Below are 460,438 nucleotides of genomic sequence, written 5' to 3'. Positions count from 1 at the left end.
GGAGCCGCACAAGCAGCTCAGTTCACGCCTGCATGACGCCGCCGGTACCGCTGCAGAAGGGCCGGGCGAGGCCCAGGAAGCGCCGCCCGATGTGCTGATGATCTTCGTCAATGCCGGTCACGAACCGATCGAATTCAGTTTCCCGCGCACCGAGGGCGAGTATTTCCTGCTGCTGGACTGTGCCCAGCCCACCGGCATGCCGGAAGGCGAAAGCGGGCAGGTCAGGGTCGACGGCAGCGCCAGCGTTCAGGTCCAGGCCCATACCTTGCAGGTATTTGCCAACCGGCCCTTGCACCTGTCCTCGGCCATCTATCCGCTGGCAGCCAACGAGTGGATCAAACGCAATGAATGGGGAGAACGCGCATGAGTGCCCGCTTTTCCGTGAAGCTGCCCTTTGGCGCCCAGGTCACGGCATCTGGCCAGGTACGCTTTCGCGTCTGGGCGCCTGGCGCCGATGCGGTGGCCGTGGACATCGTCGGACGCGGCCGCCTGCCGATGACGGCCGAGGACCCGGCTGCACCTGCCTGGTACGTACTGGAGACCGAGTGCGATCCGGGCGCCCTGTATCGCTACGTGTTCCAGAGCCGCGAGCAGGGCGAAGTCATCGCGCCGGATCCGGCCTCGCGCGGGCAGGCCGGTGACGTCTTCGATCCCAGCGTGGTGGTCGATCCAGACGCTTACCTCTGGCAGCACCCCAACTGGCAGGGCCGCCCGTGGGAAGAGACCGTGCTCTACGAATTGCATCCGGGCGCACTGGGCGGCTTTGCCGGCATCCAGCAGCGCCTGGCCGAACTGGCCGAGCTGGGCATTACGGCCATCGAGCTGATGCCGGTGGCGGAATTCCCGGGTGCCCACAACTGGGGCTATGACGGCGTGCTGCCGTTCGCACCCGATGCCAGTTATGGCACCCCGGACCAGTTGAAGGCCCTCATCGATACCGCCCACGGGCTGGGCATGATGGTCTTCCTCGATGTGGTCTACAACCACTTCGGGCCGGACGGCAATTACCTGCACAGCTATGCGCCGGATTTCTTCCGCCATGACATGAATACGCTGTGGGGTGCGACCATCGATTTCCGTCGCCCTGAAGTGGCGGATTTCTTTACCCAGAACGCCCTGTACTGGCTGCAGGAATATCGTTTCGACGGCCTGCGCCTGGATGCCGTGCACGCCATTTGCGAGCCCGGCTGGCTGGTGGCCCTGGGCCAGCGCGTGCGCGCCGAGATCGGCAGCGAACGTCACGTTCACCTGGTGCTGGAACATGACGGCAATGCCGCGCACCTGCTGGGCTATACCGCGGCCGTTGCAGCCGAGGCTGAAGTGGGCGAGATCGGCCAGGTGCGCGAGCGCTCCACCCATGTCTATGACGCGCAGTGGAACGATGACGCCCACCATGTCCTGCACGTGCTGCTCACCGGCGAGGATAGCGGCTATTACAGCGCCTACGCCGAGGCGCCGGCCGAGAAGCTGGCCCGCTGCCTGCAACAGGGTTTCGTGTACCAGGGCGAGGTCTCGCCGTATTTGGGCGAGCCGCGCGGCGAGCCCAGTGCCGACCTGCCGCCGACGGCCTTCGTCAACTTCCTGCAGAACCACGACCAGATCGGCAATCGCGCCTTTGGCGAGCGCCTGACGGTACTGGCGCATCCGCTGGCCCTGCATGCCGCACAGGCCCTGATCCTGCTGGCTCCGCAGGTGCCGATGCTGTTCATGGGAGAAGAATTCTGCGCCGTGCAGCCTTTCCTGTATTTCACCAGCCATCGCGATGAGGAGCTGGTGAAGGCCGTGCGGGAAGGGCGCCGCCGTGAATTTTCACGTTTCCCGCAATTTGCCGATCCCAAGCTGCTGGAACAGATTCCCGACCCCAACAGCTTCGCCACTTTCGTCTCCTCCATTCCCGAGCCCGGCCCGGCTCCCGGATCAGCAGCATGCCTGCGCCGAGCGGCCGAACTGCTGCACATCCGCAAGCTGCATATCGCGCCCTACCTGCGCGGTGCCAAGGCGCTGGGTGCACGCGCCATCGGTCCCAAGGCCGTCCATGCGCGCTGGCAGCTGGCCAATGGCAGCGTGCTCAACATCACCGTCAACCTTGATGAGGCGCCATTGCAGGAAGCGCTGGAAGACCTGGCCCAGCCTGCCGGGGCCGACGTGCTCTTCGACAGTGGCGGCGCACTGGAGGCGTTGGCTGCCGGGAGCTTCCCCGGCCATGCCATCCTGGCGTTGAGAGAGCCTCCCTGCGCCACCAGCGAGACCGGGAGTGCAGCATGAACGCCGCACTGCGCCAGCGTGCCGGCGAGGCTGCACCGGCCGCTCCTGCTGCGGTGAGCATGCGCCCTGGTGGAAACGATTTATATCGTTTGGCAGAACGTGCCGGCATCGCCGTCCACTGGATTGATGCCTACGACCAACCGCAAGTGGTGCAGGACGATGCCCTGCGCGCCATCCTGGCTGCACTGGGCCTGCCCTGCGACAGTCCCGAAGACTGCCGCACCAGCCTGGCCCAGCTTGATCGCGAGCATGCGGTGGGCTACCTGCCGCCGCTGCTCACCGGTGTGCAGCACCAGCCGGTGCAGCTGCCGGCGCACTCGCGCCTGCATGGCTTGTCCTGCCGCGTGGAGCTGGACAACGGCGCGCGCCTGACGCTGCTGATTTCGTCCGACCTGACCCAGCCGCCAAGCTTGCCGGCCATCGACGTGCCGGGCTATCACCGGCTGCTGGTGGCAGGCCATATCCTGACGCTGGCCATCGCGCCGCCGCGCTGCTACACCATCGCCGATGCGCTGGCGGAGCAGGGACGCGAGCGCGGCTGGGCACTGGCCGCGCAAGTCTACGGCCTGCGCAGCGACAGCCTCAAGGAGGAGCGCAAGGTCTACGGCGACGGCGGCCTCGGCCACTTCGGTGCGCTGGCCGAACTGGCGCCGATGGCGGCGCAATACGAGGCTGCTGCATTGGCCATGTCGCCAGTGCACGCGATGTTTGCCGCCGACCCTGGCCGCAGCAGCCCTTATTCGCCTTCCAGCCGGCTGTTCCTCAATCCTTTCCTGATCGACCCGGCCGGTATCCTCGGCGCCGATGCCCAGGCTCAGGTGCTGGCGGAGGGCGGCTCGGAAATGATCGCCGCCCATGAGCGCCTGCAGCAAGCCAATCTGATCGACTGGCCGCGCGCCGGGGCCCATCGCATGACCCTGCTGCGCCGCCTCCATGCCCTGTACCGCACGGAACATGCAGGCGACGTGAAGCAGCAGGCGGCCTTTGCCGCTTTCCAGCTGGACGGGGGCGCTGCATTGCGCGCTCACGCCTTGTTCGAAGCCTACAGCCATCACCTGAGCAGCCAAGGGGTCGACGGCTGCTGCGACTGGCGCCAGTGGGGCCAAGCCGGCCGCCATCCGGAAACGCCCGAGATGCAGGCCTTCGCGGCCGAGCATGCGGGCGAGATCGATTTCCACCTGTTCCTGCAGTGGCAGGCCGCACGCCAACTGGCCCAGGCGCAAGAGAATGCACGCCAGGCGGGCATGCCCATCGGCCTGATCGCCGATCTCGCCGTGGGCGCCGACAATGGCGGCAGCCAGGCCTGGAGCCACCAGGAGGAGATCGCCGCCGGCCTGACCGTGGGCGCGCCGCCGGATCGCCTGGCCCCGCAAGGCCAGAACTGGGGGCTGGGCGCGTTTTCGCCGCTGGCCCTGCGCCGCACCGGCTATCGTGGCTACCTGGCCATGCTGCGCGCCACCTTCGCCCAGGGCGGCGGTGTACGCATCGACCACGTGCTGGGCCTCAATCGCCTGTGGCTGGTGCCACAAGGCCGCGAGGCCGACGCCGGCGCCTACGTAGCCTATCCGCAGCAGGACCTGTTGCGTCTGATCGCGCTGGAGTCGTGGCGCCATCGCACGGTGGTTATCGGTGAGGACTTGGGCACGGTGCCGCCCGGTTTCGATACGGTGCTCGATGAGGCCGGTGTTTCGGGTATTCGCGTGCTCTGGTTCCAGCGCGACAAGAAGGGCTTCCTGCCGCCGTCGGACTGGTCGCATCAGGCGATCGCAGTGACCACTACGCATGACCTGCCGACGGTAGCGGGATGGTGGTCGGGTGCCGACCTGGCCTGGCGCGAGCGCCTGGGCCAGCTGGGCCAGGACTTGACTGTGGCACAGGAACAGCGCCGCGCAGAGCGCAGCCAGCTCTGGCAGGCGCTGGTGCAGCAGGGCCATGCCAGCGGCCCGCTGCCCGAAGTCGCGCCAGCGGCCATCGACGCGGACACAGAGGAGACCTTGCCGGTGTCGCTGGAGGATTGCGCCATCGCCGTTGACGCCGCGCTGGACTATGTGGCCGCCACCCCGGCACCGCTGGCCGTGGTCCCGGTAGAAGACATCCTGGGCCTGACCCAGCAACCCAACCTGCCCGGCATGACCGAGCCTCACCCCAACTGGCGCCGCCGCCTGCCCGAAGACACGCCGCAGCTCTTCGCCGCCTATGCCGCCAAGGCCAGGCTGGAGCGTCTGCGCCGTGCGCGCGGCGGCAACGCCAAGGAGATTTGATGCCAGCCCATTTTGTATCGCCAGACTACCCGGCGCGCAGCGGCATCCCGCGCGCCACCGCGCGACTGCAATTGCACCGCGATTTCCGCTTCGAACAGGCGGCCGCGACGGTGGATTACTACCACCGCCTGGGCATCAGCCATTTCTACCTCTCGCCCATCCTGGTGGCGCGCCCCGGTTCGACCCACGGTTACGACGTCGTCGATGCTACCCGCATCAATCCCGAACTGGGCGGCGAAGCCGGCCTGCGGCAACTGCACCAGCGCCTGCACGCGCAGGGCATGGGCCTGGTGGTCGACATCGTCCCCAACCATATGGCCGTGGGCCATCACAATGCCTGGTGGCAGGACGTCCTGCGCTGGGGCCGCCACAGCCGCCACGCCGAATGGTTCGACATCCATTGGGACAGCCCCGACCCCGCACTGACCGGCAAGGTCCTGCTGCCTTTCCTCGGCCAGCCCTATGCTGAAGCACTGGAAGCGGGCGAACTCATCCTGCGATTCGATTCGGAACAGGGCGAGCTGCAGATCGCGCATCACGATAATGTTTTCCCGCTTGCACCGACCGATTACGCCGCCGTGCTGGAGACCGCAGGCAGTGCGCGCCTGGGCGACGTGATGGCGGCCTTTGCAGCGCTCGACCCCGCCCAGGCCGACAAGGATGCCCGCACCTCTGCAGCCCGCGCGCAACTACGCCAACTTGCTGCCGACCCCGATGCACTGGCCGACATCGATGCCGCGCTGGCCGCGTTTTCGCCCAGCCAGCCGCACGGCCGCAGCGCCATGCATCAGCTGCTGGAGCGCCAGCACTACCGGCTGGCCTATTGGCGCAATGCCGCCGACGAAATCAACTGGCGGCGCTTCTTTGAGGTCAGCGAACTGGTGGGCATGCGGGTAGAGCGCGAAGATGTCTTCGAGGCCATGCATGCCGAGATCTTCCGTCTCTACGCCGAAGGCATCATCGATGGCCTGCGCCTGGATCACATCGATGGCCTTACCGATCCCGCCACGTATTGCCTGCGCCTGCGCGAGCGCTTGCGCGGCCTGCGGCCCGATCATGAGCCCTATGTGATCGCCGAGAAAATCCTCGCCGGTGACGAGGTCCTGCCGCCGGGCTGGCAGCTTGACGGCACCACCGGCTACGAGTTCATGGACCAGTGCGCGGCGGTGCTGCACGATGGCGAAGGCGAGCCGGTGCTGGACGAACTCTGGCGCGACATCGTCGGCGAATTGCCGGTCACGGCCGATCAACTGCAAAGCCACGGCCCGGGCGAACTGTGCCATTTCCCGACCATCGTGCAGGAAGCGCGGCGCAGCTTCCTGGTGCGCAATTTTGCGGCCGAATTCAACGCCTTGACGCTGTGCCTGCATCAGCTCGCCCGCAGCGCCACCCAGACCCGCGACCTGACGCTCATGTCCATCCGCCGTGCGGTGGCCGAGTTGCTGGTGCATTTCCCGGTGTATCGCACCTATGCGAATGCGCAGGGTATGCCCGCGCGGGAGCGTGAACTGCTGGCACAGACCGTCCAGAAGGCGGCGGCCAGCCTGCATGCGGCCGACCATGCTACGCTGCACGTAGTGGAGGGCTGGCTGGGCGGCGACCTGCTGCAGGATGGGCGCGACCAGCATCGGCGCGCCCTGCAACTGCGCGCCATCGCCCGCTTCCAGCAACTGACGCCGCCGCTGACGGCCAAGTCGATGGAAGACACCGCTTTCTACCGCTACGGCCGCCTGCTCTCGCGCAATGAAGTCGGCGCCGAGCCGGATCATCTGGCCTTGCCGGTGGCGCACTTCCACCAACTGGCGGCGCGGCGCGCCGGGCAGACCCCCGCCAGCCTCCTGGCTACAGGAACCCATGACCACAAGCGCGGCGAAGATGCCCGCATGCGCCTGGCGGCGCTGTCCGAGATCGCCGAGGAGTGGTCCACGGTCGTGCGTCACTGGCACCAGCTGAACGCGCCCATCGTCGCGGCCACTGCCGGCGAGCAAGGCGGTATCGATGCCGTCGACGAATGCATGCTGTACCAGACCCTGGTGGGCGCCTGGCCCGACGGCATGCGTGCCGGCGACGATGACCTCACCGCACTGGGGGAACTGGCCGAGCGTGTCATCGCCTGGCAGCGCAAGGCCCTGCGCGAAGCCAAGCGCCGCAGTGACTGGGTGGTGCCGCAAACCGAGTATGAGGCGGCCTGCGAGCGCTTTACGCGGGCGTTGCTGTGTGATCCGGGGCTCGATCCGCGTCATCATCCTTTCCTCACCGAGCTGGAAGATTTCGTGCGGCGGCTGGCTCCGCTGGGCGCAGTCAACAGCCTGTCGCAGACGATGCTCAAACTGAGCTCGCCGGGTGTGCCCGATTTCTACCAGGGCAGTGAACTGTGGGACCTGAGCATGGTGGATCCGGACAATCGCCGTCCGGTCGATTTCGCCCTGCGTGAGCGGCGCCTGGCCGATGCCGTCAGCCGTCCCGTCTCCCTGCGCGACTGGCAGAGTGGCAGCGCCAAGCAGCAATTGATCCACGCGGTGCTGCAGTACCGGCGCGATCATGCGGAGTTGTTCGCACGCGGCCAGTACCTGCCGCTGAGCACGCACGGCAAGCTGGCGCGCCACGTGATCGCCTTTGCGCGGCTGCTGCCGGGCAAGGACGGCGACGAGCACGGGATCGAGGCGTCGCTGGTGATTTGCACCCGTCTGGCGGGACATCTGCTGTCCTTTGAAGGGCGACGGGAAGAAGCCTTGCCGCTGGTCTCGGCAGAGGCCTGGGGCGATACCCGCATCACGCTTCCGCAGGTGTTGTCACACGCGGGCAGTGGCTTGCGCCAGTGGCGCAGCGTGCTCACCAGCGGGCAGGGCGGGCTGGAGGAGTGTGCCATGGCCGATGGCGAACGCGGGGGCAGCATCGCGGTGGCCGAGATCCTGGGCAGCCTGCCGGTGGAATTGCTGACGTTGCATCTGGGCTGAGCGTCGATGGCAGGATCCCCGGGCTGCTCCGGCCCGGGGATGCTCCGGTGGCCGACGGCTTGTCGCCCAAATTATTTACGGTTTCCTCTTTTCCTACATGGGAAAGTGCCGCCGTCCGATGTCATGCCGCTGCTGCACACCACTACCATGGCGCGATACCGGCATTCCGTCCGGATCTGCCCTGTCGTACAAGGAGTCTGCGCATGACCAAGTTGCCCGCCGCCGATCTGCAGCTGCCGCTGTTCACCTATGGCCAGCGCGAGTCGCTGACCGAGAAGAGTGCCTGGATCGCCCTGCAGGAACATCATCAATACAACGCCCGCCACTTCCGGCTGGAGCGCCTCTTCGCCGCCGATGACAAGCGCGGCGAAAAGCTGGTGGCCCAAGCCGCCGGCATCTATCTCGACTATTCCAAGAACCTGGTCACCACCGAGACCATGGCCCTGCTCATGAACCTGGCCCGCCAGTGCGGTTTGCAGGATCGCATCGAGGCCATGTTCCGGGGGGATCGCATCAACTCGACCGAGCAGCGCTCGGTCCTGCATACGGCCTTGCGCATGCCCGCCAGCGAACGCCTGGTGGTCGAGGGTGAAGATGTGATCGCCCAGGTGCAGCAGGTCCTCGCACGCATGGAGGCCTTCGCCGAGCAGGTGCGCAACGGCCAATGGACCGGCCACTCCGGCCGCCGCATCCGCCATGTGGTCAATATCGGCATCGGCGGTTCTGACCTTGGTCCGATGATGGCGTACGAGGCCTTGCGCCCCTATGGCCAATCTGACCTGAGTCTTCACTTCCTCTCGGACGTGGATGGGGCCGCCCTGTTGGAAACCGTGCGTGACTTGCCCGCCGAGGAGACGCTCTTCATCGTCTGCTCAAAAACCTTCACCACGCTCGAAACCACCACCAATGCGCAGGCTGCACGGCAGTGGCTGGTGGATCAATTGGGCGAGGAAGCGGCAGTGGCCCGCCATTTCGTGGGTGTGACCACCAATATCGAGGAGGCCAGCCGCTTCGGCATCGATCCGCAGAACATGTTCGGTTTCTGGGACTGGGTCGGCGGCCGCTATTCGATGACCAGCGCCATTGGCCTGTCCACCATGATCGCCATCGGGTCGCTGCACTTCCGCGAGATGCTGGCGGGCTTCCACGCCATGGATGAACACTTCCGCACGGCGCCGCTGGAGGCCAACCTGCCGGCCATCCTCGGCATGCTCACGGTGTGGTACACCAACTTCTTCGGCGCCACCAGCCAGGCCGTGCTGCCCTACAGCCAGTATCTCAAGCGCCTGCCAGCCTACCTCCAGCAACTGACCATGGAAAGCAACGGCAAGCAGGTGACCCTGCAAGGCGATGCCGTTGATTACCAGACCTCGCCGGTCTACTGGGGCGACAACGGCATCAACGGCCAGCATTCCTTCTACCAGCTGCTGCACCAGGGCACGCAGATGATTCCGTGCGATTTCATCGGCTTCTGCCAGCCGGCTCAATCCCTGGGCCAGCATCATGCGCTGCTCATGGCCAACATGTTTGCCCAGGCCGAGGCGCTGGCCTTCGGCAAGAATGCGCAGCGGGTGCGCGAAGAGGGCACGCCCGAAGCACTGGCCCCGCACCGCGTCTTCCCTGGCAACCGCCCCAGCAACAGCATGTTGGTCGACAAGCTCACCCCCTACAGCCTGGGCACGTTGGTGGCCTTGTATGAACACAGCGTCTTCACCCAGGGCGTGATCTGGAACATCGATTCTTTCGATCAGTGGGGCGTGGAGCTGGGCAAGCAACTGGCCAAGCGTACCGCGCGCCAGTTGCTCGATCCCGCCGAACCGCTGCACCACGACAGTTCCACCAATGCCCTGATTCGCCGTTATCGCAGCTGCAACTGAGACGACCCGATAAAGCACGCTGCCCACCCTTGTGCAGGAGAAGCCATGAGCACCATCATCGCCGCCCGTTTTGATCTGCAGGAAGAGGCCGCCCATGCGGTCTCGGTGCTGGAAGAGGCAGGCTTTGCGCGCGGGCGCATCAGCAGCTTCTTCGTCAATCCGGCGGGCCAGCATGACCGCTTTGCCGTGGGCGGTGACCGCGACAAGTCACCCGGCGCCGAAGAGACTGACCGCGGTGCCGCTGCCGGTGTGGCCGCCGGGGCCGGGGCAGGCGCGGCCGCAGGATTGGCCACGGCGCCCGTGACCGGCCCGCTCGGGGCGGCCCTCGGTGGCTTGGTGGGCGGCCATCTCGGTGGCCTGGTCGGCAGCCTCGCCGCCACGGACGACGAGCCCCTGCCACGCCGCGTGGCCGGCATGATGGTGGCCGTGGCCATCGAGGATGAGCAGCAGGGCAGCACGGTGATTCGTCTTCTGCGCGGCCTGGAGGCCAGCGAACTGGAGCGCGCCGAGGGCAGCATCCGCGAAGGCGACTGGGTCGATTTTGATCCGCTGTCGATACCACAGGCGGTCGATGAGCACGGTTAAGCAAGATCGCGCAGTGCGTTGCAGCGAAGTACCCCGAGCCCGGCACCTTGTTGCCGGGCTTTGCATTGGTGCTTGCCACGGCCTGCACGCGCGTGCATATTGTGAGTTTATAATCGTGCGTAACAATTGATTACCAGAAACGCACCCGGCCGGATTGCAGCCAACATCGCACCGGTCCGCAAGCAAGGATGTGCGCAGGGCAGAACAACAAGGAAATGTCGAGGGGGCGCACTGCAGGTCAAGCCAGGACGGCGCTTGACCGATGGCGATGCACCGTAAGAATGATCATGAAGCGGGCGAACGCACATGAGATTGCTGACCAAGGGCTTGCTGATCGTTGCCATACCAAGCCTGTTTGAACTACTGCTGCTGGGCGCGCTGTTCAACTCGCAGGGCGATGCCGAGGACGCCGAACGCTGGGCTTCGCATTCGCTGCAGGTGATGAACCAGGCCGCCGACCTGCGCGAACCCATGCTGCTGGAAGCCGCGCGCATCCGCAATGCCGTCCTGCTGGACCAGCCCGATACCTTGAGCCGCAGCGACATGTGGACCGACATCGAGGTCAAGACCGGCGAGCTGGCGCGCCTGGTGGCCGACAACCCGGCCCAAAGCAGCGCAGTGCGCGCGCTGCATGAATCCATTGCACGCTATCGCAACTGGGACGACAGCGCCCGCGAGCGCTTGATGCGCGGCCAGCGAGACGATGTGATCCGCCAGTTGCGCGATGAGCAGGGCCCGCACCGTCTCTCCGAATTTCTCAACCAGCTCGACAAGTTCGTGGAAGAAGAGCGGCGCCTCGGTGCCGAGCGCAGCGAGCGCGTCCAGGCTGCGCGCCGTTCGCAGACGTGGCTGCTGATCCTGGCGGTATTGGGCTCCATCGTCACTGCAGCGCTGGCTTCGCTGGCCTTTACGCGCAGCATCGGGGCCCGCGTGAACGTCTTGATCAGCAATGCCCGCTGCCTTTCCGAGGGCCAGCCGCTGGCCGCGCGGGTGGGCGGCAACGATGAGATCTGCCAGCTCGACGATGCCCTGCATCGCAGCAGCGAACGCCTCACCGAAGCCGCACTGCAGGCCCGGGGCTACCGCGAGGAACTCGAACAGCGGGCGCGCGAACTGGCCGACGTCAACACCGACCTGCGCCAGCAGACCCAGGACAACGAGATGTTCATCTACAGCGTCTCGCATGACCTGCGCTCGCCGCTGGTGAATCTGCAGGGCTTCAGCAAGGAAATCACCCACGCCACCCGCGACCTGCTGGACGAAGTCGATCGCCTCGCGCTGCCCGAGCCGGACCGCCAGCGCCTGCGCACGCTTGTCGAAGAGGACATCCATACATCGCTGCGCTTCATCCAGAATGCGGTGACCCGGTCCGCCGGCATTATTGACGCCATGTTGCGACTGTCCCGTGCCGGCCGTGTTGAATACCAGCCGGTGATGCTGGACATGCATGCCATCGCTTCGCGCATCGTCGCGGCCATGAGCGGCAGTATCCGCGCCAAGTCGGCCCAGGTCGAGATCGAGGCCAACCTGCCGCCTGCCTATGGCGATCCGACTTCGGTCGAACAGGTGCTGGGCAACCTGGTGGGCAATGCCGTCAATTACCTGGATCCGGCCCGCCCCGGCCATATCCGCATCGGCCACGTGCCCCAGGCCGACAGCGTGGTGGCCGCGCCCAGCCTGGTGACCTACTTCGTGCGCGACAACGGCCTGGGCATCCCGGCAGCCTACATGGACAAGATGTTCATCGCCTTCCAGCGCCTGCATGGCAACGTCGCCAAGGGCGAGGGCATCGGCCTGGCGTTGGTCAAGCGGGTGGTGGAGCGGCATGGCGGGCGCATCTGGGTGGAATCGGTGGAGGGGCAGGGCAGCTGTTTCTACGTCGCCTTGCCGGCCCGCCCGCCGGTGTCCTGACACCGCACACAGCCCATCAGGCGGTGCAATCAATCCATAGACAAGGAGAGCGAGATGGCCACAGAGCAGAGCGTCAACATCATCCTGGTCGAAGACGACGACGGCCATGCCTTGCTGGTCGAAAAGAATCTGCGGCGAGCCGGCCTGGTCAACGGTTTCCAGCGGCTGCGCGACGGACAGGAAGCGCTGGATTATTTTTTTGGCGGCGACCTGGCCCGGGCCGATCTGCAGCAGCTGGTGGTGCTGCTGGACGTGAACATGCCGCGCGTCAATGGCGTGGAGGTGCTGCGCCGGATGAAGCAGGAGGCCGCCATTGCGGCCATTCCCGTCATCATGCTCACCACCACGGACGACCCGCGCGAGATCGCCCATTGCTACGAGGTGGGCTGCAATGTCTACATCACCAAGCCGGTGGAGTACGAAGACTTCATCGAAGCCGTGCGGCGCCTGGGCTTCTTCCTGCAGGTGGTCAAGCTGCCGGCGCCGGTGCCGGTGGCCAGGGACAGTGAATCACGATGACCCTGCCCATTGCCCACGTGCTGGTGCTGGAGGATGACGAAGGCCTGCTGGCGCTGGCCCGCCGTGTCCTCACCAAGCGGGGCCACCGTGTCACCGCCGTGGCCGATGCCCAATCCGCACAGGCGGCGGTGCAGCAGGAGCGTCCCGACCTGCTGATCGTGGACTACAACCTGCAGGCGCTGGAAAGCGGCCTGGATTTCTTCCGCAGCCTGCGCGCAGCGGGGGTGGAGATCCCCGCCATCATGGTCTCGGGTGTCTCCGACGAATTGCGCATCATCGAAGCCTTGCGGGCCGGGGTGGCCGACGTGCTGCCCAAGACCAGCGACTATCTTGATCACCTGCCGCAGATCGTGCAGCGTGTACTGGAGCAGCAAGCGCAGGCGCGGCCGGACGGGCAAGGAGGGGAGAGTCTGCAGAAACTGCAGCAGGAGCGTGATGCATTGCTGGCGGCCCAACGCGCCGCCGAAGCGGAAATCGCCCGCCTGCGCGGCGCGCGCGAAGCCTTCCTCACGACCCTGTCGCAGGAACTGCGCACGCCGCTCAATGCCATCCTCGGCTGGACTCAATATTTGCTGCGCGATGCCAGCGATCCCGCCAGACTCAGCAAGGGTCTGCAAGTGATCGAGCGCAATGCGCTGCTGCAGGCGCAACGGGTGGAAGAGCTGCTCGATACCAATCGCATCCTCTCCGGCACGCTGCACCTGGTGGCCGAACCGGTACCGCTGGCCGAACTGATCCGCGATGCCCTGCTGGCCGCCGAGAGCGCGGCGGCCGCCAAGGAGATCGCGCTGCGTGCGGAGCGTGCCGAGGGCACGGTGGTGGGGGATGCCGCACGGTTGCGACAAGTGCTGGGCAAGTTGCTGAGCAATGCCATCCGCTTTACGCCGCCCCGTGGCTGGGTGCAGCTGTGCCTGCACCGGCAGGACAGCGAGATCGAACTGGAAGTGCGCGACAGCGGCCGAGGCATGGAGAGCACCGAGCTGGCGCGCCTGTTCCCGCAACCGGGCCCCTGCGCAGGCAGCCTGGGGAGCGCGGCTGAACTGGACCTGGGATTGGCCGTCGTGCGCCAGCTGGTGGAGTTGCACGGCGGCCGCTTGCGCGCGGCCAGCGCCGGTCCCGGGCAGGGTGCAAGTTTCTTCGTGAGGCTGCCGCTGGCCGCCTGAGGCGCTCCGGTGGGAGCGCCTTGCAGGCCGGGCCCGATTCAACCGGGCAAAATCGGCAGGGTGACGGTGAAGGTAATGATGTGATGGTCGCAGTTCACGGCGATCTTGCCGCCGTGGCCGTTGATGATCTCGCTGACGATGTAGAGCCCCAGGCCCAGGCCGCGCGCATTGCGCTGGTTGCCCATGGATTCCTTCTTGTAGGGCTTGAACATGTGCTCGCGCACCGCCGCCGGAATGGCCGGACCGTGGTTGGAGACCGAGATCGTGAGGACATCCTCGCGGCGGAACACGATGAGCGTCGACGGCTTGCCGATCTCGCCGTGATGGCGCGTATTGGACAGCAGGTTGGAGACCACCTGGCTGATGCGGTCGCCATCGAGTTCGATCTCACCGCAGTCTTCGGCTTCAAGGATGATCTCGTTGTCCGGATAGGCCATGCGCGCTTCATTGACGATTTCCGTGACCATCTTGCGCACATCCAGCGGACGGCGCTGGATATCCAGTCCCATGCCGCTTTGCAGGCGGCTGATGTCGAGCACCTGGGAGATCAGGCGATGCATGCGGCTCGATGAGGACGAAATGCGCTTGCTCAGGTTCGAGCTCGACGGCGAATGCTCGCGCACCTCGATCATGCGCGCGGCCATCATGATGGCCTGCAGCGGATCGCGCAGGTCGTGGCCCAGCGTGGCCAGCAGGGTTTCGCGCGCACGCTTGACCATGTTCTCGTTGGACAGCGCCACTTCCTGCAGGTCCAGGCGCAACTGGCTGGCGACTTCGGTTTCGGTCTTTTCCCAGGGCAGGCTCTTGCCGCGCACTGTCTCCTTCCAGACGGCGAAGGAGCCGCGCGGCGTCAGGCGCGGGCCAAGCGGGCCGATGCTGTATTTCTTTTCGGGGTTGCCGCCCCAGCGCACGTCTTCCACCTGTTCGGTGCGGAACCAGAAGGCATAGCCATCCTGTTCGCGATAGAAGCGTACGGCCAGCACGCCGCAGATATCGCCCATCACTGCCTTCAGTGCGGGAACGTCGGCGCCCAGCGCGCTGGTGGAAAAGATGTCGCCCGGTTCGTTTTCGTTGAGCCAGTTGATGAGCGCGTTGACGCCTTCACGCGGAGGCGATTTGCCGAAGACCTGGGTCTTGCGCTCCATGGAGATGGCGCCGCCATGCGCGTTCATCAGGCGCACGAAGCCGTCGTGGTCGGCCGCCAGGGCCAGCACGATGTCTTCGCGGTCGGTGACCTGGGCGACGATCTGGCGCCGCAGGTCGGCGCTGTATTCCAGTGCGCGGGCGCGTTCGCCGTTGAGATTGCGTTCCACCAGGGCGCTGACGAATTGCGAAAGCAGCTGGCACGACATGCGCACCGCATGCGGCACCAGGTGTGCTGTCATGTGGTGGCAGGCGATCAGGCCCCAGAGACGCTCGCCGATGACGATCGACAGGCTCATCGAGGCCCCTACGCCCATATTGCTGAGGTATTCGATGTGCACCGGCGAGACGCTGCGCAACATGCTGTGGCTCAGGTCCAGCGGGCCGCCGGTCAGGGGATTGTGATCCGGCTCCAGCGCTACGGTGGGCGCACTCACGTCGGCGATCAGGCGAATCGGATTGATCACGTACAGGCGCCGCGCCTGGGCCGGAATGTCGCTGGCCGGATAGCGCTGGCCGAGGAAAGGTTCGAGATCCTCGCGCTTGTGTTCGGCGACCACTTCGCCGCTGTCGTCATGCAGGAAGCGATAGGCCATCACACGGTCGAAACCGGTGATGCGGGCGATTTCGTCGACGGCCAACGTGAGCAGGTCTTCCACGCCAGGCTGGCGCTGGATGCGCTGGATGGCCTGGTGCGCGGCCAGGGCAAAGCCCTCCAGCGACAGCGCATCGGTGGGACGCTGTTCGAATTCGGCGATGAGCACGCCGTCGGATTTGTGGGTGACCAGGTCGAAGGCGCCGCTGTCGAGCGAAATCAGGCGCGAATCGACATAGCCATGGCGGTCTTCCAGCGCGGTATGAATGACCGCGCGAGCGGCCTCGTTGAGATGCTCTGCACCCAGCGGCTGCCCGACCTCGGGCAGGGCACCCAAGAGCGCAGCGGCATTGGCGCTGCGCGTGACCAGCTGGCCTTCGGGCGAAAAGCACAGGAGGGCGCCATGATTCTGGATGGAGCCCGGAATGTGGATCGGCTCCTGATCGCAATTGCTCAGGTCGACAGGTCGACGGCGCACTGCGTGGTAGGGATTGCTCATGCACTACTTTCTCGATGCCTGCCGGGGCGGGGCATCGAACTGCCGGCGCGTGGACCACCGCGGCCGCAAGTTGTAAGGGCGAAGGACGGCGCATCCAGAAGACCCCGGGTCTCCTGTCCGGCAGCCGATGGCTGCGATGGCAGATGATGCGACTTCTTAACTTCGGGAAAGGCCGATTATAGGCGTCATCGCCGAGCCGTGTGCAGGCTGAACAACAATTAATTCGCACTGCTGAGCTGAACGATCCGTGTTGTCTCGCGTGGCTGCATTTTTTCCATTTTGTCCTACAAGCCAATCGGGCGCAGTCCGATAGGACTCATCCGTGCCTGGTCCTAAGATCTCTCAAAACTCGCAGAAACAACGCGGCATGGCCGGATTTGTTGCTCCATGGATGGGGCCGGCGATGCCGCATGGGAAAAGAATGCCCGGTCCTGCGCTGTCAAGTCTTCAGAAACCACAATTCGTGCCGGCCTTTGCATCAAGCTCTTCCAGTTTGGCGCGGGCTGGCTAAAATGAAGTGTCATTCGAAGCGCGAGACAGTACGGCGACCTGGCGCAGATCAGGGAGCGAACACCCCATGCTGTCGATGAAACACAGGGAAAAGATCGATCACGGTGTCGGCCAGACGACACGGCTGGCCGATCAGTGGCAGCGCGAGCGCCTGCATGCCCAGGCCAGCAGCGATGCTGCACAGGACAAGCTGAAGTTGCAACCAGCCCGGCGCAAGTGGTCAGCGTCGGATCTTTGAGCAGGGTAGCCTCATGGACAAGTCTGATTCCACCCATCCTTATGATCCTCTGATCGCCATTTCCCAAGGCGACTGGACGGCCTATCGCAACCATATCGCCTCGCAGGGCCATGGGGGCGAGATCGAGCCCGAGCCCTTGCCGGCCTATCCCGAGCCGGCCCAGGACAGCGCAGGGCAGCCGCTGCACGGCGAGGAAGATATCCTGGCCTACCGGCGCCGCTGCGCACGCGCCTACATCGGCATGAATGGCCGCCTCGGCGGTCGCGCCTATCGGCCCAACGAACCGGTGATCCTGACCCAGGAAGCGGTGCAGGAACTGGCCGAACTCAATCGCCTCCTGCGCGAAGAGCGGGCGCTGAAAAAGAAGTCCGAGAAATCCAGCTGAATCTTCTCCGCGACCCGTATGGCCACGCCGTTGGTGTGTCCTCTGCATGGGCCTGCGCGTGTAGGTGCGCGGCGCGATTTCGTGTAGGAAAACAGGAAGTCTGCCAGCACCCTTGCGCCATGCGGTTTCGCGGCCGATGACGGTTTTTTCGTGGGCTGAGAGTGCGCCCGGAAGCGGCACGGGCTTCCCGTATAATCATCCGCGGCACGCAGCAGGCGCGCCGGGCGCATGCGCCTGGTCTGCAACGCCTGCTCCAAGCGGATGCGAACAACAATGAAGGGACCAGCGGGAGCAAGACGGCGCAAGCCTGTCGCCCGCCAGACCGACCTCGGTGCTCAAAGCTAGGCTTAAAGGTAAGTTTCACGACATGGCAGACATTTCTTGGTTGCGCGGTACAGGCCTGGCCGCGCAGATCGTTACGGCGACCGACTGGACCACAAGTCCGCTGGGTGCGCCGGCGCAATGGTCGCCGACCTTGCGCACCTCCCTCAACATTGCGCTGCATTCGCCCCTGCCGAGTCTGCTGGTATGGGGTTCAGCACGCCAGATGCTTTACAACGACGCATTCGCCGCCTGTATCGGCGCGGCCCATCCGTCCGCCTTTGGCGCGCCGCTGAACGGGTCGGCGCTCTGGCGCGGCGCTGGCCGTCTGTGCGAAGCGGCGATCGGCGCAGCCTTCAAGGGCAAGCAGCAGCAATTGCCGCGCCTGGCCCTTTTCCAAGAGACCGGGCAAGCCCAGGACATCGCCAGCCAGTGGGATATCACCTGCGTGCCGGTGTGGGAAGACAGCGCCGACGATCAGCCCGCGCAGGTGGCCGGGGTACTGTGCACGCTGGTGCGCGCTAGCGCCCTCGATGGCGCATTGGCCCATACCGACCTCCTGCGCGACCTGATGGAAGAGTCGCCCAGTTTCAAGGCCGTGGTGCGCGGCCCGCAGCACGTGTTCGAGCGGGTCAATGGCGCCTACTTCAAACTGTTCGGCGATCGCCCGGTGCTGGGCTTGCCGGCGCGCGAGGCGCTGCCGGAACTACTGGACGAAAATCTGTTTGCCTTGCTGGACCGGGTCTACCAGACCGGCCAGGCTTACACCGAACGCGGGGCCCGCCTGTTCCTGCGGCGCGCGCACGAGATCGGTTTTGCCGGCGCCGTGCTGGACTTCGTGTTCCAGCCGATCCGGGACGCCCGGGGCCAGGTGGCCGGCATCTTCATCGAGGGCAACGACGTCACCGAACGCTTCGTGGCCGAGGAGCGCTTGCGCATCGTCGACCGTGCCGGCGGGATCGGCATCTTCGAGTGGTTCCCGGTCTCCGGCAAGCTGGCGGTGTCGGATCGTTTCCGCCGCTTGTGGGGCTTGCCGGCTGAGGGCGAGGTAATCTCGCAGCAGCTGGTGGACATGATCGACGAAGAATTCCATCCCAACCTGGGCACGTCGCGCATCAAGGAGGGCGGCCCGCGCAATCCGCTGGAATACACCGAATACCACATCACCCGTCCCGATGGCGAGCAGCGCTGGCTGGCGCGCAAGGGCGAGGTGGTGGAAGACGATCCGCGCGCCGGTTCACGCTATGTCGGGGTGGTCTTCGATGTCACCTCGCGCAAGCTCATGGAGCAGGCCCTGGCCGCCTCCGAGGCCAGCGTGCGCGCCAACAATGCCTTCGTGCGGCAGCTGCTCGATTCGACCGACCAGGGCTTTTTCTCGATCGACCGCGACGGCATCGTCACGCTCTGCAATGCGGCCTTCCTGCAATTGCTCGGCTACGCCAGCGAGAAGGATGTGCTGGGACGCGACCTCCATGAGGTGATCGTCAGCGCCGGCGACGATGGCAGCCCGCGCGGCGGTTGCGCCGTGCTCAGGGCCGCACGTGAAGGCCTGACCTCGCATGTGGACAGTGAAGACTTCATCCGCGTCGATGGCAGCAGTTTCCCGGTGCAGTACCAGGCGCATCCGGTCTGGCAGGATGGCGAACTGCAGGGCGCGCTCTGTACCTTCATCGACCTCACCGAACGCCGCCGTGGCCTGCAGGCGCTGTCCTGGAGCGAGAACCGCCTGACCGCGATCTTCAACCAGGCCTCGGTGTGCTTCTCCGAGCTGGATTTGCAGGGCCGCTACCTGCGCGTGAACCAGGCGCTTTGCCGCATGCTGGGTCGCAGCGAAGCAGAGATGCTGGAGATGACGCTTGCTGATGTGACCCATCCGGAAGACGTGCCGATGAACATGAACCTGTTCAATCGCTGCATCGCCGACGGCAGTTCCTTTACCCTCGAAAAACGCTACCTGCGTCCGGATGGCAGTTCCTTCTGGGTCTCCAGCGACATCAGCCGCATCGTCGATGACGAGGGCCGTCCGCAGGCCATGATTGCGGTTTCCACCGACATCACCGAACGGCGCCGCGCCGAAGAGGCCTTGCGCGAACTCAACGACACGCTCGAACAGCGCGTGGTCGAAGAGATCGTCGAGCGCAGCCGTGCCGAAGCGGCGCTGCGCCAGATGCAGAAGATGGAGGCGGTCGGCCAGTTGACCGGCGGCGTAGCGCACGACTTCAACAACGTGCTGCAGATCATCGGCGGCAACCTGCAGTTGCTGCAGACCGATCCGCGCCTGGATGACCGCAGCCGCCAGCGCGTACGCACCGCCATCGGCGCCGTCGACCGGGGTGCCAAGCTGTCCTCGCAATTGCTGGCCTTTGCCCGTCGCCAGCCCTTGCAGCCGCGCAGCATCAACCTGGAGCGCGTGGTGCAGAACATGGATGACCTGCTGCGCCGCGCCGTGGGGGAAAACATCGAGATCTCCACCGTCATTACGCATGACCTGTGGAACACCATGCTGGACCCCAACCAGGTCGAAAACCTCATCATCAACACGGCCATCAATTCGCGCGATGCCATGCCCAACGGCGGCCGGCTCACGCTGCAGATCGACAACGTGCAGTTGAGCGACCCGGCCTTCCTCTCGCAGGCCGACCTGCAGCCGGGCGACTACGTGGAACTGCAGATCTCCGACAACGGCGCCGGCATGTCGCCCGAGGTGCGCGAGCGGGCCTTCGAGCCCTTCTTCACGACCAAGCGCGAAGGCGAGGGTACCGGCCTGGGCCTGTCGATGGCCTATGGCTTCGTCAAGCAGAGCCGCGGCCACATCAGCCTGCACAGCGAAGCCGGCAAGGGCACCACGATCCGCATCTACTTCCCGCGCTGCATCGACCAGGAAGTGCTGATCGACGACAACCGCGACATGGAAGTGCGCGGTGGCGACGAAACCATCTTGGTGGTGGAGGACGATCCCAACCTGCAACTGACGGTCATCGATACGCTCTCCTCGTTGGGTTACCGTGTGCTCAAGGCCGACAACGGCGAACGCGCCCTGGCCATCCTGCAGAGTGGCATTCCGGTCGACCTGATGTTCACTGACGTGGTCATGCCCGGCAGCGTGCCCGTCACCGAACTGGCGCGCCAGGCGCGGCAGCTGCTGCCAGACATCGAGATTCTCTTCACCTCCGGCTACCCGCGCGACGCCATCGTCCACGAAGGGCGGCTCGATGCCGGCGTGGAGCTGCTCTCCAAGCCCTATCGGATCAACCAGCTGGCGCAGCGCATCCGGCAGATGCTGTCCAATCGCGCACATCGCATCGAACTGGCCCAGCTCACGCGCGAGCGTGACCAGGCCAATGCCAGCGCCACGCTCCATATCCTGCCGGCGGGTGACAGCCAGCGGCCAGCAGAAGGCCAGGACGCGTATTTCGATCAAGCCGCCGCTGGCAGCGCCACCGAGGTGGCCACCGCGCCAGCGCAGACGCCGCAAGCCAGCAGCGGTCTGCGCCTGCTGGTGGTGGAGGACAACATCGATTCCCAGCAACTGGTGTGCGAACTGCTGGAGACGCTGGGCCACCAGGCGCGCGGCGTGGTCAGTGCCGAGGATGCGCAGCAGGCGCTGGGCGAGCAGAGTTTCGATGTGCTCTTCACGGACGTGAACCTGCCCGGCATGTCGGGGGTGGACCTGGCCAAACGCGCGCTGGAACGCTTCCCGGAGATGTCGGTGATCTTTGCTTCCGGCTATGGCGCCATGGTGGCGCGCAATGTTGGCTTTGCCTCGCACTCGCTGCCCAAGCCCTACGATATCGACCAGTTGCAGGAGATCCTCAAGAAGATCGCTGCTGCCTGACGCTGCGCCGCAGGGGCAGGGAAGTGCAGGCGCGGTGGGGCCTCGCTCTATTTGCCTCCCTGGTCTGCGTTCGATGTCCGGCAGATGGCCTGCTCACCCCGGTGGGCAGGCCATTTTTTCGTCGGCATCGGGCCTATTTCGAGGTGGGCTCGATCCTGGCCAGATGCTGGGTCGCGATGAGCACCGCGCCGCAGGAGGTCAGCATGCCCTCCACGGCGGCCCTGCGTCCCAGGTATTCGTAGCTGTCTTCACCTGCCAGGATGACAAATTCACATCGGCATTGCGGACAGTAGCCGCGATGGCCGACTCCCGCCATCGGCTTGCCGTACAACTTCACATTGGCAAAACCTTCCTGTACAACGCCGCCGTGCGAGGTGGGATCGTCAAGACGGATGATGGCCCTGGGCATGTGCGCTTCCTTTCATAAAAAAGAAAGCAGGAAAGATAAAGCCAGCCGTCCGGCTGAGGGCCATAGACGGCAAGAGATCAACCACATTCAGAATTTTTTGAAGCGCTGCCTCGAATCTGTTCGAGACCATTGCGCCCCGGCGCACAAACTTTGTAAGGGAGGTTTCCTTTTCTTGTCATATTTCATAAAATAAATAAGAACTATTATCGTTCGTATTAATTAAAATGAATATGAAGAGGAATCCCTTGCTCCAGACTTCCCTGCGTGCGCGCCCCAGCGCCATGTCGCGTGCCCTGCGTCCCGTCTATCTCAGCATGGCGCTGGCCGGCTCTCCCGCGCTGGTGCTGGCGCAGTCAACCCAGGCAGACGCTGCCGGCAGCCAGCTGCCTACCGTGACCGTTTCCGCCGCCGGTGCAGGGGAGGGTACGCAACACCTGCAGAGCCAGACCACTTCGGGCGCATTGGGATCGCGCTCCCTGCTGGAAACGCCTTTCTCGGTCACCAGCATTACCGCCGCCGATCTGGCCGACAAGCAGGTCAACAAGCTCGGCGACCTGTTCTACAACGAGGCATCGGTGAGCGACAACAGCGGCGGCTACAGCGCCTGGGCGTCCTACATCACCATTCGCGGCCTGCCGGCAGACTGGCAGAATTCCTTCCGCATCGACGGCAAGCCTTTCCTGGGCTATGGGATCACGCTGCCCTACGATCATTTCGAACGCATCGACCTGCTCAAGGGCTCGGCCGGCTTCATGTATGGATTCGGCTCGCCGGGCGGGGTGCTCAACTACGTCTCCAAGAAGCCGACCGACACGCCCGTGCGCAGTGTCTCGGTGGGCTATACCAGCAACAGCATCCTGAGCGAGCACGTCGATCTGGGCGGACGCTTTGGCAACGACAACATGTTCGGCTATCGTCTCAACGTCACGCATGACCAGGGCGAGACTTTCAATGAAGGCCACATCCGCCGCAACTCGGTGTCGCTGGCGCTGGACGGGCGTCTCACGCGCGACCTGACCTGGGATTTCCAGGCCATCTGGCAGAACAGCAATTCCACCGACCAGACCCCTTCGGTGGTCACCACCAACCTGACCGGGAGCCGCCTGCCATCGGTGGTCAGCGGGGCAGACAAGACCCTGGTCGGTCCGGGCCAGCACTTGGACACCAACTTCCAGCTCTACCAGACCGGGCTCACCTATCGCCTCAATCCCGACTGGAAGGCCAACCTGAGCTACAGTCACAGCACCGCCAAGCGTTTCCGCAATGAAGACATCGCCATGCTCTCGGACGCGGCCGGCAACTACAACGACTGGCGTTCGGACAGCCGCGAGGGACATACCTTCGACCAGTGGCAAGCCATGCTGGAGGGCAATGCCCGTACCGGCGGCATCGATCATCAGCTGGTCGTCGGCGCGTCCTGGCAGAAGCAGGTCAATGATTACTCGATCAGTTCGGTGTACCAGCAGATCGGCACCGGCAACCTCTACACGCAGAACACCAATGCGTATTACAGCAGCACCGACCTGCAGACCTATCACAACGCCATCATCACCCAGCAGGCGATCTTCGCCAGCGATACGCTGAATTTCTCGGAGCGCTGGTCGCTGCTGGCTGGCGGCCGCTACAACCAGTTCAAGCAGGACAATTTCACCACGGCCGGCGCACTCAGTTCGCGCTATGACAAATCGGCCCTGACGCCGACGGTGGCCCTGATGTTCAAGCCCGGGCGCAACACTACCGTCTATGGCAGCTATGTGGAATCGCTGGAGCAGGGCGGTGTTCCGGGCGTGACCAATACCAACTACGGCAGCCAGCTCAAACCGCTCAAGAGCAAGCAGTACGAGCTCGGTGCCAAGACCGACCAGCAGGACTGGAGCGCCACCGCTGCGCTGTTCCGCATCGAGCGCGCCTCCGAGTACACGCTCAATGGTGCGCTGGTGCAGAGCGGCCAGTCCAACTACCAGGGCCTGGAACTGGGGGCGTCGTGGCGTGTGGCGCCGCAGTGGCAGGTGGGCGGCAGCCTCATGCTGCTCGACGCCAAGTACGACCAGGGCAATACTTACAACGGCAATCGCGTGGCCGGTGCGCCGCGCAACATGGCCACGGCCCAGGTGGCCTACCTGGTGCCGCAGGTGGCGGGACTGAAGCTCTCGGCCGATGCCAAGTTCACCGGCACCACCATGGCGCGCGCGGCCAACGACATCGAGCTGGCCAGCTATACGCTCTTCAATCTCGGCGCCAGCTACACCACGCGCATTGGCCAGCACGATACGACCTTCCGGGCCTCGGTCAACAACCTGCTCGACAAGCGTTACTGGCAATACCAGTACGAGAACTACATCAAGCCGGGTGATCCGCGTAGCTTCAGCGTGTCGGCCAAGGTCGATTTCTGAGCCGGTCATGGCCGCCCTCCCAGCACTTCCTGAATCACTCCGCCACTTAGCCAGGTAAGCCAGCCCATGCGCGCACTTCTCGTTCTTCTTCATCGATGGTTCGGCCTGGCCGTGGCTGTCTTCCTGTTCATCGCCGGCGTGACCGGCGCAGTAATCTCCTGGGACCATGAACTGGATGCCTGGCTCAATCCGCAACTGTTCCATGCCCGCAGCGCCGACCGTCCCGACGCCGGACAGCCCTTGCCCGGGCTGGAACTGGCGCGCCGCGTGGAAGCGGCCGAGCCCAAGTTGCGCGTGACCTATGTGCTCACCGAGGCCGAACCCGGTCACACCATCAGCATGATGGTCGAGCCGCGCCTGGACCCGGCTACCGGCAAGCTGCCGGCCCTGGATTACAACCAGATCGCCGTCGATCCGGTGACCGGTGAAATACAGGGCCGCCGCATGTGGGGCGCGATTTCGCTGGCGCGGGAAAACCTGCTGCCCTTCCTCTACAAGCTGCATTACACGATGCATTTGCCGGACCTGGGCGGCATTGAGACCGGCATCTGGCTCATGGGCATCATCGGGATCGTGTGGGCGCTGGATTGCTTCATTGCGCTCTATCTTTCCTTCCCCAACTGGCGCAGCTGGCGCAAGTCGCTGGCCTTTCGCTGGCGCGAGGGCGGGCACAAGCTCAACTTCGATTTGCACCGCTCCGGCGGGGTGTGGATCTGGGGCTTGCTGCTGGTGCTGGCGGTGACGTCTGTGTCGATGAATCTGGAGCGGCAGGTCATGCGGCCGATTCTGCAAAGCGTCTCCACCCTGACCGCCGGCCCCTTCGATACGCGTACCCCGGTCGCACCCGAGAAAGTGCCGGAGCCGCGTATTTCACGCGAGCAGGCGGTCGCACTGGGACGCGCCCAAGGCGAGAAGCTGGGCCTGACGGAGCCGGTCGGCGGGGTCTTCTACTCGGGCATGTTCGGGGTTTATGGCGTGGGCTTCTTCCAGCCGGGCAATGACCATGGCGACGTGGGCCTGGGCAATGCCTGGCTGTATTTCGACGCCATGAGCGGCGCCTATGAAGGCGGCAAGATTCCGGGGCGCGGCAGTGCCGGCGATCTCTTCCTGCAGGCGCAGTTCCCGCTGCATTCCGGCCGCATCCTCGGGCTGACCGGGCGTGTGCTGATTTCGCTGATGGGCGTGCTGGTGGCGATGCTGTCGGTGACCGGGGTGATCATCTGGGTGCGCAAGCGCCGTGCCCGCCTGCAGCAGCGCGAGCGCCTGGCCGCTCAAAAGACACCGGCCCACGAGGGGCCGGTCGTAGAGGCGCGCTGAGCGAGCGCGAGACTGGATGACGGTGTCAGTGCGCCATCAGCACCGGCAGCGTCATGGTCTTGAGGATGGTCAGCGTCACGCCGCCCAGCAGCACTTCGCGGAAACGGGTATGACCATAGCCGCCCATGACCAGCAGGTCGGAGCCCTTGTCGGCGGCCAGCGAGAGCAGGGCATTGCCGATATCGAGCGTGGTCTGTTCCTGTGCCACTTCCACCTTCACGCCGTGGCGCGCGAGGTAGAGGGCGATGTCGGCACCGGGCTGCTCGCCGTGCGTGCCCAGGCGCTTGTCGGAATTGAAGAGCACCACGGTCACGTTGTCGGCCTGGCGCAGCAGGGGCAGGGCGGCCGTGATGGCACGCGTCGATTCCATGCTGCCATCCCAGGCGATGAGGGCATTCTTGCCCACGTGCTTGAATTCTCCTGCGCTGGGGATGATGAGTACCGGACGCGGTGAATTGAGCATGACGTATTCGGGCAGGTCGGTGAGGAAGCTGTCATCGGCGTCGTCCAGATCCGCCTGGCTCACCACCACCAGGTCGGCATAGCGCGCCTGCAGGGCCAGTCCGCCTTCGGCGTCGTCATCGACGAAACGCTTTTCGCAGGAGGGCACGCCGACGCTGTTGGCGATCTTGTCGAAGTTTTCCAGCGCAGCCAGGGCGCGGTCGCGGAAACCATCCATCTGCGCTGCGATGTAGGCTGCGCCTTCCATGGTGATGAAGCTGGAGATGCCGCTGACGGCGCTGCCGATCAGGTGCGCCTGCTGTGCGCGGGCCAGTTCGGCGGCAATGCGGATGCGCTGGGCGGCGTGGCGCGACTGGTCGACGTGGACCAGGATGGACTTGTAGCTCATGGTGGCTCCTCGGAAATTCGTGGGGGGAAGACATCCGGGGCGGGATGCCATGTAGGCAGATTAGGCCGGGCACCTCCATGCGTCCAGCGCAAATCCCGGGCTGCTTGACGCACGTCAATCCTGCCCCGTGGCTCTTGTAGGGAAGCATCGTTGGCTTGTTTCCATACAAGCACGATGCTTGCGGTATGCTTGTCGGCTTTCGCAACCTGCCTGCCGATCCGGGACTCTTCATGCCATCCATTTTCCACCTGGCCTACCACGTGCGCGACCTCGACCAGTCGCGCCGCTTCTATTGCGACCTGCTGGGTTGCGCCGAAGGGCGCAGCACCGAGACCTGGGTCGACATCGATTTCTTCGGCCATCAACTTTCGCTGCACCTGGGTGAGCCGTTTGCCGTGAGCAACACCGGCCATGTCGGCCATCATCTGGTGCCGATGCCGCACTTGGGCGTGATCCTGCAGCTCGATGAATGGCAGCAACTGGCGGACCGCCTCAGCGCCAGCGGCGAGGTGCAATTCGTGCTGGCCCCGCAGATCCGCTTTGCGGGTGAGCCGGGCGAGCAGGCCACGATGTTCTTCCTCGATCCCTCGGGCAACCCCATCGAAGTCAAGGGCTTCCGCGATCTGGCGACGGTGTACGCCAAATGAGCGCGCCCATGCCGATTCCCTTCGTCAGCCAGAGTGATCCTGCTGCGGTAGCGTCGTGGCTGCAGGCTTTACGCGCGGCCATGCCGGAGGAAGAGATCAAAGCCTTCAGCGAGCTGGACGCAGAGCAACGCGCGCAATGCCGCGTGGCCATTGTCGCCAATCCTGATCCGGCGCAGTTGAAACTGCTGCCGCAACTGCAGTGGGTGCATAGCGTCTGGGCCGGGGTGGAGCGGCTGGTGGCCGATCTCGGCCAGAGCGACTTGCAGATCACGCGCCTGGTCGATCCGCGCCTGGCGGCCACCATGGCCGAAGCCGTGCTGGCCTGGACGCTCTACCTGCATCGCGACATGCCGTATTACGCCCGTCAGCAACAGGCCCGGCAATGGCAGCCGCTGGACTACGTGCTGCCGGAGCAGCGCCGCGTGGGCATCCTCGGCCTGGGCGCGCTGGGCGAAGCGGCAGCCGCTGCGTTGCGCCAGGCACGTTTTCCGGTGCTGGGCTGGAGCCGTAGTGCGCGCAACGTGCCGGACGTGCGGACCTTCAGCGGCATGGACGGACTGGCGGAGATGCTGGCGCAGACCGACATCCTGGTCTGCCTGCTGCCGCTGACGCCCGAAACGCGCGGACTGCTGGATGCAGCGCGACTGGCACTGCTACCGCCTCAGGCACAGCTCATCAATTTCGCACGCGGCCCGATCATTGATGATGAGGCGCTGCGCCAGGCGCTGGATGCGGGCAGGTTGCGTCACGCAGTGCTGGACGTGTTCGCCACCGAGCCCTTGCCGCCGGAGGCCTGGCCCTGGTCGCATCCTGCGGTGACGGTACTGCCGCATTGTTCGGCACCGACCGATCCGGGCACCGCTTCAGCCATCGTGGCCGCCAATATCCGCCACTATCGCAAGACCGGCGAGATCGCCGCCAACGTGGATCTCAAGCGCGGTTATTGAGTGCGAGCTGCACGCTCAGTCCAGACGGTAATCCTTGCCGCAGCGGGCAGCCGGTGGCAAGGGCTGGCCGGCCAGTTCGCACAAGGATCGTTCTATCTCGATGCAGATGGCATCGAGTGCCAGGCCGTTGGGGGAGGCCGCAAACGGGGCCGATATTTCTCCCGCGATGGCCTCCAGCGCCAGGAACGTGTAGGAAACGAACACCGAAATCAGCGGCGTGGCATAGCCGATGGTATCCACCAGGCCGAAGGGCAGCAGGAGACAATAGAGATAGACGGTACGGTGCAGCAGCACGCCGTAGGCAAACGGGATCGGGGTGGACGCGATGCGCTCGCAGGCGCCGATGCAGTGGTTGATGTCATTCAACTGCTGGTCGCAGGCCCAGAGGTGGGCATCGGCAAGATGTCCGTCGCGGTGGGCGGCAGCCAGCATGCCACGCAACTGGTCCATCTGCTGCACCGGCAGGTATTGCGCCGGGGTACCGGCCGGCGCCTGCGGCAGCAGCCGTGCCATGTCTTGCTGCGCGGAGCTCTTGCGCAACTGGTGCTTGAGCGCGAAGGCCAGCGCGATCAGGCGCGCGATGAAGAGTGACTTTCGTCCTTCATCGCCTCCGGCCAGGCCATAGCGCAGTCCCTGTGAAGCCAGGGCGCGCGAGGCGATCAGCAGGGCGCCCCAGATCTTGCGTCCCTCCCAGTAGCGGTCGTAGCTGGCATTGTTGCGAAAAGCCAGGAAGATCGCCAGCGCCACGCCCATCAGCGTGAAAGTGGACGTATTCAAGGGCAGCTTGTCCCCGAAGATCTTGCCACCGGTGAAGACAGCCAGGGTAGAAAAGGTCGTCATCATGGCCATCTGCGGGATGATGGTGCGCAGGACCGAGCCGTTCCAGATGAACAGCATGCGGAACCAGTGGAGCTGTGGGCGAACGATCATGGCGCGATCCTGGCAAGACGGAAGGAAATGGTACGCCCCTGCGGTGGCTGGGAGGATGTACAGCTGCTGCGTACTCGCCTGCACACAGCCCGCCTGGGCCTGGTGTTTCCGCTATTGTCGGGCGATGGTAAAGCCGATGGTATTGTGCCCGCCGCTGCTGCTGGCAAAAGCGCGCCCGCCATGCATGCGCGCCACCGCCTTGACGATGGCCAGCCCCAGGCCGTGGCCATGGCTGCCGTTGATGTCCTGGCGGGCGCTGTCGACGCGGTAGAAACGGTCGAACAGGCGTGGCAGGTGCTGTTCGTCGATGGCCGGGCCGGGATTGGTGACGGCCACGCGCACCATCTCGTGGCCACCGGAAATGTCGATGCGCAACTGCGCGCCCTGCGGCGAATGCTGGATCGCGTTCTGGATCAGGTTGGTCAGGGCGCGCTTGAAGAGTGCCGTTTCCATGGTGGCCGTAGCGTCGAGGTCACCGGCCACCGTGATGGACATGCCCGTGTCATCGAGCACGAACTCGAAGAAATCCACGGTCTTCTGCACCGCCTCTGCCACGCTGGCCGGCACGCGCGCCGTCGCCGCTTCGCCCTGGTCGGAACGCGCCAGGAACAGCATGTCGTTGACGATGGAGCGGATGCGGTCCAGCTCTTCCAGGTTCGATTGCAGCACGTCCTTGAATTCCCCCGCACTGCGTTCGCGCGCCAGCGCCACCTGGGTCTCGCCGATCAGGTTGGCCAGGGGCGTGCGCAATTCATGGGCGACGTCCGCATTGAAGGCTTCCAGTTGCGTATAGGCTTGCTCGATGCGTTCGAGCGCGCCGTTGAAGGCATCGGCCAATACCGACAATTCCTCCGGCAAGGCTTCCACCGGCATGCGGGCCGACAGCTTGCGCGGCGAAAAGCTCTGCGCACGCGCCGACATGCGGCGCAGCGGCGCCAGCCCGGCACGGGCGATCCAGTAGCTGGAGATGACGGCCAGCACGATGCCCAGCAGCGAAGAAATGGTGGTGGCCACCAGGAAGGTGCGGCGCATCTCGAAGTAGGGGGCGCCATCGACACCGACCGTCACGCGCACTTCAGGACGATCCTCGAAGGCCGGTAGCGTGCGCGTCATGATGTGCAGCGGATAAGCGCGGCCGGGTAGATGCAGGCGCCCGACCAGCTTGCCGTCGGCATGATTGATGGCCGAGGGCGACAGCCGCGTGAGGTCGCCATAGGTGTAGCGGGGATCATCGCTGGCGATCCAGAAAAACACGTGTTGATCCGCCTGCGACAGCGTCGACAGCTTCAACTGCACGCGGCTCCAGCGCTCGGTATTGCCGGCGCGTTCGATCTGGTAGCTAATGTCGTTGAGGGTGGTGAAGAGGGCATCGCGTTCATGGCGCAGCAACTCGCCCTTCAGGACGGTGTAGAGCGCCACGCCGGCCACGGCGAAGATCAGCAGCGCCGAGGCGGCCGACATCAGCACCAGGCGCGCAGTGATGGACTGGCGCAGCGGCAGGCGGCGCTTCTTTACCGGTGCGGCAGCGGTCTCACTCATCGCCGGTATCGGAGGCGGCGCGCGGCTCCAGCACGTAACCCATGCCGCGCACGGTATGCAACAGCTTCTGCTCGAAGGGCGCGTCGATCTTGGCGCGCAAGCGCTTGATGGCCACTTCCACCACGTTGGTATTGCTGTCGAAGTTCATGTCCCAGACCAGTTCGGCAATGGCCGTCTTGGAGAGGATCTCGCCCTGTCGCCGTGCCATCACGGCCAGGAGGGCAAATTCCTTGGCGGTGAGGTCGATGCGCAGCCCGCCCCGGAAGGCCTTGCGCGAGATCAGGTCGATCTGCAGGTCGCCGATGCGCAGCTGCGGCGCTTCCTGCACCCGGCCACGGCGGGTCAGGGCCTGCAGGCGGGCCAGCAGTTCGAGGAAAGAGAAGGGCTTGATGAGGTAATCATCGGCGCCGTCATGCAAGCCCTTGATGCGGTCTTCCACGCTGTCGCGCGCGGTCAGCATGATGACCGGGGTCTGCTTGACGGTACGCAGCGAACGCAGCACGGCAAAGCCATCCAGGCCAGGCAGCATCACGTCCAGCACGATGACGTCGTAGTCATGCTGGATCGCCAGGTGCTGGCCATCGACCCCGTTGCTGGCCACATCCACCGCGCACCCCTGCTCGGTGAGGCCCTTGCAGAGGTATTCGGACATCTTTTGCTCGTCTTCGACTATCAGGATCTTCATGCGCTCTCCACTGGCGGCACCGGGAACACTCCCCGGCACTCGCCCATGCCGGATTCTACCTTCCCGGCCCCTTGTTGATGAACCGGCGCGGGTCTCAATGTTCCTGCGCCAGGCGCGCGGCCTTGCGTTCCTGCCTTGCCTTCTTCTTGCGTTCGTACCAGTAGTGCGCGCGGTCCAGGTACAGATAGACCACCGGCGTGGTGAAGAGCGTGAGCGCCTGCGACAGCACCAGGCCGCCGACCATGGCATAGCCCAGCGGGCGGCGCAGCTCGGAGCCGGCGCCATGGCCGAGCATGAGCGGCAGGCCCGAGAGCAGGGCGCACATGGTGGTCATCATGATGGGACGGAAGCGCAGCAGGCAGGCCTGGTAGATCGCTTCTTCCGGCTTCATGCCCTGGGTGCGCTCGGCGGTGAGGGCGAAGTCGATCATCATGATGCCGTTCTTCTTGACGATGCCGATCAGCAGGATGATGCCGATGAGGGCAATCACCGAGAGGTCGTAGCCGCCGATCATCAGGATCAGCAGCGCCCCCACGCCGGCCGAGGGCAGGGTCGAGAGAATGGTCAGCGGGTGGATGTAGCTCTCGTAGAGCAGGCCCAGCACGATGTAGACCGCGATCAGGGCCGCAGCGATCAGGTAAGGCTGCGAGGCCAGCGAATCGCCGAAGGCCTTGGCCGTGCCCTGGAAGTTGCCCACCAGCGTCTGCGGCACGCCCATCTCATCCTTGGTCTTCTGGATGATGTCCACTGCTTCGCCCAGCGAGACGCCCTTGGCCAGGTTGAAGGAAATGGTCACGGCCGGGAACTGGCTCTGGTGGCTGATCGACAGGTAGGAGGTCTTGGTGGTATCGACCTTCACGAAGGTCGACAGCGGCACCTGCTGGCCGGTCAGCGGTGAGGTCAGGTAGAGTTTGTCGAACAGTGAAGGATCCTTTTGCAACTGCGGCGTCACCTCCATGATCACGCGATAGCTGTTGATCTGCGTGAAGAATTGCGCCACCTGGCGCTGGCCGATGGCGTCATAGATGGTGGCGTCGATGAGCGAAGGCGAGATGCCAAAGCTGGACGCACGTGCCCGGTCGATGGTGATGACGGCCGCCGCGGCCTGGTTCTGCTGGTCGGAGGCCACGTCGGTCAGCTGCGGCAGCTGGCGGAAACGCTCCAGCATGCGCGGTGCCCAGACATTCAGTTCATCCAGGTCGGTATCGGTGATGGTGTACTGGTACTGGGTGCGCGAGAGGCGGCCACCGACGTTGATGTCCTGGCTGGCCTGCATGAACAGGTTCACGCCCTGGACCTTGGCCACCTGCGGACGCAGGCGCGCGATGATCTCGTCGGCATTGGTGGTGCGGCCTTCATCCTTGGGTTTCAACGCGATGAAGAATTGCCCGGTATTGAAGGTGGTGGAGCCGGCACTCATGGCGAAACCGATCACGTCCGGGTCTTGGCGCACCACCTCGGCTACCTTCAGCAGCCGCTCCTGCATGGCTGCCGAGGACGTATCCTGGGCCGATTCGGCAAAGCCGACGATGACGCCATTGTCCTGCTGCGGGAAGAAACCCTTGGGAATGAAGATGAACAGCACCACCGTCAGCGCCACCGTGGCGATGAAGCTCATCAGGGTGATGAACTGGTGCTTCATCACCACGTCCAGCCCGCGCTTGTAGCCATTGAGCATGGCATCGAAGCAGCGCTCGAACCACTGGTACAGCTTACCGTGCTGGCGGCCGTGTTCATTCTTGAGGAAGCGCGAGCACAGCATGGGCGTGAGCGTGAGCGAGATGATGACCGAGACCGCAATGGTCAGCGTCACCGTCACGGCGAATTCGCGGAACAGGCGTCCGACGATGCCGCCCATCAGCAGCAGCGGAATGAACACCGCCACCAGCGACACCGAGATCGAGATGATGGTGAAGCCGATCTCGCCCGCACCCTTCAGGGCCGCTTCCAGCGGCGACATGCCCTCCTCGACGTAGCGGTAGATGTTTTCCAGCATGACGATGGCATCATCCACCACGAAACCGACCGCAATGGTCAGCGCCATCAGCGAGAGATTGTCCAGGCTGTAGCCGACCACATACATGACCCCGGCCGTACCCATGATGGCCAGCGGCACCGTCACCGACGGAATCAGCGTGGCCGCCACATTGCGCAGGAACACGAAGATCACCATCACCACCAGTGCGATGGTCAGCACCAAGGTGAATTCCACATCCTCGACCGATGCGCGGATGGTCTGGGTACGGTCGATCAGGGTATTGACGTGGATGGCCGCCGGGATGGCCGCGCGCAGGCGTGGCATGGCGGCCTTGATGCGGCCCACGGTGTCGATCACGTTGGCACCGGGCTGCTTGGTGATGGCCAGCACGATGGAGCGGCCATTGGTGATGGTGTGATCGGCCGTATTGGCCGCACCGGCGAAGGCCCAGGCGGCGATCTTGTTGTTCTCCGGGCCGTCGATGGCGATGCCGATGTCCTTGACGCGGATCGGCGCGCCATTGCGCCAGGCCAGGACCATGTCGTTCCACTGCTCGGCCTTGAGCAACTGGTCGTTGGTATAGACGGTGAAGGCCTGGCGTGCGCCATCGACCGTCCCCTTGGGCTGGTTCACGGTGGTGGTGGCGATGACGCCGCGGATGTCTTCCAGGCTGATGCCCAGCGTGGCGATCTTGGCCGGATCGATCTGGATGCGCACGGCCGGCTTCTGCTGGCCATTCACGCTCACCAGGCCCACGCCCGAGATCTGCGAGATCTGCTGGGCCAGGATGTTGTCGGCATAGTCGTTGACCACGGTCAGCGGCAGCGCATCGGACTGCACCGCCATGATCATGATGGGCGAATCAGCCGGGTTGATCTTGCGGAAGGTCGGCGGATTGGGCAGGTTGGCCGGCAGCTGGCCGGTGGAGGCGTTGATGGCCGCCTGCACGTCCAGCGCAGCGGCATCGATGTTGCGGTTCAGGTCGAACTGCAGGGTGATCTGGGTGCTGCCCAGGGTGCTCTGCGAGGTCATCTGCGACAGACCCGCGATCAGCGAAAACTGGCGTTCCAGCGGCTGCGCCACGTTGGAGGCCATGGTCTCGGGACTACCTCCCGGCAATTGCGCGGTCACCTGGATGGTCGGGAAATCGACCTGAGGCAAGGGCGCGACCGGCAGCAGCGGCCACACCGCGATGCCCACCAGCAGGATGGCGATGGCCAGCAGCGTGGTGCCGATGGGGCGCTTGATGAAGGCGGCGGAGACGCTCACTTGGTGCTTCCTTTCGCTTCAGCGTTGGCGGCAGGCGCAGCAACAGCGCCCTTGGCCGGCTGCGGCTTGCTTTCCACGATGCGGCTGCCCGGCTTGAGCTTGTACTGGCCGTCGATGACCACGCGCTGGTCCGCCGTCAGGCCGCTGTCGGCACCCAGCACGGCTATGCCATCCTGGATGCGCTCGACCTTGACGGGCTGCATGTTGGCCTTGTCATCGCTGCTGATGGCATAGACGTAGGTCCCTTGCTGGTTGCGCTGGATGGCGGCCGCCGGGACGGTCAAGGCATTGCCGTGGCTGTTCATCTGCAGGCGCGCATTGACGTACTGGCCCGGCCACAGCTTGTGCTCGGCATTGTCGAAGCGCGCCTTCAGTTGCACGGTGCCGTTGGTGGTGTTGATCTGGTTGTCCAGCAGCACCAGCTTGCCGGTAGCCAGCACTTCCTGCGAATCACGCGCATAGGCGATGACCTTGAGCGCCTGCTGGCTGCTGCGCTGGGCGCGGTTGATGCCGACCACGGCTTCTTCGGGCAGGGTGAAGACCAGGGTGATCGGATCGATCTGGTTGATGACCACCAGGCCATTGGCATCGGCAGCGTGCACGATATTGCCCGGATCGACCAGGCGCGCGCCGACTCGGCCGGACAGGGGAGCGTTGATGGTGGTATAGCTCAATTGCACCTTGGCATAGGCCACTTGCGCCTCATCGGTCTTGACCGCCGCTTCCAGCTGCGCGACCAGGGCCTTTTGCGTATCGAGCTGCTGCTGGGTCGCCGCGTCCTGGCTGCGCAGGGTGTCATAGCGCTGCAGGTCCAGGCGCGCATTCATGAGGGTAGCGCTGTCCTTGGCACGCTGTGCTTCGGCCTGGGCCAGTTGCGCTTGCAGCGCGCGCGGGTCGATCTGGGCCAGCAACTGTCCCTTTTTGACCTCCTGGCCTTCCTCGAAGCCGACTTTCTCCAGCTGGCCGTCAATGCGCGTCTTCACCACGACACTGGCATTGGCGGTGACCGTGCCCACGCCGGCGAGATACAGGGGCATGTCGCGCTCCTGCACGCGGGCCACCGACACCGACACCGGCGGTGGCGCCTTGGCGGCGGGCTGGTCGGCGGCCGTGGCGTGTTGCATGAGGGTCCAGCCACCGACGCCGGCGCCGAGGAGCAGGGCGGTGGCGACAAAAATGGCCAGCGAAGAGCGTTGCGCAATGCGCGCAGTCTGGGGGGAGTTGGGTGAGGTGGTCATGCCTGAAACTCGTCCTGGAAGGGTCACGTTGGATTCGAAATGTGCAGTGCCCGCTTCAGCGGGCCGCCATCGGTGTCTGGGCACTGGCCGGATCGATTTGACCGGCCTGCCAGCCGCCACCGGTGGCCTTGATCAGCGCCACGCTGGCCACCAGCTGCCGCCCCAGCAGGGTCACGGCGCTGCGCTGGTTGGTCAGGGAAGTGGCCTGGGTGGTCACCACCGACAGGTAGGTCACGGTGCCGGCCTGGTATTGGCTCAGGGCCAGGCGCTCGGCCAGTTGCGCCGATTTCACGGCCTGGGCCTGGACCGCGCTTTCCTGGTCCAGCACGCGCAGGGTGGAGAGGTTGTCTTCCACATCCTGCAGGCCGGCCAGGACGGTCTGCTTGTATTGCGCAGCGGCGGCGTCATAGGCGGCCAGGGCGGCATCATTGCGGGCACTGCGTGCGCCACCGTCGAAGAGGGTCTCGGCCAGGGCCGCGCCCAGCGACCAGACCCGGCCAGGGGTGTTGAAGAGATTGGCGAAGGAGGCGCCGTTGTAGCCGCCGCTGGTGGAGAGCGTGAGCGTGGGGAAGTAGGCCGCCCGCGCCACGCCGATGTTGGCATTGGCGGCGGCCGCCAGGCGCTCGGCATTGGCGATGTCGGGGCGGCGCTCCAGCAGGTCCGAGGGCAAGCCGGCCGGCATCTGCGGCAGGCTGGCCTGCAGGCGCTGGGCGTTGGCATCCATGGCGCTGTCGCTGGCCTCGGCCCCCGGCAGCGGGGCCAGGCTGAAGGCGGCCGGGGCCTTGCCGATCAGCATGGCGATGGCGTGTTCCAGCTGGTTGCGGGTCGCATCCAGGTCGATCAGCTGCGCCTGGGCCGAACGCAGTTGGGTCTCGGCCTGGGCCACATCCGAGCGCAGTGCGGTGCCGGCTTCGTATTGATGGGTGGTCAGTTGCAGCGAGCGCGTATAGGCCGCCACGGTGCGCCGATACAAATCCTTTTGCAGGTCGGTCACGCGCAGTTGCAGGTAGTTCTGGGCCAGCGTGGCCTGGATCGCCAGGCGGGCGGCGGCCAGGCTGGCGGCGCTGGCTTCGGCGTTGGCGTCGCCCGCTTCGGCACCACGGCGGATGCGGCCCCAGAGGTCGGCTTCCCACGAGGCATTCAGACCCACGGTGTAGTTGTCGGCCAGGCGTTGCACGCCGTTGGTATTGGTTTGCGCGCGCGTGGCGCCGGCCTGCGCACCGACGGTCGGCCACAGGCTGGCACGGGCGACCGCCGCCGTGGCCTGGGCCTGGCGATACTGGGCGGCAGCCTGCTGGATAGTCTGGTTGGCGGCATTGGCCTGGCTGACCAGGTCATTGAGGATGGGGTCGCCATAGGCTTCCCACCAGCGCTGGCGGTCGTCGGCCTGGCGCGGTGCGGCCACTTTCCAGGGGCCTTGTTCCTTGTAGGCCTGGGGCAGGTCGATGGCCGGGCGCACGTAGTCGGGCCCGACGGCGCAGCCGCCCAGCAGCGCGGCCAGCGCCAGCACCGTCATTCCCTTCTTGGCGCGGAAGGGGGAGTGTTGTGGGGGATGAGTGAAATGACGAAGACTGACGCTGGCTGCGGCGCGGCGAAACGGGACGACCATAGGGCTCACGATGATGGCTTGCTGATGAAGGACTGGCCGACCCTGCGGCGCCCCTCAGCGCCCACGGCCGACCTCTGCTTACGGCGCTACTGTAAGCCCGGCCCCTCAACGCGAGGCTGACATCAATATGACAATTTTGTCAGCCAGGGCGTACATTGACGCAGGCTAGGCCCCATGGCCCGGTGCGGCCATGCTCGGAAATGAGTATTCTGCTTGCTTCGCCAGCGCCTTCACAAGGACCTCCATGCCCTTCCATTCCACTGCGCAAACCATGCTCGCCACGATCTGGAGCGCACTCGACGGCCCTCCTGATGCCCTTGCCGCCGTGCGCCTGACGGGCGAAGGCGCGCTGCCTTCCGTGTTTGCGACCACCGACCTGGCCCAGGCGTCGGTGGCGGCAGCCGGACTGGCGCTGGCGGGGCTGGTCCAAAGCGCGGGCGGGGCGACTCTTGACGTGATCTGCGACCGCCGCCTGGCGGCGATGTGGTTCAGCAGCAGCCTGCGGCCACAGGGCTGGGCGCCGCCGCCCTTGTGGGATGCGGTGGCGGGCGATTACCGCGCCGCCGATGGCTGGATACGCCTGCACACCAATGCCAGCCATCATCGTGCCGCTGCCCTGGCAGCGCTGGGGCTGGATGCAAGGCAGGCCACGCGTGAGGACGTGGGGCGCGCCGTCTCAGGCTGGCGCGCCAGCGAACTGGAAAGCGCCGTGGTAGCCCACGGTGGCTGCGCCGCCGAAATGCGCAGCCAGGCGCAATGGGCAACCCATCCGCAGGGCGCGGCCGTGGCGGCCGAGCCGCTGGTGGCCTGCCAGCGCTTCGAAGGAGCCGCTGCTGCGGCGCGCCCGGTCGATGCGGCAAGGCCGCTGGCGGGCGTGCGGGTACTGGATCTGACGCGGGTGCTGGCCGGCCCGACTGCCACTCGTTTGCTGGCTGCTTTCGGGGCCGACGTGCTGCGCATTGATCCGGCCTCATGGGAGGAGCCGGGCGTGGTCCCCGAAATGACCCTCGGCAAGCGTTGCGCCGGACTGGACCTGCGCCATCCGGCCGAGCGGGCCATTCTGGAAGCGCTGGTGCAGCAGGCCGACGTGATGGTGCACGGCTACCGTGCCGATGCCTTGGAGCGCCTGGGCCTGGGCGCGCAGCGGCGGCGGGAACTGAACCCCGGCCTGGTCGACGTGGCCCTCAATGCCTACGGCTGGAGCGGCCCGTGGGCGGCGCGGCGCGGCTTCGACAGCCTGGTGCAGATGACCAGCGGCATTGCCGAGGCCGGCATGCGGGCCGCGGGTAGCGACAAGCCGGTGCCGCTGCCGGTGCAGGCGCTGGATCATGCGACCGGTTATCTCATGGCGGCCGCCGCCGTGCGGGGGCTCACGCAGCGCCAGATCGACGGCGGCGGGAGCCAATACCGGTTGTCGCTGGCACGCACGGCGCGCCTGCTGGCTGATTATCCCGCCACGCCAGGCGAGGCGCCACTGGCCGCTGAAACGCCGTCCGATGTGCATCCGCACCGGGAGATGACCACCTGGGGCCCGGCGCAGCGCCTGCGTGGGCCGGTGAGCGTGGGGCTGGCCGAAATGGCCTGGGACCGGCCAGCCTCGCCCTTGCGCAGCGTCCAGCCCGCATGGAGCTGATTTCATTTAGCATGGGGGTCTTCGTGAAAACAACCAACGAGACGGCAACATGACCTTCCCGCTCAAAAAACTGGTGGCAGCCAACAAGGGCCTGCTGGCCTTCATCGCATTGATGGTGGTGTTTCGCAGCGCCATTGCCGACTACAACGTGGTGCCCAGCGGCTCCATGCTCCCCACCGTGATGGTGGGCGACCGCATCCTGGTCGACAAGCTGGCCTATGACCTGCGCGTGCCGCTGACCCACATCAGCCTGGCCCGCCTGGGCGAGCCGCAGCGTGGCGACATCGTCACCGTCGATTCAAAAGAGGCCGGTGAACTGCTGCTCAAGCGCATCATCGGCCTGCCGGGCGACGTGGTGGAGCTGCGCGACAACGTGCTCTTCATCAACGGCCAGGCGGCCAGCTATGGCCCCGCGCACGCACGGCCCGAGAGCGGCGATGGCGTGGACCAGGCGCGCTATCGCGATGAAAGGCTGGACGGCATGAACCACATGGTGCGCCTGTCCGACGCCCATCCCAGCCTGCACAGCAGCTTCTGCCCGGTGGTGGTGCCGGCTGATCACTACCTGATGCTGGGCGACAATCGCGACAACAGCATGGATTCGCGCTATTTCGGCTTCTTTGCGCGCAGCGAGCTGATGGGGCGCACTCGTCGCATCGCTTTTTCGCTGGATGCGGAGCAGTTCTACAAGCCGCGACTGGAGCGTTTCGGGCGTCGGCTGGACGCTGTCACCGTGCAGTGATGCGGTTCGGGAGATTTTTGTCACAAAAATCTCCGTTTTTTTGCTGTCAATCGCTCAAGTTGTCCAAAAGCATGCCGTTATCAAAGACGGAAAACATGCCTTTGTCATCTGGAGCACATCATTTCTCTCACCTTCATCTCCGACCCGGCCACCGGTCGCCGCAGGAATGCCGTCAGCCATGACGCCATCCTCGATGCCACTTATGTGATGCTCGAGGAGATCGGTTTCGACAAGCTCTCCCTGGAGGGTGTGGCCGCGCGCGCCGGCGTGGGCAAGGCCACCATCTACCGCTGGTGGCCCAACAAGAGCGCGCTGGCCATGGAAGCTTTGCTGCGCGCCGTAGAGCCCACGCCGCCCATCGGCGACAGCGGCTCGGCCCGTGAAGACATCGAGCAGCACATGCTGCAACTGTCCCAGTTGCTGGGCGGCAAGTCCGGCCGGGTGGTGCGCGAGATGATTGCACTGGCCCAGTTCGAACCCGAAAGCAAACGCATCTTCAATGACAACTACCTGGAGCCGCGCCGTCTGGCGCTGGTCAACGTGCTGCGCCGTGGTGCCCAACGCGGCGAGTTCCGGGAAGACGCCGACCTCAACCTGGTCTTCGACCTGCTGTATGCCCCCGTACTGCAGCGTCTGCTGACCGGCAGCGGCGAGATCGACGAGCGCCAGATTCAGTCCCAACTGAAGCTGGTCCTGGGCAGCATCGCGCTGTCCCAACCCTTTTCGACGCCTAGTAAAATTTCGAGCCAACAAGCGTAAATTTTGTTGAGCAGTACCATGATTGCACCTAGAATCCGAGACGAAACGTATCGTATTGGTTCTGGGCAAGTGAACTTTTGCGTCAAAAATCAGCGATTCCGGGCAACCGGGCCAAGCTGAAAGCGCCAGCAGACGGCGCGAAACGACGATAAAAATCTCTTTCTTCCTCCGCAGAGGGCGCGGAGGACAGCCCTCGGGAAATGCGAGCCGCCGGTGTGTCAGACGGCCTGTTTCTTCCCATGCGCCGGTGCAGGCCGGCGCTCTTCCAAGCGACGTTGATCCGAACAGACATTGCCGGTTTCCCGCACGGGGAGACTGGCTCATGGTTGCCGCAGCGCATTTGGGCGTCGTCATGACGGCGCAGCGGTGACCCAGGGGCAACCAAACATGCAAGACAGGCCAGTGCAAGGGGGAAACATGCACAGCAACGCCATGCAGCCATGCCGGGGCGGCAACGCCTCGCCACGCCGCGACGACCAATGCCGCCGTTACCGCAAGATGCGGCGATGGTGCCTGACCGGTGTCGTCGGCATTCCGCTGTTATTGGGATTTCTCTGGCTGCAGTTCGTGGCCGCGCGCAGTGGCGGTGAATTGTTCTATGCCGATCAGGTGTGCGATTGCCGCGAGGCGGTCTCGATGTGGGTACGGGATTACATCTGGACCCAGATGATCTGGTTGCCGGGCAATATGCTGTTCCTGCTGATCTGGATTGCTCTCGCTGTAAAGCTGTGGAGCGGCAAGCGCAGCGCAGGCTGACGTTATGCGGCCAATCGGCGCTCATCCGTCGATGTGCGCCACCAGCGGCAGGTGATCGGACGCCACGCGGGACATCGCCGAGCGGTGCACATGCACCTGCAGCAGGCGCTGGCGCGGACTGATCCAGATGCGGTCCAGTGCAAACAAGGGCAGCCGCGACGGAAAGGTGCGCGGCGCTGGTGCCGCTTCGAAGTGGGAGACCAGCCAGCGCAGGGTGCGTCCCCACATGAACCACTCATTGACGTCCCCCATCAGGATCACGGGCGCCTGGTTGGTATCAAAAGCCTGCAGCAGCCGCTTGATCTGGGCGCGGCGCTCGGCCGGTTTCAGGCCGAGATGGGTGGCGATCACGCGCAGCATGTGGCCGTGGCAATCGATATCTGCATCCAGCGCCCCGCGTGGTTCGCGGCTGCCGAAAGAAAGATCGATGCTCTCTTTGGCCAGGATGGGATAGCGGCTCAGGACCGCATTGCCATAGCGTCTTTCCTCGCTCTGCATGGTCGGGCCTTCCACTGCAAAAAATCCCGTTTCCTCCTTCAGCAGGGCCAGCACGTCGGGCTGGGCGCTGCCTCCCAAGGGGACCTCCTGCAGCGCGACCACATCGGCGTTGATCTCCTGCAACACCCGGGCGATGCGCCGGGGCGCAAAGCGGCCATCCGTACCTACCGCGCCGTGAATGTTGTAGGTGGCAACCGTGAGCGGCCACGGGTCGAGGTCATGCAGCGGCACGTCGCCGCTGAGGACGAGCTCGGTATCGGAATGCGCCTGCTGTGCCGCGGGGCGCGGCGGCGCAAGATGCGAAAAGGGTTCGGAACGCATCAGGCCTGCCTTGCCTCCACGCCGTGTTCCGCATTCAGGCGTGCCATGCCGTCGTCGTTGGATGGCGATGTTGCGGTGACTTTGCGCGTCTGGTCGGAGGCGGACTTGCCGGCCTGCTTGCCATTCTTCTTGCCCTCACGCGGCTTGAGCAGCTTTTGCAGTCCAAAGGCCATGAGCATGAGCGCAGCGGTCACGCCGACCAGGATCAGCACTGTCTGCATGCTGGGGTGGCGGATCGCTTCGGCCAGGTTGTGCGAGAAGACCACGGTCAGCACGATGCCAGGGAGCATGCCGATGAGCGTACCCAGCAGGTAGTCGCGCATGCCGAGGTGGGAAGCACCCGCCACCACGTTGACTACCGTGAAGGGCGCGATGGGCAGCAAACGCACCACCGCCATGGCCGCGATGCCGCGCTGGGCGAAGCGGCGGCTCAGGTTGTTGATGCGCGGGCCCAGCATGTCGCGCAGCGCGTCGTGGCCCAGCCAATGTCCCAGGCCAAAACCGAGCAGGGCGCTCAAGCCCACGCCGGCAGTGGCATAGAGCCCGCCATTGACCGGCCCGAAGACCACGCCCGCCACCGCAATGAGCACCGTAATGGGCACCATCAGCATGCCCGCCACGACAAAGGCGGCAATGACGATGGCCGGGGTAAAGGGCATCTTGTCGACGCTGCGGGCCAGGGCGATCAGGGAACTGAGATTGATCCACTCGCGCAGCGGCGTGAATCGCCAGGCCAGCGCGAAGACCACCAGCGCCACCGCCAGCACGCCCAGGCCGATCATGCGGCGCGGCACGGGCTTCCTGGCGCTGCGGGGCACGTAGGCATCGACGATTTCATCCGGGCTGATCGGACGTTCGGGGTCGAAGACCGCATTGTCCTGGGTCAATGCATCCAGTTCCGGAATGAGGCGCGGATCCATGGGCCGCAGTTCGCGCCGCTCGGGTTGGCGCAGGCTGGCGATGGCCGCGTGCAGGCTGTGCTCCCGCTGCAGCGCGGCCTGCACATCGGCGGGTGCCACACCCAGGTGTTCGGCCAGCAGCCGATTGCGCATGAGGGCAATGGCGTTGCGGATCTCCTCCTGCTTGCCGGCATCCCCTTGAACCTCGATGGTGAGATTGCATTCGGTATCGAAGGCCATGGAGCGATTGCTCATGTTGGCTGAACCCACCGAAATGAGCCGGTCGTCCATGGTGAAGACCTTGCTGTGCACGTTCAGGCAGGCACCGTCTTCCAGTCCGGGCAGGTGGGGGCAGTACATCTGGTAGCGCGCCTGGGCCTCCTGGCCCTGGTTGTCCAGCGCGCTCTTGAGACGGTGGTGGATGCGCGCGCGCAAGGCGCCCATGGTGGCCTGCTCCAGCCATCCGCTCTGCGTTTGCGGCGAAATCACGGCCACTTCCGGACCTTGGGATTCGCGCAGCCGGGCGCCGATGGCCTCGGACAGGACGTTGGAGGTGAAATACTGGTTTTCGAAGAACAGGTGCTGTTGCGCGCCGGCGATGGCGTCCAGGTACAGCTCACGCACCTCGAAGACACCGGGCCGGCCCTCATAGGCTGGCTCGGTACGGGAAATGCCGACCTGCAAGTCACACAGGTCCGGCTCGAATCCGTCCGGCCACGGATCCTCAGCCGGCAGGGCCAGCGCTGGCTGCATCAGCGGACGGCGCTCGGCATAGCCGGCCAGGCTCCAGCGGCGCCGTGCCAGTTCGCCGAGGGCGCGGGCGGCATCGCCATCGACCATGGCCTGTACGTCGTGGAAGGGCGCATAGGGCTTGTCGTCCGGATCGCGCCGCAAGGGGTGGTCTGGCAGGTGCTCGGGCGTGTCCCAGCGGCAGCGTGTAAGGTCCAGACCGCCGACGAAGGCCAGCTTGTCATCAATCACCACGATCTTCTGGTGATGGGAAGCCCCGACCGGATGCCGTGCATCGGTGCGGAAATGCAGGCGCTTGTTGCGCGGGCGGCCGGGCTTGCGCGCCATCATCCATTCGCGCTCCAGCGCGTAGAGCATGGCGTAGTCCCAATTGAGGACGTGGATGTGCAAGTCGGGCTGGCGCTCGGCCAGCGCATGCAGCAAGTCGCCAAGCTGCGGCGGCATGCCGTCGTCGCTGACCCCCGGTACCAGTACCGTGCGGCTGTCGATGTCCCACCCCAGGATGTAGACGCTGCGCCGCGCGTTGAGCAAGGCCAGGCGCAGCGCGCGGAAATAATCCGCAGCGTCGATGAGCAGCTTGAAACGCCCGGCATGTTCGCGCCGCCAGCAATTGCGGCCGGGTTGCAGCAGTACTGACGGGACGGATTCCTGGACAGTGGGGGACGACATCGGAGCCTCCGGGGAGTCGGTGGTCATGGGGTTGATGTTTGTTGTTTTGGGTGCTCAGGGTTTTCCCACCGAGATCGGATGCTCATCGTCCGTGGCAGGGTGCCGCGGCGATTGCTGGGCGGCGTCATCCTTGATCGCCTCGTGCGGCAACGGACGCGGCTTGCGCTGGTCCATGCCGGTTTCGGTGGCTTCGGTGGTTTCCTCGGGCAGGGGGATCTTGTCGCTCACGATGTACTCCTCTTCACTTGGTCTCGCAGGTGGTCATTGCGCGGGCTGGCCATTGGAGGCTGTCACGCCGCCATCGACAGGAAGATTCACGCCGGTCACGAAAGTGGCGTCGGGACTGGCCAGGAAGGCGATCACCGACGCGATTTCAACCGGGTCGGCACCGCGGCCCAGCGGAATGCGCTCGGCAAACTTGGCCAGTTGTTCCTGGTCTTCGGCGACATCGGCGGTCATGGCGGTGAAGGTCAGGCTGGGGCAGACCGCATTGACGCGTACGCCTTTGCGGCCGAAGTCCATGGCCATGGCGCGCGTCAGGTTGACGACCGCCCCCTTGGAGGTGTTGTAGGCCGCCAGATTCCAGTCCGCGCCCAGGCCCGAGACGGAGGCGACGTTGACGATGCAGCCGCGCGTCTTCTCCAGATGAGGCATGGCTTCACGGGCGCCGTAGAAGACGCCGTTCACATTGGTAGCCTGCACGTGGTGCCAGTCTTCCGGGCTGACCTGGGTGATGTCGCCTTCGGCGAAGATGCCGGCGTCGCTGACCAGCACATCGATGCGGCCGAAGCGCTCAATGGCGAAATCCACCATCTGCCTGACGTCTTCATGGTGCGACACATCGGTCTCACGCGCGGCCGTGCGCTCGGCGGGGAGCGAATCGAAAACCTTGGTCAGGGCGGCGGCGTCGCGGTCGGCCAGCAGAACCGAGGCACCTTCGTCGGAAAACCGCCGGGCCGTGGCTTCGCCGATGCCGGAGCCGGCACCGGTGACGATGACGACCTTGTCCTTGAAACGTTGCAATTGGGAGGGATTGAGGCTGGGCATGCGGAACTCCTGTTCAACTTGGAAGGCGTGAGGGCAGCAGGGCACGACCGGCCATGACACCAAAAGCTTCACATTAGGCCCTTCCCTGATCGCGGCCCATCGGACAGCTCCCCAAGCTGATGTAGGAAGATGCTGGCGTGGATCGCCTTTGCCGGGGCGAATGCGAGTCGCTGATAGTGGCAAAGATGAAGGTTTTTGTTGTCACGCAGCAGTAATACTTCAATGCAACAATGCGCCCCGCATCCAGACCGGCTGTTCATTCGTTCAGTTTCTTGGGAAGAAACTGGAACAAATGTACAAACGTCGCCGGTTCACCGCCACCTCAAGGGGACTTCCATGACCATCCGCATGCGTATCACGCTCTTGGTGATACTTACCTTCATCGCCATCGCCGGCATCGGCGGCTATGCGATGACGCAATCCCGCAGCAGTGCCGTCGAGGTGCGCTCGGTCACTGAGGGTGTCATGCCCAGCGTGCTGGCCTCGGCCGACCTGATGGGGCAGTTGAAGGACGTCCAGTTGGCCGCCATGGTGATGGTCAACGAGACCGACAACCAGCTGGTGGCACAAGAAAACGACAAGCTGGCCGAAAAGAAGGCGGTCCTCGAAAAGGCCTTGGCGGCCCAGGCCGGGCAAGCGGAAGGCGTGGCCCAGCGCGGCCTGATCGAACAGGCCAAGGAAAGCCTGGACAATTACTTCGGCGCCATCGACACCACGGCCAAGTTCAAGCTGGCCGGCAAGAACGAAATCGCGCAAGCGCAGTTCTTCGGCGGCGTGATGCAGTACCAGACCGAGCTCGAAGGCATCGTCAATACCCTGCGCATCGAGAAGAACCGCTTCAAGGACAACGCCATTGCATCGCTCAACGGCAAGCTGGCGCAGACCACCACCACCATCAGCATCGTCACCGTGGTGGCGGTGCTGCTGCTGGGCGGTATCGGCTTCCTGCTGTATCGCCAGATCACCGGTCCGATCAGCCGCATGGCCGCCATGATGGGCGAGATCGCCACCAGCCAGGACTTCACGCGCCGCCTGCCAGTGCAGCGCATGGATGAAGTGGGCCACTCCATCGTTGCCTTCAACGGCATGGTCGAGAAGATCGAGCAAGCCTCGGCCCAGGTGCGCCAGAAGACCGCCGACATGCAGGCCATGCTGCAGAACATTCCGCAGGGCATTCTCACCATCGTCGATGGCAACAAGGTGCATCCGGAATATTCCGCCTTCCTGGAAACGGTGTTCGGCACCACCGACATCGCCGGCCGCGACGTGATGGAACTGGTCTTCTCCAACACCAATCTCGGCGCCGACACGCTCTCGCAGATCGAAGCCATCGGCGGTGCCTGCATCGGCGAAGACGTGATGAACTTCACCTTCAACGAACACCTGATGGTCGGCGAAATCGAAAAGACCATGGCCGATGGCAGTGTGAAGATCCTTGACCTCTCCTGGTCGCCCATCACCGATGAGCAGGACCTGGTGATCCGCCTGATGCTGTGCGTGCGCGACGTGACCGAGCTGCGCCACCTGGCGGCCGAAGCCAACGAGCAGAAGCGTGAACTGGAAATGATCGGCGAAATCCTCGCCGTGGCGCCGGCCAAATTCAGCGAATTCATCGGCAGCGCCCGCCGCTTCCTGGACGAGAACGAGCAGATCGTCCACCAGAACCCGCAAGCCACGGCCTTTGCCATCGCCAAGCTGTTCCGCAACATGCATACCATCAAGGGCAATGGCCGCACGTATGGCCTGCTGCACCTGGCCAACGTGGTCCACCACGCCGAACAGCACTACGACGACCTGCGCCACCCGTCCAGCGGTGCCGCCTGGAACCAGGAAGAACTGCTGCTGCAGCTGGGCCAGGTACGCGAGATCATCGACCGCTACGCCCGCATCAACGACGTCACGCTGGGCCGTGGCGCCAGCGCTGCGGCCGACCAGGTGCTGCCGGGCTATGAACGCCATGTGCTGACGATCGACCGCAAGCACATCCAGGAAAGCCTGCTGCGCCTGGAAAACGTCAATACCGCCAACCTGCACGAACTGGTGGCCGTGCGCAACGACGTGCGCCGCACCCTGCGCCTGCTGGGTACCGAGACGGTCGAAGAAGTGCTGGCACCGGTGATCGATTCGCTGCCGGCGCTGGCCAGCGACCTGGGCAAGGCTGCCCCGGTGGTGCAGATCGACGACAACGGCTACGTGGTCCACAGCTTTGCCGCACCGCTGCTGCAGAACGTCTTCATGCACCTGATCCGCAATGCCGTCGATCACGGTCTGGAGTCGGGCGAAGAGCGCCTGGCCAAGGGCAAGCCCGAAGCCGGCACCATCAAGCTGGAAATGGGTGTGATGGAAGACATGTTCCAGATGGCCCTGTCCGACGACGGCCGCGGCCTGGCCCTGCACAAGGTGCGCCAGATCGGTATCGAGAAACAGCTCATCAGCGTGGACCAGGTGCTCACCGATGCCCAGATTGCGCGCCTGATCCTGCAGCCGGGCTTCTCCACCCGCAGCGAAGTGACCGAGGTCTCGGGACGCGGCGTGGGCATGGATGCGGTGCTGGACTTCGTGACCCGCGAACACGGCAAGATCGAGATCTGTTTCATGGACCGCGAGGAGGGCGCCGCCTTCCGTGCCTTCCAGATCATCGTGATGCTGCCGGAAAGTGTGGCGGTAGAAGTCGATGGCATCGATGTGCCCTATCCGGTAGCCGGCCAGGACCAGGCATCGGTGGCGGCCCATCCGCTGGTGCTGCCGCAGGGCGGCGATCCGCAGGTGGCCTGAGCGGTCTGCTGTCGTTACCCTGGAAACATCAACCTGCAGGAAATCAGATCCATGTTTGAATCCTTTCTCCTGGTGGCGCTGGGCGCCGCCCTGGCCGGCCTGCCGATGGCCGCGCTGTGGCTGCGCCAGAAGCGCCGTGCGCGTGAGCTGATCGACGCCGGCCAGCTGGAACGTGTGCGCGACCAGGCCCAGGCCACGCTCGCCGAGCAACAGCAGCAGTGGAGCGCGCACCAGCAACAGCTGGAACAGGATCGGCTGGCCGCGCAGCAGCACATGGCCGAGATGCGCCGCGAGAGCGAGGCCATGATGGCGCGCCTGTCCAGTGAACAATCGGATCATGTCTCGCGCGTGCGCCAGAGCTGCGATGAATCGCAGGACACCATCAGCAAGCTGCTGGGCCTGGTGCGAACCTTCGAGCGCTGGCATGACGACATGAACGAGCTGATCGCGCACAACCGCGAGATGCATCGCAAGAATGACGAGTTCGCGCTGATCGTGAACCAGGTCATCATCGTGGCCCTGAACGCCTCCATCGAAGCTGCGCGTGCCGGTGTGCACGGGCGCGGTTTTGCGGTGGTGGCGCAGGAGGTGCGTGACCTGGCGCAGCGGGCGGAGAAGCTCTCCAAGAGCTATCGCGCCAACCTGTACCAGAACGACCTGATCACCACCACCACCTTCCAGGACCTGCAAGCGGGCGGCAAGATGATCATGGGCGCCGTCATCGGCCTGGACCTGATCAACAAGAAGACCAGGCAAGCGCTGGCCGAAGCGGCATGAGCGCCAATGACATGGACGAACTGCAGGCAGTAGCCGAGATCGTGGCCGACGAGCGCATCAGCGCCAGCGCGCGCGATGGTTTCGATACGCTCTTGCAGCAGGCGCTGCGCAGCAGCCTGGTGCCGTCGGAGGCCACGGCGGAGATCTCGATGGTGGAAGGTTTGGCCGAGCTCACCGAGCAGAAGATGGTGGTGCTGACCATCTCCTCTTATCTGTTCCGCCTGATGGTGATGTTTCACTTCGCGCCGGACGCCGACACGCGCGGCCACTTTGCTCGCCTGACGCGGGTGTCTGCCAGCGAGATGGGCGAGCAGGCCCTGATGGATGCGATTGCCGAATGCGGCAATCTCTGCTGCGGCATCTTCAACCGCGAGCTGGGACGTTTCTTCCCGCACCTGGGCATGTCCACGCCCAACGTGATCGATACCCAGTGCGTGGCCTACCTGCAAAAACTCAATTGCGCGCACGTGCGGCATTTCGCCATCGACATGGCGGACGGGCCGCGCCTGCACGTCTCGCTGGCCGTCTCCGCTTATGACCGGCTGGACTTTACCGTGGCACCGGGCGAAGAGGCCGATACCACGGGCGAGCTGGAACTGTTCTGACCATTCAACGATTCGGGGGAATCTCATCACCATGCAAGCCACTGCCAGCCTCGACAACGCCATCACCAGCAAGATGCTGGTCCTGGACCGCGACGCCGACTGCTACGACACCATCAAATCCTTTTGCGAGCGCCACAACCTGGTCGGGCTGAAGGCGCATGAGGAACATGTGATGGCAGTCTTGCGCAGCAATGTAGACCTGGGCGGCATCATGCTCTCGGAAAGCCTGGCCGGACTGGGCGAGGGCGGGCCGGGCCTGGCGCGCCGCATCCGCGAGGTGCGTCCGGAATTGCCGATCTTCCTGCGCCGCCGCCGGGAAGCCGCTGATGTCGAATTGTCCGAACGCGATAGCGAACTTTTCAGCGCCGTCTATCGCATCGAGCACATCGATGCGCTGGCACCGGCGGTGGCCTCGTTGATCTTCAGCCAGCAATACCCCAATGCGCTGGTGCGCGGCATTGCCGAGATCAGCCGCATGGTGCTGGAGAGCCAGTTCCCCGGCATGCAGGTCGAGATCGAGCAGCCTTACCTGGTACGCGACCGGATCATCTTCGGCGAAGTGTTTACGCTCATTCCGCTGGAGAGCAGCTGGTGCCGTGGCTACATGATGCTGCAGGCCGAACAGAAGACGCTGCAGGCGCTGGCGCCGGAGGAATCGGGCGATTTCCGCAATCTCAACAATGCGCTGGGCGAACTGACCAACCTGATCTGGGGCTGGTTCAAGAACCGCTTCATCAACCAGAGCCAGCCCATTCATCAACTGAGCCAGGTGCCGATCATCATCAATCACCAGCATCGCTACATTTCCTTCGGTTCGGAGGATGCGCAGCTGTGCTTCAAGTACCTGCTGCGTCGTGACGACGGCGCACCGCTGGTGCTGCTGCAGCGCTTCATCTTCAACCTGTCGTGGTCGCCGGAGGATTTCACCGAGAACCAGACCTCGGTGGAAGAGCTGTTCGAATCCGGCGAGCTGGAACTGTTCTGAGGCCGGGGCAGCACCCCGGCATTGATTTACCTTCCCCTCAAGCAATTACGCAAATCAAGCAAAGAGAGAATTCAAGATGGCACAAATCCTGGTAGTGGACGATTCGAGCACCGTGCGCGCCGAAGTCGGTGACTTCCTCAAGAAAAATGGCCTGGACGTGGCCCTGGCCGTGGATGGCCGCGATGGCCTGGCCAAGCTCAAGAGCGATCCGGCCATCAAGCTGGTGGTGTCCGACGTGAACATGCCCAACATGGATGGCCTGACCATGGCCGAGAAGATCCGCAGCGAACTGGGCAATGCCACTGTGAACATCATCATGCTCACTACCGAGAATTCGCCCATCATGAAGGAACGTGGCAAGGCGGCCGGTATCAAGGGTTGGATCGTCAAGCCCTTCAAGGGGGAGGCGGTGTTGCCGACGTTCAAGAAGCTGGTGGGTGTTTGAGTCGATAAGATAGCTAAAGAGAACTCATTATCCTGCAGCATGATTCTTGATCGGCTCGCTTGTTTGCGAGCCGTTTTCATTTCCGGCGTTACTACTGTCCTGGGTGATTTGACGTGGCTACAATGATCGTCCGTTCATGATCCAATCCGTTTAAAACCGAGCGATATGCCGAAACTCAAGCAAGGAACGATTCTGCCCGGCCGCCGCGAAAACGCCGCCCTCACAAAGGCTGCTCTGTCCGACCCGGACACGCAGCTTCTCACGGCGGAGCAGTTCGCAGCGATGCATCCGGCGCGCGGACGTGGCAGATCTGCGGGAGTGGCTGGCGCAGCACAAGCTGGCTCGAATCACTTCTCTTCCAGCACCAGTTCGAAACAGATCAGCACGGGATTGCTGCCGCGCTTGAGCACTCCCTCACAGACCTGACCTTGGGGATTGATGAGGCCGATGTCCAGGCGGCCGACTCCATCACGCACTTCGCCCGATCGGACCAGGATTTCAGTGGCACGGTCTTCCAGCACGCGTCCGTCTTCAAATTCCGCCCCGATGATGCTGCCCACGCTGCCGCGCACGATGGCATCGCGCATGCCGTGCTCTGCGCAGGCCTGTTCGACGGCGATGGTCAGATCCTGGTCGGGGCGGATGCGTGCCAGTACCAGACGTTTTCCATTTGCTGAGAGCGGCTGGTCGCTCAGCCGGGTAGGGTAGAACAGGGTGAAATTGGTCTCGGGATCGTAGCGAGTCGCCATGGTGGCGTCGTGCAGGCCCCAGGCTTGCGCGGGCGTACTGGCACCGACCACGGTTTTTTCCATCATCAGGTGACCGCCCTGGCGCTGGCCGTCGCGGCCGCGCCAGATGGCGTGACAGTGCACGAAAGGCTCACCATCCTTGCGTCCGACGGTCGCGCAGGCGTATTCGATCACCGTTCCTTCTTCCCTCGCCTGTGGCGCGCTGTAGAAAGCGGCGTGTTGGTCATCCACCGCCAGTGCGGGCATGAGGTAGTGGAGGGGGGAGACAGGGAGATTGGCGAAGCGCACGGTACCGCCATCCAGGCCCGCGCGTGCCAGTGGAATGCTGATGGCGTCACGCAGGTTCATGCCGGCTTCGAGGGTGAAATCGAGATGCATCGCCGGACCGGACAGGGTAACGATGCGCTGCGGGTCGGGCGGGCCGGGGTGGCGGACGGTGCGGGCGAAGGCGGGGGCGGCTGTCATGCGGTCTCCTTGGCAGCTGGGCTGCGGGCGGTGCGGCTTTGAGGGGCCGTCGGGGCTGGTTGAGTTCGGGGATTATCGCGCGTTCGGTGGCGAGATGCCGGTGAATGTTTTTAAAGTATCAGCACGGAGATGAGGTTTACTACTGCATATGTTCACTCACAATGAGTGCTGACACTTGTGCGGACACCTCTGGCTCGATCAGCAGTACAGATTGAGGAAATGACCATTACAGTCCCGATACAGCGCACTGTACAGTTCTGGCGTCCCCCTCCTGCTGAACGAGACAGGATAGCGGCCTTGCCTCACATCACTTCTCGGCGATGCTCTCCTGCTCCCGCTCCGCACGGCGCCTCGCCCTGTAGGCGCCAATCTCCCCGATCTTCAACCCTTCCGGCAGCGACAGATACTTCCCCTGTCCCACGCGTTGCGCGTGATAGATGCCGGTATGTCCAGAAAATAGATAGGCCACCACGCAAGCCAGCGCCGCAAACGGACCGATCTCCGGCCCGAACAGTTCGATGGCCATGATGGTGGAGGCAATCGGCGTATTGGCCGCGCCCGCAAAGACCGCCACGAAGCCGATCCCGGCCATCATCGAAAACGGCAGATGCAGCAGGGGGGCCAGCGCATTGCCCACTGTCGCGCCAATATAAAAGAGCGGGGTGACTTCGCCGCCCTTGAAGCCGGTGCCCAGCGAGGTCACCGTGAAGACCATCTTGCCCAGGAAATCCCAAGGGGCCAGCGGATGCTGGAAGGCTTCCACGATCACCGGGATGCCCAAGCCGATGTAGCGTTGCGTACCCAGCGCCCACACCGCCACGGCAACGATGGCACCACCAATGAACGGTCGCAGCGGCGCATAGCTGACGTGACGCTTCATGAAGGCCGACAGGCGGTGCGTGCTGTTGGCAAACACCATGCCGACCAGGCCGAAGACCACACCAGCCGCGATCACCGCCGCCACGCTCCACAGCGCGACCGGTACCACGCCGCCCATGTGATAGTGGGTGTGATGCACGCCCCAGGCCAGCCCGACCTGATCGGCCGCAATGGCGGCCACGAAGCAGGGCAGGATGGCGTCATAGCGCATGCGGCCGATGGCCAGCACTTCCAGTCCGAACAATGCACCGGCCATCGGCGTGCCGAAGACCGACGCAAACCCGGCGCTGATGCCGGCCATCAGGAGAATGCGCCGGTCTTCCGTGCGCAGCCGCAGCACCGTGGTCAGCTGGTCGGCCAGCGCGCCGCCCATCTGCACGGCCGTGCCCTCACGGCCCACGGAGGCGCCGAAGAGGTGCGACATCACGGTGCCGAACAACACCAGCGGCGCCATGCGCAGCGGGATCACCTTTTTCGGATCGTGGATTTCATCGATCAGCAGATTGTTGCCAGCTTCCACTGGCTTGCCGGTCTTGAGGTACAGCCAGCCCACGGCAAAACCGCCCAGCGGCAGCAGCCAGATGATCCACGGATGGCTTTCACGCCAGCGCGTGGCGTAGTCCAGCGCGAAGAGGAAGAAGGCCGAGGCCGATCCGGCAAGGGCGGCGATCAGGCAGGCGATCAGACACCATTTGAGGATGTAAGGCAGCAGGTGCAGCTGTTCGGGGAGTTTTTGATTTTTCATGTGACCAGAGTGCTGAATGAACATCCTGGCACACCGGGTGCAGCGGGCGCGAAGCAGAAAGGCGAACGCCTACAGCCCCGGATTGCCAGGTCACTGTAGGCATCATCAGCCCCAACGTGAAGTTGGTGGCGGTTGAAGGAGGAATGCCATCTCCTTGACCCCGATAGTAGCAAGATTGAAGCTCATCGACAACGGCGCGTTGTCTGTTGTGGACATTCCCTACACCCATCATCCACGCAGGGCCGCTTCCAGGTCGCGCACGTGCAGCCACAGGCGGCCGCTGCTGCCGGCCGTCAGGGCGTGGGCGATCCGGCCGAACCACTGCGGATGCAGCCGCAGCGCCGTGCGGAAGGCCTGCAGGGCGTCATCCATGCGATGCACTTCCTGCAGGGCCACGCCCAGGTTGAGCGCGGCATCGGCATAGTCCGGGCGCAGTTGCAGCGCGCGGGCAAAGGCGTCCACGGCGGCGGTACCTTCCTTCATATCCTGCAGGGTCAGGCCGAGGTTGAACCAGGTCTCGGCTACCTCGGGACGCAGCCGGCACGCTTGCTCGAAGGCCTCACGGGCGGCGGGGAGATCGCCCAGTTCGCGCAGGGCGCTTCCCAGGTTGAGGAAGGCTTCCATGGCTTGCGGGGCCAGCGCGACGGCCTGTCGCAACGCAGCTACGGCCTGCGCATGCCGCCCCAGCGCCGACAAACTGGTGCCCAGATGGAAATGCGCCTGGCTCAGTTCAGGCTGATGTCGCGCAACTGCCTGGAAATAGTGGACTGCCGTGGCGGGATCGCCTTCGGCCAGCGCAATCCGGCCGGCCATGAGCAGCGAGGGCACATGCTGCGGCCGAGGCGCCAGGCTCAGCAGGATATGTTGCCGCGCTTGCGCCAGCGCCTGCCGGTCCAGCGCCAGCATGGCCAGCAGCTGATGGGCCGCCGGATGCTGCGGCACCATTGCCAGCAAGGCGTGGCAGGCGTGTTCGGCTTCTGTGGTACGCCCGGCATTGTAGTGCTGCAGGGCGGCGCCCATGATCTGGTCGGGAGCGGCTGGCGAGGCGGACATGGCGCGGGCAGGCGGTTGCTCAGCCAGCGGCGCGTTCGACGATGACGTAATGCTTGCGCACCGGCTCCAGCACTTCAAAGACGCCCTTGAAGCCCGCCGGGATCACCATCGCATCGCCCGGACCCGCTTCGGCCACATGGCCTTGCTCGTCGATGACGCGGCAGCGGCCTTCGAGGACGCAGAAATATTCATCTTTGTTGGCGGAGAAGGCGATGCGCCAGCTGCCTTTCTCGCAGGCCCAGATGCCGGCATTCATCTCTCCGCTGGCATTGGTGAAGTGATTCCACGTGGTGCGCAGCGGATTGCCTTCCAGGCGGCGGTCTTCGCGTGGGTGGTCGTGTTCGGGCGCAGGGGAATTCAGGCGGAACTGGGTGATGGCAGGGGTGGCGGACATGGTGAAGAAGTGAGCAGGCATTGGTCAACGGCAAGGCCAGCAGTGTAACAGCAGCGGGCCCGCTACAGTCGCGCTGGCTGGCACCAAGCTCGACGCCTTTGGTCACATCCGGACAGGCGAATCTGAACGAGGAGAGCATCATGGGCAAGATCTGGATCGGCATTTCCGGCTGGCGCTATGCGCCGTGGCGCGGCAGTTTCTATCCCGAGGGGCTGCGTCAGGACGACGAACTGCACTACGCCTCGCGGGTACTGCCGAGCATCGAACTCAATGGCTCCTTCTACGCCCTGCAGCGCCCGGAAAGCTACCAGCGCTGGTATGAAGTCACGCCGCCCGGCTTCCTCTTCAGCCACAAAGGCAATCGCTTCATCACGCACACCCGCCGCCTGCAGGATATTGATGGTGCGCTGGCCAACGTCTTCGCCTCAGGCGTACTGAACCTGAAAGAAAAGCTCGGCCCCTTCCTGTGGCAATTCCCGCCCAGCTTCCGCTATGAGCCGGAGCCGCTGGAACACTTCCTGAGCCTGCTGCCGCACGATACCGAGGCGGCGCAGCGGCTGGCGCGTGGTCATGAGCCGCGCATGGAGGGCAGGGTGGCGCTGGACATCGACCGCAAGCGCAAGCTGCGCCACGCCATGGAGATCCGCCATGACAGCTTCGTGGATGAATCCTTCATCAAGCTGCTGCGCAAGTACAAGGTCGCGCTGGTGATCGCGGATGCGCCCAAGAAGTGGCCCTATCAGGAGGACGTGACAGCCGATTTCATGTACCTGCGCCTGCATGGCGACAAGCGCCTGTACCAAAGCGGCTACAGCGATGAAGCCATCGACGCCTGGGCCGAACGCATCCTGGCCTGGGCCAGCGGCGGTCAGCCGGAGGATGGGCCGCGCATTTCCGGGCGCGCGCCGCGCAAGCGGGCCAGCCGCGACATTTACTGTTATTTTGATAACGATATGAAGGTCAAGGCGCCCTTTGACGCGCGCCGCCTGATCGACCGCCTGGGCCTGAAGCTGGACTTGCCGCCTCCCGGCCGCATGCTCGATGAGGATCAATGAGGTGAACTGGCGCGAGGAGCGGCTATAATATCGCCCCTGATGCGGACAAAATGGGCTGCAATATCAGTGACTTAGTGAAGTTTGCTGAATTGCTGAAGCCCGCCGCGTGAATTCATCCCGGTGCGGCCATGCGCCTGCCTTTCGCCTTCATATCGTGACTTACAGCATCAAAGAAATCTTCTATACCTTGCAGGGCGAGGGCGCGCACGCCGGCCGTCCGGCGGTGTTCTGCCGCTTTTCGGGCTGCAACCTCTGGACCGGCCGCGAGGAAGACCGCGCCCGCGCCATCTGCCAGTTCTGCGATACCGATTTCGTCGGCACCGATGGCGAGAACGGCGGCAAGTTCAAGTCGGCGGCTGAGCTGGCCGAGAAGATCAACAGCTTCTGGCCGGCCCGCCATGCCGCCAGCAAATACGTCGTCTTCACCGGCGGCGAGCCCCTGCTGCAACTGGATACGGCCCTGATCGAGGCCATGCATGCGGTCGGCTTTGAAATCGCCATCGAGACCAATGGCACCATCGAGGTGCCGCAGGGCGTGGACTGGATCTGCGTGAGCCCCAAGATGGGCTCGGAGCTGAAGGTCAAACGCGGCAGCGAACTCAAAGTGGTGGTGCCGCAGCCCGGCCAGCCGCTGGACGAATACGAAAAACTGGATTTCCAGCACTTCCTGCTGCAACCGATGGACGGCCTGCAGGCAGCGGCCAATACCCGCCTGGCCATCGAGATGGTCAAGAACAACCCCAAGTGGAAACTGAGCATCCAGACCCACAAGCTGCTCAATATTCCCTGACCGATTTTTTGCTTTTTTCTTCATGCGGCGCTGCGCCGCGTGATTACAATGGCTTCACCCGGCCTGCTGCACGGCTTGTGCGGCGGCCATCCTCGAAGAAACATTCATGCTCACCATTACCCGCAAACTCGAATTCGACGCCGGCCACCGCATTCCGGACCACAAGAGCCAGTGCCGCAACCTGCACGGCCACCGCTATACGCTGGAAATCACCCTGACCGGCGCGGTCATCGACATCGAGGGCAATTCCGACAACGGCATGATCATGGACTTCTCCGACATCAAGGCCCTGGCCAAGGAGCACCTGGTCGATGTCTGGGACCATGCCTTCCTGGTCTATGAAAAGGACGCGCCGGTACGCGACTTCCTGGCCAGCCTGCCGGGCCACAAGACGGTCATCATCGGCAGCATCCCGACGGTCGAAAACCTGGCCCGCGAAGCCTTCGCCATCCTCAAGGCGGCTTACAAGGACCGCTACGGCACCGGCCTGCACCTGCAGAAGCTGGTGCTGCACGAAACGCCCAACTGCTGGGCCGAGATCACGGCCGACTGATGGACGGCGCTGTCCTCCCGCAAGCCATTACCGAGGCCGACCTGCGCCACATGCGCGCCGCGCTCGACCAGGCCAACAATGCCTGGGCGCTGGGCGAGGTGCCGGTGGGTGCGGTGGTGGTCAAGGATGGCGTGGTCATCGCCACCGGCTTCAACCAGCCCATCGGCAAGCACGATCCGACCGCCCATGCGGAGATCATGGCGCTGCGCCGGGCGGCCGAGAAGCTGGGCAACTATCGCCTGCCCGGATGTGAACTCTACGTCACGCTGGAACCCTGCGTGATGTGTTCCGGCGCCATGATGCACGCCCGCCTGGCGCGCGTGGTGTATGGCGCGGCCGATCCCAAGACCGGTGCGTGCGGCTCGGTGGTGAACTTGTTTGAGCAAGACAAGCTGAACCATCACACCGAACTGCTGGGCGGCGTGATGGCCGAGGAATGTGGCCAGTTACTGAAAGAATTCTTCGCCATGCGCCGCGAACAAGTGAAGCAGCAACGCCTGCTGGACGCCGCCACGCAAGGCGATGCACAAGCATCAGGTGAACCAACATGACGATGACAACTGCTGGCCGTGAATTGCTGGAAGGACTGGTCCCGCCGGGAACGGGGGTGGCCATTGTGGCACCGTGTGGCCATGCCGGGCTGGACCCGGCCGGTGTGCAGCGTGGCGTGGCCTTGCTGGAATCGCTGGGCTGCCGGGTACGCAATTTCTATGACCATGCCCGGCGCTACCAGCGCTTCGGCGCCACCGATGAGCAGCGCGCGGCGCAACTGATGGAAGCGGCGGCCGACCCGGAAATCGAGGTCATCATGGGGCTGCGTGGCTCCTACGGCATGAGCCGTATCCTGCCCGCGCTGGATATTGCTGCGCTCGCGGCCAGTGGCAAGCTGCTGGTGGGCTACAGCGATTTCACGGCCCTGCAGTGCTGCCTGCTGGCGCAATCCGGCTATGCCGGTTTCCAGGGGCCGATGCTCTCCGGTGACTTTGGTGCCGAATCGCCCAATTGGGCAGCGCTGGCGACCTTGTGGCGCACGCTGACTTCATCGCAGGTGGTGGTCCACAACTATGACGGCCAGGCAGGTGCAGATCGCGCCCCCAATGGAGACCGCCGTACCGATCCGCTCAGTCCGGTGCTGCAGTGCTCGGGCAAGCTGTGGGGCGGCAATCTGGCGATGATGGCGCATATGGTTGGCCATCCGCAGTTTCCCCCGATTGAAGGTGGGATTCTTTTCCTGGAGGATGTGAATGAACATCCCTTCCGCGTGGAACGCATGATCCTGCAGCTGGAACAGTCTGGCGTGCTGGCCAGGCAGAAGGCCATCCTGCTGGGCGACTTCTCGGCCTACCGCCTGGCCGAGATCGACAACGGCTACGATTTCACGGAAATGCTGGCCTTCCTGCGCCAGCGCATCGCCACCCCCATCGTGACCGGCCTGCCTTTCGGCCATGTGCGCGATCTGGTGACGCTGCCGCTGGGCGCGCACGCGGCGCTCGATGCCCGCGGTGCAGAAGGCTTCACCCTGACCCTCTCGGATTATCCGACCCTGGCCCGGCGCTGAGACTGCAGGCGGCCCGGCGGGCTGCCTGCGTGCTCAGTGAATTAAACGTCACTTCTCCTTGATGTCGACCTTGACCGCGTCCTGTTCGACCGTGATCTTGCCGGGCTCGAAGGTCTTGCCGTTCATCTGCAGCTGTTCAGGCGTGAAGGTGTAGAGCGCGTAGTCGCGCAGGAACTGGTCGGCGGCCGCATTGCCCAGGGTGGTCAGCTGCTGCGCGTATTGCGGCGGCAGGTCGGTGCTGTCGACCTTGTCCACCTTGGGCGCATCCAATCGCAGCGAGCGCGTGGCCGGGTCGTACTTGAAGGCGCTGCTCAGGGTCAGCACCGCATTGACCGGGCGCTGCAGCAGCAGGGGATTGGCAATCTGGGCGTCCACCACGGTATTCATGCGGTTTTCCGACGGCAGCATGCCCAGGCGCGGGTTGCTGAAGGTCACGTCGAAGATGTCCATGTAGCGCATCTTGCGCGGGAATTGCGGGGTAATGGCGGTCTGCAGTTGCTGTCTGGAGACGGTGTATTCATTGGTCCAGATGTTGTAGCCGGGCTCGGCCGCGTGCGCCGGCAGCAGGGGCGGCGTGGATACGGCCAGGAGGGCGATGGCGGAGAGGATGGCTCGCTTCATGCTTGCGGTTTCCAGAGTGACAAAATGGGTCAGAGCGCGCCCAAGGGCGTAAAAATCCCGGGAATTGTAAGCCAGCGCTGCAGATGAGCAACGCAAACATTGAAATTTGGCAAGATTTTGGCGGTGCGCCGCCACCGCAACACAAGCCGCATCAGGCGTGCAGTGGTAAAATGCCCGGTTTCGCGCGCCAGGGGTTCGTTGTTGACAGGCGTACGCAAGTTACATTTTTGAAAAGGTTTTCGCAGTGCTATCCACCGCAAACATCACCATGCAGTTCGGCGCCAAGCCGTTGTTCGAGAACATTTCCGTCAAGTTCGGCGATGGCAATCGCTACGGCCTGATCGGCGCCAATGGCTGCGGCAAATCCACCTTCATGAAGATCCTGGGCGGCGACCTGGAGCCGTCGGGCGGCAACGTCAGCCTGGACGTGAACGAGCGCCTGGGTAAATTGCGCCAGGACCAGTTCGCCTATGAAGAAATGCGCGTGCTGGATGTGGTCATGATGGGCCACGTGGAGATGTGGGCGGCCATGTCCGAACGCGATGCAATCTATGCCAATCCGGATGCCACCGACGACGACTACATGAAGGCCGCCGACCTGGAAGCCAAGTTCGCCGAATACGACGGCTACACCGCTGAAGCGCGTGCCGGCGAGCTGCTGCTGGGCGTGGGCGTGCCCATCGAACAGCACACCGGCCCGATGAGCAATGTCGCACCCGGCTGGAAGCTGCGCGTGCTGCTGGCCCAGGCCCTGTTCTCCAACCCGGACATCCTGCTGCTGGACGAACCGACCAACAACCTGGACATCGACACCATCCGCTGGCTGGAAGAAGTGCTCAACGAGCGCAATTCCACCATGATCATCATTTCCCACGATCGCCACTTCCTGAACCAGGTCTGTACCCACATGGCCGACATGGATTACGGCACGCTGAAGATCTATCCCGGCAACTATGACGATTACATGCTGGCGTCATCGCAAGCGCGGGCGCAGCAGTTGGCCGTCAACGCCAAGGCCAAGGAAAAAGTGGCCGAACTGCAGGACTTCGTGCGCCGCTTCTCGGCCAACAAGTCCAAGGCCCGCCAGGCGACCTCGCGCGCCAAGCAGATCGACAAGATCAAGGTCGAGGACATCAAGCCGTCCTCGCGCGTGAATCCCTTCGTCCGCTTTGAAGGCGAAAAGAAGCTGCACCGCCTGGCCGTGGAAACCCAAAGCATCACCAAGACCTACGACCGCGACATTTTCAAGAACTTCAGCATCATGGTTGAAGCCGGCGAGAAGATTGCCATCATCGGCGCCAACGGCGCCGGTAAAACCACTCTGCTGCGCAGCATCGGCGGCGACGTGACCGGCCTGCATCCGGATTCGGGCGAGGTGAAGTGGGCAGAAAACGCCAACGTCGGCTATATGCCCCAGGATCCGACCGAGGAATTCGCCGGTGGCGAGACCCTGACCGACTGGATGGGTAAATGGACCCAGGAAGGCGATGATGACCAGGCCGTGCGCGGCATTCTGGGGCGTCTGCTGTTCTCGGGCGACGATGTGAAGAAATCGGTGAAGGTGCTCTCCGGTGGCGAAAAGGGCCGCATGATGTACGGCAAGCTGATGCTGGGCCGCCACAACGTGCTGCTGATGGATGAACCGACCAACCACATGGATATGGAATCCATCGAGTCGCTCAACATCGCGCTGGAAAAGTACGCTGGTACCCTGATTTTCGTCTCGCACGACCGTGAATTCGTGTCCTCGCTTGCCACCCGCATCCTCGAAGTGAAGAACGGCCAGGTAATCGACTTCCAGGGCGGCTACGAAGACTACCTGGCCAGCCAGGGCATCGAATAATTCCCCCAACCGCATCAGCACAGCATTGTTGACCGCCATGCAAGCAACAGCAACCAAGGTCGTCGAATTCGAGCGACCGCAAATGGAGACCGGCGGCAGTTGTACCGCCAATGCGTGGGCCAAGGTACCGGCCACGCCCAGCCCCGAGGAACGCGCGCAATTGAAGGCGCGCATCCGCCAGCTGCTCAAGGAAAAGCAGGCGGTGCTGGTGGCGCACTACTACGTCGATGGCGACCTGCAGGACCTGGCCGAGGAAACCGGCGGCTGCGTCTCGGATTCCTTGGAAATGGCGCGTTTCGGCCGTGATCATGCCGCGCGGACCCTGGTTGTGGCCGGTGTGCGCTTCATGGGCGAGACCGCCAAGATCCTCAGTCCCGAAAAACGCATTCTCATGCCGGACCTGGACGCGACCTGCTCGCTGGACCTGGGTTGCCCGGCCGACGAGTTCGCCGCCTTCTGCGACCAGCATCCGGACCGCACCGTGGTGGTCTATGCCAATACCAGCGCGGCCGTGAAGGCCCGTGCCGACTGGATGGTGACTTCCGGCATTGGTCTTGAGATCGTCCAGCACCTGCATGAGCAAGGCAAGAAGATCCTGTGGGCACCGGACAAGCACCTGGGCAGCTACATCCAGAAGCAGACCGGCGCCGACATGCTGTTGTGGCAGGGTTCCTGCCTGGTGCATGACGAATTCAAGGGCATCGAGCTGGAACTGATGCGCGCTGAAAATCCGGACGCGCTGGTGCTGGTGCACCCGGAGTCGCCCGAAGCGGTGGTAGCGCAGGCCGATGTGATCGGGTCGACCTCGCAGCTGATCGCGGCGGTGCAATCGTCCGATGCGCCGGCTTTCATCGTGGCCACTGACAATGGCATCCTGCACAAGATGCGCGCAGCGGCTCCTGGCAAGCGTTTCATCGATGCCCCCACCGCCGGCAACAGCGCCACCTGCAAGAGCTGCGCGCATTGCCCGTGGATGGCCATGAATGGCTTGCAGAACCTGCTGCACGTGCTGGAAACCGGCGCCAATGAAATCCACGTCGATCCGGTCATCGGCCAGCAGGCCGTAGTCTGCATCGACCGCATGCTGGACTTCGCCGCCCAGCGCAAGACCAAGGTCCGCCCGTCGGCGCGCCTTGAAGACGAACAGCAACTGTTTGCAGGAATCGGCCCCGCATGACGCTCCACGCCCTCAAGACTGCCTCGACCATCGCGGCCAGCAACCTGCGCAATCCCTTCGGTCCTTTCGATGCCGCGCTGCATGCGGCTTTCGACGCCAACGTCAACCAGGCCATCGCCGAAGATGTGGGCGACTGCGACTACACGGGCCTGTTGGTGCCGGAAAACGAATTCGTGAAGGCCCGCGTCATTGTGCGCGAAGCCGCCGTGCTGTGCGGTGCGCCCTGGTTCGAGGCGGTGATGACCCGGCTCGATCCGCGCCTGCAGGTCAGCTGGAGCTACGCCGAAGGCGACCTGATGGCAGCCGACAGCGAGGTCTGCACCATCGAAGGCCCGGCCCGTGCCCTGCTGACCGCCGAGCGCGGCGCGCTCAATTTCCTGCAGCTGCTTTCTGGCGTGGCCAGCGCTACCCGGCGTTACGTGGACGTAGTGCAGGGCACGCGCGCCGCCATTCTCGATACCCGCAAGACCTTGCCTGGCCTGCGCCTGGCGCAGAAATACGCGGTGCGCGTGGGCGGTGGCGCCAATCAGCGGCTGGCGCTGTATGACGGCATCCTCATCAAGGAAAACCACATCGCGGCCGCCGGTGGTATTACAGCGGCCGTGGCAGCCGCGCTGAAGCTCAACGCAGGCGTGACCATCCAGGTCGAGGTGGAAAGCATTGCCGAGCTCAATGAAGCCCTGCAGGCCGGCGCTGAGTCGATCCTGCTGGACAATTTCTCGCTGGACATGATGCGCGAGGCCGTAGCCGTCAATGCGGGCCGCGCTTTGCTCGAAGCCTCCGGCGGCATCAACATGCAGACCGTGCGCGCCATTGCCGAAACCGGCGTGGATCGCATCTCCATCGGCAGCCTCACCAAGGATATCCAGGCGACCGATTTTTCCCTGCGCGTGATCGGCTGACCGGCGGATCCCACCCCTGCATCGGCCTGGCGCAGCGGCTTGCGCCAGGCTTCATTTTTTTCCGGCACTGAGTGCAGGAACGTATCCCGGTTTTCCCCTTCCAACGCCAGATGCCAGCGACAATGGTTCGCCGGCGACGACGATAAACACAGGGGGAGCCCATGAAAACCTTTCACTGCGACAATTGCAGCGCGCAAGTCTTCTTTGAAAACACCGTATGTGGCAATTGCGGCTGGATGCTGGGTTATCAGCCCCAATTGCAGGCCATTGCCAGCTTTTCGCCGCTGGAGCCGGCAGCCGCGCCGACGCCGGATGCCGCCGCCGCTCCTGAAGCCGGGCCGGGACGCTGGCGCAGCGTCAAGCCGCAGAACGAGGGGCTGGTGTTCAAGCAGTGCGTCAACTACTGGCGCGAGAACATCTGCAACTGGATGCTCGATGAGCGCGAGCCGCACGAGCTGTGTGCCTCCTGCCGCCTCACGCGCGTCATTCCCAATCTCGACGAAGGCAACAACCGGGTGCTGTGGAGCCGCCTGGAGACGGCCAAGCGGCGCCTGCTGCATTCTCTCTGGACCTTGCAATTGCAGCCGGTACCGAAGATGGAAGATGAAGAAGCCGGCCTGGCCTTCGAATTCCTGCAAGACCTTCCGCATGGCGAGCGGGTGCTGACCGGGCATGCCGATGGCGTCATCACCATCAACATTGCCGAAGCCGATCCCGCCTACCGCGAACAGGCGCGCGAGCAGATGGCCGAGCCGTATCGCACGTTGCTGGGGCATTTCCGCCATGAAAGCGGCCATTATTATTTCGACCGGCTGGTGGCGCCCACCGGGTGGATCACGCCATTCCGGGAGAAATTCGGTGACGAGCGCCAGGACTATGGCGAAGCGCTCAAGGTCCATTACGAGAATGGCCCGCGTCCGGACTGGGAAGAAAACTTCGTCAGTGCCTATGCCAGCAGCCACCCCTGGGAAGACTGGGCGGAGACCTGGGCCCATTATCTTCATATGTTCGATACGCTGGAGACGGCCTATGCCTGTGGCGTGCAATTGCGGCCGCGCCATGAGGGCGAGCAGAAGCTGGTCATCAAGGCGCCGCCGGTAGCAGCCGGTTCCTTTGATGAGCTGGCCAGGGAATGGTTTGCGCTGACCTATGTGCTCAACAGCCTCAATCGCAGCATCGGCATGCCGGATTCCTATCCCTTCACCTTGTCCACGCCGGTACTGCAGAAGCTGCGCTTCGTGCATGAAGTGGTCAATGGCGGCGCACCGTCTTGAGGCTCGCAGGATTTCGATTGTTGCTTGTTGATTGAAGGGGGCAGGGAGTCATTCTCCCTGCAGCGACTCGAAGCGGCTCATCAATTCCAGCGGTAGAGCTGGCAAGGAGAGTTGCATGGGGCGTCCCTTCATCGTCGTCGGCGACAAGACCAGCCATGGTGGCACGGTCATTTCCGGCGATCAGACCTTTCTCGTTCATGGCAAGGCCGTCGCGCGGGTCGGCGACCTGACCAGCTGTCCCCAATGCAAAGGGACATTTCCCATCACATCCGGTGCGGGCGACATGAAGTCCATGGGCCAGGCACCGGCGCGTGACGGCGACCGCACGGCGTGTGGCGCCACGCTCATCGCCAGCCAAGGGGTGGCCACGCATTCGGAAGGAAAAACGGCAGCTCAGGCGGCCCCTTCCGGCACGGCTGCCAGCGCGGACAGAGAGCCTGTCCCGCCCGCGGCCTCGTCGCCTTCCTCGATTTGCCTGCCTTGTCTGGCTGCTGCCGCACAGTCTGGCCAGACCTTGTTGGTGCGCGCATGAGAACCCCATTGCCGCATGGCCGGATCAAGCCCCTGCCGCAGCCGCTGGCGGGAGAGCAACTGCATGTACTCGTCGATGGAGTCCATTTTGCCGATATGAATTTTTCGGTCCGCCTGGCTGAGCAGCCCGGTGCAACGAGTCTGTTCGCGGGCACGGAAGAAGAATCCTTGATGGAGGGCGGTCCCTGGTTGCTGGCCGTGCAGCGGCAGTCCTATGCACTTTGCCGCCAGTTGATCGCGCTGGAGCGGAGCCGGGCAGCGGTTTCCTGGATTTATGCAGCATTCGACACGGCCGCGCTTGCCGCGCACTTGCAAGCGCGCCTGAACCTGCGCCTGCCGGATGGCCGCTCGGCCCTGCTGCGATTCTGGGATCCGCGCGTGCTGGCGACGCTGGCGCGGCGGCTGGATGAAGCGCAACGTATCGCGTTCTTTCATTCAATCCGGCAATGGCATTTCGTGGTGGACGGCCGTCCGGTTCACATAGGGCGCGACCATGCTTGAACTCACGTCCGAACAATACCGGCAGTTCCTGCACATCGATACCCAGCACTTCATAGCCGCTGCTGCCGACCAGTATCTTGCGCAGCATCAGGACATGCGCAGCGATCCCGGCCGGAATGCGGTGATCGAGCGCATGCGCATCACCTATGAACGAGGCCGCTCGATGGGGTTCACCTCGACGTCCCATCTGCTGTACATGATGACCCTGGAGGCCGGTGCACCGGGTCTTTTTGGGGATGAGCTGATTCGCCACTACCTCAGCATGCCGGGGGCGACACCGGAGCAGCGGCTCGATGACTTCGACGCCATCCTGGCCAACGAATTGCAACGGATGAAGGAGGAAAAATAATGGCAGCCATTGCCGTTCAAGTCGGGCGCGCGGCGGCGCAACGCGCGGTGCCCGTGATCAAGCGTTGGTTGCCTCGTGCTGCCGGCGGCATAGGGGGTGTGGTGGTGGGGGAGCAAATCGAGGATCGCAGAAGCGAAGCGGACAAGGCCAAAGATGCGCCGCTGGCCAAGGCCGAGGTGGACGCGGCTGCGCGCGAGAAGTGCCGGGATTGTCCGCCCCTGGCGGGGCATGAGATCACCAAGAATTTCAAGGAACACAAATCATGGATGGATTATCAGGCGCGCGTTACTGGCATGCGTGCCGGGCCGCTGTTTTTGACGGAGTGGAAGTACGAGGGCCGGGAGTTTGATGGATTCAAGGCGACCGAATGTTTGTTGATGGATGCAAAGGCTGGATATGACCAGTTTTTTGTCGCCCCGAATCAGTTCAAGTACCACTTCCAACGCGAAATCATGAGCGACATGGTTGAGAAGGCTCGAAAGCAGCACGAAGTTGCGCTGCCTCGCCCGCCGGTGCAATTGAGATGGTACTTCCAAGAGCCCTTGTCTTTCCAATACATGGCGCCCTTGATCGCCCAGATTTCTCCGACCATTCAAACCATTCACCTTCCTTGAATCCAGATCAAGCATCATGAAACCTTTTGACATGCAAATATTCTTGCCTGCTCCTGTCGTTGCACAGGACCTGACGCAACGAATGGGAACAATCCATGAATTTGTCCGGAGCTTGGCTGAACAAGATGGGAATTTGCGACCACAGAACTGGTTATTGGCAACAGGCGATATGGAGGGGTCCTTCCGTTATCCTGCGTTCGATGGGGAAAAAGCTTCCTCGGCCCTGATTGCGGTTTATCGCGAGCGCTACCGAGGGGAGCCTGCTTCATCCTGCCGCCATGTGACGCTCTGGAATGGAGAAATGGAAGCAGGGCGTGGTGCCAGTATTGCCTATCAGTTTAATCACGCTGATGGGGCACCGGAAATCATCTCTCTGTCCGTCCAGGATATGTCCGTCTGGGCTGTGGCTACAGTGGTTGAAACTATTGAAAAGGTAGTTCAGCTTTTTGCGCCGAAAGTACTGTTTGTCCAGCCTGCCCGGTATCGCCCGGTGTTTCGGGACAAGCCCGGAGTCGGCTGGATGCTTTACCTGCCGAGGCAACTCTCGGCCAGGCAAGTCCCCGAAGCTGCCCGACTGGAGCCCGTGCACGACGCTGCCGGCCAACTGATGGGCACGATCATCATCAGCGTCGCCGATACGATCTTCGACATCGATAACCCCGCTCACGTACGCCTCGCCCATGACATCGAGGTCAGGCTGACGGATCAGAACTTGCTGCCACGCTATCCGGATCTGCTGATCTGACGGGAGGCTGGTAAATCGCCCAATAAAAAACCCGGAAGTTTCCTTCCGGGTTTTTAATCATGGGGCGCTCAGCAGGATTCAGTCATCACGCCCTTCCAGCGCACGGTTCAAGCTCAGCGCAGCCAGAGAACCCACAGCGCCGGACAGCAGGTAGAAGCTCACGTAGGCCATGCCGAAGTGCGCAGACAAGCCCAGCGCCACCAGCGGTGCGAAACCGGCGCCGACCAGCCAGGCCAGGTCTGAAGTCAGGGCCGCGCCAGTGTAGCGATAGCGGGCCTTGAAGTTGGCCGTCACGGCACCGGCAGCCTGGCCATAAGACAAGCCCAGGAGCGCAAAGCCGATCAGGATGAAGGCGTTCTGGCCGGACTCACCACCATTCATCAAGCTCGGGACGAAGGCCGACAGGATCGCGATCAGCAGTGCCATCGAACCCAGGGTATTGCGGCGGCCGAAACGGTCCGCAACCAGACCCGAGACGACGATGCCGACTGCCATGATCAGGCCGCCCCAGATCTGGATCACCAGGAAATCCGACGCTTCACGCAGCGAATACAACTTGATCCACGACAGCGGGAACACCGTCACCAGGTGGAACAGCGCATAGCTGGCCAGGGCGGCGAGGGCGCCGATGATGATGTTGCGGCCTTGGGTGGTGGCCAGCTCAACCACGCCGGCCGGCTCCAGTTCGCGCTCATCGAGCAGCTTGGCGTATTCCGGTGCCGACACCAGGCGCAGGCGCGAGAACAGCGCCACCACGTTGATGGCAAAGGCCACATAGAAGGGGAAACGCCAGCCCCATTCAAGGAAGTCGGCCGTGGTCAGCGTGGCCAGCATGTAAGCAAACAGGCTGGCAGCGATCACGAAGCCCAGCGGCGCACCCAGCTGGCCCAGCGCGGCATACCAGCCGCGCTTGTTGGGCGGGGCGTTCATCGCCAGCAGCGAAGGCAGGCCGTCCCACGCACCGCCCAGCGCCACCCCTTGACCAACCCGCAAGAGCGAGAGCAAGATGATGGCCCACACACCAATGTGTTCGTAAGTTGGCAATAACGCAATGCCCGCAGTCGAAAAGCCGAGCATGAACAACGCCAGCGTCAGTTTTACCTCTCGGCCGTAGTGCTTTTGAATCGCCATGAAGATCGTGGTCCCGATGGGGCGGGCCAGGAAGGCGAAGGCAAAGATCACGAAGGCGTAGAGCGTGCCTTCCAGTTTCGGTTCGTTGGGAAAGAAGACCGCCGGGAACACCAGCACCGAAGCCAGTGCATAAACGAAGAAGTCGAAGTATTCGGACGCGCGTCCGATCACCACGCCCACCGCGATCTCACCGGGTTCGATCGTGCCGTGCTCGTGGTGAGTGGAAGGATTGCTGGATTGAGGCCGGAGTTGACCGGAACCTTCACCATTGTGGATGCTGGTGCTTGCCATGGCTTTGTCTCCCACTGTTAGAGGTTTAGTCGCAGTACGTGCTACAAGTCCCAACCTGGCAGGTGGCAGCTAACAGGGTGGGACAAAACGTCCAATCGCCAACACACTTTATTGGCGTTACATTACCACGCTCTGATACATACGACTGGAATTTTCCTTCATGGTTTCTCAAATCCTCCGTCGCGGATTGCTCCTGCTTCCTGCGCTTCTGTTGGCTGGGTGCAACACCGTCGTGATGAATCCTTCCGGCGACATCGCTAACCAGCAAGCACGCCTGATCGTCATCTCGACCGCGTTGATGCTGCTCATCATCGTCCCGGTGATCATCCTGACGCTGCTGTTCGCATGGCGTTATCGCAAGAGCAACACTTCCGCTCCCTACGAGCCGGACTGGGATCACTCGACCCGCCTGGAACTGGTCATCTGGGGCGCACCCCTGTTGATCATCATCGCCCTGGGCCTGTTGACCTGGATCACCACCCACACCCTGGATCCGTACCGTCCGCTTTCGCGCATCGATGCCGAGCGCCCGCTGTCGCCCCAGGTCAAGCCGCTGGTGGTGGAAGTCGTGGCGCTGGACTGGAAGTGGCTGTTCATCTATCCGGAACAAGGCATCGCTACTGTCAATGAGTTGGCTGCGCCCGTGGATGTTCCCATCCAGTTCAAAATTACTGCCTCCAACGTGATGAATTCCTTCTACATTCCGGCACTGGCAGGCCAGATCTATGCGATGCCGAGCATGGAAACCAAGCTGCACGCCGTCATCAACAAGGCCGGCGAATATGAAGGTTTCTCGGCCAACTACAGCGGTGCGGGCTTCTCGCACATGCGCTTCAAGTTCCACGGCCTGGACCAGGCTGGCTTTGACGCCTGGGTGCAGAAGGCCAAGGCAGGCGCTGGCAAGCTGGACCGTGCCGAATACCTGAAACTGGAACAGCCGAGCGAACGTGAACCTGCCCGCCTCATCGGCAGCGTCGAGCCGGAACTGTTCCACGCCATCGTGAACCGCTGCGTTGCTGCTGACCAGGTTTGCATGGACAAGCTCATGGCCACCGACCTGAACGTGAAACCGGGCCAGCAAAAGGCCGAATGATTTCCTTGCCTGGTAGCCGTATCAGCGCAGCAGAACACCGCTGCGCCCCCATTTCCTTTTTCCCCGGGAAGTAAAGATGTCTGACAATTTTGACCTGATAAAGCTGATCTTCGGTCGTCTCAGTCTGGAAGCGATTCCATACCATGAGCCGATCCTGATCGGTACCTTCGCCATGGTGGCGCTGGGCGGCATAGTAGTACTGGGCCTGCTCACCAAATATCGCCTGTGGGGCATGCTGTGGCGCGACTGGTTCACCAGTATCGACCACAAGCGCATCGGCATCATGTACATCGTGCTGGCCATCGTCATGCTGCTGCGCGGTTTTGCCGATGCGCTCATGATGCGTGCACAGCAGGCCATCGCCTTTGGCGACAACGCCGGCTTCCTGCCGCCGCACCATTATGACCAGGTGTTCACCGCCCACGGCGTGATCATGATCTTCTTCGTGGCCATGCCCCTGGTGACCGGTCTGATGAACTACGTCGTGCCCCTGCAGATCGGTGCACGTGACGTGGCTTTCCCCTTCCTGAACAACTTCAGCTTCTGGATGACCACCTTCGGCGCACTGCTGGTGATGGCCTCGCTGTTCGTGGGCGAATTCGCCCGCACCGGCTGGCTGGCTTACCCGCCGCTGTCGGGCATCCTGTACAGCCCCGACGTGGGGGTGGACTACTACATCTGGGCCTTGCAGGTGGCCGGGGTAGGGACATTGCTATCAGGGATCAACCTGGTGGTGACCATCGTCAAGATGCGCGCCCCCGGCATGAACATGATGAAGATGCCGGTCTTCACCTGGACTTCGCTCTGTACCAACGTCCTGATCGTGGCTGCCTTCCCGGTGCTGACCGCCGTGCTGGCCATGCTGTCGCTGGACCGCGTCTTCGGCACCAACTTCTTCACCAACGACATGGGCGGCAACGCCATGATGTACGTGAACCTGATCTGGATCTGGGGCCACCCCGAGGTCTACATCCTGGTGCTGCCGGCCTTCGGCATCTTCTCTGAAATCGTCTCGACCTTCAGCGGCAAGCGCCTGTTCGGCTACACCTCCATGGTCTACGCGACCGTGGTGATCACCATCCTGTCCTACCTGGTGTGGCTGCACCACTTCTTCACCATGGGTTCGGGCGCGAGCGTAAACTCGTTCTTCGGCATCACCACGATGATCATCTCGATCCCGACCGGTGCGAAGATCTTCAACTGGCTCTTCACGATGTACCGTGGCCGCATCCGCTTTGAAGTCCCGATGCTGTGGACCATCGGCTTCATGGTCACCTTCGTCATCGGTGGCATGACCGGCGTGCTGCTGGCCGTTCCCCCGGCTGACTTCGTGCTGCACAACTCGCTGTTCCTGATCGCCCACTTCCACAACGTCATCATCGGCGGCGTGGTGTTCGGCATGTTCGCCGGCATCAACTTCTGGTTCCCGAAGGCCTTCGGCTTCAAGCTCAACGAATTCTGGGGCAAGTGCTCGTTCTGGTTCTGGCTGGTCGGCTTCTACCTGGCCTTCATGCCCCTGTACGTGCTGGGCCTGATGGGCGTGACCCGCCGCATGAGCCACTTCGATGATCCGTCGCTGCAGATCTGGTTCGTGACCGCTGCCGTCGGTGCCGGCCTGATCGCCCTGGGTATTGGTTCCTTCATCATCCAGATCGCGGTGTCCATCCGCGACCGCAAGAAGTTGGCCGATCTGACCGGCGACCCGTGGAATGGCCGTACCCTGGAATGGTCGACTTCCTCGCCGCCGCCTGCCTACAACTTCGCCTTCACCCCGGTCGTGCATGACAACGACGCCTGGGCTGACATGAAGAAGAACAAGTATCAGCGTCCGCTGGGTGACTTCGTGGAAATCCACATGCCCAAGAACACCGGTGCCGGCTTCATCATCGCTGCGCTGTCGGCAGTGCTGGGCTTCACCCTGATCTGGCACATGTGGCTGCCGGCCGTGGCAACCTTCGTTGTTCTGGTCGTCGCCACCATCATCCACACCTTTAATTACAACCGCGACTACTACATCCCGGCCGACGAAGTCGTCCGTGTCGAAGCAGAGCGCACACGTCTGTTGAATAGCCATGTCTGAAGCAATCAACCACACGGCCGACGCGACGCCTAGCTCGCGCTACTTCGTCCGCCATCACCATCCGGAGAACGGCACCCTGCTGGGCTTCTGGATTTACCTGATGAGCGATTGCCTGATCTTCGCCTGCCTGTTTGCGTGCTACGCCGTCCTGGGCCGCAACTATGCAGGCGGTCCGACCGGCGCCGAGCTGTTCGACCTGCCGCTGGTGGCGCTCAACACCGCGTTGCTGCTGCTGTCGTCGATCACCTACGGTTTCGCCATGCTGGCCATGCAGGCCAAGAAGCAGCAGAACACCATCATCTGGCTGATCATCACGGGTCTGCTGGGTGCCGGCTTCATCTACTTCGAACTGTATGAGTTCCTGCACCTGATCCACGAAGGCGCGGGTCCGTCCCGTAGCGGCTTCCTGACCTCGTTCTTCGCGCTGGTCGGTACCCACGGTCTGCACGTGTCCTTCGGCATCATCTGGCTGATCGTGCTGCTGTTCCAGATCAACAAGCACGGCCTGACCGAAGCCAACGGCCGCCGCCTGATGTGCCTGTCGATGTTCTGGCACTTCCTGGACGTTGTCTGGATCGGCGTCTTCACCTTTGTCTATCTGATGGGAGTCCTGCCATGAGCCGCGGCCACCAAGAACACCCGGCCCGTCCGATGGGCCATCACGACTACCACGGCCACGGTCATGACCATGGTCATGGCGACCACGCCGCCCATGGCACGATGAAGGATTACGTTACCGGCTTCGTGCTGGCCGTGATCCTGACCGCGATCCCGTTCTGGATGGTCATGAACAAGACCATCGCCAGCTCGGCGACCCTGGGCATCGTGCTGCTGGCCCTGGCGGCCGTGCAGATCGTGGTGCACATCCGCTACTTCCTGCACATGAACGGCAAGTCCGAAGGCGGCTGGAACATGCTGGCGATGATCTTCACCATCGTCATCGTGGTCATTACGCTGTCCGGTTCGCTGTGGGTCATGTATCACCTGAACCACAACATGATGCCGACCATGTCGCCGGAAAACATGCCTACCGAAACCGTGCCGCAGTCGATGCAAGGCATGCAGGGCATGCAACACGGCGCAGCCCCATCGAAATGAGCCCGACGCCAAGCAATGGCGTGACGCAAGGCAAAGAAAGCGGGGCGGCGCAAGCCGCCCCGGTATCCCGCACAAAGGCCAGCTTGCTGCTGCTGACGCTTTTGGCGGGATTTTTCTTTCTGGTCTTCGCTGCGCTGGGAACCTGGCAGGTCTATCGCCTGCAATGGAAGCTGGACCTGATCGCCAAGGTCGATGCCCGGGTGCACGCCGCACCGGTGGCGCCGCCCGCTGTGCAGGACTGGCCGAACGTGAGCGCCGAGCGCGATGAATACAAGCGCGTGGCCTTGAGCGGCCGCTACCTGTACAGCAAGACGGTTGCTGTGCAGGCCAGTACCGACCTGGGCAGCGGTGCCTGGCTGCTAACCCCCTTGCAGATGGCCGATGGCAGCTTGGTGCTGATCAATCGCGGCTTCGTGCCGGTCTCGCCGCTCAAGCTGGCGGACACGCAGTTGCCGGATGCGCCAGCGGGGCAGGTGAACGAAGTGAGCGGCCTGTTGCGCATGAGCGAGCAGGGCGGCGGCTTCCTGCGCAGCAACGACGCGGCTCAGAACCGCTGGTATTCGCGCGATGTGAAAGCGATTGCACAAGCCCGAACTCTGCCAGCAGGGCAGGTGGCTCCTTATTTTGTCGATGCTGACAAATCCTCCTCAGAAGCCAACGCCGCCAGCGCTCCCGATGCGCAGAAGCCCGTCGGCGGCCTTACCGTGATTGCCTTCCACAACAGCCACCTGGTCTATGCCCTGACCTGGTACGCCCTGGCGCTCATGTCGCTGGGTGCGGGCTATTGGGTGATCCGCGACGAACGCCGCTGGCGCCAGCGCATCCAGGATGCGCAAGCCAGGGGCTGAGCGATGACCGCCTCCGACACCGTCGCCAAGCGCAAGACCCTGCGCGAGCGCTGGCAGCGCCTGCGCCAGGGCGAGCAGAATCCGGCCGGCCACCAGAACATGCTGCTGTTGATCCAGCTGCGCTGGCTGGCGGTGCTGGGGCAGGTTTCCACGATTGCCTTCGTGGTGCTGGTGTTCGACCTGCACCTGCCGCTGCCGCACATGCTGGAGGTGCTGTCCTGCCTGATCGCCTTCAACATCGCCAGCCACCTGCGCTGGCATGAGCGGCGCATCGCCACCAATGCCGAACTGTTCCTGGCCTTGCTGGTGGATGTGGCGGTGCTGACCTTCCAGCTTTACCTGAGCGGCGGCATCACCAATCCCTTCGCCTTCCTGTACCTGATGCAGATCATCCTCTCGGCCGTGCTCCTGAAGCCCTGGTCGAGCTGGGCCATCGTTGGCGTCACCATGGCCTGCCTGGCGGGACTGGCGCTCTTTTCCGAGCCGCTGGCACTGCCGCCGGACCACAACGCGGGCTTGCTGAGCCTGTATGTGGAGGGCACGCTGATCTGCTTCCTGCTCAATGCCGGGCTGATGGTGTTCTTCATCACCCGCATCAGCAGCAACCTGCGCGCCGGGGATGCCCTGCTGGCCGACCTGCGCCAGCGTGCCGCTGAAGAGGACCACATCGTGCGCATGGGCCTGCTGGCTTCCGGTGCGGCGCACGAGCTGGGCACGCCGCTGGCTACCGTCTCCGTGATCCTGGGCGACTGGAAGCGCATGCCCGAAATCAGCCAGCGCGCCGACATGCTGGAAGACATCGCCGAGATGGAAGCCCAGCTGCAGCGCTGCAAATCCATCGTCAGCGGCGTGCTGCTGTCGGCCGGCGAGGCGCGCGGCGAATCGTCCATCAAGACCACGATCAACACCTTCCTCGACAGCGTCGCCGAAGACTGGCGCAAGACGCGGCCGGTGGAAATCTTCGAATACCGCAACCTGATCGGCCAGGATGTGCCGGTGGCCTTTGACTCGGCCATCAAGCAGATGCTGGGCAACGTGCTGGACAATGCCTTCGAGGTCTCGCCGCAATGGCTGGCGCTGGAGGTGCGGCGGGAAGGGGATCTGCTGCTCATGGAAGTGAGCGATCGTGGCCCCGGCTTCCCCGACTGGATGATCAACCAGATCGGCAAGCCCTACCAGTCCACCAAGGGCAAGCCGGGACGCGGGCTGGGCCTGTTCTTCGTGGTCAACGTGGCGCGCAAGCTGGGCGGACGCGTCTGGGCCCGCAATCGTGCCGCCGGGGGGGCGCGCGTGACGCTGGAGTTGCCGCTGTCGGCCATCAGCCTGGCTCCGCTCAATGAGGTGGCGCCGGGCAGCGAGCCGCCGGACTATCCCACCGGCGCTTGATATGCCGTAAGCCGTGCCTGACGCGGCTTTGACTGTAATCATTTCCTTTTTCTTCAGGTGCTGCCGGTGTCCGGCGCCGTCTCGCCTTACAATACCGGCTTTGGCAAAGTAGAAAAATAGGAAATGCACATGCCGGCTGATCGCCTGCTTCTGATCATCGAGGACGACGCCGCCTTCGCACGCACCTTGGGACGCTCCTTCGAGCGTCGCGGCTACACCGTCCTGCTGGCGGCCAGCCAGGAGGAAGCGGCGGCCCATCTGAAAGAACACAGTCCCGGCTATGCCGTGGTCGACCTGAAACTGGGCGGCAACGCCTCCGGCCTGGCTTGCGTGCAGATGCTGCATGCCCACGATGAAGCCATGCTTATCGTCGTGCTGACCGGCTTCGCCAGCATCACCACGGCGGTGGAAGCCATCAAGCTGGGCGCCTGCCAGTACCTGGCAAAACCCTCCAATACTGACGACATCGAAGCCGCCTTCGGCCACGTGGCTGGCGCCTCCGACGTCGAGCTGCCGGCACGCGCCACCTCCATCAAGACCCTGGAATGGGAACGCATCCACGAAGTGCTGGTGGAAACCGATTTCAACATCTCCGAAACCGCGCGCCGCCTCGGTATGCACCGTCGTACCCTGGCGCGCAAGCTGGAAAAACAGCGTGTGAAGTAATCTGCACACGGCCGCGCCAGCGGTTATCATTACGCCCGCCCCGTGCGCCGCAACGGCCGGGGCACTCTCACCAGAAGGGAATGACGTGAACCATTTCAACTTCCAGCGCGGCCTCCTGTGGGCGTGCGCCGCGGCCATCGTGAATCTTTCTGCCGGCGCAGCCCAGGCCCAGGAAACCATCAAGATCGGCGAGATCAACAGTTACAAGGCGCAGCCGGCCTTTCTGGAGCCGTACCGCCGGGGCTGGGAGATGGCCCTCGATGAAGTCAATGCCGCCGGTGGCGTGCTGGGCAAGAAGCTGGAAGTGATCGCCCGCGACGACAACGGCAACCCTGGCGATTCGGTGCGCGTGGCCGAAGAACTGATGGCGCGTGAGCGCGTGGCGCTGCTCTTTGGCGGCTTCCTCTCCAATACCGGTCTGGCGCTGACCGATTACGCCAAGCAGCACAAGGTGTTTTTCCTGGCGGCCGAGCCGCTGACCGACAAGATCGTCTGGCAAAACGGCAACAAGTACACCTACCGACTGCGTCCGTCCACTTACATGCTGGTGGCGTCCGTGGTGAAGGAAGCAGCCAAGCTGAAGAAAAAGCGCTGGGCCATCGTCTATCCCAACTATGAATACGGCCAGTCTGCCGTGGCCAGCTTCAAGACCCTGCTCAAGCAAGCGCAGCCGGATGTGGAATTCGTGGCTGAACAAGCCCCGCCGCTGGGCAAGATCGATGCCGGAGCCGTCACGCAAGCCTTGGCTGATGCCAAGCCGGACGCCATCTTCAATGCGCTCTTCGCCGCCGACCTGGGCAAGTTCGTACGGGAAGGCAATACGCGCGGCCTGTTCGATCAGGTGGAGGTGGTGTCGCTGCTGACCGGCGAGCCCGAATACCTCGATCCGCTGAAGAACGAAGCCCCGCAGAACTGGATCGTCACCGGCTATCCCTGGTACGCCATCAACACCCCCGAACACAAGAAGTTCGTCGACGCCTATCGCAAGAAATTCAACGACTACCCGCGCAATGGTTCGCTGGTTGGCTACAGCGCGTTGATGTCCATTGCCGCCGGTATCAAGAAGGCTGGCAGTACCGATGCTGACAAGCTCGCTGCGGCCTTCTCGGGGCTGAAGGTGGAGACCCCCGTGGCTTCCATCGTCTATCGCCCGCAGGATCACCAGTCCACGCTGGGCGCTTTCGTGGGCCGTACCGGCATCAAGGACGGCAAGGGCATAATGACCAGCTTCAGCTATGTCGACGGTGCCAGCCTGCAGTTGCCGGATGCCGAGGTCAAGAAGCTGCGTCCGGCCGATTGATCTGCCACGCTGATCTTGCTCACGTCCCAATGCGGCTGTCGCTGACGTCATGACGCTTGCCAGTCTCACTGTCCAGCTGCTCAATGGCCTGGCCGATGCTTCCGCGATGTTTTTGGTGGCGGCTGGCCTGTCGCTGATCTTCGGCGTCACCCGCATCGTCAATTTTGCGCATGGCTCGTTCTACATGCTGGGGCTGTATGTCGCCTACAGCCTGGTGGAGCGGCTGGGCAGCACGGCCCTCGGTTTCTGGGGTGCGCTGCTGCTGGCTGCGCTCACCGTGGCCGCGCTCGGTGCGGTGGTGGAAGTGCTGGTCCTGCGCCGCATCTATCGTGCGCCGGAACTGTTCCAACTGCTGGCCACCTTTGCCCTCGTGCTAATCATCAAGGATGCCGCGCTCTGGATCTGGGGGCCGGAAGACCTGTTCGGGCCCCGTGCGCCGGGACTCTCCGGTGCCGTGCAGTTGCTGGGGCGGCGCCTGCCGCAGTATGACTTGCTGCTCATCATCATCGGTCCGCTGGTGTTCGGATTGCTGTGGCTGCTGCTCAACCGCACGCGCTGGGGCACGCTCATCCGCGCGGCCACGCAGGACCGCGAAATGCTGGGCGCACTGGGCGTGAACCAGGCCTGGCTGTTCACGGCCGTCTTTGCGCTGGGCTGCTTCCTGGCGGGACTGGGCGGTGCGCTGCAAGGACCACGCATGCCGGCCAACCTGGCATTGGATCTCGATACCATCGGCAACGCCTTCGTGGTGGTGGTGGTGGGCGGCATGGGCTCGCTCGGCGGCGCATTTGCGGCCGCCTTGCTGATCGCGGAGGTCAAGGCGCTGTGCATCGCGCTGGGCAATGTCTCCTTGTTCGGCATCGAGGTCTCGCTTTCACGGCTCACGCTGGTGGTGGAATTTCTCGTGATGGCGGCCATCCTGGTGATGCGCCCCTGGGGCTTGCTGGGCAAGCCGCTGGCGCTGGTGCGCAGCGCCGCCGGCCATGACGCACCCCTGCGCGCGCCCGGCCGCAAGGCGCGCCTGGCGGGATGGGCCGCGCTGCTGGCCTTGCTGGCGTTGCCTTTGCTGGCAACGCGCTTCCCTTATCTGCCGGTGCTGATGGTGGAAATCCTGATCGCCGTCCTCTTCGCTGCCAGCCTGCATTTCCTGATGGGGCCGGGCGGCATGGTGTCCTTCGGTCACGCGGCCTATTTCGGATTGGGAGCCTATGCAGCAGCACTGGTCACCCTCAAACTGCAGTGGCCGATGCCGCTGGCCATGCTCTCGGGTGCGCTGGCCGCCATGGGCGGCGCGGTCCTGTTCGGCTGGTTCTGCGTGCGTCTGTCGGGCGTCTATCTGGCCATGCTGACGCTGGCGTTTGCCCAGATCGTCTGGGCCACCCTCTTCCAGTGGGACGACCTGACCGGCGGCAGCAACGGACTGGTCGGGATACGTCCGGCCGAAGCTGTGGCCTCGCCGCTGGCGTATTACTACCTGGCCCTGGGCTGTGCCGCGCTGGGCGTGTATCTCCTGCGGCGCGTGATCCATGCGCCATTCGGGCTGGCCTTGCGTGCCGCGCGCGATGCGGCCGTGCGCGCCGAGTCGCTGGGCATGGACGTGCGCCGCCTGCAATGGGGGGGCTTTGCCATCGCCGGATTGTTCTGCGGGCTGGCTGGTGTGCTGTTCGCTTTTTCCAAGGGCAGTATTTCGCCGGAAGTAGCCAGTGTCGGCCGTTCGGTCGATGGCCTGGTCATGGTCTTGCTGGGGGGCGTGCAAAGCCTGCTGGGCCCCTTGCTGGGGGCCGCACTGTTCACCTGGCTGCAAGACCTGGTCGCACGTGAGACCGATTACTGGCGCGCCTTGCTGGGTGGCGTGATCCTGTTGCTGGTGCTGCTCTTCCCGGGTGGCGTTGCAGGCGCGTTGCGCCGCGTGCGCCCAGCGGCCAGGGAGGAGGGCGCATGAGCCTGCTGCAAGTGGATCGCCTGCGCAAGTCCTTCGGGGGCGTGGCTGCGCTCGATGGCGTGTCCTTCGCGCTGCCGGCCGGGCAGATGCTGGCGCTGATCGGACCGAACGGTGCCGGCAAGTCGACCTGCTTCAACGTCATCAACGGCCAACTGCGGCCCGATGCCGGACGCGTCCTGCTCGATGGCGAAGACATCGCCGGCCTCGATGCACGCCGTATCTGGCGGCGTGGCGTGGGCCGCACCTTCCAGGTATCGGCGGCCTTTGCCTCGCTCACCGTCCTCGAAAACGTCCAGGCCGCCTTGCTCTCGCATCGTCGCCGGCTGTGGCAGCTGTGGCGTCCGGCGGCGGCCTGCCTGCGGGGGGAAGCCATGGACCTGCTCTCCCAGGTCGGCATGGCCGATCAGGCCGGGCGCGCCTGTGGCGTGCTGGCCTATGGCGACATCAAGCGCGTGGAGCTGGCCATGGCGCTGTCCAATGCGCCGCGCCTGCTGTTGATGGATGAACCTACGGCCGGCATGGCCCCGCGCGAGCGCCAGGAGCTGATGGCTCTGACGCGCCGCCTGGTCAGCGAACGCGGACTGTCGGTGCTGTTTACGGAGCACAGCATGGATGTGGTGTTTGCCTTTGCAGACGAGATCATCGTGCTGGCGCGCGGCCAGTTGATCGCCCAAGGCCAGCCGGAAGCGGTGCGCCAGGATGCCCGCGTGCGCGAGGTCTATTTCGGGTCCGGCGCCAGTTTCGGGAGCACCGCATGAGTGCGTCCTTGCTGCAAGTGCAGGGCCTGCATGCCTATTATGGGCAGGCGCATATCCTGTTTGATGTCTCGCTGGAAGTCGGCCGGGGCGAAGTGGTCGCACTCACCGGCCCCAATGGCGCGGGCAAGTCCACCACGTTGAAGGCCCTGATGGGCCTGCTCGAAGGCACGCAGGGCAAGGTCACGCTGGACGGGCGTGACATCACGCGCCTGGCACCTTTCCAGCGCGCAAGGCTGGGGCTGGGTTTCGTGCCCGAGGACCGGCGCATCTTCACCGAACTGAGCGTGCTGCAGAATCTAGAAACCGGCCGCCAGCCGCCCCGGCAGGGCGTACCAGGCTGGACCCCGCAGGCGCTCTTCGCGCTGTTCCCCAACCTGGGCGCCATGCCCCATCGCCCCGGCGGTCGCATGAGCGGCGGCGAGCAGCAGATGCTCACCATCGCCCGCACGCTCATGGGCAATCCGCAACTGCTGTTGCTGGATGAACCTTCCGAAGGCGTGGCCCCGGTCATCGTCGAGCAGATAGCCCGGATGATCCTGCAATTGAAGCAGCAGGGCATCTCCATCCTGCTGTGCGAGCAGAATACGCACTTTGCCGGCATGGTCAGTGACCGCACCTACACCCTGGATCAAGGCCGCTTGTTGGCGTAGGAAAGCGCGACCTTGCGCCAAGCTCATCCATGGGAATCCCGCCTGCAGCAAGGCCGGCGCCCGGTGCGATAAAAAAATGTAACAGGCCACGCGCGTTCCTGTTGCAAATGGCGGGGAACCGATGAGGTGCTCCGTGTCCAATCTCCTGAAAGCAGCTCGCTTCCCGTTGCCTCACTGCAACCGAAACCAGCCCAACGGAGAAAAATACAATGCCCACCATCGCCAGGCACCCCACGGTGCATTGGCCTGCCGACGACTTCAATGATGCAGGAATACGTAACGACCACGCCAAGGTCGCGGTAGGCGATGACGCCAACGATATCTTTTTTGCCGCCGTCGAAATGACGCGCATGCCGATGATCGTGTCGGACCCCAACCGGCCGGACAACCCGATCGTCTTCGTCAACAACGCCTTCATCAACATGACCGGCTACAGCCGCGCCGAGGTAGTGGGCAAGAACTGCCGCTTCCTGCAGGGGCCGGAGACCGACCGCGCCGTGGTGGCCCAAGTGCGCCAGGCCGTGACCGAGCGCCGCGAGATCGCCACTGAACTGCTGAACTACCGCAAGAACGGTTCCACGTTCTGGAATGCGCTCTTCATCTCGCCGGTCTATGACCAGCATGGCGAGCTGAAGTATTTCTTCAGCTCGCAACTGGACATCAGCCGCCGCCGCGATGCCGAGCAGGCGCTGGGCCAGGCGCGCAAGATGGAAGCGCTGGGCCAGCTGACCGGCGGCATCGCGCACGACTTCAACAATCTGCTGCAGGTCATCAGCGGCTACCTCGACATCATCAACCTGGCCCTGCGCAGCGACAGGCCCGACCTCGACCGTGTGGCGCGCAGTACCGACAGCATCCGCAAGGCCTCCGGCAAGGCCGCCATGCTGACCCAGCAATTGCTGGCCTTCGCCCGCAAGCAGCGGCTGGAGGGGCGCACCATCAATCTCAATTCGCTCACGGAAGGTTTTACGGATCTCGTAGAACGCACCCTCGGTGGCGACATCGAAGTGCAAACCGCGCTGGCGCCGGGCCTGTGGAATTGCCGCCTCGATCCGACCCAGATGGAAGTGGCGCTGCTGAACGTGCTCATCAACGCACGCGATGCGATGTCCGGCAAGGGAACGGTGCGCATCCATACAAGCAATGAAGACCTGACGTCGGAAGAACGCGCGATCCAGCTGGGCGTGAAACCCGGCCTCTATGTATGCATCGCCGTCTCCGACAACGGCCCCGGCATCCCGGCCGACATCCTGCCGCGCGTGATGGACCCTTTCTTCACCACGAAGGACGAAGGCAAGGGGACCGGCCTGGGCTTGTCGATGGTGTATGGATTCGTCAAGCAATCCGGCGGCTCGGTGCGGATTTCATCGGGGGTGGATCGTGGCACGACCGTGTCCATCTACTTCCCGGCCACGCAGGACCAGGTCGGCGGTGCCTTCGAGTATGACAACCGCACCCACTCGCAGGGTGGCAGCGAGCACGTCCTGGTGGTAGACGATAGAATCGAGGTTGCCGAGCTGGCCCAGGCAATGCTGGAAAGCCTGGGCTACCGCGTCAGCATGGTCAATTCACCGACTGAAGCCCTGCAGGTCCTCCGTTCAGAACCGAAAGTGGATCTGCTCTTCACCGACCTGATCATGCCCGGCAGCATGAATGGCGTGGTACTGGCGCGGGAGGCCCGGCGCATGATACCTTCCATCAAAATTTTATTAACTACCGGTTATGCCAGTGAATCGATAGAGCGGCATGGCGCCGATGGCGAGTTTCCCGTCATCGACAAGCCTTATCGCCACGATGAACTGGCCCGCAAGATCCGCATTGTCCTCGACGGCGCCACTGGCGTGAGCTGAAAACAAGAACAACAAGTCGTCCGTACACGTGCCCTCACACGAAGGGGAGTCGTCCCATGCAATTGGATCACCTGTTGGCCAGGGCGCAGTCCCTGGCCTATCGCATTTCGGCCGAATACAACGGCCAGCCCTTGCCCGATGACCGGCGCGCCTGCGCCGCCATCGGCTGCCTCACCGTGGCCCAGCAGCATCATTGCGGCATCATCCTGCTGCTGCGCGATGACATGCCGGTGCACGCCTCGGCCTTCGCCCTGATCGGCCACCATATCGAGACCGTCTTCAATGCCCTGTGGCTGTGGTATTGCGCCACTGAAGAAGAAATCACGCGCTTTCTCGCCGATGGCAGCGGCAAGAGCATGCGCCAATTGGTGGCGCAGGTCGACAGCGCCCTGGCCGGCCGCGACGGCCAGGAGGCTGCCATCGTGCGCGGCCATTGGGCGCGCCTGAGCGACTTCGTGTTTTCGGGCGAGCGCCGCATCCGCCACTGGCTCGACGCCAACGAGGTCGATGCCCTCTATTCCGAAGAGGCCGTCACCGAACTGGTGGAGCTGTCCAACTCCATGGCTGAACTCGGCCTGGCCAGCTATCGCACCATCTACGACAAGCACTTCACGGCGGTGCGCAACGACGCCGCCAACGGCCTCAGGCTGGACCTGGCCAAGTAAGGCGGCCGGCAGCCTGCGCCGCCGTGATGGCCGGCGACCACGGCAGACGGCCCAGCAGTGGCGCACCCAGGCGTTGCTCGAGCGAGGCCACCATCGCGTCCGCCTGTCCTTCCCCGGCATCGATATGGTTGGCGACCCAGCCGGCCAGTCTCAAGCCCCGCGCAAGAATGGCCTGCGCGCTGAGCAGGGCGTGATTGATGCAGCCGAGGCGAATCCCGACCACCAGCACCACCGGCAAGCCCAGCCGCGCTGCCAGGTCATCGCTGTTGTGCTCCGCATTGAGCGGTACCATGAAGCCACCCGCACCTTCCACGATCAGGACATCGCAGGCCGACTGCAACTGCGCATGGCACTGCACCAGGTGGTCCAGCGAGATCTCCACGCCTTCCTCCGCCGCCGCGATGTGCGGCGCCGTGGCCTGCCGCAGCAGGTAGGGGTTGACCAGGTGCGCCGGCAAGGCGGCATTGGAGGCCGCCTGCAGGGCTTGCACATCCTCGTTGCACCACGCGCCCTCTTGCAGGAAAGCCCCCGAGGCCACCGGCTTCATGCCCCCGGCCCGCAAGCCGCTGGCCGCATGCAGGTGGATCAGGGCGCTGGCCACGAGCGTCTTGCCCACGCCGGTATCGGTACCGGTGACGAAACAGCTGCGGCCGTTCATGCCTTCTCCTTCACATCGAGTGCCGCATCGAAAGCGGCATGCAGCCGCTCGCCCAGCCACTGCGCCTGTTCTTCATCGATGACGTAAGGCGGCATCACATAGAGGGCGGTGCCGATCGGGCGCACCAGCAGTTCACGCTGCGCAGCCTCTCGGGCGAGCCGGCGTGAAAACGCCGCCGCCGTCGCCGCATCGTCGACCTGCGCATCACATGCCCAGATCATGCCGCACTGGCGCACGTGCTTCACGCGGGCATCCTGTGCCAGCGGCTGCAGGGCTTGCGCCAGCAAAGGCGCGAAGTGCCGGTTGCGTTCGATCACCTGGTCCTGTTCGAAGATGTCCAGCGTAGCCAGGGCGGCGCGGCAGGCCAGCGCATTGCCGGTGTAGGAGTGCGAATGCAGGAAGCCACGCCGCACATCATCGTCATAGAAGGCCGCATAGAGGGCGTCGCTGGCCATCACCAGCGACAGCGGCAGGTAGCCGCCGCTGATGCCCTTGGACAGGCACAGCAGGTCCGGCCAGACGCCAGCCTGTTCGCAGGCGAAGAAGCTGCCGGTCCGTCCGCAGCCGACCGCGATTTCGTCGGCGATCAGGTGCGCGCCATGCGCATCGCACAGCGCACGCAGGCCGCGCACATACTCCGGGTCATGCATGGCCATGCCGGCCGCACATTGCACCAGCGGTTCGACGATGATGGCGGCGATGCGGCCGCTGCGTTCCTGCAGCAGCCTTTGCACATCGGCCAGGGCGAGGCGGCTGACATCGGCGGCGCTTTCGCCGGGCGCAGCCAGGCGCGCATCGGGCGAGGCCGCGATATGGGCCGGGCGCAACAAGGCCTCGTAGGCGCTGCGGAACAAGGGGGTATCGGTCACGCCCAGGGCGCCCACGGTCTCGCCGTGATAGCCGCCGGCGATGCAGATGAATTCATTCTTGTCTGCATGCCCGGCATTGCGCCATGCATGCACGCTCATCTTCAGCGCGATTTCTACCGCCGAGGCACCATCGGAGGCGTAGAAGCAATGGCCCAGTGCATGGCCGGTGAGTGCTGCCAGCCGCTCGGAGAGCTGCACCACCGGTTCATGGGTGAAACCGGCCAGCATGGCATGTTCCAGCCGGCCCAGCTGGTCGACCAGGGCGGCATTGATGCGCGCATTGGTATGGCCGAACAGGTTGACCCACCACGAACTGATGGCGTCGAAGTAACGCCGCCCGTCGGTATCGACCAGCCAGGGGCCATGGGCGCTGGCCAGCGCAATGGGCGGCGTGCGCTCATGCTGGCGCATCTGGGTACAGGGATGCCAGACGCTGCGCAGGCTGCGTGCGGCCAGGGGGCTTGTGGGGTGCATGCGGAAGTCTCCTCAGGCCAATGCCGACAATGCGGCGACCAGGCGCGCCACGTCAGCGGGGGTATGCAGGGCCGACAGGCTCATGCGCAGCCGTGCGGTACCCTTGGGCACCGTGGGCGGGCAGATCGCCGGCACCCAGATGCCCTGCTTACGCAGGGTGGCCGAGAGGGTGCGGGCGGCGGCGTTCTCGCCCACGATCAGTGGCTGGATCGCGGTGTCCGAAGGCAGCAGCGGCCAGGGCAGGGCAGCCAGGCCGGTGCGCAATTGCGCGGCCAGTGTCCGCAGCCGTTCACGCCGCCATTCTTCGCGCTCGATCAGAGCGAGGCTGGCCGAGGTGGCGGCCGCCAGGGCGGGAGGATGGGCCGTGCTGAACATGTAGGTACGCGCGCGCTGGAGAATCCATGCAAGCACGCCAGCCTCGCCAGCGACGAAGGCCCCCGCCACGCCGACGGCCTTGCCAAGTGTGCCCATGGTCAGCACATGCGGTGCACGTACCCCGGCCAGGGCCAGGCTGCCCCGCCCTTGCGGGCCGAGTACCCCCAGCCCGTGGGCGTCGTCCACCAGCAGCCAGGCACCGTGCCGGGCGCAGACTGCCGCCAGGTCGGCCAGTGGTGCCAGGTCGCCATCCATGCTGAAGACGGCATCGGTGAGCACCAGCTTGCGCCCGCTGCTGCAGCGGGCCAGCACCTGTTCCAGGCGCACTGCATCGTTGTGGGGGAAGACCTTCAGGCTGGCCCCGGACAAGCGCGCGCCATCGATCAGCGAGGCGTGCGCCAGGCGATCCACGATCACGGTGTCCCCTTTGCCCACCAGCGCCGCCGTGACACCGAGGTTGGCCATGTAGCCGCTCCCGAACACCAGGGCCGAAGGCATGCCGACAAAGGTGGCCAGCTCGGCCTCCAGTGTTTGATGGGCGCGGCTGTGGCCGCTGATCAGGGGTGAGGCGCCGGCGCCCATGCCGTAGCGTTGCAGGGCCTCGGTGGCCGCCGCGATGATGCCGGGATGGTTGGCCAGGCCCAGGTAATCGTTGCTGCAGAAGGACAGCTCCTCGCCGCCATCGACCTGCAGCAGCGGGCCTTGCGGCCCCTCGACCATACGCCGTGTGCGCAGCAGGCCCTGGCTGGCCAGTGCCGACAGCCCGGTGGTGAAATCTTGCATGGATGTGCTTTCAGAAAAAAACGGACAAGCGGCGCAGCGCCCGGTAGGCGGCATTGTCCTGCCAGACCGGTGGCGTGGCCCCGAGTCCCAGCGTGGGCAGGCGCTGCATCAGCGCGCTGAAGGCGATCTCGGCTTCCAGTTGCGTCAGGGCGGCGCCCAGGCAGACATGCGGCCCTTGGCCGAAGGACAGGTGCATGCCTTCATCGCGCCGGATGTCGAAGCGTTGCGGTTCGCGGAAGCGGCGTGCGTCGTGATTGGCCCGGCCGATGTGGAGGATGGCCAGTTGCCCGCGCCGCAAGGTCTGTCCGGCCAGCGCCACATCTTGCAACAGGCGCCGGCCGGTGTACTGCACCGGGCTGTCATGGCGCAGCATCTCGCGCACGGCCAGCCGTAGTGCCGCCGTATCGCCTGGCCGGTCCTTCAATGCCGCCCATTGTTGCGGGTGCTGCAGCAGGGCCAGCAGACCGTTGCCCAGCAGGTTGCGCGTGGTTTCGTAGCCGGCGAAGAGCAGGGTAGCGCACTGCGCCAGCAGTTCGGTGCGGTTCAGCTGACGGTCATGGTGCGCCTGCAGCAGCGTGTGCACTAAGCAGCCAGGGGTCAGGTCGGCCGGGCATTCCAGCACCTGCGTGAAGAACGCGCACAATCCCGCCAGCGCGTCTTGCGCCGCGCGCGCCTGGGCGGCATCCGGGGTCGGGCTGCCGATGAAGGCCGCGAGATCGGCAGCCCAATCGATGAACTGCGCAGGGACGCGATCGGGCAAGCCCAGCAGTTGCGCGATCACCAGTGCGGGCAGCGGCCGTGCAAAACGCGCGATGAAGTCGAATCCGGCGGCTGACACCGGATCGGCGACGATGTCATCAATCAAGCGATGCGCCAGTGCGGTGATGCCCGCCCGCTGCGCTTGCAGGTCGGCCGGTTTGAAGCCCGGATTGAGTACACCGCGCAGGCGGCGGTGCGCGCGTCCGTCTAGGAACAGCAGAGAACGCGAGAAGAGCCGCTTGAAGCGCTGCTGCGTCTGCTGGTCCTCGCCTGCAGCGGTGTGCTCGCCCAGGGCGCTGTTGATCCAGCGCGCCGCCCGCCGCACCGTGAAGCGTGGATCGCGCAGCGCACTGGCCACTTCCTCGTAGCCGCTGATGACCCAGGCCCCGCCGCAGTACGCCGTGCTCCAGTGCAGATGCATCAGGCAGCCGCAGGCGCCGCCTGCAGGCCCAGGCGTTGCAGCAGGTCGCGGTCGGCCGAGACCGGTGCATTGGCCGTGGTCAGCAGCTTGGCACCCAGGAAGATGGAGTTGGCACCGGCGGCGAAACAAAGCGCCTGGGTCGCATCGCTCATGCTTTCGCGCCCGGCCGAGAGGCGAATGACCGCATGCGGCAAGGCGATGCGGGCCACGGCCACCGTGCGCACGAATTCGAATTCGTCCAGCGGCGCCACATCCTGCAGGGGCGTGCCGGCAATGGGCACCAGGTGATTGATGGGCACCGACTGCGGCGGCACCGGCAGGCTGGCCAGCTGGGCGATCAGCCCGGCGCGCTGGGCGCGCGTCTCGCCCATGCCGATGATGCCGCCGCAGCACACGTTCAGCCCCGCCTCTTGCACCCGTTGCAGGGTCTCCAGCCGGTCCTGGTAGGTGCGGGTGGAGATCACCTGGCCATAGAAATCGTGGGCGGTATCGAGGTTGTGGTTGTAGTAGTCCAGTCCTGCCTCCTTGAGCGCCTCGGCCTGGGCTTGCTCCAGCATGCCCAACGTCATGCAGGTCTCCAGCCCCAGCGCGCGCACCTGGCTGACCATCTCGGTGAGGGCGGCCATGTCGCGCTGCTTGGGATTGCGCCAGGCTGCGCCCATGCAGAAGCGGGTGGCGCCCTGGTCGCGCGCGGCTTGCGCGGCCTGCACGACCTCGTCCACGCCCATGAGCTTGCCGGCCGGCACCTTGGCCTCCTTGTGATGCGCCGACTGCGCGCAGTAGCCGCAGTCTTCCGCGCAGCCGCCGGTCTTGATCGACAACAGGCTGGAGAGCTGGACTTCATTGGCCGGGTGGTGCTGGCGATGCACGCTCTGGGCGCGGTACAGCAGGTCGAGGAAAGGCAGCTCGAACAGCTGCGCGACGGCGCTGCTGTCAGTAGCCGCCACGGGGCGGTGGAAATGCAGTGGTGCGCTGGCTTGGGGAGTTTGGGCAGCGGCGGGGGAAGGGCACTGGCTCATCGATAAAATCCGGTCCGTGAGTGAAAAGGCTTAGAATTCAACGTCGGCGGATTCTAACTTCGCTCAATTTCGTTGAACAATTTATTTTTTCATAGATTATCTATAAAAACATGGCGCAATTTTCCGAGCATCCCAGCACCGTGGAACGCATCGCCGAGGTACTGCGCACGCGCATCATTCGCGGCGATATCGCAGGCGGGGCGGCGCTGCGGCAGGATCACGTGGCCCAGGAATTCCAGTCCAGCCATGTACCCGTGCGGGAGGCATTTCGTCAGTTGGAGGCGCAGGGATTGGTGCTCACCTTGCCCCGTCGCGGGGTGCGGGTGACGCAGGTGGACCGGGCCGCGGTCAAGGAGAATGCGGAGATGCGCGGGGCGCTGGAAATTCTGGCCTTGCGACACAGCGTGCGCAAGTTCGGGCCGCAACACATCGCCCGCCTGGAAGAGGCCCAGGAAGCCTGCGCCCAGGCTGGCTCGCTCATCGAATGGGATGCCGCCAACAACCTGTTCCACGACATCCTCTCCAGTGAATGCGGCATGCCGCGCCTGCTGGAGGTGTTGAAGCAACTGCAGCTGACCAATTCACGCTACCTGTTCTCGACCGGCTTCAAACGCGGCTGGCAGCCCCGCTCGGATCACGATCACCGCCTCATCATCGATGCGCTGCGCGACAAGAAGACCGACCGTGCCGTGCAGTTGCTGAGCATGCATATCGGCACCATGGAGCGGGTTGGTTTCGTCGCCGCTTAGGGACTGCCCTGGCGGGCGAAGGCCGAAGGCGGCACGCCCACATGGCGGCTGAAGGCCACGCTGAAGGTGGAGGCCGAGCTGTAGCCGACCTGTTGCGCCACCTCCGCCATGGAGCCCTGGTCGCGCAGCAACAGCCGCTTGGCCAGTGCCATGCGCCAGGCCAGCAGGTATTCCATGGGCGCCAGCCCGACTTCGCGGCGGAAACGTTCGAAGAAGGACGAGCGCGACAAGGCCGCCGCCCGTGCCAGTCGCACCACGCTCCAATCCTCGGCCGGATGCGCATGTATGGATCGCAGGGCCGAGGCGAGCCGCACATCGCCCAGCCCGCGCAGCAGCCCGGGGGAGGCGGCCGCGCCTGCATCGGCGCTGGAGCGCAGGGCTTCGATCAACAGCACCTCCAGGAGACGCGCCAGCACCACATCGCGTGCCGGACGTTCGGCGCGGTATTCGTCGCCCACCAGTTGCACCAGCGTGGCCAGGCGTGTGTGCGCCCGGGCCACCACCAGGCTGGGCAGCAGCGACAGCAGCAGCGGTGTATCGGGTGACTCGAAGACGCAATGGCCCACCACCAGTTGGACCTGTGGGGGCAGGCCCAGGGTGCCCAGGTGATAGCGGCCATCGGGCAGGCGCGGCGGTGGATTGTCTTCATCGAGGACGGCGTCTTCGCACGCTTCCATGCTGGCCAGGGTAAATCCTTGCATGGCCGGCGCCAGGAAAAAATCCCCTGCATGCAGCACGATGCACTCGTCCCCGGGGCCAACATCGGGCAGCGCACGCAGGATGCGGCAACTGCCTTCCAGCACGGCGCAATAGAACGCCAGCTCGGGCCGGGAGCGCTGTACGCGCCAGCCGCCGGCACCCTGCACATACTTGGTGTAGCGGGCGGCCGGCTGCAGCAGGCTGACCACTTCGGCCAGGGGATCGGTCAATGCGGTGTCGGACATGGCTGGACGATTGCAAATGAATAATGGACTCTGGATTGTAGCAAGTCCGGCGGTGGGCGCCTATGCTTTGCCTTGTTCTGTCCCACCTCACAAGGAAACGTCATGAAAACTGTCCTCATCACTGGCTGTTCGTCCGGCTTCGGCCTGAAAATTGCAAATTACTTCCTGCAACGCGACTGGCAGGTCATCGCCACCATGCGCTCTGTGCGCAGCGAGCTGCTGCCGGCCTCGCCGAACCTGGGCATCCTGCCGCTGGACGTGACCAGCGCCGCCAGCATCGCCGCCGCCATCAGTCAAGCCGGACCCATCGACGTGCTGGTCAACAATGCCGGCATCGGTGCGCTGGCCGCCGTTGAAGCCCAGCCCATGGAGCAGGTGCGCGAGATCTTCGAGACCAATACCCTGGGCAGCATCGCCATGACCCAGGCCGTGATCCCGCAGATGCGCCAGCGCGGCGCAGGGGTGATCGTCAATGTCACGTCCTCGGTGACCCTGCGCTCGCTGCCGCTGCTGGCGGTCTACACCGCCAGCAAGGCGGCCGTGAATGCCTTCACCGAATCGGTGGCGCTGGAGCTGGGCAGCGTGGGTGTCCAGGCCCGCCTGGTCTTGCCGGGGCGGGCACCGCATACCCGCTTCGCCGACAATGCGCGCCCGCGCATGGAGGGGGCCATTCCGGAAGCCTATGGCCCGCTGGCGGCGCAGGTGTTCAGCAATTTCCAGGACCATACCCAGATCACCCATGCCAGCGACGTGGCCGAAGCCGTCTGGCAGGCCGCCACCGATCCGGCCGCACCAATGCGCATCGCCGCCGGGGAAGACGCCAGGGAGTGGATGCGTACGGCCTCGGCATAAGCGAAGCTGCCCGCAAGGCCTTGGCACAAGGGGAAGTTGCGATGTATGGATTTTTGCTGGCCATGCATCCATACTAGACGGCCGATCCGCAGCCTGCGCCTGCGGACAACTTCACCCAGGATGCTCATGGCCAAACCGCAACCGCCGCACGTAACAGATCCCTCCCTGCACTGGATCGCCCGCTTTTCTGCCCAGGGCGGGCCGCGCTACCTGCAGATCGTCGGCTTCATGGAGCAGGCCATTGCCGATGAACGGCTCAAGCCGGGTGACCGCCTGCCGCCGCAACGCATGCTGGCCGAGCGGCTGCAGGTCGATCTCACCACGGTCACGCGCGCCTATGGCGAGGCGCGCCGCCGCCAGCTGCTCGAAGGACGCGGCGCGGCCGGCACCTTCGTGGCCGCGCCCAAGGTGGACCTGAGCCAGGTGATCGACTTGTCGATGAACATTCCGCCGCCCCCGACCGGTATTGACCTGGACGACCTGCTGCGCCAGGGCGTGTCACAGGTGCTGATGCACAGCGATGTCGATCTGCTGATGACTTATCACCTGGGCGGCGGCAGCAGCACCGACCGGGCGGCGGGGGCCATGTGGCTGCACGACATGCTGGGATCGGTCGATGACAGCCGGGTGCTGGCCTGCCCGGGGGCGCAGTCGGCCCTGGCGGCCTTGCTGCTGTCACAGACCCGGCCGGGCGATGCCATCCTGGCCGAACCGCTGGCCTATCCCGGCTTGCTGGCAGCGGCGGCGCAACTGGGGCGGCGCGTGGTGGCGGTGGGCGTCGATCATGAAGGCATGCGTCCCGACCTGCTCACGACCATGGTGCGCAAGCACGGTGCGCGGCTGGTCTATCTCAATCCCACCCTGCAGAACCCGACCACCCACACCATGCCGGCCACGCGCCGCGCCGAGATCGCCGCGGTCGCCACGCGGCTGGACCTGCGCATCATCGAGGATGATCCCTACTGGCGCTTTGCCGTGCATGCGCCCAAGCCGCTGGCGTACTATGCGCCACGGCACGTGTTTTACGTGTCCACGCTGGCCAAGTGCCTGTTGCCGGGATTGCGCACCGCCTACGTGCTCACCCCGGAAGGACAAGGCCAGGAAGAGGTGCTGGCGGCATTGCGCTCCTTCGTGCTGATGTCCACGCCGCTGACCACGGCGCTGTCGACCCAATGGATACATGATGGCACCGCCGCCACGCTGGCCGAGGGCATCCGCCAGGAAGCCTGGGCGCGGCAGGAGCTGGCCTTGCGTACGCTGGGCGATGAGAGCTTCGCCGAGAGCGGCGGCATCCATCTCTGGAAGGCGCTGCCGGCACATTGGAAGGGACAGGATTTCGTGGGCCGTGCCAGGGAGGCCGGGTTGAACGTGGTTTCGCAGGCCAGTTTCCAGGCGGGCGACAGCGAGGCTCAACGCGGGATGGTGCCGCACATCCGCATTTCGCTGGGGCGTTCGCGCAGCCGCTTTGAGCTGGTCCACGCCTTGCGGCGGCTGATGGAGCTGGCCCATCGCCGCAGCTTGCGGGAAGTCGTGGTGTAGCAGGAGCGAGTGAGGGCTAGGCGGCCAGGGCGCTGCGGGTCTGGCGCCGCGCAGCCGCCAGGATCTCGCCGACGGCTTCGTCTTCGGAGTGTGCCGCCAGGGGCAGGGAGCCCCGGGTGATTTCTGCGCGATCCTTCAGGATCGCGTAGGAGCCTTTCCAGCGGCCTTCGCTGTCATCGGCCTGGTAGACCAGCAGGTAACCGTCGAATTCGATTTTCTTCATAGGAGCTTCTCGCCAGGGCAAGGGGAGCATGCGCACCATGCTCGATGCTGCGCAGTATGCCCGTAGCGCTTGCTGCTGCCTGTCATCCGCCTTCGCAATCCCGTGTAGGACAAGTGCGCAAACTCAGCCTTGGCGCTAGCGGGACTGCATCGGGGCCAGCAAGCCATTGAGGGCATCGGCCACGATCAGCGCCGGCAGCGAGGCGCGGTCATTGCTGACGATCACCGTGTCCTTTTCCACGTCGCCGGGGAGCACCAGCTGGGCGATGTAGCGGCAATCGGCGCTGCAGGTATAGCGCAGCACGGTCTGGCCGCGCACGGCTTCGAGGATGTACTGGCCGTTTTCCATGCCGTAGTAGCGCACCGCCACCAAGGGCTGCGTGTCGCCCGCGTCCGGATCACGATAGAAGTACTGGCCATGCTCGGCACGCGCGTAATGCGGCCAGGGCATGCTGCCGGCGGGGGCCAGGTGGTCGATCTGGCGCGTATCCAGGGCCAGCCGCAGGGTTGGCACCGCAGGCAGCGGGATGGCTTCCGGCTGACGCGGCGCCACCGCCGCCAGGGCAGGCGCCGGCGCGCTGGCGGCGGCCTTCGGCTTGTCATTGGCTGTGGGCGCTGCCAAGGCCTGCAGCTCGCCCTGGCGGCGTTGATACCAGGCCAGCAGGCAATCGCGGTCGCGGCAATGTTCTTCCCGCCAGCGCCATTGCGCGTCGCTGGCGCTACGGAACGCCCGCACGTCGCCGGCCATCTCGCGCGCACGGCGATAGGTGCGGCCCAGTTGATCGTCCAGCGCCGAGAGCTCGGCATCGCGGCAGATGGTCTTTTCATTGGCCGACCCGGCGCGGCTGCAATCGAAGCTGGCGGCGCGGGCGGGCTGGAGTTGCAGTGCACCCAGCACGCTGGCGCTGCTGAACAGGAGGATGAGGGGCAGGGTTTTCATGGCGAGACTCTCCGTATTGCGGGGACGTGATGGGCGCCAGCATCGCACCGCCATCGGGGGCCCAAAACGCGGAGAAGACAGGGAATTTTTTTAAAATCTTTGCAGCTGAAAAACCATGTTGGGCCTTCTTCACAATTGCCCGTGCGACCTTCGCGCAAGCGGGCGCACATCCAAGTAGAATCCCGACTCCATCCGCACGCCCCAAGACTGACGGTGACTGACCCCGACGCTTCTCTTCCTGCTGCTTCCCTGCGCCCCGGCGAGCGCGCCGGCTTCCTGCTGTCCCGGCACTGGCGCGATACGCCGGCCGGGGTGGAGATCGAGCTGTGGGTGGCCACCGACGACGGTCCGCAATGCCTGCGCCTGCCGCCGCAGACGGCCGTGGCCTTCGTGCCGCAGGCGCAGGCCGAGCGCGTACAGGCCCTGATTGCCAACGAGCCCGGCATGGAACTGCGCGCCCTGGAACATTTGAAGGATGTCAGCCAGCGGCCGGTGCTGGGCTTGTATGCGCGCCAGTACCGCAAGCTGCTCAAGATGGAAAAGACCCTGGTGGCCGCCGGCATCAGCGTCTACGAGGCCGACATCCGCCCGCCCGAACGCTACCTGATGGAGCGCTTCATCAATGCGCCCCTGGCGTTCACGGGCGTGGACGATGGCCACGGCGTGCTGGCAGAGGCACGCATCCGCGCCTTGCCCGGCTATCGCCCGCCCCTGAAGCTGGCATCGCTGGATATCGAAACCAGCTGGCAGGGCGAGCTCTACAGCATCGCCATCGAAGGTTGCGGCCAGCGCAGCGTCTATGCGCTGGGGCCATCCAGCGGCGCGTTGGAGTCAGTGGACTTCGATCTGCAGTTCTGCCAGAGCCGCAAGGACCTGATCGACTGCCTCAATGCCTGGATCGCCCGCCATGATCCGGATGCGCTCATTGGCTGGAACCTGATCCAGTTCGACCTCAACGTGCTGCAGAAGCAGGCCCAGAAATACCAGACCACCCTGCGCCTGGGCCGTGGCGGACGGGTGCTGGAATGGCGCGAGCACGGCATGCGCGCCAACCACCTGCTGGTCAATGCAGCGGGCCGCCTGGTGATCGACGGGATCGAAAGCCTGCGTGGCGCCTTCTGGAATTTCCCTTCTTTCAGCCTGGAGAACGTGGCGCAATCCCTGCTGGGAGAAGGCAAGGCCATTGCCACTCCTTACCAGCGCATGGATGAGATCGACCGCATGTTCAACGAGGACAAGGCGGCCCTGGCCACCTACAACCTCAAGGATTGCGAACTGGTTACGCGCATCTTCGAGAAGACCGACATTCTCTCCTTCCTGCTGGAACGCGCCAGCGTGACCGGGCTGCAGGCCGACCGCAGCGGCGGTTCCGTGGCGGCTTTCACGCACTTGTACCTGCCGCACATGCATCGCAAGGGCTATGTGGCGCCCAACCTGGGCGACGCCGAGGCGCTGGCCAGTCCGGGCGGGTTCGTGATGGAGTCGCGCGCGGGGCTGTATGACTCGGTGATCGTGCTGGACTACAAGAGCCTGTATCCCAGCATCATCCGCAGCTTCCTGATCGATCCGGTGGGGCTGGTCGATGGCACCTTGAACGAACCGGAAAGCCAGACCGTGCCCGGCTACAACGGTGCGCGCTTCTCACGCCGCAGCCACAGCCTGCCGGCCATCATCGAACAGATCTGGCAGGGGCGCGAAGCCGCCAAGGCGCACGGCAACAAGCCGCTGCAGCAGGCGCTGAAGATCATCATGAACTCCTTCTACGGCGTGCTGGGTTCGACCGGCTGCCGCTTCTTCGATTCACGCCTGGCCTCGTCGATTACCCGGCGCGGGCACGAGATCATGCATCGCACGCGCGAGCTGATCGAGGAGGCGGGTTACGAAGTCATCTATGGCGATACCGATTCCACCTTCGTCTGGCTGCGCCAGCCGCATGGCGATGAAGCGGCGCGCCGGATCGGACTGGAGCTGACCGCGCGCATCAATGACTGGTGGCGCTCCCACCTGGCCAGCCAGTATCAGCTGGAAAGCGCGCTGGAACTGCAGTTCGAGGTTCATTACCAGCGCTTCCTGATGCCGCATGTGCGCGGAGCCGATACCGGCAGCAAGAAGCGTTACGCCGGCTACGTGCGCACCAGTGAGGGCGAGGACAAGGTGACCTACAAAGGGCTGGAAACGGTGCGCACCGACTGGTCGCCGCTGGCGCAGCGCTTCCAGCAGGCGCTGTACCTGCGCATTTTCCGGGGTGAGCCCTATCGCGATTTCATCACCCACTATGTGGCGGACCTGCTGGCGGGGAGGCTCGATGAATTGCTGGTCTATCGCAAGCGCCTGCGCCGCCAGCTCGACCATTACGAAAAGAACGTCCCGCCACACGTGCGCGCAGCCCGCATGGCCGACCAGGTCAACGAGGAGGGCGGACGTCCGCTGCAATACCAGCAAGGCGGCTGGATCAACTACGTCATGACGACCGCTGGCCCCGAGCCGCTGGAAAAGCGCCGCGCCGCCATCGACTACGGCCACTACCTGGAGCGCCAGCTGGCCCCGGTGGCCGATGCCATCCTGGTCTTCGTGGGAGACAGTTTTGTTGCGGTGACTTCGCCGCAGCAGGAATTGTTTTAAGGTCTGAAACGCGCCTCCCGATGAGGCTACAAGAGCATCTTGGCTTCTTGCGGCTCGCCCGGTTGCGGGTTTGATGCAGATCAGCGGCGCAGTGCTGCCGGGAGCGGCTTCGCCATGGGCTGCTTCATGCCCAAGGGGAGGGCTTGGGCAGCGGCCGGGGAATTTGTCCGCACTTCTTCAAGCAACTCGGGATGATTGCGCAGCAGGCGCAGCAGCTGTACCAGCGAAAGGGGCGGTCGCGTGGCGCCAGCCTCGTATCGGTTGAAGGCATTGATGCCGCCTCCGAACAGCACGCTTGCATCGCGCTGGCTGAGTTTGAGCGCTACGCGCGTTTCGGCAATCTCTGCCGGTTCAATGCGGGTGGCGTTCACCTCCCTGTTGAAGGCCAGCATGTCGGCAGAGACGCGGGACGACTCGGCGAAGTCGGTGATGGACTCGCCGCAGGCCGGGCAGAAATCACCCGTTACAGCTGAGATGGTCGTGGTTTCGCCCTTGTAGGTATAGGGTAGGTCACGGGTATCGTGCACCATTTCAGCGGCACCGCAGGTGGGGCATTTCATCTCATTTCTCCTTGAAGGAAACAATCAGCAGGGAATTCACCACGGTCAGCTTGACGTAGAGCTGGCCTACGTGGGTCATCGGTTTGTAGACATCCTGCCAAACCTTGTCATCCGCGTAGGTGGTCATGGCTTTGTGAAAGTCGCCTTCGGTCAGCGCCATCACCACCTCGAGCATCTCAATGAAGCCCAGGCCAAGAGCCGCCGCACCTGCTTTTGCCGTATGGGTCGCAGCGACGCGCTGCTGCCTGATCAAGTCGCGGACGGTCGAAAGCGGGCAGTGAGGCGAATTCTTTTCCATGAACGGAGTATAACCTAGTACGTGTATTGCACCAACTAGGTTATCTTGCGCCGTATCTTGCCTGTAGTGGCTTGGACCGTCTCCGTCTTGCACGGATAGCCCAAAGACAAAGGGCCGGATTCAATGAATCCAGCCCTTGGCTGACCTGCACGCCAACAGTGATTGTCTACGGTTGACGCATCACTGCGTTCACGATTCAGCGGTAATGCGAATCACGCTCACGGCCCTCGATGCGTTCGTGCTGCACACGCACGCGCACCGGCACGGGCTGGCGCTGCGACTTGCTGTAGACCTTCTGCCACAGCACGGCCCCGAACGCCAGGCTGCCCGCCAGCAGGTAAAGGGCGTAGAACGCGGCAAGATAGCTGGCGATATGCAACAGGGTCTGGATGATGGCCATGGGGTTCTCCGGGCAATGAATCAGTGTCGATGGGTGCATCGTATGCCTCTTGCCATTCTGCCGGTATCAGGGTTTTTCTGATGGCCGGATTTGCAACGCTTCGGGGACTGCCGGCGCCTGCAGGTGCTGCAGCAGCTTGCCCACCATGGCGATGACGGTCAGCCCGACGATGCAGAAGAACAACGCCAGCGGTGTCAGGCTATGGATGGAGACGAAACCGGCCAGCCCCATCATCCCCGAGGACACCAGTAGCAGCGCAAAGCCCAGGATGGCGCTGGTCAGTCCGGCAATGTGCGGGAAAATCGAATTGCCCTTGGCCATGAGCGTGGGATACATGGCCCCCGCGCAGAAGGCCATCACCAGCACCGGCGTGATGAGGGTCCACACCGTCAGTCCGACCAGCAAGGCCAGCGCCAGCATGGCGAAGGCGGCCGCCGTCATGACGCGCGCGCCGATGCGCAGCCGCTGTTCGGCCGAGGGCAGGCGGCGATGGTGGATGCGGTTGGAGATGCCGCCCAGGAAATACATCATCCCGATGGCCAGGGCCAGGTAGCCGAAGAAGGTCGGCGGCTGGTGCAAGGTGTTCTGCACCATGAAAGGACCGACGATGTTGAACACCAGCAGGATGCTGTAGCACAGGCCCTGCGCCAGGAAGCAGCTCTGGAACACCGGGCTGGCCAGCACCATGCGCGCATTCTTGAGGAGGGTGGCCGGATGCAGGTGCACCGGCTGGGCCAGTGTCTCCCGGTACTTCCACAGGATGGCCCACATGGCAAACGAATACACCAGCAGGAACACCAGGCAGGAGCGCCAGCCGAAGGCTTCCTGCAGGTGCGCGCCGATCACCGGCGCGATGATCGGCGCCAGCCCCCAGGCGATGGCCATGTAGGTGTAGGCATGCACCAGGGTTTGGCCGGTGAAGGAGTCGGTGATGATGGCCTTGGCCAGCAGGTTGGTAGCTGCAATGCCAAAGCCCTGCAGCACCCGCGCCGCGACGAAGGTTTCCAGGTTCGGTGCGGCCAGCGAGAGCACGCAGCCCAGCGTGAAGAGACCCAGCCCCAGGATCAGGATGCGCTTGCGTCCGTAGGCATCGGCCAGTGGCCCGAACACCAGCTGCCCGAAGGCATAGGCAATCAGGTAGCCGGTCACGCTGGTCTGGATCGCCTGGGCCGAGGTGGCATAGTCGACCGCCATCTCCGGCAGGGCCGGCACGTAGAGGTCGATGGCCAGCTGGCCGGCCGAGGCAAAGGCACAGATCAGGAACAGCAGGAACTTGGGATGGTTCGGCGGATGGCGCGGCAGATGCCGCGCGGCGGGACTGACAGGGTTCATGGAGAAGGGAGGCTGCATCGCAAAGACCGCTATTGTGAACCTTGGTGCGTTTTTCTGCTGGCGCTCGCTCTTTCGTTGAAAAACTGTCACGGATAGTAGAAAAATGAGCCGAATTATTTGGCAAGTAATCGGATAGTTTTAGAGAGAAATTCAAATTATTTCGACAAAAAAAGCGAAGTAATTCGAAATTGCTTCAGCATATTTGCTCCCTTCCGCACAAGGCAGAGCGCCCCACGTATCGTCCGTTTGCCGTACCCGCCCTCGGCGCCACAGCGCGCGCGGGCCGAAGGTGCGGCATCGTCAGACGAACCAGCGAGGGGAGCATGTCCATCTACAAATATTTTTCCATGCGGCAGATCGTGGCGGCACTGAGCCTGGTGCTCACCTTGCTGCTGGCGCTGCTGATCGCCCTGTCGGTGGCGGCCTCGGAGGCTGAGGACGGCGTGGCCAGCGCCTACGCCCGGCGCGAACACGCGCAGCGGCTGGTGGCCGAACTGCGCCAGGGGGCCGATGACCTCACGCGCCTGGCCCGCAGTTTTGCGGCCACGGGCGATCACGAGGCCGAACGCCAGTACCAGGCCATTACGGAAATCCGCGACGGCCGCCGCCCTCGCCCGGAACACTACGAGCGCATCTACTGGGATTTGGTGGATGCCGATGGCCGCCCCCCGCGTGCGGACAGTGCCGTGATCGTGTCATTGGGGGAATTGATGCAGCAGGCCGGTTTCAGCCGCGATGAGTTGAACAAGATGGCCGAAGTGCGCAGCCGCTCCGGGGTAGTGGCGGCCACCGAGTTGCGCGCCATGGAACTGGTTCGGCGGCATGTGCGGGACCGCGCGCAGCTCGATGCGGCCATCCGTGAAGACCTGCTGGAACAGGCGCGCCGCCTGCTTCACGAGCCCCGTTATGAACTGGCGCGTGCCAGCATGATGCGGCCGCTGGAGGCGCTGCAGGTCCTGCTGGACACGCGCACCTGGCAAGAGATTGCGCAGGCGCATCAGGCCCGCGAGCGCCTCGATACCGCCGTGGCGGAGGTGGCCGGCTTGCTGCTGGTGGTGATGGCGGTGAGCGTGGCCAGTCTCTATCGGCTGGTGGCCGGTCCCCTGTCGCAGGCGGCCCAGGTGGCTTCGCGCGTGGCCAAGGGCGACCTGTGCGCACGCATCGAGGGCGGCTTCAGGGGAGAGACCGGACTGCTGCTGTCCTCCCTGCAGGACATGCTGCAGGGCTTGAGCCACCTGGTACGGGAGGTGCGGCATGGGGCACAGGTCATGCGCGGCTCGGCCGGGGAGATCGCCGATGGCGCGCTGCACCTGTCCACCCGGGCGACCCAGCAGGCCGGATCGCTGCGCCAGACCGCCGCCGCCATGGAACAGTTGAACGACGCCGTCCAGCAGAGTGCAGCCCGCGCGCAGCGCGCCTGCACTCTGGCGCGGTCGGCCGGACAGGCGGCACTGGAGGGCGGCGTGGCCGTCAGCGAGATGGTGGGCAACATGCATGCCGTGCACCTGGCGGCCGGGCGCATCGAAGAGATCGTGGCGAAATTGGATGGCATGGCCTCCCAGACCAATCTGCTGGCCTTGAATGCCGCGGTCGAGGCAGCCCATGCCGGTAGCCACGGACAGGGTTTTGCGGTGGTGGCCGATGAAGTGCGGCAGTTGGCCAGGCGCTCGGCCGATGCCGCCCAGGAGATCAGGGCGCTGCTGGGCGAGGCGATGGCCGGCATCAACCAGGGCAGCCGGCGCGCGCAAGCGGCCGGGCGCACCATGCAGGAGGTGGTGGCGCAGGTCGGCCGGGTCAATCTGGTCATCGGCGAGATGGCCAGCGCCAGCACACGGCAATCGGCCGGCGCGCGCCGCATCAGCCAGGCGTTCAGCGCCATCGATCAGGCTACCCAGCGCAATGTGGCCCTGGTACAGCAATCCTCGGCCGCGGCCGAAGCCATGCGCCTGGCCAGCGAGCGCATGGCAGAACTGCTGGCGGGGTTCCGGCTGGAGAAGGGCGAGGCGGCGGTGGAGGTAACGTGGGCTGCGCCATCGCCATGAACCGGGGCGGCCCCCAGTTTCAGTCTTGCAGGCGGGCCCGCAACTGATCGAAGCGTTCGCTCCAGGACTGCTGCCATTGGTGGCGCCGGGCATCGTCCATCCATGCGGCATCGAGCCCGTTGCGCATGAATCCCTTGAAATCGTCCACCGTAGCGCCGAGCTGCAGCATCATCAGCCAGGCGCCGGTGGGCGTGACCAGGTGCAGGGTGGGATCATCGGTGTTGGGATGCAGGCGCAGCCCGGCCGCCAGCATCTGGCGAATCGGATGATCCTGCGCCCAGCGCTGCGGGGCCAGCGTGCGCAGATAGTAGGAATTGGTCGGCACCACCGTAAAGACCAGCTCGCGGTCGATGCAGCGCTGCATCAGATCGGGGTTGTCGACGATGGTGTAGCCATGGTCGATGCGGTCCACCTGCAGCAGCTCGATGGCCGTGGCCACGTTGTGCCAGGGCATGCCGAATTCACCGGCATGGGCGGTAGTCTTGAGGCCAGCCTCGCGCGCCAGGCGGTAGGCGGCTTCGAACAATTCCGGCGGACGGTCGTTCTCGCGGTAATCCATGCCGATGCCCACCACTTGCGGTGCGCGTGCGGCCAGCATCCACTGCACCATGGCGACGGCTTCTTCCGGACTGGCCTCGCGGTCGATGCTGGGGATCAGGCGGCCGATGATGCCGATCTCGCGTTCGGCATCGACGATGGCGCGCACGATGGCCTCCTGCGCATCGGCATAGGCAATGCCGGAGACGCGCACCGTGCCGGTGGGGTTCCAGAAGAATTCGCTCCAGGCCACGCCGTGGGCGTGGGCATCCTGCAGGTATTCGTAGGTGATGCGGTAGAGGTCGTCGGGCTGGCGGATCAACTCGGCGTCCAGCGCGCGCAGTACGCGCAGCACGCCGACCGGTTTTTCACCGCGGGTATAGAAGGCTTCGATCTCCTCCGGCGAGACCGGATGACCGGCGCGGGCGGAGAGCTCGCTGAAGGTCTCGCGGCGCACCGCGCCGAAGAGGTGGCAATGCAGTTCGACCTTGGGCAGCGCGCGCACGAATTGTTCGAGCGTGAGCGGGCCGGTGTCTTGTTGTAAGTGGTTGTCGAAGGTCATGAAACGCAAATCAGTAGAGAGGGCAGGGGCCAGTGGGCTGGGGGGCGGCGCCTTCAGGAGAGGCTGCCCAGCAATTCCTGCATCATGCATTGCATGGCACGCGGGCCATCGACCGTCATGGCGACCTCGGTATTGGCCTGGGCCCGGCGCGGCACGCGGAATTCGCACACCGTCATGCCGCGCGTGAGGCGGCCCTGCAATTCGATGTCCACCCGCGCCGGCTGGAAGCTGAACAATTCCGGACGCTTGAGCCAGATGGCCACCGCCGGGTCATACATCGGCATGGGCACCGAGCCGTCCGGACTGCGGATGCGCAGGTAGGCATCGAAGTAGCCCGCCAGCCACTTCGCGCGCGGTGTGCCCAAAGCCCTGACCTGCTGCACTTCGGCAGCCGTCACCAGCAGCTGGCGGCACAGGTTCAGGCCGAACATGCGCAGCGGGATGCCGGAACGGAACACCACATCGGCCGCTTCCGGATCGGCATAGATATTGAATTCGGCGGCAGCGGTGTGATTGCCCTGGTCGGCCGAGCCGCCCATGAGGATGATTTCCTTGACCATGCCCGCGATCTCGGGCGCGCGCTGCAAGGCCACGGCTACATTGGTCAGCGGGGCGATGCACATGAGCGTGATCTCGCCCGCATGCAGGCGGATCGCTTCGATCATGGCGTCGACCGCGTGCGGCAGCGGGTCGCGCAGCAGTTGCCGCGACTGGCGTGCTTCCAGGTCGGCAATGTCGACCTGGGGCAGGGCCTCACCGGTGGTGGCCATGCCGGATTCACCGAGGATGGCTTGCGCGGTCTCCACGGCACCGGCGAGCGGCCGCTCGCAGCCCGCATAGACGGGCACGTCGAGCTGGTAGTGCTGCTTGATGCGCAGCGCATTGTCGTAGGTGGTGACCAGCGGCGCATTGCCCGCGACCACGGACACGCCCAGCCAGTTCACCTCCAGGTTGGCCGACAGCATCAGCATGGCCAGCCAGTCGTCAAAGCCGGGGTCGGTATCGAGCCAGATCTTGTGCATGTTTGTCTTCTTCAAAGGTGGAGGGGAGCTCAGGCGGCCAGGGCCAGCGCGTCCTGCACCGGCAGGTCAAAGCGGACGGTGTCGCCTTCGCGGGCCGATGCCTGCGCAGCCGGGGCCATGCCGCGAACTTCGCCCAGGGCGCTCTGCAGCAGGTATTCGACATGCTCGCCGAGGAAGCCGCGCGAGAGCACGCGCCCCTCGTAGGGACCGCTGCCGACCTGCACCTGCTGCACGCGCCTGCCGGCACAGGCGGTGTTGGCCGGCAGGCCGGCGAGCGGCAGTTGTCCTGCCGCGCCGTGCAACTGGCCGTGGCGATAATCGAACAGATTCTCGAAGCCCATGAAGTTGGCCACGAAGCGCGTGCGCGGCGCATTGAAGAGCTGCTCGGGCGTATCGAGCTGCTCGATCTTGCCGCTGTTCATGACCACGATACGGTCCGACATGGCCAGCGCTTCATCCTGGTCGTGGGTCACATAGAGCATGGTGATGCCCAGTTCACGCTGGATGCGGCGCAGCTCGGCGCGCATCTGCACGCGCAGCTTGGCATCGAGGTTGGACAGCGGTTCATCCAGCAACAGCAGCTTGGGTTCGATCACGATGGCGCGCGCCAGCGCCACACGCTGTTGCTGGCCGCCCGACATCTGCGCCGGCAGGCGCGCTTCAAAACCGCTGAGGCCGACGGCGGCGATGACCTTTTCCACGCGCTGGCGCAGTTCGGCGGCCGGCACCTTGCGCAAACGCAGGCCGAAGGCCACGTTGTCGAACACGTTCAGGTGCGGGAACAGCGCATAGGACTGGAACACCAGCCCGATGTCGCGCTTGTTGGGCGGCAGGCGGCTGATGTCGCGGGCATCGAGCGTGATGCGCCCGGCGCGCAGGTCGATCAGGCCGGCGATGGCGCGCATGGTGGTAGTCTTGCCGCAGCCGCTGGGGCCCAGCAGTGAAATCAGTTCGCCGCGTTGCACGGCCAGGTCCAGGCCTTCCACGGCGGTCCTGGCGTTGCCGTAGCCGAGCGCCACTTGCTGCAGATTCAGGTAACTCATCAGGTTCTCACATCACATGTATTTGGAAATGCCCAGCACCTTCTCGGTGACCAGCACGAAGGCCATGGTGAACAGCACCAGCAGCGTGGACAGCGCCGCAATGGAGGGATCGAAACTGTTTTCCATGTGGCCCAGCATCTCGATGGGCAGGGTGCTGATGCCCGGACCGGTAAGGAACAGCGACACCGGCACCTGGTTGAAGGAGGTCACGAAGGCCAGGAAGAAGGCCGCAATCACCGCGCCCCGGATATTGGGCAGCACCACCAGCCGGAAGGTCTGGAGGCGCGTGGCCCCCAGCGTGATGGCGGCTTCCTCGATATCGACCCGCAGGTTGGCCAGGCTGGAATAGACCACCCGCACCGCATAGGGCGTGAGCAGCCCGACGTGGCCGATCAGCAAGCCCAGGAACACCGGCGCATCGACCAGCAGCACGAAGTGGCGCAACAGGCCCAGGCCTACCAGCATGGCGGGGATGATGAGCGGTGAAGTCAGCACCTGCTTGATCACCGCCATGCCCGGCGGTGGCATGCGCGACATCGCATAAGCTACCGGTACGCCCAGCAGCAGCGCGATCACGGTGGCCAGCAAGCCGATCTGCAGGCTGGTGCCGAAGGCCTGGCGGAATTCCTCGGCCTGCAAGACCGATACGATCCAGCGCAGCGAATAGGAGGGCGGCGGGAAGGCCAGCGTTTCGCCACCGCTGAACCCGGCCAGGAAGACGATGATGAAGGGGCCCAGCAGGAACAGCATCACGGCCCACAGCACCACGCGCGGGAAGAGTCCTTGTTTCATGTCGTCCTCCGGGGAGCGGCAATACGTTTGAGACCGGCGTTGACGGCCAGCGTCATCGCCACCAGGATCACCGCGATCACGTTGGCGGTGCCGAAATCACTTTCCACGCTGACCTTCTGGTAGAGCAGGGTTTCCAGCATCAGGACCTTGGGTCCGCCCAGCAGCGCCGGGGTGACGTAGGCCGTGACGCTGCCGGTAAAGACCAGGGTGCCGCCGACGATCAGACCTTCCTGCGTCAGCGGCAGGGTCACGCGGGTGAACACCTGCCAGGCATTGGCGCCCAGCGTGGAGGCGGCCAGCGCCAGGTCGGCGGAAATGTTTTCCATGGCGCTGACCAGCGACATCAGCATCAGCGGCAACAGCAATTGCAGCAGGCCCACAAAGACCGCCATTTCGGTGAAGAGCAGGCGTTGCGGTTCATCGGCCAGTCCCAGCTGCAGCAGCACCGCGTTGACCGCGCCATTGCGTCCGAACAGCACGATCCAGGCATAGGTGCGCGCAATGGGCGAGACCATCAGCGGCAGGATCATCATGCCCAGCACCAGCCCGCGCCAGCGCACATGCACGCGCACGATGGCCTGTGCAGCGGGATAGCAGAGCAGGGCCGAACAGAGCGTCACCAGGGCGGCAATGCGCAGGGTGCGCCACAGCACCTGCAGGTGCAGCGGCTCGGCAAAGAAGTCGGCGAAGCGGGCCAGGCTCCATTGCAGGGGGCCGCCGTCGAGGCTGTCGGGGCCGCCGATGCGGAAGGCATCCAGCAGCAACGCTGCCACCGGCAACAGGAAACAGACCGATGTGAAGATCAGCGCAGGCGTGACCAGCATCAGTCCGAGGCGTGATTTGGAAGAGGCAAGCATGGGGCGCTAACGGGGTCCGGAAAGAAAAGGGCGGCGCACTGCACCCGGCAGGCGTCGCCACGATATGAAGTGTTCAGCTTATTTGCTGATGCCCTTGTTCCACTGCTCCAGCCAGCCCGAGCGGTACTTCAGCAGGTCTTCCGGCTTGACGAACTTGAGCGAGGCGATGTGTTCACCGCCATAGGTATTGAATTCGGCCTTGTCCTTGGGCAGCACGACTTGCGTATTGACCGGCGAATCCACCAGTTCCATGGCCAGCGCCGTCTGCACCTCCTTGGAGAGCCAGAAATCCATCAACTGGTAGGCCAGGTCGGCATTCTTCGATTTGGCGACGATGCCCATCACGTTCATGCCGGCGGCCTGGCCCTCGGCGGGGATGGCCCATTTCAGCGGCATGCCGGTCTTCATCAGTTGCGACCAGGTGAAGCGTGCTACCGGCGCCACCCAGATCTCGTCCTGGGCAAACAGCGAGGACAATTGCGCACTGTTCTTGGTGAAGGTCACCACGTTGTTCTTGATCGAGAGGATCTTCTGCATGCCGGCGGCATAGTCGCCGCCCTTGCCACCCCAGGCCAGGTCGGCCATCTGCAGGGCCAGCGGGCCTTGCGTGGTGCTGACATCAGGCAGTGCCAGGCGGCCCTTCAGTTCGGGGCTCCACAGGTCTTTCCAGGATTGCGGGGCGCGCGTCTTGTCGCTGCGGTAGACCAGGCCGACCGAATAAATGGTGTAGCCGACCGCGTAATTGCCGCCGATGGGATTGCGGGCGAAGGGATAGATCTGGCTGTAATTCTTCAGCCTGGCATAGTCCAGCGGCTGCACCAGGCCCTTGCGCGCCGCTTCGAGCATGCCGAAGTCCGACAGCAGCACCAGGTCCACCACCGGATTGTTGCGGCGGGCGTCGAGCTTGGCGATGCGGTCGGCATTGTTGCCGGTTTCCACCACGATCTCGCAGCCGCATTTTTCCTTGAAGGGGGCATAGACCAGCTTGTTGAACAGCGGCTGGGAAATCGGATACGCCGACAGCACCAGCTTGCGCTTTTCCGCGTGGGCCGGGGCCGCCAGCAGGGACAGGCCGAAACCGGCCATGGCCAGGGCGGCGAAGGGACGAGAGAAACGAGCGGGCTTGAACATGGCGATCCTTGATACCGGTAAAACTGCATATTGTAGGCCCGGCCAGCGCGGGAGCCACTGGCCAGGCCTGGGGAGAACAAGTAATGCTTAGAACACGTGACGCATGCCCAGCATCAGCACGGCCTGCTTCTTGTCACTGGACGAAGGGAAGCCGAAGATGGTGGCCTTGGTCGCATCACCGGCGGCCAGCTGGTAGCTGTAGGTGATGGCCACGTCAGTGCGCTTGGAGAGGAAGTAGTCCGCCTGCAGGTTGATCTGGTGCCACTTCGGGTTCTTGTTGATGGTGTCGTACTTGCCGGTGGTGTAGAAGTAGGACGCGCCCAGGTTCAGGGCCGGCGTGTAGTGATGCACCAGGTTGATGTCGATGTTCTGCAGCGTCAGCTTGGTGTTGTCCAGGTATTCGTACTTGACGTTGCTGTACATGGCACCGAAGTCAGTGTTGCCTACGGTATAGAAACCGCCGGTGCCGGCGATGCGCTGGCGGCGTACGCCAGCCGAGCTGTTGACCGCGCTCTTGTTGAAGATCAGCAGCGAACTGGCGTAGTCGTTGCCCATGGCGCCATCGGGGCTCTTGCTGCTGTTGGGCTGGTCCATCTGGGTGTAGGCCACGGCCCAGCGGAAGTTGCCGCCCTTGTAGCCGGAGCCGATGCTCATGACGCGGTTGACCGATGCATCACCGGCGGCTTCGCCAAATCCATACAAGGCGGTGACGTTGAAGTCGTTGAACATCGGGCTGACATACTTGACCGAGTTCTGCACGCGCAGGTTGTTGTAGCCGTTGTCGTTGTCACCGATGTGCACGCCGTTGCTGGCGATGACCACCGGGCCCAGGTAGTCCTTGACCGCTTCGTACTGGCGGCCCAGCGTCAGGGTACCCATGCTGTTGGAGGCCAGGCCCACCCAGGACTGGCGACCGAACAGGCGGCCATTCTGCGAGGCGGCGCCGGTCATCATGTTGAAGCCGTTTTCCAGCGTGAAGATGGCGCGGGTGCCGCCGCCCAGGTCTTCCTGCCCGCGAAAGCCGATGCGCGGATTCTGGTTGGTGCCCGAGAGCGCCTCCAGGTTGTGCGGACCGCCCTGGTTGGTGAGATAACCCACGCCGCCCGAGATGAGACCGTAGATCTCGACCTTGCTCTGCGCCTGTGCCTGTGCGCCTGCCAGCGCTGCCGGAATGGCCAGCGCGCCTATCATCCAGTGTTTTTTCATGCCTGCCCCTGTGGTATTGAAGATGGCCATAAGACCGTTCATTGTTGGAATTTGCTGAGAACGGTGTGGAGGATAGGACAAGACGTTAAATAATATAATTTGTTTATATTTATAATTTCATAAATTCAATTTATAACGAGGCCGCGTTTCCCGTCAGCTGATTCTGCATTGACCGGGAGATTGCCAACTTGTTTTGCGGGCTTGCCATGATCAAACTGAATCAGAAAGTCACCCTGCGCCATCTGCAGGCCCTGGTCACCCTGGCCGACACCAACAGTTTCAGCCGCGCAGCGGATGCCCTGGCGGTGACCCAGCCGGCCTTGTCGGCTTCCATCAAGCAGCTCGAAAACCAGCTCGGCACGCGGCTTTTCGACCGCACCACGCATCAGATCAGCCTGACCGCGCAGGGCAGCGTGGTGCTGGAATACGCCCGCCACCTGCTCAATACGGCCAGCAACATCTTCGACGACATTGAGCACGCCATCGGCACCGGACGCCATCGCATCCGGGTCGGCGCGATTCCCTCGGCCGTCACGCTGACGGCGGCGGTGATCGCGCGCTACAACCAGGCGCATGACGAACATGTGGAAATCCTGCTACAGGACATGCCCAACGATGCCCTGCTCGATGCACTGCATTCGGGCAAGCTCGATTTCTGCGTGGGGATCAAGCCGCCCGATTCGCTGTCTTCACAGACGCTGGAGACGGTGACCCTGTTCGAGGATGAACTGGTCTTGATCGTCTCGCGCCGCCATCCCTTGTCCGGGGCCAAGGAGGTGCAGTGGCGCCAGATGGCGGGGGAAGAGATCGTGCTCTTCACCCAGGGCAGCGTGTGGGAATTTGCTTCCGCAGCGCTGATGCAGCACGGACTGGCGTCATCGCGGCGCTACCAGGTGGTGCACAGCGAATCGCTCTACGGCGTGGTGCGCTCGGGCATTGCCATCGGCATCATGCCCAGCCTCTACACCACCTACCTGCGCGATGACAGCCTGCACGTGGCCCCGCTGCGGCAGCCGACCCTGAAACGCAAGATCGTCCTCATGCGCCGCAATGAAGTCAGCCGCAGCCATTGGACCGATCATTGCTTCCGCGAGCTGCGCAGCGACCTGAAGCAGGCCAACCAGTGGTTCTGACGGCCCGCCGCAGCGGCCATCGTGCTTCAGTAACGCGCATCGGCCGGCTTCTTGTCGCGGGGCCAGTCCTTGGATTTTGGGGCGAAATCCGGGCGCGGCTGGTGCGTGAAGAACTCGGCCACGTCCACCGCATCCTGGTCAGACAAGCCGCCCTGGCCCAGCGGGAAGCGATCATGCAGGGCGATGGGCATGTTGCGTTTGACGAAGGCAGCGGCCGTATAGGTGCGCGCCATGCCGGCACCGATGTTGAAGGACTCCTCGCCCCATAGCGCAGGGTAGATCCACTGGCCGCTCTGGCTGCGGATGCCTTCGCCCTGCGGACCGTGACAGGCGGCGCACTGCGCGCGATAGATGCGTTCACCGTTGACCGGATCCGGCTTCAGATTGTGGTCGATCTTGCCGATGCCGCGGCCCGGCACTTTGCCACCGGGTTGCGCATCACGCCGCATCCACTCGATGTAGGCCAGCATGGCCTGCATATCTGTCGACCCCGGGGGCAAGGGCTTGCCGTTCATGGAGCGGGGGAAGCAGCCATTGATGCGATCTTCCAGCGTGATGACGCGCCCGGCGCGTGCGGCATAACTCGGGAAGGCGGCCGACACGCCCGCATAGGGTGAGCCGCCGCCGACGGTGCCCGCATTGAGATGGCAGCTGGCACAGTTCAGTCCGTTGCCAACGTGCTGCGGCAGCAGCAGGCCCGTCTCGATATTGAGACGGGCACCACGGATGAGCTGAGGCGCGTTTTTCTCTGTCAGCATATCGGCCAGGCGCGGCGCTTCGAAGCGGGGACCCACAGGATTTTTCTGCGGCGCGACCAGTTCGGTACGCAGCCGGGCGACCTCGCGCGCGGTGATATCAGCGTGTCGGCGCCCACCCCAGCTGGCCCGCGCAAAGTTGAGGATCTCGGCGATCTCGCCATCGCTCAACGCCGAAAACGCCGGCATGCTCATCGCCTTGGGCTGGGCATGCGTGGTTGCCGCGCGCCATCCGGTGAGCATGATGTGGATCAGCGAGGAGGGTTCGTCGCTTTGCAGGGTCGGATTGCCCGCCAGGGGCGGGAACAAGGCTTGCACCCCGTTGCCGTCGCTGCGATGACAGGTGGCGCAGAACTGTACATAGCCCAGCCCGCCGCGCGAGCTGTAGAGGTCGGCAGGGACGGACCCCGCGACAGTTGCGGCAGGCGTCGGTGAGGGCCGCTGCGGGGAGGCCGGGGACAAGCTGGCCAGATAAGTGCCGACGGCCAGCAGATCCTCGTTGCTCAGGTATTGCGTGCTGTGCTGGACCACGTCGACCATGTTGCCCGCCACCGTACCGAAACGGTTGCTGCCGGTGCGCAGCAGCCCGGCCACATCCTCGGGGCGCCAGCGGCCGCGCAGATCGAGCGCGCGCCAGTGCTCCACCGTCTCGCCGGAGAGGAACAGCGGACCATTGCCGCCGGATTCACTCATGGTCTTTTCCTGCATGCCGATGCCGCGCGGCGTATGACAGGCCCCGCAATGCCCCGGTCCCTGGACGATGTAGGCGCCGCGATTCCACAGGGCCGAGCGCGCCGGATCGGGCTGGAAAGCGCTGCGCTGGAGGAAGGCCATGTTCCACAGCGCCATGCCCCAGCGCTGGTTGAAGGGGAAGGACATTTCCGGCGGGCGGTTCGGCAGCGTCAGCGGCTTGACCGCCTGCATCAGGTAGACGTAGAGGGCGCGCATATCCTCTTCGCTCATCTTGGCGTAAGACGGGTAGGGCATCGCCGGATAAAGATGGCGGCCGTCAGCCGTCACCCCTTCGCGCATGACGCGATCGAATTGCGCGAAGCTGTATTGACCGATGCCGGTCTGGCGATCTGGCGTGATGTTGGTGGAGTAGAGCTTGCCGAAGGGCGTCTCCAGCGCCAGGCCACCAGCCATGGGCTTGCGCTTGTCCTGCGTGTGACAGGCCACACAGTCGCCCAGTCGGGCGACGTAGCGCCCGCGCAGGACTTGCTCGCGGGTGGAGGCATCGAGCGCGTCGCTGAAGTCGGACGGGAGATCGTCGGACAGGCTGGCCACGTTCGCCGGCAGGGTGGTCGGTGGTGCGGCGGCAACCGGCGGCGAGCAGAATGCAGCGCACAGTGCCAGGGAGGAAAGCATGGAAACAGTCAGGGGAAGAGGGGGGCGGCGAAGACTTGTCATGATGGTTCCGGGTGGTTATTCCGAGAGGGAAACATCAACCATTTAAACCTTGCTCCGCAGCCACATCGAGGTCTCGATCGGGACCGGCTTGATCTTGCGCAAAGCCCGTCGGCGCGGCCTGTGTCAGGTTTTTGATGGCTTTCACAAACCTGTCGTTCGCAACAAAAAACGCCACCCGAAATTCCCGGATGGCGTTGTCGGCAAGGACGGCGCAGCCTTCGCTGCGCGGGTGGCAAGTCCGCTTACTTGCCTGGCGAGCGCAAGGACATGCGCTGCAGGATCGGCATGCGGTCCCGGAACTGGTGCCACAGCGCACCCAGCACATGCAGCCCGACCAGGAAATACACCGCATTGCCCATGAATTCGTGCACCTCCTTGATGGGACCGCGCACGGCCATGTCCTTGGCCAGGAGCACCGGCAGGGTCATGCCGAAGAACACCACGTCGCGCCCACCGGCCTGGGTGAAGAGGATGCCGGTGATGGGCAGGCCGATCATCACGGCATACAGCAGCAGGTGCACAGTAGTGGCTCCGAGCTGTTGCAGGCGCGGCAGGGGCAACTCTGCGGGCACGCCCAGGAGCTTGCGCGCGATCAGGCGCACCACGACGAAAATGAGCACCAGCTGGCCGGCATGCATGTGCACCGTGCGCAGCAGGTCGCGCAGCGGATCGCCCTTGGGAATGTCGTCGCGGTATTCGATGGTGGCCAGCGCCACCACGAACAGCAGGAACATCAGCCAGTGCAGCGCGGCGTAGAGGGGGTGGTAGCGGGTGCCTTGCCCGAAGGCATCATTGGTCTTGTTCATCTGGGTTCCCATGGAAAAAAAGCTGACCCATGGTAAGCCACCAAACTTAGTCCGGCATTAGCCTGGCGCAAGAATTTACTGACCAATCCTGACGGTGGGCATCTAAGGCGCGGGAATATCCAGGATCACGCGCAACCCCACCTGGGATTGCTCATCGCTGGCCGCCAGGCGCACCACGATATCGAGCCGCGCCGCCACCGACTGCACGATGGCCAGGCCCAAGCCCGAACCCGATGCCGCCGCCGGGTCGAGCCGGAGGAAAGGCTGGAAGACCCGCTCGCGCTCGCTGGCGGGGATGCCGGGGCCATTGTCGACGATCTCCAGCCGTACCTGGCCCGGCGGCGTTTGCGCGGGGTCCGCCAGGGCCAGGCTGATGTAGCCGCCGGGCGGTGTGTAGCGGATCGCATTGTCGATCAGGTTGCCCAGCAGCAAGCTCAGCTCCACGGCGTTGGTGTCGACCGAGGCCTCCAGCGATCCGTCCACGCCGAGATCGATGTCCTTCTGCTGGGCCAGCGGCAACAGGTCTTCCAGCACCGGACGCACGACCTCGCGCAATGGGAGGCGCTGGCGCGCCGTCGCACCCGTCTGGTCCTGCGCCTGCACGCGCGCCAGGGCCAGCAACTGGGTCACCAGCGTACGTGCCCGCACCAGTCCTTGCTCCAGGCGTTGCAGGCGTTCGCGGGCGGTCTCGGAGAGCTCGCTTTGCTGCAGGCGTTCGGCCTGCAGCGAGAGGGCCGCCAGGGGCGTACGCAATTCATGGGCGGCATCGGCCACGAAGCGGCGCTGCGCTGTCATGGCGCCTTGCACGCGCGCCAGCAGCCGGTTGATGGCGTCCACGAAGGGACTGATTTCGGTGGGCAGGCCGGTCGTGGGCAGGGGGTCGAGCTGGTCGTCGCGGCGCCGGTCGATCTGGCCGCGCAGGCTGGCCAGCGGCGCAAAGAGCCGGCCCATGATGCGCTGGATCGCCAGCAGCAGCACCGGTACCAGGATCAAGACCGGAATCAAGGCACGCCAGGCGGCGCGCGAAGCGATGTGATCGCGCACGTCGGTTTCCTGCGCCAGGGCGATGCGCCGGCCCGAGGGCAGGGGCTGGACGTAGACACGAAAGTCTTCGTGAAACATGCCGACGGTCTGGAAACCATCGTGCAAGCCTTCCGGCAGGGGCAGCGCGGCACTTGCGGTGGCGGCCTGTCCCGGTGCGGGCAGCCACTGCACGCTGATGCGGGATTCATGATCGGCGCCCGGATAGCTGCCTACGGCGCCATCCGCGGGCAGGCTTCCGCCCAGGCTGACGATGAGCGAGCCCACTTGCAGCAGCAGGTCGTCCTGCAGGCGGATGGAATCACGATAGGCGCTGATGAAGCCGAAAGCGCCCGCGCCCAAAGCCACCAGCAGGATGGCCAGCGTCAGCGCCAGCGACAGGCGCGCTTGCAGCGAACCTTGCAGGCGTTTCATGGCGCAGCGCCCGCCCGCGCCACCATCCAGCCCATGCCGCGCACGTTCTTGATGGCCTCGCGGTCCAGTTTCTTGCGCAATCCATGGATCAGGAATTCGACGGCATTGCTCTCCACTTCCTCACCCCAGCCATAGATGCGTTCTTCCAGTTCGCCGCGCGAGAGGATGGCGCCAGGCCGATGCATGAGGGCCTGCAGCAGGGAGAATTCACGCGCCGACAGGGTCACGGGCGGCTGGCCTTGCCAGCGCGCGGTCTTCTCGGCCAGGTTCAGGCATAGCTGGCCGTTGTCCAGCACTACCGTGGCCGCGCCCGACTTGCGGCGCATCACCGCACGCAGGCGGGCCAGCAATTCGCCCATGGCGAAGGGCTTGAGGATGTAATCATCGGCGCCGCAGTCGAGGCCGTCGATGCGGTCCTGCACGCCATCGCGGGCGGTAAGGATCAGGACCGGCGTGGCAGCGCGCCCGCGCAATTGGCGCAGTACGGACAAGCCATCGGCACCCGGCAGGCCCAGGTCCAGCAGGACCGCGTCGTACTGCTGTTGCGCCAGCGCAGCCAGCGCCAGCGCACCGTCCTGCACCCAGTCAGCGGCGTAGCCAGCGTCCTTCAGGGCGGCACGGACTTCCTCGCCGATCATGGCGTCATCTTCCACCAGCAGTATTCGCATCGCTCGTCACGCCTCCCTCAACGCATCGGTCCACCTGACCGGATGGCGCTAGAGTCTAAGGCAAAATGCGTGGCGGCGGCAGAGCACGGGCGTGCATCTTGAACGGCATCAAAGCCGCCGGCCTGCGATGCGTTGTGCCGCAAAGGCGCGTGCAACCTCGATGGCCTGGTCACGGCTGCGCGCCGGGGCCGCGATCTGCACCTGCTGGCGCTGCACGACGCACAGGCTACGGCGGGAAGTGGATCGCCCGCGATAGATCGTCACGAAGGGTTGCCAGCCGGTATTGGCCAGATTGGCATAGGCTTCCAGGACAATCTCGTATTGCCCCATCACTTCGATGTGCATGATGTGCTCCCTGCTGCAATAGTGTCGATGGCGCGAGCATAAGCAAGCAGGAACGCGCACACCATGCTCCTGCACACTGTACTGCCGCCCGGCATGCGTGTTCTGTGCTGCATGGAGAAGCCTGGCCAGCGTCGCACGCGATACCCGGCCGTATCGCAAGCGAGGCGCAAAGTGGTTTGCAGCCCGGGCCAAGGCCGAACCGACAGCGCTGTTGCCGCACACCAATGCGGGCAGCAACTGTGTTCCACAAGCCTGCTGCGCTGTGTATGTACCGGGGCCGGTGCACGCCGCCTAGACTTCCTTCCCATGCACAGCCAGCCGTCGCCGACGGCGCAAGCAAGCAAGGAAGGCATCATGCGATTCCCCAGCATTGGCACCATGGCCAACATTGTCCGCTCCGATATCGCCCACAACAGTGAACCGGTTCAAGGTTACAGCCGCACCATGATCGAATGGGGCGCGCTGGCGGCCACGCTCGGTTTTACGGCGCTGCTCATCGCCAACTTCGTCTGGTCCGAGCAGCGCCTGGTGGTTGCCGATGAAACGGAACGCATGCAGAGCCAGGCACGCATCATCGAGGAAAACCTGGCACACCAGTTCCAGGGTGTGCGCCATGCGCTGGAGAGCGCACGCAGCGCCCTCAGTGATGACTCCGGCTGCGCCGCATCCTGCCAGCGCCTGCTGCTGCAATCGCTCAAGCGCGCCATGCCCGGGGTGCGTGCCATGGTGGTACTCGATACGCGCGGCCACATCCTGCGCTCGGCCGATGATCTCGATGACCGGCGGCTGGACGACAGCGATTTCCTCTCGCAGATCCCGCGCATGTCCTCGGGACAGATGATGTATGTCTCGCAGCCTTACGAAAACACGCCCGGCGTCTTCAACATCAAGCTCACGCTGCCGGTCACTACGCCCGATGGGCGCATCGAGGGCGCGGTCAGTGCCATTCTCAATCCCGACTATTTCGATGCCGTGATGCGCTCGGCCCTGTATGCCGAGGACATGAACATCGCCATCACCGGCGAGGACGGGCGGCGCCTGCTGTTCGTACCGGCCAACGCTGCCCAGATGCGCACAGGCAGCCAGCCCGGCAGCGGGCCGGAGGAATCCCTGCAGAAGCATCTGCGCGGGGGAGACGTCGCCAGTGTCATGCGCTTGCCGGATGCGCGGGGCCAATCCCGGCTGATCGTCCAGCGCACCGTGACCAGCCGCGAACTGGGGCTGGACAAGACCCTGGTCATCAGCCTCTCGCGTAGCGAGGCGCAGGTCAATTCGGGTTGGCATGAGCCGGTGCATTCCTTTTTTGTGATCTGGCTGCTGTTCGGTCTGGCAGCCACTTTGGTGCTGGGATGGCTGCAGCGGCGCCGGCGTGCGGTGCAAGCCCTGAACTCGCAGCGCGAATGGCAGCACGCCGAGATGACCGAGCGCATGGAGCTGGCGCTCTCCGGGGCCAACCTGGGCTTGTGGGACTGGCACATCCAGCAGGATATCCGTACCGTCGATGCGCGCGCCAATGCCATGCTGGGCTACGCGCCAGAGCGTCAGTTCAATGCGCCCGGCGAGTGGCGCACGCTGGTCCATCCGGAGCATATTCCTGCACTGGACCACGCGCTGCGCCTGCACCTGGCCGACAGTCGGCACAACTTCGAAGCCGAATACCAGATGCGCCACCAGGAAGGCCACTGGGTCTGGATCCAGTGCCGCGGCAAGCTGGTCGAGCGCGATGGCCAGGGCCGGCCGCTGCGCATGGTCGGCACCCGCATGGACATCAGCGCCCGCAAGGCTGCCGAGCAGGAGATCGCACGCCTGGCCTATTACGACGGCCTGACTGAACTGCCCAACCGCCGCCTCCTGCTGGACCGCCTGGGCCAGGCGGTGGCACGCTACGCGCGGGGCGGGCAGGTGGGCGCGGTGATCTTCGTGGACCTCGACAATTTCAAGGGGCTCAACGACACGCTGGGCCACGAAACCGGTGACCGTCTGCTGGAACTGGTGGCGCTGCGGCTGCGCCAGGTCACGCGTGAGGTCGATACCGTTGCCCGGCTGGGGGGCGATGAATTCGTGATCCTGCTGGAGAACCTGGGCAGCCAGGTCGAAGAAGCCGAGCACAATGCCGAGTGCGTCTGCCGCAAGATCCTGGTGGCGCTCAATGCCGGTTACGAACTGCAGGGCCACGAGGTGCGCAGCACGCCCAGCCTGGGCGTGGTGCTCTTCGGCAATGGCCGGCATACCGTCAATGACCTGCTGCGCCAGGCCGATATGGCCATGTACGAAGCCAAGGCGGCAGGCCGCAACACTTACCGTTTCTTCTGCCCCTCGATGCAGGAAGTGCTGGACCAGATGGCCATGCTGGAAAATGATTTACGTCACGCCCTGGTGCGCCGTGAACTGCGCTTGCACTACCAGCCCATCGTGCGCGCCGACGGCAGCCTCTCCGGGGTGGAGGCCCTGATGCGCTGGCAGCATCCGCAGCGCGGGATGGTGTACCCGGCAGAGTTCATCGGCCAGGCCGAGAAGGCCGGCCTGATCGTGGAGTTCGGCCAGTGGGCGCTGACCACCGCCTGCGAGCAACTGGCGGCCTGGGCGCACGACCCGCAGACGGCGCACCTGAGCATTTCGGTCAATGTCAGCGCACGGCAGTTCCGCCAGCCTGACTTCGCTCAATGCGTGCTGGAGATCCTGGAACGTACCGGCGCCGATGCGCACCGCCTCAAGCTCGAACTCACCGAGAGCATGCTGCTCACCGACCTCGATGCCCTCATCGCGCGCATGGCCATGCTCAAGGAGACCGGACTGGGCTTCTCGCTCGATGATTTCGGTACCGGCTATTCTTCGCTGAGCTACCTCAAAAAGCTGCCGCTGGACCAGCTCAAAATTGACCGTTCCTTCGTCCAGGACATGCTGCAGACGCCCCATGCTGGGGCCATCGTGCAGACCATCGTCAACCTGGCGCGGGGACTGGGGCTGGAGGTGGTGGCCGAAGGCGTGGAGACCAGCGAGCAGTGGGTGGCCTTGCGCCGGCTGGGCTGCACCGGCCTGCAAGGCTACCTGTTCGGCAAACCAGCACCGGTGGAGCAATTGCGTTGGGGTAGCCTGATGGGCTCGCCCACCAGCGCAGCAGAGCAGGCCGAGCCGGCCGCCCAGCTGCGCACGGCTCACCTGGCGTTGATCAGCCCACCCGCAGGGGCCTGAGCCAGCGGTCGCGCTGCCGGGTAGTGCGCCTGCGCTTCTTGTGCGGTACCGGCCAGCAGGCCGTGGCACAGTTCGCCCAGGGTGCGTACGGCGGCTTCGATGCCGTCTTCCCAAGGGAAGCTGTAATTGAGCCGGATGCAGTGACGGAAAGCACCGTCGGTGCTGAACATGTCGCCCGGTGCCACGCTGATGCCGGCGGCCTGCGCCAGCGCATGCAGTTCCAGTGCCAGGATGCCCACTGGCAGCGTGACCCACAGCAGGTAACCGCCTTGTGGCTCGGAACAGTGCGTGCCGGCCGGGAAGAAGCGCATGACGGCCGCGCGCATGATGCGCTGGCGCTGCATGAGCAGCTTGCGCAGGCGGCGCAGGTGAAAATCGTAGCCTTCGCTCTGCAGGTATTCAGCCACCGCGCGCTGCGGATGCACCGGCATGGACACCGTATTGAGGAACTTGAGCCGCTCCACCGTCTGCCGGTAACGGCCCGGCAGGGTCCAGCCGATATGGTGTTCGGGCGTCAGGCTCTTGGAGAAGGAGGAGCAGTACAGCACCCGCCCATCCTGGTCATAGCTCTTGGCCGTGCGCGGGCGCTGCTCGCCAAAGTGCAGTTCGCCATAGACATCGTTTTCCACCAGCGGCAGATCGTGCTTGGCCATCAGGCGAACCAGCGCCTCTTTCCTGGCGTCCGGCATCAGGTAGCCGAGCGGATTCTGGAAGTTGGTCATCACCGCCACGCCGGCCACCTCGCCGGTGGCCAGCGCCCGATCCAGAGAGGGCAGGTCCATGCCCTGGTCCGGATTGGTAGCGATGGGCAAGGCGCGCATGCCGGCCCGTTCGATGGCGTGCAGCAGGGCGTAGTAGGTCGGCGACTCCACGGCAATGGCCGCACCCGGCCGGGCGATGGCGTGCAGGCAGAGCTGCAGCGCCTCGGTAGCGCCCTGGGTGATGATGATTTCGCCAGCCTGCACCGGCAGCCCGGTCTGCAGATGCCGCCGCGCGATCTGGCGGATCAGGTCCGCATTGCCTGGCGGCAGCACCCCGATCAGCTGCCCATGCTCGCGCCGTTTGTAGAAACCTTGCGCCAGCTGGCTGATGCGCATCGACGGAAACAGGGCCGGATCAGGATAGGGCGAGCCCAGCGGGATACGCGCATTGCAGTTGATCGAGCGCAGGTTGTGCAGCACCAGTTCGACTGGCGTATTGGCCGCAGGCAGCCGGGTGTGCGGTACAGCTTGAACGGGTGTGGCTACGGGTGGCCCCGATAGCGGGCTCTGGTGCGCGCGAACGAAATACCCCGATTGCGGGCGGCTCTCGATGTAGCCCTGGCTCTCCAGCAGCAGGAAGGCACGGATCACGGTGGAGATGCTGAGCTGGTATTGCTGGCTGGCGCGGCGCACGGAGGGAATCTTCTCTCCCGGCAGCATCACGCCATTGAGTATCTGGCGGCGGATGGTCTCGGCAAGCGTTTCATAGAGTTTCATGGCGGTCCCCTGCTGGGCTATCGGATGGGCTGATGCTAGGGCTCCGGTATCAGGCCGCCAATAACACCAAGGTATGGCGCTTGACCCATCGCGACGGCCGTTCCCCGTCGCATGAGAAGCCACCTGCGCCAGCAGGGCTTCAGCGCCGGACTGCCCCCTTATACTTTGGTGTAATACATGCACCACTGCCTGCGTACTGGCCTTATACTCGCGTCCCAAAGGGGCCCGGCCATCCGCCGTGATCCCCACCGACGACAAGTTTCACCAGACTTGGATGACACAGGCGATGCAGCAGGGGGGACCCCACATGTACCGAACCATTCGTTCACCGGCAGTACCGGCCGCTGCGGCCGCGCTGACGGTGGCGATCTTTTCCGTTGACGCGCTGACCTCGCTGGACGTGGCCATTGCCGTGCTGTACGTGGCCGTAGTGCTGATGTCGGTATGGATCTGGCCGCGCCGTGGCGTGATCGGCGTGATGCTGTTCTGCATGGCACTGACCCTGCTCGCCTTCGTGCTGTCGCACGATGTGCTGCGTGACGATGCCGCCCTTGCGCGCTGCCTGGTCAGCCTGGCCGCCATTGCCATCACGGGCTTCCTGGCCGTGAAGGGACAGGATGCCACGCAGGCGCTCCTGCAGCGCGAAGAGGCGCTCAACCAGGCCCGCAACCAGCTGGCCCATGCCAGCCGCGTGAGTACCCTGGGCGAGATGACCGCCACCATTGCCCACGAAGTCAACCAGCCGCTGGCGGCCATCCTCACGCATGGCCAGGCCGGTTTGCGCTGGCTCAACCGGGATGAGCCGGAACTGGGCGAAGTACGCCGCGCCGTCGACGCCATGCAGCAGAACGCGCGACGCGCCAGCGAAGTGATCCAGCGTATCCGTGGCATGGCACGGCAGTCAGCGCCCAGCATGGTACCGCTGGCGGCGGCCCCCCTGGTGCAGGAGAGCTGCGACCTGCTGCGCCGTGAGCTGCACCGGATGCGCGTGAAGCTCAGGCTGGACCTGGCCACCGACCTGCCGCTGGTGATGGCAGACAAGGTGCAATTGCAGCAGGTCATCATCAACCTGGTCATGAATGCAGCCCAGGCCATGTCCGAAGCCATGACCGTTGCACCGGCCATCGAGGTGCGTTGCAGCCTGGTCCCGGCCGGCGAGGGGCAGGAGGGCGCAGCGATGATCCAGATCGAAGTCGCCGACAATGGCCCGGGCCTGAGCCAGGAGCACCTGGAGCGCATGTTCTCGGCCTTCTTCACGACCAAGAAGGACGGCATGGGTATGGGCCTGGCGATCTGCCGCTCCATCCTGGAAGCCCATCATGGCAGCATCCGTGCCGGCAATCGTACCCCGCACGGCGCGGTGATGCGGGTGTTGCTGCCGCCCGTAGCGGGAGAGAATGCGTGAGCCAGCCCATCCGTCCCGCGCCCAACCCATCGGCCAGCGCTTCGCCGCCCAAGCCGGTGGTCTATATCGTCGATGATGATCCGGCATTGCGCGAGGCGCTCGACAGCCTGTTGCGCTCGGTCGGACTGCAGGTGGTCGGCTATGCCAGCGCCGTGGAATTCCACCAGCGTCCGGTCCTGGCCGCACCTGCCTGCCTGTTGCTGGACGTACGGCTGCAAGGCATGAGCGGGCTGGATGTCCAGGCCGAGCTGGTGCGCAGCGGGGTGGACATGCCGGTGATCCTGATGACCGGGCATGGCGACATCCCCATGAGCGTACGCGCCATGAAGGCCGGTGCCATTGATTTCCTCACCAAGCCCTTCCGTGACCAGGACCTGCTCGATGCAGTGGCGGCCGCCCATGAAAAGGATCGCCACCAGCTCGCCCATCGCCAGGCCCGCAGCGGCCTGCAGGCGCGCTACGCCAGCCTGACGCCGCGTGAATCGGAGGTGATGTGGCTGGCCGTCAGTGGCCTGCTCAACAAGCAGATTGCCGGTGAGCTTGGCACCAGCGAAGTCACGGTCAAGATCCATCGCGGCCATGCCATGAAAAAGATGCAGCCACGCTCCTTCGCCGATCTGGTGCGCATGGGCCAGGCGCTGGAACAGGACGGCCTCAAGCCGCAGCCCTGAAAGCCGCGCCTGGCCTGGCGCCGCGCCGCTCATACCAATGTATGATTCCCGCCCCGGCGCGGGCTTGCTAACCTGCGATCAAGAATGCATCTCATCCATCGGGATGCACAGGACAAGCCGCCCCCGGGCATCACACGGGGGCGGCATCGCCAAGGGAATGCAGTGAATCACACAAGCAAGATCGCCGTCATCGATGACGACGCCTCCATGCGCGAAGCGCTTTCGGCGCTGATGCGCTCCATGGGTTGGCAGGTGCGCTGCCACGCCAGCGCCAACGATTTCCTCGCCGCCCAGGGCTACGACGGAACGGATTGCATCGTCACCGACGTCCAGATGCCCGGAATGAGTGGCGTGGAATTGCTGGAATGGCTGCGCGGCCAGCAAATGGCTACGCCAGTGGTAGTCATCACCTCCTATCCTACGCGCGTGCAAGAAGAGCGCGTGCAGGCAGCCGGGCTGGCGGTCTTCCTCGGCAAGCCCTTTGATGGTGACGAGATGGTGCATACGGTTGAACGCCTGTTGACGAAATGACCCCGGGGGGAATGATGGATCATCTGATGCTGCAATCGCGGCCGCTACCGCGCCGCTGGAAAGACAGTCTGCTGGCCCTGCTGCCGGCATGCCAGACCGCCCGGGAGCGCGACGTGCGCCAGCGCCTGGCCCGCCACACACGCTGGCCGATCTATGTGCTGCTCACCGTGGTGGTGGCCTGTGGTGCCGGTCTCTCGATGGTGATGCAGCACACCGTCGAGAACATCCGCAATGCCGCCGATCCGCTGGTGCATTGGACCCTCCACGGCCTGGGCATGCAGGACGTCACCGAGCTGCTGCGCGAGGATGGGCTGGTCGATATCAACCTGCAGCGCATTGCGCGCCTGGTGCATTGGTTCAACCTGCTGGCCCTGGCCACGGCGCTGTTCATGATGTATCACATTCGTGCGCGCTTTCGCTCGGAAGATGCACTGGCGCACCAGGCCGCGCACGACCCGCTGACCGGACTGGCGCATCGCCGCACGCTGGAGCGACGTATGGATCAGTTGCAAGGACATCCCCATACATTGGTGCTGGGCAGCGTGGATCGCTTCGAGCGCGTCATCGGTGCCTACGGGCATGAGTTCGCCGACGCCATGATCGTTGACATCGCCAGCCGCCTGCGCACCATCGCCGAGGCCTATCAGGGCGAGGTGTTCCGGCTGGACGGGGCCAATTTCGTGATCCTGTACCGCGAGGCGGCTGGCTCCGAGGACGTTGCCCGCGCACTGGTGGCCTTGCAGGCCGGGATGCAGCGGCCCTTTGGCTGCCGCACGCACGAGGTGTTTTCGCATCTCAGCCTGGGCGCTGTGGAATATCCGCGCCACGGCAGCGATGCCGTGCAGCTGCTGCGCAATGCCGACGCCGCGCTGCAGTCGGCGCGCGCCCAAGGCGGGAGCCTGGCTGTGACGTATTCGGAGGCACTCAACGCCGAGGCGCAGCGCCGTCTGGACCTGGAGGCTGAGCTGGTCCATGCACTCGAACGCGACGAGCTGGAACTGCATCTGCAGCCCCAGCAATCGCTGGCCGATGGCAGTCTGGTGGGTTTCGAAGCGCTGGTGCGCTGGCGTCGCCAGGGCCAGCTGGTGTCGCCGGGCGACTTCATTCCGGTGGCCGAGGAGTCAGGCCTGATCATCGAGATCGGCGAATGGGTGCTGGAACGGGCCTGCGCGCAGATCCATGCATTGCGCAATCTCACCGGGCGTGACATGGTGGTGGCCGTCAATATCTCGGCCAGGCATTTCGGGCATCCCGATTTCCTGGCAAGCATGCAGGCGCTGCTGGCGCGCACCGGCATCGCGCCGGCCAGCCTGGAGCTGGAGATTACCGAGGGCGCCGTGATGGAACACACCGAAGCGGCCATCGAACTGCTGCATGCCCTGCGGGCGCTGGGGCTGAAGCTGTCCATTGATGATTTTGGTACCGGCTATTCCAGCCTGGCTTACCTGAAGCGTTTTCCCATCGACAAGCTCAAGATCGACCGTTCCTTCGTCAGCCAGCTGCGGCCGCATTCGCAGGATGCGGCCATCGTCCAGGCCGTCATTGGCCTGGGCCACACGCTGGACATCAAGGTCATCGCCGAAGGGGTGGAGACGGTCCAGCAGCGCGAATGGCTCAAGCGCCTGAGCTGTGACGAAATCCAGGGCTATTTCTACAGCCGTCCGCTGGCCGAGCCGCAGTTGCTGGGCTTCGTGATCGGGCAATTGCGCAACGAACCGGCTGCGGCCTGAACCCTGCCTCAGGCAAGCCCCGCTGCGCAACGCCGTGGCGGGATCTTTGCAGGGAGCGGGCGGGGTGACACGCCATACAAGCGTGAACGGCAGGTGACCTGTCGCCTCTCTGGTCGATCAGGATGCACGCGATCTGAATGGATGTATGGACCAGCTTGCCGGGCGCCCCCTGCATCTTCACGGACTGCTGATGAGGCTAGGGCGATAACCCGGGTGACGGCTTTGTCATGGGGCGCGCTGGAACCCGTTCGGGACCAGCGGCAGAGAAGCAGATGAGTCCCCCCCGAGCTGCCGGCGCCGCGCTATGCGGTCCGATCTTTTCCCCCCTCCAGGGTGACTCATCCACAGGCGGCATTCTAACGGGGCTTGCCGGGAATGAAACTAGTCCAATTGGACTGGGTGGGCAGTCCTCAGAAATCCTGATCCACGAAAGGAGCCGGAGTAATGGGCATATCCGGCGTGTCTCCGACCGGCATATGTACGCCGTTTTTCTCCTGCATGGCACGGGCGGCGTTTTCGCTGCCGTTGTCAAACTTCATCTCCAACATTAAAATGAGAATTATTATTATCTAGAAATCTTGGCTCCCTCATGCCCGTCCCGCACCCCGCCGACGCCCAGCGCATCGACTCGCTCTACCGCGAGCATCATGGCTGGCTGCAGCAGTGGCTGCGGCGCAGGCTGGGCAGCAGCAGCGATGCCGCAGACCTGGCCCAGGATACCTTCCTGCGGGTGCTGGGCAAGCCGCAAGTGCTGGCTGAGGTACGCGAACCGCGCGCCTGGCTGACCCGGATCGCGCAGGGCCTGGTGGTGGACAAGGTCCGGCGCGACGAAGTCGAGCGCGCCTGCCTGGAGGCCATCGCCCATCTGCCGGCGCCGGAAGTGATCTCGCCCGAGGCCAGGATGCTGCTGGTGGAAGCGCTGGCCACCATCGACGCCATGCTCGAAGGCCTGGGGGCCAAGCCGCGCGAGGCTTTCCTGATGTCCCGCCTGGACGACCTGGGCTATGCCGAGATCGCCCAGCGCATGGGCGTCTCGCTGAGCAGCGTCGAAAAATACATGGCCGCCGCCATCCGCCATTGCTACCTGATGCGGCAAGCCTGGCAAGGCCGCTGAAGCGCTGCCTTTCACGCTGATGCCCGCCGATATGCCCGCCCATCCAATGCCTTCCGCCTCGCCTGACCCCGTATTGGAACAAGCCATCGCCTGGCTGGTCCAGCTGCGGGCACAGCCTTCCGGTGTAGCGCCGGATGCGGCCTTGCAAGCCAGGATCGATGCCTGGCGCGCGGCAGATGGCCGCCACGAAAGCGTGTGGGCCGAGCTGATGGCGGCAGAAGCCCAATTCCAGCGGCTGGTGGCCTTGCCGGTCGCGCCTGCGCAATGGCAGCAACCGCTCTCGGCGCTGAACCGCTCGCGCAGCCGCCGCCAGTCGCGCCGTCGCTGGCTTGGCGGGGTGGTGCTGGGACTGGGCAGCGTGGCCCTGGCCAGCTTCGCAGCGCGCCAGGCCGGGCTCTTCGACAGTCTTGCCGGCCAGCGCTACGCCACCGGGACCGGCGCCCAGCGCCGCGTGGCCCTGGGCGACGGCACGCAACTGGCCCTCAATACCGCCACCGCCGTGCAGTTGCAGTTCGATGGGCAGCAGCGCCTCATCGCCCTGGAACGCGGCGAAATCTTCATCGATACCGGCCGTGATGGGCTCTCGCCCCGGCATCGTCCTTTCCTGGTCCAGACCGCCCAGGCCCGCCTGCAGGCGCTGGGCACGCGCTTCGCCGTGCGCCAGCAAGACGGCGTGACCCGCCTGAGCGTTCTCGAAGGGCGGGTGGACGTGGACCCGGGGCAGGGCACGCGTACCGTGATCGTCCCCGGCGAAACGGTGGAGATCGATGCAAGCGGCCAGCTGCGGCGGCAAGCCATTGCGGCGGCCGCCATGGACCCCACTGGCTGGCTCGATGGCACGCTGGTGGCGCACGACATGCGCCTGGGCGACGTGGTGGCCGAGATGGCGCGCTATCGCCACGGCTGGCTGGTCTGCGAGGACAGCGTGGCGTCCCTGAAGGTGTCGGGGGTGTTCCAGCTGCACGATGGCGATGCCGCGCTGGAGTCGCTGGCGCAGGCGCTGCCGGTGCGCATCGAACAACGCACCCGCTTCTGGGTCCGGGTGACGGCGCAAAACAGCCGATAAGAATTTTCTGGCAGGGATTGCGGGTTTTGGGGGGCTGCTTCGGCAAACCTCATGAAACCAGTGAATGTTCTTGCCATTTTCCATGCCCGCCCTCATCCCGCCGCGATTGCACGCTGACCGTCTGCGCCGGCCCGGCCTTGTGCTGGGCTTGCTGCTGGCCTGCGCCGTGCCGGGCTTCGGCGGACTCGCCTGGGCGCAGGAGGCGAGGGCAGTGCATCGCCATTACCAGCTCGGTGCCGCACCGCTGGACGAAGCCCTGAACCGCTTCGCCCGTCTGGCCGGCATCACGCTCTCCTATGCGCCGGACATGGTGCAGGGTCGAACCGCCCCCGCCCTCGATGCCGATCTGGCGGTGGAAGAGGCCCTCGCGCACCTGCTGGCCGGATCCGGCCTGCGGGCGGTGCGCACGCCGGGCGGCGGCTATGGCCTGCAATGGCAGGGGCCTGTGCGTTCCGGCCATGACGCCATCCCCGAGCAAGACCAGCACCTGAAACAGGTCGTCATCGTCGGCCGTCCCGACAGGCTGGCAATGCACGGGGATCAAGCGGACTACGCCGCCACCCACGGCCAGACCGCGACCCGCACCGCCACACCGCTGCTGGAGCTCCCGCAATCACTCTCGGTGCTCACGCGCGAGGAGATGGATGCACGCGGTGCCGCCAGCGTCATGGATGCGCTGCGCTACCTGCCGGGAGCCAACACCCAGACCCATGGCGTGGATCCGCGCGGCTACGACTACTTCAACCTGCGCGGCTTCATCAATGCCCAGAACACCAGCAACTACCTCAACGGCCTGCGGCAGCTGGTGGCGGGCTTCGGCATGTTCCGCACCGAAGCCTATGGACTGGAGCGCATCGAAGTGCTGCGCGGGGCGGCTTCGGCCACCATCGGCCAGGCCGATCCGGGCGGCGTAGTCAATCGCATCAGCAAGCTGGCAGGGGCGGAGTCACCCGATGAACTGGTGCTCTCGGCGGGGACGTTCAACACCCGCCAACTGGCCGCCGACCTCAGCGGTACGCTGGATAAGGACGGGCAGGCGCAGGCTCGTCTGGTGGCACTGGTGCGTGATAGCGAAACCCAGTTCCGTTACGTCAATGGCCGCGCCGTGGAGAACGACCGCCTGTATCTGGCCCCCTCGCTCAGGCTGCGCCTGGGCAGCGACACCAGCCTCACCTTGCTGGCCGACTATCTCAAGGACCGCAACGGCAGCAGCCGCTGGACCGCTGACAATGCCGACGGAAGCCTTTCCCACACGCTGGTGGGCGACCCCGGCATCGACCGCCAGCGCGGCGAGCAATGGTCGCTGGGCTGGCAGCTGGCGCATCGCCTGAATGAAAACTGGCAGCTGCTGCAGGATTTCCGCCAGGCCGGCTTGCGTTCGCAGTACTCGGTCTTGAATCCGGTCAGCCTCAATGGCAGCGTGCTCACCCGCATGGCAGCGCGCTACGACACCCAACTGCAAAGCAGCCAGCTCGATACCCGCCTGCAAGGCCGGTTGCAGCAGGGAGCCGCTGAACACACCGTGGTACTGGGCCTGGACCTGACCCGCATGCATCAGGACGAGCAGCGCTATCGCGGCAACGCGCCCAGCCTGGACCTGGACGCACCGGTCTACGGCCTGCCCATCGCCATGGCCTCGCAACTGGTCGCGCGCTTGCAGGAGGACCTGCAGCAGACCGGGCTCTACGTGCAGGACCAGATTCGCTACGGATCGCTGGTCTGGACGCTGGGCAGCCGTTACGACCGCGTCACCGACACCAACCGCAACCTGGGCAGCGCAGTGCGTACCGACACGCGCGCCCATGCATTGAGCCATCGCGCCGGATTGTCGTGGAAGCTGTTGCCGTCGCTGGTGCCGTACCTGAGCCTGAGCACGTCCTTCCTGCCGCAGCCGGGGCAGGATGTGACTGGCCGGCCGTTCTCCCCCAGCCGCGGCCGCCAGATCGAAGCCGGCGTCAAGTTCCAGCCCGAGGCGGGACGGGCGCTCTACACCGCTGCGCTGTTCCAGACCACCAAGGATCATGTCCTCACCAGCGATCCGCAGAACGCCAGTTTCTCGGTCGACCAGAGCCAGGTGCGTTCACGCGGCCTGGAGCTGGAAGCGCGCGGTGCGCTGTCACCCGGACTGAACCTGCTGGCGGCCTACAGCTGGACGCAGGCCATCAATTCCGCCCATGCCGATGCGTCGCTGGTGGGCAAGACGCCCATGCTGGTGCCGCGCCATGCCGCCAGCCTGTGGCTGGACTACACGCCGGGCGCGGACTTGCCCGGCCTGGGCATGGGTGCCGGCGCACGCTATACGGGGGCCAGCTACGCCAATGCCGACAACAGCGTGCGCAACGCCGCCACGGTGTTGCTGGACGCGATGCTGCGGGTGGACCAGGGCCATTGGCGCTATGCCCTCAACGTCAGCAACCTGGCCAATCGCCGCAGCACGTCCTGCCTGGCCGAACCGACGCTGACCTGTTTCTGGGCCGAGGAGCGCACCGCCGTGCTCAGTGCCCGCTATCGCTGGTAGCACTTCACGAGGAGACCCGGACGCATGCATCACGCCACCGCACCCACCGGCCTGCAACAGCACTTCATCGGCCAGCGCCAGCGCCTGCGCGAGGCCGCCCAGCGCATCCTGGGATGTCCGCATCGTGCCGATGACGTCGTGCAGGATGCCTACCTCAAGATCGGCGAGCTGCAGGAACAGGAAAGCTGCGCCATCCGCCAGCCTCAGGCCTACCTGATGCGCATCGTGCGCAACCTGGCCATTGATCGTCATCGCCGCTGCCGCTTCGAAAGCGATGTCTTTGCCGACGAAGAAGCCGGTGAAGACATCCACGAAGAAGCCCACGGCCCCGAGGCCATCGCCATCGGCCGCCAGACCCTGGCACTGGTGAGCCAGGCATTGGATGGCTTGCCCGCCCGCACCCGGCGCGCGTTCGAGCTGTATCGCCTGACGGGGCTGAGCCAGCGCGAGATCGCCGTCGAACTGGGCATCTCGGTCACGCTGGTCAACTTCCTGATCCGCGATGCCCAGGCAAGCTGCCGCCAGTGCCTTGCGCTGACACCGCCGCCTTGACCTGACGTGGAGCGCGCGCTGCGCGTTTCTTCCACCAGATGACGATGCCGGTCACGGTGAGCACGCTCACCAGCAGGCCCAGCGCGGCCAGGAAGATACGCCACGGCAGGCCGAACACCTGGCCCATATGCAGTGCGCCGATCCAGTTGCTGAAGGTATTGCCGCTGCGGTCGCCCTGCGGCAGCCAGTGGCCACGGATATCGCCGGTGGCGGGGTCGATCAGCAAGCCGGTATTGCCGGCGTCGCTGCGGATGTCTGCATTGCTGTGGACCATGTATGCATACAAGCCCCGGCGACGATCCATACTCAGTTTTTCTTCGAAGTCGATGGCCAGGCCACGTTCCTGCGCGAAGCGCGCCATGGCCGCCCGTGCCATGGCATGGGCCTGTGGCCACTCCAGTGGCGGCTGCACCAGCGGCTTGGGCAGGGGCGCACTGCCGCGCCAGCTGGTATCGAAGGGCAGGATCTGCGACATCACCGGCAGATAGATCTGGTCGCGCAGGTTGAACATCACGCTGGACCAGGCAATGAGCAGCAGCATCACCCACAGCCATAGCCCGCAGGCACGATGCAGATCCAGATTGATGCGATAGAAACCGGCCTGCCACTTGATGAGCCAGGCCGGTTTCCATTTCACCAGGAAGGGCCGCGCGCGCGGCCAGGTCAGGATCATGCCGACGAAGCAGTCTAGGGTCCACAGTAGCGCCACGATGCCCATGAGCAGTGCGCCCGGCACGCGCGGCAGGGCCATCGAATGATGTACCTTGAACAGGAAGGGCATCAACTGCGCGGGCCGCAGGCTGATCGCGTTGCGGTCGCGCACGCCCTGCACCGTGCCATCGTAGGGATTGGCAAAGACCTCGTCATAACTGAGTCGATAGGGCTTGCCGGTGGACCAATCCAGCGCCGGTTCCGCGATGAAGCGCACCGTACGCCCCGCTTGCGGATGCAGGATCAACTGGTTGATTTGTGCCTGCGGTCCCAGCGCCCGTTCCACCCGTGCGCGCAACTGGTAAGGATCGAGCATCGCGGTGGCCGCCTGGCCCGGCGCCGGCTGCGCCAGGTGCAGCCCGGGTGCCAGCCAGGTGTCGAGTTCTTCCTCGAAGCTCAGGAGGCTGCCGGTGAGGCAGGCCACCAGCAGGAAGAAGGCGATGGCCAGCCCGGTCCAGCGATGCAGCAGGACCAGGTGGTGGCGGCGTGGCGCACGGCGACACAGCCAGGCGGACAGCGTGCTTACCATCGCGTGGTCAACTGCACGAGGCCGGTGCGGCGCGCGCCGTACTCGCAGAGTTCCGAGCAGAAGGCGTAGACGCGATCGGTCACGTTGTTGAGTTTGAAGGCCAGCTCAAAGTTGCGCCAGTCCGCATTGATGCGGCCCAGGTCCAGGCGCGCGCCGAAGTCCAGCAGCGTGACCGAAGGCACCTCGAAGGTATTGAGCGCATTGCCGTAGGCTCGGCCGATGTAACGCACCCCCGCCGAGACATGCGCACCGGCCAGCGCGCCACGCTGGAAGGCATAGTCCGCCAGCACGCCGGCATTGTGCCTGGCCGCACCGGGCAAGGCCTTGCCTTGGGTGTCGGTGCTGCTGCTGGTGGCATTGTTGCTGGTGACCTTGGCGTTGGTATAGCTGTAGCTGGAGGTCAGGCTCAGGCCCTCGGCGAGGGACAGCTTGCCTTCCAGCTCCACGCCTTTGGAGCGGGCCGCGCCGGTCTGCACCGAGTAGCCTGCATGGGCCAGGTCGGTGGTGGCCACGTTCTGGCGGCGCAGGTCGAATACCGCCAGCGTGAAGAGCGCATTGGTATTGACGGGCGCGTATTTCACGCCGGCTTCGTATTGCTTGGCGCGTTCCGGCTTGAGCATGTCGCCGCCGAAGCTGGTGCCGGTGGTGGGCGTGAAGGATTCGGTGTAGCTCAGGTAGGGCGAGACGCCATTGGCCAATTCATGCACCAGCCCCAGGTTGCGCGTGTTGGCGCGGTCGCTGCGGTCGGTCTGGGTGCGGGCGATGGCGTTGCTGACGGTCTGTTGCGAACGGTCGTGGCGGAGACCGGCGGAGAGGAACCAGCGTTCGGCGATCTTCAACTGGTCCTGCAGATAGACGCCCAGCTGGTCATCCACCGTGCGCAGATTGTAGTTCTCGGGCACGGCGGGAAGATTGCCGTAGCTGGTCGTGTAAATATTGGAGAGCACATAGCCCGCCAGGGTGTTGGGACTGACGTAGCCACGCACGGTCCCTGCAGTGTGATGGAAGTCCACGCCCATCAACACCTTGTGCTGCACGGCACCGGTGCTGAAGTCGGCCTGCAGCTGGTGGTCGGCGGTGAAGGTGTCGGACTCGGTGCCCAGTCGCCAGCGCTGCAAGGCGGCGGTCGCCGACTGCGTAGCCGGGTAGAAGGCGGCGAAGCGCATGCTGTTGCGGGTGCCGTTGTAATCGGTATAGCGCAGGTTCTGGCGCAAGCTCCACGTCTCGTTGAACTGGTGCGAGAACTGCGAGCTGAGCGACCAGTTTTCGTAGCGCTCGCCGTTGTCGGCGCTGCGGCCCACGGCCGTGCTGGTCGGGATCTGCCCGTTGCGATTGGCCGTGACCGTGCCGCTGGCCGGGAAGACGTTGTTGGACAAGCCTTCGCTGCGCTGGTACTCGAAGCGGCCGGTCCATTCGGTACGGTCGGACGGACGCCAGGTGATGGACGGTGCCAGGAACAGGCGTCGATCCACCGTGCCATCGACCTGGGTACCGGCGTCGCGTGCCAGCCCGGTGATGCGATAGGACCAGACACCGCCCTCATCGAGCGCACCGCCGAAGTCGCCGGCCACCTGCTTGCGATCAAAACTGCCGGCCTGCACCTGCAATTCACGCAGGGTGGTGGTGGTTGGTTTCTTGGAGACCACGTTAATCAGTCCGCCCGGGGCGTTCTGCCCGAACATCACCGAAGCCGGTCCATGCAGCAGCTCGATGCGTTCCAGTCCGTAGGGTTCGGGCGCATAGCGGCTGTAGCTGGCGTTGGAGGCGGTGAGCGTGCCGTCGCGGTAGAGCGAGCCGCCATTGTTGATGGGGAAGCCGCGCAGCAGCGAGGCCGTCTCGGAAATGGCGAAGGCCCCATTGGAGACCTGGATGCCGCTGCTGTAGCCCAGCGCCTCCGAGACCGAACGCGCCTGCTGGGTGGCGATCTGGTCGGCCGTGACGACCGAGATCGATTGCGGTGTTTCGGTGATGGGGGTATCAGTCTTGGTGGCGGTCGCGCTGCGCTTGGCGACGAAGCCGTGGACCGGGCCGGTGGCTTGTTCTTCCTGGCCAGCCGTGACGGTGACCTGGGGCAGCGCGGCATCGGTGGTGGTCTGTGCCCAGGCCGGGGCAGTGGCGGGCAGACCCAGCAAAGCCAGGCGCAACGCCTGCACCATCAGCCGCGGACGGGCAACGGGGGCGGGCAGGATAGCGCGGGCATGCAGGGAGGTGCGGCAGGTTTTTCTTGTCGTCATGGTCGGGAGCGTGGTCGCAATGAGGGATCGCCAGCGGCGCTGGCACGAGCCGGAGGGCCCGCTCTCTGGATGACGAATGAGACGTGTTCTTGTTTAGGGCGACGGGCGGCGCGACGAGAAAATCAGCGGCCGCCGACTACGCGAGGCCAGCTTTTCATCGCCCGGGAATGCGCGCCGCTTGTCGATGTTGAAATCAGGAAACGCCTGATGGCGCGGTGGATCGTCCCGTCCTATCTTGGTTTGCATAACGAGGAGGGAGTCATGTGTACCAATGCCATGAGCATCGCGCGGCGTCACCTGGGCATCATCGTGCGGCTGTGCGAGATGTCCGAGCAGGACCAGCCCATCGGCGAGCTGGTGCGCGCCACGGTCCGCAACTGCCTGCTGGCCATGCAGACGGCGGGGACCGAACCGATGGAGGCAGCCGAGATCATCGAACAGTTGCTGCAGCATGAACTGGCGGCCTTGCCTGCAGAGCGCGCCAAGTGCCGCAAACTGCTGGAAGCGGCCCACCTGCACGCCGAATACCTGACCATGGCGGAGCGCCGGGCTACGCAGTGAAAGCTGTCACGCGCGCTTGCTGCTTTTGTTCACGCGCTGGTCGATGCATCTTTTCGTACTGCCATGGCAGGCGGCCTATGGCGCCTTCTCTGCGCTTGGCTTCACACATCGATCCAGGCGGCAGCAGGCGAGCGGATCATTGCGTCAATCCAGCCCCTCGAACTGCTCTGGCGGCACCGGCCGTCCAAACAGATACCCCTGGTAGCGCGTGCACCCCAGCGCGGCCAGGAATTGTTGTTGCTCGCGTGTTTCCACCCCCTCGGCAATGACCTCCAGCCCCAGCGCATCGCCCAGCGTAATGACGCTCTTGGCAATGGCCACGTCACTGGGCGCAAACAAGAGTTCTCGCACGAAGGACTGGTCGATCTTGAGCTGGTCGATGGGCAGTTTCTTGAGCAGGGACAGCGACGAATAGCCGGTCCCGAAATCATCCAGCGACAAGGCCAGACCGTGATGCTTCAGCTCCAGCATCTTGTCGATCGTGGCCTCGACGTCATCGACCATGGCCGACTCGGTTAGCTCCAGCTTGAGGTGGCAGGGATCGGCGCCGGTCGCCTTGAGCGTGCCCAGGATGCATGACACGAAGTCGGGCTGGCGGACCTGCACCGCGCTGACGTTGACGGCGATGACCACCGGCTGCCGTCGTCCTGGGCGATTCCAGCGCACCGACTGGCGGCAGGCCTGCTCGAAGACCCAGTGGCCCAGTGGCAGGATCAGCCCCGAGGCCTCGGCCACCGGAATGAAAATGCCCGGCGAGACGCTGCCCCGGAAAGGACTGTTCCAGCGCGCCAGGGCTTCCACCCCGATCAGCCGTCCGGCCTGGTCGCGCTGGGGCTGGTAGTGCAGCAGGAATTCGCTACTGCCGATGGCGCGCCGCAGGTCGCTTTCCAGCCCGGTGCGGAAATGCAGCGCCTGCTCCATCTGCTGATCGAACACGCAGCAGGTATTGCGGCCTTTCTGCTTGGCCGCGTACATGGCCAGGTCGCCCCGGCGCAGCAGGTCTTCGACGCTGGCGCCATCGCCTTGCATGAGGGTGACACCGACCGAACAGGTGGCGAAGTGACTGAGCCCGTTCAGGTCGAAACGCTGCTCCATGGCCGCGACGATGCGCTGGCCGAACTGCAGGGCGGCGTCCTGCGCCACCTCGCTGCCTGACTGCGACTGCTCGCACAGCACCACGAATTCGTCGCCGCCCAGGCGCGCCACCAGGCCCTCACCGGCCAGTTCCTTCAGGCGCGCGGCGATCTGGCACAGCAGGCGGTCGCCGATGGAGTGGCCCAAGGCATCGTTGATATCCTTGAAGTTGTCCATATCGATGAAGAACAGCGCCGCCGCGTGCCCCTGGCTGCTGGCAGCGCCGATCTTGTCGAGCAGCAGGCGCCGGTTGGGCAAGCCGGTCAGCGGATCATAGAAGGCCAGTTGCCGGGTTTCGTCCTGCAAGCGTTTCTGGCTGCTGATGTCGATCTGGGTGCCCACATAGTGGCTGATACGCCCGTCAGGATCGGTGACAGCTGTCAGGGTCACCACGGCGCAGAAGGTCGTACCGTCCTTTCGCCAGACCCGCAATTCCCCTTGCCATTTGCCATCGCGCTGTACCAGCGCCCATAGCCTGGTGCGGAAATCGTCGTTGTCTTCGTCGCGCTGACAGGGCAGCAAGCCGCCCTCGGGCAGCTCGTGCAGCCGATATCCCGTCAGTTCGGTGAAGGCTGCATTGGCGTCCAGAACCTTGCGCCCGGCATCCATGACCCAGATCGCTTCGGAGGAGTGGAAGGCGGCCGCCGCAATGCGCAGCGAGATTTCGCTCTGCTGAAGCCGGGCGGTGCGGCGTGCGACTTCGCGCTTGAGGTAGGCGGCAATCAGCAGGGCGCAGGCCAGCAGCACCAGGGCGCCTCCCAGCAGCCACCAGAGATAGTTGGGCACGCTGGTGTTGCCGCGCCCCCATTTGCGCAGGATGTCGAAGTAGATGGAGGCGGGATCGGCCTGCCATTGGGCCAGCGTGCGGTCGATGGCGGCCAGGATCTCGGGCGCCTGCTGGCGGCCGCTGACGAAGAACAGCTTCACCGGCTGGAACACGATGCTGGTAACGGACAACTGGTAGCGGTCGGCCAGCATGTCGCCTGCTTGCTGGCTGGCAATGATGCCGTCGATCTCGCCTGCGGACGCCATCCTGAAACCGGACTCGATATTGTGCAGCGGCACCAGCCGGACCTTGATGCCGGAGTTGTCGATCAGGTTGCGGAAGTAATTGGCCTGGACCGAGTTTTCCAGCAGGCCGATCTTCTTGTCCTTGAGATCAAAGACCGAATTGATGACGACGCCGCGATTGCGATACAGGATGGACCAGCTGTAGAGCGCCGGCACCGCAGGGAACTGCAGGACCTTGGCGCGTTGCTCGTTCCACGCGACGTCGGGCAGCAAGTCGAGCTGGCCGTTTTCCACCTGCTGCAGGCAGGCCTGCCATTCACAGGGGACGAAGCGCAACTGCCAATGTTCGCGCTCGGCGATCAGGCGGATCAGGTCGATGTGCAGGCCGGTGGCGGTGCCTTCGCCATCGAAGAAGATCTTGGGGGGATTTTGATAGACCCCGACCGTGAGAACCTTGCCAGGGGCAGACGTGGGATTGGGTGGCGCTGTCTGAGCATGGGCCGCCATCGAGCTGCAGCAGACGAGCAGCCATAGCAGCGACCTTGACAGCTTGTTGCGCAAGCGCCGGGAACGACGCGCAGATGCCGCCCTGTCCCCCGTCGCAGCCAGAATGGGTACTGGAATCTTCATGTTGCCTGCGCCTGTCCCTGATTGGTTTTTTGACTACTTTATAGGACATCCAACCAAATGGAAACCATTATCGGCGCAGGCCGCCCCTGCGAGGGTGCGATCAGAAGAAGCCCTGAGTCGGCAGCCTCACCTGGTTTGCGCTCAGGTTGCCCAGGGCGTAGGCCTTGTGCGAGGTGGGGTTGTGGGTGGAGATGGTGCGGATGTTGCGCCAGTGGCGATCCAGGTTGAACTGGGCGAGGGTGGCCGAGGCCCCGGCGATATCGAACAGCGCCGTGGCGGCGTGATGGGCGATGCGGTCCACCGTGATCTTGGCGCGGGCGGCGGCAGCGGCCGCATCCTGCAGGCGATCATCGGCGTCAGACGCATTGGCCTTCAGGGCGGCATAGGCGCGGTCAGCTTCGGCGGCTGCGGCCAGCACCACGGCGCGGGTGGCGAAGGCATCGGCATCGCGTTCGCCGAGGGCAGTCAGCAGGATGGGATCCTGTGCGGCCGAGGGCGTGGGGGCGTAGTAGTAGTTGCGCTTGCGCTTGCTCAACAGGGCGGCGCCATCACGGGCCACGGCGCTGACCACGCCGGCGATCACCGAGGTCAGGAAGAGCTGGGCGATGGTCGAGCCGAAGACGGCCTGGCGCACCGGCACCTGGTCCGGCAGGACCACTTCATCGGCGGCCACCACCACGTTCTCGAAGACGGTCGTGCCGCTGCCGGTGAGGCGCTGGCCCATGCCGAACCAGTCGTCGACGGTCAGCACGCCTTCACGCTGGCGCGGCAGCAGCACCACCGCGCGGCGGCCATCTTCCACTGACACCGTCACGTGCAGCCAGTCGGCGAAGAGCGAGCCGGTGGAGTAGAACTTCTGGCCGTTGAGCACGTAGTGATCGCCCTGGCGCACCAGGCGCGTGGCCAGGGGCGAGTTGCCGCCGATCTGGGGCTGGCCCAGTTCGGTGTGGGAAGCCCCGACCAGGTCACCGGCCCGCACGCGCTCGCGCAGGCGCTGCACGCCGGCGTGCTGCAGGGGGGCATTGAGCAGGCGTTCGAGGGCGACATGGTGATTGCGCCAGATGTGGGCCACATTGGGATCGGCCGCACCCAGCTGGATGGCCGTATCGAGGGTCTCGACGAAGGTGGCGCCGCCGCCGCCGTAGTCGGCATCGAGGCGGCCGGCACCGAAGCCGGTGGCCTTGACTTCGGCGATGACGTCAAAGGGTTGTTCGCGCTGGGCGTCGCGCTGGGCAGCGCCATCGGCCATGCGTTGCAGGAGGTCGGGGGAGATTTGGCTCATGAGGTCGTGTCCGGTGTCGGCCTTGCAGCGGATGGCAAGGATGCGGACATCATAGGGTCACGAAGCGCCGGACCAAACTGCGAATTTCTTCTTAGCTTGCGCGGGCGGCGCATACTGCCGCCCGCGCGCTTTCAGCGGCTGCGCAGGCCGACGATCAGCGCCAGCCCCAGGGCGGCCGCACCGATCAAAAAGGTACTGAGGTGATGTCCGTTGCTCACCGCATAAAGCGCAGAGTAGGCGTAGCCCCCCAGCGCCTGGGCCAGCGCAAAGGCGACGGTGAGCCGGCTCCAGATGGCCTCGCGCGCGTGGGCGTCGTCGCTCAGGCCATGCAGCCGTGCCAGCGCCAGCGGCACCACCCCGGCGGGGAAGGAACCGATGATCACGGCCAGCACCATGAGCGCCGCCAGCTGACTGACCAGACCCAGCGCCAGCACTGCCAGCAGCTGTACGCCGAACGCTGCCAGCATCGACTTGCGTGCGCCCCAGCGGTCCGCTGCCCAGCCATAGAACAGCGGGCCGACCGAGGCGCCGATACCATAGGCCACCCAGGTGGCTGACCCCAGGGCAGTGCCGTGGTTGAGCTCGCGGGCAATGTAATCGACCAGGAACAGCATTTCCGGCACCAGCCCAAGCGCGGCCAGGGCGTACTGCACGAAGAGCAGCCGCAATGCCGGGGACAGCGGTGCTTTCTTCATGGAGGTCATGCTGCGCACCGCCGTGTGATCGTGCGCCGGCCAGGCAAACCAGCTGGCCGCCGTCAACAGCAGGGCCAGGCCGCCCAGGGCCAGCCAGGTGGCCTGCAGACTCAGCGACAGCATCAGCGGCACCACCGTCCCGGAGAGGATGACGCCGATACCGATCCCGAAGAAGATCGCGCCGCTGGCCAGTCCGCGCTTGCTGTGCGGCACCCGGTGCAGCACCACCCCAGAGACCAGCACCATGATGGCGCCGCCGGCGATTCCCGAGAGCAGGCGCCAGCAGAAGAACCAGACCTGCGACAAGGGAAACGCACAGCCGATGAAGGACACCGAGGCCAGCAGTGTCATCAGCCGCAGCACGGCCACCGGGCCCTGATAGCGCGCCATGGCACGGCCCGAGAAGGCGCCGACCAGGTAGCCGGCCAGATTGGCCGCCCCCAGGTAGGCCGCCTGGGAGGCATCGAACCATTGCGCGTGGATCATCACCGGCAACAGCGGCGTGTAGCCGAAACGCGCCAGGCCGATACCGACCAGGCTGGCCACCAGGCCGGCAAAGATGGCCGGCACGTAGCCGGTGGCTGCAGCGCCCGAAGGAGCAGGTGAGGAAGCCATGCCTGCCCGCCGATCAGCGCACCAGCGCGTAGTTGATCGGCACCCAGCGATAGCCGCTGCCATCCTTGACGATATGGCCGATGCCCGGGAAGGACAAGTGCGCGCCGGCGATGAGTTCCTTGGCGTCGGCGACGGCGTCGAAGGCCTTGCGGCGATCCTGCTGGGCTTCCTTCTCATCGGTATCGAAGCCGATGGTGATGTCGGGCTGCGGGAACTGCACGGCGGCCACATGGATCATGTCGCCCACGATCAGGAGACGCTGGCCCTTGCTGCTGACCAGGTAGGCGTTGTGCCCGGGCGTGTGGCCGTAGTTGGCCACGCTGGAAATGCCGGGCTGCAGTTGCGTGTCACCCTCGAACGGACGGAATTTGCCGGCGGCAATATAGGGCTTGAGCGACTTTTCGGCGACCTCGAAGAACTCCTGGTTGATGGGGCTGGCCTGGGCCTTGTTGGCGGGATTGAGCCAGTAGTCGGCGTCTTTCTTGTCAGCCCGCACCACGGCCTTGGGGAAGACGCGCTTGCCCTTGTGGGTCAGACCGGCTTCATGGTCCGGATGCAGGTGGGTCAGGTAGACCTCGTCGACCTGCTCGGGGCGGTAGCCGGCGGCCTTCAGGCTGGTGAGCAGATGGCCGCTGTCGGCGTCAAGCACGCCACCGGCGCCGGTATCGATGAGGATCAGCTTCTTGCCGGTATTGACCAGGAAGGCATTGACGGACGTCTCGACCGGGTCGCTGACGAAGGCAGCCTGCAGGCGCTGCTCCAGGTCTTCCTTGCTGACGCCGCGCAGCATCTTGCCGGCCGGCAGGCGATTGGTGCCGTCGGAGAGCGCGGTGACTTCGATGTCGCCGATCATGGTGCGATAGAAACCGGGCTGGTTCTTGTGCAGCGGCGCTTCGGCGTAAGCGGCATGCACCACGGCCAGGGCGATGAGGGCGGCAGAGGCCGCAGCCAGCGGACGCAGCAGCGCTGAATGAGTGCGGGAGGGGGTGGACGAAATCGCGTTGGATGAACGATGCATGGCAAGACTCCTCAGAGAGCGGCAACGCGGCCCAGGCCACCACGCCAGACCTGCGCAGGCAGTGAAGGCGGTAGCAAGAGCGGCGAAGCAGGGCATGGGCCGCCGTAGTGGCGGGGGACGGGGAGGAGTGTGCTCAGCAGCGGCTGCAGTGTCTAGCTATACGAAAGGATAGGTGGACTGATCCACGGACAGATGCCTCGCAGTCAAGAGAAGACTGCTGAGCTCTTGCCCTTGCGGAGAGCCAGCGGGCTTTCCAGAGGGCGCATGCCATTGCCGAAGGCTCAATGCCAGGAGGACCGGTAAAGCAAGGCGCCATCCTACATGGGTATGAGCCGCTGTCCGATGTCTGCCGCTGGCCTGAATTGCTAACTTGAACTCCATCACGGCGATGCGATAAACCGAACAACAAGAACCGTCGTCCGCCAGATTTAGTCGCCTCGCACGAACTCCCCGCCAATGAGATGCGACCTCAACAGCAAAGAGAGACAGGCTTTGGACCATCCTTCCTTCCCCGAATTTTCTCCTCGCATCTACGGCGTCGATCCCGACCTGGTTGCACCTGCCGGCTGGGACGATCTGCTGGGCCGCTGTGCATCTATGGGCTTCGATCACGTCCTGCTGTTGGGCGACCAGTGGATTGCCAAGCCGAACGGCGATGATGCAATTCAGTCGAGCGCTTCGCGGCTGGCGGAGATCGGCATACTCTGCCAACGGCACAGTTTGCAGCTGCTGGTGGACTTCACGCCGACCCGCTTGCATGCTGATGATCCGATCTTGCTGGATCATCCGGCGTGGTTTTCCAGCCCGCCAGGGATGCTGGAAGCGGCCGAGGCCGATCCGTTGCCTGACCCGCGATTCCCGCACACGCTCAGCGCAGCCGATGAGCTGCTCACCCGCCGGCCACGCTTTGATGAGCCCGGCGCAGCCGAGGGTCTGCTGACGTGGTGGGGGGCGCGCCTCACGCGTCTGCTGGAGGCTGGCGTGAGCCGATTCGTTTGCCGGGAGCCCGGCAGCATGCCGGTACCTGCATGGCAGCACCTGATGGTCATGGCACGCCGGCAGCACCCGAATTGCCGTTTCCTTGCCTGGACGCCGGGATGTGGCCACGATCAGCTTGATCAGCTGGTGGGCAGCGGCTTCGATGCCGTGTTCTCTTCGGGTGCCTGGTGGGACTTTCGTGCGCCATGGTTTTTTCGCGAATACCACAAGCTCGCGGCGATCGCCCCGGTGTTGGCCTTCCCGGAAGATCCGGCGGGTCCGCGACTGGCCCGCGCCTTGGGCTTGGACGATCTACAAACGCGCCGAGCAGGCGCATTGCGGGCGTTGCATTTCGCCACCGTCAGCGCAGCCGGTTGGATGATGCCGATGGGCTTCGAATTCGGTCTCACCGAAGCGCTGAGCCTGGCGCGACTGGCTGGCAGCGCAACACGATTGACCAACCCGAGCGCCTATCAACAGGCGTGTGCGGATGCCGATCTTGATTTCCGTCCGGAGGTGACTGAGGCCAACCGCACCCTGGCGCAAGACTCCGAGGCCCGTCAACAGCACCAGGAGAACGGCCAGCTCCTTGCCGCGCGAATTGCCTTGAGGCCCCTTAGCCCTCCCGATTCACCGTGGCTCCTCATGGAAAAACCAAGTGCCGTCTCTGAGGGCAGTCTGCTCATCGCCATCAATCCATTTCTGGATCGCTCGGTACGTGTGCAGGATGACAGTTGGCATGAGCGCCTGCGAACCGCTGCAGCGCCTGCGCTCGCGGAAGAGCTGGTCCTCGCGCCGGGTGCCGTGACACGGTGGCCGATGACGCCGCTGCAGGCCGTGCCTGGTGAACTGGACCAGACAAGGCCAGCGTCGCCTGAGATGCGCGCCCACCGCATTGCCATCGAGCGGGTCACGCCTGCCGTCGATGAAGGCCGCTTTGCTGCCAAACGCATGGTCGGCGAGCACTTCATCGTCGGTGCCGATCTCTTCATGGATGGCCACGATCATCTTGCCGCCGAGGTACTCGTGCGCGCAGCCGACGAAACGCAATGGCAGCGCATCCCCATGCAACCGGACGTCAATGATCGCTGGCAGGCCCGGGTGTCCCTCACCCAGCTGGGCAGGCATTACTTCTGCATTGAAGCCTGGAGCGATGAGTTCGAGACCTTCCATGACGGTCTGCAGAAAAAGCGTGCCGCGGGGCAGGACGTTTCGCTGGAACTGGAAGAAGGATGCCTGCTCATCGCCCGGCTGGCCAAGGAAGCGGCAGAACGCAACGTGGACGAGGACGTGCTGGAAGCCAGCACCGCCTTGCTGAAGTCCTTGCGATCCGCATCGGCGAGGAAAAAGCGCAGCGCCGATCCGCAGGCAGATGCCGACAAGCGGGCCGCCTTGCTGTGCGCAGAAAGCACCAGAGAACTGGTGCGTCAGTTGGCCGGGCCATCAGGCGCGCGCGCCTTTCTTGCGCGCACCCCGGTGGAATACCCGGTCGAGGCGGAACGTGCGGCGGCACGCTTTTCCAGCTGGTACGAACTGTTCCCCCGGTCGCAGAGCGGAAGCATCGCCGAGCATGGGACATTCGATGACGTCATCAAACGCTTGCCCGCCATCAGCGCAATGGGGTTCGATACGCTCTATTTCCCACCCATCCATCCGATCGGAAAGACACATCGCAAGGGGAAGAACAACAGCGTCACGGCTGCCGAGGACGATCCCGGCAGTCCCTATGCCATCGGCAGCGAGGCAGGAGGGCACGATGCCATCCATCCGCAACTCGGCTCGCTGGAAGACTTCCTGCGCTTGCGGGATGCAGCGGCGGGACAAGGGCTCGAACTGGCCCTCGATTTTGCGATTCAATGCTCGCCTGATCATCCTTGGCTGAAGGAACATCCGGGCTGGTTCGCCTGGCGTCCGGACGGATCGATGCGCTATGCCGAGAATCCGCCAAAGAAATACCAGGACATCGTCAACGTCGACTTCTACGCGGAACAAGCCATTCCCGATCTGTGGCTGGCCTTGCGCGATATTGTGGTCTTCTGGGTGCAACAGGGCGTTCACGTATTTCGTGTCGATAACCCGCATACCAAGCCTTTCCCGTTCTGGGAATGGATGATCGCCTCGGTACGCAGCCGCTACCCGCAGGTGATCTTCCTGTCGGAGGCCTTCACCCGGCCCAAGCCGATGTACCGGCTGGCCAAGGTGGGATTCTCGCAGTCCTATACGTATTTCACCTGGCGTCATGGCAAGCAGGAGCTGATCGACTATCTGCTCGAATTGACGACGGATCGCGGCGATGCCGCACAGCCTTGCGACTTCTATCGTCCCCATTTCTTTGTCAATACGCCGGACATCAATCCTTTTTTCCTGCAGCGCTCCGGCCGCGCTGGCTTCCAGATTCGCGCTGCGCTAGCGGCGACTTTGTCCGGATTGTGGGGTGTCTATAGCGGCTTCGAGCTGTGCGAGGCCAGCGCGGTGCCGGGAAAAGAGGAGTACCTCGATTCCGAAAAATACGAGATCCGCAGCTGGGACTGGCAGCGCCCGGGCAACATCATCGAAGACATCACCCTGCTCAACCGCATCCGCAAGGAGAACCCGGCGTTGCAGACGCATCTGGGCGTGCGTTTCCTGCCGGTGAGCAACGAGCACCTGCTCTGCTTCGTCAAGTCCACACCGGCCATGCCTTCCGGCGCTTCCAGTGCCACGGATGCGGCGCGATTCGGTGACAACACGGTGCTGGTCGCCATCAATCTCGACCCCTTCCAGACCCGGCAGGGCGATCTCGCATTGCCGCTTGCAGGCTTTGGTATCGCCGATCAAGGCGAACAGGCGCGCCTGCAGGTGGAAGACCTGCTCCATGAGCAACGCTTCACATGGATGGGCACCCATCAGTCGGTCGTTCTGGATCCGCGTGACCGGCCTTATCGCATCTGGCGCATTCGCGCAGGGGAGACATGAAGTGAATACGATCAAGGAGAGCGGATTGTCCGATGGACAGCAGCCGTCCACGCCGGGGATGGAGCATGAAAAGTTGCCTGACGGTGAAACAAAGGATGCGCCACGCAAGCGTTCGGCCAGGGCCAGGCAGAGCAGGAGCGGCATGCAGTTCACCCGCGATCCGCTGTGGTACAAGGACGCGGTGGTCTACCAGATTCACGTCAAGTCGTATTTCGATGCCAATGACGATGGCATTGGCGACTTTGCCGGATTGATCCAGAAGCTGGATTACATCAAGGGGCTGGGCGTGAATACGATCTGGTTGCTGCCGTTCTATCCGTCACCGCGGCGCGATGATGGCTACGATATTTCGGAATACAAGAACGTCCATCCCGACTACGGCAACATGAGCGATGTGCGTCGTTTCATCGCGGCCGCCCACGACCACGGCTTGCGAGTCATCACCGAACTGGTGATCAACCACACCTCGGACCAGCATCCCTGGTTCCAGCGTGCGCGCCATGCCAAGCCCGGCTCGGCGGCGCGCGACTTCTATGTCTGGTCGGACGATGACAAGAGCTATGCGGGTACCCGCATCATCTTCGTCGACTCGGAAAAATCCAACTGGACCTGGGACCCGGTGGCCAAGGCCTATTTCTGGCATCGCTTCTATTCGCATCAGCCAGATCTCAATTTCGACAATCCGCTGGTCATGAAGGCGGTGTTGAACGTGATGTCCTTCTGGCTCGACCTCGGCATCGACGGCTTGCGCCTGGATGCCGTGCCCTATCTGATCGAGCGCGAAGGCACATCCAACGAGAACCTGCCGGAGACGCATGCCATCCTGAAAAGAATTCGCGCCGAACTTGACCGCAAGTATCCGGACCGCATGTTGCTGGCCGAGGCCAACATGTGGCCGGAAGACGTGCAGCAGTATTTCGGCGAGAACGATGAATGCCACATGGCCTTCCATTTTCCGCTGATGCCGCGCATGTACATGGCGCTGGCCAGCCAGGATCGCTTCCCGATCACTGACATCCTGCGCCAGACACCCGCCATCCCGGCCGATTGCCAATGGGCCATCTTCCTGCGCAATCACGATGAACTGACGCTGGAAATGGTGACCGACGCCGAGCGCGATTACCTGTGGAATTTCTACGCCCCGGACCGCCGTGCCCGCATCAACCTGGGCATACGGCGTCGGCTGGCACCGCTGGTGGAGCGCGACTGGCGACGGATCCAGCTGCTCAACAGCTTCCTGCTCTCGATGCCGGGTACGCCCGTGATCTATTACGGGGATGAAATTGGAATGGGCGACAACATCCACCTGGGCGACCGCGATGGTGTGCGCACCCCGATGCAGTGGACGCCGGACCGCAACGGCGGCTTCTCGCGTGCCGATCCCGCTCGCCTGGTATTGCCGCTGCTGATGGATCCGCAATATGGCTACCAGACCATCAATGTCGAGGCGCAAAGTGCTGACCGCCACTCCATGCTCAACTGGATGCGTCGTCTGCTCAATGTGCGCAAGCAACACCAGGCGTTCGGGCGCGGCAGTCTCACGCTCGTGTACCCCAGCAACCGCAAGATATTTGCCTACCTGCGGGAGTACACCGAACCCAAGCCGGGCGCCTCCACCGAAACCATCCTGTGCGTGGCCAATGTGTCGCAATCGGCGCAGGCCGTCGAACTGGACTTGTCCGCGTTTGCCGGCCGCATTCCGATCGAGATGATGGGCGGAGCCGCGTTCCCCCCCATCGGCCAGCTGAACTACTTGCTGACCTTGCCTCCGTTCGGCTTTTATTGGTTCCTGTTGGCACCGGAGGCCAACATGCCCTCCTGGTATGCCGCCACCCCGGAACCGCTGCCGGAATACGTCACCCTGGTCTTGCGCAAGGGAGTGCAGGAAATCATGGATATGCCGGCACGGGCCCTGCTGGAGCAGGAAGTGTTTCCGCAGTACCTGCTCAAGCGCCGCTGGTATGCCGGCAAGCAACGCCAGATTGACAAGGTGGAGCTCAAGGAAGCCACTGCCTTGCCGATGTCCAAAAACCGTCCGGGCGCATTGCCCATCGTGTTGACCGAGATCGATGTGCATAGCAGCGACAGCAGCCCTGACGCACACGGCGTCGAGCCCGCTTCTCCAGCGGTGCATCGCTATCTGCTGCCGTTGGGCTTCATCCGTGAAGAAGACACGGTCTCGGCGCTGCCGCATCAACTGGCGCTGTCGCGTGTGCGGCGTGGCCGCAATGTGGGTTACCTGACGGACGCGTTCGCGCTCGATTCCTTCATCGTCGGGGTGCTGGAGCTGCTGGCCGGCAGCGCCGACATCAAGACCGGCTCGGGCCGCTTGCGCTGCACGCCGACGGCCGCGTTCGATCCGGCCATCCTCAACTCGGCACTGGAGTTACGCCGCATTACGCAGGAGCAGTCCAACAGTTCAGTGGTCATCAACAACGTGATGATCATGAAGGTGCTGCGGCAGGTCAAGCCGGGCATTCATCCCGAGATCGAGATGGGCCGCTATCTGACCGAGCGCGGCTTTGCCAACGTGGCGGCCACGCTGGGCGAAGTGGCACGCATCTCCGCCGAGGGCACGCCGTATGCCCTGATCGTCTTGCAGCGATACATCGACAATCAGGGAGATGCCTGGCAATGGAGCCTGGACACCTTGGAGCGTGCCATGCAAGCGCAGACGCCAGACGAGGCCCGCCAGCAGGCGACTGGCCGGGCTCAGGAAAAACTTGGGGCAGATGAGAATCCGGCCTTTGCCGAGCTCGTTACCTTCTCACGGCTGTTGGGGCAGCGTCTGGGCGAGATGCACAGCCTGTTGGGCCAACCCAGCGATGATCCGGCCTTCCACCCGGAACTGATCAGCGAGCCGATGTGGCGAGAATGGGCACAAGGAGCTGCGCATCAGCTGGAGGCGGCATTCGAGATCCTGAAGAAGAAGGAAGAGTGGTCCTCTGCCGCCGAGGCGGGCCGTGCGCAGCGACTGCTATCGCAACGGGAAGCCCTGCTGCGCCGGATTGACACGCTGGCGCGCGCAGCGCAAGGGTCGTCCCGCCTGCGTCTGCACGGCGACCTGCATCTGGGACAGGTGCTCATTGGCTCCACCGACCTCTATATCGTCGATTTCGAGGGTGAGCCGGCAAAGCCGCTGGAACAGCGGCGCGCGAAGGGAAGTCCGCTACGTGATGTGGCCGGGCTGGTACGCTCCTTCGATTATGCCGCCGCCTTCGGCAACACGATGGGCCCCACCGATCTGGATGAGGCGGCCCTGGCCAGCAAGAAGCGCATCCTGCAGCGCTTCGCCCCTGCCTGCAAGGCAGCGCTGCTGGAGGGATATCGCGCCGGAAATCCGCTGCTGGAGAAGGACCTGTCGCTCTCCGCTCAAGCGCAGCTGCTGGACCTGTTCACCATGGAAAAGGCCGCGTACGAGATTTGCTATGAAGCGGCCAACCGACCTACCTGGATGCATGTACCGCTGGAGGGCCTGGCCGCTATCGCCGATCGCATCCTGGGCGAGCAAGAGGACAGCTGGCGCAGGGATCATAACGTTTGAATCCGAGGATAAATCTGATGGACAAAGGAGCCACCATGGCAGGCTTGCCAAGCAAGCGTACCGCCGAAAAGGCAGAGCGCCAACCCTTGAACATCCTGCTGGACGAGGCATTGGCGAGCGCGCTGCTGGAAGGCCGGCTGGGCGATCCCTTTGCCCTGTTGGGGCCGCGTGAGATTGCCGATGCGCAAGCGGAGGGCGCTTCCGGAGCAGTCCGCAAACGTCTGTGGCTCTGCTGTTATTTTCCTGGCGCGATCGCGGTGCAGGCCTATTCACGGCCCGTCGGCGCGGCGGCCTCCCGAGCGGCATTGCTGGGCAAGTTATCCGAATGGAGGCCAGCTACCAGCGAGCCCCCTGTCCACAGCGGCCTCTTCTGCGGCGAGATATCGCTCTCTGCGCGCGCAGCCAGGCAAGACGTTCCCTATGTGTTACACGTCACTTGGCCTGGGCCTGATGGCAACGGGGTAGTTCAGGTCACCGAAGACGCCTATGCGTTCGGCCCATTGCTGAGCGATTTCGATCTGCATCTGTTTCGCGAAGGCCGGCACCGGGAGCTGGCCCGGCTCCTGGGATCGCAATTGGTGACGATAGACGGGGTGGAGGGCGTCCGTTTTGCGGTCTGGGCACCCAATGCACGGCGGGTATCGGTGATCGGTGATTTCAATCAATGGAACGGCCGGCGCAACCCCATGCGCTTGCGCCAGAGTGCCGGCGTCTGGGAACTGTTCGTCCCGCGGCTGCAGGAGGGTGCGTTGTACAAGTACGAGATCATCGGTCCGCATGGCGAGTTGTTGCCCGGCAAGGCTGACCCGATGGCGCGTGCGACCGAAGTGCCGCCGGCCACCGCTTCGCGCGTGGTAGACGACAGGAAATGGGTGGCCGGCCGATACTGGCAGGATGCGCAGTGGCTGCAGGAGCGCGCGCAACGACAGTCACGTCGGAAGCCGCTGTCGATCTATGAGCTTCATCCTGCATCCTGGATGCGCACGGCGGACCAAGGCGGGCGCAACCTTGACTGGATCGCACTGGCGGACCGCTTGATTCCCTACGTCAAGGGCATGGGTTTTACGCATGTGGAACTGCTGCCGGTGATGGAGCATCCCTTCGGCGGCTCCTGGGGCTATCAGCCCCTGTCACAATTTGCGCCCAGCGCACGCTTTGGTCCGTCCACCGACTTTGCCGCCTTCGTCAATGCCTGCCATGCGGCACAAATCGGCGTGATCCTCGACTGGGTACCGGCACATTTCCCCTCCGATGCGCACGGCCTGGCTTATTTTGACGGTACGCCCTTGTATGAACATGCTGATCCGCGCGAGGGCCTTCATCAGGATTGGAATACCCATATCTACAATCTCGGGCGCCACGAGGTACGCGGATTCCTCATTGCGAGTGCGCTGGAGTGGCTGGAGCATTTCCACGCGGACGGCCTGCGCGTCGATGCGGTAGCGTCCATGCTGTATCGCGACTACAGCCGCAGTGCCGGACAATGGATTCCCAATATCCATGGCGGCCGCGAAAACCTGGAGGCGGTGGATTTCCTGCGCGAGCTCAACCAGACCATTGCAGAGCGCTGCCCGGGGGCGCTGATGATCGCCGAAGAATCCACTGCCTGGCCTGGTGTGACGGCACCGGTAGAGCAGGGCGGCCTGGGATTTTCCTACAAATGGAACATGGGCTGGATGCACGACACGCTGCGCTATGTCGAGCGCGACAGCATCTACCGCCGTTACCATCATCACGACTTTACCTTCGGGTTGGTCTACGCCTTTTCCGAAGCCTTCGTCCTGCCCATCTCGCACGATGAAGTCGTGCATGGCAAAGGCACGCTGTTGCAGAAGATGCCCGGCGATGACTGGCAGCGCTTGGCCAATTTGCGCGCCTATCTCGGTTTCATGTGGACGCATCCCGGCAAGAAGCTGCTGTTCATGGGCTGCGAATTTGCCGAGCTCAGCGAATTCGATCCCGACCGCGCCCCGCACTGGGAGCTGCTGGATGATCCCCGCCATCGCGGTGTGCAGCGTCTGGTGAGGGATCTGAATCGCTTGTATATGCAGACGCCTGCACTGTATGACGGAGACACCGATGCCCGGGGATTTTCGTGGGTGGTCGGCAACGATGACGTCAACAGCGTCTTCGCGTATCTCCGCCATCCCGCACCCGACAGCACGGAAGCAGACGACGCACCCGTGCTGGTGGTGGTCAACATGACGCCGGTGCCGCGCCACCATTATCGAATCGGGGTGCCGCCGGGCGAGGCAGCCCGATATCAATGGGAAGAGATACTCAATACCGACGCCGATTGCTATGGGGGCAGCAACTCGGGAAACGGCGGCCATCTCACGGCTGAACCGCAAGCGCGGCATGGGCACCCGGCTTGCCTGGAGTTGACCTTGCCGCCGTTGTCGACCCTGGTGTTGCGAAGGTGTTGAAGCGTTTGCCGCCGAATGTACAGAATTCGGAAAAAATTCCGTCGGGGTCCGTATCACCATGATCGGCCCCGCGACCTCGGTGTCAATGGTGCTGTCCGCTTTGATTAGCGATTACAATGCGCATGATCTTATGAGTGGAGATCATGAATGCCCAAGGAGAACTATAACGATCTGCTGGCTTTTCTTGCCATCGCACGCGAGGGGAGCTTCACTCGCGCTGCCGCGCAACTGGGTGTGTCGCAATCGGCCTTGAGTCATACCATTCGTGCGCTGGAGGCAAGGCTTGGCGTGAGGTTGCTGACACGTACCACACGCAGCGTTTCGGTCACCCAGGCCGGCGAGCGACTGGTCGAATCGGTCGGTCCGCGATTCGAGGAAATCGAATCCGAACTGGCTGCACTTGGACAGCTGAAGGACAAACCTGCGGGCAGTATCCGCCTCACCTCCGCAGAACATGCTGCCAATACCGTTCTCTGGCCGAAACTCATCGAGCTGACGCGGGACTATCCGGAGATCAATGTGGAGATCTGCGTTGACTACGGATTGACCGATATCGTGGCAGGTCGTTACGACGCAGGGGTACGGCTTGGCGACCAGGTCGCCAAGGACATGATTGCGGTGCGCATCGGGCCGGATCTGAGGATGGCCGTGGTAGGGAGCGAGAGCTATCTTGCCGGAAAATCCCGGCCCCGGTCTCCCGCCGATCTCGCTGGGCACACTTGTATCAACCTGCGTTTGCCCACGCACGGTGGGTTGATGGCTTGGGAATTTGAACGCGACGGTCACCTGATGAAGGCGCGCGTCGAGGGACAGTGGACATTCAACAGCAGCACGCCAATCCTGCGGGCGGCCCTTTCGGGATTCGGGTTGGCCTATCTCCCGGAGGACATGGTCGCACCACACATCCAATCAGGCGCACTCAAGCGCGTCATGAAGAGCTGGACCCCGACTTTCCCGGGCTACCACCTGTATTATGCAAGTCGGCGCCACTCTTCGCCCGCCTTCCGTTTGCTGGTAGAAGCCCTGCGATATCCTTCGCGCGGCAAAGCCTGAACAATTACCGGCTCAATTAATGAGCCGCACTCATGAATTCATGTGGCATCAGGGGCTTGATCTGGCGATGCGTCATGATTTCCGAAGAGCTGCTTGTCCAAGCGTCGCTTCAAGGGCTTTGCCAATGTCACGCGCTGTTGATCCAGATTTCCGGAGGCCGAGCAACAACCCATGGCCTCCGTTATCTCGCCACGTACGACCGGGACTGCCGTTTGGGGTCCGGGTACAAGCGTGTCGCCATGACTGCCTGGCCGCGTTTCGGCCGGGAATGACGATAGCACCTTGGACATCGCGATCGATCCTAGAAGTGTTCTCATTGTTATCCGTTCATTCCTTGACGAGCGAACCGGACAGATACTGCTCATCGGTCACGTGTTCCATCCACTCCACATTCTTGCCGTCCAGCAGCTCGGTGATGGCGACGTGTGTCATCGCTGTGGTGGGCGTAGCGCCATGCCAGTGCCGGCGCTGGCAGGGGCAGCAGATCACGTCTCCCTCCCGGATTTCGGTTCGTGGCCCGCCTTCGCACTGCGTCCAGCCAATCCCACGGGTAACGACCAGGATCTGGCCGAGCGGATGGGTGTGCCAGGCCGTACGGGCGCCGGGTTCAAAAGTGACGATTGCGCCACCGGCGCGAGCGGGCTCCTCTCCCTGGAAGAGACTGTCGATGTGTACCGTGCCGGTGAAAAAGGCATCCGGTCCTTTGATGGTAGGCTGCGCGCCCTTGCGTGTAATTTTCATGGTGGTTGTGATGTTGTGATGGTTCATCAGGCTCGGACCGCCTTTGAGAGGACGTATCGACCGACACTGCCGGGGGTACCAATGACCAGTATGGTGTTGATGACCGACTCTGCAGCCATCGATGAGATCCCTTATTGCTGCGGGGCCAATTCGCCGAACCAGTATGACGAGGTCACACCACCGTCCATCAGGAAATCGCTACCAGCAATGAAGGCGCCATCGGCCCCCAACAACAAAGCGGCCACCGAAGCGACTTCGTCAGGCGTGCCGGCACGTCCCACGGGGCTGAGCTCCAGCATGCGCCGATAGCCTTCGGAGCGTGGCCCGCGAAGTTCATCGTTGGCAAGCGGAGTGATGATGATGCCGGGGCTGATCGTGTTGACCCGTGCGCCACGCTTGCCCCAGCGCACGGCTTCGGCCATGACCCGCAATGCATTGCCACGTTTGGAGAGCTGGTAGGCATGCAGTGAATCCGTGACTGCCTCCGGCGCCAGGAACGGCAGCGACAGCAATTCTTCCGTGGGGGTAGTCGCGAGGGACCTGCTTTGTTCAACGGACAAAGGGCCGAGACGATGGCCGGACTGCGAGGCGATCACCACGCCGGAGCCGCCACGTTCGATGACGTTGCCGAATTCTTCCAGAATGACCGCGGTGCCATAGAGGTCCACCTTCAGGATGGTCTGGGGTGACGCCTGGGAGGGCGAAACCCCGGCAGCGTGGATGAGGCCCGATACGTTCCCCAGCGAACTGGCTTTGCCAACCAGCGCCTGGATCGATTCCCTGGAGGAGATGTCGACGCTGGTCACATCGGCATCAAAGCCTGCATCGGAAAGAACGGCGGCGGCAGCTTGGGCGTTCTCGATGCGAATGTCGGCCAGCAGAAGTTTCTTTCCAGCCCCCACCCGACGGGCGATAGCCTGTCCGATCGAGCCCGGTCCAATGACTACGATGACGTCTTTCACGATTGACTCCTCATTCAAGTTTGGATGGACACATCGTAGCGCTCGCACACTCTTTTGATTAGTCATATGAAACCGCATAAACTTATGAATACTATTCATGAATTTCGCAGCCCGGCGAAACTGATTTTTACCGGCAACAGTGCGATCAACCAGGTGTTCTTTCGGCTCTGAAAGTCGGCGTGACTACCGGCACCACCAACGAAAGCTGGGCCCGGGCTAACCTGAAGGAATCGGATATCCGCGCCTATGACAATGGCGGTTTCGTCTTCAACGACCTGGGCAACGGGCGCATCGACGCGGTCATCAGCTCGCACTTCGGCGGCATGAAATACGCCAACGTGAACAAATTGCCGATCAAGGAAGTCGGACCGGTGCTGATCTACCAGTTGTCGGCACCGGCCATGGCCAAGGGCCAGCAGCCATTGAAGGAGGCAGTCAGCAAGGCGATTGGGGACATGACGCGCGATGGCACCATCGACCGGCTGGCGCGCCGCTGGGTAGGTGCCGAATTCGATATGGTGGGCGATATCCAGCGGGCCTTGCAGCAGCCGTGACTTGCTTGCCGCCGCATCGGCTCTTGTCTGCTATGGACAGGGGCCGATGGGGCCACTCCACTGTCACATTTCTCGGCCAAATAAGCTGCGCCCGTCGTCTTGTTGATGGCCATAGCCACCTCAGGCGCGCGATTCACTTGCCTTGATATCCTTGACCAAATCGGCCAACGAGAATTTGGAGAGGCTCTTCTCAAAATCGGATTGTGCTTTATCCAGCACCCTACTCATGGTGTCCTTGATATGGCAGCTGGTGGGACACAAAGGCTGAATCGGATAGCCGTGAATCGCGAAAACCGCCGGAGCCTGGCTTGCTTGATAGACGTCCAGCAAGTTGATGGAAGAGGGCCTGCGGGCCAGAAGACAGGCTCCCGCCTTGCCTCGTGTAGTTCTGATCAGTTCGGCCCGGGCCAGCTTTGCGATCGTGCGGCGCACGAAGGTGACATCGGCCCCGACGCTGAGTGCCAGCTTGGCGGAAGTCAGCGGTTCTTTATGGTTGTAGGCGAGCGCTGCCAACAAATGGCAGGCAACCGAAAACTGGAGATTGGTTTGAGACATGAGGGCAATTATATGCCTCCCACGTCGGCCAGCGTCTACGGCCGCTCCCCAGGCTGGATTGTCTGCAGGGGATCCGGGTCTCCAAGACAGTCATCCTCCCCGGAAGCGCGAGCGATAATCCGCCGGCGTAATTTCAAGACGATGTACAAAAATGCGCCGCATCGTATCGACACGCTCGAAGCCGCAACGGCGTGCGATGTCCGACAGGCCCAGATCGGTCGATTCGAGATATCGGCGCGCTGCATCGACGCGGGCATCGTTGACGAAGTTCATGATCGTCAGCCCGCTTTCCTTCTTGAACAGGCGCGCAAGGTTGCGTTCGCTCATCTGCACCTGCTCGGCCAGTGAAGACGGGGTGTGGTCGGTGGTAAGGTCGTTGAGAATGCGTGACTGCACCATTGCCACTACCGAGTTTTCCTTGCCCTGTACCTCCAGCAGGGGGCTGAACTGCGACTGGCCTCCATTGCGACGCAGATAGACCACCAGATACTTGGCCACGTCCTGGGCCATCTGCTTGCCATGGTCTTCCTCGATCAGTGCCAGCGCCAGGTCGATACCTGCGGTAACACCGGCAGTGGTATAGAGGCTGCCGTCCTTGATGTAGATATGGTCCGGCTCGATGATGGCCCTGGGGAAGCTGCTGGCCAGACGCGGGACGTCCATCCAGTGGGTCGTCACGCGCTTGCCGTTGAGCATGCCCGCAGCACCCAGCGCGAAGAGGCCATTGCAGATGGCGCCGACGCGTCGGCAATCCTTGCTCTGGCCACGTATCCAGTCGGTGATGGTGGTGTCGTCAAGGGTCTCGAAGATGCCCAGCCCGCCCGGAATGATGAGGGTATCCAGGTGCGGGCAGGGATCAAAGAGCGTGCGGTCCGGCGAAAAACTGATGCCGCTGGACGATGGCACCAGACCCCGTCTGGTTCCGATGGTCAGGATCTCGTAGCTGGCCTGGCCGCCACTGAGGATTCTCACTTCGGAAAAGGCATCCCCCGGCCCGGCGATGTCGAGCATCTGGAATCCCGGGAACAGCAGCATGCCCACGGTGATCTTGCGTGCCATCGTTTTCCTTTCAATCACTGCGGATGCCGGGCGGCCAACGGTACGGACTGTCCGCGATAGAGGATCTGCGACATCAGCCAGCTGGCCAGGAAGACCGCGACGATGAGCGCACCGAGCAGGGTATAGCTTTCATGCAGTTCGTGCAGCCATGCCCAGACCGGACCTTCCAGCTGGTAGGCCTCCTGCACCATGTCAGCAATATTGATGCCAGCGATGAGCATGGCCAGTACGGTGGAGGTCAGTGTCAGCGTCACGTTGTAGAACACCTTGCGTTGTGGCGTGATGAAGGCCCAGCCATACACGCGAAGCATCAATACACCATCGATGGCATCCACCGTCAGCATGCCCATGGTGAACAGACAGGGAAACAGCAGTACCGTCATCAGGCTCGCTCCCTGCGAAGCCTGCAAGGCCGAAGTGCCCAGCACGGCGACTTCGGTGGCGGTCTCGAATCCCAGTCCGAACAGCACCCCCAGCGGAATCATCTGCCAACTCGACTGGATGTTGCCGGTCAGTGGCCGCAGCAGCCGCGAGAGAATGCCGCCGGCAGCATGATGGCCATGCTGGGTAATACCGCCGCCCTGGCCTGATTTGCGATAGGTGTCCAGCAATAGCACTGCATTGAGCAGGCCGATGGCCAGCAGGAAGGCGACCGACACCACATTGCCGATAGTCGCCCCGAAGTTTTGTACCGCACTCAGATAAGGCGAGACCGACTGGGCCATCAGGCCGATGGCCAGCGAGGCCAGGATCACCACCAGCGAATGGCCGGTCGCGAAGGACAGGCCTACCGTCACCGGCTTTTTACCCTGGTGCATCAGGCGGCGCGTGACGTTGTCGATGGCGGCGATATGGTCCACGTCCAGCGCGTGGCGTAGCCCGAAACTGTAAGCCAGCAGAGCGGTTCCCAGCAAGGCGGCGCTGTCGCGCAGGCTCAGCAGCGCCCAGGCCCATACCGCCAGGTTGCCCAGGACCAGCGCCAGGACCATACGGCCGATTTTACCGTTGGCCTGCGACAGATCGGCAGCGCCCTCGGGATTGGGAAGATAGAGGTGTTTGACAAGCTTGAACATCTGGTGTCTCCACGGTGCAAGAGTTGGCGGTGCGGGCCTGAGGCCCTGTGGGCGTGGTCAGTGCGAGAGTCCCTGCTCGCGCAGGGACTGCAGCTCTTGGGCACTGAGAATGCCGTATTGCTCCAGCACCTTCAGCAGGGCCAGTGCATAGCGTTCGTAGTAATCCCAGGTGGTCTGACTGCCGCAGGCGTCGCGTTCCCATTCGGCGATGGTGGCGATGAGGTTCTGACGGAAATCTTCCCATTCGAAATGGCCGGCCTTGGACAGCGCCATGGCCATTCCGAACAGCGTTCTCTGCCAGTCTTCGCTGAAATACAACTTGCCCGAGCTGCGGGGCGGGGAATCGGGCTGGCCCAGCATCTGGGTAGCGGCATATTCTTCGAAGTTGGTGAACATGATGGACCTCAGGCAGTCGCTGGCAACTGCACCAGGGCCACGCCCATCATGGCTTCCGGCGTGACCAGGGCGGCCAGTTCCTGCTCGCTCAGATGCTCGGAATTGGCTGGACGTTCCGGCACCACGAACCAGCGGATCTGTGCGCTGCTGTCCCAGACCTTGACCGTCTTGTCAGCAGGGACCTCCACGCCGAACTCCTTGAGTACCGCACGCGGCTCGCGCACGCCGCGTGAGCGGAACACCGGATCCTTGTACCAGTAGGGCGGCAGGCCCAGCACCGGCCACGGATAGCAGGAGCACAGCGTGCAGATGATGAGGTTGTGGACGTCGGCTTCGTTGGCCACCGCTTTCATGTGTTCACCTTCGGCGCCGTCCATGCCCAGCGGGAACTCGAGTTCAGCAATCGCCTTGGGCGTGTCTTCCAGCAGACGGCGCTTGTAGTCCGCATCCATCCAGGCACGTGCGACGATGCGCGCACCATTGAAGGGGCCGGCTACGGTTTCGAAGTGTTCCAGCACGGTGTCCACCGAGTCGCTGCCCAGTACGCCTTTCTGGATCAGCAGGGCTTCCAGCGCGCGTACGCGGGCCGCGCTGGCGGATTCGCGTTGGTCGTCATAGTTGAACAAATCGCTCATGATGTTTTCCTTGTCGTTGTGGTGTCGTGACGGTGTAGCGGCACGCCCTCAGTTGGGTGCGCGCAGGTAGGCCTGGAACAGGTCAGCGAAGATGGCCGTATTGGGTTCGCTCTTGTCTGCGCCCCAGATATCAGCCGCATCGAACTGCACGCAGTAGACCTGCTGCGCCGGGCCGATACCATCGGGGCCGGTGGAGACGAAATACTCAAAGGCGCCCGGATAGATTTCCGTCACTACTCCCTTCTTGTTGCGCAGGAAGCCCGGCAGGCGGGTATGGTCCACCGCCACCGGATCGGCCACGTGCACCGTCTGGCCCAGTGAGAACAGGGGAGGCTGGCCAACCTCGCGCAGCCCGGAATCACCTTCGTTCAGATAGCGCTCGATCTGTTGTTTCAGGGCGGCATTGGGCTGCTGCGGCAGCGGTGCCTGCGGTGCATCGCGGTAGGTGGCGGTCATCTGCGCAACCTCATCGGCACTGACGTAGCCGGCATCGATGAAGAACTGGGTGATGCCCATGAGCCACTTCTCGTAATAGCGATACTTGAAGTATTCGAAAGGTTGCATGCCTTCGGCGCCGGTGCGCAGCGAGGCCCAGGTCCAGGTGTCCTGGAAGCTCGATCCCAGTTGCTCCACCGGATAGCGCGGCAGCGCGCCGCTGAGGTGGCGGCTCTCGGCCATCATGACGGTGTGGATGCCGAAGATGCGCTTTTCCCATTCGGCGACGAAGACGTTCTTTTCCAGATTAACGGGGCCAAGGTTTTCCAGGCCACCCAGGTAATGTTGGAGTTTCATTTTTCCTCTCGGTTGGATGAATCAGTAATGACTGCGCAAGCAGTGAGGTCGTCCCGGTTTGGCTTACGCCATTGCACGGCAGGCCAGAAAGCCGGTGCGCAGACGGTCGTGGTCGAGACCGCGACCAATGGCTATGAAAGTGCTTTGCGGCGACTGCTCGCGTGGCCATGGCTTGCCGGGCCGGGCGTCGGTCAGCATGTGCACGCTATGCACGTGGAACTGCCGCGCCTCACCCTGTAATTGCAGGATCGCCTTGGTACGCATGAGTTGTTCGCCACTGGTGTTGACCAGGCCGTTGAACCAGCGGTTGAAGGCGGCTGCTTCGATCGGTTCGCTGCACTGGATCGAGCAGGAGCCGATGCTGCTGTCGTGCTCGTGGTCGTGCTCGTCGGCTAGCAGACCCGGTTCGATCTCCAGTGCCCGGGGCAGGGAAAAGCGCTGCTGGCCGATGGCCAGCGCAGGCGCGATCCGGGCCCGGGAGCTTTCGATGATCAAGGCCACCGGGTTGATGGCACGGATCTGGCGATACGCCTGTTCCAGCTGCGGGGCGTTCACCAGATCCATTTTGTTCATGACGATCAGGTCGGAAAAAGCGATCTGCTCCTGCGCGATCTGGTCTTCGCCAAGGCGTGCCAGATTCACGGCATCGACCACCGTGATGACAGACTCCAGCTGGACCTGCTGCAGCAGTTCCGCCTCTGCCAGGAAAGATTGCAATACCGGCCCGGGATCGGCCAGGCCCGAGGTCTCCACGATGATGCGCTCGATACCCGGGCTACGCTGCAACAGGCTGCGTACGCCAGCGACCAGATCGGTGCGTACCGTGCAGCAGACGCAGCCGTTGCGGATCTCCAGGAGAATCTGGTCGTCGGCGTGGATGAGCGCACCATCCACGCCCACCTCACCGTATTCGTTGACGATGACGGCCGTATGCGTCTTGTCGAGGGCGTCGAGCTGATGATTGACCAGCGTGGTCTTGCCCGCGCCCAGGAAGCCGGTGACGATGGTGACGGGAATCTTTTTCATGGACATGATGGGGACCTCGTGCAGTGCAAGAAGATGGACATGTTGGACTCAGGCCAGCTTGTGGGCCTTGCCTTTGAGTGCTTCGCCGAATACCTCGGAGACGAAACCGAAGACCGCGCCCAGTACCAGCGCCGAGGCAGCCACCAGCGCCGGATTCTGCAGACCGGGCGTGGTGATGTCCTTGCCGGTGGCAACCGTGGTGCCGACGGTGGAAGCAAATCCCCAGACGATGGTCGGCAGGATGTCCAGGATCTTCAGTTGCGAAGCCTGCACCATGGCGGCGCTGCCGATGCCGACCAGGATCGCGGCATTCAGAGGGCTTACGCCTACGCCCGACAGGACCAGCAGAGTGCAGGAGGCAATGACCAGTCCGGTCAAGTTTGAGCAGACGCTCTTGACGAAGCCGGACGAGCCGCCGCCAACGATGAAGAACGATGCCCAGGCAATGAAGGTGACCCAGACGGGAACGGGAAAAACCGTCGCAGTCAGGTAGGTGTCGACGAAGGCCAGCAGACCGATGCTGACCGTGTAGGCGGAAATCTGTTTCATGGCAGGTCCTCAATTGGGGTGGATGGAGTGCAGGCGGGGGTGAAGCGGCTTGCACGGAAGATATGAGCAATTTCCGGTGCCGGTGTCATGCCACTGTCCCGGGGCGAATCAGCGGCGGCAGAAAATGCAGGCCAACCTGTCTGTTTGATGTCGCCTGAAAAATCCCGGACAAAGGGGAGGGCGTTGAACAGGTCGCGCAGCTGTGCCTTGGCGCGCGGTGGGTTGCGGCGACTGTGCCGCTCGTGCACTTATATCGGGCGCATTGCGTTCCCATTTCGGACGGAATGCACAAATTAGGACAGCAGCGCAGTGTCAATGCGAGTCCCGTTGCGCAGGGGGGAAAGACGGATGGACTTGCCGCCAATTTGATTTATTATGTGACTTTACAAGTCTCAAATTGGAGCGACTGGAACCGGCGATCTGCACCTGCGGACCTGCCGCGCAGCCAGTCCCATCAGAGCCGGATAAACCACACATCAACACCAGGACCGCGACGTGTCAATGAATGCAGAGCTACAGCAAGCTTTCGAAGTTATCCGTGAACAGGGGGCGCAGATCCACCATCTGGCGCAATTGCTGGAAGCCCAGATGGCGATGCGAGAATCGCAGAACACCATTCTGCAGTCTTTGTGCCTGTTACTTGCTGACCGACCCGAATTGCGCACACTGCTGGCGCAGGTCCACTCGCTCAGAGAGTTGCATCATTTGCGACAGGCGATGAGCGAGGACTTCATCGCTGCCTATCAGGATCACCTGAAGGCCATGCTGCCCGAATCCCTGCTCGCGGCCTGAATCATGACCGCCACGGGGGTGCTGGAGGGATCGCAATGGATGAGCGAGACCGAGCCGGGGCTGGCGGCGGATGACGACAGGCGCAACCACTACGCCGAGTTGACCGTACTCATCGAAGACATGTTGCGCCGTATTCGGCTACACCTGCTCAAGGCCCTGGCTGAAAAGCGTCCGGCGCGCGGGATGGTGGAACTGCTGGATTTCTATCTGTCGGAGCGGGTGCGCCGCTGCTCCGGTACGCGCTGTCCGCTGATGGTGATGGGCAGCGCAGCGCCGTCCGCAGCCTTGAGTGCGCGCGAGCGCTTCGCCAGCGGCCTGGCAGAGATCAAGGCGCTGTTGGCCGAGGTACTGGCCAGGATGGGCGTGAACCATCCCGGGCAACTGGCTGATTCACTCATGGCCGAGGTGTTGGGTTCGATCCTGCTGGCGCGCATCCTCGACCGCGAAACGGCTCACGCCTTGATGCAAGAGTGCGCACGGCAGATCAAGTTGCGCCTGGGCGTCGCCGATGTCCAGGCGCAACAGCAGGATGGTGGCGGGCGACCCTTGCCCTCTGCATCCGGGACTTAGCGGCTGTAGTAGCTATCGTCGAGCAACATGTCTTCGAAGAAAGCGCCGAAACGGCCTTGCGGATCGCGCAGATGGATCTCCAGGATCCAGCGCATGGCCGAGGGGCTGGCCTCGAAGTCGGCCAGCGAACCGGTGTGGATCGCGGCATGGGGGAAATCTGAAACCCGATGGCCAGGCAGGTCAAAATTGAGTTCCCAGCCCATGGCGCGAGCGGTCTTGTCGGCGAAGGCGTAGAGTTCCTGACCGCTCAGCCGTTGCTGGTCCCACACTGCGCGCACTTCATGGAACAGGCGTTCGGCGTCGGCAGCACAGCGTGCGTATTGGGCATGCTGGCCGACCACGAAGCTCTTGCCGCCGTCGCCTTCCCAGGCCTCCACACGCGGGGCAATGTCGAGAAAGAAGATGTCGTTTTCCTGCAGGACCACGCCAGGTACCGAAGCGACCTTCATCGGCTTGGTGGTATTGCTGCCGAAGCGCACGCGGGTGGGGTGCCAGCTCAGGGCCAGGCCCATTGCGGTCATGGTGTCCTTGGCCATGGCCACGGCATCTTCCTCCACCATGCCGGGACGTACCTGGGCGGCAATGCGGTCAATGGCTTCGCGTGTCTTCGTGCGCGCCAGCAGCATGCCGTCCACTGAAAATGCGGGGCCGATGCGTTCAGCCTGGTGGGGCTGGGGTTCGAGGGATTGAGGGGCGTGGTCGGGGCGTTGCATGGGGTTCTCCTGAGGTGAGCACCCGCGTTTCGGGTGTGGCGGCCATTATCGAAGCGTATGCCGCAGACGTGGTGCGGGGAGTGCATGCAGATCCGGTCAGGTGCAGGGTATTTCCGGCCAGGCCGGACTTGGCCCGAATCGCGCGCCATCTGTCCGTTTTCGATGGTCGTTGACACGCTGTGCAGAAGGCGGCCCATGACAGAATGCAAAACGCTTCACAACAAGGCCGGCACTGCTTCCAGAGAGCGTCGGCGCGAAGGCGCCGGACCGTCTCCGGCTTCATTCATCCGGTATTGAGGAGCTTCCATGTCCGTCGCCAAAATCATCCCTGATATTCGTCTTGCCGAAATCCGCATCGGCAAGAAAGCCAGCCTGGCGGCCAGCGGTTTGATCTCGGCGATCGACAAGCAGCCGCTGGCGGGGCGAGCGGAAATCACCGACAGCGCCGTGCGCGGCGATGAATACGGCGCGCCGCACCTGCACGGAGGCCCGGAGCAGGCCATCCTGCACTACCCACTGCAGCACTACGAATATTGGCGGCAACGTTATCCGAACCGGGTCGACCGCATGGTGGCCGGCGGTTTCGGCGAGAATTTCGTGGCTGACGGCTGGGACGAAAGCACCGTCTGTATCGGCGACATCGTGACCGTAGGCGAGGTACGGCTGCAGGTATCGATGCCGCGCCAGCCGTGCATACGCCTCAACCATCGTTTCGACATTGCGGGCATGGCGGTGAGCGTGCAGCAGATCTGCAAGACTGGCTGGTATTACCGTGTCCTGCAGCCCGGTACGATCCAGGCCGGCGACGGGAGCCAGCCGAGATAAAGCAAATTTTCGGATATAAGCCTAAAAGTAATATAGAAACCGATTTTTATGCCAAATTTTTGGGTGTCAGCTTTTCCAGCGGCTCTAGTATCAGAAGCCACGACTGCATAGTGGCGCGGAGGCTATGGATACTGGCGATGGTGTCGAAGGCAACTTCCGTGATGGTGTCCTCCCCCGTAGGAACGGAAATTCCGGCGCCGTTGATGACGGTGTGGGCCATACCGTGCAGTCTCAGCAATTCGTCACGCAAACCATCCTCAGAGCGCAGCTGATCGACCATGTCATCGAGCTGGTCGACCATCCGAAGGATGGCGGATGTATCGAAACCCTCCTCCAGTTCGGTTAAGGCCCGTGCATCGACTAGCCCGTATGCGCTCAGTGTAGTTCGGTGATGCATTGTCATGCTGCTCCTTCTGCGTCCTTAGTCGCTTGTTCCCTCGCGCGTTTTGCCGCCTGCCGGAACAGCGATTCTTTTAACCATGCCTCTGGCGGCCGTTTCAGGTCCAGATGGTAATTGCCAAACCGCTTGACCCCGGTGGTGCCGTACGGACTCATGAACGCTGCATCTTCTACGGCGATGTTTTCACCCTCGGCGTACAGTTCTTGAATAATGCGCATCATGTCGACCGTGTTCTGCAAGATCACCGCCGACGCCACTAGATCAATATAGCGAATCCGCTTCTGCTGCTCATTCAGATCATTCTCCGTGATGACATCGCCCCCGAAGTCCAGCCATTTGGTAAATGCGTGATAAGACTCGATCTTGTTCGTTGTTGCAGTGACCTCCTGACGCATTTCCTTCTGAGAAATCCAGCGTAAAAGATAAACCGTGCGAAGAACTCTCCCCAGTTCGCGAGATGCCGCAAAAAGGCGGTTATGGCGACCGTCGTGGCTTAGCTTGCGCAATAGCATGGGTGATGCCACGCGCCCTTGCTGGATTGAGATAGCGACCTGCATGAGGTCCTTCCAGTGGTTCCGAATGAGCTTCCAGTCGATGACATCGCTAAAGAGCCGATCAATGTGCTTATATCGTGTTCCTTTCTCCGCCTTATAGAATTTCAGATCCTTCCAGTTGCGGATTCGGGGCATCAACTGGATTCCGTTCAAGTACGTGAACGCAAAGACCACCTCCGATTGCCCATGTGTATCCGAGTAGACCGTGTCCGGTTGCACACTCAGGCCCGCTTTAAGCAGCCCTTCGATCACATAGATTGCCTCCAGCATACCCGGCGGTATGAAGTGGCGGAAATTCGCAATGTAGTTGTCTGCAACATGTCGGTACGCGACTGCGCCCATCTTGCGGTACCGGAAATGCATGCCAGCGAGCATGTTTTGCTCGTATATATCAAGGTGCGTACCGTCGGCGGCGACCTTTTTACCATCGCCCCACAATTTTGGCAGATCTAGCCGCAGGTAGAGCTCGGTCAGGTCGCGGCAGGCGCTATCCAGCTGCTCAAGGCTCATGTGACGCTGATTGACATAGGAAAGCTGGTGAGGGGTCACGCCGTTGGAAAGGTGCCGTGCAGCCTGATGCGGTCCCAGGTTGCAACCCATTGCAAAGACGGTAAGAAGATATCGCTCTCGCGCATTCCTCAATTTGGGGTCATCGCCGGACTGGGGGCCGAAATTCCGAGTAAAACCGGTCCAGTGTTCGATGTTAGCCAGGATATCGAGCAGATTACGTGGCACCAGACGATTTTCGATGGCCGCCTGGAGCGCGATGGCCGAAGCCGGGATTTCTCGTGCCGTGACTCGCCGCAATGTGGGTTCACCATTGGGGCTGATTGTGACGTCACCCGCGTGATTGGGAAATTCGTTGTCGACTTGCGAACTGGTGTCTGCCAACAAATTCTTTAAGTGATCGACAAAGCTGTCAGCGGTGCTGGGGATGCTGATTCGATCGCAATAGTCAGCGAGTAGCGCCTCGCATTCACTCCAGGGAAGCAACTGATCCCGATAATCGGCAAATGTGCCGGCACCCTCGATACACATGTCCCCGCTGCGCAGATCGCTGGCCAGGTGCGAGAAAACACACACCTCAAGATAACGCCGATTGGTAGGATTGCCGAGGCCGTGGGAGCGCCGCACCAGCTTGCGCCAGCGTTCCGACGCAAAGGATAGATCGACTTCGTCGCTGATCCATTCAGCTTTGCGATGTTCGTTTTCCAACACGACTTCCAAAGCCTTCAACAATGTTTTATCTTGAGTGGCCGGGTTGAACACCAATACCTTGGCCATCTGGAACATCGCCGCACGCCACGATTTGTATGGTTTCCATAATAATGGAAGATGATTGCCACCGCTCCACACGCGGATAGCCTCGCAGTCGCCATGTAAGCGATCAAGGCTTCCATGCGGAGCCAAGAGTTCACGGATGCGTTTTCCTGTAGGGGCGTCCTCCAAGCCTTCAGCTAGAATCTCAACGACCTGTTCCAATGTGGCGACGAGATCCTCACTTAGCTCTCGTTGCTTCGCCTGCAGAACTATCAGTTCCTCTCGGGCACTTTTGTGAATTGCGCCTATCCGCCGGATGAACATCTCGGCGATATCGTCACGAGCAGCTACCCGCATATGACATATCAAAGCAAGAATGAGGGTGTAGCGCTTCTGCGGCCGGTAGTTCTTCATTTCGGCGGCATCCAGGACAGCCGCACGCTCCGACAAATGTCGCAGCTTGTTAGCGGGAACATCGCGCAGAAGCTCACTGGCATCGGGAAGCGACTCAAGCCAATTGAGTTGGTCAATCACAAGATCGAGATGCTTTCTGGAAGCCTTCTTTGCCGATTGCTTTATTTGGTGATAGAGGGTTCTGCGCTGTGGCAAATCTGTTTCGAGAAGCCCGTCGAGCCAGCGTTTTTGCGTAGATGAGAGACGCTGCCCTATCTCGGTGTAAAAGATCGATTCTGCTCGCGCATGGGCCTGTTCAGCAATATTGTCCAGGGTACTGAACACTGGCAATTCGTATCCCAGTCGGACCAACTCTTCAATCGTGATGTTGATGATATCAACGCGCGTGTCCACCACAGCGGCTGCCCGTTCGGCGATGTCAATGGCAAGTGCCTTTGTCTTGACCTGGTCATAGGTCTTGACCCCAAGGAGAGCGCGTATCGCCTTGTGGTGTCGATAAGGGGAGGTGTCCGTGTCCGGATACGATATCTTCAGCACCGGCTGCATCCCGAGGCTGGCGGATATGTGCTCAACTACCTCGCCTGGAATGGAATCGATGGGCGGAAAATATCGGAGGAATTGAAAACACTTCAGATTGACCAGCAACGCCAGCCTACGTGCTGGCAATCTGGCAAAACTTTGCGCCCATTCGGCTTCTTCCGGACGGGGTGTGAAGGTTGTCTGAAGGTCTTTAAGCGTGAGCGTTCGCGGAAATCTTGGATACGCGGTCCGTTCGATACTGGCCATGGTGCGAGTATTCCTTGGCGGAGTCGTTCAAAGGCGAAATCATTGAAAGAACATGGGGAATTTTTGCGGCTTCCGGGACATTGCATCAGCCGCCGCGTCGTTGTCAATGGCAAATTTTCACGCTCTCGCTTATCCTGAATGCCTTGCTCAGCCTCGAATCACGACATGAATAAATTGTGGGCACGAGATGCACTAAACTGTGTCATGAAATAGCTCAAATCGTGGCCATCGGCCCATCAACTTTGTATTTTTGGGGATCCCCGCAGCCAATGAAAAAACGTCAAACCTACTCAACCATCCTCGAACGCGGCGGCAAAGTCTCATGGCCGAAGGCGTTGACGGACTGGAAGATTGGCCAACGTGTGTTCCTGTCCATTCATGACGGTGCGATCGCCGTCACCACCCTGCCATCGCGCTCAATGAATGGGCGAATATTTTCCGCTCGCGTAAGCCGAAAATTCAGCAGTAAGAATTTCTCAGCTAGCTGATAGCTATCAGCTAGTCCAACTTGAGCCGGCTCAAGTCGCAGAAGCTACTGTCCCCCTATTGTGACTAAAGGCAGGTAATTTCGCATGCGAAATTGTCCTCTACGCCGGACCATAGCCATCATCAGAGGATAACGTGGCAAGAATTCTCGTAGTTGACCTGGAGGCGACCTGTTCGGACGACGGCAGCATCCCGCCGGAAGAGATGGAAATCATTGAAATCGGTGCCTGCTGGACCACCGAAGGTGGCGTGGTGCTTGAGCGGTTTCAGCACTTGGTCAGGCCGCTGGCGCGACCGATACTCACGCCATTTTGCAAGCAGTTGATCGGCATCACGCAAGAAGAAGTGGATCAGGCACCAATGTTTCCCGTCGCCGCGCAGGCGTTGCGGGCCTTCATCAACGACGTGGTGTCGCCCGATACCGTCTGGATGAGCTGGGGAAACTATGACCACAAGCAACTGACCAGGGACGCCCAGCGTCACGGGATCGCAATGCCCTTGACCATGCCCCACCAGAATGCCAAGCGACTGTTTGCGAAGGCCCAGCGCATCGGCAAGGAAGTGGGCATGGTCCGAGCGTGCGCGCTGAGCGGGATCAGCCGAGAGGGGCAGCATCATCGCGGGTTGGATGATGCAATCAATATCGCCAGGCTGATGCCCTGGGTATTGGGACACGCCACGCTCGCGGAGCAGCGCCAAGCGAGCGTGGTTGTTTCGTAAAGGACCAGAGGATGTCATTCAACGTATTCATCGACACCGAGTTCACCGATTTTCTCGATCCGCAGTTGATCAGCATCGGCCTGGTCGCACAAAGCGGCGAGGAGTTTTACGCCGAGCTTCCCTACGAGGTTCGCGAATGCAGCGAATTCGTCAAGGCCGCCGTCCTTCCGCTCCTGGGATACGCACCACATGCGGAAATGACCAAGGATGAACTCTACCTGCAGATGACCAATTGGCTCAGGCTGGTACGGCCGAAGGACCAAGAAGTCTTCATTTGCTACGACTACCAGACGGATTGGGATCTCTTCTACGATGTGTTGGATGGACGGGTGCCGCCATGGTGTCGGCGCCGGCTTGTTGCTGACCGTATCAATGAGCTATTGCGGTACGAGTTCCACAAGCAGAATAAGCTGCCCGAGCATCACGCCCTGAATGACGCCAAGGCAAATTGCTACGCTTTTCGTGAATTGCCTCCAGCCTCTGCAGGCGAGACCATCGCATAGATCGTCAGGACAGCACTGGAGACGCTGCTAGAACGTCATATTAGGGAATCGCAGCGTGAAGCGCGTTTTCCCCTGTGACGAGCGTACGGTGACGTTCCCCTGGTGGGCCCGCATAATGGCCTGCGTGATGGATAAGCCCAGTCCAGCGGAATCGGTATCAAGCTTGGTGCGGGACTTGTCTGCTCGGTAAAACCGGTCAAACAAGTGAGGAAGATGCTCCTCCGGGATTTCGGGGCCGTCATTCTCGACGGCTACCAGCACGTCGCCTTCAGACCTGGCGATCGATACCGCGATGCTTCCAGCCGCTGGCGTGTAGCGCATGGCATTGGAGATCAGGTTGCTCAACGCGCGGCGGACCATCAAGCGATCCCCCCGGACGATGGCATCGCCCGTCAACTGTAGATTCACGCCTTTTTCTTCTGCCAAGGCATCATAGAAGTCTAAAAGCTCGGTAATTTCGTCCTGGAGCTTGAGCGGCTCATAGCTGGGCAGACTGATGCCGTTTTCCGTCTGGGCCAGGAACAGCATGTCGGAAATGGTTCTGGCCAGCCGCTGCAATTCCTCGGCATTCGAGGAAAGTGTGTCCCGGTAGGCCTCATTGGTGCGCTGCTGGGTCAAGACCACATCCGTTTGCGTGAGCAAGTTGGTGATAGGCGTGCGCAGCTCGTGGGCGATATCGGTCGAAAAGTTGGTGATGCGATGGAAATCTTGCTGGAGACGTTCCAGCATGGCGTTCAGCTTGGCCGCCAGGTCGGCGATTTCAACCGGTAACGTCTCGATGGGCGTGCGTTCGCCAAAGTTATGCGAAGAGACGGCTTGCACTTTGTCCGACATCGCTCGTAGCGGGGCTAACCCACGCCGGGCGGCCCACCAGCTGAGCAAGACCACAATCACCGCAGATCCCGCCACATACAAAATCAACGTCGTCTGGAAATTGCGCATGAAGTGGTCATGGATTTCCGTGTCGACCGCAACAATGACTTGCAGCTGCTCGCCGCTTTTGTCGTCTTTCAAGTAGGCTTTAATTGCCTGAAACTCCTGATGCTGGCCTGCATCGACGGAGAACGAATGACTGCTGGCGACACGTTTGGCTGCCGCCAGGATTGGCTGGGTCGCGTCGGCAAGCGTCGAATACATGGGTTGGCCACCGGCCGAGCTGATGTGAACGAAAAAGCCCGGGTGGTTGTGCAATGCTTCGCCGAACGTACTGGTGATGGCACCGGCACCGCGCTCGTTGACTACCATGCGGATGAGCTCAAGCTCCTTTTCTAGCAGCTGCTCGTCCTGGTCGGTAAAGTGCTTGGCCACGGTGGACATAATGAGCAGCCCAAGGCCCACCAGCACAGCCGTAGATGCTAGGGCAAACAGCGCGGTGAGACGAACGGTCAGGGACCGTTGGCGAATCACGCGGCGCTCCCGGGCGCGTCAGCGTCATCCAGAATGTATCCCACCCCTCGTACTGTCAAAATCAGCTTGTGATCGAAGCCGTCATCTACCTTGGCGCGCAGGCGCCGGATGGCCACATCGATGACGTTCGAGTCACTGTTGAAATTGATGTCCCAGATCTGGGATGCAATCAGTGAACGAGGTAGCACCTCACCACGGCGCCGTGCCAAGAACTCAAGTAACGCGAATTCCTTGCTTGTAAGCACCAGCTTTCGGCCGCCTCTGCTGGCGCTGCGTCGAGGGAGATCGAGCACCAAGTCTGCGACCGTCAAACGATCTTGCAGTACCACGTTGCTACCCCGGCGCAGCAAGGTGCGTACCCTGGCCAGCAGTTCAGAAAAGGCAAATGGTTTGACGAGATAGTCGTCTGCCCCCATTTCCAGCCCCTTGACCCTGTCGGAGACGCTATCCCGCGCCGTCAGGAACAAGACAGGGACCGTCTTTTGGGCATCACGAAGGGACTGGACGATACGCCAGCCATCCACGTCGGGCAGCATGACATCCAAGATGACCAGGTCATACGGCTCGGTCATGGCCAGGTGATAACCGTCCAAGCCATTTTTTGCCAAATCGACAACGAACCCGGCTTCGGTAAGTCCACGCTGAATGTATTCGCCCGTTTTGGGCTCATCTTCGACCACAAGAAGTTTCATTTTGAGAACACATAAGAAGATGGATACATGGTACGTCGAGTTCGCAAAGATGACGCAATCATTACAGGAATGTAATGCGCGGGTAATCCGACTGATCGCCAGCGCTACTTATCATCAGCGCCATATCCCCATTTCGGAGAGTTTTATCCTATGTCGAACTCATCGTTCCCTTTGAATTCCCGTCGCCGTTTTGTCAAAGGGCTGGCCGCTGGAGGTGTCCTTCTGGGGCTGTCGTCGCGTGCCCTGCAAGCGGTGGCTCAAGCTGCCGAAGCCCCGGCGAGCCCCTCGGCAGCGCCCGTTCTCACAGGTAACGTGTTTAACCTTGTGATCGCAGAAACGCCTGTCAATTTCACAGGTAAGCAGACCGTCGCTACGACGATCAACGGCTCTCTGCCAGGACCAACCTTGCGCTGGAAAGAAGGCGAGATGGTCACGATCAACGTCACCAACAAGCTGCGCGAACATACCTCGATTCACTGGCACGGCATTATCTTGCCGTTCCAGATGGATGGTGTCCCTGGGATCAGCTTTGCTGGCATCGCCCCTGGAGAGACCTTCACCTATAAATTCAAGGTAAAGCAAAGCGGTACCTACTGGTATCACTCCCACTCGGGGATGCAGGAGCAAACCGGGATGTATGGTGCGATCGTCATCGACCCCATTGACGCCGGCAAAAAGCTGGCCGACCGAGAACACGTGATCTTGTTCTCGGACTGGATGGATGAGAATCCGATGTCAGTACTCTCCAAACTCAAAAAACAAGGGGATATCTACAATCTGAACCGTGTGACGGCTGGGGATTTTGTCCGCGATGCACGCAAAGATGGCGTGAAGGCTGCCTTGGATAATCGTGCGATGTGGAATGAGATGCGCATGAATCCCACGGATTTGGGGGACTTGTCCGCAGCTGTTCTGACCTTCCTCGCTAACGGCGTCACGCCGGCCGGCAACTGGACTGCATTGTTCAAGGCTGGCGAGAAAGTCCGCCTGCGCTGTATCAACGGATCTGGCAACACCTTCTATGACGTACGCATTCCCGGATTGAAGTTGAAGGTGGTGCAGGTGGACGGCGTGGACATCGAACCGGTGAGCGTGGACGAATTCCGCTTCGGCCCGGGCGAAACGTGTGACGTGGTCGTCGAGCCCAAGGAAGATGCCTATACCGTGTTTGCGCAGACGATGGAGCGCACCGGCTACGCTCGTGGCACGCTGGCCACGCGTGCGGGGCTGGCAGCACCGGTGCCGGCAGTCGACAAACCGGAGTGGCTCAGCATGGGTGACATGATGGGCGACATGTCTTCCATGGCCGGCATGGATCATGGGGCCATGGGCCACATGAATCACGGTGCGATGGCGGGTATGTCGTCCATGAGCGGCATGGACTCGATGTCGAGCATGGACAGTATGGATTCCATGGACGGCAAATCCGGGGCGCAACCGATGCAGGGGATGGATCATAGCCAGCACCAGATGGCCTCGGCTAATCCTCTGAAGGTGCCCAGCAAGAAAGCGCGCCATGCCAAGACCGAATATGGTCCCAGCACAGACGCCCGGGTCGATAGTGCCCGTACCAATCTGGATGATCCAGGGGTGGGCTTGCGTAACAATGGCCGCCGCGTACTGACCTTGGCCGACATGCACACGATTGGCGGCCCGCTGGACAATCGTGGCCCCGAGCGTGAAGTCGAACTTCATCTGACCGGCAATATGGAACGTTACGCCTGGTCGCTCGACGGTTTAGAGTTCGGCAAGTCGACGCCCATTCATTTCCGCTATGGCGAACGCCTGCGGGTCATTCTGCACAACGACACCATGATGACCCACCCCATGCACTTGCATGGTCTGTGGAGCGAATTGGAGACGCCCAACGGAGACTTCCTCGCGCGACGTCACACCATTCCGGTACAGCCGGCCCAGCGCATCAGTTTCCTGGTCACAGCGGATGCTTTGGGCCGTTGGGCCTGGCATTGCCATCTCATGTACCACATGGATATGGGCATGTTCCGTGAAGTCGTCGTCAGCTAACCAGGACCTGCACCGAAAGGCATACCTAGAATGACTCTTACCCGCTATTCAACTCAGATTCTCGTGCTGGCCGTTGCATCGGCAAGCATGAGTGCAGCATTGGCCCAGTCTCACGAAGGCCATACCGCGCCTGCAGCTGGCTCGACCTCGCAGCCGGCGATGACCACCATGGACAGCATGGACAGCATGGACGGCGGCACCGCCAGTCCGACGGTGCCAATGGATCATGGGGCGATGAACCACGCCGGCATGAACCACGGCGGGATGGACATGGGGGGCATGGATATGGGCTCCAGTTCGACAGCGCCCGCAGATGCCCGAGACCCCCATGGCTATTCCAACGGCTACACTCTCAATACCGGCCCCTATGCCCAGAAAGACACCAGCGCATTGATGATGTCCGATATGCATTCCTTCGGTTCCTTCCTGGTGGATCGCCTGGAGCGTGTTCATACCCGCAATGGGAATTCTGTCGCCTACGATACCCAAGGCTGGATCGGCAATTCGTATGACAAGTTCTACCTCAAAGCCGAAGGCGATATCGAACAAGGCCGCGTAGGTGATGCCCGGACCGAATTGCTGTGGAGCCATGCGATTACTCCCTATTGGGACACCCAGCTCGGCCTTCGCGTCGACGTCGGCAGCAATCGACCTGGTCGCAATTGGCTCGCCTTCGGCGTCCAGGGACTGGCCCCGTACTGGTTTGAAGTAGAGGCGACAGGCTACGTTGGAGAGCAAGGTCGGACCGCCTTGCGCCTGGCGGCCGAATACGAGGTGTTGTTGACCCAGCGTTGGGTGCTTCAACCTCGCGTCGAGGCCAACCTGTACGGCAAAGAAGATCCTGAGCTTGGCATCGGACGGGGCCTGTCTAGCGCCGCCTATGGCGTTCGGCTGCGCCATGAGTTCTCCCGCCAATTCGCCCCTTACGTCGGAATTGAGCGCAACCAGAGTTTCGGCCGTACTGCCAGCTTCGTACGTGGTGCCGGCGGCAATGCCGGTGAGACCAGGCTCGTGGCCGGCGTACGCGTTTTGTTCTAAGTCTCCACCTTTTTAACCCTCCACAACATCTCCAAGGAGTATCGCCATGTCCTACCAGTCCCTGTTCGCTAAAACAGCCGTCACCATCGCTGCAGCCGCGTTCGCTACCGCAGCATTCGCTCACCCGAAGCTGCTTGGCTCGACCCCTGAAGACAACTCGACAGTGAGTGCGCCGGAAAAGATCGAACTGCACTTCTCGGAAAATCTCTCCAAGCAGTTCTCCGGCGCCAGCCTCTTGATGACCAGCATGCCAGGTATGAACCATGCTTCGCCAATGAAGATGGCGGCCAAAGTGTCGGGTTCGGATGATCCCAAGACCATGGTAATCACCCCGAGCCAACCGTTGATGCCGGGCGTGTACAGCATCGAATGGCGCGCGGTCTCGTCGGATACCCATCCGATCACCGGCAAGATTACTTTCACGGTGAAGTGAGCAGGTAATGGACGGGATGACCGTTTTGGTGCGCTTTGCGCTGTATCTGGACTTGATGCTTGTCTTTGGCCTGCCGCTGTTTCAGCTGCATGCACTGCGCCAGGCTGAGCGTTCATCCCCCTTGGGTAAGAAGTTCGTCGTACTGACGACAAGTGCAGCCGCCATCGGGCTAGCGCTGTCGGCGGTGAGCATGCTGCTCATGGCCAAGGCGATGACCGGCGCTACTGACATCAACTCGATTGAACAGCACATGTTCGAGATGATGTTGACCGACACCTCTTTTGGCTTGGCGTGGTGTCTGCGCATGGCGATGTTGCTCGTGGCCATCATGGCTGCGCTACTGTCGAATGTCCGGCCGACCGCGAGCGCAGTTCTGATGAGCGCAGCGGGAGGCACCGCCTTGGCCACGCTGTCCTGGGCTGGTCACGGCGCCATGGACGAAGGTGCGCGGGGACAGGTTCACTTGATTGCCGACATCATCCATCTGCTAGCCGCTGGCGGCTGGGTAGGTGCGCTGGCAGCGTTCATCCTGATGTTGGTTCTGCGTTATGGTAACGACCCCGCAGATGTTTCCCTACTCAGCCGAACGCTCAATGGCTTTGCGCTGATGGGTACACTGATCGTTGGATCGTTGGTGATCACGGGGGCGCTGAACTACTGGCTGATTGTCGGCCCTACCGTTACAGGGCTTTTTTCTTCTCCCTACGGGCAATTACTGATCGCCAAGCTCGGCCTGTTCGGCTTGATGCTGGCCCTGGCTGCCGCAAATCGCTACCGCTTAAGCCCGTTGTTGGAACGAGTCCAAGTTTCGGGAAAACACGCCACGGCGATTGCTGCTCTACGCAGAAGCCTTTTCGTCGAAACCTGTTGCGCGTTCCTGATTCTGGCGCTGGTCTCCTGGCTCGGCACCTTGGGTCCGATGACCGAATAAGTTCAATCCCAAGGAGGACAGAGAGTTACATGCTGGCGGATCGTTGCCCCTTATCGTAAAAGGAATAAAGATGAAAAAGTTCTTTCTGGCGAGCCTGCTCGCGCTGACTTCTGTTGCTGCGCACGCGGCCGGGGAAGCCATCACCGTGTACAAAGACCCAGACTGCGGCTGCTGCACGGCTTGGGCAGAACACATGAGCCAGGCCGGCTACAGGCTCCATGTCATGGACAGCAAAGAGATGCCTGCGATCAAAAAGCGCCTGGGCGTACCTGAATCACTTCAGTCCTGCCATACCGCCGTTGTCGAAGCAACGGGCCAGGTGATCGAAGGCCATGTTCCGGCCCCAGCGGTGGCCAAACTCATCGCATCCCTATCGACAAAAGGTGTCGCGGTACCAGGGATGCCCGTCAACTCACCCGGGATGGGAAAGATGGACGGAAAGTTGGTCACGCTAGACTTTGCCGGCAAGGAATTCTCACGAAATTAATCGCTACTGCGCTCCTGGGTACATTTCGTCCGTGGCGGGCTTACCAGCGTTTTCACATAGCTTTGACTTGCATCACCTGCAGTCTTTCTATGCTCACTAGACTTCATATAGAGGCTGCTGATTTGCATGCCTCCTAACGAATTGAGGAGAAATCATGAAACGCGTCACCCACCTGATCGGCACGCTCGCGATGGCAACATTTTCGGTTGCCGCATTGGCTCAAAACGCAGCAGAGCATGAAGGACATCATCCCGAGGCAGCTTCATCTGCATCTCCCGCAAAATCTGCTGCGGCAAGTGCCTCCATGGCACAGATGGATAGTCAGATGAAAACCATGCGCGAGATGCATCAGAAGATGATGAGCACCGCTTCTTTTGAGGAGCGCCGCCAATTGATGGCGGACCACATGAAGACGATGAAAGACAGTATGGCCATGATGCAAGGCATGATGGCAGCCAGGGCGGAGCATAAATCGCTGCCGTCCCCTGCGATGATGCAGAAGCAAATGGACATGATGCAGATGACCATGCAGATGATGATGGACTGTATGGAAATTCCAACGTCGAAGTAAGCCGCTGACGACGTGAGGGCGCGCTTCATGTGTCCCTCACGTTACCTGCTGGGTATGCCTGACACGGGAGAGCAGTAACTATGGATGAACACCACCACGATCATCACGCCGCACCAGTTCCAGCCATTGAAGCGGGATCGCCCCCGGAAAAAAGCCAGACTGATCCGGTTTGCCACATGATGGTGGCTCCCGATCCATACCGGAGGATTGAACACGGCGGGAGAGACTTTTACTTCTGCAGTGACAAGTGCATGGGCAAGTTCCGTGCAAATCCAGCCGCATTTGTCGGAGATTCATCAAAGCCCGAGGCGAGCACCGCGCCGGTTGATGGGGCTATCTATACCTGTCCCATGCACCCACAAGTCAGGCAAGCGTCGCCTGGAAATTGTCCCATCTGTGGGATGAGCCTGGAGCCGCTGCTACCATCAGAACAAGAAGAGGACGACCCTGAGCTGCGGGACTTCCAGCGCCGATTCTGGCTCACGTTGCCGTTGACGGTGCTTGTCACGGTACTGGCCATGGCAGGCGGTCGCCTATTCCCACATGGCCTGATCGGTCAAAGCTGGATCGAGCTCGCGCTCGGTACGCCCGTGGTCCTGTATGCCGGATGGCCGTTCTTGACCCGCGGTGTCGACTCGATCGTCCACCGCAGTCCCAATATGTGGACCCTGATCAGCACGGGCGTGGTAGCGGCCTATGGCTATAGTGTGGTCGCAACCGTCTTCCCCGAGCTATTCCCCAAGGCCTTCATGGAACACGGGCGGATCGGTGTCTACTTCGAAGCCGCGGCCGTCATCATCTCACTGACCCTGCTGGGGCAGATCCTGGAACTACGGGCGCGCTCGCAGACCTCTGCCGCCATCAAATCACTGCTCGGCTTGGCACCTAAAACAGCTAGACGGATCGCTGCAGATGGTACGGAAGAAGATATCCCCTTGAGTAACGTTCACATTGGAGACCTGCTACGGGTCCGACCAGGCGAAAAAGTCGCTACTGACGGGGTGGTCGTTGAGGGAGAGAGTGCCATTGACGAGTCGATGTTGACTGGCGAACCGGTACCCGTGACCAAGCGGCCTGGTGACAAGGTTATCGGAGCAACGATCAATGCCAGCGGAAGCCTGATCATCCGCTCCGAGAAGGTCGGGTCGCAGACCATGCTCTCGCAGATCGTTCAGATGGTCGCCCAAGCCCAGCGCTCACGCGCGCCCATGCAGCGGTTGGCGGACGTCGTCGCCGGTTACTTTGTCGTGATCGTGGTCGGCATTGCTGTACTGACGCTTCTAGGTTGGGGATTCTTTGGACCACAACCTAGCTGGGTCTATGGCTTTGTTAACGCGGTTGCGGTCCTGATTATCGCTTGCCCGTGTGCGCTGGGACTGGCTACGCCCATGTCCATCATGGCCGCCACTGGCCGTGCCGCAACCCAAGGCATCCTGTTCCGAGACGCAGCGGCCATCGAGAGCATGAAAAAGCTCGATACGATCATCGTCGACAAGACTGGCACCCTGACGGAAGGAAAGCCAGCATTCGATCGGATAGTCGCCGCACCGGGCAGTCAAGAGACGGAAGTGTTGCAACTGGCGGCAAGCCTCGACCAGGGAAGTGAGCATCCACTAGCGCACGCTATCGTTGCCGAGGCACGCCGGCGCCAGCTTTCCTTGATGACACCCAGCAGCTTTGAATCTTCCAGTGGAATAGGTGTTCGAGGCGTGGTCAACGGCGAACGGATGGCGCTGGGCAATACCACGCTGATGGAATCTGAAGGCGTCTCTTCGACACCGCTGCTGGCTGAAGCAGAAGCTTTGCGTGCCGAAGGTGCCAGCGTGATGTATCTAGCGAGAAACGGCGTGCTTTTGGGGCTGCTAGCGGTCTCTGATCCCGTGAAGGAAACTACACGGGAAGCGCTGGCTAGCCTAAAAGAAGCCGGGCTGACGGTGGTCATGGCCACCGGTGATGGCACAACCACGGCGAAAGCTGTTGCCGGAAAGCTCGGCATCTCCGAGGTCTATGGTGAGGTCAAGCCTCAAGACAAGCTCGCGCTCGTAGAACGTTTCCAGACCGAAGGCAAGATCGTCGGGATGGCGGGCGATGGAATCAACGATGCTCCGGCGCTGGCCAAGGCAAATGTCGGGATTGCCATGGGAACGGGCACCGACGTGGCGATCAATAGCGCTCATGTCACCCTGGTGAAGGGCGACCTGCGGGCCATCGCACGCGCGAGAGGATTGTCGGTAGAAACCGTGCGCAACATGCGTCAGAATCTGGGCTTTGCTTTTCTCTACAACGCCTTGGGCATTCCCCTGGCTGCAGGCGTGCTTTATCCCTTTACAGGGCAACTTCTGTCACCGATGTTGGCGGCCTTGGCGATGAGCTTGAGCTCCGTATCTGTGATCGCGAACGCGCTGCGCCTGCGCGGAGCAAGAGGCTAAGCGTCAGCTTGAAAAGGTCGTTAAGACTCTGATTGCCTATTTTTTCGAGGTCCCGGGCCGGGGTCTCTCAAATGAGCGCGCAATTCGGCACTAAGGCTTTCATGTGCCTCCAGCTTTGCCTGTAGTGCCGCACGTTCGATCTCTGCTTTTTGCAGCAGCTGGGCTGCCGTCACATTTTCTTGCTCCGCATGGGCCAAGCTCGCCTGCAGCTGCTCGTTGACAGCGGTTCGATCAGCCAACTGGGATTCCAGCATCTGATTTCGATTTGCCACCTCTTGTAGCGTGTCTAGTTTTTGCTGAAGTCGTGCTGCGACACTGCGTTGCTCATAGAGCGCTTGCTGTGCATGCGACAGCTCCGCTACGAGTCGCACGCCTTCTTGGTTAACGCGGGTCACTTCCTCTTGTTTGACGATGGCCTCCTGTCTGAGCTGGCGCAACTCGGCCTGTAAGGTCTGAATTTGCTGCTCATGGCGCCGCAGATCCTGTTCTCTCTGTTCTTTGGTTGCCGTTCGGTAGTGCTCAAGAGCCTCCCGGGCATGCTGGTGTTTTTCTTCCAAAGAGTGGCGGTGCTGTTCGTTTTCCACAAGGCGCTCTTGAAGGGCGCGCACTTGCACCTCAAGCGCGCGGTTTGCGGCCGTCTGCTCCTGGAACTGAGCACGAGTGTGCTCGTGAGCTTGGATCTCATGTAGTCGCGCAGCGTCGGCCTTTGCCAATCGCGTTGACAAGTCGGCCGCCGTCATACGCAAGGTCTCCAATTCAGCCTGCAAGCGGCCTGTGGTGGAATCGGCTTCAAATTTGGCAGAGCGTACCTGCGCATCCGCTTCGGCCTGGAGCTGCGCGGCAAGCCGTTCCACGAGATCCTGCAAGGCCTCGCTGATCGTACGCGATGGCACCGCCGTTGCGCCGTCTTCTTCCTCCAATTCCTTGAGATACTTGTGAATCGTGGTCTTCGACCCGGTATTGCCCAACTCGATGCGTACGGCATCCACAGAGGGGCGTCGTCCCATGGCCAGCAGCGTGTCGCGTGCCTTCTTGACCTCCGATTTGTATAAGCCGGTGCGTGCCATAGCGATCCTTGTTTTTGATAATGGATTACATAATACGTATTTACATACTAAATTAGAAGAGCTTTTCGAGGTGTTCTGGTAAGATTTACAGATTAAATATTGACTCGTTATGTCGCCTGATAGGCTAAAATTGGCCTCATCCGACTCCATCCACCTGTAATGCCGCCTTTTTGAGATTTAAGCACGATGATCCAGATTGACGACTACCTGCGCGCCGCCACCCGGGACAACACCCGCAAAAGCTACCGTGCCGCAGTGAACCATTTCGAGATTGAATGGGGTGGCTTCTTGCCGGCCACCGCTGATAGCATCGTGCGGTACCTGGCCGCCTATGCAGGCGTATTGGCGCACAACACCCTGAAACAACGCATCTCTGCCCTGGGTCAATGGCACGTCGACCAAGGCTTTCCGGACCCGACCAAGGCACCCGTGGTGCGCAAGATGCTGCGCGGCATCCAGGAACTGCATCCCGCGCAAGAAAAGCGGGCCAAGCCGCTGCAGCTTGAGGCGCTTGAGCAGACGTGCGCCTGGCTGGAACAGCAGCGCGAGCAGGCGAGGCAACAGGGCCGCTTCGGTGAACTGCTCCGCCACACACGCGACAAGACGCTGTTACTCATTGGATTTTGGCGCGGCTTTCGCAGCGATGAGCTGGCACGACTGGAAATCGAGCGCATCGACGCCGTGGCCGGCGAAGGCATGACCATCTATCTCCCGAGAACGAAGACCGATAGAAGCCTTAAGGGCACCACCTACAAGACGCCGGCATTATCGAAGCTATGCCCGGTAGCGGCCTACCTTGATTGGCTGGCTGTCAGCGGCCTCAAATCAGGCGCCGTCATTCGAGGTATCGATCGATGGGGCACGATCAGCGGGGGAGCCGTCAATGCAGCCAGCATCATCCCGTTGTTCCGCCGGATATTGAAGTCCGCCGGAGTCGCGGATGTACACCTCTATAGCTCGCACTCGTTGCGCCGAGGCTTTGCTAGCTGGGCCAGTGCCAATGGTTGGGAAATGCAGGCGCTGATGGAGTATGTGGGTTGGAAGAACGTCGGTTCGGCTTCGCGCTATGTGGATTCACCCGACCCTTACCATCGAGAAATGTTGGAACGTCTCATCCCGAAGACACCACCAGCCCTAGATCAACCCTGAGCAACGCTGCGCCCCTCGTCGACGAAGCTGCCGACATTGCAAAGGCAGTGCCGTAATCTGGCCACAGACTACTTGTCAGGTATCGCACTTTACTCCGCCGTGGATGCATTGTGCAGATTTAGAATGGCACACAGGTAAGGATTTGCTACTCAGTCATTAACAAGGAATACAAATGGGACAAGCGAAGATCAAACAGCGCGCCGCCTTTGCTGCGCACTCTATCGAAGAGTGGGAGGCCGAGGATTGCGTTAATTTTGCGGTAGCGCTAGCCAGACTTACCGGTTGGCTTCTGCACGTGGATTGGTGGTCAACGTCAACGGTACGACGTGAGGATATACCACTCGATCAGCTCACGGCGTTGAGGGTATATGTCGCAGACAATCACGACCGGATTTTTGACGTGCGAGGCGTCAAGAATATTATTGAATTCAATGAAGGCATCCTTTCCAAAATCGTCCGCAAGCGCGGATTTGGAAACGGAGGTGTCTATACGCGCTATTACGACGAAACGAAACTCTCTTCCTTGCCTTTGCGAAGCCAACCCAATGAGGCGTTAATTGCGCGTGCGACCAGAGAAATTAAGGCAAATCCTCACTACCTTGCAGCTATTCCGCCGCGTATCGAACCTTATATCCCCGCCTACAATGCAGCGCAATACACCTTTGGTAATTGCGCCGCATATGCGGAAGCCATGCATGAACTTACTGGCCTGAAGCCTGCCGCTCTCCTGGCAGTAAAATTCACGCCTCTATTTGAAGGTACTCAGCGCAATGAAGTAGGGTATTTCCACAGTGTAGTTCTTCATCCTGATGGAATGGCCGAGGATTCCTGGGGTAAAGCATCGGTCGCCGAGATTGCAAACCGATTTGGGGTAATCGAATTTACAGTTAGCACAGAGGAACATCCGCGTGTAATTGAGAAAATTCGGGAGTCTTCCGCAGACATTTATGCGGAGATCCTCCAAGAGGCGAGGAATGTCATACACGCGTTTCGTGTTCGCAGCCTTACATAACGAACCGGCTACGGTCCGAATTATCTATGTCACTCAATCCTTCGCGACCTCCTAAGGCAGCCAATGTGCGATTGTTCGCGCCTGAAAGCTGGGGAACGGTCACCCGTTACGCCAAGTTCTACGAGTCCACTCATCAACTAAGTCCCGAAGCTCGTAAAGCACTGAGAGGAATTTCAGGACACTTCGATAAGGCAAGAATATTCAGGTCACTTGCCGAAGATTTGCGCGCCGGCGCACTTCTTGATGTGGAATACTTGAATGCGCACGGATACACAGGACTTGAACACTCAAGAAAATTGGCAGCCGTAATCGAGTCTGAAATTCAGGAGCTATATTCGGCAGTTGATTGTGCTCGGCAAATAGTACATTGCCTCTTCAGGAAGACATGTCGAGGATTCCCGGATTCAACACGAAAAATGTTTCAGCGGGTTCGTGATGGTCAGCTAACTGGCCTTCCGCCGGAGCTGGAGCAGGCCTTTGCAAACGCTCATTGGTACTGGCAGCTACTTCACATGAGGGATGCGCTTACGCATAGCGACATAGGCATATGCCGCGCATCCGAAGGTAGTACCATCTCTTACTCCCATGACGGACTCTCGCAAGACGGGCAATCATTGGAGATTCCAGATATATTCCAGCGATTAGAAACTCTAGTTGCCAGCATAAATCAATTTATTGGGGAGGTTTTCCACTATCTCTATAGTCAACTCCGGCAAGAACCAGTAATGCAGATCTGCGGCATCTTTGAAGGGCGATTTTACTTTCGGCATGTCGCTCCGTTACCTGATCTTTCATTTCATAGTGGTGTTTGCGGGACGCGACACTATGAGGCATCTCCTGGCGGTCGGCGATGCCCACTCGCGGAGCAGTGTGCGGCGTTTGAGAGTGCAGGCACAAGGGATGATGTTGTGAATTAAGCACCGACACCGGGAAAGTTTGATGTAAATCGAAAACTATAATTCCATGAACCCACTACGTGAGCGCATTCGAGAAGAACGAGAAATTTTTCGCATGATAGGGCCGCGCGCATTTAGGCGGAAACGATTTATTGCGAAGAAAGATTTACGTCCTCTTCGGGTCGTAATTCGACGATCAATGCCTTTGAAACCGAATCCCAAGTGGGACGCCGTACCCAGCCAGCATCCATAGGGCATCTTAGTTACTTTTACGCTGACATCCGAAATTTTTCGTTATCTTGGCTGGCTCGCAAGAAGAGCCGGCCAACTTCGGCTTTTCCTTGCGCTTTTGGAGGCTCTTTATAACAAGTGGCAATAATAAGGCCCTCACAAATTACTTTTTCGCTTATATCCGAAAATTTGCTTTATCTCGGCTGTCCCCCGCGACACGCTGCAACTGGCAGAGCGGCCCTGCCCGCAGTGGCCGCTGGCGCGCATCCAGCATCACCTCTACGTCGATACCAGCAATCTGGCGGTCATCCGTGAACTGGCTGAACTGCCGTTGCTGGCGCCGCTGTTGCGCAATCTGTTTGCACAACGCCTGCAACGCGAACAGACCGAGGACTGGCAATCGCGCCTGGGCCAGGAGGGCGTGACAGCGGCCCACGTGATTGCGCAAGCCCGCGCCGAGGGGCGGCTGCCTTTGCGGGTGGAACGAATTCAATACGAAACCGCGCGTATCAAGTCCATCTTGCTGGCATCCATCGATGGCAGTGCCTTGCCGCCGGCGCCGGCTGGCGGCCATCTGCAGTTGTACCTGCCTGGGGGCAGGATGCGCCAGTATTCGTTGTGTCCCACCGGAGACGATCACAGCTATGCCATCGCGGTGGCGCTTGAGGCCGACGGCAGGGGCGGCTCGCGCTGGCTGCACGAGACGCTGCAGGAGGGCGATGTGATCGCCACCTCACTGCCGCAGGATAGTTACCCGCCGGCCAACGGGAACGGTCTGCACGTGATGTTCGCGGGAGGTATCGGGATCACGCCATTTCTGTCGATGATCGCGCATTTTCGCCGAAGCGGGCAACGCTACCGTCTGTACTACACCTGCCGTCGGCCCGAAGAAGCCGCCTTTGTCGATGCCTTGCGGGCGCTGTGCGGCACGGACCTGAACCTGCATGTCAGCGGCGAGGGCAGGGGACGTCTGGATCTGCCGGCCATCGTGGCGGCGCTACCCGAGGATGCGCATGTCTATTGCTGCGGTCCGCAGGCGATGGTAAGCGCATTGCAGCAGGCCATGCCGGGATCGGCGAAGCAGCGCCTGCATGTGGAGGCGTTTGCTCCACCGGCAGCTTCGGGTCAGCATGACGGCTATCGGGTCACGCTGGCATCGTCCGGACGCCAGCTCGACGTGGCACCCGGGCAGCGCCTGCTGGATGCTCTACGAAACGGGGGCGTGGAGGTGCCTTCGTCCTGCGAGACTGGCAACTGCGGGAGTTGTGTGATGCGCTACAGTGAAGGCCATGCGATGCACTTCGATACCTGCCTCACCGACGCTACGCGTGCCAGCTTCCTGGCGGCGTGCGTGTCGCATGCGATATCGCCGTCCATTACGCTGGCCCTCTGAAAGCAGTATGTCGCCGACGATACGGAGCAGAAGAAACAAGCAAAATAGATGATGTACATCATTTTTGCATGCATCGATATTGGGCGCGCTGCGTTGCTTCATGCCGGCCAGTGCGATGGCCTCGATTATTAACCAGAGATTAACCAGAGCCTGGCCTGATGCGCCACGCTCGCCCGTGCTTCCATCGCGGGAGTACAGCGCAAGTCTTACGGGCTAAGGGCCAGGTGCCGCAGCTCGCGCCGCGCCGCTACCAGGATCTGCTCGGCCATCTCCGGGTGGAGATCCCGGACGGCGCGCGCCATGGTCAGGCAACCCGTCATGGAGGCCATCAGCACCATCGCTCTGCTCCTGGCCTGCTGAGCGTCCTTCAATGGCAAAGCTTCTGCCAGCAGCGTTACCAACTCGTTGTAGCCGAACGTCAACTCTTGCTGGACCGCCTCGCCGACGCGCGGTCCCTCGGCCGCCAGTGCCGAGAGGGCACACCCTTTGCTGACATTGTCGAGATGCCGCCAGGAAAGATACAGCTCCATGTATGCCAGCAAATCATCATGGCCCTTTCCCCGAACGGCGAGCCAACCCTCGCGACGATGATTCAAGGACTCCCGACAGGCCTCCTGGGCGATGGCCGCCTTGGACGCAAACTGGGCGTAGAACGCACCCTGCGTCAAGCCGGCACGGGCGCTGATCTCCGCCACGCTGGTGCCATCGAATCCTTTTTGCTGGAATAGATGGATGGCCGCCTCGAGCAGGGCAGCACGATTCTCCGCAACCTTGGCTTTCGTGACTTTCACTCAACACTCCGCTCTATTAACTCGACTTGATTTTAATATCCTTTATTAATACTGTCTGCTATTATTAGGTCAATTAGATGTTTGTAAACATCCATAATTCGAGGCCGCTGGGTGGAGCGGCCCATCCCTCCAGAAGTATCTCCACGGGGAAATTGCTGACTTGCTCAGGCGGCCGGGGCCATCCATTCATGCATCCCATACCCCGGCCGAAAACGCGAACGCCGCGCATTGCTCCGTTGAACAATGCCGGCGAAGCAATGCCAGCTCCGTAGATCCGACATGCCAGAGGGAATATGAACATGGATACCAACACGCCTGCGCCAGGCACGTGCGGCCAAGGCAGCAAAATTATGTTCAGGAATTTCGAAGCCATCACCAAGCTGGTCGCAGCCTCCTTCAAGGTGAGCGACTGCGTCCTCACCTTGGTCGACCCGCCCATGGTCAGCATGACGGGCAGCACGCCATCGGTACCGCCTTGGGCCAAAGCCCTCTGTTCCCATATCGTCGAGAGCGGCCAGATGCTTGTGGTGGAAGATATCCTGCAGGACCCTGGCCTGGCCGCCTGGATGCATACCCCGGATGCGGGAGGGATACGCTTCTATGCCGGGGTACCTTTGCGCGGCGCCCAGGCAAATCTCATCGGCGTGCTCTGCATCATGCATGGCCAGGCACGCCAATTTGCTTCTGCCGAACGAGAATGGCTGACTGAACTTGCCTCGCTGGTCGTACAGGATATGGCCATGCGGCAGGCAGTGGCCCGGGTTGATCCGGTGAGCGGTTTACCCAACCGTCATCAACTTGCAGACGATATCGCCCTTGCTCCGCAAGAGATCCCGGCGCCCCGCATCATGGCTCACCTGGAGATACCTCGGGCCGAGACCGGCTTCGAGATCGTGACTACCTTCGGCGTCGAGGTCTATGAGGACATTCTGCGAAAGATTGCGCTGGTCATCAGCGAAACCTTCCATGCGCATGCCGACGTCTATCATTTTGGCGCCGGACAATTCGTCTTGGTCAGCCGTGGCGAGTCCGAGAGTTTCATCGACATCCTGCATGGCGGATTCGATATTCTGCAGTCGCGGCTGAAATCACGCCAGGTTCCGCTGCGGCTGCATGGCTACGGGGGCTACGTCGAGTTCGCCGCCCATGAGAAGCCCGCCGAGGTTTATCGCAAGGCACTGTCAGCGGCCCACGTGGCCTGCGCGCGAAACCAGATCTGGGCAGCCTATGATCGCCAGGAAGATGCAATGGCTCAGCGTTCATTCCGCCTGATCCAGGACTTCCCGGAAGCGATTGAGCAAAACCATCTGCGGCTGGTTTTCCAGCCCAAGCTTGATTTGATCAGGGAGGAACTATCCTCTGCCGAGGCCTTGGTGCGCTGGCATCATCCGGATCTGGGCGACATCTCCCCAAGCGAGTTCATTCCCCTGATCGAAAAGACCCGGCTGATTCGCCCCTTCAGTGACTGGGTCATGACGACCGCAATCAGCCAGTTGGGTCTCTGGACGCGCATAGGCTTGCTCACAAGTCTGGCCATCAACCTCTCTGGCAAGAACTTCCTGGAAACCGACCTGGCCGAACGGATCGCCAATCTGTGCAAGCTGCATCGGGTCGCGCCAGACACATTGGAGATCGAGTGCACCGAAAGCATTCTCATGGCGGATCAGAAAGCCTTGCAGATGTTGGCATCGGTGCGCAGTCTGGGGCCGCACATTGCCATCGATGATTTCGGAACCGGCTATTCCAACATTGCCTATTTACAGAACATCCCGGCCACCAGCCTGAAGCTGGACCGCTCCCTGATTGAGCATATCGTGGCCAACCCGCGCGAACGTGCGGTGTTGGAATCCTTGTTGCAGATGGCGCGCAACCTCGGTTACCAGGTGGTAGTGGAGGGCGTGGAGACACAGCAGCAATTCGATCTTCTCTCTGCCATGCAGGTAGATGTGCTACAGGGTTATTTCATCTCGCACCCGCTGGAGCGCGAGCAATTCGAGCAGTTCGTCAGTGACTATCAGCGCCACATTCACACTGCACGCGCCGGCGTGATGCCGGCCCCGCGCAGGCTGCAAGACCGGATGCGACAGCCGGTGGCCTGAAAATACATTATCCTCGCAGGCGAGGCAATGGTGCAGCGGCTGCCGATATGGATTGCTCCGGACCGCTATGGAAGCCTGAGCAGATCCTCGGCGCAGGAGCGGGGAAACTTGGATACATTTAAATTCGCATAATTTGTATTATGTAAAACCGAACCTCATGTAGTGTGATGTTCACGACCGTGGCTAACGTCCATAGTACTAACTTTGTAAATATTTAAGTACTAACTTTGTAAAGTAGGAGCAGCCACCCCGACTTACCCCAATCGAAGTGTCAGTCAATTTGAGCGCAGACATTCAGGTTTTCAACGCTCAACCAATGACGTGACGCGCAAGGAATCAGTCTTTCTATAGCAGTTTTAGCTCAACAGTCAGGCCTGACCGCACTGCTATGGCCCCTAGCCTATCTAGGCTTGCGTCTACCAGATCGCTATTGATGAGTTGATATACAAGTTGCTCTGAAATGTCGAGTTCGCGCGCAGCCTGGCTATATTAGTCAAAAACTTCGCGAATCCCGACGGGACCTCTATCTGAGCTCAGCCATCATAGTCTTTCCCAACGATGCAGCGGGCAGACCGGCCACGCCGGCGTTAGAATCAACAAGCGTCGGCGTGCGCGGGTGATGCCCACTCTAACCAGGCGGCGGCTTTGTCCATACGGCGCGGCGTCTCCCCGCCAGATGAAGGACGATGTCGGCCCATCATCTGCTTGGCGCATCTCGCGCACAAAGATCACGCCGTCGAACTGCTTTCCTTTGGCCTTGTGCACATTCATGACCTGGATACCAGGTGGTTCTGCGACTCCGTCCAAAAGTTGTTCTTGCGACAGAGCAACATCCAGTGCGGCGCGTGCGCGAGTGTAGGTACCATCGCGCAACCACTCGTCCGATAACGCAGCCGCGATACGTTGGCCTCGCCGGAAGGTGACGAGGTAATCGAGCTGCAAAGCGCTCCGAATCAACTCCTCGCGGCCGCTAGCGCGTAGAAAATGCTTCACCTGTAGCCAGTCAGCCGCCGGATCCCCCGTTAAGCCATGGTCACGTAACTGCGCCAGGATTTCTCGCAAAGCTATGACCAGCTTAATGTTCACCGCTTTGCCTGCCCGGATTTTGGTTGCCTGCTGCATTAGCTTGTCGACAGCTGCCTTCGCGCCACCGGTCGAGCGCCGCGCCGCAGCGATCAACTCCATGCACGTCGCAATATCGAGCGACTCCGCATCTTCCTGTTTTGGTTCAAGCAAGAAGGCGGCTAGGCGCGAGGTCAGCAACGCCTCTGCCTCATCAAACAATAGCTTGTGGCGAACAGTTTTTCCCTGATTAACACCCAGGCCATTGAGAGCATTCGACACCTTCAGTGCCCCACTCTTTCCCATGGTCAGTATCGCCACGGCGCCGACGGGCCCTTTGCCATCCGCTCGCAGATCCCGAAATAGAGGGTCGGCCGGGATTCCTGAAATTTTGGCCAAAAACCCGATAAGCCATTGATTAGAAAAGATTTTCCAATGTATTGGTAGTGGGCCGTATATTTTCTTTCTGAATCCCCGCGCTGAATCGCCCCCCCCTCGCAGCCAGCCGAGATAAGGACACATTGCCGAGGCCGAGCTGCGGCTGGCGATCGTGCGCGAGATAGGTCCCATGCAGCGCGCCACGGCGACTTTAGATGCCTCGCCGCAGTAGTGGGCTGCGGTTGCGCATTGTGTTTGCGGTTGTGGTCGAATTGCAGGCCGGGATCTTGGAAGTTTTGCGGAAATTGAATTAAATGCCAGAGATGGTTAAAACATTTCGCTGGCAGCCTCACTCTTCGGCACGAGAGTCGGTGACTAGTCCGTCGCACGCAAACGCCCAGCCCACGAATCCCAAAAGCGATATAGCCTGCAGAGAAAACAATTCAGTCCCATAGTCTGGATCGATTCCGTGTAAGACCTTGTGGCGTGAAAGCTTTCCGGGCCTGGGTTTACTCATCGGGAATTGCTCATCGAATGAGGCCAAAAAAGCTTTGGCCATCGAGCTCAGATCCTTTGTCTTGAGCCATGATGCAATTTCCGGAGCGTTTTTTGAAAGATTGAAAATGGACTTGTTTGAGACAGCGTGTGCAATGCCTTCAGCCACGACCAACGTAAGTGGGATTGACGAGATGTAGCGTCCCTCCTTGTGCAGTCGGAATAACTCTGCGATTTGAGCTGCATGGCGAGGATGGTCCTTGAGCAGGCGGGATTCAATGTCTGAAGCTAATTCTCGCGTCATCTTGGAAAAGAGCAGATCCAGGGTCGTCACATCCGCTTTGCACTTCTCAATTTGGCTGAGGAAAGAAATCCCGGTCTCAGGCTGGATAAACCAATTGTTGAGTGCAGCGAATCTCAGTGTTTGCTCATACCGCTCATTGAGGTTGGTCCAATCGAGGCTGGGGAGCGACAGGCTAGGAAATTTTAGGGCAGGCAGTGCGTTTAAATACGCGGTCGGCAGAAGGTGATCAAGACCCAGATGATTGGAGAACGCCGTTACAGCAAGAGGCATCTTCCATTCGCGAGCGAGATTGTCAATGGCTGGAAGTGACGGAAAATTGAGCTTGGAGAGCTTGGCCAGCTCAGAGAAAGGAGTCAAATTGAGATCTAGTTTCGGGAGGGATATGTTGAGCGCAGTTACTGCGTCAGAGGCCTTCCTCAGCGTATCACTCGGGTGCTGGCCGTCGTTCGCAGTCTTACTTGTTTTCTTTGGGTCCACCTGATCCCCTATTCGTGAGCAAAAAATCTGGAGCCGGCCATATGAGCGGCCCAAGCCCATTGTCCCATCAGATGTTGAGGGAACCCTCGGCTCGTCTTCCTGAAGAGGCAATGCACGACCTAGCGGGTACAATCAACTGCCGAACAGAGCTCCTGAATTTCTGATTCGATTACAGCTACTAATTTTCTTGAATGTTCGAGTTTAGTATATTCAATCAATTTCTCCGTCGTGAGAATTGGCATCTATGACAATCAATACTTCGCCATCACCCAAGGCAGCCAACGTGCGATTGTTCGCACCTGAAGGCTGGGGAATGGTCGCCCGTTACGCCAAATTTTACGACTCAACTCACCAGCTAAACCCTGAGGCGCGCAAGGCACTAAGAGGGATCTCAGGACACTTCGATAAGGCCGTGATATTCAGATCACTCGCCGGAGATCTACGCGCCGGCGTGGCGCTTGATGTCGAGCACTTGCACACACACGGATATTCTCCGCGAAGGAGCCGGACAATATCCTTAAATGGCACTACCTTTGGAACGCCACTGGCCCGTCTAGCGGGCCGTAGGAAGATCTGTGGTGCGCCAGCTTGCCCACGCCAGGTGTCTTTCCTCAGTTGCGCCCAAAATGCGCTCAGCTGCCGCGATCCAAATGAGTCTCCGCCAAGAAGACTGCCAGGGTCGACGCGGCGCCGACCGCGAGCCTTGCGTGGCGAGCCTGTAACCCTTTCGCTCCAGCAGCCTTGCCATGACCGGTCCCATAGTGGTTGCGAAGCTCTGCCACACCTTGGGTGATTGTGGCTAGATTGCTGAGCAGCCGCTTGATGGTATCGGCAGCCTTGGCTTGATCTGGGATGTTCGCCGGGGTGAGATCGAGTTCCTTGACCGCCAGCTTTACCAGTTCGGGGATGTCTGCATTTTTTGAAAAAGCAACGCTACGTTCTTCGAGGATCGTCTTGCAGCAAGTTTCGACGAGCTCCTTTGCCGTGCCGATTGCCAAGCTGGGGTCATTGACTACGGAAGACTCCATCCTGGTGATCTGCTGGGCGACATATCCAAGATCAGCAATAACGAGAGCTTCGCGGGCGGCTGCGATACCAGGCGTCTGGAGTAGGCCGACATCACGACCTACGAAAATTGGCCTCCCAGACATCCTAGTCTTCTCGACAAGCTGAAAACCGTCATTTTGAAGATATTGGTTAAACATCTGCAAGATCCGCTCGACTTCAGTAGGGTCGGAGCGAACCACAGGATGCAAGGTCTCGCAAAGGAAGCGGAGGAATGTCTCATCGTCGCCGTGGGCCAAGTTAAAGCGGCTGTCGTAAAAAATCCAGTCGTCGTCCCAGTCGAAGTTATTGACTCGATGCTGCCAGATGTCACCGGCTGCGTCGGCGAATCGCGGGTCCGTTGAAGGCATCGCCGACAGGTCGTATATCCGCGAGAGGAATCCGGATTCTTCCAGACGGCCACACCAATTAACCTTCTCGACGGACATGGCATCAATAATGTCGCGGCGGGTAAGTTCAGAAATTTTCACGACTACTCCGTAATGCGGTTGAGATTTTTCCTTGATCAGCAGCCTTCCCAAGTGGCCGCCGAGAATTTCACCATTAGGGGGCGGACGGGATTCTGGAAAAATGTAACTAAGCCGCCTTATGGATGTTGGGTACGGCGTCCCACTTGGGATTGGGTTTCAAAGGCATTGATCGTCGAATTACGACCCGAAGAGGACGTAGATCTTTCTTCGCAACAAATCGCTTCCGCCGGAATGCGCGTGGCCCCGTCATGCGGAAAATTTCTCGTTCTTCTCGAATGCGCTCACGTAGTGGATTCATGGAATTATAGTTTTCCGATTTGCATCAGGCTTTTCCCTTGTTGGCGCTTAACTTGCAGCATCAGCCCTGGTGCCTGTTTGTGTGGCCGACCAGCGCATGTGGTGATCTTGCGAAACAATTAGCCTGCACTCTTTCGCCGCTTTTCCCAGGTCTCCAGTGCGAACAAGGTAATAGTGTGTGCAGCATGGATGGCGAGTCGAGCATGACGGGGCTCAATGCGGTAGGACGTAACGCCAGCGCCATGCGCTGAGCTGGCATGAGTACGCAATGCTGCGATGCCCTCAACCGTGGCAAGCATACCAGTTAGAATAGTCTGCAGGTCGGTATCGGCAATGGCCGATGGATCGAATCCTAAGTGCTTGCGAACCACGGTCCAAAGTGGTTTCAGGTCTTGCTTGGCGGGCAGATCCAACGAGTTTTCTGCGATAAATACCTTGCAAAAAGACTCTAATATATTGCTCGCAGCCGAAACCGCTTCACGCGGTTCCGATTGAACGTTCTCCAACGCCCTAGAAAACTCTTCGTCAATGGCTCGATAGTCGAAAGACTTCAGCAAGGTTTCGAGCGTGCGAGATGCGGCTGCGCTCATCTGCGCGGCTACGACTCTTCCACCAGTTACATAACGTAATTTGCATTGCGCCAGGATCGCTTCAATTTTCTTTGCATCCGAACCATCATTCCAGGTTCCAATTGGCTGCTCCATATAGTTCTCGATCAGCCGTCCGAGCACTACTAACGGATCGACGGAGTGGTCCTTATTTGTACGACGGAGCCATTCAAGGGTTTTTACATGCTTACTCCCCTCGGGCGGCTCTCCTGGCGCGTCAGCGTAGGCAAAAAGACTGTCGAGAGATGCATGTGTCTCTCTGGCTGCGCAGGTATCTGCTACTACCGAAATTACTGGGGACGGAATAAGCTGCCTCATTGGGATTCATCCTTTCCATTTTGTTCTTATCTCATAGCTTCTGCTACTAGGATCCTCGTGATGCCATGGTGCCGTTCGTCAAGGGAAGGCTCGACAAGCGCATCACTTCATCGACTGGCGTTATCTAGCCCGAGAGGGTCACTCCATTTGGGCTCCAATGTAAGATTATGAGCTTCATATGTCCCGTCACTTTTCGGCGAAATGCGTAGGTGGATCTTAGTTAGAAATTTAGATGATGTAGCTATCCATTTCAGTACATCCACTTTCCCATCCTCGCCAGGAGGATCTTCGCCCGTGTCGTCGAAAGTCACCAGATCATGAACAATTCCCGCAGCTAGATCAGGTACGCTCAACAAATCGTCCAGAAAACTCTTATCAGCTAACGACTTCGCAAAACCAAGAATTTCAAAACCATGCGTCATGTACATAGCGCCGACACTTCCGAACAAACTTTGAGTGTGAGAAAAAGACCTCTCATGACCATCGGCATTGATATTGTCGTTATCGGAATACCAGAGCAACCTCTGTTGTTCATGAGTTAGAGCGGCGGTGAAGGCTGAAAGAATGTGAAGAATCCGAAGTAATTTTTCGCCAGTCTGAAAGTTCCATGTGCCAAATCCGCCATCTTGGAGTTGCTTCGTAATCTCTTTTTTTGCAGCAGCTTTCGACGGCGCGAAAACTGACTCGATCTTTCGATCTATTGCCACGGTTACGAGTGCACCATGGATCAAGGTATCAACCAACCTCAGATACTCCGGTAGCGCACGCTTTCTTGGGGCGTACCTTAGATCTTTAAATTTAAACTCACTGTACGGATGGTAAATCTTATGTTTTTGCCGCAACTCCTGCATGCGCGCTTGGAATGGTCCTGTTTTATCCATAGCAACGAACAAGAAGGAGTATGTTTGATATAGCGCGTCACTGTGCTCACCACCGTAATCTGACATCACGGCAATCTTCTTATCTCCGGAAAAATCGGGAAGCTCTGGCAGATTCTTCAACACCTCACCAAGCAAATGACAGAAATAGTTGTATTCAGGTCTGATAGCGGGTAGCTCGAATGGGCCTTGCTTGCGAATTTTCGGCGTTAGTATTCCCGCCTCGACCAACTTGGCTACGGCGCTAACGGAGAATGCCTGGTCGATTTGCATTGCCAGAGTTTTTTTATTAAACATAGATATCCACCTGAGCATTTTTTCTTTTCAGATTCACTTATCAACGCTGGCATTTAGGGTTCGCACCCTGCGGTTAATTGCGGTGCTGTTCGATTTTATCCTTGGGCGAGCGTTGTGCTTCAGCTCCATACAGGGTGCCGAGTCGGCCCAACAATGCCTGCCAACGCTCAAGGAGAGCCAATGCTTCAGAATCATTCTGCAGTGCCTGATTAACAGGTGAAAACAGGCGTGCATGGTTGTCGATGATTTGCCCCATCAGCAATGCGCAAAAGGAAATCGCGACGCTAGCGAGTTGTTTATAGTCCCCAGCCTGAGCGGCGTCACGAATCTGCAGCACGCTCACAAAGCCGGAGTGCGCATAGTTGCAAAAATGACTATACATGTCGTGAGCGTACTTACGAGGGAAGCCGGATTCCTCAGCTAAATCCATCCATCGGAACCCCATTTTCACATCATTCTTTTTTAATACCTTGTCTTTGATGTCCTTGGTGTATTGCGCGAACAGGCCGTCAGCACGGATCTCTTTGTCGAGTGCCTGGATGCGTCGATTGTCAGCTGAAACCACATGCTGCCACTGCGCTTTCGCGAGAACCCCGCCATGTAGTGCTTGCCGTTCGCGGAGACCGACGTATTCCCACACCTTGTAGCGGAGATGACGTAGCTCGGGCGTCTTCGCACAGAAAATAAAGTGGAACATCATGTATGTCTCAAAAGCTGCTCGTACTAAAACCGCAATCGAGGCGTGGTCGACATAGTGTGGATAAGCCTTGCCTTCGAGGGAGGTGCTCACGCCTTTGAATATCGTCTCGATGGACTCGAGATGCCGAAAGACTTTAATCAGCAGCACTTGAGCATGATTTTTCCATCGATCATCTGGTGCTAAAGGGTTACCAGCCTGGACTTCGATGAGTCGACCAAAAAGTTCTCGTAGCAGGGCAAAGTCAACCGAGGTGTCTAGCGAAGTAGATGATTTCATGCAACACCGTCGAGAGGAGTAAAAAAATCGGCTTGCGCACGGACACTCCAGTGCATTGCAATCAATCTTGTGCCACCAATTCCGCTGAAAGCGTCCAATTGTTGAAGCGAAAGTCCCACTGCTTGACGGCGCGCTCTAACAGCGGCCCCGATTTCATGAAGCCTAATCATGGCGCGTGCCCTCATGGGCGATGGACGCGTCGGTCGCCGCGTTGTCCGATCTCTGTGCGAGGATCTTGCCAATCAAGGCTGCTTTGTCCCTCTCTGCTTGGTCAGCCTTACGTTCCGCCGCGGCCAGTTGACTCTCCAGCATTTCAGTGTGCTTGCCAGCAGCCGCTACGCCTGCTTTGGCCTCGATGAGCGCCTCCTGCGCCATGTCGAATCGGCGCTCTGCTTCGGCGCGTGCCACAGTCCACTCCTGGAGTTGAGCGGCTTGCAGGTCCCGCTCCGAGCGAACCTGATGCAATTCAGTGTGCGCCTCGCTCAGGGCGTCGCGAAGTCGTTCTAGTTCGCTCATCTGGTGCGCTAACGTCGCCTCCTGTTGGCCAAGCGTCACTTGCTGCGACTCTAGGCGCCGCTGGCCGGCGATATTTTCCTGCTCAAGGCGCGCAAGACGCTGCTCGAAAGCGTGCCGTTCCTCGGCACGTTGGCGCGCCGCCGCCTCTTGGAAATGCTCAAACTGGGTGCGAGTCTGTGCCAATTGCTGATTCAAGATATGAGCCTCGGCGGAGCGATCACTCAGCCGTTGCAGGAGTCCAGCATTCTCCGTTTGAGCGGCCGTGAGTGCGAGAGCATTGGCTTGTAGATCCTGCTGGCATCTCACCAAGGCTTCCTGGGCCTGGGTGTGCTCTCGGACTAAGGTGGCGTGGGCTTGGCGGAGTTGTGCTTCGGCGGCCAGGGCTGCGTCTCTCTGGTTGCGCACGGTCGCCAGGGCCTGCTCATGTGCCTCGTTGACCGCCTCTAACTGCCTGGCTACATCATCCTGAAGCCGCTGGTAGACCCCCTTGACGGCCTCCACCAGATCGACCGGCAAGCCGGTGTCTCCGCTGGCAACCACTTCCTGATGTTCGGCCTTCCAGCGCTTGAGCATCGGGGCGATCGTGCTCTTGCTTCCAGTATCTCCGAGCGCTTCGCGAACCGTGTCGATGGTGGGTGCTTTACCAGCGGCGGCCAGCTGTGAAGCTGCTTTGGCGACTTGTGAGTAGAGGATGCCAGCACGGGCCATGGGAGCTCCATCAAATAAGGTATCGTATTACGTTATACGTAATAATACGTCTAAATACAATTAGAAAATTTATGATGAGATCAGTTATATAACACACTATAAGAAGCGTTATCGAATGTTATAGTGAGCCATATCCCCTTTATGCCGCCGCACTGCGGTACATAAGCCAAAATGAGCGACAAATTGCCCTCTCCTGAAATTATCCCAGCCATTGACGGTGCGGTGGCTGCCAGTACGCTATTACCTACGGATATTGAAGCGGCCCACAGCCATTTCCTCGCAGCGGCCACGTCCGAAAATACCCGGCGCACGTATCGTTCGGCCATTCGACATTTCCTGGCTTGGGGCGGGATCTTGCCGGCTGACGAGAATGCAGTGATCCGCTACCTGCTGGCACACGCTAGCAACCTCAATGCGCGTACTCTGGCGTTGCGCCTGACGGCCTTGTCACAATGGCATCTCTACCAAGGCTTTGCTGATCCTGCGAGCACGGCCACAGTCCGCAAGACACTGAAAGGTATCGGGCGCACTCACGGACGTCCAAAAAAACAGGCCAAGGCCCTCCCGGTCGAAGATCTTGAAAAGATCATCTTGAAGCTGGACTCCTTGGATACCCTCAAAGCCAAGCGGGATAGCGCGCTGCTACAACTGGGATTTTTTGGCGGTTTTCGGAGAAGTGAGCTAGCAGGCTTACAGGTTTCTGATCTCGCATGGGAACCGGATGGATTGATCGTGACGCTGCAGCGCTCCAAGACTGACCAGCAAGGCCAGGGGATCGTCAAGGCAATCCCCTACGGCACCGGCCCGTGCTGCCCAGCGACTGCTCTTGGAGATTGGTTGGAGGCCGCGGGAATTCGCGATGGAGCGGTATTCCGCTCCATTAATAAATGGGCAATGCTGGGAGAGCGGTTCATTCACCCCGCCAGCATCAATACGATCTTGGCTGATTGCGCCAGCATGGCGGGCTTGGACTACGTGCCGGATCTCTCCAGCCATAGTTTGCGTCGAGGCATGGCAACTAGCGCTTACCGCGCCGGGGCAGATTTTCGAGATATCAAGCGCCAAGGCGGCTGGCGCCACGACGGAACGGTACAGGGCTATATCGAAGAAGCTGGCAGATTCGAAGAAAATGCAGCAGGTCACCTACTAAAAAGGCGCACCAGCTGATTGCACCGGATCCAAGCGGGATACACCCACTTGGCGTGAGCCTCGGCCAGCCGCGCGATCTTCTTCGCAGAGTAGTGAGGAGTTATGCCAGTGCAATCCATCCGTGAGAGCACGGAGAAGCCCATCAAGATGATGACGGCGTTGCCCCCATACCGGCCATTCAAATTTCAAATGGCCGGCTTGCTACTTTAGGCGTGCGTATCGATCATCGTGCCCAGGGTTCCCGACATCGGCTTGGCCTTTTCGACTTCACCCGGGCGGCTATTGTCATGATCCCCGTCACTATCGACTTTGCTGGCGTTCTGGCGCGGATTGGCCGTCACAACATTGTTGTAAAAGCTACTGGAGAGACTGCTGATCGCTGAAGTCATGGATGGCTCCTTTAGTTGATGGATGTTGCCAGATAATAACTCTGGCAGCATGAGCCTATTGACCAAGACTTAGCCAGACCTTAGGCCGCCTCGATATCTGCTATCTAGCTTCTGCGGCAATGTTTTACTGCTTAATGTGGACTCAGTCTCGGCTAAGTTTTCCGGGATACATTTCCACATCTCTCAATCTTCATGCTCATTTTACAAAGAACGATGCGCCGTGATTGATGCAAGCCATCATCAGGTTGACCATCCGCCATCGTTCACTGCCAGACCTCCATCATGGAAAACATCAATAAGATTCTCTTCTTGTGGTTGAACGCCACTGCCCATCCCCCTCAGTTTGCCGTTGACCTGGCCACGGTCATTGCAACACTCCAGATCTGGATCATTCCGCTTACGATTGCCCTGATTTGGCTGCGCGGCGATGCGTGTCAGCGCAGAGCCATGCTTGCCGCGACCGCAGCCGGTCTGATTGCATTGATGACAAATCAATTGATAGGCATGATCTGGTGGCATCCTCGGCCGTTCATGATCGGATTGGGACACACACTAATCCCACACGCTGCCGACTCTTCTTTTCCCAGCGATCATCTGTCTCTTTGGTGGGCGGTAGCCTTCACTTTCCTACTCAACCCTTCGCTGAGATTCTCCGGGATTGTTCTCGGCTTGCTGGGCATACCGCTGGCATGGGCACGTATCTATCTCGGGGTTCACTTCCCGTTCGACATGGCAGGTGCCGCCATCGTGGCGATGCTTAGTACCACCCTCATTCACCATCTTCCTCATGGGTTTCTTGGTTCCATCTACAACGTCGCGATCCGTATTCATTGCCGCGTCTTCTCTAGGTTCATCGTGAAAGGGTGGATTCGTGGCACCACCTAAGTGAGAGCTAAGTCCAAGCACTCAGACTTCTCAATATCCAATTTTCATGAGGAGATCAACATGGACGGTCAACAAGTCAAGCTCCACCAGTACTGGATGAATAAGGTTCCCGAAATCGGCTTATCGTTCTGGATCATCAAGATCATGTCAACTACGGTAGGCGAGACTGGGGCGGATTTTCTGGCCTTCAATGTTGGATGGGGCCAGGCAATCACCAGTGCGATCATGGCAACCTTTCTTGCCACCGTTCTGTTTGCACAGTTGAAGACTCGCCGTCATATCCCTTGGCTCTATTGGACGAGCGTGATACTGGTCAGCATCGTGGGCACCCAGATTACCGATCTCATGACCGATAGCCTGGGTATTAGCTTGTATGTCAGCACCGGCATCTTTTCGCTGTTGCTCGCCCTGATCTTCTTAGTGTGGTATCGCGTCGAGCACAGCCTTTCCATTCACCATATCGTGTCACGTCGCAGAGAGCTTTTCTATTGGGCCGCCATCCTGTGTACCTTCGCTCTGGGCACCGCCGCCGGTGACCTGGCAACGGAAGCATTGGGCCTCGGATTTGCCTGGGGTGCGGTGACCTTCGGCGCGCTGATCGCAATCACTTACCTCGCCTGGCGTCGGGGTGGCAATGCGGTTTCCAGCTTCTGGATTGGCTACATCTTGACAAGACCTTTCGGCGCAGCGCTGGGCGATCTGCTGACACAAAACAAGGCAGACGGCGGCTTGGGAATGGGAACAATGTGGACCAGTGCCTTGTTCCTCGCGGTCATCATCATGTTGGTAGTCGCCGCCCAGATCGGCACAAGCAGGCAGCGATCGGCCTGACGGCTGTGGGCGATTAAACTTTGGCTCGCCGAACTGCTGCATCTGAAATCAATTTCGAAAGAAGATAGATGAAAACATATTCTGAAAATGTATTGGCCAAAGTGCCGGAAGTGACACTGGGATTCTGGCTCATCAAGATCGCCGCAACTACGCTTGGCGAAACTGGAGGGGATGCGGCCTCCATGTCGTTGAACCTCGGCTATCTGACCAGTACGGGCATCTTCGCGGCGTTCTTTGTGATTGCCGTGGCGTACCAGATCAAGTCCAAAACTTTCCATCCTTTGATCTATTGGAGCACGATTATTGCCACCACCACCGTCGGTACCACGCTGGCTGATTTCGCTGATCGTTCGCTAGGGATCGGTTACGCCGGTGGCACTACCTTGTTGTCCGTGCTTTTACTTGCATCACTGTTACTTTGGAAGCGCACGCTCGGTTCTGTTTCCGTGAACACAGTAAGCAGCCCGCGAGCAGAAATGTTCTACTGGATCACGATCATGTTTTCGCAGACATTGGGCACGGCACTTGGGGACTGGACAGCGGATAGTGCAGGACTGGGCTATACCGGCGCGGCTGCGGTTTTCGGTGGACTGCTCGCTTTGTTGGTGTTGGCCTACTACGGAACAAAAATCTCTCGCACACTGCTATTCTGGACGGCATTCATATTGACGCGGCCACTGGGAGCCGTGGTGGGCGACTTTCTCGATAAACCTTTGAGTGCCGGTGGCCTGGCTCTGAGCCGCTACGGTGCATCCATCGCATTGCTGGCATTCATGCTGTGCGCCATGCTGGTCTTCCGGCAGAGAGCGGCAACGGCATCACATTGATACCATTCGAATGGAGGCGACATGCGAGTACTGCTGGTCGAAGATGACGCGATGATTGGTGAGGCGATTCAGGCCGCCTTGAAGGATGCATCGTACGCGGTAGACTGGATCAAGGACGGACAAATCGCCATCACGACCATCACTGGCCAACACTACGATATCGCTCTTCTGGATTTGGGCTTACCTGGCAAGGACGGGTTAGATGTTTTGAGGAGCATACGCGCAAAAGACATACCAATTCCTTTGCTCATCATCACGGCGCGTGATGGCCTTGATGATCGCTTGCAAGGCCTAGATGGCGGCGCAGATGACTACGTCCTCAAGCCGTTTCAGATGGCCGAGCTGCTGGCCCGCATGCGCGCGGTTTTGCGGCGCAAGGGTGGAATCGCTTCTCCTTTACTCACCAATGGACTGCTATCGCTCGACCCGGCTAGCAAGGAGGCAAGTCTGCGAGATGGAGGCTCGATACAGTTGTCCAACCGTGAGTTCGCTCTGCTCCAGGCATTATTGATGCGTCCGGGAGCAATTCTGTCGCGCAGCGAATTGGAAGACAGAATTTATGGCTGGAACGAGGAAGTCGAAAGCAATGCGGTCGAGTATTTAATCCATTCCTTGCGCAGGAAGCTTGGCAGCGACATCATCAAAAACGTCAGGGGGGTAGGATGGATGGTCTCAAAAGCCGGCTGAACGAATCGGTTCAGTTGAAGCTCTCCGTCATACTTTGCCTGGCGATTTTAATAGTAGCCATAGTAGCGGGGGTATTTTCATTCGTTTCCGCGCTAGATGAATCGCACGAATTACAGGACGATATGCTTCGTCAAATCGCTCACCTGATGGAGCGTCAGCGACTTTCGCCTGCTTCTCCTGTGCCAGAGGTCAGTTACGCTTCTTCGAACGAAGAGTCTCGTGTCATTGTTCAACATCTTGGTTATTCCGCCAGCAAAGCGGAAATAGATGCTGAAGAAGCACTTCCTCTTTCGTCCACGTTGACGGTTGGTCTGCACGACATTGATGCGGCGGGAGAGAATTTTCGTGTGCTGGTTCAGACGATGCCTGGCGGCGAACGCATCGCTGTCGCCCAAGAATCTGATTTTCGCAACGAAATCGCCAGAGACGGTGCGCTGAGAACCATCATGCCTTTCTTGCTTCTGGTTCCCGTCCTGTTGTTGATCGTCGCCGATCTGATCCGAAAGATGTTCCGTCCCATTGCGGCATTATCCAAGGAAGTGGACCAACGCCAGGATGAGCAATTGCATCCGGTAGAGGCAAGTCATTTCCCCGTCGAGGTAAGACCGTTTGCAGTAGCGATCAATCGATTGCTAGGTCGGATAGATCAATCCATGGCCTCGCAGCGGCGATTCGTCGCGGACGCCGCGCATGAACTGCGCTCTCCCATGACGGCCATCTCTCTGCAGGCGGAAAGGTTGGAAGAGGCTGACATGTCCGAACAGGCAAGGCAACGCTTGCGCGCATTACGGGAAGGAATCGACAGAGGCCGTAACCTCCTCAATCAACTGCTAGCGTTGGCAAAAGCCCAATCATCCGTTTCCGCCGTGGCTACGCCTATCTCCGTCCAGTTCATTTATCGCCGCGTGTTGGAGGACCTGATGCCATTGGCCGAGTCCAAGCAAATCGATATCGGCGTGGATGGTCAGCGAGATGCCCACCTGTTGGTTGGCGAGCTCGATCTGTTTTCGCTCCTCAGAAATCTTGTTGATAACGCCGTTCGCTACACCCCGAATGGGGGCAAGGTGGATCTTGCAATCGAAGTTGACGATAAAAACGTGGCCTTGATTGTCGAAGATAATGGGCCAGGTATCCCGGTGGCCGAACGAGCGCGCATCTTCGAGGCATTCCACCGGTTGCTGGGCAGCGGTCAGATCGGTTCTGGGTTAGGTTTGTCGATCGTGAAGGCCATCGCAGACAGGTTGGGTGCAAGCATCACGCTTGGCTTTCGTGACGAATCTAGTCAATCCGGCCTGCGCGTGACGGTCAATATTCCGAGTCAATTAGTGAGCCAGATAGAAGTCGAAGTCAGTGAAATCTAAGGAGCTATTATGTCGAACAGTATTCAAGAACAATATTCGCCCGTTGCCAAGTTTTTCCATTGAATCACGGTGCTGCTTGTGCTCTATGGACAGCCATTTTTAACAAGGCCAACGCGGTCCTAGATGAAATATCTGACGTCTCAAGATTGAGTTCTATTGTCCGAGCGAAAAACTTCCCATCTTTTGGAAAAATTACATAATGGAGTTGTGGGAGATTGCCTTTAATGAGCAATTTCTTTTTTTTGAACCAACATGGCTGTACGGGAAACCTTGGTAAGGTTCCTCTAGCAGTTGACCACCCCTTCTCCCCTTTGAAGACTAGACATCTCTTGGGCAATGAATTGATCAATTGCTTAAGCTTGCATTTAGCTTGATTGGAGAAAGTATCTCGACGCTCACTTTTACTTACTTGGCGCCGCTTTCTAGGCGCCACCTGAGGATAACCAAGAGCCTCTATGCGTAAAACGTATTGATCGTTTTTTAAGCCAGCGGACCAATGAGAAATACTGTCTTCGATTTTTGGACGATCGCGCACGAATTCAATTATATTATTCTCTTGTGACGCCGCTTGCTCAACGCATCTCTTCCAAGAAATCCATAGATAGTCCGCTTCGGCCCTATCGCGGATCCACCTTAAGCCCTCCACATCTCTAAAATTATCAAGAAAATTTGGAATAAAATTGGGCATAGAAAAAGGTGAGGCTGGTTGAGGGTCAGGCCTTTTATTTGATGAACTATGAAATCCGTTCAATTTTTTAAAATTCGTTTCGCCACCATATAAGCAGAAGAATAAATAGGCTCTAATGAGCTGATTATTCCTTGCTTGCTCCGGTACGTGGTACTGAAGGGAAAAGCTCTCAAGGTCTGTTCTCCATCGATGGACCGGTGGCACAACGTGACGTCTTAGATAACGACAAATCGCGGAATACGTACTTCTAGTACTTACCCAAGGTGAATCCCCCAACATCTTACGGCGATACCATCGATAGCGTTTTTTTTGGGCCAGATTCCGCACTATCGTGTCGACAAATTCCGTGGAGGATCGCTTCAAGGAGGTGTGGTGAACCGTGACTACACGATTTTCTGAGGACGACCAGCTATCAAACACATAGGGAACTTCAGTCCGAAATACTTTTGACCAATATTGGATTGCCCTGTTGGTTTCGGCTTGTTGGTCGATCGTGCCTTTCAAATAAACATGGGCACCACAACGTGTCAGCCATTTTGTATAGTCCCGAAAGACTTGTACTTCTTCATTTGAGATCGTTGGGGAGCGCGATGCTTGCAGGCTGAGTAGCTCCTGTCTTCTGCAGGTGCAAAAACCTGCTCCCCCAATGATGGATCGATCTATTCCGTCAAGAAATGGCTTTCCGCACTTGCAGGCATCTTCCAGGGACTCGTCGTGTATTGGACATCGCCGTAAGGCTTCTAGCGACATCAGCACAGTGTGATAACCGGCATTCAGACATTTTGGGCAAAACCGAAGACTGGGAAGAAAGAGCGAATCCTTCAGCGGCAACCCTCCTAGGTGGGAAAACCTCAAGTCGTTGATGGAGATCCGACAGAGTCTAGCTACACGGCTCAGATTGATTGGAAGCTTTCCTGGAACTTGAACCCACGGTCTTTGGGCAAGTTTTTTTTCACCAATGGGGCTGCAAAAATCAGCTTGAAATTCATCTAACGTCGGACCGTTGAGAACTACAAAACGGTGCAGGGTAAGCCATACCGACTGAAAATCCTTGCTGGCCCAGTCGCCCCAGGCCACCCTGTAAGAGGTGGATTTTGTTTTCTCCTGATAGGCCGATCTTATTCTCATACCCGCCCCCTGCCAGGTTTCTTACGCAGGAAGGCCGCGGTAACAAGTTGGAGATGGCGGTCAAGAGCTGTTTTCGCGATGATTTCTGCAAGTGACTTTTCGGAGCATAATTCGTCCCAATTTTCACCAGCTGCATTGGCCTTCAGAATTGCTTCCACAGTACGAGCAAAATGCTGCATCGGAATCTCAATACTGGCCTGCATTTCGATGTACTCCTTGGGAAAGAATTTGACAAATGTCTCCCATAAAATTTGAGATAAGGAGGTAAGTTGGCCGGGCCGCATCCCAAATGCTTCGGTAAACGACGTGCGACTGTTTGCTGGCCATTCAGAATCATTCTCATAGCCAATCAGCACATATTCCACCTGTTCGATGCTGGAAATGCCATGGAATTGCGCTGAGCGAACAAAAAAACGTGCTGACACATGCGCATTTCCTGTGAGCGCTTGGATTGAATGAACATAATCCAGTTGATGAGACCCGATTTGAATTACGGTTAACATCACTCCAGCATTTTCTATCTCATTTTGAAGCCCAGTGAGCCAGATTAGCTCCTTATCTGTCATTGTTTGAGCTTCGTCAATCAGTAGTATTGCGGTGTTGGACGCACCACCTTTGGCGAGGGCAAGAAAACAGTTAATTGCCATTTGCTCCTTCTTGCGAGGTGTCTGCCGGGAACCCCAATACTTCTGACCAGCCGCTCGCAAAACGTCCGAAAAAAAAGCGCCTGCGCTGTTATGAGCCATAGTGCGGTTGACAATAACAAGGGGAATCTTTTTCCCGAATCTCTCGCTGAGAATCTCGCTAAGGAAATACTGAACTGCCCTGGATTTTCCATAGCGAGACGGCCCCCAGATATAGCCACCTGTAGCTTGCTCTTCAATCCAGTCCCCGATTACTTCTGCAAGTTGGTCAATCGCCGGCGTGAAAATGGCATATTGCTTGGAGAGGATGGGATGTTGGGGAGGCACCTTCATGACCATTTCATGCCTCTATTTAACAACCGTTCTGCGTCGGGCAGGTAATTGGCTTGGGGAGGTCGACGCAAAATCTGCCGTTGCATTTGTCGCAGCTGACCCAGTTTTATCGAATGAGCGAGATTTTTTTCCGGGATTGGATGAGCGAGAGTCCGCGATAAGTGCATCGATTTTCTCGCTGATTAGCTGATTCCGATCCACTACGTCTTGATGGGAACGGACTAAAGCCTCTCGTGCCTCAAGGTAAGCAGGATGAATAGGTAGTTTCCCTTTGGGGCAAGACTCAGCGAAATCAAGAAATTCCAATACTGGATCGACGTTTTGAGCCAAATGCATGACTTTTCTGGCAACGAGGGAATTTATCTGCTTACGAACACGCAGAGTGTGTGGAGTCAGGTGCCAAGGAGGATGGGCACGTAGGTGGCCAAGAATTTCGCCGTCTGAGGTCGAAACCATGATGACGCATGCGTTATATTCATCATCATTGATAGCCCATATTTTCTCTCCGACTAGATCTTGCCGGCGGTCGAGCCAATCAGCTGAATAACGGCTCCCCTCAAAATTGATGTATGGTCGCCGGCCAGTTTTATATCCCCCTTTCACCGTGCATGGTTTGCGTACGCTGAAAATGCAATTAACATCCATTGGATCCGCATACCGAGGATTGAAGTCGCCCCGACCGCTGAGGTAAATCAGCACTTCTAGCGGCGAGCGATTACCTAGACTTGTGTGAGGGGAAGCATTGTAGTTAGCGATAAATACATCAATCAGTTCCTGTGCGTATTCATATTGGAACTGACTAGTCACGGCGATCATTTCACCTGACTTACCAAGATTTTCAGACGCTTTCCCTCCGGTTGTGTTGCTCATGCGTTGAAAGCCGTTTTTCCCAAGTTTTGTGAAAAAACTTTCAATAAAGGGGCGGTCATCTTTACTACGACGTACCGCATAGCTGTTATTAGGGGTCACAAGCACTGTCCCAGCAATATCTCTTAGTTGTGTTTCCACCGTCTTGCAAGTATTTGCTAAAGCCCCATCGACACTAAACTCGTCATAACAGATGCCCACGAAGCGATCACTGCAACCAGATGGAAGCGCAGCGTTTGCGGTATAGGCTTCGTCGGAAAAAGTAATTTGTTTCCGCTTCCACTTACTGAGTGACATCTTGATCGCTTGAAGTACATCTGACTTGGAGACCTCTTTTCCCATTGAAAAATAGTATCCAAGCACTGCTCTGGTTAGGACTTCTAAAATAACGATTACCCAAAGCCGATGCACGATCTTAGGAGTCGCATCTCCGTCCAGCTGAGGAACCATCACACAAAATCTGCCGTCCAGCTTATGGGCATCAACCTCCACACGCTGAAACACCCTCAGTACAGGACGCCCGGTCCCATCTCCGGCTTTGGCTTTCTTCCCAAGATCCGCACCACCAATCGCCAAGGTTGCTTTGGCGGGATTATTTTCCATTGTTCGCTCAACAAAACGACGAATGGCGGCGTATCCAATATACTTGGTATTAAAAGGCCATTCCCCTCGAGCTTCAATCCCTTCCCTACGGAACTGCGTCAGCAACCACTGCCACAGTGCTTTTTTCGGTTTTTTGGATTCAGTCAGGCGTACTTCTGAACTGGCCTTCAGAATTCGCTTCTCAAAATCAATCCTGATTTGAGGGTAGCGATCGAATGCAAGTCGAAGCGCCCCGGATGTGCCGCGCCCCCAATCATCAACTGTCATAGGTCTTTGGCGGTTGTACCCCTTGATATTCTGATTACGAATAAGAGCACGCCATCCGTACAAACGACCGTCAGGATGAATTGCCAGACAGCGCTCCCGAATGAGTCGATAGACCTGGATTCCGCCGATACCACATCGGGCGCGTATTTCATCGTAAGATTTGCCGCTGAGATAAAGCATCACCGCGTGCTTTCTTTTAAGAAAGTCCAAGCGGTGCTCTTCTGCAAGCGCAGCAATGTCTACCGACGGCCAGAGAGATAGGTCGGCGCTATCGGAAAGGCCCTTGACACTACGGCCACGTTGCACATCCCCATCATCCATACGCTCACCTCGCTAGGCGGGGATCGTCATTGAATTTACAAAATTGGTACTTTCGGCGCGTAATTTACAAAATCAGTACCAGCCATTGGTACTGAAAGTGTAAGCCGAGCCTCGGCAAATTCAAGGAATACTGAGGGTTCAAGGGAAGTCGAGATTTACAAGATTAGTACTATGGCCGGCTAAGTATATGTATTGGTTATGTTTCCCAAATTGCAGGCCATAACATAGAACCCTATGTATGAAATGTTCATAATTTAATATAAGCCATTGATTTAAAATGCCTTTCCCTTCTGATTTCAATCAAGACTTGTCATAAGGTTGCTGCCGACTATCATAACGGCCATGCGAATAATCCCTTGCCGACTGTCCAATGGCCGCCGTATTCCAGTCTTGTTTCGAGATACACCGCCGCAACCGGTGTTGCTGCCATTTCTTTACCTCGCGCTCAAGCGGCAGTACAAGGCGTACAACACGATTCGTAATGATCTTGTTGATTTGCATTGAAAACTGACCCACTTTTGGAGTGAACCCCTCGGGCTGGACCAAGGTTGGTCGAGAAACTAAGCCGCTTGCCGAGCAAGTTGTGCTTCGAACTGGTTAGGTGATTGATAGCCCAGCGCCGAGTGCATACGCCGTTCGTTGTAAATCTCTTCGATGAAGTATGGCAGTCTCGCTGCCACGTCGTCGAATTTCTCATATCCGGCCAGATAAACCTCTTCGACCTTAAGCGTCTTCATGAAGCTTTCCGCCTGGGCGTTGTGATATGGATTGGCTGGAGCACTCATCGATCCTATCAGACCAAATTCCTCCAAAGAATCCCGGTATAAGGCACTGGCATATTGGCACCCACGATCCGTATGGTGAATGCAGGTGCCGGGCGCCGGCTTGCGAATTCTGTAGGCGGCCGTCAGCGCGGCCAGGGCCAAAGGCGTGTCTATCCGCTTAGATAAAGCGTAGCCGATTACCTTGCGGCTGCAAGCATCCAAAACAACGGCCAGGTAGATAAAGCCGGATGCTATTCGGATGTAGGTGATATCGGCAATCCAGACACGATCTGGCTCCGTTGGAATGATGTTCTGATAGTGATTAGGAAAGACGGCGACGTCGGTTTCAGTGCCGGCCGCCGGCTTGAACCTGCGCCGATGATGGCCGTATACCTCATGCTCACGCATGATCCTGGCTACGCGCTTGTGATTGACCACATGCCCGCGTGCCCTCAATTCCAACGTGATTCGACGATAGCCATAGCCCGGGAATACATCGTGGATGTCTTCTATCAGATGGGCCAGCTCAGCATCACCGAGTACGGCAGTAGCCGGCCTGGGCTGATAATAGTAGGTGCTACGCGGCAGATCGATCATTTGGCATCCTCGTCGGATGGAGCAGGCTTGGGGCCGCTGATGATCGATGAGTTCTCGCTGTTGCTGACGAGTCGTAGCCGTGGCGTTTTTTTGAGGAGATCCAACTCCATCGTCAGCTGGCCTACCTTCCGTTCCAACGCGGCAATATGTGCTTCGTACTCTGCAACCGTCGACGCAGCAGCATCTTCTGCATCCAGCTCACCGCGATCAAACTGCCCTAGCCACATCTGCATGAGATTGGCCGACAAGTTATGAGTCTTGAGCGCCTCGCGTCGCCCTATCTTGCCGCTGCGAATATCGCTGCATATCTGTATCTTGAATTGCGGGCTGTGCCGCCGATATGGACCTCGTGATGCCATGATGTCGCTCCTCCTGAGAAGGCTCGACAAGCGTATCACTTCATCTCCTAGCCTTGGTCCAGCCCGAGGGTTCACTCCATTTCCCAGGAAATTTGCATCCAAAGTTGACCCATGTTTAGACCACAATCCTGCTCATGACAGCGAGCGGGAGAACGGAGTGATAGACGTGGCCCTACTTGGAATTATTCGACGCTGGTACATCAGAGACCGCATCTCAATTCGGGAAATCGCCCGCAGGCTCGACATATCCCGCAACACAGTTCGCCGCTACATCCGATCCGATGTCAGCGAACCTGCTTATCCAGCAAGGCGTTCGCCAAGCTCGCTCGATGACTTCACCGCCAGGCTCTCCGCTTGGCTCAGCGCAGAGGCGGTCAAATCTCGGAAGCAAAGAAGGACCCTGAAACAGATGTTCCTGGACTTAAGAGAGCTGGGATACGAGGGGTCGTATGACCGGGTGGCTGCCTTCAGCAGGCAATGGAAGGTGGGTCAAATGGAGAGGGTCAAATCTGCGAGCAAATCAACACACGGTAGGACATAAGCCTATTTTGCCCACCCATAATAAGTTGGGTGGCGGCCGACTCAAATAAGGTGAACGAATCGCGACAGCGCTGATACTCATGCACGATGGCTATGCAGTGTTGTCGATCAATCTCGGCGTCATCTAATTTCATCGGTTTAGGGATATCCTAGAATTATTGGCAACGTTACATTGGTAGCGACACTTTAACCGGCAATGAAATAGGAAATCCAGGGAAATGACCGCGAATTGAGAGCCAGCGGTTATGAACATATTTTCGTGAACAAAACTAACTGCCGAGCAAGAAAAAAATCTGTTAATCAGTCACTTACTGCACTCCTGAACAAACAACATTGAAGACTCGTAAAATGTTATTTAGTTTTTGCTGGCAAGCGGCCCTTGCCTAGCCGCAACGGCGAACCTCCCATCATATGCCAACGCATGTGCGATACATCTGCTTGCTGAACGACGAAGGCCCGCAAAAGCATCTGCGGGCCTTCCTGTCTCAATGCTCAACGTACAGCATCCAACGCCCTCCGCTCCTGTTCCGTCAGTCTGGCCCGCTGTGCGGCAGTTACCGTGGAACCCAGGCCGATGACCTGGACCGGGCTTTGACGGTCAGCTCCTGTATTGCGCAATCCCGCAGCAACATCCGCCGCCGGCCGCTCGCTGCTGCTCACTGGTTCATTTCCAAATCCCAGTACCCGCACGGTAAAGACAGACGGCAGATTCTGGCGTGCTGCAGCACGACTGCCTGCTACCGCATCCTGGGCAGCCATGGCTGCGTTGCTGGCCGCGGCACTGGCATTGGTGAGCGCACCGATGTTCACCGCCGCGATCGCCGGCAGCCCGCTGGACTTGCCCTCAGTCTGGATGTTGGCCGCATTGACCACCTGCAAGGCGGCCACATTGATGTTGCCTGAAACGCGAATGCCAGCTTCACCCGCATCGATCTTGCCCAACGGTGCGATCAGATCCACATCTCCCGGCAGCACCTCGGCAATCGGCGCCAGTGTCGCAATACCCGCTCCGGTCGCCGGCGTCTGCGGCGAAATGGTGACCGAACCGACACCGTCATAAATCCGGCGCGGCGGCGTGTAGATCACGGTGGTCTTGGCGCCGCGTCCGGCATTGATGTCGCCTTGCGCGGACCAGGCCAGCACGTTGCCTCCGAACGTGGTCATGATACGGCTCTGCCCCAGCAAGATACTCTGCATGGAATATAACGAGATGTCGCCTCGCCCCCGCGTGATCAGGCCAGCGGATGCGGGCGGCGAGCTGCCTTCCACACCGAAGGTCTGGCCGCCACCCGGGGTAAGTACCTCAATATTGCCGCCGATGTCAGTATGGATGCCCGCCGCACCGTACAACAACAATTCGCCCTGGTAGCGCGGCCCCGGATACATGGCCGCAATCGCATTGCGTCCGCGCAGATAGCTCCCATAGCGCGGGCTCTCGGCATCGTTATACTCGCGTCCGGCCGCACGCAATTCGGAAAAATAGACACGGCGGGCAAAGATGCGCTGCTGCTCCGGCGCCAGTGCCCCAAAATACGCCAGCGCCTCCTCTCCCCTGCCCTGGAACCCATACCGGTCAGCCAGCCAGGCTGCCAGCTCGGCCTCGTAGGTCTTGGCCACCTTGCCAGGCTGGTCGGCCAGCGGCACGCCCCCTTGCGCCAGGTTGGCAGCATCCAGGTAGCGCGCCAGCAAACCAGAGTAACTCGCCCCCATCGCGCCCAAGCCTGCTTGCACAGCAATGTCCGCACCCGGTCGGTTGTCACCACGTACCACCGGGCCAATGCTGTTGAGACTGGCCTTGTCGTTCTGGATGATGTTTCGCCCCGCCGACACCTCCAATGTGCCGGGACCGGCTACCTGGAAACTGGCGTAAAGAATGTCGCGACCCGCCTCGATGACGGAAACATCCCGAGCATTGGTATGGACCACCAGATTGCCGCTGGTCATGGCCGGCATATCGTCTCGCGTCATCCCGTACAGATAATCCGAGGCATCGCCCAGGCGAGTCCCGGTATAGACGATGTCGCGCCCGGCTTTCACTGCAATCGGCCCGGCACCGACATAATCGGTCTGGCCGCCACGCACACCATTGGTGTAGCTGACCACCGAGCCGCTGCGCAAGCCGATGATGTCGCCCTGCAAAGCGTAGAAGCGCGAAGGTGCCGAGGCGTTGGCTGCAATCCCGGCGGAGCCTGCGACGGTGTTGGGTTCGAAGGCCAGCAGAGGAAGGTGTATCGCATCAAGCAGTCCGGAGTCCATGGAGACGTTGCTGATGATCTCGTTACCTGCTTGGGTCAGTCCGGCAAAGGCCGGCCGGCGAATGCTGGCCATGGCCGAGGTATCGGCACCGGAAACGCTGATGGCATAGCCAGACCCGTAAATCGAGCCGCCAGCCAGCAGTTCGATACGACGCTCTCCCAGCGGCGCCAGCAACAGGCCGCCGTTGTTCCACTGATTCGCCGGCGGCTCAGCCAATTGACTGGCTACTGACCTGCCGTAGAAGATGCTGCCGCTGGCCGCCAGCGCACTCACCTGCCCCGGCAGCAGGAACCAGCCACCGCTGGGGTTGAAGTCCCACTTGGTGGCCGAGCCAACGAGCACGCTTTCCGTGGCGCGGGTATCGAGGGCCAGGTTGCCGCCGGCACTGCGCAGCGTGAGCGCGGTACGATCGGTCCACAAATTGAACCAGGTCGTGCCGTACTCGTCGCTGCCCGCGGCAGCGCTGAAGGATTGTCCGTTCGGCGTGCCGACCAGGCCGGCGTTGGCCACGCCGCCCATGACCAGGTCGCCGCGACTGGAGACCTGCACGCCTGTGTCGCCGGCGACCAGCATGAGGCCGCCATAAGCCTTGGATGTGGTCGCCGTGTAGGGATCGGCCGCACGCAGTTCACGCTTGTCCTGCAGCGCACCGTACTGGAGTTCGATCGCGCCGATCTGGCTGGCACTGATGGCGGTAGCGCCCCGCAGGTTCACCAGCGCACCATAGGACTCATGCGCCCGCGCGATGCCGACTCCGGCTTGCGTGAGCATGCCTTCCGTATGGCTGTTCCAGCCGCCACCGATGCGCACATCCATGTCACCGCCGCCGGTCAGCTTTAGCCCGCCGTCATCCAACACTCGTCCACTGCCGCCTACGGCCAGTACCAGGCCCTGGGTACGCCCCGGTTGCGTGGCGGCCACAAGGTCTGTCGAGCGGGCGCTGACGATGCCTGCATCGCCCCCGACCCGGATGCTGGCATTGCCGCCACCCAGCGTACCCAAACCGGTAAAGCCAACGACGGACGGCCAGTAGAGCCCGACCGCACCATTCAAGGGCTGCTGATACGCATAGGTACCGAAGTTGATCCACCAAGCGGTCGGTACGTCTGCCGCCAGCGCAGTGCCGCCGCTGCCCTGGCGCCACAGCCAGTTACCCACGCTGCTGCTGCAGCCGGTCGACTGGGTACCGGTGGTCCAGGAGTCCCCGGTCAGGTTGCCTGCGACATCTACCCGCAGGTCGCCGCCGCCGTCGGGATACCAGGCCTGGTAGAGACGTCCCGGGCCGGCGACCAGTCGCTCGTAATCCGCCGCCAGCGGGCCCGTATCGGTGCCCAGCACGGTGCCGTTGTTGATGTTGCCGCGTGGCTGGTTGTAGGCCGCGTCCAGCGTGGCATTGCCAAGTGTTCGTTGGGTACCGGCGGTATAGACCCCGTAGGGCGACTGCATGCTGAAGTTGCCGCCAGCGGCCAGGTGCAGATCTCCGGTGCCGGTACGTAACACGCTAACGATGGGCGCGCTCGGTTTGGCGACAGGGGTCTGGCTGGGCAGGCTGCCATTGCCCTGCGCCAATGCCCAGAAGTCGGTTGCGAACCCGAAGTCAGCCCAGCTGGTTGCCATGTACAAGGTGATGAGCTGGGGTTCGGTCTTGCCCACCAGTTCACTGATGTTGCTCATGCCGGGCGGCAACCCGCCCGCGGCAGCGATCACGGCATTGGCGCCTTGCAAGGTCAGGCCAAGCTGGATGAAGCCTTGCGACGCATTCCAGAAGTCTGCTCCCAGTCCGAAGTCATCCCAAGACAACGCTCCGTACAGCGCAACGATCTCCTCCTTGGTTTTGCCCACCAGATCGGCGTTGCTCATTCCGGGGGGCAGTCCGCCCGCAGCCGCCACGATCGCGTCGACCCCCGCTGAATTCAGAACAGCGGGCGTGGCTCCGCCGACGCGGCTCTGCACATAATGGGTATCGGCCAGGATCAGGTCGCCGCTGCGCAACGTATTGCGAATCCGCCCGTCGGCGGCCGTGGTATCGGCGCCTGCCACCAGGCTCATGCTCCACGACTGCGATCCTTCGGGCAGCATCTGCGCGACCGCCCAGTTGCGGGCCTGGCGGCCACTGCCATCGGCCGGACGCAGGTTGACCGAATCGGCACCGGATGGAAGGACAACGTTGGTGCCGGCAACGATAAGCGCGCCGACTGGCAAGGCGTTTGCCCCCAGTTGGGTCATGGAGACTGGCAGGACCGCGCCCTTGGGCCAGGTCAGGCTGGCGCTGGTCATGGAGACCGGCAGACGGATACCCGCCAGCAGTTGGACACCGGCCGGCAAGGTCAAGCCGGCGGAGCCAACCATCGTGCCGGCAGCCAGCAGGACGCTGCCATCAGCCGCCCGTACATCGGCATCGAGGACCGTGCCTGATGGCAGTGCCAAGCTGCGGTCCAGCGTCAACGCTGCCGGCAGGACGGTACCGGCCGGCAGGGTCACATTGCCGGCTGTGATGGCGTAGTTGAGCGCCTTGCCCGCCGGATAGACAGTACCTTCGGCCAGCGTCACACCCGCACGCGGCACCACAACGTCGCCGCTGAAGGGTTGCACGCCGCTGCGCAGGACCCAGCCGTCATCATCGGGGGTATCGGGTGGCGGAGCGAAGCCGTCGGTGATGCTGCCGAAGATGGAAAGGTCGCCACCGGCGCGCAGGCTTAGCATGCCGACCTCGCCGGATCCGGAGGTGGAGGTTTTGGGAGTCAGCGGGTTGAGGCTGTTGTAGCGCAGCCCGGACAGGTCGAGGTCGCCCTGTACGACCAGGTCTCCTTGTGAGGTGGCACTGACGATCTCGATGGCGGGTCGCAGCCGGAAAGCCTGGCGGTAAGAGGCATTGTTCAGGCCAGCCAGCTTGTTGTTGAGCAGATTGGCATTGCCCAGCGCATGATCGATGAACAGGCTGGCCTCTGCGTGCTTGCCATCGAGATAGGCCTGGTCGATCACCTGATAGGGCCGTCCGCTGGCGGCAGGATCGCTGCCAAAGGGGGCATCGCTGTAGCGTTGGCGTCCGTAGACTGCAATCGTACGGGCTCCCTGGATCGTGACTGCCCCACGCGCGTCGATGGCGATATCGCCGAAGGTGGCCGCATCGGCGTCGCTGGCGCTCCCGGTACCGCCAATACGGCTGGCAAACAGATCCAGCGTTCCGCGTGCAATGCCGTCACCGCCGTTGGCGTCGGTACCGTGGCGCAAATCGATGCGTGCACCATCCTTCAGGCTCAATGTGCCGTTGCCACCATCGAGCTGCACGACGGCCCGATTGGGACTGTCGATGATGTGGCCGTAACTGTCTACCCGCAGCTTGCTGCCATGTGCATCGAGGATTGCACTACCGGCCAGCGTAAGCCCGTTGGCGGCGAACAGGCGGATACTGCCGACCTGCTCGCCGGAGGCATCAATGAGGCCGTTGACCAAAAGCTGCCCGGCATCCAGCGAAACATTGATCTGCTGCCCCTTGAGTTCATTGCCGATGACCAGATCGCCCTGGCGGAACTGGAAGCTGCGCTCACCCAGGAAGCCGCCGGCATTGAGCTTGTTGTTCAGGCTGGCAAAACCGGCCGTCAGGCTGCCCCCGCCCAGCGCCAGGGCACGCAGCTCCACACTGCCGGCGCGATAGGCAAGCACGGTGCCGCCGGCATCGTAGTAACCACTGCTGCTGCCCAGCAAACTGCCCTGCAGGTCCACGGTACCGCCCAGCGCGATCGCGGAAAGCTGGCCGGCATTATTGTTGCTGGCTGCCAGGTCGATCACCGAGCCTGCCGCCTGAAGGATGTTGCCGCTGCGGCTTTGCAAGCTCACATCCCCGCCCCAGGAATAGCGACTGGTATCGAACAGCCTGATTTCCCGACCGGCCAGGTCCAGCCAGGCCGCATTGCCCAGGCGGATATCGCCCTCACTATTAACACTGAGCTTGCCGCTGGGCAGGGCCACGGTGGTATCGATACTGACGGTGTTGCCGCTCAGGCTCAGTTCAGCACCCGTACCTACGATCGCGGTCGCCGCATTGGCCGCACCACTGGCGGGCGCGACCAGTTGCAGAGCGCCACCGGCGGTGATTCGATTGATCGAACCGGGAGCACCGGTCAACAGGGGCGCCTCCAGGGTCAGGTTGCCGCCTTGGTACTGCAGCCCTCCGGCGCCTGACAACTGCGACTGGTAGACCGACAGCGAACCCTTGGAATTGCCGCTGATGCGATCATTGGCCGCCATCCGTACGCTGGAAAAGCCAAGGATGGTACGGGCGAAATCATCCAGGCCGCTTGGACGACCATGGGGATCGACACCGAATTCAATCTGGTCCGCACGGATTGCCAGCTGGCCGCTGCCACTGCCGCGCCCGCCGGCGATAGGGGCCGGTGCATTGCCAGCCAAGCCGGCCCAGGTCAGCTTGGCCGTGCTGATGGAGGCCAGATCGCTGGCCGTTCCGTAGCCGTAAATGGCGGGTGTGGACAGCACCAGATTGGCCAACCGGTACTGGCCGGTCACAGGATCGAGCGTGCTCAGGTCGACGCTGCCGAACAGGTTGAAGGATTCGGCGGCGCTCAACTCCAAGCGCTCCAGTGCCGGTGCGCCGTAGGCTCTGTCGCCGCGCAGCAACCGGTCCAGGATCTGCTGGTTCAGGGTCAGGCCTGAAGTGAGCACGCCGCGTGCCGCAGCAGCAGCGAGCTCTGCCTGGCTGCCGGCATTGACGCTGCCCACCGCCAGCACCAGGTTGCGCGTGCCGAAACGTACCGCCTCGTCGAGCTGGAAATCGCCCCGTGTGGCGGCCACCAGGCTGCCCTCCGAATACAGTTCGGTGGTACCGCTGCACACTACGCCGCAGCCACCGATGAGGATGGCGCCACCGCCACCGCTACCGCCGCTGGCTGCCTCCGGGGGCAGCACGCTCAGGTCAGCGTTGGAAGCAGCCAACAAGGAGACGGCGCCGGGCTTGTAGATGAATCCGCTGTCGCTGCCAAGTGCGGCACGGCCACTGCCGATGGTATTGATACCGGCACCGGTTTCGATCACGATGCCGCCCGCGCTCTGGCCCGTGACCAGGAACACTTCCGGAGCACGCAGCACGGCGCCATTGCGCAAGGTGACGGACTGCGCCACGCTGTCAATCTCGATGATGTTGCTTTGATTGCTGCCGTTGCTGGCCAGCCCGTAGGTCGAGAGCAGGCTTCCGCCAATGACCATGCGTGCGGCGCCGATGCGGTTGAGGTCCGACGCATATGCCGAGAGCCCGATGAATCCGGCGCTGCGAACGGCGCCGTCGGCCAGGATTTCGATCGCACCGCCATATTGGGAAGTCATGCTGACTTCCCCGCCGCGCCCACCCTCCCCCGGCGTAAAGTCCGCCTGGCCGGCGAAACGCAGTGACTGGTCGTTGCTGGAACTGAAGAGGAGGTTCAGTGATTTCGCATCCGCAGGCAAAGCTGCGCGCACCGTCCCGTTCCGGACGGCCTGCTGCAACACGAAATCGCTGTAGCTGGTTTCGTTGTACTGCGCATAGCGCCGCATCACGCTGGCGGGCGTCACGATCAGCTGACTTGGCACATTGGCGAGTACACTGGTATTGGCCGTACCCACTTGGCCGGAGACGGCATAGGAGCCATTGCGCATGGCCACGCCGATGCCGGCAGGAGGTGCTTTGGCGTCGCCATTGATTTCCACGCGGAAGGCGCCTGGCAGCAGTGCGTAGCTGGACGGCAGCAGCGTGTAAACGCCGGCGGCCAGGCCTGGGATCTGATTGCTGCTGATATGGACCTGCTGACCGATGCGCGGATCCACGGCACCTTCGGCGTTGGCCGGGGCGTAGGCGGAGGCATAGCCCGGAAGAATCGCGTAGACCGGATTGGAGGACAGCGATGGCAGGCTGAAACCATTGGCACCCACCTGCATCAGTGCAGAGAACCTGGCGTCACTGGACCCGCCACGGCCGGACACGAAGCCTGCCCCGCGCACATCGCCACCACCGCTCAGGTCGAGCCTTGCGCCAGACTCAACGGCAATCTGTTCGCCAGTGATCTGAACGCTGCCACCCGCGTTGATGCCCTTGAGCGCGATGTTGTTGTCTTGGTAGAGGTAATTGACACCATCGGCCGTGCCGCCATAAGGCATCAGCAGGCCGGCGGCACTGACGGAGGTGAGACTGCCTGGTGCCAGGGTGATCTGACGGCTCCTGCCACGGCTACCTGCGGTACCCAGGCTGATGGAGCCCAGCGGTGCCCGCACCACACCGCCCTGCTCGACGTAGGCGGCTGCCAGGGTGATCGAGCCGAACAGGCTGTCGGGTACCGCAGGGTCACTGCCCTGCGCGTCGTGGCGCTGGATCAGCAGCCGACCATCGGGCGAAAGATCGCTCACCAGCTGGCGTCCTGCCGTCACCGATGATGAGGTGCCGGTGGCAGGATAAATCTGGCCGGCCTTGAGGATGATGTCCCCGGAGGAATTCAACTCGACATCGGTGAAAGCGCCGTTGCGCAAGCGAGCCCCCTTGACGAATCGCAAGTCGCCGGCGCTGTCTAAGGTGGCCTGCGTGAATCCGGCACGATTGACCGCCGTGACGCCGCTGGTGGCCTGCAGGCCCAGCGTGACAGCGCCCTTGATGTCGAGCAAATCGCCCTTCACCTCCAAGGTGGCCGTCGTGGGGGCAGTCGAGACGCCTCCCTGGTACGAAGGCCGCGTATGGAAGTCCATCGCCGCACCGTTGTCGGTAATGCCCGCCAGGAGCACATAGGGAGCCGCCAGCACGACCCGTCCGCTTGCCACACCGTCAGCCATCCCCATCCCACCCGAATAAAGGCGCAGTTCGCGCGTCAGGGAGAGGGAAAGATCGCCCGCAAAACTCAGCGCGCCGTTGCTGTAGAGCCGCAGGCTACTGAAGCCGCCGTCTGCAACCTGGTTCATGCCCAAGCGGGCGTAACCGTATTTCCATTGGCCCGGCAGCAGACTCGTAGTCTCTCCCTCGGCGCGTTGCGTCAGTACCAGGTCACGCAGGTTGGCCACCACGCCATTGCTTATCGAGCTGTAATTCGGCGCTTCCAGCGCCACGGTGAGCGTACCGCCAGACGCGCCTGTCCCGCCGCTGGCGGCGTTCATCGTGCCGTCCAGATACAAGCCATTGGCCGAGACCAGCTGGATATTGCCGCCGTCGCTGGCCACCGGCACCGCACCCCGGCCGTCCAGATCGAGCATCGCGGCCGCACCGGATGCCTGCAACGATGCACCCTTGCGCAATACCACGAAGGCATCAGAAGGCAAGGCCCGGCTGGCCGACTCGAGCAAGGTTCCGCCGACGATGATGCTGCCGCCCGGGCTCACGCGTCCATACGGATGACCGCTGCCATCGTCCACCACGTAGGCCAGTCCCGATGCATCCAAGACCGCATGCTCGCCCAGCAAGATGGCACGCGAACCGCCCGCGCCATCGCCCACGATACCGCCTTGCTCCAGGCTGACCGTGGTGATCCTGCGCGGCCCGAACAGGCTGATGCTGCCGCCATTGGCCTGCAACAAGCCATTCACGGTGAGGCTGCCCTGGCTGGAGAAGCTCATGCTGCGACCTGGGTCGACCGTTACACGCGCTCCTTCACCGACCGAAATATTGCCGGTCGCGCCTGAGACGTCACCGGTCGTGTCCCCTACCCCTGCCGCGAGCACGACATCGGCGCCCAGGCGCTGTGCTACGGTGCGCCGTGCCGGATCAGCCTGGAACAAAGGCGGCAGCAGCGCTGCGGGAACCTGCTTACGCGCGTTGGCGTCACGCCATAAGGCGGCGTCGCTCGGCAATACCGGCATGCGCACATCCAGTGCGGTACCGTCGGCCACGATGAGGCCGTTGTAGCCCCGTACTTCGTAACGCGAGAACCCGCTCTGGAACAGGTCCGCGCCAATCCGGGTGGGCCCGGTGACGCCTGCATTGCGCGCCAGCACCGTGCCAGCGGCCAGGCGTGTCCCGGCGGGAACCAGTACCCCACCCGCCGGCGCCAGCGAGCCCGCCGGCAAGGTAATCATCGACTGCCATACCACCTCGATTCCGTTGGGGAACACATCCTTGGGGACTACCCAGCCGGTAGGCATGGAATTGGTCAGGCGCAGTACCGTCCCCTTGGGGATGGGCGGGTGCGAGGCCTGGTCGTAGAAGGAATAGCTGTAGCGGGTACCATCAGCCGACTCAAGAGTGAACGCCCCATACTGGTTGGTAATGAGCGGCGGCGTCCAGTCCGCCTGCAGGGTGTACCAGATGGTCTGGTTGTTCTGGTCGCGAATGCGCGGCCCGCCGGAGTCCTGCGTCACGATGCTGCCTGCCGGAACATGATCAGTCAGCAGCGCATACGCGAATGGCAACGCTTCGCCAGCGCGCACCTGGTAATCCTCCGTCAGGGCGACGTCGAATTGCAGTGCATCGCCGGCCTTGAGTTGCAGATTGCCGACCACTACCGCGCTGGAAGACTCGACCTGCAGGCTGCCACCTCCACGCACGCCATAACCGCGCACGTCGCCCTCCATGGTGAGCGTGGCGCCGACCTTGGGCGAGCCGTTCGCAGCCAGTCCCGCCCCCAATTGCACCGAACCGCCCTTGCCGCCGCTGAGCTTGCCATTGCCGATGATCGCCGCACCCGAGGACACATCCAGCAGTGATTCACTCACCAGCCTCACATCGTCGGTAGAACGGATGCTGATCAGACCGCCATCGAGATAGGCCAGCATGCCCTGGTCACCGCCTGGCTGGGTCAGATCGCCAACGCGACCCGAGGCGTCCAGCCGCACACCGCGTTGCACGGTAACGCCGGCACTGCCACCTGCGCCGGCCTGGGCGACGCTGTCAACGATCAAGCCATTGTCGCGGACCTGCAGCAGCACGTTACCCAGCCGGATGCTGCCAGCATGCACCGTCAGGTTGGCCGCTACGTCCACCAGCGGGGCGAACAGCACGACCTCGCCGCCGTCAGCCAGCTGCAGCGCCTGGTTGACCTTGATCTCTTTGGTCGCGGCGATGCGCAGGCCGCCCAATCCGCTGTTGGTCAGGGCGGCGCTATCGAGGATCAGCTTGCCCTGGCGGGAGGCAGTCACGGGGTCTTGCAGCGCCACGCTGTCGGCCACGGCATTGCCGTTGTCCAGACTGACCTGCTCCACCAGGCCCTTGAGCGTGTAGCGCACGCCTCCCAGGGTGGCATCATAGACGGGGAGGTATTGGCCGGCGATCAACTGGGCCCGTTGTGCCGCCGAGAAGTGGGATTGCCGGTAACCGTCCAGATCGGCCTGTGCTGCCTTGGTCTGGCGCGGCCCCTGATACGTCTCGCTGACCACGCTGCCCTCCAGCACGGCATTGTTGGTGGCCACGATCAGTCGCCCGGCATCGCGGCCGACCGTATACCCGGTTTCCATACGGGTCTGCGGGGCAATCAGCGGATTGTAGAAATACTCGCTGGTCTTGCTGCCCCAGCGTACGTGGGTCTCCTCGAAACCCCGGTAGAGGCCGTCATACAGCATGTCGCCCGGCGCACGGCTGGCCTCGTAGAGCCTGCCGTCCGCTCCCTTGAGCCAGCTCTGGCGGATCAGGCCGCTGGCCACGTCAAGCGACCCACCGGAGAGGTTGATGCTGGAGCCGCGGCGGGTAACGAAATCGCCACCGGTAACAGTGATCGAACCGCCTTGTGCCATGCGCTCACCCGCGGTATGGCCGGTGGTACCGAGATAACCGCTGACTTCCAAGAGTCCGCCCGCGGTGTACCAGCGATCCCCGGCATAGCCGTTGGTACCGGCCGGCACGCGCACCAGGGTGCGGCGATCCACCCACAAGGTACTGTTGTTGAGCAGCGCAGCGTCGCGGTTGACAGCCGCATCGCGCAGCTCGTTGCCCTGTACATTGATGGCGAGGTTATTGCTCTCCATGGCCAGCCGCACCCCGACTGCCCCGGCCACATCCAGCGTGGCACCCTCGGCGACCAGGCTGCGTATCGGCGCGCTCACGGCGATCTCGCCTCCGGTGGCCAGGGTCATTGAGCCACCCTCGAATTGCACCGTGCTGCCGCTGACGATTTCGATGCGTGAAAGATCCTTGCGGTCCGCAACCGTGCTGAGGTTGTCAAACACCCCGTTGACCAAGTTCCCGCGTCCGACGCCGCTAGCCTGTATCAGCGCATCGCGCTGGCCGTCCAGCGCGGTGGTCGTGCTGTCGTCCACTAGGATGGCCGTACTCGAACCCGCGGCCACGGTCACGCTGCCGCTGCCGTCACTGGCGCGGTTAGAGAGGTGGATGGTGCCGCGCTTGGCCGTCGAGCTGCTCGACAGCAGCACGCCGGCCTGGGTGACCTGATGGCCAGTGAGGGTGATGTCGCCGGTGGATGCGACGATCAGGCCGCTGTTAAGCACCGCGCCGCTGGCCGAAGTGCGCGTCGCCGACACTTCGTTGCCGGCCGTAGTGGATCCCGCGTTGGCATCGGTGCCGACACCCTTGCGGATGGTGAAGCTGTCACCGGCCGCCAGGACTGCCTGGCCCGAGGGTGTCATGATGCGACCGGCATTGTTCACTTCGCTACCCATCAGCAGAACGTAGCCACCGTCCTGGATGGCCGACTGCGGCGCGCGCGTGGTGATCCGCGCCCCGGCCTGCACCACCAGGTTGCCAGCCGCATCGGTGAAGCTGGGCGCTGTGCCGGTGGTATCGACATACAGGCCGCGGTTGCTGAACTGGGCGTCGCTGATCCTGGCGGCGGCCGCCACCAGATTGCGTACGTCGACCTGGCTGCTGCCGCTGAACACTACCCCGTTGCGGTTGGCGATGAGTACGGTGCCATTGGCGGCGATCTGGCCCTGGATCTGGCTCGGCCGCGCCAGCGGATCATTGACCCGGTTCAGTACCGCCCAGTTGGCGTTCTGGGCAAAGTTGAGGATGGTGTTTTTGCCGATATTGAAGCTTTCCCAGTTCAGGATCGCCCTGTCGGCGGTCTGCTCGATACTGACCACGGTGCGGCCGTCGCCGCTGGACTGGGTGGGCGCGCGAGCGTTGAGCCAGCCGCGCGTGAGCGAATTGGTGTCAACCTTCAATCCACCTTCGGCCAGGCCATCCGGTACGTTGCCGCCATTGGCCAGCGCCGCCTGGCGCGCAGCTTCCTGTGCTGCCTGCTGGGCGGCAATGCCGCGTGCGAGCATGCCGAGATTGTCCAATGAACGCTGTAGCTGCAGGTTGGCCTGTTGCTGCTGCTGGGCCGGATTGCTGAGCCAGGCCGCTGGCGTCCCATTGGGGAGATACCCGGTGGCTGCCGCGCTGTTCTGCGTCGCGCCCTTGCTGACGAACCAAGCCGGGCTGAACGCCTGTTGTGCTCGCGCGTCCTGGACCGCCGTTGCCGCTGCCAGCAAGAGCACGGCGTGGGCGATGGGTGCCGGTTTGAAAGGGTTCATGTTCCTGCGTCCGCTGGCGGGTGAACGCGCTGCACACTGACGGCCATTGTTCATCTGTTTTTCATCCGAATTGGTCTGGGTGGCGAAACCGGCAAGACGGCGCGGCAAGAGACGCTCCGGCTTCGTGGAGGAACGGTCTGCAAAAAGCGCAGACGATTCCGACACGCCAAGACGAATGGCGGGCGGACAAACCGCAAAGAAACTGCACGAAAAAAACATGAAAAGCTCTGCAATCGGCTCCCATTTCCCTGGCGCCAGTCCATCGCGATCAGCTCAGCAAATAGATCCCGGCCGGCAAGACCTTGGCCTTCAGGTTGAACGTACGCTGCAACTGCGCCAGCGCCTGGTCCAGCGAGGCAATGTAGAAACTGCCGCTGACCGGCGCCTCGCGCACTTTGTCGTTGAGCAGCACGACGTCACCGGGGCGATAGCGATTGATCTCTTCGATGACCTGGCGCAGCGGTGTCTGGTCAAAGCGCAGTTCGCCACGCCGCCAGGCCGCTACCTGTTCAGTCTGCACCCCGCCGATGCCGCTGATGCGGCGCGCGTCGTAAATCGCCTGTTGCCGCCCCGAGAGCCTGCGCTGGCCGGCTGGATGGCTGATCACCACTTCGCCGGCCAGGCAGGTGACGCAGACCTTGTCGCCGAGATTGCGCACCTCGAAGCTGCCGGTACTGGAGGTACTGCGCGCCTTCCCGGCCAGCACCGTGAAGCTGCCGGCGATACCGGCCAGGTCCACCGCTGCCTCACCCTTGACCAGCTCAATGCCGCTGACCCGGCCATCGACCGACTGGCGCCGGATGCTGGTCTGGGTGTTGAGGGTGACCTGGATGCCATCACCGAGATCCAGTGCGCGCTGCTCCCCTACGGTGGTGGCATCGCCGCCCCACGTCTCGGCCGCCGGCCACAGTCCCAAGGGCGGATGCACGATGGCAGCGCCGGCCACGGCAGCCGTGGCGCCGCTGGCAATCCAGGCCAGCCAGAGACGACGGCCGCCATTGACATTACGCGGCGGTGAAACTTCCAGGCGCGCCTGCGCGGCCTGCAGAGCTGCTGCTTCGCCCAAGGTTTCCCACTCCTGGCGCGCTGCCTGGAAAGCCTGCTGGTGCGATATGCTCGCACGCAGCCAGCGCTGGAAGCCGTCCAGGTCATACTGCCGGGCCTTGCCCGAGTGCAGCAGGCGCAGCCATACCCAGGCTTGTCGTTGCATGCTCTGGTCTTCGGGATTGCGCATCTGTTTGCTAGTGTTCATTTCTTGTCATCCATGGCTGCCACATCGCCGTCCCCTCCTCTCACACTGCAAGACGAATGGACGAGCATAAAACCGCGAACCGGCTAGGGTACCTCGTCGCGGCGAGCCAGTAGCGTTTCATGCGCCTTCTTCAGGTCCGACTCGACGGTGCGCAAGGAAATATCCAAGCGCTGTGCCACTTCCTTCTGCGCCAGGCCCTCGAAATGCACCAGGGAAATGACGCTGCGCTGGCGCTTGGGCAGCGCCTCGATGTGCGCCAGCAAAGCCTGCACTTCAGAGCGGACCTGCGCCACATGTTCGGTACCCGGCGCCGGATCGGCCAGTTCCATGGCGGCATTGACTTCATCGAGCGAGACTGCGCGCGACTGGCGGCGCTGGATGTCGATGGCGATGTTGACCCCGATCCTGAGGATGTAGCCGGCCGGATTCTGGATGGTGTCTTCCTCTTCCCTCGCCTGCAAACGTAGCCAAGTATCCTGCAGCGCGTCGGCGGCCAGGTCACTGTTGCCGACGATGCGCCCCAGGCGCGACTTGATGCTGGCGTAATGCCGGGCCAGATAATCCATCAGCCCGGTGGCGAGCTGCTCGGTCATGGCGCGGGCTCCAACATGGCAGCATCTTCAGAGGCGGCCGCGCCGATCTCGCTCTCGCAGCGCAGGCTGGCCTGCGGGTCATTGGGGACGATCAGGAGGGTGATGGGCTGCGGCATCATCGAGGGCGGCAAGATATTCAGTTGGAGGGCGGCCAGGGCGTTGCGAATGGCCTGGTCCCGTTCGGCTTGTCCGCTTGACGTCAGCAGTGCTGTCTTCTGCAGGCGCCCGCTGCGATCGATACGAAAATGCAGCAGCACGCGGTAGGCGCCCGTCGCGGCCAGCCGCTGGCCACACAGGCAACGCCATATCTGTCGCTGCAGCCAGGCCACGTAATCTGCAGGGTCGTGATAATCGGGCGCATCGGGCGCGGTTTTCAGGATGAAGCCGCTGGCTGCGCCATCATCGAAGCGCTCGATCTGCAAGCCCGATCCGCGCAGCAAGCGTTCCAGTCCCGCTGCCGCCGTATAGCGCCCGTGCAGGGGCGCCGAGATGCGGTTGGCAGCGATCTCGCTGCGGTACAGCGTGGGTCGCCGGGTGGTCGCCGCATACTGCTGCAGTGCCTGTGCCAACGGCCCCGAGGCAATGTCGAAACTGAACTGCCGGGATGGCTCCGCGAGCGGCTGCGCCGCAAGAACGCAGACCGGGCCTGCCAGCAAGGCCAGCACCGTGGCGAAGGTAAGGGACGGATTCATGGACTGCAGCTCATCTTCGCTGGACGGGAGACACGCCTGCTGCGAATGAAAACCGTTAACTTAGCGGTCAAAAATGACCTGACGGTGACCGCACGATGACTGCGCCGGGAAGCCGCATCATCTCCGCCCACCGAACCACTGCTGAGCCTCCGGCATCCGGGCGATCCACTGGTCCAGCGTGCGCGCCATGGTGCGCGGATGCAGGCGCGGCCCCCCGTAGAACTCGGAGAATTCCAGTGCTGCCGGTGCGATGGTCCGGATCGCCTGGGCGCGAGACTGCCAGCCGCCGGCGGGGCGCTTTTCGCGCACCAGGTCCTGGACGTAACGGCACAATGCTTCCTCGCTGCCCGGCGCAGGCAGGACCTCATGTTCCAGAGCCGGCATGCCTATTGTCCTGCGGGCAGGGGGAAATCCAGCGACAACTGCAGTACCAGTGGCTGGCGCATGTCTGCTGGAGGCGGCTCCGGCAGAGGCGATGAGCTCAGCAGCAGACGAAGCCGGGTATCAACGCGCGCCTCGCCCAGCGAAGGCAGCTCCACCCGCTCCACCATCCCCTGCGGACTGATCCAGACGCGTGCCACCAGAGGTGGCAGCGGCGGCTTGCCTTCCTTGAGCACACGGTCCTGCAGCCAGGTGTGCAATTCCATGACGCCCTCCTGCTGGGCATCGCTGAGCCATTGCGCAAACTGGTTGCTGACCATCTCGCCGTAGCTGATCCAGTGCTGCGGTACGCCCTGGGCGCCACGACCAGGCGCCTGCGCGGAAAGTTCAGCTGCCATGCCCAGCCCGGCCAGCAAGCCCAACAACCAGCGCAGTGCCCGCCTTTTTCCTTCGTATAGTCGCATCAGCTCTTCCATCCTTCTCTTTCATCCGCAGAGGATCCCCACCGCCAGGGTGGATGCCCGCGAAGCGGGCGATTGCAGCGTGCCGATCTGGGCGCGACGGCTCTGCGTATACGGCACATCGACCTGCTGCAGGAACTGCCGGATCTCCTCCACCGGCACTGCGCGCACCTGCGTTGCCATGCCCGCGCGCGGCGCACCCGGCTGCATCGCGGCCACGCCCCCGCCGCTGCCGGCGGCCACCCGCTCGGCCACCAGTCCCAGCAGCAGGCCGCCCTCGTCCAGCACCGCACTACCGCTGGCGCCCGGGCGCGAGCCCGAGACCATCTGCAGCTCACCCGGATGGCCGGGCACCGTCAGCGCATTGGCCAGCACACGGCCGCGCTCCGGCAGCGCCTGCAACAGCGCATAGGCCTCGCTGAACACGGCGATGCTATGTCCGGCCGGGGCCCCCTGCTCGCTCAGTGTCGCCGCCAGGAGCGGCTTGAACGAAGTCTGCAGGACCGCCAGATCAGCCTCATTGCTCAGTGCCAGCACGCTCGCCACCACCACCCGCGTATTCTTGACCACATACACGGTCCGGCAATCGGTGACCGCATGCCGGGCCGTCAGCACATCGCCACGCATGTTGATGAACACCCCACTGGCCTGCACCGCCGGCACGACAGCATCGGCAGCAGCCAGTGCTGCCGGGGCCGCCAACAGCACCAGCCAGCGCAAGCCTGTGATCGCCCCCCACGCCATCGGCGTGCGGCAATCAGGCCGCTTCGCCGTGCGCCGGCTGCTCGGCCACCATGGCGCCCGCCGAGGCAACCGGTGGCACCGGCGACTTGCCGTCGTAGTTGCGCAGGTACAGGAAGAGCTGCCCCATCATCTGCATCCATACTTGCATCATGGTCACCAAGTAGTGCGGTCCCACACCGCCGACCACCATGACGTCCATTTCCAGCGAAATCATCTCGCCATGCTGGACCAGGCGCGCAAAGCGCCGGGCCCGATGCCACTCGGCAATCAATCCTTCGGGCAAGCTGCCTTCCTGTACCCGCAGCGGGCAACTCAGGGTGAAGTCCAGGTACTGGCCGGCGGTCGCGGCGGGATTTCCCCACAGGACCTGGAATCCCACGCCATGGCTGGCGCTGTGCAGCATCGGCAGGCCGTTCTGCTCCAACAGGGTGACCGCACAGCCGGCGGCCTTGATGGCCTCGGCGATCTGCTCGGGGGTGATGGTGTGCAGCAGGCCATCGGCCGCTGCCGGCGCAGGCGTGGCCGGGTTGTCGGTACCAGGGTTGGCTTGGCTATTGCTCATGTTGCTTGCTCCTCGTCGATGTGGTGGGGATGGCGTGCTCAGTTCGACTTCTGCAGCACGGCATCCAGTGCGGCGGTGTCGATATTGACGCGTTCGGCCGGGGCCAGCTTGTTCAGGTAGTCCTGCAGCAGTTGCTGCTGGCGTTGCTGGCGCAGCGCCATGCTCAGGCGCGGCTTCATCTCTTCCAAGGTGGCGCTGCGGGCGGGTTGCTGGTCGAGCAGCTTGATGATGTGCACACCGGTATCGGATTGCACCGGATCGCTGACCTGGCCGGTCTTGAGTTTAGAGACCGTCTCACGCACAGCCGGCACCATTTCCGGCAAGCTCAGGACACCGACTTCGCCGCCCTGTGCAGCGCTGCGCTCGTCTTGCGAGCGCGCCTTGGCCAGCGCCGCAAAGTCGCCGCTACGCGCCTGCACGGCCAGCTTCCTGGCCTCGTCCATCACCTTCTTCAGGTCGGCCGCATCGTTGGCGCGCACCGGCAGATAGATCTGCGCCACACGATAGGTCGCGGGCAGGTTGAAGTTGCTCTTGCCCTGCTCATAGGCCGCCGCCACATCGGCGGCCGACGGATAGTCAGCCGGCACCTGCGCCACCGACTCCAGGTAGCTGGTGCTGACGATGCGCGCGGTCACGTCCCTGACGGCGGCTTCCACACGGGCCTTGATCTCCGGACGATCGGCCCAGCCCTTGCTGCGGGCCTCGCGCAATACGGCCTCGCTGGTGACGCGCTGGCGCAGCCAGTTTTCCACGCCCTGGCGGTTCTCCTTGATGGCGGCGCGTTCGGCTGGCGGGGTCAGTTCCAGCATCTTCGCCACGTCACTCTCGGGCACGCTGACCTGGCCGAGGCTGGCCACGACCTTGTCAGCGGCCATCGCCCCGGAGGCGCTCAGGCCCAGCAGTGCGGCCATCAGCACGCCGGAAAACGCACGCAGGCGCGGCAATCCGCGTGCACTGGAAGTTGCGGAGGTATGGAGGCATTTCATGATCGGTTCCCATCAACAAAAAAAAGAAAATCCGCGCCTGCGCACAGGCGCGGTCATCACTTGCGACTCACTGCTGTGCGGCGCCCTGGGGAGCCGCCCCGGATGCACTGCCGGCGGGACTCGGAGGCAGGCTGCGTTCATCGAAGCGTCCCTCGTAGAGTTTGTCGCCGTAATCCTGGGCAATCTGTTCGTACTTCACCCGGCTCTGCGCCGCGAAGGGTTGGCGCACCGACATCAACGTGCCGACATCCATGCCTTCATAGGCTTGAAGGATTTCCTGCCCGACCTCAACCAGCCGCACATTCTTGGCCGTGCACTGGCTCAGTGCCTGGCGCTGGCGCTCGTCCTGCGCGGCCAGGCGCTGTCGTTCGGCCTCGGCAGCACGAGCGATCTTGAGCAAGCCGTCATAGGCGTTGCGCAACTGGCCGGCCTGCTCGCGGGCCCGGCCACTCTCGGCCTGGAACTGCTGGCGCGAGACGACGTCCTCCTTGCGGGCCTGGCGCTCGGCGGCCAATTGCGCCTTGAGTTCGGCTATTTCCTGGCGCAGCTTGCCGGTGTCAGCGGCCGGTTCCTGGAGCGGGCCGGGCGCGCTTGGCCGGCCGGCCTTCAGCACGGCCAGTTCGTTCTGGGCCTCCTGCAACTGCGTGGTAGTGGCCCGCAACTGGTTGCGCAGCCGCTCTTCCATACTGGCGCCTTGCTGGGCCTGGGCCGTACCGACAGTGCCCAGCAACAGCCCGGCCAGCAGCGCCGCCAGGGTGGCGCGGATCGAATCAGCTCTCATCGTGCGTCCTCAGAAGCGGGTGTTGAGTTCGACCTGCAGGGTATCGATCGACAACGGCGGGCCATATACCGAGCGCGTGGCGAACCAGCGGCCGCTCAGGTAGGTGTTCTTGTCGACCGCGTAATTGCCGCCCAGGTAGTAACCCCGGGCATTGGTGCCGCCCTGATGGAAGGTGGAGTCGTTGTAGGCGTCAGGCAGGGCATCGGGCTCGATGCGCTTGTACCCGGCCAGCACATTCCAGTCGCCGCGTACGGCCATGTCCGGACGGCCGAAGGTGGCCTGCAAGAGATAGGCGTTGGCGCCGCTCTTGAAGTCGCGCTGCGAAGTACCGCCAGTGCCACCGAAGTTGTTGACGATATTGTTGTTGGCGCGGCGGAACATCTCGTTCTGGTCATAAGCCAGGTTGCGGATGTAGTTGCCGTCCAGGCGCAGGCCGTAGCCGCCAGCTACGCGGGTATCCCAGCGCGCGTTGATGTCGAGCAGCTGGAACTTCGACGCCAGACCCACATACTGCGGCTGGGCAGTATTGGCCGGATCGGCAGGATTGAGCGCGATATTGCGCAGGAGCATCAGGGTATTGCCCTTCTGCATGAAGGCCGGCCGGCTCCAGTCGGAGTCGCATCCATCCGCGCCGGCATACAGGGCACAAGAGTTGGACACACGCCCTTCAATATTGCGGAAGTCGTAGTAGGCCAAGGCACCGCGCAGCTTGTTTTCATTATCCAGTTTCCAGTCTGCACCGACCTGGGCGCCCAACAGCCACTTGGTCTGGCTGGACATCTTGTTCTGGCTGCGCGACGGGCTGTTATCCGAAGAATATTCCAGCGGGATCAGGCCCAGCGTAGCGAACACCGAGATATCGCTGTTGGCCAGGGTCTTGTTCACGCGGGCAGCCACGCCGTCGAAGTTGAGGTCCGAGGAGAACAGCATGTCGGTACTGAAGAAGGGGTTGCCGAAACGTCCGCCGGTCACACTCAACATTTCGTTGAACTTGTAGGAAACCCAAGCCTGGTCGAGCCATACGTTCTTCTTGCTCAGCCCGCCCCCCAGGGTCTGGGTGGTTGACACCGGGCTGTCATCGCTGCCGGTGGCCAGCCGCACGCCGGCCTGGGTGGATTCAGAAATGTCGGCGATCACCCCGAGGCGCGCGCGCACCCGCAACTGGTTGGCGCGGTCTTTTTGCGTGTTGAGCAACTGGGGAAGCTGCAAGTTGGTGTTCGGGTTGACGTCGTAGCCGCTGCCAGCATTCAGGCTGCGCCAGTCGATCTGCGCATTGGTATTGCTGCCCGCGTAGTAACGTGACTCACCACGCACCCGCATGTCGCCTTCGATACGGATACGCTTGGTCCACTCGGGGGTTTCATTGGGCGCAGCCCATCCTTCGCTCTTGGCCTGGGCCATGATCTCACCCTTGACCTCGTCGCGGATCTGGTCGCGCACCGTGGCCGAAATGTAGGGAACGCGCACGTCGCCCGGTTCCAGGCGCGGGCCGGGGTTGCTGCTGGCGGCGGCCAGCTGGCGCGCTTGCTGGGCTTGCGCCATGGCCTCGGTCTGGGCCTGTGCCAGCAGGGCTTCGCCGACCTCCGGCTTGAGCGCACCGCTTTGCATGAGGCCGCGGATCAGTTTGACCATGGTGGATTCGGTGGCGCCGTTCGCCTGCGCCTGGGCCAGCGCCGGCATGCACAGCATCGCTGCGGCCAGCGCCAGCAGAGGCAGGCGCTGGCTGCGCAGGGCGGGCAGGTCCTGGTCGCGCCGGACCGGGGTCATCATCGAGAGTGTCATCGCTTTTTTCTGCATGAAAAGTAAATGGAATGGGTCGTCATTACCGCAGCCAGCCCTGCTCAGGGGCGCCGCCCGCGGATCGAAATACGTGCCGGTGAATGCCACGATGGCGGCGGCGTTTCGTCAGAACGGAAATCGCGCACCATCGCCAGCACAGCCTCATCGGTCTGGGTATTGCCGGTGCCCTGCACCAGCTGCACCCTGGTTACACGCCCCTCTGCATCCAGCCAGATATCCAGACGGATATCCTCGAAGACCAGTTGGCGGGTACGTGCATCGCGGGTAAAGGCCTGCTGCAATGCGCTGGAGAAGTAGCGTGAGTAGGAACCCGCCCCCAGTCCGCCGCCGGTGCCGCTCATGCCCCCGCCCCGCCCGGCTGCGATGCCGAAGGCATCGGTACCGGCCTGGGCGGCGCTATCCATGGTGACCGGGTCGCCCAGGTCCTTGTTGGGACTGGGGGTGCTGTCATCCTTGGGGGCCTCGGCCGGTACCGGCTCGGGTTCGCGCAGTTCGGGCTTGATCTTTTCGGGCGTGGGTTCGGGCAGTTTTTCGGGCTCCGGCGGTGGCGGTGGTGGCGGCGGCGGCACCATCACCATCGGTGGCCCGGCCACTTCGCGCCGGGTCGCTGCGGTATCGGTGAGCAGGTGCCAGACCAGTGCCACCAATGCGGCTACCGCTGCCAGAGCGATCAGCGGCCCCAGCCATCGGCGCGCACGAAGTGACGATGGCTGCGCCGGCGACGCCTTGCGCGGGAGATCATCGATCTTCAATCTATCCCCCGGCGCCTGGTTTGCCGGTGACCAGGCCGATCTGGTTCAGCTCGATCTTGCGCAGCAGATCCAGCACCTCCACCACCCGGGCATACTGGACCGAGGCATCGCCGCGCACGATCACCGGGAAGTCCGGCGTGAGCGCCTTCTCGGTGCGCAGGCGCTCTTCCAGCTCGGTCAGGCTCACAGGATAGGCATCCAGGAACACCTGGCCGCCGTTGTCGATGGTGATGGCCTTGGTTTTGGGTTTTTCCAGCGCCACGGCGGCGCTGGCCTTGGGCAGATCGACCTTCAGGCCGGGGATGCTGGCATTGCTGGTGAGGATGAAGATCACCAGCACCACCAGCAGCACATCCACGAAGGGGGTGATGTTGATGCCGCCACTGCGTTTCTTGACGCCGAAGCGTGAGGGGTTGGCCATGTCGCGTTCCTCCTCAGGCGCACTGCAGGGTGGCGCGCATCTGGCGGCCGGCGCCCTGCTCTTCAGCCAGGCGGGTAGCGAACTCATCGACGAACACCGCCATGTCGGCAGCAATGGCATCGGACCGCGAAGACAGCCAGTTGTAGCCGAACAGCGCCGGAATCGCCACGCCCAGGCCAGCAGCAGTACACAGCAGCGCGGCTGCCATGCCGGGCGCCACCGAGTTGATGTCCACCGCACCGGCCATGGCTGCCACCACGAAGACCAGCATGATGCCGATGACGGTACCGAACAGCCCGACGTAAGGCGCGCCTTCGATGGTGGTCGAGAGCCATACCATGCGGCTGGCCATGCGTTCGTTCTCGCGGACCATCACGCCGTCCATGGCGGCGCGGATGGCGCTGATGGTGGCGTCGGAGACGGCATTGAGATCGTAGCCGCGCTGGTGACGCTGCTGCATTTCCTCCACGGCCACGGCATACAGGCGCCACAGCGAGGATTGCTCGCGCACCTCTGCGGGTACCTGCTGGTTGCGGGCCAGCACGTCCAGCGCAGCACCGGCGGTGGCACGGAAGTGCTGCATGAAGACGGCGTTGGCACGTGCCGTCATGCCATAGCTGCGGCCCTTGCCGATCATGATGGCCCAGGAAAGTGCCATCATCAGTCCCAGCAAGCAGACCACCACCCAGGCATCGACCGGCATGGCGGCCAGGATGAAGCCGAAGTGGCTCTTGCCGGCCTGCTTCTCGTCGGCACCATACGCCAGCAGGCGCGACTGCCCTCCCTGCGAGAGCGCATCGGCCAGCAGCGCGGCGTCACTGCGCGCCACCTTGGAGAGGCGAACTTCGTCGATGGCACCATTGAAGGCAGCGCCCTTGCCGCCAGCCATGTCCGCGCCAATCGCAGCCGGCGTAGCCAGCGCCGGCAATGCCAGTGCCAGGGCCGTAGCGGGACGGCCATTCACGGACAGGGCCACGTTGCGGCCATCGGCCTTGACCGCCAGGTGCGACCACTGGCCAGCCTGCACGGGTTGTCCGGGGCTGCTGCGACGGCCGTTGACCTGTACGAAAGGCACGCCGTTGTCGATGCCGATGAGCAATTCATCGGCGCCGTTGCGACGGGCATAGAGGGTCTGGTCCGGACCCAGCTGGTCAGGACGCACCCAGGCCGAGAACGTGAAGTTTCCACCGGCCGCCAGCGCCAGTGAGGGCGAGGCCGGCAGCATCAGGGGCTGCCCCGTGAAACGCGCGCCCCGGCCGATGGCCGCGCCATCCAGACTGCTCACTGCGGTCTGGGCATGATTGCCGAAGGCGGTGCTGTCGCGCGGTGCGGCATTGGCTTCGCCAAAGTGATAGACCAGGGTGTAATCCGGATCGAAGCTGCGTTGGCCATTGGAGGCCGGCGGTGCTTTGGGATTGCCGTAGTACATCCACACCTGCTGCGGCGCGCCGACCGGCAACGCGGGAATGTCCACCCAGATCAGGGCGATGCCCAGGAGGGGATCGAACTGTTCGATCTGGTAGCTCAGGACGGTCTTGTCGTCACCGGCGATGAAGCGCAGGTCGTTGCCGCTTTCGTGTACGCCTTCAAAACTGAAATTGCCCGTATGCAGGCGCAGCAGCACCGGCACACGGCCGGCATCGGCGCCCAGCGCCGCGCCCTGCGGGCCGGCATCCAGCGTCAGCGGCTTGCGATAGGCCCAGTCGGGCTGCCACCAGGCCTGGGCCAGGTTGGGAAGGACGGCGCTGACCAGGGCCAGCAGCACAAACAGGATACGTCTCATAGCTAGGGTCTCCACAAACCGGGATGGATGATGTCTACAGAAATTGAAAGGGGTGTACTCAGTAGCTGGCGTTGACGCTGAAATTCAGGCGCCAGTCGTGGGCCTCGGTACGCGCCGCCTTTCTGAGCGGATAGGCCAGGTCGAGGCGGCCGCTGACACGCTGCAGTACCGTGAAGCTGGTGCCCAAGCCCAGCGAGGCCAGGTTGAAGCTGTCGCTCTGCTCTGGCAGCGGATCGCGCAGGCGCAAATAGCCACCGTCAGTGAAGACATAGGCGCGCCAGTTCTCGACCCAGGGATTGAGCCAGGTCAGGGGTGATGAACGCAGTTCCAGCGAGCCCACCAGACCGTAGTCACCGGTGGCTTCGGCCGACAGGTAGCCACGTACCGAGCTGGCGCCGCCGGCGGCGATCTGCTCGGTCGATACCAGTGCCGAATCGGTCATCTGCGCCGACACCCGCGCGCCGATCTGCTCGTTGCCGGACAAGGTGATGCTGCCGTTGAAATCGGCCTTGAACAGGGTGAAGCTGGGCGAGGACTTGTAGCGTTTGTAGTCGAATTTGTACTCGTCGCTGCCATAGCCGAAGAAGCTGCGGGTGCCCGAGACCATCGAGACATTGAGGCCGTACTGGCTGCGTTCTCCCTGGCGGAACCCGGCATAGCCCAGCGTGATCGGGGCGTAGCGCAGGGGCACGTTGTCGCCGCTGCCGCCCAGGCGGAGCGCTTCCTTGTTGTCTTTGAAATCGACGCCGGCCGACAGGGTGTGATACCACTCTCCGCTGGCCGGCACCGTATAGACCGCCTTGAGCCCGAAGGCATTGCCCTTGCCCAGGACGCTGGTGCCGCCCACGGTGGAGACATTGCTGTTGGAGACGTAGCCCGAGGCCTCGATGCTCCAGTTGGTGCCGCGCAGCGGTGCCGAGTAGGAGGCCGACCAGACGCGCGTCTGGCTGAGGTCTTGCGGCGTACCGAAGAAGCTGACCGACAGACTGTGTCCCAGTTGCCAGAGATTGTCGTAGGCCAGGCTGGCCGTGGCGCGCAGATGGCGGGTGTCGGCGCTGTAATCATTGTTCAGGCCGATGCTGCCGCGCCAGGGACTGCTGTCTTCGACCTTGAGGTCGACATCCATGGTGCCCGGCAGGCTGCCCTGCTTGACCAGTGGCATGACCTGGCGCTTGCCGCCGCGATTGAGGGCGCTCAGCTCGGCCTGCGCCTGGGTGAAGTCGGGTACCTGCCCTTCCTTGAGCGCCGGCACCTGCTCGCGGATTTCGCTGGGCGAGTTGTACTGGGCACCGACCACGCGCAAGCGGCCGACCTTGGTTTCGGACACCTGCAGGAATACGACGCCATCGCTGACCTGCTGCTCCGGCAAGTCCACATAGACCGACTGGTAGCCCTTGGCGTTGTAGGCCGCCAGCAGGGCATCCCGGGCCGCTTCGATATCCTTGAGCGTGCGTTTCGGACCGAGGAAAGGCGTCACCGCCTGCTCGATGCTGCGGGCGTCCAGCACCGTATTGCCGCGCACGATGTATTCGATGATGTCGACCTGGCGCGCCTGAGCCGCCGTCGGACTGATCTCGCGTGGTTCACCCGTGGCCGGCATTGCTGGCACCGTTGCCGGTGCCGTCTGCTGTGCCTGCGCACCGGGATGCCAGACCAGGTTGGCCGCGCCCACGACGCCGATTGCACCCAGCCAGGCAAAGGTATGTGGAGGTGATCGCCTGCTTCTGCCCGCCCCTGCTTTGGTGATTCCTTTTGCTGTTCGCATCTCTGAAATTTTCGCCCCGATTGATGTCTCTGCATGCGGCGCCGGTATCCCCGGTCACCGCCACGTGCCGGATCTTGTCCGGCCTGTACATGCATAGACGTCTGGCAAACGGGTAGTCCGCCAAATGTCATCAAACTTTCATAATTCTTTTTCAGCCGGGCGTTGCTGGCTGTCTGCGCGGTGGCATTGGAAACCCCCTGACCCGGCTTGCATGGCCCGGCGCGGCTGCTTTATGGACTTGTTGTGATGGCCGCCCGATTCGAACGCGGAGATGGTAGTCCGGGAAGATGACGTTCTCGTGACACTGTAAATCGGCGTAATTTTCGGTCAAGTCCGGTCCCGCAATGGTCTTGTCATTTGGGCGTGAACGGCTATGCTGATGGGCAAACCATCACCTATCCCATCATGCTCCATTGCTTCCCGCCCCTACGCCGCCTGCTGTTGACCCTGCCGGCCTGGCTGGTGTTGACCGCTACGCCGATGCTCTCCCATGGCCAGCCCGACGATGGCACGGCGCAGGTCTGCGCCGAGGTCGAGGTCAACGGTGTACGGGCACCCTCCTATGCTTGCCTGACCCAAAAGCTCAAGCCAGCCACCGTTGGTGCGGCCAATGGCGAGACCAGACCCGCGGCGCCAACCGGCGCGGAGCAGATCATCAACCGGCCGGGCAACCAGCTCGGCGTTTTCAACCACTCGGCTTTGTCCAATCGCATGGGCAATGCCTTGGGCAATTCAGTCTTTCCCCAGCGCCCGGCAGACGGACGCTGAGTCAAACGCCGGATCAAGGACGACTACGGCTCCCGGACGCGTTCCCATCCCTGCCTCAGCGCCGACGTTCTTCTTCGCGGATCATGTCGTAGAGCGCCTGTGCGGCCGGCGAGAGGTGCGCCGCCTTGCGCGTGATCAGAACCAGACTGCGAGACACCACAGGCTCGACCAGGTCGATCCTGCGCACATCAGGATAGGCCCCTTCCTGCACCGCCAGCCCCGGCACCACGGCGATGCCCACCCCCTGTGCCACCAGCCCCATCGCCGTCGAGCTGCGCTGCACTTCATAGAAGGAACGCAAGGCGAGGCGGTTGGCGTCCAGCACCGGATCGAGCAAAGTGCGATTGCCGCTCACCTCCCCGGCAAAGATCAGCGGGTAAGGCTTGAGCTGCGCCCAGGTGGCGCGGCGGCGTTTGGCCAGCGGATGGGTGTGGTGGCAGATCAGCACGTACCGGTCCGTGGTCAAGGGAACGCTTGCCAGCTCAGGATGATGTTCCCTGGCCATGTTGATGCCGAATTCGGCTTCCCGGCGCAACACCGCATCGGCCACGGCTGAAGAGGCGTGATCGAGAATCTTGATGCGGTTGTGTGGATAGCGGGCGGAATACGCCTGCAGGATGCGTGGCAGGTACTGCACCCCTACGGTGGGCACACAGGCGATGCAGACGTCGCCACGTCGCGCCATTCCGGTTTCCCGAATCTCCACCAGCGCGCCCGCCAGCTCATCCAGCAGCCGCCGGGCCTGGGGCAGGAAGTCCTGCCCGATGTCGGTGAGCGCAAGGGAGCGCGTGGTCCGCTCTATCAACGTGACACCCAGAAAATCCTCCAGCTTGCGCAAGCGCAGCGTTACCGCCGTCTGCGTGACATGCAAGGCGCCAGCGGCTCCCTGGAAGCTGCCTTGATCGGCAATCGCAACAAACGCCTGCACACCGAGGATGTCGATTTTCATGAGTAAAACTTATTAATCTTGCAGATAATTTCATTTTACTGCTTCTCGGCCAGCGCTCAAGATACAAGCCTCAAGCCAGCCAGGAGGGAGCCAGGTCATGAACATCACCTTATCGGACACGCAGCCAGGTCAGGATGAACCGGCGGCAAGCGACGCCGTCGAACCGCTCATCCTTGATCTTCTCGAATGGATAGGAGCAGATGGACGGCCTTACAGCGAAGTGATCGAAGCCTGGCGGACTTCCTGTCCACGCCTCCCGGTCTGGGAAGAAGCCAACGCGCGAAGCTATCTGGCACGCGTCCATGCACATGACGACATGGCCTGGATACAGGTCACCCAGGCCGGTACCGCTCATCTGCAATCCAGAAGAGACAGACTGCTCAACCGGAATCAACGCTCGCCACAGGAGCAAACCATGCCAACCTCTCCAGACCCCATGCAAGCCCAGGTTCAGTGGGATGTCAGCCAGTATCTGCGCTTCGGTGGCGAACGCCTGCGCCCTGCCCTGGACCTGATGTTGCATCTGCCCACGCAGAATCCAGCGCGTGTTCTCGACCTTGGGTGCGGCACCGGCAACCTGACCGCACTCCTGCAGCAGCGCTGGCCCCGGGCCGAGGTGCTGGGCGTGGATGGCTCCGATGACATGCTGGACAAGGCGCGCCTGAACGTGCCGCAGGCCAGGTTCATGGCTGCCGACCTCAATCATTGGGCGCCCGAGCACAAGCTGGACCTGATCTACACCAATGCGACCCTGCAGTGGCTGCCCGATCATGCGCAGCTGTTCCCGCGACTGCTGTCCTTCCTCAATCCTGGCGGTTGTCTGGCGGTGCAGATGCCGGTCATGCACGACGCGCCACTGCGGCGCGCGCAGGTTGAGCTGGCGAGGTCGCCCGCCTATGCCGATGTGCTGGCAGACGTGTCTGAGCGGCGCAATGTCCTGGAAGTGGGCCGTTATTACGACCTGCTACGCCCTCGTGTGGCAACACTGGACATCTGGCAGACGAGCTACCTGCATATCCTCTCGGGTGCGGACCCGGTACTGGAATGGGCCAGCGGCAGCAGCCTGCGTCCCTATCTTGATAAGTTGGAAGGCCAGCAATTACAGGCTTTCCGCACCGATTATGCGCGCCGCATGCAACAGGCTTACCCGCCCAGCGCAGACGGCAGCACGCTGCTGCCATTCCAGCGCATGTTCATCGTGGCGACCTTGCCTGACTGAGATGGCACTGCCACAAATGAAAACGGGGACCTTGCATGCAAGGTCCCCGCATCATCAACAGCAAGCCTCAGGGCGTGACCGGCGCCACATCAGCGCTCACGCAACCAGCGTACGTAGCCATCCCCAATGCGCTGCACCACCGACACCAGCAAAATCAGCACCGCAATGACGATCATCATGACCTGCGTATCGAATCGCTGATAGCCATAGCGGATCGCCAGATCCCCCAGCCCACCCGCGCCCACGGCACCGGCCATGGCCGAAGAGCTGATGAGAGCCACCAGCGTGATCGTGAATCCCCCCACGATGCCCGGCAACGCCTCGGGCAGATAGACATGCCACACGATGTCCCATTTCTTGCAGCCCAGCGCCTGCGCTGCTTCGACCAGACCGGGATCAACTTCGCGCAGGCTCACCTCGACGATGCGCGCAAAGAAGGGCGTGGCGCTGGTGGCCAGCGGCACGATGGCGGCCCAGACACCGATGGTGGTGCCCGCCACCAGGCGCGTGAGCGGAATCAGCGCCACCAGCAGAACGATGAAGGGCGTAGCGCGAAAACCATTGATGATGCTCCCCAATACCCGGTGCACGCGCGGCGAGGCCAGGAAACCGCCCGGCGCCGTCACGATCAGCAGCACCGCCAGCGGAATGCCCGCCACCAGCGCCAGTGCGCCCGAGATGCCGACCATCTGCAGCGTATCGACCAGCGCATTGCCATAGCGCTCGATGGGAATGGAAAGACTAAGTTCGAGTGACATATCCCAACTCCTTGATGTGATGCGCAACTGCTCCGGGCCCCTGCGTCAGGGCCTGCCAGTCGGGCGTTCCGGTGACGTCGGCCAGGGCGATGTAGAGCTGCCCGTGGGTATGGCCCTGGATGCGCTCCACGCTAGCCTGCAGCAAGCGCGTCTTGCCGCCCAGTGCCTGTGCCACGCGCAAGAGATCAGGCTCCAGGCCATCCCCGCCGCGGTATTGCAGTTGCAGGACGCGCTCATGCGGCCCTGCCGGCGGCGTAGCCTGCAGGTTTTCCAGCAGTTCGGGCGGCAAGCCTTGCTGCAGCGGTGCCAGCAAGGCCTGCGTGGCTGCGTGCGCGGGATTGCCGAACACCTGCCACACCGGCCCCAGTTCGGCGATGCGTCCCTGTTCCAGCACCAGCACCTGGTCGGCGATCTCGCGGATGACGCTCATTTCATGCGTGATCAGGATCACCGTGATGCCCAGCTTGCGGTTGATGTCGCGCAGCAGTTGCAGGATGGCGTGAGTGGTTTCCGGGTCCAGCGCCGAGGTGGCCTCGTCGCAGAGCAGGATCTCGGGTCCGCTGGCCAGGGCGCGGGCGATGCCCACACGCTGCTTCTGGCCACCGGAGAGGCGGCGCGGATAGGTACCGGCCTTGTCCTGCAGGCCGACCAGGGCCAGCAGTTCGCGCACCCTGCCCTCCACCTGCTGGCGCGGCACACCGGCCACGCGCAGGGGCAAGGCGATGTTGTCAAAGACGGTCTTGGCCGAGAGCAGGTTGAAATGCTGGAAGATCATGCCGATGCGCCGGCGCAATTGCACCAGTTGCGCATCATCCAGCGTGGCGATATCCACCCCATCGACTTCGATGCGCCCGCTGGTGGGCGTCTCCAGCCGGTTGATGGTGCGCAGCAGGCTGGATTTGCCGGCCCCGCTGCGGCCGATGATGCCGAAGATGCTGCCGGGCGCGATCTCCAGATCGATGTCCTGCAAGGCCTGCACCGGACCGGCCGACGAGAGGTAGGTCTTGCCGACCTGACGCAAGGCCACCCGGCCCTTGGGGCCGTTGCCGGGCCAGGGGTCCCCGGGAGCCGAGGCCTGCGCGGCAACATCATGCTCCGCCTCGGGACGGCTGGGAGCGGTCAGGGATTGTCTGGCCGTGATCGAGAGTTCCATGCGGTTTCCTTCCGGGACGGATGCGGCGGGTTCAGGGCTTCTGCCAGGCCAGCGTGTAGAGACGCTTGTCGCTGTTGAAGGCGCGGTGGATGTCGGCCTTGACGGTCTCGGAGTTCTGGTAGATGCGGATGAATTTCTGGATCACCGGATCATTCACGCGGCTGGCCTTGGTGACGAACTGGATGGCGAACCGGGCATCCTCGATCCCGGAATAGGCCAGACCGCTGGAGGGATCGAAGGCCTTGGCCGCCACGATGAAGTGCGGATAGCCCTGGGCCAGGTCCACATCCGGCGTGATGCGCACCAGCTGCGGGCCTTCCACTTCCACGAAGGTGAGCTTCTTGGGGTTCTCGACGATGTCATTGAGGCTGCCCAGGTAGCCGACGTTGGGCTTGAGCTTGATCAGCCCCACGCTCTGCAGCAACAGCAGGCCGCGCCCCTGGTTGACCGGATCGTTGGCGATGCCGACCTTGCCGCCCTGCGGCACCTGGGCGAAGGACTTGTGCTTGAGCGAATACAGGCCGACGTTGGACAGGATGCCGGTACCGGCGCTGGCCAGCTTGTAGCCGTTCTTCTGGATGGCGTTGTCAAGGAAAGGCTGGTGCTGGAAGTAGTTCAGGTCCAGGTCACCGGCATCCACGGCCACATTGGGTGTGGTCCAGTCGGTGAATTCGACGACTTGTACGTCAATGCCCTGGTTTTTGGCTTCCTTGGCGGCCACTGCGATGGAGTCGCCATAGGCGCCCGGTACCACGCCGATGCGCAGCTTGTCGGCGGCGTGCGCCACGCCAACTTGGGCAGAAAGTACGGTCAGGACAACCAGCAGATGACGGAAAAGACGGGAAGGCTGCATGCAGGACTCCGGAAACAAGTGATATGGGGAAAAAATGTTCAGTACGGTTTGAGGCCGCAAGCGGCGTCTCAGGACGCGAGCACCGCAGGTCGCGGGTGACGGGGCAGCAGCTCCAGGCAACTGGCCCGCCAGCGCCGCAAAGCTTCACAAGGTGCTGTGGCGAGGACAGGCGTCAGGGTCGCTTGCAGTGCGTATGGTGGCAGTCTGAAACTGCGGTAATCCGGGGAGGTGCGTGAAGTTTTTGGTGGGCATGATCTGATCGTGAAGTCGTCCGTCTGGGCCGCGCAATCCTGCTTCAACGCCGCCGCGAGCCTCGATTGTGGGCGACATGATCAGTTAGAGCCACAAAGTAAAACATGCTTGGATATCCGCTTTTTGCATGAAGCTTCATCGTGGGCATGGCGGGCAGGGCCGCGTAGTCATGGGCAAGAGAGGGGCCTCCCCTGCCCCGCTTTCAGGATTGCGCAGTGCCCGGTGTTTCCTGGTCCGTTTCTCCGTTCATTTTTTGCTGCTTCTCGTCGTTCCGGCTGCGCCACTCCTGCAGCAGCGCTTCGTGCGTTTCCAGCCTGGCGCGTACCGCGGCCAGTTCCCGTTCACCTTGCTGCCATTGCTGGCGCGCGCTGGCGGCGTCTTCTTGCGCCTTGCTGACCTGGGATTGCAACAGCGCCAGCGCCTCATTCCTGGCGGCCAGCTGGGCTTCCAGTACGAGCTTGGCCGACGCCACCTGCTGCAAGGCTTCCAGCTGCTGTTCGCGGCGAGCTGCCAGCGTGTGGTGCTCGGCCAGCGCCTGGCGTGCATGCGACAACTCGGCGATCAGGCGCACGCCTTCCTGGTTCAGGCGGGTGATGTCCTCCTGGCGGATCACGGCCTCCTGGCGCAACTGGCGCAGCTCGGCCTGCAAGCCCTGGAGCTGCTGTTCGTGGCGCCGCTGATCCTGGTCGCGCTGGTCCTTGGCAGCGCTGCGGTAGTGTTCCAGCGCGTCGCGGGCGTGCTGGTGTTTTTCTTCCAGGGACTGGCGGTGGCGTTCGTTTTCGTCGAGGCGCTCCTGTAGTGCGCTGAGCTTCACTTCCAGCGTGCGTGCGATGGCACTTTGTTCCTGGCGCTCGTCCCGGGTTTTCTCGTGGGCGGCACGTTCGGCGATCAGGGCTTTTTGCGTCTGATCCAGACGCAGGCCCTGTTCCCCATGGGCAGCCTTGAGGGCCTCCAGCTCCTGCAGCATCCGGCCCGTCGCAGCCTCCGCTTCGGCACGCACGGCACTGATCCGGATGTCGGCCTCCTCCTGCAACTGGGCGGCAAGACGGCCCACCAGGTCCTGCAAGGCATCGCTGATGCCGCGCGGCTGGCCTTGGGCGCCCTCCTCTTCTTCCAGTTCCTTCAGGTACTTGTGGATGGTGGTCTTGGAGCCGGTGTTGCCCAATTCCACACGGACAGCGTCCACCGAAGGGTGGCGGCCCATGGCCAGCAGCGAATCGCGTGCTTTTTTGACTTCTGATTTGTAAAGTCCGGTGCGTGCCATGGTCAGAATCCGTTATTTGATGATGTATTACATAATACGTAATTACGTAATATATAAAAAGATATTTTCAGGAATAAATAATGATTTTTAAGATGGGATATTGGATCATTATCCTATCTGATCCGGTAAAATCGCCTGAATCCTCCCTTTCTTGCCCGTAATAGCCCATGCTTCCCGACCAGCCCCGGATCGATATCGACGACTACCTCCGCGCCGCCACGCGTGAGAACACGCGCCGCAGCTATCGTGCAGCGGTCCGGCATTTCGAAGTGGAATGGGGAGGCTTCCTGCCGGCCACGGCCGACAGCCTGGTGCGCTATCTTGCCGATCACGCGGGCCAGCTGGCACACAACACGCTCAAGCAGCGCATTTCAGCCTTGGGCCAATGGCATGTGGACCAGGGCTTCCCCGATCCGACCAAGGCGCCGGTGGTGCGCAAGATGCTGCGCGGTATCCAGGAGCTGCATCCCGCCCAGGAAAAGCGGGCCAAGCCGCTGCAACTGGAAGCCCTGGAGCAAACCGTCGCCCACCTGGACCAACAGCGCGAACTGGCCCGCCAGCAGGCGCGCTTCGGCGACCTGCTGCGCCATACAAGGGACAAGGCTTTGTTGTTGATCGGATTCTGGCGTGGCTTTCGCAGCGACGAACTGGCGCGGCTGGAGATCGAGCGTATCGAGGCCGTGCCCGGTGAAGGCATGCGCATCCACCTGCCCCGCACCAAGACCGACCGCAGCCTCAAGGGCAGCACCTACAAGACGCCGGCGCTGTCGCGGCTGTGTCCGGTGGCGGCCTATCTGGACTGGCTGGCGGTGAGCGGCCTGAGCAACGGTCCGGTCATCAGGGGTATCGATCGCTGGGGACGCATCAGCGACGAAGCCGTCAATGCCGCCAGCATCATTCCGCTATTGCGGCGCATCCTGAATTCGGCCGGCATCGCCGATACCCATCTCTACAGCGCGCACTCGCTGCGCCGTGGCTTTGCCAGCTGGGCCAGCGCCAACGGCTGGGAGATGCGCGCCCTGATGGAATACGTCGGATGGAAGAATATTCACTCGGCGGCGCGCTATGTGGAATCCCAGGATCCCTATCACCGCGCCATGCTGGAGCGCCTGCTGCCCGAGAAGATGGCAGCATTGCCGCCCTGACGATTCATTCGCAGTCCGGATTGCCGTGCGTGCGCAGGCACTGGCTACGGGCACAGGCGGCGATGACCTGGTTGCGGCCGTATTCGTTGATGTCGACCGTCACATAGACGGGATATTGCTGGTACTCGGTGCGGAAGATGTCCTGGCAGACCGTATCGGTCCGATTGCCGTTGACCACCGAGCTGCAGCGCGTCTGCCCGGTCGGGACCTGGATGGGCCGGGTGCGCATTTCCATGCGCGTCTGCTGGATGATGGGGTATTGGGCATAAGCCGCCGGAGCGCACTGGCTTTCCGTTGCGCGATAGGCTTCGGTGGCGCAGCCGGCCAGTGCCAGCGTCATGGCCAGCCACGGGAGAGCGGCAGGAAAATTCATCAGGAAGATCTCGTTGCAGGTGGACTGGGCACAGATTGTAGCCGTGCCGGGCTCCAATCACCATGTGCGCGTACAGAGAGCGAAATCGGCAAGAGCGTGCCGATGTTGTATGACATTCACATCCAGCCGCTTCCAAGTGAATGGATGGGCAGACAATCCGGCCCCGCTCCCCTATCCTAGAGCCGCCGTCCTGCTGCCTGCGGGCCGCCAGTGCCGGCACCATAACCAGACCAACATCCAGAGACAGAGACCTTCATGAAACGATTCCTGCGCATTGCCCTTGCCACCACCTTGCTCTCGGCCGCCGTGGCCCAGGCTGCGGACCGCCTGCCGGTAATCCCGCCCGACCAATACACCCCTGAACAGAAAAAAGCGGCCGAGGAATTCCTGGCGGCCCGCAAGGTACCGGTGTTTGGCCCCTTCGAACCCTTGATGCACAGCCCGCAAGTGATGACCCAGGCGCGCTCCATGGGCGACTACCTGCGTTACAACTCTGCCATCGGCAATACCCTGAGCGAACTGGTGATCCTGATCACGGCGCGCGAATGGACCCAGGATTACGAGTGGTACGTACACTATCCGATCGCCATCAAGGCCGGCATCAAGCCGGAAGTGGCCGCCGCCATCGCCGATGGCCGCCGTCCGGATGGCCTGAGCGAAGATGAACAGATCGTCTATGACTTCTCGGTCGAACTGCATCGCAACAAGCGTGTCTCCGACCCCACCTTTGCCCGCGCCGAAAAACGCTTCGGCAAGAAGGGCGTGGTCGACCTGACCGGCATCAATGCCTACTACACGCTGCTGGCCATGCAGATGAATGCGGCGCAGTACCAGGCGCCCAAGGATTTCAAGCGGCTGGTGCGCTTCCCCGAATAAGGGCTGGCAGGACGTAAAAAAAGCGGCATCTCCGGACGCCGCTTTTTTGCTTTTTTGCTTTTATGCTGCTTCCTTCCGACCAATCAGTCCCAGGCCTGGTCAGGCACGATGGCCAAGGCCTGGAAAGCCGGCTTGGCAAACCAGTACCCCTGCATCAGGTCGATCCCCAGTGCCTTCAGGTGATCGCGTTCGGCACGGGTCTCCACGCCCTCGGCCAGGATTTCGATATCCAGCGCGCGGCAGATGGCGGCAATGCCGGCCACGATGGCCTGGCGCGGCTTGTCGGTATCGATGTTGCGCACCAGGTCCATGTCGATCTTGATGAGATCGGGCTGGTATTCGGCCAGCAGGTTCAGGCCCGCATAGCCGGCGCCGAAGTCATCGATGGCGGTACGAAAACCGAAACGGCTGTATTCCTTGAAGATGTTCACCAGGTGCGGACGGTCGTCCACGCGTTCGCCTTCGGTCACCTCGAAAATGATGCGTTCGATTGGGAAATCATACTTGCGGGCGGCCTTGAAGGTGCTCTGGATACAGACTTCCGGCCGATACACCGCATTGGGCAGGAAATTGATCGACAGGAACTCCGTCATGCCCAGGCGCGCTGCGCCCTCTACTGCCTTGGTGCGGCAGGCCTGGTCGAAACGATAGCGGTTGGTGTCATTGACCTGGGCCAGCACCGTGTACGCAGGCTCGCCCTGCGGCCCGCGCACCAGCGCCTCATAGGCATACACCGAGCGGGTGGACAGGCGCACGATGGGCTGGTAGGCATACTCGAATTCAATATCCAGCGCGCCCTCCTCCGAGCAGCCCTCGCAGGAGCGGCGCGCGGCGTCGTCTCCCGGGCTGGCAATGGAGGCTGGAATGATGGGGATCATGCTCTCTCCGGTAAATCATGGTTGTAAAACGGCAGCTATGCTAACTCATCTTGACCACGATACCAGAAGTTTCACAGCGTGATTGACTTCCAGCCCTCGCGCCGCCACTGTTCCAGCCCTGCTTCACCAAAGCGCCACAGGTGCAGCCAGCCGTGCTCCAGCAGCTGGCGCACGATGGCATGGCGCGCCACGACGCCATCGATGGCCTCGGCCGGCGCATCGATGACCACCGTCAGGCGCAGCGGCTCGTGTACCCATTGCTGGCCGTCATGCAGCGACTGGCGCGACAGGCCGATGCGCAGGTCGCCGCCATTGCCTTCGAACACGCCAATGGTGCCGCCCACCACGTTGTGCAGCAGCTTGTTGCCGCTGCCCAGGCGCTGCGGGTCGCTGGTGGAGGCGTGGTACTGCCAGTTGATCCAGTGGGCCACCAGCATGGGAGCGGTCATCAGCAGTTCCAGCACGCTGCCGTCCTGGTCCTGGCTGGCGTCGTAGTCGTGCAGGAAGCAGCGTCCGCCCAGGTCCAGCCCGCGGCTGCGCGCACGCGGCGCCACCAGGAAGGCGGCGTTACCCGTCAGGCCCCATTCGGGACGCGTCTCGGCGCCGTCATTGGCGCGCCGGCGCAGTTGCTTCAACAGCACCGGAGCGGCCTGGGCCGGCGCCATCCCCAGGCGCAGCGCGCGCTCGCGCCGCACGCGGTCGCCGGCTTCGGCCAGCACCGGTTGCAGCGCATTCCAGCGCGCACGGGCGGTCGCCGGCAGCAGGTCGAGGTCGAATGCTTCGATCTCGTCGGTGGTCGTGTTGTGCAGCACGGCCAGGAAATGGCTGTCCTCGGGGATGAAGACCTGCCGTTCCAGCAAGCCGCGCCGCACCTCTTTTTCATTGAGCAGGTGGGCCAGGGTCCTGGCATTGACCTCGCCGGTCTGGCCACAGCAGGCGCCGCAGTCCAGTGCCGCCGCATGCGCATTGTTGGCGGACTGGCTGCCATGGCCGGCCAGCAACACCAGCGGGGCTACCTGCCGGTCCAGCCCCATGGCATGCAGGACGCGGGCGGCCAGCGCCACCTTCTCGGCCAGGGGGACACCGACCAGTTGCGGCCGGCATACCTCGCGGTAACGCGCCGGCAATCCCGCCAGGTCGTCGCGCGCCCGCTCGGCCTGGCCCGGCCTCAGCCACTGCCACAAGCCGCCCAGCGCCGTGACACCGGCCACTTCCACGAAGGAAAACGCCGAGCCCGGCCAGCGCGTATTGCCCTGCCACTGTTCCTTGAAGGCCAGTGTCTTGCGCCGCGCCCGTGCCACGGCACCAGCCAGCACGCCGCCATCGGCCGCCGCCCCGGCCGGCGCCACCACATCCTGTACCTGGTAGGCCGGCGCCAGCAGGCCCGGCAGCTGCGGACGGCTGGCCTCGGTGGCCAGCGGCGTATAGGCCACCGGCAGCCCGAAGAACCCGGCAAAACCCAGGGTCTGGATGCCGGGATGGACGGCCTCCAGCGCCCGCCGCAGCGGTTCGCTGCGCACGTCGATGCAGAAGGCGGCCTGCACCTCGACCTTGGTCGCCTCAGTGGCGGGCTGCTGCAGCAAGGCTGCCGCCAGCTTGCGCTGGTAGCCCGCCTCCAGCGCGGCCTGCCACAGTTCATCAACCAGCAGGTCCTGGCGCGCTTGCTCCAGGCGTTCCTGCGAACGTGACCAGGCCTGCTGCACGGTATGGAAGGCGTGGCTGGCGGCCTCGTCGTCCTTGCACTCCAGCAGCAAGGCGCCCCAGGCCATGCGGATGGCCAGCAATTCGCGCAGGTGTTCATCGCTGCGGCCGGCCAGTTTCGCTTCCCAGCCCAGGTAGGCACACCAGGAGGCCCAGCCATTGACGGTCAGCAGCACCGATTCCAGATAGTCGGCCCACACCTCGGGCGGCAAGTCCATGCGCCGCATCACCCAGCGCTCGGCCTCGCGGGCACAGGCCGGCAGCGCCCGGATGCCGTCGGCGATGTGCGGCAGGCCCATCAACAGGCCGATGCCGTGGTCGTGTTCCAGCGTCTCGCGCCAGAAGGCGTACAGGCCCAAGCCGCGTTCGGGTTGCCAGTCGGCCTGGTGCTGGTCGAAATAGGCAGCGCAAGTCTGGCTGACCTGGTGCGTGATGGCCTGCCGCCAGGAAAGCCGGGTATGGCGCTGCGGATCGTTGTCCAGCACGTCGATGAGCAGCGGCAGTCGCGGCGGCGTAGTGGCCGAGGCCAGCACGCCCAGGCAGTGCTCAACGTCGAAACCGCGCTCCTGGGCCTCGACGGATTGGGCCAGCGCGTACTCCAGATCGGCTTTGCTGACGCGGCCCTGATCCCAGGCCTGCTGCAGTTGTTCCTTTGGCGGGAATACCTGGATCCCGCCCAGCAGCGCCATGCGCGCCGCCACCTGGCGCAGCGGCATGCCCACCCGCGACCAGTGCGGGTTGACGGCGATGGCGCGATCCAGTGGCCAGGCCGGGGCGATGGCGCCACAAGCGTCCTGGCAGGCCTGCTGCAACTGCTGTTCCAGGTCGGCGCTCCAGGCGGCTGGCGCGGTGGCGAGCGCTTGGCTGTCTTGGTCGAATACATTCATGCTCTTCTCCGGTGAGGCGGGCTCAGCCCTGTCCACGGCCATCGCTGGCGAGATTGTTCACGTTTTGCTCTGCAGCCGCCCGGCGGGCGCTGGGCGCCCAGTTCGAGGGCCACCATTGCAGCGCCAGGCGGGTATAGGCTTCATCCAGGTAGAAGCCGGCGTAGCTGCGGCGGCGCCAGGCGGCCATGGCGTGCGGTGCCAGTTGCAGCAGGCCCATGCAGACATACAGCGCCAGCATCGCCAGCAGTGCCGTCACCCCGAAGACGCTGCGCGGCGCGTCGGCAATGTGCAGCGGCAGCAGGTGGGCCAGCAGCGCCGCCACGGTCAGTCCGGCAGCCCCGAGCAATCCCAGCAGCCAGCCGCGCAGGCGGCCGGTGCCGGCTGCCTGGGAGCGCCACAGCAACGGTGCCCAGGCCAGCCCCAGGATGCCGCTCCACCACCACGGCCAGGCCGGATGCAGGCTCAGGCTGTGGAGGCCCGCTACCACAGCGATGCTGACCAAGGGCGCGAAGATGACGCTGGCAGCCGTCGGTACGGACGGGCTGTGCAAGGCCGCCAGCCGCGTCTCGCGCACCACCGAGGAAGCCGACAGGAACGCGTGCGCCTTGTAGAGCGAGTGCCCGATCAGGTGCAGGGCGGCAAAGAAGTAGAGGCCAGCGGCGCATTCCAGCAGCATGAAACCCATCTGCGCCACGGTCGACCAGGCCAGCTTGACCTTGATGCTGATGCGCGTCAGCATCACCAGCCCGGCCAGCAGCACGGTGCCGGCGCTGACGATGAGCAGCACGGCGCGCGCTGCGATGGCCTGCTCCAGCAAGGGCGCAAAGCGCACCAGCACGAAGCCGCCCAGGTTGACCACGCCCGCATGCAGCAGGGCCGACACCGGCGTGGGCGCTTCCATCACCTGGATCAGCCAGCCGTGCACCGGCAGCAGCGCGGTGCGCAGAATCACCGCCAGTGTCAGGCACAGTGCGCTGACCTGGAGGCCGGTGGACATGCCCTGTTGCGCCACATGCGCCCACAGCGCCGAGAAGGAACCGCTGCCCACCTCCACCCAGGCCAGCGTGGCAGCCACGATGAGCAAGACATCGGCCAGGCGGTCGGCGATGCTTTTCTTGTAGGAAGCCAGACGCGCAAAGGGGCGCTCGGGATAGAAGCACAGCAGCCGCTGCAGGGCCAGTCCGACGATGGCCCAGGCGGCGATGAGCACTACCCAATGGTCGGCCAGCAGCAGCAGGTGCACGGCCGTCAGCACCAGCGCCAGCGCAGCGGCATACTGGCGCTGCCCTTGCTCGCCCTGCAGGTAGCGCGCCGAAAAACTGCCGATCACCGTGCCCAGGGCCTGGACCAGCAACGCCAGCACCAGTCCCAGGGTGGACAGATGCAATACGCCCGGCCAAGGTGCGCCGTCACGTCCTGCGATGAGCGTAATCAAGGCCAGCAGCAGCGCCAGCAGGGAGAGTGAATGAAAAAGCCGCCACACGCGCGGCGGCGCCAATCGCGACAGGCCCAGCACCAGGGCTGCGGCCAGCATCAGCGCCGGCGGGGCCCAGGCACTGAAGGCCAGGAAAGGAATGGTCGTCATGACAAGAAACCTCATGCATTGGAATGGGACCATGATGCTTGCCATTGATCGTTCTGTAAATTACATTTATCAGAACGAATTCATTGATAAATACGAACGATGCGCCTAGAACAGCTTAACTTTCATCATCTGCGCTATTTCTGGCGGGTTGCCAAGCTCGGGCACCTGACGCGGGCGGCCGAGGAATTGCATACCTCGCAATCGGCAGTCTCGGCGCAGATTCGTCAGCTGGAAAAGCAGCTTGATGAAGATCTGTTCCTGCGCGAAGGACGACGCCTGAGCTTGACTGACACCGGGCAGCTGGTATTCAACTATGCCGACAATATTTTCGGCCTGAGCCAGGAGATGCTGGGCCGGCTGGAAGGCCGTTCGGCGGGGGTCACGCGCTTGCGGGTGGGCAGCGTGGCCACGCTGTCGCGTAACTACCAGGAAAACTGGATCCGCCCCATGCTCTCGGACCCCTCGGTCTCGCTGACGCTGGAGTCGGGGCTGCTGGAAGGCTTGCTGGAGCGGCTCATGCAGCACCAGCTCGACGTAGTCCTGGCCAACGAGACCGTCCCTTCCGACCCGGATCGCCCCCTGCACTGCCGCTTCCTGGGCAGCCAGGCGGTCTCGGTAGTAGGGCCGGCGCACCGCTGGGAAGCGCGCAGCCTGCGCATTCCGCAAGACCTGGAAGGGATAGACATGGCCCTGCCCGGGCCGCGCCACGCCCTGCGCATGCAGTTCGATGCCCTCTGCATCTCCAGCGATGTCCGCCCGCGCCTGCGCGCCGAGGTCGATGACATGGCCATGCTGCGCCTGATCGCGCGCGACAGTGGCTGGCTCACCGTCCTGCCGGAAGTGGTGGTGCAGGATGAGCTGCGCAACGGCACCCTGGTGGTGGCCGGACAGACCAGCGAACTGGTGGAAAGCTTCTACGCCATCACCACGCCCCAGCATCACTACGACGAATTGCTCGACCGCCTGCTGACGGGCGGCCCGCGTCCCCTCTGATGCGTCACCCAAGGTTGCCGCTCGAAACCCTCTGCGGCTCATCGTTGTCACGGAGAGTTTGCGTAACTATATGCAAACCAATACCATTATTAACAACGTGGTAATAGCGTACACTTTGGCCACTCAGGGGCAAGCTCGGTCTGACTTGCTGCTTCACTATAAGAAATCCGGCGGGCACGATGAGGAAGGCACTTTTCAGGTATCGCGACGAGCTGGTCAGGATAGAGCTCAAATGTCCGGGTGACACCGGCAGTGGCTGGACCTGGGATCTCTATATCAATGGCGTACTGCAATTCTGTGGCGAGGATGCCCCGTTTGCCTTTGCCGAGGAAGCCATGGCGGCCGCCAAGCAGGCCAGCCGGCACATGATTGACCTGCTGCACGCCGCTTCCTGAACTGTCCGGCAGGTCGACATGACCGCTGCGCTGGAAATACCACAGCCTGCGACCTCCCTCTTTTCTTTTCGATTCAGCTTGCACTCGGCATGCGACAGAATTATTATACATTTCAATATAATATATTAATGAATAATAATTCCCCATGACAAGTCCTGCCCCGATACAGGCCGACCCCATGCGCCGCGCTGCCGGGCAAGCGGTGGCAGCGCTGAAAGTGCTCGCCAACGAAGACCGGCTGCTGCTGATGTGCCAGCTTTCCCAAGCGGAGATGTGCGTCAGTGAGCTGGAAGAAGCGCTCGACATTCGCCAGCCAACGCTGTCGCAGCAACTCGGCGTGTTGCGCAATGAGGGAGTGGTCAGTACGCGGCGCGAGGGCAAGCGTGTCTATTACCGGGTCAGCGATCCACGCTTGCTGGAGATGCTGGGGCTGATGTATCAACTTTATTGTCCCAAGGAGTGAGCATGGACATTGCATGGAATGCCTTTACCCCCGGCGCATCGCTGGCCGGCGGCCTGCTGATCGGATTGGCGGCCTCGCTCCTGGTGCTGTGCAACGGCCGCATTGCCGGCATCAGCGGCATTGTCGCCGGACTGCTTTGCGCGCGTGCCGAGGGCAATGGCTGGCGCTGGATGTTCGTGCTGGGCTTGCTGCTGGCGCCCGTGCTCCATGCGCTGGCGACTGGTTTGCCCGCCATTGGCATCGATGCTGGCATCCCGGTCATTCTCCTGGCCGGATTGCTGGTGGGCGTCGGGACGCGTTACGGCGCAGGCTGCACCAGCGGCCATGGCGTGTGCGGCTTGTCGCGCCTGTCGCTGCGCTCGGCGGTGGCGACGGCCTGCTTCATGTTGGCCGGCTTCTTGACCGTCTACCTGTTGCGCCACGTGCTTGCACTGCAGGGAGCGCTGCCATGAATCCGCTGCGCAAGCTCGCCGCCCTGGCCGCCGGGCTGCTGTTCGGCCTGGGCCTGATCGTGTCGGGGATGGCCGATCCGGCCAAGGTATTGGGTTTTCTTGATCTGGCCGGTCAATGGGATCCCTCGCTGGCCCTGGTGATGGCCGGCGCCATCGCCATCGGCATGCCGGCCTTTGCCCTGGCGCGCCGCAGGTCCCGGTCGCTACTGGGCGCGCCCATGCAATTGCCCACTGCACGCGGGATCGACCGGCGGCTGGTGCTGGGCAGTGTGCTGTTTGGGTTCGGCTGGGGCCTGGCGGGCATCTGTCCGGGTCCGGCGCTAGTGTTGCTGGGCATGGGATCCCTGAAGGGCTTGGCGTTTGTCCTGGCGATGCTGGCTGGTATGCTGCTGTTCGCCTGGATCGACCGCCTTCAGGCGAAATGAACGAAAACACAGGCCGCAAGCCCTTGCCCAGCGGCTCCCGCCCTCAGCCGTACAGTTGAATGTGAAGAAACAACCCCAGGACCGCCCATGGACAAACTGCATATCGAAGGCCACTTTGACCCCGCCACCAGTACCGTCAGCTACATCGTGCTGGATCGCTCCACCTTGCAATGCGCGCTGGTGGACAGCGTGCTCGACTACGATCCCAAGTCCGGGCGCACCTCCACCCGCAGCGCCGATCACCTGATCGCGCGGGTACAGGCGCTGGGCGCCACGGTGCAATGGATCCTGGAAACCCATGCCCATGCCGACCACCTCTCCGCCGCGCCCTACCTGAAGCAGAAGCTGGGCGGCCGCATTGCCATTGGCGAGCATATTCGCCAGGTACAGCAGGTCTTTGGCAAGCTCTTCAACGCGGGGACCGAGTTTGAACACGACGGCAGCCAGTTCGATCACCTCTTCACCGAGGGCGAGACCTTCCACATCGGCCAGTTGCAGGCGCGCGTGATGCACACGCCGGGCCATACGCCGGCCTGTATCACCTATGTGGTGGAGGAGGCGGATGAGGTCGCCGCCTTTGTCGGCGACACCCTCTTCATGCCGGACTATGGGACCGCACGTTGCGACTTTCCGGGCGGCGATGCGCGGCGGCTGTTCCGCTCCATCCATGCCGTACTGTCGCTGCCGCCGCAGACCCGGCTCTACATGTGCCACGACTATCAGCCGGGTGGCCGCGAACTGCGCTTCGAGACCACCGTGGCTGAAGAGCGCCAGCACAACATCCACGTGCATGAAGGCATCAGTGAAGACGCCTTCGTCGCCATGCGCAGCGCGCGCGATGCCACGCTGGACATGCCAACCCTGTTGCTGCCCTCGGTCCAGGTCAACATGCGCGCCGGCCAGATGCCGCCGGCCGAAGCCAATGGCGTGCGCTATCTGAAGATTCCGCTCAACGCGGTGTGAGTGTGCTCAACTGTGGCCGGAGGATTGGAAAAATCCCAGCAGCGCCAGGCCGCCGATGAGCGCCAGGACAAGGATGCCGGCCACGATGGCGATGGCGGGCTTGGGCTTGCGATCAGCCATGATGAAATCTCCCTTGATGCATGAATGCGACGGATTGTTCGGAGCAATCGCCCATGGGCGGCTCACGCGCGTGCATCGACTCTAGCAAGCCGAGCCCGGCAATGGCATAAGTCTGCGCCTGAAGAGGGCCCTCATCACGCCTGTCATCCTCGTGGGACAAATGATGACCGGGCTGCGTCATCCGTACCTCATCCAAATACGAATTGCCCTCATTTTCGCTAATTGTCGTGGCCTTTGCGGCAGTGCCGCCCTAGAATCTGCGCCATTCCGCAACCCGCATATGAACAGAAGTGCCATGGCCAAATTCCATCTCGAACATCACAAGGTCGACGCCATCTCCTGGCTGCGTGCCGCCGTTCTCGGTGCCAATGACGGCATCGTCTCCACCGCCAGTCTGCTGGTGGGCGTGGTAGCGGCCAATGCCACGCATGAGAACGTATTGCTGACCGGCGTGGCCGGTCTGGTCGCAGGGGCCATGTCGATGGCCACCGGCGAATATGTCTCCGTGCATTCACAGGCCGACAGTGAACACGCTGCCCTGAGCCAGGAGCGCGAGGAGCTGGCCATGGACCCGGAAGGCGAACACCGCGAACTGATGGGCATCTACATGCGACGCGGGCTGAACCAGGAAACCGCGCACCAGGTTGCCACGCAACTGATGGCGCACGATGCCCTCGATGCACATGCGCGCGATGAACTGGGCATTTCCGAAACCACGGCGGCGCGACCGGTGCAGGCAGCGGTGGTCTCGGCCCTGAGCTTTGCGGTCGGCGCGGCCTTGCCGCTGGCGGTGGTCTTGCTGGCGCCTGCGGCTACGCTGCTGCCGGCCATCGTCATCGCCGCCCTGCTCTCGCTGGCGGTACTGGGCGCAGTCGCCGCCAAGACGGGTGGCGCCAATTTGTGGAAGGGCGCCCTGCGGGTGAGTTTGTGGAGCTCGCTGGCCATGGGTTGCACGGCGGCGATCGGTTCCTTCTTCGGCGCGGCGATCTAGACCTCAGAGCCAGCCCAGCCATTGCCCCCAGACCAGTTGCCCCAGATAACGCGAAGGCAGCAAGGTGAAAGCGCCGGCCACCAGGCAAGCGCCGATATACACCCGTTGCATGAGGCGCCGGTGCAGCGCGATGTCCCCCCGCATGACTGCAGAGAACCCGCGCCAGAGCAGCAAGGCCGTCACTGGCACCAGCAGATGCAGCGGCGTGTATCCCGCAATGTTGGGCAGGTCATGTGAACGGATGAAGAGCGACGAGAGCACGGTGATGACCATGCACGTCAACCAGGCATAGCCCAGGAGACGGTGCCATCGAGGCCGTACCGTGCGGCCCAGCCGGGTCCATAAGGCGACGGGCCCCAGGAGGACAGCGGCAAGCGCGATGCTCAGGTGCAGGGCAATGACGGGGGTGAGGGACATGGCGGGCTTTCAGCAAATCGATGGAGCGATTGTGCTGAGGCCCGAAGCGGGACGATAGCGGGATGCGACGAAACGGCGATCAGATGCTGCGAAATTGCATTATCTGTCGGCAGGCGCAATGGCTGGCGCGCCATCAGCCGGGCGTGAGCCCTTCGTCACCAATCAGTTCTTTCACACGGCGCGCCAGCACATCGGCCGCAAACGGCTTGGTCAGCACCTGCATCCCGCGCTCAAGATGTCCATGATTGAGCACCGCATTCTCGGCATACCCGGTCACAAAGAGCACCGGCAATTCCGGGCGTGGCGCGCGGATGGCATCGGCCAGCTGGCGGCCGTTCATGCCATTGGGCAGACCCACATCGGTGACCAGCAAATCCAGCTCCGGATACGCCACGAGCAGCTTGAGGGCCGAAGGCCCGTCTTCAGCCTCCAGCACGTTGTAGCCGAGATCGCTCAACACTTCCACCGTGACCATGCGCACCAGCGGTTCGTCATCGACCACCAGGATGGTCTTGCTGCCCGGCGTGGACGCGGCCATGTTCTCGTCGGGCAGCGGCAACTCGTCTTCGCCGGCTTCGCCCAGGTGGCGCGGCAGATAGATGCAGATCGTGGCCCCCTGCCCCAGTTCTGAGTAAATGCGCACGGCCCCGCCGGACTGCCCGGCAAAACCATACACCATGGACAGCCCCAGCCCCGTGCCCTGCCCGGTCGGCTTGGTGGTGAAGAAAGGATCGAAGGCGCGCGCCACCACGTCCGGCGACATGCCGGTGCCGGTGTCACTCACGCACAGCGACACGTACTGGCCGGGTTGCACGCCACGCTGCATGGCGGCGATATCGTCCAGCCAGCGATTGGCGGTCTCGATGGTCAGCCGTCCGCCGTGCGGCATGGCGTCGCGGGCGTTGATGCACAGGTTCAGCAAAGCATTCTCAAGCTGCCCCACGTCCACGAAGGTATTCCACAAGCCACCCGCAGCAATGGTCTCCACCGTGATGGCCGGACCCACGCTGCGGCCGATCAGGTCATGCATGTCGGCCACGATGCGGTTTAGGTCGGCCGATTTGGGATCGAGCGTCTGCCGGCGCGAGAAGGCCAGCAGGCGCTGCGTCAGGGCGGCGGCACGCTTGACGGCGGATTGCGCACCATTGAGATGGCGTTCGATGTCGGAGATACGCCCCTGGGCCAGCCGCACCTTCATGAGTTCCAGGCTGCCGCTGATGCCCGCCAGGATATTGTTGAAGTCATGCGCCAGTCCGCCCGTGAGCTGCCCCACGGCTTCCATCTTCTGCGCCTGGCGCAGGGCTTCTTCGGCTTCCAGCAAGGCCTGGGTGCGCTCCTGCACGCGTTGTTCGAGGGTGTCGTTGAGGATGCGCAGTGCCGCCAGCGCGCGATCACGCTCGGCTTCCACGGCGCGGCGGCCTTCGATGTCGATCAGGACCCCGGGGAAAGTGCTGGGCACGCCATCAGGCGTCAGTTCGACACGGCCGTTGGCTTCCAGCCAGTAGTAGCGGCCGTCACGCCGGCGGGTGCGGTATTGATGCGCGTAAGTGCCGCCACGCGCCAGGGTTTCGCGGATGCGGGCCGACAGCATGTCGCGGTCATCGGGATAGACCGCCTCCATCACATCGGCAATGGAGAGCTGTGACAGGTCCCGCTCCGGGGCCAACCCGAAGGCCTGCGCAAAACCTTCATCGACGTTGAGGCGATCGGAGGGGATGTCCCAGATCCAGGTGCCGATGATGGCCCCCGCTTCCAGTGCCAGCTGCACGCGCTGGACGTTTTCACGCAGTGCGGTTTCGGTGCGGCGGCGCGCGGTGATGTCGCGAAACAGTACCGAGACCTGGCGCATCTCCACCGGCCCCACCCGCGTGGCCGAGACTTCGATGTGGCGCCCCACGGCCTGGAATTCCTGTTCGAAACGCAGCGGCTGGCCCGTCAGCAGGACCTGTCCATAGACGTCCAGCCAGACCTGGGCGTTATCCGGTTCGATTTCGCGCAGGCGCTTGCCGACGATGCCCTCGATCCCGGTGTGCCGGTAGTAGCCGGAATTGGCTTCGATGTGCACGTAGTCACTGAGCGGCCCGTGCGGGCCATCGATGAATTCGATGATGCAAAAACCATCGTCGATGGCTTCCAGCAAAGCGTGCCGATACGCCCTGCTCAAGGGTGAATTGCCGTCCATTGCCGCTTGCTGATCCAAGATAACGCCCTTCCTCGTCGCGCTGTTCTGATTGAGTCTTCCGCCAACACACTTGCATCGTCACGGCAGAGCTTGTCGGCATGGTAATGGAATCCCCGGCCATACGGCCAGTTTTGCGGACAAATCCCCCGTCAGGACCACCCGGTATTGCTGCCCGTCAAATGGCAACCGGCTGCGTGTTGGCCTGCTCGTTCTTGTTGATTGGCCTTTATGACTCCCGCTGCGCGCGAAACGCTCCCGTCCACGCGAAATATTCCTGCCGGGCTGGACCACGTGGCCGCTCAGGAAGGCGCTGCGGCCGTATGCGGCGCGCAATCGTCGGCAATCTTCTGCCCCGGCGTAATGAGCGGGATCACGGCCGCCGCCGGTGCCACCAATGCCAGGGCAGCGGCGGCACCGGCCCGCGCGGCCAGTCCCTCCTTGCTGGCGCCGATGTCCGGATGGGCGAAGGTGCCGCGTACATACAAAGGCGTGCGCAGCGACAGGATGCGGACCTGCTTGGTCCGCGGGACCACGTCCAGGGCCAGCGTTTCCTTGCCCAGGTCGACCTGGCCCCGGATGTCGATGGCCGCATCTTCGGTGTTGAGGATGCCGTGGCGCACCCGGGCCAGACCATCCTTGACGCTGACATCGGCCGCACCACACAGCAGCTTCACCTGCTGGTCGCGATACAGCTTGGCGAAGACGGCATTGGCCAGGTTCAGGCCGGCCGCCTCCAGGATGAACTGGCTGATGGTGCCCTCGCTCAAGTCCGCCTTGATCTCGCCGTTGGCATGCGCCAGCATGGCCGCCACCGAATTGCCGCTGCCCGATAGCGTTGCCCGGCCGTCGACCTTGCCAAAGGTGGCATCGAACCTGCCCAGCTTCGGAAACAGCTGGCGCACCTGCACCCCTTGCAATTGCAGTTGCAGCTGCGCGCCGATCTCCGGCTGGCGTCCGTCGAGGCGGATCTCGCCTTCTCCCTTTCCGCCTGCCAATGCGAATTGCAGGGGCGCGGCGGTCAGCACCTGGTCTTGCAGGCGCAAGGTGGTCGATGCGTCCTGCAATTCGATGTCCGAATGCAATTGCACGCGCTTTGCATGCAAGCCGATTTCCGCATCCAGCTGGGCCCAGCGCTCGGGCTTGGCCGGATTCCCGGGAAGCACGCGCGCCTTGGACTTGTCTGCATCATCGGTCTGCTTCTTGCCGGACAAAGGGACGTAATCCGACAAGCGCAACAATCCGGCCTCGGCCTTGACGCTCAGGCGATTCTTGGGCGGGCCGCGATAGTAGCGGGCATCACCGGCGAAGTCGCTCTGGCCGACCTTGCCGGTGAAGTGTTCATAGCGCCAGTCCCAGGCGCGGGTCTCGGTATCGATGCGCACGATGCTGAGCTGGCCTTGCGTGGTAAAAGGGCGCGTGGCCGGCAGCGGAACGCCGCTGGCCGCGTAGAGACGATCCAGGCTCTCACCGCTGAGACGGATCTGCAGGTCGGCACGGGTCAATTGGTGAGGGTTGACGAGCTTTCCGGACAAGACGGTGTGCACCTCCCCCACATCGCCCTCGGCCTGCAGCGGATAGACGCTGTCCTCGTTGAGCAGGTCAGGCAAGGCACCGCCGCGCAGGCTGCCCTGCACCCGGCCTTCCTTGAAGCGCCCGGACACTGCCGCCTGCAAGACCAGAGCGGCGGGATTGGCGGGATCGGTGCTCGCCTTGCCGTCTTCCTTGCGGACCTCCGCCGCCTCATTGGCGGGGCTGGCCAGCGGGCGCGCATCGAAACGCAGGTCCATATCGAGCGGCTGGTCCACATAACGGATCAGGGCACGTTCGAAGACGATCTGATGGATATCGAAACTCCAGCGCGAGCGCGGCTGGTCCGAGAAGCGCCAGCTCTTGTGCTGGTCGTCCACGCGTTCCATGGCCAGGTCCAGGCCGTCCACGCGCAGGTCGGTGATGTGCCAGTGCCAACGCAGCAGCGGCAAGGGAGAAAAGTGCAGGTCCAGGGAGCGGGCACGCAAGAGGTGATCAGCACTGCGGGCCCAGTCGGGATTGCCGATGTGCAGGTCGCGCGCCGTGAAATGCAGTTGCGGCAGCCAGCCGGCGCCGCCCTTGTCATTCTTCGCCAGCGACCAGCCCAAGGTGATCGGGCCGTCGACCCTGATCTCCCGGGCCAGCACCGTGGAAAGCTTGTGCGTGATCCAGGGCTTGGCCAGGTTCCAGTCGAGGAGCGCAATGGCCAATACCAGCATGGCGATCAAGGCGAGCAGCATGAGCGCAGCCCATGCCAGGATCTTCGCTACCTTCGCCCATATCGTTGCCACCCTTATCGTTCCCGGATGCCCGCCCACGCGCATGTCTTCCCTTTTCGCTGACTGTGATGAATCGTGCAAACGCAACAGTATCAGCTTCCGGGAGAACCAGCGCTATAGGAGGGCCAGCCGCTTCTTTGTCAGAGGAGCGGCAACGCCGGGGTCTTTGCCACAGTGCGGCAAATCAGAAGGTTTCCCAGAGATCTTCATCAGCGCGGGCCACGGCCTTGCTTGCCGGTTTCGCAGTGGCCACAGCGCTCGCCTGCAAGACGCGGGGAGCGGGTGCCGCCTTGACCACCGGCGCAGGCCGAACGGTTTGTGTGGGCTTGGCAACGGGGGGCGGCGTCACGGTCGCGCCTTGCGCCAGTTTGAAGATGCTGATCGCCGTGGCCAGCCTTGCCGCCTGCTCCTGCAGGGCGCCTGCAGCCGCCGCAGCCTGTTCGACCAGGGCGGCGTTTTGCTGGGTGCTTTCATCCATCTGGCCGACGGCGCGGTTGATTTCCTCGATGCCGGTACTCTGCTCGACACTGGCCGCCGAAATCTCGGCGACGATGTCGGTGACGCTGCGCACGCTGCTGACCACCTGTTCCATGGTGTTGCCGGCGTCGGCCACGAGCGCGCTGCCACCCTCGACCTTGGCCACGGAGTCACTGATGAGGCCCTTGATTTCCTTGGCCGCAGCAGCCGAGCGCTGGGCCAGCGAACGCACTTCCGAGGCCACTACCGCAAAGCCGCGTCCCTGTTCACCCGCACGCGCTGCTTCCACGGCCGCGTTCAGGGCGAGGATGTTGGTCTGGAAGGCAATGCCATCGATGACACCGATGATGTCGACGATCTTGCGCGAGGACTGGTTGATCTCTTCCATCGTGGTAACCACCCGGCCGACGATTTCACCACCCTGCTTGGCCACCTCGGAGGCGGTGGTGGCCAGCTGGTTGGCCTGGCGTGCATTGTCGGCGTTCTGGCGCACGGTGGAGGTCATCTCTTCCATGGCCGAGGCAGTCTCTTCGAGCGATCCGGCCTGCTGTTCGGTGCGGGACGAAAGATCCAGGTTGCCGCTGGCGATTTCGCCCGAAGCGGTGGCAATGGAGTCAGTACTGCGCCGTACGCCGGAGACGATGTCGACCAGGTTGTCGTTCATCTTGCGCAGGGCCACCATGAGCTGGCCGGTTTCATCTTTGGAATGGGGTTCGATGCGGGTGGTGAGGTCGCCGGCGGCGACGTTCTCGGCCACGCGGACCGCCTCGTTGAGCGGCCTGACGATGGAGCGCGCCATCAGGTAGCCGAGGATGATGGAGGCCAGCACGGCCATGCCCGAACACGCCAGGGTGACCTGGATAGCCAGGGCGCCATCAGCCACTGCCTTGGCGCCTTCTGCCTGGAGCTGGCTATCCTGGGAATCGGCGAAGGCACGCGCCAAGGCCAGGTAGTTGTTTTGGGTATCGGTGATCTTGCGCAGCACGTAGTCGTCAGCGGCATCGCTCTTGCCGGCGCGGATGAGCGCCAGGAACTCACGCTCGCTGGCATCGAAGGCCTGGCGTGCGTCATCGAGCACCTTGATCTTCTTCTTGCCGACTTCCGTGACCTGCCGCGCGGCGATCTTGTCCAGGGCTTCCTTGGTCTGTTTGACCGCAACATCAAGCTGCCCGAATCGCTTTTCGTTGGCCTGCACGTTGTCGATATCGATGGCGATGCCGCGCAGGTACTTGATCTGTTCATTGACGCCATCGCGCAGGTCGAAAGCCCAGCGGACCTTCAGGTAGCGGTCATTGACGATCTGGTCGATACCACGATTGATGTTGTTGATCTTGACGAAGGCCGTGACGCTGACCACCGCCAGCAGGGCCACGATGACGGCGAACACTGCCGCCAGGCGCACTGCGACCTTGAGGTTTCCGAAATATGCAAACATGCTGGTTCCCTATGCTGTTCATTTATTGTTCTGTCTCTTCCGCTTCCTCGAAAATCCAGCTTCTTTTTATTGAACAGCGCGAACGCAGTTCCCTTGAACTTTTCTGTAGCCAGCATGATGCGACATCAGCGCACACCAAACAACAGGGACAAGTGACTATTTATGGAAGTGTCGCAAAGTCATCACACAACTAGATGTGTAAATGTATTTCCTGACAATTTGCTTTGCTTAAAACACCACGCCTGAACCGAGGATGATGTTGGCGTAAGGCGTGCATTCCCCCGTGCGGATGTACGCCTTGGCGCGCGCGGTGGCCTGCTTGAAATCCTCATGCGACATGCTGCGGCGTTGCGGCAACTCCAGCGCGGCGATCTGCGCAGACAGTGCCGGGCTGACGCTCTGCATTTCATCGGCCACGACGTGGAATTCCACCTGCAATTCGCTGAGCACCGTCTTGAGCACGGTCATGAAATCAGGCACGCCACGGGTGACGGCCAGATCGATCACAGGAACGCCCGCCGGCGCTGGCAGGCCGACGTCACCGATGACCAGGGTATCGCCATGGCCCATGGTGGCAATGAGCTGGGAAATGGCGGCGTTGAGCAAGGCAGTCTTTTTCATGGCAATGAAGGAAGAAGAAATCAGAGCACGACTTCGTCGCGCGTGGGAATGGAGGTTTGGGCGCCCACACGCGTGACGCTGAGCGCAGCCGCGGCCTGGGCATAGGCAATGGCGTCGAACTGGTCGCGGCCTTGTGCAATGGCGCCGATGAAGCCGCCGATGAAAGTGTCGCCCGCAGCGGTGGTATCGACCGCCTGCACCTTGCGCGCCGGAACGTGGCGCTGCTGGCCATCGGCGAAGGATCCATAGACGCCCTTCTCGCCCAGCGTTACCACCACGTTGCGAGCGCCCAATGCGTGAAGCTTGCGTGCCAGCAGCGGGATATCTTCCGACTGCTCCTCGGCCAGCATGGCCGCTTCGATTTCATTCAAGATCAGGTAATCGATCTTCTGCAGCAGTTCACGGGGCAAGGCTTGTGCCGGTGCAGGATTGAGCACCACGGTCTTGCCCAGGGCGTGAGCCAGTTCGATGCTGTGGATGACGGTGTCCATCGGCACCTCCAATTGCAGCAGCACGATGGCGGCCTGCTCGATGAGCGGGCGGGCGCGCTCGATGCGTTCCACATCCAGCCGGCCATTGGCGCCGGCGGCGATGACGATGCTGTTCTGGGCATGGGCGTCGACCATGATGGAGGCGATGCCGGTGGCTTCGCCCGCCACCTGGTCGATGTAGCGGTCATCGATGCCGCAGGCAGTAATGGAGTCGCGCATCTGGCCACCGAAGGCGTCGTCGCCCACGCAGGCGACCATCGCCACGCTGGTACCGGGCGCGGCCAGGCGGGCACAGGCCACGGCCTGGTTGGCGCCCTTGCCGCCGGGGATGGTCATGAATTTTTCGCCGGCCAGGGTTTCACCCGGCAAGGGCATGCGCGGTACGCGCAAGACCAGGTCCATGTTGACGCTGCCGATGATGACGATCATGTGTGTTCTCTTTGTTCTCTTTGTTCAGTTGCGTTGTGACGTGTTCAGTTCTGCTTGAGGCGCGGGGCGGTCGAGCCGCGCCGCTGGAGTTGCGGCGCCACCGTCTCGCGGCGCGCCGGCAGGCTGGGGTCGGCGATGCGTTCGAGCAGGAACTGCGCCGTCAGGTTGCCCAGCTTGCGGGTATTTTGGGCCACCGTGGTCAGTGGCGGATGAACGAATTGCGCCAATTCGATATCGTCGAAACCCACCACCGACAATTCGCCCGGCACCTCGATCTGCAATTCACCGGCGGCACGCAGCACACCGATGGCCATCATGTCGTTGCAGCAGAAGATGGCGTCCGGACGTTGTCCTTCGTCCCTCCCCTGCAGCAATTGCATGGCGGCCTGATAGCCGCCGATGCCGCTGAAATCCGCATGCAGCAGGTCGCCCTCGGCCAGCGCCAGGCCACCCGCCTGCAGTGTCTGGCGGAAACCCTGTACGCGTTCGTCCGACAGTTCCAGCCCATCCGGCCCGGCGATGCAGGCCACATGGCGGCGCTGCAGCTCGAGTAAGTGGCGCGCCGCCAGGCTGCCGCCGAGTGCGTTGTCGGTGCTGACCAGGTCGATGTCCAGTTCCTTGGGCGCACGGTCCAGCAGAACGGTCGGAATATCGAGCTTGCCCGCCGGGTTGAGATCGGCCTGGTTCAGGGTCGCGATGATGAGGCCATCGCAGCGCTTGGTCTGCAGGACCTGCAGGTAATCGCGCTGCTTGTCCGGATCATCGTCCGAATTGCAGAGGATGACGCTGTACCCGGCGCCATAGCAGTGGTCTTCGATCCCGCGTGCCAGCTCCGAGAAGTACGGGTTGGTGTTGTTGGGAATGATCAGGCCGATACTGCCGGTGACCTTGCTGCGCAATGAACGCGCCAGCGCGCTGGGCACGTAGTCCAGTTCCTTGACGGCGGCCAGCACGCGCTCACGGGCATCGCTGCTGACCGGGCGCGTCTGGTTGAGCACATGCGAGACCGTGGTATAGGACACCCCGGCCAGCCTGGCGACATCCTTGATGGTGGCCATGGCGTCTTCGCTCAGCGCGCGTGGCGTTGGCCGCGACGGCGATAGGTGTCCAGGATCACGGCCACCACGATGACGGCGCCGGTGATGATGCGTTTCATCGGTTCGCTCACGCCGACCTGGGCCAGGCCTGCTTCCAGTACCGAAATGATCAGCACACCGATGAAGGTGCTCACGATGGAGCCCCGGCCGCCCATCAGGCTGGTGCCGCCGATGACCACCGCCGCGATGACCTGCAGCTCCATGCCCACGCCGCCATTGGGATCGGCCGCTTCCAGGCGCGAGACCTGGAACAGCGCCGCGATACCGGCCAGCGCACCCATCAGCGCGAAGGCCAGGATCTTGCTGGGATTGGGGTTCACGCCGGACAGGCGCACCGCTTCTTCATTGGTGCCGATGCCGATCCAGTAGCGGCCCAGGACGGTGCGGGTCAGCACCAGTTGCGCAATGATGACGATGGCGATGGCCGACAGGAAGGCCGGCGACATGCCGAGGAGGATAGGCGAGCTGATCACGTCCACGGCGCTGCCGATGTATTCGGTGCGCGAGTTGGTGACCTGGTAAGCCAGGCCGCGCGCGATTTCCAGCACGCCCAGCGAGACGATGAAGGAAGGAATGCGCCAGTGCACCGAGACCAGTCCGGTCAGCGTGCCGCACAGCGCCGCCACCACCACGCCCAGCGGTGCCGCAGCGTACAGCGGCCAGCCCCAGCGCACCATGGCCATGGACAGCATGGAGGCCGCCAGCGCCATCACTGAACCGACCGAGAGGTCGATGCCGCCGATGATGAGGATGAAGGTCATGCCCACCGACATCACCACCAGCGGCGGGATGTCATTGGAGAGGGTAATGAAGGTAGCCGCGCTGAGGAAGTTCTCGCTCAGGAAGGCGAACATCACGCACATGGCCAGCAAGGCCGCGATCAGGCCCAGGTAGTTCTTGAAACCGGCCAGGTAGGCCGCTTGCCGGCTGGCGGCGGGGGTAGAGGAAGAAGTTTGCATCTGTCTCGTTGATTCTTGGCAGTTGATAGTCGGGGCTGCAGGGTCTGGCCGCTCAGGCGGTGTTGCCGGCCACGTGCGCCGCCGCGGCGGCTTCCTGGCGTCCCACATAACCGCTGAAGGCGGCCGCCAGGATGCGCTCCTGCGACCAGTCATCGCGGCTGAAGGTGTCGGCAATGCGGCCTGCGCTCATGACGGCGATGCGGTCACAGATCTGCATCAGCTCGCGCAGGTCGCTGGAGACCACCAGCAAGCCCTTGCCCTGCGCCGCCAGTTCGGCGAAGAGGCGATAGATATCGGACTTGGCGCCGATGTCGATGCCGCGCGTGGGTTCGTCAAACAGCATGATGGGGCAATCGCGGTACAGCCAGCGGGCAATCACCACTTTCTGCTGGTTGCCGCCCGACAGTTCTCCGGCGGCTTGTGCCACGCTGCCGCTGCGTATGCGCAGTTTCTTCACATAATCCTGTGCCACGCTGCTCTCGGCCGCGTGATCGAGCATGCCAGCGCGGCTCACGCTGCCCAGGTTGGCCAGCGAGGTGTTCACGCTGATGGCTTGCGGCAGCAGCAAACCCTGCCCTTTGCGGTCTTCGGTGACCATGGCGATACCGGCCTTGACCGCATCCTTGGGACTGCGGATGCGCGCAGGCTGCTGGCTGTCGCCAATGAAGATCTCGCCCTGATCGGCACGATCTGCGCCAAAGATCAGGCGCAGGAGTTCGGTCCGGCCGGAGCCGATCAGTCCGGCAATGCCCAGCACTTCACCTGCATGCAGCGCCAGGCTGGCCGGCTGCACGACTGGAGCACGTCCGAGGCTGCGAATGCGCAGCACCGGGGCACCGATGCGGCGGTGTTCGGCATCCAGATCAACCTTGGTCAGCTCACCGGCCATCAATTGCACCAGTTGCTCGGTCGAATAGCGGCCGATATCGTCATTGCAGACCAGCTTGCCATCGCGCAGGACCACGATGCGGTCGGCGATGCGCTTCAATTCTTCCAGCCGGTGCGAGATGTAGATGATGGCCACGCCTTCGGCGCGCAGGCGCTCGATACGCGAGAACAGCAACTCCACCTCGCGGTTGGTCAGCATGGCCGTGGGTTCGTCCAGGATCAGGCAGCGGCAGCTGCCGATCAGGTTGCGCGCGATCTCGACCATCTGCTGGTGGCCCAGGCCCAGGTCGCCCACCGGCGTCCACGGGTCCAGCTCACCCAGTCCGACCACTTCCATCTGGGCGCGGGCGGCCTCGGCCAGCTTCTTGCGGTCGATCCAGCCGAAGCGGCGCGGCAGTTTTTCCAGGAACAGGTTTTCGGCAATCGACAGCGTGGGGATCAGGTTCAGTTCCTGCATCACCATGCGGATGCCCAGGCCTTCAGCCTGGGTGCGCGATGTCGGTGCATAGGGCTGGCCATCCAGGGTCATGCCGCCGGCGCTGGCATCGACCAGGCCGCAGATGATCTTGGAAAGCGTGCTCTTGCCGGCGCCGTTTTCGCCGGTCAGGGCCAGCACCTGGCCCGCACGCAGGTCCAGGTCGATGCCATCGAGCACCGGTGCGGCATAGCTCTTGCCGATGCCGGACAAGGTCAGCAAGGGCGAAGCTTGGGAGGGAGAGTCGTTGGGCTGCATGGTTCTGTAGCGCACAAGGAGGGAGAGGCAAAGCCCTGCGCCCGGTCACGGGCGCAGGCACCTTGCAGAGAAGACGCTAACGAGCGTCGGTATTACTTGGTGACCAGCGAGACCTTGGTCTCGACCACGCCACCCAGGGCACTTTGCGGCTTCTTCTCGGTCACGGCCTTGAGCGCGGTCTCGATGCCGAAGACGGCTTGCTGCTGGGCGAACTGGTCGACGGTGGCCAGCACGCGGCCATCCTTCAGCATCGGCTTGATGGCGTTGATGTTGTCGTAGCCCACCAGTTGCACCTTGCCGGTCTTGCCAGCGGCACGGATGGCAGCCACGGCGCCCAGCGCCATGTTGTCATTGCCGGCCAGGATGGCCTTGATGTCAGGATGCGCGTTCAGGATCGAGGAGGCGACCTTGTTGCCCTGGTCGATTTCCCACTGGCCCGACTGCACGGTCACCACATTGGCACCGACATCCTTCATCGCATCCTGGAAGCCCAGGGTGCGCTGCTGTGCGTTGAAGGTGGTTGACACGCCTTCAATGATGGCGACCTTGTCACCCTTCTGCAGTTGCTTGCCCAGGAAGTCGCCGGCCAGCTTGGCGCCCTTGCGATTGTCGGGGCCCACGAAGGGCACGGTGATGCCCTTTTCCTTCAGGGCGGCGTCGTCGAGCTTGTTATCGATGTTGACCACGATGATGCCGGCATCGATGGCCTTCTTGACCACCGGCACCAGGGCCTTGGAGTCAGCCGGGGCGATCACCAGGGCATTGACCTTGGAGACGATCATCTGCTCGACGATCTTGATCTGGTTGGCAGTGTCCTGCTCGTCCTTGATGCCGTTGGCGATCAGGTCGAACTTGCTGGCGTTGGCCTTCTGGTATTCGCGGGCACCGTTCTCCATGTTCAGGAAGAACTCGTTGGCCAGCGACTTCATGACCAGGGCCACCTTGGGCTTGGCCGGAGTCTGTGCCAGGGCGGCACCGGGAAGGACTGCACATGCCAGGGCGGCGATGGCGAAATGGCGGCGGGTGAATTTGTTCATCTGGGTCTCCAGTATTGATGTTGCCGGCGTTTCCTAGAAGATAGACGCCGTTATAAGTGCGCAAACGTTTGCGCGGATTGGAGAATAGCACCGCAAAAACAGAAAATAAAGCTGCGGTGCAGCTTTTTTTGATCTCGGGAACATGAAGCACGAAGCGCCCGGCAGGCCCGCAGGCAAGCCGGAACGACAAACGGCGGGGAGCGCCCAACGGGCGCCCCCCGCCGCTCAGGCAGGTCAAAGCATTGATGAAAACACGAGGCGCGCGGGTTACCAGCACGGCACCGCTCCCATGTCCTCGCCCTTGCGCGGGATGGAAAACGGCATGCTTCAGGCCAGTACTGGTTCTGTGCCCTCGCCTTGCGTCAGACACGCAGCGCCGGGGTTCAGCCCAGGCTGCGTCGAGGTGAGTGTGAGAGGATCAGTGACCGAAATGCGTGCGGCGCCAGACGTAGGCACCGAAAGCACAGCTGCCCACGATCACGTACATCGCGTACCACACCAGTGCCTGGCTACCGTAGCTCATGAGCAATTCCATCAGTTTCATGCTTGTCTCCTCTGATTTTGATGGCCGGGCTGTTATTCGCCTGGCTTATCGTCCCAAGGGGTGAAAATGTCGAAACGACAATATCCCCGACTTGCTGCGGGCGCTGTTGTCAGTAGTGTCAGCATCGGCGCCCTTCCACGCCGCGCCGCTACAGGCCCGTGGAAGTATCTTGCTACTGCCAAAAGGTGATGTAAAGAATCGCTTGTTCTGCGCAGCAGCAATTCATGGCCGAGCTCGCTGCGCGCGTTTCGTTGTCGCATGGATTCACTTCGCGATGTGGAAACGGAAGGCCCTCCTTGCCCCCCTTTCCCCTAGGAATCGCACTAATGGTGTGCAAGAACTTATTTTTTATATAATTTTTTGCATTGCAAAACCGAAAGTTGGCTAAACGTCGTCAAATGGCGACTTGGTGCGTTTTGCGCGCGAATTTGTGATGTTTTTGCCAAGCATTGTGTCTATCGGAACGCGCAGAAAGAGATTGCGCCGTGATGTTCACGCTGGTGATATCTCTTTTCGCCACAACACCACTGTGCCCAGCAGGCCCGCCAGGATGGAACCTCCCAGCACGCCCAGTTTGAGTTTGGCTTCAAAGTCGGGGGTCAGTCCCTGGAAAGCCAGTCCGCCGATGAAAAGGCTCATGGTGAAGCCGATCCCGCACAGCATGCACACCCCCACGAACTGCCTGGTGCTGGCACCGGCTGGGGCGGCTGCCAGGCCGCTGCGGATCATCAGCCAGGCGGCGCCGAACACGCCTATGGTCTTGCCCAGCACCAGGCCGCCCATGATGCCCAGCGGGATAGGCTCAAACAGATTGCCCAGTGACATGCCCTCGAAAGACACGCCGGCATTGGCGAAGGCAAACATGGGCAGCACCAGGAAGGCCACCCAGGGATGCAGGCCATGCTCCAGGGCACCGGCCAGCGGCTCGCCTCGGGCATCGCGCATGGGGATGGCCAGGGCCGTGACCACACCGGCCAGCGTGGCGTGGATACCCGACTTGAGCACGCACACCCAGATCACCAGGCCGACGACGATGTAGACATCGGCACGGCGCACGCCGCTGCGATTGAGCAGCAGCAGCACCAGCGTGCCCACGCCGGCACCGGCCAGCATGCCCAGCGAGAGATTGTCGGTATAGAACAAGGCAATGACCACGATGGCGCCCAGGTCATCGATGATGGCTACGGCGGTCAGGAAGACCTTCAGCGAGGTCGGTACGCGCGAACCCAGCAGCATGACGATGCCGATGGCAAAGGCGATGTCGGTGGCCGCCGGGATGGCCCAGCCACGCAAGGCCACCGGATCTCCCAGGTTGATGAGGGCATAGATGCCGGCCGGCACCAGCATGCCGCCCAGGGCAGCCGCCGCCGGCAGGATGGCCTGCTTGCGGGACGCCAGTTCGCCCTCGACGAATTCGCGTTTGATTTCCAGCCCGACCAGGAAGAAGAACACCGCCATCCACAGGTCGTTGACCCACAGCAGCAGCGGCTTGGCCAGGACCACCAGACCGCCGATGTCGACCTTGCCCGGAACGCGGGTGAAGGCTTCGTAGGCTTCTTTCCAGCTGCTGTTGCTGATGATCAGCGCCAGCACCGCGGCGATGGCCAGCACGATGCCGCCAGCGGCTTCATGCGCGAAGAATCGGGTAAAGGCGTTGCCGCCCTGGGCCTGGTGAGGGGATGTGGTCAATGCCGGCTCCTTGGTGTGGTCGTCAAAACAAGGCCAGACTGTAACAAAGGCCGTGGCTTTTCTCCAATCTTTCGGCCCCTGCGCCCTGGCGAGCGCCCATAAAAAAAGGGCCGTCCCTCTCCACAGGAACGGCCCGACCCTCCACACCACAAACCTTCATGACGGTCCTTTCAACCGTCCGATGCGCCCGGATGCCGAGCGCATTGCTTCATCTATTCGCCAATCAGCGATACACCAGCACCGGCACCTTGCTGTGCGCCAGCAGCTTCTGCGTCTGGCTGCCCAGCAACAGGCGGCCCAGCGTGGAGCGCGCTTTGGAGGCCATGATGATGGCATCGCAATGCTCGCGCTCGGCCACGCGCATGATCTCTTCGTAGGGACGGCCGCCCTGGGCTACCTGCACCGTGCAGGGCACGCCTTCTTCGCGGGCCATCGCGGTAATCATTTCGACGCTGGCCAGTGCGCGTTCGCGGCCGGCTTCTTCGGTACGTGCCACATCGACGCCGACACTCACTTCAGGGATCGACAAGGCCCGCAGGTTGCCTGCCACCGACAAGCCGACCAGCGTGCTGCCGCAGCTCTTGGCCAGCGCGATGGCGGCCTTCACGGATTCGTTGCACAGACGGGAACCATCGGTTGCCAACAGGATGTTCTTGAACATGATGACCTCAGCAGGTGACTGGATTGCGTTGACTTGGTATGACTGCATACTAAGCCCCGCTCACCTGAACGGACTTGACATGCATCAAGCCGCACCGGCTGCGCCGCCAGAGCTGGCGCGCATTTGCGCTGGATCAAATGGAGCTGCCCGGCAGCCGGTTCAGGGGCGATAGGCCATGAATCGCGCCACCAGCTGCGCCAGCACCGGCTTGAGCTGTTGTGCCAGCGGTGCCTGCAGGGCGTAAGGTGCCTGCTCCTGCATGTAGCTGCGCTGGGCCAGTTCCAGCTGGAGGGCATGGACCTGCTGGCCCGGCTGCCCGTAATGGCGGGTAATGTAGCCGCCCTTGAAACGGCCATTGAGCACCGCCGGATAGTGCGGCGCCAGTTGCCCGGCCAGGGCCAGCAAGTCCTCGCCCAGGCCGGGCGCGCAGGCCTCACCGCTGGCCGTGCCGAAATTGAAGACCGGCAGTTCGCCCTCGAAGAGGTGGGGAATGACCGAACGTATCGAGTGCGCATCCCATAGCAGTGCATAGCCATGCAAGGCTTTCAGCCTTGCCAGTTCGGCCTGCAGGGCGGCGTGATAAGGGTGCCAGTAGATCTGCAGGCGGCGCGCAATCTCGTCGGCATCAGGCTCCCGGCCGCTGCGGTACAGCGGCAGGTTGTCGAAGGTCGTCAGCGGACAGAGCCCGGTGGTGTTCTGTCCCGGGTACAGGCTCTTTCCGTCGGCCGGCCGGTTCAGATCGATCACGTAACGTGAATGAAAAGGACGAATCACCGACGCGCCCAGGTCGGCGGCGAAGTCATACAGTTCGTCGATGTGCCAGTCGGTGTCGTCCACCTGCAGGCCGACCTCGCTGAAGGAGGCCTTCAGGTCATCGGGCAGGCGCGTGCCGACGTGCGGCATGGAAATGAGCAGAGGCGAGCTGCCCTGGCGAAGTTCATAGATCTCTTGCGGCGTGGCGTGCATCATTGAGTCCTCAATTCCTCAATCCTTCAATCCTTCAACAAGTCGGCAATGGCGCGGCGATAGGCCTGGCGGGCGCTGTCCTGGAGAGGATGCCGTCCTGCGCTCACCACCTGGCGCCCCCCGACATAGACATCCTGGATGGGCTGGCCATCATGCTCGCAAAACACCAGCGCCGAGAGCAGTTGCGCCGGGCTGCGGTCGGCCAGGTTGACGTCCTCGCCATCGAGCACCACGAAGTCCGCGCGCTGGCCCACCGCCAGTCCCGCAACAGCCCGCCCGCTGGCGGCAGCGCCACCCGCGAGGGCTTGCGTGAACAGGCGGTCTGCCGTGGCCGGTGCCGCTTCCGAGGCCAGCACGTTGCGGCGGCGGTGATGCAGTCGCTGGCCATATTCCAGCAGGCGCAATTCCGAGCGCAGGTTGATGGCGATATTGCTGTCCGAGCCGATGCCCCAGGGGGTCGCCGATTGCAGCAATTGGGCGGCATCGATGATGCCATCGCCGAGATTGGCTTCCGTGGTCGGGCACAAGCCCACCACAGCCCCGCTGGCCGCCACGGCCTGGTATTCCCCCTGGTCCATGTGGGTGGCGTGGATGAGGCACCAGCGGGCATCCACTTCCTGCAGCGAGAGCAGCCATTGCACCGGGCGCTGGCCGCACCAGGCCAGGCAATCCTGGATCTCGCGCCATTGCTCGGCAATGTGGATGTGGATCGGCGCATCCTGCCCGCCCCGCTGCTGCCGCAGACCACTGACCATGTCCGCCAGGCCCTCGGGGGAGACCGCGCGCAGGGAATGCGGCGCCAGCCCGTAGCGCCGCATGGGATTTTCCGGCAAGGCGTGCAGCAGGTGCTCGCGCAGGGCCAGCAGGCTGTCTGCCGAGCCGATGAAGCGCGCCTGCTCGGGGGTAGCCGGCTGGCTGCCGAAGCCGGCATATTGGTACAGCACCGGCAGCAAGGTCATGCCGATGCCGGCGTCCCCGGCAGCCTGCATCAGGCGCAGGGCGAGTTCGGCGCGGTCGGCATAGGGCGCGCCGCCGGGAGCGTGATGCAGGTAATGGAATTCGCAGACCGAGGTATAGCCGGCCTTGAGCATCTCGATATAGAGATGGCGTGCAATGGCTTCCTGGTGCTCGGGCTGCAGGCGCTGGGCAAAGCGGTACATCAGCTTGCGCCAGCTCCAGAACGAATCGGCAGGACTGCCCATGACTTCGGTCAGGCCGGCCATGGCACGCTGGAAAGCGTGCGAATGCAAATTGGGCATGCCGGCGATGACCGGGCCGCCAGCCGTTCTGGCCTGTCCGGGAGCGCTCGCCGGGCTGGCCTCGACCAGTGTGCCGGCCGCATCCCAGCGCAGCATTACATCGCTGCGCCAGCCTTCCGGCAGCAGGGCCAGGGGGCAGAACAGCGCATCTCCCGGCTGTTCAGCAGCGGAAGTTTGGTGCAGGTGTTGCGGCGTATGTTCGCCAAGCGAAACCATGTGCTCACCTTTTTTCTTTGGCGGTTCTGTGGAACGCAAACCATGCACGGGTTGGCGTGATGCAGATGCGTTCCTGGTGTATGCCGGACATCGCGCTGCCGCTGTTGGCGGGTGGAATCAGCGTGGCGCCGGCGCCTTCATCGCTTACATGAAAGATCCTTGTCAGTGGTTCGAAGAATGCAGACTACCAGCACTACCGAGCCCGGTGTACATGCCAGCTCGGGCAAGCGCATAGCGGGGTCTTCGCGCAGGCGCGCAAACTCGCCCCGGCGCAGGGGCTGCTGCAGGCCGTACTCATCCGACAGGCTGGCCGCCCCTTGCGCCACGTACACCAGTACGCTGTGCCTGGGCAGGCTGCGTGCATGCTGCTGGGCCAGCACCACCACCCTGCCCTCGGCGTATTCGCGCCGTACCATCAGGTTGAAATCCAGCGTGGGCGCGCCATGCAGCTGTACCGTGATGGCCTGTTCACCCGGGAAGGGATAAGGAACGAAGACCTTTGCCAGGTCGTGCAGCTGCCGGCCCTCGCTATGCATGGTGAAGCCGCCGCCTTCGAGCAGGACGATGGTGCGATCGATGCCGGCAAAGGTGGAAAACGCACCATCCGCGCCCACATCGGCCACGCTGGCACGCCACACGAAGCTGCCGAAATCGGCCTCGGGCGGTTCCACACAGAGTTCGCGGGTCTGGCCGCCCTCGTTCTTCCAGGGGACGGCGGCAATGCGCCCCAGCTCGCCTACGAACTCGATGGCACTGGCGCGCGCCACCATGCCGCAAGCCGGCGCAGGATGGACCTCAGGCGCCATGTACCACCTCCCGAGCCAGCATGGTTTGCAAGAAACTGCGGGTACGAGCTTCCCGGGGTGAAGTAAAGATCCCGGAAGGCGGACCGGATTCGACGATGCTGCCATGGTCCATCACCACGACCACATCGGCGACCTCGCGCGCAAAGCCCATTTCATGGGTGACGATCAGCATGGTCATGCCTTCGCCGGCCAGGTCCTTCATCACCTGCAGCACTTCACCGACCAGTTCCGGGTCCAGCGCCGAGGTGGGCTCATCGAAGAGCATCACCTTGGGTTCCATGGCCAGTGCGCGGGCAATCGCCACGCGCTGCTTCTGCCCGCCGGACAAGGTGCCGGGATAGTCGCGGGCCTTGTGCTCCAGCCCGACCTTCCTGAGCAGCCGCAGGCCTTGCTCCTGCGCCGTCTTGCGCGGCACGCCGCGCAGGCAGGTGGGCGCCAGGGTGATGTTGTCCAGCACGTTCAGGTGCGGGAACAGGTTGAAGGACTGGAACACCATGCCCACCTCGGCGCGCAGGGCATCGAGCATCGGCTCGGGCATCATGCGTCCGCCCTCCACTACCGGATGGCCACAGACCACCACGGTCCCGCCCTCGGCGGTTTCCAGCCCGTTCAGGCAGCGCAGCAAGGTGCTCTTGCCGCTGCCGCTGGGACCGATGATGACCACTACCTGGCTGGGGGCGACGGTAAAGTCGATGTCTTTCAGGACAAGGTGGCTGCCAAACGATTTGCGCAAGCCCTTGATGTCGACGATGGCCGGTTGCATCACACCCTCCCTTCCGAACGCAGGACTTTCTCGATGCGCCGTAGTACCAGCGTGGTCACGCTGGTGAGCACGAGATAGATGAGCGCGATGACCAGATAGGTTTCCAGCGAACGATAGGTGATGCTGATGATCTTCTCGCCTTCGTGCATCAGGTCGGCGATGGTCAGCAGCGACACCAGCGCGGAATTCTTGATCAGCGCGATGAATTCATTGCCCAGCGGCGGGATCATGCGCACGAAGGCCTGCGGCAGGACCACGCGGCGCATCGCCATGCGATAGGGCAAGCCCAGCGAGCGCGCCGCTTCCATCTGGCCACGCTCGATGGACTGGATGGAGCCGCGCACGATTTCCGATACGTAGGCCCCGCTGTAGATGCCCAGCCCCAGGATGCCGCACACATAGGCCGGCAGGATCACGCCCACGTGCGGCAGTCCGAAGAACCACAGGAACAGTTGCACCAGCAAGGGTGTCCCGCGCACCAGCGTGAGGTAAAAAGTGCAGGCCGCGTAGAGCGTACGGCGTTGCGGATTCAAGCGTCCCAGGCCGACCAGCAGGCCCAGCGCGCATCCCAGCACCAGCGAAGCGGCGGTGATTTCCACGGTCACGAGGGTACCGTGGAGGAGCGAGGGCCAACTGTCCCAGACGCCCGAAAAATCCAGTTTCATGAGGTGCTCCGGCAAAAGGAGTCGCTTGCCCGGTCAGCGCAGGGCGGACCGGGTCAACCATGGACGGGGAAATGAGAGCGCCCGGCAGACCTGTCAGGCCTGGCGCTCAGGACCTCAGTCTTTGCGGGTGAACCACTTGTCGGTGAGCGCGTCGTAGGTCCCGTTCATGCGCAGGGTCTGCAGGGCCTTGTTGAGCTGCTCGACCAGCGCGGTATCGTTCTTGCGCAGCGCGAAGCCATACAGCTCGGTGGTCAGGCCCTTGTCCAGCACGCGCACCAGGGGCTGGGTGCGGGCATATTCCACTGCGGCCGGACGGCCAGTCACGACCGCATTGACGCGACCGGTGGCCAGCAGATCGAACATGGCCTGGTTCTTTTCAACCTCCACGCGCTCCACGCCGGGGAAGTTGTCGCGCAGGTAGCTCACCGACTTGGTACCAACTTGCACCGAGACGCGCTTGCCGCGATTGAGGTCTTCCGGCACCTTGATGCTGGTGTCATCACGGCGCACCAGCACGGCCAGGCCGCCACGGTAATAGGGATCGCTGAAATTGACGACCTTGCGGCGCTCGTCGGTCATGTAGATGGCCGAGGCAGCGATGTCGAAACGGTTGGAGATGAGGCCGGGGATCAGGCCCTTGAAATCGATATCGATCCACTGGATCTTCTTGCCCATGGTCTTGGCCAGGGCTTCCATCAGTTCGATGTCGAAGCCGGTGCGCTTGCCATCCTTGACGAATTCCATCGGCGGGAAAGTGGCATCGGTACCGACGCGGATCACGTTGTCATCGGCGCGCGCGGCGGGTGCAGCAGCCACCAGCAGGGCCAGGCTGGCCGTGACGGCGCAAAGCAGCTTGGAAAGCTTCATCATGAGTTCCTCAGTAGAAACGACGATATGGTCTGGACGCCGGGAGACCGGCGCTACGGACAGCAAATCCCTGGGACCAGGGCCGAAACGGCCCCTGTCCCCCGCGTCCAGCCAGCACCGCCTTCTGCGGACGGCGCAGCCTGACTGGCTTAAAAACGATTACAAATACGCTGGGCCGATTCCACCGTCATGCGGACCAGTTCCTGTTCGCGGTTGCCCACGCGCAGGGCCGGTGCCATCAAGGTGATGGTGCCTTCGAGGCGGCCGTTGGAGGTCATGATGGGTACCGAGACGCCCCACACGCCCAGGTCCACTTCGCTCTCGCTGATGGAATAGCCGCGACGGCGAATCTCATCGAGCTGCGCTTCCAGCGCGGCGGCTTCCTCGGGCTTGTCGCCCAGTTGGTCGGCCAGCAGTTTTTGCTGGAGCTTGCGTGGCATGAAGGCCAGCAGGCTCTTGGCCGATGCACCCTTAAGCAAGGGATGTGCCCGGCCCTTGGTAAAGGAACAGCGCAGCGGCTGGTCGCTTTCTTCCATGGCGATACAAACCATTTGCCCATTGATCGGCACCAGCAAGCCCACGCTCTCACCGCTGCGTTGGACCAGTGAAATGATTTCCTCACGGCTCTGGCTGATGAGGTTGGAATTCTGGTCGAACCCCCACGCCAGCTGCACACCAGTCGGACCCGGCTCGAACGTGCCGGAATTCATGTGCTCCTGCAACAGTCCCCACTTCTTGAGGGATGCCAGGTGGCGATAAACGGTACTGACCGGTTGTTGCACCATCGCAGCAATCTGCTTGGCACTGACGGGCTTGCCGGCACGAGCCACGCCGGCGAGTACGTGGAGAACGCGATCAACGATGGTAGAGGTTTGTGGTGAGTCCATGACGGCAATATAAGGTTAAATTCTCACTTTGGGCGAACGATTCCCGTATATGGGGAAATAAATAGAAAAATTTTGAGCTGCTTTTTCATATATTCCCAGCGGGCGGCTGAATTTTCTCACCTGTAACGAAAATTGCCTCATGCTATTTTTTTACTGGGTAGTGCCGAAAATATTCTAGTGTCGACACTTCTTCCCTTTTTCGGGCAAAGTGCTATGATGAAACGCATCAAATCCAATAGATTGTCGACACGGTAAAAAACCCATGAGCGAGCTGATTGCACTGCCTGGTGCCGAACGTGATGGAGAAACGCTCTCGGAACATGTTTTTCGCAAGATCCAGAGCGCCATCGTGCAGGGCGAAATCGCCCCCGGCAGCAAGATTTCAGAACCGGAACTGGCGCGCACCTATGGCATCAGCCGTGGCCCCTTGCGCGAGGCCATCCACCGCCTCGAAGGCCAGAACCTGCTGGTGCGCGTCCCGCACGTCGGTGCGCGGGTGGTGTCACTGACCCTGGAAGGCCTGGTGGAACTGTTCCAGATCCGGGAATCATTGGAAGGCATGGCCTGCCGCCTGGCTGCCCAGCGCATGAGCCGCGCCGAGCTGGACGAACTGCGCCGGGTGCTGGACACCCACGAGAAGGACGAAGCCTTCCAGGCCGGACGCGGCTATTACCAGCAGGAAGGCGATTACGACTTCCATTACAAGATCATCCAGGCCAGCGGCAACCAGATCCTCACGCGCATTCTCTGCGGCGAGTTGTACCAGCTGGCGCGCATGTACCGCATCCAGTATTCCGCCGCCCCCAACCGACCGCGCCAGGCCTTTGCCGAACACCACCGCATCCTCGATGCCCTGGCCGATGGCGACGGCGAACTGGCCGACCTGCTCATGCGGCGCCACATCGGCGCCTCCCGCCGCAACATCGAACACCAGATCGCCCAGACAGGGCCCGGCAGCGCCGGCCAGCAGCGCGATCAGGCCTGAACGTATTGCTTCATACAACAACCATTCCATCAACGAGACACGAGCCAACCGCCATGAATACCCAATACCGCAAGCAACTGCCCGGCACCCGACTGGATTACTTCGATGCCCGCGCCGCCGTGGAAGCGATCCGTCCTGGTGCATGGGAAACCCTGCCCTACACTTCCCGCGTACTGGCAGAAAACCTGGTGCGCCGCTGTGATCCGGCGAGCCTCACCGATTCGCTGCGCCAGCTGATCGAACGCAAGCGCGAACTGGATTTCCCGTGGTTCCCGGCGCGCGTGGTGTGTCACGACATCCTGGGCCAGACCGCACTGGTGGACCTGGCCGGCTTGCGCGATGCGATTGCCGACATGGGTGGCGATCCGGCCAAGGTCAACCCGGTGGTGCCGGTGCAACTGATCGTGGACCACTCGCTGGCAGTGGAATGTGGCGGCGACGATCCGCAGGCCTTCGAAAAGAATCGCGCCATCGAAGACCGCCGCAATGAAGACCGCTTCCACTTCATCGACTGGACCAAGCTGGCCTTCGAGAACGTGGACGTGATCCCGCCCGGCAACGGCATCATGCACCAGATCAACCTGGAGAAGATGTCGCCGGTGATCCACGCCAAGGACGGCGTGGCCTTCCCTGACACCCTGGTCGGCACCGACAGCCACACCCCGCACGTGGACGCATTGGGCGTGATCGCCATCGGCGTGGGCGGCCTGGAAGCGGAAAACGTCATGCTGGGCCGCGCCTCCTGGATGCGCCTGCCCGACATCATCGGCGTGGAACTGACCGGGCGCCGCCAGCCGGGCATCACCGCCACCGACATCGTGCTTTCGCTGACCGAATTCCTGCGCAAGCAGAAGGTGGTGGGTGCCTATCTGGAATTCTATGGCGATGGCGCAGCCAGCCTGACGCTGGGGGACCGCGCCACCATCTCCAACATGGCCCCGGAATATGGCGCGACGGCCGCCATGTTCTCCATCGATCAACAGACCATCGACTACCTGAAGCTGACCGGACGTGAAGACGAACAGGTCAAGCTCGTGGAAACCTATGCCAAGGAAGCCGGTCTCTGGTCCGACACGCTGGCCAAGGCCGAATACGAACGCGTGCTGCGCTTCGACCTCTCCACCGTGGTACGCACCCTGGCCGGCCCCAGCAATCCGCACAAGCGCCTGCCGGTGTCCGAACTGGCCGCCCAAGGCATCGCCGGCAAGGTCGAGAACGAACCGGGCAAGATGCCCGATGGCGCCGTCATCATCGCCGCCATCACCAGCTGCACCAACACCAGCAACCCGCGCAACGTGATCGCGGCCGCCCTGCTGGCGCGCAATGCCAATCGCCTGGGCCTGGCCCGCAAGCCTTGGGTGAAGAGTTCGCTGGCACCTGGCTCAAAGGCAGTGGAACTGTATCTGGAAGAAGCGGGCCTGACCGCTGACCTGGAAAAGCTGGGCTTTGGCATCGTCGCCTTTGCCTGCACGACCTGCAACGGCATGTCCGGAGCGCTGGATCCCAAGATCCAGCAGGAAATCATCGACCGCGACCTCTACAGCACTGCCGTGCTGTCCGGCAACCGCAACTTCGATGGCCGCATCCATCCGTATGCCAAGCAGGCTTTCCTGGCCTCGCCACCGCTGGTGGTGGCCTATGCCATCGCCGGGACCATTCGCTTCGACATTGAACAGGACGTGCTGGGCGTGACTGCCGAAGGCAAGGAAATCCGCCTCAAGGACATCTGGCCCAGCGACGAGGAAATCGATGCCGTGGTGGCCAGCGCAGTCAAGCCGCAGCAGTTCCGCAATGTCTACACCCCGATGTTCTCCGCCCGCGTGGATCGCAGCCAGTCGGTCAGCCCGCTGTACGACTGGCGTGCCCAGAGTACCTATATCCGCCGTCCGCCCTACTGGGAAGGCGCGCTGGCCGGTGAGCGCACGCTCTCGGGCATGCGTCCGCTGGCCGTGCTGGGCGACAACATCACCACCGACCACCTCTCGCCGTCCAACGCCATCCTGCTCGACAGCGCCGCCGGCGAATACCTGGCCAAGATGGGCTTGCCGGAAGAAGACTTCAATTCCTACGCGACCCATCGCGGCGATCACCTGACCGCGCAGCGCGCTACCTTCGCCAATCCCAAACTGTTCAACGAAATGGTCAGGAAGGCCGACGGCAGCGTGCAGCAAGGTTCACTGGCGCGCCTGGAACCGGAAGGCAAAGTGATGCGGATGTGGGAAACCATCGAAACCTACATGGAGCGCAAGCAGCCGCTGATCATCATCGCCGGGGCTGATTACGGCCAGGGCTCCTCGCGCGACTGGGCCGCCAAGGGCGTGCGCCTGGCGGGTGTGGAAGCCATTGTGGCCGAAGGCTTCGAGCGCATCCACCGTACCAACCTGATCGGCATGGGCGTGCTGCCGCTGGAATTCAAGGCCGGAGAAAACCGCAATACCTACGCCATCGACGGCACCGAAACCTATGACGTCATCGGCCAGCGCCGTCCGCGCGCCGACCTGACGCTGGTGATCCACCGCAAGAATGGCGAGCGTGTGGAAGTGCCGGTGACCTGCCGCCTCGATACCGCCGAAGAAGTCTCGATCTATGAAGCTGGCGGCGTGCTGCAGCGCTTCGCCCAGGATTTCCTGGAAGCCTCCGCCAACGCCGGCCAGAACACCAAGGAACAAGCATGAGCCAAGTCCCCCAGATCCGCATTGCCGCCACCTACCTGCGTGGCGGCACCAGCAAGGGCGTCTTCTTCAAGCTGGACGACCTGCCCGAAGCCGCCCGCGTCCCGGGCCGTGCACGCGACAAGCTGCTGCAGCGGGTGATTGGCAGTCCCGATCCCTATGGCAAGCAGATCGACGGCATGGGCGGCGCCACCTCCAGCACCAGCAAGACGGTCATCATTTCGCGCAGCGAGCGGCCCGGCCATGATGTCGACTATCTGTTCGGCCAGGTCTCCATCGACAAGGATTTCGTGGACTGGAGCGGCAATTGCGGCAACCTGTCCGCAGCGGTCGGTCCTTTCGCGATTTCGGCCGGACTGGTGGACCCGTCCAAAGTGCCGCAGGATGGCGTGGCCGTCATCACCATCTGGCAGGCCAACATCGGCAAGACCATCGTGGCCCATGTCCCCATTCGCGGCGGACAGGTGCAGGAAACCGGCGACTTTGAACTCGATGGCGTGACCTTCCCCGCGGCTGAAGTCCAGCTGGAATTCATGGACCCGGCGGCCGAGGAAGAAGGCGCAGGAGGCGCCATGTTCCCCACGGGGAACGTGGTCGATACGCTGGAAGTGCCTGGCGTAGGCAGCTTCCAGGCCACCATGATCAATGCCGGCATCCCGACCATCTTCCTCAATGCCGACGAGATCGGCTACACCGGCACCGAACTGCAGGACGCCATCAACAGCGATCCCGCCGCGCTGGCCCGCTTCGAGACCATCCGCGCCCATGGGGCGATCCGCATGGGATTGATCAGCAAGGTGGAAGAAGCCGCGACCCGGCAGCACACTCCCAAGGTGGCCTTTGTCGCGCCGCCCAAGGAATATGTCGCTTCCAGCGGCAAGGCCGTCACCGTAGAGGATACCGACGTACTGGTGCGCGCCATGTCCATGGGCAAGCTGCACCACGCCATGATGGGCACGGCCGCCGTGGCCATCGGCACGGCGGCGGCCATTCCCGGAACGCTCGTGAACCTGGCTGCCGGCGGCGGTGAGCGCAACAGCGTGCGCTTCGGCCATCCGTCCGGCACTTTGCGTGTCGGTGCACAAGCCAAGCTGGAAGGCGGCCAGTGGGTCGTCACCAAGGCCATCATGAGCCGCAGCGCGCGGGTGTTGATGGAGGGTTGGGTGCGGGTGCCGGGGGATGCGTTCTGAGCCGAGGCTGCGGCCGGTAGCGGTTAACATGAAAAAGCCGGCCACCTTGCGGTGCCGGCTTGATCGGCTTGCGGGTCCAGGGTGGACTCAAACGCGGTAGATCTTCTCCCCGGTCTGGACGATCCTGAATTTCTCGTTGGTCAGGGGATCCAGCGCGCGACCATCGGCCAGCTTGTAGCTGCGGCTGAAGGCCTGGGCCGCTTCATCGGCCTCGTCCTGCTGCGTCTGGTACACCTCTACGTGGTAAGGTGCGCCGGTCTTGCCCTTGGCATCGAATTTTTCCACCAGATCCATATGTCGTCTCCTTAGTCGTGGCCTAGCGCCAAGGTCAACGATAGCAGATTTGGCGCGGCTTTCCAGCGCATTACATGTTGCAGCGCACAGAGATGAAGCTTTGTGCGCTACCTGCCTGCACCCTCATCAGAAGTGCAAGGTCACCCCGACACCGAACTGGCGCGTCACCTCGGCCTTGTTCAGGCCGAATTTGGCACCGGCATCGATATCCACCGTCTTGTTGGGCGACCAGATGGCGCCGACCAAAGCATACGACGGCAGCTTCTTGCTGCTGGCATCCGGATTCTGGGCCACGCCGGTATCGGCCACCAGGCGCCATTGTTCATTGATTCCATACCAGACCGCTGCGGAGGCGCGCCACAGGGTCTTGCGCTGGCCTTGCTGGTCACTCTCCAGCTTGAAACGGCTGTAACGCAGACCCAGGTTGCCGTGCAAGGTCCAGGGACCGGTCTCATAAGAGGCGATGCCGGTCAGGCCCATGCCGTTCTTGCCGGTCCCCAGACCCTTCTCCTCGTCGCCGCTGGGCATGAAGAATTCTGGCTTCAACGCCAGTGCGAGGCCATCGGCTTCGTAGTAGCGCCACTTCGCGCCCACCGAGACGTCGCCCACGCCAGTGCCGGTCGGCGACTGGAAAGTCTGCGGCAGGTTGAAGAACAGGTCCAGCTTGTCGGTCACGCCATAGGTGAACGTAAATGCACCCACATGGCCGGCGTTGCCGCTCTGCTTGCTCCAGTCGGTGTTCATTTCGAGCTGGATGCCGCCGGCTCCCTGCACGCCCGCGTCATCGGTCACCAGCGGGTGGGCGGCAAAGGCAGAATGGCTGGCCGCCAGCAGCAGCGCGCCCAGGCAGGACAATTTGATGGTTTTGTTATTCATGGAATGACCCCACTTTCTTGTGTTTTTTGATCGGTACGGCATTTGCCCGGCCGCCACGATGACACACCCCCGCCTGCCACGGGCGTGACAGAGCACGTCGCAGGCGACGGATACAGCGATGTGGTCGGAGCGAACCTAAGGGAAAGCGCGCCGCTGCCATGCCGGGACACATTAGCAAACATGCGTGCCTTGCATTGCGCATAGCAGAGGTGCAGGCAAGGCCCATTTGATGAATATGTCCTCGTTGGTGGCTGCGGTAAATGCCGTGGCTTTTACGGAAGGAACATCAATCTGGCTGGGTTCATCGAGCCTTGCTCGCCGCTGGAAGGGAAGTCCGGGCAGGGTCTGTTGATGACGAGGCAACGAGGGCCACAGGGGATTGCTGCGGCGGTCCTGACGGTCAACAGAGGCGCTTCACTTCCAGAGCGAGGGGGATAGTAACATCGGCGTCTGACAAAACAGCAACAAAAAACTTCGATTTTTGCTGACTAAATCTGACGATTCCTGCAGGCGGCTCACTGCGGCTGTTCGGCTGCGGCAGCCAGTTCCGGACCGATCTCGCGCAACACGCGGGTGGGCACCTTGAGCAAGGCGCCCCAGTCACTCCAATCCCAGGAAACGCGGCCGCACAGGTATTCCAGGCTGGAGAGCGGCAGCTCGAAGCGTTCGCCCAGTGCCAACAGGCGCGGCAGCAAGGCGGCCCGTTCGGCATCGCTGGCCACACAGACGTCGGCCACGCAGGCCGCCAGTTCCAGCAGGCGGATCAGGCGCTGCTGGCGGTCTTGCTCATCCATGCCGGTGTTGTCGGCGTCATGGTGATAGAGCACGGTTTCACAGAAGAGCTTGGGGAAGTGCCAATCCTGCATCATCGCCGCGGCTAGCTCCAGATGGTTGAAGCCGAAAATGTCCTTTTCTTCCTGACGCAGCTGGGTGCCCTGCGCACCCGTGCGCAGCAGCTCGCCATAACGCTTGGGACGCGCCGAAGCCAGACCCAGGCGGCCGATATCGGCCAGCAGGCCGATGGTGAACATTTCTGCAGGCGGGGCCACCTGCAAAAGGTCGCCCAGCGCCTGGCCGGCACAGGCCATGGCGGTCGAACGGCTCCAGAAGAGGTCGTAATCGAACTCCGTGCAATCCCCGCGCCGCGCCGATTCGGTCAGCGAGATCGCCAGCGCCATCTGGCGCACCGCGTGCAAGCCCACCATCAGCAGCAGCTCGACATTGACAGCGGCCACCATGCGGCCCTTGTTGATGTTGGGGATGTTGGCGATCTGGATCAGCCGCCCCGCCAGCACAGGGTCGCCCTGGACCTGCGCCACCAGTTCCGGCAGCGCGATGTCTTCCTGCTGGCACATCTGCATGATCTTCAGGCGCACGCCCGACGGAGCAGGCAGGACTTCGGAGTCCTGCAATTCACGGAAAACCTTGGGATCGACGTAATGAGACATGAGGATTCGTGTGATTCTTTTGAAGTTGATGCCTGGCGAGATGCCAATTTGAGTTGATGTCTAGCATACCCAAATAATAGGGGTTGTGCGTTGCGGCAATGCAAACGGAAATCAAGTTTTGCAGGGCAGTCCGGCTTGCTTGCTGACAGAAAGGCAAGTCATGCTCCGACAGCCGGCGCATGGGCTTGCCGCTAAGCTGAGAGCGTGTCGCAGAGCTTGCCCACTTTGCACAAAGCTTCATATAACTCGCTGCAAAGCCGCGACAAGAAGGCGCCAGGCATGGACAAAGCCGGCCGGACGCGGCACAACGGAGCCGCACGATTTTTCAACGCAGAGCAAGGACCCTAGCCGCATGGAAGACATGGTCGTGGTACGCAAGGAAGGTTTGTATTGCGTGCCTGGTGATTTCTACATCGATCCCTGGCGCCCGGTAGCACGGGCGGTCATCACGCACGCCCACGCCGACCACGCCCGCGTGGGCCATGGCCACTATCTGGCGGCCGCACCGGGCGCGGGGATCCTGCGGGCGCGCCTGGGTGCCGAGATCAACCTGCAAGCCCTGCCGTATGGTGAGCGCATCAGTCACAACGGTGTGCAACTGTCCCTGCATCCTGCCGGCCACGTGCTGGGTTCGGCGCAATTGCGGATGGAACATGAGGGCCGCATCTGGGTCGCCTCGGGCGATTACAAGCTGGAGCCTGACGGCACCTGTGCTCCTTTCGAGCCGGTGCGCTGCCATGCCTTCATCACGGAATCCACCTTCGGCATGCCGATCTACCGCTGGCAGCCGCAACGGGAAATCTTCGAGGAGATCAACCAATGGTGGCGTGGTAACGCCGCAGAAGGACGCGCCAGCGTGCTGTTTTGCTATTCCTTCGGCAAGGCGCAGCGCATCCTGCACGGCATCGATGCCAGCATCGGCCCCATCGTCTGCCATGGTGCGGTGGAACCCCTCAATCGCCTTTATCGGGAAGCCGGCATCGCCTTGCCGGAAACGCTCACCGTCGGCGAAGCAGAAGCCGGCAAACGCGGCAAGGCTGCAGCTTATGCTGGCAGCCTGGTGATCGCGCCGCCATCTGCTGCCGGCTCACCCTGGATACGCCGCTTCGGCGACTACAGCGATGCCTTCGCCAGCGGCTGGATGCGACTGCGCGGCACGCGCCGCCGGCGCGGCGTGGACCGTGGTTTCATCCTCTCCGACCATGCGGACTGGCCGGCCCTGCACGAAGCCATCCAGTCGACCGGGGCTCAACGCGTCATCGTCACCCACGGCCAAGTCGCCACCATGGTGCGCTGGCTGCGGCAGAACGGACTGGATGCCGGGGCTTTCTCCACCGAATACGGAGATGAAGAAACGGACGACAGCCCCAGCCCGGGCGCGGCCCCGAAGGAGCAGGAAGCCGGCCATGCGTGAATTTTCCCGTCTCTACACCGAGCTCGACGCCACCACCTCCACCACCCGCAAGCTGGCTGCGCTGCAGGACTACTTCGCCCGCGCCGACGCCGCCGATGCGGCTTGGGCGGTCTATTTCCTGGCCGGTGGCAAACCGCGCCAGGCAGTCCCCACTGGCTTGCTCAAGCAATGCGCCATGGACTATGCGCAGATCGACGAATGGCTGTTCGAGGAGTGCTATCACAGCGTAGGCGATTTGGCCGAGACCATCGCGCACGTACTGCCGCCGCCCAAGGGCAGCAGCGACCTCGGGCTTGCGCGCTGGATGGAAGAGCGCATCGCGCCCTTGCGCGGCGCCGATCCTGCGGTCATCCGCGCCGCGCTGTTTGCAGCCTGGGACGAGCTGGACTGGCAGGGGCGCTTCCTGCTCTCCAAACTGATCGGCGGCGGTTTCCGGGTGGGCGTGTCGCGCCTGCTGGTCACACGCGCCCTGGCCGCCGTCGCGCAGCTGGATCCCAAGCTGGTGGCGCAGCGCATGGTGGGCTGGACCGATGGCCGTGCCCGGCCCGACGCCCAGCGCTATGCGCAACTGATTGCGGCGGCCGAGGGCCAGGATGCGCAATTACAGGGCGGCCAGCCCTACCCCTTCTTCCTTGCGCATCCCCTGCTGGAGTCGCCGCAGGCACTGGGCCCGCTCACGGACTGGCAAGTGGAATGGAAATACGACGGCATCCGCGCCCAGCTGGTACGCCGCCATGGCAGCAACTGGCTGTGGTCTCGCGGAGAAGAATTGATCACGGACCGTTTTCCCGAACTGGCCGCGCTGGCCCTGCCGGACGGCACCGTCATCGATGGCGAGATCGTGATCCGCCTGCCGGATTCCGGCCCCCAGGCCGACCGCGTGGCGCCCTTCGCCGAGCTGCAGAAGCGTATCGGCCGCAAGACGCTCACGGCACGCCTGCTGGCCGATCTCCCGGCCGGCCTGATTGCCTATGATCTGCTGGAACAAGATGGCCAGGACCTGCGCACCCTGCCCCAGCACGAACGCCGCGCCCGTCTGGAAGCCCTGGTGCAAGCCCATGCGGTACCGGCCCTGATGCTGGCGCCGCAGGTTGCAGCGGCCGACTGGGATGCATTGGCGCAATTGCGCGCCACCTCACGCGAGCGCGGCGTCGAAGGCATGATGCTCAAGCAAAGGCAGGCGCACTACGGCATCGGCCGTACCCGCAACGTGGGCACCTGGTGGAAGTGGAAGGTCGATCCCTACTCCATCGATGCCGTGCTGATTTACGCCCAGGCCGGACACGGCCGGCGCGCCTCGCTCTACACCGATTACACCTTCGCCGTCTGGAATGCCCCGGACGAGAACGGCCAACGCTCGCTGGTCCCTTTCGCCAAGGCCTATTCGGGCCTCACCGATGCCGAGATTGCCGTAGTGGACCAGGCTATCCGCAAGAGCACCATCGAGAAATTCGGCCCGGTGCGCAGCGTCAAGCCGAGCATGGTCTTCGAGATCGGTTTCGAGGGCATCGCGCTGTCCTCGCGTCACAAGGCGGGCATCGCGGTGCGTTTCCCGCGCATCCTGCGCCAGCGCCTGGACAAGACCGTCGAGCAAGCCGATACCCTGGCCAACCTGCGCGCCCTGCTGGGGCCTTCGGCCAGCCAGCCGGCCGACACTGATCAGAAAGAACTGCACCGTGCCACGCAAGACGACTAAAGCCCGCTCCACCCAAGAGGTCGCCCTGGCCCAGGCAGAGGACTGGTTTGCCCGGCGCGGCTGGGAGGTCTTCGATTTCCAGCGCGCGGTGTGGCAGGCGGCCGTGCAGGGCAAGAGCGGCTTGCTGCATTCCGGCACCGGCTCGGGCAAGACCTATGCCGTCTGGTTCGGTGCCCTGCTCCATGCCGAACCCCGGCTGGGCCAGCCTGAGCTGCCCGCCAACCCTGGCGGCCTGCGCGTACTCTGGATCACCCCGATGCGCGCCCTGGCCGCCGACACCTTGCGCGCCCTGCAAGCGCCGCTGGCCGATCTGCTGCCGCAGTGGCAGGCCGGCATGCGCACCTGCGACACGGCTTCCGGCGAACGTGCGCGCCAGATGAAATCCTTGCCCCAGGCCTTGGTGACCACCCCGGAAAGCCTTTCCCTGCTGCTCTCGCAAGCCGATGCCCAACAGCGTTTTGCCAGGCTCGATGCCGTGATCGTGGATGAATGGCACGAACTGATGGGCAACAAGCGCGGCGTTCAGGTGCAACTGGCGCTGGCGCGGCTGCGGCGCTGGCGGCCGGGGATGGTGGTCTGGGGGCTGTCGGCCACCCTGGGCAACCTGGAGCAATCGCTGCAGGCCCTGCTGGGCCCGGCCGCCGCCGGACAGGGCGTGCTGGTGCGCGGCGAACAGCGCAAGCGCATCCTCATCGACACCCTCCTGCCGCCGCAACCGGCCCGCTTTGCCTGGGCCGGCCACCTGGGCATGCAGATGCTGCCGGCGGTAGTGGCCGAGATCGAGGCCAGCGGCAGTACGCTGGTCTTCACCAACACGCGCTCACAGGCTGAACTCTGGTACCAGAACCTGCTGGATGCCCGCCCGGACTGGGCCGGCATCATCGCGTTACACCATGGTTCGCTGGACCGTGAAGCGCGCGACTGGGTCGAACACGGCTTGCGCGATGGACGTTTGAAGGCCGTGGTCTGCACCTCCAGCCTGGACCTGGGCGTGGACTTCACACCGGTGGAACGCGTACTGCAGATCGGCAGCCCGCGCGGCGTGGCCCGCCTGCTGCAACGCGCCGGTCGCTCCGGCCACTCGCCCGGCCGCAGTTCGCGCGCCACGCTGGTGCCGACCAACAGCCTGGAACTGGTGGAGGCCATCGCTGCGCAGGATGCGGTAGCAGCCGGGCGCGTGGAGCAGCGGCCGGTGCCGGAGACGCCCCTGGATGTACTGGTCCAGCATCTGGTGACCATCGCACTAGGAGGCGGCTTCCAGGCCGACGCCTTGTATGAGGAGGTCAGGCAGGCCTGGTCCTACCGGGACTTGCGCCTGGACCAGTGGCAATGGGCGCTGGACTTCGTGGTACGCGGGGGCCAGAGCCTGACGGCCTATCCCGAATACCATCGCATCACCCAAGGCGAGGACGGCGTCTACCGGGTGGACGTCCCAGCCATTGCGCGTCGGCACCGGATGAACATCGGCACCATCGTTGCCGATGCCAGCCTGCACGTGCAGTACATGAAGGGAGGACGTATCGGCACGATTGAAGAAGGCTTCATCGCACGACTGCGTCCGGGTGACCGTTTTCTTTTCGGGGGCCGCGTGCTGGAATTCGTCCGGGTGCATGAGATGACGGCCTGGGTCCGCCGCAGCACGGCTGGCAGCGGTGCCGTCCCGCGCTGGCAAGGCGGCCGCATGCCCTTGTCTTCGACCCTGGCGCACGCCGTGCTGGACCGGCTGCAACAAGCCGAGCAGCAGCGTTTCGACGGGCCCGAGATGCAGGCCGTGCAGCCGTTGCTGGCCTTGCAGCACGCCTGGTCGGCGCTGCCAACCGGTGAGCGACTGGTAGTGGAAGCCCTCAAGAGCCGCGAGGGCCATCATCTTTTCTTCTACCCCTTCGCCGGCCGCCTGGTGCACATGGGGCTGGCCTCGCTGCTGGCCTGGCGCCTGGCCAGCACGCGCGCGGCAACCTTCTCGATTGCCGTCAACGACTATGGTTTCGAATTGCTGGCGGCGGAGGAAGTGGAGATGAGCCGCCTGGGGCCGCAACAGGCCCAGGCGCTCTTCAGCGAAGACCAGCTGCTGGAAGATGTCCTCTCCAGCCTGAACGCCACTGAGCTGTCGCAGCGGCGCTTTCGCGAGATCGCCCGGATTGCCGGACTGGTGAGCCAGGGCTATCCGGGGCAGCACAAGAGCGCGCGCCAATTGCAGGCTTCCTCGGCGCTGTTCTTCGAAGTCTTCCGCAAGCATGACGCCGGCAACCTGCTGTTGACGCAAGCCCAGCGTGAAGTTCTTGAACAGGAGTTGGAGCTGGAGCGCCTGCGAAGCACCCTGGCCGAGCTGCGCGCGCGCACCCTGACGCTGGCGCAACTAGAGCGCCCTACTCCGTTCGCCCTGCCGCTGATGGTGGAACGCTTCCGTGAGAAACTCTCGACCGAGAAACTGGCGGACCGCGTCGCACGCATGCTGCGCGAACTGGAAGGTGCCGCCGACAAGACCGCCTCTCGTGAACAACCCAAGCACGCCACCCGGCGCAAGGCCAAGCCCAAGACTGCCGCATGATGCACTACCCCAGCTTCGACGCCGATGGCGCCATCCTGACCATGCTGCCCGAACGCGCGCTGCTGTGGCGCGAGCGTGCCATGCTGATCCTGGCCGATGTACATTTCGGCAAGGCTGCGGCCTTTCGGGCCGGCGGCATCCCTGTACCGCACGGCACGACGCAAGCCAACCTGGAGGCCATTGATGCGCTGGTACAGCAGCATGCGGTGCGTCATATCGTCTTCCTCGGGGATTTCCTCCATGCCCGCGCGGGGCGTGCAGCGGGAACGCTCGCGGCACTGGCGCAATGGCGTGGCCGCAACGCGGGACTGACGCTCACGCTGGTGCGCGGCAATCACGACCATCATGCGGGGGATCCGCCTGAAGCACTGGGCATGGAGCTGGTCGATGAACCCTGGCGGGTCGGCCCGCTGGCCTTTTGCCATCATCCGCAGACGGTGGAGGGTGCCTTTGCCATCGTCGGCCATGTGCATCCGGTGTATCGCCTGTCCTCGGCGGGCGACAGCTTGCGGCTGCCCTGCTTCGTGGTGGATGGGCGCTGGGCCATGCTGCCGGCGTTTGGCGCGTTCACGGGCGGCTATCGTGTCGACGCCTTGCCGGGGCAACGCATCTATCTGGCGGCCGAGGATTGTGTCTTGCCGCTGCCGGGCTGAATCCCCATGCAATAAGGGGTATCATCGGCGCGCTGATATTCATACGAGGAGACCAAGACAATGACATGCAAACACCGCCTGCTGGCCCTTTCGATTGCACTCGGCCTGGGCGTGCTGGCCAACGCGCCGGCACAGGCCGATGCGCTGGCCGACATCCAGAAGGCCGGCGTGGTGCGCATCGGCGTACCGCAGGACTTCGCGCCCTTCGGCTCAGTCAATACGGACCTGCAATTGCAGGGGCTGGACATTGATGTCGCCAAGCTGATCGCCCAGAAAATGGGCATCAAGGTGCAACTGGTGCCGGTAGCCAGCGCCAACCGTATCGCCTACCTGCAGACCCACAAGGCTGACCTGGTCATCTCCACCCTGGGCAAGAACGCCGAGCGCGAGAAGGTGATCGATTTTTCCCAGCCCTATGCGCCCTACAACAACAGCGTGTTCGGTGTGGCCAGTGTTGCGGTGAGCGGCCCTGCGGACCTGGCCGGCAAGACCGTGGGCGTGGCGCGCGGTACCTTCCAGGACCTGCAGCTGACCGACACGGCGCCCAAGAGCGCCACCATCAAGCGCTACGAGGACAACAACGCCATGATCTCTGCCTATGTCTCGGGCCAGGTACAGCTGGTGGGTACGGGCGACTTCGTGGCCTATGCCCTGGCGGAGAAGGCGCCCAACAACAAGCCGGTGCTCAAGTACATCATCCAGGAATCGGCCTGCAATGTAGGCTTGAACAAGGGCGAGGCGGCCTTGCTGGGCAAGGTCAACGAGGTGCTGACAGCGGCCAAGAAGAGCGGCGAACTCAATGCCATCGTGCAGAAATGGCTCAATGTGCCGCTGCCGGCGAAGATGGCCAGCACGTTCCAGTAAAGCGCAAATTTGGGTGAAGCTTCATGCCGCCATGCTGCGGCATGAAGCTTTATTTTTCTTGCCCAAATTTCAGTCATGAATTAACGAACTTTTTCGATGGAGGGTAACGGCCCGGATGGGCAAAATGCATGGCACAAAAATGAGCGGCCTGATTGCTGAGCGCCGCTGCCATGCAGCAGTCGATGACGGGGGTAGCACGGGGACAACTTGATGCCAGCGTGGTGTTGAAGATCAACACACGTTCATTCGCAATGCAGCGCGAATGGCGGACCATCAAGATGAGGCTATCCCGTGACGCAAGATGCAGCACCGCCCGGCAGGCAGCACAGCGCGCCTGTTGCTCCACGCTTACTTTCCACACTCCTTTCTGGTTTCCCCTCTACGCTGTTCGGGCCCGGCCTGTCGCAACATGCGCGCCTGATCACGCTGGCCAGCGCACAGGAAGCTGGATTGCCCGAATCCTTGGTCGTGGAGCGCTTCCACGGCCAGGAGAGCGTCAATGACAATTTCCAGTTCGACATCGATGCCCTTTCGGTTTCCACCGATCTCGATCTCAAGCAATTCATCGGCACCGAGCTGACCCTGCGTCTGCTTCAGGCTGACGGCAGCCGACGTGCCTGGCATGGCTACTGCACGCAGGCTTTGTGGCTGGGAACCGATGGTGGGCTGGCGCGCTACCGGCTGCGGCTGGAATCCTTTCTTGCCTTCCTCGACCGCCGTCGCGACAGTTTCCTGTTTCAGGACATGAGCGTCACCGACATCGCCAGCGCCGTCCTGAAGGAATACCCGCAAGCTCATTTCGCACTGGATGTCACCCAGACGCTGTCCAGGCGTGAGATCTGCACGCAATATCGCGAGAGTGATTTAGCCTTCCTGCGCCGCATCCTGGCCAGCGAGGGGCTGAACTTTCGCTTCGAGCATCTGCAGGAGGGTGAGCAAGGCCAGGCCTCCGGCCAGCAACAGGCGCGGCACAAGCTGGTCATCTTTGACCGCGAGGCCAAGGCACCGGATCTGCCGGGTGGCGATACGCGCATCCGCTTTCACCGCATCGCCGCCACTGAGGCCAGCGATGCCATCACCGACTTCAGCGCCGTGCGCAGCGTACGTTCCAACGCAGTGGCGCTGGCCAGTTGGCATCCTGAGAACATTTCTTCACCTTCGGCCGGAGAGAGCTCCAGCCTGGATACCGGTGACGTCCCTGCCCTGCCGGTCTACGAGGGCACGGGCCAGCAGGACTTTGCAGACCAGCAAGCGGCCGCGACCCATGCACGTTTGATGCTGCAGGCATTTGAAATGCAGAACAAGCGCTTTGAAGGCGCAAGCGCAGCGCGCCAGCTCGGTGCTGGCATGCAGTTCACACTGAGCCAGCATGAGCGCTATCCCGAAGGTGAAAACCGCTTCAAGCTGCTCTCGGTCAGCCACAGCGCTCGCAATAATTTCGACAGCAACATTGCCCCGGTCATCGATCAGGTACTCCCCGCCTCGATGGGAAATCTGTTCGGCGAGACGCCCTCCTCGGCCAGCGCATCGGACGACGACCTCAGTACTGGCATCTACCGCAACCGCTTCGTGGCCTTGCGTGACGTGATCCCGCTGGTCCCCATCGTTATCACGCAACGCCTGAAACCGACTGCATGCGGCCCCCAGACTGCGCTGGTGACCGGCCTGCCGGATGCCGCCGTCACCACGGACCGCAATCACCGCGTCAAGGTCCAGTTCCATTGGCAGCGCGGGAAGTTGCCCAATCCGGGCGGCTTGCGCGAGACCGGCAACCTCGATGACAAGAAAGGCAACGCCCCCGGCAACGATGCCTCCGGTACGTGGGTGCGGGTGGCCGAAGCGCAGTCCGGCCCCAACTGGGGAAGCCAGTTCACGCCACGGGTTGGCAGTGAAGTGCTGATCGATTTCATGGAGGGGGACATTGACCGGCCCGTGGTGGTCGCGCAGCTCTATAACGGCAGCGATGTGCCGCCCTTCTCCGCTGGCGTGAATTCCGGGGCCAATCACGCCGGCACGATCTCGGGTTGGCATAGCACAGCGCACGATGGCAGCGGCTTCAACCAATGGGTGGTGGACGACACGCAATCGCAGTTGCGCATGCGGCTGGCGTCCAGCCAGGCCAGGTCCCAGCTCAATCTCGGCCATCTGATCGAACAGGCCGACACTGGCGCCCAGCGCGGCAGCTATCGCGGCCAGGGTTTTGAATTGCGTAGTGATGCCTGGGGCGTGATGCGCGGTGCGGAAGGCTTGCTGATTTCCTCGACGGCGCGCCCCGCTGCCGGGGCCAGCGTGACCAGCACGCAGATGGATGCTCATGAAGCCGTCGCCCAACTGAAGGGGGCGCAGCAACTGGCCCAGGCCATGGGCGACGCCGCCACGCAGCAACAGGCGCTGCATAGTGCGGAGGCTTTCCAGGCCAAGACTGATTTCATCTCCATCATCGATCCGGCTGACCAAGGCAAGCATCCGAGCAGTGTGAATGGCCAGGACGCGTTCAAGAGCCAGGCGGATTCCCGCGAGAGCGACAGTGCGCAGCCGGTCGAGAAGTTCGCAAAAGCCGCTGTGCTGATGGAATCCCCGACCAACATCAACTGGGCCAGCGCGGCATCCACCGTGCTCTACGCTGGCGAAAACCTTCACTGGACCACGCAGGGGGATAACCCCGCGAATTTCGAATCGCGCAGTTCGTTCAGCAGCGGGAAGAATTTGTTTTCCTTCAAACAGGGAAAGCGGACGGTTAGATTTGATCTCGACATCCACGTCAATGGTTGGTCCATCAACTGCACAAGAACTCGGGCCGTCGTCTGGGGAGTTGATCTTGGCTTAAGTCAATCAGGCGTACCGTCAGTAAGCAAGGTTTACATCATTAACCTTGATAGCAGGAAAATCATTAATCACTACACAATCACACGTGGTCCATTTAGTGCCGCATTCAGCGCGGATCATAGAACGGTGATAGTAGATGACTACGTGGTAGACCAAAATTCGGGAAAAGTGCTGAGCATGACCGATAACGTAAAGATAGCCACTGAATCTTGTCCATCATTCCCCGGAAAGCATTCGGAATAAAAGTAATTGATTAGTAATTCCGAAGCAGGTCAGCTCCGCAACACCACGTACGCAATTCTCATCGCCCTTGCTGCTCATCAGGCCAATGCAAGCGCAGCCATGGCTTCGCCATTGACATCAATTTGGAGAAAAAATGACACTCCGCAATACCGCGCAAGCGATCCTGATCACCCTTGCTGTCACCCAGGCAAACGGGCCAGGACGTTTAGACAGCCACTGATGAGGCAACCAGCGGTATCGCACATATTTGAGCCATGGCATATCGATGCCAACAGCAAAGATAAAGACGTACCACTACCTCATATGCAAATCACACAGAACAAGAAAACACACGCGCATCATTTCCACATCACCATCTTGGAAGAAAAAATTTTATGATCAGCAAATTTCCTCTTGTGCTGTTTCATACCTTGTTGATCCTTTGCACTGCGGCTTCGGCCAACCCGCACAATACAGATTTTCCACCTCTTGACGTTTATGGAGAGATAAAACATAACGCGTGTCTCCCCGAACAAAAGCAGTCCATGTTGAAAAGACTACCGGAGGACGCCCGGGGCTTAGTTGATGCCCTTTTATGTGTAAAGAAAACAGAAGCCAGCAAAACCTATTTGCTGAGGCATATGCGCAAATTCATTAAAAGAACAGGACTAGACGAAAATTATATTGAGCGCACCAAAGTGATCAAAGCCGACCCCGAGCTTGCAGAAGAACTACTGAGCGCAGGCGAAGCATGGGATGTAGATTTGGAGGTCACTGCTGACAGAATCCAGCTCGACTTCATGCCAAATGAAGTTTGCCATTCCAGTCGGAATTTGATTCGGCTCAAAGGAAAATGGTGGATCGCCGAAACCGATGATGCTTGCGATTAGCTTTTCACTCAGCCATCCAAGGCCCGGCAGACATCACTGACAGACAAAATGACGTAATGGTTTTTGTCAACCAAGCATGTGTGCAAGGTCGCACTCTCAGCTTTGCTCAAGGAAAATGGCTTCGCTACAAAATTGGCGAAGCATGCGATTACCTCTCACTATTTCTCTCAATGTTTTTCTTATTTCCAGATCCGATCAGCGCCTCAAACATTGAACTTCGCAATTCGTTCCGCGGCGGAGCAAATGGATTCGCATTCGAAGCAGGAAAACGTACAGTTTCAATTCCGCTCGGTATCCGAGAGAGCGACTGGGCCGTCAACTGCTCAAGAACCCGTGCCATTGCGTGGGGACAAGATCTAAGTAAAGCACGGATAGGTGCCCCGCCCGTTAATAAGATTTACGTCGTTGATCTAAAAAAGAGAAAGCCGATCAATCATTTCACGAGAACGAGGGGCCCCTACGAAGCGGCCTTCAGCAGGAATCACAGAACAGCGATAGTGGATCACGATATCGTGGATCTGACGACAGGAAAGGTGGTCGACGTGAGTTACGACATGAATCTTGATTTGGAAACTTGTTCCGCATTTCCCGGAAAGCAGTCGAACTAGTACGACTTCAGCTCTGTCAGCGCATAAATTCCCAATCACCTCAAATGATCTCAATGTTCACTCGCTTAGCCATCGCGTGTGTTGCCACGGCATCGGCAACGCTTGCCCTTTCCGCCACATCAGCACGGATCGAAGTAAAGCCAATTACGTACAACGGCTCGCTGCCTTATGTCGAATCCGGCGACGCCAAGCGTGACGCCCGCATTAACCATCGCATCTTCCTCGATTTGATCGGGCAGCCGGCTCCCGCCAGATATTCCGACGGCATCAAAATGCCCAAGGAGAAGATCGGATTCCAAGGCAGCTCGGATTTCGGTTTTTGGGTGTTGCGCAACGATGATCGGATACTGGCACTCGAGGTTGATAGCGAGGGCTGCGGTGCCTATTGCGAGCATTACTGGGCGCATTACAACTTCGATGCGGCTACCGGACGAAAGATTGCAGGTTCGGACATCTTCACGCCAGCAGGAGGTGCGGCACTGCTGAAGCAGAATCTCGCTAAGCGGCAAGCCGAGTACAGGAAAGCCATTGCAGACCTGAACAAGGAGGCTTTAGCCAACCGCAAGAAGCAGGGCATCACAATACCGTGGCCGCAGTCCATGCCCGACAGCAAACCAGACGAGGAAGAAGAGCGCATCGCGTCGACCATCGGCATGTACGAATCCTGCCAGGAGTCAATGCGCTCACCCGACTATGGCAAGTATTACAAATTGGATGATATCTCGCTGCAAATCGAACGTGAATCCATCACCTTTCTGTATGACCGCTGCAGTAATCACGCTGAGCGGGTGCTGGACGACGTGGGCGAACAGAAAGTCACTTACAAAATCGTCGATCTGACGCAGTACTTCACTGCTTACGGAAAGTACTTGTTCATGAGCGGCCCGCAAGCTGCTCCGCGTGCCGAACCGTATCGGCAGATTCTGAAAGGCCGAGTGGGGCAGGCGGCCATCACACTAGCATTGTCCGAACTCTATAGCGACGGTTCGCTGTCCGGCAGCTACTTCTACGATAAGTACCGCAAGCCGATCCCGCTGAGCGGCAAGGTAAATGGCAACGTCGTTGAGTTCACAGAGTCCGAAAGCAGCGATACACCTCAGCCGATGATTCGGGCCACGATCAAGGGCGACGAGCTATGGGGCCAGTGGATTGGAAAGAAGACCCTCGATTTCTGGGCTGCACCCTGATCGGGAAGCCCGTGGGCTTTCGTTCCGAGCAGATGGTTGAGCATCGCGACTGCGCGCCGCCGCGCCCCCGTCACTGCTGCTTCCGCCAATCAAAACTTGCTCGACACCCCCAACCCCCACTTGCGCTCAGCATCCCCGCTATCGGGCAGCAAGCCATTCGAATAATCCAGACTCAAGCCCACATTCTGGTTGAAGTTGTAAGTCAGCACCGACTTCCAGTAATGAATGCTGCGATTGCCCTGCAAAGCCTTCAAGCCGGTATAGGTCGTGGTGAAATCAAACGGCAAGGCCGGATTGGTGGAAGACAGCGTGAACCCCGCCTGTGCCCCCAAACGGATGAAGTCGCGATGCTGGTCCACCACATCCGGATCGCCCCGGTTGATGTAGATACCATTGCGGCTCTGGCCGATCAGAATCGGCTTGAACGCCAGCCCGTTGTTCCAGCGCAGGAAATCGTTGAGCAGACCCGGCCGCACCGGCGTGAGCGTGAAGTTGACCGTCAACAACCGGCTGCCATCGGTATTGTTGATCAGGTAATCGGGACGCGCCGTCAGGTCTTCGGTATTGGCCGTGTCCGCATGCGCGAAGTGAAAGGCCGACAGCATGCCCACCTGGCTGGTGCGCGTGGTGGTGATCTCCGGATTGCCGCTATCGTAGTTGGTCACCCGGTTTTGCTTGAAGCCGACATAAGGCACCGCCTCATAGGTGCTGCCCGGCTCTCCCATGGGCCGCTTGTCCAGCGAATAGCCGGCAAAAACCACCACATCATTGGTCCGCGACTGCGCCACATCGTCATTGGCCAGCGCTACACGCGCCCGATCGACCGAGGCGAATGCCGCCTTGTCGCGATGATCGATGGAAAGCTGGTCAGGATTGCCGCGAATGCGCAGCGGATCCATCCAGCTGGCCTGCTGTGACTGCGCCGCTGCGCCTGCAGCCGGGGGCGTGGCCGGGCCAGCCACTGGCGTAGCGGGCGCGGCCGGTGCCACCCCCATGCGCAAGGCCGCATCGGCATGGGCCAGCGTCGGAGCCGCACCCGAGGCGGTACAGCGCAGGGCCACACGGTTGTTGTCACGGAAAAAGGCCACCGCGTCGCTGCGGCCGCTGGGCTGGAAGCGGCCATCCTTGCCGTCCAGCAGCGATTGCATATCAGCGGCCATGTGGTCGACGTTGCAGCTATCTCCCTGGCAGGCCTGTCCGGCAGCCTTTTCAGTAGCACGCTTCTGCAGCAGCCAGGCCACCAGGGCGCGCGGCGAGTTCAGCGGCGCGGGCTCCTTGCCCACCGAGAGATAAGCGGTGCTCACGGGATAGGTACGGATCAGGGTCGCGGCCAGTTGGTCCTTGTCCAGGGTCTGGTCACTGGTGCAGAAGCCGCCGGCCTCGGCCGCGTGGGCCAAGGTCAGGCTGAAGGGCGTGGCCAGCAGGATGGCGGCGACAGGAAAAGGGAATCGTCGTTGCATCAGGGAGAAAGGAAGAAAGGGAGAAAAAGCAGGATACGGAGAGAGGGAATCGGACTTGCGTCCCCGCATGAAGAGCAAAGGCCGGCAAAGCCGGCCCCAAGAGCAGCGCGTTCAGCCCTGCGCCAGCGGCAGGCCGGGCAAGGGGCGCAATTCCAGCTGGCCCAGCAGGTAGGGCTGGATGACCAGCTTGTAGCTTTCCAGGTCAAAACCCTTGAGGCTGGCCGCCGGACGGCTGGTCAGCTGGCGGTTGTCTCGGTCCAGCGAACCGAGATAGCGCCAATGGTCGATCACATGCACCTGTTGCCAGCCGTCGCCCTGCTCCACCAGCGCCATCGGACCGGCATACGGCCACGGCAGGATGCGCAGGTCTTCCAGCGCCTGCATCAGGCGCTGCTGGTGCTGCTCCTGCGATTCCTCGCCGGTGCAGGCGCCACGGCAGCGGCGGATCTGGCGGCCAAAGCAGGCCATGCCAAAGCCATCAGCCTGCTCCATGCCGGTGGCGATGGAGCACAGGCCGTGACGCTCCACCATCTTCTGCAGCGCTTCCTGCGCGGCGCGCTCGCTGGTGTAGATGCCGAAGAGGTTCTCGGCACGGCTGAATTCGCGCTCCTCGACCTGGGCCACTTGTGGCTGGCCCGCCGCGTTCAGGCGCAAGGTGAACAGGCCGCGCTTGGTGCGCTGCTTCTTGTTGTGCGAAGGACGCAAATCGCGCAGCAGGCTGTTCTCCAGCAAGGCCGCACCCAGCTCGCCGGCGGTACGGCGGCATTCGATGCGGCGGGTCTGGCCGATCAGGAATTGTTCTTCATGATTGTGCAAATGAGCCAGCACGCGGCTGCGCAGGTTCACGCTGCGGCCCACGTACAGGGCCTGATCGTTCACACCGCGCAAAATGTAGACGCCGCAGGCAGCCGGCAAGGCTTCAATGCTTGCCCGATCGATGTGCAGCGGATAGCTGAAGGTCGCCGCACGATGCGCCGCCGGCTGGGGCGCATTGAAGGTGGCGCGGCGCAACTGCGCATGGCGCATGCCGCGCTGCCCTTCCTGCTCCAGCAGGCGGTCCACCAGCGCGGCCGGTAGCTTGCGCGGCTGGGCGGCGTGCAGCGCCGCCGGCGCCTGGGGCATCAGGGCGGGCATCACGGCTTGCAGGGGGCGGGTAAACAGCTGGGTCAGCGAAGTGCGGTGGCTGATGGTATTCATGGCGCTGGCCAAATCCTTCTTGTTGTTCATGTCACGGCGAGGCGTGCTCTGTCAGGTTGCAGACGGTCCGAAAAGACGGGGCCGTCAAGTTAAAGTGGATTATGAAGTTGCCCCTCTTGCGCCACAGTCGGCAGGAAGATGAAGATCGTGTAGGACATTGCCGCCTTGCTGAGCTTGTGCAGCGCCTCAGGCCGGATCGAAAGCCTCCAGCATGGCTCGTGTCAACCGCTGCGGCGCCTTGCCGAAATCGGCCCAGGGGTCGCTTTGTGCGAGGCTTTCCAGCCTGCCGGGCATGGTCGCCACGCGGAAATGGTCGGCTGTCATGCCCTGCTCCAGCTCTTCCCATGTGATCGGGACAGAGACCGGCGCCCCATCCCTGGCCCGCACCGAATACGCCACCACCGTCGTCGCGCCGGGCGCATTGCGCAGATAGTCGATGAAAATCTTGCCAGCGCGCGCCGCCTTGCTCATCCGGGCGATGAAGCGGTCCGGCAACAGCCGCGCCAGGTGCGCCGCCAGCCGGTGCGCCCAGTCCTTGACCAGCTCCCAGTCATGTTCCGGACGAATCGGCACCATCACATGCAGGCCCTTGCCGCCGGAAGTCTTCAGGAAGCAGTCCAGGCCAAGCTCATCAAGCAGACCCCGCACCAGCTGCGCCCCCTCCACCACCGTGGCCCAAGGCACATCCGGTGCCGGATCGAGGTCGAAGACCACCCGGTCCGGTTTGTCCAGCGCCCGCCCGGTGGCACCCCAGGCGTGCAGCTCCAGCACGCCCATCTGCACGGTCGCCACCAGGCCGGCGATATAGTTGACCATCATGTATTGCGCCTTGCCCTCGCCTTCCGGGACTTCGATGGTCTCGATGGCCTCAGGCATGCCTTGGCCGGTATGTTTCTGGAAAAAGCATTTGCCGGCATGGCCATCGGGGCAGCGCACCAGCGACAATGGCCGCTGCTTGAGCTCGGGGAGGATCCAGGGGGCGATGCTCTGGTAGTAGCGTGCCAGCTCCAGCTTGGTCAGCCCGGTGTCGGGGAAGAGAATCTTGCCGGGATGGGTCAGCTTGACGCCAGCGACCATCACTGGCTTGGAGAGGTCCTGCACGGGTTCGCTGCGTTTGCGGCGGCGCGAAGTGGCTGCATCGGCGCTTTCTTGCGGAGGGTCGTCGGCCGCTGCGGCCGGGGTTTCGCGCACAATCTTTTCGGGCTTTTTGTCTTCACGCAGGGCGACGAAGCTGCCATGGCGCAGGATGCCGGACTGGGTCCATTGCGCAAATTTCACCTCGGCCACCAGCTCGGGCTTGAGCCAGTGCACCCCGCGCCGCTGCTGGCCGGTGGGTGGGTTGAAGAAAGCGGGTTCATCCTGCTCCCGCTGTCGGAATTGTTTGAGCATGCTGGCCAGCAGACGCTCATCAAAACCCGTTCCCACACGCCCGGCATATTGCAGCCGCCCCTGTGTGTCATGAACGCCCACCAGGATGGCGCCAAAGCCGCTGCGCTGGCCGGCTGGTTCCGTATAACCCGCAATGACGAACTCCTGCCGATGCTCGCATTTGACCTTGAGCCAGTTGCGGTCACGCCGTCCGCTATAGGGCGCGTCGGCACGCTTGACCACGATGCCCTCCATGCCGTGCTGGCAGGCATGGCGAAATACTTCATCTGCGTGCCCGGCGATATGTTCGCTGTAGAGCAGCAAGCCCTGCTCATCACTGCCCGGGATCACTTCCCGCAACAGTTCCTTACGCTGACGCAGCGGCAGTTGGCGCACATCATGGCCATTGAGGTACAGCAGATCGAAGGCATAGAAGGCCAGGCGGATACCATTGGCCTGCTGGCGGTCGCCACGGGCCAGGTTTTGCAGGGCTTCGAAGCTGATGCGGCCCTCGGCATCCAGGGCCACCACTTCGCCATCGATCCAGGCCTGGTCGACCGGCAGCCTGGCCAGCGCCTCGGCCAGGACAGGCCACCGATGGCTCCAGTCCAGGCCCTCGCGGGTATAGATGGCCGCTCGGCCAGCGTCGATGCGGCACAGGCCACGATAGCCGTCGAACTTCAGTTCGCTGAGCCATTCTTCGCCTTGCGGTGCGCTGTCAGCCAGGGTGGCCAGCTGTACCTCGACCTTGTCGGGCATGTCGATTTTCGCGCTGGCTGCATCATCATCAGGGGAGGAGTCGCTTTTGACTTTGCCTGCTGGCGCAGCATCGCCCAAGTCCTTGACGCTTTCGGGACGCAACTCGGTAATGGCGGCGGCTTGGCCGGTCTGGGCAGCCTCATCGTCTTCCTTGATGAGCAGCCAGTTCTCCTTGCCCTCCTCGGCCGGCTTGCCCATGCGTACCAGGGCCCAGCGGCCTTGCAGCTTTTCGCCAGAAAGCGCAAAGCTGAGATGCCCTTTCTTGAGCCCGGCCTGCGGGTCGCCTTGGGGCAGCCATTGGCCGCGATCCCACAACACCACGTGGCCGGCACCGTATTGATGCGCAGGGATATCGCCCTCAAAGGTGCCGTAATCAAAGGGATGATCTTCTACCCGCACGGCCAGGCGCTTGTCGTGGGGATCGAGGCTGGGGCCTTTCGGTACGGCCCAGCTCTTGAGCACCCCGTCCAGCTCCAGCCGGAAATCGTAGTGCAGGCGGCGCGCGTGGTGGCGTTGTATGAAGAATTGCAGCGGCTCGGCCGCCTTTTCCTGACCTCTATGTCCGCGATTATTTTCACGCCCTGAAGGTTCTGGCGTAATGCTGAAATCGCGCTTGGCGTGATAGCGCTCCAGCGCTGAAGGCGCGCGGCTCATGCCTGGGCCCTCCTGGCGCTGCTGCGCGCAGAACTCTTGCTGGTCGCAGCCTTGCTGCGGGTTGTGGCCTTGCTTTTGGTGGCCGTGCGAGCTGCACCCTTGCTGCTACTGGCGCGCTTGGCGGACGGCTTGCGATCGGCCATCTTGTGGACCTTGGCGCCGCCCTCTTCCGCCTTTTCCTTGGCGGGCGATGGTGATTTGCCACGGCCTTCCAGGCTGCTCTTGAGCAAGGCCATCAGGTCCACCACCTTGGCGCCGCTGCTGGCCGGGACAGCCGCCTCGTCGGGCTCGGCGACTTCATGGGTCTGACGGCTCTTGATCTTCTTCTGGATCAGGGTCAGCACATCGTCGCGATAGGTATCGTGGAACTGTTCGGGCTCCCAGTCCGAAGACATGTGGTCCACCAACGCCCGCGCCATCTCGACTTCCTGCTTGGTCACGGCCGACTTCTTCGACTTGCGCGACGGTACCGGCAAGTCATCCGGCGCGCGCAGCTCGCTGGGATAGCGCAAGGTGATCAGTTGCAGCATGTCGCCCTGGGGGATCAACGCCGCCAGGTGCTGGCGGGTGCGGATGACGATCTGGGCAATGGCCATCTTGTCGCTGGCCAGCAGGGTCTCGCGCAGCAAGGCGTAGGCCTTGTCGCCGCCCTTGGCGGGGGCCAGGAAATAGGGCTGCTCGTAGTAGAGGATGGGGACCTGCTCGCGCTCCACGAAACTCTGGATATCGATGCTCTGGGTGGCCTCCACATTGGCCTGGCGCAGGTCCTCGTCGGACATGAGGACGAACTTGCCCTCCTCGTACTGGTAGCCCTTGATGATGTTTTCCCAAGGCACTTCGCGCCCGGATTTCTTGTTGTAGCGCTTGTAGCCCACCGGGGACAGGTCGCGCTTGTCGAGCAGCGTGAAATCCAGCTCATCATGTTTTTCGGCGGTATAGAGTTCGACCGGAATATTGATCAGCCCGAAGCTGATCGCTCCCTTCCACAGTGCGCGTCGCATCGCTTTCTCCGCAGGTTCGCTGATGGGCCGATTATCAAATTCCCGCGCCGGCAGCGCAGTCGGACTGGCGATGAAGCCCGCGTAGGAATGCGCCGCGCCTGCCCGCCGTTGCGGGCGTTGCTGCCTCCCGCCCGGTCTTCTCCTACATGGATTTACCGCACAGGCCGATACAGGCCCGCCACTGCCGGACTTACTCTTGAGTGATTCCCTCCCCGTCCCAGGAGCCGCCATGCCCGCTACCGTTGCAGACATCCTCATCGACACCCTCTACGAGATCGGCGTACGCCAGATCTTTGGCGTGGTCGGTGATGCCTTGAACCCGCTGACCGACGCCATCCGCCGCGACAAGCGCATCGAATGGATAGGCGTGCGCCACGAAGAAGGTGCCGCCCTGGCCGCCGCCGGCCAGGCCAAGCTGACCGGCCGCCTGGCCGTATGCTGCGGCACCACCGGCCCCGGCGCCAACCACCTGGTGGCCGGACTCTACGAAGCCCGCAAGGACCACGCGCCCGTGCTGGCCATCTCGGGCGGCGTACCGGCCGCCAAGCGCGGCACCGACTATTTGCAGGAAAATTCACCCGACATGCTCTTCCGCGACGTGGCGGCCTACAGCCAGGTGGTCACCAGTGCGGAACAGGCACCGGCCGTGTTCCACCAGGCCATCGCCCAGGCCTATGCCCAGCGCGGCGTAGCGCACCTGAACATTCCTGCAGACATCATCGGCGCCAAGGTCAGCGGCACCGTGCCCAGCATTCATACGCTGCGTGAGCGAACTGAACTGGCGCCGCCCGCCGCTGATATCGCCGCTGCCGCTGAACTGATCAACGCGGCCAGTTCGGTCGCCATCTTCGCCGGCAATGGCTGCCGGGGTTCCATCGACCAGGTGCTGGCCCTGGCCAGCAAGCTGCAGGCCCCGGTCATGCACACTTTCCGCGGCAAGGATCTGGTGGCCTACGATCATCCGCACTGGATCGGCGGCGTCGGCCTCATCGGCGGCGCGCCAGGCACCGATGCCCTGCATGGCGCGGAGGTGATGCTGATGCTGGGCTCGGATTACCCGTATTCGGAATTCCTGCCCACCAAAGCCAAGATCATCCAGATTGACGAACGCGGTTTCGTGCTCGGCCGTCGCGCCCCGGTCACGCTGGGCATTACCGGCTCGGTGGGACCCGCCGTACAAGCCCTGCTGGAAAAAGTCGAAGGCAAGACCGACGGCAGCTTCCTGCAGAAAGCCAATGCAGATCGCGAACGCTGGAACAGCAAGCTGGACAACGCCGCCGAGATCAAGCGCCATCACAAGAAGATCAAGCCGCAAAGCGTGGCCCGCGCCCTGAGTGACCTGGCTGACGACGATGCCCGTTTCGTCATCGATACCGGCGTGGTCACGCTCTGGTGTGGCAACTGGATCCGCCAGCGCGGCCAGCAGCGCCTGCTGGCCTCGTTCAACAACGCAGCGGTGGGCACCTCGCTGGGCCAGGCCAATGGCATCCAGGCGCTTGATCGCGAACGCCAGGTGATCGTGGGCGTGGGTGACGGCGGCTTCACCATGTTGCTGGGCGAATTCATGACCAGTGTGGAGCACAAGCTGCCGGTCAAGGTGATCGTCTTCAACAACCGCGAATGGGGCCTGGTGCATCTGGAGATGGAAGAAGCCGGCATGCCCGCCTTCGAAGGCTCGGAATTCCCCAATGCCGACTTCGCCGCCTTCGCCCGCGCCTGCGGCGGCCAGGGCTTTACTGCGCGCTCGCCGGAGGACTTGCAGGAAAGCCTGCAGCAACTCCTGGCCGCGCCCGGCCCTGCGGTACTGGATGTCTTCATCGATCCGTCAGAGCTCCCCGTCATGCCGCACATCAAGATGGAGCAGATCTGGAAATTCGGCCTGGCCAAGGTCAAGGAAAGCCTGATTGCCATGCAAGGAGGATGAACCATGGACACCATCGAACAGCAACGGGAAGACTACGCCCGGCAACTGCGTGCCCGTTTCGAGCAATACAAACGCTGGGCTATCGAGCATTGGCCGGTGGCCGAGCAACCCCTGGAGGACAGCGCCTTCATTGCCGCCGAACGTGAACTGGAACTGCTTACCGGCACCATGTTGCACCCGGGCCGCAAACCCGACGGGATACCGGCAGACGGCGTCCGGCAGGCGCAGTTCGAGGACGTGACGCCAGCCCCCTGGCCGTGAAGTCAGTCAGGGGAGAAAGCGTCCTCGCGCATTCTTACGTGCGGTTGCGTCTCCCGCTTATAGGGCTGCGGAAGCGGGAGAAGTAAGCTTCATTTCACAGGCTGCACTACTGCCAGCCCATTCCATCAGACCAGAAGGAGAAGAGCATGAGTGAAAGCAAATCCAGCAAATCGGGAAAGGACCATCGTCCCAACCAGTACGACACGCCGTCCGAAGTAGCCCTGGATGAAGCCAATGAGATGAGCTTCCCCGGCAGCGACCCGGTGTCGACCTCCAACATCACGCGCATCGAAAAGGCGCCCGAGATGGACAAGGCCAAGGACGACCACCAGAACAGCCACCGCGTCAAGGAAAACACCCCCAAGGCCAACTGATCCAGCTGCGCCCGATTTCTGGGCGGCCGGTGCATGCCGGCCGCTTTTTTATTTTGATGAAGGGAGAACCATGATGAGCAATCGCTACAACCAATTGAAGGTCGCCGTGCTGGTGACCGACGGCTTCGAGCAGGCCGAACTGCTGGAACCGAAAAAGGCGCTGGAAGCCGCCGGCGCCACCGTCCACATCCTCTCCGACAAGAGCGACAGCGTACAGGGCTTCAAACACGTCGACAAGGGTGAAGTCGTCAGTGTCGATGGCAGCCTGGATAGCGCCAACCCGGCCGATTATTCGGCCGTGCTGCTGCCGGGTGGCGTGGTCAATGGCGACGCCATGCGCCTGCTGCCGGAAGCCCGCAATTTCGTGCGTGCTGCCAATGATGCCGAGAAGCCCATTGCCTCCATCTGCCACAGTGGCTGGCTGCTGATTTCGGCCGGCATCGCCAAGGGCCGTACCGTCACCAGCTGGCCCAGCCTGCAGGATGATTTCAAGAATGCGGGCAGCCAGTGGGTGGACCAGGAGGTGGTGCGTGATGAAAACTTCGTCTCCTCGCGCAAACCCACCGATATTCCGGCCTTCAACAATGAATTCATGAAGCTCCTGGATGAACAGCAGCGCCGTGAACAGCGCCAGGGTCCGGCCGGCGCCTCAGATGACGCTTCTGCCTCTGCCGAAGGCGCCTCCAAGCCGCAACTGTCTGAAAAAGGCAGTGCCCCGGCCGCACCGCCCAACCATGAAAGCGAAGCTTTTGCGGTCGCCCATGGTGAATCGGCGCAAAGCGACGGCTAAGCAAGGATTCAAGCCGATATGAAGGAAAATGAAAATCGAGGGCGAGTCCCTCGATTTTTTTGGCCGCGCGAGCCGTTGGCCATGCGGCTCACCCCTGTGACATGAAGGAACTGATCAAACGGGAAGCCTCGAAAACAAGAATGCCGCCCGGATCTCGCCGGACGGCATTGGCACCACCGAATAGGCCAGGCGAGTAGCAGGCCTACCCCCGCGGCTCCCCTTGATGCTTGTGCATGGCTTCGGCCAGCAGCGCCAGGGCAGCCTTCTCGGCCGCTTTGCGTTTCTTGCAGATGCGCACCGGCTGGGCACCCAGGTCGTTCAGGTCCATATGCCAGAGTTCATCGATACGGGTATCGATGTAGGCGACGTATTTGTGCTTGTCCAGTTTGGTGACGCGAGGCATGAAGTGACCGGCTTGCTGCAGTTCAACGGAGCGGGCGAAGTGTTTCATGGCAAGTCTCCAGAGCACACGGGCGTGGCGGACGGCATGACGGGGGGCGGGAGTGAAGCTGACTTCAGCTTAGTCGATCAACGCCGCAAGGGAAGTTTTATTTCACTTGCGGTGTTGATCGGCTGAAGGGATGACGATTATTTCTTGGCGGCATCCACAGTTTTCTTCAGGTCACGGCCCATTTGCAGGTGTTCCTGCAGGCCTGGCAGGGTCTTGCTGGCAAAAGTCTTCACGTCCGGATCCTGCGCTTCCTTGGAAGACTTCTGGAACAGCTTGACCGCATCTTCATGGGCGGACACGCCAATCATGCTGGCATAGCGCTTGTCGAAGGTATTGCCCTTGAGCTTTTCCAGGATGGCGATCTTGGCGCGCTGGGCCATGCTGGGTTCGGTCGGCAGGGTGACATCCTTGCTCGAGGCCAGTTGCTTGAGTTGTTCGTCGACCTTGGTGTGCTGGTCGATCATCTTCTGGGCGTAGTCCTTGACGGCCTGGTTGCTGCTTTTTTCCAGCGCGATCTGGCTGGCTTCGATTTCAGCATGGCCGGATTCGGCGGCATTGGTCATGAAGCTCTTGTCCTTGCTGCTCACCGATTCGGCGGCGACATTGAAGGACAAAGCGGCACCCGCCAGCATCAGGACGCCGGCGCCGATCATGCGGCCGGTACAGGATTGCAGGCGAGATTGGGTAGTCGGTTTGATTTGCATGGATAACTCCTTTGGCTTGTGGATGATGATCAGCGGCTGGTGTACCAGGCCGGAATGCTTTCACTGTAGTCAGGAAGACGTTCGGCCAACATCAGACAGCGCCAATGACCGATGTAAGAATCGATGAGCGCAAGCGGGCCGTCACGCTTGGCCGGATCTACTGCTGGCGCCGCCGGTTGCGCAGGTAAAGCACCTGGCCGACGAGGGCAGTAAAGAGCAGGAACACGTTGGACACCACGAATACCCAGTCCCCCTGCAGCACGCTGTAGGTCACGAAGCCCGCCGACGCGGCAAGCTGGCCGGCAAAGAGCCAGTGCGAGACGCCTTGCGTGGAGCGGCTGCGCCATTGTTCATAGACTTGCGAAGAAATGGTCAGCAGGAGGATGAGGGTTGCGCCCCAGCCAATGAGGTCGGTGATCTGATCGGACATGATGGTCAACAGGAGCCGCGGGGCATGGAAGCTGATGGAGAGCCGATGGTGGACCAAGGTGGCGGCGTCCACAGTCGGCCGCTGCCGCGACGCGTTGTAGGAAGTTTTCCCGGCCCCGTTCCCAGCGTAGTGGGAGTCTTCGCACGGCCCTGCGCGAATCGGCCGACCCGACAAAGCGCGCATGTGGCATTGCGGAATGCAGCCTGCATGCCTAGTCTGGAACTGGAGTTGAAATAATCCGTTCACCCACTTGGAGGTCCCTATGCACGCTACCCGAACCATTGCCGACGTCATGACACGCGGCGCCCATACCCTAAGCCCTGACGATTCCGTCGTCCGTGCCGCCCAGGCCATGGAATCCCTGGACGTCGGTGCCCTGCCCGTCTGCGACGCCCAGCACAACCTGGTCGGCCTGGTCACCGACCGTGACATCGTCTTGCGCGCCGTGGCCCGCAATCGTCTTTCCGACAGCCTTCCCTTGAGCGAAGTGATGAGCCACGATGTGCTGTGGTGTTATGAAGATGAGCCGGTCGATGATGTGCTCGACGATATGGTGCAGCGCCAGATCCGCCGCCTGCCCGTGATGGACCGCGAAAAAAACCTGGTCGGCATGGTGAGCCTGGGCGACGTCGCCGCCAAGACGCAGAACAGCGGTGTGAGCGGTGCGCTCGCCGAGATTTCCCTGCCGGCGGCACCGGTGCGCCGCACTGAAGGGGTGTCGCCTTCTGGCGACTATGAATTGCCCGAGGTACGCAACAGTGACATGCATGAAGTCAATATCGGCCGAAGCTAAGGCCCGCGCGGATTTGCGGGGCATGCGGCAAGAGGCGATGTAGGTGTTTTCCTACGCGTTTATTGGACACTGTCCGATCTTCTTTTTTGCGCTGCATCGCTACTATGCATCTCAACGAACTCGAAACCGAGGACCCCACATTCCGACACGAACGTCCCCCTCCGTCGTGTCATGAATACGGTCCATCCCCCATCGGTTTATCCCCACGAGTCGTTTTCATAAGCAGAAATTCTCCGACGATTCCCCCGATCTCGGCGTCTTATATCCCTCCCCCTCAGGCCGCCTACCCCAGGCGGCCTTTTTTTTATCCGCGTTTTATCCTCGTTTTCAGCTGCCGCGCCCGGCGATATAAGCCAGAGCATCTGCATAGGCCAGTTCGCTGGTGGCGCGCAGCATGCTGCAGACATGCGTGGAGACCGGCTCCTGGGGCGCCTGCGGCGAAGCGCCGATGAGCACGATGCCACGGAAGCCGCCTTCCTCGGATTGCTGCACGCCCGGCTGCATGACGGGACCGCCCTCTGGTCCACCCGGCGGACCGCTCAGTTCGCCCAGCTTTTCGCCGCCGGGAATATCGATGGGGATGCTCATGGTCTGCTCCTCTGTTGAAGGTTGAAGGCCCGGTTTGGGCGAGCCGGCACGACCCGCATCCCTGACGCATGTCAGGCATTGCTGCATCCTTCCCCGCGCCGGGCCAGGAAGAAGTATTCTTGTCAGCATAAGAAACACTGAAGGCAAAGGCAGCAAGAAGCCACCGGCACTCTGCGTAGGAAGGGGCGAAGATGAGCCTGTTCCGGGTGCAGCCAGCGGGGAGCCGAGGGCTGGGGGATGCTGCCGCCTGGTGTTGTGGCCTTTACGTCCGGATCCGTCATGCCCATCGATTACCTGCGCCGTCTCACCAGTCCGGCGCGCACCGACCTTTCCAACCGCCACCTGGGGCGTTCGTTGGCCTTCATTGCGGGCGCCGTCAATGCGGGGGGCTTCCTGGCGGTGGGCCAATACACTTCGCACATGTCGGGCATCGTCTCTTCGCTGGCCGACAACCTGGTGCTGGGAGAAACCCTGTTGCTGGTGGCCGGCGCCAGTGCCTTGCTGTCGTTCCTGCTGGGTGCGGCCTGTTCGGCAGTGATGATCAACTGGGCCAGGCGGCGCGGCCTGCATAGTGAATACGCCATGCCGCTGATGCTGGAGGCGATGCTGCTGCTGTGTTTTGGCATCCTCGGCAGCAACCTGGAGAATCACCGGCTGCTGTTCGTGCCGGTGACGGCGGCCTTGCTGTGCTTCGTGATGGGTCTGCAGAACGCCATGATCAGCAAGATTTCACGGTCGGAGATCCGTACCACCCACGTCACGGGGCTGGTCACCGACATCGGCATCGAGATCGGCAAGATGTGCTACTGGACGCTGGCTCCTCGCCAGCCCGGCGAGGTGGTGGCGGAAGATCCCGTGCCGGGTGCGCGGCGCAAGTTCATGCTGCTGTCCTCGCTGTTGCTGATGTTCTTCCTGGGGGGCGTGACGGGTGCTTTCGGCTTCAAGGCGCTGGGCTTCCTGGCGACCATGCCGCTGGCGGCCGCGCTGTTCCTGCTGGCGCTGGTGCCGATGATGGATGATCTGGTACGCAATTGAAGCCTCCCATCGGAGGCGGGCAGCAGGCAACAAAAAAGGCGCTCTTCGCGCCTTTCGTTTTATTTTTATCAGTGTGGGTGCACCGCCCGGTTCCTGAAGCCAGTGGAGCGCAGGGTCCTTCGTTGGAACGGCTGCCTGATGCGATCAGGGTCCTGATACGGTGGCTGAGCCTGCCTGAGGTGGCCGCTGGGGCCGCTTTCTCAGCCTTGCTGCTGGGGATTGCTGTCCGACTGCTGCGGCTGCTGGGCGCCATTGCCCTCTTGCGGCGTACTCTGGTTCATTTGCGGCTGGGCCGATGCACTGGCGCCATTGCCACCATTGCCGTTCTGAGCAGCGGCGGCCGCGGCGGCATTCTTGCGGCCATGGCTGTTCAGACCACCCTTGCGTCCGGCTTCCCGGGCTTCGGCGGAGGTGAACTCATGGGCGGCACCCTTGGCGTGAGCGGCCTTGCCTCCCATGCTGGCGATCTGGCGCTGCTTTTCCCTGTCCATGGCGGCAAAGCCGCGATTGCTGTTCCCCGGATTCTGTGAATTTGCCATGTGTGACTCCTTGTCTTGGATGATCGAATGGAGCAGACATTTGCCAGCCCGCAGCCCTACTGCCCTGCGCGAGCACGCGGAATGGCAAGCCAACCTTTGTCCACATCTGCAGTGTAAAAAGCCTCACTGATCCTCACTATCGGAAGAGCTCCCCAGCCAAGGTCAGCAATGACTGACGGACATGTAGGAATACATGAAGATGAGCTTGCCTTTTCGTTATGAATTTCTTCGATTTCTCGTCATCCAGGCATTGCAGAAAGGAAATTTCATCTACTTTCAGGCGCGAAGGCAGTTTTTTTCACACCCCAAAACAATTACTGTATATTTATACAGTCCTTGCTTTTACCTGCATTTTCTTCTGCCTCACATCCGCGATTTTCTTTCCATGTTGACACCTGGCACTCCGGTTCCTCGTCCGGAAATCATCCACCCTTCGCTCTGGCTGGCCTCCCAGCTGGCGCGCGGTGGAGCGCGCGGTGTCGCCAGCGGATTCGAGGCCCTGGATGCCGAGCTGCCCGAACGCGGCTGGCCGCCCGGGGTGCTCATCGAGCTGCTGCTGCCGCAGGACGGCATTGGCGAGTTGCGCCTGTTGCGCCCGGTACTGGCGCGTGCGCCCGCCACTGCCCGGCGCCCGCCGCAGGCTGGCCGGATCGCCCTGCTGCAGGCGCCGCACCAGGTCAATGCCCCCGGCTGGGCGCATATGGGTGTGGACGCGTCACGGCTGCTGCAGTTGCAGGCCGATCATGCGGCCGACGCCTGCTGGGCTGCCGAGCAGGTCTTGCGGGCCGATAGCTGCCAGGCCCTGCTGATGTGGCAGCCGCGCTTGCGCAAGGGCGATCATGACCTGCTGCGGCGACTTCACGTGGCAGCGCAGGCCGGTCAGACGCTGTTCTTCATGCTACGGCCGCTGTCCTGCGCGCGCGAGCCTTCCCCCGCACCCCTGCGGCTGACGCTCAAGTCAGCGCGCGACGGGCTGGAGATCGGTTTTCTCAAGCGCCGCGGCCCGCTGCGCGAACAAAGCCTGTTTCTCCCTTTGCTGCCTTCACCGAATTTGCAACGCCATGTCACCCCTGTGGATCGCCGTACACCTGCCACTGCTGCCGCTGGAAGTCTTCCGTCCGAACTGGCTGGATGAGGCAGCGGCCGTGGTCTTCGAGCGCGACCGCGTATCGGCCCTGACGGCACCCGCACGCGCGCTGGGCGTGCACGAAGGCATGCGGCGCGGCGGGGTGCAATTGCTGGCACCGCAAGCGCATCTGAACGAGCGGGATATCCTGAGGGAGCAAACCACCTTGCAGCAAGCTGCCCTGGCCCTGCTGCAATACACGCCCCAGGTCACGCTGGCCGAAGAGGCCTGCATCCTGCTGGAAGTGGGCGCCAGCCTGCGCCTGTTCGGCGGCATCCGGGCCCTGTGCCGCAAGATCCGGGTAACCATCGCCCGGATGGGACTGTCGGCCACCTTGTCCTGCGCCGTCACGGCGACCGGATCTTGGCTGCTGGCACGCTACGGCTATGTGCGTACCCTGAGCCACCGTTCCCTGCAGCGCCGCCTGGACCGCTTGCCAGTCGTTCTGCTGACTGCCGCGCGTGCCCATCTGGAATGGCTGCACGGGCTGGGCTGCCGCCAGCTGGGCCAGGTGCAGCGCCTGCCCCGCGCCGGCTTGCAGCGCCGCTGCGGCAAGGAATTGCTGGGCATGCTGGATCGCGCCTATGGTGCCGCGCCCGAAGTGCATGACTGGATCGTGGCGCCACCGACCTTCCAGGCCCGGGTGGAGCTGCCGGACCGCATCGAGCACACCGACATCCTGGCCGCCTATGCCCAGGGCTTGCTGGCCCAGCTGGCCGGCTGGCTGACCGCACGCCAGCTGGCCATCAAGAAGCTGCGCCTGTGGCTGGAACATGAACGCGGACGGCAGGCCGTGGCGCCCACCGAGCTGCAGGTAGCGCTGTCGGTCCCGGCCTGGCAGGAAGACCACCTGCACACCCTGGTCAAGGAAAAGCTGGCCCGTTCCTCCCTGCCCGCCCCCGCCATCGCCCTGGGGCTGGCCGCCGATGAACTGGAAAGCCAGCAGGCGGCCAGCGAGATGCTCTTCCCTGAACCCGGCGGCAGTGCCGAGGATCACCAGCGCCTGCTGGAACTGCTGGTGGCGCGTCTGGGCGCGGACAAGGTGCAGCAGGCCGCCCCGCGCGCCGATCATCGGCCCGAGATCGCTAACCGCTGGTGCAGCGTGATGCAGAGCCCCGCCAGCCTGCCGGCTTCCCTGACTACCGATGCGGCGCGCTTGCCGCCGCGTCCGCTGTGGCTGCTGCCCGAACCCTTGCCCTTGCGGATGCAGCAGCACAAGCCCTTCTATCGCAGTGCACTGGAATTCACTTCGCCGCCCGAACGCATCGAAGCCGGCTGGTGGGAAGGCCGGCCCCTGACGCGCGACTACTTCACGGCGCGCGATGCCAGCCATGCCTATTACTGGATCTTCCGCCAGTGGCGCGGCGGCGAGTGGTCCGACGAGGAGCCGCAGTGGTTCCTGCACGGCCTGTTCGGGTAGGAGCACCGCATGCAAGCTTCCCTGCCCTTGGGCATTGCCCAGACCGGCCTGCCCGACTATGCCGAACTATATTGCCGGACCAACTTCAGTTTCCTGCAAGGGGCCTCCCATGCGCAGGAACTGGTGGAGCGTGCCATCGAACTGGGCTATCGCGCCCTGGCCATCACCGATGAATGCACCATGGCCGGGGTGGTGCGCGCCCATGCCGCCTGGATGGAACAGGTCAATCGCGGCAAGGCCAAGGATTTCAAGCTGCTCATCGGCAGTTGCTTCCGATTTACGGCCTTCAAGGACGAGCCGGCCCATCCCCTGGCCAGGATGACCCTGGTGGCCCTGGCCAGGAATCGCGAGGGCTATGGCAACCTCTGCGAACTCATCACCCTGGCGCGCACCCGCGCCGAGAAAGGCAGCTACCTGCTGTCACCGGAAGACCTGAGCCAGCCGCCGCCCGCCCTGTCGCACCTGCGCGCCCTGCCTGATTGCCAGCTGATCCTGGTGCCGGACTACCCGGCCGATGAAGAAACGCTGGATGCGCAATTGCGCTGGTTCGCCCCGTTGGCCCCCGGCCGCGCATGGGTCGGCATGACGCGCCTGTACCGTCCGCTGGACGACCTGCACCGCGCCGCCATCGACGCCGCCGCGCGACTGCACGGCTTGCCGCTGGTGGCGGTGGGCGATGTGCAGATGCACCAGCGTTCACGCAAATACCTGCAGGATGTGGTCACGGCCATCCGCGTCGGCAAGCCGGTGCAGGAATGTGGCCTGGCCCTGGCCCCCAATGCCGAGCAGCACCTGCGGCCACGCATGCGGCTGTCGCTGGTGCACAGCCCGGCCACCTTGGCCCAGACCTTGACGGTGGCGGCCGGTTGCCAGTTCAGCTTGGCTGAACTGCGATATGAATATCCTGACGAACTGGTGCCGCTGGGCATGAGCCCGGCCGACTATCTGCGGCAGGAAACCCTGGCCGGGGCCATTAAACGCTATCCGCAAGGAATACCGGGCGAGGTGCGCGCACAGATCGAGATGGAATTGTCCCTGATCGCCCAAAAGGAATATGAAGCTTATTTCCTGACGGTCTACGACCTGGTCAAGTTTGCCCGTTCGCGAGGCATCCTGTGCCAGGGACGCGGCTCGGCCGCCAACTCGGCGGTGTGCTACTGCCTGGGGGTGACCGAGGTCGATCCCACCTCCACCCGGCTGCTGTTTGCCCGCTTCATCAGCGAAAAGCGAGAAGAACCACCCGACATCGACGTGGACTTCGAGCACCAGCGCCGCGAAGAAGTGATCCAGCACATCTACCGCAAGTACGGCCGCCGCCGCGCCGCGCTGGCGGCTGCCGTGCACAGCTACCGGCCGCGTGGCGCCCTGCGCGAGGTCGGCAAGGCATTGGGTGTGGATGTGGCCATCGTCGATACGGTGGCCAAGTCGCAGCACTGGTTCGACAGCCGGGAAGAATTGCTGGCCCGCTTTGCCGAAGCCGGGCTGGACCCGGAACTGCCGCAGATCGGCCTATGGGCCAGCATTACCGGCAAGCTGCTGCGCTTCCCGCGCCATCTGTCGCAGCACACCGGGGGCTTCGTGATCGCGCGCGGGCAGTTGTCGCGCCTGGTGCCGATCCAGAATGCGGCCATGGAAGAGCGCTCCGTCATCGAATGGGACAAGGATGACCTGGAGTCGTTGAAGCTGCTCAAGGTGGACGTGCTGGCGCTGGGCATGCTGACCGCCCTGCGCCGCTCGCTGGAACTGGTGAGCCTGCGGCGCGGCCTGCCCCAAGTCATGCAGATGTACGACATTCCGCGTGAAGATCCGGCCACTTTCGACATGATCTGCAAGGCCGATACCATCGGCGTGTTCCAGATCGAAAGCCGCGCCCAGATGAGCATGCTGCCGCGCATGCAGCCGCGCACCCAGTACGACCTGGTGGTGCAGGTGGCCATCGTGCGGCCGGGGCCCATCCAGGGCGGCATGGTCCACCCCTACCTGCGGCGGCGGGAATTGGTGCGCAGCGGCGGCAGCTTCGACTATCCGGACAACACCAGCAAGAGTGGCAAGATCAGGAAGGTGCTGGAGCGCACCCTGGGCATCCCCATCTTCCAGGAGCAGGTGATGGATGTGGCCATCGAGGCTGCCGGGTATTCCCCCAGCGAAGCCGATGACCTGCGCCGCTCCATGGCCGCCTGGAAGCGCAAGGGCGGCATGGGGCCGCACCATGAACGGCTGGTGCTGGGCATGACCGACAATGGCTATTCACGTGAATTCGCCGAGAGCATCTTCAACCAGATCGAGGGTTTCGGCGAATACGGTTTCCCCGAAAGCCATGCCGCCAGCTTTGCCTTGCTGACCTATTTCAGCAGCTGGCTCAAGTGCCACGAGCCGGAAGCCTTTCTGTGCGGCCTGCTCAACAGCCAGCCCATGGGCTTTTACTCGCCCTCCCAATTGATCCAGGATGCGCGCCGGCATGGCGTCCAGGTCCTGCCGGTGAACGTCCTGCGCAGCCGCTGGGAATCCATACTGGAGCTGGACCCCGCCGGCCAGGCGCGTCCGGCGGTGCGGCTGGGCATGAGCCTGCTGCGCGGCATGCCCGAACAGGCGGCGCAGCGTATCGAGCAGGCCGGTGCCGAACGTCCCTTTGCCGATGTCGATGACCTGGCACGGCGCGCCGGGCTGGACCGCCACGCCCTGCAGGCGCTGGCAGCGGGCGATGCCTTGCGCGAGCTGGCCGGGCACCGGCGCGCTGCGCTCTGGCATGCGGTGGGCGCAGTGCCCGACCGTGACCTGCTGCGCACGGCGCCGCGCGGGGATGATGCGGTACAACTGGAGGCGCCCGGGGAAGGCGACCAGATCGTCGACGACTATCGCGCCATGAATCTGACGCTGCGGCGCCATCCGCTGGCGCTCTTGCGCCCGACCTTGCAGCGGCGGCGCTTCATGAGCGTGGCCGACCTGAACACTTTGCAGAACCGCCAGTTCGCCTGCTGCTGCGGCATCGTCACGGTGCGCCAGCGGCCGGGCACGGCCAAGGGGGTGATCTTCATGACGCTGGAGGATGAGACCGGTTCGGCCAACGTGATCGTCTGGCCTTCGGTGCTGGAAAGGCAGCGCAGCGAGGTCTTGAACGCGCGCTTGCTGGGGGTGTATGGCAGCTGGCAGTGCCATGGTGAAGTGCGCCACCTGGTGGCGGGACGGCTGGAAGACTGGACCCATCTGCTGGGTGAGCTGCAGCCGCGCAGCCGGGATTTTTTCTGAAACGGCCCTGTAAGGCAGCGTCCGGATCAGGCCGCCAGCGCCATCCGGAAGGCATTGCGCCCTTCGCTCTTGGCACGGTACAGGGCCAGGTCGGCTTCGTGAACCAGCGCATCCCAGCTCATGGACCGGCCCGGCTGCAATACCGCCAGGCCGACGCTGATGGTGACCCTCTGCCCATGCCCGAAATCGTGGTTGCGCACGGTCTCCAGTAGATGCTGGGCGATCTGGCGTGCCTTGGCTTCGGACCAGTCCGGGAAGACCGCGCAGAATTCCTCTCCGCCGTAACGGCCGACCATGCCACCCTGGCAGCACTGCCCGCGCAGCAAGGCGCCGATGTCGGCCAGCACGCGGTCTCCCACTAGGTGGCCGTGGGTGTCGTTGATGTGCTTGAAGTGGTCCACATCAATGAAGGCCAGCGTCAGTACCCGCCCGCCCTGCACCGCCCGGGCCAGCACTTCTTCGCCACAGCGCACCAGCTCGCGGCGGTTGAGGGTGCCGGTCAGTTCGTCTTCGGTCGCCAGGCGCTGCTTGTCGGCCAGCAGGCGTTCGAAGTAGATCATCATCAGCGACACTGCCAGCAGCAAGGAGCCGCTGATGGGAATGAGGTAGATCAGCGCCACACCCAGGTTGCTCATCTCCGGCGGCATGAACACTTCGGGATGCGACAGCGAGATCAACAGCCGGCTCACATGGGTGGCACTGAGAATGAGCAAGGCGCCGATGCCAGTCCAGCGGCCAAAGGACCAGCGTGGATAGCGCTTGGCCAGCGGCCCGGACATGCCCTTGATGAATTCATGCAGTACCAGGCAAAACACCAGTTGCAGCGCCCCCACGGCCAGGAAGGCGCGCTGGGTGAAATCGGCCCCGCCGATCAGCAGGGCCGTAAAGCACACGGCATAGCCGATGATGAGCATGACCGGCCAGTCCCGCGACTGGCGCTGGTAGAAGCTGCGCAAGCCGCACCAGGCCACGATGCCGGCAGAAAACACCAGCGTATTGCCCAGCAGCAGGCCCAGCGGACGTAGGTTGCCCGCCAGACCGCCGTAGACTGCCACAGTGGTGCAAATCCCCAGCGCCGAGAACACCCCCGAGAGCGCCCACAGCCGCGTGAAGCGCTCTGACGGCGTGCTGATGAACAGCCCGGCCATGATGACGCCACTGCAAAACTGTACGATGGCCAGCGCAATGCTGGCGGTGAAAGGATTCATGCGGATTCGCTTGCCCTTGCGGGCAGGTGTAGAAGGCATCGCGGCGGGCGATGCGGAAGATGCGCTCACAGGCGCATTGGCGGCGTCCTCACTGGCTGAGGGCTAAAGGACGGGCCGGGATCGGCGAAAGTGTAACCGATGGCGCAAGCTCAGCAGTGATTTTCAGCAATTCATCAAAAAATCTGAATTCTCATGCCATAAAACCGGGCGTTCATTCAGAATTATTCACGTTCCAGCGCCCGCGTATGTCCCCACTGCCCTGAACGGCACAGTTCATCCGTCACATCCAGCACCAGCCTTTCGACGGCCGCAGCGGCGGTGGTGAGCGGGATATTGCGCGAGGCGCACAGCACCAGGGTGCGCGAGATCTGCTCTCCGGCGATGGGGTGGGCGACCATGTCGCCGCGCTCGATATCCGCCAGCAGCGGCGCCACCGGCAGGATGGTGGCACCGATATCGGCCAGGATGGCCGATTTGAGGATGGCCACCGAGTTGATCTCGATGACGTTGTCCAGGCTCATGCCCTGGGCCCGCACCAGGCTCTCGATGCGCGGCCTGACCCCATGGGCCAGGCCGGGCAGGATCAGCGGGGCCTCGATAGCCTTTGCCAGCGGCACGCCCTTGCGGCCTTTCACCCCATAGCGTGACTTGGCGCGCGTGATGTACATCATCTCTTCCTCGATCATGGGCGTGGCCGCAAAGGAAGACAGCTGGCCGTCGTCAAACAGGACGGCCAGGTTGATGCGCCCGGACTTCAGTTGGGTGATCAGGTTGCCGGTCAACTCCTCGGTCAGTTGCAGGGTGATCTCGGGGTAGATCGAGCGCACCGCATTCAACAGCGGCAAGGCCAGCGCATTGGAGACGCTCTGCGGAATGCCCAGCGCCACCGTCCCCGAGGGTTTGTCGGTAGACTGCGCCACGGCCTGCTTGGCATCCTGCACCTGCTTCAGGATCGCCAGCGCGTGCTCATAGAAGACCTTGCCGGCATCGGTAGCGATGACCCCTTGGGCCGAACGATGCAGCAGTTGCGCCGCCATCTCGTCTTCCAGCTGGCGGATCTGCTGGGTCAGCGCCGGCTGGGCGATGTGCAGCACACGCGCCGCCCGCGAGAGCGAGCCGTGATCGACGATGGCCACGAAGTAGCGCAGTTGGCGTAATTCCATGCGATGAGTTTCCTGCTGGCACAAGTAGTTAAAAGAATTGACAGCTTCAGTAACAACCAGGCTGGCAAACCGGCACCCAATACCGGTTTACAAGCCAGGCCGGCTGTTGAACATGCGGGTACGGGCATTCTCGATATGGCCGCGCATGGCGCGCCGGGCGCCTTCCGCATCCTGCAGCCGGATCAGCTCGAAGATCTGACGATGTTCGTCCATGGCGTCCTGGGAGCGCTTCCAGGGCGGGATGTGCATCAGGTGGCGCAGCATGTTCACGGCGTGGCTGACATCGTATTCCAGCGTCTTCATCACCTGCACGAAACGCTGGTTGCCGGTGGCCTGGGCGATGGATTCATGGAAGCCGAAATCATAGTGATGGGCGATGCCGCCCACGCGGTTGGCTTCCTCGAATCCGAGCAGCAAGGCATCCATCTTTTCCAGATCTTGCTTGTTGCGCCGCAGGGCGGCCATGTAGGCGCATTCCGGTTCCAGCACCAGGCGCAGCTCCAGTCCGTTCATGATGTGGCCGATACGGGTCTCGGGTTCGCCATCGGGACGCGCCGGGGCCAATCCCGCCTTTTCCTTCACATAGGTCCCGGAGCCGCGCTGGGACTCCACCAGCTGATCTTCACGTAGCCGGTCCAGCGCCTGCCGCACCACCGGCCGCGAGACCTCGAACAGCGTGGCCAGGTCGTTTTCGGAAGGCAGCTTGCTGCCGACCGCGATGCGGCCCTCGACGATGGCATGGAACAAGGTTTCATACACGCGTTCAGCGAAACGCTCCGGCCGAACGGGACCCAGCCCGGCTGCAGCCAGGCTCAGGATGTCACCGGAAGCGCCGGGGCGCGGGGACTTGCTCGATGAGGGCATCGACACTCCAGTTAGGCAGAAAATGGCAGGAACAGCGTCAGCATGGGCCGCATGGTAGCGGATTTGTTGGTCTCACCGCCAGCCATCGACTGCAGGCAGTCAGCAAAGTAGTAAATTTATTTGACATCTTGAGTGCACAGGCTTAGATTCAGGCACAACAAAACAGCAGCACACGACAAAACACCAAGAGACAAGCCCCTACCCGGCCCCGTTCGGACTGACCGTCCGACGCTGGCCCGCGCCTGCATGGCATACCCTCCTGCTGTTTCCCTGTCCTGCTCCTCTTCGTGATTCGCCTTCAAGGACCGCACTGCCATGAAACAGCACTTCATCGACAATCGCTGGGTCACTCCCGCCTCCGGCGAAAGCATCCCCGTCATCGATCCCTCCGATGGCCAGGCCTTCGAGGCCATCGCCCGTGGCAATGCGGCCGACATCGACCAGGCCGTGAAAGCGGCGCGCCGAGCCTATGAAGGCGCCTGGGGCAAGCTTTCCGCCGCCGAGCGCAGCCGCCTGCTGATGAAGCTGGCCCACAAGCTCCAGGATCACCAGGAAGAACTGGCCCAGCTGGAAGGACGCGACTGCGGCAAACCCATGAAACAGGCGCGCGCCGACGCAGCGGCCATCGTGCGCTACTTCGAGTTCTACGCCGGGGCCGCCGACAAGCTGCACGGCGACACCATTCCCTACCAGGCCGGCTATACGGTGCTGACCCTGCGCGAGCCGCACGGGGTGACCGGCCACATCGTGCCCTGGAACTACCCGATGCAGATCTTCGGACGCTGCGTGGGCGGCGCCCTGGCCGCCGGCAATACCTGCGTGGTCAAGCCGGCCGAGGATGCCTGCCTGTCCATCCTGCGGGTGGCTGAACTGGCGGCCGAGGCGGGTTTCCCCGAGGGCGCGCTCAACATCGTCACCGGCTATGGCCACGAGGCCGGCGACCTGCTGGTCAAGCATCCCGATGTGGACCACGTGTCCTTCACCGGCTCGCCCAACGTGGGCAAGCTGGTGGTGCGCGCGGCCGCCGAGCATCACACGCCCGTCACCCTCGAACTGGGCGGCAAGTCGCCGCAGGTGGTGTTCGAGGATGCCGACATGGACGCCCTGCTGCCGGTGGTGGTCAATGCCATCGTGCAGAACGCCGGCCAGACCTGCTCGGCCGGCAGCCGCCTGCTGGTCCAGCGTGGCGCTTACGAACAGGTGCTGGAGCGGCTTGCCGGACTGTTCTCGCGGCTCAAGGTGGGCTCCTCGCAGATGGACCTGGACTGCGGCCCGCTGATCCGCAAGACCCAGCAGGAACGCGTGGCTGGTTTCCTCTCAGACGCGCGGCGCGACGGCATCGCGCTGGTGGCGCAAGGCGAGATCGCGCCCGGCGCCCCGGCCGGCGGTTTCTACCAGGCGCCGGCGCTGCTGCGCGACGTGCCGCCGCAGCATCGGCTGGCGCAGGAAGAAGTGTTCGGTCCGGTACTGGCAGCCATGTCGTTCGAGGATGAAAACGAGGCCATCGCCCTGGCCAATGGCACCGACTACGGCCTGGTGGCCAGCGTCTGGACCCGCGACGGCGGCCGCCAGCTGCGGCTGGCGCGCGCCATTCGCAGCGGCCAGGTCTTCATCAACAACTATGGCGCCGGTGGCGGCGTGGAACTGCCCTTCGGTGGCGTCAAGGCCAGCGGCCACGGGCGCGAGAAGGGATTCGAGGCGCTCTATGGCTTCACGGTGTTGAAAACCATCGCCATCCGCCACGGCTGACCTCCCTCCCCTCATTCAACACACGCAATTTTCAAGGAGACACATCATGCGTTTGCAAGACAAGGTAGCCATCGTCACCGGTGGCGGTTCGGGTTTCGGAGAAGGCATCGCCAAGGCCTATGCCCGTGAAGGCGCCTGCGTGGTGGTGGCCGATATCGGCGAAACCGGCGGCCTGCGGGTGGTCGAAGAGATCAAGGCGGCAGGCGGCCGTGCAGTCTTCGCCAAGGCCGACGTCTCCAAGCGCGCCGACATGGACCAGTTGCTGGCCAGCGCCCTGGAACACTTCGGCAAGCTCGACATCGTCGTCAACAATGCCGGCACCACGCATCGCAACCGCCCCATGCTGGAAGTGGAAGAAGACGAGTTCGACCGCGTCTATGCGGTCAACGTGAAGAGCATCTTCCTCTCGGCCAAGACCTTCGTGCCCTATTTCCGCCAGGTCGGCGGCGGTGCCTTCGTCAACATCGCCTCCACCGCCGGCATCCGCCCGCGTCCCGGCCTGACCTGGTACAACGGCAGCAAGGGCGCCGTCATCACCACCAGCAAGTCGATGGCCGCCGAACTGGGTCCGGACAAGATCCGCGTGAACTGCGTCAATCCGGTCATCTCGGCCACCGGCCTGCTGTCGGAGTTCATGGGCGTGCCCGACACCCCGGAAAACCGCAAGAAGTTCGTCGCCACCATCCCCATGGGCCGTTTCTCCACCCCGGAAGACATCGCCAATGCCTGCCTGTACCTGGGCTCGGATGAAGCGCAATTCGTCACCGGCGTGTGCATCGAGGTCGATGGCGGGCGCTGCGTGTAAGACCGCACTGCAAAAATGTTCATGCGATCGGTGAGGATAATGATTTGACAATGTCCTCACCGCCACTACAATGCGTGGCACCGTCAAGCGGTCACAAAGAACCGGCGACGTACAACAACGACACGTCAAACAACATCTGGAGCGAGACATGACCTACCAAGCAGGCGCAGCCGCCGACGGCGCGCGCGCATCCTTTGAAGACGCGACCTACAGCAAGGTCACCTGGCGGCTGCTGCCGCTGCTGTTCCTGTGCTATGTGGCTTCCTACCTGGACCGGGTCAACGTCGGCTTTGCCAAGCTGCAGATGCTGCAAGACCTGAAGTTCAGCGATACCGTCTACGGCCTGGGCGCGGGCATCTTCTTCCTGGGTTACTTCGTCTTTGAAGTGCCCAGCAACATGATCCTGCACAAGGTCGGTGCGCGGCTCTGGATCGCCCGCATCATGATCACCTGGGGCATCATCTCGGGCGCGATGGCCTATGTCACCACGCCGGAAATGTTTTACATCATGCGATTCCTGCTGGGGGTGGCCGAGGCCGGCTTCTTCCCGGGCGTGATCCTGTATCTGACCTACTGGTATCCGGCCGCACGCCGCGGCAAGATCACTGCGCTGTTCATGACGGGCATTGCCCTCTCGGGCGTGATCGGTGGCCCGCTGTCGGGCTGGATCATGCATGCCATGCCGGGCGTATGGGGTCATACCGGCTGGCAGTGGATGTTCATCCTGGAAGCCATTCCTTCGCTGATCCTGGGCGTTCTGGTGATCCTGTATATGAAGGATCGCATCCGTGATGCCGAGTGGCTCACCGAAGACGAAAAGCGCCTGCTGGAAACCAACATCAGCCACGAAGAAAGCCAGAAGGAACACCTGTCCCTGGGCGCCATGTTCGCCAACGGCCGTGTCTGGCTGGGTGCGCTGATTTACTTCTGCTTCGTCATGGGCCTCTATGGCGTGAGCTTCTGGCTGCCGACCATCATCAAGGCCACCGGCGTGTCCGATCCGCTGAACGTGGGCCTGCTCACGGCCATCCCCTACGCCTTCGCCGCCGCCGCCATGGTGTTGATCGGCCGCAGCGCCGATGCCCGTCGCGAGCGCCGCTGGCACGTGGCCATTCCCGCCTTCATCGGCTGCATTGGGCTGCTGCTGTCGACCCTGTACGGTAACAACACGGCGCTGGCGATGGCCTCGCTGACCCTGGCCAGCATCGGCATCCTGACCACCCTGCCGCTGTTCTGGAGCCTGCCGACGGCCTTCCTGTCGGGCACGGCGGCTGCGGCCGGCATCGCGCTGATCAATTCGCTGGGCAACCTGGCCGGTTTCGTCAGCCCCTTCCTGGTCGGCTGGCTCAAGGACACCACCCAGAGCACCAATGCCGGCATGTACGTGCTGGCGGCCTCGCTGGTGATCGGCGGCCTGCTCACGCTGAGCTTGCCGGCCAAGCTGGTCAACAAGTAAGCCTCGCACTGAAACGGCAAACGGCGGCTCGCTGCAAACGAGCCGCCGTTTTTTGTTGTAGGACAGGGTCAAGGCTGCCTGGCCGCTTGCGGCTCCAGCAGCTGCCGCATGGCCAGCTTCACCAGTTCGGCATGCGCTGCCTGCGGAAAACGCTGGCGCTGGCGTGCTATTAGCTGGTCTACCCGCGCCCGGTCACCGTGGCAGAGTTCGGTCATGCGGGCGGTCATCTCCAGATAGCCCTGCGGATCGTGCAAGGGCAAGTCCTCGCGCTGCACATGGCGCAGCCAGGCACGATCAGCGGCGTAGACGGCAAGAATGGCGAGGCAAATCAGCAGGGGCCAAAGCAGCATGAACATCTCCCGGTCAGCGTTCAGCTAAAGCGGCGATTGTGCGCGCAGGTGGCGCGCACAGCCATCGCGGCCGCGCGAGAAATGCCGCATTTGAATCGCGCCAGCTTCAGAGCGCCAGCCACTCCTGCTGCAAGGCCGGGTCCGCCGCCAGTTCGGCGGGCGTCCCTTCGAACACCATCTCGCCGCGTCCCATCACATAAACCCGCTGCGACATCTCCAGCGCCAGGGCCTGCTTCTGCTCGATCAGCAGTACCGCCACCTGGCGCTGGCGCAGCAGTTCCAGGTAATGCGCCACCTGCTCGACCATCTGCGGCGACAGGCCTTCGGTCGGCTCGTCGATCAGCAGCAGGACGGGATTGCCCATCAGTGAGCGTCCCAGCGCCAGCATCTGCTGCTCGCCGCCCGAGAGCGCGCCGGCGGCCACCTTGTAGCGCCGCTCCAGGGCCGGGAACAGCGAAAGTACTTCCTCTTCCCGCCAGCCGTTGGCCGCCGCCGGCCCGCTCTTGCGGCCCAGCAGCAGGTTCTGCTGCACCGTGAGTGCGGGGAAGACATCGCGGCTTTCCGGTACGTAGCCGATGCCGCGCTGCGCGATGGCGTAGGTGGGCAACCCGGCCAGAGAACGCCCCTCAAAAGCGATCTCGCCGGTACTGCGCACCTGGCCCATCAAGGCCTTGAGCAGGGTCGAGCGGCCCGCGCCGTTGCGGCCCAGGATGCTGACGATCTCGCCGCGCCCTACCTCCAGCGACACACCATGCAGCACATGGCTCTGGCCGTACCCCGCCTGCAAGTCACGAACCCTGAGCAGCGAAGAGGAGTTATCCATGGCGCCTCCGGTCCAGATACAGCGCCTGGACATCCGGATTGGCACGGATGCGCTCGGCGCTGTCGCAAGCGATCACGCAGCCGTTGTCCATGACCGCAATGCGGTCGGCCAGGCCGAAGACCACCTGCATGTCGTGTTCCACCATCAGCAAGGTCTTGCCGACGGTGACCTCGCGGATCAGCGCCACCATGGCCGCACTCTCGGCGCGGCTCATGCCGGCGGTCGGTTCGTCCAGCAGGATCACGGAGGCGTCGGCCGCAATGGTCACCGCCAGTTCCAGGGCACGCTGTTCGGCATAGCTCAGTTCACCCGCAGCCACCTCCGCTCGCGCGGCCAGGCCGACCTTCTCCAGCACGGACCGCGCCCGCTCGCTGGCATCGCGCAACTGGCCGATGCGGCGCCAGAAGGCGTAGCGGTAGCCCAGCGTCCACAGGAGCGCGCAACGCACGTTCTCGAAGGCGCTCAGGCGCGGAAACAGGCTGGTGATCTGGAAACTGCGCGCCAGCCCCAGGCGATTGATTTGTTGCGGCGGCTCGCGGGTGATGTCGCGCCCATGCAGCAGCACCCGGCCGGCATCGGCACGATAGCGGCCCGAGATGACGTGAAAGAGACTGGACTTGCCCGCGCCATTGGGCCCGATCAGGGCGCAGCGCTCGCCGGGCTGCAATTGCAGGTCGACGCCGCGCAGGATCTCGCTGCGGTCGAAGGCCTTGTGCACACCCTGCAGGACCAAGGGAGCTGGCGCAGTCATCGCGGTCTCCCCTGGCGATGCCAAGCCATGAGCGTCGCTGTTCCAACGGCCATGCACAGCACCGCGATCACCCAGGGCACAGGCGCATGCACGTCGATGCGCCAGCCCCAGAGCAGCAAGGGCGCGGCGCCTGCGCCGGTGTCGGCCAGACTGCCCAGGCTGGCCTGATAGGCCATTTCGGTGGCCAGGATGAGCCCGGCCAGCGCACACAGCGCCGCCGCCAGCCACAGGCCCAGGCGCAGCGCGCGCCTGGCGTTGATGTCGCCGCAGCGCAGATGCCAGACACGGTCGATGAGGCTGGCCAGTCCGCCCGGCGTGGTCATGACGATGAGGATGAAGAACGCACCCAGATAGAACTGCCAGGCCTGCGTATAGGCCGACAGCCAGGAAGAAAACAGCACACCCACCACGCCGCCCACGATGGGCCCGTAGAAATAGGCGGTGCCGCCGATGAAGGTAAAGAGCAGGATGGCACCCGAGCGCAGTGCGCCCACGTATTCGGCGCTGACGATTTCGAAATTGATGGCCGAGAGCCCGCCCGAGATGCCCGCAAAGAAGGCCGACAAGATCAGCGCCAGGTAGCGCACCCGCTGCGGGTCATAGCCGATGAAGGCGGCGCGCTCGGGGTTGTCGCGCACGGCATTGAGGATGCGGCCCAGGGGCGTGTGGCGCACTGCCCAGATGGCCAGGGCGCAGACCAGCAGCCAGCCGGCGATCAGGTAATACACCTGGATCTGCGGGCCGTAGCTGATCCCCAGCACGGGCTCGCCGATGACGCGGTTGCCCGAGATGCCGCCCTCCCCGCCGAAGACCTCGGGGAACATCAGCACGCAGGCCGACACCAGTTCCACCAGCCCCAGCGTAATCATGGCAAAGGTGGTGCCGGCGCGGCGCGTGGTGAGATAACCCAGCACCACTGCACAGAGCGCGCCGGTCAGGCCGCCCGCCAGCGGCACCAGCGTCACCGGAAAGGCCAGCGCACCGTCAGCCATGCGGTTCATGAGATGGATGGCCCCAAAGGCCCCCAGCCCCGAATAGACCGCATGCCCGAACGAGAGCATGCCGCCCTCGCCCAGCAGCATGTTGTAGGAGAGACAGAGCAGCACCATCGTGCCCATCTGCGAGAGCAGCGACAAGGCCGCACTCTGCGCAAATACCAGCGGCGCGGCCAGCAGCACCAGGGCAAAGAGCAGCCAGGCAAGCACGATCCTTCGCATCGCTCAGCCCTCCCGCCGGCCCATGAGGCCCTTGGGACGTACGACCAGCATCACCACCAGCAGCAGGTAGGGCAAGACCGGGGCCACCTGCGCCAATGTCAGCCGCGCCAGCGGTGCCAGCGCGCTGCCGGACGGCACATGCAAGCCCAGGCTGGCCAGCGAGACATCCAGCGCCACCGCAAAAGTCTGCATCATGCCGATCAAGAGCGACGTGATGAAAGCCCCGGCCAGCGAGCCCAGGCCGCCTACCACCACGACCACGAAGATGATGCTGCCCACGGCGGCGGCCATGCCCGGCTCGGTAACGAAGGCATTGCCGCCGATGACGCCGGCCAGCGCCGCCAGCGCGCAGCCGCCGCCAAACACCAGCATGAACACGCGCGGCACGTTGTGGCCCAGCGCCTCTGCCATCTGCGGATGGGTCAGCGCGGCCTGGATCAGCAGTCCGATGCGGGTATGGCGCAGCAGCAGCCACAGGGCCAGCAGCATCAAGGCCGCCACCAGCAGCATGAAGCCGCGATAGACCGGGAAGGCGGTGGAATAGAGCGTAAACAGTGTGCCGTCCAGTTCCCGCGGGATGCGATAGGGCACGGGCGAGCGCCCCCACACCAGTTGCACCAGTTCCACCACCAGATAGGACAGGCCGAAGGTGAACAACAATTCCGGCACGTGCCCATAGCGGTGCACGATGCGCAGGCCGTAATGCTCCACCAGCGCCCCGGCTACGCCCACGATCAGCGGCGCCAGCAGCAGCGCCCACCAGAACCCCAACAGCCCGGCCAGGGCATAAGCGACATAGGCCCCCAGCATGTAGAAGCTGGCATGGGCAAAGTTGGGCACGCCCATCATGCTGTAGATGAGCGTGAGGCCCGAGGACAGCAGGAACAGCAAAAAGCCGTAGCCCAGGCCGTTGAGGAAGGTGATCAGCGCGAATTCCAAATTGCCAGCCTTGCGGGGGAGATGCCGTATCGAGGAGGTTGAAGGGCCTGCCGCGCCTGTCCAGGCGCGGCAGGACGCAAAAGTGGAGCGATCCTATGGGATTCGCGCTTCTCTGTCAAAATAGCGGATTGCGGCCCGGTCCGGGCCGCGCGCCACAGGCTGACCATGACGCAATCCTATCCGCTGCCCCCTTTCGAGAACCGTTTCGCCGAGCTGCCGCCGGCCTTCTACACCCGGCTACAGCCCACGCCCCTGCCCGCGCCCTACCTGGTGGGCTTCAGCGAGGCGGCCGCGGCCACGGTCGGGCTGCCGCGCCCGGCCGATGATCACTTCGATTTCCTTGACATGTTCGCCGGCAACCAGATCGCACCCGGCTCGACGCCGCTGTCGGCGGTCTATTCCGGGCACCAGTTCGGGGTCTGGGCCGGCCAGCTGGGCGATGGCCGCGCCATTACCCTGGGCGACCTGCCGGCCGCCGACGGCCGGGGCCGCATCGAGCTGCAACTCAAGGGCGCGGGCATGACCCCCTACTCGCGCATGGGCGACGGCCGCGCCGTGCTGCGCTCCTCGATCCGCGAATTCCTCTGCTCGGAAGCCATGGCTGCGCTCGGCATCCCGACCACGCGCGCCCTGACCGTGATCGGCTCGGACCAGCGCGTCATGCGCGAAGCCCCGGAAACCGCCGCCGTCGTCACCCGCATGGCGCCCAGCTTCATCCGCTTCGGCTCCTTCGAGCACTGGTACTACAACCAGCGCTTCGACGAGTTGAAGATCCTGGCCGATACCGTGCTGGAACAGTTCTATCCGGAACTGGCCTCTGAAGAGAACCCCTATCAGGCCCTGCTCAAGGAAGTCACCCGCCGCACCGCCGCCCTGATGGCGCAATGGCAGGCAGTGGGCTTCATGCATGGCGTGATGAATACGGACAATATGTCCATCCTTGGCCTGACGCTGGATTACGGCCCCTTCGGCTTCATGGAGGCCTTTGACGCCCGCCACATCTGCAACCACACCGACCGCAAGGGCCGCTACAGCTACCAGATGCAGCCGCGCATCGGCCAGTGGAACTGCTTCGCGTTGGGCCAGGCCATGCTGCCGCTGATCGGCTCGGTGGAGCAGACCGAAGCGGCGCTGGCCGACTATGAAGTCATCTTCCAGGCGCACCATGGCGCGTTGCTGCACGCCAAGCTGGGGCTGCGCACGCAGCAGCCTGGAGATGAACAACTGATCGAAGCGCTGTTTGCCATCCTGCAAGCCAATGGTGTGGATTTCACCCTGTTCTTCCGCCGCCTGGGCGACTTGCGCATCGGCAATGCGGCTGACGACGAGCCCGTGCGCGACCTGATCCTTGATCGTCCAGCCTTCGATGCCTGGGCCGTGCAGTACCGGGCCCGCCTGCGCGCCGAAGACAGCGACGACGATGCCCGCCGGCTTGCAATGCATGCGGTCAACCCCAAATACGTGCTACGCAATTACCTCGCCCAGGACGCCATCGACCGTGCACTGGAGAAGGACTTCAGGGAAGTGGCCCGCCTGCAGCAGATCCTGCAACACCCCTTTGACGAGCAACCCGAATTCGCGCGCTACGCCGAACTGCCGCCGGAGTGGGCCCGCCATCTCGAGGTGAGTTGCTCTTCCTGAGGCCGAATCTGCAACTTTCTTCCCGGGCGGCCCGCATTTGCCCGTCGCCCGTCATCCCCAAGGAGCCAAGCATGAACAAACGTGTAGAAAAGACCGAAGCGCAATGGCGCGAACAACTGGACCCGATGGAGTACCAGGTCACGCGCGAAGCCGCCACCGAACGCGCCTTCACCGGCCGCTACTGGGATCATCATGAAGCCGGCACCTATACCTGCGTCTGCTGCGACACGCCGCTCTTCACGTCGGACGCCAAGTTCGATTCCGGCTGCGGCTGGCCCAGCTACTTCGAACCCATCGATCCGGCCAACGTGCGCGAGAAAGTGGACCGCAGTTATGGCATGATTCGCACCGAGATCATCTGCAACGTCTGCGACGCCCACCTGGGCCACGTCTTCCCCGACGGCCCGCCGCCGACCGGACTGCGCTATTGCATCAATTCGGCTTCGCTGCGTTTCGACCCGGCGTAAGCTGCACTTCCACCGTTTCATTGACTCACTGAAGAAGCCAACCCGATGAAGTTCCTGTTCGACCTGTTCCCCGTCATCCTGTTTTTCGGCGTCTTCAAATGGGCCGAGGGCCATCCCTCGGCCGCGCAGGACCTGGTGATGCAATACCTGGGCGGCGCCATGTCGGCCGGTGCCGTCACGGCCACCCAGGCACCGATCCTGCTCTCCACAGCGGTGGCCATCATCGCCTCGCTGGGCCAGATCGCCTGGCTGCTGCTGCGCCGGCGCAAGGTGGACGGCATGCTGTGGGTGTCGCTGGCCATCATCGTGGTCTTTGGCGGCGCCACCATCTATTTCCGTGACGATACCTTCATCAAGTGGAAACCGACCATCCTGTACTGGGCCTTCGGCCTGGCCTTGCTGGTGTCGCAGCTGTTCATGAAGAAAAATCTCATCCGCGTCATGATGGAAAAGCAGGTCACCCTGCCCGAACCGATCTGGCCGCGCCTGAACCTGGCCTGGATCGTGTTCTTCGCCGTCATGGGCGTGCTGAACCTGTATATCGCCTTCAATTATTCGCTGGACACCTGGGTCAACTTCAAGATGTTCGGCAGCATGGGCCTGATGTTTGCCTTCATCATCGGGCAGAGCCTGTTCCTCTCCAAGTACATGAAGGACGCCGAATGAGTGCCGCTGACACCCGTGTGCAGCGCATTACCGAGCGCCTGACTGCAACTTTCACGCCGCAAGCCTGTCTGGTCGAGGATGAGTCGGCCCTGCATGCTGGACATGCCGGTGCCGCCTCTGGCGGAGGACATTACAGGGTCCGCCTGGTTTCCGACTTGTTCGAGGGCAAAAATCGGTTGAACCGCCATCGGCTGGTGTATGATTGCCTGTCCGACCTGATGCAGCAGGAGATCCACGCGCTGGCCATAGTGGCACTCTCGCCGTCAGAGGCAACGAACTGAGACCAAGAACAAAGACCGACGCCTGCTTATCAAGCCCCTCCTGTTTTTTTCTCCGTTTTGATTCATTCCTTTCTTTTCTAGGATTCAACAATGACATTCAAACCCGCTCGTCTGCTGGTGCTGCTGTTCGCCATCGCTTCGATCCCGGCCTTCGCACAAAACCTGGCCGTGGTGAACGGCAAGGCGATCCCCTCCTCCCGCGCCGAACTGATGGTCAAGCAGATGACTGCGCAAGGCCAGCCTGACAGCCCGCAACTGCGCGGTGCCATCAAGGAAGAGCTGATCAACCGTGAAATCCTGATGCAGGAAGCCGACAAGCAAGGCCTGTCCAACAGCAGCGACGTCAAGAACCAGCTGGAACTGGCTCGCCAGTCCATCGTCATCCGCGCCCTGATCGCCGACTACCTGAAGAAGAACCCGGTCTCGGACGCCGACATCAAGGCCGAATACGACAAGTTCAAGGCCCAGGCCGGCGACAAGGAATACCACGCCCGCCACATCCTGGTGGACAAGAAGGAAGACGCCGAAGCCATCATCGCCAAGTTGAAGGCCGGTACCAAGTTCGAAGACCTGGCCAAGCAGTCCAAGGACACCGGTTCGGCAGCCAACGGCGGCGATCTGGACTGGGCAACCCCGGCCTCGTTCGTCAAGCCGTTCTCCGACGCCATGGTGGCCCTGAAGAAGGGTGACATCACCCAGACCCCGGTGCAGACCCAGTTCGGCTGGCACGTGATCAAGCTGGAAGATGTGCGCGCCGCCAAGGTCCCGACCCTGGAAGAAGTCAAGCCGCAGATCGCCGAAGCCCTGCAACAGAAGAAGCTGCAGGCTTACCAGGAACAACTGCGCGCCAAGGCCAAGGTGCAATAAGCCTTTCGCCCTGATCGTTGAATAGGACGGCTACGCGCCCTCCTCTTCCTCGTTCCCTCGCATGCCCGGCCAGGTCTCCTCGCCGGGCATGTTGCTTTTTAGCTACGATCACGCGCACAACTTCTGCAGCGCCGATCAAAAAGTCGCTCGAAAACCCCGGATTTCCAGTAAAGCGGCTTTGATTTTGGGATAAAAGCCATTTGATTTTCGGACGAACAAATTGGGGCTTTTGGGCTTGATTTTGGGACAAAGAAAACTGGCTTATCAATAAGCCAATGGCGTTTACGCTATTCTCCCGCCCTTTATGCGTCTCCGCCGCCAAGTTGGACCTACCCTTGCAATTGCCATAGATCGTTACCTCTCCGAGGTGTCACCGCTGAAGAAAGGGCTCGCCAGCGAACGTTCTATCGGGCGTATTTGGCTTAAAACTCGATTGGCTGGCCGTCCAGTCGACCGTATTCGAAATACCGATCTGATCGTCATCAGAGACGAATGGGCTCAACTGGTTAAACCTGCGACCATCGTGCGTCGCTTGGCATTTCTCTCCCATGTTTTTACCGTGCTCCGTAAGGACTGGGGTTGGCCAGACCTGGCGAACCCCGTTCAGCTTGTCCGCCGGCCGACTGTTACAGATGCCCGTGATCGTCGCCTATACAGGCAAATTCAGTTGCGTGGCGTCCCAGAGAGCGAATGTCCGCGATACGAGCTGGACTGGATTTTGGAGGCTACCAAGTCAGTCGAAATGCCGGTGATCGTCTCGCTGGCCGTAGAGAGCACCATGCGGCGCTCGGAGATATGCGGAATCTTGCGCGAAAACATTGATCTTCGGGGGGGCGTCGTGCTGTTACCGGACACTAAGAATGGCTCCTCGAGGCGAGTGCCGCTGACGCCATGGGCGCTTGATCTGTTGCGGCGTTATCTGACTAACAAGCCCTTGCGCGGCAAGATTTTCACGATGAAACCAGGATCAGTCACTCGAGCCTTCATACGGGCTCGTCAACGGGCCAGAGACAACTACCAGGCATTGTGCCGGCGCCACGGCCGTCGGCCGGTGCCGGAATACTTCAACAATCTCCGATTCCATGATTTACGCCACGAAGCCACCTCGGTGCTGGCTCCGATTCTGGAGCTCCACGAAATGGCGAAGGCTGGTGGCTGGAGGGATACGAGGATGCTCCTACGCTACTACCACCCCGATGGCCGCGAGTTGGCACGTAAGATTGCGCGCAGCCCGCTCGGCCGTCAGCAGGTGGCTCGGATTAAACGGCTGCAGGCTGCAGCCGTTCCACCGCCACCTGGTAGTAGTGGTCCGTTAGCTCAATCCCAGTGAAGTGCTTGCCTTGCTCGATAGCGACTAAGCCGGTCGTGGCACTTCCCATGAACGGATCTAGCACCCTGGCACCGCAGGCAGCTACCAGAGGCTTCATCAGGGTTACGGGCTTTCCCACTTGGTGCAGTTTCCCGCTGGGGCGCTGCTGAACCGAAAACACGCCGGGACTGTAAGTATCGCCCACCAGGGGACCCTTGCTTCCCCAGGCGAAGAACTCGGTCTGAGCTCGGAAGCCCCCCTTGTAGGGACGGCTACTGCTGCCCTTGTCCCATACGCCGACGCCGCGCCAGGTAAATCCTGCCGCCTGCAGTGCATCGGTCGTGACCGGCAACTGGCGCCAATCGCTGAAAACGACCATCAGGCCGCCAGCGGTGAGTTTTTCATAGCAGAGGGACATCCATAGCGCCGACCAGTGCAGGTAGCTGCGCTGATCCTTGCTATCGCCGCCGAAATCAGCGAATTGGCTGCCGGTGCTGCTCAGATACTTCGCCCCGGTGGAGGCGGCGCGCTGCCCTTTTGATTGCCCCCCACTGGAGTATGGCGGGTCCGTCACTACGGCGTCGAAGGTGCCATCGAGCTCCGGTAGGATAGCCAGGCAATCGCCTCGGTAGAGATCGGCACCAGGTAGGCGGATGAACGACGAATTGTTAAAGATCGGGGACTTTTTCACAGAGCTTCTCCTTCTTGTTTGACGCTCCGTGGCGTTCTGCGGCGGCGCCCTTGGCGCTCAACTGGTTGAGCGTCCTGCAGCGAGGGCACTTGATGATTAGGCGGACATAGAGGGCTTCCGCCAGTTTTTTATTGCATTGTTCACATCTGATTTCTTCCACGAGTTGCGCCTTGTGTTAGGCTTCGGGCGCCGTCGCGACGGTGACGGGCCTTGGCCGAACGCTGGCAGGTCAGCGGGAGGCGGCCTGCCTAGGTGGTGCAACACCCAGGTAGGTCGCCCGTCCTTTTTCCAGTGATCAGGCTCCGACTGGGGCTTCGGCAGGCGCCGGCGGTGTAGCCGTCAACCAGGCAGGTATCTCGCCGCCCCCATCGTAGCGCAGCGCCATACCACCGATCTCCACCACCGAGCTCATCTCATATTGTGCAAACACCGCCGGGGCGTCACCAGCCGCCGGGGTCTTTTCGTAGAACAAAACCTCCTTGCGGTGATCCTCGACCACTGTCCATTCTTCAGGCCCGCTGGAACGCGCCACATAACCGGGTTCCGTGGCGGGTGGCGGTGCAAGCTTTGCACCATAGGGAACATTAAAAGAGCCAGGTTGCATCGCCAGCTCGTGAGCGAGCAACGAATATAGATAAAAGCCCAGAGAATCTGCTTGGTATACGGTGATCGCTTCCATACATAGTCCTTTCTATAATCATTCTTTCATTCGATATTTGCACTGCAAATGCCCGCGCACTGGGTTCGCGGCAGTCGGATGCCCTCAGAAATCACGCCCACAACCTCGAGGTCAACTCCAGCTCCGGGAGCGGGAACCGCCTTGCGGTGGGTACCGGCACATCGGGCAGTGGCTCTGTCAGCACCGGGCTCTTCGGTGGTGCCGAGACTCGCCCGAGCAACGCCGCCTATGTGCCTCGCCTTCATGTTTAAGGCGACCATGTCACTGCAAATGCAAGAGCCCTCGGTTCGTACAAGGCGGACACGCTAAAGGCCCACAATCATGGCACCGGCTACCAGGTTATTTCTCAAGGCGGCTATGGCCAGAATAACGGCGGCACCTTTGCCTCGAGCGCGGTACCTGGCACAGTTACCGGCACATTTGGAACGGCGGAAACTGCGCCAAAACATACCGCATATGCCCCCCGTATCCACGTGTAGTCCGCCTAGATGTGCAAACGAGGCGAATAAGCAGTATTGGCGGCGCGTGTTTCGGTCGATGTCCGGGCGACTCGCGACGCGTTGAAGGTGAACTGGTTGAAGTCCCCGCTATTGCCGGTTGGGTAGGCACCGGTGCCTGATGCCGCTAGAGCGAACGCGCCGCTCGCGCTCGTTTGAATGTTGAGCTGCGAGCCGAAGTTGCCTGTGATGTTCTGGAGGGCATCAAGCTGGCGGCTACCCCTGGCCCTTGCATTTGCAGTGACTTGGTCGCCTTACACATGAAGGCGAGGAACATACGCGACGTTTCGGCCGCGTGTTTCGCTGGAGGTGCGCACCACACGCGAGGCGTCGAATGTGAAGCCATTGCCGCTGCCTGACGTTCCTGTAGCCCCTGACCCGTTGCCAGGGCCGGCTGCAAAGGCTCCAGACGCGTTTGTTGTGTCTCGCAAGATGACATTGGACCAGGTGCCTGTGATGTTCTGGATCGCGTCAAGCTGCCGGCTACCCAAGGCCCTTGCATTTGCAGTGTCAGCGTCAGTACCGGTGTAACGACGGAACATATTTCGCAGGTCCGGTATGCGGAAGGTGTTTGCATCCACATCAACGAAGTAGTGCCCACCGATGTTCGCCGTCCAGTTGGCCTGGGTGATAGCCAGGCTGTTTTCCTGCGCGTATCCCCACAGGCCCGCATAAGCGGCCTTACTCAGTACTCCGCCGGTCGCGTCGATTTCGGACGGCAGCGGTGCGAAGGTATGGCCATCCACAGGCCGGCCGCACAGAGGGCTCCGATAACCGGTGAAGTAAGCCGAAGTCGACCAAATCCAAACTTCACCCACTTCAGCCACGATGATGGGTCCCTTGTTGCTGGTTGGCAGTGCGCTGATGGAGTAAATAGCCCCAAACTTCGCCAAGATTGCCTGTCTGAGCTGAGTATTGTCACCCTTATTCAAGGCCAAGCCGGCCCATTCGATGAAGGAACAAATTTCTTCCTGAATTGCATTGTTGAATTCTGCTGTGAATTCGGTAGGTGGCCGATTGGTTGTGGGGTCTTCAGCTACCCAGCGATTGTTGTCGTGGCCTGGGCCATCAATTCGATGCATTGTAATAACCTCCTGCGCCTGTAATGTCTTCGAACCACAGATAGACGTGGGACTGTTTGAACTCGAATAGCGCCTTCCACAACTCAGCCGGATCTACCACCGAGCTGTAGTAGCGAACGCGGATGATGTATCTGGTGCGCGTTCCCCACATGCGATCACCGATCTTGCTTCCGATCCGCGCTGGACCAATCAGTTGGTCAATCTGGACAAGAGGGACGTCGAAGTCATGCGTTGCCGCGTCGTGGCCCCACAAGCGATCACCAATGTGACCACCGATGGCAGCCGGTCGGCGTGGCCGAGATTCCGAGATGCCGTTGATAGCTTCGCGGGCGACCCGGCGATACTCATCGATATGCCAGCTCCCGACCTTTGGGGTGTGCTTTGAGACCGCGCTGTCCAGAACTTCTTGGGTGGTTTCATCAATACGGACAAGCTCCTCAGAAACGGCCACTAGCAGGCTGTCGCCGAAGCTGCCTTCAGGCCACTGCCAGGCAGCACCGGGTGGCAGCAACGCTTGAAGAACATCCGCAAATTCCCGTGCGGTATGAATGACTATCTTCATACCCAGATAGCCGGGGAATAGACCAGCACTTCGCCTGCAGCCACAGCGATATCGGCGGTAGGCGCAATACGCTGATACTGGGTTGTGACGGTCGCGATGGCAGCATCCAGCTCGGCCATCGCCAGAACAGAGGTCTCACTGGCTTCGGACAAGATCGCGGCCAGAATCGCATTGTCGATTCCGGTGCGATTGGAGGCAGTGTCATAGCCTGCCAACAGATGCAACGAAGGAGCCACCGCTCGCTTGATGGGAGACGCCACGCGCCAATCTGCCGTCGCAGGCGCGATGCTGTAGAGTCTGTCGGCAACTGCATCGAGAACCGCCTGGGTAGGCAGTCGATCCGTCAAGCCATTGCAGATCGGACGAACCAGGACAGTTCCTATGCCTAGAACATGCCTCTGGACCAGAGCTGTGGTAACAGATGGATGAGCGCTCCGCGCCCAGAATCGATAGTCAGCATCCTTACCGGAGCGAGCACCAGTCGTGGTAATGGTCTGCCATTCATCGACCACGCGGCTACGCCAGTCTTCAAGGTCTTCATCTTCCTCACCGCCCGACAAGCCGTTGATACCCACCGTAAAGGTGTCATCGCATCCAGGGATGGGGTCAATCAGACGAAGCGTCTGACCGGCAACGAGATTGCCCGCCGAGCCAACGGAATTGCACTTCAAAGTAACGGTGGAAGACTGACCCAGGGTAATCGCGGCCTGGACGGTGTAGTCCAGGCTGTTGACTGTGCCACGGACCTGAGTACCTGCAAGAATCTGCACGCCATTGGCACCAGTAGCAGTAGCACCACCAGTCGAGGCAGTCGCTGCAAGGCGGTCCACGTTGTAAAGCGTTGCCCAGTCATACAGGCGCTCCAAGTCGCAGGCAAGCGGAGATGATTGCTTGTCAATCCATTCCAGGTGACCGTGGATGCCATTGGCAGTGCGAGCCCATGACACAGACACCGGATCACGCAACACCGCCGGCACCGCTGCCAAATCGGCCGCGATGCGCGTTTTGAGGTCGGTATAGCTTGGACGTGAGGTATAGGTGGTCACAACGGGACTCGCACAAGGAACTGGCGTCCATTGTGCAAGCCCGAGATTTCCATGAAAACGCTGGAAATGTTTCCAGCAGGTTCGGAGAGAGCCACTTCGTTGACCACGATGTCGGTCAGCGCGGAAGAATGCGCCATCAAGGCGGTCTTGATCATGTCCAGTGCTTCGCGTCGCGCTGCACTGTTCAGCGGTTGCCGACGCACGTACCAGAGCCCGGTGCCGACGGTGGCATCCTCGTACCATCCGCGCCGCTCGAATCGCTCCGAGACGCGGTCGGCAGGAGCCTCACCATCGGTGTACAGCACCGCGTACACGACGGTGGCCGCCTCGGTATTCTCGTCATCAACCTCTTCATCGAAGAGCGCGATATCTAACTGATTCTGACCAATAGGGATGAGTTTCAACATGTCAGTTCACCACCGATGTCGGATTGCCTGGCTGTGTGCTGGTGTGCGTATGGCCGCTGCCAACGTTCTTCCCGTTGTTGGTGAGCGGGCCGGCGACGTCCGCGCCTCCCGTCATCCTTGCTACGCCACCATTCGCCCCGCTGTAGCCACCCGTCGAGGCAGTCGTGCCCAACACCACCAAGTTACCGCCGATCTTGGCGTTACCGGTCGTCTCGAAGTCGGGCGTCTCAGCGATAACCTTGGTGGCGGCTTTCACCTCGATCACGCCGCCACGCTTGATATGCACCCAGTTCCCTTCGTCATCATGAAGCGCCACTTCGCCCTGGACGAGTTGTACCTGATACATTTTATGCCCAATGATGAGCGCTGCTCCGTAAGATCGGTCCCCACCAGGAAAAGCCAAATAGACCTGGCCACCTTCTGGCGGAAGGTATGAGAATCCGTAGGGCTCGACACGACGGATATTCTTCAATGGCTCGCCCTGCAGCACATTGACCTGCACCTTTTCAGGGCCGGTGCGAATGTTGGCCCCCTGTGCGAAGAGGAGCTGCAGCCGCCGCCAAACTTGATTAATCATCGCAGCCCCCGACTCTTGAAGCTCTTCAGTGCCTTCGCTCCCTTGACCGAGGCACCGCGCTTCGACTTCTTCTTTTCTTCGCCCAAGAACGCATTTCGGTCCATCACCTGCAACCGTGTCATCTTTCCTTCCTTCTCATCCAGACCGAAGGTGCGTTCTCCGATCAGGAACACGCCGTCAATATGCTCATCTGGATCTTCGGATGGAATCACAAGGCGCACTTGCGTGTTGATTTTCCACAGACGCCATTTTCCACTGGCATCCCGGTAGCGCCATCCAGGCACGTCCAACTCGATGCGATGAGCCCGCGCCATGCGCCGATTTCTCTCCAGCTCAGCACGACGGTCGCAACTGCCCAGGGACTGGCTGTGGCGATCCGCGACGATGTGCATCGGACGGAAGAAGGAAATACCACTGTCCTTGATCGCGCCCTGCAGGGCCTTGTCGTTGCCGTAGTCAAAGCTCTTGACCACATAGTCCGAGAACCGCAAGCGGAATTCGTCAATAGGCTGATACCTGGTGAAATGCTTTCCCTTCTCCAACGTAGTCACCGGTGCCTCGTCGTTGGGCTCTGTCAGAAAGAGACCGCCATCCGGCAGCGGATACAGCAGCATGTTGGATGCCCGGACCGCATTGATGATCGCATTGGCAGGAATCTCGGATTGCATGGAGAATTCCGGCACAACTGGCGTGTCGCCATCAATCTTTACAGGCACTTTGAAGATGCCGCAAATGCGTGTCACGATCTCACCTAGCTTCAGGCCGGAGAGCGTCTTGGAGTACTGGCAATCCACCAGCTCGCGACCGAGAGAGCGTGCATCCAGCAGAATGGCGCTGTTCTTGGCATCTACGGGACGGCGGAGTACATCGGTGCGAGTAGTGGTCACCAGCTCGCCATCAATGAGCACGTCGACCACGGTGTTGGCCGTCAGACCCAAGGGCGTGCCATTGCCTGGCCGGGTCAAGCCCAGACGTACCGACGCACAAAGGTCATCGACGGATTCCTTGATTTCGACATTTTGCCAATAGCCGAAGCGCTTACCGTCGAACCGCAGTTCGACTGATCCCTCATCCATAGATACGACCTTTCACAAACAAGGGATGGCGCACTGCGTTGCGCGCCAGGAACGCCTCTTCGTCAACCTCCATGAGGTAGGCCAGGACCACGGCCGGCCTGGAGATCGAGACATCGCGGGTGACAGTGGACTTCAGATCCTGGGAGAGCAAGGCGTCGATCACTGCCGCCCGGCTGTCGGCCGTTGGCTCAAAGACTGTATCGGGCAAGTTGGGCAACAGGTTGTCGATTGCGGCAACTACAGCGCTCAATGCTGTATCTCGATCCTCTTCCGCCTGATAAACGGATGTGGCCAGCTCAGCGGCGGAGGCGACCAGAAGGCGACTACGCAACGCATCCTCCCTTTGCAGGTTCCGACGAACCGCGCCATCAACGGCGGCGGTTCCCGTCAGTGCGACGGCGGTCGATGTAGTTGCAGCCTTGGATAAACGTACCACCAGGCGCGTGCGGTCCGCACCACCCAGGTCATCGCTGTAACTGCTGCCACCGAACATGTCGGTGAGCCCACGCAGGGCGGTGGCATATGCGCCTGGCATACCTGCAAGGGTAGTCAAGTCGGCCTTGATACCGGCGACCAGGCTTCGAATCTGATTGGCCCAGGTCAGCGGGAGCGTGGCCAGCGAGATAGCCTGGCGCAGCACCTCTAATTTCTGCTGGACGGCAGCGATATAAGAATTCAAGCCATCGGCGCTCATCGGCTCCAGCTCGAAGTCTTCCTCGGCCGCATCAGCCATTTTGTGAGTGCGGTCAATGGCCACATCAACTTTATCCTGGGTCGGCTGCTGCGTCTCGCCACCTTCCGCGAACTCGATGGTGACTGTTCCCATGCCACCACGTTCGTTGCTTTCTTCCAGTGACCAGCTCTCGGCACGCACCCACAGTAGGCCAAGCCAGGGATGAGTGAGCCAGGTCGCACCAGGTTCGGCAAGTTTCGCTAGCAAGCCATTACGCTCGAGGTCGTAATCCTTGCCGATGAAGTAGGCGTTGAGTTTCCAATCCCACGCCTTCTTACCGAGATCTTCCGCGCTGGGCACCTCTCCACCAGGATATTCATGCTTGGCGAGACGGCGGCCACCGCGAGCACTGTGGCTGTCCGTCAGAAACTCCATGCCACGAAAAGTGGCCGTGGCCATACGGTCTTCGTAGCTCATCAGTTCGGTGCTCCGGTCATGATGTTGCCGGTGTTGAGGGAAACGCTAGCACCTGTCGCCTGGAACGATTGCCCCTGCAGTACCAGACCCGGTGCGAGACCGACCGTGAACTTGGCGTTCATCTCGGCTGGCTTGGCGTCCATTGCCTTTTGTTCCGCGCCTTTGGATAGATCCTTATAGGCCTCCCAAGCGGCGCCACCCAGACCGCCGATAAGCGCGCCGATGCCTGTGCCTAAGAAAGGAACAATGCTACCTACAGCAGCCCCGCCCGCAGCTCCGTTCATCATGCTTGAGCCATAGCGAGTAATTGCTGAATCTTTCCCCAAGGTCGATTCCAGCGCATAGTCACCAGCAAGCGCAGCGATACCACCAATACCGCCGACCTTTGTGGCCATCAGTGCACGTTGCCCAATGCTACTGGCGGCCATCCCGCCTGCAAATCGACCAATCGCACCGCCACCAGGCAATCCCTTACCGCCCATTGCGAGCGAAGCTAATCCTGCTGCGCCTGCTAGTGCTCCAAGGGCAGTCGTGGCCAGAGTCGTTGTTCCAACGAGTAAAGGATGTTTCGCGGCCAGATCAGAGAATGCTTCAGCTGCCTTGCCGATGGCCGGCGTCAGCTGATCCATCGCGGCCTTCTGCCCCATCAGTTTGTCTTCGCCAGCTTGTTGAGCTTTGTAGCCGGCTTCATCGGCTAGGACGCGATAGCCTATGTCGGTCGCGGATCGCCCATCGCCCCCATCGCCTTCGGTGTATTTTTTCCCGTATTCGGCACGAACCTTTTCAAGCGTTTCCTTAGTGTAGTCGGTATTGTTCATCAATCCCAGAAATGCCATAAGGGACTGCTGATTGTGGAAAATCTTGCCCACTGCTGTACCTTGGACTTGGGCCGCCATGGCCTCCAGGATGTCCTTTCGACCGTCCTTATCACCCTTATCCAGACCCTCTAATTTTTTCTGAAGCGACTGGTAGGTCGTGTTTTTGGCGAAGATGGAATTCATCATGTCGAGGGTCGCATCGACTTTATCGATACCGCGATCCTGGTAATCCAGGAACACCTGGTCGACCGTCTTCAGGCGGCCTTCCTTCTGGCCCTTCTTAGCCTTCTGTCCATTTGCCAGATATTGCTCCGCCATAAAATTGCGGAAGTGAGGCGTGTTCAGTTCGTTGAGCAAGTCACGCAAGTTGTTGCCGGCCTCATCTTTGGTGCCAGCCGTGACAACGGATGCCTGATTCCAAGCTGCGAGTTTTGCAAAGCCTTCCTTACCCGATATGCCGAGGTTCTTCGCCATCGCCATCTGCTGCGGCAACCACTTGGCCATATCCTTCAACTCGAAGCCGCCTGCCTGGCCTGCAGCCAAAGCTGCACTCAAAATCTTCGGGATTTCCTCGGTGCCGATCTTGAAACTTTGCTTGGCCCGGATGGCAATGGTGGCAAGAGCGTTCGCGTCCGTATTGCCAGCGGTCGCCGCCTTCATGATGCCCGGCAGCATAGCAATGGCATCCTGATTGGAGACCGTGCCGGATGCAATGATTGTATCTAGTGCTTCTGCGGCTTGATCTCGGGTTCCACCGCCGGAACGACGCGCCTTGTTGATCGCGTCTTCAAGCTCTCTCTTTCCGAGAATCCGACCAGCCTCGTCACGTTCAGCGTAGGCGGTGTTCGCCATGTTGGCAAGGCGCATACCGTAATCCATCGCGGCTCCCGCTGGGGCTTTGAGGGTGTAGGCGGCAGCACCAACACCAGCGACCGCCGCACCTGTGAATTTCAATGCACCATAGGCTTTCTGCGCCGTGGTCAAGCGGCCCATCTCATTGGTGAGATCGGTGACCTTCTTGCGCATTTTATCGGCGGCGGCCGCTTGCTCTTTCCAGGATGCGAAGCCAGCTGACTTCAGCCTGTTATATGCCGCCTCCGTCTGCTGAATCTCTCGCTGGATGGCACGTTCCGACCGTACACCGAGCGTCTCTCGCGCCTGCGATAAGCGTTCGTAGCTACTACGCTGACGAGCAGCACTCTTTTCTGCTGCGTCAGCGGCCTTCTGGGCAGCGCGCTCGGTGGCGGTGGCCACCTTGTTGGCTTCCTGTTGTGCGGCCTGCGCCGCCGCACGCGTACCCGCTGTCGACCTGTCATTGAGTACAAGGTTGACTTCGACGTTAACAGCAGACGATCCGGACGACGACATAAAAAAAGCTCCAGTACCAAAAAGGTAACCGGAGCTTAAAAGCTACTGCACGTGAAGAACAGGAGGGAAATGTTTCCCGAGTACGACTGAGAGCTTAAATCGGAGGGCGTCCTGTTAATGCGCAGGCCATGCGGGCATAAATGAAGAGTTTGGCGAGCGGCATCGTCTCAATCACCGGCGCTTGTTGATGCATGACGTTCATCAGCAAGCCCACGGCGATCAGGACTCTTGTGACTTTTTTTCGGGCTCCTTTTCGCCTTCGAATTCTTTGGCATCCGCTTCGATCAGAGCATCTGCCATCGCCTCGGCGCGGCGGTAGTCAATTCCGCGCAACCGTTCGATCAGGCTCTCATCAGTGCCGGTGAGACTGGCGATCAGCGCAAAGCGCTGCGCAACACCGCCGCGCTTGTCGAACGACAGGTAGTCGGCTGCGACGGTGTATTCGCGGAATGAGAGTTCCTTGATTTCCTTGTTCTCAGTGAGCTTGATCGGGTGTTTGAGAGGAAGTTTTGCCATGATGGTAGTCAGGTTGGGAGGTTGATCTTGCTGTGCAGCTCGTAGCCCATCAGCGGCCACAGCTCGTTGCGGGAATTGGCGATGGCGACCTTCTCGCCGATTTCCTGGTCATCGTTCTCGCTGCTCACTGCCACCGAGGGGCGTCCGACCACAGCGCATTCGTTCTGGGTCGTGATAACAGCCCAGCGCAGCACCTTCCCGGATTTCGAGACGTATTTGACGATCTCGACGTCGACGATGTTGGCATCGACGTCGGCCGGGGTAATGCGAGGGGCTGTGGCGCCTTTCGCCTGGATCAATTTCTCGGTATCTTTTTCATTCATCAGAGCACCTCATAGGAATGGAAGACTGCTCACATCGGGCTAGCTACGGGCAAAGTGCCCATCTGTTGAAAATCAATTCGAGTAGCCGGTGTTGAGCATGAAAGCGGTATTGGCCGTGGCTCCATTCACGAACTGCGCTCGGTGATACCGCGTCATCACCGGAATGGACAATATCTGCGCAACGTTGGCGGCGACGGCAATCGACTTCGCAACACGCCAGGTCACGTTGTCGTTGGAAACCTGGATGTTCAAAGTTCCAGCCTGGTCCGCGAACGCGAACGCGTTGAACTGGGAGAACTTGGTAAAGTTTCCGGCTGCGACACCGGCATCCCTGGCCGTTGCACTGAGTGTCGCGTTAGCAGCTTGAGCTGCGACTGATTCGTTATAGTAGGCGCAGTCGTTTGCGTTCACACTTCCAATCACCGCTCCACCGTTAGATAGCGTAGAGGTCACGACCGGATAGCTAGTCGTCCGCTGCGACATCGCTGCGTACGCCCGTAAATTTCCACCAGCAAAGGCTGTGGAAATTCGAACCCTGATAAACCGGGCATCGATCTGCACCTTGAACAGCCTGTTGGCATTGGCTGCAACGTTGAAAGCCGCGACCAACGGATTCGTGCTGGCGGAGGTAGGTTCAATTGCAACCAGTGGCAGCGCAGGAGCAGCGATATTGTTGGTCTGCTCGAAGAAGACCTGACCAGCGGTGATGCCAGCGCTAGCGACAATTTGTATCAGCGCTGTTTGATAGCCGGACACATCCAGCCAACCATTCTCCACGCCGGTCAGTAAGTCGAAGTTCAGTGCGGCGAGCGCAGCCGGACCATCAACAGTATCGTCCGTCGTGAACGCTACCACCAGGGGCGTGTCACCAGCCGCGACCAATTGCCGCCCTTTGCTGTCGCAGGCCAGCTCCACCAATTGGCCCTGGCTGCTGCCATCCTTGTATTTTCCGAGAGCAAGCCCCGACATGATCGCCTCTTAAATTTCAGCTTACGGACGCATCAAGAGATGCGTTCGGATTCGTTGGACATGATGGTGAGCTTGCCGTCGCCATCGCCCACCGGAATGGGGTCCGACACGAATGCCTGGCTCATCATGTGGACGCTGCCATCCGCCATGCGGATGGTGATATCTTCGTTCTCGATATCGTTGATTGCCAGGATGTCGACGCCGGCCTGCAGGTTGATGGTCAGCTCGAGCTTCGCCGGCTGGGCGCTCTCGGTAAAGCCGCCGTCGGTCGCCTGGCGGCCTGCCTTGTGCGTGCGCTTCTTGCCGCTGGGCGTGAAGGACTGGCCCGATTCCGCCAGCGGCAACTTGCCAATGGATGGAACCGAGACCGTCTGGATATTGTTTAACTTTGCCATGTTCGTAAATCCTCTTTAAATCAGGATGGAATAACCTTGCGTGGCGCTTAGTAGGTTGGAATGGCCTTGTGGAACACCGACCGACCAGCCAGGATGTAGAACGGCGAATTGATCACCGGATCATCCGTGAAGTTGAAACGGCTCGGATTGTTCGCGTCCTGCTCCACCACCAGGCTGTCCTTGTAATAGCTGTAAGCTTGCACCCACCCGTATTCGCCCAGGAGCACATTCTTGTAGAGCGACAGCAGGTAAGCACGCACGCTGTCTTCCGTGGTGATCTTCAGGCCAGGACGATAGCCCTCGTTGGTCTTGGCCGCCGTCGAGCCACGGAAGCGCTTGATGGCCCCCATACGCTGTTCGTAGCGGATACGCTCCATCACCTCGGCCACGTTGATGTCGAGGTAGGCATCGTCACTGCTGCCGTCCGAGCGCTGCTGATACATCGAGATGAGGCGCTTGATCGAGCAGGAACCATCGGAGGCGACTTCCATCACCGACATGCCCTTGAACAGCAAGCTGTTGCCAGAGGTGAAGTCGTTGTAACTCAGGTCTCCCTTCACGTCCGGCAAGGTGATGCCTTCCATGGAGCTGACAGGGTTGTTGTACAGGCTCACTGCTGCTGCCGCCGCCAACGTGGCCGCCACTTCCCAGGTGGACTTCGGAGAGAATGCGATCCACAGATCTACGATGTGCTCGTAGTTCTTGGCGCTGCCGAAAGCTGCTGCCGACGCGAAGTCGCCGCGATAGGCGGTGAAGGCACGGAAGCCCGCCATGACCGGAACGGCGTAACGACGCTGGCTCTCGGTGTGCCATGCCGCCAACGTGGCCGCATCGTTGATGCCCAGAGAGACATAGCGGAACCAGCGCTTGCCGATGATCGATGCCAGATCACCTGGGGCCGGGTCGCCAGTGCCATTGGCCATCGCAGCCAGTGTCACGGCCATACCCGTCGGCGTGGTCTCACCAAACATATTCAGGCGCATATCGATGTTGTTGCCGCACGAACCCTTGTGACGGGCTGTCAGCGTTACCACGGCGTTCGCAGCTGCGGCAGTGACCGGAATATCGCTGCCGGCGTTGGTGATGGCCTGGGCAATCGCGGTGGCCAGTTGGGCCGGAGTCTGCCCAGTAGTGATACCGACCGATACCAGCTTCTGCGCGATGTACAGGGCGAGCGTGCCGTTGGCGGTCGCCGCTGCCGTCACGGTGATGGTGCCGGTCGCCTGCACACCGGCCGCGTTATCCGCGTAGGGCAGCATGAACAGGTCGAAGGTCGTATCCTTCTTGCGATAGGCCGCTGCCATCTGGGCGAGCATCGAGCCGGCACCGGCCTTGTTCTGAGCATCCCCGACACTGGAGATACGCACCACCTCGCCAGCAGCGGCCGTTCCGGTGGCCAGTTTCTGACCGACCAGCAACACGGCCGGCAGGTCGCTGGAGAGACCGGCCTGGCTCCCGTCGATCTCGATGTATGCGCCGGGATAACGCAACGCGGATGGCACTTCATTGAAGGTAATGCTCACAGTCTTTCTCCTGTATGGACCACCTGGTCAAACGGCGGTGGGTCGGGTAAATAGTTGGTGATCAGCGCCTCGAATTCATAGCGATCTCGCCAATACAGATCGCCATCGGTGTATTCCAGGACTTGGCCGCCCGCGAACTTCAGTGGCTTCTCTTTCCCGTTCACGGTTTCCATTTCCCATCCCAGCAACAGTCCTTTGACCGCCAGGCGGTACTTCAGCAGCATGTCGTCAGTGTCACCCTGGCGATGCGTGCGGACGTTCTCAATCGCAATCACCACATCGAATGCCAACGTCACTTCCTCGGCCCTCTCACCGGCATGTCGCACCTTGTCCGCTGCACGCACGATCCAGGCGGCCGGTAAGGGCAGCGCATCAGGCCGGATCTGCGCAAACTCGGCGGCACCTGCAACCTGGCGAAACCAGAAGCCGTCAAAGCCAGCAGGCTGGGGTTTCAAGTGCTGGATCAGCGGCGTCAACGAAATCACAATCCGACCTCATCGTCGTCCGACCAGGCAGAACGGTAGCGGCGCGAGCTGCTCACGATGATGGCGACATCGTCCGAAAGAACGGGATCGGTCGCGGCCGGTGGGATCAGGTTCACATCGCCCTTGCTGTGGGCCTTCAGCGTCGCGATGGCACCTTCATAGGCGTGCTTCACGTCATCGGTCATGCGCTCCGCGCCCTGAAGGTAATAGAGCGCGACCGTAGAGGCCAAGCGGGACAGCAAGGTTGTTTGTACTGTGGCCGGAATGCCATACGACAAAATCAAGGCATCCGCGTCGTGTAGTGCACCGTCGATGGTATCCAGGGCGACCGTCAAGGCTTGGCGAACATCCTGCGAGTACTGCGATAAGTCGCCTCCCGAGATCGCCACGCGCAGCGCTTCATCCGGCACCATGTTCATGTCGGTCGGCACCGCCAGTTGCGCGAGCCGCATGGCACTACTACGTGCCAGCAGGTCAGATCGGGAGGCGAAACCCATCACTTGTCCTCGACCGGAGCGATGGCGGCGTCACGTTCGGCAGCGGTCACCGGCCAGCCGACGATTGCGGAAATGGCATCGGTCTTAGGCTTGCCGTCATTGGTCCAGAGCGAGGCATCCTGCTTGTCCATCTTGCTGATGGCCGTGCGAATCGCCTCGAGGCGCAGCGCAGGATCTTCCGGAGCCGTGGTACCCGTACCGGCCGAGTTGTCTGCGCCATCACCGGAACCGGTGGGCGCAGCTGCTGGAGCGGCGGCGCTCTGACCGGACTGCGAAGTGGAACCTGCGCTATCACCTGCCTGTTCGCTCTCTTCATAGTCAGCCGGCTTGTCGACCGACACTTCCAGCATCTGCTCTTCTCCCAGGCGGTTGGCGGTGGCCTCATCGAGCTCCACCAGCTTCCGCCATGCCTCGGTAAATAGGAACGCGCAACGATAGAAGTGTTCGATACCCTTCTTCGGTGCCACGCGGACATACAGTGTGATCATCATCTTTCTCCATTCTTTGCTTCCTGCGGATCGCCCGGCCCGGCCGGACAATTCCGGCCGGGGGCAACAGGCGCTTCGCGGGGTGTCTATATAGTGAGGAACCCTGGCGCCGATTACATCCAGGGCGTGATGAGCAACTGCACCTTGTTGTAGTTGGTGTTCGACGCACCGGCCGCGTTCTGCGCAGCCTTCAGCATCGCTTCTGCTGCTGCCTGGTTGTCCGGGCCGGTCACCAGCAGATCCGGCACGATGCCCAGCTTGCGGTTGCCGTCGCCCTTCACCTTCATCATGGCCGCGTAGGCAGCGTTGAAGTTGGCGACGGTCAGATCAGCCTTGGAGCCGAAAGCGCACTGCCAGAAACCGTAGGCAGCTTCACCGCGCCAGCGGCCGCCGAAGCTGTACACATCGTTCTCGAACACGTTGCTGTTCTGGGGTGAGGTGATGCTGTCAAAGCGGACCGGGCTGCGCTCCTGCAAGAAAATTGGAGGGGCAGCACGCTTGGTGCACAGCAGAATCCAGGGCGCGCTGGTGCCGGCCTGCATGTTGCTGACGACTGTGGCTGTACCACTACCGTCCTCGTTCGGATAGATCGGGTGATCCGTGTCGAAGAAGTACTGGCCGTCGTAGCAGATCGAGCTGAAGCCGGCCGCCAGGGCCTGAAACACCAGGTCGTTCAGCAGATCGGTGGCGGCCTGGCCATGAGATTCGGCGATGGTGCCGTACTGGCCGACGTTGTCATCTTCGATGTCTTCGACCTTGACGTCGATGGTGGCCTCGAACTTGCGGTTCGGCACGTTGTAGGCGGTTTCCTTGAGGGTTTTGTGCAAGCGCGCACCGACCCATTCACGGAAGGACGGGAATGCCGAGAGCCACTCGTAGGTATTGGACTTGCCGTCGCTGATGATCTGCTTTGCGACCTTCTTCCAGTCATCCGACGACAGCTTCAGGCCCGCATTGAAACGGACTTTGAGGGTGGTTTTCAACGCATCCAGTTGGGCTTGCGTCAAGGTAGTGGCCATTGTGTTCTCCAGGAATTCTTAAGTGAGTAAAACTGCTCTGCGCTGACCTGCAGCCAGGACTAGTTGGTCTTCTTCGCTGCCAGGTAGTCTTCCTGGGAGACACCCATGCGGGTGCAATAGGCGATCTCGGTTTCGTTCAGGACGGCCTTGCCACCACCGTGCTCCTCGGCCTGGCGGTTCAGCAGGGCGACCGGCTTCAGGGTATCCAGGAAGCGGGTCAGCTCGGCCAGCGCCAACGACTTGGCGAATTCTTCCTGGGCCGGGATCAGATGGCCGGCCTTCTTGGCGTCATCAATCAGGCTGTCTTTCTTGGCCTTCTCGGAGGCCAGGGCCGCTTCGGCCTTTTCCTTGTCATAGCCTGCGACCTTGTTCTTCAGCTCGTCGCGCTCTTTCGTCAGCGCGATGACGTTGGTGCTCAGGCTTTCGCGTTCGTTGGTCAGTGCTGCTACCTGGGATTTCAGGGTGTCACGCTCAACCGTGAGCGCCGCCACCTGCTTTTCGTCAGCCATGTCGGCCTCCTTTTCTTGGGTTGATGAAACAAGATTCTTGCGAGCCAGGGCCACGAGTGCCTCCAGACCGTCCAGGCCAGGTGTATTGGTCAGCGCCACCGACAGAATCTCCAGCACGTCGCCCGTGTCGGTGTCGTAGGAGAAAACGGAACTGATATAGCGGTACTTCTTGTCTGCGATCAGTTGTGCGGTGTCGCCCACCCAGGAAATCTTGACGGCGTACAGGCCTCGACCTTCACGCCACTCCAGGGTGCGAGGAATCCAGCCGGCCGCCTCAACGCGCTTGCCGTTCTCTTTGGCGTGCAGGCTCTGGTGCTCGAAGTCAATCAGGATGTCGGTCTGCCTGGATGCGGCCAGAGCGATGACACGCGCCGCGATGCCGGCGTCCAACTGCCAGGCGTCACAGTCGGTCGGTCGCCCGTCGACAGAACGGAACGGACCAGGCGGAAGCATGTGGGCTTCGGTCGGTACGCCATTAGCGCCGGCCTGCAGCTCAAATGCCATTGCGGTAATGGCGCGATGTACGGTGGTGTGTTGCGACACTGAGTGCTCCTAAGCAGATGGGAGCATTCTGATCGGGTGTCGAATTTGGGTCACCGCTGGAAATGTTTCCAGCCAGTCGGAGGGGTGAAATGCCCAGGGGCGTTTTAAGGCGTTTTAGGGGGGAGGTGGGGCCGTCCTATTCCCAGGCCCCTTCTAGCCGTTTTTAAACGGCTTTCGAATGCAAACAGAATGATTCGGGAGGGATGGGAAGCTCGACAAGAGCTTTCTGGACTCAAAAGAGGCTGAATTGACGATCTTCGTCGTCTTCGCGGCAGATATTGAGGATGTGGCGGGAGGAGAGGCCGTAGCGATGCGCAAGGATGTTGATGCTGGTATGTGGGCGGTCCTTACGGATCTGCGCGTCCCGGACCATGATCAGCAGCTTGTCAGCCTTGGGAAGCCAGCAACGATTGCTAGCGTCCAAGTGCGGAGCGATCTTGGTACGCAACCTGGAGAGCTCATCATCGGAGAGCCCAAGGACGGCAGTGCGGTAAATCGGAATGGTGACATTGACGCCACCGTGCTCCATCAGCCATTCCTGGGCGCGTCTGATGCCGAGCGCAGACACGACCGCCTTCAGCACTGGAGGCAGGCGCTCCAGCACTTCAGGGTCAACACGCGGAAAGGTTTGGCGGCGGGTCATGGTCGTTGTTACTTGCGGTCAAGCCATTTTTTAAGGGATTCGATGACGGTCTGGCATTCTTCAGTGGTCAGGCTATCCAGGTCAGGCACGGCCTCATGCCGGAGCTGGCGAGCGCAGTACACCAGCAACGCATTGCGAGTGGCCTTCTCCACCTTGCCAGCCTGGCCGAGGCGTCCCCACAGACGCACTATGTGTGCGATCTGCGGCGGCACCGGCTTACTGCCGGCTTCCCCCTTAGCGAAGACTTTGCGCGAGCGTTCCCAGCCACGGCCTTGGTAATCATTCAAGGCCGCATTGAGCTGGGGGACGGTCATGGTGGTGGCCGAGATACGACCGTCGACCATCTGCGCTCCATGGCGGGACAGTAGATCCTGGTGCGATTCGGCGCTCCAGCCCGATAGGTTCTTCATGGCCCAGCTCTTGGCAATGCCGAGCAACTGGCGATGATGGGCGACCAGGTTGCTCACGGCAGATCCTTGCGCATCTCTTCGGCCAGGGTCTTCATCTTGCGGGCAATCGCGGCGGTCGCTGTCGCGTTCCGATACAGAGCCGGAAAGGAATCCATCATGTGTTCCGCGAACTCGACCCATGCCTTGCTGCCGCGACCACCCACCATGGCCGCGTGATGAAATGCCTTCAATTGATGAAAGTCAGTAATGATCGCCATGTCACACTCCTAGTTTCAAGAATTCCACCGCACCATATTTCTGTCGGCTGCACCACTTCAGCCAGGCAAAAAGTGCATCTGCCGCCGCGTCCTGATCTGCTGCTTCTGGAACACCTGGGACCAATAGCTTTCCTTCACTCGCGCCAAGTCCATGTCGAGCACAGACGCCCAATACAGAGTTCAGCTCCGCCTTCGGTCCCTGCGCAAAAGCGATGGCCCCAGATCCATCGGCTTCCTTCGCAGGAGCCTTGTCGCCGATTTCAATCAGGCCACTGGCCCAGCACCATGCAACCTGGGGACGCAGGTCGTAATACTCGACACAGCCACATTTCGGGCAGGTGAGGCTGGTAGAAGAGATGCCGCAACTGGTGTGGAACTGCTTGGGGAGCCACTGCGATTCCACGCCCTGATGCTTGCACTTACCGTTCGCGCATTTAATTAAGATGTCGTTCTTCTGCGCCATGTCACACCGCCGCGATGTTCAGGCTGATCGGGCGATACTGATCGGTCTCGCCTACGCGCTCGAAGAAACGGACATATTTCTTGCTGCCCGTGACCTGGGTGCTCTCGGCGATGGCACGCATGGCGTCCTGCCACTTCTCATCCTCGATGTCGAGGCGGCGCAGCTCCAGGACGCGGCCGGTATTGATCTTGCCTTCCTTGTCCGTCTGGAAGGCCGACTGCACGAGGATGCGGATCTCAGGGCGGCTATCTTCGCTCCAAGCGATGACGCACTCATCGACGAGCTGCTTGGCCGCCTGCAGGCGCTCATCGAACACGATCCGCTCAGAGATCGCCACCTCGATCCGGTAGCGCCCGTCGAAGGTGTACAGCGTCACGTTGCCCTTCGCACCGCCCAGTTTCACGTTGTACTGTTCTGCCGACATCTCGATGAAGGCATTGAGGTCCGCGAAGGCGCGATCCTTGAACTCGCGCAAATCCCGGCTGCGATCCAATGCGACCTTGATCAGTTCATTGACCAGCTCGTCGCGGGCCAAGTCGATAGGCTTGATCAGATTGATCGGCACCAAGCGGCCCTTGGCATCCTTCAGGTGGCCTTCGGGGATAACGGTTTGGACTGTCATGCTGTATTCCTCTCTATATATAGGCAATGGGATTAGTGGAGCGGCGTATCAGGGGCCTTGGTCGGCTGCTGGCCTGCCATGTCCAGGAGCGCGATGACTTTTCCCGCATGGCCTTCCTTGTGCGCGTCTACGAGCTGGTGCAGGAAGCGGCTGATGTCGTTGGCCACACAGGTCAGGGAGTGCAGTTGCTGGCACGTCTCCAACAACAGCCGGTTACTACGCTCCAGCTCGGCGCGCAGCTCTGGCACGCTGTCGAACGCTTCGGGGTTCGCCATGGATGGCCCCAGGGTGATGATGGGCATGCTCATGCTTCCCTCCAGGTCACAGTGACACCCATGAAGATAGCCACGCCATACTTCACGCCGCCCTTCTCGCACCAATAGGGCTTGGTGGCACGATCCAGCAAACGGGCAATGGAGCCGTCTGCCCCGCGTTCGATGAGGATGGTGGGCGTGCCGCTCAAGATTTCACCGAGCACCTGATATCCCATCTGACGCAGCCGGCGGGAGGCGGAATTCATGGTCGACAAGCGATGGGTCACCTCGGCCGTCAGCACTTTGAAGCGCTGTTCCTGGCTCAATGGGGAGCTGCTGGAAGCGGTGGTCCCTGGCGTCATGTACGCAACGTTAGTCATGGTGGACCTCACGCGAGCGACTGGAGGAACAGCGCCTTCTTGGCGACCGTATCGACCAGCTTGACGTCCAGGGGACGATCACGGCGGAATTCCTTGATCCCCGCGATCAGCCCCTCGGTCAGCATACGGGCGCTGCCTCGGCAGTAGGCGTACAGGCGTTCAATCACATCCTCGGCCACTTCCTCGCTGCCGAAGGCAGACTGCGTTAATGCAGCGGCGTCTTCGGTGGTGATGGCGCGGACGGTCTCCGGCCAGAAGCCGGCGCGAGAACGGATCTGATCGAACTGCCCGTGCTGCGGCTTGATGATGCCGGTCAGGTGTTCGGTGCCGGCCAGCACGATACCGATGTTCGCCAGGTCACGGATGCGGCGAATGGTGTGCAACTGGTGCGGCGTCAATGTCTCGGCCTCATCCACGATGATCAGGCTGTCAGTGTTGCGCAGGCTGGAGACCACTTCATCGAACTTGTCTGCGATGCTACCTTTCTCGACACCGGCCACCATGCGGGCGAGGCGCTTCGTCAGGCTCTGCGGCGTCATGGTGGGCGTGGCTTCGATGATGTAGGTATTGGGGTGGGTGTTGGCGTAGTGCTTGATGGCGAACGTCTTGCCCGTTCCCACGTAGCCGGTCAGCACCGCGAAGTTGCGGTAGCGACGTGCCATGTCGCAGCCCAGGTGCATCAACTTGAAGACACTGGTCTCCACTGGCGCCATCGTATGACCGCTGGTCTCATCGGCATGACGCATGGCCGAGGTGATTGCGGTCAGCAGCTTGGCCGGGCTGGTGGCGTAGACGCCCTTGATGATCTGATTCAGGCTGCTGCCCGAGATACGCGCCAGGCGCGCCAGCGCTGCTTGGGTGTACTTACGTTCAGCGATCCATTTTTGAATGTCCTGGATCAGGGCGATATCGGCCTTCGAATAGTGCGACGGCCAGGTCGTAACTTGCGTCATGGTTTCCCCTGTATTAAAGGTCGAAGAGTTCAATTTCGTCATCAGGTGTATCGAGCTGCTTGGGAGTCTGCATTTCCAGCGTCAGACCGCTGACCGTGGCGTCGACATCGATCAACGTGCCGGCACGCGCCTTGTGCTCGAGGAGCTTCTTCTCCAGGCGCGAGGCGGCGGATTCCAGGGCCTTCTGAGTCTTGTCGGCCAGGAAGGAGTCACCCACGATGCCAATGGCCTCCACCAGTGGTGCATCGCAGATCAAGCGACCATCGGCGGTGCGGATACTCACGCTGTGGTGATTCAGGATGTCGTATTCGACCAGCACCACCTTGCCGTTCCAGGCGTGCAGATCCGGGTGGACATAGCGGCGGTTCATCAGCTGCACCGATGCGCGCTGTACCTTGCGCTTCTCGCTCGGGCGCGCCATCTCCATCGCAGTGGCGTGAGGCGGGATTGGGTCCAGCTCTGCCCACTCCTGCCCCCTGGTGGCGTATTTATTCTCAGGGTGCGGGCGCTGGTGATAATCGGTCGCCAGCCAGTGTTGGTAGGCGTCAACGAACTGTGCCAGGCTAGGCAGGGCCAACTTGCCACTCTTGACCTCGCGCACAGTCTGATTCAAGGCGTCATGTGCCATATCCGGGCCGCAGTAGAACTGTGGCTGCCAGAGCTTGAGGAAGTCGTCACGCACGATGCGGTGATACCGCTCCACCTGGCCCTTGCCGCGAGGGTTGTACGGCAGCGAGTGAATGACCGCCTGCACGCCAGCACGCTGGTAATAGCTGGTGTCTTCCAGCTCGGTCAGTCGGTTCTTGTAGCCGGTGCCGTTGTCGACGTAGAGCAGCGGTGGCACATGGTTCCAGCGCTCGAAGATTTCGGCCCAGCCCATCATCACGTCATAGCTGCCTTCGTGCGCCATGATTCGGAAGCCCACCAGGTAGCCACTCTTGAGGTCGATCACATGCATGATCTCCGGCCGCCAGAGTTCACCGGTCATGGGGTGAGCGAGATACACGTCAGCACGGTAGCCGTCCGCCATGTAGATGGAGCCGGCCTGCAAATTGCGTGTGTGACGCTTTGTGAAGGCAGTTTGTTGCTGCTTGTACAGGTTGTGGCCAATGCGGGCGGCCGAGTTCTTTCCGGCCTGTGATGGCAACGATTCCAGGTAGCCGTATACCTGTTCGTAGGTGCATTCAAAAGCCCATACACGGCAAAGCTCCCGGTGCACCGCCGCGATGCTGGGCTTGCTGGGTAGGCTGTACAGTTCGATGGCCTTGGCTTCCCATCCACCTTCGGCGCGCACGCGGCCGCGATGCTTCGGTGCGAGCGCGGCGCGGCCACCAGCACGATCCAAGTCGATCCAGCGGTACAGGGTGCTGCGGCTGATGAAGCTCTGCGCGCCCTTGATCGAACTGCGGATAGCATCCTGCAGGCCGGGGTGCAGCGAGGCGCTCCGATAGCGCAGCTCCAGTGTAGCGATGGCCACATCCAGGCTCACGCCTGGGACGGCGATAACCCGTAGTGCCTCCACGATCAGCTTGCGCTGCTGCGCCTTGATCGCGGAGCGTGTTGTCGGGTTCGGTGCGCCGGAGGCCAGCAGCAATTCGGTGCGGGTCGCCAAGCGTGCCGGGTTGAGCGTTGAGACCGGTAGGCGCGTGTGTGATGCGACAGCCAGGGTGCGTGATGATCCCGCCATGTCAAGCTCCTGCCTGGTCGGCTGTCTTCAGGCCGCCTGCGGCCAGGCGCTCGATATAGCGATCCTCGGACATCGCCAGCGCATCCTCGTCGACCAGGGCAAGCATCTGCGCGAGATCAGAGTCCTGGCCGACCAGGCGATCCGTCCAAATCTCGATGCGGCGAATTCCGTTGAAATCGCACTTCAGCTCCAGATCGAGCACCGCCTGGCGGATATCAGCGCGCATGGGGCATTCGCTCCAGGGCTTGTTGCCGTCAGCGAGTAGATCCAGGATGGCCTGGGCCTTGCTCTTGCCACCCACCATCCGCTGATACACATCGCGGCAGATCGCCAGCTTGTTCAGCGCCACCACCTGGTGATCGCGGCCGACCACATTCCAGCGCAAGTGCTCATCGCAGTGCTTGGCGTGGTCGCTGACATCGAACGTCACGACCTCCATCAGAGCATCGATGCGTTCGCGGGCATCATCCGTAAGGAAAGAAAAACGATTGGATCGCAGCAGCGCCAGCAATTGGGCGGGCGTGTAGCGGTATGCAGTTCTGGACATAGGAACCCTCGATGTATTGTGTGGTGGCGTGTGAATCAGGCAGACTTCTTGGCAGCACGGTTCTTCGCGCCCTTGGGTCGGCCGCGACCACGCTGTGCTGCGTCGTCTGGCTCTGCCGCAATTTCCTGGTGTTCATTGACCAGGGCCGAGCGCATCACTTCGATCTCCTGCAGGAACCAAGTGGCTTCTTCGGTGGTAAGGGTTCCTGGCATGAACTGGGCGACATCCTGGAGTGCCGGCATATCGCCAAGCCCCTGGAGGCGCTCAATCAGGATGCGAGACCGGGCATGAATCGCCTGGGCGGCAAACCACACACTGTGGAGCTGCGCTTGGTACTGTTGCTCATCCAAAGAGCTGGGATCAATCTCCGCAGCCATCTTGTCCAGGATGGCCATAGCGCTGGCACAATGCGTGTCCATCAGCGCCGACTGCTGGCGCACGATGTTCGTTTCGGTGATGTAGGCGCGATTGCCTGGCGCATCTGCACGCAGGCGCTGGATCAGGTCTTCTTTCTTCTCCAGCTCGACTTCCAGGCGATTGGCGCGCTTTTGCTCGGCACGGGCATCTTCCAGACCATCGGCTTCCAGCTTGCGCACGCGCTCGCGCAGTTCGCTTGCGCTCATGCGGTCGATGTCGTCCATTTCGGCGAGCTGCTCGAGGACGTCATCGTCGTGGGTGACCAGTTCCAGGAAGGCGCTGGCACTTTTTACCTGACCACTCAAAAGTGCCAAATTGGCAGATTTGGATGTTTTGGCGGCCGCTTGCATGAAGCGTGCTGCCGACCGATAGCTGAAGCCCAGCATCTCTACACGCCGCTCAAAATCACCATGCGGCGTTACCTCGCGGAGCATCAGCATTCGCTTGCCCATCTCCAGCAATGACTCCACAGTGCGACGTTGGTAGAAGCGAATACCATCTTCCAGACCATCAACCGAAAGGGGGCCGTCATACCCCAATTCCTGGGCAAGAGCCATTGCCTTCGGGCTTGCCACGACGACCGCATTAGTTGCGACTGGTTTCGCCATTTCAATAATTTCCGCCGATGCGGGCTGCTTGGCAGCATTGCGTTTCATGCTGCGCTCCATCAGGCGGATTTACGAGCGGCGGCCTTCGTGCGACGAAGCACTGGACGATCTGACGGCGGCCAGATCTTATTCACCGGCTGCTTGATGATCTTCGCGATGTAGGCCTGGATACGCGCTGATTTGACCCGACCGCTAATTACTTGGCTCATGGTGGAGCCGGCTACCTTCAAGTCATCGGCGGCCATTGCTGGTGTCTTACCTGCCATACGCATTGCCGCTTTAATCTCTTCTGGGTGCATAATCTCTCCTGTTAGCCTAATTTGTTAGGTTGGTTCTTGATGCCCAAACTGGAGGGCATCGAGTTAGGGTCATTATGGGAAAGAATTCTTTCCCAGTCAATAGATTTATGGGAAAGAAATATGTCTCTTGGGGCGAGATTAAAAGAAGAACGCGAAAGGCTTGGCATGAGCCAACCGACCTTCGCAGCTATAGCCGGCACCACGAAACAAACTCTTTTTTCTTGGGAAAGCGGGAAGACCGCACCAGATGGATTTCAGATTGCTGCTTTTGCCGGGGCGGGAGTCGACGTTCTTTACGTCTTAACTGGGCAACGTAGCCAGCCTGCTATCGCGCCACTATCCGATGATGCGAAGGCTCTCCTAGACGACTACCAGCACTCAAGTTCGGAGGGAAAAGAAATCATTCGGGGGGTAGCCCTACAAGCAGCGCAAGCTAAGAAGAGCAAGCGGAGGGCATAGAGCGCGATTGATTCGCGCTGTAGCATCCATGAACGACCCGCCAGAGGACCCTGATCCTCCTTTGCCAACGGCAAGGTTGGTTCCATATCCAAATTGGCGGCACGCGAATGAAGTCGACCTACTGGGCGGCCGTCAGAAGGGCCTTCGCACCTATCCACCTGCTTGCTTGGCCGCCTGAAGATAACTAGAACGTAGACGCACCCGTACTTGGAGGAGGGTACGGGGCATCGAGGAAATCATTCTATGCAACCCATGTCGATAGAAAAAACCATGAAATGTAACTTAAGAAATATTTTTTTACTGCTATTTGCAGTTCCTTTACTTACCCTTGCGGCTTCACCGTCAAAGGAGAAATTTCTAAAAAACTATAACGCGTCAGCGAAGGAAATGGTTCCGTCGTTTCAGACCAGCAGTTGCAAACAGGTTCCAGCAAAAACTCCACCAGGGCGAAGTTTCACAACATGTCGTTTGACGATAGAGAACTCATTCCTCTCCGTTGAGAGTCTCGATTCGGCAGTCACGGCGGTACTGTTGGTGTTTGATTCCACGTATTTAGAGCATCCAAGCGACTTGACTCGCTCTGGAGGAATGCTATTACGATCTATGCGCGGAACTTATTATGGAGACTATCTAGCGACTGCTATGAAGGTCTTCCAGGAATCCAAAAGCACCAACTGGAAAAGAGCCTGTACATTTGATAAAGAATCCTCGTCGGAATTTTGTATCGGATCAGAGGACGGGATTCTCTTTAGCTTGGCAATCAACCGTAAGCCACAATAGGCAGGAAACATTTCCAGCCTCATCAATTCCTTCTTCGCCACGTAATCTCCGGTTGTCACGTCCAGTGACTAACAACCGGAGATTGCAATGAAACTTCCCCGTCTTTTCTGGTGGCTGTTCGCCACTGTCATCCTGCTGGCCTTCATCGGCCTGTTCTATCCCAACCAGCTCCCAGTCAGCCTCTACAAACTGTCCCTGGTCACCATGGCAGGCGTGATCGGTTATTGGCTCGACCGGTCGTTGTTCCCCTATGCTCGCCCCGACAGCTTCATTGAACCCGATGATGGCGAGGATTGCGGCGCATGTGGCGTGGGTACATCTCCCGACGAGGATCGCGCATTCATGCCGTGCTCGATTGCATTCGCAGCCGCGATGTTGCGAAGAGCATTGATCGTCGGTTGCGCCATGATCGCCATCGGCCTGGGGGCCTGACATGCGCGACAAAATCTCCGGCTTCCTGTTATGGGTGGTTTTCCATTTGGTCGCTCTGGCGTTGTTCTCCAAAATCGGCGTAGCGCAGACCATCCCAGCTCCTGCCATGAAGTACCGGGCAGAGCTGACACGTGCCGCTCACGCGGGATGGGGGCTTGATGCACCTGTGGCTGTCTTCGCCGCGCAGATTCACCAGGAAAGCGGATGGAATTCGGAGGCGATCTCACGCGTGGGTGCAAAGGGTATGGCGCAGTTCATGCCCGCGACAGCCCGCTGGTGGTGCGAAGCAAACGCTATTGCCACCAGTGCCTGCGTACCGGAGAACCCTGCCTGGGCGATGCGCGCATTGGTCGGCTATGACCGCTGGCTTTACGACCGTGTCCGTGGCCCGGACGAGTTCAATCGCCTGTGGGCGATGCTGCGCTCATACAACGGCGGGCTCGGCCACTGGCAGCAAGAAGCTGCCATCGTACGTCCTGCCATGGAGCACCTCGCCATTGACGGTGCATGTGGCAAGGCCAAACGTCATCCGTCATTTTGCCCGGAAAACCTCGGCTATCCACGGCGCATCCTGATCCTGCTGCAGCCACGCTATCAGACCTGGGGCCGGAGTGTGATGGCTCCATCTACCTGATCCTCTCAATGGAGATACCCATGTCATCTCAGATCGTAGCGATTGACATCATCACACAGCGTGCCCGCCAGGCCGCGAGGGACGGCATTCCCGCCACAGCCTGCCCCTATCCTGAAGGCTCTCCTGCAGCAGTTCGCTGGCTGGTGGAACACGCCAATGCCCAGCAAGCAGGCTCTCTCGCAGAGACCGAATAATGGCTACTGAAATCAATACTGAAGAGGCGAAAGCTGCCTTCAATAAGTACAAGTCCGAGAAAGTCAAAATGCTTATTGATTTCGGAGAGGTCAATGCTGCGAATCGCATTGATCGTGAAATGTCGGAGAGGGATTTCGTTGCTGGGTGGGTTTTGGCATTTGATCATGTAGGACTTCTTTCATCTGCAGGTGCCGCTCATGCCGGAGCTATGGCACAACCGGTAGGCATCATCAAGCATGACCCGATGGTGCATGGGTGGCATATGCAACCGTTGGTGTCGTGGGACAAGATTGGACTCGGCACTAAGCTCTTCACTGTCTCCGGCGATTGGATAGATGTTGAGAATACGCAGCCTCCGCACGAGGTTGATGTGCTGGTCAAGTGCAGGAATGGTGCATCAGTGACCTATGACATTGCTGGGCTGTTTCACGGCGAATGGTTATCTCAGATAACAGAAAAGCCATGCCGCCATGATGTCATTGCGTGGAAGCACATTGATGCGGGTTCGAAGGAAGCTGCATCATGAAATTTACCATCCCAGCCTGGGTAAAGATCCTGGCCAGCATCGCGGTTTGCATCGTTATTGTCCGTGCGCTCCTCGCCTATGGAGAGCACGAATACACCAACGGTCAGCAAGCCGAGCGCACTACCTGGTTGACCAAGGAAAACGCGGCTCTAACCCGCGCCAACAACCGCATCAAGGAACTGGAGGAGCAGGCCCGTTCCGCCGAGGCCAAGCACGGCCAAGCCATGGCCTCGATCTCAGCTCAATACCAAAAGGATCTGAAGAATGAACGTCTCGCAAAAGATCGCGCTATCGATGCTGTGCGCCGTGGCGAACTGCGCTTGTACGACCCAGGCGTCCGCGCCACAGGTGACAACAGAGTCGGTGGAGGCCAAGCCTGCGCAACTGACGCCACCACCATCGGACGTGATGGTGCCACGCGAAGCCAACTATCTGAATCGGCTTCTGAATTTCTTCTCGCTCTCGCCGGCGAAGCCGACGAAGTAGTACGCCAACTCACCGCTTGCCAGGCAGTGGTAAAGGCTGATCACCAAATGAAAGGACAAGAATGAGCCGGGAAGATGTTATGCAGTGGTCGCTGCTGCTGGGGATTGCCAACTTCCTTTTGACATGGGGCGTGGCGCTCTACATGTACTTGTCCAACAAGAACAAGGCAACCAATGCCCGCATCGACGCACTGGAAGCTAGGGTGACTGCTTCGATCATCGACCATGGCAATCGTCTGACGAAGCTGGAAGGTGGGCCGACACACCAGGATCTGGGGACCTTGCATGAGAAAGTCAACGATGCAACCAATGAAATTGCTTTACTTAATGGCACGGTCACCGGCATGAACCGTCTTTTAACCAGTATTGATGACCATTTACGGAGGCGTGGCTGATGAACGATTACGAGAAAATGCAACGTGCCGACTTGCGCCTGCGTGTGCTGCAGGTGCTTTCGTCCGTTCCTGGCTATCGCGCCAACGAGAGCCTGGTGCGCCAGCAGCTCCTCGAGCGCTATGCACACGCTCTGTCTCAGGATGCTCTGCGCGGCGAGCTGGCGTGGCTCAATGAGCAGGGGCTGCTGACGTACCAGGGCAGCGATATCGTCCTGGCATCGATTACCCAGCGCGGCCAGGATTGCGCTGCTGGCCTGGTTCAAGTCCCAGGCGTGAAGCGTCCGGGCCCGGACGAGATGTTGGTCGCCGCCGGCATTGGTATTTTGAGGCAACTCTGATGGCGCACTCTCCAGAAACACGCGCCAATGTTCGGCGGCTCTATATCGAAGGTATGCCTTTGAATGGTGTGGCGATCGCGTGCGACGTGAACTATGAGACTGCGCGCAACTGGAAGGCCAGCGCTAAAGCCAAGGGCGATGACTGGGATACGGCGCGCGCCGCCTATCGCATCAGCGATCAGGGCCTGGACGATCTGAACAAGCAACTGGTGGAGGATTTTGCGCGCCAGGTCATCACCACTACCCGCGAGCTGGAGTCGTCGACCATGCCTGCTGCCGACAAGGCGCAGCTGCTCGCGCAGCTGGCCGATGCCTATGCCAAGTTCAGCAAATCCTTCGGCCGCTTGAATCCGCAGTTCTCAGGCCTGTCCGTTGCCCTGGATACGGTGCAAATCATTGCAACTTACCTGCGCCGGGCCGACCCATCGGCATTGGCTGCGTTGCAGCCGCATTTCGATGAGATTGCGGCCATCCTTGGGAAGCGCCATGCGTGAATACGACTGGTCGGATGAATACGGTGATCTGGTCGAGGTCAAGAACCTCCGTGACTTCCAGGAACGCATGGAACAGATGGGCGAGGAAATTCGCCAGGCCATCGAACTGGAATGCGAAGCCTTCCCCGTAGATCCTGCGGCCAGCAAAATGCGCCGAGAGCGTGCCATTGTCGACTACCAGTTCTTTTGCCAAACGTATTTCCCGCACTACGTCCCGACGCCGCATTTCTCCCTATTCCAGCAGTTTGCTTTCAAGCGCCTGCCCGAGGTGATCGATGGCATCAAGGATGGCCGAGAGGTGCACCAGGCGCCTCGCGGCGAAGCCAAATCGACCTACGAAACACAGCTCAACAGCCTGTGGAACATCTGCCGATCCAACTACCTTGCCGATCTCGTTCCTACCGCGTCGAAGAAGGCGCGCAAGTGGATGATCGGCATTGTAATGAACACCCTGGAGCAGTCGGTCGAAATGCTGGAGTCGATCAAGGCCGAACTGGATACCAATCCACGCCTGGCAGCGGACTTCCCGAAGGCATCCGGCCGTGGCCGTGTTTGGCAGGCAACCACCATCCAGACCGCCAACGGCATCAAGATCCGGATCGGTGGCACCGGCAAGAAGATGCGCGGCATGAAGAATGGGCCGCATCGTCCCGATCTGATCTACCTGGACGATCTTGAGAACGACGAGAACGTCCGCGACAAAGAGCAGCGCGACAAGGTGGAATCGTTCGTGCTGAAAGCTGTCCTGGGCCTTGCCGGACCAGGCGGTGGCATGGACGTGTTCTGGGTCGGTACCAGCCTGCACTACGATGCAGCGATCAATCGTGTGTCGCGTAAGCCTGGTTGGCGGCGGCGGGTTTTCAAATCGATCATGCAATGGCCTGATCGCATGGACCTGTGGGAAAAATGGGAGGGTATCTACGCTACCTCTTCAGAGGATGAAGGTGAGCGTGAAGCCGCTGAAGCTGCTGCAGATGCGTTTTATCGGGAGAATAAGGAACTGATGGACGCTGGCGCCATCGTGTCCTGGCCCGAGGTTCGACCGCTTTATCGGTTGATGTGTATGCGCGCCATCGACCATGATGCGTTTAACCAGGAACAGCAGAACGAGGCAGGTAACGACGACACCGCTCCGTTCAAGACGCTGCAGTTCTGGATTGATCGTCGTAACGACTGGTTGTTCTTCGGTGCGATTGACCCATCGTTGGGCAAAAAGAACAAGAAGAACGACCCCTCGGCCATCTTGGTAGGCGGGCTTAACAGGCAAACCATGGTGTTGGACGTAGTGGAGGCCGATATCTGCCGCCGCGTGCCGGATCTGATCATCAGCCGCGCCATCGATCTGGAGATTGAATACCGGTGTCTCGCCTGGGGCGTGGAAACTGTCCAGTTTCAGGAGTTCATGTACACCGAGCTGATCAAGCGCGCCGCCTTGCTGGGCATATCTTTCCCCGGCGTGCCGATGGAGGAAAGCGTCGAGAAGGAGTTGCGCATCATCAGCTTGCAGCCCCATGTTGCTAACGGCAAGATCCGCACGCACCGCTCTCACGGTGTCATGAACGAACAACTCAAGTTCTGGCCGGAAGCCTCCCATGATGACGGCCCCGATGCATTGGAAAAGCTCTTCCGGCTGGCTAACCAATATAGCGGCGAATGGTTGTACACCTCTGCTGCTCCATCGCGGCGTGATCGCCGCAGTACCAGCCGCGTCAGCGGCCATTCTGACAATTGGGACGATGATGATTAAAGGAATTAGGGCGGTGCTCCAGCGCGCTTCTGGCAAAGTAAAAGCCGGCTTGGATCAGTTACAGGCCGGCGCACGTTCGACACAGGGTAACTCGCTCAACTATGCCTCGGTGAGCACCTTGGACCCGTCGCGGTTGGCTTCGGCCTTCGCTGCCGCAGACGAAGGCTTCATTACCGACCAGGCTGCACTGTTCGAGCTGGTGGAAGAGCAAGATCCACACATCTTCTCCGAACTGGCGAAGCGTCGCCGTGCTGTGACCGGCCTGGGATGGCAAATGGAGCCACGTGACGATGCCAACCAGTCCGAACTGAATCGCACGACCGAGCTGGCCGACATGCTCAAAAATATCCCTCGCTTTGAGGATGCGCAGTATGACCTGGCCGATGCAATCGGGAAGGGTTTTGCGGCGCTCGAGCTTGATTGGAAGCCGGGTAGCACCTGGCTGCCGCAGAACCTTCTGTGGGTGCCTCAACGGATGTTCCAGATCGACCGCGATACTGGCGCACTGCAGTTTCTCAAAATGGGAATACCAGAGGCCTTGCGGCCGTGGGGCTGGCTCATTCATGAGCATCGGGCGAAGTCAGGCTATATTGAGCAGGCGGCGCTGTTCCGTGTCCTGGCGTGGACATATGCCTATAAGGCATACAACGTTCGAGACATGCAGCGCTTCCTGGAGTTGTACGGTCTGCCGCTGCGCCTGGGCAAATACCCCGGCGGCATCCAATCCAAGCAGCGTGATGAACTGCTGCGCGCCGTGCGCAACATTGGTCATGATGGTGCTGGTGTCATTCCCAATACGATGAGTATTGAGTTCGTCCAGGCAACGAAGACCGGCACGGTCAGTGACTTCCTATCGGCGATTGAATATTGGGAGCGGAAGCAATCTCTGGCTATTCTGGGCGGCACACTCACCAGCCAGGCCGACGGCAAGACATCGACCAATGCTCTCGGCGAGATTCACGACAAAGTGCGGCGCGAGATCATGCTGCATGACGTTCGTCAGATCACGCCCAGCATCAACAACATGCTGGTGCGCCCGATTGCACTGATCAACGGCATGTTCCCGGAAGACCGGATCCCCAGTTTCTGCTATCTGACCGAGGAAACGGTTGATCAAGGCAAGATGGCCGACGTGCTCACCAAGGCCGCCAACATCGGCATGGAGATCGACGTCGAATACGCCCACCAAGTGATGCAGATTCCACGCGCTGACAAAAAGGCCAAGATGTTGGTGCCGCCTGGCTGCTCACTCGCTCAAACACCGGCCAGCGCCCTGACGCGCCTGGTAGCGCTCAGTGCCAGCCGACAGGCAGAGCCTGATATCGCGTCGGCCTATTCGGCCCAACTGGCAGCACTGTGCGCTCCGATGGAGCAAAAGGCCATCCAGCAGATCGCATCCATTATCGCTGAGTCGGGTGATTTTGATGAAGCGGTAACCCGCATTGAAGCCTTGAGCGCGAACAATCCGGCGTGGGCTCAAGCAATGGCTCTGGGCATGGAAGCTGCCACGCTGGCCGGCATGGATGCCGTGGCATCGGATGGTGAGGAATAAGCATGGCTGCATCGCCGGCCCGTCTGCCGTTCTCGGAAGCAATCGACTTTTTCCGAAACAAGCAGCGCCTGCCATCCTCTGGCTGGACGGACATCTATCAGGAACAGCACAGCCACGCGTTCATCGTTGCCGGTGCCGCGCATGACGCCCTGGTCGAGGATATGTATAACGCGGTTCGTCAGGCGCAGGAAGGTGGTACTGGATATCCCGCCTTCCGCAAGCAGTTCGGTGAGATCACGGCTAAATACGGCTGGGCGCACAACGGTTCGCCTGGCTGGCGCAGCAAGGTGATCTACGATACGAACATCACCCAAGCCTACAACGCCGGTCGCTACAAGCAGATGATGGAAGTGGTGCATTTGCGGCCGTATTGGCAATACGTGCATACCAGCACCGAACATCCACGCATGCAGCACTTGGCATGGAATGGTCTCATTTTGCCCGCCGACAGTAACTGGTGGGATACCCATAGCCCGCAAAATGGATGGGGCTGCAAGTGCAAGATCCGTTCACTGTCTCGTTCGGAGGCGAAGAACCTCTGGGAGGCCCAAGGAAAGTCTGGCCCTGACGAAGCGCCACCCATCGAATGGGAAGAGCGGGTCGTCGGAAAGAATGGAAGCAATCCTCGAACTGTGCGCGTTCCGAAAGGGATCGACCCGGGCTTCGCGTACAACCCGGGCAAGGCTTGGCTGGAGCCGCACACCGTGCCGCCGCTGCAAGGCTATGACGCCGTGCTGAAAGAGCGTGGTGCGACCTGGCCGACTGGTTTCACACCACCAGCCGCACCAGCGCCAACCTCGGTGCCACGAAGTCTGTTGCTTGCACCGAATACACCGCCCGAGACTGCTGTGAAGGAATTCCTGGATGTGTTCGGAGCCACGATGGAACGTGGTGCCGCTTATACCGACTCGGCCGGCACCACGATGGCCGTCACGAAGGCATTGTTCCAAGATGGCAATGGCGAATTGAAGTGGTTGACCAACCCGGACAAGGCATCGCGCCTGGAATACACCTACTTGCTGGCTATGACGCTGGTCGAACCGGACGAGATCTGGTGGAACTGGGAAAAATCACGTTCAGAGAGCGGCCGCTGGCTGCTCAAGCGTCGTTACCTACGTGCCTTCGAGCTGGAGGGCAGCGGCGAATATGGGGTGGTGGCGTTTGAGTGGGGAAGAACCGGTTGGACCGGCTCAACAGCTTTCGTTCCCGACCGAAAAAGCCCTGAAAACCGGGCGGCTTACTTCGACCGCCAGCGTATTGGCCGGTTGCTGTTCAAGAAATAAAAAACGCGGCCACTGTCCTGGGCCGCGTCGTGTGGCCGCATTGTGGAGGGGCTGGACAGAGCCGCTCTCGCTGGCACCACGGGGAGGATTTTATGCAATTTACCGTCGAATTTCAAGCCGACCACCTTGCGGCCATCCTAGAAGCCGTCCGGAATGAGGTGGCTACGCCCCAGCAGATGCTGGGGAGCATTGGCGAATCGCTATTCAACGCGAACCAGCACCGCCAGGCGCAGGGGCTGGCTCCGGACGGGACTCCCTGGCGGCCGTTGTCGCCCATGACCATCGGTACAGCTACCTGGAATGCACAGAAAGAGTCGTTCCGTAAGAAAGGCCAGTTGAGCCTGGCCACTGCCCGCCAGGTACAGGCTCGCAAGGGTAGCCGTATGCTTTATGCCCATGGCGACATGCTGGAAAGCTTCAATTATCAGGTGCAGGGGAATTCCCTCCGGCTTGGATTCAGCGACCAGAAGGCCGTGTGGCACCACTTCGGGACCGGCACCTTTGGCCCTCGTGGTTCTCCGTACACAATTTCCCCCAAAAAGGCCAAGGCACTGGCGTTCGGCGGCTTGGTGCGCAAGCGAGTCAACCACCCCGGCATCCCGGCTCGGCAGTTGGTCGGCTTTCCAGCGTCGGATCGGCAATTGACCGGCGAACTCATCCGTGACCATCTCACCCTGGTTTTAAATAGGGTTCGACGCCCGAGTAAATGAGCTTTGAATTTCGCGGGGCGGTAGTGGAAGTCGGGATTTATTAGGACCGGAACAGCGGAATATTTGGAGTTTTCTCGGTATTTATTCCGAATTTTTTACCGCATCCGTCCCAAAATCAAAATTTATTCCGTGATGGAGCTTCTCAGCAGCGGCGCGGGTTTCCGCCATTTTCGAGGGCCAAAACCTGTCCCATTTCTTGGACTACCCTACTTTTCCTCCAAAAATCCGCTGATTTTGGCCTTCTTGTCATACGGAAGACACAAACCAAGTTTCATAGTGAAGATTTATATTTATAAAATATATATCAAATAAATTTTTTATAAACATATAAATTCACTAAATAATTAAAAAAGAGGAATTTTCCTGCAGCATTTCGCGCATTTTGCGAACCATCGTTCTGATATTCTTCGATCCAGTTCCAAATAGGGACAGGCTGCGGCCGGCCACGTTCAATGCGGTCGCAGCGATAAAAGAGGTGTTTCGGGGAGAGGCACACAAGGCTGATCCGCGGCGCCATCAACATCACAACATCGTGCTTTCTGGAGAGAAACCTATGAAGAAGAGTTCCATGCTGCTGCTGGCAGCCGGCCTGACCACGGGCGGTGCAGCCTTTGCCCAGTCCACCGTGACCATCTACGGCATCGTCGACACCAGCATCCGTTATCTGAGCAGCGACAATGCCCAGGGCAACAGCAACGTGCGCGTGGACAACGGCGCGATCGCCAACAGCCGTATCGGCTTCAAGGGTACCGAAGACCTGGGTGGCGGCCTGAAGGCCATGTTCCAGCTGGAAAACGGCTTCAACGGTGACAACGGCTCCATGAGCAGCGCCAACACCATCTTCAACCGTCAATCCTGGGTTGGCCTGGGCGGCAGCTTCGGCAAGGTCTCCATCGGCCGTCAGAACACCCCGATGTTCGACCTGCTGGCTGACCACTTCGATCCGCTGACCGTGGGCAACTACGACAGCAACTCCTGGTTGCCGGCTGCTGGCAGCCTGGTGCGCAACAGCAACATGATCAAGTACTACGGCAGCTTCAGTGGCCTGAGCGTGGGCCTGTCCTACGCTGCCGGCGAACAAGCCGGTTCGGCACGCCGCGGCAGCCAGATCAGCAGCTCGCTGCAATACACCACCGGTCCCTTCTCCGTGGGCGGCGGCTGGCAGCAGACTGTGAGCGCCACCAACAGCGACAACAAGGACACCGCCTACAACCTGTCGGCTTCCTACGCCATCGGCGCAGCCAAGCTGTTCGCTGGCTACATCAACATCAAGGACAGCACCGGCACCACCGCTGCCTACATGGCCATGACCAACAGCGCCGCCGCGGCCGGTGGCGTTGCAGGCGTGCAGCGCAAGGACAAGGGTTACTTCTTCGGTACCTCCTACCAGGCCACCTCGGCCCTGTCCCTGACCGGCGCCTTCTACTACGACAAGAGCCAGAACGCTTCGGTCTCGGGCGTGGGCAATGTCGGCGACGGCAAGCGTTACGCCGTGGTGGGCTGGGCCGAGTATGCCCTGTCCAAGCGCACCCAGGTCTACACCATCGTGGACTACAACAAGGCCAAGGACGCAGCCCGCTACGAGCTGACCGGCCAAGCCGCTGGCAAGGACAACCTGACCACCGTCGGCGTTGGCATCCGTCACATCTTCTGATCCGGCTTGAGTGGGGCGCTTTCCCTCGGGAGAGCGTCATCACCCGAACGCGCAGCAGAAACAAAAAACGCAGTTCCTTTCGGAACTGCGTTTTTTTTCATCCTGCTTTTTTACTCCCTGCCCGACTGCCCCGCACATCGGGCAGTCGGATCAGGAAACTTCATTTCAAGCCATTTCCGGCTCAACCCACCCACTTGCGGGCATTGCGGAACATGCGCATCCACGGCGAATCCTCGCCCCACGATTCCGGGTGCCAGGACTGGGTCACGGTGCGGAAGACGCGTTCGGCGTGCGGCATGAGGACCGTGAAGCGGCCGTCCGGGGTGGTCACCGAGGTGATGCCTTGGGGCGAACCGTTGGGGTTGAACGGATAGGCTTCGGTGGCGGCGCCCCGATGGTCGACGTAGCGCATGGCGATGAGGGCACGGTCGATGTCGCCGGTCTGCGAGAAGTCGGCGAACCCTTCACCGTGGGCAGTGGCGATCGGCGCCTGGGTGCCGGCCATGCCCTGCATGAAGATGGAGGGCGAATCGGCCACTTCCACCATCACGAAACGCGCCTCGAACTGCTCGGACTTGTTGCGGGTGAACTTGGGCCAGGCTTCGGCGCCCGGGATCATGGACTTCAGGTTGCTCATCATCTGGCAGCCGTTGCAGATGCCCAGCGAGAAGGTGTCCTGGCGCTGGAAGAAGCGCGAGAACTGCTCGGCCAGCTGCGCATTGAACAGGATGGTCTTGGCCCAGCCTTCGCCGGCGCCCAGCACGTCACCGTAGGAGAAGCCGCCCACGGCAATGAAGCCCTTGAAGTCATCCAGCTTGGCGCGGTTGGCGATCAGGTCGCTCATGTGCACGTCAACCGCAGTGAAACCAGCCTTGTGCATGGCGTAGGCGGTCTCGATGTGCGAGTTCACGCCCTGCTCGCGCAGGATCGCGACCTTGGGACGCGCCGCTGCGCCCAGCGACAGGTAGGGTGCGGCGATGTCTTCCTGGGGATCGAAGCTCAGCTTGGGCGTCATGCCGGGGTCGGCTGCGTCCAGCAGGCGTTCGTATTCGGCATCGGCGCAGGCCGGGTTGTCGCGCAGGCGGGCGATGCGCCAGCTGGTCTCGCTCCAGACGCGGTGCAGCTCGGCACGCGGCTGGCTGTAGATGTTCTTGGCGTCGCGCATGAATTCGATCACGTCGCGGTCGTTGGGCTTGCCGATGATGTGGCTGCACGCGCCCAGGTTGTAGCTGCGCAGCACGTTCATGACCTCCGACTTCTGCTCAGCCGGAACCTGGATCACCGCACCCAGTTCTTCGCTGAACAGTGCGCGCAGGGTCAGTTCATTGCGGCGTTCGGCCACTTGGGTGGTCCAGTTCTTGGAATCGCCCCAGTCAGCGGCATGCTCGGCTTCCATGGTCAGGATGTCGAGGTTGACCGAGATGCCGGTGTGACCTGCAAAGGCCATTTCGGCCAAGGTGGCATACAGGCCGCCATCGGAACGGTCGTGGTAAGCCAGCAGGCGGTCTTCGGTATTGAGTTGCTGGATGGCGTTGAAGAAGGCCTTCAGGTCTTCTGCGCTGTCCACATCCGGCGTCTGGTTGCCGATCTGCTGCATCACCTGCGTGAGCGCCGAGGCCCCCATGCGGTTCTTGCCACGGCCCAGGTCGATCAGGATCAGGACGGTGTCGCCCTTGTCCTTGCGCAATTGCGGGGTCAGCACGCGGCGCACGTCGGTCACCGGCGCAAAGCCGGAGACGATCAGCGAGACCGGCGAGGTCACCGACTTGGCGCCCTCTTCATCGCTCCAGGTGCTGCGCATGGACAGCGAATCCTTGCCCACCGGGATCGAGATCCCCAGCGCCGGGCACAGTTCCATGCCCACGGCCTTGACGGTGTCGAACAGCGCGGCATCCTGGCCGGGCTGGCCGCAGGCCGCCATCCAGTTGGCCGACAGCTTGATGTCGCCGATCTCGGCGATGGGGGCGGCAGCGATGTTGGTGATGGCTTCGCCGACGGCCATGCGGCCAGAAGCCGGGGCGTCGATCACGGCCAGCGGGGTACGCTCACCCATGGCCATGGCTTCGCCCAGATAGCCTTCCAGGCCCATGGCGGTCACGGCCACGTCAGCCACCGGCACCTGCCAGGGACCGACCATCTGGTCGCGCACCGTCATGGCGCCGACGCTGCGGTCACCGATGGTGATCAGGAAGGACTTGTCGGCCACGGCCGGCAGGCGCAGCACGCGCTGGGCCACGTCCACCAGGTCCATGCCGGTCAGGTCCACCGGCGGCAATTGCTTCTCGACGTGCTGCACGTCGCGGTGCATCTTGGGCGGCTTGCCCAGCAGCACATCCATGGGCATGTCGACCGGGTTGTTGTTGTGCTCGGGATCGATCACCTTCAGCTGGCGTTCTTCAGTGGCGGTACCGACCACGGCGAAGGGCGCGCGCTCGCGCTCGCACAGGTATTTGAACAGGTCCAGGTGTTCCGGCAGGATCGCCAGCACGTAGCGCTCCTGGGATTCATTGCTCCAGATCTCGCGCGGAGCCAGGCCGCTTTCTTCCAGCGGCACACGGCGCAGGTCAAAAATGGCGCCGCGCTTGGCGTCGTTGGTGATCTCGGGGAAAGCGTTCGACAGGCCGCCCGCACCCACGTCGTGGATGGACTGGATGGGATTGTCCTCACCCAGCGCCCAGCAGGCGTTGATGACTTCCTGGGCACGGCGCTCCATTTCCGGGTTGCCGCGCTGGACCGAGTCGAAGTCCAGGTCGGCGGTATTGACGCCGGTGGCCATCGAGGAGGCTGCGCCACCACCCATGCCAATGCGCATGCCGGGGCCGCCCAGCTGGATCAGCAGGCTGCCCACCGGCAGGTCGTTCTTTTTGGTGTGCTTGGCGGAGATGTTGCCCATGCCGCCGGCGATCATGATGGGCTTGTGATAGCCCATCACCTGCCCGCCCACGTTCTGCTCGTAGGTACGGAAGTAGCCACCCAGGTTGGGTCGGCCGAATTCGTTGTTGAAGGCCGCGCCACCGAGCGGGCCGTCGATCATGATCTGCAGGGGCGAAGCGATGCGTTCGGGCTTGCCGTAGATGCCGCCCTGGGCGTGTTCATCGCGCTGGTCCACCGGCTGGGCCACGTCACGGGCGTTTTCCCAGGGTTGCACGGCGTGCGTGACCATCAGGTTGGAGACCGTAAAGCCGGTCAGGCCGGCCTTGGGCTTGGAGCCACGGCCGGTCGCACCTTCGTCGCGGATCTCACCGCCGGCGCCGGTGGAGGCGCCCGGGAACGGGGAGATGGCGGTCGGGTGGTTGTGGGTCTCGACCTTCATCAGGATGTGGGTCAGCTCGTCCGAAGCTTCATAGACGTTGCCCTTGGTGGCGCCGCGCTGGTAGAAGCGCGAGACGGTCGCGCCCTCGATGATGGAGGAGTTGTCCGAATAGGCCACCACGGTGCCCTTGGGCGCCAGTTGATGGGTGTTCTTGATCATGCCGAAGAGCGACTTGTCCTGCTTTTCGCCGTCGATGGTCCAGTCGGCATTGAAGATCTTGTGACGGCAGTGTTCGCTGTTGGCCTGGGCGAACATCATCAGTTCGACGTCGGTCGGATTGCGCTGGGCCTTGGTGAAGGCGTCCACCAGGTAATCGATCTCGTCATCCGACAGCGCCAGGCCCAGTTCGGTATTGGCACCTTCCAGCGCGGCACGGCCGCCGCCGATCACGTCCACCGACTCCAGCGGTTTGGCCTGCAGTTCCGAGAACAGGCCGGCGGCGTCCTGCGGGTCGCGCAGCACGGTTTCGGTCATGCGGTCGTGCAGCAGTGCGGCCACGGCAGGGATGCTGGCTTCGTTGAGCTTCTTGGCGCCGCCCAGCAGGCCCGTCTTGACCTGCACGCGGAAGATGATGCCGCGCTCGACCCGGTGGATATGGCCCATGCCGCAGTTGCGCACGATGTCGGTGGCCTTGCTGGCCCAGGGCGAGATGGTGCCAAAACGCGGGATCACGACGAAGGCATCGCCCTCATCGCTGCCATTGAAGGGGTCGCCATAGGTCAGCAGGCCGTTGAGGCGTGCCTCGTCCTCGCGCGTCAGGGCCTGGGATTGGCCGGCGTCGACGAAGTGCAGGTAGCGGCCGGACACGCCGGTGATGGCGGCATCGACTGCTTGCAATTGGGTCAGAAGGCGTTGGGTACGAAAAGCGGAAAGGGCATTGGAGCCCGGCAGGATCAGCATGGCGAGGTCGAGGCAGTTAGCTTGAATCGGGAAAACCGTCGCAGCATCGCGGCAGGGACCGGTCCACCGGCACCGGCCGGCCCCGGAGGTCGCATTGCACAGTGAAAAATCGTGCAGGCCGGGGGATGGCGGAATGATGGATCGTGCGCGCGTTTGCTGGCAGAGCCGGCATTATACAGTGGACACCGCGCCAAGTCCCGCGCAAAGCGAGCGGCCGGGCCGGCCCGTGTCCACCTGGGCGGCACCATGATGCAGCAGGCCGCTGTCATCCGGGCTGCGTCGCCGGACGTTGTCATTTGAAGCAGAAAATGTCCACCCTTTCGGGCAGGACGCAAGATGCCCTGCGGCAATATCCAAACTGCAAGGAAATTTCGCGGTATCATTCGGCCCGCACCGGAACCGGGCCAGCCCGGCGAGCCACGGCCGATGCCTACGACCACAGCGGCCCTGCCGCTTCCAAGACGAACAGAGTGAACAGTACACATCGACAGATCGCCGTCATCGGCGGGGGACTTTCAGGGATTTGCAGCGCCTACTTCCTGGCCGCCAAGGGCTATGAGGTCGCCGTCATCGAACGGCGCGCGCACGTGGCCGAAGAAGCCACCTTGGGCGATACGGGCCTGTTGGCGCCGGGGGCGGCCATGCCGCTGACCTTGCCGGGCGCCATGGCCACCTTCGCCTGCCGCTTCGAGGACGAGCCGCGCGTGCTCCTGGCCTCCGGGACCGATTTTGGCCGCCGCCGCTGGATGCGCGCCACGCGCCAGGCCCAGCAACACCACTTCGCCCAGAACAAGCTGCGCCTGTCGCGCCTGTCGGCCTATGGCCAGTCGCTGACCCTGCAACTGCAGGCGCATTACAACCTCGACAACGAAAACGGCAGCGGCGTCTTCCACCTCCTGCGCCAGCCGGCCGAAGCCGCCCGCATGGAAGCCATGCAGGAAGCCGCACGGCAATGCGAGTTCAAGCACCAGGTGCTGGACGCTGCGGCCATCCGCGCCCTGGAGCCTGCCTTTTCCTCCGAAGCCAAACTCGCGGGGGCGATCTACTATCCCGATGACCAGGCCGGCAACTGCGTGCTCTTTGCCAAGCAGATGCGCAATGCCGCCCAGGCGCTGGGGGTGAGTTTCCATTTCGATTCCCGGGTCACTGCCGTGAGCGCCGAATTCGGCGGCCGGGTCGCCCTGCAGATCGACTCGCCGCACCTGGCCGCACAGATGCGGGTGGACGCCGTGGTGGTCGCCGCCGGCATGGGCAGCGCCGAACTGCTGCGCCCGCTGGACACGGACCTGCCGCTGCGGGCGCTGCAGAGCTATTCGGCCCTGGTGCCGGTCAAGAACCCGGACGATGCGCCCAACATGGCGCTCTACGATGACAGCTACAAGGTGGCCATGACGCGCCTGGGCGGCCGCATCCGCATCAGCGGACTGCTGGGCTTCGTCCCGCCCAGCCAGACCTTGCCGCCCAAGGCCCTGCGCAACCTGCTCAAGATTGCCGGCGACTACTACCCCAATGCCGCCAATTACAACCAGGCGCATTTCTGGAGCAATACCATCGCCCTGCTGCCGCACGGCCTGCCCCTGGTGGGGCCGACGCGGCAAGGCAACGTCTTCGTCAACGTCGGCCACGGCGCCACCGGCTGGGCGGCCAGCGTAGGCTCGGCGCGCCTGCTGGCGGACATGGTCGGCGGCGAGGAGACCGAGATCCCGGTCGAAGGCTTGCAGCCGCGCGACGTGCTGGCCTGAACCCGCGGCAGCACCCGCATGCAGCGCGGCTTCGGCCGCGCGCATTTTTTTCCATCGCTGATTTTTCATCAATGATGGGCCTGCGCTGGCAGGACAATTCACTTAAAATCACACACGCGCTTGGCCATCGCCTGCGCAGGTGAACATTCCTGCACCCGGCTTCCGAGCGCCGCACCACGCCGCTTTCCCGCCACCCTCATCCAAGGCTCCAGCGATCACGATCATGAGCGCGCTCCATTCCGTTGCCGAGATCCGCAAGGTCGAACACCAGGCGCTGTCCGCCCTGCCCCCTTACACCCTCATGCAGCGCGCCGGTGCCGCCATCGCCGAGCAGGCCCAGCAATTGCTGTGTTCGGCCACGGCCTCTTCGCCCTCGGTGCTGATCCTGGCCGGCCCCGGCAACAATGGCGGTGATGCGCTGGAAGCGGCCTGCCTGCTGGAAGAAGCCGGCATCGAAGTGAGCGTGCAGCTGCACGCCGATGAAAGCCGCCAGCCAGCCGATGCGCGCCGCGCCCTGGCGCGGGCGCGCGAGGCCGCGCTGGAATTCATCGAGGGAACGGGGGATGCCCCGCTGCGGGCCCGCTCCTGGGCGCTGGTGATCGACGGACTGTTCGGCATCGGCCTGACGCGCCCGCCCGGACCGGCCTTGCGGGGGATCATCGAGTACGTCAACAGCCTGCGTTGCCCGGTGCTGTCCATCGATGTGCCCAGCGGCCTCAACGCCGATACCGGCAGCATCGTGGGCGGCCGCGAGGGCGTGGCGGTGCAGGCCACTCATACGCTGAGCTTCATCGGCGACAAGCCCGGACTGCATACCTGTGACGGCAGCGACCACAGCGGCCAGATCGTGGTCGATGCGCTGGAGATCGACGCTGCCCTGCTGCCGCCGGCGCGCGCTTTCCTCAATGGCCCGCAGAGTTTTGCCACCGCCCTCAAGCCGCGCGCCAACAACAGCCACAAGGGCAGCTACGGCGACGTCATCGTGGTGGGCGGTGCGCGCGGCATGGCCGGAGCGCCCGTGCTGGCAGCCCGTACAGCCGCCTTCGGCGGGGCCGGACGGGTCTATGTGGCCTTCGTCGATGATGGCCCGGCCTATGACGACAAACACCCCGAACTGATGTTCCGCCTGGCCGACCGCGTCGAATTCGGGGCCAGTGCCGCGCTGGTGGTCGGCCCGGGACTGGGTACCTCGCGCCATGCGCATGACATCCTGGCGCGTGCGCTCGATAGCGAAGCCGACATCGTGGTCGATGCCGATGCCCTGAACCTGATCTCGGCCGAACCCACGCTGCAGCACAAGCTGCATCGCCGCAGCCAGCGCAGCACGGAAGCCTGCAGCATCATCACGCCCCATCCGCTGGAGGCGGCGCGCCTGCTCGACAGCACCACCCAACAGATCCAGCACGACCGCCCGCAGGCCGCGCGCCTGCTGGCACGCCAGTTCAACGCCATCACCGTGCTCAAGGGTGCGGGGACCGTCATCGCCTTTCCCGATGGCGAGATTGCCATCAACCCCAGCGGCAACCCTGCCCTGTCCACGGCCGGCACCGGCGACGTGCTCTCAGGCCTGTGCGGCGCCCTGCTGGCGCAGGGCTGGCCGACCCGTGCCGCCGCACTGGCCGCCACCTGGATCCATGGCGCCGCCGCCGATCAGCTGGTGGCGGCCGGCCAGGGGCCGGTGGGCCTGACCGCCAGCGAATTCATCCCGGCCATCCGTGCCGTGTTCAACCAGATCCTCCGAGACCATGTCCAGCGCCGTCCTGCCGACCACCCGCATCGCCCACGACCATAAGCTGGGCATCCTTTTCCTGATCTCGGGGCTGTGGACGCTGTCGCTGCTCGATACCGCCGGCAAGCTGCTGGCGCTGGCCGGGTATCACGTGGTGATGATTGCGTGGATGCGCTACACCATCAACCTGTTCTTCATGGCGGCCACGCTGGCGCCGCTCTACCGGCGCCGTCACGGGCGCAGCATCCTGAAATCGAACCGGCTCGGGCTGCAGCTGGGTCGCGGCGCCTTGCTGCTGGCCTCGACGCTGATTTTCTTCTCGGTACTGAAGATCGTGCCGCTGGCCGAAGGCACGGCCATGAATTTTTGTGCACCGCTGATCGTGCTGGCGATTTCTCCTTGGCTGCTGGGCGAGCGCAGCTATCTGTCGCGCTGGATCGCGGTGCTGATCGGCTTTACGGGCATGCTCATCGTGATCCGCCCCAGTGGCGACATCCCGCCCATTGGTGTGGCGCTGGGGCTGGTCTCGGCCTTCACCCAGGCCTTGCTGTCCATCCTCAACCGCAAAGCCAGCCAGGCGGACAATCCGATGGTGACGCTCTTCTATGGCGCGCTGGTGGGCAGCATCGTCTCCACGCTCCTGGTGCCCTTCTTCTGGACCAGCCATACGCCGACGGTGGTGGAACTGGCGATCCTGGTATCGACCGGCATCACCAGCACCATCGGCCATTTCCTGCAGAACTCGGCCTACCGGCACGCGGAAGCCTCGGTACTCACGCCCTTCTTCTACGCCCAGATCATCTCGGCCTGCGGCATGGGCTGGCTGGTCTTCGGGCAGTTCCCGGACCAGGTCACGGTGCTGGGCATTGCCATCATCTGCGCCAGCGGCATTGGCATTGCCTATATCGAACACAAGCGGGCGCACCCGCTGCCGCCGGCTGATCCGATGGAATCCGTCTAGACCAGACGCCCGGCGGAAATCGTCAGGGTGCGCTCGCAGCGCGCCGCAATGCCGGGGTCATGGGTCACCAGCACAAGGGTAGAACCGCGCTCGCGGTTCAGTTCGAACATCAGCTGGATGACCGATTCGCCGGTCGCCGCATCGAGGCTGCCGGTCGGTTCATCAGCAAACAGCAGCGGCGGCTCGGTCACGAAGGCGCGTGCCAGTGCCACCCGCTGCTGCTCGCCCCCGGAAAGATATTTGGGATAGTGCTTCAGGCGGCTGCCCAGGCCCACGCGGCCCAGCATCTGTTCGGCCTTGGCCCGGGCCTGGCCGTCACCGCGCAGTTCCAGCGGCAGCATTACGTTTTCCAGGGCATCGAGGTGCCCCAGCAACTGGAAGGACTGGAACACGAAGCCCAGCTTGCGCTTTCTCAGCAGGGCCCGGCCGTCTTCGTCGAGGGCGTAGATGTCTTCGCCATCGAGCCGCACGGAACCTTCGCTGGGCGTATCCAGTCCAGCCAGCAGGCCCAGCAAGGTGGACTTGCCGGAGCCGGAGGCGCCGACGATGGCCACCGTGGTCCCGGCGGCCACGGTAAAATCGATGTCGCTTAGGATGGTCAGCCGGCCGGCAGGCGCGGAGACATCGGCAACGTGTTTGGATAACTGAAGGACTTCAATGGCGGCAATGACGGCAGAACTGGCAGGAGCGGAAGCAGGCATGCAGGGCAATCGGGCAAGTGGGTCCGGAACAGGGGCGAGGCGCAAGGCGCTGTTGGGCGCGGCAATGCGGCTGCTGGCGGGCGTCACGCTGGTAGTGGCGGCGACGAGCGCTTATTCTGCCCCAAAAAACCTGCTCGTGCTCGGCGACAGCCTCTCGGCCGAATACGGCCTGCAGCGTGGCACCGGCTGGACCGGCCTGCTGCAGCAGCGGCTGCAACAGAGCCAGGCGGATTACCAGGTGGTCAACGCCAGCATCAGCGGCGACACCACCATCGGCGGGCGCAACCGCCTGCCGGCGCTGATGACGCAGCACAAGCCGGAAGTCCTGGTGATCGAACTGGGCGCCAACGATGCCCTGCGAGGCCTGCCCCTGAAGACCAGCCAGGACAACCTGCAGGCCATGATCGACCTGGCGCGCCAGCAGAAGGCCAAGGTGCTGCTGGTGGGCATGCAAATTCCGCCCAATTACGGGCCCGACTACACGCGCCGCTTCGCCGGGATGTACCAGGACCTGGCCAAGGGCAACAAGGTGGCACTGGTGCCGTTCTTCTTCGAAGGGATTGCCGCCGATCTTTCGCTGTTCCAGGCTGACCGCATCCACCCCAATGAACAAGCCCAGGCCAAGCTGCTGGACAATGTCTGGCCGCATTTGAAGCCGCTGGTCGGGGTCAAGTAAGCACCCTCTCCGCTGCGACAGCGACACAAAGCAAAGCCCCTGTACCATCGCTGGTCACAGGGGCTTTTCCATTGAGCGCAGGCGCTTCAATGGCGCGCGTACAACTCCAGGAATCGCCGCAGCAATCCGGTCGATTGCGGCGTGTCGCACACCTTTTCGCACAGCGCCTGGGCGTCGATGCCGCAGCCACGATAGATGTCGGTGTAGTAATGCAGGTGCGCCCGCACGAACTCCGGCGAAAACTCGGGGTGGAACTGGGTCGAATAGACGTTGTGCTTGTGCTTGATGACGTGGTGCGGGTCCATCGGCGAGCGCGCCATGACGATGGCATCCTTGGGCGGACGCAGCACCGACTGCATGTGCAGCATGTGGGCCGGGAATTCCGGGGGCAGCACGCCCAGCAATTCATCCTGGCGGCAGCAATCCAGCGTCTTGACGTGCATGGTGCCCGCCGCCCGGCCGGCCGGGTTGTAGCCGACTTCGCCGCCGAAGGCGTGGGTCAGCAGCTGGTGGCCGTAGCAGATGCCGAACATGGGGGTGTCGAGCTCGGCGGCGTCGCGGATCCATTCGGCGGTACGCTCGCTCCAGTCTTCCTTGTCGGTCACCATGGCCGGCGAACCGGTGATGAAGACCGCCCGGTAGCTGCGCGGGCAGGACGGGCGCTGGCCTTCATAGACGTTCACGACGTCGATCTCGGTGTGGCACAGGCCGGCAGCGCAGCCTATCTGGTCTGCGTAACCACCGTAGTTGGTCTTGAGTGCGGGATTGGCATCGCCGGTTTGTATGATCAGGACTGGGGCAGGCATAAAAACGTGGTCGTATTCAGGGCAAGACTCGCATCGGACGCACTCCTCGTGGAAATACCCCCTGCGATGCTTTTCGAATGTCGACTGGAGAAAGCGACAACAAGTACGGCAGCCGTTTGTTTCCGAAACGGCGCAACATGACGTGCGGATGACAGGAATTTCATCTCGGCAGCACAAAAACTGCCTTTTCCCGCTAGATGGAAAGCTGACGAAACGCCAACGACGATGGAAGAAATGAAGCGGATTCCCCGATGCCGGCTCCCTTGCGCATCCCGCTCGAATGCAGCGCCGGTGTCCATGATGAAACAAAAAGGGCCGCTGGAAAAGCGGCCCGTGTAAATTTTTTAGTAAATTGTGGCAGTCACGCCGACAATTCCCCGCCTTGGGGCGACACTGCGCACCGATTCACGATCCCGGTGCGCCCTGTGCACGCATTGCCCCAAAGGCGGGCCCTGCCTTTGACCTTACTTGGCGGCGTCATCCGCGCTGACGGCGGCGGCCCCCTTCAGGAGCTTGGTCTTGGCCTTCTCGCGCAGGTAGTCCAGGTAACCCAGCGCTTCCTGCTGCGACAAGGCGGCGGTGATTTGCTCCTGCTCGGCCTTGCGGCGCGCGGCATCGACCGTCTTGGGCTGTTCCACCTTGGTGATGCGGTAGATCTGGTAGCCCAGGCCCGGGGTCTCGGCGCCGACGTAGGTCGGCAGCTTGGCGGTATCGGCCTTCATGACGGCGTTGAAGGCTTCCTGGGTCCAGCCCTCGGACTTCACGCGCGAGACTACCTTGGCCTCGCTGAAGCCGGTCGCATCATCCTTGGCTTGCAACTGGGCCAGGCGTTCCTGGCCGGCCTTGGTCGCCAGCGACTGCTCTTCGGCCAACAGAACGGCCTTCTGCACATCGGCCTTGACTTCCTCGAACGGACGCTTGGCCACCGGCTTGTAGCTGGTCATGCGGCCAGCCACCAGGGTGTTGGGGGCGGTCTGCACGGCTTCGGTATTGTGCTTGGCCTTGATCACGTCGTCGGTGAACAGGGCGGCCAGGAACTTGCCGTTGTTGTACGGCGCAGCGCCTGCGGCCGGATTGGGATTGCGGGTCACGCCGGAGGCGGTCTGGATCTTCAGCTTGAGCTTCTCGGAGACGGCCTTGAGGCTGTCGCCGTTTTCATAGACCAGGTTGTTGAACTGATCAGCCATTTCGGAGTACTTCTTGGCAGCGATCTGCTTCTTGATCTCGGCACCGATCTCGGCCTTGACCGAGTCCAGCGGCTTGACGGCCGCCGGCTTGATGCCGGTCACTTCGATGACGTGATAGCCGAACTCGGACTCGACCGGATCGCTGATCTCGCCCTGCTTCAGCCTGAAGGCAGCATCGGCGAAGCTTTCGACCATGGCGCCCTTCTTGAAGTAACCGAGGTCGCCGCCATTGTCGGCCGAGCCGGGATCCTGCGAATTGGCCTTGGCCAGCTTGGCGAAGTCGCCCGGATTCTTGCGCAGCTGCGCCACCAGGCCTTCGGCCTTGGTCTTGGCGGCAGCCTTGTCGGCGGCCGAGGCATCCTTCTTGACGGTGATCAGGATGTGGCTGGCGCGACGCTGTTCTTCGGTGGCGTACTGCTTCTGGTTCTGCTCGTAGTAAGCCTTGATGTCGTCATCGGTGACGCTGGCCTGGGCCGCCACGGCGGCAGCATCCAGCACCACGTACTCGATGTCGGCCTGTTCCGGGGTCTCGAAACGGGCGCCATTCTTGTCGTAATAGGCCTTGAGCAGCTCATCGGTCACCTTGGCCTGGCCAGCATAGCTGTCCGGCTTGAAGTTGAGCATCTGGACCGTGCGTTCCTGGTCGTTCAGGCTGGACAGGTTTTCGGCCACGGTCTTGGGGGCGAAGGCGGTGGTCTGGATGGCGGCGTTGAGCTGCTGCAGGGCCATCTCGCGGCGCAGGCCGGCTTCGTAGGACTTCTGGGTCATGCCCTGGGCGGCCAGCAGCACGCGGTACTGTTCATTGTCGAAGCTGCCGTCCGGCTTGGTCAGGCCGGGGATTTGCAGGATGCTCTGCTGCAGCGCCTGGTCGGGCACCACCAGCTTGCTGGCCACCACTTCGGCGCCCAGGGCGCGCTGGGCGATCAGGTTGTCGAGGATGGCGCGGCGCGCCTGCGGGCTATCGAAGATCTTGCTGTCGAACTGATTGCCGTACACCTGGCGCATGCGTTCGAGCTGCTGGCGATGCGCGGCATCCCACTCTTCCTTGGTGATGGTCTGGCCGGCCACCTTGGCCACGCCGTTGTCGTCGGTCAGGCGGCTGTAGCCTTCCAGGCCGAAAAAGGCGAACGACGGGAAGATGAACAGCAGCAGCAGGAACTGCATCAGGCGCTGGTGAGTACGAATGAAATCAAACATGTATAGCCAATCAATAAACGATCTGGTCAATGAAGGACAGCAGGGTTCAGCGCAGACTGCCGCTGCTGCGCGCCCATAAGAAAAAAGGCGAACTCGCGTTCGCCCTGATCCGGCGCAGGCCCGTCAGGCCCGGGAGACACAACGCATACCGTCGTGCTCGCGCGACATTATACACATGCCAATGCCGCGAGGCATCTTTGGCAGGGCTGCCGCTAGCGGTCCATCTGGGCCAGGGCCACGCTGCGCAACTGGAAGCGGCCGTCGTTGTTGAACAGCCAGCTCTCCGACAGCTCGATGCGGCCCTGCTTGAGCAGCGCCGGTGGCGGCTTGGGAAAGGGCGCGGCCGATTTCAGGCTGTCCAGGGCGCTGGATTCGGCGTGTTTGTCGCGGTTGCTGCGCAGGATCTCGCTCTTGACCAGGTTGCCGTCGCCATCGACCACGTACTTGATGACGATCACCGAGCGCAGCAAGGCCTGCGGGCGCTCCACGTAGACACTGGTGAAGTTGACCTGGGAAATGCGCTTGGCCAGGTCCACCTTGTAGCCGTCGACGGTGGTAGCCGTGGAGGTGGCGTCCTCGGTAGTCTTCTTCTGCTCGATCAGCGAGCGCGCCAGGGCATCGCGCTCCTGCTGGGTGCTCTCCGGTGCCGAGCAGGCCGCCAGCATGGCAGCGATGCCGACGCCCGACATCGCCAGGCGTACCCCCGGCCGACGGGCGGGCCTACCGTATTTGTTCATGTTCTCCTCCTGAGTGCTGAGCGATCTTGCTTCACTGGCCGCAAGGCGTCAATGAAGGATCAGGACAAATTTGGACCGCATTGCGGGCCCCGGATTCCCTTGCCGCGGGAGCTGCGATGACGATCCATAGCTTCAATCTATAGCAAGGATTCCGGCCCGCTATCACAGCAGGGGGTGTCATCCAGCAGTCATATTTGGGCCGTACCATCCGCTTGCCTTTGAACGGACCGGCCCATCCGGCGAAAGCCCGCATGGGGACTGCCTTTGGGCAACACCGCGAACCAGCTGGACACCCTCCGAAATGATGCAGACACCCTCTTCCGCCGCCACCCTCGCGATGCCGGTTTGCCCGACTGATGAAGCCGATGCCGGCGAGCGTTTCCTGTCGGTGCGCGGCATCGACAAGCGCTTCGGCGCCTTCACCGCACTCGACAGCGTTTCGCTGGAAGTGCGTCGGGGCGAGATGGTCTGCCTGCTGGGTCCCTCGGGCTGCGGCAAGACCACCCTGCTGCGCACCATCGCCGGGCTGGAGCGCCAGGATGCCGGTCAACTCTTCGCCGCTGGCCGCGATATTTCCGACCTGCCGCCGCAATCGCGCGATTACGGCATCCTGTTCCAGTCTTACGCCCTCTTCCCGAACCTGAGCGTGGCCGACAACGTCGCCTACGGCCTGCGCAACATGAAGCGTCAGGCACGCCAGGAGCGCGTGACCGAGATGCTGTCCATGGTCGGCCTGGCAGGCAGCCAATCCAAGTATCCCGGCCAGCTTTCCGGCGGCCAGCAGCAACGGGTGGCGCTGGCGCGCGCGCTGGCCCCCTCGCCTTCGCTGCTGCTGCTCGACGAACCGCTCTCGGCCCTGGATGCGCAGGTGCGCGAACACCTGCAACTGGAAATCCGCCGCCTGCAGAAGCAGTTCCGCATCACCACCCTGATGGTCACGCACGATCAGGAAGAAGCCATGGTCATGGCCGACCGCATCGCCGTCATGCAGCATGGCCGCATCGAACAGTTCGGCACGCCCGCCGAGATCTACCGCCGCCCGGCCACGCCCTTCGTGGCGGACTTCATCGGTCACGCCAACTGGCTGCCGTTTTCGCGCATCTCGGGCTCGCAGGTCACGGTCGGCGCCTTGCGCCTCGAAATCCGTCCGGAAGAAGCGGAGCTGCAAACCGGCCGCCTGTTCTGCCGCCCCGAAGCCGTGGAACTGTTTGCCACCGAGTCCTGCGCCAACCGCTTCCAGGCCCGCGTGATCGATCGCATCTATCTGGGCAACCGCTATCGCCTGGCCCTGGCGGCCGACGCCCTGCCGGGCCAGACGCTGCTGGCCGATGTCAGCGGCGAATCGCATGAGCGCCTGGCCGACCTGCACGCCCAGGAAGGCCTGTGGGTGGCGCTGCCGCGCCAGGCCCTGCAGGTCTTTGCCTGAGCCGGACCGTTCATGACGATGCAATCTTCCTTGCCGCCCACCTCCCCCATGCCTGCCCTGGCTCGCGATCGCACCCAAGCTGGCGCCCCGGCGGCGCGGCGTTCCCTGACAGACCACAGCCAGTGGCTGCCCGGCGCGATGAAATGCCTGCTGCTGGCCCTGCTCCTGCTGGGTCTGGGCGGACCGCTGCTGTTCATCCTGGCGCAAGCTGTCCTGACGCCCGAGGGCAGCTGGGCGGGCAGCCAGCCTTTCGTGACGCTCTTCGCCAATATCAATTTCCTGCCCATGCTGGGGCGCAGTCTGTGGGTCTCAACGGTGACCGCCGTAGTGACCGTGCCGCTGGCCTATATGTTCGCCTACGCCCTGCAGCGCACCTGCATTCCCTTCAAGGGCCTGTGGCGCGGCATCGGCCTGCTGCCGCTGTTGGCGCCGTCGCTGTTGCCGGGCATCGCGCTGATCTACCTGTTCGGCAACCAGGGCCTGTTCAAGGAGTGGATGGGTGGCAGCATCTACGGCTTCTGGGGCATCCTGCTGGGTGAAGTGTTCTACACCTTCCCGCACGCCATGATGATCCTGCTGTCGGCGCTGTCGCAGGCCGATGGCCGCCTCTACGACGCCGCAAACGCCATGGGGGCCTCGCGCTGGCGCATCTTCACCACCGTCACCCTGCCGGCGACGCGCTACGGCATCTTCGGTGCGCTGTGCCTGGTGTTTACGCTCACCATCACCGACTTCGGCGTGCCCAAGATCACCGGCGGCGCCTACAGCGTGCTGGCCGTGGAAGCCTACAAGGCGGTGGTCGGCCAGCAGCAGTTCGGACGCGGTGCCCTGATCGGCTTGCTGCTGCTGGTGCCGGCACTGCTGACCTTTGCCCTGGACGCCTGGCTGCAGCGCCGCCAGCGCGCCACCATGAGCAGCCGCTCCGAAGCTTACGTTCCCCGCCCCGACTGGCGCCGTGATGGCATCAACCTGCTGGCGGTGGCCCTGATCGCGGCGGCCATCCTGATGATGATCGTGGTGGCCATGGGGGCTTCCCTGGTCAAGCTGTGGCCCTACAACCTGCAACTCACGCTGCAGCACTACGACTTCGACAACATGGACGGCGGCGGCTGGCTGGCCTACTGGAACAGCCTGAAACTGGCCTGCGGCACCAGCGTAGCCGGGACACTGGTCATCTTCACCGGTGCCTGGCTGATGGAAAAGACGCGTGGCCAGGCCTGGCTCTCGCCGTTGCTGCGCATGCTGAGCTTCCTGCCGATGGCCGTGCCCGGGCTGGTGCTGGGCCTGGGTAGCCTGCTGTTCTTCAACCATCCGTCCAACCCGTTCAATTTCCTCTACGGGACCATGACGCTGCTGGTGCTCTGCTCCATCGTGCATTTCTATACCACCGCCCATCTCACCGCTGTCACCGCGCTCAAGCAGCTTGATCCTGAATTCGAAGCCGCCTCGCTGTCGCTGAAGGTGCCGCTGCTGCAGACCTTCCTGCGGGTGACGGTGCCGCTGTGCCTGCCGCAGATGCTGGAGATCTTCCGCTACCTGTTCGTGTCCTCGATGACCACGGTGTCGGCGGTGATCTTCCTGTATCGCCCGGATACGGTGCTGGCCTCGGTGGCGGTGTTGAACATGGACGACGCCGGCGATGTCGGCCCGGCGGCCGCCATGTCCACCCTGATCCTGCTGACCTCGGCGGCGGCCTCGCTCTTCATGCACCTGGCCGGCAGCCGCTGGCTGGCGCGAGCCCAGGCCTGGCGCCGTGGACGTGCGCATTGAGCCGGACCGGCAGCCCTACGATTTCTCCACCTTGCGTCCCCGACGCGTTTTCAACCCAGCCATTCACTGACGAAGGCCATCATGAAAAAAACCAAGCTGTTTTCCCTGTTCGCATCGGTGATCGGTGCCGGCCTGCTGTTCTCGGCCCAGGCCCACGCCGCTACCACGCTGACCGTCTACACCGCCCTCGAAGCCGACCAGATCAAGGCTTACCAGGCCGCGTTCCAGAAGGCCAACCCGGACATCGAGATCAAGTGGGTGCGCGACTCCACCGGCATCGTCACCGCCAAGCTGCTGGCCGAAAAAGCCAACCCGCAGGCTGACGTGATCTGGGGCCTGGCCGCCACCAGCCTGGCCCTGCTGGACAAGGAAGGCATGCTGACCCCATACGCCCCGCAAGGCCTGTCGGCCATCGACGCCAAGTACCGCAGCGCCGCCAATCCGCCGGCCTGGGTCGGTATGGACGTGTGGGCCTCGGCCATCTGCTTCAACACCGTGGAAGCGCAAAAGCAGGGCCTGCCCAAGCCGACCTCCTGGGCTGACCTGACCAAGCCGGTCTATGCCGGCAAGATCGTCATGCCCAATCCGGCCTCGTCCGGCACCGGCTACCTGGATGTCTCGGCCTGGCTGCAGATGATGGGTGAAGAAAAAGGCTGGGCCTACATGGACGCCCTGCACAAGAACATCGGCCAGTACACCCACTCCGGCTCCAAGCCCTGCAAGCAGGCCGCCACCGGTGAATTCCCCATCGGCATCGCCTTCGAGTACCGTGCCGTCAAGACCAAGAAGGAAGGCGCACCGATCGACGTGATCCTGCCGTCCGAAGGCCTGGGCTGGGATATCGAAGCCACCGCCATCGTCAAGGGCACCAAGAACCTGGACGCTGCCAAGAAGCTGGCCGATTTCTCCGCCAGCAAGGAAGCCATGGCCCTGTATGAAAAGAACTTCGCCGTGGTCGCCATTCCTGGCGTGGCCAAGCCGGACGAGCTGCTGCCGGCCGACTATGAAAAGCGCCTGATCAAGAACGACTTCACCTGGGCCAGCACCAGCCGTGACCGCATCCTGACCGAGTGGAGCAAGCGTTACGAAAGCAAGTCGGAGAAGAAGCAGTAATTCCAGGACTTGCCCGCAATACCGCGCCGTCACGGGCCCGAGACCTTCGGGCCGCTCCGTGACGGCGTACGGAGAGGACCGCAGGACGCCGCCAGAGCGTCCCCGCACAAGACGCCGCACAACATCTCGCCACTGACTCCGATGGAGCACTTCCCATGAACAATTCCCTCTCAGAACACGATCCGCAGCACTTCGACCTGGCCGTGGTCGGCTCGGGCATCCTCGGCCTGGCCCACGCCTACGCCGCCGTCAAGCGTGGCCTCAAGGTGGCCGTCTTCGAACGTACCGGCACGCCCCTGGGCGCCTCCGTGCGCAACTTCGGCATGGGCCTGGTGACCGGCCAGCCGCCCGGCATCATGCTGGACCTGGCCCGCGAAAGCCGCGCCCTCTGGCTGCACCTGGCCGCGCGCGCCCACTTCAGCGCCCGTGAAGCCGGTACCCTGCTGTTTGCCCGCAGCGAGGCCGAGCACGACGTGCTGCTGGAATTCATGACCGTGCGTGCGCGCCAGTACGACTACCGCGCCTCCCTGCTCGAAGGCGACAAGTTGGACGCGCTCTACAACGGCCGTTTCCGCCATCATCGCTCGGCCCTGCACGGCACCGAAGACCTGCAGCTGTATTCGCGCGAAGCCATGCCGGCCCTGGTGGCCTACCTGCATTCGCAGGGCGTGCATTTCCGCTTCAACACCCTGGTGCATGGCACCGCCGACGGCCGCCTCTCGACCACGGCCGGAGAATTCCGCGCCGAGCGCGTGGTGGTGTGCTCGGGCCACGATTACCTGACGCTCTTCGCCGACCGCCTGCAGCCGATGAACCTGAAGCAGTGCCGCCTGCAGATGCTGCGCCTGAAGACCGAGGAAACGGTACCGCTGACCCATGCCGTGCTGACCGGCCTGTCCTGCACCCACTACGGCGCTTTCTCGGACCTGCCGACGGCCCGCGCGGTACACGCCGAGATCGAGGCCAAGGCCCCGCTGCTCAACAAGCACGGGATTCACCTGCTGGTCAGCCCGACCCCGTATCAGGAGCTCATCGTCGGCGATTCGCATCACTACGGCACCGATTCGCCCCCGTTCAACAGTGAGGAAATCGATGAACTCCTGATCGGCCTGGTCGAACATACGCTGGCTTCGCGCGTGCAGGTCATCGAGCGCTGGCAAGGCGTCTACGGCAGCAAGGGACCGGGCCCGTTCTCGGCCCTGGCCATCGACGACCACACCTCGGTAGTGCTGATGCATACCGGTATCGGCATGAGCGTTGGCCTGGGCCTGGGCGAACGCGTGGTCAAGGCGCTGCTGGAAGGCGACAGCCTGCCGACTCCGGCCGCACAGCCGGCACCGGCCACTGCCCTGGCCTGATGGAGTGAGCTAGTCCGGTGACGGGGCGGTTTGCAGCGCCCTGTCACCGCCGTCCCCGCTGCCTTCCCGCCCCGATGGGCAGGCCGCTGACCCGCATGCCAGGCAAGATGCTTCACTTGCCTTTCGTGATTCCTGACAGAAAAAAATTTTTGACCTTCTTCCCCAAGAGGCGAGCCGCCGCGGGCAGTCGCTGCGGCGCAATAAGCTCATCACCCTGCAAAGCCTTGACGGATGCGCCTCTGCCTGCTGCGCCGCAACCAGAAACGGGCTTGCTGCGCTGTAAGCTTGTGTAAGTTTGGAGCAAGTCCTGCGTAAGTTTGGCGTCGCACACTCGCCGCATGGACAAGTGGGTCCTTACGCAAGCAATGCGAAGCCAATATCGCGGTTTGTGTCAGACGGGGAAGCGAGGGGAGTCGATTCTTCATGCTCTGCATGCTCTTCATGCTCGTTCTCCGGTGCGTTCTTGCATAACGCCCCATTGGTCCATCTGTTGCATTGTTGCCCTGTTGCCCTGAGTACCTGGTCGCAGTCCATGCAGTAGCACATTCATTAAAACCAAGGAGACAAACATGACCACAGCATCAGTCAATACGACTGCGCGCGGCATTACCCCGGAGGAGAAGAAAGTCATCTTCGCCTCTTCGCTAGGCACCGTTTTCGAATGGTATGACTTTTACCTGTACGGCTCGCTGGCGGCCATCATCGCCAAGCAGTTCTTTGCCGGCACCGACCCCAATACCGCCTTCATCTTCGCCCTCTTGGCCTTCGCCGCCGGTTTCATCGTGCGTCCCTTCGGCGCGCTGGTGTTCGGCCGCCTGGGTGACCTGGTCGGCCGCAAGTACACCTTCCTGGTGACCATCCTCATCATGGGTGCTTCGACCTTCATCGTCGGCGTGCTGCCCAACTACAACTCCATCGGCATCACCGCCCCGATCATCCTGATCATCCTGCGCATCCTGCAGGGCCTGGCGCTGGGCGGTGAATACGGCGGTGCGGCCACCTACGTGGCCGAGCACGCACCGGAAGGCCGCCGCGGCGCCTTCACCGCATGGATCCAGACCACCGCCACGATGGGCCTGTTCCTGTCGCTGCTGGTGATCCTGGGCGTGCGTACCTCGGTGGGTGAAGCCGCCTTCGCCGACTGGGGCTGGCGCATTCCCTTCCTGGTCTCCATCCTGCTGCTGGCCATCTCGGTGTGGATCCGCATGTCCATGAACGAGTCGCCGGCCTTCCTGAAGATGAAGGCTGAGGGCAAGACCTCCAAGGCACCGCTGACCGAAGCCTTCGGCCAGTGGAAGAACCTGAAGCTGGTCATCCTGGCCCTGGTTGGCCTGACCGCCGGCCAGGCCGTGGTGTGGTACACCGGCCAGTTCTACGCCCTGTTCTTCCTGACCCAGACCCTGAAGGTGGATGGCCCGACCGCCAACCTGCTCATCGCTGCAGCCCTGCTGCTGGCTACGCCCTTCTTCCTGTTCTTCGGCTCGCTCTCCGACAAGATCGGCCGCAAACCCATCATCCTGGGTGGCTGCCTGATTGCCGCGGTGACCTACTTCCCGATCTTCAACGGCCTGACCCACTTCGCCAACCCGGCGCTGGAAGCCGCCCTGCAAAAGTCCCCGGTGATCGTCACCGCCGACCCGGCCAGCTGCCAGTTCCAGTTCAACCCGACCGGCACCAAGAAGTTCACCTCGTCCTGCGACATCGTCAAGGCCAAGCTGTCGGCTGCTTCGGTGAACTACCAGAACGTGGCCGGTGCCCCGGGCTCGGTGGCCACCGTCAAGATCGGCGACCGCGTCATCACCTCGTATGATGCCGCCGGCCTGTCCAAGGAAGAGGCCGCCGCCAAGGACAAGGAACTGTCCAAGGCCCTGGCTGACGACATCAAGGCTGCCGGCTATCCGGCCAAGGCTGATCCGGACCAGATCAACAAGCCCATGGTCCTGCTGCTGCTGTTCATCCTGGTGATCTACGTGACCATGGTCTACGGCCCGATCGCCGCCTGCCTGGTCGAAATGTTCCCGACCCGCATCCGCTACACCTCCATGTCCATGCCCTACCACATTGGCAACGGCTGGTTCGGCGGCCTGCTGCCCACCACCTCCTTCGCGCTGGTGGCCTTCAAGGGCGACATCTACTACGGCCTGTGGTATCCGATCGTGATCTCGGTGGCCACCGTCGTGATCGGCCTGCTGTTCGTGAAGGAAACCGTTCACAACAACATCCACGAGTAATCTCGCAGTAACGTGCTCGCCGTCCGGCCTCTAGGCAGGATGGCGCAGCGCGAAGCCTTACCGGACCGGGCGCAATCATGATTGCGCCCGGTTTTTTTCATGGTGCAGGAACGCCCGAAGTTTGTGCCCTGCGAAACCTGAACAAATTGACCAGATCATTTTCATCAAAAATCATATTTTTGATAAATTGTCGTATATTCGTTATATTTGATTGAAATGAGGATGATAATCTAGTAAATTCACTACTGAGAACAGGCATCCCAAGGTCTGCGCGCGTGCTCATTCACTGCGCTTCCAACCGCTTCCAACCGCTTCCAGGGACGCCGTACCATAACTTGCAGAGCGGGGGATCCTCACCATGAACATAGTCCTGGTAGACGACCAGATCATGATGCGCGCCGGCCTGCGCTGCCTGATCGAAAAGCTGGAAGGCCAGCAGGTGATCGGCGAAGTGGAAGCCGGACCCGTGGCCCTGCATGTGATCCAGAGCGTGGCGCCGGACGCAGTCATCCTCGATCTCTCCACCGACACCCGCAAGGGCCTGGCCCTGCTGGCCGATATCTGCAGCAAATGCCCTGCCAGCCGCGTGGTCATCGTCGGCAACCCGCCCGATGCCGAGCTGCTGGCCGAGGTGATGCGCATGGGGGTGGCTGCCTACCTGCTCAAGCAATCCAATCCCGCCGAACTCGACATCGCCTTGCAGGCCGTGGCCCGCAACGAGTGCTACCTGACCCCGGCCGTGGCCAAGTCGATGATCAGCCACTGCCTCTACACGGGGCCCGCCCGGCAGGCCCAGGCCGATCCGCTCACGCCGCGCCAGCACCAGATCCTGGCCATGATTGCCCATCGCAAGACCACCAAGGAAATCGCCTACGAACTGGACCTGAGCGAAAAGACCATCGCCGCCCACCGCGCCCAGATCATGGACCGCATCGGCGTACGCGACGTGGTCGGGCTGGTCTTGTGGGCCGTCAAGAACAACCTGGTGGAACGGCAGACCTGAGCCTTCCTCCAGTAGCAGCTGCAGCCGTTTTTCCTGATCCCTTCGCGCAACTTCCCCCGCCCTCTCTGTTCCCGCTCCTGCCGCCCGGCACGCCAGTGCGGCGACTTTCCACCCCATCCTTTGTACGCAACAGCGCCCGTTGACCGCAGCACGCTTGCTTTCGCATTCGCCATGCGCAAAGCGCGGTCCTGTACGCATGGTCAAGGCGTCAACACGGCCGATCAGGACTAGGCAAGCGAAACCGGACTGCTCGGTTTTCCTAGGACATTTCCTATGTATCTCCTAGGACCAGAACCGATTCCGCCGGGCAACAAGCCCCCCCTACCATTTCACCTGCAAGACCGTCCGTTTGAGCACAATTTTTTTCCAGGAGGCGCACATGGCGCTCGTCAAGACTATCCAGAACTCCAACTATGAGGGCGCAACCGACCAGCGTGCGGCCGCCTCGACTTCGCGCCAGGCCGATGCCCTGCGCAAGAAGGCCCGCACCCTGGCCAAGCAGCAGCAGGCCGCCGAGCGCATCGCCGCCGCCACCGCCGAACTCAGCGCCGGCATCTCGGAGGCTTCTGCCGCCACCGAAGAGCTGAAAAGCGCCTCCGACCAGATTGCGCGCGGCGCCGAGCAGGCCTCCAGCGCCGCCCAGGAATCGCTGGCCGCCTTCCGCCAGGTCGAGCAGGCCATCGGCCGCCAGTTGCAGAATGCCGATCAAAGCCAGGCCCGCATGCTGAGCGTGCAGAACCAGGTCACCCGCACCAGCGGCGATATCGCCACCCTGGTCACCAACGTGGGCATTGCCGCCCAGCGCCAGTCCAGCTCGGTGACCATGGTGGCCGAACTGGAAAAGCAGGCCGCCAACATCGGCGACATCGTCAAGGCCGTGGCCCGCATCGCCGACCAGACCAACCTGCTGGCCCTGAACGCGGCCATCGAAGCGGCCCGCGCCGGGCAGCATGGCAAGGGCTTTGCCGTCGTGGCCGATGAGGTGCGCACCCTGGCCGAGACCTCGGAAAAAAGCGCCAAGCAGATCCAGGAACTGGTCGGCCAGATCCAGCGCGAGGTCAAGGCCGTGGTCGAAGGGATCGGCGCGGCCGCTACCACCGTCCTGGGCGAGGTAGAAAGCGGCAAGATGATCAGCGCCCAGCTCGACAACATCCGCCGCGATGCCCAGGTCATTGTCGCCGGCGTGCAAGAGATTGCCGTAGGCGCCCAGCAGTCGGTCGCCGCCACCAAGCAGGCGCTCGATGGCGCCCAGGAAATCGCCGCCGCCGCCGAAGAACAATCGGCCGCCGCCGTCGAATCCGCCAAGACCGTGGCCGAGCAAGGCCAGGCATTGTCGGAAGCAGAAACCACCTCGCAAGCGCTGTCGGAACTGTCCGAAGACCTCAAGAACTCCACCGATGTGGCCAAGAGCGCCGAGGAAGTCGCCGCCAGTGCGGAAGAACTCTCGGCCGCCGTACAGGAAATCAGCCGCGCCAGCGCCCAGATCATGTCGGCCATCGAACAGATCCGCAAGGGCACGCAAGTGCAATCGGTGGCCACCGAAGAATCGGCCACGGCCATCGAACAGATCTCGCGCGGCCTGCAGGTGGCACAAGCACGCGCCGGCACCAGCGGCGAACGCGCCACTGCGATCCGGGCGCTGCTGGGCGAGAACAAGAAGGCCGTCGATTCGCTCATCGCCGGCATCGCCAACTCGGTGGACGCCTCACGCGCCTCGATTCGCCAGATCAAGGACCTGGCCCTGGTCTCGCGCCGCATCGACAAGATCGTCGATGCCATCACCACGGTCTCGATCCAGACCAACATGCTGGCCGTGAATGGCTCCATCGAAGCGGCCCGCGCCGGCGAGTTCGGCAAGGGCTTCGTGGTGGTCGCCACCGACATCCGCAACCTGGCCCACGACTCGGCCGGCAATGCCGACAACATCAAGGACCTGGTCAAGGCAGTGCAGGACCAGATCGCCGTGGTCGAGCGCGACCTGGAAGAAATTGCCGACGCTGCCATCGGCGAAGCCGAAAAAGCCAAGGCCATCACCAGCGCCCTGGTCAGCATCGAAAGCGATGTGGCCGCTGTGGAGCAAGGCACGCAGGAAATCCTGTCGGCCGCCAGCGAGGTCGCTGCGGCCATCGTGCAGGTGCGCACCGGCACCGAGCAGATTGCCGCCGCCGCCCAGGAAGCCGACCGTGCCGCCACCGAAGCCGCTGCCGCCGCGCGCCAGCAGTCCCAGGGGGCCGAGCAACTGGCCGCCGCCGTCGAGGAAGTGGCCTCGCTGGCCGATGAGCTGCAAAGCACCTGACTCGCTGCTCCAGTGAACCCGTGGACCCGAGAAAGGCACACACAACATGAATGACGCATCCCTCATCGAGCGCGAGACGGCCCCGGCCGCCATCGCGCCTGCACCCGGCGCAGCGACGCCGCCGGCCTGCGCCGGCACAGCCGACGACGACCTGCCCCCGCCAGCCGCCGGCGACACCGAACTGCGCCAGTTCGTCACCTTCACGGTTGGCGACGAGGTCTTTGGCGTGGACATGGCGCCGGTACAGGAAATCATCCGCGTGCCGGAAGTGGTGCACGTGCCGCTGGCCCCGCAGGCGCTGCTGGGCCTGGCCAACCTGCGCGGCAAGGTGCTGCCCATCGTCAGCCTGAGCCGCATCTTCGGGCTGCCGGACCGGCCGGCCGACGATGCCAGCCGTGCCGTGGTGATCGACCTGGGCCAGCCGCTGGGCTTCGTGGTGGATCACGTGGCCAGCGTGGTCGGCGTGGACCTGCGCCAGATCGAAGACGTGGCCTGCATCGCCTCCTCGGTGCGCACCGAGCTGCTGTCCGGGCTGATCAAGGACGTCGGCGGCCACCCCATGATCATGGTGCTGGATTTTGCCCGGCTGGTGGCGGCCGAATTTGCCGAAGCCGCAACCGGCACGCGCGCCGGACAGACTGCCATGGATGGCGGCAGCACCGAAGACGTGCAGGCCCAGGGTGGTGATGAACTGCAACTGGTCAGCTTCATGGTGGCCGGCCAGGAATATGCGGTAGCCATCGAAGACGTGCAGGAAATCGTGCAGATGCCGCAGACCATCGTGCAGGTGCCGCATGCGGAGCCGCACGTGCTGGGCATCATGACCCTGCGCAACCGGCTCTTGCCGCTGGTGTCGCTGCGCCACATGTTCGGCTTGCTGCCGCGCCAGCAGGACCACAGCAGCCGCATCGCCGTGGTCGCCCCGGCGGCCGGGGACTCGGCAGGCGCCGTGGGAGTGGTCATCGATACCGTCAACGAAGTGCTGCGGGTGCCGCTCAACACCGTGGAAGCGGTCCCCACGCTGCTGGCGCGCGACCAGGGGATGGCCGATATCGCCCGCATCTGCCGGCTGGACAACGGAAAGCGGCTGGTGTCGGTGATCGACGCGGTGAGCCTGCTACGCCAACCGGCCATCGAAACCCTGCTGGAGGACAACGAGATGAATCAGGACAAGCAGCCCGAGACCCGCAGCGACGATGAGGAGCAGGTCGTGGTGTTCCGCTTCGGCGAGGAGGAATTCGGCGTGCCCATCGACAGCGTGCAGGAGATCGTGCGCGTGCCGGAGCAACTGACCCACGTGCCGCGCGCCCCGACATTTGTGGAAGGCGTCATCAACCTGCGCGGCGCCGTGCTGCCGGTGATCGACCTGCGCATGCGGCTGGGCCTGCCACGGGTGGAACGCAGTGACCGCCAGCGCATCATGGTGTTCCTGATCGACCAGGTGTGCACCGGCTTCATCGTCGATTCGGTGGCCGAGGTCCTCAAAATCGAACGCCGCGCCATCGGGCCCGCGCCTTCGCTGTCGAGCCAGCAGGTGCGCCTGCTCTCGCGCATGGCCAACATCGAGAAACAGAAACGCATGATCCAGCTGGTGGAACCCCGCTACCTGGTGGAAGGCGAAGAGCTGGCCCTGCTGGCCGGCATGGGACAAGCCGCGTAAGCCTACGCACGAGAAAGGACAGGAGAGAGAAGGATGAAGCTGCTCATCGTCGACGATTCAGCCCTCATGCGCAAGCAGCTGGGCGAGCTCTTCGAGCAGGCCGGTGGCTTTGCGGTGGCCTTTGCCCGCAATGGCCGCGAAGCCGTCAGCATGAACCTGGAATTCGCGCCCGACGTCGTCACCCTCGACATCAACATGCCCGAACTCGATGGTCTCTCGGCGCTGGCGGAAATGATGCTGCAACGTCCGGTGCCGGTGATCATGCTCTCCTCCCTGACTGCCCAGGGGGCGCTGGCGACCTTCGAAGCCCTGGCCCTGGGGGCGGTGGATTACGTAGCCAAGCCGGGCGGCACCATCAGCCTGGGCATCGATGTGCTGCGCACCGAACTGGTGGCCAAGGTACGGGGCGCTGCCAAGGCCAAGGTGAGCAGGCCCGACGCAGTGCCGCCGGCCCCTTCGCCGCGCACCGCAGTCCGCACCCGCACCATCGCACGGCCGGCCGATCCTGTCGGATCAGCGGCAGTGGCACCAGCCCCCTCGACGCCGCTGGACGCCCGCCAGCCGGGGGTGGTGGTCATCGGAGTCTCTACCGGGGGGCCGCGCACGCTGGAGCGCATCCTGCCGCAGTTGCCGGCGCACTTCCCCTGGCCGGTGGTGGTGGCGCAGCACATGCCGACCAGTTTTACCGCGCCTTTCGCCGAGCGCCTGGGCCGGCTATGCGCCCTGCGCGTGGTCGAGGCGGCGCAGCCCATGCCGCTGGAAGCGGGCACGGTCTATGTCTGCAAGGGCGGTGCCGACAGCATCTTCACCACGCGCAACGGCCGTCCCACGCTGGTCAGCCGCCCGCCGGACGCGACCCAGCTGTGGCATCCCTCGGTCCAGTTGCTGGGGGCCAGCGCCCTGCAGCTGTATCCGCCCCAGGCCATCGTGGGCGTCATGCTCACCGGCATGGGCAGCGATGGGGCCGAGGCCTATACCGAGATCCGGCAAGCCGGCGGACGCACCATCGCCGAAAGCGAACAATCCGCCGTGGTCTTCGGCATGCCGGCCGAACTGATCCGCCGTGGCGGCGCCAGCAGCGTACTGCCGGCCGACCGGATTGCAGGCCAGCTGATCCAGTGGCTGTGTCCCCTCACCTGATACGAATCACACCGATACGGAACTCATCATGCCCTTGAACAAGTCCACAGGAATGCCCAGCGCCAGTATCCCGGAAGTGGCCCGCGCCACGGCCCTGGCCAGCCTGCAGGCGGCGGACCCGGCGCTGCGCCGCAGTGCGGCCCAGATCCTGGCCGGACAGCCGGAGGCGGTACCGGTCATCCTCGATGCCCTGGAACGCGAATCGAGCCTGGCCGTGCGCACGGCCCTGCTCGATTCACTGGCGGCCACGCCCGGCGACGAGGCCGTGCAAGCCCTGGCCGGCTGCCTGCGCAGCGAGGACGCCTGGCTACGCAACGCCGCCATCGACCTGCTGCGCGGCATGCCCGAACAGGTGGCTCCCGTGATTGCGCACATGCTCATTGATCCCGAAACCGATATCCGCATCCTGGCCGTAGGCATCCTCGACACGCTGCGCCATGCGCGGGTGGAAGACTGGCTGCTGCAACTGATCGATGCCGAGACCGATGTCAACGTCTGCGGTGCCGCGCTGGAAGTGCTGACCACCATCGGCACGCCGGCGGCCATCGGTCCGGTGACCACGCTCATGCGCCGCTTTGCCGACGAGCCCTACATCACGTTTGCCGGGCGCCTGCTGCTGAACCGGCTTGGACGGGGCGCGTAATGAACGTTTCTGCAGAAGCCCCCACCAGCAACATCAGCGCCGAAGACTTCGAGCGCTTCCGTGAATATTTCTACCGCCGCAGCGGCATCCACTTCGAATCGACCAAACGCTACTTCGTCGACAAGCGCCTCATCGACCGCATTCAGGCAGCAGGCTGTGCCGACTTCCGCGAGTACTTCTCGCTGCTGCGCTTCGAGACCTCTGGCCGCGAATGGCAGCGGCTGGTCAACGAGATGACGGTCAACGAGACCTACTTCATGCGCGAGCACTACCAGTTTGACTGCATGGTGCAGTCGATGCTGCCCGAGCTGGTGGCGCGCAAGCCGCGCGGCGAACCGATGCGCATCTGGATCATGCCGTCGTCTTCCGGCGAGGAAGCCTACACGGTGGCCATGTACCTGCTGGAACGCTGGCCGGAACTGGCACGCTGGGATGTGGAGATCGTCTCCTCGGACATCGACACCCGCATCCTGGCCCAGGCCGAGGCCGGCCTCTATTCGCCGCGTGCGGTGCACCAGCTGCCGGCCGCCTGGCTGCAGAAGTATTTCACCCGCGAGGGGGAAAACTGGCGCATCAACCGCAGCCTGCGCGAGGTCGTGGCCTTTACCCGCGTGAACCTGAACGAACGCGCCGAAGTGGCAGCCTACCGCAACTACGACCTGGTGTTCTGCCGCAACCTGCTGATCTACTTCGACGACGCCTCGCGCCGCCGTGCCGCTGAAGCCTTCTATGACGTATTACGCCCGGGCGGTTTCATCTGCCTGGGCCACTCGGAGTCGATGAGCCGCATCTCATCGCTGTTTGCGATCCGCAAATTTGCACAAGCGATCGTCTACCAGAAGCCATTGGAGCAAGCATGAAACATATCCTCATCGTGGACGATGCTGCCACCGTCCGTCTGTATGAACGGGCCATCTTCGAGGACGCCGGCTATACCGTGCGCGAAGCCAGCAACGGGTTGGAGGCGCTGGAGACGGCGCTGGCCGCCTGTGCCGAAGGCCAGCAGCCCTTCGACCTGTACGTGGTCGATGTCAACATGCCGCAAATGGATGGCTACTCCTTCCTGCGCGCCCTGCGCCAGCACGACATCCCCCAGGCACCGGCCATCATGGTCAGCACCGAAGCCCAGGAATGCGATCGCCGCAAGGCCTTCGAGGCCGGCGCCAATCTCTACATCGTCAAGCCGGCGCGCCCCGTGCCGCTCTTGCGCAACGTCAAACTGATGCTGGGAGAAACGCAATGACGACCGCCTTCTCTCCCCTGCTGCTGCAATTCATGCAGGAGTCGCGCGACGGCCTGCAGGAGATCGCCAGCCGCCTGCTGGCCCTGGAACGCCAGCCGGCCGATCCTGAATTGATGGAGTCCCTGTTCCGGGTGGTGCATACGCTCAAGGGCAACTGCGGGCTGTTCGAGTTTCCCGAGATGTTCCGGGTGCTGCATGCGGCCGAAGACTTGATGAGTGCGGTACGCGACGGCCAGGTCGCCTATGACCGCGAGATGGCCGACCTGCTGCTGGAAGCCATGGACTTCGTGGCACGCCAGTTCGACGACATCGAACTGGCCGGCCAGCCGGACCCGGCCCAGGCTGCCCCGTGCGCTGAACTGGTGGCCCGCCTGCGCCAGCGCTGCGGGATGCAGCTGGCCCAGGGCGGTGGTCAGGATGCCCACCAGGCGAGCCAGCGCGCGGCTGAAGAAGCCGCCCGCAGCCGCATGACCGAGGCCCTGGCCCGGGTGCCCGCCAGCCTGCGCATGGCGTGGGCCGATGCCGCCCGCAACGGCGAGACCCTGCTGTGGGTGGAATACACACCGGAACCGGAATGCTTCTTCAAGGGCGAGGACCCGCTGCGCCTGGCCGCGCAGATGCCGGGCGTGCTGTGGCGCCGCGTGGTGCCCGGCAGCGCCTGGCCTGCCCTGGCCGAGCTGGATGCCTATCGCGCCAACCTGGTGTTCCAGGCAGTGGCCACGGCTGACCGCAGCCTGCTGGATGATCATTTCCGCTACGTGCCGGGGCAGTTCTGGATCACCGCCCTGCCGGCGGCGGCCATCGAAGTCAAGGACCAGACCCGGGCCAACGATGCGCTGATGATCGTGCAGACCCAGAACGATGCACTGTGGGCGCTCGAAGGCGCACCTTGGGTTCCTGGCCATCTGAAGGCCGCCGTGACGACCATCGCCAATTGCATGCGCGCCATCGGACGCCTGGATGTCTTGCCTGCACTGGAAGTCTGCGCCGAGGAAGCCCTGGCGCTGTCGAGCGTGGCGCCGGTGGTGGCCTGGATAGAGCAACATGCGCAAGTGCAGTCGATGGCCGAGGTGAGCGCACACGCGGAGGTGCAAGAAGAAATGATCGCCGCAGAGATCGCCCCACCGGCCGCGGTGGCTGTGGCCCCGGCGACGGCGGCAGTCACGCCCGCAGCGGCTGAGGGAGAGGCTCCCGTCAATTTCGGTCGCCGCGCCGAGGACAGCAATGGCGCGCGGGTCCTGAAGGTGGAACAGGAAAAGGTGGACCGCCTCATGAACCTGATCGGCGAGATGGTGGTGGCCCGCAACGGCCTGCCCTACCTGGCCTCCCGTGCCGAGAACCAGTACGGCAAGCGCGAACTGGGCCGCGATATCCGGGCCCAGCATGCGGTCATCAACCGCATCGTCGAGGAGATGCAGGATGCCATCATGCAGGTGCGCATGATGCCGGTGTCCTTCGTGTTCCAGCGCTTCCCGCGCCTGGTGCGCGACATCGCGCGCAAGCTGGGCAAGGAGGTGCAATTGCTGCTCGAAGGCGAGACCACCGAGGCCGACAAGAACGTCATCGAGGCCTTGGCCGACCCCTTGGTTCACCTGGTGCGCAATGCGCTGGACCACGGCATGGAAACGCCCGAAGAACGCCGCGCCGCCGGCAAGCCGGCCACCGGCAAGCTGGTCATGAGCGCACGCCAGGAAGCCGATTGCGTGGTCATCGAGATCGCCGACGACGGGCGCGGCATCGACCCCGCCGTGATCCGCCGCAAGGCGTATGCGCGCGGCCTGGTGGATGAAGCGGCACTGGAAAGGATGAGCGACCGCGAAGCCGTGAACCTGGTGTTCCTGCCCGGCTTCTCCACGGCCGAGGCCGTCACCGATCTCTCCGGACGCGGCGTGGGCATGGATGCGGTGCGCACGGCCATCGAGCGCCTGCACGGCAGCGTGCAGCTGGAGAGCCAGGCCGGCCAGGGCACCCGCCTGCAACTGTCGCTGCCGCTGTCGATGGCGGTGACCAACGTGATGATCGTGCAGTCCGGCGGCGTGCAGTACGGCCTGCCGATGGAAGCGGTGGTGGAAACGGTGCGCGTCCCGGCCGCCGACGTGCACCGCATCAAGCAGCACAATGCCGCCGTCCTGCGCGGGCGCATCGTGCCGCTGCTGGAACTGAACAGCCTGCTCGGGCTGGACACCCCGCAGCGCTGCAACGAGCACGACGAATGGGCGACCCTGATCCTGCGCGTGCACGGGCAGTACCTGGGATTGGTGATCGATGACTTCCGGGAGGTGGTGGAAGTGATCCTCAAGCCGCTCTCGGGCGTGCTCGCCGGCCTCACGGCCTATGCCGGATCGGCCCTGCTGGGCGACGGCTCGGTGCTGATGGTCCTCAACCCCAAGGAGCTGCTGAAATGACGATCGAATTCAAGGACGACACCCTGCACTGTGCGGGCGTACTGGCCGTGGAAGATGCCGAGGCCCTGCTGGCCCTGGTGGCCGGCCATCCGGCGGCCCCGGTGGACCTTTCCGCCTGCGAGCATGTGCATGCGGCCTGCCTGCAGGTGCTGATGGCGGGGGCAGCGAGCATCAGCGCCTGGCCGGGCGCGCCGGAACTCAGCGAATGGCTGCGCGCGGCCCTGCCGCAGCACTGAGCAGCCTGCGCCGCCAACGACCCGGGCAAACCAGACAAGCAGCATCAACCAGCAAGGAGTACCCAAATGAGCAAGACCATCCTGGTAGTGGACGATTCAGGCACCATGATCCTGAGCCTGAAAAACAATCTCGAAATTTCCGGCTTCAAGGTCATCACCGCCAACGACGGTGCGGCCGCCCTGGCCCGCCTGGGCCAGGCGCCCAAGCCGGATCTCATCATCACCGACATCAACATGCCCAACATGGGCGGCATCGAATTCATCGGCAAGGCGCGCGCCCTGCCGGGTTTCCGCTTCACGCCCATCCTGGTGCTCAGTACCGAGAGCCAGCAGGCCAAGCGCGATGAAGCCCGCAGTGCCGGGGCCAGCGGCTGGATGGTCAAGCCGGTGCCGGGCGCCGAGCTGCTCAAGATCGTCAAACAGGTGCTGCCGGGAGCCTGACATGGGAATCATCCACGCCCTGCGCACCCGGGTACGCGCCCAGCCGCACATGCCGGTGGAACCGGCACCGACCTGCCAGGCCGCCCTGGTGGCCAGCATGCAACTCGACGAAGAAATCGCCGTGCGCCTCAAGGGTGCGGTGGAGCAGACCGAGAATTCCTCGCTGGCCATCATGAGCGAAGCGCGCGCCCTGTGCGACCGCTCTGCGCAACTGCTGGAGCGCATGCAGCGCGCCAGCCAGGAAAACGAACGCGTACGCGACGAGATGCTGGAAACGGTCGATGCCCTGGTCGCCATGACGGAATTCCTCAAGAGCCTGCCGGAACGCATGCGCCGCGACGTCGAGAGCATCGGCCGCATTGCCGTGGAGATCGACAACCTCTCGGATCTGGCGCAGAGCGTTCAAGGCATCAGCACGCAGTCGCACCTGTTGTCGATCAACACGGCCATCGAGGCCAGCCGTGCCGGCCCGCAAGGCGCGGCATTCAAGGTGATCGCCTCGGAGGTGCGCAACCTGGCGGCCAATTCGCATACCGCAGCGGCTCGGATTCGCACCACGCTCTCGGAAGTGCGCAAGACCCTGCAAGACGAATTGGGCGGCAATACCGCACAATCGGCCGCCGACCTCGACCGCATCGCCGCCACCGCCGAGGCCGTGGGCAGGCTGCGCAGCAGCTTCGAGCACGTGCGCGATACCGGTGACCAGCAATACGCGCAGATGATGGCGCACGGCGAGGAACTGGTCGCCACCACCGGCAACATGCTGGGCCATCTGCAGTTCCAGGACGTAGTGCGGCAATGCGTGGAGCGCGTCCAGTACGCCGTGGACCGGCGCAATGCGGCCCTGGCCCAAATGGCGGGCGAGACCACGGTGATCCTGCCCGCGCATGAGGCGGCCACGGTGATCGCGCAGGTAGTCGTCGATTACGTGGAACAGGAGCACCGTCACCTGGTGCGCGAGCCGGACTTGCCGGCCATGGAATTGTTCTAGGAAGCCTGTGGTTTGCGGCCGCGCCGCGCGGGGATTGCGCCTTCAGCACGCGCCTTGGCCTGGACCAGGTCCAGCAAGCCTTGCGCAGCGATGGACAGGCTGCGCTCCTTGGGCGTGACGATCAGCAGCGGCCGCACCAGCCCGGGCGCGTCTACCGGAATGGCCACCAGATTGGGCAGTCGGAACTGGAACAGCGTCAGCTCCGGCACCACGCTCACGCCCAGGCCGCTTTCGATCAGGGCCGCCAGGGTGGCCAGGTGCTCGACCTCCAGCCCGGTGTGGATCACCGCACCCGGCCGCAGCACGGCATCCAGATGCTGGCGCACGCTGGTGGAGCGCGCCAGGTGGATCATTTCGCACCCGGCCAGTTGGGCCACCTTGATGCGGCGCTTGCCGGCCAGCGCATGGTCTTTGCGGCAGACCAGGTAGAACGGGTCGGCGCACAGGGGCTGCGTGGTGAACTCCAACAGATTGGGGCCCGGCGCGGTGAGGGCGATATCGGCCTTGCCCTGGCGCAGCAGGTCCAGGCACTGGTCCGAGATGGCATCGAACAACTCCACTGCCACACCCGGATGACGTTGCCGGTAAGCCGCCAGCACCGGCGGCAGCCAGCCTGCCGCCAGCGATGGCAAGGCCGCGATGGCCACCCTGCCCTTGCGCCGTGCGACGTAATCGTTCATGTCCGCCAGCGCCGCCTCCATGTCCGCCACCAGCTGGCGCGCCACTTCGACAAAGACTTCACCTTCGGGCGTGAGGCTCACGTTGCGGGTATCGCGCTCGAACAGGCGCGCGCCGGTCGCGGTTTCCAGCTTCTGGATCATGGCGCTGAAGGCGGACTGCGACACATGGCAGCGCTCGGCTGCATGGCCGAAATGACGGCAGTCGGCCAAGGCCAGGAAGGCGTGCAGCAGGCGCGTGGAGAGGTTGGCGTGCATGGTGGAAAACGGGATTGGATTATGCTGGAAAACCGGTCAATCAATCGAAAAAAGCGACTTTACAACAAAATCGGCCGCCACCTACACTCGCCCTGCTCACATCCGCGCACCCTGTACGGAATCATGTACAGAAGCTGAAGCAGAAAAACGGACAAACCGGCGCCGGATGTGCTGACACGACAAGAACATCACATCAAAAAAACCGGAGACACGCATGTTGGCCCTGCTCGGCTTTGTCACGATCGTATCCTTGTTCACGGCCATCCTCACCAAGAGGATGTCGCCCCTGGTGGCGCTGATCGCCATTCCCATCATTGCCGCGTTAGTGGGCGGTTTCGGCTTGCAGACCTCGAAGTTCATCGTCCAGGGCGTGACCGCCATTGCGCCGGTGGCCGGCATGTTCGTCTTTGCGATCCTGTTCTTCGGCATCGTCACCGATGCCGGCATGCTGGACCCGATCATCAGCCGCATCCTCAAGACCGTCGGCAGCCGCCCTACCCGCATCGTGCCGGGCACGGCGCTGCTGGCGCTGCTGATCCACCTCGATGGCTCGGGTGCGGTGACCTTCCTCATCACCATCCCGGCGATGCTGCCGCTGTACACGCGGCTGGGCATCGACAAGCGCATCCTGGCCTGCGTGGCCTCGATGGCGGCAGGCGTGAATTTCCTGCCGTGGACCGGGCCAATGATTCGTGCCTCGGCGGCGCTGCACATCCCGGTCTCGGACATCTTCACGCCGCTGGTGCCGGTGCAGCTGGTGGGCTTGGCCTTCGTGTTCATCGCCTCGTATCTGCTGGGCCTGAAGGAAGAGCGCCGGCTCGGGCTGGGCAAGGGATCGACGGTGGGTTTCGTGCAGCAGCATGAGCTCAGCGAAGCGCAACTGAAGATCCGTCGCCCGCAGAATTTCTGGGCCAACATCGTGCTGACGGTCTTCGTGCTGGGCGTCATGATCAGCGGCAAGGTCGATCCGGTGGTGATGTTCATGATCGGCGTGGTGCTGGCGCTGATGATCAACTATCGCGACGTGACCATGCAGCGCGAGCGCATCGATGCCCACGCCAAGGCGGCCCTGCTGATGGCCAGCATCCTGTTTGCGGCCGGCGTGTTCACCGGCATCATGACCAAGTCCGGCATGCTCTCAGCCATGGCCAAGACCGCCGTCGGCTTCGTGCCGCCCGAGATGGCCGGCCATATTCCGGTGGTGCTGGGGGTGCTGTCGATGCCGCTGTCGCTGCTGTTCGATCCCGACTCCTTCTACTTCGGCGTGCTGCCGGTGATCGCCGAGGTCAGCCACATGCTGGGCGTACCGACCATCCAGGTGGCCCAGGCAGCGCTGTTGGGCCAGATGACGACCGGTTTCCCGGTCAGCCCGCTCACGCCCGCCACCTTCCTCGTATGCGGCCTGGCCGGGATCGAACTGGCGGACCACCAGAAATACACCATCCCCTTCCTCTTCGGTGCTTCCGTGGTGATGACCATCGCCTGCGTGGTACTGGGGCTGTTCCCGCTGTTCTGAGCGCGGGCCACCGGAAGTGCAACACCCTGTTTTGGAGAAGCGCATGACCCAAGATCCACAGCGCACCGTGCGCATCGGCGCCGGTGCCGGCTATTCAGGCGACCGCATCGAGCCGGCCGCCGAACTGGCCGAACACGGCCAGCTGGATTACCTGATCTTCGAATGCCTGGCCGAGCGCACCATCGCCATCGGCCAGCAAGCGCGGCTGGCAGACCCGAGCAAGGGTTACGACCCGCTGCTAGCCGAACGCATGCATGCAGTGCTCAAGACCTGTGCCACCCAAGGCATCCGCATCATCACCAATATGGGCGCGGCCAACCCGCTGGCGGCGGCGCAACGCGTGCGCGAAATCGCGCGTGAACTGGGACTGAGCGGACTGAAGGTGGCAGCCGTAGCAGGCGACGACGTGCTGGAGGCCGTGCAGCAGGACGCATGGCGCATCGAGGACAATGGCCAGCCGGTCGCTTCCCTCGGTGAACGCCTCATCTCGGCCAATGCCTATCTGGGCATCGCCCCCATCGCCGAAGCCCTGCAGGCCGGGGCCCAGGTCATCATCACCGGCCGCGTGGCCGACCCTGCGCTGGTGCTGGCGCCGCTGGTACACGAATTCGGCTGGGCCGCCGATGATTGGGACAAGCTCGGCCAGGGCACCCTCATCGGCCATTTGCTGGAGTGCGCAGGACAGATTACCGGTGGCTATTTTGCTGATCCCGGCAAGAAGGACGTGGCCGGACTGGCGCGGCTGGGGTTTCCGATTGGTGAAGTGAAGGCTGATGGCAGTGCCGTCATCACCAAGGTGGCAGGGTCCGGAGGACAAGTCACGGCCCGCACCTGCAAGGAGCAATTGCTCTATGAGATCCATGATCCGAGCGCCTACTTCACGCCGGATGTGATTGCCGATTTCTCGCAAGTCCGCATCGAAGAAGTCGGGCCGGACCGCGTCGCCGTCACCGGCGGCCGTGGCCGTGCGCGACCGCAGACGCTCAAGACCACGCTGGGCTACCGCGACAGTTTCATTGGCGAAGGCCAGATCTCGTATGCCGGGCCGGGCGCGCAAGCGCGTGCGCAACTGGCCGGCGAGATCGTGCGCGAGCGGCTGGCGCTCACGGGTGTACAGACTGAAGAACTCCGCGTGGACCTGATCGGCATCAATGCCATTGCCGGTGAACAGATGTCGGCGCATGCGCCCGAGCCGCACGAAGTCCGCCTGCGCGTGACGGGACGAACGGCCAGCATGAAAGAGGCGGTCCGCATCGGCAACGAAGTCGAGACGCTTTATACCAACGGCCCGGCCGGTGGCGGCGGCGCCACCAAGTCGGCCCGCGAAGTCATCGCCGTGCTGTCGCTGCTGCTGCCGCGCACGCTGGTGCATCCATCCGTTTTCATCGAGGAGGCCTGAGATGCTGCTCAGAGAAATTGCTCATTCACGCGCCGGAGACAAAGGCGACATATCGAATATCTCCGTAATCGCCTATCGGCAGGAGGACTATGCGCTGCTGGAGCGGACCCTGACGGCCGAACGCGTGCGTGTGCATTTTGCCGGGGTGGTCCGTGGGGAAGTGGTGCGCCACGCGCTGCCACATCTGGGGGCACTCAACTTCGTGATGCAACGCGCGCTGGGTGGAGGGGTTACCCGGTCACTGGCGCTGGATGCGCATGGGAAGGCCTTGTCGGGGGTGATGCTGGACTTGGAGCTGGACTACTGAGCAGGTCGCCCTTGCAGGCGGTGTCAAAGGCTGGCAGCCTCCATAAATACGGGTGCGATCATTCGAACCGGATCGGCTCGGCAGGACTGCGATCAAGAAGGTCCTCCAGCGCGCTCACATCCTCATTGATGAGGCCATGCTCTCGATTCATCTGGCAGAGCGCGTCGCCCATTCGCAGATGGCCGCCAGGCTCCACCACACCGTTCACTAATTCAGGGACCTCTGCTTCAGGGCTGTATGGCTGCAGGGCAGCGCGCAAGGTGGGCGCCACAGATTTGCTCGAAAGAAATGGCGGTTGATCTGTCTTGGACATGGATATTCTCTTTTATGTTGAGATAGCCGAATTTGGCGCAACAATTCAAACTCGTCCAGAGCCAAAATCCCGTCTCGCAGGAAACGTGCTCGGTAGCGTTCATTCGCTGCAAAAACGCGAGAAAAGACCGACGTTGTTCGATCGGCTTCGCTACCGTAGCCAAAATTCATTTCCCAAAAGAAAAATAAGCAATTTTTCGCCGATACTTCTTGCCAGAACTAGGTATATTGCGACTGTCCAAACCCTGCAAGATTTGGTATCGTCCGCCCGTGATCGATTCTCGCACTGCATCAGCGCCCCCCGCTGACACACTCCCCCCCGATATGAAAAAACCAATCCGACTCGGCACTCCGCTGTCTCCTTCCGCTACCAAAGTCATGCTGCTGGGCTCCGGCGAACTCGGCAAGGAAGTCATCATCGCCCTGCAACGCCTGGGCGTGGAAGTCATTGCCGTTGACCGTTATGAGAACGCCCCTGGCCAGCAAGTCGCCCATCGCGCCCACGTGATCAACATGACCGACGGTGCCGCCCTGGCCGCACTGATCGAGCAGGAGCAGCCCGACCTGATCGTGCCCGAGATCGAGGCCATTGCCACTGAAACCCTGGTCAAGCTGGAAGAAGCCGGCCGTGCCCGCGTGATCCCGACCGCGCGCGCTGCCTGGCTGACCATGAACCGCGAAGGCATCCGCCGCCTGGCCGGCGAAACCCTGGGCCTGGCAACCTCGCCCTACCGCTTCGCCGACAGCCTGGACGAACTCAAGGCTGCCATTGACCAGATCGGTTTCCCCTGCGTGATCAAGCCGGTCATGTCGTCTTCCGGCAAGGGCCAGTCCAAGATCGACGGCCCCGACGAAATCGAAGCCGCCTGGAACTACGCCGCCGCCGGTGGCCGCGTCGACTCCGGCCGCGTGATCGTCGAAGGCTTCATCGACTTCGACTATGAAATCACCCTGCTGACGGTGCGTTCGTTGAACGAAAACGGCGACACCATCACCAGCTTCTGCGACCCCATCGGTCACGTCCAGGTCAAGGGTGACTACGTCGAGTCGTGGCAGCCGCACCCCATGCCCGGCGCCGCCCTGGAAAAGGCCCGCGACATCGCCCGCAAGGTCACCGAGAACCTCGGCGGCCTGGGCCTGTTCGGCGTGGAACTGTTCGTCAAGGGCGACATGGTCTGGTTCTCCGAAGTCAGCCCGCGTCCGCATGACACCGGCATGGTCACCATGGTCAGCCAGGTGCAGAGCGAGTTCGAACTGCACGCCAAGGCCATCCTCGGCCTGCCGGTCAATACCGCCCTCAGGAGCCCCGGTGCCTCCGCCGTGATCTACGGCCAGCATGATGCACGTGGCATCGCCTTCGATGGCGTGGCCGAGGCGCTGCGCATCCCGGGTGCCGACATTCGCCTGTTCGGCAAGCCGGAATCCTTCGCCCGCCGCCGCATGGGCGTGGCCCTGGCTTCCGGTGACAGCGTAGAAACTGCACGCATCCGCGCCAAGCAGGCCGCGGCCAAGGTCAAGCCGGTGATTCCGCAGTGATCTGGCACTCAGTCGCATGACATGAACGGGCTCCGACGAAAATCGCGGCCCGTTTTGTTTTGGGCGGGCAAAATCATCACGCTTGTGCCGGAAACGATATAAACGATATGCCTACGGCATGCCGCTATAATCACCGTCTCCCTCCACAACAGCAGCTTTGCTCACGATCATGAAGTGTGATGTCGCCATCCTCGGCAGCGGTCTGGCCGGTCTTTCCGTCGCGCTCCACCTGGCCGAGAAGTACCAGGTGGTGGTGGTTTCCAAAGGCGAGCTGCTGGACGGGGCCAGCAACTGGGCGCAAGGCGGCATTGCTGCCGTGCTCGATTCGGGCGACAGCCACGCCCAGCATATCGACGACACGCTGGTGGCCGGCGCCGGCCTGTGCGATGAAAGCGCCACCCGCTACATCGTCGAACACGGCCGCGAGGCCATCGAATGGCTGATCGCGCAAGGCGTGCCCTTCACCCGCGACGACAGCGCCGAGCTGGGCTATCACCTCACCCGCGAAGGCGGCCACAGCCAGCGCCGCATCATCCACGCCGCTGATGCCACCGGGCACGCCGTGCAGGTGACGCTGGAACAGCGCGTGCGCGCCCACCCCAACATCACGCTGCTGGAACATCACTGCGCCATCGACCTGATCCACGCGCGCAAGCTCGATCCCAAGGCCGAACCGCGCTGCCTGGGCGTGCATGTCCAGGACACCGCCAGCGGCCGCGTGCTGGCAATTGCGGCCGGCCGCACGGTGCTGGCCACGGGCGGGGCCGGCAAGGTGTATCTCTACACTTCCAACCCCGATTCGGCCACCGGTGACGGTATCGCCATGGCCTGGCGCGCCGGCTGCCGGGTGGCCAACATGGAATTCATCCAATTCCATCCGACCTGCCTGTATCACCCTTACGCCAAATCCTTCCTCATCAGCGAGGCCTTGCGCGGCGAAGGGGCCTTGCTCAAGCTGCCGGCGTCGGCGGGTGCTCTGGCGGGCCAGCGTTTCATGCCGGAACACGACGAGCGTGCCGAACTGGCGCCGCGCGACATCGTGGCGCGTGCCATCGATTTCGAGATGAAGAAGCGCGGACTGGACCATGTGGACCTGGACATCAGCCATCAAAGCCCGGCCTTCATCGCCGAGCACTTCCCGACCATCCAGGCGCGCTGCCTGGAGTTCGGCATCGACATCACGCGCCAGCCCATCCCGGTGGTTCCTGCAGCGCACTACACCTGCGGCGGCGTGGTGACCGACATGGCCGGCCGCACCGACCTGCCAGGCTTGTACGCGGTCGGCGAGACGGCCTATACCGGGCTGCATGGCGCTAATCGCCTGGCCAGCAATTCGCTGCTGGAATGCCTGGTGCTGGGCCGCTCGGCCGCCGAGGATATTGAACGGGAATTGTCAGCGGGCACTTGGCGCATCGCCGAGGTACCGCAATGGGATGAAAGCCGCGTCAGCGATGCCGACGAGGAAGTGGTGATCGCCCACAACTGGGACGAGCTGCGCCGCTTCATGTGGAATTACGTCAGCATCGTGCGCACCGACAAGCGTCTCGAACGCGCCCAGCACCGCATCCGCCTGCTCAAGGAGGAAATCGACGAGTATTACGCCAACTTCCGCATCTCACGCGACCTGCTGGAGCTGCGCAACCTCGTGGATGTGGCGCAGCTGATCGTCTCCAGCGCCCTGATGCGCAAGGAAAGCCGCGGCCTGCACTTCAGCCAGGACTATCCGCGCACCCTGCCGCGCGCCACGCCGACCATCCTGCCGGGACGCCCGTAAGCGGCTATTTGCGCTGGCGGTACTGCTTGCGGTAGACGTTGGGTGCGGCCAGCACGTCGGCGACGGTCTGGCTGTAGCGGGTGGCGGCCTCCCCTTCCAGGGTATCGAAGTGCAGCGCGGGCCGTTCGCGGGGCACGGGCATGCATTGCGCGACCGGCATGCCTTTGGGCAGTACGCCGACAAATTCTTCATCGGTCCAGACGGCCGGGAAATTGATTCCGGCGTCGTGGAACTGGTCCGCATCCACCAGTCCCGAAAGCAGCCTGAACGGCAGGTCGTGGCGGTTCACCGGATGCGTCGCGAAGAGTGACCAGCCAGGTTCCAGTTCGATGGTCCAGAAGCTGTTGAACTTCAGCACCAGCGCATCGCCTTGTTCGAATGGTGTGCCGGTGACCTGCGCGGGCGGATGAAAACTCAATGGCGCGCGCGGATGACCGTCCACGGTGGTCGCCGGGGCTTCCCAATCCCAGCTGAAGCTGCCTTTGTCCACGTGCACATCGCAGGGCAGCAGGATCATGAAACCATGGGCCATCGCATCGATGAAGGGCGGGCATTGCTTGACGGTGCGGATATCGCGGTCATGCAGCGCGGAGAAGGCCTTGGTCGGCATGCTGCGGATCCAGTCGGGGATCAGCTCGCGGGCCAGGCGGGGGCGTGGGAGATGGTCAATCAGCGCAGGATCGCAGCGGAAGTGGATTTGCGGTGGGGGCATGGCTAGTTGGCAGCAATATGAGCGACTGAAAACGAGACTGAGCCTGAAAATTCTTGTTCGGTGAGCCAAATGCAACGACGTCCTTGCAAACTCCGTCTATTTCGCGCCCTCTTTTTCAAAGGTGGCTCATGACCACCGGCTTTCGGAATCGCTGACGTACATGTTCGCAGTTACCTGTCTTGTTCCGTTCGCCTCCACTGTACTCGACATGGTCATTGCAATAGACTGCCGGCCAATCGAAGTGGTACAGTCAAAACAACGTTTCAATCAGGAACCGTAGCTTCAGATCAACATAGAACACCCCATTACAAGACAAAAACAATACAAATTTCGCCGATCAACATGCATCGGGATGCCAGTTTCCCAATAGTAGCGGAAGTAAGTATTAAGTCAGCGGAACCTTGAACGCATTCGGCGTCTTGACGGTCTGCGACCCTGACCATGCTATCGTTGAAAATCTGGAGGATCTTCGGATCATCAAACCTCTACTGCTCTTCAATCATCGACAAACTAAATCCCACGATATCTTTGGCTCAAAAATAGGGGCGGAAATAACACCAAAATGAACAACATATTAATTACCGGGGCTGACGGCTTCATCGGGAAAACTATTATCGAGAGACTCGTTGCACAACATAATGGAAACGTCAGAGCAGCCGTCAGGCAGCCAAGCCAAGCGTTATCCGAGATAGTCGAAGTCTGTGAGGGCATGGATCTGGCGAAAAATCCAGACTGGGCGCCCGCCTTGCAAAATATTGATACTGTCATTCATTGCGCTGCTCGCGTGCACGTAATGCACGACAGATCGACAGATCCGCTTTCCGACTTCAGAAAAGCGAACACGGAAGGAACCTTGAGTCTGGCACGACAGGCTCGAGCGGCGGGAGTGAAGCGATTCATTTTCCTAAGCAGCTTGGGTGTCCACGGTGAAAGCACGTCCGGTATTCCGTTCAAGGCCGACGATACGCCGCGACCGCACTCGCCCTACACCCAATCCAAGCTGGAGGCTGAGAAAGGTCTGACGGAGCTTACACGTGATGGCCAAATGTCGCTGGTAACCATCCGCCCGCCGCTGGTGTATGGTCCGAACGCGCCGGGCAACTTCGGCATGTTGATGAGAGCAGTGAAGTTGCGCCTGCCCTTGCCCTTCGGGTCGGTAGAGAACAAGCGGAGTTTCGTCTTCTTGGAAAATTTAGTGGATATGATCATTTGCTGCATCGATCACCCAAACGCCGCCAACCAGACATTCCTTGTATCAGATGACGAGGATTTGTCTACAACTCAGTTGCTAAAGAAAATTGGGGCGACACTGGGAAAGCCATCGCTACTGCTTCCCATCCCCACCGTCATCCTGCATGCAGCCGCAAAATGCTTTGGCAAGGAAAAAGTCGCACAGCAATTGCTTGGATCTTTGCAGGTCGATATCGAAAAGACAAAGACACTTTTGAACTGGAAACCGCCGGTAGGTGTTGATGATGCCTTGCGCAAGACGGCCGGCATGCAAAAATAATTTCCGGCAGCAGATGACAATTTCCGCCCTTGGTTCTTGACGGGCTTCGATTGAAGAAGTGTTCAGCTTTTCTATACCTCTGCTACTGCAGCGTTAGGACCAGAATCTCGGTACGCCAATGAGATTCTGGTCAGATCCCATAAAACAGGATGTGCAGTGTCGAGGGGACGACGAGCATCGCGAACGCCCGAGCAAATGCCGAATATTATCGAGCAATGATCATGGCTTAACCGCACGCGAGCCAGAGTTGAGGTCCCTTACCGCCTCACTCCCACTCTCCCATCAACAAGCCATAAAATTCCTTATGCAACAATAAGTTACAAATTACCAACCATTTAATACCATGAAAAATACCATAGTAGAAATATGCACAAGGCAGTAAGGGCAGCGTCAGAGCGGACCATAGTTCGCCCTATGGTCGGCGTGTAGTCTCACAGTTCCACCGGCACCGCTTACTTACATTCAACGCCCGACCGTCAGAATCAGGCTGGTTGAATTCATTGAAGCTTAGGACTCGAGTGTCCCCCTCAGAAACCGGTCGTTGAAGAGAGAGCAATTCTTTTCCATTTGTTCTCGAAGCCTTTGCCAGCAACACCTACGGCTTGGCAGACCTCTTACCCAAGTGTTCGTTTAGCCAGAGGCCAAGCAGTTCATCGTTCTCAGACGTCGAGATACCGTGAGGGCCGATGGTGACGGCGAATGAATCGCTAATTGGCCTCAGGGTGGTCGAGGTAGTCCAAGCCATCAATCGCTTCCGGACGAGTTCCTCGCAGACCGTTCGCACATCGAAACCCTCACTTTGCGCATAGCGCAGCAGACTTTCATCCATCAGGTCGAGCTCTCCACGCGTCGCGGCGGCCTGCATCAGAACCGTCTCTTCCACTTCATTCTCGACGGGTTCCCAGCGACGCTCCGCTGATTCGCCTGCGCCATGCTGGAGGACACCTCGGTCGTCGCGGTATGTGATCTGCCGTGTGTCCGTGGATTCGTCCAGTGCCATCTTGCAACTCAACAAGGGCGACAATGTCTCCATTTGGAGCGTGTCATCCATCGGAACAGCGTGCTGGAACGTCGTCACCATCTTGGTCCACAGCTGCTCCATCAGCAAGCGGATGGGGTTCTCCGAGTTCGCAGCCATCATTGGCCAGAAACCTTCGTCATCGAGGCTGGCGACGTAGGGTTGCCCGTTCAATTTGACGACCGAGTTTTGACCGCAAATGACGAGGGTAGGCATGCGCTCGGGTTCCATGATTTCTGCCTTCTGCGCTTGCTCAATGAAGCCATCCGACAAGCTGGAGGAAGAGGCGTAGCCGTTGTAGCCGAAGATCACTCGGACTGGCACCAGTTGCTCGTGTTTGAACACATCAAACAGCAGGCGCAAATGCATCGGATACGTATCGACAGCGGCATCACCTTTCGGATACCAGCCTGTCGTCCGCGCAAACGACTTGACCGCTGACACCAAGGTTGCGCTTGTCCCCCCGGTAGCCCGGCGCGCATCGGCGTCAAGCTGAAATACCGCCGCCATCTTCTTCATCCCGTCGGCCAGCGCCGAACCGTACAGATTCTTCTTGACCTCGAAGACGGCAAGAACGCGCTCGACTGGCCAGCAGTAGGCCTTTGCATACGGGATTTCTTCCCCCTCGCCGCAGACGACCATGATATCAATTTGCGGACTCAGCTTGCCATTGTGGCCGCGAACGAACCCCGTCACTACGCGTACATCAAAAGACTCCGGAATTGATTGCTCCAGTAGCTGCGAGGTCAGGCCCTCGTACATATCTCCGATTGTCACGGTGTGCGTGACGTCCACGGCGGCGAGCTTTAGTGCTTCGGCCTCCAGCAACTCCCGCAAGAGTTCAGCGATGCTATTGATCATGGAAAGAACGCTGCAAAGTCATATTTCCCGCCTTCGCGATACGGCCTAACCTCACCATTTCCCATCCTGATGATCCAGAAAGACGCGCAATTATCAATCGTCACTCCTAATTTTCTAGTTGGACACTGAGCCAGAGGGCATTACCGACTTCGTTTCCAAGTTTCCAGCGATATCTTCTTAACTCCTCGCTAACGATCACTTCAACTTCGTCAATGGGGACTTTGAAGACAAAGCTGTAATTCTTGTGTTTTTTGCTTGGGAAGCTCGTTTTGTAGTGTGTGTTAAATTCTGGCTGGCAGGCCCGAATTAAAGCGGCCTCAATAAGAGATGTCATTTGATCGGGCGGAAAAGTCCCCACCGCCTGAGCCACGCCGTTACTCCACAAAGTGTCTACCTCATGCTGATTGTCAGCATATTCATATACGGGACCTGGAAACTTCAAGAGCTTAATGAAAATCTCTGCCTGGGGCTCGGACTTTAAATAGCGATCCACAATTTTTGCAAACGTTGCGTGCCCCTCCAGACGCAAATACTCTTCGGTCGGCTCGGTTTGTCCAACATATAGAACTTCAAGGATGAGCAAGTTATTTTGTGCAGGTGCAACAAAACTCAGAAACTCGAAACAGGTCGCGAATAAAAATTCGGCACCGTTGCTTAGCTTTGCCTTGATTTCAGGGTATTTCGTATATTCAACGTTTTCAAGCTCCGTTGATATGCCGTCTACTGTTATAGATGTCTGGATATCAATGCTGATTTGCTCGAATTCGGTAACGCCACGCTGAACCTTTGTTGCAACCTTCTTTTGTGTACGGTCGAAACTCTCAAATATTATCCTTGGTGCGCGGCAAATCAAGTAGTGCCTAAATCCTTCTCTGGCAATGTGTTCGCGCCCGTCGCTGCTAGTTAAATCGTCAAACGAGCCAAACGTCGTATTTGTGCAGACAAAAGAGACTCGGACGGGTAATTTTTTAAACATGACACACTCCCATATCTTCTGCAATCCGTCTTTCTACACCCACTCTCTTGGCAACGTATGCTGAAAAAGTTCGTTCAAGGCACCCGCAACGATTCCAAAGCCTTCCGTCCCACCTAGGAGTGAATCGGCCCGGCTTCACTAGACGCTCGAGAGCCGTTCGAAATACTGCCTTTCATACTCTACCGGCGATAACCCATTGTTGAAACTGTGCCGGCGCCTGGGGTTGTAAAACATTTCGATGTAATCAAATAAGTCGCGCCTGGTGTCTTCCCGGCTAACGTAGGTCTTTCGCCGGATGCGCTCCCGCTTCAGTAGCTGGAAGAAACTCTCCGCAACCGCATTGTCGGGACCATTCCCCCGCCGGCTCATGCTTTGTTTGAGTCGATGCGCTTTCAGGAAATCCTGCCAGTCATAGCTGCTGAACTGGGCGGATTCAGCCGGTCGTCGCAACGCTGAATTGTTGAACAGATTTCAGGTGCTCGTCCAGGGCTTCGGCTGGCGTCTTCCAGCCGAGTGTTTTTCGCGGTCTGGTATTCAGCGTATTGGCAACGGACTGGAGCTCTCGAACACTCCACCGGGATAAGTCTGTGAGGTGTCTAGTGAAGCCGGGCCGATTCAATTCTTCATCTCCAGAGTGACCGACACAGCGCTCTTCTAAGGCTACTCTTTCGATTAAGAAAGTGGCTAAGTTCACGGAACCCCGGGTCAGCCCGGTTTCATTCGGTTCGGATCATTTATCCATATCGACAATCTGGGCCTGTGATCCTTGATCAGCACCCATCACCCTCGCCAGTTATCGGCACGCTTTTTGAAGTCGATCTGCTTCCACTCCGCTTTCCAGAGCGTGAGATATTTCACGTCGCTGGACGAGGGTTCGGGGTCGCATTTCTCCACATACACGACGCACGGCATGATGACAGCGTCCCCGATCAGAAGCGCTTCCCCTTGTTCCAGCGCGGGCATGCCCTCGGTCAGATTGCCGAGGGTATCCGGCAATAGGCGACGGACATAGCTTTGATCATCGGGATTGGTGAGGCGCATTGCCAGGAAGTTGGAGCATTGCGAAAAAATAGTTTCTGAAATTTCAGACGGCCGCTGGCTCGAAATGAGAAGGCTAATGCCGTACTTTCGGCCTTCTTTGGCGATGCGTTCGATTGCAGCCAGGGAAGCCTTGTAGCGAGCAAGGCCACTCTTTGGCGCGTATTTGTGCGCTTCCTCATAAACCATCAGGAATGGCTGTTCAGTCTTGCTTTCAACGCGCCGAGCATAATAGCAAAAATCGAACATTAAACGGGAGATCAGCGAAACGGTAATGCTGAGCAGTTCAAAGGGGATGCCGCTGAGGTCGATGATGGTGACATTCGACTCGGCTCCCGCCTTGTAGCCGGTAAACTGTTCAAGTACCTGCTCCAGGGTCGCTGCTTTGGCCTTCGCACCGAATATGAAGTCAAGCCGGGAGTTGGATATCTTTGATCTAATCCGACGCTCGAATTTGTCGATGCTACCGTCGGCATAGTGGCCTTTGTTGATTTTGCTACGTTCCGGGGCCGCGAATTCCCGCAACGCTTTGCAATAATGCTCAAGCTGCGCCTCCACGTCATCGAACTTTTCGGTCGTGCCGTCCTTAAACTTGATATGCAGCGAGTTCTCAGCATCTTTTGTTTCCCGCGTCAGGTTGCGGAAAGCGTTCGCTACGTGCTGAATGTCATATCGAAGCGGACTGTCGAAATTGACCTTCTCGACGGCAGGATTGCTGATCTTCTTGGCGATGGTCACTACGGAACGGAGCAGCGACTCCTGGTTGTAATTGTTGTTGTCCCCCGACTCAAGGAACATATCCTCCATCTCGTCTTCGTTGAGAAGCCAATATGGCAGGACGAGGTCATCGACGGTGATGACATTCGCCTTCGGAAACGCCGTGGCATATTCGGAATGAAGATCGAATATCAGGATATGAGAGTTGTTGAGTCCCTGGTATTCGCCGGTTTTGGCAGATATCGCCTTTTGCAGAACTGACGACACACTCGATGATTTGCCCGATCCCGAAGCACCAACAACGGCAATATGTTTGTTGAAGAACCGGTCGCCATGAACAGGTACGACGATATCACGTTGCCGAGTCAACGAAGAAAAGCAAAAGCGTTCTTCAGCCGCATAGCAGTCGGCATAAATGGCTGCGATTTCGGCTTTAGTCGCCGGGACCACCTTCTTGGGTGGAATAGCTAATTCGTCGCCGCCACGATTGAATTTTCCGTCCTTAAGGGTCCCGAGAGGATAGGCGTCGATCATATAGACGCGCTTGTAGTCAGTGCCTCCATCGCCTTTAACCTCTTTCATTTCGATTGAAAAACTTTCGATAATACAGATGAGGGAAACGTTTTCGTTGTCGGAGACTTTGAGAAAGGACCCAACACGGAGAGATTCACCCGCCGTCTGGAAGTTCAACAGATCATCAACGGCTACTCGAACCTTGTTAGGGTAAACGGCGACAACTTCGGCATTGGCGATTTCCTCAGTCATTGTAAGTCCTCAGATAATTTTCTTGATTGTAGAGATGCTGCTGACGGGGATCGAATACATCCGACTCTTTGGGTACGACATCGCAATGGTCGCAGGGCGTTCAAGGAAGAAGTCATAGATGTGGCACAACTTCCGTCCCATCCCATCGAGGACCTCCTGCAACTGGATTTCGTCGTCCACAAAACGAATTTCGATCTGGTGCTCTTGGGTTTGTAGGCTATGGACATGATCGCTGCGGAATGGCGATCCGCGATATGGGAAGCCGTCCACGAAAACTGTTCCAGTATCGAAAAGCTCGTTTTTCACTTGCGTAGTAAGTTTTTCATCTGCGCCGCGTAGCAGGATGAATGGTGCATACCGGTCAGAATTCTGGATGCGGCGCTTCTTAGCCGAACTCCAGTTGTTGCCGATTGCCCTGAGTTGATCGCAGACAACCGAAGGGTCTGTTGCCGCATTGCATTCAATGATGAAAGCGCGGACGATTCCTGGGCCGTTCGTCGGCGAGAAATACAGGCGTTTCATATGCTTCGCATACTCGATTGCTTCCTTCTCTCGTAGAAGCCAATGATTATGGACAGCTTGAGTGCCCTTGAGCACTTCCTGCAGATTACGACGAGTGGTCTTGCGATTGTTGTGATCTTTTTTTGTGGCTAGTGTGGCAATGTAATCGAGGGCTATTGGATAGTGAAAGCCCTCAGCCTCAACCGCTGAGACGTCTTGGTTCTTCCGTATTGTTTCGATGACGAGGTTGCGATGTTCAGAAAATTCCGTCGAAATTTGTATACTGAAGTTTTTGCAGAACGCCCCAATCAATTCATCAGGCACTGCCGCTCCGTCGAGTAGGGATTTCTTCTCGTACGTTTTTGTACCTTCAGCAGTCTTCACTTCCTTCCGGTATTCCATTACCGATTTAAATCGCTCGATGGAAAACTCACCAATATCGATCTTAACTTCTGAAAAGTGCCCGTACAGCAGATATTTTCGGCCTGCCCGTTGTGCCTCTTCGAGCCCATGGAAATGAACAAAGAGCTTATGCAGGGGATCACGCAGCACCGATTCTGTCAGATTCTGCTCCGCGTAGTATTTTACCTGGCCGTAAATTACGCCTTCCTCGGTGTAGCGGTCGAAGTCTTCAATGCCCTCGATGACGACTTCATCGTTCAGGTCCGCGTTCAGGATTTCGAGCAAAGTAGCGTCGAGTTGGTAAAAATACCCCCTGATCGAAGCTGTCGCTTCGCGTTTCTTGTCTACCTCCAGCATCCAAGCCTCCGAATCAATCCCTGATTGACATTATAGGAGAGAGCAGCTTTTGGCCCCGCTCTCTCGCACATCGAAACACCAGCATGACGATATCGCGTGCGCGACGAGGAAGCCTAACGTCTGCGGGAAGACATCGGCTAGCTTGTCCGTGCATAACCCACCAGTCGAGCGGTCTTCGGATCATAGGCAGCCTCGGTAATCGAACCATCTCGGATACGCTGAACCGCCTCGTCAATCACGTGGAGCGGCACCAAGAACCACTCCCTTGGCCTGACCGGGTGTCCAAAGCGATCCTCGATGGTGAGGTCGAGCTGTGCAGCGCCGAACAAGTGATGAAAGATGTTTTCCAGTTTGACGCGATTTAGGTTGTGGAGCTTGTAGGTGGCAACCACCTCCACACCCGCCAGCAGGTACGTGGCATCCTTTTCAGCGCCTGCAATGCGGGTCTCTACGCTACCGCCTGTCACACCTATCTTGTGAATCAAATCACGGTGTTCTGCGACGAATGGATGATTGGAAAGGCTCCGCAGCACGTAGATAGTTCCGGTTTCAATGTCGTCAGACTCCGACGCGTCGCCGAAAAGCGGTCCCATATCGGGGTCGGATAGACGCCGGCCTGTCTCGTCCTTGTACAGCGCCCGCTGCAATGAGCGCCGGAGTAAGTTGCTTTCAGTTCCATTGGCATAGATGACCCGCAAGCGCGCGTCGCTCTCGCCATTCGGGGCCTTAATGGTGTCGCCAATTCCCGCTACATAGGCAAGTTGGCCGCCCACAATGAAATAGTTGCCGTCCGCCACGCTCGCATCGCGACCAAAGCGCAAGGCCTTGCGCACGCCGGACTTCAACTCTTGTTCCGCCCGCTCGAACAGTGGCTGGAATCGCTCAAAGTCGTTACAGGCAATACGGTCCGCAACGTCTTCGGCGGCGCGCTTTTCAACACTTGAGCGGACGTGCCGTAGCAGGGTGATGTCGTTGTCGTCGGCTGTTTCGGTGCTAACACCCAACTCGGCCAGCAATGCGTCGTCGTCCAAGGTATCAACATTGGTACTCGCCACCTCAACACCGGCCAGCAGCCCCGGATCGTCTAGCTCTGCCAAAAGGGTCCGCGCTTCCGGCAGCTTGCGCAACTGATCGAGCCTCACGGCATAAAGCCGCTCGAAAATGTCCCGGCCTTCGCCGTGCTGGGGCACTTGTCCATGTGCGTGGTGGAAGCGAAGGATATCCTCAAAGCCCGCAATGATGCGTTCCTCACGCGGAGTCCGGCTGAATACCTTGAGCGGGGCAACTTCAACACCCAGCGCATCCAACAGTTCGTCGTCGTCCATATCAGCCATTCGCGCCTCCCGCTTGTGCCTGCGCTGCCTTGGCCTGTGCGCGGTAGCGTGCAAAGGCAGCTACTCCTTCGGCCATGCGTTTTTCCCAAGCGTCGGCCGAGTTGATGTCAGGCAGGCGGCCACGCTCGTTCTTGAACTGCAAGGCCCGCGTTGACAGATCGCGGGCTTCGTCCTCGGGGATGCTAACCTTCTTCGCCGCAATGGCAGCTTGCACTTGACGCAATGACTTCTCGTCCATCGCCTTGGCCAGCACCGCGTAGGCGGCGTCAAAAGGGTTGATGTGATCGATAAGGTCAATGTCGAGGTCACGCACGTTGACGAACTTGCGAACGCCATCCAGCAAGGCCGTACTGCCCTGTACACCGCTGCTGCCGCTGGCGTCTGCTTGAGCCAGGGCCAGCTTCGCCTGCTGGGTGATGTTCATGGCGGCGATGGCGTGCTGCCGGACGGCCTCCTGGTCACTCTCGCTAAGCTCTGGATAGCGCTCGCGCACGATCTTGCCCATGCGCAACTGCGTCAGCTCTTCAGGCAAAGTGTTTTCCTTGTCGAACAGACCACGTTCCAGAGCGATCTTGTCCTGCAAGAAGCTGGTGACCACCTCATTCAAGTCTTCCTTGCAGATACGAGTGGCCTCGGGCGTCTCTGGCTTGGCCAGGCCGTTGATCTCGACGTGGTATTGGCCCGTGGCCTCGTTCACGCCGACGTTGACGCCGCCCTCCTGGTAACCCTCGCCGCCGTTATAGAGAAAGCCGTCCTGGGCACCCGCATTCTTGGGAGTGAACTCGTAGCGGGGTGCCAGCACCTGCTCCATCAGCAAGCTAGCAGAAATTGCCTTGAGCATGTCGTTTACGGCCTCGGTCACGGCAGACTGCTCGGCTGCCGGCTCCGCAATAAGGTTGGTGAAGCGCGACCGCTCCTTGCCTTTGGCATCACGTGTGGCGCGGCCGATGATCTGCACGATTTCGGTCAGGCTGCTTCGGTAGCCAATGGTCAGCGCGTGTTCGCACCAGATCCAGTCGAAGCCTTCCTTGGCCATGCCCAGAGCAATGATCACGTCCACATGGTCGCGGTTGTCCTTTTGCGCCGGGTCTTTCAGCGCACCCAATACCCGCGTGCGCTTGGCCGGATCGCTGTCATCCACCAGATCAGCCACCTTCAGCACACGACCTTCTTTGGTCTGCACCAGATGAAAGCCCGTGGCGGGGTCAACGCCTGTCCAGGTGCCCAACCCGTGCATGATCTCATCCACTTCGCGCTGCTTGTCCTTCAGGCTCTCGCGCGCGTTTACGTTGGGAATGTGGACAATGGTCTTCAGCGCCGGGTCCAGCACCTTGGTGACCGCATCGACATATGGCCCGGTGTAGAAGAAATAACCGATATCCAGCGACTTGAGCCACTGGTAGCCATTGAGCTGTTCGTAATAGGTGTACGTGATCGTCTCGAACCGTGACTCATCCGCAGGGCCCAGCACCGCCTCGCTGTCGCCACGAAAATAGGAGCCAGTCATAGCCACCAGATGCACCTTGTCGCGGGCTATGAAAGCACCCAACTGGCTGCCTAGCACGTTGTCCGGATTGCTGGAGACGTGGTGAAACTCGTCGATAGCGATCAAGCGGTTATCAAAGGCAGCGATTCCCATCTCTTCCACTGCAAAGCGGAAAGTCGCATGCGTGCAGACCAGCACTTTGTCTCTGCTGGCCAGGAATTGGCGCACCGCACCCACCTTAGATTTGGCCGCGCGGGGCTCATCACCACCTGGCGCGTTGCAAAGGTTCCACTGTGGGACTACCTCCCAGTCCCAATAAAAGCCGAATCTGGTCAAGGCCTCGTCAGCAAAACTGCCGCCTATGGACCGCTCGGGCACCACCACGATAGCCTGCCTCAGGCCCTGGTTGTGCAGTTTGTCCAGCGCGATAAACATCAACGCACGGGACTTTCCCGAGGCTGGCGGCGACTTGATCAGCAGGTACTGCTCACCACGCTTCGCGTAGGCACGTTCTTGCATTGTGCGCATGCCCAGTTCGTTGGCCCTGTTCGATGCGCCCGTCCGTGCCGTAAAGATGGACACCGACGGTACCGTGTAGGCATTAGTAGGGTTGCCAACGTGGTTGCTCATGATGTTTTCTTTCTCCCCTTTGCTGGCTTCGCGGCGGGCTTAGTCTTCTCTGTTACCGTCATCTTCGTGTACAGCTCAAACAGCTTTTCGAGACGCTCAGTGTCATTTTTGAAGCGGCGGCCAATATAAATTCGTTCCAGCACCTCGTCATTGCGCTCGTGGGCACGACGTAGGTTATCCGGCATATTCTCCGGGTCGTAGAGGTCGGCGATGGTGGCAGGGAAATGTGATTCACGGGCCAGTAAGATATCTTGGGCGCATTGCGCCATGTCGGCCTTGCTCTGTTCCGTAAGCAAAGGGACCGGAAAGGTGTTCCAACCGAGCGTGTTCGAGTAGCGAAAATCTGTTTTTAATCTTCCACAAACTGCACCAATCCAGATTATGTGCAATCTAGACGCTACTATTGAAAAATTCCATAAATCAGCACCGTAAATTACGCGCGCCAAGTCCGAAACAATCGTGTCATCGTTTGTTATCGCACAAGGAATATATTCACGCCGAGAGGAGGAAACTTTAGGCACGGCAACCGCCAAAACAGAAGAATGCGGCGCGAAAACGAATCGATGCGGTGTATTGACCCCTCCTTTCGCCTGATCGCCTCGACTCGCCTCACGGGCATGCTGAACCTGCTGCAACCTTTTTTCTATTTGAAGATTGGTACGGGCATGATCGATAGAGTTATCGTCAATCCATAAGCACCAACGATCCCCACCGTTAATCAACTCCCGAGACCCAATAAACCGTTTTAAATAACGCGCGTGATGAGGGTAATCGCCGATAAATTTTAGCCCTTCAGCGTAAGTCATAATCAGATGGCCACCATCTGATGGACTATTACCAGTCATCATCTTCGGTAAATCACTAATTGGCTCAGATCGCTTTGCTACGACAACTTGCGAGCCTTGCGTCAAGTACGGGCTAATTGACGAAACAGTTCTTTCCAGATCATCACTATAGATTTTCTTATCTCTACCTGAATTCGCTCCAATACCAACAATAATGCATGTAACCCCGGCATTATTGGCCGCATTATTGCTCCATGCAAACGAGGTATGAGCAAAAACAATGTCTAGACCCAAATCAAATATGTAGGGCCATAGCATTGCAACTTGCTCGCCCTGACAGATCGAGTTTGTGGCTACAAAAGCTGCTAAGCCGTCGGTGCGCGAAACATATTGAGCAGCCTTGACAAACCAACCGGCAACGTAGTCTAGATCCTTGAAGGATGAGACAATCCCGCCGAAAATCGATTTCAAGTCCTCCTTCTGCTCGTCCTTTTGATTTACGCTTCCCTGATACGGGGGATTGCCACAAATATATGTTTCCCCTCCTTCATTCTCAAAATTAATTTGTGCCTGATTAAAAGGGCCGCCGAATAGGTCTTCAGCCAAAACTTTCACGCGTGTCCCAGTCGGCGGGCATATGGTCAACCAGTCGAGCCGCAATGCATTGCCGCAAACAATCCAATTCTGTGCGTCCAGTGGTAGAAACTCTGCAAGAGCGTCCTTCTGTCCGCGATACAGCACGTCGCACTGGAACTCAGCAATGATAAGTGCTAGGCGCGCAATTTCTGCAGGGAAGTTGCGCAGTTCGATACCCCTGAAGTTGGTCAGTGGAATCTCGCTACCCAGATGCAGTTCCCCCCTCCGGCGATTGATCTCCGCCTCTATCTCACGCATCTGTTTGTAGGCGATGACCAAAAAGTTACCTGAGCCACAAGCTGGATCAAACACCCGGATACGAGCCATGCGCTTGCGCAGGTTCAGCAGCTTGCGCTCGTTGTCACCGGCCTCGGTCAGCGCAGCACGTAGGTTGTCCAAAAACAGTGGGTTCAACACCTTCAGGATGTTGGGCACGCTGGTGTAGTGCATGCCCAGGGCGCCGCGCTCCTCGTCGTCAGCCACAGCCTGGATCATGCTGCCGAAGATATCGGGGTTGATCTCGCGCCAATTCAACGCCCCTGCGTGCAGCAGGTAAGTACGTGCCATGCGCGTAAAGCGCGGCACCTCGGTGCTGCCTGAGAACAGACCACCGTTCACGTAGGGGAAATTATTGGCCCAATTAGGCAAACGTGGCAAGGCCGTGGCGCGCTCGGCCGCCTTGATATTCATCGCGCGGAAGATTTCGGACAGCACCTCGTGTGCGTCGCTGCCGTCGCTTGCGCTCATCTGATCCACGGTCTGGGTAAATAGGCCGTTGCCGTTGAAAATGTCGGTGTCTTCGGCAAAGAAACAAAATACCAAGCGCGCCATGAAGTGGTTCATGTCTGGCCGGCGGGCATCGCTGGCCCAGTCCGGGTTCTCACGCAGCAGCTCGACGTAGAGTTTATTCAGGCGTCCCGTGGCGCGCACGTCGATTGGGTTGTCCTTGATTTCCTTGATAGTGGAAATGCCAGCGAGCGGCAGCAGGAAACCGAAGTGGTTCGGAAAGTCCGAATATGGGCTGACAATGGTTTCACCACTAGCCAGTTCCTCGGCTTCCAGCGTCTGCCCATCGGTGGCAAGGATAAATTTAGCCTTCGCCTTCGTCGTGGCGGGGCTGGCGCGCAAGGCCTTGAGCCCCGCACCCGGAGTGCCAGCCTCGCAAACCGCGATGTGGATGTTGTTGCGCAGAAGCACACCACCGGCGATGTCTGAGGCATTGTTGTTGCCCGTGCGCAGACGCTTGAGAGTGGTGTCCTTGTGGCCGAAGGCAGCCAGGAAGGCGTAGGGAAACTCAGCCGCATCGAAGGGCTGGAATGCTAGTTCTGAAAGGGCTTGCTCGATTTCTACTGCGTTCATGCAACCTCTTGCCTATGTGACTTCTTCCCGCTCGCGCCTGGCTGGGGCTCACCAGGCGACACGTCGCTACGGGGCGCCACTTTATAAATGGTTGTCCGCGAAACCTTGTAGCGTTCTGCGATCTGGCCAACCGGGATAGTTGGGTCAGACATCAGGCGCTTGATCTCTCTAATTTGTCGTGCATCCAACTTTGGCTTGCGTCCCCCAGACCGGCCACGCGCTCGTGCCGCGACCAGACCAGCCCGTGTCCGCTCCCGAATCAGATTGCGCTCGAACTGTGCCAGCGCCGCAAACACATGGAAGACCAGCTTCCCAGCCGCGCTAGTGGTCTCGATCTTCTCGGTGATACTCTCGAAACCAATCCCGTTCTCCTCCAAGCCGGCGACGATCTGCACTAGGTCCGGAAGGCTACGTCCGAGCCTATCCAGTCTCCACACCACGAGGGTGTCCCCCGCTCCTAGCGCTTTCAGACAATGGTCAAGTTCCTGTCGAGCAGCAGTCTTGCCGCTCGCCGCCTCTTCGTAGACGGAGCTGACCCCAGCCAGGCGCAGCGCGTCGCGCTGCAGATCCAGGTTCTGGTCATCCGTCGAAACGCGGGCATAGCCGATCCGTTGATTCATTGACAGTTGCCGGACGTTGAAAAATTGATGGGAATTTTAACAGATTGAGGTGTTTCTGGCAGCTCGTCAGCATGCAGCGCAGCGGCATCCTGACAACCACCGTTTGCCAGCAATTTTGGCAAATGGGCTTCAGTTGCTCCCTCATTACTTACACAACAAGGTGCAAATACCCCTAAAGGAGCAATCCTCAGGAACTGATTAGCCGTCGCTGCAGATGGCGTACATAGAAGGTGCAGGATTCTGCACGGTACCGTGCAAAATAAAGACACGTTTTGTGCGCGGACTTACTGAGCGGCGAATCGCAGTATTATTCCTTTAAAACAAATACAGTGAGGCATATATGGCGAGGTTCACGCAACAACAACGAAATAAAGCGCGCGAGCGTTTTCTTGCAGAGCATCCGGAGATAAAACGGCACATTGACTCAATCACCGACGAATATGCCAAGAATTGCAACAGCAGCTTGGAAGATTGCAGGTCATTAGAGACAATGCTTGCGATAGATGATTATGCAGAGAAAAACGGACTCGATGATCACGAACTATTTTTGCACTACATTGCAGACAGCGCGGAAGAGTTTCAGCGTCTTTTAGCAGAGTGGCGAGCCATGATCGCTGACATTGATCCGCTGAAATTCCCGGCAAGCTAAAACCACATCGCCGCTATGGCTTATGCAAATTTTTTAGCGGCTAAAATTTCTAGCTAGAGATGAGTCCTTACAGCCTGCACGGCAGAGTACATCCTCTCCTGATTAGCTCGAATCTCCTTCAGGACATCAGCAATCATCCGTCCACCGCCCAATTTCTCAGTCGAGTAAAACTTCGATTCGTCGGCAAGCCAAAGCTTCAATAACCCTCCCAACCGCCCAAGATCAGCGTTTATTTTAGCCAACTCTCTGACGCACTCATGATCCAATACAGATGACATGCGTGCCCCCTGCCCCACCAATCGCAGGTAAGTGGAAACACTATGGCCGCTGATCTTTGCCAGTCCCTCAATCGTAGTACGCTCCTCGGGCAGGCAATAGACTTTAATTGGGTTGCAACCTTTTCGAGTCGCGGAAGCGACGCCCACATTTGCTGCTTTCATCTTTTCCTTTACAAGCTAAAGGAGCAGGATTCCCGTTGAGCGCCAGCCGGCGCGAATAAGGGAAGTGAAGTAGGCCCATTCGCTCCCGAGTGGGCCTACTTCACACATCCTGCCCGCATTAACGCCGTCAATTTTTCGCGAGCAGCCCCGATTCCTCCAGCCTTCCCGGCTCGATTTCATGAAAACTCGATTACCGCACTCAAATTGCGCTCCTCGAACGCAAATTGAACGCTGGCGACTCAGAAAAACATGGGCTTAGAACAGAAGTTGAATAGTTCAATCATGTCAAAGCAGATCTTCTTTTTTTGGAGCAGGATCAAATCCGAATCCTCTTGCAAGAGAGGCGTTCCTCGGCGAACCATCGCGCCCGATCTGCTCCACTTTCAGCGGTCCTAGAGACCGTTTTCCAAGATGAATCTGATTTACGTAACGGCGAAAGGCCTGATAGCTAAAAGCAATGCGCCCCTCTTCAGATAAGGCCCGATAAATGGCAAGCACAGACCAACCATCATCAAGCGCGAGTTGAATGTCATTACGAAGCGCCAAAACCACTGCGCGATTCGCATGAGGTGACGCCGTTGTCTTGCTTTTGACACGATCAGCAATTCGTTCAGATAGCGTTTTCAAAAAATCTCCCAATTAATCCTCAAATACACTCCATCCAAAGATCATGAATACCGCTTTCTCGCCCTCTTTACCTCTGCGTCCTTGATTTGCCCGCGTATCGATGCGAGTTGAGCCTTAGCGACATCTCGTCCACTTGGTACCGCAGCCTGCTCGCCATGCACTACGGCCAGGCCGGTCGCCGCTGCGCCGGCCTTCAGCTTTTTCTGATATTCCAGAGCTGCGGCGGGCACAAACTTCCCGACCCCAGCAAGTTCGGCGAGTCGATGAAGCAAGCCAATTGGAGACTTTACGGCGCGCCTCAACATATGCCCAGCCAACTCGTAAAGAACTAGCTGTCGCTGATCGACTGGGCACCTACTGAGAATTTTTTCGCAATGCGGACGCAGTTCATCATTCAACTCTGGTGGCCAATGAATATCATCCACCGCGGAGGTGGTGTTCTCAGCGCCTGGTGCAGCAGTATTTTCTATCGCTACAGTAGTAGTAGTAGTTTTTTGTTCTTTTAGTTCTTGTTTAGTATTAGTTCTTATTAGCGTCGGCTTCTCCGAATTCGGCAAGACCGCAACCGGTTTCACCGCATTCGGCTTTTCCGAACGTGGTGACTTAGATCGCTGCGGAATACCACCTGGCGGCGAATCAGTTAAATCCCAAAAAACCTGCGAAAACCGCCCCGACTGCCGCTCTCGCCGAATTGCCAAATATCCAGCCGCCTCCAATTCCTTTAACCCGGCTCGCGTCCCATCTCGGCCAGTCGGCTTCAGACTAGACAGATGCGCAAGATAAAAGCGAAAGTTGTCAGGAACTGAGAGCATAAAAATTAGCAACCCCAAGGCTTTCCAGGATAAACGCGGATCGTGAATAATATCGTTCGGTATAGTCGTAAAGTCTCTCTGAACGTGTCGACGAAGAATAATTGGCTCCCCCATACCTCTAGCCACCTGCCAGAAATTCGGCCACCTGAGATGTCCGAAAGTAGACTCGTCCTCCGACCTTCAACTTCGCCGCGTTAAATTTCGCAGCCCACTCGCCCGGACCTCGAAGGCTTATCCGCAACCCATCAGGCGACCTGTCGAGCACTGCGGCCAACTGACTCAAACTCAATAGAGGGCCATATCGCCTTACGAGTACTTCTTCCAATGTCATCAGTAAATCTCCAGAAACAACCGAATGTTTCCGAAGAATAGATATTAGAAGAATTGCCTACACCTCGATGATTGGCCATAATGGTTGTCATGGCCAATTATTTGACAATCGAAATTTGGAAGGGCTGTGATCCCGCCGTTGCCAAAGCTACCAGTCAGTTTTTGAATCAATGGCACCCCTTCTCGGCTGTGTCGAGGCGCTACCCCATAGTGCAACTGATACAAAAGACAATTGATCCAGCTGTCTTCGCATATTTCGCCACCCTTCCTGCGGCATACTCTGGCTTCTTTCCAGGGGCCAGCACTCAGATCAGTTTTAGTACGATTATTCGACAAGTTGGCATGGAGCCGACGAATCGGCTTCAGCGCCTGATGCTGCGCCAATTCATCAACACGATTGATACGCAAGACGAGAGAGATACTCAATTTGTCGCCACGCTCGAAACCCTGATTGAGTTAATTGGGGCTTGCGTCTTGAAAAAAAGCTGCTCGGGTTCCACTGCGCGATACTCAGGGCCGACCGCGCGAACTTAACAGCATGCGCCGACTTTCGTTTTGTGAATTTTGCGGCGCATATTCGGAATTAAGCACCTTTGCCAAGCAGGAATTCAGCTGGCGCGGCAATTCCGAAAATGATGAATTGAGACTAAGCAGCCGATACTGCAACAATCATCGGCCGAAGCTGGCAAACGGCGAATGGAATCCCAAGTACAGGCAAGCCAAACGATCCTTGAATCGATTCAATCTGGAATTGGAAAGATGCACTCGCCAAGCGACCAGGAGATCAAAGCGAGGGGCGGCTCAAAGTGGAGATGCAATTATCGATGACTACTTTTTTCATTTTTTCACCCAGCAGACCCTGACACCGGCAGACCAAGCGGATCTTCGCAATTTGGCTCGGAAAATGGTCGATAGAAATTTCACGGACTCCAAAAAGAAAATCCTCGCACTTCAGCTATCTGGACTTAACCAGTCGGAAATTGCCCGAGTACTGACGACAGAGGAAAAAACCTTAAGCAGACAGGCCGTATCTAAAGCCCTGGCATCCATTTCCGATGAACTACGTCTTTGAATTATGGAAGCTCCTTAAGCCCATGAGAACGTCAACCAAAATGACCAATTAATGCGCAAACAAAACATATCTCTGCTGGCATCATCGTGCACATCCCTGCCAATGCTTAAAGAGGAAAATAATGTCAGCTATCACGACTAAAGTGCTTATAAATCGCAAAAAGCTACTGACAATGATCCCACTGTCAGAGCGCACTATTTTCAACATGGAACAGCGTGGACAATTCCCTCGTCGAATTGCATTGACATCCCGAAACGTCGCATGGGATTTAGCCGAAGTCGAGGCGTGGATTGAGACCCGCAAAACTTCGGGCGTTCAAGCTTCACGCCCTGGCCTTGCTTCCTGGATCATCGCTTAAGACTTCTGTTGGCATTGAAAATAGGTCTACGCCAGAAGAAGCAAACCTGACCTTGATTGGCTGGTACTAGGGCCGCTTTGCGGTCCACTCATCGATCATATTTGCCCAGTCCTGCAACATTCCGGTACGCTGCTCGCGGTATTCGGCCTTGTTATAAACAGCTCGCACACCTTTTTGCTCATGCGCCAAACACTTTTCAATCCAGTCAGTGTTATACCCGGCTTCATGCAATAAGGTACTCGCAGTGCGTCGCAAGTCGTGCGGTCCAAATTTCCCAAGTACCCGCCCCTCCTTCTGAGCCAGCCGATATGTCAAGGTCAGAACCTGGTTGAGTGTGGCGCTGCTCATCGGCAAATCGGAGTCGTACCGCGAAGGCAAAACATACTCAGATCCGCCCGCAAAAGTCTTGAGAGCTATGAAAATATCTAGGGCCTGCCTAGAAAGAAACACCAAATGAGGATTACGCCTCTTCATCCGTTCTTTCGGGATAGTCCAAAGCGCCTCACTAAAATTGATCTCGCTCCAGGTCGCGTTAGTCAGTTCACTTTTGCGAACCATCGTCAGCAGCAATAGCTTAGCCGCCGCCCGAATTGAAGGGGTAGTACCAATACGCTCAATGTACTGGTACATCAAACCGATTTCTTCCGGCGACAGCGCCCTGTCACGTGGCTCAAATCTAGCTATCGATGCCGGTCTCACTAGCTCAGCCGGATTCTCAATCTTTTGCCCACGCTCGATGGCCCAGCGAAAAATCTGAAAAACAACCTCTCGCGCATGAACGGCCGTCGCCGGCGCGCCGCGCTCCACAATGGCATCCGTCAACATTCGCAAGTCCTCGTGACCGATTTCAATCAGCTTCTGACTGCCGAATTTGGGTCTCAACTCGCGCTCGAAGATAGAGCGCCGCATATCGCGTGTCGAATCGGCCATTTGATATCCACGTAGCCACTTTTCTGCCCAAGCGCCGAAAGTCTCGATGTCTTTAACGCGTGCCTTATCTCGCGCCTTTTCTTTCGCCGGCGACTTCCCAACGGCAATCAGCTTCTTGGCCTCGCCCAGCCGCTCCCGTGCTTCTGACAAAGTAATTCCGCCAATACCATAGCGTCCGAACGTTATGGTTTCCTGGCGGCCATGAATGGAATAGTTGTAGCGAAAAGAGATGGATCCGGCGGGCGTTACTGCGACATAAAGGCCATCCCGATCATTCATTTTGTACAGTTTGTCAGTCGGCTTCAGATTGCGCAGCTTGGTATCGGTCAGCATAAATCCCCATTTTTGGCGTCGTCGATACCATGTGAAAAAAGCTCGTCCTAGGTCACACAATACTGAATAAAATCAATTAACTAGCATAATTCAGTACCATGCCCGCCCCAACGAACAGCTCATGGTATCGACACATGAACATGGCATCACGCATTGATAATACCAGCTCCAATACCACGGATAAATCTTGCTTGCCGCAACCAATCCTTGCCAGCCAATGCCAGGCCAAAACGCAAAAAAGCCCGCAGTGACGCGGGCTTCCGGGTGATGCGATGCTTTCAGTTGCCTGGCATTGCCAGACCCGAAATCATTCCCACTCAATCGTCGCCGGCGGCTTCCCAGAAATGTCATACACCACCCGGTTCAAGCCACGCACCTCGTTGATGATGCGATTGGACACGCGTCCCAACAGTTCATGCGGCAGATGCGCCCAGTGCGCCGTCATGAAGTCTTGCGTCTGCACCGCACGCAAGGCCACCACGTATTCGTAGGTACGGCCATCACCCATGACGCCCACCGACTTCACCGGCAGGAACACGGCAAAGGCCTGGCTGGTCTTCTCGTACCAGCTTTGACCATCTTCATCCTTCGTATTGCGCAGTTCTTCGATGAAGATCGCATCCGCACGGCGCAGCAGGTCCGCGTACTCTTTCTTCACTTCACCCAGGATACGCACACCCAGGCCAGGACCCGGGAACGGATGGCGATACACCATCTCCGGCGGCAGGCCCAGCGCCACGCCCAGTTCGCGCACTTCGTCCTTGAACAGTTCGCGCAGCGGCTCCAAAAGTTTCAGGTTCAGCGTTTCCGGCAGGCCGCCGACGTTGTGGTGGCTCTTGATGGTGTGGGCGGTCTTCTTGCCCTTGCCGGCGCTTTCGATCACGTCCGGATAAATCGTGCCCTGGGCCAGCCACTTGGCGCTGGTCAGCTTGGCCGATTCAGCCTGGAACACTTCCACGAACTCGCGGCCGATGATCTTGCGCTTGGCTTCCGGATCGGTCACGCCCGCCAGGTGGCCCATGAACTGTGCGGTGGCGTCCACATGGATCACCTTCACACCCAGGTTCTTGGCAAACATCTCCATGACCATCTTGCCTTCGTCCAGGCGCAGCAGGCCGTGGTCGACGAACACACAGGTCAGCTGGTCACCGATGGCGCGATGGATCAGCGCTGCGGCCACGCTGCTGTCAACACCACCCGACAGGCCCAGGATGACTTCATCGCTGCCCACTTGCTGGCGGATCATTTCGACGGCTTCGGCGATGTAGTCCGGCATGTTCCAGTCCGACTGGCAGCCGCAGATCTCGTGCACGAAGCGGCCCAGCATGGCCTTGCCCTGCACCGTGTGGGTCACTTCCGGGTGGAACTGCAGGCCGTAGAAACGGCGCTCTTCGTCGGCCATGCCGGCGATGGGGCAATTGCCGGTGGACGCCATGAGCTTGAAGCCGGCAGGCATTTCGTTGACCTTGTCGCCATGGCTCATCCAGACCTTCAGCATGCCGTGGCCTTGCGCATTGGTGAAGTCGCTGATGTTGTCCAGCAGCTTGGTGTGGCCGTGGGCGCGCACTTCGGCATAGCCGAATTCACGCAGGTGGCCGTTTTCGACCTTGCCGCCCAGTTGCTCGGCCATGGTCTGCATGCCGTAGCAGATGCCCAGCACCGGCACGCCCAGTTCGAAGACCGCCTGCGGGGCACGCGGGGTGTCGCCTTCGGTGACGCTGTTGGGGCCGCCGGAGAGGATGACGCCGGCCGCGCCGTAGTTGCGCACGAACTCGTCGGTCACGTCATGCGGGAATACCTCGGAAAACACACCGGCTTCGCGCACGCGGCGAGCGATGAGCTGGGTCACCTGGGAACCGAAGTCGAGGATCAGGATTTTCGAATGCGAATGCGTGGACATGGGCAGTGAGGTCTGGCTACGTTAAAAATGGACTTCTGAAAAGATCAACAGCCCGACAGCCTGGCACAAGGCCGGTGGACTGTCGGGCTGTGGCCGCATCGAAAATTACTCGGCGCGGTAGTTCGGGGCTTCCTTGGTGATCTGCACGTCGTGGACATGCGATTCACGCATGCCGGCCGAGGTGATCTCAACGAACTCGGCGCGCTCGCGGAAGTCGTCGATGGAGGCGCAACCGCAGTAACCCATGGAGGAGCGTACGCCACCCACCAGCTGATACAGGATCGCCACCACGGAGCCCTTGTAGGCAACGCGGCCTTCGATGCCTTCCGGCACGAACTTGTCTGCGGTGTTGTCGCCGTCCTGGAAGTAGCGGTCGGCCGAACCGTCCGCCATCGCACCCAGCGAACCCATGCCGCGATACGACTTATAGCTGCGGCCCTGGTACAGGATCACTTCGCCCGGGGCTTCTTCGGTACCGGCGAACATGCTGCCCATCATCACGGCCGAAGCGCCGGCGGCCAGCGCCTTGGCGACGTCGCCCGAAAAACGGATACCGCCGTCGGCGATCACCGGAACGCCAGTACCCTTGAGGGCTTCAGCGACGTTGGCGATGGCCGAGATCTGCGGCACGCCGACGCCGGCGACGATACGGGTGGTGCAGATGGAGCCGGGGCCGATACCGACCTTGACAGCATCCGCGCCATGTTCCACCAGAGCCTTGGCGGCGGCGGCGGTAGCGATGTTGCCGCCGATGACTTCGACGTGCGGGTAGCGGGTCTTGACCCACTTGACGCGGTTGAGCACGCCAGCAGAGTGGCCGTGGGCGGTGTCGACCACGATCACGTCCACGCCAGCCGCCACCAGCAGCTCGATGCGCTCGTCATTGTCCGGTCCGACGCCGACGGCGGCGCCCACGCGCAGCTTGCCGTGTTCGTCCTTGCAGGCGAAGGGGTGTTCGGTGGATTTTTCGATGTCCTTGACGGTGATCAGGCCGCGCAGCTCAAACGCATCGTTGACCACCATCACGCGCTCCAGGCGGTGCTTGTTCATCAGGCGCTTGGCTTCTTCCGGATCGGCGCTGGAGCCGTTTTCCTTGACGTAGACCAGCTTGTCGCGCGGGGTCATCTTGGCGCGGACTTCTGCGTCCAGTTCTTCTTCAAAGCGCAGGTCGCGGTTGGTGATGATGCCGACCAGCGCCTTGCCTTCCACCACCGGGAAGCCGGAAATGCCATGCTGCTTGGACAGCGCGATGACGTCACGGATCTTCATGGTGGGGGGAATGGTGATCGGGTCGCGGACCACGCCGGACTCGAAACGCTTGACCTTGGACACCTCGCGCGCCTGTTCCTTGGGCGTCAGGTTCTTGTGGATGATGCCGATGCCGCCCTCTTGCGCCATGGCAATGGCCAGGCGGGCTTCAGTCACGGTGTCCATGGCCGCCGAGACCAGCGGAATGTTCAGCGAGATGTTGCGCGTCAGGCGCGTGGTCAGGGAAGTATCTTTGGGGAGGATGTCCGAGAAGGCCGGAACGAGCAGCACATCATCGAACGTGAGTGCTTTTTGGAGAAGACGCATAGTGTTTCCTATAGGCGCAAAAGCGAATTATACAGAAAAGCTGAACGCGCGTCTTGCTCTACTTGCGTTTCTCCCTCCGGGCGTCGTAAAAATGCCGGAAGGCTGGGATGCTGGGCCGGGCAGCAGCGCCGCTCAAGGGCGGTCCGCTTGCTCCCGGTGCGCGGCACGGCGGCGGCGCGACTGCTTGGGGTCCGCAATCAGCGGCCGGTAGATCTCGATGCGGTCGCGTGTGCGCAGCACCGTGTCGAGCGTCTTGATCTTGCCGAAGATGCCGACCTTGCACACCGACAGGTCGATGGCCGGCTGCTCGCGCAGCAGGCCGCTTTCCAGGATAGCCTGCTGGATGGTACTGCCGGGGGCTACCTGCAGCTCCTGCAGGATCTGCAGGCCGGGGGCCGCGTAGCAGAGCTGGACTTGCAAAAAGGCCTCTTCAGCCATATATCTGTTCGGCGCGTTTGCAGAAGGAATCGACGAAGCTGTTGGCAATCATGCTGAAGACCGGCCCGATCACCCCTTCGAGGATGCGGCTGGAAAATTCATATTCCATGTCGAATTCGATCTTGCAGGCATCCTCGCGCAGCGGCTTGAAGGTCCAGCGGCCTTCGAAATGCTTGAACGGGCCTTCTACCAGGCGCATGGTCATGCTGGTCGGGCGCACGTTGGTGTTCTGGGTGCTGAAGGATTGCTTGAGGCCGTGATAATTGATCTTGATCTTGGCCGTGAGCGTATCATCACTGCGCTCGGAGACCTCGGCACCACCACACCAGGGCAGGAATTCAGGGTAATCCTCAACCTTGTCGACCAGGTTGAACATCTGCTCCGCGCTATAGTTGATCAGGACGGTTTTGTGTACGACTGCCATCGAGGGTGATCCGTTTGATAAAATCGCAAAGGCACAATTTTAACCGACGAGACGAATTTTTATTTAGATGAGCATTATTGATAACAAAAAGGCCTTTTTCGATTACTTCATCGAAGAGCGATTCGAAGCAGGCCTCGTCTTGCAAGGTTGGGAAGTCAAATCGATCCGCGCCGGCCGCGTGCAGCTCAAGGAAGCCTACGTGATCGTGCGCAATGGCGAGGTCTACCTGTTCGGCTGCCACATCAGTGCGCTGACCAGCACCTCCACGCACGTGCATCCGGAAACCACCCGTACCCGCAAGCTGCTCCTGAATGCCGCCGAGATCAGCAAGCTGATCGGCAAGGTGGAACGTTCCGGCTACACGCTGGTGCCACTGAACTTGCACTACAGCAAAGGCCGCGTCAAATGCGACATCGGCCTGGCCAAGGGCAAGAAGCAGCACGACAAGCGCGAGACCGAAAAGCAGCGCGACACCCAGCGCGAAATCCAGTCGGCGATGAAGCAGCATCGCCGCTGATCCCTTCCTGCCTCTCCTTGACTGCGACCACGGCTGCCTTGTGCAGCCGTTTTCATGTCCGCAAGCAGTGCGCTCAGCTCCACCCGGCAAAGCGTTCGCGGCAAGCGGCCACGATCTCTTGGACCACACTGCCCCACTGCCCGCGCTGCTGCTGGCGGAACAGCCTCACCGAGGAATACCAGGCACTCTGCCCGCCCTGCACGCCCCAGCGCCACTCGCCTTCCAGCCGCTGCGGCAGGAAGCACGGCAAGCCCAGCGCGCCGGCCAGGTGAACCACGGCGGTATCGACGCTGATGACCAGATCCAGCGCGCAGGCCAGCGCTGCTGAATCGGCCCAATCCGCCAGCGGGAAGGTCCTGAGCCTGTCCGCCAGCCCTTGATGCACGTTCTGATCAGCCAGCGGGATCTCGACTTGCAGGCTGACCACCTCTACCGGCAGCTCAAACAAGGGCAGCCACTCCGCCAGCGGCACATCGCGGCTGGGGTGCGGCGTGGCGTACTGACGCCCGGCCCAGGCCAGGCCGATGCGCGGGCGGCGCGGTGACGCCTCCACGCCGTCGCCGAGTTGCTGCTGCCACTGCTGAAGGCGGATCGGATCCACATGCAGGTAAGGCGCAAACGGCGCCTGGCTCGGATGCGGCAGATCCAGCAGGTAAGGAAGACTGAGCAAGGAAGCGTGGCAATCATGCGGACCAGCTTCACTCACATGCGGCACGCAGCGGATTTGCGGAAAGGACGGCGCAAGCACCGCCAGCAAGCCTGCGGGGGCGCACAGGGTGACCTGAGCCGCCTGCGCTGCCACCAGCGGCAGGTAGCGAGCAAATTGGAGGCAATCGCCCTGCCCTTGTTCAGACCAGATGAGGACGTGTTTGCCACTGAGCGACTCGCCAGGCTGCCAGCGCGGGCTGGGCGTGGCGATGGCGCGCCGGGCCAATTCCGGAATCTGGAAGCGCTCTTCATGTTCGCGCCAGCCCTCGGCATAGTCACCGCGAATGAGCAGCATATGCGCACGCCCCACGCGGGCTTGAGGGAAGTCCAGATGGCAGCGTAAAGCTTCTTCATATCCGGCCTGCGCAGCCTCGATGCGCCCCATGCGGCGCAGGATGTCGGCGCGATTGAAGGCGATCAGGGCGCGTGCTTCACCGTCGGCCGCGTCGTCGCGATAGCAGGCCAAGGCCTCTTCATGGCGGTTGAGCCGCAGCAGGATATCGGCATGCAGGGCCTGGTCCTCCAGCGCAGCCAGCGGGCGCGCTGCTTCGATGGTGGCCAGGGCGAGCAGCGGCTGATCGAGTTGGTAATACAGCCGGGCCAACAAGGTCCGCTGATCGGAACGCGGGGCCTCCGCAAGCGCGCTGGCCCACTGCTGCAGGACGGCACGATGAGCGACGCGGGCTTCGTCATAGTCGGGCACCAGGTCGAGGCAGCTTTCATAGGCTGCTGCTGCGGCGGCCAGGTCGCCCGTCTCATGCAACAGGCTGGCTCGCTGCATGAGCACCGGGAGGAAGCTGGCATCGAGCATCAAGGCCTGATCCAGCGCAGCGATGGCAGCCTCGGGCTGCCCGGCGCCGCGCAGGGCGATGGCCTCGCACATCAGGCCCATGATGCCGGCCAGGTTGGCAGGGTCGGGAGCATTCATGGCCGGCAGCTTAGCATGGCTGCCGCGCCCGGCACTGCCCTTGCCGTCACGCCGTGGTGTCGATCAGGTTGCCGGTAGTCTTGCCTGCGGCCAGCTTGCTCTGCAGGCTTTGCAGGAAGCTGGAGAGCGAAGTCGTGGACGAGGACGCTCCCAAGGAACCGAGCAGGTTGCTGAACGCACTCTGCAGCGAGGACACCGTGCCGTCACCGGAGCCAGAGTCGGTGCCATTGCTGTTGCCGGAGAGGCTGGAGATGAGGCTCTGAAGATCCGCTTCCAGCCCGCCTCCCGGTGGCGGCGGAGGGCCGCCGGGCGTGTAGGCGCGAGCGGTGGCATCGGTACTGGTTGAACTGCCAGTGCTGGTGGTGCTGGTGGAGCTGGTCGTACTGCTCGTGCTGCTGGCATCGCTGGTGGCCGCTACGCTGCCCGTGCTGCTGTCCGAGGACGAGGTGGTGCTGGCCGGTGGCGGTCCCGGCGGCGGATTGTTCTGGCCCTTCAGGGCCGCCATCAATTCCTGCAGGAAGGCATCGAGCTTGGAATCGACGTTGCCGGAGGAGACGCTGCTGCTGGAGGAAGTGGTGGTCGCTGACGTCACCGACGTGGCACTGGTGGCGGAGCTGTCGAGATCGACGCCGAGCGCAGACAGGATATCCTTGAGCGCGCCGATCAAGCCACCGCCCTTGTCACCGCGCGGCGGCGGTGGCGGCGCATCCATGCGCGGCGAGGCGCTGGTGGAAAACCCGCTGGTCCCGGACAACCCCGACAGATCGGCGAGACTGAAATTGCTGGACGACACGCTGCTGATGGCCATGACGGACTCCTTTTATTGTGCGCAATGCCCCATGCATCGCTCCCTTGTACGCACCAAAAGTATCGGTCATCAAGGCGTGTTAAGTTCACGCCTGCTGCGTAAAGCCGAGTAAAGTCTTGTTAAGCCCGTGTCGGCAGCACTCCCGCGCGGGCCAAGCCTGGCGCGGGTTGCCGGCAGGCACTTGTGAACTTCCCTGTCCCGGAATGCGAGTTCGCGCGGCATCCGGGCATACCGCAAGGCGCGGTAAATGAATGTAAAGATGCAATTGTAAAGAAGGCCGGAAACACTTCTGCAAAACCTTTTACGGCATATTACGGGCTGCCGACGCCCTGCGGCCTGGAGGCAGGGCAATTCGAGAATGGAATGCAGCAATGTCTAAAGTGCTTTTGATCGACGATGACGTGGAACTCGTCGAGATGCTCAAGGAATACCTGGAGCAGGAAAAATTCGAAGTCAACGTCGCACATGACGGCGAAGCCGGCGCCGCCGAGGCGCTCACCGGCCAATACGCCATCGCCGTGCTGGACGTGATGATGCCGCGCCTCAATGGCGTGGACACCCTGCGCCGCATCCGCGCCAAGAGCAACATGCCGGTGGTGATGCTGACCGCCAAGGGCGATGACACCGACCGCATCATCGGTCTGGAGCTCGGGGCCGACGACTACGTCCCCAAGCCCTGCACGCCGCGCGAGATCGCCGCGCGCATCCGCGCCATCCTGCGCCGCGCCTCGGCCGAAAGCAGCGAGCAGGCACCCTATTCGCCGCTGGCCGTGGGTGCCCTGTCGATGTGGCCGGAACAGCGCCGCGCCACCTGGAATGGCCGTCCGCTGGAACTGACCAGCAGCGAATTCAACCTGCTCGAAGTGCTGGCCCGCAATGCCGGCAAGCCGGTCAGCAAGCAGACCCTGTCGGAGCAAGGCCTGGGACGCCCGCTGGCGCGCTTCGACCGCAACATCGACGTCCACCTCTCCAGCATCCGCCAGAAGATCGCCGCGCTGGGCAGCGACAAGAGCTGCATCCAGACCGTCTACCGCCTGGGCTACCAGTTCATCAAGGAATAAAGTGGGCCGGCTTTTCTGGAAGTTCTTTTTCTTCATCGCGATCGCCCAGATCACCGCCACCTTCGGCGTGGGCGTGCTGTTCTGGATCGAGAACCTGGAACGCAGCAACCGCAGTTCGGAGATCGACCTCAGTCCGCCGGCTTCCTTCATGATCCGCGCGGCCGCCGCCACCCTGCAGTTCGGTGGCCCGGAAGCCTTGCGCAGCCTGATCAACGAGGGCCGGCCGCATCGCCTGCAGCTCTATGCGGTGGACGAAGACAACCAGGACCTGATGGGCCGCGAAGTCTCCCCGCATCTGGTGGAACAAGCGCGCCGCGTGCTGGCCACCGAACGCGAGCGCCGCGTGGTGGAACTGGTCAAGGCCGCCAACGGCCACAGCTACCTGATGTTCGTCCCCACGCCCAACGACGAGTTCGGTCCGCCCCCGGGCGGCATGCCGGGCCGCGAGCCGCGTTACATGAAGGATCGCGGCGGACCCAAGCCGCTGTTCTTCCCCACCATGCCCATTGCCGTGGCGCTGGTGGCCAGCCTGGTGTTTGCGCTGCTGCTGGCCTGGTATTTCTCGCACCCGATCCGGCACCTCAAGAATGCCTTCAACCAGGCCGCCAATGGCAACTTGGACCAGGAACTGGAACCGGTCATGAGCGCGCGCAACGATGAACTGGCCGACCTGGGCCGCGACTTCGACGCCATGACGGCCAAGCTGCGCACCTTGATGGAAAGCCAGCGCCGCCTGCTGCACGACGTCTCGCACGAGCTGCGTTCGCCCATTGCGCGCCTGCAGATGGCCATTGGCCTGGCGCGCGTGCAGGACAAGGACAAGCTGGAACTGACCCTGGAACGCATCGAGCGCGAAAGCGTGCGCATGGACAAGCTGGTGGGCGAATTGCTGACCCTCTCGCGGCTGGAAGCCAACGTCCCCGGTTCGATGGAAGAAGCCATCGCCATCGAGTCCATGCTGGCCGACATGACCAGCGACGCCAGCTTCGAAGCCGAGGCGCTGGGCAAGCGGGTGGAAAGCCGCATCGATGGCCGGGTGCAGGTCAAGGGCAATCCGGAACTGCTTTATCGCGCCATCGAGAACGTGCTGCGCAATGCCATCAAGCACACGGCCCCCGAGACGGCGGTGCAATTCGTGGCCGAGATCGACGAGGTCAACAAGCTGCTGCACCTGTCCATTCTCGATCGCGGACCGGGCGTGCCGGAGGAAGAGATGGACAGCATCTTCGAACTGTTCTTCCGCAGCAGCCGCACCAAGAGCAACAGTGCCGGACATGGACTGGGGCTGTCGATTGCACGGCGCATCGTGGAAGCGCACCAAGGATTCATCCGCGCCGCCAACCGGCCCGATGGCGGACTGCGGGTGGACATCACGCTACCCTTCATGGCCGATGAGCCGGCACGGGGAGACACTGCCGAGATCTGATCGCCGCCTCGCGTGCGATAGGCACGATATGAACAATATAAACGATATGCACCAAGACCAAGCCCCGTCCGGCTTTACGCCGGACGGGGCTTTTCAATGGGGTTTGGGTGGATGAATTATTGCGCAGCAGAAGGCAATGCCGCCGGATTGACGATGGCATTCATCAACCCGCGCTGCACCGCCACTTGGAAGGCCTGCAGCTCGCTCACGCCCTGCTCCGGCGGATAAGGAATCGGCAGGCGGTTCATCAGCACCGCCCAGGTCCAGCCATCGGCACGCGATTGCAGGTAGGCGTAGGTGCCGGTAGTCAGTGCGCCACTGTGGGAGAGGATCTCCACGCCATTGCTGCGGGTCACCACCCAGCCCAGGCCATAGTTGTTCTCGGCCTGTGCGGGATTGCGCTGCTTCATCAGTGCCAGCGTCTGCGGTTGCAGCAAGCCGGCAACGCCCCGCCCCTGCGTCGCATCGGCAAAGTGCACCAGGTCGGCGGCCGTGGCGATCCAGCCGGCGGTGGCATCCATGGCCTTGAAATGCAGGGCCGAATAGGATTCCGGCCCGGTGGCGCCACTACCATCGCGATCGGCCACGGCGGGCCAGCGCGGATCATCATAGTAGACGGTCTCGTTGGCGGCGCGCTCGATGCGGTGGTCGCCAGCGATGGCGGCATCCTCCACTGCAGCGGGCTTGAAGACCAGTGCCTGCACCGCCTCTTCATAGGACATGCCGGACTTCTGTTCCACCAGGCGTCCCAGGACGTTGTAGGCAAAATTACTGTAGAAGTACTCCGTGCCTGGCGCCGCATCCAGCAGGCGCTCTTTGAGCACGTAGGCGATCACGTCGCGGGCCGAGGCCGGAGCGGCCACCTGGCGCGCCTTGGCGATATTGACCAGGTCATATTGCGGATCGTAGTCGCTGCCACCCCAGCCGCTGGTGTGCTGCAAGAGATCTCGCAAGGTAATCTTCAGGACCCGCTGGTCCAGTGGCTGGGCAAAGTCGGGATAGGCCGCATCGGGCAGCAAACCATCCGGACCGAACACGGGCCGATCCAGCACCTGCGGCAACTCCTTCTCGAAGAGCTTGAGCACTGCCACCGCCGTCACCGGCTTGGAGACGCTGCCGATCCGAAAACGCGTCAGCGGCGTGACCGGCGTATTGGACTCAGTCACCGCCATGCCATACCCGCGCTGGTAGACCAGCTTGCCCTGGTAGGCAATGGCGATGCTGGCGCCGGGCACGGGATATCGGCCCAGCAATTGCGTCATCTGCTGGTCGACGCGTTCGGCCAGGGCGGCGGTGTCGGCGGCTTCCTGGGCCTGCGCGGAAATGCAAGCCGACAGCAAACCGGCCGCCATCAGCGCCGCCCACGGCTTGAACGATAAAACGGAAACGAAACGTGGACGCATGGCTTACTTCTGCTGCTTGACGACTTGCAGGGCCGAGGCGATCAGCCCGCTCATGTCCGCCAGGTTGGCCGGCACGATGATGGAATTGTTGGTCTTGGCCAGCTTGCCGAAGGCGTCCACATACTGTTCGGCGACCTTCAGGTTGACCGCATCCGAACCACCCGGCTGCTCGATGGCGGCGGCGGTCTTGCGAATCGCTTCCGCGCTGGCTTCGGCGATGGCGAGGATGGCCGCAGCCTGGCCCTCGGCACGGTTGATGGAGGCCTGCTTCTCGCCTTCGGAGCGGGCAATCGCGGCTTCGCGCTCACCGGTGGCGATGTTGATCTGTTCCTGCTTGCGCCCTTCCGAGGCAGCGATCAGGGCGCGCTTCTCGCGTTCGGCAGTGATCTGGGCCTGCATGGCGTGCAGGATTTCCTTGGGCGGGGTCAGGTCCTTGATTTCATAGCGCAGCACCTTCACGCCCCAGTTCTCGGCCGATTCATCGATGGCACTGACGATGGCGGTGTTGATGTGGTCGCGTTCCTCGAAGGTTTTATCCAGCTCCATCTTGCCAATCACCGAGCGCAGCGTGGTCTGCGCCAGCTGGGTGATCGCCGCGATGTAGTTGGAGGAGCCATAGGAGGCGCGCATGGGGTCGGTGATCTGGAAGTACAGGATGCCGTCGACCTGCAGTTGCGTGTTGTCCTTGGTGATGCAGACCTGGGGCGGCACGTCCAGCGGGATTTCCTTGAGGATGTGCTTGTAGGCCACGCGGTCGATGAACGGCACCACGATGTTCAGGCCCGGGGCTAGCGTGGCGTGGTACTTGCCCAGGCGTTCGACCACCCAGGCGTGCTGCTGCGGGACCACCTTGACCGTCTGCACGACGAAGACGATGGCAAGGAAGAAAATGACCAGAGTAACGCTACCCAGCATGAAATTCTCCTGAAAACGAGAGGGGGGAAGGAAATGAAGACGCCGATCAACGCGGCGCCACCAGCAGGCGGCTGCCACGGATTTCGCGGATGACGAAGCTGCCGGGACTGGCATGATGGCCGGGCAGCAGCTCGACATCCCACTGCGCGCCACGATAAGGCACGCGCGCCATGAACTGGTTGCCGTGCACTTGCCAGGCCGGGACCTCGACGCTCTGGCCGATATCGAGCAGGAGATTGGGATCATCGTTGGCGCTGCTGCGGCGCAGCCGCCCATACGGGCTGCGGCGCAGACCGAGCACCGCAGCCACGCCGACCACGGCGGCCACCAGCAACTGCCACTCCAGCATCAGGCCGCACCAGGCGGCGACGGCACCGGCCACCAGGCCCAGCGCAATCATGAGCAGGTAAAAGGTGCCTGTGAAGAGTTCTGCACCTAACAGCGCGCCGGCCAGCACCAGCCAGAGTGACCAGTCCGTCATCGTCGAATCCCCATGAAGAAAACTGCAAACACCCGCAGTCTACTGCAGCTTGAGAAAATAAAACAAAGGCGCGGACATTTCTGTCCGCGCCTTTCACTTCTTTCGAAGTTGGTCGTCAGTGACGCTTAAAGCTTCATCACTTCTTGCTTCATCACTTCTTGGCCAGCTGCTGCCAGGTGTCGATGACGGTATCGGGATTCAGCGAGATGGACTCGATGCCTTGGTCCATCAGCCATTCGGCGAAGTCCGGATGGTCCGAAGGACCCTGGCCGCAGATACCGACGTACTTGCCCTTTTCGCGGCAGGTGGCGATGACCTTGGTCAGCAAGGCCTGCACGGCCGGATCGCGCTCGTCGAAGTCGGCGGCCAGCAGTTCCATGCCGGAATCGCGGTCCAGGCCCAGGGTCAGCTGGGTCAGGTCGTTGGAACCGATGGAGAAGCCGTCGAAGTGCTCCAGGAACTGCTCGGCCAGGATGGCGTTGGACGGGACTTCGCACATCATGATGACGCGCAGGCCGTTCTCGCCACGCTTGAGACCATACTTGCCCAGCAGACCAATGACCTTCTCGGCCTGGCCCAGGGTACGCACGAAGGGCACCATCACCTCGACGTTGGTCAGGCCCATGTCTTCACGCACGCGCTTCATGGCCTGGCATTCCATCTGGAAGGCTTCGGCGAAGTCGTGGGCCAGGTAACGCGCGGCACCACGGAAGCCCAGCATCGGGTTTTCTTCGTCCGGCTCGTAGCGCGAACCGCCGATCAACTTCTTGTACTCGTTGGACTTGAAGTCCGACAGGCGCACGATCACCGGCTTGGGCCAGAAGGCCGCCGCGATGGTGGCGATGCCTTCAGCCAGCTTGTCAACGTAGAAGGCCTTGGGCGAAGCATGGCCGCGGGCGACCGATTCGACGGCCTTCTTCAGGTCGGCGTCGATGTTCGGGTATTCCAGGATGGCCTTGGGGTGCACGCCGATGTTGTTGTTGATGATGAATTCCAGACGCGCCAGGCCGACACCGCCGTTGGGGATCGACTGGAAGTCGAAGGCCAGCTGCGGGTTGCCCACGTTCATCATCACCTTCAGCGGGATCGGGGGCAGTTCGCCACGGGCCACTTCGGTTACTTCGGTTTCCAGCAGGCCGTCGTAGATCTTGCCTTCGTCGCCTTCGGCGCAGGAGACCGTCACCAGGGTGCCGTCCTTCAACACTTCGGTGGCATCGCCGCAACCGACCACGGCCGGCACGCCCAGCTCACGCGCGATGATGGCGGCGTGACAGGTACGGCCACCGCGGTTGGTGACGATGGCCGAGGCACGCTTCATGACCGGTTCCCAGTTGGGGTCGGTCATGTCGGCCACCAGTACGTCGCCCGGCTGCACGCGTTCCATTTCAGCCGGATCGCTGATGACGCGCACCGGACCGGCGCCGATCTTCTGGCCGATCGCACGGCCAGTGGCCAGCACGGTGCCGGAGCTCTTGAGCTTGAAGCGCTGTTGCGCATCGGTCGCCTTCTGCTGCGACTTCACCGTCTCCGGACGGGCCTGCAGGATGTAGAGCTTGCCGTCGCGGCCGTCCTTGCCCCATTCGATGTCCATCGGACGCTGGTAGTGCTTCTCGATGATGGTGGCGTACTTGGCCAGTTCCACCACTTCGGCGTCGGTCAGGGAATAGCGGTTGCGCAGTTCCACCGGCACATCCACGGTCTTGACCGAACGGCCGGCCTTGGCTTCGCCGGTGAACTCCATCTTGATCAGCTTGGACCCCAGGTTGCGGCGGATCACCGGCTGCTTGCCCAGTTCCAGCATGGGCTTGTGGACGTAGTATTCGTCCGGGTTCACGGCACCCTGCACCACGGTCTCACCCAGGCCATAGCTGGAAGTGATGAAGACCACATCCTTGAAGCCGGATTCGGTGTCGATGGTGAACATCACGCCGGCCGCGCCCACGTCCGAACGGACCATGCGCTGCACGCCGGCCGACAGGGCCACTTCGGCGTGCGTGAAGCCCTTGTGGACGCGATAGGAAATCGCGCGGTCGTTGTAGAGCGAGGCGAAGACGTGCTTCATCGCTTCGAGCACGTTGTCGATGCCGACCACGTTCAGGAAGGTTTCCTGCTGACCGGCGAAGGACGCGTCAGGCAGGTCTTCTGCGGTGGCGGAGGAGCGCACGGCGAAGGACATCTCGGCGGTCGAATCGGCCACCAGCTTGTCGTAGAAGGCACGGATTTCCTGGTCCAGGCGGGGCTGGAACGGGGTCTCGATGATCCATTGACGGATCTCGGCACCGGCTTGCGCCAGCGAACGCACGTCATCGATGTCCAGGCCTTCGAGGCGCTGGGCAATGCGGGCGGCCAGGGTCGGGCCGCCATCGGCGCTGTGCTCCAGGAAATCACGGAAAGCTTGCGCAGTCGTGGCAAAACCGCCCGGCACGCGTACACCGGCGCCGGCCAACTGGGAAATCATTTCTCCCAGCGATGCGTTTTTGCCACCGACGGACTCGACGTCCGTCATGCGAAGAGTTTCAAAGGAGGCTACGTATACCGCCCCCTGGGTGTTTGCTGCGTTGGACATGACTACCCCTAGCTTGATGATAAGAAATCTTCGCGGGCGCGGCATGGGTCGGTTTATTTTTGTTATTCTGCGACGGTTGCGGCAGCAGGTGCGGCTTCGAGGACCAGCCCAGGGACAGCATCAGGCGCGCAGCCACACCGAGGACGTTTGCCATTGCAAACATCATCAGGAATTCGGGCAAATTGCGCAGCGACATGACGGTCATCAAGATGGGCTTCTCGAAATTGTTGCCAAGCATTGTACCGCGTGAAATCATTTTTGTTCGTAGCACCCAATACTTTTTCTATTTTCCAAAAGACAACTAAATGCTCGACCCCATGCCGATCCCGCACCCTTCCCCCGTCGTGGCCGCCAACCGCACCGTGTTCTTCGTCTCCGACGGTACCGGGATCACTGCGGAGACCTTCGGGCATTCGGTGCTGAGCCAGTTCGAGCTGCGTTTCAAGCAGATCCGCCTGCCCTTCATCGATACCCTGGAAAAGGCCCACGACGCCACCCGCAAGATCAATGAAGCCTACGCGGTGGATGGCAAGCTGCCCATCGTCTTCTCTACGCTGGTGAAGTCGGAACTGTCTTCGGTGATCCGGCGCGCCAAGGCCATGCACATGGACCTGTTCCAGACCTTCGTGGAGCCGCTGGAGCAGGAACTGGAGATGAAGTCCACCCACACCATCGGCCGCAGCCACAACACCACCGATTCCGAGGAATACCGCAACCGCATCGAGGCCATCAATTTCTCGCTGGCGCACGATGACGGCCAGTCCAACAAGAACCTCTCGGAAGCCGACGTGATCCTGGTGGGCGTGTCGCGCTCGGGCAAGACCCCGACCAGCCTGTACCTGGCCATGCAGTTCGGGATCAAGTGCGCCAACTATCCGCTGATCCCGGAAGACTTCGAACGCGAAAAGCTGCCCAGCGGGCTCGTACTGCACAAGAAGAAGATCTTTGGACTCACCATCGCCGCCGAACGCCTCTCGGAAGTGCGCAATGAACGCCGTCCCGGCAGCAAGTACGCCGCGCTGGAAAATTGCCGCTATGAAATCAACGAGGCCGAGAAGATGATGCGCCGCGAAGGGATACGCTGGATGTCGTCGACCACCAAGTCCATCGAGGAAATCGCCGCCACCATCCTGCAGGAGATCAAGCTGGAGACGCGCTGACCGACTGTCGGCGTGAAAATTCAGTGCGCACGCGGGTGCGCTTCTTCGGACCGTTGATGGTGGTTTCCATGGTGAAGGAGTCTTCACCATGGGCTGTATACACTGCGTTATAGCAGTCCGGGCCGCACAGGTGATCAGCGGCCGGTATCAGTTCCTGTCCGCGTAACAGATAGTCCTGATAAGGCTGGCCGACGCGCTCGCCGTCGGCGAACAGCACGCACAGGCGCTCCGGGCCAAAGCGATAGTCAAAGACGCGGGAAAACGGAATCAAGCGGCCAGGCGCGCCGGTCATGCGCAGTTGGCCCTGCTCGCGGTAGACCAGCTGGCCCGGCGTCTGGCCTCTAGTGAAACTTAGTTCACCTGACGCCGTGGCTTGCGGGCTTTCGCTGCCTTCCCAGATGGTGCGGCTGAAGATCCATTCCCCGAGGAAGTAATCGGCCATGGCGGCCAGATCGATGGGGGGAAAAGCAGCCATGATACGCGCCGCCCTCAGCGCCCGACGGTACGCTGGCGCAGTTGTTCGAACAGGCAGACGGCCGCTGCCGCCGCCACGTTGAGCGACTCCATCTCACCCAGGTGCGGGATCACCACTTCATGGGTGGCCGCATCCTGCAAGGCCGGCGACACGCCCTGCCCTTCATGTCCCAGCAACCAGGCCACCGGGCCGGACAGGTCGCAATCGTAAATGGTCTGGGCCGCGTGCGAACTGGTGGCCAGCAAGGGGATGCGGCTGGCGGCGCACAGAGCGACCAGGTCGGCATTCTCGAAGATGTCCAGCACGAAATGCGCGCCCATGCCGGCCCGCAGCACCTTGGGTGACCAGGCGGCGGCGGTACCCGGCGAGCAGAACACTTGCTTCACCCCAGCTGCGGCTGCACTGCGCAGGATGGAGCCGAGATTGCCCGGATCCTGCAGGCCATCGAGCAGCACCGCTGATTCCTTCAAGGCAGCCGGGGCCACCGGCTCGGGCGTACTCACCAGCAACAGCAGGCCCACGCCGTTCTCCACGGTACTGATGGCGTCATACAGCTTTTCGGCCAGCACCAGGCATTGCGCGTGCAACGCTTCACATTGGGCCAGAATCGGCGCTACTTCCGGGTGATACTGGGCGCTCTCGGCCACCACGCACACCTGCGGCGCGCCGCGATGCTGCAGCCAGGCCTGCGCCAGGTGCACGCCATCCAGCAGGCTCTGGCCGGCGCGGCGGCGGGCCTGGCTGCTGGTGGCCAGTTGCTTCAAATCCTTGAAGACCGGGTTGTCCTTGGAAGTGATCAGTTTCATGCCTGTCTCGCTCACGCCATCACCACCGTCTGGCCGGCCAGCAAGGCCCTGACCGGCGCATAGGAACGCCGATGCACCGGCGAGACGCCATGCAGGCGCAGCATTTCCAGGTGCAGCGGGGTCGGATAGCCCTTGTGGCGGTCGAAACCGTAGTGCGGATAGGTGTCGTGCAAGACCAGCAGTGCCGCATCGCGCGCGGTCTTGGCGAGGATGGAGGCGGCCGAGATGGCCGGCACCTTGTCGTCGCCCTTGACGATGGCTTCGGAGCGGATGCTCATGACCGGGCAGCGGTTGCCATCGATCAATGCCAGCGTGGGCAGAGTGGAGAGTGCTTCCACCGCGCGGCGCATGGCCAGCATGCTGGCGTGCAGGATGTTGAGTTCGTCGATCTCCTGCTCGTTGCAGGAGGCAATGGCCCAGGCCAGGGCCGATTCCTTGATCTCCAATGCCAGGCTATCGCGCGCGGCTTCGGAAAGCTTCTTGGAGTCGCGCAGGCCCTTGACCGGACGCGCCGGATCAAGGATCACGGCGGCGGCGAAGACCGGACCGGCCAGCGGACCACGGCCGGCCTCATCGACGCCGCAGATGATCTCGCCGGTAGTGTCGTCAAACAAAGCCAGGGTCTGGGGGGCCGCCTTGGGCATAGCAATTTCCTTCATCAAACTTTCACACGGATCGCCGCAGCGATCCTTCTTTCGGCACGTCAACGACGGCGCGCGCCAATGACTTCACACACCGCGTTGGCGCTCTCCCGGCTGGTATCGCGCAGCAGGGACTGGTGCATGTCGGCAAAGCGCCGTACCAGCCGCTGCTGGTGCGCATGGTCTTCCAGCTGGTGCCACATGGCGTCTGCCAGGGCTTGGGGCGTGGCCTGGTGCTGCAGCAGTTCCGGCACCAGGAAGTCGCGCGCCAGGATATTGGGCAGGCCCACCCAGGGCTGGTAAGCCATGTGTCGCATGATCTGGTAAGAGGCCCAGTTGACCTTGTAGGAGATCACCATCGGCTTCTTGTACAAAGCCACTTCCAGCGAGGCCGTGCCCGAAGCTACCAGCACCGCATCCGAGGCTTCCATCGCACTGTGCGACTGGCCACGGATGACGCTGATGCCAAGATCTTCATATCCGCCCTGGCGAATCTGCTCTTCAAAAAAGGCCATCTGCCGGTCACCCGCCATGGGCGTGACGAACTGCAATTGGGGATCGCGCTGCCGCAACAGCCGTGCCGCGGCGAGGAAACCTTCGCCGTTCTGCTTCAGTTCGCTCATCCGGCTGCCCGGCAGGATGGCCACCACCCTGCCCGGCCCGGTCAGTCCGAGGCGCTGGCGTGCGCCGGCGGTATCGGGTTGCAGCGGGATCACCTCGGCCAGCGGATGGCCGACGTAGGTCACCGGGACGCCCGCCTGGCGGTACAGGTTTTCCTCGAAGGGAAAGATCACCAGCATGTGCGACACCGCGCGCTGGATCTTCTTGATGCGCCAGCCACGCCAGGCCCAGATCTGCGGGCCGATGAAGTGGATGGTCGGGATGCCGGCCTTTTTGAGCTGTTCTTCCAGGCCCAGGTTGAAGCCGGGATAGTCCACGCCCACGAAAACATCCGGACGGTCCGCCAGCAGCTTGTCGCGCAGCGACTCCTGGATGCCCTTGATCTCGCGGTAACGCGGAATCACCTCGAACAAGCCACGCACGGTCAGCTTGTCCATCGGCCAGTCGCTGGCAAAACCTTGCGCCATCATGTGCTCGCCACCGATGCCGTGCAGGCGTACCTCCGGCAGGCGCTCGCGCACCCCGGCCAGCAGGCGGCTGCCCAGCAGGTCGCCCGAGCTTTCGCCGGCCACCAGTGCAATCGACTGGCGGCGGGTAATGTCAGCGGATGATGCCACGGGCCGAAGCCTCGATGAATTCGCGCAGCAAGCGGATGTGTTCAGCGCTGTGGGCCGACTTGGCTTCCATCTCCGCCAGTTGCTGCTTGGCTTCCTCCAGCGGCAGGCCGGCGCGGTAGATCACCTTGTAGGCGCGCTTGATCTCCATGATCTGCTCGCTGGTGAAACCACGGCGCTTCAAGCCCTCGCTGTTGATGCCAGCGGGCACCGCACGGTTGCCCGCCGCCGTCACGAAGGGCGGCACGTCCTGGCTCACGGCCGCCGTAAAGGCGGTCATGGCATGGGCGCCGATATGGCAGAACTGGTGCACGGTGGTGAAACCACCCAGGAACACGTGGTCACCCAAATGGACGTGGCCGGCCAGCGTGGCATTGTTGGCCAGGATGATGTGGCTGCCCAGCTGGCAGTCGTGCGCCAGGTGGACGTAGGCCATGATCCAGTTGTCGTTGCCGATGCGGGTTGCGCCGCCATCCTGCACGGTGCCCCGGTTGAAGGTGACGAATTCGCGGATGGTGTTGCGGTCGCCGATCTCCATGGTGGTGGGCTCGCCGGCGTACTTCTTGTCCTGCGGTGCGGCACCGATGGAGGCGAACTGGAAAATCTCGTTGTCACGGCCAATGGTGGTGTGGCCTTCGATCACCACATGGGGACCGATGCGCGTGCCCGCGCCGATGCGCACGTCAGGACCGATGACGGCATAGGCGCCGATCTCGACCGATTCGTCGATCTGCGCTCCGGGGGCAATCACTGCGCTGGGATGGATCTTGGACATGTCCTGTGCTTCGATGGGTTCACTTGTTGCACATCTTGCAATGAAGCAATCTGCACAATGAATCAGGCCCGGCGCGATCTTGCCGATCACCGCCGGGCCTGGCTTGATGCGTCAAGCCTGCAGGCAGGCCTGGACTCAGGCGCTCTGGCTGGCGTCGGCGGCGCTGCGCATGGTGCACATCAGGTCGCCTTCCACAGCCACCTGGCCGTCCACGGTGGCCACGGCACGGTATTTCCAGATGCCACGGGCACGGCGGGTGATTTCCACTTCCATCTTCAGTTGGTCGCCCGGTTCCACCGGACGCTTGAAGCGGGCATTGTCGATGCCGACGAAGTAGACCACGGTATTTTCATCGGGCTTGCGGCCTTCGGTCAGGAAGGACAGCAGCGCCGCAGTCTGGGCCAGCGCCTCGATCATCAGCACGCCCGGCATCACCGGCTTGTGCGGGAAGTGGCCGTTGAAGAATTCTTCATTCACGGTCACGTTCTTGATCGCGGTGATGGTCTTGCCGCTCTCCCAGTTCAGCACGCGATCAACCAGCAGCAGCGGATAACGGTGCGGCAGGTACTGTTTGATTTGATTGATGTCGAGGCTATTCATTCTCTTCTTGATTCTCTGAAAGCGGGGCTTGGCCTGCTTGTTCTTGTGTCAACGTTTTAAGCGATTTTTCCAACGCCCGGATTTTCTCACGCATCGTGCCTAGATTGCGCACCAATGCAGCGGATTTTTCCCAGTCGCGATGTTCGGTGATGGGATAGAAGCCGGTGTATTGCCCTGGCTCAAGGATGGAACGCAGGGCCAGCGTACCGGCCGAGACGTGCACCTTGTCAACGATGGTGATGTGGCCGTGGATCATGGCCGCGCCGCCGATGGAGCAGTATTTGCCGATTTTCGCGCTGCCCGCGATGCCGGCACAGGCGGCAATGGCGGTATGGGCGCCGATGTGGCAGTTGTGGGCGATCTGGATCTGGTTGTCGAGCTTGACGCCCTCCTCGATCACGGTATCGGCCAGGGCACCGCGGTCGATGGTGGTATTGGCGCCGATTTCGACGTCATCACCGATCATGACACGGCCGACTTGCGGAATCTTGATCCATTGCCCGGCTTCGTTGGCGAAACCGAAGCCATCGGCGCCGATCACCGCGCCCGAATGGACGATGCCGCGCGCACCGATCTCGCAGGCGTGATGCAGGGTGGCACGGGCGTGGAAATGGGTGTCCTCACCGACCTTGGCGTGGTGGCCGATGAAGCTGCCGGCGTCGATGCGGGCGCGGGCACCGATGACGGCACCGGCTTCGATCACCACCAGCGGGCCGATCACGGCGTCCGGCGCGACCTGGGCCGAAGGATCCACCACGGCGCTGGCATGGATGCCGGCGGCGGGACGACCCTCAGCTTCGGCCTGGAACATCTGGGCGGCGCGGGCGAAATAGGCGTAAGGATTGCGGGTGACGATACGGGCACCGGCATAGCCCTGCACCTGGGCGTCGTCCGTCTCGGACAGGATCAGCGCCGCCGCCTGGGTCTGGTCGGCTTGCGCACGGAACTTGGGATTGGAGAGGAAGGTGATGTGGCTGGCACCGGCGGCATCCAGCGGCGCGATGCCATCGACCGCGATGGCCGCATCACCCTTGATCTGACCGCCCAGGCGCTCGACCAGTTGCTGCAGTCGAATACTCATCTTGGCTTTTCCGAATGATAGGCGTTGCTTGGCTGACCGTAGAACAAAGGCCACCCTGAAGGCAGCCCCTGAAGCGACATGCGGGCGCAGGACGTTGCCGTCCGGCGCCCGCATGGTGAAGGCGGCAATTACTTGGCCAGTTCCTTCAGGACCTTGTCGGTGATGTCGATGCGCTTGGAAGCGTACACGGCTTCCTGGAAGACGATGTCGTACTTCTCGGCTTCGGCGATCTGGCGGATCACCTTGTTGGTGCGTTCCAGCACCACGGACAGTTCCTCGTTGCGGCGCTGATTCAGGTCTTCGCGGAATTCGCGCTGCTTGCGCTGGAATTCCTTGTCCAGGTCGGACAGGTCACGCTGGCGCTTGGCGCGGTCGGAGTCCGACAGCACGGCGGCGTCCTTGTCCAGCTTGTCGGACTGGGTCTTCAGGCGCGCGGCCATGTCCTGCAGCTCACGGTCACGCTTGGCGAACTCGGCTTCCAGCTTGGTCTGTGCGGCCTTGGCCGGCGCCGCTTCGCGGAAGATGCGCTCGGTGCTCACGAAGGCGATTTTCGAGCTCTCCTGCGCATGGGCGGGAGCAATGCTCAACAGGCAGGCAGCCATCACGATGGACTGCAGGGACAGGAACGATTTGGTCATGAACTTCAAGATTACTCTCCGTATTACGAATCAATGATGACCGCTTTAGAAGCCGGTACCCAGTTGGAACTGGAAGGACTGAGACTTGTCACCCGTCTTCAGGTTCAATGGCTTGCCGAAGCTGAGCTTCAACGGGCCAATCGGCGACACCCAGCTGATACCGACACCGGCCGAATAGCGCAGGTCGTTCAACTTGATGTTCTGGCCGTCGGCGAAGACGTTGCCGCCGTCAAAGAAGGTGAACCAGCGCAGCGTGCGGTCCTGGCCCGAGCCCGGGAACGGGAACTGCAGTTCGGCATTGCCGTACAGACGCGAGGCGCCGCCCATGGAGTCGCCGTACTGGTCCTTCAGGCTACCCAGCGAGGAGGCTTCATAGCCACGCACGGTGCCGATACCGCCGGCATAGTAGTTCTTGAACACCGGATAGGGCTTGCTGCCGATGCCGCGGCCATAATCCACTTCGCCATTCAGGGCCAGAGTGACGGCCTTGCTGAAGAAGGGCTGGAAATACTGGTGCTGATAGCTGGCGCGGTAGTACTTCAGGGTGCCCACGTAGGAGACCTCGAAGTTGGCGCGCTGGAAGCGGCCGGTGGTGGGCACCAGGGCCGAATCGCGGCCGTCACGCTGCCACGCGATGGTCAGCGGGATGCTGGTGGTACGGGCGCTGCCAACACCGCAGCTGGCGTCGTTGATCACATCGCAACCGGCCGCGCCGGCGCCACCGAAGTCGCGCACATACTGGCGATAGATCGACGGGCTGGTGGTATCGGTGCTGACGTTGGTGTTTTCCACGCCGACGCCAAAGAACACGCGATCCAGTTCCGAGAACGGCACGCCGAACTTGATGCTGCCACCCAGCGTCTTGACGCGGTAGTCACCGGTCGTATAGACCGAAGGACGAATGGTACGCAGGTAGACTTCGTAGGTGCGGCTGATGCCGTCATCAGTGAAGTACGGGTTGGTGGTCGACACCGAGATCGTGCGATAGCGCGAGCTGGTGTTGATGTCGATACCGACCGTGTTGCCGCTGCCGAAGGCGTTTTCCTGGGAGATCGAGCCGGTCAGGCTGAGCTTGTCCGATTGCGAGAAGCCGGCACCGACCATGATGTTGCCGGTCGGCTTTTCTTCGACCTTCATGTTCACGTCGACCTGGTCGCTGGTACCCGGCACTTCGGGGGTATCGACCGTGACTTCCTTGAAGTAGCCCAGGCGGTCCACGCGGTCGCGCGAGAGCTTGATCTTTTCACCGTCGTACCAGGAATCCTCGAACTGGCGGAATTCGCGGCGGATCACCTCATCGCGGGTCTTGGTATTGCCGGCGATGTTGACGTGACGCACGTAGACGCGCTTGCCCGGGTCGACCATGATGGTGAAGGCGACTTCCTTCTTCTCGCGGTCCACGTTGGGGTTGGCGTTGACGTTGGCGAAGGCGTAGCCGAAGTTGCCCAGGCGTTCGCCGATCTTCTTGGTGCTGTCGGTCAGTTTGGCGCCGGAATAGACGTCGCCCTTCTTCAGCTGCACCAGCTTGGCCAGTTCCGGCTCCATGCCGAACATTTCGCCGTCCAGCTTGATGTCGGAGACGGTGTACTTCTCACCTTCCTTGATGTTGACGGTGATGTAGATGTCTTTCTTGTCGGGCGTGATCGACACCTGGGTCGACTCGATCTGCATTTCCAGGTAGCCGCGATCCAGGTAGTAGGAGCGCAGGGTTTCGATGTCGCCTTGCAGCTTTTCCTTGGAGTACTGGTCGGCCTTGGTGTACCAGGTGAACCAGCCCGGGGTGGTCAGCTTGATCTGGTCGCGCAGGGTGCTGTCGGAAAAGACCTTGTTGCCGACGAAGTTGATCTGCTTGATGCGCGAGACGTCACCTTCATCCACGCCGAAGGTAATGGCCACGCGGTTGCGCTCCACCGGGGTGACGGTGGTGGACACCTTGGCGCCATACAGGCCGCGCGAGAGGTATTGGCGTTTGAGTTCCTGTTCGGCACGATCGACCTGCGAACGGTCGAAGATGCGCGACTCGGCCACGCCGATTTCCTTCAGGGCCTTGGTCAGCTGTTCCTTGTCGAATTCCTTGATGCCGGAGAAGTCGACGCTGGCAATGGCCGGGCGCTCGACCACCTGCACCACCAGCACGTCGCCTTCGGCTTCGATGCGCACGTCACGGAAGAAACCGGTGGCATACAGCGCCTTGATCGCGGCGGTCGCCTTTTCATCGTTGAAGGTATCGCCCACGCGCACCGGCAGGTAGCTGAAGACGGTACCGGCTTCAGTACGCTGGATGCCTTCGACGCGGATGTCCTTGACCACGAACGGCGTGATCGCCATGGCCTGGCTGGAGCACAGGGCAAAGGCGGCAGCGGCAATCAGGCGACGGGAGAGAGTCGGGATGGGATGTTGCGCAGGGTGTAATTTCATCTATCGTTCATCAACAGTTTTTCGCTGCGGCACTGCCTGACATGATGCTGGTAAGCAATTGAAAACGGATTCCTGATCCATTGCCAATTGCTTAACAACTGCCATCGGAGTTGGCCGGCAAATGTAAAAAATCCGGTCTTTCGCGCCATTCTCGTCGCTGCTCGCATGCTCGACGAGGATGGCATCAGGCCGGATTCATCCTTGGAACATCAGTCGCACGATATCGTTGAATGCAGCAACGAGCATCAGCGCCATCAGTAAGCCCAGGCCGGCACGCTGCGCGATTTCCCCAAACCGCTCGGAAACGGGCCGTCCTGTCAAAATCTCCAGCGCATAATACAGCAAATGACCGCCGTCTAAAACCGGGATTGGCAACAGATTCATCACGCCCAGGCTGATACTGATGAAGGCCAGGAAGCTGAGGTAGCTCACCAGGCCCACGCGGGCGGTCTGTCCGGCATAGTCGGCGATGGTAATGGGACCGGTGATGTTCTTGAGCGAAACCTGGCCGACGATCATCTTGCCGATCATCTTGATGGTCATCACGCTGGTATCCCAGGTGCGCTGGGCGCCCTTGGCCACGGCCGTGAAGGGATCATCGCTGACGGTGGCCATCTCGGGGGCCAGCGGCACTTCGACCTTGATGCGGCCGATGCGCTTGCCGCTCTCACCCTCTTCCACCGTATCAGGCGTCACGCGCACTTCCAGCGGCGTGCTGCCACGCACGGCTTGCAGCAGCAAGGGCTTGCCGGCCGACTCCCGCACCTTCTCGACGAAGGCCAGGCCATCCTGCACCGGCACGCCATCGATGGCGGTGATGCGGTCGCCGCTTTGCAGGCCCGCGGTCTTGGCGGGACCCTCCATGATCTTGCCCAGCACGGCCGGCGGACGCGCCAGCGACAAGCCCAGCTTGGCCAGGAAGTCGCCTTCCAGTTCATTGCTGTCGATGCCACCCAAGCGCAAGGTGACGGTATTGAGCAGCTTGCCGCTGCCGTTGGGATTGGGACGTTCGACGTCGATGCGGGCGTCCGCCTTTTCCAGCACCAGCTGCATCAGCTTCCAGCGCACTTCGGACCAGACCTGCACCGGGGCGCCATTGATGGCCGTAATGCGATCGCCTGCCCGCAGGCCGGCCTGGTAGGCCGCCGTCTGTGCGGTCGCCGCACGCAGTACCGGCACCGGTTCGGGCACGCCGTGCATGTAGAGACCGGCAAAGAGAAGAATGGCCAGCAGGAAATTGGCGATCGGGCCGGCGGCCACGATGGCGATGCGGCGCCAGACGGATTGACGGGTGAATTCGCGCTTGAGATCTGCTTCCGGGATGTCTTCCAGCGGCTGTTCACGGGCGTCCAGCATCTTCACGTAGCCGCCCAGCGGCAAGAGGGACAGCGCCCATTCCGTCTGGTCACGGCCGAAGCGGCGCGACCAGATCACCCGGCCCATGCCGACCGAGAAGCGCAATACCTTCACACCGCACCAGCGCGCCACCAGGTAATGCCCCAGCTCGTGGACAACCACCAGGCTGCCCAGGGCGACGAAGAAAGCGATCAGGGTATGCAGCAGGTTCATCGTGAAATCAGGGCCTCGGCATGATCACGCGCCTGCCGGTCCTGTTCCAGCAGAGCCGTGATGTCGTCGGCTTGCCGGTTCGGGATGGCGGACATGACCGTTTGGATCAGGGGAGCGATCTTCCCGAAGCCGATGCGGCGATCCAGGAAGGCTTGCACGGCGACTTCATTGGCGGCATTGAGAATGGCCGCCAGCGTCCCGCCGGCTCGCAGGGCATCATACGCCAGTTTCAGGCAGGGGAAGCGCTGGTAGTCGGGCGGGAAGAAGGACAGTTGCGCGATCTGCGCCAGATCCAGCGGCGCCACGCCTGACGCGATACGCTCGGGATAGGCCAGTGCGTTGGCAATGGGCGTACGCATGTCGGGGTTGCCCAGCTGCGCCAGCACCGAACCATCGGCGTAGGACACCATGGAATGGATCACGCTCTGCGGATGGATCACCACCTCGATCTTGTCGGCCGGCGCACCGAAGAGCCAGTGGGCCTCGATCACTTCCAGGCCCTTGTTCATCATGGTGGCCGAATCCACCGAGATCTTGCGCCCCATCACCCACTTGGGGTGGGCCACGGCCTCTTCCACCGTGACCTGGTCGAGGGTGTTCACATCGCGATTGAGGAAGGGGCCACCCGAGGCCGTCAGCAGGATCTTTTCGACACCATGGGCCGCCATCGAGCGGCTATACCCGGCCGGCAGGCACTGGAAGATGGCGTTGTGTTCGCTGTCGATGGGCAGCAGGCTGGCGCCGTGCGCCTGCACCGCATCCATGAGCAACTGGCCGGAAATGACCAGCGCTTCCTTGTTGGCCAGCAGGATCTTCTTGCCGGCACGGGCTGCCGCCAGGGTCGAGGCCAGTCCGGCGGCGCCGACGATGGCCGCCATGACCATGTCGCAACCGTCGGCCGAGGCGATGTCGCACAAGGCTTGCGGGCCATAGGCCACTTCAGTGGGCAGCTTGGCCGCGCGCAGCAGGTCCTGCAATTGCGCCGCCGCGTCGGCCGAGCCCACCACCGCCACTTGCGGACGGAAACGCTGGCATTGCTCGGCCAGTTCAGCCACGCGGGCATGGGCGCTCAATGCGAAGACGCGATAACGGTCGGGGTGGCGGGCCACCACATCGAGCGTGGACACGCCGATAGAGCCGGTGGAGCCAAGAATGCTGATGGACTGCATGGAATTTCCAGGACGAAAGCGGCGACTCAGGAAGCCGCCAGCCAGAGATCGACCAGCGCTGCCAGCGGCAGCACCGGGATGAGCGCATCGATACGATCGAGCACGCCGCCATGGCCGGGCAAAAGGTTGCTGCTGTCCTTCATCCCGGCGCGGCGCTTGAGTTGCGACTCGAACAGGTCGCCGACGACGCTGGCCACCACCATCAGGCTGAGGATACCGACAAAGCCGCCCCAGCCCCAGTGATTGAACAATTGATACTGGAAGGTCTCGCCGCCGCTCATGGACATGGCGACCGCCGCCGAAATCACCAGCACGGCCAGCCAGCCGCCGATGGCGCCCTCCCAGGACTTGCCTGGGGA

Annotated in this window: 408 protein-coding genes, 3 pseudogenes and 1 riboswitch (2 of these 412 cut by a window edge); of the genes and pseudogenes, 188 read left to right on the top strand and 223 right to left on the bottom strand. The window is 62.0% G+C overall.

The window, feature by feature from the left end; all coding sequences use genetic code 11:
* From glgX to ACLRDN_RS13580, 9 genes are all read left to right on the top strand, one after another.
* Positions 1-367, top strand: partial view of a glycogen debranching protein GlgX gene (glgX, locus tag ACLRDN_RS13620; protein ID WP_413456710.1) — the end only. It extends 1,901 nt beyond the left edge of the window; only the last 367 of its 2,268 coding nucleotides appear in the window; the start codon falls outside the window, past its left edge; its stop codon occupies positions 365-367.
* Complete coding sequence (gene treZ, locus ACLRDN_RS13615; protein ID WP_413456709.1) at positions 364-2,265, top strand: malto-oligosyltrehalose trehalohydrolase; 1,902 nt, start codon at positions 364-366, stop codon at positions 2,263-2,265. Before glgX ends, treZ begins: the two co-directional genes overlap by 4 nt.
* Positions 2,262-4,526 carry a 4-alpha-glucanotransferase gene (gene malQ / locus ACLRDN_RS13610; RefSeq protein ID WP_413456708.1) on the top strand — a complete coding sequence of 755 codons (2,265 nt, stop codon included), beginning with the start codon at positions 2,262-2,264 and terminating at the stop codon, positions 4,524-4,526. The genes treZ and malQ overlap by 4 nt, the downstream gene beginning before the upstream one ends.
* The gene (treY, locus tag ACLRDN_RS13605) at positions 4,526-7,483 is read left to right on the top strand and encodes a malto-oligosyltrehalose synthase (RefSeq protein ID WP_413456707.1); all 2,958 of its coding nucleotides are present in this window, start codon (positions 4,526-4,528) and stop codon (positions 7,481-7,483) included. Before malQ ends, treY begins: the two co-directional genes overlap by 1 nt.
* 203 nt (positions 7,484-7,686) lie before the next feature.
* Positions 7,687-9,360: a glucose-6-phosphate isomerase gene (pgi, locus tag ACLRDN_RS13600; protein ID WP_413456706.1), complete on the top strand. Its 1,674-nt coding sequence runs from the start codon at positions 7,687-7,689 to the stop codon at positions 9,358-9,360.
* Positions 9,361-9,405: 45 nt separating this feature from the next.
* Positions 9,406-9,945 (top strand): hypothetical protein, encoded by a 540-nt coding sequence (locus tag ACLRDN_RS13595; RefSeq protein ID WP_413456705.1) that lies wholly within the window; start codon positions 9,406-9,408, stop codon positions 9,943-9,945.
* Positions 9,946-10,251: 306 nt separating this feature from the next.
* A complete protein-coding gene (locus tag ACLRDN_RS13590; protein WP_413456704.1) occupies positions 10,252-11,856 on the top strand; it encodes a sensor histidine kinase in 1,605 nt (534 codons plus the stop codon).
* Between the two features lie 54 nt (positions 11,857-11,910).
* Entirely contained in the window at positions 11,911-12,375 is a 465-nt protein-coding gene (locus ACLRDN_RS13585) for a response regulator (protein WP_413456703.1), read from the top strand.
* Positions 12,372-13,538 carry an ATP-binding protein gene (locus tag ACLRDN_RS13580; RefSeq protein WP_413456702.1) on the top strand — a complete coding sequence of 389 codons (1,167 nt, stop codon included), beginning with the start codon at positions 12,372-12,374 and terminating at the stop codon, positions 13,536-13,538. The genes ACLRDN_RS13585 and ACLRDN_RS13580 overlap by 4 nt, the downstream gene beginning before the upstream one ends.
* Positions 13,539-13,576: 38 nt before the next feature.
* Here ACLRDN_RS13580 and ACLRDN_RS13575 read toward each other — a convergent pair whose 3' ends face one another.
* Positions 13,577-15,775 (bottom strand): ATP-binding protein, encoded by a 2,199-nt coding sequence (locus ACLRDN_RS13575; protein WP_413456701.1) that lies wholly within the window; start codon positions 15,773-15,775, stop codon positions 13,577-13,579.
* Positions 15,776-16,352: 577 nt separating this feature from the next.
* Here ACLRDN_RS13575 and ACLRDN_RS13570 point away from each other — a divergent pair.
* The 3 genes from ACLRDN_RS13570 (at position 16,353) to ACLRDN_RS13560 (ending at position 21,064) form a co-directional block, all read left to right on the top strand.
* Positions 16,353-16,523, top strand: a complete 171-nt coding sequence (locus tag ACLRDN_RS13570; protein WP_413456700.1) for a hypothetical protein — start codon at positions 16,353-16,355, stop codon at positions 16,521-16,523.
* A 13-nt stretch (positions 16,524-16,536) separates the two neighbouring features.
* Positions 16,537-16,908: a hypothetical protein gene (locus ACLRDN_RS13565; protein ID WP_413456699.1), complete on the top strand. Its 372-nt coding sequence runs from the start codon at positions 16,537-16,539 to the stop codon at positions 16,906-16,908.
* A gap of 367 nt (positions 16,909-17,275) precedes the next feature.
* Positions 17,276-21,064 carry a PAS domain S-box protein gene (locus ACLRDN_RS13560; protein ID WP_413456698.1) on the top strand — a complete coding sequence of 1,263 codons (3,789 nt, stop codon included), beginning with the start codon at positions 17,276-17,278 and terminating at the stop codon, positions 21,062-21,064.
* 133 nt (positions 21,065-21,197) lie between these two features.
* Here the strand turns inward: ACLRDN_RS13560 and ACLRDN_RS13555 are convergent, their stop codons facing one another.
* Positions 21,198-21,473 (bottom strand): PAAR domain-containing protein, encoded by a 276-nt coding sequence (locus tag ACLRDN_RS13555; protein WP_413456697.1) that lies wholly within the window; start codon positions 21,471-21,473, stop codon positions 21,198-21,200.
* A gap of 281 nt (positions 21,474-21,754) precedes the next feature.
* Here ACLRDN_RS13555 and ACLRDN_RS13550 point away from each other — a divergent pair, with 281 nt between their 5' ends.
* Together ACLRDN_RS13550 and ACLRDN_RS13545 are read left to right on the top strand one after the other, a co-directional pair.
* Positions 21,755-23,866, top strand: coding sequence for a TonB-dependent siderophore receptor (locus ACLRDN_RS13550; RefSeq protein WP_413460396.1), 2,112 nt, complete (start codon positions 21,755-21,757; stop codon positions 23,864-23,866).
* Positions 23,867-23,932: 66 nt separating this feature from the next.
* Positions 23,933-25,183, top strand: a complete 1,251-nt coding sequence (locus ACLRDN_RS13545; RefSeq protein ID WP_413456696.1) for a PepSY-associated TM helix domain-containing protein — start codon at positions 23,933-23,935, stop codon at positions 25,181-25,183.
* 25 nt (positions 25,184-25,208) lie between these two features.
* Here ACLRDN_RS13545 and ACLRDN_RS13540 read toward each other — a convergent pair whose 3' ends face one another.
* Positions 25,209-26,033: a universal stress protein gene (locus tag ACLRDN_RS13540; RefSeq protein ID WP_145601981.1), complete on the bottom strand. Its 825-nt coding sequence runs from the start codon at positions 26,031-26,033 to the stop codon at positions 25,209-25,211.
* 230 nt (positions 26,034-26,263) lie between these two features.
* On the opposite strand from ACLRDN_RS13540, the gene ACLRDN_RS13535 reads away from it, so the two are divergent.
* Positions 26,264-26,680, top strand: a complete 417-nt coding sequence (locus tag ACLRDN_RS13535; RefSeq protein ID WP_039787428.1) for a VOC family protein — start codon at positions 26,264-26,266, stop codon at positions 26,678-26,680.
* A complete protein-coding gene (locus tag ACLRDN_RS13530; RefSeq protein ID WP_413456695.1) occupies positions 26,677-27,627 on the top strand; it encodes a 2-hydroxyacid dehydrogenase in 951 nt (316 codons plus the stop codon). The genes ACLRDN_RS13535 and ACLRDN_RS13530 overlap by 4 nt, the downstream gene beginning before the upstream one ends.
* A 15-nt stretch (positions 27,628-27,642) precedes the next feature.
* Here the strand turns inward: ACLRDN_RS13530 and ACLRDN_RS13525 are convergent, their stop codons facing one another.
* The 6 genes from ACLRDN_RS13525 to ACLRDN_RS13500 form a co-directional block, all read right to left on the bottom strand.
* Positions 27,643-28,557, bottom strand: coding sequence for a bestrophin family protein (locus ACLRDN_RS13525; protein ID WP_413456694.1), 915 nt, complete (start codon positions 28,555-28,557; stop codon positions 27,643-27,645).
* Positions 28,558-28,668: 111 nt separating this feature from the next.
* A complete protein-coding gene (locus ACLRDN_RS13520; protein WP_413456693.1) occupies positions 28,669-30,096 on the bottom strand; it encodes a heavy metal sensor histidine kinase in 1,428 nt (475 codons plus the stop codon).
* Entirely contained in the window at positions 30,089-30,781 is a 693-nt protein-coding gene (locus ACLRDN_RS13515; protein ID WP_413456692.1) for a heavy metal response regulator transcription factor, read from the bottom strand. The genes ACLRDN_RS13520 and ACLRDN_RS13515 overlap by 8 nt, the downstream gene beginning before the upstream one ends.
* A 94-nt stretch (positions 30,782-30,875) precedes the next feature.
* Positions 30,876-34,028 carry an efflux RND transporter permease subunit gene (locus ACLRDN_RS13510; RefSeq protein ID WP_413456691.1) on the bottom strand — a complete coding sequence of 1,051 codons (3,153 nt, stop codon included), beginning with the start codon at positions 34,026-34,028 and terminating at the stop codon, positions 30,876-30,878.
* Positions 34,025-35,266, bottom strand: coding sequence for an efflux RND transporter periplasmic adaptor subunit (locus ACLRDN_RS13505; RefSeq protein ID WP_413456690.1), 1,242 nt, complete (start codon positions 35,264-35,266; stop codon positions 34,025-34,027). The genes ACLRDN_RS13510 and ACLRDN_RS13505 overlap by 4 nt, the downstream gene beginning before the upstream one ends.
* Before the next feature lie 55 nt (positions 35,267-35,321).
* Complete coding sequence (locus ACLRDN_RS13500) at positions 35,322-36,875, bottom strand: efflux transporter outer membrane subunit (RefSeq protein WP_413456689.1); 1,554 nt, start codon at positions 36,873-36,875, stop codon at positions 35,322-35,324.
* Between the two features lie 244 nt (positions 36,876-37,119).
* Here ACLRDN_RS13500 and ACLRDN_RS13495 point away from each other — a divergent pair, with 244 nt between their 5' ends.
* From ACLRDN_RS13495 to ACLRDN_RS13480, 4 genes are all read left to right on the top strand, one after another.
* Complete coding sequence (locus ACLRDN_RS13495; protein WP_413456688.1) at positions 37,120-38,508, top strand: CoA transferase; 1,389 nt, start codon at positions 37,120-37,122, stop codon at positions 38,506-38,508.
* Between the two features lie 49 nt (positions 38,509-38,557).
* Positions 38,558-39,250 (top strand): signal peptidase I, encoded by a 693-nt coding sequence (gene lepB / locus ACLRDN_RS13490; RefSeq protein WP_413456687.1) that lies wholly within the window; start codon positions 38,558-38,560, stop codon positions 39,248-39,250.
* A 108-nt stretch (positions 39,251-39,358) separates the two neighbouring features.
* Positions 39,359-40,009, top strand: a complete 651-nt coding sequence (locus ACLRDN_RS13485) for a TetR/AcrR family transcriptional regulator (protein ID WP_413460395.1) — start codon at positions 39,359-39,361, stop codon at positions 40,007-40,009.
* A 417-nt stretch (positions 40,010-40,426) separates the two neighbouring features.
* Positions 40,427-40,765, top strand: a complete 339-nt coding sequence (locus ACLRDN_RS13480) for a hypothetical protein (RefSeq protein ID WP_413456686.1) — start codon at positions 40,427-40,429, stop codon at positions 40,763-40,765.
* Positions 40,766-40,786: 21 nt separating this feature from the next.
* On the opposite strand, the gene ACLRDN_RS13475 is transcribed toward ACLRDN_RS13480, so the two are convergent.
* From ACLRDN_RS13475 to ACLRDN_RS13460, 4 genes are read right to left on the bottom strand one after another with little or no spacing between them, the layout of a single operon-like run.
* Positions 40,787-41,584 (bottom strand): endonuclease/exonuclease/phosphatase family protein, encoded by a 798-nt coding sequence (locus tag ACLRDN_RS13475; protein ID WP_413456685.1) that lies wholly within the window; start codon positions 41,582-41,584, stop codon positions 40,787-40,789.
* Entirely contained in the window at positions 41,584-43,902 is a 2,319-nt protein-coding gene (locus ACLRDN_RS13470) for a VTT domain-containing protein (protein ID WP_413456684.1), read from the bottom strand. The genes ACLRDN_RS13475 and ACLRDN_RS13470 overlap by 1 nt, the downstream gene beginning before the upstream one ends.
* A gap of 54 nt (positions 43,903-43,956) precedes the next feature.
* Positions 43,957-44,130: a hypothetical protein gene (locus tag ACLRDN_RS13465; protein WP_413456683.1), complete on the bottom strand. Its 174-nt coding sequence runs from the start codon at positions 44,128-44,130 to the stop codon at positions 43,957-43,959.
* Positions 44,131-44,163: 33 nt separating this feature from the next.
* Entirely contained in the window at positions 44,164-44,949 is a 786-nt protein-coding gene (locus tag ACLRDN_RS13460) for an SDR family NAD(P)-dependent oxidoreductase (RefSeq protein ID WP_413456682.1), read from the bottom strand.
* A gap of 336 nt (positions 44,950-45,285) precedes the next feature.
* On the opposite strand from ACLRDN_RS13460, the gene ACLRDN_RS13455 reads away from it, so the two are divergent.
* The 5 genes from ACLRDN_RS13455 to ACLRDN_RS13435 all read left to right on the top strand — a co-directional run bounded on the left by ACLRDN_RS13455 (position 45,286) and on the right by ACLRDN_RS13435 (position 50,536).
* Positions 45,286-47,724 carry an ATP-binding protein gene (locus tag ACLRDN_RS13455; protein WP_413456681.1) on the top strand — a complete coding sequence of 813 codons (2,439 nt, stop codon included), beginning with the start codon at positions 45,286-45,288 and terminating at the stop codon, positions 47,722-47,724.
* A 51-nt stretch (positions 47,725-47,775) separates the two neighbouring features.
* Positions 47,776-48,501 (top strand): methyl-accepting chemotaxis protein, encoded by a 726-nt coding sequence (locus ACLRDN_RS13450; RefSeq protein ID WP_413456680.1) that lies wholly within the window; start codon positions 47,776-47,778, stop codon positions 48,499-48,501.
* Positions 48,498-49,106 carry a hypothetical protein gene (locus ACLRDN_RS13445; protein ID WP_413456679.1) on the top strand — a complete coding sequence of 203 codons (609 nt, stop codon included), beginning with the start codon at positions 48,498-48,500 and terminating at the stop codon, positions 49,104-49,106. Before ACLRDN_RS13450 ends, ACLRDN_RS13445 begins: the two co-directional genes overlap by 4 nt.
* Before the next feature lie 31 nt (positions 49,107-49,137).
* A complete protein-coding gene (locus ACLRDN_RS13440; protein ID WP_413456678.1) occupies positions 49,138-50,091 on the top strand; it encodes a chemotaxis protein CheX in 954 nt (317 codons plus the stop codon).
* Positions 50,092-50,167: 76 nt separating this feature from the next.
* Positions 50,168-50,536: a response regulator gene (locus ACLRDN_RS13435; RefSeq protein ID WP_039787057.1), complete on the top strand. Its 369-nt coding sequence runs from the start codon at positions 50,168-50,170 to the stop codon at positions 50,534-50,536.
* Positions 50,537-50,883: 347 nt separating this feature from the next.
* Here ACLRDN_RS13435 and ACLRDN_RS13430 read toward each other — a convergent pair whose 3' ends face one another.
* The 4 genes from ACLRDN_RS13430 to ACLRDN_RS13415 form a co-directional block, all read right to left on the bottom strand.
* Positions 50,884-51,750: a PCC domain-containing protein gene (locus ACLRDN_RS13430; protein ID WP_413456677.1), complete on the bottom strand. Its 867-nt coding sequence runs from the start codon at positions 51,748-51,750 to the stop codon at positions 50,884-50,886.
* 307 nt (positions 51,751-52,057) lie between these two features.
* Positions 52,058-53,374, bottom strand: coding sequence for a voltage-gated chloride channel family protein (locus ACLRDN_RS13425; protein ID WP_413456676.1), 1,317 nt, complete (start codon positions 53,372-53,374; stop codon positions 52,058-52,060).
* Between the two features lie 89 nt (positions 53,375-53,463).
* A riboswitch (Fluoride riboswitch) is annotated at positions 53,464-53,537 on the bottom strand.
* A 65-nt stretch (positions 53,538-53,602) separates the two neighbouring features.
* Positions 53,603-54,427 carry a tetratricopeptide repeat protein gene (locus ACLRDN_RS13420; protein ID WP_413456675.1) on the bottom strand — a complete coding sequence of 275 codons (825 nt, stop codon included), beginning with the start codon at positions 54,425-54,427 and terminating at the stop codon, positions 53,603-53,605.
* Between the two features lie 19 nt (positions 54,428-54,446).
* Positions 54,447-54,821, bottom strand: a complete 375-nt coding sequence (locus ACLRDN_RS13415) for a cupin domain-containing protein (RefSeq protein ID WP_413456674.1) — start codon at positions 54,819-54,821, stop codon at positions 54,447-54,449.
* 140 nt (positions 54,822-54,961) lie between these two features.
* Here ACLRDN_RS13415 and ACLRDN_RS13410 point away from each other — a divergent pair, with 140 nt between their 5' ends.
* From ACLRDN_RS13410 to ldcA, 5 genes are all read left to right on the top strand, one after another.
* On the top strand, positions 54,962-55,876 hold the full coding sequence (locus ACLRDN_RS13410) for a DUF72 domain-containing protein (protein WP_413456673.1): 915 nt from the start codon (positions 54,962-54,964) through the stop codon (positions 55,874-55,876).
* Between the two features lie 154 nt (positions 55,877-56,030).
* Positions 56,031-56,666 carry a 7-carboxy-7-deazaguanine synthase gene (gene queE, locus ACLRDN_RS13405; RefSeq protein WP_413456672.1) on the top strand — a complete coding sequence of 212 codons (636 nt, stop codon included), beginning with the start codon at positions 56,031-56,033 and terminating at the stop codon, positions 56,664-56,666.
* A gap of 106 nt (positions 56,667-56,772) precedes the next feature.
* Positions 56,773-57,219: a 6-carboxytetrahydropterin synthase QueD gene (gene queD / locus ACLRDN_RS13400; protein ID WP_034332336.1), complete on the top strand. Its 447-nt coding sequence runs from the start codon at positions 56,773-56,775 to the stop codon at positions 57,217-57,219.
* A complete protein-coding gene (tadA, locus tag ACLRDN_RS13395; RefSeq protein ID WP_413456671.1) occupies positions 57,219-57,770 on the top strand; it encodes a tRNA adenosine(34) deaminase TadA in 552 nt (183 codons plus the stop codon). The genes queD and tadA overlap by 1 nt, the downstream gene beginning before the upstream one ends.
* A 2-nt stretch (positions 57,771-57,772) precedes the next feature.
* The gene (gene ldcA, locus ACLRDN_RS13390; protein WP_413460394.1) at positions 57,773-58,777 is read left to right on the top strand and encodes a muramoyltetrapeptide carboxypeptidase; all 1,005 of its coding nucleotides are present in this window, start codon (positions 57,773-57,775) and stop codon (positions 58,775-58,777) included.
* A 48-nt stretch (positions 58,778-58,825) separates the two neighbouring features.
* Here the strand turns inward: ldcA and ACLRDN_RS13385 are convergent, their stop codons facing one another.
* Positions 58,826-59,398, bottom strand: a complete 573-nt coding sequence (locus ACLRDN_RS13385; protein WP_413456670.1) for a DUF1439 domain-containing protein — start codon at positions 59,396-59,398, stop codon at positions 58,826-58,828.
* Between the two features lie 244 nt (positions 59,399-59,642).
* Here ACLRDN_RS13385 and ACLRDN_RS13380 point away from each other — a divergent pair, with 244 nt between their 5' ends.
* From ACLRDN_RS13380 to ACLRDN_RS13340, 9 genes are all read left to right on the top strand, one after another.
* Positions 59,643-61,241, top strand: coding sequence for an ABC-F family ATPase (locus tag ACLRDN_RS13380; protein ID WP_084320019.1), 1,599 nt, complete (start codon positions 59,643-59,645; stop codon positions 61,239-61,241).
* 37 nt (positions 61,242-61,278) lie between these two features.
* Positions 61,279-62,418, top strand: coding sequence for a quinolinate synthase NadA (gene nadA / locus ACLRDN_RS13375; RefSeq protein ID WP_413456669.1), 1,140 nt, complete (start codon positions 61,279-61,281; stop codon positions 62,416-62,418).
* On the top strand, positions 62,415-63,320 hold the full coding sequence (nadC, locus tag ACLRDN_RS13370; RefSeq protein WP_413456668.1) for a carboxylating nicotinate-nucleotide diphosphorylase: 906 nt from the start codon (positions 62,415-62,417) through the stop codon (positions 63,318-63,320). Before nadA ends, nadC begins: the two co-directional genes overlap by 4 nt.
* A 161-nt stretch (positions 63,321-63,481) precedes the next feature.
* Positions 63,482-64,594, top strand: a complete 1,113-nt coding sequence (locus ACLRDN_RS13365) for a putative zinc-binding metallopeptidase (RefSeq protein WP_413456667.1) — start codon at positions 63,482-63,484, stop codon at positions 64,592-64,594.
* Positions 64,595-64,709: 115 nt separating this feature from the next.
* A complete protein-coding gene (locus tag ACLRDN_RS13360; protein ID WP_413456666.1) occupies positions 64,710-65,126 on the top strand; it encodes a PAAR domain-containing protein in 417 nt (138 codons plus the stop codon).
* Complete coding sequence (locus ACLRDN_RS13355; RefSeq protein ID WP_413456665.1) at positions 65,123-65,626, top strand: DUF4123 domain-containing protein; 504 nt, start codon at positions 65,123-65,125, stop codon at positions 65,624-65,626. Before ACLRDN_RS13360 ends, ACLRDN_RS13355 begins: the two co-directional genes overlap by 4 nt.
* Positions 65,619-65,975: a hypothetical protein gene (locus ACLRDN_RS13350; protein WP_413456664.1), complete on the top strand. Its 357-nt coding sequence runs from the start codon at positions 65,619-65,621 to the stop codon at positions 65,973-65,975. The genes ACLRDN_RS13355 and ACLRDN_RS13350 overlap by 8 nt, the downstream gene beginning before the upstream one ends.
* A complete protein-coding gene (locus tag ACLRDN_RS13345; RefSeq protein WP_413456663.1) occupies positions 65,975-66,589 on the top strand; it encodes a Tox-REase-5 domain-containing protein in 615 nt (204 codons plus the stop codon). Before ACLRDN_RS13350 ends, ACLRDN_RS13345 begins: the two co-directional genes overlap by 1 nt.
* Positions 66,590-66,605: 16 nt before the next feature.
* Positions 66,606-67,334, top strand: a complete 729-nt coding sequence (locus ACLRDN_RS13340; RefSeq protein WP_413456662.1) for an Imm52 family immunity protein — start codon at positions 66,606-66,608, stop codon at positions 67,332-67,334.
* A 78-nt stretch (positions 67,335-67,412) separates the two neighbouring features.
* On the opposite strand, the gene ACLRDN_RS13335 is transcribed toward ACLRDN_RS13340, so the two are convergent.
* Positions 67,413-68,756, bottom strand: a complete 1,344-nt coding sequence (locus tag ACLRDN_RS13335; protein WP_413456661.1) for an MFS transporter — start codon at positions 68,754-68,756, stop codon at positions 67,413-67,415.
* 160 nt (positions 68,757-68,916) lie between these two features.
* Here ACLRDN_RS13335 and cyoA point away from each other — a divergent pair, with 160 nt between their 5' ends.
* From cyoA to ACLRDN_RS13270, 13 genes are all read left to right on the top strand, one after another.
* A complete protein-coding gene (gene cyoA / locus ACLRDN_RS13330; RefSeq protein ID WP_413456660.1) occupies positions 68,917-69,849 on the top strand; it encodes a ubiquinol oxidase subunit II in 933 nt (310 codons plus the stop codon).
* A gap of 76 nt (positions 69,850-69,925) precedes the next feature.
* Complete coding sequence (gene cyoB / locus ACLRDN_RS13325; protein ID WP_413456659.1) at positions 69,926-71,929, top strand: cytochrome o ubiquinol oxidase subunit I; 2,004 nt, start codon at positions 69,926-69,928, stop codon at positions 71,927-71,929.
* On the top strand, positions 71,922-72,548 hold the full coding sequence (gene cyoC / locus ACLRDN_RS13320; RefSeq protein ID WP_413456658.1) for a cytochrome o ubiquinol oxidase subunit III: 627 nt from the start codon (positions 71,922-71,924) through the stop codon (positions 72,546-72,548). Before cyoB ends, cyoC begins: the two co-directional genes overlap by 8 nt.
* Entirely contained in the window at positions 72,545-73,027 is a 483-nt protein-coding gene (gene cyoD / locus ACLRDN_RS13315) for a cytochrome o ubiquinol oxidase subunit IV (protein ID WP_413456657.1), read from the top strand. Before cyoC ends, cyoD begins: the two co-directional genes overlap by 4 nt.
* On the top strand, positions 73,024-73,875 hold the full coding sequence (locus ACLRDN_RS13310) for an SURF1 family protein (RefSeq protein ID WP_413456656.1): 852 nt from the start codon (positions 73,024-73,026) through the stop codon (positions 73,873-73,875). The genes cyoD and ACLRDN_RS13310 overlap by 4 nt, the downstream gene beginning before the upstream one ends.
* A gap of 3 nt (positions 73,876-73,878) precedes the next feature.
* The gene (locus ACLRDN_RS13305; RefSeq protein ID WP_413456655.1) at positions 73,879-75,261 is read left to right on the top strand and encodes an ATP-binding protein; all 1,383 of its coding nucleotides are present in this window, start codon (positions 73,879-73,881) and stop codon (positions 75,259-75,261) included.
* Positions 75,262-75,390: 129 nt separating this feature from the next.
* Entirely contained in the window at positions 75,391-75,927 is a 537-nt protein-coding gene (locus ACLRDN_RS13300; RefSeq protein ID WP_121045563.1) for a response regulator transcription factor, read from the top strand.
* Positions 75,928-76,042: 115 nt separating this feature from the next.
* Positions 76,043-77,227: an ABC transporter substrate-binding protein gene (locus ACLRDN_RS13295; RefSeq protein WP_413460393.1), complete on the top strand. Its 1,185-nt coding sequence runs from the start codon at positions 76,043-76,045 to the stop codon at positions 77,225-77,227.
* Between the two features lie 49 nt (positions 77,228-77,276).
* Positions 77,277-79,169 (top strand): ABC transporter permease, encoded by a 1,893-nt coding sequence (locus tag ACLRDN_RS13290; RefSeq protein ID WP_413456654.1) that lies wholly within the window; start codon positions 77,277-77,279, stop codon positions 79,167-79,169.
* The gene (locus ACLRDN_RS13285; protein ID WP_413456653.1) at positions 79,166-79,927 is read left to right on the top strand and encodes an ABC transporter ATP-binding protein; all 762 of its coding nucleotides are present in this window, start codon (positions 79,166-79,168) and stop codon (positions 79,925-79,927) included. The genes ACLRDN_RS13290 and ACLRDN_RS13285 overlap by 4 nt, the downstream gene beginning before the upstream one ends.
* Entirely contained in the window at positions 79,924-80,577 is a 654-nt protein-coding gene (locus ACLRDN_RS13280; protein ID WP_413456652.1) for an ABC transporter ATP-binding protein, read from the top strand. The genes ACLRDN_RS13285 and ACLRDN_RS13280 overlap by 4 nt, the downstream gene beginning before the upstream one ends.
* Positions 80,578-80,786: 209 nt before the next feature.
* Positions 80,787-82,427 (top strand): histidine kinase famiy protein, encoded by a 1,641-nt coding sequence (locus tag ACLRDN_RS13275; RefSeq protein ID WP_413456651.1) that lies wholly within the window; start codon positions 80,787-80,789, stop codon positions 82,425-82,427.
* 56 nt (positions 82,428-82,483) lie between these two features.
* Entirely contained in the window at positions 82,484-83,092 is a 609-nt protein-coding gene (locus ACLRDN_RS13270; RefSeq protein WP_413456650.1) for a DUF6988 family protein, read from the top strand.
* On the opposite strand, the gene bioD is transcribed toward ACLRDN_RS13270, so the two are convergent.
* The 5 genes from bioD to bioB are packed head-to-tail and all read right to left on the bottom strand — an operon-like array spanning position 83,070 to position 88,450.
* Positions 83,070-83,750 carry a dethiobiotin synthase gene (bioD, locus tag ACLRDN_RS13265; protein ID WP_413456649.1) on the bottom strand — a complete coding sequence of 227 codons (681 nt, stop codon included), beginning with the start codon at positions 83,748-83,750 and terminating at the stop codon, positions 83,070-83,072. The genes ACLRDN_RS13270 and bioD overlap by 23 nt on opposite strands.
* Positions 83,747-85,093, bottom strand: a complete 1,347-nt coding sequence (gene bioA / locus ACLRDN_RS13260; RefSeq protein ID WP_413456648.1) for an adenosylmethionine--8-amino-7-oxononanoate transaminase — start codon at positions 85,091-85,093, stop codon at positions 83,747-83,749. The genes bioD and bioA overlap by 4 nt, the downstream gene beginning before the upstream one ends.
* Positions 85,094-85,105: 12 nt before the next feature.
* Entirely contained in the window at positions 85,106-86,251 is a 1,146-nt protein-coding gene (gene bioF / locus ACLRDN_RS13255) for an 8-amino-7-oxononanoate synthase (protein WP_413456647.1), read from the bottom strand.
* A gap of 10 nt (positions 86,252-86,261) precedes the next feature.
* Positions 86,262-87,431 (bottom strand): cytochrome P450, encoded by a 1,170-nt coding sequence (locus ACLRDN_RS13250; RefSeq protein WP_413456646.1) that lies wholly within the window; start codon positions 87,429-87,431, stop codon positions 86,262-86,264.
* A complete protein-coding gene (bioB, locus tag ACLRDN_RS13245; RefSeq protein WP_413456645.1) occupies positions 87,431-88,450 on the bottom strand; it encodes a biotin synthase BioB in 1,020 nt (339 codons plus the stop codon). The genes ACLRDN_RS13250 and bioB overlap by 1 nt, the downstream gene beginning before the upstream one ends.
* A gap of 110 nt (positions 88,451-88,560) precedes the next feature.
* Between bioB and ACLRDN_RS13240 the strand changes: the two genes are divergently transcribed.
* Positions 88,561-89,199: a GntR family transcriptional regulator gene (locus ACLRDN_RS13240; RefSeq protein WP_413456644.1), complete on the top strand. Its 639-nt coding sequence runs from the start codon at positions 88,561-88,563 to the stop codon at positions 89,197-89,199.
* Here ACLRDN_RS13240 and ACLRDN_RS13235 read toward each other — a convergent pair.
* Complete coding sequence (locus tag ACLRDN_RS13235; RefSeq protein WP_413456643.1) at positions 89,196-90,143, bottom strand: AraC family transcriptional regulator; 948 nt, start codon at positions 90,141-90,143, stop codon at positions 89,196-89,198. The genes ACLRDN_RS13240 and ACLRDN_RS13235 overlap by 4 nt on opposite strands.
* 102 nt (positions 90,144-90,245) lie before the next feature.
* Between ACLRDN_RS13235 and ACLRDN_RS13230 the strand changes: the two genes are divergently transcribed.
* Positions 90,246-90,995, top strand: coding sequence for an SDR family oxidoreductase (locus ACLRDN_RS13230; RefSeq protein WP_413456642.1), 750 nt, complete (start codon positions 90,246-90,248; stop codon positions 90,993-90,995).
* A gap of 126 nt (positions 90,996-91,121) precedes the next feature.
* The gene (locus tag ACLRDN_RS13225) at positions 91,122-92,534 is read left to right on the top strand and encodes a PLP-dependent aminotransferase family protein (protein WP_413456641.1); all 1,413 of its coding nucleotides are present in this window, start codon (positions 91,122-91,124) and stop codon (positions 92,532-92,534) included.
* Positions 92,535-92,550: 16 nt separating this feature from the next.
* Here the strand turns inward: ACLRDN_RS13225 and ACLRDN_RS13220 are convergent, their stop codons facing one another.
* Entirely contained in the window at positions 92,551-92,757 is a 207-nt protein-coding gene (locus ACLRDN_RS13220) for a hypothetical protein (protein WP_413456640.1), read from the bottom strand.
* A gap of 135 nt (positions 92,758-92,892) precedes the next feature.
* Complete coding sequence (locus ACLRDN_RS13215; protein WP_413456639.1) at positions 92,893-93,696, bottom strand: lysozyme inhibitor LprI family protein; 804 nt, start codon at positions 93,694-93,696, stop codon at positions 92,893-92,895.
* Positions 93,697-93,909: 213 nt separating this feature from the next.
* Here ACLRDN_RS13215 and ACLRDN_RS13210 point away from each other — a divergent pair, with 213 nt between their 5' ends.
* Positions 93,910-96,318, top strand: a complete 2,409-nt coding sequence (locus tag ACLRDN_RS13210) for a DNA polymerase II (RefSeq protein WP_413456638.1) — start codon at positions 93,910-93,912, stop codon at positions 96,316-96,318.
* A gap of 161 nt (positions 96,319-96,479) precedes the next feature.
* On the opposite strand, the pseudogene ACLRDN_RS13205 reads toward ACLRDN_RS13210, so the two are convergent.
* The 4 genes and pseudogenes from ACLRDN_RS13205 to ACLRDN_RS13190 all read right to left on the bottom strand — a co-directional run.
* A pseudogene (locus ACLRDN_RS13205) lies at positions 96,480-96,878 on the bottom strand (type II TA system antitoxin MqsA family protein); the annotation flags it as partial.
* Between the two features lies 1 nt (position 96,879).
* Entirely contained in the window at positions 96,880-97,176 is a 297-nt protein-coding gene (locus tag ACLRDN_RS13200) for a type II toxin-antitoxin system MqsR family toxin (protein WP_413456637.1), read from the bottom strand.
* Positions 97,177-97,372: 196 nt separating this feature from the next.
* The gene (locus tag ACLRDN_RS13195) at positions 97,373-97,576 is read right to left on the bottom strand and encodes a hypothetical protein (RefSeq protein WP_413456636.1); all 204 of its coding nucleotides are present in this window, start codon (positions 97,574-97,576) and stop codon (positions 97,373-97,375) included.
* A gap of 66 nt (positions 97,577-97,642) precedes the next feature.
* Complete coding sequence (locus tag ACLRDN_RS13190; RefSeq protein WP_413456635.1) at positions 97,643-98,908, bottom strand: multidrug effflux MFS transporter; 1,266 nt, start codon at positions 98,906-98,908, stop codon at positions 97,643-97,645.
* Between the two features lie 323 nt (positions 98,909-99,231).
* On the opposite strand from ACLRDN_RS13190, the gene ACLRDN_RS13185 reads away from it, so the two are divergent.
* Positions 99,232-100,950, top strand: a complete 1,719-nt coding sequence (locus tag ACLRDN_RS13185) for a methyl-accepting chemotaxis protein (RefSeq protein ID WP_413456634.1) — start codon at positions 99,232-99,234, stop codon at positions 100,948-100,950.
* 19 nt (positions 100,951-100,969) lie between these two features.
* Here ACLRDN_RS13185 and ACLRDN_RS13180 read toward each other — a convergent pair whose 3' ends face one another.
* The 7 genes from ACLRDN_RS13180 to ACLRDN_RS13150 form a co-directional block, all read right to left on the bottom strand.
* Complete coding sequence (locus ACLRDN_RS13180) at positions 100,970-102,049, bottom strand: adenosine deaminase family protein (RefSeq protein WP_413456633.1); 1,080 nt, start codon at positions 102,047-102,049, stop codon at positions 100,970-100,972.
* 53 nt (positions 102,050-102,102) lie between these two features.
* Positions 102,103-103,071 (bottom strand): nucleoside hydrolase, encoded by a 969-nt coding sequence (locus ACLRDN_RS13175; RefSeq protein WP_413456632.1) that lies wholly within the window; start codon positions 103,069-103,071, stop codon positions 102,103-102,105.
* 29 nt (positions 103,072-103,100) lie between these two features.
* Positions 103,101-104,114, bottom strand: a complete 1,014-nt coding sequence (locus tag ACLRDN_RS13170; RefSeq protein ID WP_413456631.1) for an ABC transporter ATP-binding protein — start codon at positions 104,112-104,114, stop codon at positions 103,101-103,103.
* A 12-nt stretch (positions 104,115-104,126) separates the two neighbouring features.
* Entirely contained in the window at positions 104,127-104,906 is a 780-nt protein-coding gene (locus ACLRDN_RS13165) for an ABC transporter permease (RefSeq protein ID WP_039785813.1), read from the bottom strand.
* Positions 104,903-105,763 (bottom strand): ABC transporter permease, encoded by an 861-nt coding sequence (locus tag ACLRDN_RS13160; RefSeq protein WP_413456630.1) that lies wholly within the window; start codon positions 105,761-105,763, stop codon positions 104,903-104,905. Before ACLRDN_RS13160 ends, ACLRDN_RS13165 begins: the two co-directional genes overlap by 4 nt.
* A 78-nt stretch (positions 105,764-105,841) precedes the next feature.
* Positions 105,842-106,894, bottom strand: a complete 1,053-nt coding sequence (locus ACLRDN_RS13155) for an ABC transporter substrate-binding protein (RefSeq protein ID WP_413456629.1) — start codon at positions 106,892-106,894, stop codon at positions 105,842-105,844.
* An 87-nt stretch (positions 106,895-106,981) separates the two neighbouring features.
* Positions 106,982-108,100, bottom strand: a complete 1,119-nt coding sequence (locus tag ACLRDN_RS13150; RefSeq protein WP_413456628.1) for a porin — start codon at positions 108,098-108,100, stop codon at positions 106,982-106,984.
* A 206-nt stretch (positions 108,101-108,306) separates the two neighbouring features.
* On the opposite strand from ACLRDN_RS13150, the gene ACLRDN_RS13145 reads away from it, so the two are divergent.
* Positions 108,307-109,233 carry a LysR family transcriptional regulator gene (locus ACLRDN_RS13145; protein ID WP_413456627.1) on the top strand — a complete coding sequence of 309 codons (927 nt, stop codon included), beginning with the start codon at positions 108,307-108,309 and terminating at the stop codon, positions 109,231-109,233.
* A gap of 26 nt (positions 109,234-109,259) precedes the next feature.
* On the opposite strand, the gene ACLRDN_RS13140 is transcribed toward ACLRDN_RS13145, so the two are convergent.
* The 5 genes from ACLRDN_RS13140 to ACLRDN_RS13120 all read right to left on the bottom strand — a co-directional run bounded on the left by ACLRDN_RS13140 (position 109,260) and on the right by ACLRDN_RS13120 (position 114,672).
* The gene (locus tag ACLRDN_RS13140; protein WP_413456626.1) at positions 109,260-111,356 is read right to left on the bottom strand and encodes a c-type cytochrome; all 2,097 of its coding nucleotides are present in this window, start codon (positions 111,354-111,356) and stop codon (positions 109,260-109,262) included.
* Between the two features lie 284 nt (positions 111,357-111,640).
* Positions 111,641-112,204, bottom strand: a complete 564-nt coding sequence (locus ACLRDN_RS13135) for a cytochrome b (RefSeq protein WP_413456625.1) — start codon at positions 112,202-112,204, stop codon at positions 111,641-111,643.
* Between the two features lie 102 nt (positions 112,205-112,306).
* Positions 112,307-113,659, bottom strand: coding sequence for an ATP-binding protein (locus ACLRDN_RS13130; RefSeq protein WP_413456624.1), 1,353 nt, complete (start codon positions 113,657-113,659; stop codon positions 112,307-112,309).
* Positions 113,656-114,327, bottom strand: coding sequence for a response regulator transcription factor (locus tag ACLRDN_RS13125; RefSeq protein ID WP_413456623.1), 672 nt, complete (start codon positions 114,325-114,327; stop codon positions 113,656-113,658). Before ACLRDN_RS13125 ends, ACLRDN_RS13130 begins: the two co-directional genes overlap by 4 nt.
* A gap of 108 nt (positions 114,328-114,435) precedes the next feature.
* Positions 114,436-114,672, bottom strand: coding sequence for a hypothetical protein (locus ACLRDN_RS13120; RefSeq protein ID WP_413456622.1), 237 nt, complete (start codon positions 114,670-114,672; stop codon positions 114,436-114,438).
* 378 nt (positions 114,673-115,050) lie between these two features.
* On the opposite strand from ACLRDN_RS13120, the gene ACLRDN_RS13115 reads away from it, so the two are divergent.
* Positions 115,051-117,864: an EAL domain-containing protein gene (locus ACLRDN_RS13115; RefSeq protein WP_413456621.1), complete on the top strand. Its 2,814-nt coding sequence runs from the start codon at positions 115,051-115,053 to the stop codon at positions 117,862-117,864.
* Here the strand turns inward: ACLRDN_RS13115 and ACLRDN_RS13110 are convergent.
* Positions 117,828-119,342: a PLP-dependent aminotransferase family protein gene (locus ACLRDN_RS13110; protein WP_413456620.1), complete on the bottom strand. Its 1,515-nt coding sequence runs from the start codon at positions 119,340-119,342 to the stop codon at positions 117,828-117,830. The genes ACLRDN_RS13115 and ACLRDN_RS13110 overlap by 37 nt on opposite strands.
* A 307-nt stretch (positions 119,343-119,649) precedes the next feature.
* Here ACLRDN_RS13110 and ACLRDN_RS13105 point away from each other — a divergent pair, with 307 nt between their 5' ends.
* From ACLRDN_RS13105 to ACLRDN_RS13090, 4 genes are all read left to right on the top strand, one after another.
* Positions 119,650-120,747 (top strand): sensor histidine kinase, encoded by a 1,098-nt coding sequence (locus ACLRDN_RS13105; RefSeq protein WP_413456619.1) that lies wholly within the window; start codon positions 119,650-119,652, stop codon positions 120,745-120,747.
* Entirely contained in the window at positions 120,744-121,418 is a 675-nt protein-coding gene (locus ACLRDN_RS13100) for a response regulator transcription factor (RefSeq protein ID WP_413456618.1), read from the top strand. Before ACLRDN_RS13105 ends, ACLRDN_RS13100 begins: the two co-directional genes overlap by 4 nt.
* 162 nt (positions 121,419-121,580) lie before the next feature.
* The gene (locus ACLRDN_RS13095) at positions 121,581-121,949 is read left to right on the top strand and encodes a response regulator transcription factor (RefSeq protein WP_413456617.1); all 369 of its coding nucleotides are present in this window, start codon (positions 121,581-121,583) and stop codon (positions 121,947-121,949) included.
* A gap of 11 nt (positions 121,950-121,960) precedes the next feature.
* Positions 121,961-123,679, top strand: coding sequence for a putative bifunctional diguanylate cyclase/phosphodiesterase (locus ACLRDN_RS13090; RefSeq protein ID WP_413456616.1), 1,719 nt, complete (start codon positions 121,961-121,963; stop codon positions 123,677-123,679).
* 410 nt (positions 123,680-124,089) lie between these two features.
* Here the strand turns inward: ACLRDN_RS13090 and ACLRDN_RS13085 are convergent, their stop codons facing one another.
* The gene (locus ACLRDN_RS13085) at positions 124,090-124,218 is read right to left on the bottom strand and encodes a hypothetical protein (protein WP_413456615.1); all 129 of its coding nucleotides are present in this window, start codon (positions 124,216-124,218) and stop codon (positions 124,090-124,092) included.
* 50 nt (positions 124,219-124,268) lie between these two features.
* Here ACLRDN_RS13085 and ACLRDN_RS13080 point away from each other — a divergent pair, with 50 nt between their 5' ends.
* The 4 genes from ACLRDN_RS13080 to ACLRDN_RS13065 all read left to right on the top strand — a co-directional run bounded on the left by ACLRDN_RS13080 (position 124,269) and on the right by ACLRDN_RS13065 (position 128,929).
* A complete protein-coding gene (locus ACLRDN_RS13080) occupies positions 124,269-124,793 on the top strand; it encodes a sigma-70 family RNA polymerase sigma factor (protein ID WP_413456614.1) in 525 nt (174 codons plus the stop codon).
* A gap of 73 nt (positions 124,794-124,866) precedes the next feature.
* Positions 124,867-125,859 carry a FecR family protein gene (locus ACLRDN_RS13075; RefSeq protein ID WP_413456613.1) on the top strand — a complete coding sequence of 331 codons (993 nt, stop codon included), beginning with the start codon at positions 124,867-124,869 and terminating at the stop codon, positions 125,857-125,859.
* A gap of 82 nt (positions 125,860-125,941) precedes the next feature.
* Entirely contained in the window at positions 125,942-128,377 is a 2,436-nt protein-coding gene (locus ACLRDN_RS13070; protein WP_413456612.1) for a TonB-dependent siderophore receptor, read from the top strand.
* A gap of 24 nt (positions 128,378-128,401) precedes the next feature.
* Positions 128,402-128,929 carry an RNA polymerase factor sigma-70 gene (locus ACLRDN_RS13065; protein WP_413456611.1) on the top strand — a complete coding sequence of 176 codons (528 nt, stop codon included), beginning with the start codon at positions 128,402-128,404 and terminating at the stop codon, positions 128,927-128,929.
* On the opposite strand, the gene ACLRDN_RS13060 is transcribed toward ACLRDN_RS13065, so the two are convergent.
* Both ACLRDN_RS13060 and ACLRDN_RS13055 read right to left on the bottom strand, forming a co-directional pair.
* Positions 128,862-130,169 carry a PepSY-associated TM helix domain-containing protein gene (locus ACLRDN_RS13060; protein WP_413456610.1) on the bottom strand — a complete coding sequence of 436 codons (1,308 nt, stop codon included), beginning with the start codon at positions 130,167-130,169 and terminating at the stop codon, positions 128,862-128,864. The two genes, ACLRDN_RS13065 and ACLRDN_RS13060, sit on opposite strands and share 68 nt — an antisense overlap.
* Complete coding sequence (locus tag ACLRDN_RS13055; protein ID WP_413456609.1) at positions 130,163-132,403, bottom strand: TonB-dependent siderophore receptor; 2,241 nt, start codon at positions 132,401-132,403, stop codon at positions 130,163-130,165. Before ACLRDN_RS13055 ends, ACLRDN_RS13060 begins: the two co-directional genes overlap by 7 nt.
* A gap of 261 nt (positions 132,404-132,664) precedes the next feature.
* On the opposite strand from ACLRDN_RS13055, the gene ACLRDN_RS13050 reads away from it, so the two are divergent.
* Positions 132,665-132,964 carry a hypothetical protein gene (locus ACLRDN_RS13050; RefSeq protein ID WP_413456608.1) on the top strand — a complete coding sequence of 100 codons (300 nt, stop codon included), beginning with the start codon at positions 132,665-132,667 and terminating at the stop codon, positions 132,962-132,964.
* Positions 132,965-133,108: 144 nt separating this feature from the next.
* On the opposite strand, the gene ACLRDN_RS13045 is transcribed toward ACLRDN_RS13050, so the two are convergent.
* The 4 genes from ACLRDN_RS13045 to ACLRDN_RS13030 form a co-directional block, all read right to left on the bottom strand.
* A complete protein-coding gene (locus tag ACLRDN_RS13045; protein ID WP_413456607.1) occupies positions 133,109-135,616 on the bottom strand; it encodes an EAL domain-containing protein in 2,508 nt (835 codons plus the stop codon).
* 223 nt (positions 135,617-135,839) lie between these two features.
* A complete protein-coding gene (locus ACLRDN_RS13040) occupies positions 135,840-137,021 on the bottom strand; it encodes an acyl-CoA dehydrogenase family protein (protein WP_413456606.1) in 1,182 nt (393 codons plus the stop codon).
* A 131-nt stretch (positions 137,022-137,152) separates the two neighbouring features.
* Positions 137,153-138,331: a YbfB/YjiJ family MFS transporter gene (locus tag ACLRDN_RS13035; RefSeq protein WP_413456605.1), complete on the bottom strand. Its 1,179-nt coding sequence runs from the start codon at positions 138,329-138,331 to the stop codon at positions 137,153-137,155.
* Between the two features lie 13 nt (positions 138,332-138,344).
* Positions 138,345-139,349, bottom strand: coding sequence for an MBL fold metallo-hydrolase (locus tag ACLRDN_RS13030; protein WP_413456604.1), 1,005 nt, complete (start codon positions 139,347-139,349; stop codon positions 138,345-138,347).
* A gap of 492 nt (positions 139,350-139,841) precedes the next feature.
* On the opposite strand from ACLRDN_RS13030, the gene ACLRDN_RS13025 reads away from it, so the two are divergent.
* The 4 genes from ACLRDN_RS13025 (at position 139,842) to ACLRDN_RS13010 (ending at position 150,305) form a co-directional block, all read left to right on the top strand.
* Positions 139,842-143,282: an alpha-1,4-glucan--maltose-1-phosphate maltosyltransferase gene (locus tag ACLRDN_RS13025; protein ID WP_413456603.1), complete on the top strand. Its 3,441-nt coding sequence runs from the start codon at positions 139,842-139,844 to the stop codon at positions 143,280-143,282.
* A gap of 58 nt (positions 143,283-143,340) precedes the next feature.
* Positions 143,341-146,826, top strand: coding sequence for a maltose alpha-D-glucosyltransferase (gene treS / locus ACLRDN_RS13020; protein ID WP_413460392.1), 3,486 nt, complete (start codon positions 143,341-143,343; stop codon positions 146,824-146,826).
* 17 nt (positions 146,827-146,843) lie between these two features.
* A complete protein-coding gene (glgB, locus tag ACLRDN_RS13015) occupies positions 146,844-149,252 on the top strand; it encodes a 1,4-alpha-glucan branching protein GlgB (protein ID WP_413456602.1) in 2,409 nt (802 codons plus the stop codon).
* A 147-nt stretch (positions 149,253-149,399) separates the two neighbouring features.
* On the top strand, positions 149,400-150,305 hold the full coding sequence (locus ACLRDN_RS13010) for a LysR family transcriptional regulator (RefSeq protein ID WP_413456601.1): 906 nt from the start codon (positions 149,400-149,402) through the stop codon (positions 150,303-150,305).
* Between the two features lie 327 nt (positions 150,306-150,632).
* Here the strand turns inward: ACLRDN_RS13010 and ACLRDN_RS13005 are convergent, their stop codons facing one another.
* Positions 150,633-151,046, bottom strand: coding sequence for a cupin domain-containing protein (locus ACLRDN_RS13005; protein WP_413460391.1), 414 nt, complete (start codon positions 151,044-151,046; stop codon positions 150,633-150,635).
* Positions 151,047-151,177: 131 nt separating this feature from the next.
* Complete coding sequence (locus ACLRDN_RS13000; protein WP_413456600.1) at positions 151,178-152,008, bottom strand: SDR family oxidoreductase; 831 nt, start codon at positions 152,006-152,008, stop codon at positions 151,178-151,180.
* A 179-nt stretch (positions 152,009-152,187) separates the two neighbouring features.
* On the opposite strand from ACLRDN_RS13000, the gene ACLRDN_RS12995 reads away from it, so the two are divergent.
* Positions 152,188-152,562, top strand: a complete 375-nt coding sequence (locus ACLRDN_RS12995; RefSeq protein ID WP_413456599.1) for a transporter substrate-binding domain-containing protein — start codon at positions 152,188-152,190, stop codon at positions 152,560-152,562.
* A gap of 120 nt (positions 152,563-152,682) precedes the next feature.
* Here the strand turns inward: ACLRDN_RS12995 and ACLRDN_RS12990 are convergent, their stop codons facing one another.
* The 8 genes from ACLRDN_RS12990 to ACLRDN_RS12955 form a co-directional block, all read right to left on the bottom strand.
* Positions 152,683-153,117: an Rrf2 family transcriptional regulator gene (locus ACLRDN_RS12990; protein WP_413456598.1), complete on the bottom strand. Its 435-nt coding sequence runs from the start codon at positions 153,115-153,117 to the stop codon at positions 152,683-152,685.
* A gap of 90 nt (positions 153,118-153,207) precedes the next feature.
* Positions 153,208-154,176 (bottom strand): GlxA family transcriptional regulator, encoded by a 969-nt coding sequence (locus ACLRDN_RS12985; RefSeq protein WP_413456597.1) that lies wholly within the window; start codon positions 154,174-154,176, stop codon positions 153,208-153,210.
* Between the two features lie 14 nt (positions 154,177-154,190).
* Entirely contained in the window at positions 154,191-155,249 is a 1,059-nt protein-coding gene (locus tag ACLRDN_RS12980; RefSeq protein WP_413456596.1) for a HoxN/HupN/NixA family nickel/cobalt transporter, read from the bottom strand.
* 57 nt (positions 155,250-155,306) lie between these two features.
* The gene (locus tag ACLRDN_RS12975; RefSeq protein ID WP_413456595.1) at positions 155,307-155,645 is read right to left on the bottom strand and encodes a nitrile hydratase accessory protein; all 339 of its coding nucleotides are present in this window, start codon (positions 155,643-155,645) and stop codon (positions 155,307-155,309) included.
* Positions 155,646-155,653: 8 nt separating this feature from the next.
* Positions 155,654-156,280 (bottom strand): nitrile hydratase subunit alpha, encoded by a 627-nt coding sequence (gene nthA, locus ACLRDN_RS12970; RefSeq protein WP_413456594.1) that lies wholly within the window; start codon positions 156,278-156,280, stop codon positions 155,654-155,656.
* A 48-nt stretch (positions 156,281-156,328) separates the two neighbouring features.
* Positions 156,329-157,072, bottom strand: a complete 744-nt coding sequence (nthB, locus tag ACLRDN_RS12965) for a nitrile hydratase subunit beta (RefSeq protein ID WP_413456593.1) — start codon at positions 157,070-157,072, stop codon at positions 156,329-156,331.
* A gap of 63 nt (positions 157,073-157,135) precedes the next feature.
* Positions 157,136-158,104 carry a CobW family GTP-binding protein gene (locus ACLRDN_RS12960; RefSeq protein WP_413456592.1) on the bottom strand — a complete coding sequence of 323 codons (969 nt, stop codon included), beginning with the start codon at positions 158,102-158,104 and terminating at the stop codon, positions 157,136-157,138.
* Positions 158,105-158,146: 42 nt separating this feature from the next.
* Positions 158,147-158,647, bottom strand: coding sequence for a DUF1097 domain-containing protein (locus ACLRDN_RS12955; protein ID WP_413456591.1), 501 nt, complete (start codon positions 158,645-158,647; stop codon positions 158,147-158,149).
* Positions 158,648-159,142: 495 nt separating this feature from the next.
* Here ACLRDN_RS12955 and ACLRDN_RS12950 point away from each other — a divergent pair, with 495 nt between their 5' ends.
* Positions 159,143-159,439, top strand: a complete 297-nt coding sequence (locus tag ACLRDN_RS12950; RefSeq protein WP_413456590.1) for a hypothetical protein — start codon at positions 159,143-159,145, stop codon at positions 159,437-159,439.
* A 3-nt stretch (positions 159,440-159,442) separates the two neighbouring features.
* On the top strand, positions 159,443-160,009 hold the full coding sequence (locus ACLRDN_RS12945; protein ID WP_413456589.1) for a hypothetical protein: 567 nt from the start codon (positions 159,443-159,445) through the stop codon (positions 160,007-160,009).
* Here ACLRDN_RS12945 and ACLRDN_RS12940 read toward each other — a convergent pair.
* A complete protein-coding gene (locus tag ACLRDN_RS12940; protein ID WP_413456588.1) occupies positions 160,006-160,722 on the bottom strand; it encodes a M24 family metallopeptidase in 717 nt (238 codons plus the stop codon). The genes ACLRDN_RS12945 and ACLRDN_RS12940 overlap by 4 nt on opposite strands.
* A 306-nt stretch (positions 160,723-161,028) precedes the next feature.
* Here ACLRDN_RS12940 and ACLRDN_RS12935 point away from each other — a divergent pair, with 306 nt between their 5' ends.
* Positions 161,029-161,547: an MOSC domain-containing protein gene (locus ACLRDN_RS12935; RefSeq protein ID WP_413456587.1), complete on the top strand. Its 519-nt coding sequence runs from the start codon at positions 161,029-161,031 to the stop codon at positions 161,545-161,547.
* Positions 161,548-161,593: 46 nt separating this feature from the next.
* Here the strand turns inward: ACLRDN_RS12935 and tnpC are convergent, their stop codons facing one another.
* Positions 161,594-161,950 carry a Tn3 family transposase post-transcriptional regulator TnpC gene (gene tnpC / locus ACLRDN_RS12930; RefSeq protein WP_284077786.1) on the bottom strand — a complete coding sequence of 119 codons (357 nt, stop codon included), beginning with the start codon at positions 161,948-161,950 and terminating at the stop codon, positions 161,594-161,596.
* Complete coding sequence (locus ACLRDN_RS12925; RefSeq protein ID WP_284077787.1) at positions 161,947-164,961, bottom strand: Tn3 family transposase; 3,015 nt, start codon at positions 164,959-164,961, stop codon at positions 161,947-161,949. Before ACLRDN_RS12925 ends, tnpC begins: the two co-directional genes overlap by 4 nt.
* Before the next feature lie 269 nt (positions 164,962-165,230).
* Here ACLRDN_RS12925 and ACLRDN_RS12920 point away from each other — a divergent pair, with 269 nt between their 5' ends.
* From ACLRDN_RS12920 to ACLRDN_RS12910, 3 genes are all read left to right on the top strand, one after another.
* A complete protein-coding gene (locus ACLRDN_RS12920; RefSeq protein ID WP_284077789.1) occupies positions 165,231-165,449 on the top strand; it encodes a hypothetical protein in 219 nt (72 codons plus the stop codon).
* A gap of 133 nt (positions 165,450-165,582) precedes the next feature.
* Positions 165,583-166,167, top strand: a complete 585-nt coding sequence (locus tag ACLRDN_RS12915) for an exonuclease domain-containing protein (RefSeq protein ID WP_413456586.1) — start codon at positions 165,583-165,585, stop codon at positions 166,165-166,167.
* 11 nt (positions 166,168-166,178) lie between these two features.
* A complete protein-coding gene (locus tag ACLRDN_RS12910; RefSeq protein ID WP_077235688.1) occupies positions 166,179-166,670 on the top strand; it encodes a 3'-5' exoribonuclease in 492 nt (163 codons plus the stop codon).
* Positions 166,671-166,697: 27 nt separating this feature from the next.
* On the opposite strand, the gene ACLRDN_RS12905 is transcribed toward ACLRDN_RS12910, so the two are convergent.
* Positions 166,698-168,077, bottom strand: a complete 1,380-nt coding sequence (locus tag ACLRDN_RS12905; protein WP_413456585.1) for a heavy metal sensor histidine kinase — start codon at positions 168,075-168,077, stop codon at positions 166,698-166,700.
* Complete coding sequence (locus tag ACLRDN_RS12900) at positions 168,074-168,769, bottom strand: heavy metal response regulator transcription factor (protein ID WP_284079440.1); 696 nt, start codon at positions 168,767-168,769, stop codon at positions 168,074-168,076. The genes ACLRDN_RS12905 and ACLRDN_RS12900 overlap by 4 nt, the downstream gene beginning before the upstream one ends.
* Positions 168,770-168,919: 150 nt before the next feature.
* Here ACLRDN_RS12900 and ACLRDN_RS12895 point away from each other — a divergent pair, with 150 nt between their 5' ends.
* The 7 genes from ACLRDN_RS12895 (at position 168,920) to ACLRDN_RS12865 (ending at position 176,683) form a co-directional block, all read left to right on the top strand.
* Positions 168,920-170,794 carry a copper resistance system multicopper oxidase gene (locus ACLRDN_RS12895; RefSeq protein WP_413456584.1) on the top strand — a complete coding sequence of 625 codons (1,875 nt, stop codon included), beginning with the start codon at positions 168,920-168,922 and terminating at the stop codon, positions 170,792-170,794.
* 30 nt (positions 170,795-170,824) lie between these two features.
* The gene (locus ACLRDN_RS12890) at positions 170,825-171,832 is read left to right on the top strand and encodes a copper resistance protein B (protein ID WP_413456583.1); all 1,008 of its coding nucleotides are present in this window, start codon (positions 170,825-170,827) and stop codon (positions 171,830-171,832) included.
* A gap of 46 nt (positions 171,833-171,878) precedes the next feature.
* On the top strand, positions 171,879-172,265 hold the full coding sequence (gene copC / locus ACLRDN_RS12885) for a copper homeostasis periplasmic binding protein CopC (RefSeq protein ID WP_008328778.1): 387 nt from the start codon (positions 171,879-171,881) through the stop codon (positions 172,263-172,265).
* 7 nt (positions 172,266-172,272) lie between these two features.
* The gene (gene copD, locus ACLRDN_RS12880) at positions 172,273-173,196 is read left to right on the top strand and encodes a copper homeostasis membrane protein CopD (protein ID WP_413456582.1); all 924 of its coding nucleotides are present in this window, start codon (positions 172,273-172,275) and stop codon (positions 173,194-173,196) included.
* Between the two features lie 70 nt (positions 173,197-173,266).
* Positions 173,267-173,683, top strand: a complete 417-nt coding sequence (locus tag ACLRDN_RS12875) for a DUF411 domain-containing protein (RefSeq protein ID WP_222200427.1) — start codon at positions 173,267-173,269, stop codon at positions 173,681-173,683.
* A 154-nt stretch (positions 173,684-173,837) separates the two neighbouring features.
* Positions 173,838-174,254, top strand: coding sequence for a hypothetical protein (locus ACLRDN_RS12870; protein WP_222200428.1), 417 nt, complete (start codon positions 173,838-173,840; stop codon positions 174,252-174,254).
* A gap of 80 nt (positions 174,255-174,334) precedes the next feature.
* Positions 174,335-176,683, top strand: a complete 2,349-nt coding sequence (locus ACLRDN_RS12865; protein WP_402709826.1) for a heavy metal translocating P-type ATPase — start codon at positions 174,335-174,337, stop codon at positions 176,681-176,683.
* Between the two features lie 20 nt (positions 176,684-176,703).
* Here the strand turns inward: ACLRDN_RS12865 and ACLRDN_RS12860 are convergent, their stop codons facing one another.
* Positions 176,704-177,750 (bottom strand): DNA-binding protein, encoded by a 1,047-nt coding sequence (locus tag ACLRDN_RS12860; protein ID WP_413456581.1) that lies wholly within the window; start codon positions 177,748-177,750, stop codon positions 176,704-176,706.
* A gap of 186 nt (positions 177,751-177,936) precedes the next feature.
* Here ACLRDN_RS12860 and ACLRDN_RS12855 point away from each other — a divergent pair, with 186 nt between their 5' ends.
* From ACLRDN_RS12855 to ACLRDN_RS12845, 3 genes are all read left to right on the top strand, one after another.
* Positions 177,937-178,899, top strand: coding sequence for a site-specific integrase (locus ACLRDN_RS12855; RefSeq protein WP_413456580.1), 963 nt, complete (start codon positions 177,937-177,939; stop codon positions 178,897-178,899).
* A gap of 172 nt (positions 178,900-179,071) precedes the next feature.
* Positions 179,072-179,911, top strand: coding sequence for a hypothetical protein (locus ACLRDN_RS12850; protein ID WP_413456579.1), 840 nt, complete (start codon positions 179,072-179,074; stop codon positions 179,909-179,911).
* Positions 179,912-181,225: 1,314 nt separating this feature from the next.
* Positions 181,226-182,431 (top strand): PDR/VanB family oxidoreductase, encoded by a 1,206-nt coding sequence (locus ACLRDN_RS12845; RefSeq protein ID WP_413460390.1) that lies wholly within the window; start codon positions 181,226-181,228, stop codon positions 182,429-182,431.
* Positions 182,432-182,637: 206 nt separating this feature from the next.
* On the opposite strand, the gene ACLRDN_RS12840 is transcribed toward ACLRDN_RS12845, so the two are convergent.
* On the bottom strand, positions 182,638-183,222 hold the full coding sequence (locus tag ACLRDN_RS12840; RefSeq protein ID WP_413456578.1) for a TetR/AcrR family transcriptional regulator: 585 nt from the start codon (positions 183,220-183,222) through the stop codon (positions 182,638-182,640).
* Positions 183,223-183,521: 299 nt separating this feature from the next.
* Here ACLRDN_RS12840 and ACLRDN_RS12835 point away from each other — a divergent pair, with 299 nt between their 5' ends.
* Positions 183,522-185,321 carry an EAL domain-containing protein gene (locus ACLRDN_RS12835; protein ID WP_413456577.1) on the top strand — a complete coding sequence of 600 codons (1,800 nt, stop codon included), beginning with the start codon at positions 183,522-183,524 and terminating at the stop codon, positions 185,319-185,321.
* A gap of 540 nt (positions 185,322-185,861) precedes the next feature.
* On the opposite strand, the gene ACLRDN_RS12830 is transcribed toward ACLRDN_RS12835, so the two are convergent.
* From ACLRDN_RS12830 to ACLRDN_RS12800, 7 genes are all read right to left on the bottom strand, one after another.
* Entirely contained in the window at positions 185,862-186,953 is a 1,092-nt protein-coding gene (locus ACLRDN_RS12830) for a 3'-5' exonuclease (protein WP_413456576.1), read from the bottom strand.
* Between the two features lie 157 nt (positions 186,954-187,110).
* The gene (locus tag ACLRDN_RS12825; RefSeq protein WP_413456575.1) at positions 187,111-188,037 is read right to left on the bottom strand and encodes a hypothetical protein; all 927 of its coding nucleotides are present in this window, start codon (positions 188,035-188,037) and stop codon (positions 187,111-187,113) included.
* A gap of 632 nt (positions 188,038-188,669) precedes the next feature.
* Positions 188,670-189,572 (bottom strand): abortive infection family protein, encoded by a 903-nt coding sequence (locus ACLRDN_RS12820; protein ID WP_413456574.1) that lies wholly within the window; start codon positions 189,570-189,572, stop codon positions 188,670-188,672.
* 416 nt (positions 189,573-189,988) lie between these two features.
* Positions 189,989-190,573, bottom strand: a complete 585-nt coding sequence (locus tag ACLRDN_RS12815; RefSeq protein WP_413456573.1) for an abortive infection family protein — start codon at positions 190,571-190,573, stop codon at positions 189,989-189,991.
* A 329-nt stretch (positions 190,574-190,902) separates the two neighbouring features.
* On the bottom strand, positions 190,903-191,970 hold the full coding sequence (locus tag ACLRDN_RS12810; RefSeq protein ID WP_413456572.1) for a hypothetical protein: 1,068 nt from the start codon (positions 191,968-191,970) through the stop codon (positions 190,903-190,905).
* A gap of 73 nt (positions 191,971-192,043) precedes the next feature.
* Positions 192,044-192,946 carry a DUF5677 domain-containing protein gene (locus tag ACLRDN_RS12805; protein ID WP_413456571.1) on the bottom strand — a complete coding sequence of 301 codons (903 nt, stop codon included), beginning with the start codon at positions 192,944-192,946 and terminating at the stop codon, positions 192,044-192,046.
* A 162-nt stretch (positions 192,947-193,108) separates the two neighbouring features.
* A complete protein-coding gene (locus ACLRDN_RS12800) occupies positions 193,109-194,170 on the bottom strand; it encodes a DNA-binding protein (RefSeq protein ID WP_413456570.1) in 1,062 nt (353 codons plus the stop codon).
* 171 nt (positions 194,171-194,341) lie between these two features.
* Here ACLRDN_RS12800 and ACLRDN_RS12795 point away from each other — a divergent pair, with 171 nt between their 5' ends.
* Positions 194,342-195,337: a tyrosine-type recombinase/integrase gene (locus tag ACLRDN_RS12795; RefSeq protein ID WP_413456569.1), complete on the top strand. Its 996-nt coding sequence runs from the start codon at positions 194,342-194,344 to the stop codon at positions 195,335-195,337.
* A 188-nt stretch (positions 195,338-195,525) separates the two neighbouring features.
* On the opposite strand, the gene ACLRDN_RS12790 is transcribed toward ACLRDN_RS12795, so the two are convergent.
* On the bottom strand, positions 195,526-195,708 hold the full coding sequence (locus tag ACLRDN_RS12790; RefSeq protein WP_034332047.1) for a hypothetical protein: 183 nt from the start codon (positions 195,706-195,708) through the stop codon (positions 195,526-195,528).
* A 282-nt stretch (positions 195,709-195,990) separates the two neighbouring features.
* Between ACLRDN_RS12790 and ACLRDN_RS12785 the strand changes: the two genes are divergently transcribed.
* The 5 genes from ACLRDN_RS12785 (at position 195,991) to ACLRDN_RS12765 (ending at position 200,299) form a co-directional block, all read left to right on the top strand.
* The gene (locus ACLRDN_RS12785) at positions 195,991-196,593 is read left to right on the top strand and encodes a phosphatase PAP2 family protein (protein ID WP_413456568.1); all 603 of its coding nucleotides are present in this window, start codon (positions 195,991-195,993) and stop codon (positions 196,591-196,593) included.
* A gap of 60 nt (positions 196,594-196,653) precedes the next feature.
* Positions 196,654-197,424 (top strand): membrane protein, encoded by a 771-nt coding sequence (locus ACLRDN_RS12780; protein ID WP_034332043.1) that lies wholly within the window; start codon positions 196,654-196,656, stop codon positions 197,422-197,424.
* 68 nt (positions 197,425-197,492) lie between these two features.
* Positions 197,493-198,251, top strand: coding sequence for a hypothetical protein (locus ACLRDN_RS12775; protein WP_413456567.1), 759 nt, complete (start codon positions 197,493-197,495; stop codon positions 198,249-198,251).
* Between the two features lie 21 nt (positions 198,252-198,272).
* Complete coding sequence (locus tag ACLRDN_RS12770) at positions 198,273-198,938, top strand: response regulator transcription factor (protein ID WP_034302295.1); 666 nt, start codon at positions 198,273-198,275, stop codon at positions 198,936-198,938.
* Positions 198,914-200,299 carry an ATP-binding protein gene (locus ACLRDN_RS12765; protein ID WP_413456566.1) on the top strand — a complete coding sequence of 462 codons (1,386 nt, stop codon included), beginning with the start codon at positions 198,914-198,916 and terminating at the stop codon, positions 200,297-200,299. Before ACLRDN_RS12770 ends, ACLRDN_RS12765 begins: the two co-directional genes overlap by 25 nt.
* A 64-nt stretch (positions 200,300-200,363) precedes the next feature.
* On the opposite strand, the gene ACLRDN_RS12760 is transcribed toward ACLRDN_RS12765, so the two are convergent.
* From ACLRDN_RS12760 to ACLRDN_RS12740, 5 genes are all read right to left on the bottom strand, one after another.
* Positions 200,364-202,115, bottom strand: coding sequence for a hypothetical protein (locus ACLRDN_RS12760; RefSeq protein WP_413456565.1), 1,752 nt, complete (start codon positions 202,113-202,115; stop codon positions 200,364-200,366).
* A complete protein-coding gene (locus ACLRDN_RS12755; RefSeq protein WP_413456564.1) occupies positions 202,112-203,092 on the bottom strand; it encodes an ATP-binding protein in 981 nt (326 codons plus the stop codon). The genes ACLRDN_RS12760 and ACLRDN_RS12755 overlap by 4 nt, the downstream gene beginning before the upstream one ends.
* 15 nt (positions 203,093-203,107) lie before the next feature.
* Complete coding sequence (locus tag ACLRDN_RS12750; RefSeq protein WP_413456563.1) at positions 203,108-205,150, bottom strand: hypothetical protein; 2,043 nt, start codon at positions 205,148-205,150, stop codon at positions 203,108-203,110.
* A gap of 560 nt (positions 205,151-205,710) precedes the next feature.
* Positions 205,711-206,529 carry an IS3 family transposase gene (locus ACLRDN_RS12745; protein ID WP_413460389.1) on the bottom strand — a complete coding sequence of 273 codons (819 nt, stop codon included), beginning with the start codon at positions 206,527-206,529 and terminating at the stop codon, positions 205,711-205,713.
* Positions 206,508-206,870, bottom strand: a complete 363-nt coding sequence (locus tag ACLRDN_RS12740) for a transposase (RefSeq protein ID WP_209568292.1) — start codon at positions 206,868-206,870, stop codon at positions 206,508-206,510. The genes ACLRDN_RS12745 and ACLRDN_RS12740 overlap by 22 nt, the downstream gene beginning before the upstream one ends.
* Between ACLRDN_RS12740 and ACLRDN_RS12735 the strand changes: the two genes are divergently transcribed.
* Positions 206,869-207,411: a winged helix-turn-helix transcriptional regulator gene (locus ACLRDN_RS12735; protein WP_413456562.1), complete on the top strand. Its 543-nt coding sequence runs from the start codon at positions 206,869-206,871 to the stop codon at positions 207,409-207,411. The genes ACLRDN_RS12740 and ACLRDN_RS12735 overlap by 2 nt on opposite strands.
* Before the next feature lie 491 nt (positions 207,412-207,902).
* Here the strand turns inward: ACLRDN_RS12735 and ACLRDN_RS12730 are convergent, their stop codons facing one another.
* The 15 genes from ACLRDN_RS12730 to ACLRDN_RS12660 form a co-directional block, all read right to left on the bottom strand.
* A complete protein-coding gene (locus ACLRDN_RS12730; protein WP_413460331.1) occupies positions 207,903-221,096 on the bottom strand; it encodes a filamentous haemagglutinin family protein in 13,194 nt (4,397 codons plus the stop codon).
* Positions 221,097-221,364: 268 nt separating this feature from the next.
* On the bottom strand, positions 221,365-222,348 hold the full coding sequence (locus ACLRDN_RS12725) for a FecR family protein (RefSeq protein WP_413460330.1): 984 nt from the start codon (positions 222,346-222,348) through the stop codon (positions 221,365-221,367).
* An 83-nt stretch (positions 222,349-222,431) separates the two neighbouring features.
* The gene (locus tag ACLRDN_RS12720) at positions 222,432-222,941 is read right to left on the bottom strand and encodes an RNA polymerase sigma factor (RefSeq protein ID WP_413460329.1); all 510 of its coding nucleotides are present in this window, start codon (positions 222,939-222,941) and stop codon (positions 222,432-222,434) included.
* Positions 222,938-223,633: a TonB C-terminal domain-containing protein gene (locus tag ACLRDN_RS12715; protein ID WP_413460328.1), complete on the bottom strand. Its 696-nt coding sequence runs from the start codon at positions 223,631-223,633 to the stop codon at positions 222,938-222,940. Before ACLRDN_RS12715 ends, ACLRDN_RS12720 begins: the two co-directional genes overlap by 4 nt.
* Positions 223,634-223,750: 117 nt before the next feature.
* The gene (locus tag ACLRDN_RS12710) at positions 223,751-224,017 is read right to left on the bottom strand and encodes a hypothetical protein (protein ID WP_413460327.1); all 267 of its coding nucleotides are present in this window, start codon (positions 224,015-224,017) and stop codon (positions 223,751-223,753) included.
* Positions 224,018-224,019: 2 nt separating this feature from the next.
* Positions 224,020-224,478 carry a YbaB/EbfC family DNA-binding protein gene (locus ACLRDN_RS12705; protein WP_413460326.1) on the bottom strand — a complete coding sequence of 153 codons (459 nt, stop codon included), beginning with the start codon at positions 224,476-224,478 and terminating at the stop codon, positions 224,020-224,022.
* A gap of 21 nt (positions 224,479-224,499) precedes the next feature.
* Entirely contained in the window at positions 224,500-225,219 is a 720-nt protein-coding gene (locus ACLRDN_RS12700) for a S1 family peptidase (RefSeq protein ID WP_413460325.1), read from the bottom strand.
* 13 nt (positions 225,220-225,232) lie between these two features.
* Entirely contained in the window at positions 225,233-225,781 is a 549-nt protein-coding gene (locus ACLRDN_RS12695) for a YbjN domain-containing protein (protein ID WP_413460324.1), read from the bottom strand.
* A 38-nt stretch (positions 225,782-225,819) separates the two neighbouring features.
* A complete protein-coding gene (locus ACLRDN_RS12690) occupies positions 225,820-226,767 on the bottom strand; it encodes a peptidylprolyl isomerase (protein ID WP_413460323.1) in 948 nt (315 codons plus the stop codon).
* Positions 226,768-226,834: 67 nt separating this feature from the next.
* Entirely contained in the window at positions 226,835-227,548 is a 714-nt protein-coding gene (locus ACLRDN_RS12685) for a hypothetical protein (RefSeq protein ID WP_413460322.1), read from the bottom strand.
* 9 nt (positions 227,549-227,557) lie between these two features.
* Positions 227,558-229,330: a putative porin gene (locus ACLRDN_RS12680; RefSeq protein ID WP_413460321.1), complete on the bottom strand. Its 1,773-nt coding sequence runs from the start codon at positions 229,328-229,330 to the stop codon at positions 227,558-227,560.
* Between the two features lie 59 nt (positions 229,331-229,389).
* On the bottom strand, positions 229,390-230,100 hold the full coding sequence (locus ACLRDN_RS12675; protein ID WP_413460320.1) for an energy transducer TonB: 711 nt from the start codon (positions 230,098-230,100) through the stop codon (positions 229,390-229,392).
* Between the two features lies 1 nt (position 230,101).
* Positions 230,102-230,521, bottom strand: coding sequence for an ExbD/TolR family protein (locus tag ACLRDN_RS12670; protein WP_413460319.1), 420 nt, complete (start codon positions 230,519-230,521; stop codon positions 230,102-230,104).
* A gap of 13 nt (positions 230,522-230,534) precedes the next feature.
* Entirely contained in the window at positions 230,535-232,304 is a 1,770-nt protein-coding gene (locus ACLRDN_RS12665; RefSeq protein ID WP_413460318.1) for a DUF2341 domain-containing protein, read from the bottom strand.
* 58 nt (positions 232,305-232,362) lie between these two features.
* Positions 232,363-233,976: a ShlB/FhaC/HecB family hemolysin secretion/activation protein gene (locus ACLRDN_RS12660; protein WP_413460317.1), complete on the bottom strand. Its 1,614-nt coding sequence runs from the start codon at positions 233,974-233,976 to the stop codon at positions 232,363-232,365.
* A 456-nt stretch (positions 233,977-234,432) separates the two neighbouring features.
* Between ACLRDN_RS12660 and ACLRDN_RS12655 the strand changes: the two genes are divergently transcribed.
* On the top strand, positions 234,433-234,837 hold the full coding sequence (locus ACLRDN_RS12655) for a hypothetical protein (protein WP_413460316.1): 405 nt from the start codon (positions 234,433-234,435) through the stop codon (positions 234,835-234,837).
* Between the two features lie 55 nt (positions 234,838-234,892).
* On the opposite strand, the gene ACLRDN_RS12650 is transcribed toward ACLRDN_RS12655, so the two are convergent.
* A complete protein-coding gene (locus tag ACLRDN_RS12650) occupies positions 234,893-235,786 on the bottom strand; it encodes a LysR family transcriptional regulator (RefSeq protein ID WP_413460315.1) in 894 nt (297 codons plus the stop codon).
* Positions 235,787-235,883: 97 nt separating this feature from the next.
* On the opposite strand from ACLRDN_RS12650, the gene ACLRDN_RS12645 reads away from it, so the two are divergent.
* On the top strand, positions 235,884-237,005 hold the full coding sequence (locus ACLRDN_RS12645) for a methyltransferase domain-containing protein (protein WP_413460314.1): 1,122 nt from the start codon (positions 235,884-235,886) through the stop codon (positions 237,003-237,005).
* Positions 237,006-237,094: 89 nt separating this feature from the next.
* Here ACLRDN_RS12645 and ACLRDN_RS12640 read toward each other — a convergent pair whose 3' ends face one another.
* The 4 genes from ACLRDN_RS12640 to ACLRDN_RS12625 form a co-directional block, all read right to left on the bottom strand.
* Positions 237,095-237,763 carry a methionine ABC transporter permease gene (locus tag ACLRDN_RS12640; RefSeq protein WP_413460313.1) on the bottom strand — a complete coding sequence of 223 codons (669 nt, stop codon included), beginning with the start codon at positions 237,761-237,763 and terminating at the stop codon, positions 237,095-237,097.
* Complete coding sequence (locus tag ACLRDN_RS12635; RefSeq protein WP_413460312.1) at positions 237,747-238,916, bottom strand: methionine ABC transporter ATP-binding protein; 1,170 nt, start codon at positions 238,914-238,916, stop codon at positions 237,747-237,749. The genes ACLRDN_RS12640 and ACLRDN_RS12635 overlap by 17 nt, the downstream gene beginning before the upstream one ends.
* Positions 238,917-238,947: 31 nt before the next feature.
* A complete protein-coding gene (locus ACLRDN_RS12630) occupies positions 238,948-239,769 on the bottom strand; it encodes a MetQ/NlpA family ABC transporter substrate-binding protein (protein ID WP_413460311.1) in 822 nt (273 codons plus the stop codon).
* Between the two features lie 454 nt (positions 239,770-240,223).
* Positions 240,224-241,285 (bottom strand): DNA-binding protein, encoded by a 1,062-nt coding sequence (locus ACLRDN_RS12625; protein WP_413460310.1) that lies wholly within the window; start codon positions 241,283-241,285, stop codon positions 240,224-240,226.
* Positions 241,286-241,452: 167 nt separating this feature from the next.
* On the opposite strand from ACLRDN_RS12625, the gene ACLRDN_RS12620 reads away from it, so the two are divergent.
* The gene (locus ACLRDN_RS12620) at positions 241,453-242,430 is read left to right on the top strand and encodes a site-specific integrase (protein WP_413460309.1); all 978 of its coding nucleotides are present in this window, start codon (positions 241,453-241,455) and stop codon (positions 242,428-242,430) included.
* Between the two features lie 4 nt (positions 242,431-242,434).
* Here the strand turns inward: ACLRDN_RS12620 and ACLRDN_RS12615 are convergent, their stop codons facing one another.
* Complete coding sequence (locus tag ACLRDN_RS12615; RefSeq protein WP_413460308.1) at positions 242,435-242,803, bottom strand: hypothetical protein; 369 nt, start codon at positions 242,801-242,803, stop codon at positions 242,435-242,437.
* 255 nt (positions 242,804-243,058) lie between these two features.
* On the opposite strand from ACLRDN_RS12615, the gene ACLRDN_RS12610 reads away from it, so the two are divergent.
* Entirely contained in the window at positions 243,059-243,679 is a 621-nt protein-coding gene (locus ACLRDN_RS12610) for a carboxymuconolactone decarboxylase family protein (protein WP_413460307.1), read from the top strand.
* An 83-nt stretch (positions 243,680-243,762) separates the two neighbouring features.
* On the opposite strand, the gene ACLRDN_RS12605 is transcribed toward ACLRDN_RS12610, so the two are convergent.
* The 3 genes from ACLRDN_RS12605 to ACLRDN_RS12595 form a co-directional block, all read right to left on the bottom strand.
* Entirely contained in the window at positions 243,763-244,557 is a 795-nt protein-coding gene (locus tag ACLRDN_RS12605; RefSeq protein WP_413460306.1) for an EAL domain-containing protein, read from the bottom strand.
* Between the two features lie 71 nt (positions 244,558-244,628).
* On the bottom strand, positions 244,629-247,145 hold the full coding sequence (locus tag ACLRDN_RS12600; protein ID WP_413460305.1) for a YbcC family protein: 2,517 nt from the start codon (positions 247,143-247,145) through the stop codon (positions 244,629-244,631).
* A 22-nt stretch (positions 247,146-247,167) separates the two neighbouring features.
* Complete coding sequence (locus ACLRDN_RS12595) at positions 247,168-248,730, bottom strand: NADH-quinone oxidoreductase subunit L (protein WP_413460304.1); 1,563 nt, start codon at positions 248,728-248,730, stop codon at positions 247,168-247,170.
* 99 nt (positions 248,731-248,829) lie between these two features.
* Here ACLRDN_RS12595 and ACLRDN_RS12590 point away from each other — a divergent pair, with 99 nt between their 5' ends.
* From ACLRDN_RS12590 to ACLRDN_RS12560, 7 genes are all read left to right on the top strand, one after another.
* Complete coding sequence (locus ACLRDN_RS12590) at positions 248,830-249,723, top strand: LysR family transcriptional regulator (protein WP_413460303.1); 894 nt, start codon at positions 248,830-248,832, stop codon at positions 249,721-249,723.
* A gap of 179 nt (positions 249,724-249,902) precedes the next feature.
* Complete coding sequence (locus tag ACLRDN_RS12585) at positions 249,903-250,118, top strand: hypothetical protein (protein ID WP_413460302.1); 216 nt, start codon at positions 249,903-249,905, stop codon at positions 250,116-250,118.
* Between the two features lie 145 nt (positions 250,119-250,263).
* Positions 250,264-250,581, top strand: coding sequence for an ArsR/SmtB family transcription factor (locus tag ACLRDN_RS12580; RefSeq protein WP_413460301.1), 318 nt, complete (start codon positions 250,264-250,266; stop codon positions 250,579-250,581).
* Positions 250,582-250,583: 2 nt separating this feature from the next.
* Positions 250,584-251,033 (top strand): YeeE/YedE family protein, encoded by a 450-nt coding sequence (locus ACLRDN_RS12575; RefSeq protein WP_413460300.1) that lies wholly within the window; start codon positions 250,584-250,586, stop codon positions 251,031-251,033.
* Positions 251,030-251,458 carry a DUF6691 family protein gene (locus tag ACLRDN_RS12570; RefSeq protein WP_413460299.1) on the top strand — a complete coding sequence of 143 codons (429 nt, stop codon included), beginning with the start codon at positions 251,030-251,032 and terminating at the stop codon, positions 251,456-251,458. Before ACLRDN_RS12575 ends, ACLRDN_RS12570 begins: the two co-directional genes overlap by 4 nt.
* Positions 251,459-251,545: 87 nt before the next feature.
* The gene (locus tag ACLRDN_RS12565) at positions 251,546-252,421 is read left to right on the top strand and encodes an MBL fold metallo-hydrolase (protein WP_413460298.1); all 876 of its coding nucleotides are present in this window, start codon (positions 251,546-251,548) and stop codon (positions 252,419-252,421) included.
* Between the two features lie 415 nt (positions 252,422-252,836).
* A complete protein-coding gene (locus ACLRDN_RS12560) occupies positions 252,837-253,532 on the top strand; it encodes a VIT family protein (RefSeq protein ID WP_413460297.1) in 696 nt (231 codons plus the stop codon).
* 3 nt (positions 253,533-253,535) lie between these two features.
* On the opposite strand, the gene ACLRDN_RS12555 is transcribed toward ACLRDN_RS12560, so the two are convergent.
* The 20 genes from ACLRDN_RS12555 to ACLRDN_RS12460 form a co-directional block, all read right to left on the bottom strand.
* Complete coding sequence (locus ACLRDN_RS12555; protein WP_413460296.1) at positions 253,536-253,949, bottom strand: DUF2306 domain-containing protein; 414 nt, start codon at positions 253,947-253,949, stop codon at positions 253,536-253,538.
* Between the two features lie 133 nt (positions 253,950-254,082).
* Positions 254,083-256,131, bottom strand: a complete 2,049-nt coding sequence (locus ACLRDN_RS12550) for a response regulator (RefSeq protein WP_413460295.1) — start codon at positions 256,129-256,131, stop codon at positions 254,083-254,085.
* 299 nt (positions 256,132-256,430) lie between these two features.
* Positions 256,431-258,482 (bottom strand): AsmA family protein, encoded by a 2,052-nt coding sequence (locus ACLRDN_RS12545; protein ID WP_413460294.1) that lies wholly within the window; start codon positions 258,480-258,482, stop codon positions 256,431-256,433.
* 139 nt (positions 258,483-258,621) lie between these two features.
* On the bottom strand, positions 258,622-260,349 hold the full coding sequence (locus ACLRDN_RS12540; protein WP_413460293.1) for a methyl-accepting chemotaxis protein: 1,728 nt from the start codon (positions 260,347-260,349) through the stop codon (positions 258,622-258,624).
* Positions 260,350-260,577: 228 nt separating this feature from the next.
* On the bottom strand, positions 260,578-260,970 hold the full coding sequence (gene rbsD, locus ACLRDN_RS12535; RefSeq protein WP_413460292.1) for a D-ribose pyranase: 393 nt from the start codon (positions 260,968-260,970) through the stop codon (positions 260,578-260,580).
* Positions 260,971-260,990: 20 nt separating this feature from the next.
* A complete protein-coding gene (gene rbsK, locus ACLRDN_RS12530) occupies positions 260,991-261,890 on the bottom strand; it encodes a ribokinase (protein WP_413460291.1) in 900 nt (299 codons plus the stop codon).
* A gap of 44 nt (positions 261,891-261,934) precedes the next feature.
* Positions 261,935-262,948 (bottom strand): LacI family DNA-binding transcriptional regulator, encoded by a 1,014-nt coding sequence (locus ACLRDN_RS12525; protein WP_413460290.1) that lies wholly within the window; start codon positions 262,946-262,948, stop codon positions 261,935-261,937.
* A gap of 11 nt (positions 262,949-262,959) precedes the next feature.
* A complete protein-coding gene (locus ACLRDN_RS12520; protein ID WP_413460289.1) occupies positions 262,960-263,946 on the bottom strand; it encodes an ABC transporter permease in 987 nt (328 codons plus the stop codon).
* Positions 263,947-263,998: 52 nt separating this feature from the next.
* Entirely contained in the window at positions 263,999-265,567 is a 1,569-nt protein-coding gene (locus ACLRDN_RS12515) for a sugar ABC transporter ATP-binding protein (protein ID WP_413460288.1), read from the bottom strand.
* Positions 265,568-265,659: 92 nt separating this feature from the next.
* Positions 265,660-266,604 carry a sugar ABC transporter substrate-binding protein gene (locus ACLRDN_RS12510; RefSeq protein WP_413460287.1) on the bottom strand — a complete coding sequence of 315 codons (945 nt, stop codon included), beginning with the start codon at positions 266,602-266,604 and terminating at the stop codon, positions 265,660-265,662.
* 418 nt (positions 266,605-267,022) lie between these two features.
* Positions 267,023-267,148 carry a hypothetical protein gene (locus tag ACLRDN_RS12505; RefSeq protein ID WP_255475291.1) on the bottom strand — a complete coding sequence of 42 codons (126 nt, stop codon included), beginning with the start codon at positions 267,146-267,148 and terminating at the stop codon, positions 267,023-267,025.
* Positions 267,149-267,640: 492 nt separating this feature from the next.
* Positions 267,641-268,837: a Na+/H+ antiporter NhaA gene (gene nhaA / locus ACLRDN_RS12500; protein WP_413460286.1), complete on the bottom strand. Its 1,197-nt coding sequence runs from the start codon at positions 268,835-268,837 to the stop codon at positions 267,641-267,643.
* A 223-nt stretch (positions 268,838-269,060) separates the two neighbouring features.
* Positions 269,061-269,498, bottom strand: coding sequence for a universal stress protein (locus tag ACLRDN_RS12495; protein WP_088753959.1), 438 nt, complete (start codon positions 269,496-269,498; stop codon positions 269,061-269,063).
* A gap of 159 nt (positions 269,499-269,657) precedes the next feature.
* Positions 269,658-270,467: an N-formylglutamate deformylase gene (hutG, locus tag ACLRDN_RS12490; RefSeq protein WP_413460285.1), complete on the bottom strand. Its 810-nt coding sequence runs from the start codon at positions 270,465-270,467 to the stop codon at positions 269,658-269,660.
* Positions 270,468-270,490: 23 nt separating this feature from the next.
* A complete protein-coding gene (locus ACLRDN_RS12485) occupies positions 270,491-271,939 on the bottom strand; it encodes a formimidoylglutamate deiminase (RefSeq protein ID WP_413460284.1) in 1,449 nt (482 codons plus the stop codon).
* Positions 271,940-272,076: 137 nt separating this feature from the next.
* A complete protein-coding gene (locus ACLRDN_RS12480) occupies positions 272,077-272,745 on the bottom strand; it encodes a HutD family protein (protein ID WP_413460283.1) in 669 nt (222 codons plus the stop codon).
* A complete protein-coding gene (locus ACLRDN_RS12475) occupies positions 272,735-273,508 on the bottom strand; it encodes an amino acid ABC transporter ATP-binding protein (RefSeq protein ID WP_413460282.1) in 774 nt (257 codons plus the stop codon). Before ACLRDN_RS12475 ends, ACLRDN_RS12480 begins: the two co-directional genes overlap by 11 nt.
* Positions 273,508-274,173 (bottom strand): amino acid ABC transporter permease, encoded by a 666-nt coding sequence (locus tag ACLRDN_RS12470; protein ID WP_413460281.1) that lies wholly within the window; start codon positions 274,171-274,173, stop codon positions 273,508-273,510. The genes ACLRDN_RS12475 and ACLRDN_RS12470 overlap by 1 nt, the downstream gene beginning before the upstream one ends.
* Before the next feature lie 114 nt (positions 274,174-274,287).
* Positions 274,288-275,040, bottom strand: coding sequence for a glutamine ABC transporter substrate-binding protein (locus tag ACLRDN_RS12465; RefSeq protein ID WP_413460388.1), 753 nt, complete (start codon positions 275,038-275,040; stop codon positions 274,288-274,290).
* 149 nt (positions 275,041-275,189) lie between these two features.
* The gene (locus ACLRDN_RS12460) at positions 275,190-275,927 is read right to left on the bottom strand and encodes an IclR family transcriptional regulator (RefSeq protein WP_088753952.1); all 738 of its coding nucleotides are present in this window, start codon (positions 275,925-275,927) and stop codon (positions 275,190-275,192) included.
* 262 nt (positions 275,928-276,189) lie between these two features.
* On the opposite strand from ACLRDN_RS12460, the gene ACLRDN_RS12455 reads away from it, so the two are divergent.
* The 3 genes from ACLRDN_RS12455 to prpF are packed head-to-tail and all read left to right on the top strand — an operon-like array spanning position 276,190 to position 280,774.
* A complete protein-coding gene (locus ACLRDN_RS12455) occupies positions 276,190-276,912 on the top strand; it encodes a GntR family transcriptional regulator (protein WP_413460280.1) in 723 nt (240 codons plus the stop codon).
* A gap of 53 nt (positions 276,913-276,965) precedes the next feature.
* Positions 276,966-279,587 (top strand): Fe/S-dependent 2-methylisocitrate dehydratase AcnD, encoded by a 2,622-nt coding sequence (acnD, locus tag ACLRDN_RS12450; protein ID WP_413460279.1) that lies wholly within the window; start codon positions 276,966-276,968, stop codon positions 279,585-279,587.
* Positions 279,584-280,774, top strand: coding sequence for a 2-methylaconitate cis-trans isomerase PrpF (gene prpF / locus ACLRDN_RS12445; RefSeq protein ID WP_413460278.1), 1,191 nt, complete (start codon positions 279,584-279,586; stop codon positions 280,772-280,774). The genes acnD and prpF overlap by 4 nt, the downstream gene beginning before the upstream one ends.
* A gap of 87 nt (positions 280,775-280,861) precedes the next feature.
* Here prpF and ACLRDN_RS12440 read toward each other — a convergent pair whose 3' ends face one another.
* From ACLRDN_RS12440 to ACLRDN_RS12430, 3 genes are all read right to left on the bottom strand, one after another.
* Positions 280,862-281,068, bottom strand: a complete 207-nt coding sequence (locus tag ACLRDN_RS12440) for a hypothetical protein (RefSeq protein WP_034334193.1) — start codon at positions 281,066-281,068, stop codon at positions 280,862-280,864.
* 126 nt (positions 281,069-281,194) lie between these two features.
* On the bottom strand, positions 281,195-281,944 hold the full coding sequence (locus tag ACLRDN_RS12435) for a transporter (protein ID WP_413460277.1): 750 nt from the start codon (positions 281,942-281,944) through the stop codon (positions 281,195-281,197).
* A 515-nt stretch (positions 281,945-282,459) separates the two neighbouring features.
* Positions 282,460-283,392: an HDOD domain-containing protein gene (locus tag ACLRDN_RS12430; protein ID WP_413460276.1), complete on the bottom strand. Its 933-nt coding sequence runs from the start codon at positions 283,390-283,392 to the stop codon at positions 282,460-282,462.
* Positions 283,393-283,744: 352 nt separating this feature from the next.
* Between ACLRDN_RS12430 and ACLRDN_RS12425 the strand changes: the two genes are divergently transcribed.
* From ACLRDN_RS12425 to ACLRDN_RS12380, 10 genes are all read left to right on the top strand, one after another.
* Entirely contained in the window at positions 283,745-284,806 is a 1,062-nt protein-coding gene (locus ACLRDN_RS12425) for a ligase-associated DNA damage response exonuclease (RefSeq protein ID WP_413460275.1), read from the top strand.
* Complete coding sequence (locus ACLRDN_RS12420; RefSeq protein WP_413460274.1) at positions 284,799-286,502, top strand: ATP-dependent DNA ligase; 1,704 nt, start codon at positions 284,799-284,801, stop codon at positions 286,500-286,502. The genes ACLRDN_RS12425 and ACLRDN_RS12420 overlap by 8 nt, the downstream gene beginning before the upstream one ends.
* Positions 286,483-289,050 (top strand): ligase-associated DNA damage response DEXH box helicase, encoded by a 2,568-nt coding sequence (locus ACLRDN_RS12415; RefSeq protein WP_413460273.1) that lies wholly within the window; start codon positions 286,483-286,485, stop codon positions 289,048-289,050. The genes ACLRDN_RS12420 and ACLRDN_RS12415 overlap by 20 nt, the downstream gene beginning before the upstream one ends.
* Positions 289,047-289,703 carry a ligase-associated DNA damage response endonuclease PdeM gene (gene pdeM / locus ACLRDN_RS12410; protein WP_413460272.1) on the top strand — a complete coding sequence of 219 codons (657 nt, stop codon included), beginning with the start codon at positions 289,047-289,049 and terminating at the stop codon, positions 289,701-289,703. Before ACLRDN_RS12415 ends, pdeM begins: the two co-directional genes overlap by 4 nt.
* A gap of 60 nt (positions 289,704-289,763) precedes the next feature.
* Entirely contained in the window at positions 289,764-290,567 is an 804-nt protein-coding gene (locus tag ACLRDN_RS12405; protein WP_413460271.1) for a transporter substrate-binding domain-containing protein, read from the top strand.
* 291 nt (positions 290,568-290,858) lie between these two features.
* Complete coding sequence (locus tag ACLRDN_RS12400) at positions 290,859-293,636, top strand: type VI secretion system Vgr family protein (protein WP_413460270.1); 2,778 nt, start codon at positions 290,859-290,861, stop codon at positions 293,634-293,636.
* 6 nt (positions 293,637-293,642) lie between these two features.
* Complete coding sequence (locus ACLRDN_RS12395) at positions 293,643-294,014, top strand: hypothetical protein (protein ID WP_413460269.1); 372 nt, start codon at positions 293,643-293,645, stop codon at positions 294,012-294,014.
* A complete protein-coding gene (locus tag ACLRDN_RS12390) occupies positions 294,011-294,505 on the top strand; it encodes a hypothetical protein (RefSeq protein WP_413460268.1) in 495 nt (164 codons plus the stop codon). The genes ACLRDN_RS12395 and ACLRDN_RS12390 overlap by 4 nt, the downstream gene beginning before the upstream one ends.
* 56 nt (positions 294,506-294,561) lie before the next feature.
* A complete protein-coding gene (locus tag ACLRDN_RS12385) occupies positions 294,562-295,113 on the top strand; it encodes a hypothetical protein (protein ID WP_413460267.1) in 552 nt (183 codons plus the stop codon).
* Positions 295,114-295,166: 53 nt separating this feature from the next.
* The gene (locus tag ACLRDN_RS12380; RefSeq protein ID WP_413460266.1) at positions 295,167-296,300 is read left to right on the top strand and encodes a hypothetical protein; all 1,134 of its coding nucleotides are present in this window, start codon (positions 295,167-295,169) and stop codon (positions 296,298-296,300) included.
* A gap of 89 nt (positions 296,301-296,389) precedes the next feature.
* Here the strand turns inward: ACLRDN_RS12380 and ACLRDN_RS12375 are convergent, their stop codons facing one another.
* The 4 genes from ACLRDN_RS12375 to ACLRDN_RS12360 all read right to left on the bottom strand — a co-directional run bounded on the left by ACLRDN_RS12375 (position 296,390) and on the right by ACLRDN_RS12360 (position 302,739).
* Entirely contained in the window at positions 296,390-297,760 is a 1,371-nt protein-coding gene (locus ACLRDN_RS12375) for a hypothetical protein (RefSeq protein WP_413460265.1), read from the bottom strand.
* Positions 297,761-297,871: 111 nt separating this feature from the next.
* Entirely contained in the window at positions 297,872-298,957 is a 1,086-nt protein-coding gene (locus tag ACLRDN_RS12370) for a nucleotide excision repair endonuclease (RefSeq protein ID WP_413460264.1), read from the bottom strand.
* Between the two features lie 186 nt (positions 298,958-299,143).
* Positions 299,144-301,738 (bottom strand): DNA ligase D, encoded by a 2,595-nt coding sequence (gene ligD / locus ACLRDN_RS12365; protein WP_413460263.1) that lies wholly within the window; start codon positions 301,736-301,738, stop codon positions 299,144-299,146.
* Positions 301,735-302,739, bottom strand: a complete 1,005-nt coding sequence (locus ACLRDN_RS12360) for a Ku protein (protein WP_413460262.1) — start codon at positions 302,737-302,739, stop codon at positions 301,735-301,737. The genes ligD and ACLRDN_RS12360 overlap by 4 nt, the downstream gene beginning before the upstream one ends.
* A 229-nt stretch (positions 302,740-302,968) precedes the next feature.
* Between ACLRDN_RS12360 and ACLRDN_RS12355 the strand changes: the two genes are divergently transcribed.
* The 4 genes from ACLRDN_RS12355 (at position 302,969) to ACLRDN_RS12340 (ending at position 306,088) form a co-directional block, all read left to right on the top strand.
* Entirely contained in the window at positions 302,969-304,663 is a 1,695-nt protein-coding gene (locus tag ACLRDN_RS12355) for a thiamine pyrophosphate-binding protein (RefSeq protein WP_413460261.1), read from the top strand.
* Positions 304,664-304,666: 3 nt separating this feature from the next.
* Positions 304,667-304,924: a hypothetical protein gene (locus ACLRDN_RS12350; RefSeq protein WP_413460260.1), complete on the top strand. Its 258-nt coding sequence runs from the start codon at positions 304,667-304,669 to the stop codon at positions 304,922-304,924.
* A gap of 146 nt (positions 304,925-305,070) precedes the next feature.
* The gene (locus ACLRDN_RS12345; RefSeq protein WP_413460259.1) at positions 305,071-305,298 is read left to right on the top strand and encodes a hypothetical protein; all 228 of its coding nucleotides are present in this window, start codon (positions 305,071-305,073) and stop codon (positions 305,296-305,298) included.
* Between the two features lie 70 nt (positions 305,299-305,368).
* On the top strand, positions 305,369-306,088 hold the full coding sequence (locus tag ACLRDN_RS12340) for a type 1 glutamine amidotransferase domain-containing protein (protein WP_413460258.1): 720 nt from the start codon (positions 305,369-305,371) through the stop codon (positions 306,086-306,088).
* Positions 306,089-306,290: 202 nt separating this feature from the next.
* Here ACLRDN_RS12340 and ACLRDN_RS12335 read toward each other — a convergent pair whose 3' ends face one another.
* From ACLRDN_RS12335 to ACLRDN_RS12325, 3 genes are all read right to left on the bottom strand, one after another.
* A complete protein-coding gene (locus tag ACLRDN_RS12335) occupies positions 306,291-306,539 on the bottom strand; it encodes a hypothetical protein (protein WP_413460257.1) in 249 nt (82 codons plus the stop codon).
* 137 nt (positions 306,540-306,676) lie between these two features.
* Positions 306,677-307,243 (bottom strand): DUF4142 domain-containing protein, encoded by a 567-nt coding sequence (locus ACLRDN_RS12330; RefSeq protein WP_413460256.1) that lies wholly within the window; start codon positions 307,241-307,243, stop codon positions 306,677-306,679.
* A 157-nt stretch (positions 307,244-307,400) separates the two neighbouring features.
* Positions 307,401-307,673: a SemiSWEET family transporter gene (locus ACLRDN_RS12325; protein ID WP_413460255.1), complete on the bottom strand. Its 273-nt coding sequence runs from the start codon at positions 307,671-307,673 to the stop codon at positions 307,401-307,403.
* Positions 307,674-307,935: 262 nt separating this feature from the next.
* Between ACLRDN_RS12325 and ACLRDN_RS12320 the strand changes: the two genes are divergently transcribed.
* Positions 307,936-308,466 (top strand): CBS domain-containing protein, encoded by a 531-nt coding sequence (locus ACLRDN_RS12320; RefSeq protein ID WP_413460254.1) that lies wholly within the window; start codon positions 307,936-307,938, stop codon positions 308,464-308,466.
* A 327-nt stretch (positions 308,467-308,793) separates the two neighbouring features.
* On the opposite strand, the gene ACLRDN_RS12315 is transcribed toward ACLRDN_RS12320, so the two are convergent.
* A complete protein-coding gene (locus tag ACLRDN_RS12315; protein WP_413460253.1) occupies positions 308,794-309,054 on the bottom strand; it encodes a hypothetical protein in 261 nt (86 codons plus the stop codon).
* 279 nt (positions 309,055-309,333) lie between these two features.
* Between ACLRDN_RS12315 and ACLRDN_RS12310 the strand changes: the two genes are divergently transcribed.
* Positions 309,334-310,089 (top strand): YoaK family protein, encoded by a 756-nt coding sequence (locus tag ACLRDN_RS12310; protein ID WP_413460252.1) that lies wholly within the window; start codon positions 309,334-309,336, stop codon positions 310,087-310,089.
* 200 nt (positions 310,090-310,289) lie between these two features.
* Here ACLRDN_RS12310 and ACLRDN_RS12305 read toward each other — a convergent pair whose 3' ends face one another.
* Entirely contained in the window at positions 310,290-310,628 is a 339-nt protein-coding gene (locus tag ACLRDN_RS12305; RefSeq protein ID WP_034336800.1) for a KGG domain-containing protein, read from the bottom strand.
* Between the two features lie 385 nt (positions 310,629-311,013).
* On the opposite strand from ACLRDN_RS12305, the gene imuA reads away from it, so the two are divergent.
* The 3 genes from imuA to ACLRDN_RS12290 are packed head-to-tail and all read left to right on the top strand — an operon-like array spanning position 311,014 to position 316,420.
* A complete protein-coding gene (gene imuA, locus ACLRDN_RS12300) occupies positions 311,014-311,763 on the top strand; it encodes a translesion DNA synthesis-associated protein ImuA (RefSeq protein ID WP_413460387.1) in 750 nt (249 codons plus the stop codon).
* Positions 311,690-313,174, top strand: a complete 1,485-nt coding sequence (locus ACLRDN_RS12295) for a Y-family DNA polymerase (protein WP_413460251.1) — start codon at positions 311,690-311,692, stop codon at positions 313,172-313,174. The genes imuA and ACLRDN_RS12295 overlap by 74 nt, the downstream gene beginning before the upstream one ends.
* Before the next feature lie 9 nt (positions 313,175-313,183).
* On the top strand, positions 313,184-316,420 hold the full coding sequence (locus ACLRDN_RS12290) for an error-prone DNA polymerase (RefSeq protein ID WP_413460250.1): 3,237 nt from the start codon (positions 313,184-313,186) through the stop codon (positions 316,418-316,420).
* A 26-nt stretch (positions 316,421-316,446) separates the two neighbouring features.
* On the opposite strand, the gene ACLRDN_RS12285 is transcribed toward ACLRDN_RS12290, so the two are convergent.
* The 3 genes from ACLRDN_RS12285 to ACLRDN_RS12275 all read right to left on the bottom strand — a co-directional run bounded on the left by ACLRDN_RS12285 (position 316,447) and on the right by ACLRDN_RS12275 (position 319,655).
* On the bottom strand, positions 316,447-317,628 hold the full coding sequence (locus ACLRDN_RS12285; RefSeq protein WP_413460249.1) for a diguanylate cyclase: 1,182 nt from the start codon (positions 317,626-317,628) through the stop codon (positions 316,447-316,449).
* A gap of 221 nt (positions 317,629-317,849) precedes the next feature.
* On the bottom strand, positions 317,850-318,791 hold the full coding sequence (locus ACLRDN_RS12280; protein ID WP_413460248.1) for a LysR substrate-binding domain-containing protein: 942 nt from the start codon (positions 318,789-318,791) through the stop codon (positions 317,850-317,852).
* Positions 318,792-318,878: 87 nt separating this feature from the next.
* Positions 318,879-319,655, bottom strand: coding sequence for a FadR/GntR family transcriptional regulator (locus ACLRDN_RS12275; protein WP_413460247.1), 777 nt, complete (start codon positions 319,653-319,655; stop codon positions 318,879-318,881).
* Positions 319,656-319,970: 315 nt separating this feature from the next.
* Between ACLRDN_RS12275 and ACLRDN_RS12270 the strand changes: the two genes are divergently transcribed.
* From ACLRDN_RS12270 to ACLRDN_RS12260, 3 genes are all read left to right on the top strand, one after another.
* Positions 319,971-321,404, top strand: a complete 1,434-nt coding sequence (locus ACLRDN_RS12270) for an aldehyde dehydrogenase family protein (RefSeq protein WP_413460246.1) — start codon at positions 319,971-319,973, stop codon at positions 321,402-321,404.
* 46 nt (positions 321,405-321,450) lie between these two features.
* Complete coding sequence (locus ACLRDN_RS12265; protein WP_413460245.1) at positions 321,451-322,209, top strand: SDR family oxidoreductase; 759 nt, start codon at positions 321,451-321,453, stop codon at positions 322,207-322,209.
* A gap of 148 nt (positions 322,210-322,357) precedes the next feature.
* Positions 322,358-323,665 carry an MFS transporter gene (locus tag ACLRDN_RS12260; RefSeq protein WP_413460244.1) on the top strand — a complete coding sequence of 436 codons (1,308 nt, stop codon included), beginning with the start codon at positions 322,358-322,360 and terminating at the stop codon, positions 323,663-323,665.
* A 68-nt stretch (positions 323,666-323,733) separates the two neighbouring features.
* On the opposite strand, the gene ACLRDN_RS12255 is transcribed toward ACLRDN_RS12260, so the two are convergent.
* The 5 genes from ACLRDN_RS12255 to ACLRDN_RS12235 form a co-directional block, all read right to left on the bottom strand.
* Entirely contained in the window at positions 323,734-324,015 is a 282-nt protein-coding gene (locus ACLRDN_RS12255; protein WP_413460243.1) for a hypothetical protein, read from the bottom strand.
* Positions 324,016-324,121: 106 nt separating this feature from the next.
* On the bottom strand, positions 324,122-324,838 hold the full coding sequence (locus ACLRDN_RS12250) for an ABC transporter ATP-binding protein (RefSeq protein ID WP_413460242.1): 717 nt from the start codon (positions 324,836-324,838) through the stop codon (positions 324,122-324,124).
* On the bottom strand, positions 324,831-325,589 hold the full coding sequence (locus ACLRDN_RS12245) for an ABC transporter ATP-binding protein (RefSeq protein WP_413460241.1): 759 nt from the start codon (positions 325,587-325,589) through the stop codon (positions 324,831-324,833). The genes ACLRDN_RS12250 and ACLRDN_RS12245 overlap by 8 nt, the downstream gene beginning before the upstream one ends.
* Positions 325,586-326,806, bottom strand: a complete 1,221-nt coding sequence (locus ACLRDN_RS12240) for a branched-chain amino acid ABC transporter permease (protein WP_413460240.1) — start codon at positions 326,804-326,806, stop codon at positions 325,586-325,588. The genes ACLRDN_RS12245 and ACLRDN_RS12240 overlap by 4 nt, the downstream gene beginning before the upstream one ends.
* Before the next feature lie 3 nt (positions 326,807-326,809).
* On the bottom strand, positions 326,810-327,745 hold the full coding sequence (locus ACLRDN_RS12235) for a branched-chain amino acid ABC transporter permease (protein ID WP_413460239.1): 936 nt from the start codon (positions 327,743-327,745) through the stop codon (positions 326,810-326,812).
* A 165-nt stretch (positions 327,746-327,910) separates the two neighbouring features.
* Here ACLRDN_RS12235 and ACLRDN_RS12230 point away from each other — a divergent pair, with 165 nt between their 5' ends.
* The 6 genes from ACLRDN_RS12230 to ACLRDN_RS12205 all read left to right on the top strand — a co-directional run bounded on the left by ACLRDN_RS12230 (position 327,911) and on the right by ACLRDN_RS12205 (position 332,997).
* A complete protein-coding gene (locus tag ACLRDN_RS12230) occupies positions 327,911-329,386 on the top strand; it encodes a protein adenylyltransferase SelO (protein WP_413460238.1) in 1,476 nt (491 codons plus the stop codon).
* Positions 329,387-329,457: 71 nt separating this feature from the next.
* Entirely contained in the window at positions 329,458-329,853 is a 396-nt protein-coding gene (gene msrB, locus ACLRDN_RS12225; protein WP_034335690.1) for a peptide-methionine (R)-S-oxide reductase MsrB, read from the top strand.
* Positions 329,854-329,898: 45 nt separating this feature from the next.
* Positions 329,899-330,519 (top strand): septation protein A, encoded by a 621-nt coding sequence (locus ACLRDN_RS12220; protein WP_154133479.1) that lies wholly within the window; start codon positions 329,899-329,901, stop codon positions 330,517-330,519.
* Positions 330,516-330,800, top strand: coding sequence for a BolA family protein (locus tag ACLRDN_RS12215; protein ID WP_088753911.1), 285 nt, complete (start codon positions 330,516-330,518; stop codon positions 330,798-330,800). Before ACLRDN_RS12220 ends, ACLRDN_RS12215 begins: the two co-directional genes overlap by 4 nt.
* Before the next feature lie 90 nt (positions 330,801-330,890).
* Entirely contained in the window at positions 330,891-331,667 is a 777-nt protein-coding gene (locus tag ACLRDN_RS12210) for a peptidylprolyl isomerase (protein ID WP_145602289.1), read from the top strand.
* 367 nt (positions 331,668-332,034) lie between these two features.
* Positions 332,035-332,997 (top strand): tyrosine-type recombinase/integrase, encoded by a 963-nt coding sequence (locus tag ACLRDN_RS12205; protein WP_413460237.1) that lies wholly within the window; start codon positions 332,035-332,037, stop codon positions 332,995-332,997.
* Here the strand turns inward: ACLRDN_RS12205 and ACLRDN_RS12200 are convergent.
* From ACLRDN_RS12200 to ACLRDN_RS12040, 33 genes are all read right to left on the bottom strand, one after another.
* Positions 332,927-333,667, bottom strand: coding sequence for a DNA-methyltransferase (locus ACLRDN_RS12200; RefSeq protein ID WP_413460236.1), 741 nt, complete (start codon positions 333,665-333,667; stop codon positions 332,927-332,929). The genes ACLRDN_RS12205 and ACLRDN_RS12200 overlap by 71 nt on opposite strands.
* Positions 333,645-333,827 carry a Com family DNA-binding transcriptional regulator gene (locus ACLRDN_RS12195; protein WP_413460235.1) on the bottom strand — a complete coding sequence of 61 codons (183 nt, stop codon included), beginning with the start codon at positions 333,825-333,827 and terminating at the stop codon, positions 333,645-333,647. Before ACLRDN_RS12195 ends, ACLRDN_RS12200 begins: the two co-directional genes overlap by 23 nt.
* 135 nt (positions 333,828-333,962) lie before the next feature.
* Positions 333,963-334,346 (bottom strand): phage tail protein, encoded by a 384-nt coding sequence (locus ACLRDN_RS12190; RefSeq protein ID WP_413460234.1) that lies wholly within the window; start codon positions 334,344-334,346, stop codon positions 333,963-333,965.
* A gap of 751 nt (positions 334,347-335,097) precedes the next feature.
* Complete coding sequence (locus tag ACLRDN_RS12185; protein WP_413460233.1) at positions 335,098-335,925, bottom strand: phage tail protein; 828 nt, start codon at positions 335,923-335,925, stop codon at positions 335,098-335,100.
* Entirely contained in the window at positions 335,912-336,487 is a 576-nt protein-coding gene (locus ACLRDN_RS12180) for a hypothetical protein (RefSeq protein WP_413460232.1), read from the bottom strand. The genes ACLRDN_RS12185 and ACLRDN_RS12180 overlap by 14 nt, the downstream gene beginning before the upstream one ends.
* Positions 336,484-337,533 carry a baseplate J/gp47 family protein gene (locus ACLRDN_RS12175; RefSeq protein WP_413460231.1) on the bottom strand — a complete coding sequence of 350 codons (1,050 nt, stop codon included), beginning with the start codon at positions 337,531-337,533 and terminating at the stop codon, positions 336,484-336,486. The genes ACLRDN_RS12180 and ACLRDN_RS12175 overlap by 4 nt, the downstream gene beginning before the upstream one ends.
* Positions 337,530-337,940, bottom strand: a complete 411-nt coding sequence (locus ACLRDN_RS12170) for a phage GP46 family protein (RefSeq protein ID WP_413460230.1) — start codon at positions 337,938-337,940, stop codon at positions 337,530-337,532. Before ACLRDN_RS12170 ends, ACLRDN_RS12175 begins: the two co-directional genes overlap by 4 nt.
* A gap of 1 nt (position 337,941) precedes the next feature.
* The gene (locus ACLRDN_RS12165; RefSeq protein WP_413460229.1) at positions 337,942-338,517 is read right to left on the bottom strand and encodes a phage baseplate assembly protein; all 576 of its coding nucleotides are present in this window, start codon (positions 338,515-338,517) and stop codon (positions 337,942-337,944) included.
* Positions 338,514-339,593, bottom strand: coding sequence for a phage baseplate assembly protein (locus ACLRDN_RS12160; protein WP_413460228.1), 1,080 nt, complete (start codon positions 339,591-339,593; stop codon positions 338,514-338,516). Before ACLRDN_RS12160 ends, ACLRDN_RS12165 begins: the two co-directional genes overlap by 4 nt.
* Positions 339,586-340,743 carry a DNA circularization N-terminal domain-containing protein gene (locus tag ACLRDN_RS12155; RefSeq protein ID WP_413460227.1) on the bottom strand — a complete coding sequence of 386 codons (1,158 nt, stop codon included), beginning with the start codon at positions 340,741-340,743 and terminating at the stop codon, positions 339,586-339,588. The genes ACLRDN_RS12160 and ACLRDN_RS12155 overlap by 8 nt, the downstream gene beginning before the upstream one ends.
* Positions 340,743-342,929, bottom strand: coding sequence for a phage tail tape measure protein (locus ACLRDN_RS12150; protein ID WP_413460226.1), 2,187 nt, complete (start codon positions 342,927-342,929; stop codon positions 340,743-340,745). Before ACLRDN_RS12150 ends, ACLRDN_RS12155 begins: the two co-directional genes overlap by 1 nt.
* Before the next feature lie 219 nt (positions 342,930-343,148).
* Positions 343,149-343,445: a phage tail assembly protein gene (locus tag ACLRDN_RS12145; protein ID WP_413460225.1), complete on the bottom strand. Its 297-nt coding sequence runs from the start codon at positions 343,443-343,445 to the stop codon at positions 343,149-343,151.
* Between the two features lie 8 nt (positions 343,446-343,453).
* Positions 343,454-343,768, bottom strand: a complete 315-nt coding sequence (locus ACLRDN_RS12140) for a Gp49 family protein (RefSeq protein WP_413460224.1) — start codon at positions 343,766-343,768, stop codon at positions 343,454-343,456.
* A gap of 72 nt (positions 343,769-343,840) precedes the next feature.
* Entirely contained in the window at positions 343,841-344,737 is an 897-nt protein-coding gene (locus ACLRDN_RS12135) for a hypothetical protein (RefSeq protein WP_413460223.1), read from the bottom strand.
* Between the two features lie 32 nt (positions 344,738-344,769).
* Positions 344,770-345,132 carry a phage tail tube protein gene (locus ACLRDN_RS12130; RefSeq protein ID WP_413460222.1) on the bottom strand — a complete coding sequence of 121 codons (363 nt, stop codon included), beginning with the start codon at positions 345,130-345,132 and terminating at the stop codon, positions 344,770-344,772.
* Positions 345,133-345,179: 47 nt separating this feature from the next.
* Positions 345,180-346,655 carry a phage tail protein gene (locus tag ACLRDN_RS12125; RefSeq protein WP_413460221.1) on the bottom strand — a complete coding sequence of 492 codons (1,476 nt, stop codon included), beginning with the start codon at positions 346,653-346,655 and terminating at the stop codon, positions 345,180-345,182.
* Positions 346,652-347,140 carry a hypothetical protein gene (locus tag ACLRDN_RS12120; protein WP_413460220.1) on the bottom strand — a complete coding sequence of 163 codons (489 nt, stop codon included), beginning with the start codon at positions 347,138-347,140 and terminating at the stop codon, positions 346,652-346,654. Before ACLRDN_RS12120 ends, ACLRDN_RS12125 begins: the two co-directional genes overlap by 4 nt.
* Entirely contained in the window at positions 347,137-347,637 is a 501-nt protein-coding gene (locus ACLRDN_RS12115) for a phage protein Gp36 family protein (RefSeq protein ID WP_413460219.1), read from the bottom strand. Before ACLRDN_RS12115 ends, ACLRDN_RS12120 begins: the two co-directional genes overlap by 4 nt.
* The gene (locus ACLRDN_RS12110) at positions 347,637-348,128 is read right to left on the bottom strand and encodes a hypothetical protein (RefSeq protein WP_413460218.1); all 492 of its coding nucleotides are present in this window, start codon (positions 348,126-348,128) and stop codon (positions 347,637-347,639) included. Before ACLRDN_RS12110 ends, ACLRDN_RS12115 begins: the two co-directional genes overlap by 1 nt.
* A 110-nt stretch (positions 348,129-348,238) precedes the next feature.
* The gene (locus ACLRDN_RS12105) at positions 348,239-349,144 is read right to left on the bottom strand and encodes a Mu-like prophage major head subunit gpT family protein (RefSeq protein ID WP_413460217.1); all 906 of its coding nucleotides are present in this window, start codon (positions 349,142-349,144) and stop codon (positions 348,239-348,241) included.
* 59 nt (positions 349,145-349,203) lie between these two features.
* Complete coding sequence (locus ACLRDN_RS12100; protein WP_413460216.1) at positions 349,204-350,196, bottom strand: phage protease; 993 nt, start codon at positions 350,194-350,196, stop codon at positions 349,204-349,206.
* Positions 350,197-350,428: 232 nt separating this feature from the next.
* Positions 350,429-350,839: a DNA-binding protein gene (locus ACLRDN_RS12095; RefSeq protein WP_413460215.1), complete on the bottom strand. Its 411-nt coding sequence runs from the start codon at positions 350,837-350,839 to the stop codon at positions 350,429-350,431.
* An 8-nt stretch (positions 350,840-350,847) separates the two neighbouring features.
* Complete coding sequence (locus tag ACLRDN_RS12090) at positions 350,848-351,306, bottom strand: regulatory protein GemA (RefSeq protein WP_413460214.1); 459 nt, start codon at positions 351,304-351,306, stop codon at positions 350,848-350,850.
* Positions 351,303-351,506, bottom strand: a complete 204-nt coding sequence (locus ACLRDN_RS12085) for a hypothetical protein (protein ID WP_413460213.1) — start codon at positions 351,504-351,506, stop codon at positions 351,303-351,305. Before ACLRDN_RS12085 ends, ACLRDN_RS12090 begins: the two co-directional genes overlap by 4 nt.
* Before the next feature lies 1 nt (position 351,507).
* The gene (locus tag ACLRDN_RS12080; protein WP_413460212.1) at positions 351,508-351,969 is read right to left on the bottom strand and encodes a hypothetical protein; all 462 of its coding nucleotides are present in this window, start codon (positions 351,967-351,969) and stop codon (positions 351,508-351,510) included.
* Position 351,970: 1 nt separating this feature from the next.
* A complete protein-coding gene (locus tag ACLRDN_RS12075) occupies positions 351,971-352,591 on the bottom strand; it encodes a DUF3164 family protein (protein WP_413460211.1) in 621 nt (206 codons plus the stop codon).
* Positions 352,592-352,623: 32 nt separating this feature from the next.
* On the bottom strand, positions 352,624-352,899 hold the full coding sequence (locus tag ACLRDN_RS12070; protein WP_413460210.1) for a hypothetical protein: 276 nt from the start codon (positions 352,897-352,899) through the stop codon (positions 352,624-352,626).
* The gene (locus ACLRDN_RS12065) at positions 352,896-353,225 is read right to left on the bottom strand and encodes a hypothetical protein (protein ID WP_413460209.1); all 330 of its coding nucleotides are present in this window, start codon (positions 353,223-353,225) and stop codon (positions 352,896-352,898) included. The genes ACLRDN_RS12070 and ACLRDN_RS12065 overlap by 4 nt, the downstream gene beginning before the upstream one ends.
* An 8-nt stretch (positions 353,226-353,233) precedes the next feature.
* Positions 353,234-354,178 carry an AAA family ATPase gene (locus ACLRDN_RS12060; protein WP_413460208.1) on the bottom strand — a complete coding sequence of 315 codons (945 nt, stop codon included), beginning with the start codon at positions 354,176-354,178 and terminating at the stop codon, positions 353,234-353,236.
* Between the two features lie 13 nt (positions 354,179-354,191).
* On the bottom strand, positions 354,192-355,865 hold the full coding sequence (locus ACLRDN_RS12055) for a Mu transposase C-terminal domain-containing protein (RefSeq protein WP_413460207.1): 1,674 nt from the start codon (positions 355,863-355,865) through the stop codon (positions 354,192-354,194).
* Position 355,866: 1 nt separating this feature from the next.
* Complete coding sequence (locus tag ACLRDN_RS12050; RefSeq protein WP_413460206.1) at positions 355,867-356,412, bottom strand: hypothetical protein; 546 nt, start codon at positions 356,410-356,412, stop codon at positions 355,867-355,869.
* A 35-nt stretch (positions 356,413-356,447) separates the two neighbouring features.
* A complete protein-coding gene (locus ACLRDN_RS12045; RefSeq protein WP_413460205.1) occupies positions 356,448-357,485 on the bottom strand; it encodes a hypothetical protein in 1,038 nt (345 codons plus the stop codon).
* 11 nt (positions 357,486-357,496) lie between these two features.
* On the bottom strand, positions 357,497-357,736 hold the full coding sequence (locus tag ACLRDN_RS12040) for a helix-turn-helix domain-containing protein (protein WP_413460204.1): 240 nt from the start codon (positions 357,734-357,736) through the stop codon (positions 357,497-357,499).
* A gap of 39 nt (positions 357,737-357,775) precedes the next feature.
* On the opposite strand from ACLRDN_RS12040, the gene ACLRDN_RS12035 reads away from it, so the two are divergent.
* The 15 genes from ACLRDN_RS12035 (at position 357,776) to ACLRDN_RS11965 (ending at position 369,420) form a co-directional block, all read left to right on the top strand.
* On the top strand, positions 357,776-358,195 hold the full coding sequence (locus ACLRDN_RS12035) for a helix-turn-helix domain-containing protein (protein ID WP_413460203.1): 420 nt from the start codon (positions 357,776-357,778) through the stop codon (positions 358,193-358,195).
* 243 nt (positions 358,196-358,438) lie between these two features.
* Entirely contained in the window at positions 358,439-358,975 is a 537-nt protein-coding gene (locus ACLRDN_RS12030) for a hypothetical protein (protein WP_413460202.1), read from the top strand.
* A gap of 87 nt (positions 358,976-359,062) precedes the next feature.
* Entirely contained in the window at positions 359,063-359,407 is a 345-nt protein-coding gene (locus ACLRDN_RS12025; protein WP_413460201.1) for a putative holin, read from the top strand.
* A gap of 1 nt (position 359,408) precedes the next feature.
* Entirely contained in the window at positions 359,409-360,041 is a 633-nt protein-coding gene (locus tag ACLRDN_RS12020) for a transglycosylase SLT domain-containing protein (protein ID WP_413460200.1), read from the top strand.
* 20 nt (positions 360,042-360,061) lie between these two features.
* Positions 360,062-360,235: a hypothetical protein gene (locus tag ACLRDN_RS12015; protein WP_413460199.1), complete on the top strand. Its 174-nt coding sequence runs from the start codon at positions 360,062-360,064 to the stop codon at positions 360,233-360,235.
* Positions 360,235-360,762, top strand: a complete 528-nt coding sequence (locus tag ACLRDN_RS12010; protein WP_413460198.1) for a hypothetical protein — start codon at positions 360,235-360,237, stop codon at positions 360,760-360,762. The genes ACLRDN_RS12015 and ACLRDN_RS12010 overlap by 1 nt, the downstream gene beginning before the upstream one ends.
* Positions 360,759-361,313 carry a lysis system i-spanin subunit Rz gene (locus ACLRDN_RS12005; RefSeq protein WP_413460197.1) on the top strand — a complete coding sequence of 185 codons (555 nt, stop codon included), beginning with the start codon at positions 360,759-360,761 and terminating at the stop codon, positions 361,311-361,313. The genes ACLRDN_RS12010 and ACLRDN_RS12005 overlap by 4 nt, the downstream gene beginning before the upstream one ends.
* Complete coding sequence (locus ACLRDN_RS12000) at positions 361,310-361,642, top strand: hypothetical protein (protein ID WP_413460196.1); 333 nt, start codon at positions 361,310-361,312, stop codon at positions 361,640-361,642. Before ACLRDN_RS12005 ends, ACLRDN_RS12000 begins: the two co-directional genes overlap by 4 nt.
* Positions 361,642-361,980 (top strand): ArsR family transcriptional regulator, encoded by a 339-nt coding sequence (locus ACLRDN_RS11995; protein WP_413460195.1) that lies wholly within the window; start codon positions 361,642-361,644, stop codon positions 361,978-361,980. Before ACLRDN_RS12000 ends, ACLRDN_RS11995 begins: the two co-directional genes overlap by 1 nt.
* Positions 361,980-362,474: a DUF1804 family protein gene (locus ACLRDN_RS11990; protein WP_413460194.1), complete on the top strand. Its 495-nt coding sequence runs from the start codon at positions 361,980-361,982 to the stop codon at positions 362,472-362,474. Before ACLRDN_RS11995 ends, ACLRDN_RS11990 begins: the two co-directional genes overlap by 1 nt.
* Positions 362,467-364,221 carry a phage terminase large subunit gene (gene terL, locus ACLRDN_RS11985; protein ID WP_413460193.1) on the top strand — a complete coding sequence of 585 codons (1,755 nt, stop codon included), beginning with the start codon at positions 362,467-362,469 and terminating at the stop codon, positions 364,219-364,221. Before ACLRDN_RS11990 ends, terL begins: the two co-directional genes overlap by 8 nt.
* Entirely contained in the window at positions 364,211-365,773 is a 1,563-nt protein-coding gene (locus ACLRDN_RS11980; RefSeq protein ID WP_413460192.1) for a DUF935 domain-containing protein, read from the top strand. Before terL ends, ACLRDN_RS11980 begins: the two co-directional genes overlap by 11 nt.
* Positions 365,774-365,775: 2 nt before the next feature.
* Positions 365,776-367,056: a PBECR2 nuclease fold domain-containing protein gene (locus tag ACLRDN_RS11975; RefSeq protein ID WP_413460191.1), complete on the top strand. Its 1,281-nt coding sequence runs from the start codon at positions 365,776-365,778 to the stop codon at positions 367,054-367,056.
* Positions 367,057-367,148: 92 nt separating this feature from the next.
* Positions 367,149-367,766: a phage virion morphogenesis protein gene (locus ACLRDN_RS11970; protein ID WP_413460190.1), complete on the top strand. Its 618-nt coding sequence runs from the start codon at positions 367,149-367,151 to the stop codon at positions 367,764-367,766.
* 553 nt (positions 367,767-368,319) lie between these two features.
* On the top strand, positions 368,320-369,420 hold the full coding sequence (locus ACLRDN_RS11965; protein WP_413460189.1) for a porin: 1,101 nt from the start codon (positions 368,320-368,322) through the stop codon (positions 369,418-369,420).
* Positions 369,421-369,601: 181 nt separating this feature from the next.
* On the opposite strand, the gene purL is transcribed toward ACLRDN_RS11965, so the two are convergent.
* On the bottom strand, positions 369,602-373,633 hold the full coding sequence (gene purL / locus ACLRDN_RS11960; RefSeq protein ID WP_413460188.1) for a phosphoribosylformylglycinamidine synthase: 4,032 nt from the start codon (positions 373,631-373,633) through the stop codon (positions 369,602-369,604).
* A 470-nt stretch (positions 373,634-374,103) separates the two neighbouring features.
* On the opposite strand from purL, the gene ACLRDN_RS11955 reads away from it, so the two are divergent.
* The 3 genes from ACLRDN_RS11955 (at position 374,104) to ACLRDN_RS11945 (ending at position 378,065) form a co-directional block, all read left to right on the top strand.
* Complete coding sequence (locus ACLRDN_RS11955) at positions 374,104-375,375, top strand: FAD-dependent oxidoreductase (protein WP_413460187.1); 1,272 nt, start codon at positions 374,104-374,106, stop codon at positions 375,373-375,375.
* Positions 375,376-375,598: 223 nt separating this feature from the next.
* A complete protein-coding gene (locus ACLRDN_RS11950; protein WP_413460186.1) occupies positions 375,599-377,167 on the top strand; it encodes an NAD(P)H-hydrate dehydratase in 1,569 nt (522 codons plus the stop codon).
* Positions 377,121-378,065 carry a DMT family transporter gene (locus tag ACLRDN_RS11945; RefSeq protein WP_413460185.1) on the top strand — a complete coding sequence of 315 codons (945 nt, stop codon included), beginning with the start codon at positions 377,121-377,123 and terminating at the stop codon, positions 378,063-378,065. The genes ACLRDN_RS11950 and ACLRDN_RS11945 overlap by 47 nt, the downstream gene beginning before the upstream one ends.
* Here ACLRDN_RS11945 and ACLRDN_RS11940 read toward each other — a convergent pair.
* Positions 378,062-378,766: an ABC transporter ATP-binding protein gene (locus tag ACLRDN_RS11940; RefSeq protein ID WP_413460184.1), complete on the bottom strand. Its 705-nt coding sequence runs from the start codon at positions 378,764-378,766 to the stop codon at positions 378,062-378,064. The genes ACLRDN_RS11945 and ACLRDN_RS11940 overlap by 4 nt on opposite strands.
* A 64-nt stretch (positions 378,767-378,830) precedes the next feature.
* Between ACLRDN_RS11940 and ACLRDN_RS11935 the strand changes: the two genes are divergently transcribed.
* Positions 378,831-379,442: an arylesterase gene (locus ACLRDN_RS11935; protein WP_413460183.1), complete on the top strand. Its 612-nt coding sequence runs from the start codon at positions 378,831-378,833 to the stop codon at positions 379,440-379,442.
* Positions 379,443-379,528: 86 nt separating this feature from the next.
* Here ACLRDN_RS11935 and ACLRDN_RS11930 read toward each other — a convergent pair whose 3' ends face one another.
* The 3 genes from ACLRDN_RS11930 to ACLRDN_RS11920 form a co-directional block, all read right to left on the bottom strand.
* Positions 379,529-380,248 (bottom strand): glutamine amidotransferase, encoded by a 720-nt coding sequence (locus ACLRDN_RS11930; protein ID WP_413460182.1) that lies wholly within the window; start codon positions 380,246-380,248, stop codon positions 379,529-379,531.
* A 464-nt stretch (positions 380,249-380,712) separates the two neighbouring features.
* A complete protein-coding gene (locus tag ACLRDN_RS11925; protein ID WP_413460181.1) occupies positions 380,713-382,632 on the bottom strand; it encodes a SurA N-terminal domain-containing protein in 1,920 nt (639 codons plus the stop codon).
* Between the two features lie 212 nt (positions 382,633-382,844).
* A complete protein-coding gene (locus ACLRDN_RS11920) occupies positions 382,845-383,369 on the bottom strand; it encodes a TonB family protein (RefSeq protein WP_413460180.1) in 525 nt (174 codons plus the stop codon).
* A 337-nt stretch (positions 383,370-383,706) separates the two neighbouring features.
* Between ACLRDN_RS11920 and ACLRDN_RS11915 the strand changes: the two genes are divergently transcribed.
* The 16 genes from ACLRDN_RS11915 to ACLRDN_RS11840 all read left to right on the top strand — a co-directional run bounded on the left by ACLRDN_RS11915 (position 383,707) and on the right by ACLRDN_RS11840 (position 403,325).
* Entirely contained in the window at positions 383,707-384,795 is a 1,089-nt protein-coding gene (locus ACLRDN_RS11915) for a putative 2-aminoethylphosphonate ABC transporter ATP-binding protein (protein WP_413460386.1), read from the top strand.
* Positions 384,796-384,807: 12 nt separating this feature from the next.
* Entirely contained in the window at positions 384,808-386,565 is a 1,758-nt protein-coding gene (locus tag ACLRDN_RS11910; RefSeq protein ID WP_413460179.1) for a putative 2-aminoethylphosphonate ABC transporter permease subunit, read from the top strand.
* An 81-nt stretch (positions 386,566-386,646) separates the two neighbouring features.
* Positions 386,647-387,678: a putative 2-aminoethylphosphonate ABC transporter substrate-binding protein gene (locus ACLRDN_RS11905; protein ID WP_209580506.1), complete on the top strand. Its 1,032-nt coding sequence runs from the start codon at positions 386,647-386,649 to the stop codon at positions 387,676-387,678.
* A 155-nt stretch (positions 387,679-387,833) separates the two neighbouring features.
* A complete protein-coding gene (locus ACLRDN_RS11900; RefSeq protein WP_413460178.1) occupies positions 387,834-389,036 on the top strand; it encodes a TIGR03364 family FAD-dependent oxidoreductase in 1,203 nt (400 codons plus the stop codon).
* Between the two features lie 569 nt (positions 389,037-389,605).
* Complete coding sequence (locus tag ACLRDN_RS11895; RefSeq protein WP_413460177.1) at positions 389,606-391,267, top strand: MFS transporter; 1,662 nt, start codon at positions 389,606-389,608, stop codon at positions 391,265-391,267.
* Between the two features lie 358 nt (positions 391,268-391,625).
* Complete coding sequence (locus ACLRDN_RS11890; protein ID WP_112076886.1) at positions 391,626-392,270, top strand: LuxR C-terminal-related transcriptional regulator; 645 nt, start codon at positions 391,626-391,628, stop codon at positions 392,268-392,270.
* A 379-nt stretch (positions 392,271-392,649) separates the two neighbouring features.
* A complete protein-coding gene (locus tag ACLRDN_RS11885; RefSeq protein ID WP_413460176.1) occupies positions 392,650-394,566 on the top strand; it encodes a methyl-accepting chemotaxis protein in 1,917 nt (638 codons plus the stop codon).
* 46 nt (positions 394,567-394,612) lie between these two features.
* Entirely contained in the window at positions 394,613-396,226 is a 1,614-nt protein-coding gene (locus ACLRDN_RS11880) for a chemotaxis protein CheW (RefSeq protein ID WP_413460175.1), read from the top strand.
* Positions 396,227-396,259: 33 nt separating this feature from the next.
* Positions 396,260-397,366, top strand: coding sequence for a chemotaxis-specific protein-glutamate methyltransferase CheB (cheB, locus tag ACLRDN_RS11875; protein ID WP_413460174.1), 1,107 nt, complete (start codon positions 396,260-396,262; stop codon positions 397,364-397,366).
* A gap of 28 nt (positions 397,367-397,394) precedes the next feature.
* Complete coding sequence (locus ACLRDN_RS11870) at positions 397,395-398,009, top strand: HEAT repeat domain-containing protein (protein ID WP_413460173.1); 615 nt, start codon at positions 397,395-397,397, stop codon at positions 398,007-398,009.
* Complete coding sequence (locus ACLRDN_RS11865; protein WP_413460172.1) at positions 398,009-398,869, top strand: CheR family methyltransferase; 861 nt, start codon at positions 398,009-398,011, stop codon at positions 398,867-398,869. The genes ACLRDN_RS11870 and ACLRDN_RS11865 overlap by 1 nt, the downstream gene beginning before the upstream one ends.
* Entirely contained in the window at positions 398,866-399,252 is a 387-nt protein-coding gene (locus tag ACLRDN_RS11860) for a response regulator (protein WP_034309545.1), read from the top strand. Before ACLRDN_RS11865 ends, ACLRDN_RS11860 begins: the two co-directional genes overlap by 4 nt.
* Positions 399,249-401,657, top strand: coding sequence for a chemotaxis protein CheW (locus tag ACLRDN_RS11855; RefSeq protein WP_413460171.1), 2,409 nt, complete (start codon positions 399,249-399,251; stop codon positions 401,655-401,657). Before ACLRDN_RS11860 ends, ACLRDN_RS11855 begins: the two co-directional genes overlap by 4 nt.
* Positions 401,654-401,893 carry a hypothetical protein gene (locus ACLRDN_RS11850; RefSeq protein ID WP_413460170.1) on the top strand — a complete coding sequence of 80 codons (240 nt, stop codon included), beginning with the start codon at positions 401,654-401,656 and terminating at the stop codon, positions 401,891-401,893. Before ACLRDN_RS11855 ends, ACLRDN_RS11850 begins: the two co-directional genes overlap by 4 nt.
* Positions 401,894-401,959: 66 nt before the next feature.
* Positions 401,960-402,334 carry a response regulator gene (locus ACLRDN_RS11845; RefSeq protein ID WP_034309554.1) on the top strand — a complete coding sequence of 125 codons (375 nt, stop codon included), beginning with the start codon at positions 401,960-401,962 and terminating at the stop codon, positions 402,332-402,334.
* A gap of 1 nt (position 402,335) precedes the next feature.
* On the top strand, positions 402,336-403,325 hold the full coding sequence (locus ACLRDN_RS11840) for a methyl-accepting chemotaxis protein (protein WP_413460169.1): 990 nt from the start codon (positions 402,336-402,338) through the stop codon (positions 403,323-403,325).
* Here ACLRDN_RS11840 and ACLRDN_RS11835 read toward each other — a convergent pair.
* Positions 403,322-404,260, bottom strand: coding sequence for a LysR family transcriptional regulator (locus ACLRDN_RS11835; protein ID WP_413460168.1), 939 nt, complete (start codon positions 404,258-404,260; stop codon positions 403,322-403,324). The genes ACLRDN_RS11840 and ACLRDN_RS11835 overlap by 4 nt on opposite strands.
* Before the next feature lie 214 nt (positions 404,261-404,474).
* On the opposite strand from ACLRDN_RS11835, the gene ACLRDN_RS11830 reads away from it, so the two are divergent.
* The 3 genes from ACLRDN_RS11830 to ACLRDN_RS11820 are packed head-to-tail and all read left to right on the top strand — an operon-like array spanning position 404,475 to position 407,482.
* Entirely contained in the window at positions 404,475-405,776 is a 1,302-nt protein-coding gene (locus ACLRDN_RS11830) for a CitMHS family transporter (protein WP_413460167.1), read from the top strand.
* A gap of 43 nt (positions 405,777-405,819) precedes the next feature.
* Positions 405,820-407,175 (top strand): acyclic terpene utilization AtuA family protein, encoded by a 1,356-nt coding sequence (locus ACLRDN_RS11825; RefSeq protein WP_413460166.1) that lies wholly within the window; start codon positions 405,820-405,822, stop codon positions 407,173-407,175.
* 1 nt (position 407,176) lies between these two features.
* Entirely contained in the window at positions 407,177-407,482 is a 306-nt protein-coding gene (locus ACLRDN_RS11820) for a hypothetical protein (RefSeq protein WP_413460165.1), read from the top strand.
* Between the two features lie 58 nt (positions 407,483-407,540).
* On the opposite strand, the gene ACLRDN_RS11815 is transcribed toward ACLRDN_RS11820, so the two are convergent.
* The gene (locus ACLRDN_RS11815; protein ID WP_413460164.1) at positions 407,541-407,795 is read right to left on the bottom strand and encodes a plasmid stabilization protein; all 255 of its coding nucleotides are present in this window, start codon (positions 407,793-407,795) and stop codon (positions 407,541-407,543) included.
* 323 nt (positions 407,796-408,118) lie between these two features.
* On the opposite strand from ACLRDN_RS11815, the gene purT reads away from it, so the two are divergent.
* Both purT and nadB read left to right on the top strand, forming a co-directional pair.
* Positions 408,119-409,330, top strand: coding sequence for a formate-dependent phosphoribosylglycinamide formyltransferase (gene purT / locus ACLRDN_RS11810; protein WP_039788224.1), 1,212 nt, complete (start codon positions 408,119-408,121; stop codon positions 409,328-409,330).
* A gap of 169 nt (positions 409,331-409,499) precedes the next feature.
* A complete protein-coding gene (nadB, locus tag ACLRDN_RS11805) occupies positions 409,500-411,104 on the top strand; it encodes an L-aspartate oxidase (protein ID WP_121040032.1) in 1,605 nt (534 codons plus the stop codon).
* 4 nt (positions 411,105-411,108) lie between these two features.
* On the opposite strand, the gene ACLRDN_RS11800 is transcribed toward nadB, so the two are convergent.
* Positions 411,109-411,816, bottom strand: coding sequence for a hypothetical protein (locus ACLRDN_RS11800; RefSeq protein WP_413460163.1), 708 nt, complete (start codon positions 411,814-411,816; stop codon positions 411,109-411,111).
* Positions 411,817-412,378: 562 nt separating this feature from the next.
* Here ACLRDN_RS11800 and ACLRDN_RS11795 point away from each other — a divergent pair.
* Positions 412,379-413,326 (top strand): UDP-glucose 4-epimerase family protein, encoded by a 948-nt coding sequence (locus ACLRDN_RS11795; RefSeq protein WP_413460162.1) that lies wholly within the window; start codon positions 412,379-412,381, stop codon positions 413,324-413,326.
* Between the two features lie 595 nt (positions 413,327-413,921).
* Here ACLRDN_RS11795 and ACLRDN_RS11790 read toward each other — a convergent pair.
* The 10 genes and pseudogenes from ACLRDN_RS11790 to ACLRDN_RS11745 form a co-directional block, all read right to left on the bottom strand.
* Positions 413,922-415,205, bottom strand: a complete 1,284-nt coding sequence (locus tag ACLRDN_RS11790) for a DUF6602 domain-containing protein (protein ID WP_413460161.1) — start codon at positions 415,203-415,205, stop codon at positions 413,922-413,924.
* A gap of 106 nt (positions 415,206-415,311) precedes the next feature.
* Positions 415,312-416,181, bottom strand: a complete 870-nt coding sequence (locus ACLRDN_RS11785; protein WP_413460160.1) for a hypothetical protein — start codon at positions 416,179-416,181, stop codon at positions 415,312-415,314.
* A gap of 138 nt (positions 416,182-416,319) precedes the next feature.
* Positions 416,320-416,616 (bottom strand): annotated as a pseudogene (locus tag ACLRDN_RS11780) (IS3 family transposase); the annotation flags it as partial.
* Positions 416,615-416,770: pseudogene (locus ACLRDN_RS11775) on the bottom strand (IS30 family transposase); the annotation flags it as partial. The pseudogenes ACLRDN_RS11780 and ACLRDN_RS11775, both read right to left, overlap by 2 nt.
* A 191-nt stretch (positions 416,771-416,961) precedes the next feature.
* Entirely contained in the window at positions 416,962-418,701 is a 1,740-nt protein-coding gene (herA, locus tag ACLRDN_RS11770; protein ID WP_413460159.1) for an anti-phage-associated helicase HerA, read from the bottom strand.
* 9 nt (positions 418,702-418,710) lie between these two features.
* Complete coding sequence (locus ACLRDN_RS11765) at positions 418,711-419,961, bottom strand: DUF4297 family anti-phage-associated protein (protein ID WP_413460158.1); 1,251 nt, start codon at positions 419,959-419,961, stop codon at positions 418,711-418,713.
* Positions 419,962-420,098: 137 nt separating this feature from the next.
* Positions 420,099-421,295, bottom strand: coding sequence for a GIY-YIG nuclease family protein (locus ACLRDN_RS11760; RefSeq protein WP_413460157.1), 1,197 nt, complete (start codon positions 421,293-421,295; stop codon positions 420,099-420,101).
* Complete coding sequence (locus ACLRDN_RS11755) at positions 421,288-423,411, bottom strand: DEAD/DEAH box helicase (protein WP_413460156.1); 2,124 nt, start codon at positions 423,409-423,411, stop codon at positions 421,288-421,290. Before ACLRDN_RS11755 ends, ACLRDN_RS11760 begins: the two co-directional genes overlap by 8 nt.
* Positions 423,408-426,191 (bottom strand): class I SAM-dependent DNA methyltransferase, encoded by a 2,784-nt coding sequence (locus tag ACLRDN_RS11750; RefSeq protein ID WP_413460155.1) that lies wholly within the window; start codon positions 426,189-426,191, stop codon positions 423,408-423,410. The genes ACLRDN_RS11755 and ACLRDN_RS11750 overlap by 4 nt, the downstream gene beginning before the upstream one ends.
* Positions 426,188-426,811 (bottom strand): recombinase family protein, encoded by a 624-nt coding sequence (locus ACLRDN_RS11745; protein WP_413460154.1) that lies wholly within the window; start codon positions 426,809-426,811, stop codon positions 426,188-426,190. Before ACLRDN_RS11745 ends, ACLRDN_RS11750 begins: the two co-directional genes overlap by 4 nt.
* Before the next feature lie 340 nt (positions 426,812-427,151).
* On the opposite strand from ACLRDN_RS11745, the gene ACLRDN_RS11740 reads away from it, so the two are divergent.
* Positions 427,152-427,460, top strand: a complete 309-nt coding sequence (locus tag ACLRDN_RS11740) for a DUF6388 family protein (protein WP_413460153.1) — start codon at positions 427,152-427,154, stop codon at positions 427,458-427,460.
* 53 nt (positions 427,461-427,513) lie between these two features.
* On the opposite strand, the gene ACLRDN_RS11735 is transcribed toward ACLRDN_RS11740, so the two are convergent.
* The 3 genes from ACLRDN_RS11735 to ACLRDN_RS11725 form a co-directional block, all read right to left on the bottom strand.
* Positions 427,514-427,900 (bottom strand): plasmid mobilization protein, encoded by a 387-nt coding sequence (locus tag ACLRDN_RS11735; RefSeq protein WP_413460152.1) that lies wholly within the window; start codon positions 427,898-427,900, stop codon positions 427,514-427,516.
* Positions 427,901-428,185: 285 nt separating this feature from the next.
* A complete protein-coding gene (locus tag ACLRDN_RS11730) occupies positions 428,186-428,527 on the bottom strand; it encodes a TraK family protein (RefSeq protein ID WP_413460151.1) in 342 nt (113 codons plus the stop codon).
* 41 nt (positions 428,528-428,568) lie between these two features.
* On the bottom strand, positions 428,569-429,453 hold the full coding sequence (locus ACLRDN_RS11725; RefSeq protein WP_413460150.1) for a hypothetical protein: 885 nt from the start codon (positions 429,451-429,453) through the stop codon (positions 428,569-428,571).
* Positions 429,454-429,759: 306 nt separating this feature from the next.
* On the opposite strand from ACLRDN_RS11725, the gene ACLRDN_RS11720 reads away from it, so the two are divergent.
* The 3 genes from ACLRDN_RS11720 (at position 429,760) to ACLRDN_RS11710 (ending at position 431,099) form a co-directional block, all read left to right on the top strand.
* Positions 429,760-430,203: a hypothetical protein gene (locus ACLRDN_RS11720; RefSeq protein ID WP_413460149.1), complete on the top strand. Its 444-nt coding sequence runs from the start codon at positions 429,760-429,762 to the stop codon at positions 430,201-430,203.
* A gap of 4 nt (positions 430,204-430,207) precedes the next feature.
* Positions 430,208-430,741 (top strand): hypothetical protein, encoded by a 534-nt coding sequence (locus ACLRDN_RS11715; RefSeq protein ID WP_413460148.1) that lies wholly within the window; start codon positions 430,208-430,210, stop codon positions 430,739-430,741.
* 121 nt (positions 430,742-430,862) lie between these two features.
* Positions 430,863-431,099 (top strand): helix-turn-helix transcriptional regulator, encoded by a 237-nt coding sequence (locus ACLRDN_RS11710; protein ID WP_139970872.1) that lies wholly within the window; start codon positions 430,863-430,865, stop codon positions 431,097-431,099.
* Between the two features lie 66 nt (positions 431,100-431,165).
* Here the strand turns inward: ACLRDN_RS11710 and ACLRDN_RS11705 are convergent, their stop codons facing one another.
* From ACLRDN_RS11705 to ACLRDN_RS11685, 5 genes are all read right to left on the bottom strand, one after another.
* Entirely contained in the window at positions 431,166-432,362 is a 1,197-nt protein-coding gene (locus tag ACLRDN_RS11705; RefSeq protein WP_413460147.1) for a tyrosine-type recombinase/integrase, read from the bottom strand.
* Between the two features lie 307 nt (positions 432,363-432,669).
* Positions 432,670-434,262 (bottom strand): glutamine-hydrolyzing GMP synthase, encoded by a 1,593-nt coding sequence (gene guaA / locus ACLRDN_RS11700; protein ID WP_145602311.1) that lies wholly within the window; start codon positions 434,260-434,262, stop codon positions 432,670-432,672.
* Between the two features lie 105 nt (positions 434,263-434,367).
* Positions 434,368-435,837: an IMP dehydrogenase gene (gene guaB / locus ACLRDN_RS11695; protein WP_145602312.1), complete on the bottom strand. Its 1,470-nt coding sequence runs from the start codon at positions 435,835-435,837 to the stop codon at positions 434,368-434,370.
* Positions 435,838-435,969: 132 nt separating this feature from the next.
* A complete protein-coding gene (locus ACLRDN_RS11690) occupies positions 435,970-436,275 on the bottom strand; it encodes an RnfH family protein (RefSeq protein ID WP_413460146.1) in 306 nt (101 codons plus the stop codon).
* Positions 436,268-436,699, bottom strand: a complete 432-nt coding sequence (locus tag ACLRDN_RS11685; RefSeq protein ID WP_413460145.1) for a type II toxin-antitoxin system RatA family toxin — start codon at positions 436,697-436,699, stop codon at positions 436,268-436,270. The genes ACLRDN_RS11690 and ACLRDN_RS11685 overlap by 8 nt, the downstream gene beginning before the upstream one ends.
* A gap of 67 nt (positions 436,700-436,766) precedes the next feature.
* On the opposite strand from ACLRDN_RS11685, the gene smpB reads away from it, so the two are divergent.
* Complete coding sequence (gene smpB, locus ACLRDN_RS11680) at positions 436,767-437,216, top strand: SsrA-binding protein SmpB (protein WP_039788244.1); 450 nt, start codon at positions 436,767-436,769, stop codon at positions 437,214-437,216.
* Positions 437,217-437,289: 73 nt separating this feature from the next.
* Here the strand turns inward: smpB and ACLRDN_RS11675 are convergent, their stop codons facing one another.
* Together ACLRDN_RS11675 and ACLRDN_RS11670 are read right to left on the bottom strand one after the other, a co-directional pair.
* Positions 437,290-438,852, bottom strand: a complete 1,563-nt coding sequence (locus tag ACLRDN_RS11675; protein ID WP_413460144.1) for a hypothetical protein — start codon at positions 438,850-438,852, stop codon at positions 437,290-437,292.
* Between the two features lie 46 nt (positions 438,853-438,898).
* Positions 438,899-439,660 carry a hypothetical protein gene (locus tag ACLRDN_RS11670; RefSeq protein WP_413460143.1) on the bottom strand — a complete coding sequence of 254 codons (762 nt, stop codon included), beginning with the start codon at positions 439,658-439,660 and terminating at the stop codon, positions 438,899-438,901.
* Between the two features lie 371 nt (positions 439,661-440,031).
* Between ACLRDN_RS11670 and ACLRDN_RS11665 the strand changes: the two genes are divergently transcribed.
* Both ACLRDN_RS11665 and ACLRDN_RS11660 read left to right on the top strand, forming a co-directional pair.
* A complete protein-coding gene (locus ACLRDN_RS11665; protein ID WP_039788247.1) occupies positions 440,032-440,721 on the top strand; it encodes a response regulator transcription factor in 690 nt (229 codons plus the stop codon).
* A 1-nt stretch (position 440,722) separates the two neighbouring features.
* Complete coding sequence (locus tag ACLRDN_RS11660; protein ID WP_413460142.1) at positions 440,723-442,147, top strand: ATP-binding protein; 1,425 nt, start codon at positions 440,723-440,725, stop codon at positions 442,145-442,147.
* 116 nt (positions 442,148-442,263) lie between these two features.
* Here ACLRDN_RS11660 and ACLRDN_RS11655 read toward each other — a convergent pair whose 3' ends face one another.
* The 5 genes from ACLRDN_RS11655 to ACLRDN_RS11635 form a co-directional block, all read right to left on the bottom strand.
* On the bottom strand, positions 442,264-443,550 hold the full coding sequence (locus ACLRDN_RS11655) for a serine hydrolase domain-containing protein (RefSeq protein ID WP_413460141.1): 1,287 nt from the start codon (positions 443,548-443,550) through the stop codon (positions 442,264-442,266).
* Positions 443,551-443,553: 3 nt separating this feature from the next.
* Entirely contained in the window at positions 443,554-444,465 is a 912-nt protein-coding gene (locus ACLRDN_RS11650; protein ID WP_034336986.1) for an SPFH domain-containing protein, read from the bottom strand.
* A gap of 46 nt (positions 444,466-444,511) precedes the next feature.
* Positions 444,512-444,946, bottom strand: a complete 435-nt coding sequence (locus ACLRDN_RS11645; RefSeq protein ID WP_413460140.1) for an NfeD family protein — start codon at positions 444,944-444,946, stop codon at positions 444,512-444,514.
* Between the two features lie 151 nt (positions 444,947-445,097).
* Positions 445,098-447,452 (bottom strand): phosphoenolpyruvate synthase, encoded by a 2,355-nt coding sequence (gene ppsA, locus ACLRDN_RS11640; RefSeq protein WP_276840754.1) that lies wholly within the window; start codon positions 447,450-447,452, stop codon positions 445,098-445,100.
* A 10-nt stretch (positions 447,453-447,462) separates the two neighbouring features.
* Positions 447,463-447,768, bottom strand: coding sequence for a hypothetical protein (locus ACLRDN_RS11635; RefSeq protein WP_288066213.1), 306 nt, complete (start codon positions 447,766-447,768; stop codon positions 447,463-447,465).
* 49 nt (positions 447,769-447,817) lie between these two features.
* On the opposite strand from ACLRDN_RS11635, the gene ACLRDN_RS11630 reads away from it, so the two are divergent.
* Complete coding sequence (locus ACLRDN_RS11630; RefSeq protein ID WP_039788257.1) at positions 447,818-448,672, top strand: pyruvate, water dikinase regulatory protein; 855 nt, start codon at positions 447,818-447,820, stop codon at positions 448,670-448,672.
* Here ACLRDN_RS11630 and ACLRDN_RS11625 read toward each other — a convergent pair.
* The 12 genes from ACLRDN_RS11625 to ACLRDN_RS11570 form a co-directional block, all read right to left on the bottom strand.
* On the bottom strand, positions 448,653-449,147 hold the full coding sequence (locus ACLRDN_RS11625; protein WP_413460139.1) for a DUF6314 family protein: 495 nt from the start codon (positions 449,145-449,147) through the stop codon (positions 448,653-448,655). The two genes, ACLRDN_RS11630 and ACLRDN_RS11625, sit on opposite strands and share 20 nt — an antisense overlap.
* Positions 449,148-449,161: 14 nt before the next feature.
* A complete protein-coding gene (locus tag ACLRDN_RS11620; RefSeq protein WP_413460138.1) occupies positions 449,162-449,953 on the bottom strand; it encodes a TrmH family RNA methyltransferase in 792 nt (263 codons plus the stop codon).
* 11 nt (positions 449,954-449,964) lie between these two features.
* Positions 449,965-450,597, bottom strand: a complete 633-nt coding sequence (gene rnhB / locus ACLRDN_RS11615) for a ribonuclease HII (protein WP_413460137.1) — start codon at positions 450,595-450,597, stop codon at positions 449,965-449,967.
* A gap of 59 nt (positions 450,598-450,656) precedes the next feature.
* A complete protein-coding gene (gene lpxB / locus ACLRDN_RS11610; RefSeq protein ID WP_287019664.1) occupies positions 450,657-451,832 on the bottom strand; it encodes a lipid-A-disaccharide synthase in 1,176 nt (391 codons plus the stop codon).
* Positions 451,816-452,604 (bottom strand): acyl-ACP--UDP-N-acetylglucosamine O-acyltransferase, encoded by a 789-nt coding sequence (lpxA, locus tag ACLRDN_RS11605; RefSeq protein WP_039788266.1) that lies wholly within the window; start codon positions 452,602-452,604, stop codon positions 451,816-451,818. The genes lpxB and lpxA overlap by 17 nt, the downstream gene beginning before the upstream one ends.
* A gap of 135 nt (positions 452,605-452,739) precedes the next feature.
* Positions 452,740-453,204, bottom strand: a complete 465-nt coding sequence (gene fabZ, locus ACLRDN_RS11600) for a 3-hydroxyacyl-ACP dehydratase FabZ (RefSeq protein ID WP_006462531.1) — start codon at positions 453,202-453,204, stop codon at positions 452,740-452,742.
* Positions 453,197-454,285 carry a UDP-3-O-(3-hydroxymyristoyl)glucosamine N-acyltransferase gene (gene lpxD, locus ACLRDN_RS11595; RefSeq protein WP_413460136.1) on the bottom strand — a complete coding sequence of 363 codons (1,089 nt, stop codon included), beginning with the start codon at positions 454,283-454,285 and terminating at the stop codon, positions 453,197-453,199. The genes fabZ and lpxD overlap by 8 nt, the downstream gene beginning before the upstream one ends.
* Before the next feature lie 128 nt (positions 454,286-454,413).
* Complete coding sequence (locus ACLRDN_RS11590; protein ID WP_413460385.1) at positions 454,414-454,887, bottom strand: OmpH family outer membrane protein; 474 nt, start codon at positions 454,885-454,887, stop codon at positions 454,414-454,416.
* An 81-nt stretch (positions 454,888-454,968) separates the two neighbouring features.
* A complete protein-coding gene (bamA, locus tag ACLRDN_RS11585; RefSeq protein WP_413460135.1) occupies positions 454,969-457,341 on the bottom strand; it encodes an outer membrane protein assembly factor BamA in 2,373 nt (790 codons plus the stop codon).
* A 195-nt stretch (positions 457,342-457,536) separates the two neighbouring features.
* Positions 457,537-458,910 carry an RIP metalloprotease RseP gene (gene rseP, locus ACLRDN_RS11580; protein WP_413460134.1) on the bottom strand — a complete coding sequence of 458 codons (1,374 nt, stop codon included), beginning with the start codon at positions 458,908-458,910 and terminating at the stop codon, positions 457,537-457,539.
* Positions 458,907-460,079: a 1-deoxy-D-xylulose-5-phosphate reductoisomerase gene (gene ispC, locus ACLRDN_RS11575; protein ID WP_413460133.1), complete on the bottom strand. Its 1,173-nt coding sequence runs from the start codon at positions 460,077-460,079 to the stop codon at positions 458,907-458,909. The genes rseP and ispC overlap by 4 nt, the downstream gene beginning before the upstream one ends.
* A gap of 26 nt (positions 460,080-460,105) precedes the next feature.
* Positions 460,106-460,438, bottom strand: the 3' portion of a protein-coding gene (locus tag ACLRDN_RS11570; protein ID WP_413460132.1) for a phosphatidate cytidylyltransferase. The gene runs 495 nt beyond the window's last position; only the last 333 of its 828 coding nucleotides appear in the window; its start codon lies off the right edge, out of view — the gene reads right to left on this strand; its stop codon occupies positions 460,106-460,108.

This window comes from Herbaspirillum huttiense, assembly GCF_047300815.1.
GTDB lineage: Bacteria > Pseudomonadota > Gammaproteobacteria > Burkholderiales > Burkholderiaceae_D > Herbaspirillum > Herbaspirillum huttiense_A.
The sequence above is the reverse complement of the archived record's forward strand: the minus strand, read 5'-3'. Positions and strand labels throughout refer to the sequence as shown.

Bases quoted from the DNA above. Each gene is read 5' to 3' on its own strand.
- ACLRDN_RS13115 (WP_413456621.1), top strand. From the start codon at position 115,051: ATGGCCAACATTGTCCGCTCCGATATCGCCCACAACAGTGAACCGGTT.
- ACLRDN_RS12060 (WP_413460208.1), bottom strand. From the start codon at position 354,178: ATGACGCAAGTTACGACCTGGCCGTCGCACTATTCGAAGGCCGATATC.
- ACLRDN_RS11755 (WP_413460156.1), bottom strand. From the start codon at position 423,411: ATGAGCAACCACGTTGGCAACCCTACTAATGCCTACACGGTACCGTCG.
- rnhB (WP_413460137.1), bottom strand. From the start codon at position 450,597: ATGCCCAAGGCGGCCCCCCAGACCCTGGCTTTGTTTGACGACACTACC.
- purL (WP_413460188.1), bottom strand. From the start codon at position 373,633: ATGCTGATCCTGCCGGGCTCCAATGCCCTTTCCGCTTTTCGTACCCAA.
- ACLRDN_RS11690 (WP_413460146.1), bottom strand. From the start codon at position 436,275: ATGGCTGAAGAGGCCTTTTTGCAAGTCCAGCTCTGCTACGCGGCCCCC.
- ACLRDN_RS13150 (WP_413456628.1), bottom strand. From the start codon at position 108,100: ATGAAAAAACACTGGATGATAGGCGCGCTGGCCATTCCGGCAGCGCTG.
- ACLRDN_RS12710 (WP_413460327.1), bottom strand. From the start codon at position 224,017: ATGCCGGCTCTGGAACATGAGGTCCTGCCTGCGCCGGGCAGCGAGGAA.
- ACLRDN_RS11990 (WP_413460194.1), top strand. From the start codon at position 361,980: ATGGCGCACTCTCCAGAAACACGCGCCAATGTTCGGCGGCTCTATATC.
- ACLRDN_RS12940 (WP_413456588.1), bottom strand. From the start codon at position 160,722: ATGCAACGCCCCGACCACGCCCCTCAATCCCTCGAACCCCAGCCCCAC.
- ACLRDN_RS12405 (WP_413460271.1), top strand. From the start codon at position 289,764: ATGACATGCAAACACCGCCTGCTGGCCCTTTCGATTGCACTCGGCCTG.
- ACLRDN_RS13045 (WP_413456607.1), bottom strand. From the start codon at position 135,616: ATGGCGGCCCATGCTCAGACAGCGCCACCCAATCCCACGTCTGCCCCT.
- herA (WP_413460159.1), bottom strand. From the start codon at position 418,701: ATGACTGAGGAAATCGCCAATGCCGAAGTTGTCGCCGTTTACCCTAAC.
- ACLRDN_RS13415 (WP_413456674.1), bottom strand. From the start codon at position 54,821: ATGTCCGCCACCCCTGCCATCACCCAGTTCCGCCTGAATTCCCCTGCG.
- ACLRDN_RS12525 (WP_413460290.1), bottom strand. From the start codon at position 262,948: ATGGCCACCATCAAGGATGTCGCCAGGCTGGCCGGGGTGTCCTATACC.
- ACLRDN_RS12210 (WP_145602289.1), top strand. From the start codon at position 330,891: ATGACATTCAAACCCGCTCGTCTGCTGGTGCTGCTGTTCGCCATCGCT.
- ACLRDN_RS13200 (WP_413456637.1), bottom strand. From the start codon at position 97,176: ATGGAAAAGAATTCGCCTCACTGCCCGCTTTCGACCGTCCGCGACTTG.
- ACLRDN_RS13005 (WP_413460391.1), bottom strand. From the start codon at position 151,046: ATGAAAATTACACGCAAGGGCGCGCAGCCTACCATCAAAGGACCGGAT.
- ACLRDN_RS12355 (WP_413460261.1), top strand. From the start codon at position 302,969: ATGCCCGCTACCGTTGCAGACATCCTCATCGACACCCTCTACGAGATC.
- ACLRDN_RS11645 (WP_413460140.1), bottom strand. From the start codon at position 444,946: ATGACGGACTGGTCACTCTGGCTGGTGCTGGCCGGCGCGCTGTTAGGT.
- ACLRDN_RS11825 (WP_413460166.1), top strand. From the start codon at position 405,820: ATGACCCAAGATCCACAGCGCACCGTGCGCATCGGCGCCGGTGCCGGC.
- ACLRDN_RS12520 (WP_413460289.1), bottom strand. From the start codon at position 263,946: ATGCAAACTTCTTCCTCTACCCCCGCCGCCAGCCGGCAAGCGGCCTAC.
- lpxA (WP_039788266.1), bottom strand. From the start codon at position 452,604: ATGTCCAAGATCCATCCCAGCGCAGTGATTGCCCCCGGAGCGCAGATC.
- ACLRDN_RS13140 (WP_413456626.1), bottom strand. From the start codon at position 111,356: ATGCTTTCCTCCCTGGCACTGTGCGCTGCATTCTGCTCGCCGCCGGTT.
- ACLRDN_RS13120 (WP_413456622.1), bottom strand. From the start codon at position 114,672: ATGCACATCGAAGTGATGGGGCAATACGAGATTGTCCTGGAAGCCTAT.
- ACLRDN_RS13270 (WP_413456650.1), top strand. From the start codon at position 82,484: ATGCAATTGGATCACCTGTTGGCCAGGGCGCAGTCCCTGGCCTATCGC.
- ACLRDN_RS11655 (WP_413460141.1), bottom strand. From the start codon at position 443,550: ATGCGTCCACGTTTCGTTTCCGTTTTATCGTTCAAGCCGTGGGCGGCG.
- ACLRDN_RS12510 (WP_413460287.1), bottom strand. From the start codon at position 266,604: ATGAACAAATTCACCCGCCGCCATTTCGCCATCGCCGCCCTGGCATGT.
- bioD (WP_413456649.1), bottom strand. From the start codon at position 83,750: ATGAACGGCCGCAGCTGTTTCGTCACCGGTACCGATACCGGCGTGGGC.
- ACLRDN_RS12550 (WP_413460295.1), bottom strand. From the start codon at position 256,131: ATGGACGGCAATTCACCCTTGAGCAGGGCGTATCGGCACGCTTTGCTG.
- ACLRDN_RS12890 (WP_413456583.1), top strand. From the start codon at position 170,825: ATGACTCTTACCCGCTATTCAACTCAGATTCTCGTGCTGGCCGTTGCA.
- ACLRDN_RS13040 (WP_413456606.1), bottom strand. From the start codon at position 137,021: ATGAGCCAAATCTCCCCCGACCTCCTGCAACGCATGGCCGATGGCGCT.
- ACLRDN_RS12850 (WP_413456579.1), top strand. From the start codon at position 179,072: ATGGGACAAGCGAAGATCAAACAGCGCGCCGCCTTTGCTGCGCACTCT.
- ACLRDN_RS11830 (WP_413460167.1), top strand. From the start codon at position 404,475: ATGTTGGCCCTGCTCGGCTTTGTCACGATCGTATCCTTGTTCACGGCC.
- ACLRDN_RS12690 (WP_413460323.1), bottom strand. From the start codon at position 226,767: ATGAAATGCCTCCATACCTCCGCAACTTCCAGTGCACGCGGATTGCCG.
- ACLRDN_RS11895 (WP_413460177.1), top strand. From the start codon at position 389,606: ATGACCACAGCATCAGTCAATACGACTGCGCGCGGCATTACCCCGGAG.
- ACLRDN_RS12910 (WP_077235688.1), top strand. From the start codon at position 166,179: ATGTCATTCAACGTATTCATCGACACCGAGTTCACCGATTTTCTCGAT.
- nthB (WP_413456593.1), bottom strand. From the start codon at position 157,072: ATGAAACTCCAACATTACCTGGGTGGCCTGGAAAACCTTGGCCCCGTT.
- ACLRDN_RS12035 (WP_413460203.1), top strand. From the start codon at position 357,776: ATGCCCAAACTGGAGGGCATCGAGTTAGGGTCATTATGGGAAAGAATT.
- ACLRDN_RS12935 (WP_413456587.1), top strand. From the start codon at position 161,029: ATGTCCGTCGCCAAAATCATCCCTGATATTCGTCTTGCCGAAATCCGC.
- ACLRDN_RS13580 (WP_413456702.1), top strand. From the start codon at position 12,372: ATGACCCTGCCCATTGCCCACGTGCTGGTGCTGGAGGATGACGAAGGC.
- ACLRDN_RS12875 (WP_222200427.1), top strand. From the start codon at position 173,267: ATGAAAAAGTTCTTTCTGGCGAGCCTGCTCGCGCTGACTTCTGTTGCT.
- ACLRDN_RS11675 (WP_413460144.1), bottom strand. From the start codon at position 438,852: ATGAATGCTCCCGACCCTGCCAACCTGGCCGGCATCATGGGCCTGATG.
- ACLRDN_RS11790 (WP_413460161.1), bottom strand. From the start codon at position 415,205: ATGATCAATAGCATCGCTGAACTCTTGCGGGAGTTGCTGGAGGCCGAA.
- ACLRDN_RS12275 (WP_413460247.1), bottom strand. From the start codon at position 319,655: ATGCCCTCATCGAGCAAGTCCCCGCGCCCCGGCGCTTCCGGTGACATC.
- ACLRDN_RS12380 (WP_413460266.1), top strand. From the start codon at position 295,167: ATGTTCACTCGCTTAGCCATCGCGTGTGTTGCCACGGCATCGGCAACG.
- ACLRDN_RS11925 (WP_413460181.1), bottom strand. From the start codon at position 382,632: ATGTTTGATTTCATTCGTACTCACCAGCGCCTGATGCAGTTCCTGCTG.
- ACLRDN_RS12020 (WP_413460200.1), top strand. From the start codon at position 359,409: ATGCGCGACAAAATCTCCGGCTTCCTGTTATGGGTGGTTTTCCATTTG.
- ACLRDN_RS11670 (WP_413460143.1), bottom strand. From the start codon at position 439,660: ATGGCCATCAGCAGCGTGTCGTCCAGCAATTTCAGTCTCGCCGATCTG.
- tnpC (WP_284077786.1), bottom strand. From the start codon at position 161,950: ATGACAATGCATCACCGAACTACACTGAGCGCATACGGGCTAGTCGAT.
- ACLRDN_RS13515 (WP_413456692.1), bottom strand. From the start codon at position 30,781: ATGAAGATCCTGATAGTCGAAGACGAGCAAAAGATGTCCGAATACCTC.
- ACLRDN_RS13455 (WP_413456681.1), top strand. From the start codon at position 45,286: ATGACCATCCGCATGCGTATCACGCTCTTGGTGATACTTACCTTCATC.
- ACLRDN_RS11935 (WP_413460183.1), top strand. From the start codon at position 378,831: ATGCGGCTGCTGGCGGGCGTCACGCTGGTAGTGGCGGCGACGAGCGCT.
- ACLRDN_RS11970 (WP_413460190.1), top strand. From the start codon at position 367,149: ATGCAATTTACCGTCGAATTTCAAGCCGACCACCTTGCGGCCATCCTA.
- ACLRDN_RS12430 (WP_413460276.1), bottom strand. From the start codon at position 283,392: ATGTCTCATTACGTCGATCCCAAGGTTTTCCGTGAATTGCAGGACTCC.
- nthA (WP_413456594.1), bottom strand. From the start codon at position 156,280: ATGAGCGATTTGTTCAACTATGACGACCAACGCGAATCCGCCAGCGCG.
- ACLRDN_RS12980 (WP_413456596.1), bottom strand. From the start codon at position 155,249: ATGTTCAAGCTTGTCAAACACCTCTATCTTCCCAATCCCGAGGGCGCT.
- ACLRDN_RS11915 (WP_413460386.1), top strand. From the start codon at position 383,707: ATGCCGGTTTGCCCGACTGATGAAGCCGATGCCGGCGAGCGTTTCCTG.
- ACLRDN_RS13185 (WP_413456634.1), top strand. From the start codon at position 99,232: ATGTCCATCTACAAATATTTTTCCATGCGGCAGATCGTGGCGGCACTG.
- ACLRDN_RS12685 (WP_413460322.1), bottom strand. From the start codon at position 227,548: ATGAGAGCTGATTCGATCCGCGCCACCCTGGCGGCGCTGCTGGCCGGG.
- pdeM (WP_413460272.1), top strand. From the start codon at position 289,047: ATGATGCACTACCCCAGCTTCGACGCCGATGGCGCCATCCTGACCATG.
- ACLRDN_RS13305 (WP_413456655.1), top strand. From the start codon at position 73,879: ATGACCGCCTCCGACACCGTCGCCAAGCGCAAGACCCTGCGCGAGCGC.
- ACLRDN_RS12260 (WP_413460244.1), top strand. From the start codon at position 322,358: ATGACCTACCAAGCAGGCGCAGCCGCCGACGGCGCGCGCGCATCCTTT.
- ACLRDN_RS12255 (WP_413460243.1), bottom strand. From the start codon at position 324,015: ATGCTGCTTTGGCCCCTGCTGATTTGCCTCGCCATTCTTGCCGTCTAC.
- ACLRDN_RS13290 (WP_413456654.1), top strand. From the start codon at position 77,277: ATGACGCTTGCCAGTCTCACTGTCCAGCTGCTCAATGGCCTGGCCGAT.
- guaA (WP_145602311.1), bottom strand. From the start codon at position 434,262: ATGTCCACGCATTCGCATTCGAAAATCCTGATCCTCGACTTCGGTTCC.
- ACLRDN_RS13360 (WP_413456666.1), top strand. From the start codon at position 64,710: ATGGGGCGTCCCTTCATCGTCGTCGGCGACAAGACCAGCCATGGTGGC.
- ACLRDN_RS13090 (WP_413456616.1), top strand. From the start codon at position 121,961: ATGATGGATCATCTGATGCTGCAATCGCGGCCGCTACCGCGCCGCTGG.
- ACLRDN_RS12230 (WP_413460238.1), top strand. From the start codon at position 327,911: ATGACGCAATCCTATCCGCTGCCCCCTTTCGAGAACCGTTTCGCCGAG.
- ACLRDN_RS12680 (WP_413460321.1), bottom strand. From the start codon at position 229,330: ATGACACTCTCGATGATGACCCCGGTCCGGCGCGACCAGGACCTGCCC.
- ACLRDN_RS13030 (WP_413456604.1), bottom strand. From the start codon at position 139,349: ATGCATCGTTCATCCAACGCGATTTCGTCCACCCCCTCCCGCACTCAT.
- ACLRDN_RS13165 (WP_039785813.1), bottom strand. From the start codon at position 104,906: ATGAAACAAGGACTCTTCCCGCGCGTGGTGCTGTGGGCCGTGATGCTG.
- ACLRDN_RS12435 (WP_413460277.1), bottom strand. From the start codon at position 281,944: ATGAATAACAAAACCATCAAATTGTCCTGCCTGGGCGCGCTGCTGCTG.
- ACLRDN_RS12295 (WP_413460251.1), top strand. From the start codon at position 311,690: ATGTCACCCCTGTGGATCGCCGTACACCTGCCACTGCTGCCGCTGGAA.
- ACLRDN_RS12310 (WP_413460252.1), top strand. From the start codon at position 309,334: ATGCCCATCGATTACCTGCGCCGTCTCACCAGTCCGGCGCGCACCGAC.
- ACLRDN_RS13110 (WP_413456620.1), bottom strand. From the start codon at position 119,342: ATGAAACTCTATGAAACGCTTGCCGAGACCATCCGCCGCCAGATACTC.
- ACLRDN_RS12795 (WP_413456569.1), top strand. From the start codon at position 194,342: ATGAGCGACAAATTGCCCTCTCCTGAAATTATCCCAGCCATTGACGGT.
- ACLRDN_RS13445 (WP_413456679.1), top strand. From the start codon at position 48,498: ATGAGCGCCAATGACATGGACGAACTGCAGGCAGTAGCCGAGATCGTG.
- ACLRDN_RS12925 (WP_284077787.1), bottom strand. From the start codon at position 164,961: ATGGCCAGTATCGAACGGACCGCGTATCCAAGATTTCCGCGAACGCTC.
- ACLRDN_RS12190 (WP_413460234.1), bottom strand. From the start codon at position 334,346: ATGGAAGCGATCACCGTATACCAAGCAGATTCTCTGGGCTTTTATCTA.
- ACLRDN_RS12165 (WP_413460229.1), bottom strand. From the start codon at position 338,517: ATGATTAATCAAGTTTGGCGGCGGCTGCAGCTCCTCTTCGCACAGGGG.
- ACLRDN_RS12115 (WP_413460219.1), bottom strand. From the start codon at position 347,637: ATGGGTTTCGCCTCCCGATCTGACCTGCTGGCACGTAGTAGTGCCATG.
- treS (WP_413460392.1), top strand. From the start codon at position 143,341: ATGGAGCATGAAAAGTTGCCTGACGGTGAAACAAAGGATGCGCCACGC.
- ACLRDN_RS11785 (WP_413460160.1), bottom strand. From the start codon at position 416,181: ATGTTTAAAAAATTACCCGTCCGAGTCTCTTTTGTCTGCACAAATACG.
- ACLRDN_RS12240 (WP_413460240.1), bottom strand. From the start codon at position 326,806: ATGCGAAGGATCGTGCTTGCCTGGCTGCTCTTTGCCCTGGTGCTGCTG.
- ACLRDN_RS12720 (WP_413460329.1), bottom strand. From the start codon at position 222,941: ATGACCGAGCAGCTCGCCACCGGGCTGATGGATTATCTGGCCCGGCAT.
- ACLRDN_RS12805 (WP_413456571.1), bottom strand. From the start codon at position 192,946: ATGAAATCATCTACTTCGCTAGACACCTCGGTTGACTTTGCCCTGCTA.
- ACLRDN_RS12185 (WP_413460233.1), bottom strand. From the start codon at position 335,925: ATGCATCGAATTGATGGCCCAGGCCACGACAACAATCGCTGGGTAGCT.
- ligD (WP_413460263.1), bottom strand. From the start codon at position 301,738: ATGAGCCGCGCGCCTTCAGCGCTGGAGCGCTATCACGCCAAGCGCGAT.
- ACLRDN_RS12335 (WP_413460257.1), bottom strand. From the start codon at position 306,539: ATGAAACACTTCGCCCGCTCCGTTGAACTGCAGCAAGCCGGTCACTTC.
- ACLRDN_RS11845 (WP_034309554.1), top strand. From the start codon at position 401,960: ATGAGCAAGACCATCCTGGTAGTGGACGATTCAGGCACCATGATCCTG.
- ACLRDN_RS13540 (WP_145601981.1), bottom strand. From the start codon at position 26,033: ATGAGCTACAAGTCCATCCTGGTCCACGTCGACCAGTCGCGCCACGCC.
- lpxD (WP_413460136.1), bottom strand. From the start codon at position 454,285: ATGAGTATTCGACTGCAGCAACTGGTCGAGCGCCTGGGCGGTCAGATC.
- ACLRDN_RS12630 (WP_413460311.1), bottom strand. From the start codon at position 239,769: ATGCAGCCTTCCCGTCTTTTCCGTCATCTGCTGGTTGTCCTGACCGTA.
- ACLRDN_RS12700 (WP_413460325.1), bottom strand. From the start codon at position 225,219: ATGGCGTGGGGGGCGATCACAGGCTTGCGCTGGCTGGTGCTGTTGGCG.
- ACLRDN_RS11765 (WP_413460158.1), bottom strand. From the start codon at position 419,961: ATGCTGGAGGTAGACAAGAAACGCGAAGCGACAGCTTCGATCAGGGGG.
- ACLRDN_RS13070 (WP_413456612.1), top strand. From the start codon at position 125,942: ATGCCCGCCCTCATCCCGCCGCGATTGCACGCTGACCGTCTGCGCCGG.
- ACLRDN_RS12975 (WP_413456595.1), bottom strand. From the start codon at position 155,645: ATGTTCACCAACTTCGAAGAATATGCCGCTACCCAGATGCTGGGCCAG.
- ACLRDN_RS12215 (WP_088753911.1), top strand. From the start codon at position 330,516: ATGAGTGCCGCTGACACCCGTGTGCAGCGCATTACCGAGCGCCTGACT.
- ACLRDN_RS13010 (WP_413456601.1), top strand. From the start codon at position 149,400: ATGCCCAAGGAGAACTATAACGATCTGCTGGCTTTTCTTGCCATCGCA.
- ACLRDN_RS11860 (WP_034309545.1), top strand. From the start codon at position 398,866: ATGAAACATATCCTCATCGTGGACGATGCTGCCACCGTCCGTCTGTAT.
- ACLRDN_RS11760 (WP_413460157.1), bottom strand. From the start codon at position 421,295: ATGGCTGATATGGACGACGACGAACTGTTGGATGCGCTGGGTGTTGAA.
- ACLRDN_RS12070 (WP_413460210.1), bottom strand. From the start codon at position 352,899: ATGAGCATGCCCATCATCACCCTGGGGCCATCCATGGCGAACCCCGAA.
- ACLRDN_RS12390 (WP_413460268.1), top strand. From the start codon at position 294,011: ATGATCAGCAAATTTCCTCTTGTGCTGTTTCATACCTTGTTGATCCTT.
- ACLRDN_RS12220 (WP_154133479.1), top strand. From the start codon at position 329,899: ATGAAGTTCCTGTTCGACCTGTTCCCCGTCATCCTGTTTTTCGGCGTC.
- ACLRDN_RS11940 (WP_413460184.1), bottom strand. From the start codon at position 378,766: ATGCCTGCTTCCGCTCCTGCCAGTTCTGCCGTCATTGCCGCCATTGAA.
- malQ (WP_413456708.1), top strand. From the start codon at position 2,262: ATGAACGCCGCACTGCGCCAGCGTGCCGGCGAGGCTGCACCGGCCGCT.
- ACLRDN_RS13570 (WP_413456700.1), top strand. From the start codon at position 16,353: ATGCTGTCGATGAAACACAGGGAAAAGATCGATCACGGTGTCGGCCAG.
- ACLRDN_RS12735 (WP_413456562.1), top strand. From the start codon at position 206,869: ATGATGTCGCTCCTCCTGAGAAGGCTCGACAAGCGTATCACTTCATCT.
- ACLRDN_RS12130 (WP_413460222.1), bottom strand. From the start codon at position 345,132: ATGGCAAAGTTAAACAATATCCAGACGGTCTCGGTTCCATCCATTGGC.
- ACLRDN_RS12375 (WP_413460265.1), bottom strand. From the start codon at position 297,760: ATGCAACGACGATTCCCTTTTCCTGTCGCCGCCATCCTGCTGGCCACG.
- purT (WP_039788224.1), top strand. From the start codon at position 408,119: ATGAAAAAACCAATCCGACTCGGCACTCCGCTGTCTCCTTCCGCTACC.
- ACLRDN_RS13530 (WP_413456695.1), top strand. From the start codon at position 26,677: ATGAGCGCGCCCATGCCGATTCCCTTCGTCAGCCAGAGTGATCCTGCT.
- ACLRDN_RS12585 (WP_413460302.1), top strand. From the start codon at position 249,903: ATGAGGAAGGCACTTTTCAGGTATCGCGACGAGCTGGTCAGGATAGAG.
- ACLRDN_RS11865 (WP_413460172.1), top strand. From the start codon at position 398,009: ATGAACGTTTCTGCAGAAGCCCCCACCAGCAACATCAGCGCCGAAGAC.
- ACLRDN_RS13055 (WP_413456609.1), bottom strand. From the start codon at position 132,403: ATGACGACAAGAAAAACCTGCCGCACCTCCCTGCATGCCCGCGCTATC.
- ACLRDN_RS12560 (WP_413460297.1), top strand. From the start codon at position 252,837: ATGGCCAAATTCCATCTCGAACATCACAAGGTCGACGCCATCTCCTGG.
- ACLRDN_RS12370 (WP_413460264.1), bottom strand. From the start codon at position 298,957: ATGAATACCATCAGCCACCGCACTTCGCTGACCCAGCTGTTTACCCGC.
- ACLRDN_RS13590 (WP_413456704.1), top strand. From the start codon at position 10,252: ATGAGATTGCTGACCAAGGGCTTGCTGATCGTTGCCATACCAAGCCTG.
- ACLRDN_RS12030 (WP_413460202.1), top strand. From the start codon at position 358,439: ATGCAACCCATGTCGATAGAAAAAACCATGAAATGTAACTTAAGAAAT.
- ACLRDN_RS12145 (WP_413460225.1), bottom strand. From the start codon at position 343,445: ATGGCAAAACTTCCTCTCAAACACCCGATCAAGCTCACTGAGAACAAG.
- ACLRDN_RS13340 (WP_413456662.1), top strand. From the start codon at position 66,606: ATGAAACCTTTTGACATGCAAATATTCTTGCCTGCTCCTGTCGTTGCA.
- ACLRDN_RS12245 (WP_413460241.1), bottom strand. From the start codon at position 325,589: ATGACTGCGCCAGCTCCCTTGGTCCTGCAGGGTGTGCACAAGGCCTTC.
- ACLRDN_RS13220 (WP_413456640.1), bottom strand. From the start codon at position 92,757: ATGAAGAAAATCGAATTCGACGGTTACCTGCTGGTCTACCAGGCCGAT.
- ACLRDN_RS12750 (WP_413456563.1), bottom strand. From the start codon at position 205,150: ATGGATGATGGGGATGTGCAACGTGGCCGTAGTGTCAAGGGCCTTTCC.
- ACLRDN_RS12580 (WP_413460301.1), top strand. From the start codon at position 250,264: ATGACAAGTCCTGCCCCGATACAGGCCGACCCCATGCGCCGCGCTGCC.
- ACLRDN_RS13345 (WP_413456663.1), top strand. From the start codon at position 65,975: ATGGCAGCCATTGCCGTTCAAGTCGGGCGCGCGGCGGCGCAACGCGCG.
- ppsA (WP_276840754.1), bottom strand. From the start codon at position 447,452: ATGACGGACGTCGAGTCCGTCGGTGGCAAAAACGCATCGCTGGGAGAA.
- pgi (WP_413456706.1), top strand. From the start codon at position 7,687: ATGACCAAGTTGCCCGCCGCCGATCTGCAGCTGCCGCTGTTCACCTAT.
- ACLRDN_RS12705 (WP_413460326.1), bottom strand. From the start codon at position 224,478: ATGCGACTATACGAAGGAAAAAGGCGGGCACTGCGCTGGTTGTTGGGC.
- ACLRDN_RS12715 (WP_413460328.1), bottom strand. From the start codon at position 223,633: ATGAATCCGTCCCTTACCTTCGCCACGGTGCTGGCCTTGCTGGCAGGC.
- ACLRDN_RS11750 (WP_413460155.1), bottom strand. From the start codon at position 426,191: ATGAACGCAGTAGAAATCGAGCAAGCCCTTTCAGAACTAGCATTCCAG.
- ACLRDN_RS12040 (WP_413460204.1), bottom strand. From the start codon at position 357,736: ATGCACCCAGAAGAGATTAAAGCGGCAATGCGTATGGCAGGTAAGACA.
- ACLRDN_RS13335 (WP_413456661.1), bottom strand. From the start codon at position 68,756: ATGGCAAGCACCAGCATCCACAATGGTGAAGGTTCCGGTCAACTCCGG.
- ACLRDN_RS12600 (WP_413460305.1), bottom strand. From the start codon at position 247,145: ATGAATGTATTCGACCAAGACAGCCAAGCGCTCGCCACCGCGCCAGCC.
- ACLRDN_RS13480 (WP_413456686.1), top strand. From the start codon at position 40,427: ATGCACAGCAACGCCATGCAGCCATGCCGGGGCGGCAACGCCTCGCCA.
- ACLRDN_RS12015 (WP_413460199.1), top strand. From the start codon at position 360,062: ATGTCATCTCAGATCGTAGCGATTGACATCATCACACAGCGTGCCCGC.
- ACLRDN_RS12610 (WP_413460307.1), top strand. From the start codon at position 243,059: ATGAAACGATTCCTGCGCATTGCCCTTGCCACCACCTTGCTCTCGGCC.
- ACLRDN_RS11635 (WP_288066213.1), bottom strand. From the start codon at position 447,768: ATGATTTCACGCGGTACAATGCTTGGCAACAATTTCGAGAAGCCCATC.
- ACLRDN_RS12455 (WP_413460280.1), top strand. From the start codon at position 276,190: ATGAGCGAGCTGATTGCACTGCCTGGTGCCGAACGTGATGGAGAAACG.
- ACLRDN_RS12515 (WP_413460288.1), bottom strand. From the start codon at position 265,567: ATGCAGCCCAACGACTCTCCCTCCCAAGCTTCGCCCTTGCTGACCTTG.
- ACLRDN_RS13495 (WP_413456688.1), top strand. From the start codon at position 37,120: ATGCCCTTCCATTCCACTGCGCAAACCATGCTCGCCACGATCTGGAGC.
- ACLRDN_RS11795 (WP_413460162.1), top strand. From the start codon at position 412,379: ATGAACAACATATTAATTACCGGGGCTGACGGCTTCATCGGGAAAACT.
- ACLRDN_RS11625 (WP_413460139.1), bottom strand. From the start codon at position 449,147: ATGGCTGCTTTTCCCCCCATCGATCTGGCCGCCATGGCCGATTACTTC.
- ACLRDN_RS13175 (WP_413456632.1), bottom strand. From the start codon at position 103,071: ATGCACAAGATCTGGCTCGATACCGACCCCGGCTTTGACGACTGGCTG.
- ACLRDN_RS12360 (WP_413460262.1), bottom strand. From the start codon at position 302,739: ATGCGACGCGCACTGTGGAAGGGAGCGATCAGCTTCGGGCTGATCAAT.
- cyoA (WP_413456660.1), top strand. From the start codon at position 68,917: ATGGTTTCTCAAATCCTCCGTCGCGGATTGCTCCTGCTTCCTGCGCTT.
- ACLRDN_RS11910 (WP_413460179.1), top strand. From the start codon at position 384,808: ATGACGATGCAATCTTCCTTGCCGCCCACCTCCCCCATGCCTGCCCTG.
- ACLRDN_RS12645 (WP_413460314.1), top strand. From the start codon at position 235,884: ATGAACATCACCTTATCGGACACGCAGCCAGGTCAGGATGAACCGGCG.
- ACLRDN_RS12345 (WP_413460259.1), top strand. From the start codon at position 305,071: ATGAGTGAAAGCAAATCCAGCAAATCGGGAAAGGACCATCGTCCCAAC.
- ACLRDN_RS13180 (WP_413456633.1), bottom strand. From the start codon at position 102,049: ATGACCTTCGACAACCACTTACAACAAGACACCGGCCCGCTCACGCTC.
- ACLRDN_RS11945 (WP_413460185.1), top strand. From the start codon at position 377,121: ATGTCCAGCGCCGTCCTGCCGACCACCCGCATCGCCCACGACCATAAG.
- ACLRDN_RS12855 (WP_413456580.1), top strand. From the start codon at position 177,937: ATGATCCAGATTGACGACTACCTGCGCGCCGCCACCCGGGACAACACC.
- ACLRDN_RS12010 (WP_413460198.1), top strand. From the start codon at position 360,235: ATGGCTACTGAAATCAATACTGAAGAGGCGAAAGCTGCCTTCAATAAG.
- ACLRDN_RS12565 (WP_413460298.1), top strand. From the start codon at position 251,546: ATGGACAAACTGCATATCGAAGGCCACTTTGACCCCGCCACCAGTACC.
- ACLRDN_RS11905 (WP_209580506.1), top strand. From the start codon at position 386,647: ATGAAAAAAACCAAGCTGTTTTCCCTGTTCGCATCGGTGATCGGTGCC.
- ACLRDN_RS12045 (WP_413460205.1), bottom strand. From the start codon at position 357,485: ATGAAACGCAATGCTGCCAAGCAGCCCGCATCGGCGGAAATTATTGAA.
- ACLRDN_RS13585 (WP_413456703.1), top strand. From the start codon at position 11,911: ATGGCCACAGAGCAGAGCGTCAACATCATCCTGGTCGAAGACGACGAC.
- ACLRDN_RS12280 (WP_413460248.1), bottom strand. From the start codon at position 318,791: ATGGAATTACGCCAACTGCGCTACTTCGTGGCCATCGTCGATCACGGC.
- ACLRDN_RS13105 (WP_413456619.1), top strand. From the start codon at position 119,650: ATGTACCGAACCATTCGTTCACCGGCAGTACCGGCCGCTGCGGCCGCG.
- ACLRDN_RS13130 (WP_413456624.1), bottom strand. From the start codon at position 113,659: ATGAAACGCCTGCAAGGTTCGCTGCAAGCGCGCCTGTCGCTGGCGCTG.
- ACLRDN_RS12180 (WP_413460232.1), bottom strand. From the start codon at position 336,487: ATGAAGATAGTCATTCATACCGCACGGGAATTTGCGGATGTTCTTCAA.
- ACLRDN_RS12270 (WP_413460246.1), top strand. From the start codon at position 319,971: ATGAAACAGCACTTCATCGACAATCGCTGGGTCACTCCCGCCTCCGGC.
- ACLRDN_RS12835 (WP_413456577.1), top strand. From the start codon at position 183,522: ATGGATACCAACACGCCTGCGCCAGGCACGTGCGGCCAAGGCAGCAAA.
- ACLRDN_RS12320 (WP_413460254.1), top strand. From the start codon at position 307,936: ATGCACGCTACCCGAACCATTGCCGACGTCATGACACGCGGCGCCCAT.
- ACLRDN_RS12420 (WP_413460274.1), top strand. From the start codon at position 284,799: ATGCGTGAATTTTCCCGTCTCTACACCGAGCTCGACGCCACCACCTCC.
- ACLRDN_RS12475 (WP_413460282.1), bottom strand. From the start codon at position 273,508: ATGCAACCGGCCATCGTCGACATCAAGGGCTTGCGCAAATCGTTTGGC.
- ACLRDN_RS13285 (WP_413456653.1), top strand. From the start codon at position 79,166: ATGAGCCTGCTGCAAGTGGATCGCCTGCGCAAGTCCTTCGGGGGCGTG.
- ACLRDN_RS13430 (WP_413456677.1), bottom strand. From the start codon at position 51,750: ATGACAGCCGCCCCCGCCTTCGCCCGCACCGTCCGCCACCCCGGCCCG.
- ACLRDN_RS11735 (WP_413460152.1), bottom strand. From the start codon at position 427,900: ATGAAAGCAGCAAATGTGGGCGTCGCTTCCGCGACTCGAAAAGGTTGC.
- ACLRDN_RS13450 (WP_413456680.1), top strand. From the start codon at position 47,776: ATGTTTGAATCCTTTCTCCTGGTGGCGCTGGGCGCCGCCCTGGCCGGC.
- ACLRDN_RS12665 (WP_413460318.1), bottom strand. From the start codon at position 232,304: ATGAGACGTATCCTGTTTGTGCTGCTGGCCCTGGTCAGCGCCGTCCTT.
- ACLRDN_RS12460 (WP_088753952.1), bottom strand. From the start codon at position 275,927: ATGGACTCACCACAAACCTCTACCATCGTTGATCGCGTTCTCCACGTA.
- ACLRDN_RS13385 (WP_413456670.1), bottom strand. From the start codon at position 59,398: ATGAAGCGAGCCATCCTCTCCGCCATCGCCCTCCTGGCCGTATCCACG.
- ACLRDN_RS13435 (WP_039787057.1), top strand. From the start codon at position 50,168: ATGGCACAAATCCTGGTAGTGGACGATTCGAGCACCGTGCGCGCCGAA.
- imuA (WP_413460387.1), top strand. From the start codon at position 311,014: ATGTTGACACCTGGCACTCCGGTTCCTCGTCCGGAAATCATCCACCCT.
- ACLRDN_RS12440 (WP_034334193.1), bottom strand. From the start codon at position 281,068: ATGGATCTGGTGGAAAAATTCGATGCCAAGGGCAAGACCGGCGCACCT.
- ACLRDN_RS13215 (WP_413456639.1), bottom strand. From the start codon at position 93,696: ATGAAAACCCTGCCCCTCATCCTCCTGTTCAGCAGCGCCAGCGTGCTG.
- ACLRDN_RS13560 (WP_413456698.1), top strand. From the start codon at position 17,276: ATGGCAGACATTTCTTGGTTGCGCGGTACAGGCCTGGCCGCGCAGATC.
- ACLRDN_RS13135 (WP_413456625.1), bottom strand. From the start codon at position 112,204: ATGAACAAGACCAATGATGCCTTCGGGCAAGGCACCCGCTACCACCCC.
- ACLRDN_RS12635 (WP_413460312.1), bottom strand. From the start codon at position 238,916: ATGGAACTCTCGATCACGGCCAGACAATCCCTGACCGCTCCCAGCCGT.
- copD (WP_413456582.1), top strand. From the start codon at position 172,273: ATGGACGGGATGACCGTTTTGGTGCGCTTTGCGCTGTATCTGGACTTG.
- ACLRDN_RS12985 (WP_413456597.1), bottom strand. From the start codon at position 154,176: ATGGCACGCAAGATCACCGTGGGCATGCTGCTGTTCCCGGGATTCCAG.
- cyoB (WP_413456659.1), top strand. From the start codon at position 69,926: ATGTCTGACAATTTTGACCTGATAAAGCTGATCTTCGGTCGTCTCAGT.
- ACLRDN_RS12080 (WP_413460212.1), bottom strand. From the start codon at position 351,969: ATGGCGCAGAAGAACGACATCTTAATTAAATGCGCGAACGGTAAGTGC.
- ACLRDN_RS12865 (WP_402709826.1), top strand. From the start codon at position 174,335: ATGGATGAACACCACCACGATCATCACGCCGCACCAGTTCCAGCCATT.
- ACLRDN_RS12900 (WP_284079440.1), bottom strand. From the start codon at position 168,769: ATGAAACTTCTTGTGGTCGAAGATGAGCCCAAAACGGGCGAATACATT.
- ACLRDN_RS11980 (WP_413460192.1), top strand. From the start codon at position 364,211: ATGATGATTAAAGGAATTAGGGCGGTGCTCCAGCGCGCTTCTGGCAAA.
- ACLRDN_RS12290 (WP_413460250.1), top strand. From the start codon at position 313,184: ATGCAAGCTTCCCTGCCCTTGGGCATTGCCCAGACCGGCCTGCCCGAC.
- hutG (WP_413460285.1), bottom strand. From the start codon at position 270,467: ATGATGCACGCCACGCCGCAAGAGATCTATGAACTTCGCCAGGGCAGC.
- rseP (WP_413460134.1), bottom strand. From the start codon at position 458,910: ATGAACCTGCTGCATACCCTGATCGCTTTCTTCGTCGCCCTGGGCAGC.
- ACLRDN_RS12425 (WP_413460275.1), top strand. From the start codon at position 283,745: ATGGAAGACATGGTCGTGGTACGCAAGGAAGGTTTGTATTGCGTGCCT.
- ACLRDN_RS12615 (WP_413460308.1), bottom strand. From the start codon at position 242,803: ATGAATTTTCCTGCCGCTCTCCCGTGGCTGGCCATGACGCTGGCACTG.
- ACLRDN_RS12955 (WP_413456591.1), bottom strand. From the start codon at position 158,647: ATGAAACAGATTTCCGCCTACACGGTCAGCATCGGTCTGCTGGCCTTC.
- ACLRDN_RS12780 (WP_034332043.1), top strand. From the start codon at position 196,654: ATGGACGGTCAACAAGTCAAGCTCCACCAGTACTGGATGAATAAGGTT.
- ACLRDN_RS12590 (WP_413460303.1), top strand. From the start codon at position 248,830: ATGCGCCTAGAACAGCTTAACTTTCATCATCTGCGCTATTTCTGGCGG.
- ACLRDN_RS11630 (WP_039788257.1), top strand. From the start codon at position 447,818: ATGCTCGACCCCATGCCGATCCCGCACCCTTCCCCCGTCGTGGCCGCC.
- ACLRDN_RS13365 (WP_413456667.1), top strand. From the start codon at position 63,482: ATGAAAACCTTTCACTGCGACAATTGCAGCGCGCAAGTCTTCTTTGAA.
- ACLRDN_RS13145 (WP_413456627.1), top strand. From the start codon at position 108,307: ATGATCAAACTGAATCAGAAAGTCACCCTGCGCCATCTGCAGGCCCTG.
- ACLRDN_RS12815 (WP_413456573.1), bottom strand. From the start codon at position 190,573: ATGGAGCAGCCAATTGGAACCTGGAATGATGGTTCGGATGCAAAGAAA.
- ACLRDN_RS13170 (WP_413456631.1), bottom strand. From the start codon at position 104,114: ATGAGTTACCTGAATCTGCAGCAAGTGGCGCTCGGCTACGGCAACGCC.
- ACLRDN_RS12505 (WP_255475291.1), bottom strand. From the start codon at position 267,148: ATGAAACTGATGGAATTGCTCATGAGCTACGGTAGCCAGGCACTGGTG.
- ACLRDN_RS12830 (WP_413456576.1), bottom strand. From the start codon at position 186,953: ATGGGACCTATCTCGCGCACGATCGCCAGCCGCAGCTCGGCCTCGGCA.
- ACLRDN_RS12755 (WP_413456564.1), bottom strand. From the start codon at position 203,092: ATGAAGGTGCCTCCCCAACATCCCATCCTCTCCAAGCAATATGCCATT.
- ACLRDN_RS12920 (WP_284077789.1), top strand. From the start codon at position 165,231: ATGAAAAAACGTCAAACCTACTCAACCATCCTCGAACGCGGCGGCAAA.
- ACLRDN_RS11800 (WP_413460163.1), bottom strand. From the start codon at position 411,816: ATGCCCCCACCGCAAATCCACTTCCGCTGCGATCCTGCGCTGATTGAC.
- guaB (WP_145602312.1), bottom strand. From the start codon at position 435,837: ATGCGTCTTCTCCAAAAAGCACTCACGTTCGATGATGTGCTGCTCGTT.
- ACLRDN_RS13060 (WP_413456610.1), bottom strand. From the start codon at position 130,169: ATGGTAAGCACGCTGTCCGCCTGGCTGTGTCGCCGTGCGCCACGCCGC.
- treY (WP_413456707.1), top strand. From the start codon at position 4,526: ATGCCAGCCCATTTTGTATCGCCAGACTACCCGGCGCGCAGCGGCATC.
- nadA (WP_413456669.1), top strand. From the start codon at position 61,279: ATGCAAGCAACAGCAACCAAGGTCGTCGAATTCGAGCGACCGCAAATG.
- ACLRDN_RS13500 (WP_413456689.1), bottom strand. From the start codon at position 36,875: ATGGTCGTCCCGTTTCGCCGCGCCGCAGCCAGCGTCAGTCTTCGTCAT.
- ACLRDN_RS12000 (WP_413460196.1), top strand. From the start codon at position 361,310: ATGAGCCGGGAAGATGTTATGCAGTGGTCGCTGCTGCTGGGGATTGCC.
- acnD (WP_413460279.1), top strand. From the start codon at position 276,966: ATGAATACCCAATACCGCAAGCAACTGCCCGGCACCCGACTGGATTAC.
- ACLRDN_RS12725 (WP_413460330.1), bottom strand. From the start codon at position 222,348: ATGAACACTAGCAAACAGATGCGCAATCCCGAAGACCAGAGCATGCAA.
- ACLRDN_RS11835 (WP_413460168.1), bottom strand. From the start codon at position 404,260: ATGCACGCCAACCTCTCCACGCGCCTGCTGCACGCCTTCCTGGCCTTG.
- ACLRDN_RS13355 (WP_413456665.1), top strand. From the start codon at position 65,123: ATGAGAACCCCATTGCCGCATGGCCGGATCAAGCCCCTGCCGCAGCCG.
- rbsD (WP_413460292.1), bottom strand. From the start codon at position 260,970: ATGAAAAAGACTGCCTTGCTCAACGCCGCCATTTCCCAGCTCATTGCC.
- ACLRDN_RS12810 (WP_413456572.1), bottom strand. From the start codon at position 191,970: ATGTTTAATAAAAAAACTCTGGCAATGCAAATCGACCAGGCATTCTCC.
- ACLRDN_RS12870 (WP_222200428.1), top strand. From the start codon at position 173,838: ATGAAACGCGTCACCCACCTGATCGGCACGCTCGCGATGGCAACATTT.
- ACLRDN_RS11880 (WP_413460175.1), top strand. From the start codon at position 394,613: ATGAATGACGCATCCCTCATCGAGCGCGAGACGGCCCCGGCCGCCATC.
- ACLRDN_RS13275 (WP_413456651.1), top strand. From the start codon at position 80,787: ATGCCCACCATCGCCAGGCACCCCACGGTGCATTGGCCTGCCGACGAC.
- ACLRDN_RS11885 (WP_413460176.1), top strand. From the start codon at position 392,650: ATGGCGCTCGTCAAGACTATCCAGAACTCCAACTATGAGGGCGCAACC.
- ACLRDN_RS12895 (WP_413456584.1), top strand. From the start codon at position 168,920: ATGTCGAACTCATCGTTCCCTTTGAATTCCCGTCGCCGTTTTGTCAAA.
- ACLRDN_RS12110 (WP_413460218.1), bottom strand. From the start codon at position 348,128: ATGATGATCACACTGTATGTCCGCGTGGCACCGAAGAAGGGTATCGAA.
- ACLRDN_RS12495 (WP_088753959.1), bottom strand. From the start codon at position 269,498: ATGTTCAAGAACATCCTGTTGGCAACCGATGGTTCCCGTCTGTGCAAC.
- ACLRDN_RS13190 (WP_413456635.1), bottom strand. From the start codon at position 98,908: ATGAACCCTGTCAGTCCCGCCGCGCGGCATCTGCCGCGCCATCCGCCG.
- ACLRDN_RS12730 (WP_413460331.1), bottom strand. From the start codon at position 221,096: ATGAACCCTTTCAAACCGGCACCCATCGCCCACGCCGTGCTCTTGCTG.
- ACLRDN_RS13155 (WP_413456629.1), bottom strand. From the start codon at position 106,894: ATGTTCAAGCCCGCTCGTTTCTCTCGTCCCTTCGCCGCCCTGGCCATG.
- ACLRDN_RS11900 (WP_413460178.1), top strand. From the start codon at position 387,834: ATGAACAATTCCCTCTCAGAACACGATCCGCAGCACTTCGACCTGGCC.
- ACLRDN_RS13230 (WP_413456642.1), top strand. From the start codon at position 90,246: ATGAAAACTGTCCTCATCACTGGCTGTTCGTCCGGCTTCGGCCTGAAA.
- ACLRDN_RS12770 (WP_034302295.1), top strand. From the start codon at position 198,273: ATGCGAGTACTGCTGGTCGAAGATGACGCGATGATTGGTGAGGCGATT.
- ACLRDN_RS12095 (WP_413460215.1), bottom strand. From the start codon at position 350,839: ATGACCCGCCGCCAAACCTTTCCGCGTGTTGACCCTGAAGTGCTGGAG.
- ACLRDN_RS12625 (WP_413460310.1), bottom strand. From the start codon at position 241,285: ATGGCACGCACCGGACTTTACAAATCAGAAGTCAAAAAAGCACGCGAT.
- nadB (WP_121040032.1), top strand. From the start codon at position 409,500: ATGAAGTGTGATGTCGCCATCCTCGGCAGCGGTCTGGCCGGTCTTTCC.
- ACLRDN_RS13545 (WP_413456696.1), top strand. From the start codon at position 23,933: ATGCGCGCACTTCTCGTTCTTCTTCATCGATGGTTCGGCCTGGCCGTG.
- ACLRDN_RS13310 (WP_413456656.1), top strand. From the start codon at position 73,024: ATGAGCCCGACGCCAAGCAATGGCGTGACGCAAGGCAAAGAAAGCGGG.
- ACLRDN_RS13035 (WP_413456605.1), bottom strand. From the start codon at position 138,331: ATGGCTTCCTCACCTGCTCCTTCGGGCGCTGCAGCCACCGGCTACGTG.
- ACLRDN_RS13520 (WP_413456693.1), bottom strand. From the start codon at position 30,096: ATGAGTGAGACCGCTGCCGCACCGGTAAAGAAGCGCCGCCTGCCGCTG.
- ACLRDN_RS11720 (WP_413460149.1), top strand. From the start codon at position 429,760: ATGGCCAATTATTTGACAATCGAAATTTGGAAGGGCTGTGATCCCGCC.
- ACLRDN_RS11710 (WP_139970872.1), top strand. From the start codon at position 430,863: ATGTCAGCTATCACGACTAAAGTGCTTATAAATCGCAAAAAGCTACTG.
- ACLRDN_RS11685 (WP_413460145.1), bottom strand. From the start codon at position 436,699: ATGGCAGTCGTACACAAAACCGTCCTGATCAACTATAGCGCGGAGCAG.
- prpF (WP_413460278.1), top strand. From the start codon at position 279,584: ATGAGCCAAGTCCCCCAGATCCGCATTGCCGCCACCTACCTGCGTGGC.
- ACLRDN_RS13080 (WP_413456614.1), top strand. From the start codon at position 124,269: ATGCCCGTCCCGCACCCCGCCGACGCCCAGCGCATCGACTCGCTCTAC.
- ACLRDN_RS11620 (WP_413460138.1), bottom strand. From the start codon at position 449,953: ATGAAACTGATCACTTCCAAGGACAACCCGGTCTTCAAGGATTTGAAG.
- ACLRDN_RS12325 (WP_413460255.1), bottom strand. From the start codon at position 307,673: ATGTCCGATCAGATCACCGACCTCATTGGCTGGGGCGCAACCCTCATC.
- ACLRDN_RS12105 (WP_413460217.1), bottom strand. From the start codon at position 349,144: ATGGCCACTACCTTGACGCAAGCCCAACTGGATGCGTTGAAAACCACC.
- ACLRDN_RS12385 (WP_413460267.1), top strand. From the start codon at position 294,562: ATGGTTTTTGTCAACCAAGCATGTGTGCAAGGTCGCACTCTCAGCTTT.
- ACLRDN_RS13470 (WP_413456684.1), bottom strand. From the start codon at position 43,902: ATGTCGTCCCCCACTGTCCAGGAATCCGTCCCGTCAGTACTGCTGCAA.
- ACLRDN_RS13525 (WP_413456694.1), bottom strand. From the start codon at position 28,557: ATGATCGTTCGCCCACAGCTCCACTGGTTCCGCATGCTGTTCATCTGG.
- ACLRDN_RS12790 (WP_034332047.1), bottom strand. From the start codon at position 195,708: ATGACTTCAGCGATCAGCAGTCTCTCCAGTAGCTTTTACAACAATGTT.
- ACLRDN_RS12760 (WP_413456565.1), bottom strand. From the start codon at position 202,115: ATGAGAATAAGATCGGCCTATCAGGAGAAAACAAAATCCACCTCTTAC.
- ACLRDN_RS12350 (WP_413460260.1), top strand. From the start codon at position 304,667: ATGGACACCATCGAACAGCAACGGGAAGACTACGCCCGGCAACTGCGT.
- ACLRDN_RS12160 (WP_413460228.1), bottom strand. From the start codon at position 339,593: ATGGATGAGGGATCAGTCGAACTGCGGTTCGACGGTAAGCGCTTCGGC.
- msrB (WP_034335690.1), top strand. From the start codon at position 329,458: ATGAACAAACGTGTAGAAAAGACCGAAGCGCAATGGCGCGAACAACTG.
- ACLRDN_RS13050 (WP_413456608.1), top strand. From the start codon at position 132,665: ATGTGTACCAATGCCATGAGCATCGCGCGGCGTCACCTGGGCATCATC.
- cyoC (WP_413456658.1), top strand. From the start codon at position 71,922: ATGTCTGAAGCAATCAACCACACGGCCGACGCGACGCCTAGCTCGCGC.
- ACLRDN_RS11740 (WP_413460153.1), top strand. From the start codon at position 427,152: ATGGCGAGGTTCACGCAACAACAACGAAATAAAGCGCGCGAGCGTTTT.
- ACLRDN_RS13125 (WP_413456623.1), bottom strand. From the start codon at position 114,327: ATGCGAATACTGCTGGTGGAAGATGACGCCATGATCGGCGAGGAAGTC.
- ACLRDN_RS12285 (WP_413460249.1), bottom strand. From the start codon at position 317,628: ATGAATCCTTTCACCGCCAGCATTGCGCTGGCCATCGTACAGTTTTGC.
- ACLRDN_RS13195 (WP_413456636.1), bottom strand. From the start codon at position 97,576: ATGGCCATCATCCAGACCCTGTTGCATATCGCCAGCTATCTTGCCGCG.
- ACLRDN_RS12595 (WP_413460304.1), bottom strand. From the start codon at position 248,730: ATGACGACCATTCCTTTCCTGGCCTTCAGTGCCTGGGCCCCGCCGGCG.
- ACLRDN_RS11665 (WP_039788247.1), top strand. From the start codon at position 440,032: ATGTCTAAAGTGCTTTTGATCGACGATGACGTGGAACTCGTCGAGATG.
- ACLRDN_RS11650 (WP_034336986.1), bottom strand. From the start codon at position 444,465: ATGCTGGGTAGCGTTACTCTGGTCATTTTCTTCCTTGCCATCGTCTTC.
- ACLRDN_RS12945 (WP_413456589.1), top strand. From the start codon at position 159,443: ATGACCGCCACGGGGGTGCTGGAGGGATCGCAATGGATGAGCGAGACC.
- nadC (WP_413456668.1), top strand. From the start codon at position 62,415: ATGACGCTCCACGCCCTCAAGACTGCCTCGACCATCGCGGCCAGCAAC.
- ACLRDN_RS12570 (WP_413460299.1), top strand. From the start codon at position 251,030: ATGAATCCGCTGCGCAAGCTCGCCGCCCTGGCCGCCGGGCTGCTGTTC.
- copC (WP_008328778.1), top strand. From the start codon at position 171,879: ATGTCCTACCAGTCCCTGTTCGCTAAAACAGCCGTCACCATCGCTGCA.
- ldcA (WP_413460394.1), top strand. From the start codon at position 57,773: ATGACAACTGCTGGCCGTGAATTGCTGGAAGGACTGGTCCCGCCGGGA.
- ACLRDN_RS12330 (WP_413460256.1), bottom strand. From the start codon at position 307,243: ATGCAAATCAAACCGACTACCCAATCTCGCCTGCAATCCTGTACCGGC.
- ACLRDN_RS11840 (WP_413460169.1), top strand. From the start codon at position 402,336: ATGGGAATCATCCACGCCCTGCGCACCCGGGTACGCGCCCAGCCGCAC.
- bioA (WP_413456648.1), bottom strand. From the start codon at position 85,093: ATGCACCCCACAAGCCCCCTGGCCGCACGCAGCCTGCGCAGCGTCTGG.
- ACLRDN_RS11975 (WP_413460191.1), top strand. From the start codon at position 365,776: ATGGCTGCATCGCCGGCCCGTCTGCCGTTCTCGGAAGCAATCGACTTT.
- ACLRDN_RS11930 (WP_413460182.1), bottom strand. From the start codon at position 380,248: ATGCCTGCCCCAGTCCTGATCATACAAACCGGCGATGCCAATCCCGCA.
- lepB (WP_413456687.1), top strand. From the start codon at position 38,558: ATGACCTTCCCGCTCAAAAAACTGGTGGCAGCCAACAAGGGCCTGCTG.
- tadA (WP_413456671.1), top strand. From the start codon at position 57,219: ATGGACGGCGCTGTCCTCCCGCAAGCCATTACCGAGGCCGACCTGCGC.
- ACLRDN_RS12775 (WP_413456567.1), top strand. From the start codon at position 197,493: ATGAAAACATATTCTGAAAATGTATTGGCCAAAGTGCCGGAAGTGACA.
- ACLRDN_RS12085 (WP_413460213.1), bottom strand. From the start codon at position 351,506: ATGGCGATCATTACTGACTTTCATCAATTGAAGGCATTTCATCACGCG.
- ACLRDN_RS13250 (WP_413456646.1), bottom strand. From the start codon at position 87,431: ATGCATCTGCACTGGAGCACGGCGTACTGCGGCGGGGCCTGGGTCATC.
- ACLRDN_RS12150 (WP_413460226.1), bottom strand. From the start codon at position 342,929: ATGTCGTCGTCCGGATCGTCTGCTGTTAACGTCGAAGTCAACCTTGTA.
- fabZ (WP_006462531.1), bottom strand. From the start codon at position 453,204: ATGAATAGCCTCGACATCAATCAAATCAAACAGTACCTGCCGCACCGT.
- terL (WP_413460193.1), top strand. From the start codon at position 362,467: ATGCGTGAATACGACTGGTCGGATGAATACGGTGATCTGGTCGAGGTC.
- glgB (WP_413456602.1), top strand. From the start codon at position 146,844: ATGGACAAAGGAGCCACCATGGCAGGCTTGCCAAGCAAGCGTACCGCC.
- ACLRDN_RS11815 (WP_413460164.1), bottom strand. From the start codon at position 407,795: ATGTCCAAGACAGATCAACCGCCATTTCTTTCGAGCAAATCTGTGGCG.
- ACLRDN_RS11590 (WP_413460385.1), bottom strand. From the start codon at position 454,887: ATGGCTGCCTGCCTGTTGAGCATTGCTCCCGCCCATGCGCAGGAGAGC.
- ACLRDN_RS13280 (WP_413456652.1), top strand. From the start codon at position 79,924: ATGAGTGCGTCCTTGCTGCAAGTGCAGGGCCTGCATGCCTATTATGGG.
- ACLRDN_RS12860 (WP_413456581.1), bottom strand. From the start codon at position 177,750: ATGGCACGCACCGGCTTATACAAATCGGAGGTCAAGAAGGCACGCGAC.
- ACLRDN_RS12540 (WP_413460293.1), bottom strand. From the start codon at position 260,349: ATGTTTGCATATTTCGGAAACCTCAAGGTCGCAGTGCGCCTGGCGGCA.
- ACLRDN_RS13420 (WP_413456675.1), bottom strand. From the start codon at position 54,427: ATGTCCGCCTCGCCAGCCGCTCCCGACCAGATCATGGGCGCCGCCCTG.
- ACLRDN_RS13595 (WP_413456705.1), top strand. From the start codon at position 9,406: ATGAGCACCATCATCGCCGCCCGTTTTGATCTGCAGGAAGAGGCCGCC.
- ACLRDN_RS13575 (WP_413456701.1), bottom strand. From the start codon at position 15,775: ATGAGCAATCCCTACCACGCAGTGCGCCGTCGACCTGTCGACCTGAGC.
- ACLRDN_RS12055 (WP_413460207.1), bottom strand. From the start codon at position 355,865: ATGGCGGGATCATCACGCACCCTGGCTGTCGCATCACACACGCGCCTA.
- ACLRDN_RS11715 (WP_413460148.1), top strand. From the start codon at position 430,208: ATGCGCCGACTTTCGTTTTGTGAATTTTGCGGCGCATATTCGGAATTA.
- ACLRDN_RS13505 (WP_413456690.1), bottom strand. From the start codon at position 35,266: ATGACCACCTCACCCAACTCCCCCCAGACTGCGCGCATTGCGCAACGC.
- ACLRDN_RS13065 (WP_413456611.1), top strand. From the start codon at position 128,402: ATGCATCACGCCACCGCACCCACCGGCCTGCAACAGCACTTCATCGGC.
- ACLRDN_RS11950 (WP_413460186.1), top strand. From the start codon at position 375,599: ATGAGCGCGCTCCATTCCGTTGCCGAGATCCGCAAGGTCGAACACCAG.
- ACLRDN_RS13555 (WP_413456697.1), bottom strand. From the start codon at position 21,473: ATGCCCAGGGCCATCATCCGTCTTGACGATCCCACCTCGCACGGCGGC.
- ACLRDN_RS13565 (WP_413456699.1), top strand. From the start codon at position 16,537: ATGGACAAGTCTGATTCCACCCATCCTTATGATCCTCTGATCGCCATT.
- ACLRDN_RS12575 (WP_413460300.1), top strand. From the start codon at position 250,584: ATGGACATTGCATGGAATGCCTTTACCCCCGGCGCATCGCTGGCCGGC.
- ACLRDN_RS11855 (WP_413460171.1), top strand. From the start codon at position 399,249: ATGACGACCGCCTTCTCTCCCCTGCTGCTGCAATTCATGCAGGAGTCG.
- ACLRDN_RS12990 (WP_413456598.1), bottom strand. From the start codon at position 153,117: ATGTCTCAAACCAATCTCCAGTTTTCGGTTGCCTGCCATTTGTTGGCA.
- ACLRDN_RS12250 (WP_413460242.1), bottom strand. From the start codon at position 324,838: ATGGATAACTCCTCTTCGCTGCTCAGGGTTCGTGACTTGCAGGCGGGG.
- ACLRDN_RS12135 (WP_413460223.1), bottom strand. From the start codon at position 344,737: ATGTCGGGGCTTGCTCTCGGAAAATACAAGGATGGCAGCAGCCAGGGC.
- queD (WP_034332336.1), top strand. From the start codon at position 56,773: ATGCTCACCATTACCCGCAAACTCGAATTCGACGCCGGCCACCGCATT.
- ACLRDN_RS13240 (WP_413456644.1), top strand. From the start codon at position 88,561: ATGGCGCAATTTTCCGAGCATCCCAGCACCGTGGAACGCATCGCCGAG.
- ACLRDN_RS11725 (WP_413460150.1), bottom strand. From the start codon at position 429,453: ATGGGGGAGCCAATTATTCTTCGTCGACACGTTCAGAGAGACTTTACG.
- ACLRDN_RS12050 (WP_413460206.1), bottom strand. From the start codon at position 356,412: ATGTCCAGAACTGCATACCGCTACACGCCCGCCCAATTGCTGGCGCTG.
- ACLRDN_RS13550 (WP_413460396.1), top strand. From the start codon at position 21,755: ATGTCGCGTGCCCTGCGTCCCGTCTATCTCAGCATGGCGCTGGCCGGC.
- ACLRDN_RS12640 (WP_413460313.1), bottom strand. From the start codon at position 237,763: ATGTCACTCGAACTTAGTCTTTCCATTCCCATCGAGCGCTATGGCAAT.
- ACLRDN_RS11850 (WP_413460170.1), top strand. From the start codon at position 401,654: ATGACGATCGAATTCAAGGACGACACCCTGCACTGTGCGGGCGTACTG.
- bioF (WP_413456647.1), bottom strand. From the start codon at position 86,251: ATGCAAGATTTCACCACCGGGCTGTCGGCACTGGCCAGCCAGGGCCTG.
- ACLRDN_RS12800 (WP_413456570.1), bottom strand. From the start codon at position 194,170: ATGGCCCGTGCTGGCATCCTCTACTCACAAGTCGCCAAAGCAGCTTCA.
- ACLRDN_RS12555 (WP_413460296.1), bottom strand. From the start codon at position 253,949: ATGTCCCTCACCCCCGTCATTGCCCTGCACCTGAGCATCGCGCTTGCC.
- ACLRDN_RS12465 (WP_413460388.1), bottom strand. From the start codon at position 275,040: ATGAAGCTTTCCAAGCTGCTTTGCGCCGTCACGGCCAGCCTGGCCCTG.
- ACLRDN_RS12545 (WP_413460294.1), bottom strand. From the start codon at position 258,482: ATGCGCGTGGGCGGGCATCCGGGAACGATAAGGGTGGCAACGATATGG.
- ACLRDN_RS12265 (WP_413460245.1), top strand. From the start codon at position 321,451: ATGCGTTTGCAAGACAAGGTAGCCATCGTCACCGGTGGCGGTTCGGGT.
- ACLRDN_RS12480 (WP_413460283.1), bottom strand. From the start codon at position 272,745: ATGGCGCCTGAGGTCCATCCTGCGCCGGCTTGCGGCATGGTGGCGCGC.
- ACLRDN_RS11870 (WP_413460173.1), top strand. From the start codon at position 397,395: ATGCCCTTGAACAAGTCCACAGGAATGCCCAGCGCCAGTATCCCGGAA.
- ACLRDN_RS13235 (WP_413456643.1), bottom strand. From the start codon at position 90,143: ATGTCCGACACCGCATTGACCGATCCCCTGGCCGAAGTGGTCAGCCTG.
- ACLRDN_RS12340 (WP_413460258.1), top strand. From the start codon at position 305,369: ATGATGAGCAATCGCTACAACCAATTGAAGGTCGCCGTGCTGGTGACC.
- ACLRDN_RS12075 (WP_413460211.1), bottom strand. From the start codon at position 352,591: ATGACAGTCCAAACCGTTATCCCCGAAGGCCACCTGAAGGATGCCAAG.
- ACLRDN_RS11890 (WP_112076886.1), top strand. From the start codon at position 391,626: ATGAACATAGTCCTGGTAGACGACCAGATCATGATGCGCGCCGGCCTG.
- ACLRDN_RS13225 (WP_413456641.1), top strand. From the start codon at position 91,122: ATGGCCAAACCGCAACCGCCGCACGTAACAGATCCCTCCCTGCACTGG.
- ACLRDN_RS13160 (WP_413456630.1), bottom strand. From the start codon at position 105,763: ATGCTTGCCTCTTCCAAATCACGCCTCGGACTGATGCTGGTCACGCCT.
- ACLRDN_RS12470 (WP_413460281.1), bottom strand. From the start codon at position 274,173: ATGAAACTGGATTTTTCGGGCGTCTGGGACAGTTGGCCCTCGCTCCTC.
- ACLRDN_RS11705 (WP_413460147.1), bottom strand. From the start codon at position 432,362: ATGCTGACCGATACCAAGCTGCGCAATCTGAAGCCGACTGACAAACTG.
- ACLRDN_RS12025 (WP_413460201.1), top strand. From the start codon at position 359,063: ATGAAACTTCCCCGTCTTTTCTGGTGGCTGTTCGCCACTGTCATCCTG.
- cyoD (WP_413456657.1), top strand. From the start codon at position 72,545: ATGAGCCGCGGCCACCAAGAACACCCGGCCCGTCCGATGGGCCATCAC.
- ACLRDN_RS12155 (WP_413460227.1), bottom strand. From the start codon at position 340,743: ATGAGCTACGAAGACCGTATGGCCACGGCCACTTTTCGTGGCATGGAG.
- treZ (WP_413456709.1), top strand. From the start codon at position 364: ATGAGTGCCCGCTTTTCCGTGAAGCTGCCCTTTGGCGCCCAGGTCACG.
- ACLRDN_RS12670 (WP_413460319.1), bottom strand. From the start codon at position 230,521: ATGGCCAACCCCTCACGCTTCGGCGTCAAGAAACGCAGTGGCGGCATC.
- ACLRDN_RS13085 (WP_413456615.1), bottom strand. From the start codon at position 124,218: ATGAAGTTTGACAACGGCAGCGAAAACGCCGCCCGTGCCATGCAGGAG.
- ACLRDN_RS11965 (WP_413460189.1), top strand. From the start codon at position 368,320: ATGAAGAAGAGTTCCATGCTGCTGCTGGCAGCCGGCCTGACCACGGGC.
- ACLRDN_RS11820 (WP_413460165.1), top strand. From the start codon at position 407,177: ATGCTGCTCAGAGAAATTGCTCATTCACGCGCCGGAGACAAAGGCGAC.
- ACLRDN_RS13350 (WP_413456664.1), top strand. From the start codon at position 65,619: ATGCTTGAACTCACGTCCGAACAATACCGGCAGTTCCTGCACATCGAT.
- ACLRDN_RS12650 (WP_413460315.1), bottom strand. From the start codon at position 235,786: ATGAAAATCGACATCCTCGGTGTGCAGGCGTTTGTTGCGATTGCCGAT.
- ACLRDN_RS11745 (WP_413460154.1), bottom strand. From the start codon at position 426,811: ATGAATCAACGGATCGGCTATGCCCGCGTTTCGACGGATGACCAGAAC.
- ACLRDN_RS13410 (WP_413456673.1), top strand. From the start codon at position 54,962: ATGGGCAAGATCTGGATCGGCATTTCCGGCTGGCGCTATGCGCCGTGG.
- ACLRDN_RS12005 (WP_413460197.1), top strand. From the start codon at position 360,759: ATGAAATTTACCATCCCAGCCTGGGTAAAGATCCTGGCCAGCATCGCG.
- ACLRDN_RS12315 (WP_413460253.1), bottom strand. From the start codon at position 309,054: ATGAGCATCCCCATCGATATTCCCGGCGGCGAAAAGCTGGGCGAACTG.
- bamA (WP_413460135.1), bottom strand. From the start codon at position 457,341: ATGAAATTACACCCTGCGCAACATCCCATCCCGACTCTCTCCCGTCGC.
- ACLRDN_RS12620 (WP_413460309.1), top strand. From the start codon at position 241,453: ATGCTTCCCGACCAGCCCCGGATCGATATCGACGACTACCTCCGCGCC.
- ACLRDN_RS12785 (WP_413456568.1), top strand. From the start codon at position 195,991: ATGGAAAACATCAATAAGATTCTCTTCTTGTGGTTGAACGCCACTGCC.
- ACLRDN_RS11920 (WP_413460180.1), bottom strand. From the start codon at position 383,369: ATGAACAAATACGGTAGGCCCGCCCGTCGGCCGGGGGTACGCCTGGCG.
- ACLRDN_RS13535 (WP_039787428.1), top strand. From the start codon at position 26,264: ATGCCATCCATTTTCCACCTGGCCTACCACGTGCGCGACCTCGACCAG.
- ACLRDN_RS13460 (WP_413456682.1), bottom strand. From the start codon at position 44,949: ATGCCCAGCCTCAATCCCTCCCAATTGCAACGTTTCAAGGACAAGGTC.
- ACLRDN_RS13425 (WP_413456676.1), bottom strand. From the start codon at position 53,374: ATGAAAAATCAAAAACTCCCCGAACAGCTGCACCTGCTGCCTTACATC.
- ACLRDN_RS12960 (WP_413456592.1), bottom strand. From the start codon at position 158,104: ATGTCCATGAAAAAGATTCCCGTCACCATCGTCACCGGCTTCCTGGGC.
- ACLRDN_RS13475 (WP_413456685.1), bottom strand. From the start codon at position 41,584: ATGCGTTCCGAACCCTTTTCGCATCTTGCGCCGCCGCGCCCCGCGGCA.
- smpB (WP_039788244.1), top strand. From the start codon at position 436,767: ATGAGCATTATTGATAACAAAAAGGCCTTTTTCGATTACTTCATCGAA.
- ACLRDN_RS12170 (WP_413460230.1), bottom strand. From the start codon at position 337,940: ATGTTGAAACTCATCCCTATTGGTCAGAATCAGTTAGATATCGCGCTC.
- ACLRDN_RS12695 (WP_413460324.1), bottom strand. From the start codon at position 225,781: ATGAGCAATAGCCAAGCCAACCCTGGTACCGACAACCCGGCCACGCCT.
- ispC (WP_413460133.1), bottom strand. From the start codon at position 460,079: ATGCAGTCCATCAGCATTCTTGGCTCCACCGGCTCTATCGGCGTGTCC.
- rbsK (WP_413460291.1), bottom strand. From the start codon at position 261,890: ATGATCGTCATCATCGGCAGCGTCAACATGGACCTGGTCTTGCGCGTA.
- bioB (WP_413456645.1), bottom strand. From the start codon at position 88,450: ATGAGCCAGTGCCCTTCCCCCGCCGCTGCCCAAACTCCCCAAGCCAGC.
- ACLRDN_RS13440 (WP_413456678.1), top strand. From the start codon at position 49,138: ATGCAAGCCACTGCCAGCCTCGACAACGCCATCACCAGCAAGATGCTG.
- ACLRDN_RS13300 (WP_121045563.1), top strand. From the start codon at position 75,391: ATGCCGGCTGATCGCCTGCTTCTGATCATCGAGGACGACGCCGCCTTC.
- ACLRDN_RS12740 (WP_209568292.1), bottom strand. From the start codon at position 206,870: ATGGCATCACGAGGTCCATATCGGCGGCACAGCCCGCAATTCAAGATA.
- ACLRDN_RS12765 (WP_413456566.1), top strand. From the start codon at position 198,914: ATGGATGGTCTCAAAAGCCGGCTGAACGAATCGGTTCAGTTGAAGCTC.
- ACLRDN_RS12305 (WP_034336800.1), bottom strand. From the start codon at position 310,628: ATGGCAAATTCACAGAATCCGGGGAACAGCAATCGCGGCTTTGCCGCC.
- ACLRDN_RS12605 (WP_413460306.1), bottom strand. From the start codon at position 244,557: ATGATCCCCATCATTCCAGCCTCCATTGCCAGCCCGGGAGACGACGCC.
- cheB (WP_413460174.1), top strand. From the start codon at position 396,260: ATGAAGCTGCTCATCGTCGACGATTCAGCCCTCATGCGCAAGCAGCTG.
- ACLRDN_RS11995 (WP_413460195.1), top strand. From the start codon at position 361,642: ATGAACGATTACGAGAAAATGCAACGTGCCGACTTGCGCCTGCGTGTG.
- ACLRDN_RS12140 (WP_413460224.1), bottom strand. From the start codon at position 343,768: ATGAATGAAAAAGATACCGAGAAATTGATCCAGGCGAAAGGCGCCACA.
- ACLRDN_RS12065 (WP_413460209.1), bottom strand. From the start codon at position 353,225: ATGACTAACGTTGCGTACATGACGCCAGGGACCACCGCTTCCAGCAGC.
- ACLRDN_RS12485 (WP_413460284.1), bottom strand. From the start codon at position 271,939: ATGGTTTCGCTTGGCGAACATACGCCGCAACACCTGCACCAAACTTCC.